233 protein-coding genes, 1 tRNA gene and 3 pseudogenes (2 of these 237 running past the window's edge) are annotated in these 461,373 nt (G+C 40.3%); 107 read left to right on the plus strand and 130 right to left on the minus strand.

The features are described from left to right. The 4 genes from MS2017_RS05145 to MS2017_RS05160 all read left to right on the plus strand — a co-directional run. On the plus strand, positions 1-800 hold the 3' portion of the coding sequence (locus MS2017_RS05145) for an IS5 family transposase (RefSeq protein ID WP_478209810.1). Its footprint begins 160 nt before the window's first position; only the last 800 of its 960 coding nucleotides appear in the window; the start codon falls outside the window, past its left edge; it ends in the stop codon at positions 798-800. Between the two features lie 625 nt (positions 801-1,425). Then, positions 1,426-1,605 carry a hypothetical protein gene (locus MS2017_RS05150; RefSeq protein WP_139458445.1) on the plus strand — a complete coding sequence of 60 codons (180 nt, stop codon included), beginning with the start codon at positions 1,426-1,428 and terminating at the stop codon, positions 1,603-1,605. After that, a complete protein-coding gene (locus tag MS2017_RS05155; RefSeq protein WP_122951485.1) occupies positions 1,602-2,747 on the plus strand; it encodes an efflux RND transporter periplasmic adaptor subunit in 1,146 nt (381 codons plus the stop codon). The genes MS2017_RS05150 and MS2017_RS05155 overlap by 4 nt, the downstream gene beginning before the upstream one ends. Before the next feature lie 55 nt (positions 2,748-2,802). Beyond that, a complete protein-coding gene (locus MS2017_RS05160) occupies positions 2,803-6,471 on the plus strand; it encodes an efflux RND transporter permease subunit (protein ID WP_241156963.1) in 3,669 nt (1,222 codons plus the stop codon). Between the two features lie 427 nt (positions 6,472-6,898). On the opposite strand, the gene lipA is transcribed toward MS2017_RS05160, so the two are convergent. Genes lipA through MS2017_RS05175 form a run of 3 tightly spaced genes read right to left on the minus strand, consistent with a single transcriptional unit; the run spans position 6,899 to position 8,716 of the window. Next, positions 6,899-7,846, minus strand: a complete 948-nt coding sequence (gene lipA / locus MS2017_RS05165; protein WP_122951486.1) for a lipoyl synthase — start codon at positions 7,844-7,846, stop codon at positions 6,899-6,901. Beyond that, entirely contained in the window at positions 7,830-8,435 is a 606-nt protein-coding gene (gene lipB / locus MS2017_RS05170; protein ID WP_122951487.1) for a lipoyl(octanoyl) transferase LipB, read from the minus strand. The genes lipA and lipB overlap by 17 nt, the downstream gene beginning before the upstream one ends. Further along, complete coding sequence (locus MS2017_RS05175) at positions 8,432-8,716, minus strand: YbeD family protein (RefSeq protein ID WP_071563401.1); 285 nt, start codon at positions 8,714-8,716, stop codon at positions 8,432-8,434. Before MS2017_RS05175 ends, lipB begins: the two co-directional genes overlap by 4 nt. Positions 8,717-8,779: 63 nt before the next feature. Between MS2017_RS05175 and MS2017_RS05180 the strand changes: the two genes are divergently transcribed. Then, positions 8,780-9,820, plus strand: a complete 1,041-nt coding sequence (locus MS2017_RS05180; RefSeq protein WP_071563400.1) for an AAA family ATPase — start codon at positions 8,780-8,782, stop codon at positions 9,818-9,820. 92 nt (positions 9,821-9,912) lie between these two features. Here MS2017_RS05180 and MS2017_RS05185 read toward each other — a convergent pair whose 3' ends face one another. Next, positions 9,913-12,678, minus strand: coding sequence for a tetratricopeptide repeat protein (locus tag MS2017_RS05185; RefSeq protein WP_122951488.1), 2,766 nt, complete (start codon positions 12,676-12,678; stop codon positions 9,913-9,915). A 189-nt stretch (positions 12,679-12,867) separates the two neighbouring features. Here MS2017_RS05185 and MS2017_RS05190 point away from each other — a divergent pair, with 189 nt between their 5' ends. The 15 genes and pseudogenes from MS2017_RS05190 (at position 12,868) to mnmH (ending at position 28,181) form a co-directional block, all read left to right on the plus strand. Then, the gene (locus MS2017_RS05190; protein ID WP_122951489.1) at positions 12,868-13,989 is read left to right on the plus strand and encodes an AAA family ATPase; all 1,122 of its coding nucleotides are present in this window, start codon (positions 12,868-12,870) and stop codon (positions 13,987-13,989) included. 10 nt (positions 13,990-13,999) lie between these two features. After that, a complete protein-coding gene (locus tag MS2017_RS05195) occupies positions 14,000-14,689 on the plus strand; it encodes a hypothetical protein (RefSeq protein WP_164707613.1) in 690 nt (229 codons plus the stop codon). Continuing rightward, positions 14,689-16,020: a vWA domain-containing protein gene (locus MS2017_RS05200; protein WP_122951491.1), complete on the plus strand. Its 1,332-nt coding sequence runs from the start codon at positions 14,689-14,691 to the stop codon at positions 16,018-16,020. The genes MS2017_RS05195 and MS2017_RS05200 overlap by 1 nt, the downstream gene beginning before the upstream one ends. Continuing rightward, a pseudogene (locus MS2017_RS05205) lies at positions 16,017-16,326 on the plus strand (rhodanese-like domain-containing protein). Before MS2017_RS05200 ends, MS2017_RS05205 begins: the two are co-directional and overlap by 4 nt. Positions 16,327-16,383: 57 nt before the next feature. Further along, entirely contained in the window at positions 16,384-17,031 is a 648-nt protein-coding gene (locus tag MS2017_RS05210) for a dUTP diphosphatase (protein ID WP_122951492.1), read from the plus strand. Next, entirely contained in the window at positions 17,028-17,966 is a 939-nt protein-coding gene (locus MS2017_RS05215) for an AAA family ATPase (RefSeq protein ID WP_071565024.1), read from the plus strand. Before MS2017_RS05210 ends, MS2017_RS05215 begins: the two co-directional genes overlap by 4 nt. A gap of 191 nt (positions 17,967-18,157) precedes the next feature. After that, a complete protein-coding gene (locus MS2017_RS05220; RefSeq protein ID WP_122951494.1) occupies positions 18,158-20,695 on the plus strand; it encodes a cadherin-like domain-containing protein in 2,538 nt (845 codons plus the stop codon). A gap of 196 nt (positions 20,696-20,891) precedes the next feature. Next, the gene (locus MS2017_RS05225; protein WP_071565026.1) at positions 20,892-21,707 is read left to right on the plus strand and encodes a DUF58 domain-containing protein; all 816 of its coding nucleotides are present in this window, start codon (positions 20,892-20,894) and stop codon (positions 21,705-21,707) included. Positions 21,708-21,732: 25 nt separating this feature from the next. Continuing rightward, complete coding sequence (locus MS2017_RS05230; protein ID WP_122951495.1) at positions 21,733-22,104, plus strand: hypothetical protein; 372 nt, start codon at positions 21,733-21,735, stop codon at positions 22,102-22,104. Continuing rightward, entirely contained in the window at positions 22,097-22,990 is an 894-nt protein-coding gene (locus MS2017_RS05235; RefSeq protein WP_122951496.1) for a vWA domain-containing protein, read from the plus strand. The genes MS2017_RS05230 and MS2017_RS05235 overlap by 8 nt, the downstream gene beginning before the upstream one ends. Continuing rightward, entirely contained in the window at positions 22,972-23,922 is a 951-nt protein-coding gene (locus MS2017_RS05240) for a vWA domain-containing protein (protein ID WP_122951497.1), read from the plus strand. The genes MS2017_RS05235 and MS2017_RS05240 overlap by 19 nt, the downstream gene beginning before the upstream one ends. Then, positions 23,919-24,593, plus strand: coding sequence for a tetratricopeptide repeat protein (locus MS2017_RS05245; RefSeq protein WP_122951498.1), 675 nt, complete (start codon positions 23,919-23,921; stop codon positions 24,591-24,593). Before MS2017_RS05240 ends, MS2017_RS05245 begins: the two co-directional genes overlap by 4 nt. Further along, the gene (locus MS2017_RS05250; protein WP_206423662.1) at positions 24,571-26,001 is read left to right on the plus strand and encodes a BatD family protein; all 1,431 of its coding nucleotides are present in this window, start codon (positions 24,571-24,573) and stop codon (positions 25,999-26,001) included. The genes MS2017_RS05245 and MS2017_RS05250 overlap by 23 nt, the downstream gene beginning before the upstream one ends. 64 nt (positions 26,002-26,065) lie before the next feature. Further along, positions 26,066-27,097 (plus strand): selenide, water dikinase SelD, encoded by a 1,032-nt coding sequence (gene selD, locus MS2017_RS05255; protein WP_122951500.1) that lies wholly within the window; start codon positions 26,066-26,068, stop codon positions 27,095-27,097. Next, positions 27,090-28,181, plus strand: coding sequence for a tRNA 2-selenouridine(34) synthase MnmH (mnmH, locus tag MS2017_RS05260; RefSeq protein ID WP_122952226.1), 1,092 nt, complete (start codon positions 27,090-27,092; stop codon positions 28,179-28,181). The genes selD and mnmH overlap by 8 nt, the downstream gene beginning before the upstream one ends. Before the next feature lie 394 nt (positions 28,182-28,575). On the opposite strand, the gene MS2017_RS05270 is transcribed toward mnmH, so the two are convergent. The 7 genes from MS2017_RS05270 to nrdA all read right to left on the minus strand — a co-directional run bounded on the left by MS2017_RS05270 (position 28,576) and on the right by nrdA (position 35,305). After that, complete coding sequence (locus MS2017_RS05270) at positions 28,576-28,893, minus strand: type II toxin-antitoxin system RelE/ParE family toxin (protein ID WP_122951501.1); 318 nt, start codon at positions 28,891-28,893, stop codon at positions 28,576-28,578. Beyond that, positions 28,890-29,069: a hypothetical protein gene (locus tag MS2017_RS05275; RefSeq protein WP_122951502.1), complete on the minus strand. Its 180-nt coding sequence runs from the start codon at positions 29,067-29,069 to the stop codon at positions 28,890-28,892. The genes MS2017_RS05270 and MS2017_RS05275 overlap by 4 nt, the downstream gene beginning before the upstream one ends. A gap of 512 nt (positions 29,070-29,581) precedes the next feature. Further along, positions 29,582-29,851, minus strand: a complete 270-nt coding sequence (locus MS2017_RS05280; protein ID WP_071563361.1) for a 2Fe-2S iron-sulfur cluster-binding protein — start codon at positions 29,849-29,851, stop codon at positions 29,582-29,584. 3 nt (positions 29,852-29,854) lie between these two features. Continuing rightward, positions 29,855-30,991, minus strand: a complete 1,137-nt coding sequence (gene nrdB / locus MS2017_RS05285; RefSeq protein WP_071563360.1) for a class Ia ribonucleoside-diphosphate reductase subunit beta — start codon at positions 30,989-30,991, stop codon at positions 29,855-29,857. A 90-nt stretch (positions 30,992-31,081) separates the two neighbouring features. Next, positions 31,082-32,107, minus strand: coding sequence for a virulence RhuM family protein (locus MS2017_RS05290; RefSeq protein ID WP_122951503.1), 1,026 nt, complete (start codon positions 32,105-32,107; stop codon positions 31,082-31,084). Positions 32,108-32,182: 75 nt separating this feature from the next. Then, positions 32,183-33,019 (minus strand): HAD family hydrolase, encoded by an 837-nt coding sequence (locus tag MS2017_RS05295; RefSeq protein WP_122951504.1) that lies wholly within the window; start codon positions 33,017-33,019, stop codon positions 32,183-32,185. Between the two features lie 9 nt (positions 33,020-33,028). Then, positions 33,029-35,305 (minus strand): class 1a ribonucleoside-diphosphate reductase subunit alpha, encoded by a 2,277-nt coding sequence (gene nrdA, locus MS2017_RS05300; protein ID WP_071563357.1) that lies wholly within the window; start codon positions 35,303-35,305, stop codon positions 33,029-33,031. 351 nt (positions 35,306-35,656) lie between these two features. On the opposite strand from nrdA, the gene MS2017_RS05305 reads away from it, so the two are divergent. The 19 genes from MS2017_RS05305 (at position 35,657) to MS2017_RS05410 (ending at position 265,888) form a co-directional block, all read left to right on the plus strand. Further along, a complete protein-coding gene (locus MS2017_RS05305) occupies positions 35,657-36,079 on the plus strand; it encodes a hypothetical protein (protein ID WP_071563356.1) in 423 nt (140 codons plus the stop codon). Between the two features lie 450 nt (positions 36,080-36,529). After that, positions 36,530-36,991, plus strand: coding sequence for a toxin-activating lysine-acyltransferase (locus MS2017_RS05310; RefSeq protein WP_071564642.1), 462 nt, complete (start codon positions 36,530-36,532; stop codon positions 36,989-36,991). A gap of 112 nt (positions 36,992-37,103) precedes the next feature. Continuing rightward, positions 37,104-67,595 carry a C80 family cysteine peptidase gene (locus MS2017_RS05315; protein ID WP_122951505.1) on the plus strand — a complete coding sequence of 10,164 codons (30,492 nt, stop codon included), beginning with the start codon at positions 37,104-37,106 and terminating at the stop codon, positions 67,593-67,595. Between the two features lie 273 nt (positions 67,596-67,868). Then, positions 67,869-89,711, plus strand: coding sequence for a C80 family cysteine peptidase (locus MS2017_RS05325; RefSeq protein WP_122951507.1), 21,843 nt, complete (start codon positions 67,869-67,871; stop codon positions 89,709-89,711). Positions 89,712-89,894: 183 nt separating this feature from the next. Continuing rightward, positions 89,895-114,797 (plus strand): C80 family cysteine peptidase, encoded by a 24,903-nt coding sequence (locus MS2017_RS05330; protein ID WP_122951508.1) that lies wholly within the window; start codon positions 89,895-89,897, stop codon positions 114,795-114,797. 196 nt (positions 114,798-114,993) lie between these two features. Continuing rightward, positions 114,994-142,623 (plus strand): C80 family cysteine peptidase, encoded by a 27,630-nt coding sequence (locus MS2017_RS05340; protein ID WP_122951510.1) that lies wholly within the window; start codon positions 114,994-114,996, stop codon positions 142,621-142,623. Positions 142,624-142,672: 49 nt separating this feature from the next. Continuing rightward, positions 142,673-142,822, plus strand: coding sequence for a transposase (locus tag MS2017_RS11895; RefSeq protein WP_084032318.1), 150 nt, complete (start codon positions 142,673-142,675; stop codon positions 142,820-142,822). A gap of 147 nt (positions 142,823-142,969) precedes the next feature. After that, positions 142,970-144,295 carry a zinc metalloprotease gene (locus MS2017_RS05350; protein ID WP_143108687.1) on the plus strand — a complete coding sequence of 442 codons (1,326 nt, stop codon included), beginning with the start codon at positions 142,970-142,972 and terminating at the stop codon, positions 144,293-144,295. Positions 144,296-144,663: 368 nt separating this feature from the next. Further along, entirely contained in the window at positions 144,664-165,870 is a 21,207-nt protein-coding gene (locus tag MS2017_RS05355) for a C80 family cysteine peptidase (protein ID WP_122951511.1), read from the plus strand. Between the two features lie 201 nt (positions 165,871-166,071). Next, on the plus strand, positions 166,072-187,236 hold the full coding sequence (locus MS2017_RS05360; protein WP_122951512.1) for a C80 family cysteine peptidase: 21,165 nt from the start codon (positions 166,072-166,074) through the stop codon (positions 187,234-187,236). Between the two features lie 209 nt (positions 187,237-187,445). Further along, on the plus strand, positions 187,446-209,357 hold the full coding sequence (locus MS2017_RS05365) for a C80 family cysteine peptidase (protein ID WP_122951513.1): 21,912 nt from the start codon (positions 187,446-187,448) through the stop codon (positions 209,355-209,357). Between the two features lie 273 nt (positions 209,358-209,630). Beyond that, positions 209,631-234,872 carry a C80 family cysteine peptidase gene (locus tag MS2017_RS05375; protein ID WP_122951514.1) on the plus strand — a complete coding sequence of 8,414 codons (25,242 nt, stop codon included), beginning with the start codon at positions 209,631-209,633 and terminating at the stop codon, positions 234,870-234,872. Between the two features lie 197 nt (positions 234,873-235,069). Then, positions 235,070-256,957, plus strand: coding sequence for a C80 family cysteine peptidase (locus MS2017_RS05380; RefSeq protein ID WP_122951515.1), 21,888 nt, complete (start codon positions 235,070-235,072; stop codon positions 256,955-256,957). 21 nt (positions 256,958-256,978) lie between these two features. Continuing rightward, a complete protein-coding gene (locus MS2017_RS05385; RefSeq protein WP_071565205.1) occupies positions 256,979-257,272 on the plus strand; it encodes a hypothetical protein in 294 nt (97 codons plus the stop codon). A gap of 22 nt (positions 257,273-257,294) precedes the next feature. Beyond that, on the plus strand, positions 257,295-259,346 hold the full coding sequence (locus tag MS2017_RS05390) for a peptidase domain-containing ABC transporter (RefSeq protein WP_164707615.1): 2,052 nt from the start codon (positions 257,295-257,297) through the stop codon (positions 259,344-259,346). Further along, on the plus strand, positions 259,343-260,707 hold the full coding sequence (locus MS2017_RS05395; RefSeq protein WP_071565207.1) for an HlyD family type I secretion periplasmic adaptor subunit: 1,365 nt from the start codon (positions 259,343-259,345) through the stop codon (positions 260,705-260,707). Before MS2017_RS05390 ends, MS2017_RS05395 begins: the two co-directional genes overlap by 4 nt. Continuing rightward, positions 260,685-262,832: a peptidase domain-containing ABC transporter gene (locus MS2017_RS05400; protein ID WP_158009495.1), complete on the plus strand. Its 2,148-nt coding sequence runs from the start codon at positions 260,685-260,687 to the stop codon at positions 262,830-262,832. Before MS2017_RS05395 ends, MS2017_RS05400 begins: the two co-directional genes overlap by 23 nt. A gap of 438 nt (positions 262,833-263,270) precedes the next feature. Next, entirely contained in the window at positions 263,271-264,731 is a 1,461-nt protein-coding gene (locus MS2017_RS05405; protein ID WP_122951517.1) for a Fic family protein, read from the plus strand. A 734-nt stretch (positions 264,732-265,465) separates the two neighbouring features. Beyond that, a complete protein-coding gene (locus MS2017_RS05410; protein WP_139458985.1) occupies positions 265,466-265,888 on the plus strand; it encodes a hypothetical protein in 423 nt (140 codons plus the stop codon). Between the two features lie 597 nt (positions 265,889-266,485). Here the strand turns inward: MS2017_RS05410 and MS2017_RS05415 are convergent. The 3 genes from MS2017_RS05415 to MS2017_RS05425 all read right to left on the minus strand — a co-directional run bounded on the left by MS2017_RS05415 (position 266,486) and on the right by MS2017_RS05425 (position 272,684). After that, positions 266,486-267,838, minus strand: coding sequence for a hypothetical protein (locus tag MS2017_RS05415; protein ID WP_122951519.1), 1,353 nt, complete (start codon positions 267,836-267,838; stop codon positions 266,486-266,488). 276 nt (positions 267,839-268,114) lie between these two features. Then, the gene (locus MS2017_RS05420) at positions 268,115-271,084 is read right to left on the minus strand and encodes a hypothetical protein (protein ID WP_122951520.1); all 2,970 of its coding nucleotides are present in this window, start codon (positions 271,082-271,084) and stop codon (positions 268,115-268,117) included. Positions 271,085-271,157: 73 nt separating this feature from the next. After that, positions 271,158-272,684 (minus strand): hypothetical protein, encoded by a 1,527-nt coding sequence (locus tag MS2017_RS05425; protein ID WP_122951521.1) that lies wholly within the window; start codon positions 272,682-272,684, stop codon positions 271,158-271,160. Positions 272,685-273,156: 472 nt separating this feature from the next. Here MS2017_RS05425 and MS2017_RS05430 point away from each other — a divergent pair, with 472 nt between their 5' ends. Further along, positions 273,157-274,161, plus strand: a complete 1,005-nt coding sequence (locus MS2017_RS05430; RefSeq protein ID WP_122951107.1) for an IS5 family transposase — start codon at positions 273,157-273,159, stop codon at positions 274,159-274,161. A 634-nt stretch (positions 274,162-274,795) separates the two neighbouring features. Here MS2017_RS05430 and MS2017_RS05435 read toward each other — a convergent pair. The 3 genes from MS2017_RS05435 to MS2017_RS11215 form a co-directional block, all read right to left on the minus strand. Further along, the gene (locus MS2017_RS05435; protein ID WP_164707616.1) at positions 274,796-276,367 is read right to left on the minus strand and encodes a hypothetical protein; all 1,572 of its coding nucleotides are present in this window, start codon (positions 276,365-276,367) and stop codon (positions 274,796-274,798) included. 103 nt (positions 276,368-276,470) lie between these two features. Continuing rightward, positions 276,471-279,374, minus strand: a complete 2,904-nt coding sequence (locus tag MS2017_RS05440; protein ID WP_122951523.1) for a hypothetical protein — start codon at positions 279,372-279,374, stop codon at positions 276,471-276,473. A gap of 455 nt (positions 279,375-279,829) precedes the next feature. Next, positions 279,830-279,979, minus strand: coding sequence for a hypothetical protein (locus tag MS2017_RS11215; protein ID WP_158009269.1), 150 nt, complete (start codon positions 279,977-279,979; stop codon positions 279,830-279,832). Between the two features lie 138 nt (positions 279,980-280,117). Between MS2017_RS11215 and MS2017_RS05445 the strand changes: the two genes are divergently transcribed. After that, positions 280,118-280,300 carry a hypothetical protein gene (locus tag MS2017_RS05445; RefSeq protein ID WP_071563980.1) on the plus strand — a complete coding sequence of 61 codons (183 nt, stop codon included), beginning with the start codon at positions 280,118-280,120 and terminating at the stop codon, positions 280,298-280,300. A gap of 11 nt (positions 280,301-280,311) precedes the next feature. Here MS2017_RS05445 and MS2017_RS05450 read toward each other — a convergent pair whose 3' ends face one another. The 3 genes from MS2017_RS05450 to MS2017_RS11220 all read right to left on the minus strand — a co-directional run bounded on the left by MS2017_RS05450 (position 280,312) and on the right by MS2017_RS11220 (position 284,217). Then, positions 280,312-280,857 carry a hypothetical protein gene (locus MS2017_RS05450; RefSeq protein ID WP_122951524.1) on the minus strand — a complete coding sequence of 182 codons (546 nt, stop codon included), beginning with the start codon at positions 280,855-280,857 and terminating at the stop codon, positions 280,312-280,314. Between the two features lie 127 nt (positions 280,858-280,984). Then, positions 280,985-283,579, minus strand: a complete 2,595-nt coding sequence (locus MS2017_RS05455) for a hypothetical protein (RefSeq protein WP_122951525.1) — start codon at positions 283,577-283,579, stop codon at positions 280,985-280,987. Positions 283,580-284,070: 491 nt separating this feature from the next. Beyond that, positions 284,071-284,217, minus strand: a complete 147-nt coding sequence (locus MS2017_RS11220; RefSeq protein ID WP_164707617.1) for a hypothetical protein — start codon at positions 284,215-284,217, stop codon at positions 284,071-284,073. A gap of 60 nt (positions 284,218-284,277) precedes the next feature. Here MS2017_RS11220 and MS2017_RS05460 point away from each other — a divergent pair, with 60 nt between their 5' ends. Further along, positions 284,278-286,893 (plus strand): hypothetical protein, encoded by a 2,616-nt coding sequence (locus MS2017_RS05460; protein ID WP_122951526.1) that lies wholly within the window; start codon positions 284,278-284,280, stop codon positions 286,891-286,893. Positions 286,894-287,226: 333 nt separating this feature from the next. On the opposite strand, the gene MS2017_RS05465 is transcribed toward MS2017_RS05460, so the two are convergent. The 9 genes from MS2017_RS05465 to MS2017_RS05500 form a co-directional block, all read right to left on the minus strand. Next, positions 287,227-288,234, minus strand: a complete 1,008-nt coding sequence (locus MS2017_RS05465) for a 2Fe-2S iron-sulfur cluster-binding protein (RefSeq protein WP_122951527.1) — start codon at positions 288,232-288,234, stop codon at positions 287,227-287,229. Between the two features lie 149 nt (positions 288,235-288,383). Continuing rightward, positions 288,384-289,361: a ferrochelatase gene (hemH, locus tag MS2017_RS05470; RefSeq protein ID WP_122951528.1), complete on the minus strand. Its 978-nt coding sequence runs from the start codon at positions 289,359-289,361 to the stop codon at positions 288,384-288,386. Continuing rightward, complete coding sequence (locus MS2017_RS05475) at positions 289,361-289,714, minus strand: thioredoxin family protein (RefSeq protein ID WP_071563208.1); 354 nt, start codon at positions 289,712-289,714, stop codon at positions 289,361-289,363. Before MS2017_RS05475 ends, hemH begins: the two co-directional genes overlap by 1 nt. A 102-nt stretch (positions 289,715-289,816) precedes the next feature. Further along, positions 289,817-289,954, minus strand: coding sequence for a hypothetical protein (locus MS2017_RS11225; RefSeq protein WP_164707618.1), 138 nt, complete (start codon positions 289,952-289,954; stop codon positions 289,817-289,819). A gap of 295 nt (positions 289,955-290,249) precedes the next feature. Next, on the minus strand, positions 290,250-290,681 hold the full coding sequence (locus MS2017_RS05480) for a Fic family protein (RefSeq protein WP_122951529.1): 432 nt from the start codon (positions 290,679-290,681) through the stop codon (positions 290,250-290,252). An 11-nt stretch (positions 290,682-290,692) separates the two neighbouring features. Beyond that, positions 290,693-291,436 carry an amino acid ABC transporter ATP-binding protein gene (locus MS2017_RS05485; RefSeq protein ID WP_122951530.1) on the minus strand — a complete coding sequence of 248 codons (744 nt, stop codon included), beginning with the start codon at positions 291,434-291,436 and terminating at the stop codon, positions 290,693-290,695. A gap of 3 nt (positions 291,437-291,439) precedes the next feature. Next, on the minus strand, positions 291,440-292,540 hold the full coding sequence (locus MS2017_RS05490) for an amino acid ABC transporter permease (RefSeq protein ID WP_071563205.1): 1,101 nt from the start codon (positions 292,538-292,540) through the stop codon (positions 291,440-291,442). Further along, a complete protein-coding gene (locus tag MS2017_RS05495; RefSeq protein WP_122951531.1) occupies positions 292,537-293,697 on the minus strand; it encodes an amino acid ABC transporter permease in 1,161 nt (386 codons plus the stop codon). The genes MS2017_RS05490 and MS2017_RS05495 overlap by 4 nt, the downstream gene beginning before the upstream one ends. A 256-nt stretch (positions 293,698-293,953) precedes the next feature. After that, positions 293,954-294,961 (minus strand): amino acid ABC transporter substrate-binding protein, encoded by a 1,008-nt coding sequence (locus MS2017_RS05500; RefSeq protein ID WP_071563203.1) that lies wholly within the window; start codon positions 294,959-294,961, stop codon positions 293,954-293,956. A 361-nt stretch (positions 294,962-295,322) separates the two neighbouring features. Here MS2017_RS05500 and MS2017_RS05505 point away from each other — a divergent pair, with 361 nt between their 5' ends. Together MS2017_RS05505 and MS2017_RS05510 are read left to right on the plus strand one after the other, a co-directional pair. After that, complete coding sequence (locus MS2017_RS05505) at positions 295,323-297,197, plus strand: NAD+ synthase (protein WP_122951532.1); 1,875 nt, start codon at positions 295,323-295,325, stop codon at positions 297,195-297,197. A gap of 74 nt (positions 297,198-297,271) precedes the next feature. After that, positions 297,272-297,348: transfer RNA gene (locus MS2017_RS05510), tRNA-Pro, on the plus strand. A gap of 284 nt (positions 297,349-297,632) precedes the next feature. Here the strand turns inward: MS2017_RS05510 and MS2017_RS05515 are convergent. From MS2017_RS05515 to MS2017_RS05535, 5 genes are read right to left on the minus strand one after another with little or no spacing between them, the layout of a single operon-like run. Further along, positions 297,633-298,931, minus strand: a complete 1,299-nt coding sequence (locus MS2017_RS05515) for an aminodeoxychorismate synthase component I (RefSeq protein ID WP_122951533.1) — start codon at positions 298,929-298,931, stop codon at positions 297,633-297,635. An 18-nt stretch (positions 298,932-298,949) separates the two neighbouring features. Further along, positions 298,950-299,516, minus strand: a complete 567-nt coding sequence (locus MS2017_RS05520; protein WP_071563200.1) for an OmpA family protein — start codon at positions 299,514-299,516, stop codon at positions 298,950-298,952. Positions 299,517-299,532: 16 nt separating this feature from the next. Beyond that, a complete protein-coding gene (gene tolB, locus MS2017_RS05525) occupies positions 299,533-300,825 on the minus strand; it encodes a Tol-Pal system beta propeller repeat protein TolB (RefSeq protein WP_122951534.1) in 1,293 nt (430 codons plus the stop codon). After that, the gene (gene iscX / locus MS2017_RS05530) at positions 300,822-301,016 is read right to left on the minus strand and encodes a Fe-S cluster assembly protein IscX (protein ID WP_071563198.1); all 195 of its coding nucleotides are present in this window, start codon (positions 301,014-301,016) and stop codon (positions 300,822-300,824) included. Before iscX ends, tolB begins: the two co-directional genes overlap by 4 nt. A gap of 59 nt (positions 301,017-301,075) precedes the next feature. Continuing rightward, the gene (locus MS2017_RS05535) at positions 301,076-303,211 is read right to left on the minus strand and encodes a RelA/SpoT family protein (RefSeq protein WP_122952228.1); all 2,136 of its coding nucleotides are present in this window, start codon (positions 303,209-303,211) and stop codon (positions 301,076-301,078) included. 93 nt (positions 303,212-303,304) lie between these two features. Between MS2017_RS05535 and MS2017_RS05540 the strand changes: the two genes are divergently transcribed. From MS2017_RS05540 to ssb, 3 genes are read left to right on the plus strand one after another with little or no spacing between them, the layout of a single operon-like run. Next, positions 303,305-304,075, plus strand: coding sequence for an outer membrane protein assembly factor BamD (locus tag MS2017_RS05540; protein ID WP_071563197.1), 771 nt, complete (start codon positions 303,305-303,307; stop codon positions 304,073-304,075). Between the two features lie 21 nt (positions 304,076-304,096). Further along, positions 304,097-305,257: an MFS transporter gene (locus tag MS2017_RS05545; RefSeq protein WP_071563196.1), complete on the plus strand. Its 1,161-nt coding sequence runs from the start codon at positions 304,097-304,099 to the stop codon at positions 305,255-305,257. A 13-nt stretch (positions 305,258-305,270) separates the two neighbouring features. Continuing rightward, positions 305,271-305,756 (plus strand): single-stranded DNA-binding protein, encoded by a 486-nt coding sequence (gene ssb / locus MS2017_RS05550; protein ID WP_122951535.1) that lies wholly within the window; start codon positions 305,271-305,273, stop codon positions 305,754-305,756. Between the two features lie 126 nt (positions 305,757-305,882). On the opposite strand, the gene MS2017_RS05555 is transcribed toward ssb, so the two are convergent. Both MS2017_RS05555 and MS2017_RS05560 read right to left on the minus strand, forming a co-directional pair. Next, the gene (locus tag MS2017_RS05555; RefSeq protein ID WP_071563194.1) at positions 305,883-306,272 is read right to left on the minus strand and encodes an HIT family protein; all 390 of its coding nucleotides are present in this window, start codon (positions 306,270-306,272) and stop codon (positions 305,883-305,885) included. An 86-nt stretch (positions 306,273-306,358) separates the two neighbouring features. Further along, entirely contained in the window at positions 306,359-306,721 is a 363-nt protein-coding gene (locus MS2017_RS05560) for a hypothetical protein (RefSeq protein ID WP_122951536.1), read from the minus strand. A 50-nt stretch (positions 306,722-306,771) separates the two neighbouring features. Between MS2017_RS05560 and MS2017_RS05565 the strand changes: the two genes are divergently transcribed. After that, positions 306,772-307,065, plus strand: a complete 294-nt coding sequence (locus MS2017_RS05565) for a hypothetical protein (protein ID WP_122951537.1) — start codon at positions 306,772-306,774, stop codon at positions 307,063-307,065. On the opposite strand, the gene MS2017_RS05570 is transcribed toward MS2017_RS05565, so the two are convergent. Beyond that, positions 307,025-307,207 carry a cytochrome b/b6 domain-containing protein gene (locus MS2017_RS05570; protein WP_122951538.1) on the minus strand — a complete coding sequence of 61 codons (183 nt, stop codon included), beginning with the start codon at positions 307,205-307,207 and terminating at the stop codon, positions 307,025-307,027. The two genes, MS2017_RS05565 and MS2017_RS05570, sit on opposite strands and share 41 nt — an antisense overlap. Before the next feature lie 104 nt (positions 307,208-307,311). Between MS2017_RS05570 and MS2017_RS05575 the strand changes: the two genes are divergently transcribed. After that, positions 307,312-308,316, plus strand: coding sequence for an IS5 family transposase (locus tag MS2017_RS05575; protein ID WP_122950936.1), 1,005 nt, complete (start codon positions 307,312-307,314; stop codon positions 308,314-308,316). 166 nt (positions 308,317-308,482) lie between these two features. Here MS2017_RS05575 and MS2017_RS05580 read toward each other — a convergent pair whose 3' ends face one another. From MS2017_RS05580 to MS2017_RS11230, 3 genes are all read right to left on the minus strand, one after another. Further along, positions 308,483-308,971 (minus strand): cytochrome b/b6 domain-containing protein, encoded by a 489-nt coding sequence (locus tag MS2017_RS05580; RefSeq protein WP_122951539.1) that lies wholly within the window; start codon positions 308,969-308,971, stop codon positions 308,483-308,485. Beyond that, a complete protein-coding gene (locus MS2017_RS05585; protein ID WP_122951540.1) occupies positions 308,971-310,038 on the minus strand; it encodes a hypothetical protein in 1,068 nt (355 codons plus the stop codon). The genes MS2017_RS05580 and MS2017_RS05585 overlap by 1 nt, the downstream gene beginning before the upstream one ends. 120 nt (positions 310,039-310,158) lie before the next feature. Next, entirely contained in the window at positions 310,159-310,389 is a 231-nt protein-coding gene (locus MS2017_RS11230) for a helix-turn-helix transcriptional regulator (RefSeq protein ID WP_164707619.1), read from the minus strand. 549 nt (positions 310,390-310,938) lie between these two features. On the opposite strand from MS2017_RS11230, the gene metH reads away from it, so the two are divergent. Together metH and MS2017_RS05600 are read left to right on the plus strand one after the other, a co-directional pair. Beyond that, entirely contained in the window at positions 310,939-314,592 is a 3,654-nt protein-coding gene (gene metH, locus MS2017_RS05595; RefSeq protein WP_122951542.1) for a methionine synthase, read from the plus strand. A 200-nt stretch (positions 314,593-314,792) separates the two neighbouring features. Further along, positions 314,793-316,016, plus strand: a complete 1,224-nt coding sequence (locus MS2017_RS05600; protein ID WP_071563214.1) for a nucleoside deaminase — start codon at positions 314,793-314,795, stop codon at positions 316,014-316,016. A 180-nt stretch (positions 316,017-316,196) separates the two neighbouring features. Here the strand turns inward: MS2017_RS05600 and MS2017_RS05605 are convergent, their stop codons facing one another. The 17 genes from MS2017_RS05605 to recQ all read right to left on the minus strand — a co-directional run bounded on the left by MS2017_RS05605 (position 316,197) and on the right by recQ (position 330,786). Further along, the gene (locus tag MS2017_RS05605) at positions 316,197-316,898 is read right to left on the minus strand and encodes a hypothetical protein (protein ID WP_071563191.1); all 702 of its coding nucleotides are present in this window, start codon (positions 316,896-316,898) and stop codon (positions 316,197-316,199) included. 477 nt (positions 316,899-317,375) lie between these two features. Then, entirely contained in the window at positions 317,376-317,576 is a 201-nt protein-coding gene (locus MS2017_RS05610) for a hypothetical protein (protein ID WP_071563190.1), read from the minus strand. Positions 317,577-317,747: 171 nt separating this feature from the next. Next, positions 317,748-318,632, minus strand: coding sequence for a prepilin-type N-terminal cleavage/methylation domain-containing protein (locus MS2017_RS05615; RefSeq protein ID WP_071563189.1), 885 nt, complete (start codon positions 318,630-318,632; stop codon positions 317,748-317,750). Then, on the minus strand, positions 318,629-319,765 hold the full coding sequence (locus MS2017_RS05620) for a hypothetical protein (protein ID WP_122951543.1): 1,137 nt from the start codon (positions 319,763-319,765) through the stop codon (positions 318,629-318,631). The genes MS2017_RS05615 and MS2017_RS05620 overlap by 4 nt, the downstream gene beginning before the upstream one ends. Before the next feature lie 14 nt (positions 319,766-319,779). Continuing rightward, a complete protein-coding gene (locus tag MS2017_RS05625; RefSeq protein ID WP_122951544.1) occupies positions 319,780-320,244 on the minus strand; it encodes a prepilin-type N-terminal cleavage/methylation domain-containing protein in 465 nt (154 codons plus the stop codon). A 29-nt stretch (positions 320,245-320,273) separates the two neighbouring features. Next, positions 320,274-321,965, minus strand: a complete 1,692-nt coding sequence (locus MS2017_RS05630) for a GspE/PulE family protein (RefSeq protein ID WP_071563186.1) — start codon at positions 321,963-321,965, stop codon at positions 320,274-320,276. Continuing rightward, entirely contained in the window at positions 321,965-322,441 is a 477-nt protein-coding gene (locus MS2017_RS05635; RefSeq protein WP_122951545.1) for a hypothetical protein, read from the minus strand. Before MS2017_RS05635 ends, MS2017_RS05630 begins: the two co-directional genes overlap by 1 nt. Further along, positions 322,434-322,904, minus strand: coding sequence for a hypothetical protein (locus MS2017_RS05640; protein ID WP_122951546.1), 471 nt, complete (start codon positions 322,902-322,904; stop codon positions 322,434-322,436). The genes MS2017_RS05635 and MS2017_RS05640 overlap by 8 nt, the downstream gene beginning before the upstream one ends. Beyond that, positions 322,901-323,752 (minus strand): hypothetical protein, encoded by an 852-nt coding sequence (locus MS2017_RS05645; protein WP_122951547.1) that lies wholly within the window; start codon positions 323,750-323,752, stop codon positions 322,901-322,903. Before MS2017_RS05645 ends, MS2017_RS05640 begins: the two co-directional genes overlap by 4 nt. A 430-nt stretch (positions 323,753-324,182) precedes the next feature. Then, complete coding sequence (locus MS2017_RS05650) at positions 324,183-325,673, minus strand: type II secretion system protein GspD (protein WP_164707620.1); 1,491 nt, start codon at positions 325,671-325,673, stop codon at positions 324,183-324,185. 5 nt (positions 325,674-325,678) lie between these two features. Further along, complete coding sequence (gene pilL2 / locus MS2017_RS05655) at positions 325,679-326,512, minus strand: PFGI-1 class ICE element type IV pilus protein PilL2 (RefSeq protein WP_122951549.1); 834 nt, start codon at positions 326,510-326,512, stop codon at positions 325,679-325,681. A 291-nt stretch (positions 326,513-326,803) separates the two neighbouring features. Continuing rightward, positions 326,804-327,397 carry an STY4526/YPO1902 family pathogenicity island replication protein gene (locus tag MS2017_RS05660; RefSeq protein WP_122951550.1) on the minus strand — a complete coding sequence of 198 codons (594 nt, stop codon included), beginning with the start codon at positions 327,395-327,397 and terminating at the stop codon, positions 326,804-326,806. Positions 327,398-327,399: 2 nt separating this feature from the next. Further along, positions 327,400-327,552, minus strand: a complete 153-nt coding sequence (locus MS2017_RS11235) for a hypothetical protein (RefSeq protein ID WP_164707621.1) — start codon at positions 327,550-327,552, stop codon at positions 327,400-327,402. A gap of 389 nt (positions 327,553-327,941) precedes the next feature. Continuing rightward, positions 327,942-328,148, minus strand: coding sequence for a hypothetical protein (locus MS2017_RS11675; protein WP_241156903.1), 207 nt, complete (start codon positions 328,146-328,148; stop codon positions 327,942-327,944). A 15-nt stretch (positions 328,149-328,163) separates the two neighbouring features. Continuing rightward, positions 328,164-328,313 (minus strand): polyamine aminopropyltransferase, encoded by a 150-nt coding sequence (locus tag MS2017_RS11680; protein WP_241156904.1) that lies wholly within the window; start codon positions 328,311-328,313, stop codon positions 328,164-328,166. Positions 328,314-328,336: 23 nt separating this feature from the next. Beyond that, on the minus strand, positions 328,337-328,540 hold the full coding sequence (locus MS2017_RS11685; RefSeq protein WP_241156905.1) for a hypothetical protein: 204 nt from the start codon (positions 328,538-328,540) through the stop codon (positions 328,337-328,339). A gap of 119 nt (positions 328,541-328,659) precedes the next feature. Next, complete coding sequence (gene recQ, locus MS2017_RS05670) at positions 328,660-330,786, minus strand: DNA helicase RecQ (protein ID WP_122951551.1); 2,127 nt, start codon at positions 330,784-330,786, stop codon at positions 328,660-328,662. A gap of 251 nt (positions 330,787-331,037) precedes the next feature. On the opposite strand from recQ, the gene MS2017_RS11240 reads away from it, so the two are divergent. Then, positions 331,038-331,733 carry a hypothetical protein gene (locus MS2017_RS11240; RefSeq protein WP_164707622.1) on the plus strand — a complete coding sequence of 232 codons (696 nt, stop codon included), beginning with the start codon at positions 331,038-331,040 and terminating at the stop codon, positions 331,731-331,733. A gap of 169 nt (positions 331,734-331,902) precedes the next feature. On the opposite strand, the gene MS2017_RS05680 is transcribed toward MS2017_RS11240, so the two are convergent. The 6 genes from MS2017_RS05680 to MS2017_RS05705 are packed head-to-tail and all read right to left on the minus strand — an operon-like array spanning position 331,903 to position 337,909. Continuing rightward, the gene (locus MS2017_RS05680) at positions 331,903-333,663 is read right to left on the minus strand and encodes a M61 family metallopeptidase (RefSeq protein ID WP_122951552.1); all 1,761 of its coding nucleotides are present in this window, start codon (positions 333,661-333,663) and stop codon (positions 331,903-331,905) included. After that, positions 333,660-335,033 (minus strand): TolC family protein, encoded by a 1,374-nt coding sequence (locus tag MS2017_RS05685; RefSeq protein WP_241156906.1) that lies wholly within the window; start codon positions 335,031-335,033, stop codon positions 333,660-333,662. The genes MS2017_RS05680 and MS2017_RS05685 overlap by 4 nt, the downstream gene beginning before the upstream one ends. Then, entirely contained in the window at positions 335,030-335,548 is a 519-nt protein-coding gene (locus MS2017_RS05690; protein ID WP_122951553.1) for a shikimate kinase, read from the minus strand. The genes MS2017_RS05685 and MS2017_RS05690 overlap by 4 nt, the downstream gene beginning before the upstream one ends. A 13-nt stretch (positions 335,549-335,561) precedes the next feature. After that, on the minus strand, positions 335,562-335,741 hold the full coding sequence (locus MS2017_RS05695; protein ID WP_202762606.1) for a zinc-finger domain-containing protein: 180 nt from the start codon (positions 335,739-335,741) through the stop codon (positions 335,562-335,564). A gap of 11 nt (positions 335,742-335,752) precedes the next feature. Continuing rightward, positions 335,753-336,682 (minus strand): branched-chain amino acid transaminase, encoded by a 930-nt coding sequence (locus tag MS2017_RS05700; protein ID WP_071563173.1) that lies wholly within the window; start codon positions 336,680-336,682, stop codon positions 335,753-335,755. Between the two features lie 3 nt (positions 336,683-336,685). Further along, a complete protein-coding gene (locus MS2017_RS05705) occupies positions 336,686-337,909 on the minus strand; it encodes an aspartate kinase (RefSeq protein ID WP_071563172.1) in 1,224 nt (407 codons plus the stop codon). 259 nt (positions 337,910-338,168) lie between these two features. On the opposite strand from MS2017_RS05705, the gene MS2017_RS05710 reads away from it, so the two are divergent. Next, a complete protein-coding gene (locus MS2017_RS05710; protein ID WP_084032238.1) occupies positions 338,169-338,342 on the plus strand; it encodes a helix-turn-helix domain-containing protein in 174 nt (57 codons plus the stop codon). 182 nt (positions 338,343-338,524) lie between these two features. Further along, positions 338,525-338,815 (plus strand): hypothetical protein, encoded by a 291-nt coding sequence (locus MS2017_RS05715; RefSeq protein ID WP_122951554.1) that lies wholly within the window; start codon positions 338,525-338,527, stop codon positions 338,813-338,815. A gap of 328 nt (positions 338,816-339,143) precedes the next feature. Here MS2017_RS05715 and MS2017_RS05720 read toward each other — a convergent pair whose 3' ends face one another. Further along, positions 339,144-339,551, minus strand: coding sequence for a hypothetical protein (locus MS2017_RS05720; RefSeq protein ID WP_071563171.1), 408 nt, complete (start codon positions 339,549-339,551; stop codon positions 339,144-339,146). Positions 339,552-340,149: 598 nt separating this feature from the next. On the opposite strand from MS2017_RS05720, the gene MS2017_RS05725 reads away from it, so the two are divergent. Continuing rightward, complete coding sequence (locus MS2017_RS05725) at positions 340,150-341,613, plus strand: sphingomyelin phosphodiesterase (RefSeq protein WP_122951555.1); 1,464 nt, start codon at positions 340,150-340,152, stop codon at positions 341,611-341,613. 68 nt (positions 341,614-341,681) lie between these two features. Here MS2017_RS05725 and MS2017_RS11245 read toward each other — a convergent pair whose 3' ends face one another. Continuing rightward, positions 341,682-341,882 (minus strand): hypothetical protein, encoded by a 201-nt coding sequence (locus tag MS2017_RS11245; protein ID WP_164707623.1) that lies wholly within the window; start codon positions 341,880-341,882, stop codon positions 341,682-341,684. Between MS2017_RS11245 and MS2017_RS05730 the strand changes: the two genes are divergently transcribed. Then, positions 341,873-342,280 carry a hypothetical protein gene (locus tag MS2017_RS05730; RefSeq protein WP_122951556.1) on the plus strand — a complete coding sequence of 136 codons (408 nt, stop codon included), beginning with the start codon at positions 341,873-341,875 and terminating at the stop codon, positions 342,278-342,280. The genes MS2017_RS11245 and MS2017_RS05730 overlap by 10 nt on opposite strands. An 892-nt stretch (positions 342,281-343,172) precedes the next feature. Continuing rightward, the gene (locus MS2017_RS05735; protein WP_071563168.1) at positions 343,173-343,352 is read left to right on the plus strand and encodes a hypothetical protein; all 180 of its coding nucleotides are present in this window, start codon (positions 343,173-343,175) and stop codon (positions 343,350-343,352) included. Positions 343,353-343,644: 292 nt separating this feature from the next. On the opposite strand, the gene MS2017_RS05740 is transcribed toward MS2017_RS05735, so the two are convergent. Beyond that, entirely contained in the window at positions 343,645-344,058 is a 414-nt protein-coding gene (locus tag MS2017_RS05740) for a hypothetical protein (RefSeq protein WP_071563167.1), read from the minus strand. Positions 344,059-344,282: 224 nt separating this feature from the next. Here MS2017_RS05740 and MS2017_RS05745 point away from each other — a divergent pair, with 224 nt between their 5' ends. Next, positions 344,283-344,639, plus strand: a complete 357-nt coding sequence (locus MS2017_RS05745; protein WP_122951557.1) for a hypothetical protein — start codon at positions 344,283-344,285, stop codon at positions 344,637-344,639. Positions 344,640-344,860: 221 nt separating this feature from the next. Further along, entirely contained in the window at positions 344,861-345,043 is a 183-nt protein-coding gene (locus MS2017_RS05750) for a hypothetical protein (protein WP_122951558.1), read from the plus strand. Between the two features lie 107 nt (positions 345,044-345,150). On the opposite strand, the gene MS2017_RS05755 is transcribed toward MS2017_RS05750, so the two are convergent. Next, positions 345,151-345,423 (minus strand): GIY-YIG nuclease family protein, encoded by a 273-nt coding sequence (locus tag MS2017_RS05755; protein ID WP_071563165.1) that lies wholly within the window; start codon positions 345,421-345,423, stop codon positions 345,151-345,153. A gap of 52 nt (positions 345,424-345,475) precedes the next feature. Here MS2017_RS05755 and MS2017_RS05760 point away from each other — a divergent pair, with 52 nt between their 5' ends. The 3 genes from MS2017_RS05760 to guaB are packed head-to-tail and all read left to right on the plus strand — an operon-like array spanning position 345,476 to position 350,341. Then, the gene (locus MS2017_RS05760) at positions 345,476-348,220 is read left to right on the plus strand and encodes a valine--tRNA ligase (protein WP_122951559.1); all 2,745 of its coding nucleotides are present in this window, start codon (positions 345,476-345,478) and stop codon (positions 348,218-348,220) included. Next, positions 348,217-348,879 carry a TIGR04211 family SH3 domain-containing protein gene (locus MS2017_RS05765; RefSeq protein WP_071563163.1) on the plus strand — a complete coding sequence of 221 codons (663 nt, stop codon included), beginning with the start codon at positions 348,217-348,219 and terminating at the stop codon, positions 348,877-348,879. The genes MS2017_RS05760 and MS2017_RS05765 overlap by 4 nt, the downstream gene beginning before the upstream one ends. Before the next feature lies 1 nt (position 348,880). Beyond that, positions 348,881-350,341, plus strand: a complete 1,461-nt coding sequence (gene guaB / locus MS2017_RS05770; protein WP_071563162.1) for an IMP dehydrogenase — start codon at positions 348,881-348,883, stop codon at positions 350,339-350,341. 19 nt (positions 350,342-350,360) lie between these two features. Here the strand turns inward: guaB and MS2017_RS05775 are convergent, their stop codons facing one another. From MS2017_RS05775 to MS2017_RS05790, 4 genes are all read right to left on the minus strand, one after another. Further along, positions 350,361-350,516, minus strand: coding sequence for a PIN domain-containing protein (locus tag MS2017_RS05775; RefSeq protein ID WP_237732496.1), 156 nt, complete (start codon positions 350,514-350,516; stop codon positions 350,361-350,363). Positions 350,517-350,523: 7 nt separating this feature from the next. Next, positions 350,524-350,709 carry a PIN domain-containing protein gene (locus tag MS2017_RS05780; RefSeq protein WP_122951561.1) on the minus strand — a complete coding sequence of 62 codons (186 nt, stop codon included), beginning with the start codon at positions 350,707-350,709 and terminating at the stop codon, positions 350,524-350,526. 9 nt (positions 350,710-350,718) lie between these two features. Continuing rightward, a complete protein-coding gene (locus MS2017_RS05785) occupies positions 350,719-351,081 on the minus strand; it encodes a type II toxin-antitoxin system Phd/YefM family antitoxin (protein WP_122951562.1) in 363 nt (120 codons plus the stop codon). Positions 351,082-351,148: 67 nt separating this feature from the next. Beyond that, positions 351,149-351,895 carry a HesA/MoeB/ThiF family protein gene (locus MS2017_RS05790; protein WP_071563701.1) on the minus strand — a complete coding sequence of 249 codons (747 nt, stop codon included), beginning with the start codon at positions 351,893-351,895 and terminating at the stop codon, positions 351,149-351,151. A 19-nt stretch (positions 351,896-351,914) separates the two neighbouring features. Between MS2017_RS05790 and MS2017_RS05795 the strand changes: the two genes are divergently transcribed. Genes MS2017_RS05795 through MS2017_RS05810 form a run of 4 tightly spaced genes read left to right on the plus strand, consistent with a single transcriptional unit; the run spans position 351,915 to position 354,478 of the window. Beyond that, positions 351,915-352,631, plus strand: coding sequence for a DNA alkylation repair protein (locus MS2017_RS05795; RefSeq protein WP_122951563.1), 717 nt, complete (start codon positions 351,915-351,917; stop codon positions 352,629-352,631). Further along, positions 352,618-352,929: a YqfO family protein gene (locus MS2017_RS05800; RefSeq protein ID WP_122951564.1), complete on the plus strand. Its 312-nt coding sequence runs from the start codon at positions 352,618-352,620 to the stop codon at positions 352,927-352,929. Before MS2017_RS05795 ends, MS2017_RS05800 begins: the two co-directional genes overlap by 14 nt. After that, entirely contained in the window at positions 352,926-353,996 is a 1,071-nt protein-coding gene (locus MS2017_RS05805; protein WP_122951565.1) for an AI-2E family transporter, read from the plus strand. The genes MS2017_RS05800 and MS2017_RS05805 overlap by 4 nt, the downstream gene beginning before the upstream one ends. Beyond that, the gene (locus MS2017_RS05810; RefSeq protein ID WP_122951566.1) at positions 353,996-354,478 is read left to right on the plus strand and encodes a hypothetical protein; all 483 of its coding nucleotides are present in this window, start codon (positions 353,996-353,998) and stop codon (positions 354,476-354,478) included. Before MS2017_RS05805 ends, MS2017_RS05810 begins: the two co-directional genes overlap by 1 nt. Before the next feature lie 267 nt (positions 354,479-354,745). Here the strand turns inward: MS2017_RS05810 and MS2017_RS11250 are convergent, their stop codons facing one another. From MS2017_RS11250 to MS2017_RS05830, 5 genes are read right to left on the minus strand one after another with little or no spacing between them, the layout of a single operon-like run. Further along, entirely contained in the window at positions 354,746-354,904 is a 159-nt protein-coding gene (locus MS2017_RS11250; protein WP_164707624.1) for a hypothetical protein, read from the minus strand. Next, positions 354,901-355,332: a transcription antitermination factor NusB gene (gene nusB / locus MS2017_RS05815; RefSeq protein ID WP_071565071.1), complete on the minus strand. Its 432-nt coding sequence runs from the start codon at positions 355,330-355,332 to the stop codon at positions 354,901-354,903. Before nusB (MS2017_RS05815) ends, MS2017_RS11250 begins: the two co-directional genes overlap by 4 nt. A 1-nt stretch (position 355,333) precedes the next feature. Further along, positions 355,334-355,873: a 6,7-dimethyl-8-ribityllumazine synthase gene (ribH, locus tag MS2017_RS05820; protein ID WP_122951567.1), complete on the minus strand. Its 540-nt coding sequence runs from the start codon at positions 355,871-355,873 to the stop codon at positions 355,334-355,336. 5 nt (positions 355,874-355,878) lie between these two features. After that, positions 355,879-356,916: a 3,4-dihydroxy-2-butanone-4-phosphate synthase gene (ribB, locus tag MS2017_RS05825; RefSeq protein ID WP_071565069.1), complete on the minus strand. Its 1,038-nt coding sequence runs from the start codon at positions 356,914-356,916 to the stop codon at positions 355,879-355,881. Positions 356,917-356,921: 5 nt separating this feature from the next. Further along, on the minus strand, positions 356,922-357,119 hold the full coding sequence (locus MS2017_RS05830; protein ID WP_338134302.1) for a hypothetical protein: 198 nt from the start codon (positions 357,117-357,119) through the stop codon (positions 356,922-356,924). Here MS2017_RS05830 and murG (MS2017_RS05835) point away from each other — a divergent pair. The 3 genes and pseudogenes from murG (MS2017_RS05835) to MS2017_RS05845 all read left to right on the plus strand — a co-directional run bounded on the left by murG (MS2017_RS05835) (position 357,106) and on the right by MS2017_RS05845 (position 361,137). Further along, on the plus strand, positions 357,106-358,065 hold the full coding sequence (gene murG / locus MS2017_RS05835; protein ID WP_241156907.1) for an undecaprenyldiphospho-muramoylpentapeptide beta-N-acetylglucosaminyltransferase: 960 nt from the start codon (positions 357,106-357,108) through the stop codon (positions 358,063-358,065). The genes MS2017_RS05830 and murG (MS2017_RS05835) overlap by 14 nt on opposite strands. Positions 358,066-358,313: 248 nt before the next feature. Continuing rightward, positions 358,314-359,254: pseudogene (bioB, locus tag MS2017_RS05840) on the plus strand (biotin synthase BioB). A 227-nt stretch (positions 359,255-359,481) separates the two neighbouring features. Continuing rightward, positions 359,482-361,137 (plus strand): galactose-binding domain-containing protein, encoded by a 1,656-nt coding sequence (locus MS2017_RS05845; protein ID WP_164707625.1) that lies wholly within the window; start codon positions 359,482-359,484, stop codon positions 361,135-361,137. A gap of 55 nt (positions 361,138-361,192) precedes the next feature. Here the strand turns inward: MS2017_RS05845 and MS2017_RS05850 are convergent, their stop codons facing one another. From MS2017_RS05850 to MS2017_RS05895, 12 genes and pseudogenes are all read right to left on the minus strand, one after another. After that, positions 361,193-361,381: a hypothetical protein gene (locus tag MS2017_RS05850; RefSeq protein WP_122951570.1), complete on the minus strand. Its 189-nt coding sequence runs from the start codon at positions 361,379-361,381 to the stop codon at positions 361,193-361,195. A gap of 87 nt (positions 361,382-361,468) precedes the next feature. Continuing rightward, positions 361,469-361,606, minus strand: a pseudogene (locus MS2017_RS11900) (transposase); the annotation flags it as partial. Positions 361,607-361,623: 17 nt separating this feature from the next. Then, complete coding sequence (locus MS2017_RS05860) at positions 361,624-361,830, minus strand: bacterioferritin-associated ferredoxin (RefSeq protein WP_164707626.1); 207 nt, start codon at positions 361,828-361,830, stop codon at positions 361,624-361,626. Positions 361,831-361,852: 22 nt separating this feature from the next. Further along, the gene (locus MS2017_RS11255; RefSeq protein ID WP_164707627.1) at positions 361,853-361,990 is read right to left on the minus strand and encodes a hypothetical protein; all 138 of its coding nucleotides are present in this window, start codon (positions 361,988-361,990) and stop codon (positions 361,853-361,855) included. Beyond that, complete coding sequence (gene nusB / locus MS2017_RS05865; protein WP_071565071.1) at positions 361,987-362,418, minus strand: transcription antitermination factor NusB; 432 nt, start codon at positions 362,416-362,418, stop codon at positions 361,987-361,989. Before nusB (MS2017_RS05865) ends, MS2017_RS11255 begins: the two co-directional genes overlap by 4 nt. Position 362,419: 1 nt before the next feature. Then, on the minus strand, positions 362,420-362,959 hold the full coding sequence (gene ribH, locus MS2017_RS05870; protein WP_122951567.1) for a 6,7-dimethyl-8-ribityllumazine synthase: 540 nt from the start codon (positions 362,957-362,959) through the stop codon (positions 362,420-362,422). 5 nt (positions 362,960-362,964) lie between these two features. Next, complete coding sequence (gene ribB, locus MS2017_RS05875; RefSeq protein ID WP_071565069.1) at positions 362,965-364,002, minus strand: 3,4-dihydroxy-2-butanone-4-phosphate synthase; 1,038 nt, start codon at positions 364,000-364,002, stop codon at positions 362,965-362,967. Between the two features lie 5 nt (positions 364,003-364,007). Beyond that, complete coding sequence (locus MS2017_RS05880) at positions 364,008-364,601, minus strand: riboflavin synthase (protein ID WP_122951573.1); 594 nt, start codon at positions 364,599-364,601, stop codon at positions 364,008-364,010. Positions 364,602-364,639: 38 nt separating this feature from the next. Then, positions 364,640-365,416, minus strand: a complete 777-nt coding sequence (locus MS2017_RS05885; protein ID WP_122951574.1) for a YihY family inner membrane protein — start codon at positions 365,414-365,416, stop codon at positions 364,640-364,642. Positions 365,417-365,693: 277 nt separating this feature from the next. Beyond that, complete coding sequence (locus MS2017_RS05890; RefSeq protein ID WP_071565066.1) at positions 365,694-366,374, minus strand: hypothetical protein; 681 nt, start codon at positions 366,372-366,374, stop codon at positions 365,694-365,696. A gap of 123 nt (positions 366,375-366,497) precedes the next feature. Next, positions 366,498-366,704 (minus strand): hypothetical protein, encoded by a 207-nt coding sequence (locus MS2017_RS11260; protein ID WP_139458944.1) that lies wholly within the window; start codon positions 366,702-366,704, stop codon positions 366,498-366,500. A gap of 1 nt (position 366,705) precedes the next feature. Further along, the gene (locus MS2017_RS05895; RefSeq protein WP_122951575.1) at positions 366,706-368,292 is read right to left on the minus strand and encodes an ABC-F family ATPase; all 1,587 of its coding nucleotides are present in this window, start codon (positions 368,290-368,292) and stop codon (positions 366,706-366,708) included. 115 nt (positions 368,293-368,407) lie between these two features. Here MS2017_RS05895 and MS2017_RS05900 point away from each other — a divergent pair, with 115 nt between their 5' ends. Both MS2017_RS05900 and murG (MS2017_RS05905) read left to right on the plus strand, forming a co-directional pair. Further along, a complete protein-coding gene (locus MS2017_RS05900; RefSeq protein WP_122951576.1) occupies positions 368,408-369,547 on the plus strand; it encodes an FtsW/RodA/SpoVE family cell cycle protein in 1,140 nt (379 codons plus the stop codon). Then, the gene (gene murG, locus MS2017_RS05905) at positions 369,540-370,550 is read left to right on the plus strand and encodes an undecaprenyldiphospho-muramoylpentapeptide beta-N-acetylglucosaminyltransferase (RefSeq protein WP_122951577.1); all 1,011 of its coding nucleotides are present in this window, start codon (positions 369,540-369,542) and stop codon (positions 370,548-370,550) included. Before MS2017_RS05900 ends, murG (MS2017_RS05905) begins: the two co-directional genes overlap by 8 nt. Positions 370,551-370,553: 3 nt before the next feature. Here murG (MS2017_RS05905) and bioB (MS2017_RS05910) read toward each other — a convergent pair whose 3' ends face one another. The 6 genes from bioB (MS2017_RS05910) to MS2017_RS05925 form a co-directional block, all read right to left on the minus strand. Continuing rightward, complete coding sequence (gene bioB, locus MS2017_RS05910) at positions 370,554-371,507, minus strand: biotin synthase BioB (protein ID WP_122951578.1); 954 nt, start codon at positions 371,505-371,507, stop codon at positions 370,554-370,556. Between the two features lie 101 nt (positions 371,508-371,608). Then, positions 371,609-373,024, minus strand: coding sequence for a type I glutamate--ammonia ligase (gene glnA, locus MS2017_RS05915; protein WP_122951579.1), 1,416 nt, complete (start codon positions 373,022-373,024; stop codon positions 371,609-371,611). A 607-nt stretch (positions 373,025-373,631) separates the two neighbouring features. Beyond that, complete coding sequence (locus tag MS2017_RS05920; protein ID WP_071565061.1) at positions 373,632-374,153, minus strand: Lcl C-terminal domain-containing protein; 522 nt, start codon at positions 374,151-374,153, stop codon at positions 373,632-373,634. Between the two features lie 36 nt (positions 374,154-374,189). Then, entirely contained in the window at positions 374,190-374,336 is a 147-nt protein-coding gene (locus MS2017_RS11265; protein ID WP_164707628.1) for a hypothetical protein, read from the minus strand. Between the two features lie 21 nt (positions 374,337-374,357). Continuing rightward, complete coding sequence (locus MS2017_RS11270) at positions 374,358-374,615, minus strand: hypothetical protein (protein WP_139458940.1); 258 nt, start codon at positions 374,613-374,615, stop codon at positions 374,358-374,360. Between the two features lie 32 nt (positions 374,616-374,647). Next, positions 374,648-377,719, minus strand: a complete 3,072-nt coding sequence (locus MS2017_RS05925; RefSeq protein WP_122951580.1) for an Lcl domain-containing protein — start codon at positions 377,717-377,719, stop codon at positions 374,648-374,650. A 383-nt stretch (positions 377,720-378,102) separates the two neighbouring features. On the opposite strand from MS2017_RS05925, the gene MS2017_RS05930 reads away from it, so the two are divergent. Both MS2017_RS05930 and MS2017_RS05935 read left to right on the plus strand, forming a co-directional pair. Then, positions 378,103-378,315: a hypothetical protein gene (locus MS2017_RS05930; protein WP_122951581.1), complete on the plus strand. Its 213-nt coding sequence runs from the start codon at positions 378,103-378,105 to the stop codon at positions 378,313-378,315. A 49-nt stretch (positions 378,316-378,364) separates the two neighbouring features. Further along, a complete protein-coding gene (locus MS2017_RS05935; protein WP_277424506.1) occupies positions 378,365-378,889 on the plus strand; it encodes a transposase in 525 nt (174 codons plus the stop codon). Positions 378,890-379,330: 441 nt separating this feature from the next. Here MS2017_RS05935 and MS2017_RS05945 read toward each other — a convergent pair whose 3' ends face one another. From MS2017_RS05945 to MS2017_RS05970, 7 genes are all read right to left on the minus strand, one after another. Then, on the minus strand, positions 379,331-379,852 hold the full coding sequence (locus tag MS2017_RS05945) for an Lcl C-terminal domain-containing protein (protein ID WP_122951584.1): 522 nt from the start codon (positions 379,850-379,852) through the stop codon (positions 379,331-379,333). Between the two features lie 198 nt (positions 379,853-380,050). Then, complete coding sequence (locus tag MS2017_RS11275) at positions 380,051-380,311, minus strand: hypothetical protein (RefSeq protein WP_164707629.1); 261 nt, start codon at positions 380,309-380,311, stop codon at positions 380,051-380,053. A 35-nt stretch (positions 380,312-380,346) separates the two neighbouring features. Then, positions 380,347-385,056, minus strand: a complete 4,710-nt coding sequence (locus tag MS2017_RS05950) for a fibronectin type III domain-containing protein (RefSeq protein ID WP_122951585.1) — start codon at positions 385,054-385,056, stop codon at positions 380,347-380,349. Between the two features lie 345 nt (positions 385,057-385,401). After that, positions 385,402-385,623 (minus strand): sulfurtransferase TusA family protein, encoded by a 222-nt coding sequence (locus tag MS2017_RS05955; RefSeq protein WP_071565347.1) that lies wholly within the window; start codon positions 385,621-385,623, stop codon positions 385,402-385,404. Beyond that, a complete protein-coding gene (gene hemF, locus MS2017_RS05960; protein WP_122951586.1) occupies positions 385,613-386,521 on the minus strand; it encodes an oxygen-dependent coproporphyrinogen oxidase in 909 nt (302 codons plus the stop codon). Before hemF ends, MS2017_RS05955 begins: the two co-directional genes overlap by 11 nt. Next, positions 386,518-387,054: an L-threonylcarbamoyladenylate synthase gene (locus MS2017_RS05965; RefSeq protein WP_071565349.1), complete on the minus strand. Its 537-nt coding sequence runs from the start codon at positions 387,052-387,054 to the stop codon at positions 386,518-386,520. Before MS2017_RS05965 ends, hemF begins: the two co-directional genes overlap by 4 nt. Then, entirely contained in the window at positions 387,051-387,905 is an 855-nt protein-coding gene (locus tag MS2017_RS05970) for a tyrosine recombinase XerC (RefSeq protein WP_071565350.1), read from the minus strand. Before MS2017_RS05970 ends, MS2017_RS05965 begins: the two co-directional genes overlap by 4 nt. 36 nt (positions 387,906-387,941) lie before the next feature. Between MS2017_RS05970 and htpG the strand changes: the two genes are divergently transcribed. From htpG to MS2017_RS06015, 11 genes are all read left to right on the plus strand, one after another. After that, on the plus strand, positions 387,942-389,792 hold the full coding sequence (gene htpG / locus MS2017_RS05975) for a molecular chaperone HtpG (RefSeq protein WP_071565351.1): 1,851 nt from the start codon (positions 387,942-387,944) through the stop codon (positions 389,790-389,792). Between the two features lie 284 nt (positions 389,793-390,076). Next, on the plus strand, positions 390,077-390,484 hold the full coding sequence (locus MS2017_RS05980) for a hypothetical protein (RefSeq protein ID WP_122951587.1): 408 nt from the start codon (positions 390,077-390,079) through the stop codon (positions 390,482-390,484). A gap of 551 nt (positions 390,485-391,035) precedes the next feature. Then, complete coding sequence (locus MS2017_RS05985; RefSeq protein ID WP_071565353.1) at positions 391,036-393,123, plus strand: SEL1-like repeat protein; 2,088 nt, start codon at positions 391,036-391,038, stop codon at positions 393,121-393,123. 337 nt (positions 393,124-393,460) lie between these two features. Next, positions 393,461-394,792: an IS5 family transposase gene (locus tag MS2017_RS05990; RefSeq protein ID WP_122951588.1), complete on the plus strand. Its 1,332-nt coding sequence runs from the start codon at positions 393,461-393,463 to the stop codon at positions 394,790-394,792. A gap of 253 nt (positions 394,793-395,045) precedes the next feature. Next, the gene (locus tag MS2017_RS05995) at positions 395,046-399,956 is read left to right on the plus strand and encodes a cadherin repeat domain-containing protein (RefSeq protein ID WP_122951589.1); all 4,911 of its coding nucleotides are present in this window, start codon (positions 395,046-395,048) and stop codon (positions 399,954-399,956) included. 500 nt (positions 399,957-400,456) lie between these two features. Continuing rightward, positions 400,457-400,624, plus strand: a complete 168-nt coding sequence (locus MS2017_RS11280) for a hypothetical protein (protein WP_158009233.1) — start codon at positions 400,457-400,459, stop codon at positions 400,622-400,624. A 16-nt stretch (positions 400,625-400,640) separates the two neighbouring features. Next, the gene (locus MS2017_RS06000; RefSeq protein ID WP_122951590.1) at positions 400,641-403,199 is read left to right on the plus strand and encodes a cadherin domain-containing protein; all 2,559 of its coding nucleotides are present in this window, start codon (positions 400,641-400,643) and stop codon (positions 403,197-403,199) included. Between the two features lie 200 nt (positions 403,200-403,399). Then, positions 403,400-403,561 carry a hypothetical protein gene (locus MS2017_RS11285; protein ID WP_164707630.1) on the plus strand — a complete coding sequence of 54 codons (162 nt, stop codon included), beginning with the start codon at positions 403,400-403,402 and terminating at the stop codon, positions 403,559-403,561. Positions 403,562-403,609: 48 nt separating this feature from the next. Continuing rightward, positions 403,610-406,243 carry a cadherin domain-containing protein gene (locus MS2017_RS06010; protein WP_122951592.1) on the plus strand — a complete coding sequence of 878 codons (2,634 nt, stop codon included), beginning with the start codon at positions 403,610-403,612 and terminating at the stop codon, positions 406,241-406,243. Between the two features lie 478 nt (positions 406,244-406,721). Beyond that, on the plus strand, positions 406,722-407,024 hold the full coding sequence (locus MS2017_RS11290) for a hypothetical protein (RefSeq protein WP_164707631.1): 303 nt from the start codon (positions 406,722-406,724) through the stop codon (positions 407,022-407,024). Positions 407,025-407,089: 65 nt separating this feature from the next. Next, on the plus strand, positions 407,090-409,456 hold the full coding sequence (locus MS2017_RS06015) for a JDVT-CTERM domain-containing protein (protein WP_164707632.1): 2,367 nt from the start codon (positions 407,090-407,092) through the stop codon (positions 409,454-409,456). A gap of 178 nt (positions 409,457-409,634) precedes the next feature. On the opposite strand, the gene MS2017_RS06020 is transcribed toward MS2017_RS06015, so the two are convergent. After that, positions 409,635-409,814 (minus strand): hypothetical protein, encoded by a 180-nt coding sequence (locus tag MS2017_RS06020; RefSeq protein WP_122951594.1) that lies wholly within the window; start codon positions 409,812-409,814, stop codon positions 409,635-409,637. A 541-nt stretch (positions 409,815-410,355) separates the two neighbouring features. Here MS2017_RS06020 and MS2017_RS11800 point away from each other — a divergent pair. Both MS2017_RS11800 and MS2017_RS06030 read left to right on the plus strand, forming a co-directional pair. Next, positions 410,356-410,478, plus strand: coding sequence for a hypothetical protein (locus MS2017_RS11800; RefSeq protein ID WP_277424484.1), 123 nt, complete (start codon positions 410,356-410,358; stop codon positions 410,476-410,478). Positions 410,479-410,500: 22 nt separating this feature from the next. Continuing rightward, positions 410,501-412,804: a cadherin repeat domain-containing protein gene (locus MS2017_RS06030; RefSeq protein ID WP_122951596.1), complete on the plus strand. Its 2,304-nt coding sequence runs from the start codon at positions 410,501-410,503 to the stop codon at positions 412,802-412,804. Here the strand turns inward: MS2017_RS06030 and MS2017_RS11295 are convergent. Beyond that, entirely contained in the window at positions 412,776-413,162 is a 387-nt protein-coding gene (locus MS2017_RS11295; RefSeq protein WP_164707633.1) for a hypothetical protein, read from the minus strand. The genes MS2017_RS06030 and MS2017_RS11295 overlap by 29 nt on opposite strands. A 336-nt stretch (positions 413,163-413,498) precedes the next feature. Between MS2017_RS11295 and MS2017_RS06035 the strand changes: the two genes are divergently transcribed. Together MS2017_RS06035 and MS2017_RS06040 are read left to right on the plus strand one after the other, a co-directional pair. After that, positions 413,499-413,942, plus strand: a complete 444-nt coding sequence (locus MS2017_RS06035) for a hypothetical protein (protein WP_164707634.1) — start codon at positions 413,499-413,501, stop codon at positions 413,940-413,942. A gap of 22 nt (positions 413,943-413,964) precedes the next feature. Next, positions 413,965-416,271, plus strand: coding sequence for a JDVT-CTERM domain-containing protein (locus tag MS2017_RS06040; protein ID WP_122951598.1), 2,307 nt, complete (start codon positions 413,965-413,967; stop codon positions 416,269-416,271). On the opposite strand, the gene MS2017_RS06045 is transcribed toward MS2017_RS06040, so the two are convergent. Continuing rightward, positions 416,268-416,630, minus strand: a complete 363-nt coding sequence (locus MS2017_RS06045; protein ID WP_122951599.1) for a hypothetical protein — start codon at positions 416,628-416,630, stop codon at positions 416,268-416,270. The two genes, MS2017_RS06040 and MS2017_RS06045, sit on opposite strands and share 4 nt — an antisense overlap. Before the next feature lie 323 nt (positions 416,631-416,953). Here MS2017_RS06045 and MS2017_RS06055 point away from each other — a divergent pair, with 323 nt between their 5' ends. Both MS2017_RS06055 and MS2017_RS06060 read left to right on the plus strand, forming a co-directional pair. Continuing rightward, positions 416,954-417,397 carry a hypothetical protein gene (locus MS2017_RS06055; RefSeq protein WP_122951601.1) on the plus strand — a complete coding sequence of 148 codons (444 nt, stop codon included), beginning with the start codon at positions 416,954-416,956 and terminating at the stop codon, positions 417,395-417,397. A gap of 22 nt (positions 417,398-417,419) precedes the next feature. Beyond that, on the plus strand, positions 417,420-419,711 hold the full coding sequence (locus MS2017_RS06060; RefSeq protein WP_122951602.1) for a cadherin repeat domain-containing protein: 2,292 nt from the start codon (positions 417,420-417,422) through the stop codon (positions 419,709-419,711). Here MS2017_RS06060 and MS2017_RS11300 read toward each other — a convergent pair. Beyond that, entirely contained in the window at positions 419,683-420,069 is a 387-nt protein-coding gene (locus tag MS2017_RS11300) for a hypothetical protein (RefSeq protein ID WP_164707635.1), read from the minus strand. The genes MS2017_RS06060 and MS2017_RS11300 overlap by 29 nt on opposite strands. Positions 420,070-420,405: 336 nt before the next feature. Between MS2017_RS11300 and MS2017_RS06065 the strand changes: the two genes are divergently transcribed. The 5 genes from MS2017_RS06065 (at position 420,406) to MS2017_RS06085 (ending at position 426,588) form a co-directional block, all read left to right on the plus strand. After that, positions 420,406-420,849, plus strand: coding sequence for a hypothetical protein (locus MS2017_RS06065; RefSeq protein ID WP_122951603.1), 444 nt, complete (start codon positions 420,406-420,408; stop codon positions 420,847-420,849). Positions 420,850-420,871: 22 nt separating this feature from the next. Next, entirely contained in the window at positions 420,872-423,154 is a 2,283-nt protein-coding gene (locus MS2017_RS06070; RefSeq protein ID WP_122951604.1) for a JDVT-CTERM domain-containing protein, read from the plus strand. A 621-nt stretch (positions 423,155-423,775) separates the two neighbouring features. Further along, positions 423,776-424,018: a hypothetical protein gene (locus MS2017_RS06075; protein ID WP_122951605.1), complete on the plus strand. Its 243-nt coding sequence runs from the start codon at positions 423,776-423,778 to the stop codon at positions 424,016-424,018. Further along, the gene (locus MS2017_RS06080) at positions 424,002-424,190 is read left to right on the plus strand and encodes a hypothetical protein (protein ID WP_122951606.1); all 189 of its coding nucleotides are present in this window, start codon (positions 424,002-424,004) and stop codon (positions 424,188-424,190) included. Before MS2017_RS06075 ends, MS2017_RS06080 begins: the two co-directional genes overlap by 17 nt. 22 nt (positions 424,191-424,212) lie before the next feature. Further along, positions 424,213-426,588: a JDVT-CTERM domain-containing protein gene (locus MS2017_RS06085; RefSeq protein ID WP_122951607.1), complete on the plus strand. Its 2,376-nt coding sequence runs from the start codon at positions 424,213-424,215 to the stop codon at positions 426,586-426,588. Positions 426,589-426,990: 402 nt separating this feature from the next. On the opposite strand, the gene MS2017_RS06090 is transcribed toward MS2017_RS06085, so the two are convergent. Further along, positions 426,991-427,728, minus strand: coding sequence for an RNA methyltransferase (locus tag MS2017_RS06090; RefSeq protein WP_122951608.1), 738 nt, complete (start codon positions 427,726-427,728; stop codon positions 426,991-426,993). Positions 427,729-427,747: 19 nt separating this feature from the next. Between MS2017_RS06090 and MS2017_RS06095 the strand changes: the two genes are divergently transcribed. Next, on the plus strand, positions 427,748-428,548 hold the full coding sequence (locus MS2017_RS06095; protein WP_122951609.1) for an inositol monophosphatase family protein: 801 nt from the start codon (positions 427,748-427,750) through the stop codon (positions 428,546-428,548). Positions 428,549-428,554: 6 nt separating this feature from the next. Then, positions 428,555-428,794: a DUF3955 domain-containing protein gene (locus tag MS2017_RS11905; RefSeq protein WP_071563804.1), complete on the plus strand. Its 240-nt coding sequence runs from the start codon at positions 428,555-428,557 to the stop codon at positions 428,792-428,794. Here MS2017_RS11905 and MS2017_RS06105 read toward each other — a convergent pair. Genes MS2017_RS06105 through MS2017_RS06115 form a run of 3 tightly spaced genes read right to left on the minus strand, consistent with a single transcriptional unit; the run spans position 428,775 to position 431,457 of the window. Continuing rightward, positions 428,775-429,527, minus strand: coding sequence for a YciK family oxidoreductase (locus tag MS2017_RS06105; protein WP_071563803.1), 753 nt, complete (start codon positions 429,525-429,527; stop codon positions 428,775-428,777). The two genes, MS2017_RS11905 and MS2017_RS06105, sit on opposite strands and share 20 nt — an antisense overlap. Further along, on the minus strand, positions 429,524-430,837 hold the full coding sequence (locus tag MS2017_RS06110; protein ID WP_122951610.1) for a DNA recombination protein RmuC: 1,314 nt from the start codon (positions 430,835-430,837) through the stop codon (positions 429,524-429,526). Before MS2017_RS06110 ends, MS2017_RS06105 begins: the two co-directional genes overlap by 4 nt. Beyond that, on the minus strand, positions 430,825-431,457 hold the full coding sequence (locus tag MS2017_RS06115) for an HAD family hydrolase (protein WP_122951611.1): 633 nt from the start codon (positions 431,455-431,457) through the stop codon (positions 430,825-430,827). The genes MS2017_RS06110 and MS2017_RS06115 overlap by 13 nt, the downstream gene beginning before the upstream one ends. 230 nt (positions 431,458-431,687) lie before the next feature. On the opposite strand from MS2017_RS06115, the gene MS2017_RS06120 reads away from it, so the two are divergent. Continuing rightward, entirely contained in the window at positions 431,688-432,392 is a 705-nt protein-coding gene (locus MS2017_RS06120; protein ID WP_122951612.1) for a lysophospholipid acyltransferase family protein, read from the plus strand. A 78-nt stretch (positions 432,393-432,470) separates the two neighbouring features. Here the strand turns inward: MS2017_RS06120 and rnt are convergent, their stop codons facing one another. Further along, complete coding sequence (rnt, locus tag MS2017_RS06125) at positions 432,471-433,061, minus strand: ribonuclease T (RefSeq protein ID WP_071563799.1); 591 nt, start codon at positions 433,059-433,061, stop codon at positions 432,471-432,473. Continuing rightward, a complete protein-coding gene (locus MS2017_RS06130) occupies positions 433,051-433,425 on the minus strand; it encodes a GNAT family N-acetyltransferase (RefSeq protein ID WP_241156908.1) in 375 nt (124 codons plus the stop codon). Before MS2017_RS06130 ends, rnt begins: the two co-directional genes overlap by 11 nt. A 137-nt stretch (positions 433,426-433,562) precedes the next feature. Here MS2017_RS06130 and ilvD point away from each other — a divergent pair, with 137 nt between their 5' ends. Beyond that, positions 433,563-435,230 carry a dihydroxy-acid dehydratase gene (gene ilvD, locus MS2017_RS06135; RefSeq protein ID WP_122951614.1) on the plus strand — a complete coding sequence of 556 codons (1,668 nt, stop codon included), beginning with the start codon at positions 433,563-433,565 and terminating at the stop codon, positions 435,228-435,230. A 98-nt stretch (positions 435,231-435,328) separates the two neighbouring features. On the opposite strand, the gene MS2017_RS06140 is transcribed toward ilvD, so the two are convergent. From MS2017_RS06140 to MS2017_RS11310, 9 genes are all read right to left on the minus strand, one after another. Next, a complete protein-coding gene (locus tag MS2017_RS06140; RefSeq protein WP_122951615.1) occupies positions 435,329-435,607 on the minus strand; it encodes a hypothetical protein in 279 nt (92 codons plus the stop codon). Positions 435,608-435,928: 321 nt separating this feature from the next. Next, the gene (rnr, locus tag MS2017_RS06145; protein ID WP_076982486.1) at positions 435,929-438,046 is read right to left on the minus strand and encodes a ribonuclease R; all 2,118 of its coding nucleotides are present in this window, start codon (positions 438,044-438,046) and stop codon (positions 435,929-435,931) included. 7 nt (positions 438,047-438,053) lie between these two features. Further along, entirely contained in the window at positions 438,054-439,373 is a 1,320-nt protein-coding gene (locus MS2017_RS06150) for an adenylosuccinate synthase (protein ID WP_122951616.1), read from the minus strand. 9 nt (positions 439,374-439,382) lie between these two features. Then, the gene (locus MS2017_RS06155; protein WP_122951617.1) at positions 439,383-440,342 is read right to left on the minus strand and encodes an ATP phosphoribosyltransferase regulatory subunit; all 960 of its coding nucleotides are present in this window, start codon (positions 440,340-440,342) and stop codon (positions 439,383-439,385) included. 5 nt (positions 440,343-440,347) lie between these two features. Next, entirely contained in the window at positions 440,348-441,193 is an 846-nt protein-coding gene (gene hflC / locus MS2017_RS06160) for a protease modulator HflC (protein WP_122951618.1), read from the minus strand. Next, positions 441,193-442,356: an FtsH protease activity modulator HflK gene (gene hflK, locus MS2017_RS06165; protein ID WP_122951619.1), complete on the minus strand. Its 1,164-nt coding sequence runs from the start codon at positions 442,354-442,356 to the stop codon at positions 441,193-441,195. Before hflK ends, hflC begins: the two co-directional genes overlap by 1 nt. 201 nt (positions 442,357-442,557) lie before the next feature. After that, positions 442,558-442,704, minus strand: coding sequence for a hypothetical protein (locus tag MS2017_RS11305; protein ID WP_164707636.1), 147 nt, complete (start codon positions 442,702-442,704; stop codon positions 442,558-442,560). A gap of 28 nt (positions 442,705-442,732) precedes the next feature. Then, positions 442,733-443,470 carry a hypothetical protein gene (locus tag MS2017_RS06175; RefSeq protein WP_071563791.1) on the minus strand — a complete coding sequence of 246 codons (738 nt, stop codon included), beginning with the start codon at positions 443,468-443,470 and terminating at the stop codon, positions 442,733-442,735. 182 nt (positions 443,471-443,652) lie between these two features. Next, positions 443,653-443,802: a hypothetical protein gene (locus MS2017_RS11310; protein WP_164707637.1), complete on the minus strand. Its 150-nt coding sequence runs from the start codon at positions 443,800-443,802 to the stop codon at positions 443,653-443,655. Positions 443,803-443,892: 90 nt separating this feature from the next. Here MS2017_RS11310 and MS2017_RS06180 point away from each other — a divergent pair, with 90 nt between their 5' ends. Genes MS2017_RS06180 through MS2017_RS06210 form a run of 7 tightly spaced genes read left to right on the plus strand, consistent with a single transcriptional unit; the run spans position 443,893 to position 450,130 of the window. Continuing rightward, a complete protein-coding gene (locus MS2017_RS06180; RefSeq protein ID WP_122951621.1) occupies positions 443,893-446,058 on the plus strand; it encodes an LPS-assembly protein LptD in 2,166 nt (721 codons plus the stop codon). Positions 446,059-446,092: 34 nt separating this feature from the next. Then, positions 446,093-446,653 carry a SurA N-terminal domain-containing protein gene (locus tag MS2017_RS06185; RefSeq protein WP_158009254.1) on the plus strand — a complete coding sequence of 187 codons (561 nt, stop codon included), beginning with the start codon at positions 446,093-446,095 and terminating at the stop codon, positions 446,651-446,653. A gap of 12 nt (positions 446,654-446,665) precedes the next feature. Beyond that, complete coding sequence (gene rlmB, locus MS2017_RS06190; RefSeq protein WP_071563788.1) at positions 446,666-447,409, plus strand: 23S rRNA (guanosine(2251)-2'-O)-methyltransferase RlmB; 744 nt, start codon at positions 446,666-446,668, stop codon at positions 447,407-447,409. Positions 447,410-447,451: 42 nt separating this feature from the next. Further along, positions 447,452-447,958, plus strand: coding sequence for a YceD family protein (locus MS2017_RS06195; protein ID WP_241156909.1), 507 nt, complete (start codon positions 447,452-447,454; stop codon positions 447,956-447,958). A gap of 3 nt (positions 447,959-447,961) precedes the next feature. Further along, a complete protein-coding gene (gene rpmF, locus MS2017_RS06200; protein WP_071563786.1) occupies positions 447,962-448,159 on the plus strand; it encodes a 50S ribosomal protein L32 in 198 nt (65 codons plus the stop codon). An 8-nt stretch (positions 448,160-448,167) separates the two neighbouring features. Then, the gene (gene plsX, locus MS2017_RS06205; RefSeq protein ID WP_122951624.1) at positions 448,168-449,193 is read left to right on the plus strand and encodes a phosphate acyltransferase PlsX; all 1,026 of its coding nucleotides are present in this window, start codon (positions 448,168-448,170) and stop codon (positions 449,191-449,193) included. After that, positions 449,186-450,130, plus strand: a complete 945-nt coding sequence (locus MS2017_RS06210) for a beta-ketoacyl-ACP synthase III (RefSeq protein ID WP_071563784.1) — start codon at positions 449,186-449,188, stop codon at positions 450,128-450,130. The genes plsX and MS2017_RS06210 overlap by 8 nt, the downstream gene beginning before the upstream one ends. On the opposite strand, the gene MS2017_RS06215 is transcribed toward MS2017_RS06210, so the two are convergent. The 10 genes from MS2017_RS06215 to ubiM form a co-directional block, all read right to left on the minus strand. Beyond that, entirely contained in the window at positions 450,127-450,969 is an 843-nt protein-coding gene (locus MS2017_RS06215) for a polyprenyl synthetase family protein (protein ID WP_122951625.1), read from the minus strand. The two genes, MS2017_RS06210 and MS2017_RS06215, sit on opposite strands and share 4 nt — an antisense overlap. A gap of 1 nt (position 450,970) precedes the next feature. After that, entirely contained in the window at positions 450,971-451,210 is a 240-nt protein-coding gene (locus MS2017_RS06220) for an exodeoxyribonuclease VII small subunit (RefSeq protein ID WP_122951626.1), read from the minus strand. Then, positions 451,210-452,082: an SDR family NAD(P)-dependent oxidoreductase gene (locus MS2017_RS06225; protein WP_206423652.1), complete on the minus strand. Its 873-nt coding sequence runs from the start codon at positions 452,080-452,082 to the stop codon at positions 451,210-451,212. Before MS2017_RS06225 ends, MS2017_RS06220 begins: the two co-directional genes overlap by 1 nt. Next, a complete protein-coding gene (gene pcnB / locus MS2017_RS06230) occupies positions 452,072-453,277 on the minus strand; it encodes a polynucleotide adenylyltransferase PcnB (protein ID WP_071563782.1) in 1,206 nt (401 codons plus the stop codon). Before pcnB ends, MS2017_RS06225 begins: the two co-directional genes overlap by 11 nt. A 24-nt stretch (positions 453,278-453,301) precedes the next feature. Further along, positions 453,302-453,688, minus strand: coding sequence for a preQ(1) synthase (gene queF, locus MS2017_RS06235; protein WP_071563781.1), 387 nt, complete (start codon positions 453,686-453,688; stop codon positions 453,302-453,304). 30 nt (positions 453,689-453,718) lie between these two features. Beyond that, the gene (gene lptF, locus MS2017_RS06240) at positions 453,719-454,891 is read right to left on the minus strand and encodes an LPS export ABC transporter permease LptF (RefSeq protein ID WP_122951627.1); all 1,173 of its coding nucleotides are present in this window, start codon (positions 454,889-454,891) and stop codon (positions 453,719-453,721) included. Positions 454,892-455,189: 298 nt separating this feature from the next. Then, entirely contained in the window at positions 455,190-456,452 is a 1,263-nt protein-coding gene (gene rho / locus MS2017_RS06245) for a transcription termination factor Rho (RefSeq protein ID WP_122951628.1), read from the minus strand. Positions 456,453-456,885: 433 nt separating this feature from the next. Next, entirely contained in the window at positions 456,886-457,212 is a 327-nt protein-coding gene (gene trxA / locus MS2017_RS06250; RefSeq protein WP_071563778.1) for a thioredoxin TrxA, read from the minus strand. Between the two features lie 92 nt (positions 457,213-457,304). Continuing rightward, complete coding sequence (glnD, locus tag MS2017_RS06255) at positions 457,305-459,827, minus strand: [protein-PII] uridylyltransferase (protein ID WP_241156910.1); 2,523 nt, start codon at positions 459,825-459,827, stop codon at positions 457,305-457,307. Further along, on the minus strand, positions 459,827-461,044 hold the full coding sequence (gene ubiM, locus MS2017_RS06260) for a 5-demethoxyubiquinol-8 5-hydroxylase UbiM (RefSeq protein WP_122952232.1): 1,218 nt from the start codon (positions 461,042-461,044) through the stop codon (positions 459,827-459,829). Before ubiM ends, glnD begins: the two co-directional genes overlap by 1 nt. Positions 461,045-461,072: 28 nt before the next feature. On the opposite strand from ubiM, the gene MS2017_RS06265 reads away from it, so the two are divergent. After that, positions 461,073-461,373, plus strand: partial view of a methyltransferase family protein gene (locus tag MS2017_RS06265; protein WP_084032287.1) — the 5' portion only. Its footprint extends 152 nt past the window's final position; 301 of the gene's 453 nt are visible here — the first part of the coding sequence; the start codon lies at positions 461,073-461,075; its stop codon lies beyond the right edge, outside the window.

The raw sequence follows: 461,373 nt of genomic DNA on the forward strand, positions 1-461,373 counted from the left end.
CTGATAGTCTTAGTAGAGATTTAGTCTTTATTAACTTTTGCAACTTTAGCCTAAGTGGCAACAAACCTGATGCCACAACCATTGGCAGATTTAGAACCAAACTAATCAAACAAAATCTATTTGATAGACTTTTGAGTAGCATCAATCTTATGCTTGAGAACAATCAACTCAAACTCTCTAATGGCAAACATGTTGCCATGGATGCAACCTTAATTCAAAGTGCTAGACGCACTAAGAAGATTATTACAACACACAAAACTGGTGAGGTTTATGAGATTGATAGTAACCCAATTCAATATTCAGATGATAAAGATGCAAGATGGACATTTAAGGCGGGAAAATACACTTATGGATATTCATCAGTAGTAACAACTGATGCCAATGGATTAATTAACAAAGCCACTACGCACCCTGCTAATGATAGTGAAATGACTCATTTTGAAGAAAATGTTAAACAGGCAGGCAATCAAAAAGGCGTAAGAGTTTTATACGACAAAGGAGCAGCCTCTCAAGCTAATAGTGAGGCACTTAAAGCACAAAAGTTAAGAGATGGTATTATGCGCAAAAAACCCAAAGGCAAGCAAATGAGTCATTGGAATAAATTACGCAATAAAGCAATCAGCAAAAGAAGGTTTGTGGTTGAACGCACCTTTGGTACACTCAAACGCACTTATGGTTTGGCAAGAAGTCGTTATATTGGTTTAGAGAAAGTTGCCAGCGAAGTTAATCTTAAAGCTATTGCTTATAATCTAGTTAGAGCGGCGAATGTTTATATTAACAAGGGATTAAATACAGCCTAGGGATTATTGTGTTTTTTTTGTGGAAACAGTACAAAAAAGAGTAGAAAATGAGCGATTTATAGTTGGTATTGATGATTTTTTTAATGAAAGCTGGGTTTTATATGTTTTTTGACTTTGAAAAGTCAAAAATTGAGGGTTTTGGGTTTTGATGGTTGGTTTTAGGGTGCTATGCAGGGGTCTTTGGAGGTGAGCTGAAATTATTGCGCTTGATGGAGTAGAAAATTAATGTTATATCAGGCTTTTGTATTGGGTACAAATATTGAATAAAGGGCAAATTTTATTCAGTTGTAATTTTTTATAAAGCCTATTCTGGCAGAGGTAAATATCATTACTCAAAAATAAAATGAACAATATGGTGCTTATAATTGCCCCAAGTATTGGCAGTAAAAATACTTGGAATGAAGGTGAACGCCAGATTGTTTGGTTTATTTCTGAAAATGGCATAAGGTGGGATTTATAAAAAATTTACAAATGAGCGAAAGTTGGCTTTTGGCTAATATTTATGTCTAATGTAGGGGGTGTATCTGTATTTCCTGTTTTTGGATTGTGGTAATACTTGATTAAAAAGATAGGATTGGTGTAAAATTAAATGGCTATAATGTTATTTAGAAACCTTTGCATAAATATGAATAATCATCAAGAATCCACTTTCCACCCACTTGGTAATTTTTTTAAACCCAGCCTTGGTCTTGTTAAGACAAAGTTTAAAGAAATCGTCAAATGGGCAAAAATTGAATTTCTTTCATCGTTTATATTTATACAAAGGCCTCATTTAATTTTCGTATTTTACATAAGGCAATCATGAACTTATTGACAACAGCTTTAACGACATTGGTTTTACTGCCATTATCATTTCCTAGTGCAGCACAGTTTAAACAAGGTTCGAAAAATTTTAACTCTACCTATAATATTCAGCAAGTAAGGGGTATGTCGCTTAACAAAAGGGCACTCCTTGGTGGCAAGGTGATTTCATCTGCACAAGTAAGCCTATCAGCGCAGGTTTCAGGTGATGTATTAAGTGTCAAAGGTCAAGAAGGCGATGTGTTTCGACAAGGCGCTACTTTAATCACCCTTGAGCAGGAATCTATTCAAGCACAAAGAGATGCGGTTTATGCGGAGATAGCATCTGCTAATGAAGCCCTTAAAAATGCAGGTGTGCAATATTCACAATCAATTGTTTCACCAAACTCAAGCAGTATGTTTGGCGGTATTCCAAGTATGTTTTCAGTGTTCACTGATCCAATGGTAAGAATGAGTGGGCAAGGCAATCCTGATTTTGATAAGTTTGCCAGACGCACTTCACGCTACACCAGTTACCAGCAAGCAAAACATAAATTGACGCAAGCGCAACTTAAGCTTAAACAAGTGGAAGCCCGTCTTAAAGATGCAAATATTGTGGCACCTTTTGATGGTGTTATCGTGGTTAAGAACATTGATCAAGGTGATATTGTGCAACCCGGCCAAGTGTTAATAAAGTTTGCCAACATTAAAAAACTACAAGTTGAACTGAATGTGCCTTCGCGTTTAGTCACCAGTTTAAGACTCAATAAAAAATATCGTATTAAATTAGATATGGCAAATACGGTGGTTAATGCAAAATTGTCACAAATTTACCCAATTGCCGATAACAATAAACACAGTGTTAAAGTGAAATTTGATTTACCTGAAAATTCACCCGTTTTAGCAGGTGCTTATGCAGAGGTAGAGATTTTTGAAACAAATTCAGGTTTGCTAATGCCAATTATTCCAGAAACGGCCATTATATGGCGCTCTAGTTTGCCAAGTGTGTTTGTTGTCAATCCACAGACCAATAAAACTGAGTTAAGATTTGTGCGCCTTGGTGAACAAGTTAACGATTATCAAAAAAGTGTTTTATCTGGCTTAAAGATTGGCGAAGAAATTGTTACCAATCCTAACATTATGATGATTTCAGGAATGGATACTTAGCCCCCTGAATAACAATGAATAATAATCAAAACACCATCTTTCACATAGAGATCTTATGAAAAAACACGAACATATCGACCTCTCTAAAGAAGAGAACATTGATAAAAACATAATTCTAGACGACTTAAAGGACTATGAATTAGGCGTTGCAGGCAAGTTGACGAAGGCTTTTATCACCTCGCCACTTTCTATCATTCTTTTCTTTGCTATGCTTGGTGCAGGTATTATGGGGCTCATTTCTACGCCACGCCAAGAAGACCCGCAAATTTCTGTTCCGATGATTGATGTCTTCGTTGAGTATCCGGGTGCTTCTTCGGAAGAAGTGTCTAATATTATCGTTAAACCCTTAGAGCGTTTAATGTCTGATATTTTAGGGGTTAAGCATGTGTATTCGGTAAGTGATAAAGGTCGTGGCATTATTACCATTGAGTTTGATGTGGGTCAAGAAATGACCGATTCTGTCGCTAAAGTGCGCGATAAAATACTCTCCAATTCTGAGTTTATGCCGCCAAGTGTACGGCAACCTTTGATAAAACCAAAGGAAATTGATGATGTGTCAATTATCAATCTAACACTATGGTCAAAATCTTTAGACGATGGGCAACTCCGTGCGCTCGGCTTGGAATTGCTACAGCAACTCAAAAAAGTGCCAAATACCAATCATGGTTTTGTAGTGGGTGGACGCAAAGAGATTTTTCATATTGATGTTTTCCCTGGTCGTCTAGCAGGATACGGCATTTCTATTCAGCAAATTTCGCACACCATTAGTGGTGCAAATGTTAGTTCACATACGGGTAATATTGAATTAAATGGCTACAAAATGGAAGTTTATTCAGGTGACTTTTTCAAGAAAGTGGAAGACATTGAGAATTTAGTGGTTGCAGTTAAAGAAGGTAAACCCGTGTATGTTCGTGATGTAGCGGATGTATATTATGCGCCAGAAGAAGCGAATCATATGGTTAACCACTACACGGGCATTGCCAGTAAGGATAAGATAAGGGCAACTGGTGAGCAAGCGGTAACTGTTGCTATTGCGAAAAAATTTGGCACCAACGGTGTTAAGGTTGCTGATGATATCTTAGCTAAAGTTGAAGAACTCAAAGGGCGCCTCATTCCAGACAATGTTGAGGTGAGTGTTAGCAGGAACTATGGAAAATCTGCTAAAGATAAAGTTAATTCACTTATTAAGAAACTCTTTATTGCTACAGGTGCAGTTACTTTGTTGGTTTGGTTTGCACTTGGTATTCGTCCTGCAATTGTCGTAACATTGGTTATTCCAGTTGTTTTATTAATGACTATTTTTTCAGCATGGATGCTGGGTATGACGATTGATAGAGTGAGTCTTTTTGCCCTGATTTTCTCTATTGGTATTTTGGTGGACGATGCCATTGTGGTTACCGAAAATATTTACCGACGCTGGCTAATTGACAATAAAATTACCATTGCTACTGCGATTGACGCAGTTCGTGAAGTGGGTAATCCAACTATTTTAGCAACCTTTACCGTGGTTGCTGCCTTGGTGCCGATGGCGGCAGTAAGTGGTATGATGGGGCCATATATGGCACCTATTCCAGTATTGGGCTCAGTGGCAATGATGTTCTCATTGTTTGCGGCGTTTGCATTCACGCCTTATTTTGTCATGAAGTTTGTGCCACCCCTTGATGTCTTGCACAAGATGCACAAGAAAGAAGAAAGAGAGGGTAAGGCGTTACAAGCTTTTTTCCAGTCAACCATTTCTAAATTGTTCAATGTTAAATTTTATGGCATGAGTTTTTTAATTGGCTTAGTGGTGGCATTTTTCTTATCAATGTCAATGTTTTATTCCACGGCAGTACCAGTGAAAATGTTGCCATTGGATAACAAATCAGAATTTGGCGTTTCTCTTGATATGCCTGATGGTACGGCACTTTCAAAGACGGCCTCTACTTTGCATAAAATGGCACAAATATTACGCAAGATGCCAGAAGTGGTTTCCATTCAGACCTATTCTGGTACCGCCAAACCATTTGACTTTAATGGCTTAGTGAGACACTCTTATTTAAGGCAAAATGCTTCAGAAGGTGAGCTGCAAATTCAATTATCTGAAAAGGGCGATCGTCATCGTTCTAGCCATGAAATCGCCCTTGAAGCACGGCAACTTATTCAGCAAGTCGCTCTAGATGCGGGTGCAAATTATGCTGTGGTTGAGATGCCACCTGGCCCGCCAGTATTACGCCCAGTAGTTGCAGAGGTTTATGGACCAGATAAGGCGACGCGTCGTAAGTTGGCCAGTGATTTAACCGAGATGTTTAAAGCGTCGGGCACAATGACCGATATTGATAATTTAATGCGTGATGAATATCCTGTGATTAATTTTCAAGTGGATACCGTAAAAGCCTCGCGTTTTGGCGTTAGTGTGCAAACCATTAAAGAGACGCTGGCAATGGCAATGAGCAGTTTTAATGTGACCACCATTCGTCTTAAAAATGCACTTGAGCCTTCAAGCGTTCGTTTAAAGGTGCCATTATCCAGGCGCTCACAGCTCTCTTATTTGACGCAACTGCCAGTACCTTCACAGCATGGCGGTATGATCCCAATTTCTGAGTTAGGCGCTTTTGTGTATAAAAAGCAAGACGATTTAATTTTCCACAAAGACCTTATAGATGTTGAATATGTTTTAGGTGAGCCAATCGGTCGCTTAAGTGCGCCAATCTATGCAATGTTCGGTGTTGATGATTTATTGTTAGATTATCAAACTGTGAATGGCAAGCAGTTGCAAGGTGAGTATTTGGGCCCACCAAAAGATCAAACCGTACCAAGTTTTGAATGGAGTGGAGAATGGACAGTAACTTTTGAAACTTTCCGTGATATGGGCACTGCATTTGCAATAGCATTGGTGGTTATTTATATGCTGGTTGTTTGGCAATTTGGTAACTTCATTATTCCAGCTGTGATTATGGCGCCTATCCCATTAACGCTATTGGGCATCGTGCCAGGACATTGGTTGTTAAATGCAGAATTTACTGCCACTTCAATGATTGGCTGGATTGCTTTGGCGGGTATTATTGTGCGAAACTCGATTTTGTTGGTTGATTTTACCGTGCAAGAATATGCCAAAGGTGTGCCATTTTTTGATGCAGTTATCAACTCTTGCGCCTCTAGAACACGCCCAATTATGATTACTGCTTTTGCACTGGTTGGCGGTTCAAGTGTTATTTTGTCTGACCCAATTTTCCAAGGTATGGCGATTTCATTGTTGTTTGGTGTATTGGTTTCAACGGTGTTAACCTTAATCGTTATTCCATTAGGAACTTTGTCTGCAGGTGAAGCATCTTGTCGTAATATTGCTATTAATATGGGCTTACTGCCGGGTGATGAGGATGTTGATGCTAAATACAATGTTGTTAAAGATAAGAAAAAATCAACAACCCGAGTCAACTCTAAAGTTAAAGCCGATGAAGCAAAAAAATGGGTTAAAGATTTATTAAGCAAAGAGACTCAGTCCAAAGAGCAGGAAGTCAAACAAGAGTCCACTGTTCAGAAAACCGAGCAAAAGACAAAGCAAGAGGTTGTCGTTCAGGAGGCCGAGCAAGAAGAAAAACAAGGCGCCACCGCCCAAGAAACTGAGCAAGATGACATTATTGTAGAGGAAATTATTCAAGACGATTCTAAGAAAATAGACACCAAGTCTGACAGAATTGACATCAGCAGTTTACTTAAGAAAGAGGACAAGGGTGATATTTAAAACTTGCTGTTAGGGCGTTTTAAAGTAAATAATTTGCCACCCATGTTAGACATAGATATTTTTGACTCATATTTGAGTGCTGACCCCCTGATGTTTTAATGCCATTTTCAAGAGACCTTTGTGTAAATATGAATAATCATCAAGAATCCACTTTTCACCCACTTGGTAATTTTTTAAACCCAGCTTTAGTCCTGTTAGGACAAGGTTTAAAAGATTATCAATTGGGAAAAAATTGAATTTTTCTAATCATCCATATTTATGTAAAGGTCTCTTGAAAATGGCGTGACTTAAGAAACAGAATGCTTGATGGGATTAAGTTTTTTAGTTTTACCGCATTATTCAAAGCCTTGGAAAAACATTAATAACCACCCAAACAAAGGCGTTTATTTATTTTATGTTTGAAAAAAGCATAACAAAAAAATAATTTTTAACCAATAGACTCGCCAGCCGCCTGTAAGTCCGCATGATACGATGAACGCACCATTGGGCCGCTCGCAACCTGAGAAAAGCCCATTTCCGTGGCAATGTTCTTGTAGCGTTTGAATTGATCAGGGGTAATGTATTCTTCAACAGCTAAGTGATACTTGCTGGGCTGTAAATATTGCCCAAGCGTGAGCATATCCACGCTATGTGCTCGCAAATCAGACAATACATTTAATACCTGTTGTTCATTTTCACCCACACCCAACATCAAGCCTGATTTGGTCGTCACATCAGGATGTTGTTGTTTAAAAGATTGTAACAATTTTAATGAATAGGCGTAATCAGCCCCTGGGCGTACTTTGGGATAAAGACTCGGTACGGTTTCAAGGTTGTGATTAAACACATCAGGCGGGCAAGTGTTAAAGATTTCAAGTGCCTTATCAATTCTGCCTCTAAAATCGGGTGTTAGTATTTCAATTTTAACTTGTGGTGTGGTGTGTCTAATTTCATCAATACATTGCTTAAAATGATTGGCACCACCATCACGCAAATCGTCCCTATCAACCGAAGTAATGACCACATATTTAAGTTTCATTTTTTCAATTGTTTGCGCCAAATGCTTTGGTTCATCCGCATCTAGCGGTTTAGGCTTACCATGTGCCACATCACAAAATGGGCAGCGGCGGGTGCAGATTTGCCCCATAATCATAAAGGTCGCCGTGCCATGGTTAAAGCACTCGCCAAGGTTGGGACATTGTGCTTCTTCGCAAACGGTGAATAGTTTTTGCGAGCGCAATGTTTTTTTTAGTTTGTCGACTTTTGATCCAGTAGGGTGTTTGATGCGAATCCAACTTGGTTTTCTTAGTGGCGTACGCGTTACATCAGGCTTGATTTTTAAGCGTGCTGTTTTTGATTCGCCTTTTAGGGCTTTAATTTCAACTTCTTGTAACATATTTTTTTAAGGTTTGAGTAAGTTCGTTGGCAATGGTTCCAATCTTGATATTATCCGTTAAATCTGCTAATTGTGTAACCGCTAAATCCTGATATCCACAAGGGTTAATATGGGAGAAAGGAGACAAGTCCATATCGACATTTAAACTTAATCCGTGATAAGTTCTGCCATTTTTTACCTTAAGCCCTAAAGCGGCAATTTTAGCGCCCTCAACATACACACCGGGTGCACCATTTTTTGTTTGAGAGTGAATATTGTGATGGCTTAATACTTCTATAATTGCCATTTCCATTAACGACACCATTTTCTTTACCCCAATCCCCAAGCGTTTTAAATCAATGAGGCAATATACAATTAATTGACCGGGGGCATGATAAGTGATTTGCCCGCCACGGTCACTTTGCACGACAGGAATATCACTGTGTTGTAATAAGTGTTCCGCTTTACCAGAAATGCCTTGAGTGAAAATGGGTGGATGTTCAACAATCCACAATTCATCCTCAGTATCAACTTGGCGATTGGCACTAAATGCTTGCATTGATGCCCAAGTTTGTGTGTAGTTTTGTAATCCCAGTTTGGTGATTTTCAAAGTATGTAAGCAACCAGTGGATGGTCTTGAAGGTCTTTGTTGATTGAATTTAATTGCGTTACACTGGTTGCTACAATTCTAACGGTGTAGGAAATGTAATTGCCCTTTGTGCTTTTTCTGCTGCTAATTTGACTCAAATGAATTTTCCCAGCATGGCGTTCAATAATGGCACACATTTCAGTGTGCAATTCATGGCAATCTTTACCCATCACTTTTACGGGGTAATCACAAGGGAAGTTAAAAATCTCTTCTGGAGTAGGTTTTGAATTAGGTTTAATCATAGTAGGTAATTTTAGTGTCTATTGCTATAAAATAGTATCAATTTTAATATTTTCAAGTTAATTATGCGTCCAGAGCAAGTTAGTGTTATTTTAAATCAAGAGTTTAAATCTGTTCTTCAAGGTCATCATACGCCCGTTATGTTGTGGGGTGCACCTGGTATTGGCAAATCTCAAATCATTGCGCAAATTGCCAGTGAGCATAATGTGAATATGATTGACATTCGTCTGTCACAAATGGAGCCAAGTGATTTGCGGGGGATTCCCTTTAAAAACGGCGAACAAGTTGATTGGGCAATTCCATCGTTATTGCCCAATGAAAAACGCCATGGCAAGCAAGGTATTTTATTTTTAGACGAAATTACTTCAGCACCTCCCAGCGTTTCTGCTGCCGCTTATCAATTAATTTTAGACAGGCGTTTAGGGGATTATATTGTACCTGATGGTTGGGTAATTTTTGCCGCCGGTAATCGTCAAGGTGACCGTGGTGTAACTTATTCCATGCCTGCTCCTTTGGCTAACCGTTTTTCGCATTATGAACTGGAAGTGAATTTAGACGATTGGGTTGCTTGGGCGTATAAAAACGACATTGACGAGCGTATTATTGGTTTTTTGCGTTATCGTCCCGAACACTTGTTTGAATTTGATCCTGCGCACAATCCTGTGGCTTTTCCTTCGCCTAGAACTTGGGCATTTACCCATCGTGCTTTGCAAAAATTTGAGGGCAATTTGAATTTGTTTAGAGCTGCTGCTAGCGCCTGTGTTGGCGAAGTGGCAGGTGTTGAAGTGGCAACTTTTATCGAACATTTAGAAGATTTGCCAGACTTGGATGCCATTGTAAACGGTGAATCTGTGTCAATTCCCGATGCTATTGATTTACAGTATGCCATTTGTTCCGCCTTAGTGGGTAGGGCGATTAGCGTCAAAGGCAAAGACAATGCTGAAAAGATTTGGGGTAATATCCTTAATTTTGCTCGCAACTTTCCACAAAAAGAACTTGGTGTAATGTTGGTATCCGATATGCAGCGTGCTATTGGTGAGGAAATTTTCGCCATTCCAGAGTTTGTTAATTGGGCGGGTGCAATCGCTGATACTTTATTTGATTAGTATGAGAGTTCTGTGTATAGAGACTTCTGTATTAACCAAAGGCCTCTATTTGTAAATTTGCCCTTTGTTCAGTCTTAAAAGGCTTCCACCCTCTATTCACTTATTTTTTGAGTTAGGGCTACGGATATTTTGGCAACCACCTCATCCCAATCGCCATTAGTGGCTTGTCTAAACAATCTCGTTACCTCAGGGTACCAAATGCTATTTTCTTTGTCGGTCATCCAGCGCCAATCGGAGTTGTAATCAGAAAGCAATATCCAGCAAGGAATGTTAAGTGAGCCAGCAAGATGAGCGATGGCGGTATCAACGCAAATAACCAAATCCAGTTGCGAAATAATAGCAGCACTGTCGGCGAAGTCTTGGACTTCGTTACCCAGATGGGTTAAAGGTTGGTCTGTTGGCGGATTTTGCGCTTCCTCTTCTCCTACTCCTTTTTGCAAACTGATGAAGTTAACATTTTCTGCAACTTGCCAAAGTGGCTTTAGGATTTTGATTGAAGGTAAAGAGCGACTGGCATCGCTTCCACGCATGGGTTCGTTTTTCCAAACTAAGCCAATGTTAAAGCCTTGCGGGAGTTTGTCTCTCCATTTTTCTTGTTCTGTTTTTGGAGAGGACAAATAGGGCAGTTGATTCGGGATGGTTTTTAGTGTGGTGTTAAAGTGTAAGGGCAAGCTCATCATAAACACCCAATAACTTGGTTTTTGAACGCCTGTTTCTCTAACTTCATTTTCGTCAAATATATAATCAATGCAATCCATACTTGAAAAGAGTTTTTTAAGCCAAGGTTTACATACCAAGACAATGCCCCTGACACCTTTTTGGGTTTTGAGCAAGGGTAAATAACGAATAAATTGAATTTCATCACCTGAATCTTGTTCAAAATAGATGAGGATATTTTTACCTCTTAAGTCTTCACCTTGATATTGAGGCAAAGAAATATTAGGTTTCATTATAACTTTGTTTTTTTTGCCTTCGTGGTATCGATATTCATAATTTTTCCAGCCTTGCTTAAAGTCGCCAGTTATGAGTTGCAACAAGGACATATTCCACTTTGTATCAACATCATTTGGATTGAGTTCTAAGGCTATTTTATAATGTGCATGTGCTGCGGAAAATTGCTTTTTAGCTGTTAATAAATTCGCCAGCTCACTGTGTGCATTAATATGGTTAGGCTCAATCTTTAAAGCTTTTTCAAAGTGCTGTTGCGCCTTATCAAAATACTGTTGATTTTGAAGTAATAAACCCATATTGTTATGTGCTTCACTGTGATTTGGATTGAGTAACAATGCTTTTTCAAGGTGCTGTTGTGCTTTATCAAGGTATTTTTGCTCTTTGTACAATAGGCCTAAATTGTTATGGGTATTGGCGTTATTTGGGTTAATTGCCAAACTTTTTAAGGTATATTTTTTTGCCAATTCAACCTCATTTAGCATACCAGCAAACCCACCTGCATTTTCCAGTAAGTTGACATTGTCTGGGAATAATTTTAAGGCTTGCTTGCTAAGTTGTAGCGCCCCTCTGATGTCACCTTGTTTGTAGAGTTGAATAATATGGGTGTTAAACTCATTTGGCGTTGTTGTTTCTGCTGTATGTTTAATTGCTTGGGAGGGCGGTGTCGGGTTGTTGATTAATTCCGTTAAAGATTCACTTACTTTGTTAATGACTTCGTCCCAATTGCTATTAGCAGTTTGTCTAAATAATTTCATTACTTTGGGATACCAAGCACTGTCTTCTTTGTCAGTCATCCAGCGCCAATCGGTATGGTAGTTGGGAAGCAATACCCAGCAAGGGATGTTAAGTGAGCCAGCAAGATGAGCGACGGCAGTATCAACACAAATAACCAAATCCAGTTGAGAGACAATGGCAGCGGTGTCAGAAAAATCTTGAATGTCACTGCCCAAATGAATTAAAGGCTGGTCTGCTGGCGGGTTTTGAGCCTCTTCCTCGCCCGCATCTTTTTGTAAACTAATAAAGTTAATGTTTTCTGCAATTTTCCACAATGGTTTTAATAGTTTAATTGAAGCGAGTGAACGCTGTTTGTCAGAGGCATGGATGGTGCTACCTTTCCAAACCAAGCCAACCTTAAAACCCTGAGGAAGCCTGTCTTTCCATTTGTTTTGAGCGGCTTGAGAAGGGGATAAATAAGGCAATTGATTGGGTAGTGTTGCTGATGTGACATTAAAGCACAAAGGCAGGCTCATAATAAACATCCAGTAATCAATGCCATGGATTTCAGCTTTTCTAAACTCATTTTCATCAAGCAAATGGTCAATACAAGTTATACTCGAAAAGAGTTTTTTGAGCGGTGCTTGGCAGACCAAAATAATATCTCTAACACCTTTTTGGGTTTTTAATAAAGGCAAAAATCGAACACATTGGATCGCATCGCCAAAACCTTGTTCAAAACAAATAAGTAGGCTCTTGCCCCTAATGTTTTCACCCTGATAATGAGGAATGCTAATATTAAGTGGGGCAACCCTCCAGTTCTTTTTGTTTTTATGATAACGGGCTTCATAGTTTTTCCAGCCCTGACTAAAATCACCTAAAATCAATTGCAACAAGGACAAGTTCCACCTTGCATCCGCATGCCCGGGATCAAGTGATAAGGTTTTCTCAAAGTGCTGTTGCGCCTTGTCAAAACACTGTTTTTCTTGAAACAATTGACCTATATTGCTGTGCGCATGTGTGTGATTTGGATTAAGTGCAAGAACTTTTTCAAAACACTGTTGTGCTTCATCATAACGCTTTTGTTCGATAAAAAAAACGCCTTTACGGTTGTAAATTTCAGCATTTTTTGCGCGTTGCTCCTCACTTAAGGGTGTAGCGCTCTTCTTCTTTTTCTTGTTATTTTTTGCCATTAGGGTATTTTAGCGTTTTATATTTGAACTTTGTATAAAATTGGGTAACTTTTAAAATTTAGTTTGAGTTCTGCCAGAATAAGGTTTGAGACATTCACCAAGTTAGAAAAACTGAATTTTTCCATCCGTATTTTTTTAACGGCATTTTGTTTTTAGGGTAGAATAACTCACTTTTTATGATAAATAACTATGTTAGAAAAATTTAGCGTTACTAACTTTAAAAATTTTAACGAGAAATTAACCTTTGATTTTACTGCTAGCGATTATCAGTTTAATCCTCAATCTGTTAAAGAGGGCCTGGTTAAAACTGCGATTATTTATGGTGCTAACGCCTCTGGAAAATCTAATTTAGGCTTTGCAATGTTCGACATTGTTCAGCATTTAACTGACAATGCAAGCAAAGGGAGTTTTTATCAGAATTATTTAACCAAACCAAATAAGTACCCTTGTGCAGAATTTGAATATTGTTTTATGTTTAAACAAAACAAAGTGGTTTATCGCTATTCAAAAACCGATCACGAGACCTTGTTGGATGAATTTTTGTCTATCAATAACAAGGAAGTTTTATCGGTAAAGCGTACCGGTGAAAGAAAGCATGCAAAGTTTTCTTTACAAGGTGCAGAAAACCTAAGTCAAGGCATTGCTACCGCTAATTTATCCATCATTAAGTATGTTAAAGAAAACACCTTATTAGAAAGCAATGACGATAATACTACCTTTAATCAATTTTTTGATTTTATTGATAAAATGCTATTTTTCCGCTCACTAGAGCATAACGCTTATTTAGGGTTAGAAAACGGTGCAAAAGCGATAGATAAGGATATTATTGATCGGGGGAATGTTGGTAATTTTGAAAAGTTTCTTAATGAAGCGGGTATTGAATGCAAATTAAAGGTTGTTGCAGATGAAAATAATGAGGAAAAAATAGTGTTTGATTTTAAAGGTGAGACCATTAGTTTTTTTGACATTGCCTCACAAGGAACAAGGTCTATCGCTTTGTTTTATTATTGGTATCAACGCATCCAATCCAATAAAGCCTCTTTTGTGTTTATCGATGAGTTTGATTCGTTTTACCACCATAACTTATCTAAATTTATTGTTAAAAAATTACAAGAAATTGATGTTCAAGTGGTTTTTACTACTCACAATACCGATATTATGACTAACGATTTATCTCGCCCTGATTGTTATTTTATTTTGGATAGCAATAAAATTACTTCTATTAATAAATTAACTGACCAAGAGTTACGCAAAGCACATAATTTGCAAAAACTTTATAAAGCCTTCGCATTTAAAGCAAACAATGGGTAAGTCAATTACTTTGTTTGTATTTGAAGGGGAAAAACAAGAGCGTCAATATTTGCATGTTTTTCTTGATCGCTTATCTGTCAACATTGATAGAATAGAAATAGCATGGTGTACTCATATATATAATTTACACAAGAACCTGAAAGATGATTTGGGTTTAGATACTTTTGAATTGTTAAAGGAAGAGTGTAGCGCTTTAAGTTTAGAAGGTTATGGCAGAGACGATATTGCTAGAATATATCTATTTTTTGACTATGATGGACATGTGCCAATGGCAGATAATGAAGTGATAAAAGAAATGTTGGAAATATTTGATAATGAAACAGACAAAGGAAAGCTTTTGCTGAGTTATCCAATGCTAGAGGCCTTGGCTGATAATAATTCTGACTTGAATTTTAAGGATATTACTACAAGAATTGAGTTAGGCGGTGATTATAAGAAATTACCTCTTTTAAGTCTCAAAAAATTAAAGGAATTGTCTTTGAGCGACTTTGGGTGCTTAGTTGGAAAACACCTTAAAAAAGCCAATTTTTTAGTGAATGGGCAGTATGAAAATCCCGATAGTTTAATTGAACAACATGATATTTTTAATGCCCAACTAACAAAACACATTAACCCAAACAAAGAAGTGGCTGTATTAAGCGCTTTACCTTTGTTTTATTTAGATTACAAAGGCGTATCCGCCTTAACATCACTTAACTAATGGACACATACCCAACATGGCAAGATAAATCACTAATACCCGAAGAAAAGGTTAGGGTAGTTGGTGAAGATATTGTGCAACCAGCACAAGAAAACAAATTGAGTGACGGTGATTTGGAGACCATTAAAAACAGATTAACTAAGGCACGCACGCAGTTGATTTTAGACAAGCCTTTTTTGGGTAATTTGGTGTTGCGTTTGCCGTTAGTGGCAGCAGATTCATGGTGTAAAACCAGTGCTACAGATGCCAAAAGTTTTTATTACAACCCCGAGTTTATTGATTCCCTTAATAAACATCAAGTTAAATTTGTTTTAATCCATGAGGCTTTACATTGTGCATTGACTCATTTTGCCCGTCGGGGTAACCGTACTAAGCATAAGTGGGATTTGGCTTGTGATTTTGCTATTAATCCGCTGCTGGTTAAGGAGGGGTTTCATCCGCCGATTGATGTGCCGATTTTTCAACAATATGCAGGGATGATTGCGGAAGAAATTTACCCAATGATTGATGACAATCTAAATCAAGAGCCAATGGATCAGCATTTATATGACGATCAAGCGAATGATGATTCCAAACAATCAGACGGCGGTATGCGGGAAGATCAACTACAACAAGATCCCAAGCCCCAAAGTGAGGCAAACGAGGGCAAGCAGGGTGGCTCTTCCTCTCTGGCGCAACAACCTGCTATTTTGCGTCCTGATGAGATTGAAAAACTTGCCACTCAATGGCAAAAAAACCTTGCTTCAAGCGCACAAATCGCCCAACAAGCGGGCAAATTAGAAGGCGAATTTGCCAAATTGATTGATTTCTTTTTGCAACCTCAGGTTTCGTGGCAATCATTGTTGGCGCAATATATGTCAGCACTTGCACGAGATGACTTTAGTTATTATCGCCCATCACGCAGGAGCGGAGAGGCCATTCTGCCCGCACTTAAATCTCATCAAATTGACATCACTGTCGCAATTGACACTTCTGGCTCTATTACACAAGAAGAAGTGGATGAGTTCGTCTCGGAAGTGAATGCCATTAAAGCCAATTTGAGTGCCAGTATTACTTTAATTGCCTGTGATGACAAACTCTCTGAGCATTCACCTTGGCGTTTTGAGGCTTGGGATGCATTGCAATTTCCTGCCTCTTTAGGGGGCGGAAAAGGGACTAATTTTATCCCTGTGTTTGATTATGTTGATGCGCAAGACAGGGCTTGTGATGTGTTAATTTACTTTACCGATGCCAAGGGGAAATTCCCTGAAAGGGAGCCTAATTACCCCGTTATGTGGCTGGTAAAAGGCAAAGAACCCATCCCGTGGGGCGCTAGGATACAATTACAATGAAAGATTTTTCTGCTACCGAACTCAATGATTACTTAAACAACAATCAACCTTTGCTTTTAGATGTGCGTGAGCAATGGGGATAAATGCCATTTTAAAAACGCAACACTATTGCCAATGGGGCAAATTATGAGCAATATTGAGCAATTAGACAAGGCACAAGAAACTGTTATTATTTGCCATTACGGCATTCGCTCTATGCAAGTCGCTCGCTATTTTGACTCTATTGGCTTTGAACATATTATTAATTTGCAAGGGGGTATCGATGCTTGGGCAAAAAAAATTGATAATTCCATGGTACTTTATTGATTATGGGCGTCTTATTGATTATAATTATTCATCATTTTATTTTAGACAAAACTTTTTATGAATCAAATCAAACAAATGTTTGAATTACAACAAAAACTTAACGATGCTACCAACGGGCTTATTTGGACCGAAGGTGCCACCAAAGAAGGGCGACAAATCTCATGGTTGCGTTGTATTTATATGGAAGCCGCTGAGGCGATTGACTCGTTTAATTGGAAACACTGGAAAGACATCGAGGGTGAGCCAGATTTAGACAATGTCAAGGTTGAGTTGGTGGATATTTGGCATTTTATTATGTCTGAAGCGATTCACTTTGGCGACACTCAATTTGCCGAGGCTTACACTGATATGCAACCTGAAAGAGACATTAATCCAGAACTCACAGTAGAGATTTTGGAAAAAATGCTCGCCGTTGCCGCCAGTGCCAATGTTGATAAATCACAAAATGCTTTGTATGAAATTACAGGGCTTTTCTTTAAAGCACTGGCAACAATGAATATGGATGTCCCAGAACTCTATAAGCGTTATTTGGTTAAAAACCAGCTTAATGCTTTTAGACAAGACCACGGTTACAAAGACGGCACTTATGTTAAATTATGGGGTGGCGTTGAAGACAATGTGGTGGCTTTTAAGATCATGGATGATTATCCTGATCTTGACCCTGGGCAGTTTTACGAAAAATTAGAAAAGGTATATACATCATGATAAAAACACTTAAAACAGAAATACAAAAAGTAATTATTGGGCAGGAGGACTTGGTTGACCATTTGTTAATTGGGTTGATTGCTGGTGGTCACATCTTGGTTGAAAGCGTACCGGGATTGGCAAAAACCACAGCAATTAACACTCTGTCCAAAGCCCTAGGGATTCAATTTAAACGCATTCAGTTTACACCAGATTTGCTACCCAGTGATTTGACAGGGGCGCAAATTTACAACCCAAAAACAGGTGAATTTAGCGTTAAAAAAGGGCCGATTTTCACCAATTTATTACTGGCTGATGAAATCAATCGTGCACCAGCCAAAGTGCAAGCCGCCTTGCTTGAAGTGATGGCAGAAAGGCAAGTGACTATTGCCGACGAAAGTTTTAAACTGGATCAACCTTTTTTAGTCATGGCAACCCAAAATCCAGTAGAACAAGAAGGAACCTATCAGTTGCCAGAAGCACAACTTGACCGTTTTATGCTAAAAACAGTGCTTGATTACAATACACTGGATGAAGAACTAGAAGTGGTTAGGCGAGTTGCTATTAATGGTTTTGAGCAGGTTGAGCAAGTAGCAGATATAGCAGATATTGTTAAAATTCGACAGCAGTTTGAGAAGATTTATGTGGATGATGCGGTGCAAAATTATATGTTAAAAATTATTTTTGCAACACGCTATCCACAAGATTATGGCTTGGATTCAATCAAGCACTATATTGAGTTTGGCGCCAGCCCAAGAGCAAGTATTGATTTATACAAAGCCAGTTGCGCCAAGGCGTTGATACGGGGTAATGATTTTGTTACGCCACTTGATATTGCCAGCGTGGTAACAGAAGTATTGCAACATAGAATCGTTTTAAGTTATCAAGCACAGGCTGAAAATATGAGCGTCAAAGCCATTATTAAGCAAATACTTGAGGCAATTCCAGTGCCATAAATTATCGTGTTATTAGTGCCATTTTTAAGCATAAAATAAATGACCATTTAATTTATTTTTTGAAAAAATGGTAATCCAATAGAGGTTAAAATACGCACTTGAGATTTTTGCGTTAATACGAATGATTAGAAAAATCGAAAAAAACACCAAGTTGAAAGCAAGTTATAGTTAAAAACGGAGAAAAAAGATTTATGAGTACAAGCAGTCAGTCAGAAAACACGGGAAACAACGAAGAAAACACGCGACTTAATCCAGGTGATAGTGAAGCAATTCAAAATCAGGCGCCAATTACTGGTGAAACAGTCAACCTCCTTAGTTCTGAAGATCAAGATTTTGTTATTACCACAGAGCAATTGCTTGCCAATGCGACTGATGCAAATAATGACAATTTAAGCGTGATCAATTTATCTGTTAGTAGCGGCGTACTCCTGGCTAACAACAATGGCACTTGGACGCTCACACCAGTGGCCAACTTTAGTGGTCAAGTGCAACTAAGTTATGATATTAGCGATGGGCAAGCCAGTGTTTCAACCACAGCAAACATCAATGTTGTTGCAACTAATGACGCTCCAGTGGTTACTAGTGTTGTTAATCTTAGTGGCACTGAAGATCAAGCGCTTACTATTACCACAGCGCAACTGCTTGCCAATGCCACTGATATAGATAGCAATAACTTAAGCGTGGTTAATCTGTCTGCTGGTAGCAATGTAACTCTAGTTGACAACAACAATGGCACCTGGACGCTCACGCCAGCAGCCAATTTTAATGGCCGAGTGCAATTACATTATAATGTTAGCGACGGACAAACCAATGTTCCAGCGGTGGCAAATATTAACATCACTCCAGTGGATGACTTTACCAGCACTATTGCCACCACAGGAGAATTGACATTAGGTAATGTTATAACAGGTGATATTGAATCAATACATGATACAGATTGGTTTCGCATTCATTTAGATGCCAATACTAATTATCAAATCAACCTAGAAGGGCAACCTACTAACTCTGGTACGCTTAGTGACACTTATTTCCGTGGTATTTATAATGCAAGTGGGGATAGAATAGACAATACAACCAATGATGATGGCGGCCAATCACTTAACTCTCAACTTATTTTTAGTGCAGTAGAATCTGGCACTTATTACCTGTCTGCTGGAGCCTATAGTTCTCGCATGGGTACTTATTCATTAAGTGTTAACGAAGCCACTACGGTTAGCGATGATTTTGTTAGCACCATTGATACCACAGGCGAACTAACATTAAATAGTGTTGCAACAGGTAGTATTGACTCAGCAGGGGATACGGATTGGTTTCGCATTTATTTAAGTGCTAACGCTACTTATCAAATCAATCTAGAAGGCTTGCCTACTTATGCTGGCACACTCAGTGACACTTATTTTCGTGGTATTTATGATGCGAATGGCAACATGATAAGTGGTACAGACGACGATGATAATGGATTTTCATTCAACTCTCAACTTGTTTTTAATACAACAGAATCTGGTGCTTATTATCTATCTGCTGGGGCTTTTCAATCCAATATAGGCACCTATTCATTACGCATTACCAAAGATGACTTTGCCAGCACTACGGACACTATAGGCAGAATAACACTGGGCAATGTTGCAAGAGGCGACATTGAAATAGCACATGATACAGACTGGTTCCGCATTGTTTTAGATGCCAATACCGATTATCAAATTGATCTAGAAGGGACACCTACTGGTTCTGGTACACTTAGTGACACTTATTTCCGTGGTATTTATGACGCTAGTGGTAACAAGATAAACAATACAATCAACGACGACACCGCTCATTCAGTTAACTCTCAGCTTATTTTTAATACAGCAGAATCTGGCACTTACTATCTATCTGCTGGCGCTTTTGACCGTAACATAGGTACTTATGCACTCAGTATTAACAAGGTTGTATCCATACCTATTGCTGATGATTTTGCTAGCACCATTGATACCACGGGTGAGATAGAGATAGGTCATACCGTCAAAGGCAGGATTGAATTGGCAGGCGATACGGATTGGTTCCGTGTTGATTTAACTGCCAATACCAAATATCAAATCAACCTTGAAGGTGCGCCGACTTATTCTGGCACACTTGGCGATGCTTATTTTCGTGGTATTTATGATAGCAATGGCGATCCATTGGGTGATTTTTATGATGCCGATGGCAACCTAGTAAGTGGCACAGATAACGACGATGGTGGATATTTAAAGAATTCACAATTTGACTATGCTCCAACAGTATCTGGCACTTACTACCTATCTGCTGGGGGTTTTCAATCCAATGTAGGTACTTATTCAATCAGTATTCATGAAGTAACACTTGTTGTTGATGAAAATGATGACTTCACCAGCACCATTAATACGACAGGTGAGTTAGCATTAGGCGATGTTGTAACAGGTAATATTGAATTGGAAAACGATACAGATTGGTTCCGTGTTAATTTAGATGCCTATACCGATTATCAAATTAACCTAGAAGGCTTGCCTACAGATGCTGGCACACTTTCTGACCCTTACTTTCGTGGCATTTACGACGCTGGAGGCAACAAAATAAGAAACACAACCAATGATGACAGTGACGAACAAACGACAGCCAACTCACAACTTAACTTTAGCACCATAGAACCTGCTGTTTATTATCTATCTGCTGGTGCTTTTAGCGACAACACAGGCACTTATTCATTGAGTATTAGTGAGATTGTTATTTGATAAAGGGGCAATGTTCGTTATAACCAACAAGAGAATTGTTTAAATGTATTTAAAGATACTAGGCAGTGTTTACGATGTATAGAAAAATGATGACTATTTGGCGACAAATTAATGGCAGTTTCTTCTGTTTTTGGATGAGTGAAATGCAATTTTCTACCTCTATTAAGATGCGCAGTAGCAATATGGCGGTTTTATCATGATGTCAGCACAAGAAATATTGTTACGCGTTAAAAAGAATGTTTTTACTCAAAAATCAGCTGAGCACTTGTCAAAAATGCGAGGTGACGGTTTGGATTTTTGCGAAATTCGCCCCTATCAGGCAGGCGATGATATTCGTAAAATAAATTTTTCTGCTAGCGGTAAAACTGGCGAATTGCAAACCAATGTTTTCAATGAAGACAGGCAAATTAATGTGGTAATTTGTGTAATGCTTTCCAGTAGCTTGCATTTTGGTTCTGTGCGCTTGAAAAATGAGTTGATTGCTGAGATTGTTGCGCATTTGGCTTATTCTTCTATGCAGCAAAAAAACCAAACAAAATTGGTATTTTTCTTCAACAACGAGCAGCAAGTTTTTCAACTTAATAACATGGGCAGTTTGCTAGCAGCAACGGAAGAATTGCTAAATTTTGATTTGTTAAAAACGCAGATAAGCCCCGAAACTTTGAATGCTTACTTGGTTCAACAGGCAAAATCATTGGTTTTTGTGATTGGTGATTTTTATCAATCCAGCGATTACAGTATGATTGCCCATAAAAACCAAATAAACGCAATATTGGTACGCGACCCATTGGAAGAATTTCCAAATTTTGGCACAGAATTAAGTTTAAAAAATGCACAAAATAACAGTGATATTGAGGCAGATTTTGATAAAAGATTGGCAAAAAAATACCAGTCTCAATTAAAAATTGAGGACGATAAGCGTTATTCACATTTTGCCCAACATAAAATTAATGTTGGTAAAATTTATACCAATGACGATGTTTTTGTTAAACTTTCGCAGATTTTAAGATGAGAGAAAAACGCTTAAAATAATAATTATGGATAATTTAAAAGACATTAAACCGCTTGTTGCTATTACAGATAATTCTTTTACTTATCTGCTAATTGTGCTTTTTATTGCCTTGCTAATAGCGCTGGTTGCAGGTTATTCTGGCTGGAAAAAAATCCAATTAAAACGCCGCAATGACAAAAAAAGAATAGCACTCAAGATACTCAAAAACCTTGATTTTAACGACAGCAAAACCACAGCTTATACATTCAGTCGTTATGCCAGTGCATTGGTGAATGATGGTAATGTAATAGAGTTTGAGCAAATCAACACGGCATTATTAGCCTACAAATACAAAGAAAAAGTTGAGCAATTAGAGCAAGATTTAATTGAACAAATTAAGGGGTTTGTCGATGTTTAGTTTTGAGCACCCCTATGTATTGGCATCCATTGTCGTTGCATTTGTTTGTTTGTTTTTTTGTCAAGAGAAAAAATTCTCCATTTATTTCCCACACAGTGAGAGTCTGAAAGCTGTCGCAAAATCCAAACAATTATTACGCAATGCACTCAAATTTTTAGCCCTTAGTTTGGTTATTATTGCCCTTGCCAGCCCAATTACAACGGAGGATATAATACTCGACAACAGCAAAGGTTATGAAATCTCATTGATTTTAGATGCTTCTGGATCAATGCAACAAAACAACAAGTTTGGACTGGTAAAGAACATTGTTGTAGATTTCATTAAGCAGCGTAAAACTGATAAATTGGCATTGAGTATTTTCGCAGATTTTGCCTATACCGCCATCCCCTTAACTTACGACAAAAAAAGTATTATTAAAATACTCAGCCATATTGATGTGGGTGTTGCTGGAAGGCAAAAAACGGCACTGTATGAGGCTTTATTTTTAAGCTCAAAACTTTTTAAAGACTCTAAATCCAAAGAAAAAATTGCCATTTTGCTTACGGATGGCAGAAATAATACAGACAGCGTGCCACTTGAAGTGGCAATTAAGCGTGCACAAAGTAATAAAATAAAAGTTTATACAATTGCCATTGGCAACGAAAGAGATTTTAATGCTGAGGTTTTAAGGGAAATTGCCCAAAAAACGGGTGCTGAATTTTTCTCAACCAATAGCGCTCAAGGCATAAAAGACATTTATGCACAAATCAATCAATTAGAAAAAAGCAAAATAAACATCAACAAATACGAAAAGAAAACTTATTATTTTCACTACCCCTTGGGGCTGGCGTTAATGCTTTTATTCCTTTATTTTTGGCAGAGAAACACATGGATTTTGCACAAATAGAATTACTTTATGCCCTCATTCCAGTGGCTATATTGTGGTTTTTTATTCACCACAAGAAAAACAATCTTGAGGCTTTGTTTGCCCCTGAAGTGCTGGAAAAAATCAGTTTAAACAAGCATGGAATACGCCTAAAAACACGCCTTAAATTGTTGCTACTGTCCATCATCTTGATTTTATTGGCACTGAGTCAACCAACTCTTGACAAGGGTGAAATTAAGATAAAAAAACAGTTGAGCGACTTGGTGGTGGCAATTGATATGTCACGCTCTATGTTGGCAAATGACATCTATCCAAATCGCTTTGAATTTGCAAAAAACAAGCTGCTACACAGCCTACATAAAATCCATGACCGGCGCGTTGCAGTTTTGGGTTTCACCAGTCAGACTTTTTTGATCTCCCCTTTAACCGATGATTTTTCCAGTCTTGAATTTTTAATTAAAAATTTACGCACAGACAGCATCAGCCTAAGAGGCACCAGCATACTTAATTTATTACAAGCCGCTAATGATTTAACAGGTAAGACGGAAAACAGGCAAATATTGTTGCTGACCGATGGCGGTGATGACAATAATTTTAAAGAAGCGATTGCGTATGCAACAGAACGAAATTTACAAATTTTTATCTTTGACATCGCCAGCAAGAGTGGGGGCAGTATTCGTACTGAAAATGGGCTTTTAAAAGACCATAACAAAAATATTGTTCGCGTTAAGGAAAACCCAAATATTAAAATATTGGCATCTCAAACGCACGGAAAGTATTTAAAATACACCTTAAATAATAACGATTTGTCAAATTTTATCAATACTTTTAGTCGACACAATAACAGCAAGGATGTGAGAATTAATCAAAAGCGTCAGTTGTTTTATTACCCTTTGTTACTTGCTTTAGTGTTGTTATTTTTTGCATTTTTTTCCTTACCCAGAAAACCATGAGATTTCTTTTTTTCGTATTATTGTCAATAAATGTAGAAGCAGGATTGTTGGACTTTTTGCACATTGAGCAAGCCAATAGCGCCTATCAAAAGCAAGATTATAAAACAGCTACAGAAAAATTTGCCGACATTGACAATGACGCCGCACGCCTAAACCAAGCAAACAGCCTTTATAAGCAAGGCTTATACGAGCAAGCACTGGAAAAATATCAAAGCGTTAAGCAAAAAGAATTGGACTTTAATCGTTTGTATAATATTGGCAATACTTATGCTAAATTGAAAAAAGATGAGGAGGCTATTGACAGTTATACTCAGGCATTGAAATTAAAACAAGACGAAGATGCGTCGTTTAACTTGAAGATGTTAAAACGGCAAAAGGCCAAGCGGAAAAAGAACGAACAAGCCAAAAAGGACAAAGATAAAAAACAGAAAAAAGACCAAGATCAAAAAAAGCAACAGCAGAGCGATAAGAAAAACAGCAAAAAACGCAAAGATAAGGACAAAAAAGACAATAAAAAGAACAACAAAAAAGAACAGCAGAAACAAGAGAAAAAATTGGACGACATCAAGCAACAACGATGGGAAAAATCTCTTAATAAAAACCTCAGAACTTTACTTATTCCACTTAATGAACAAAACAATAATAATGATGATAAAAAAAATCTTTGGTAGTTTATTTTTACTACTCAGCACCCCAATTTTCGCACTCAGTTCAGCCAATGTTAATCAAACATGGTTTTATCCAGGAGAAGCCATAGTCTTAACCTTGAGTGCTGATAGCGATAAAGTTGTGTTTCCTGCAATTAACAACATTGCAGGAAATTCTGTTTTAGGCACAAATAATTCTCAAAGCGTTCGCATTGTTAACACCAAGCGCACCATACAAAATAGCAGATCTTATACCTTTAAACCTTCAAAAAGTTTACAAATTCCAGCCTATACGCTAACAGTGGATGGCGTTAAACAAACCACTCAACCTATAAAAATAACCTTTAAAAAACCAACAAAAGCCAAAGTAGGGGACGATTATATTTTGCAAATAAAGACGGATAAAACAACATTTTTCCTGGGTGACACCGTTAATTTATACATTACTTTTAAAGCAAAAAAATCCTTACCACCTTCTAACAATCAAGTCTCTCTTTCCATACCCGAAGCAAAAGATTTGCTGTTTATCAAAAATAACAAAGTAACGCGTGTTGCTGATGAAAATTACCATGTTCAAACATTGAGTTACAAAATCAGTGCCAATAATTTTGGCACCATCCACATCCCAAGTTTGGTCGCCACTATTGGTAATCAAAGCAACAGTATTTTTGGCGGTTTTTTTAATGCAAGACAAAGACAAAAGCAGAAAAAGATATTTTCAAACGACTTGACATTAACAATAAAACCCTTGCCAGATGCCCTCAGAGTTTTTGGTGATTTCAAACTCAAGGCCACCGTTGATAAAACCCAAGTCAAGCAAGGGGACGCCGTTAATTTAACAGTAAGTATCGTCGGCAAAGGTAATTTTGAAGACATTGAAGCCTTTAAGATTGAGATTGATAATGCCACCATTTATAGTGATGATGTGGTTACCAGTTACAAAGATTGGCAGCAAAAATTTGCCATTGTTGGCGGGCAAAGTTTTGTCATACCCAGTCTAAAGCTGGATTATTTTGACAAAATAACCCAAACCAAAAAGACCATTAGCACCCAACCTATCAATATTAAAGTTGACAAGTCCAGCCCCATCATAACCGCAACAACTACAACCATTGTAAAGCCCGACAACAAAGTACCAGTCAACAGTACATTAAAATATTATTACCTCCTATTGGGGTTTATCATCGGCGCACTTGTTAGTTTTTTAAGTATAAAACTCAGTCACAGGCAAAAACCAGATAAAAATCAAGATTTAATCAAACAAATCAAATCCAGCAAGGGTAATAAAGCCTTATTTGATTTATTGTTGCCACTTAATTTGAGTGAACTTGATTCCATACTACAACAATTAGAAGCCAATCTTTACAAAGGCGAAACACATAAAATTAACAAAAAAGCCATAATTACCCTTATCCAATCAAGTAATTTTTGAGTGATTCTTGCCCGTTATTCAACATCCATGTCTCTAATGCAAGGGTCTCTGTTATAATATCGCCATGATTAAACTTACTGAATATAGTCACGGACAAGGGTGCGGTTGCAAGATATCGCCCAAAGTTTTGGATACGATTTTAGCCTCATCTATCGATGAAATTGTTGACCCTAATTTATTGGTGGGCAACCATTCCCGTGATGATGCTGCTGTGTATGATTTGGGCAATGGCGAGGCGGTTATTAGCACTACCGACTTTTTTATGCCGATTGTTGATGATCCATTTACCTTTGGGCGAATTGCCGCAACTAATGCGATTAGCGATGTGTATGCAATGGGTGGCGTGCCACTGATGGCAATTGCTATTTTTGGCTGGCCACTGGATAAACTGCCTGCTGAAGTAGGGCAACAGGTTATCGAAGGCGGTCGTAGCGTGTGCCAAGCAGCGGGTATGATGCTTGCAGGCGGACACAGTATTGACTCGCCTGAGCCGATTTTCGGTTTGTCAGTAACAGGCAGGGTGACAATTAAACATCTAAAAGAAAATTCAACCGCCAAAGTGGGGGACAAAATATATCTTACCAAGCCCCTAGGTATTGGCATTTTAACAACCGCACAAAAACAAAAGAAAATTACCCTTGAAGATGAAAAGCGTGCCATTGACACCATGTGTCAACTCAATGATATTGGTGCCAAATTAGCCAAAATTAAAGGTATTCATGCCATGACTGATGTGACAGGCTTTGGGTTAGGCGGGCATTTGTCGGAAGTTTGTTTGGGTTCTCAAGTGTCAGCAACGATTGAATACAACAAAGTGCCAACACTACCTAATATTAAAGACTACCTGGCCAACGGTTGCTCACCGGGTGGTGCACAACGCAATTTTGAAAGTTACGGACAGCATCTTGGTCACATGAACAATGAAATGCAATCTATTATTTGCGACCCGCAAACCAGCGGTGGCTTGTTAATTATGGTATCTAATGATGCCGAATCTGAATTTCATCAAGTTATGCAAAAATCAGGTTTTGATTTGGAGGCCATTGGTGAGATTGTTAAAAGCAACGGCCAGCCTATTGTACAAATTAATGCCTGAATTAACGCAAATTACCGATTTTACTCGCCTGTTTTCCAACAATATCCCCCTTATAGACAGTAGGGCACCAATTGAATTTAAACAAGGTGCTTTTCCGCATACACACAATCTTATATTGATGAACGATGAGGAGCGTGAGGAGATAGGTACTTGCTACAAAAACAAAGGTCAGGCGCAAGCCATTGGGCTTGGACACCAATTGGTGCAAGGCAAAGTAAAAGACCAGCGTATAGAAGCGTGGCTTGAGTTTGTTAAAAACAACCCGAACGGCGCCCTGTACTGCTTTCGTGGTGGATTGCGTAGCCAAATTGCCCAGCAATGGATTTATGAGGCTTCTGGTATTGATTATCCGCGCATTACTGGTGGTTACAAGGCATTGCGTCGGTTTCTTATTGAGGAAACGGATAGAATTATGCAGAAAATCACACCTGTTGTTATTGGCGGACAAACAGGTTGCGGTAAAACTTTGTTGCTTAATAAGTTTAAAAATACCATTGATTTAGAAGGTTTGGCAAACCACCGTGGCTCCGCCTTTGGCAACACCACCACACCACAACCCACACAGATTAATTTTGAAAACACCTTGGCGATTGAACTTATTAAACAACAGCATTGTGCCCATTTAATTTTTGAAGATGAAGGTGCAAACATCGGTGCTAATCATATTCCTGATTGCATACAAGTCAAAACTAGACAAGCCGATTTAATTCTGCTTGACGCTAGCACCGAACAACGACTTCAAGTTAGCATGGATGCGTATGTAATTGATATGTGCCAAAATTTCATAAAACTTGACAGTCAACACGGCTTTAGCAATTTTGCTAATTATTGGCTAACTAGCCTAGAAAAAATCCAAAAACGCCTAGGTTTGGAGCGCTATCAGGCGCTATTGAAGAAGGTAAATACAGCGCTTTCAATGTATCAAGAGCAGGACAATGCCACAGGTTTTTACCCAGTAATTGAAGAATTATTGGTAGATTATTACGACCCAATGTATGATTATCAAATCCAAAAAAAGATGGACAGAGTGGTATTCAAAGGCAATGCTGAAGAAGTATTGTCTTACTTGAAAACCTTTGCATAAATTATAAACCCCAACAATTCTGGACAACAATTTAATTTTCCTTGTTTTAAACCCGTTAAACTAAACAAAAAAAATGATTAAAAACGAACCAAATGCACATTTACATTAAGACGCCTGAACTATTACAAAATGAACAAACCTTATCAGCGTAGCAGCAATAGATTAGATCATGTCAATGGCTAAAGTCTAAGTGTGTTAAAACCCGCATTGGCGAATTAAATTTATCAGTACCCCAAACAAGAAATTGTGATTTTTACCCTAATTGCCTGGAAAGAAGTTTACTTAACCAGATATTTAACACCTGCCTAGAAAATAGCTGAATTGGAAAAAGTGGCTTGAAATGTGTCCAAGTAAATTAGACCAGTTTAGCATCTAAAGAAATTGGTTAAATTTTTTACAGACTTGTTATAAGAGAGTCAATATCACGACTAGCATTAAAAATAAACAACACTTCTACAGTTTGTTTACCGTCTAAAACGCGGTAGTAATTATTGTAACTACCATGTGAGAAAATTCTAATTTCCTTGTCTAAATCTAAATTTTCCACTACTTTTCCCGAATATGGAAAAATTGATAATGTCTTTTTTAATGAGGTTGTTAATTCCTTGACAAAACTACCCGCTTTAACGGGTTTGTCTAAGGCAATATAATCAGAAATTTCCAGTAATCCATCTACGGCATTTTGAGAGAATACCGCTTTGCAGTGATTCATTTTTTGTTTTTGGCTAGTATTCTTTGCCCTGCTTCATTTTTCAAATCCTCAATAAATTCATCAGTCAGTTCATATGTTTTACCAACTTTGGCATCAGCCAAACCAGCTTTAACACCTGCCTTAATTGTTTCCCTCATAGAATCTGCCAGTTCAAATATAGCCGGCAAGTTTTCCATAGAAAGCATCACTCCAACAGGATGAGTTTTGTGCTTCTTTTGAAGTAATTGTTTTCATGCGCATAACTCCAAAAATTAATGACAATGTAGTTATTGTAGTTACTTCAAAGAAAAATCAAAACTTTTTACGAAATTTATCTACGCCGATAATTGAGAAACAACTACAAATATCAAAATCGATATACTTAAAGAGACCTTTGCATAAATATGGATGATTAGCAAAATTCAATTTTTATCTAATTGGTAATTGTCCTAGCAGGGCTAAGGCTGGGTTTAAAAAATTACCAAGTGGGTGAAAAGTGGATTCTTGATGATTACTCATATTTATGTAAAGGTCTCTTAAAATAACAATCCTCCCAATCAAGGGTTTTTAAGTTTTGTAATACCCATAAAACCACACCACCCATAAGCAGAAAATCCTGCTCCAATCCACTGCTATCAATCCATTTTAAAAAGTTGTCAGAAAAGGGTAATGTATTTTATGTAAAGGTCTTGCTTAAATGAAAAATCAATCAAGTAAAATCACGCAAGCCTATTTTAATATCTGTAATTGGTTTTGCCTGACAAGCAAGAATTTCCCCTGGCGAGAGTGGCACCAAGCAATCTTCGTGCATTACATCACCCGATAAAAGTTGCAATATGCAAGAGCCACAATGCCCTTGTCGGCAAGAATAATCAATCAGCACATTATGCACCTCCAATTCACTCAGAATTGAGCGCTCACCAAATACATACAGCGATTCGGTCTTGCCATTGATATTGTCAACTTCTATTTTTAACATGCGTTATAATTTGAAATCACCAAAATCAGCGTCTTTCTCGTCTAGCGTGTTGTCAATAGCACTAACCAAATACGAGGTGATTTCGGTTTCTTGTGGCGCAACTTGAACATTGTCAGAATCTAACCAGTGGTTAATCCACGGCAGGGGATTGGTGCGATCATCGAAGAAAAGAGGGAGGTTAAGGGCTTTCATACGCACATTGGTAATGTATTCCAGATACTGCTTAAGGATTTCGGCGTTCAGGCCAATCATTGAGCCATCACGGAATAAATATTCTGCCCAGTCTTTTTCTTGTTCACAGGCTTCTTTAAACATGGCAATGACTTCTCCTTCACATTCTTTGGCAATTTTTTGCATATCAACATCATCCTTGCCTTCACGCATTAAATTAAGTATATGTTGCGTACCTGCAAGGTGTAATGCTTCATCACGGGCAATCATTTTGATAATTTTGGCATTGCCTTCCATTACTTTGCGTTCGGCAAAAGCAAATGAACAGGCAAAACTCACATAAAAGCGCACCGCTTCAAGGATATTAACCGACATAATGGTGAGATAAAGTTGTTTTTTTAAGGCATACAGTTCTATTGACATTTCATGTCCTTGAGCTGTTATCTTGCCTGTGCCGTGTAATAAATACGCCTGAGTGTATTTAATCAACTCATCGTAGTGTTTGGAGACACTCTCGGCACGCTTAATAATTTCATCAGTTTTCATAATATCATCAAACACCACACCCGGCTCATTGACAATAGCACGAATAATATGTGTATAAGAACGAGAATGAATGGTTTCAGAAAACGACCAAGTTTCAATCCAGTTTTCCAATTCTGGCAAAGAAACAATCGGCAAAAAGGCAATACTAGGGCTTCTACCTTGCACAGAATCAAGCAAAATCTGGTATTGCAAATTGGAAATAAAAATATGTTTTTCATTGGGCAATAACTTGGAAAAATCTATTTTATCCTTAGAAACATCAATTTCCTCAGGTCGCCAAAAAAACGAAAGTTGCTTTTCAGTAAGCTTTTCAAATATCTCAAACTTTTGTTTATCAAAGCGTGCCACATTTACGCTACGACCAAAAAACATCGGCTCGGTTAATGTGTCACCCACTTCCTTACTAAAAATACTATATGACATAAAAATTCTCCAGTTCTTTTTTTAAATTCACTTTCATTGTGTTGCCCCACATTTTGCAAGCGCTTAACTTTTTAAATAAAAATTTATCACTCACTTTTTGCCCTTTATTTGCTCAATAACTTTATCAAAATCAGAGTAGACTTCTTGAGTTTTGTTAAAGTCATCGTATATTAAACTTGCTTTTTCTTCAGCCTGTTTTTTAGATTTTTTGCCCAAATTTTCAAGAATTTTATACTCATTAAATGCCAGAAATTTATTAACAGAATCCGCCAAATCTTGCATAGTCATTGTAGTGCGATTGCCGATCACTATCTCAATATGGTCAAAATATGAACTAATGGACTGTTCTAAATTTTTAATTTCATTTTCTGTTAAATAATTTTTAGCAATTTTAGTATCAGATTTTAAAACCCTGCCATTCGGGGCGTTTTTCCAAGTTTTTAATCCCATGTGGGGCAAAGATTTATCCGCATGAGTATAAATAATTTCAGCAGCCGTTTGCCCTGTAATGGCATAATGGAATTTGTTTTGCACGCTAGCAAAAAAGTTTTTGGTTGTGTTGGAATTTTTGTCATAATCAATACTACACTCTGCATAAATATCAGTTATTTGTTGATAAATTCTCCGCTCACTTGTTCTGATTGAGCGAACACGCTCTAAAAGTTCTTTAAAATAATCTTTGCCAAAATGTTTGCCATTTTTAAGGCGTTCATCATCCATGGCAAAGCCTTTAATAATAAATCCTTTTAAAATATTGGTTGCCCAAATTCTAAATTGAGTGGCTTTGTTGGAATTAACTCGATAACCTGCAGATAAAATAGCATCAAGATTATAATATTTAACGCTTATATTTTGAGTTTTTCCAGCAATAGCGCCGTGTTGAGTGGTATTTTCCAAAATGGAAACAACCACTTTTTCATCTAACTCGCCAGATTCAAAAATATTTTTTAAATGTTTACTAATAGCAGGCACTTGCACGCCAAATAATTGGGCAATTTGTGCCTGTGATAACCAGAGCGTCTCATTGTGCAAGTAAGTCTCTACTCTAATATCGCCATTACCATCACTGTATAGCAAAAATTCGGTTAATTCATCTTGAATGGTTAATTTATTCATAATAGAGTTCGTCAATGGGTTTGTCGGTGGCAACACTTATGTCATCCATATATTTTCGATTGAATGGCATCATTTTTATTTTGTGTATTGCTCAACGCTTGCTTTTGTTGAAATTTGATTAAGAATACTTTTAAGGACTTGGTCTATTTCTGAGCCATCAGAATAATCTGCTTTGGCGACATAATTTGCTCTGTCATTTTGCAATAACTCTTGTGCTTTTTCTTTGGCTTCTTTAGTCTCGGGTGAGTATACGGCAATTGAAGTGCCGCCTTGGTAATTGAGCATTTTCATGGCGGGAATGTCGGTGGCACCGTCTCCGATATAAATCATATTTTCAAACAGAATAGGGCGCTTTTGCGGTGGTGTGTATTTATTAATGCTGGAATTATCCCAAGCGTTGTAAATGCCTTTGTTAATACGAAATAAATATTGTGTTTTGGTGGTGTAATTAATAGCCAATGCCGGCCATTCTGGCACGCCTTCGTGGTCGTATTTGAATGAGGAGGCAAAAATGCATTTAAATTCTGTAGCGATTGAGGTGCCTTCAATCATTTCTTTGGTGCCCGATGAAATAATATAATGCGTTAGATCAATACACTTGTCTTTGGCATGCTGATTAATTCTGGCAAAATATTGCTCAACACCTTCAAAATATTTAACACTTTGCCCGTGTTCTTTAATTTTTTCTTTTTTACAACTTACTTTTTTCTCTTTGGCCTTTTCAATCAATAAATACATGTACGCCAAAATCTCATCCATTTCATTCTCTTTGGTTATCTCTTTTACTTCCTTCCAAAAATCTGTCGTTGTTAGTCCTAAATTAGGAATAAAAGAATTTTCTTGAATGTTTCCCTGGGCAAGCGTACCATCAAAATCATAAACAATAGCAACAGTGGTATTTTTTTTAGGCATATTAACTTTTTATAACTTGCAAACGCCATCAGCACAAGCATTGTCATCCTCTTTTTCCAGCATATCCTCACCACCACCATCGCGTGTTGTGTGATAGTAAAGTGTTTTAATGCCATATTTATAAGTCTTTAATAAATCCATTAAAAACAGTTTCATTGGCACTCTATTACCTTCAAATTGTGAGGGGTCGTAATGGGTGTTGGTGGAAATGGATTGATCGACAAATTTTTGCATAATGCCACAAAGTTGCAGGTAGCCTTCGTTGTCTTTAATGTCCCACAATAATTCATATTGATTTTTTAATTTTTCATATTCTGGCACAATTTGCTTCAAGATGCCGTCTTTGGATTGTTTGACTGATACAAACCCTCTAGGTGGCTCAATGCCGTTGGTTGAATTGGAGATTTGTGAAGAGCTTTCGCACGGCATCAAGGCAGTTAAGGTTGAGTTTCTGAGTCCTGTTGATTTAATGTCTTGGCGTAGTGCATCCCAATCCAATTCTAATGCACAATCACAAAAAATATCAATGTCTTTTTTGTAAGAATCAATGGGCATAATGCCTTTTGCATATTGAGTTTCAGAGAACAAAGGGCAGGCGCCCAATTCTTTTGCCAATATATTCGAGGCTTTTAACGCATAATATTGCAAAGCCTCAAAGGTCTTATGAATAAGTTGATTGCCCGACCCGTCAGAATATTTTGCCCCATTTTTGGCTAAATAATAAGCGAGATTGGTCACCCCAATACCGAGTGTGCGACGATTTTTACTGGCAAGTTCGGCTGCTTTTATGGGGTAATCTTGATAATCAAGCAAACAATCTAATGAGCGCACAATAATATCAGTTAGCACCTCAATTTCATCTAAAGAATCTAATGCACCAAGGTTGATTGCTGATAGCGTGCAGAGTGCCACTTCGCCATTTTCATCTTGTACTGAATACAGCGGCTTGGTTGGTAGCGTGATTTCCATACAAAGATTGGATTGCTTAATGGGTGCTTGCTTGGCATCAAAGGCACTGTGGGTGTTGCAATGGTCAACATTTTGTAAATAAATACGCCCTGTGTTAGCGCGTTCTTGCATAAATTTGGTAAACAATTCTCTGGCTTTAATGGTTTGCTTTCTAATTGAATCGTCTTGCTCATATTGCTCGTATAAGCGTTTAAATTCTTCCTGATCAGCAAAAAAAGCATCGTATAAACCCGGTGCATCATGCGGTGAAAATAAAGTAATATTGCCATCTTCAAGAAAGCGCTGATACATCAAGCCATTAAATTGCACGCCATAATCTAAATGGCGAATACGATTTTCGTCTGTGCCTGCGTTATTTTTAAGCACCAATAAACTTTCAATTTCCAAATGCCATAAAGGATAGAATAGGGTGGCAGCACCACCGCGAACCCCGCCTTGAGAACAAGATTTAACCGCCGTATGAAAGTGCTTGTAAAAAGGAATGCAACCTGTGTGTGTCGCTTCACCGCCTCGAATAGGACTGCCAATAGCGCGAATTTTTCCACCATTAATCCCAATACCAGCCCGCTGGGAAACATATTTAACAATTGCACCAGCGGCAGCACTAATTGAGTCCAAATCATCATCTGCCTCAATTAACACACAAGAAGAAAATTGGCGTGTCGGTGTTCTAACACCTGCCATAATAGGAGTGGGAAGAGAAATTTTAAACAAACTCACTGCGTCATAAAAACGCTTCACAATATCCATACGCACACTGGCTTCATATTCTTGAAATAAGCACATACCCACCAGCACATAAAGCAATTGCGGAGATTCGTAAATTTCTCCAGTAACACGATTTTGCACCAAATATTTACCTTCTAATTGTTTAACGGCAGCATAAGAAAATTTCATATCACGCCAATGGTCAATATAAGAATCTAGCGTTTCAATTTCCTCCTGAGTATATTTATTAAGAATGTCTTTGTCGTAAACGCCCAATGCCGTAAATTTCTTAATATGCTCAAAAAGTGGCGGTGGCGTGAAGGATTTAAATGCTTTTTTACGCAAATGAAAAATAGCCAACCGTGCAGCCAAATATTGATAATCTGGCACCTCTGTTGAGATTAAATCTGCCGCTGATTTAATAATGGTTTCATGAATGTCTTCCGTCTTAATGCCATCAAAAAATGCCAACTGCGCATTGATTTCAACTTGGCTAACACTAACGCCTTGTAAGTCTTGCGAAGCCCAGTGCACAACACGATGAATTTTCTCCATATCAATGGATTCTTGTTTGCCATTTCGCTTGGTAACCTGAATGTCTTTTTCCATTTTTCCCTTTGCTTGGTGGTTTAAATGTCTTTTTCCATTTTTCCTGAAAAACACTATATCTAGTGTTTGAAAATTAAAATGGCACTAAATATAGTATATTATATATAATTTTAGCAAAGTTAAGACTGGGTTTAAAAAAATATCAAGCAGGTAAAAAGTGGGTTTTTTGATGATTATTTATGTTTATACAGGAATCTGTTTTTATTGTTGTGCAATGACCTCATAATGTTATAATATGCGAAAATGTAGCGTCTAGTTTTTAGTGGCAGCCCCAAAAGAGCAGAATCAACTCAATGGTTTTTATTTTTGAAGATACCCATAAAAAACATTTATTATAAAAAGGAATCTGTTGTGAAAAAATTTATTTTGTTGTTAGTTGGCGTGGTGGTTTTTTATATTCCAATTTCTTACGGGGATGTGATTGATGTATGTACATCAAAAAACTCCTCAACGAATCAACAACCTACTTATGCATTAAGGATTAATGATAAAGCTATAACTAAATTAGGATCTTATGCAATGCCCGCCCCTGGGAAGTGTGACAGCATACAACTTGCCCTTTCTAGAGAAGATCTGGTAAAAAAAACCATCCATGTTATGTTTTGGACAACTTTGGGTGTTCCTCAGGATATTGGAACCCTGAGTTTTGATAGTGTTTTAGAATTTGAAAGTTGTGAAGTGTATATAGAATATATTAGTTTAGGTCTTTATTATAAAGCACGAGGAGATCAATCTTGTAGCAGTTCTAAAAAAGTAAAGTTACAACATTTTTAAAAGTTAACTTCTTTTTGTTAATTGCTATTCTATCAAATCCACTTCTACCAGTTTATTCTAAAAAAAATACATTGCCAATTAATTTTTACCAAAAAAAACAAACCAAACAATCTTAATTCCAAATATTTATCGTAAAAACCTCTATGTTATCAACTTACCTCATCTACATTTACAAAAAAAAACAGTTATTAAGTCTATGAATAGCACTAGATTTGCAATTTCTATATTTGAATTGGGAGTTTTGCTAATCGCCTATATTTTAGACAAAAACCTTTTTACCTACAACCAGTATTTATCAAGAAGAACAATTAAAAAACCAATGAAAACAATGTTTAAGCCAACCCATATTGAGTAATGATGTTTTTTGAATTTAGACGCTGTAAAATTAATGCATTTGTAACCAAATAGGTAAAATAATTTGAATTATTAACCCATGAGACTTATAAAATTATGACCCCCGAAAAAATAACCGAAAAAACCTACATGGAAATCTTGGGCAATGCATTTTGGCTGTCCAGACAATCTGAATTACATTGTGAACATTATAGTATTTGCGGTTTTTTTGGTTGTATTTCAGAGGGCATTCTACTCGGTCAATACAAATTAATTCGCAATAGTAGAGACATGCCTTTGGCATTTTCTGTATGGGCAAAAGTTGATGACAAAACACTGGATAAATTATTACACAGTGACCACAAAATCACTGCTAACGAATGGAACAATGGAGACAATATATACTTTTTGGAATACATTTGCCCATTCAAACACATTTTTCAATTTAACAGAGAGGTAAGAAAATCGCTACCTCATAAAGCCAAAATATATGCCTTAAGAGTTAAAGTTGCTAAAGATGAAAATAATCAAGCGATACCAAGGAAGCGAATAATGAAACTTGTTAACAATCTCTACTAAGAAAAACATTTATGATATTTACAGTACACCCTTTTTTTTACAGACAAAACACCAGTCCTCATCAAAAACCCACTTTTAACCCTCTATATTCACCCACAAACCCAAGGCTCCCATGGGCTCCGTAGTAAACATATTCAGATCCGTTGTCGACAGCATTGTATACTTTGTAACCGGCAGTTATGTTGGAGATGATGGCGATAACACACTAACTGCGCTTGGCTTTGCCGTATGGGGGGATGGTGTTTATATGCATGGGGGGAATGACACGGTCTATGCTGCCAGTTTAAAGCTTGATGTTTATGACACTTGGGGAGACTTGAGTATTTATGGTGCTGCTGGCCTTATGAATATCAATAAAAGCGATTGGGGTAATATGTCTGTGACGGGTCTTTCTGGGGCAATGACTTTGCGACATACGGGTCGATCGGGCAATATTAATTTTGATGGTGCAGCGGCAAGTAACGATGTGTATCGTCATGGCAATACAGGCAATATTTCATTTTTAGGTATTGGTATCTCAAATAGGGTAATCAACGATGTCAAGTATGGCAATATTGATTTCACAGGTGCCGGTATGTCGAATGTGGTGGAGCGCCGAGGTGGAGAGCGTGGCACTATTCATTTCAAAGGTGCTGGTGCGTTAAACAAAGTTACCAATACTGCCAACCAAGGCAATATCTATTTCAGTGGCATAGGTGCTTACAACAAAGTAGAACGACGAGGCATTTCAGGCAACATTGTTTTCACAGGTGCAGGCTTTTACAACAAAGTGACCAATATCACGCACCAAGGCAACATTAACTTTAGAGGCATTGGTGGATACAACAAAGTAGAACGACGAGGCGGATACAAAGGCAATGTCTTCTTCAAAGGTGTGGGCATAGGTAATCATGTTATCAATACAGCCGAATATGGCAACACCGACTTTATTGGTGGTGGTGGTGCCAATGTTGTCAAACATTCTGCCAATGGCAACCTTTCGTTTAAAGGCATTGGCATTATCAACAAAGTTGATCACACAGGGGATTATGGCAATATGACCTTTATGGGCGGTGGCGGTGGTAACTTTATTACCCGTTCTGGCATAAAAGGCAATGGAGATTTAACCATCTTAGGTGGTGGCAATATCGTTACTTGGTCAACAGATGGCAAATTAAAAGCAAAACTCGGCGGCTTCCGTTTAAACAAAATAGACAGATATGGTCGTGGCGATACAAATTTAATACTTATCTCTCTAGGCAATATCGTCAATGTAGATGTTAGCAAAGGTGATTTAAGCTTGACAGGTATTGGCATAGCCAATATTGTTACCTACAAAGGACACGGCACCTTAAGTGCTGAATTGTTCGGTGGTGCCAATATCATCACCAGAGAGGGCACTGGAGATTCCATACTCCATCTTTTGGCTGGTGCCAATGTCTTCACTGATTTTTCTACAGGCAACATTAGCGGCTCTTTACTCGGCGGTTTGAATGTGGTTACCAAAGACGGCAATGGCGACATTAACATATCTATGTATGGCGGTGGCAATGTCCTTACCCACATCGGCGATGGCGATATTCAAACCAGAATGCTTGGCGGTGCCAATGTTATTACCAAATCAGGTAATGGCGATATAATAGCCCTGTTGTTCGGTCTTGCCAATGTCGTTACCCACATCGGCAATGGCAATGTTTATTTACTTATGCTAGGCATAGGCAACATTGCCACCAAAGTCGGCGATGGCGATGTTATTGTCGGTATGTTTGGCACTGGCAATGTCCTCACCCATGTCGGCAACGGCATGACTGCTGCATTAATGATATCCACAGGCGCTAACTTTTTCACCAAAGTTGGCAACGGCGCTACATTGGCAGTTATGTTTTCATTAGGGGGTAATATTTTTACCCACATTGGCGACGGCCCAAGTGCTGTATTGATGATAGGGGGGCAAGCCAATATCTTTACTAAAATTGGCAACGGCGCCTCAGTCGCAATCATGCTTGCAGGCACTGCCAATGTTTTCACCCATATTGGCAACGGCTTTAGTGCTGCTTTAATGATAGGCGGATGTACCAATGTCTTTACCAAAGTTGGCAATGGCACCACCTTAGCAACCATGATTGGAGGGGGTAATATTTTTACCCATATCGGCAATGGATTCTCAGTTGCATTTGCCGTTGGTGAAGCCAATATTGTTACCAAGATTGGCGCAGGCAATCTAATAACAGCCGCCATCGGCCAAGCCAACATTGTGACCCATATTAATTTAGCAGGCAGCAGCGATGGCAACACCGTTAGCCTAGTAATAGGCCAAGCAAACATCGTTACCCGAATCTCTTCATTGGCAGACTTCAGCGTTACCGTGTCCCCACTTGACGCCATCGTTTCAGACCCCGTTTTAGAAAGACATCGTCTGTTCCCAAGAGGAGACATCTTTTCTGCCCCACAAAAATTCTTAGAATCAGGCTTTGACGCACTCAAAGCCACTGGCGCTGCATTACTCGGTAGCAACAACGAAGGCAGTATGGTCACATTTGCTGTAGGCCGAGCCAATATCATTACCCATGTCGGTAATGGCGCTATGCTAGGTGTTGGCATTGGCGATGCTAATGTCATCAGCAAAGTCGGTCTCGGTCAAACCATACAAGCTGGCATCGGTCGACTTAATATACTCACCTCAGTTGGCGACAACGACAGTTTGCAAATTGGCATTGGCGAAGGCAATTTGATAACCAAAGTCGGCTCTGGCCACAGCGCAATGGTTGCCATCGGCAAAGCCAATATTACCACCAAAGTCGGCGACGGCTTCCATGTCGGACTTTCCATCGGTAAATTCAATGTCAACACCCTTGTTGGCGATGGCATCGCCGTCAACGCTTTGATTGGTAAATACAACCTCAACACCCGCGTCGGACACGGCGTTAATGTCGCTGTTATGAAAGGCGATTACAACATCAATGTACGCTATGGCGATGGTATGAATGTCGCCTTAGCCGCAGGCAAAGGCAACATCACTGTCAAAATCGGCGACGGCGATTTCTACGGCGCTATGATTGAAATACGCACCAACAAACAAAGCGTTACCGCCAAAATGAAAGCCCTAATGCAAGGCATGCTGTCTAACTTAAAAGAAACCGCCAAAAGTGTCTTAGTCAGCCAAACCATCGGCACAGTCATCAACGGCGATGAAGCAGACACAACCAAACTCCGTGGCACCAGCCACTCCACCCCCAAAACAAAAACCGAGTACACCCAAAATGTAAACTCTGCCAATAAAGACATTGACCAATCACAATACCAAGACACAGACGCCAACGAAGATTCAGATATAGACACCCAATCAAGCAAAGACAAACAAACCGTCAACACTTTAAAATCCGACACACGAGTCAACGAAGAAGACGCCAATCATGACGCACAAACAGTAACAGCCTTTTTAAACAATAACAACAATAGTTTAATACCAACTCAAAGCCAAAGACAAGGACAAACACATTCCACCGGACTCGACGAACTAAACCAAAGTGGACAAAGCGATTACCACAACAGTTATACACAATTCGGCAACACCGACAAAATAACAAACGGTGCCAATCAAGACATTGAAAACAGCAAAGGTGGCATTGACAAAAGCAAAAGCAAAACACAACAAGAGCTCAACAATGTCAAACAACGCAACCAAAAGAATCAATTACACCAACAAAAGGAACAACAAGGCGCCAGTCAACGCTTGGGCGATGCCCATCTAAAAAATCAAGAAATCGGCAGCAAAGCCATCAAGCAAAAAGGACCTGCCTTAGTTGCCATGAAAGTCTATCCAACAAGCCAACACCCAGCCACCAAAAGTGTTTTTGAAATAGGCGACAAAGTCATGATTGCCTTAACCATGGACAGAGCCATGAAATACCAAGAAGGCAAAGCAAAATACGCTGCCGACTCCAAGGTCATCATCAACGGCTTGATCTTCTCCCTTTGTGCCAACAAAGGGTTTGCCGACCCCTCTACCAATCCAGATGAAATCACAGTAAAAAACACACAATTAATCTTTGAACACACCGTCCAAATCAACGATGCCTTTACCCAAGGCAAAAGTTTTGCCATTCAATCCTTCTCCGATCTCATCATCAGTGGCATCTCTGACAACGACGGCTATCCGCCTACTTTTACCAACATCATTTACCCCATCTCACTCAACAACACCATTGCCACTAAATTTGACCAACGCAACTTAAGCGTATCTGGCAATACATTCCAAGGTTATACCATTAGCAAAGAATCAAGCGATGCCTCTTGGAATACCGATGCCTTTTCTCAAGAAAGTTTTGTCGGCGATGGCTATGCCATTTTTACCCTAAACGCCACCTCTGCCAGAAAAGGCTTGATGCTCGGCCTGTCCACCGACAACCCAGACGGCAGTTACAAAACCATTGAACACGCCGTTTTTATTCACAACAACAAAATAAAAGATGTCCGCAACAACAACACCAAATACACCGATTTAAATTATCGCTACCAAGCAGGTGACCAAATTAAGATTGAACGCCACGGCACCACCATTCGCTATTACCACCTCGACCACAACGGCAACACCCTCCGCATACTCGCCACCCAAACCGGCATATCCGCCACCTCAGCACTACACATTGACACCTCCATTAAAGACAAAAACCTTACTCTTACCCATGTAAAGCTAGTCAAGGGACTAAGCAACATAAGCCCATACACCATAGATGTACACGCACCAAAACCCATTGCCGATGCTTGGCACATAAAAGGCGAAACTAGCCACACAGACAACACAAGTAACACAGACAATACAGGCAACACAAACAACACAAACAACATCCTAACCATTGGCGACAAAATCAAAGTAACCCTCACCTTAAATGAAGCCGTTACCTTAGCCAAAGTTGGCAGCAACAAAATTATGATTGCTGGCAAAGCCTTCTTATTAACCGGTGAAAACAACACCAGCACCAACACCCTAGAATTTGTCTATACCATTCAAGCAAACGACACAATAGGCACCAAAGACTTTAATATCGATAACCAATACGACATCACCCTAACTGATGTTAAAGACACAGACGGCAACAACATCGACTTCAGCAGTATTACCAGCCCCATACAATTCTCCAAAACATCACTTGACACCAATTTTGATATCGGCGGTGGCAACAGAATAACCCGCACCAACGACACTTATGAAAAAACCTCTGGCGCTGGCTGGAATGCCGATGTTACCTCTGCCAAAGGCTTTGTTAACGACGGCTATGTCATCGCCAAAATTGGCGCCCTTGGCAAAAGCATGATGCTTGGACTTTCCAGTGACGACACCGACAATTCTTACGGCAGCATAGATTATGCTTTGTATGCAGATGGTGGCATCGGCAGTAAGTTTGTCATCTATGAAAATGGCGATCGTGAAAAAGACACCGGTGTTGCTTATGCCATTGGCGACTATATGAAAGTCGTTCGTTCAGGCACCAGCATAAAGTATTACCACATCAAAGCCGCCGACGGCCCCCTTGCCAAAGGCACTTTACTTTACACCTCCAAAAAAACCTCAAATGCCAACACCCAATTGTTCTTAGACAGCGCCTTTCTCAGCGTAGGTGCCAAATTATCAGCAATGCAAATATTCAGCAACAATCATCTGCCATTCTCAGTAGATGTTTACGCACCCAAACCCATCAGCACCAACGCATGGCAAATAGACACCACAACCGCCGATAACAACGGCGTCTTCACCCTCGGCGATAAAATCAAATTAACCCTCACCATAGACGAAGCCGTAACCTTAGCCAAGGTTGGCAGCAACAAAATTATGATTGCTGGCAAAGCCTTCTTATTAACCGGTGAAAATGGCACCGTTACCAACACACTGGTATTCACTTACACCGTTCAAATCAACGACAAAATTGACGCTCAGTACTTTAACATCAGCAACAAAAACGACATTATTCTCAACAATGTCACAGACAGCGACGGCAACAACATTAATTTTGACAGCATCACCTACACCACCCCCGTCAAACTGTCTAACACCTCACTTGACAACAACCTAACCATCAGCAATGATAAACGCATCACCCTAACCAACGGCGTTTATGAAAAAACCACCAATGCCGGCTGGAACAGCGATGTAACCTCCACCAAAGGCTTTGTTAACGACGGCTATGTCATCGCCAAAATTGGTGCCCTTGGCAAAAGCATGATGCTTGGGCTCTCCAGTGACGACACCGACAATTCTTACGGCAGCATAGATTATGCTTTGTATGCAGATGGCGGTATCGGCAGTAAGTTTGTCATCTATGAAAATGGCGATCGTAAAAAAGACACCGGTGTTGCTTATGCCATTGGCGACTATATGAAAGTCGTTCGTTCAGGCACCACCATAAGGTATTACCACATCAAAGCCGCTGACGGCCTCCTTGCCAAAGGCACTTTACTTTACACTTCCAGCAAAACCTCAAATGCCAACACCCAATTGTTCTTAGACAGTGCCTTTCACAGCATAGGTGCTAAGTTATCAGAGATGCAAATATTAAGTGGCAACAAACCCACTCTTTCCGTCGATGTTTACGCACCAAAACCCACTACCAACGCTTGGCACATAGACTGCGAACCCGCCAACAGCAAAGGCATCTTTACCATTGGCGATACCATCAAAGCAACACTCACTTTAGACAAACGCGTTACCCTTGCCAATGTCGGTCGCAATAAAATCGTGGTTGCCGGCAAAGAATTCCTTTTAACAGGTACCAACGGCACCGTTACCAATACCTTAGATTTTACCTACACCATTCAAGCCAACGACAAACTGATTGCCACCAGTATGCGTTACGATGTTCTTTTAACAGGCGTGGTAGATGACAAAGGCAATTCAGTGGATATGAGCAATGCCACCAGCCCTGTTGGACTGAGCAACAAATTGATTGACACCGACCTTGTTATTAACACCAAACCTCTTATTGCCAGTTTTCATTCATTTGTTTTGCCTAACTTGAGCACCATAACACACACTGATGGCGTGTATGAAAAAATCCTTGCAAGCAATTGGAACACCAATATCACTTCCGCCAAAGGCTTTACCAATGATGGCTATGCCATCGCCAAGATTGGCTCCCTTGGCAAACACATGAGAGTAGGGCTCTCAAGTGTCAATACCAACAACAGCACCCATAATATGGATTATGCTTTGTATGTGTCCGACAATACCTTTTTAATCTATGAAAAAGGTCATTACAAAAAAGACACACAAGTGAGTTATGCCGTTGGCGACTATATAAAAATCGCCAGATCAGGCAGCACCATCAAGTACTACCACATTAAGGCAGCTGACGGCGCACTTGCCAAAGGCACCTTACTCTACACTTCAAACAACACCTCAAATGCCAACACCCAATTGTTTTTAGACAGTTCTCTTTATGGTGCAGGTGCCAAATTATCAAACATGCAAATATTTAGTGGCAGTCATGTGGCATTTTCAGTGGATGTTTACGCCCCCAAACCCACCAAGGACGCTTGGCACATCAGTGGTACTGTTAACGACCAAGGTGCTTTTGCCCTTGGCAATGAAATTAAAATAACCCTAAACATCGATGAAGCCGTTACCTTAGCCAAAGTTGGCAGTAACAAAATCATTATTGCTGGCAAAGAATTCCTCTTAACCGGCACCAATGGCACCGTTACCAAAACCTTAGAGTTTGCTTACACCGTTCAACTTAACGACAAAATCAACAGCGCCTTTTTAATTGACAACAAAGACGACATTGTCTTAACCGACATCAAAGACACAGACGGCAACAGCATCGACTTTGGCAACCTCTCTAACGGCATAGACATCACCCCCAACAGCCAAAACCTTGCCCTTAACAACAAAGGACTGGCAACAATCACCACCAACATTACCCGCTGGTATGCCAACAACACCAACAGCAACATTCAACGCATGACCGATGGCAACACCCGTGCAAACGGTGCACTAGATTATGCCACACATCCAAAAAATGCCGATGGCAAACACATCTTATTTGATTTTAAAGGGGTTAATTACAACAACGGCAGTTTTAAGTTGTATAACCGCAAAATCCTAACCAGTAGAATCAACGGCTCAGTCGTTGAGTTCCTCAAAGACGGCGTCGTGGTTTCCATTCGCACCATCAGCGATGCTGGCAATGTTATTGAAATCACCCCCAGCAGTGACATTGTCTTTGATCAAGTCAAACTCACCTTTAGTGGCGATTTACAAAACTTCCGTGAAGTTGAAATCTTTGGCAAAAACGCCAGCCTATCAATAGACGCTGGCGCCCCAGAGCCCCTAAAACATAACGCTTGGCGTATCAATAGAGACATTGCCGATAGCGGTGGCGCCTTTACCGTTGGCAATGAAATCAAAGTAACCTTACGCTTAGACGAAGCCGTTACCCTCGCCAAAGTTGACAGCAACAAAATCACCATCGCCAACAAAGACTTCTTCTTAACAGGCACCAACGGCGATACCACCAAGACCCTAACATTCACTTACACCGTACAAGCCAATGACAACATCAACGCCGAAGATTTTAACATCAACAGTAAAAAAGACATTGTCCTAAATGACATCAAAGACACCGACGGTAACAACATCAACTTCAGCAGTATTACCGGCGCCGTCTCACTCGCCAATGCATCCCTTAACACCGACTTTGTCATTGGCGGTAATAATAGAATAACCCACATCAACGGCGTTTACAAAAAAACCGCCAACGCCAACTGGAATGCCGATGTCGCCTCCACCAAAGGTTTTGTTAACGACGGCTATGTCATCGCCAAAATTGGCGCATCCAACAAAAAAGTAATGCTCGGCCTATCAAGCAACAACAGCAACAATTCTTACGACAGCCTAGATTACGCCCTATACGCCGACCCCGGCACCAACAAGACACTTATCGTCTATGAATCCAGCGAACGCATATACTGCACAGGCGTAACCTACGCCAAAGGCGACTACATGAAAGTCGTTCGCTCAGGCACCAGCATAAAGTATTACCACATCAAAGCCGCCGACGGCCCCCTTGCCAAAGGCACTTTACTTTACACCTCCAAAAAAACCTCAAATGCCAACACCCAATTGTTCTTAGACAGCGCCTTCCACGATGTCGGCGCCACATTGTCAGAAATGCAAATATTTAGCGGCAACTATTCAGCACTTTCCATCGATGTACACGCCCCCAAACCCATCACAAACGCCTGGCACACCAACAGCATACCCAACAACAACAACAGCACCAACGACAACGACAACAACAACGATACCAACGACAACAACACCAAAAAAAGCAAAAACATAAGCAAAGGCGTCTTCACCCTCGGCGACCAAATCAAAGTAACCCTAACTCTAGATAAACGCATCACCCTCGCCAATGTCGGCAAGAACAAAGTCATCATTGCTGGCAAAGAATTCCTCTTAACAGGCGTCAACGGCAAAATCACCAACATCCTAGAGTTCGCTTACACCGTTCAAGTCAACGACAAAATTGATACCGCCTTTCACATTAACAACAAAAACAACGACATTGTCCTAATCGACATCAAAGACACAGACGGCAACAACATCAACCTTAGCAAGGTTCCCAACAGCATCGACATCATCCCCAGCATACAAAACCTAAGCCTCAGCAAACAAGGATTGGCAACCATCAGCACCAATGTTAGCAGTTGGTACACCGATGACGCCGCCACCAACATTCAACGCATGACCGATGGCAACACCAGTGCAAGCGGTGCCCTAGATTATGCCACACACCCCATGTATGCCGACGGCAAACACATTTTGTTTGATTTTGGCGCAGCCAACTACAGCAACGGCAGTTTTAAACTCTACAACCGCGAAAGTTTCACCAACAGAATCAACGGCTCAGTCGTTGAATTCCTCAAAGACGGCGTCGTGGTACTCAGCCGCACCATCAGCAATGCCGGCAACATTGTCACCATCACCCCCGCAACCTATGTTATCTTCGACCAAGTCAAACTCACCTTTAGCGGCGATGCACAAAACTTCCGTGAAATTGAAATCTTTGGCAAAAACTCAAACCTATCCATCGATTCCGGCGCCCCAGAACCCCTAAAAAACAACGCTTGGCACATCAACAGAGATGTTGCCGACAGCAACGGCGAATTCAATGTTGGCGATGAAATCAAAGTAACCCTAACCCTAGACGAAGCCGTTACCCTCGCCAAAGTTGGCAGCAACAAAATTATTATCGCCAACAAAGCCTTCTTCCTCACAGGCACCAACGGCACAACCACCAACACATTAGAGTTCACCCACACCGTTACAATCAACGACCAAATCAACGCCAAAGATTTTGACATCGACAACAAAAACGACATCATTCTCATCAATGTCAAAGACACACACGGCAACAACATTAACTTCAGCAACATCACCCGCTCCATAGAACTCGCCAACATCCCCCTTGACACCAACTTTAACATTAACAACAGCAACACCAGCACCAACGACAACGACAACACCAATAACGATAGCAACAACAATAGCAACAACATAATCCACACCGGCAACCTCTACGAAAAAACCGCCAACACCGGCTGGAACACCAACATCACCTCCGCCAAAGGCTTTACAGACAATGGCAGCGTTATCGTCAAAATAGGCAGCAACAACAAAGCCCTAATGGTTGGATTGTCTACCAACAACAACAGCGACAGCAACAACAACAATAATAACGACAACAACAACCCAACAATAAGTTTTGCCATCCACATCAACAACACCGGCAACATCAACGCCATCTACGAAAACAACCAATGCGTCAAAGAATTCCCCACCGACCAATACCTCTACTCAGCAGGCGATTATCTAAAAATAGAACGAGACAACACAACCATAAACTACTACCTCATCAAAGCCAACGACCAAGCAACCAAAGGCACCTTACTCTACACCTCAAGCCAAATCTTAAGCGCCAACACCAAACTGTTCTCAAACAGCGCCTTACACGACATCGGCGCCCAAATATCCAACATCCAAATGTTTGACGACAACAAATCCTCACTCTCAATAAAAGCCAAAATGTCCACCTCAACAACCAACCCTCTAGGCGACAACGACACCTTCGACCAAACCTCTGGCAATTACCAACTTAACAACAACTCTAGAACAGGCACCTCCACCAATAACAACAACCCCAACAATCCCAATAACCCCAACAACCCCCAAAACACCCAAGAAGAACAAAACACCCAAACAGCACAAAAATGGTTCAAACCCACAATCAATCACCACTTCTTCCAAAACTTACCCTCCCCCCAAAACTTACCCTCCTCCCAAGCACCTCAAATCTTTATCATCACCGGCCTATCCAACGCAAATGTTGACCTAGCAATGCAACTCAAAACAAAACACGACATTGTCATCTACTACAACACCACCACCAACCAAATAGAATACCTCTACGGCCAAGAAAACGACATCGAAGTAACCCGCATAGAATACCACATCATCGCCAACGGCAAATCCATCAACACCCTAGTTGAAGACACCCTCAACAACACCTACACCGTCAACACCGACGACGACCCCGACGACGACATCGACACCCAAGCCATCGTCGCCCAACTACAACAAGCCATCACCACCAACAGAGCCAACACCAGACTCCACGCAAACTGGCTCACCAGACACAGTTTCGCAAAAAGAGGCCTACCCTTCACCCCAACCCCAACAACCCCCAACACCCAACCCAATACCCAGCCCAACCCCCAATCCACCCAAAAAACATCCAAATACCAAAGCAACATCATCGTCCAAAACAGCAACGACCCCACCGTCATCGAAGCAGCCAACGCCTTATTCAACAAACACCCCACCACCAGCATCCTCGTCAAATTCGACCAAAACGGCAACCTCATCACCCTCAAAGGCGCCCCCTACACCCCCACAGGCGACACCCGCATTAACTTTGTCGACCACGGCACCAACCTAAGCCAAGAAGGCGCACAATCACTCGCAAACAAAGCCCAAACACTCCACCAAACCTACAGCAACACCAACACCAACATCAAACGCATCGCCCTAGTAGGATGCAGCACCGACGGCGCCAACCAAGACCTCACCCGCAACTTCGCCAAGACCATTTATAACAACACCCCCGCACTAAAAAGTGCCGAAATAACCGGCAGACATGGAGATATACAAATCAACCCAGACGGCACCAAGACCATGGTTGTGGGGGGTGAAAAGATGATTTATCAGTGGAATGCTGATTTGGATATCGTTACCCAGCAAACTGAAGAGTCTAAGCGAGTGGCTGAGGTGTTGGATGGGTTGAAACTAGGCCCCTTTAATTCTGAAACATCATCTCAAGATGACAATATTGCTTATATAAAAAAATTACCTACAGTTTTAACCAATGCAGAGATAGATACAGATGTTATTCTGGGTAGTGGTGCTTTCAAAATTGCCCATGCATTCAGAGACAATCCTAATTTGATATTTTTAGCACTAATAGAAAATGACGAGGTTCAGGACCTTGAAAAGGAAGTAAAAATGTTAGGTAAGTTAAATAAACTGGGTGTAAAAACACCTAAATTCTATCAAAAAACTTCTTTTACTTCTGAGGAAAGGTTGCTGCAACATGGTTTGATTGCACAAAGGATTGTGGGGGCAGAGGACTTAGATTTGGATGAGAATATAGAGGATAAACGCCTTCCACAAGAGGTGCTTGATTATAGTAATCAGCAAACTTTAAGGGACATTAAGCACTTACAGCAAGTATTTATACACAATCCCAATCTTATTGTGAGTGATTTTCAGGGAATTATTGGCAAAGATGGGCAACTGTATATCATAGATCCAATGAGGGTTGATAACGCCAGTGTGCCTCCTCCGAAGCTTACAACAAATCATGAATATAATTTATTCAATTTAATGCGAGTTGAGGAGAGTATTCTTGAACACCACAGACTCTTTACTGAGTCACACACTAACCATATCATCTATATTGATAAAAACTTATGGGAATCTAATGACGAATTAAGAGAAAAATTACTAAAAGAGGATCAAGGGAATAAAGTTATTGTTCAATATGATGCTTTAACCAATGAAAAAACCATTATCACTCAACCAGATAACTTTCGGGACTTAATTTTTGATACTATTGAAGTGATTACTGATGACCCCGGCGCTCAAAATGCTGATTTACAAGAAGACTATATGTTGTTTGCTGAGCAAGAGCATTGGATAATGGGAGATGACCTTACTTTTCGTGCAAATTCACTTGAAGGTTACAATACCTTGAATTTAAGGAGTAATGGCAAAAATAAACACAATGTCATTTTGCGAATTAGCGATGATAGCATTACCCGAAATGCTGCTGAAAGTTTATATAAAAAACATCCTGAAAATAGCATTATTGTTACACTAGATGAAAGGGGTAGATTGGTTTTTCCGAGAGATGTGGCATTTAATCCTGATGATAGCGTGCGTTTAAATATTATAGGGCATCCAAGTGATTTAGAGCAAGTTGGCGCTAGAAATTTAGTTCGCTATACCACACAAATAACAGAAAAATACAATATGAACTCGTTACAGAATGAGTCTTATTTGAATCGTGTGGCTCTAGTTGGCTGTGAAAGCCAAGAGCTCAGTAAAGCGTATGCCAAACAATTTTATACGCTGAAACATTTAAGAGGTGCTATTGTTACTGGCAGAGTTGGCGATATGCAAATCAATCCAGATGGCAGTAAGACCATGGCGAAAAATGGGCAAAAGACCATTCATAATTGGGATTATGAAGGCAAGCAACCTGTGTGGCAAACAATTGATGCCAAAAGAACTGGTAAGATTTTAAAAAGCTTAAAATTAGGATTGGGTGATACACCCTCAAATATACCTGATTCATTGGACTATAACGATATAGGCGATAAGGAGGGCGATGGCATCATGAAAACTGCTTACACCCTAAAAGACCATCCCAATCTATTGTTCTTACAACTAGACACTGAAACGCCACTAAAAGTCGAAAAATTGGAGCATGAAATTGCTTGGATTAATAAAATGCGAGAACTTGGCATTAAAACACCAGAATACTATAAAGCTATTGTTATGACCGATCAGAATCATCAAAAGCATCATGGAATTTTGGTTGAACGCATTCCTGATGCGAAAGTTATCAGACCAGATTCACCTAATCTGATGAAAAACAAATACATAACCAAAAGAACCCTAGATGACATTCGAAGTTTGTTGGACAAGTTTGAACAAAATCCAGATCTGTATATTCCCGATCTTCAAATGCTAATGGGTAAAGATGGGCAGCTTTATGTTTTCGACCCAGGATCTGCTGACTCACCAATGCATCAACCTGATAGCCCTGCCAATCAAATTGCGAGAAGCATGAATATGAAGGAGCTTAAAAAGTTGAATGAAAAGGCAACACTTTTTCTTGGAAAATTCAATGAAAGCAATAGGATGCATGCTATTTTTGTTGACGAAGCATTGCTAAAAAAAGACCCAAATCTTGAAGAAAAGTTAATAAATAAAGCAAAAAAACAACAAGACCTTGCTATTTTCAGTTACAACTTTGAGGGTATGTTGGTTGAACCCACTCTATTGTATCAACCAGATAATTCTCAACCAATTGATAGAATTGAAGTGATGGCTGACAAGGGTAATCGCTCTCCTAATCAAATTGACATGTCTTTTTTAGCACGAGATATGCCCAATATATCTAACGATATGATTTTTCGTTGCCGACCCGCAGAAAATTTCAGCAACTACCGAACCAATATTATCGTCCAACACGGCGATAGCGACACCGCAATTAAAGCTGCCCAAGACCTTGCTAACAAACACCCTGACAACAGCATCATTGTTCATTTTGATGCTGATAACAAATTAGTCACCTCAAACAATGAGTTTTATACCCCTAAAGGCAATGTGCGACTTAGTTTTGTTGATCATGGGGGAAACTTTGTGACAGACGAAAGTAACATGGATAATTTGATTGACAAAGTCAAGCAAATTAATGACACTTACGGCAATGAAAATACTTATTTTGAGCGCATTGCCTTGGTAGGTTGTGACACCGATGGCGTTGGGAAAACTTTAACCAAAGACTTTGCCCGTGCTGTTTATAACAACATACCTACCCTAAAAAATGCAGACATTACTGGTAGAGCAGGGGAGGTGCAGGTCAATGATGATGGCACCAAAACCATGAAAACAGGGGGTGCTAAAACGGTTTATAGTTGGGATGAAGCAGTTGAAGGAAACATTAAAGAAAGATCAGAGACGGTTAAACGCTATAGTGATAGTTTAGAAAATCCATTGGGCAAGTTTGATGACCAAATAAGAGAAATAGATAGACTTCTTGATATAAAACCAATGAGCGAAAGTACTGAGAAAATTTTGACCGATACTCGTAACGCTTTGCTCGAAATAAATTTGGCTTATCATACGGCACCCGATAACTTAAGCCATATCGTCAGTCTTTTGGCAAGACATGAACTAAAATTAAAAGCATATTTAGATGAACACGAGGACACTCAGGTTAAAAAGAGTTTAGAGGTATTTTGTGATTCTTTAAATATTCAGGGCAACAATATACAATTTGAAATAGACGCCCAACTGAGCAAAGAATTTTCAGAGATTCTTAAATGGGCACCTGAAAATCAAACCTTAAAACTTATTGCTTTTCATGAAAAATTACTAAGCAAAAAAAATCAATATTCTCAATTAGCACTGCTAACACATCAATCTTTAAAAGAAGTAAAAAGATCGGTGAGCGCCACATTAGACAAAGTTGAGGACATAGCAAATAAAGCAAGCACTTTGGATGCTGACGAAAAAATCAAGGCTTTAGCAGGAGCCAATAAATATATAAACTATTTACATGCAAATTTAAAATACTTTAAAGAAGCAGACCAGACTAGAGTAAAAGAATTTAAAACGAAAACCTTGCCACCCTTGGAACTAAGTACATGGCATAGAACCAAGGTGGTAAACACATATCGTGTACCGCTCGTTGATGACAATGCTTTTAGAGTTGTTGTGCAGTTATCAAGTGACACTGATACTGCCAACGGTGCCGCATATTTGGCAGGCAAACACTTCGGCAATTCTACACTTGTTCAAATAGATAAATATGGCAATTATAAAGTTGTGCATGGGCCCGAATTAAAAGATATACCAGACGGTAAGAAAGCCAAATTCGTGTTTTTAGGTCATGGCAATAGCATCAAAAAGACGATGGGAGGCAGAGTGGCTAGCGATATGGCAAAACATATTCTTGATTTAAAGTTAGTTATTCCCAAAACTGTAGACATTACAGCAGTTGCCATAAAAGGATGTTGTGCGGGGGCTGATTATGGGAAAGATATTTTAACGGAACTTAATAAAGAAAAATTCAGACCCCTGGTTACCTCCAAACCTGGTCACACAAAAGTAGATCATTCAGGCAGGCAGCTAACTGATGGAATCTATCATTCTGAGGACAACAGAACTGCTTGGAAATACAATAAAGACAATAAAATAGTCACCATACCTTATTCAGATGACAAGCACCATATAGTGCTTGCTATTGATGAACATGGCGAGCCAAAAGTAATTAAAACGCACGACAATAAGAATTGGAAAGAATTTAAAGGTGAACTAAGGGTGCGTATTGTAGCTGGAGGACGCATGAAAACAGTGGATGCATTAATGGAGTTCCAAGAGCAACTGAGAGATCAGGGCGCCACAATGAGACAAATAGATGTAGAGATGGGAGACCAGAATTGGGTTGGTGATTCGTCTACTGCACTGCATGACTATGGAGGGTATGCAAGATCAATGAGCGATTTCATTGAATCAAATATTGCATTTCATCTCGACTCTGGAGCGCATGAGGGATCCACTATTTTTAGTTACAAGGATGCGCCTAATCGTGAACAATTGGTATTCAACCCAGGGTACTCCATCAAATCTTCAGATACATGTTTAAGTGATCGCATTACTCTTGATTATGATAAAGATAATCGCCCTTTACTTTTAACCTCAACAGAAAGTGACTCTGACATCTTTCTAAGTATTTATATTGGTGATGCAGATTACAAAAAAGAATGGGTGTTGTCGCAATTACAAAAAGCAAAAGAAGTGGCTGGAAATTCCTCAATTCTTAAAGTTAGAGTCTTAACAAGCACAAAATATTTAATGCCTATAAAAGATGGCAGAGATTTGGTTAACTACCTTTCTCAAGAGCTTGAAGTTAGAACGGAAGCGCGTCACAAAGGTGTCAACGACTCTCAATTCAGATTGTTACTATCAAAAAATCCTGGGGACTCTGAAGTAAAAATGGAGCACCTAGCCGAAACCACCTCCCACCAAAATATCCCTCTGCATAATTGGGGTGACTTAAGCCAAGAACAAATCAACAAACTGGCTGCAGAATCCCAAAGAACCAAACCCAGTTTAGTCAATCACGACTACCAAGTCTTAATCCAAACCGAAGCTGATGACAATGTTAAAGACAGCACTCTTAAACTCGCTTTTAAGCACCCCACGCAAACCACCATCGTGCAAATGCAAAAAGACGGCACCTACAAAGTAGTTTACGGCTTGGAACTTAAAGACATTATAGGCAAAGTCAAAATGGTGGCCGTAGGTTACGGCAGAGAAAAAAACGGCGTCCAAACACTAGGCGGTAGAAATGAAAGTGAATTAAGCGACAACATACTCACCCTCAAACGAGACCTAAACCCAACCAATACCACAATAGGGCGCACCAGCCTTGTAGGCTGTAACTTAGAAAGCAACAATCCCACCAATAATCCTGACAGCCAATACGGCAAACAAGTCATCCAAAGACTCCATCAAGGTGGCATTAATGGCGATTTAAGCGTTAGAAGTAGTTATGTTGGCATTCAACCAGACGGCACAAAAGTTACCTCAAATACAGGGGCGGACAATTGGAAACACAAAGACAGCGAAGCCAAAACTGTTTATAGTTATGACAAAAATGGCAAAGTAGAAAGTAAAGCGTATGACAACAACGGTGTGCTGGTTAAATACAACGGACAACATTTGGACGGCACAAGATACAAAAGCAATATCATTGTTCAAAATAGCGACAACGCTACCGTCGTTGAAGCCGCTAATGCCTTGTTTAACAAACACCCCAACACCAGTGTTATCGTTAAATTCGACCAAAATGGCAATCTTGTTACCCTAAAAGGTGAGGCCTACACCCCAACAGGTGACATTCGTATCAATTTTGTTGATCACGGCACCAACTTAAGCCAAGAGGGCGCACAATCATTAGCAGACAAAGCCAGAATACTTCAACAAACTTACGGCAATAGCGACACCAAAATCAAACGCATGGCTTTGGTCGGGTGCGACACCGATGGCGTCGACCAAAGCCTAACCCGAAACTTTGCCCATGCTGTTTACAATGACACACCCGCTCTAAAACAGACAGAAATTACTGGCAGAACAGGACAAGTACAAGTGAATACTGATGGCACCAAAACCATGACAACAGACGGCGCTAAAACGATTTATAGTTGGGATAACGACAAAGGAGGGATTGCCCGAAAAATTGAGACAGTTAAACGCTATAGCGATATTTTGGAGAATCCATTAAATGATCTTAACGATCAAATAAAAGAAATAGAAAAATTACTTAAAAGCGAACAAATTCAATCTAGCGAGCAAAGCAAACATCGCAACATCTTAGTCAGCACTCTTAATGTTTTGTATGAAGCGCAAAAAAATGGCTTGGAAGCCTCTTTTGATAAGTTAAAACAAGCCAAAGAAAATTTTTATGCACACTTAAAAGAAAATCCTTCAACCAGATTAAAAAAAATATATTCCCCCTTAGAGAGCCTTACCCTTAAAGTTAAAAACCAAATCTTAGAAAGAACAGATCGAGAATCACACGCACTTGCACTGTCTTTACAGAGGCAAAACCAGGATGCTCAAACATTGGAAGTTGGGCAAAAGATTGAAAAATTAAAGGATGTTTATAATCAGTTCGTAGAACTCTCAAAGAACAATCCTGAAATGCGTCAATGGGCAGAGGAAAATAGATTAAATATAGGGAAGAAAATTCAATTGGCTCAGGAATTTCAAGCTAAAATTACAAAAATGGGGGCACCTAAAGTTGCACAGGGCGGTACCGATGTATTGGTGAAATACAAACATCAGGTTATTGTATCAACTGACCCCATGTTAAGCGACGAGCTGCTATTGGCAGGAAAATACCCCGATAACACAACTATTATCGCCACGGATATACAAGGCAATTATAAGGTTATATACGGCCCTAAATTAGATCAAATACCAAAAGGGGAGTTAAAAGTTGTAGTTACGGGGCACGGCTCCTCAAGAGGAATTAGAGGCAGAAGTGTTGGTATTGTTGCCCAACATGTTGCCACAGTAAGCCAAGCCATCCATCGTGACTCCAGTATAGCAAAAGTTAGTTTAGTTGCTTGCAATTTAGGGGGTGAATATGCAAAAAATCTTTTGCTCAATTTACAAAAAAAAGGAATAGTTACTGCTGCAATAAGTGTCAGATTAGGTAATGTATCCGTTTTTTATGATGGTAGAAAAATAATGGCAAATCCAGAAAGCCATGACTATACAAAATATCGGTCAAATACATTGAAAGAAACTTACGCCCTTAACAAGCAAGGCGAAATAATCTTTGTAGATTCTTATTTAGATGAGCATTACGATGTCATTCTTTCTGTTGATGAAGATGGAACACCAAAAATAGAAAATATTTATGGCAATAAAGCAATACATGAATTACAAGGTAAGTTAAAGATTCGTGTCAAAGCTGGAAGTTTTGATGCAACCAAAAGTGCGCTTCAGCAGTTTGAAAATAAACTACCTTCAGGCGTCTCAATGGCGCAAATCAACATCAAAATAGAAAAAGATAACAATTGGTTTACTCAGCACGATGTGTGGAAACAAGGGGAGAATTTAGACACCCTTAATAAAGACTTCGGTGCAAATATTATGGCGTACTTTAATCCTGAAGATGGGCAGCCAATAAGAGTCATTCGTAACAATGGCGTTGACACTAGTGTGACAATGTTTCAGGGTATATCGCGATTTATTAGAAGACCCGATATGGAGGAAAATAGAATAAGGTTAACAGAATATAACAGCATACCAGTGCAACGAATATTGGAATACAGCACCAATGCATTTGACGATAGCTTTGTACTGCAAATTGAACACACACCAAGGGGTGGCGTTCCTACGATAAAACAAACTCTAGATAGCATAAGTCTTGCATCCGAAGTTGCTCAAAAACACGCTATTGCATATATATTAATCTCAGTGCCTGAGAGTGTAGATATCAATCATTATAAAACTCTAGTTGACACTCTGTCTGAAACATATAAAGTTGAAGTTGATGTATGGGTGGATTTAAAGGATGGTACATATAAAGAATGGCTATCAAAAAATCCTGAGGACTCTGAAGTAAAGGTAGAACACTTGGCCAAAACCACCCCTCACCAAAACACCCCCCTTCACAACTGGGCCAACTTAAACCAAGAGCAAATCAATAAACTAGCCCTAGAATCCCAAAAAACCAAACCCAGCCTAGCCAACCACGACCACCAAGTCCTCATTCAAACCGAAGCTGATGACAATGTTAAAGACAACACCTTAAGACTCGCCTCTAAACACCCCACACAAACCACCATCGTGCAAATGCAAAAAGACGGTACCTACAAAGTAGTTTACGGCGCTAAACTTGAAAATATTACAGGCAGAGTCAAAATGGTGGCTGTAGGTTACGGCAGAGAAAAAAACGGCGTCCAAACACTAGGCGGTAGAAATGAAAGTGAATTAAGCGACAACATACTCACCCTCAAACGAGACCTAAACCCAACCAATACCACAATAGGGCGCACCAGCCTTGTAGCTTGCAACCTAGAAAGCAACAATCTCACCGATAATCCTGACAGCCAATACGGCAAACAAGTCATCCAAAGACTCCATCAAGGTGGCATTAATGGTGATTTAAGCGTTAGAAGCAGTTATGTTGGCATTCAACCAGACGGCACAAAAGTTACCTCAAATACAGGAGTGGACAATTGGAAACACAAAGACAGCGAAGCCAAAACCGTTTATAGTTATGACAAAAATGGCAAAGTAGAAAGTAAAGTGTATGACAACAACGGTGTGCTGGTTAAATACAACGGACAACATTTGGACGGCACAAGATACAAAAGCAATGTCATTGTCCAAAATAGCGACAACGCTACTGTCGCTGAAGCCGCTAATGCCTTGTTTAACAAACACCCCAATACCAGTGTTATCGTCAAATTCGACCAAAATGGCAATCTTGTTACCCTAAAAGGCGAGGCCTACACCCCAACAGGTGACATTCGTATCAATTTTGTTGATCACGGCACCAACTTAAGCCAAGAGGGCGCGCAATCATTAGCAGACAAAGCCAAAATACTACAACAAACTTACGGCAACAACAACACCAAAATCAAACGCATGGCTTTGGTTGGATGCGACACCGATGGCGTTGACCAAGCCCTAACCCGAAACTTTGCCAACGCTGTTTATAATGATATGCCCGCCTTAAAACAGACAGAAATTACTGGCAGAACAGGACAAGTGCAAGTCAATGATAATGGCACCAAGACCATGACAACAGGTGGCGCTAAAACGATTTATAGTTGGGATAACGACGGAAGGGGAATCGCCCAAAAAACGGAGACGGTTAAAAGCTATAGCGATAGTTTAGAAAATCCATTGGGCAAGTTTGATGACCAAATAAAAGAAATAGATGCGCTTCTCAAAATAACACCAATGAGCGAAAGCACTAAGAAAATTTTGACCGACACTCGCAATGCTTTTAGCGATATAAATTATATTTATCAAACAGCACCTAGCTCAATAGAACACATCATGGGTCTTATGGCAAAACATGGGCTGGAATTAAAAGCATATTTGGATGAACACAAAGATACTCAGGTTAAAGAAAGTTTAGAGGCATTTCGTGATTCTTTAAACGCTCAGTGCGCCGATTTACAACTTAAAATAAAAACCCGACAGAGCGAAGAATTTTCAAAGATTTCTAAAGGAAAATCTGAGAATCGGACTTTAGAACTGATTGATTTTCATAAAAGATTACTGGATAAAGCAAGTGTGTATTTGGATTTTTACTCTGTGTGGCATGAACATGAAATTTTATATGAAATAAAAAAAACATTGGATGCCACACTAAACAAAGTTGAAGACATAGCAAATAAAGCAAGTTCTTTGGATACTGACGAAAAAATCAAGGCTTTAGCAGAGGCTGATAAATACATAAATTATTTGTATGAATACTCAGAGTATTTTGCAGAAGCAGACCAAACTAGAATAAAAGAGTTTAAAACGAGAACCTTGCCACTCTTGGAATTAAGCACATGGAATAAGGTAAAAGTAGCGAATACTTATTATGTGCCACTCGTTGATAATTCTTTCAGAGTTATTGTGCAGCTATCAGATGACCTTGCCCTCGATACAGCAGGTTTGGCAAGCAAACATTTTGGCAATTCCACACTTGTTCAAATGGATAAATATGGCAATTACCGAGTTGTGTATGGACCTGAATTAGGAAGCATACCAGACGGCAAGAAAGTTAAGTTTGAGATTTTAGGCCATGGCAGCGATGTCAAAAAGACGATGGGAAAAAGGACAGCTGCCGATATGGCAAAAAATATTCTTGATTTAAAGGAACATATTCCCAAGACTGTGGATGTTACAGCGGTTTCTTTAAAAGGGTGTTGTGCGGGGGCTGATTACGGGAAAAATGTTTTAATTGAACTTCATAAAGAAAACTTCAAGCCCATCGTTAGCTCTAAACTTGGTTTAGTAGAAATACACCCATTTGGCAGAACATTTACTTCTAGAGTCTATCATTCTGAGGATAACAGAACTGCCTGGAAATACGATGAAAACGATAAAATAGTCGCCGTACCTTATGCAGATGAAAAGCACCATATAGTTATTTCTGTTGATGAAGAGGATAATCCAAAAGTAATTAAAACACACAACAATAAAGATTGGAAGGAATTTAAAGGTAATCTAAGGGTGAAAGTTGAGGCTGGAGAAAACCTCTCAAGCACATTGGATGCATTGGAAGAGTTCCAAGCTCAACTGAAAATTCAAGGTGCCAAAATGAGTCAAATTGATATAGAGACTGGAGAGCAGGATTGGCTTGGAGGGCGACCAAAGAACACACTGCAGACCTATGGGAGTCGGGTGAGAATAATGACTCAGTTTATTGGATCAAATATTACATTGCATATTGACTCTGGGCTTCATAGCGGCTCAACTGTTTTTAGTTACAAAGATGCATCTAATAGTGAAATAGTGATACATAGTCCAGAATATTTAGTTGGTTATTCAGATGTACGGCCCAGTAATGTCATTTCTTTTACCTATGATGAAACCAACATCCCTCGTCTTGCTGTACCAATAAAATTTAATCCTAATGTTGTACTACAGATTGCTATTCCTGATGAATTTTACACAAAAGAAATGGTGTTGTCGCAGCTACAACAAGCAAAAAAAGAGGTTGCAGAAACATCCTCTGTTTTTAAAGCTATGGTCATAACGGGCCCACGATATTTAATGCCTGAGCAAGAGAGTAAAGATCTGCTTGACTATCTTTCTCAAAAACTTGGCGTTAGAATTGAAAGATTTCACAAAGATACCGATAGCTCTAAACATAGGTTATTATTGTCAAAAAACCCTGGAGACTCTGAAGCACAGGTGCATGGCCACCTAGCCCACCAAGACACCCCTTTGCACAACTGGGATGCCCTAAGCCAAGACCAAATCAACAAACTGGACACAGAATCCCAAAAACCCAAACTCAGCTTAGCCAACCACGACCACCAAGTCCTCATTCAAACCGAAGCTGATGACAATGTTAAAGACAACACCTCAAGACTCGCCTCTAAACACCCCACACAAACCACCATCGTGCAAATGCAAAAAGACGGCACCTACAAAGTAGTTTACGGCACTAAACTTGAAAATATTACAGGCAGAGTCAAAATGGTGGTTGTAGGTTACGACAGAGAAGAAAACGGCGTCCAAACACTAGGCGGTAGAAATGAAAGTGAATTAAGCGACAACATACTCACCCTCAAACGAGACCTAACCCCCCCAGCCGATGCCAAAATAGGGCGCACCAGCCTTGTAGCTTGCAACCTAGAAAGCAACAATCTCACCGATAATCCTGACAGCCAATACGGCAAACAAGTCATCCAAAGACTCCATCAAGGTGGCATTAATGGTGATTTAAGCGTTAGAAGTAGTTATGTTGGTATTCAACCAGACGGCACAAAAGTTACCTCAGATACAGGAGTGGACAATTGGAAACACAAAGACAGCGAAGCCAAAACCGTTTATAGTTATGACAAAAATGGCAAAGTAGAAAGCAAAGTGTATGACAACAACGGTGTGCTGGTTAAATACAACGGACAACATTTGGACGGCACAAGATACAAAAGCAATATCATTGTTCAAAATAGCGACAACGCTACCGTCGTTGAAGCCGCTAACGCCTTGTTTAACAAACGCCCTAATACCAGTGTTATCGTTAAATTCGACCAAAATGGCAATCTTGTTACCCTAAAAGGTGAGGCCTACACCCCAACAGGTGGCACTCGTGTCAACTTTGTTGATCACGGCACCAACTTAAGCCAAGAGGGCGCACAATCATTAGCAGACAAAGCCAGAATACTTCAACAAACTTACGGCAATAGCGACACCAAAATCAAACGCATGGCTTTGGTCGGGTGCGACACCGATGGCGTTAACCAAAGCCTAACCCGACACTTTGCCCATGCTGTTTATAATGACACGCCTATCCTAAAACAGACAGAAATTACTGGCAGAACAGGACAAGTACAAGTGAATGCCGATGGCACTAAGACCATGACAACAGGTGGCACTAAAACAATTTATAGTTGGAACAGCAGCAGAGGTGGCATTACCCAAAGAACTGAAACAATTAAACGCTATAGCGATAGTTTAGAAAATCCATTGGGCAAGTTTGATGACCAAATAAAAGAAATAGATGCGCTTCTCAAAATAACACCAATGAGCGAAAGCACTAAGAAAATTTTGACCGACACTCGCAATACTTTTAGAAAAGTAGATTCTGCTTATCAAACAGTACCTTATGCAACAGAATACATCGAAGGTCTTATGGAAGAACATGAATTGGAATTAAAGGCATATTTGGATGAACACAAAGATACTCAGGTTAAAGAAAGTTTAGAGGTATTTCGTGATTCTTTAAACGCTCAGTGCGCCGATTTGCAATTTGAAATAGAAAACCAACTGAAGCAAGAATTTTTAAATATTCTTAAAGAGAAATCTGAGAATCAGGTTTTAAAACTTATTGCCTTTCATGAAAAATTACTAAGCAAAACAAATCAACACTCTCAGTTAGCATGGCTGACATACCAATCTTTAGAAAAAATGAAAAGAGCGGCGAGTAACACACTGAGCAAAATGGAAGACAGGGTAAGTACACTCGACGCTTTGAGTGGTGAAGAAAAAATCAGAGTTTTGGAAGAGGTTAATAAGAATATAAATGATTTGTGTGAGAATTTAGAATATTTTAAAGAGGCAGACCAAGTCAAAATAAAAGAGTTTAAAATGAAAACCTTGGCAAACTTGGAATTAAGCACATGGAACAAAGGCAATATAGTGGATACATATCGTATACCGCTCGTTGATAAAGATGATTTTAGAGTTGTTGTACAACTATCAGGTGAAGTTTCAATTGCCGAAGGAGCGTCATATTTAGCAAGCAAACATTTTGGCAATTCCACACTTATTCAAATGGATGAATATGGCAATTACCGAGTTGTGTATGGGCCTGAATTAGAAGGTATACCAGATGGCAAGAAAGCTAAACTTATATTTTTTGGTCATGGTAATAACATCGAAAAGACGATGGGAGAAAGGACAGCCAGTGACATGGCAAGACACGCCCTTGATTTAAGAGAAATTATTCCCAAAACTGTAAATATTGATGCGGTTACCATGAAAGGGTGTTGTGCAGGACCTGATTATTCAAAAGATGTTTTAATTGAACTTAATAAAGAGAATTTCAAGCCCGTGGTTACCTCCAGACTCGGTCGCGTAAGAACAGATAATTCGGGTAGGCAAACAATTTCTGGAGTTTATCACTCTGAGAGCAATAGGGCTTCTTGGAAATACAATGAAGACAATAAAATAGTCAAAGTGCCTTATTCAGATGATAAGTACCATATGATTCTTTCTATTGATGAAAATGGTGCACCAAAAGTAACTAAAACGCACAACAATGAGAATTGGAGAAATTTTAGAGGTGAACTAAGGGTGGGCATTAGAGCCAAATCACGCATGGAAACAGTAGATGCGTTGTTAGACTTTCAAAATCAACTGAAAGATCAGGGTGCCACAATGAAGCAAATAAATGTAGCGATGAAAAATCAGGATTGGGCTGATGGGTCGTCTAATGCGTTGCATGACTATGGGGAGTATACAAGGTCAATGGGCGATCTTATTGAATCAAATATTACATTACATGTTGATTCTGGACCCGATGAAGGTACTACTGTTTTTAGTTACAACGATACACCTAATCATGAAACATTACTACATGGCCCAGAATATTCCATCAAATTTTCAGATGCAAACTTAGATAATCGCATTATCCTTACTTACAATAAAGACAACCACCCTTTGTTTTTAGTGCCAACCAAAAGTACTCCTGATATCGCACTATATATGCAGATTCACAATCCATATTACACAAAAGAATGGATGTTGTCACAACTGCAAAAGGCAGGAGATTTGGTTGGAGATTCCTCTATTCGTACAGTTGGAATCATAATATACCCAACATATATAATGGCTGAGCAAGAGGGTAAAGATCTGCTTGACTATCTTTCTCAAGAACTTGGCGTTAAAGTTGAAGTGCTTTACCAAGATGCCTCTGGTTCCAAACTCGAGTTATTATTATCAAAAACTCCTGGAGATTCTGAAGTAACGCTACATGAGCACCTAGCCGAAACCACCCGCCACCAAGACACCCCCCTCCACAACTGGGCTGACTTAAGCCAAGAGCAAATCAACAAACTAACCGCAGAAGCCCAAAAACCCCAACCCAGCCTAGCCAACCACGACCACCAAGTCCTCATTCAAACCGAAGCCGATGGCAATGTTAGAGACAGTACCTTTAGACTCGCCTCTAAACACCCCGCACAAACCACCATTGTGCAAATGCAAAAAGACGGCACTCATCAAGTGGTTTACGGCCTTGATCTTGAGGATATTACCGGCAAGGTCAAAATGGTGGCTGTGGGTTATGGCAGAGAGAAGGACGGCGCACAAACCATGGGCGGCAGAACTGCTGATGAATTAAGTGCAAATATTACCGAACTCAATCGAGCCTTGGCGGGCAATGCAGACATACAACGCATTAGCATCGTTGGCTGTAATATGGAATCAGACAATCCTACTGACAATAACGACAGTCAATACGGCAGAAGAATGGTCGAAAAACTCAGTCAATCAAACATCAAAGCCCCTGTTGCTGTTAGAAGCAGTTATGTTGCTGTTGATGAAAACGGCAGAAAACTAACCTCAAACACAGGTGCAGGCAATTGGATGCACAAAGACAGTGCTGCCAAAACCGTTTACAGTCTTGGCGCAACTGGCGCTGTGGTTAGCAGAGTGTATAACGACGAAGGCACTTTGATTAAATATAATGGTAGACGCTTAAACGAAGACTTGGATAATGACAAAAGCACACAAGGTGCAGAAAATCAAGAAACAAGCGACAAGCACGCTCAAGGACAAGGGCAAGGGCAAGGGCAATCAGAATCGGAAACAGAAACAACCAAACAAAAACTAGACGATATCGACAAACGCCAAACTGATTTTGCCAATTCCGTTAACCAAAATAAACTCAGAAGATTGCCCAATGGCAACGCCCCTGCCAATAACGACAATGAAAACACCAAAACAGGCGGTATGTCCGCCCCCGCTCTCAATGTGCAAATCGATATCGGCGGTGGCGACCACGCCTCTCTCTTCGGTGGCTCTACCAATGTAGATGTCAAAGTCGGCAACGGCGCACACCACACACTGATGTACGGCAGCAACAATGTTTTAGTCAGCATCGGCGATATAGGCGACAGCAGTCGTTTTGTTGAAATAGGGGGCTATCGTGCATTAGAAGGTGTGCAAATCTTAATAGGCACTAAAAATGTCGTGGTCAACCACGGCGTTAGAAACGACCTAATCATTGCCACCGACCCTTCCTTCCCCATGATTCCATTTGTCAATCCTTTTGACGGCTCTGCCAATATCTTAGGCTCTTTACAAGGTATGGCAGACATAAGCAACTCTGGACAAAACGCCTTATGGAGTTGGAAGAAAACCAAGAAGTTTGCCACCAGCATGAGTTCCTTAGACAGAACCAGCGACACCAACTATGAGAAAATCTTAATCAGTGGCGGTCAAAACGCAGTCTCTGACCGAGGGTTAAAATACGACATAGAAATGGCACTCAACAAACAAGCCAATAACTTTATGCAGCGTGAAAGCAAACGCCAACAAGCAAAGCAAAACTTCAAAGAACACATCAGCAACTTTAGTTTAAACCTCACAATCGGCGGACAAGGCTCCGACATCCTCATTGGCAACGGCAATTTCAGTTTTATGTTCGGCGATACCTTCTCCTCTGTTTTAGACACCACCGTCGCCTCCTTATTCGGCATCATGCAACAAGGCTACACCTTAGACGGCCAACCCAAAACCACCTTTACTTACACCCCCAGCAATGTCAAAACCAAACTGATTAACGGCATTCTCAACGGAATGGCATCCCAAGCAAAAGACATCACCTTCGGCGACATACTGGGTTACAAATACACCAACTTCGGTCACATCTACAAAGCCGTAGCCAACACCCCCGATTTATCCCTATCAAATTTATTAAAAGAACTCCTAGGCACCGTATCTGACACCTTTAGCAACTCCATTGCCGCCTTATCTGAACCAGAACGCATTGTTAAGGCATTAGTCGCTGGAGGAGAATCGTTCAAAGACATGGGTGAAAACACTTTAGATGCATTAGGCATTAAAGACAAAGATAAGGACGACGATGACGACGACGATAATAACAATGATAACGATGAAAACAACAAAGACAACAACACAAACACAGGAGACAACGACAGCGAATCCAAAAAGAACAAAAGCAACAAAGCCTTCGGCTTCAGCGGTCTCAAACTCCCCTCATTGTTTAATATGTTCACACCCAATCTAATCAAAACCCTAAGCAGTTTACCAGAACTGGCAGAAACCCTATCCAGCAGCATCTCCACAGACTCTGCCAACATAAAAGACAAAGCACTTGAGCTTTTCTCCGACATTGGCTTTATGTCCAATGACGGCGATTTGTTCTTCAACATAGGTGCCCAAAACTTCGCATGGGGTGGCGATGGCAAAGACCTATTTGCACTCATGGGCACCAACAACAATGTCTGGGGTGGCAAAGGCGATGATGTCGCCTATGTCATTGGCGAAGGCAACACCATCAGCGGCAACCAAGGCGATGACAGCGCCGTGTATGTCGGACAAAACCACATGTTCATTGGCGGCGAAGGCGATGACATTGGCGTTGCCTCAGGTCGCTACAACACTTTGTTTGGCGGTACCGGCAGAGACCAACTTTGGGCATTTGGAGAGGGCGCCTATATCACCGGCAACGAAGGCGATGACTATCTAGTATCCACTGGCAATTATGGCAAAATTCACGGTCACACTGGCGATGACATCGGTATTTTAATCGGTGCTCACAATGTCATGGACTTAGGCAAAGGTAATGACCACGGCAAAGTATTTGGCAACAAAAACATCGTTTATCTACGCGATGGCAACGACGAACTAGAAGTCGCCAGCCATCAGTCTTCTATTATGGCAAACGCCGGCGATGATTCTTTATATATGCACAAAAACTCAAGCGACAACAAGATTGACGCAGGATCAGGTGATGACTTATTGTATTTAGGCGGCACAGAAAACAAAGTTACTGGTGGCACAGGCGCCGATATATTCATCGTTGGCAACGACAACATCTTTAGCACAATCATCACCGATAAAGACGATTACATTGCTTTTGATTTAGACAGTTATCAAGACACCATGTATTACAAAAGCAACAACAACCTTTTGATTAAACACCGATCGTTAATAAAACCCAACAAAGCCGACAGCGATTACCAAAGCGACAACACCGGCGTTGACATCGCCAAACAATACCGCAACCAAGAAGGCAGCGTGTTAATTGAAGACTATTTTGCCAATAGCAACAGCAATGAAAGTGCAAAAATCTGCATCAGCATTGACACCAACAACGACCGCTATCACTATTTAGACAAGGCACAAATCAGTAAGTTAGTTGAATACATGTCATCCTTTGATTCCTTTGCTGATACCGAAGGTGTGGCTAACTATAAAAGAGAGGTTAATCAATTGTGGTCTGGTGCGAAGGTTGGCTATAATATGCCTGAAGTTATGAAGAGTTTGGCTTGATGAAACAAAAGAAAAAAAAGAAAAAGAAAAAAAGAAAAAGAAAAAAAGGAAAGAGGAAAACAAGAGTAACTCTACACTAGGAACTATATTTATGACACACAACCCTTCTTACAAAAAAAATATAAGTTATTATAGAAACACAAGTTATTATCAAAAACCCACTTTTAACCCACTCAGTCGTTTCTTAAACCCAACCTTAATTCAAAGTCATTCCTTATCACCAAACAACAACACTTCACCTACTAACCACTCACCCACAAACCCAAGGCTCCCATGGGCTCCGTAGTAAACATATTCAGATCCGTTGTCGACAGCATTGTATACTTTGTAACCGGTAGTTATGTTGGAGATGATGGCGATAACACACTAACTGCGCTTGGTTTTGCCGTATGGGGGGATGGTGTTTATATGCATGGGGGGAATGACACGGTCTATGCTGCCAGTTTAAAGCTTGATGTTTATGACACTTGGGGAGACTTGAGTATTTATGGTGCTGCTGGCCTTATGAATATCAATAAAAGCGATTGGGGTAATATGTCTGTGACGGGTCTTTCTGGGGCAATGACTTTGCGACATACGGGTCGATCGGGCAATATTAATTTTGATGGTGCAGCGGCAAGTAACGATGTGTATCGTCATGGCAATACAGGTAATATTTCATTTTTAGGTATTGGTATTTCAAATAGGGTGATCAACGATGTCAAGTATGGCAATATTGATTTCACAGGTGCTGGTATGTCGAATGTGGTGGAGCGACGAGGTGGAGAGCGTGGCACTATTCATTTCAAAGGTGCTGGTGCGTTAAACAAAGTTACCAATACTGCCAACCAAGGCAATATCTATTTCAGTGGCATAGGTGCTTACAACAAAGTAGAACGACGAGGTATTTCAGGCAACATTGTTTTCACAGGTGCAGGCTTTTACAACAAAGTGACCAATATCACGCACCAAGGCAACATTAACTTTAGAGGCATTGGTGGATACAACAAAGTAGAACGACGAGGCGGATACAAAGGCAATGTCTTCTTCAAAGGTGTGGGCATAGGTAATCATGTTATCAATACAGCCGAATATGGCAACACCGACTTTATTGGTGGTGGCGGTGCCAATGTTGTCAAACATTCTGCCAATGGCAACCTTTCGTTTAAAGGCATTGGCATTATCAACAAAGTTGATCACACAGGGGATTATGGCAATATGACCTTTATGGGCGGTGGCGGTGGTAACTTTATTACCCGTTCTGGCATAAAAGGCAATGGAGATTTAACCATCTTGGGTGGTGGTAATATCGTTACTTGGTCAACAGATGGCAAATTAAAAGCAAAACTCGGCGGCTTCCGTTTAAACAAAATAGACAGATACGGTCGTGGCGATACAAATTTAATACTTATCTCTCTAGGCAATATCGTCAATGTAGATGTTAGCAAAGGTGATTTAAGTTTGACAGGTATTGGCATAGCCAATATTGTTACCTACAAAGGACACGGCACCTTAAGTGCTGAATTGTTCGGTGGTGCCAATATCATCACCAGAGAGGGCACTGGAGATTCCATACTCCATCTTTTGGCTGGTGCCAATGTCTTCACTGATTTTTCTACAGGCGACATTAGCGGCTCTTTACTCGGCGGTTTGAATGTGGTTACCAAAGACGGCAATGGCGACATTAACATATCTATGTATGGCGGTGGCAATGTCCTCACCCACATCGGCGATGGCGATATTCAAACCAGAATGCTTGGCGGCGCCAATGTTATTACCAAATCAGGTAATGGCGATATAATAGCCCTGTTGTTCGGTCTTGCCAATGTCGTTACCCACATCGGCAATGGCAATGTTTATTTACTTATGCTAGGCATAGGCAACATTGCCACCAAAGTCGGTGATGGCGATGTTATTGTCGGTATGTTTGGCACTGGCAATGTCCTCACCCATGTCGGCAACGGCATGACTGCTGCATTAATGATATCCACAGGTGCTAACTTTTTCACCAAAGTTGGCAACGGTGCTACATTGGCAGTTATGTTTTCATTAGGGGGTAATATTTTCACCCACATTGGCGATGGCCCAAGTGCTGTATTGATGATAGGGGGACAAGCCAATATCTTCACTAAAATTGGCAACGGCGCCTCAGTCGCAATCATGCTTGCAGGCACTGCCAATGTTTTCACCCACATTGGCAACGGCTTTAGTGCCGCTTTAATGATAGGCGGATGTACCAATGTCTTTACCAAAGTTGGCAATGGCACCACCTTAGCAACCATGATTGGAGGGGGTAATATTTTTACCCATATCGGCAATGGATTCTCAGTTGCATTTGCCGTTGGTGAAGCCAATATTGTTACCAAGATTGGCGCAGGCAATCTAATAACAGCCGCCATCGGCCAAGCCAATATTGTGACCCATATTAATTTAGCAGGCAGCAGCGATGGCAACACCGTTAGCCTAGTAATAGGCCAAGCAAACATCGTTACCCGAATCTCTTCATTGGCAGACTTCAGCGTTACCGTGTCCCCACTTGACGCCATCGTTTCAGACCCCGTTTTAGAAAGACATCGTCTGTTCCCAAGAGGAGACATCTTTTCTGCCCCACAAAAATTCTTAGAATCAGGCTTTGACGCACTCAAAGCCACTGGCGCTGCATTACTCGGTAGCAACAACGAAGGCAGTATGGTCACATTTGCTGTAGGCCGAGCCAATATCATTACCCATGTCGGTAATGGCGCTATGCTAGGTGTTGGCATTGGCGATGCTAATGTCATCAGCAAAGTCGGTCTCGGTCAAACCATACAAGCTGGCATCGGTCGACTTAATATACTCACCTCAGTTGGCGACAACGACAGTTTGCAAATTGGCATTGGCGAAGGCAATTTGATAACCAAAGTCGGCTCTGGCCACAGCGCAATGGTTGCCATCGGCAAAGCCAATATTACCACCAAAGTCGGCGACGGCTTCCATGTCGGACTTTCCATCGGTAAATTCAATGTCAACACCCTTGTTGGCGATGGCATCGCCGTCAACGCTTTGATTGGTAAATACAACCTCAACACCCGCGTCGGACACGGCGTTAATGTCGCTGTTATGAAAGGCGATTACAACATCAATGTACGCTATGGCGATGGTATGAATGTCGCCTTAGCCGCAGGCAAAGGCAACATCACTGTCAAAATCGGCGACGGCGATTTCTACGGCGCTATGATTGAAATACGCACCAACAAACAAAGCGTTACCGCCAAAATGAAAGCCCTAATGCAAGGCATGCTGTCTAACTTAAAAGAAACCGCCAAAAGTGTCTTAGTCAGCCAAACCATCGGCACAGTCATCAACGGCGATGAAGCAGACACAACCAAACTCCGTGGCACCAGCCACTCCACCCCCAAAACAAAAACCGAGTACACCCAAAATGTAAACTCTGCCAATAAAGACATTGACCAATCACAATACCAAGACACAGACGCCAACGAAGATTCAGATATAGACACCCAATCAAGCAAAGACAAACAAACCGTCAACACTTTAAAATCCGACACACGAGTCAACGAAGAAGACGCCAATCATGACGCACAAACAGTAACAGCCTTTTTAAACAATAACAACAATAGTTTAATACCAACTCAAAGCCAAAGACAAGGACAAACACATTCCACCGGACTCGACGAACTAAACCAAAGTGGACAAAGCGATTACCACAACAGTTATACACAATTCGGCAACACCGACAAAATAACAAACGGTGCCAATCAAGACATCGAAAACAGCAAAGGTGGCATTGACAAAAGCAAAAGCAAAACACAACAAGAGCTCAACAATGTCAAACAACGCAACCAAAAGAATCAATTACACCAACAAAAGGAACAACAAGGCGCCAGTCAACGCTTGGGCGATGCCCATCTAAAAAATCAAGAAATCGGCAGCAAAGCCATCAAGCAAAAAGGACCTGCCTTAGTTGCCATGAAAGTCTATCCAACAAGCCAACACCCAGCCACCAAAAGTGTTTTTGAAATAGGCGACAAAGTCATGATTGCCTTAACCATGGACAGAGCCATGAAATACCAAGAAGGCAAAGCAAAATACGCTGCCGACTCCAAGGTCATCATCAACGGCTTGGTCTTCTCCCTTTGTGCCAACAAAGGGTTTGCCGACCCCTCTACCAATCCAGATGAAATCACAGTAAAAAACACACAATTAATCTTTGAACACACCGTTCAAATCAACGATGCCTTTACCCAAGGCAAAAGTTTTGCCATTCAATCCTTCTCCGATCTCATTATCAGTGGCATCTCTGACAACGACGGCTATCCGCCTACTTTTACCAACATCATTTACCCCATCTCACTCAACAACACCATTGCCACTAAATTTGACCAACGCAACTTAAGCGTATCTGGCAATACATTCCAAGGTTATACCATTAGCAAAGAATCAAGCGATGCCTCTTGGAATACCGATGCCTTTTCTCAAGAAAGTTTTGTCGGCGATGGCTATGCCATTTTTACCCTAAACGCCACCTCTGCCAGAAAAGGCTTGATGCTCGGCCTGTCCACCGACAACCCAGACGGCAGTTACAAAACCATTGAACACGCCGTTTTTATTCACAACAACAAAATAAAAGATGTCCGCAACAACAACACCAAATACACCGATTTAAATTATCGCTACCAAGCAGGTGACCAAATTAAGATTGAACGCCACGGCACCACCATTCGCTATTACCACCTCGACCACAACGGCAACACCCTCCGCATACTCGCCACCCAAACCGGCATATCCGCCACCTCAGCACTACACATTGACACCTCCATTAAAGACAAAAACCTTACTCTTACCCATGTAAAGCTAGTCAAGGGACTAAGCAACATAAGCCCATACACCATAGATGTACACGCACCAAAACCCATTGCCGATGCTTGGCACATAAAAGGCGAAACTAGCCACACAGACAACACAAGTAACACAGACAATACAGGCAACACAAACAACACAAACAACATCCTAACCATTGGCGACAAAATCAAAGTAACCCTCACCTTAAATGAAGCCGTTACCTTAGCCAAAGTTGGCAGCAACAAAATTATGATTGCTGGCAAAGCCTTCTTATTAACCGGTGAAAACAACACCAGCACCAACACCCTAGAATTTGTCTATACCATTCAAGCAAACGACACAATAGGCACCAAAGACTTTAATATCGATAACCAATACGACATCACCCTAACTGATGTTAAAGACACAGACGGCAACAACATCGACTTCAGCAGTATTACCAGCCCCATACAATTCTCCAAAACATCACTTGACACCAATTTTGATATCGGCGGTGGCAACAGAATAACCCGCACCAACGACACTTATGAAAAAACCTCTGGCGCTGGCTGGAATGCCGATGTTACCTCTGCCAAAGGCTTTGTTAACGACGGCTATGTCATCGCCAAAATTGGCGCCCTTGGCAAAAGCATGATGCTTGGACTTTCCAGTGACGACACCGACAATTCTTACGGCAGCATAGATTATGCTTTGTATGCAGATGGTGGCATCGGCAGTAAGTTTGTCATCTATGAAAATGGCGATCGTGAAAAAGACACCGGTGTTGCTTATGCCATTGGCGACTATATGAAAGTCGTTCGTTCAGGCACCAGCATAAAGTATTACCACATCAAAGCCGCCGACGGCCCCCTTGCCAAAGGCACTTTACTTTACACCTCCAAAAAAACCTCAAATGCCAACACCCAATTGTTCTTAGACAGCGCCTTTCTCAGCGTAGGTGCCAAATTATCAGCAATGCAAATATTCAGCAACAATCATCTGCCATTCTCAGTAGATGTTTACGCACCCAAACCCATCAGCACCAACGCATGGCAAATAGACACCACAACCGCCGATAACAACGGCGTCTTCACCCTCGGCGATAAAATCAAATTAACCCTCACCATAGACGAAGCCGTAACCTTAGCCAAGGTTGGCAGCAACAAAATTATGATTGCTGGCAAAGCCTTCTTATTAACCGGTGAAAATGGCACCGTTACCAACACACTGGTATTCACTTACACCGTTCAAATCAACGACAAAATTGACGCCCAGTACTTTAACATCAGCAACAAAAACGACATTATTCTCAACAATGTCACAGACAGCGACGGCAACAACATTAATTTTGACAACATCACCTACACCACCCCCGTCAAACTGTCTAACACCTCACTTGACAACAACCTAACCATCAGCAGTGATAAACGCATCACCTTAACCAACGGCGTTTATGAAAAAACCACCAATGCCGGCTGGAACAGCGATGTAACCTCCACCAAAGGCTTTGTTAACGACGGCTATGTCATCGCCAAAATTGGTGCCCTTGGCAAAAGCATGATGCTTGGACTCTCCAGTGACGACACCGACAATTCTTACGGCAGCATAGATTATGCTTTGTATGCAGATGGCGGTATCGGCAGTAAGTTTGTCATCTATGAAAATGGCGATCGTAAAAAAGACACCGGTGTTGCTTATGCCATTGGCGACTATATGAAAGTCGTTCGTTCAGGCACCACCATAAGGTATTACCACATCAAAGCCGCTGACGGCCTCCTTGCCAAAGGCACTTTACTTTACACTTCCAGCAAAACCTCAAATGCCAACACCCAATTGTTCTTAGACAGTGCCTTTCACAGCATAGGTGCTAAGTTATCAGAGATGCAAATATTAAGTGGCAACAAACCCACTCTTTCCGTCGATGTTTACGCACCAAAACCCACTACCAACGCTTGGCACATAGACTGCGAACCCGCCAACAGCAAAGGCATCTTTACCATTGGCGATACCATCAAAGCAACACTCACTTTAGACAAACGCGTTACCCTTGCCAATGTCGGTCGCAATAAAATCGTGGTTGCCGGCAAAGAATTCCTTTTAACAGGTATCAACGGCACCGTTACCAATACCTTAGATTTTACCTACACCATTCAAGCTAACGACAAACTGATTGCCACCAGTATGCGTTACGATGTTCTTTTAACAGGCGTGGTAGATGACAAAGGCAATTCAGTGGATATGAGCAATGCCACCAGCCCTGTTGGACTGAGCAACAAATTGATTGACACCGACCTTGTTATTAACACCAAACCTCTTATTGCCAGTTTTCATTCATTTGTTTTGCCTAACTTGAGCACCATAACACACACAGATGGCGTGTATGAAAAAATCCTTGCAAGCAATTGGAATACCAATGTCACTTCCGCCAAAGGCTTTACCAATGATGGCTATGCCATCGCCAAGATTGGCTCCCTTGGCAAACACATGAGAGTAGGGCTCTCAAGTGTCAATACCAACAACAGCACCCATAATATGGATTATGCTTTGTATGTGTCCGACAATACCTTTTTAATCTATGAAAAAGGTCATTACAAAAAAGACACACAAGTGAGTTATGCCGTTGGCGACTATATAAAAATCGCCAGATCAGGCAGCACCATCAAGTACTACCACATCAAGGCAGCTGACGGCGCACTTGCCAAAGGCACCTTACTCTACACTTCAAACAACACCTCAAATGCCAACACCCAATTGTTTTTAGACAGTTCTCTTTATGGTGCAGGTGCCAAATTATCAAACATGCAAATATTTAGTGGCAGTCATGTGGCATTTTCAGTGGATGTTTACGCCCCCAAACCCACCAAGGACGCTTGGCACATCAGTGGTACTGTTAACGACCAAGGTGCTTTTGCCCTTGGCAATGAAATTAAAATAACCCTGAACATCGATGAAGCCGTTACCTTAGCCAAAGTTGGCAGTAACAAAATCATTATTGCTGGCAAAGAATTCCTCTTAACCGGCACCAATGGCACCGTTACCAAAACCTTAGAGTTTGCTTACACCGTTCAACTTAACGACAAAATCAACAGCGCCTTTTTGATTGACAACAAAGACGACATTGTCTTAACCGACATCAAAGACACAGACGGCAACAGCATCGACTTTGGCAACCTCTCTAACGGCATAGACATCACCCCCAACAGCCAAAACCTTGCCCTTAGCAACAAAGGACTGGCAACAATCACCACCAACATCACCCGCTGGCATGCCAACAACACCAACAGCAATATTCAACGCATGACCGATGGCAACACCCGTGCAAACGGTGCACTAGATTATGCCACACATCCAAAAAATGCCAATGGCAAACACATCTTATTTGATTTTAAAGGGGTTAATTACAACAACGGCAGTTTTAAGTTGTATAACCGCAAAATCCTAACCAGTAGAATCAACGGCTCAGTCGTTGAGTTCCTCAAAGACGGCGTCGTGGTTTCCATCCGCACCATCAGCGATGCTGGCAATGTTATTGAAATCACCCCCAGCAGTGACATTGTCTTTGATCAAGTCAAACTCACCTTTAGTGGCGATTTACAAAACTTCCGTGAAGTTGAAATCTTTGGCAAAAACGCCAGCCTATCAATAGACGCTGGCGCCCCAGAGCCCCTAAAACATAACGCTTGGCGTATCAATAGAGACATTGCCGATAGCGGTGGCGCCTTTACCGTTGGCAATGAAATCAAAGTAACCTTACGCTTAGACGAAGCCGTTACCCTCGCCAAAGTTGACAGCAACAAAATCACCATCGCCAACAAAGACTTCTTCTTAACAGGCACCAACGGCGATACCACCAAGACCCTAACATTCACTTACACCGTACAAGCCAATGACAACATCAACGCCGAAGATTTTAACATCAACAGTAAAAAAGACATTGTCCTAAACGACATCAAAGACACCGACGGTAACAACATCAACTTCAGCAGTATTACCGGCGCCGTCTCACTCGCCAATGCATCCCTTGACACCGACTTTGTCATTGGCGGTAATAATAGAATAACCCACATCAACGGCGTTTACAAAAAAACCGCCAACGCCAACTGGAATGCCGATGTCGCCTCCACCAAAGGTTTTGTTAACGACGGCTATGTCATCGCCAAAATTGGCGCATCCAACAAAAAAGTAATGCTCGGTCTATCAAGCAACAACAGCAACAATTCTTACGACAGCCTAGATTACGCCCTATACGCCGACCCCGGCACCAACAAGACACTTATCGTCTATGAATCCAGCGAACGCATATACTGCACAGGCGTAACCTACGCCAAAGGCGACTACATGAAAGTCGTTCGCTCAGGCACCAGCATAAAGTATTACCACATCAAAGCCGCCGACGGCCCCCTTGCCAAAGGCACTTTACTTTACACCTCCAAAAAAACCTCAAATGCCAACACCCAATTGTTCTTAGACAGCGCCTTCCACGATGTCGGCGCCACATTGTCAGAAATGCAAATATTTAGCGGCAACTATTCAGCACTTTCCATCGATGTACACGCCCCCAAACCCATCGCAAACGCCTGGCACACCAACAGCATACCCAACAACAACAGCACCAACGACAACGATAACACCAAAAAAAGCAAAAACATAAGCAAAGGCGTCTTCACCCTCGGCGACCAAATCAAAGTAACCCTAACTCTAGATAAACGCATCACCCTCGCCAATGTCGGCAAGAACAAAGTCATCATTGCCGGCAAAGAATTCCTCTTAACAGGCGTCAACGGCAAAATCACCAACATCCTAGAGTTCGCTTACACCGTTCAAGTCAACGACAAAATTGATACCGCCTTTCACATTAACAACAAAAACAACGACATTGTCCTAATTGACATCAAAGACACAGACGGCAACAACATCAACCTTAACAAGGTTCCCAACAGCATCGACATCATCCCCAGCATACAAAACCTGAGCCTCAGCAAACAAGGATTGGCAACCATCAGCACCAATGTTAGCAGTTGGTACACCGATGACGCCGCCACCAACATTCAACGCATGACCGATGGCAACACCAGTGCAAGCGGTGCCCTAGATTATGCCACACACCCCATGTATGCCGACGGCAAACACATTTTGTTTGATTTTGGCGCAGCCAACTACAGCAACGGCAGTTTTAAACTTTACAACCGTGAAAGTTTCACCAACAGAATCAACGGCTCAGTCGTTGAATTCCTCAAAGACGGCGTCGTGGTACTCAGCCGCACCATCAGCAATGCCGGCAACATTGTCACCATCACCCCCGCAACCTATGTTATCTTCGACCAAGTCAAACTCACCTTTAGCGGCGATGCACAAAACTTCCGTGAAATTGAAATCTTTGGCAAAAACTCAAACCTATCCATCGATTCCGGCGCCCCAGAACCCCTAAAAAACAACGCTTGGCACATCAACAGAGATGTTGCCGACAGCAACGGCGAATTCAATGTTGGCGATGAAATCAAAGTAACCCTAACCCTAGACGAAGCCGTTACCCTCGCCAAAGTTGGCAGCAACAAAATTATTATCGCCAACAAAGCCTTCTTCCTCACAGGCGCCAACGGCACAATCACCGACACATTAGAGTTCACCCACACCGTTACAATCAACGACCAAATCAACGCCAAAGATTTTGACATCGACAACAAAAACGACATCATTCTCATCAATGTCAAAGACACACACGGCAACAACATCAACTTCAGCAACATCACCCGCTCCATAGAACTCGCCAACATCCCCCTTGACACCAACTTTAACATTAACAACAGCAATAGCAACACCAGTACCAACGACAACACCAACACCAACAATAGCAACAACATAATCCACACCGGCAACCTCTACGAAAAAACCGCCAACACCGGCTGGAACACCAACATCACCTCCGCCAAAGGCTTTACAGACAATGGCAGCGTTATCGTCAAAATAGGCAGCAGCAACAAAGCCCTAATGGTTGGATTGTCTACCAACAACAACAATAATAATAACGACAACAACAACCCAACAACAAGTTTTGCCATCCACATCAACAACACCGGCAACATCAACGCCATCTACGAAAACAACCAATGCGTCAAAGAATTCCCCACCGACCAATACCTCTACTCAGCAGGCGATTATCTAAAAATAGAACGAGACAACACAACCATAAACTACTACCTCATCAAAGCCAACGACCAAGCAACCAAAGGTACCTTACTCTACACCTCAAGCCAAATCTTAAGCACCAACACCAAACTGTTCTCAAACAGCGCCTTACACGACATCGGCGCCCAAATATCCAACATCCAAATGTTTGACGACAACAAATCCTCACTCTCAATAAAAGCCAAAATGTCCACCTTAACAACCAACCCTCTAGGCGACAACGACACCTTCGACCAAACCTCTGGCAATTACCAACTTAACAACAACTCTAGAACAGGCACCTCCACCAATAACAACAACCCCAACAATCCCAATAACCCCAACAACCCCCAAAACACCCAAGAAGAACAAAACACCCAAACAGCACAAAAATGGTTCAAACCCACAATCAATCACCACTTCTTCCAAAACTTACCCTCCTCCCAAGCGCCTCAAATCTTTATCATCACCGGCCTATCCAACGCAAATGTTGACCTAGCAATGCAACTCAAAACAAAACACGACATTGTCATCTACTACAACACCAGCACCAACCAAATAGAATACCTCTACGGCCAAGAAAACGACATCGAAGTAACCCGCATAGAATACCACATCATCGCCAACGGCAAATCCATCAACACCCTAGTTGAAGACACCCTCAACAACACCTACACCGTCAACACCGACGACGACATCGACACCCAAGCCATCGTCGCCCAACTACAACAAGCCATCACCACCAACAGAGCCAACACCAGACTCCACGCAAACTGGCTCACCAGACACAGTTTCGCAAAAAGAGGCCTACCCTTCACCCCAACCCCAACAACCCCCAGCACCCAACCCAATACCCAGCCCAATACCCAGCCCAACCCCCAATCCACCCAAAAAACATCCAAATACCAAAGCAACATCATCGTCCAAAACAGCAACGACCCCACCGTCATCGAAGCAGCCAACGCCTTATTCAACAAACACCCCACCACCAGCATCCTCGTCAAATTCGACCAAAACGGCAACCTCATCACCCTCAAAGGCACCCCCTACACCCCCACAGGCGACACCCGCATTAACTTTGTCGACCACGGCACCAACCTAAGCCAAGAAGGCGCACAATCACTCGCAAACAAAGCCCAAACACTCCACCAAACCTACAGCAACATCAACACCAACATCAAACGCATCGCCCTAGTAGGATGCAGCACCGACGGCGCCAACCAAGACCTCACCCGCAACTTCGCCAAGACCATTTATAACAACACCCCCGCACTAAAAAGTGCCGAAATAACCGGCAGACATGGAGATATACAAATCAACCCAGACGGCACCAAGACCATGGTTGTGGGGGGTGAAAAGATGATTTATCAGTGGAATGCTGATTTGGATATCGTTACCCAGCAAACTGAAGAGTCTAAGCGGGTGGGAGAGATATTAAAGGGTTTGAAACTTGGCGGTGCAAATTCTGAAGGTTCGTCTGATACTATTGATATAGACAGTATTCCAGACACATTAAACAGTAAACAAGTAGACACAAAAATCTCTGTTGGCTCGGGTACATATAAAACTGTCCACGATTTAAAAAATCAACCTGATTTATTGGTATTACTATTAAAATCAAGCTATGAAGCCCTCGAGATTGAAGAAGAAATAAGGCACTTAGAGCAACTAGATTCGCTTGGTATAAAAACGCCTAAACGCTATAAACAAATCAAATTTATAGATGAATTTAATGATGAGCGACACGGTTTAGTGGTGCAAAAAATTAAAGGTGCACAAGATATAAGACTAACATACAAATCTCCGACTTTATCACTAAAGGTGCTTAACAATAGCAATAATCAGACCTTAAAAGACATTAAGCATTTGCAAAAAATATTTGAAAAAAACCCTAATCTTTCTGTATCGGATCTTCAAGGGGTTGTCGCTGAAGACGGTCAATTTTATATTATAGATCCGCTTGGTATTAACATTAAATCAAGCAACAGGCGTAACACGCTCAGGTTAGAAACTTTACAAGCATTTGAACAACATATTTTAAAACACCACAAGCGCTTTACTGATAAAACACGCAATCACCTTACCTATGTTGACAAACAACTTTGGGAATCACCCAATGGTGCACTAAAACAACAAATGCTAAGCGATGCACAGAAAGATGAAAACAAAGTTATTGTTACTTATGATGTTGCCACAGGTCAAAAAGAAGTTGTTCATCAACCAAGTGACAGTCAAAGTTTGACTTTTGATACTGTTGAAGTCATTACCCAAGACACCAAAAACCAAAGTGTTGATTTGAAGAAAGATTGCCTTGATTTTGCCAAGGAACAAAGTTGGAAACAAAGCGATGATTCAGTTTTTCGTGTAAACACCCCTGAGGAATATGAAGCCTTGAACCTCAAAAGCAATGGCAAAAATAAATATAACATTATTTTGCCAATTGGCGAAGATGAAATTACCAAAAATGCCGCTGAATCATTATATAAAAAACACCCTGAAAACAGCATTATTGTCACACTTAACGAACAAGGTAAATTGGTTTTTCCAGACGGTCAGGCGTTTATACCTGATGCAAGTGTGCGGATCAACATTGTAGGGTTTCCAGAAGAATTGGAAAAAGTTGGTGCTGAAAAATTAGCAAATTACACCGATGAAATAGTGCGACACTATGATATAGATTCAGTGGACAGTCACGCCTACCTAAATCGTGCCGCTCTAGTGGGTTGCAACAACGGAGATCTTAGTGAAAATTACGCTAAACAACTTTATACGCGAAAATATTTAAGAGGTGCTAGTGTTACAGGTAGATTAAGCAATATGCAAATTAATGCAGATGGTTCTAAAACGATGAGTGATGACAACAAAAAAATCATTCATAATTGGAATTATGAAAATAGCAGAGCCGTTTGGACGATAGAAAAATCTGCACATGTTGGTGAAGTTTTAGCAAGCTTAAAATTAGGATTGGGCGACACACCTCCTGTAGATATACCTGATTCATTAACTCATGAGGATTTAGGTAAATTTATTAACAAAGGCGCTACGAAAGCCGCTTACACCTTAAAAAACCACCCCAATTTATTGTTTTTACAACTAGATGCAAATCTGAAGGAAGAATATTACATTAATCAACTAAAAAATGAAGTTGATTGGGTTAATAAATTTAGAGAAATGGGTGTTAAAACACCAAAATATTTTAAGACGCTTACTATGGTTGGCGAAGATGGCCAGGAGCATCATGGAATTTTAGTTGAACGCATTCATGATGCATCATTAGCAAGACCAGAAGATCCTGTTGAAACAACAGACCCTTCTGAATTGCTTAAAGATGAGCGTATAACACACAAAACGCTTACCGATATTCAAAATTTATTAGAAAAATTCAAGCAACATTCAAATTTGAGTATTGGTGATTTGCAGGTGTTAATGACTAGAGATGGGCAACTTTATGTTATTGACCCATTAAATGCTTATACGCCATCGTCTAAGACTTTATCTTTTTTTTCACAACAAACCAGAGAAGAAAATATAAGAAACTTAGAAGAGTGGAGAGACACATCGTTAAGTGTTCTAGAAAGATTTGACCAAAACAAAGGTATGCACGCCATTTTTGTTGACAACAATATGTTAGAGAGAGATCCAGAGTTTGAAAAAAATCTATTAGACAAGGCAAGAAAGCAACAAGATCTTGTTGTGATAGGTTACAACTTAGACAATACAACAAAGGTGCTTTACGAGCCAAGAACTGACTATGAAATCGATAGAGTTGAAGTGATAGTTGATAAAAACAATCGTTTTGTTAGCAAAGATCAGATGAACGATTTAATAAAGGAAAATCCACAAGTATCTACAGACATGGTTTTTCGCCATGCACTAAAAAAAGATTTCAGCAACTACCGAACCAATATTATCGTCCAACATGGTAATAGCGACACCGCAATTAAGGCTGCCCAAGACCTTGCTAACAAACACCCTGACAACAGCATCATTGTTCATTTTGATGCTAATAACAAATTAGTCACCTCAAACAATGAGTTTTATACCCCTAAAGGCAATGTGCGACTTAGTTTTGTTGATCATGGGGGAAACTTTGTGACAGACGAAAGTAACATGGATAATTTGATTGACAAAGTCAAGCAAATTAATGACACTTACGGCAATGAAAATACTTATTTTGAGCGCATTGCCTTGGTAGGTTGTGACACCGATGGCGTTGGGAAAACTTTAACCAAAGACTTTGCCCGTGCTGTTTATAACAACATACCTACCCTAAAAAATGCAGACATTACTGGTAGAGCAGGGGAGGTGCAGGTCAATGATGATGGTACCAAAACCATGAAAACAGGGGGTGCTAAAACGGTTTATAGTTGGCACAATGGCGATATTGTTTCAAAAACTGAAGATGCCAAAACCACTGCCGACAAACTTAAGAATCCGTTAAGTTTAACAATATCTGATTTTATTTCTGAACGAATGCTTGAAATAGATGCGCTAGTGTCGTTTGTTAAGATACCTGCGGATTTTGAATTTTATAAGATTCTTTCTGAATGCAAGAACTATATCAAGACTGCCGACTATAAAAATATGAATTTAGAGGCAAACATATCTTTCCTTAAAGGGATAAAAGAAAGATTGAGTAATTTTGCCACCCCTCTACCTTCGATGCAGGCACATATAGCAACATTGGAAAGTTATGTTGCGGAAGTTATTTCTAGAAATGAGCATCGCATTGAAATGAATAAAAAGTTCCCAGTTTCCATTACAGGGGACAACAAAATACCCAATGTCATTCATTATGTTTGGACGGGTGGTGCAATGCCAGAGCCTTATTTGGAAAACATTAAAGCCATTAGTAGACAAAATGACAAATTAGCGGTACGCCTCCATTATGACCCTAATACCTTGTTAATCAATGAACTCAAGAAAAGAATGCAAGCCCATGTGGACAAGAATTTGCCCTTAACTGGTAATCGCATGTATGAAGCGGTCAAACTTACAAAAATATTCTCAAATTATTGCGGAGACCGTGACTTAAGCAGTGATATCATAAAAAGATTTATGGTTGATGTGTTAGATGTTCCAATAGCAGAAGTTAATGCGATTGAGGAAAAATCCGAAAAATATTGGAATGACTTTCCTGGGAACAATCCAAAATTAGCGCTGGTACCTATATCATTCGACGACACAGAGTTGTCTGGAATGAAAGAAGCTTACCAATTTGAACTTAAAAATGGATCTATGGCAGGTGCATCTGATGCTGTTAGGTTTTCTGTGTTGCATACTGAGGGTGGTGTATATACTGATGTTGGCCTGATTTCTAATTTTAGAAATCGAAACAATGTTTTGTACGATCATATCCAAGATTTCCCTGAGAATGGCTTTCCCCATAAGCAAGTAATTAGTATATTTAATGACGCTTACCCCTTGGTGGTTAATAATAACTTTCTCGTTGCCGCACCTCATTCTGAATTTACAGGCACCATGGTTCAAGATATCTCCGAAGCGTATAACAAAATAACTTCTGATAGAGTTAAGCAGGCAAGACATAGTTATGGAAGCAACCAAATCCTTGATCAATATAGTACTAGCATTGTGCCGCTCGGCAAGTTTTACCTTGACCGTGAAAGTCATCTTATTAAGAAACAATTTGCAGGATATTTTATTGATACTCGCGGCTCTTGGCAATCAAGTTGGAATGTTGAAGGCATTGAATTTATTGTTCTTATAGCAGACACTGAGAATCTATCAGTTGAACAAAGAAGGGGCTTGGTTGATAGTATAGAAAGGAATATTGATGGCTATAACAATGATGCTTACAAGATTGTGGTTTTAGACTCTAATACTATTATCAATCCAGTAAGAAGAGAAATTGTTGAACACATGAATCCGTTCTTTACCGTACAAGGAGTACCCAGAAAAAACGATAGAATATTAATAGATTATCCTGAATTATTTGCAAGAAGCAAGCAAATTGTTGTTTATGACAATAACAATAATTTTAAGCCTATGCTAACAAATTTTAGCGATGTAGTGGAGCATAGAAATTCATCAGAATTTAATAAAACAATAGAAGGTGTTGTAAGTGCTCGTTGTTTTCAAGTATTTTTATTTGATGATCAGGAAAATTTCAAGAAAACCATACAAGAACTTGCACCAAATATTTCTAAAGAAAATCATGTGGCATTGGTTTACGACGAAGCCAATCAAAAATATACTGTGCTAGATAATCATAATTTTACATTCAAAGATGGTGATCGCCTAAAGGTAAATTTCATTGGAGAATTAAATAATTTAGATGAAGCTGCCGAAATACAAAGAAAAGTATCCTCTGCCGAAGATGCACTTCCACAGATTGATATTAAAAAAAACACAAGGGAAACAAGGGTAGTTTTAAGCAAAGACATCAGGTTCGATCAAAGTTTACTTGACATAAAAAAAGTTTTCTCAGACAACCCTAGTTTTTACACCCATAAAGGTACTGCAGCCATACACGCACAAAATGATGAGGATAAATCTAATATCACGATACTTGTAAACAGTAAGACTGGTCTTACTGCTGTACAAGACAATGAGACATTATCATGGGAAACACTGACAGAATTCGAAAGGAGTGAATTTCAAAGAAGAGAAAATAGCGCAAATAAGTCTGACAACGATTCATTAAATAAATACCATAATATTGTCATTCAATCTAATGGAGCTTGGCGTCTCGCTTCTTATAATATAGCTGGCGACACCAATCTTAAGGGCAAGACAAGTATCGTTCAAGTTTCAACCACTGGATTTAGAACCATATATGGAGCACCACCTTCTTTAATTACAGGAGATGTTAGGGTTGTTTTTGCATTTGATAGGAATACTGATATTGTGCCTAATATGAATGGCATCAGTAAAGCACTTGGCCCTAATGCAAAAATTAAAGATGTGCGCCTCGTTAATAGAATGGAAGAGAGTGTTTTGCAACAACCCAATACTCGATCGATCTATATGGAGCAAGTTTCACGGTTAGCACATAGACACAAAGACGCTCAAATACACATGCAACAAGATATGCAAACTGACCGATATATGCTTCGTAATTATTCATACAGTTTGCCTTATGTACCAAATAATTCAAGCAATCCTTATCAAAAAAATATTATTTTTAAAATATCCGATGACAGCGATATTGATAAATATGCCGATAGAATGACAATTGTAAGCCCAAATACCAGTTATGTTGCCATACTTGATCCTACTACAAACATCGTAAGAGTATATGACTCATATGGCAATATAGTTACCAACGCTAATATACATGGAGAATATGAAATTCATGTGTTGGGTCGGGTCTCCGACTTGGAAAGAATAGGCAGCAAAGGCCTGTCTAATCATATCATAAGTTTACAAAAAAGCATTAAGGTAAAACCAAAGGAAAAAGTTAGTATTAAATTAACTACTTGTAGCACACAAGAGTCAGCATCAAATGACTCGTCATTTGATGCAAACAACCATGCACTCAGTACTGTTCGTCAATTAAAACGATATAATAAAAAAGTAAAAATATCAGATAATAATGCCAATGTTGTACTTGACACCAGTAGAGAAGGCATGGCGATTATGCTTCATCACCTAGCCGAAACCACCCCCCACCAAGACACCCCCCTCCATAACTGGGCCGACTTAAGCCAAGAACAAATCAACAAACTAACCACAGAAGCCCAAAAACCCCAACCCAGCCTAGCCAACCACGACCACCAAGTCCTCATTCAAACCGAAGCCGATGGCAATGTTAGAGACAGTACCTTTAGACTTGCCTCTAAACACCCCGCACAAACCACCATTGTGCAAATGCAAAAAGACGGCACTCATCAAGTGGTTTACGGCCTTGATCTTGAGGATATTACCGGCAAGGTCAAAATGGTGGCTGTGGGTTATGGCAGAGAGAAGGACGGCGCACAAACCATGGGCGGCAGAACTGCTGATGAATTAAGTGCAAATATTACCGAACTCAATCGAGCCTTGGCAGGCAATGCAGACATACAACGCATTAGCATCGTTGGCTGTAATATGGAATCAGACAATCCTACTGACAATAACGACAGTCAATACGGCAGAAGAATGGTCGAAAAACTCAGTCAATCAAACATCAAAGCCCCTGTTGCTGTTAGAAGCAGTTATGTTGCTGTTGATGAAAACGGCAGAAAACTAACTTCAAACACAGGCGCAGGCAATTGGATGCACAAAGACAGTGCTGCCAAAACCGTTTACAGTCTTGGTGCAACTGGCGCTGTGGTTAGCAGAGTGTATAACGACGAAGGCACTTTGATTAAATACAATGGCAGACGCTTAAACGAAGACTTGGATAATGACAAAAACACACAAGGTGCAGAAAATCAAGAAACAAGCGACAAGCACGCTCAAGGGCAAGGACAAGGACAATCAGAATCGGAAACAGAAACAACCAAACAAAAACTAGACGATATCGACAAACGCCAAACTGATTTTGCCAATTCCGTTAACCAAAATAAACTCAGAAGATTACCCAATGGCAACGCCCCTGCCAATAACGACAATGAAAACACCAAAACAGGCGGTATGTCCGCCCCCGCTCTCAATGTGCAAATCGATATCGGCGGTGGCGACCATGCCTCTCTCTTCGGTGGCTCTACCAATGTAGATGTCAAAGTCGGCAACGGCGCACACCACACACTGATGTACGGCAGCAACAATGTTTTAGTCAGCATCGGCGATATAGGCGACAGCAGTCGTTTTGTTGAAATAGGGGGCTATCGTGCATTAGAAGGTGTGCAAATCTTAATAGGCACTAAAAATGTCGTGGTTAACCACGGCGTTAGAAACGACCTAATCATTGCCACCGACCCTTCTTTCCCCATGATTCCATTTGTCAATCCTTTTGACGGCTCTGCCAATATCTTAGGCTCTTTACAAGGTATGGCAGACATAAGCAACTCTGGACAAAACGCCTTATGGAGTTGGAAGAAAACCAAGAAGTTTGCCACCAGCATGAGTTCCTTAGACAGAACCAGCGACACCAACTATGAGAAAATCTTAATCAGTGGCGGTCAAAACGCAGTCTCTGACCGAGGGTTAAAATACGACATAGAAATGGCACTCAACAAACAAGCCAATAACTTTATGCAGCGTGAAAGCAAACGCCAACAAGCAAAGCAAAACTTCAAAGAACACATCAGCAACTTTAGTTTAAACCTCACAATCGGCGGACAAGGCTCCGACATCCTCATTGGCAACGGCAATTTCAGTTTTATGTTCGGCGATACCTTCTCCTCTGTTTTAGACACCACCGTCGCCTCCTTATTCGGCATTATGCAACAAGGCTACACCTTAGACGGCCAACCCAAAACCACCTTTACTTACACCCCCAGCAATGTCAAAACCAAACTGATTAACGGCATTCTCAACGGAATGGCATCCCAAGCAAAAGACATCACCTTCGGCGACATACTGGGTTACAAATACACCAACTTCGGCCACATCTACAAAGCCGTAGCCAACACCCCCGATTTATCCCTATCAAATTTATTAAAAGAACTCCTGGGCACCGTATCTGACACCTTTAGCAACTCCATTACCGCCTTATCTGAACCAGAACGCATTGTTAAGGCATTAGTCGCTGGAGGAGAATCGTTCAAAGACATGGGTGAAAACACTTTAGATGCATTAGGCATTAAAGACAAAGATAAGGACGATGATGACGACGACGATAATAACAATGATAACGATGAAAACAACAAAGACAACAACACAAACACAAACACAGGAGACAACGACAGCGAATCCAAAAAGAACAAAAGCAACAAAGCCTTCGGCTTCAGCGGCCTCAAACTCCCCTCATTGTTTAATATGTTCACACCCAATCTAATCAAAACCCTAAGCAGTTTACCAGAACTGGCAGAAACCCTATCCAGCAGCATCTCCACAGACTCTGCCAACATAAAAGACAAAGCACTTGAGCTTTTCTCCGACATTGGCTTTATGTCCAATGACGGCGATTTGTTCTTCAACATAGGTGCCCAAAACTTCGCATGGGGTGGCGATGGCAAAGACCTATTTGCACTCATGGGCACCAACAACAATGTCTGGGGTGGCAAAGGCGATGATGTCGCCTATGTCATTGGCGAAGGCAACACCATCAGCGGCAACCAAGGCGATGACAGCGCCGTGTATGTCGGACAAAACCACATGTTCATTGGCGGCGAAGGCGATGACATTGGCGTTGCCTCAGGTCGCTACAACACTTTGTTTGGCGGTACCGGCAGAGACCAACTTTGGGCATTTGGAGAGGGCGCCTATATCACCGGCAACGAAGGCGATGACTATCTAGTGTCCACTGGCAATTATGGCAAAATTCACGGTCACACTGGCGATGACATCGGCATTTTAATCGGTGCTCACAATGTCATGGACTTAGGCAAAGGTAATGACCACGGCAAAGTATTTGGCAACAAAAACATCGTTTATCTACGCGATGGCAACGACGAACTAGAAGTCGCCAGCCATCAGTCTTCTATTATGGCAAACGCCGGCGATGATTCTTTATATATGCACAAAAACTCAAGCGACAACAAGATTGACGCAGGATCAGGTGATGACTTATTGTATTTAGGCGGCACAGAAAACAAAGTTACTGGTGGCACAGGCGCCGATATATTCATCGTTGGCAACGACAACATCTTTAGCACAATCATCACCGATAAAGACGATTACATCGCTTTTGATTTAGACAGTTATCAAGACACCATGTATTACAAAAGCAACAACAACCTTTTGATTAAACACCGATCGTTAATAAAACCCAACAAAGCCGACAGCGATTACCAAAGCGACAACACCGGCGTTGACATCGCCAAACAATACCGCAACCAAGAAGGCAGCGTGTTAATTGAAGACTATTTTGCCAATAGCAACAGCAATGAAAGCGCAAAAATCTGCATCAGCATTGACACCAACAACGACCGCTATCACTATTTAGACAAGGCACAAATCAGTAAGTTAGTTGAATACATGTCATCCTTTGATTCCTTTGCTGATACCGAAGGTGTGGCTAACTATAAAAGAGAGGTTAATCAATTGTGGTCTGGTGCGAAGGTTGGCTATAATATGCCTGAAGTTATGAAGAGTTTGGCTTGATAAAACAAAAGAAAAAGAAAAAGAAAAAAGGAAAGAGGAAAACAAGAGTAACTCTACACCAGGAACTATATTTATGACACACAACCCTTCTTACAAAAAAAATATAAGTTATTATAGAAACACAAGTTATTATCAAAAACCCACTTTTAACCCTCTATATTCACCCACAAACCCAAGGCTCTCATGGGCTCCGTAGTAAACATATTCAGATCCGTTGTCGACAGCATTGTATACTTTGTAACCGGTAGTTATGTTGGAGATGATGGCGATAACACACTAACTGCGCTTGGTTTTGCCGTATGGGGGGATGGTGTTTATATGCATGGGGGGAATGACACGGTCTATGCTGCCAGTTTAAAGCTTGATGTTTATGACACTTGGGGAGACTTGAGTATTTATGGTGCTGCTGGCCTTATGAATATCAATAAAAGCGATTGGGGCAATATGTCTGTGACGGGTCTTTCTGGAGCAATGACTTTGCGACATACGGGTCGATCGGGCAATATTAATTTTGATGGTGCAGCGGCAAGTAACGATGTGTATCGTCATGGCAATACAGGTAATATTTCATTTTTAGGTATTGGTATTTCAAATAGGGTGATCAACGATGTCAAGTATGGCAATATTGATTTCACAGGTGCTGGTATGTCGAATGTGGTGGAGCGACGAGGTGGAGAGCGTGGCACTATTCATTTCAAAGGTGCTGGTGCGTTAAACAAAGTGACCAACACTGCCAACCAAGGCAATATTTATTTCAGTGGCATAGGTGCTTACAACAAAGTAGAACGACGAGGCATTTCAGGCAACATTGTTTTCACAGGTGCAGGCTTTTACAACAAAGTGACCAATATCACGCACCAAGGCAACATTAACTTTAGAGGCATTGGTGGATACAACAAAGTAGAACGACGAGGCGGATACAAAGGCAATGTCTTCTTCAAAGGTGTGGGCATAGGTAATCATGTTATCAATACAGCCGAATATGGCAACACCGACTTTATTGGCGGTGGCGGTGCCAATGTTGTCAAACATTCTGCCAATGGCAACCTTTCGTTTAAAGGCATTGGCGTTATCAACAAAGTTGATCACACAGGGGATTATGGCAATATGACCTTTATAGGCGGTGGCGGTGGTAACTTTATTACCCGTTCTGGTATAAAAGGCAATGGAGATTTAACCATCTTAGGTGGTGGCAATATCGTTACTTGGTCAACAGATGGCAAATTAAAAGCAAAACTCGGCGGCTTCCGTTTAAACAAAATAGACAGATACGGTCGTGGCGATACAAATTTAATACTTATCTCTCTAGGCAATATCGTCAATGTAGATGTTAGCAAAGGTGATTTAAGTTTGACAGGTATTGGCATAGCCAATATTGTTACCTACAAAGGACACGGCACCTTAAGTGCTGAATTGTTCGGTGGTGCCAATATCATCACCAGAGAGGGCACTGGAGATTCCATACTCCATCTTTTGGCTGGTGCCAATGTCTTCACTGATTTTTCTACAGGCGACATTAGCGGCTCTTTACTCGGCGGTTTGAATGTGGTTACCAAAGACGGCAATGGCGACATTAACATATCTATGTATGGCGGTGGCAATGTCCTCACCCACATCGGCGATGGCGATATTCAAACCAGAATGCTTGGCGGCGCCAATGTTATTACCAAATCAGGTAATGGCGATATAATAGCCCTGTTGTTCGGTCTTGCCAATGTCGTTACCCACATCGGCAATGGCAATGTTTATTTACTTATGCTAGGCATAGGCAACATTGCCACCAAAGTCGGTGATGGCGATGTTATTGTCGGTATGTTTGGCACTGGCAATGTCCTCACCCATGTCGGCAACGGCATGACTGCTGCATTAATGATATCCACAGGTGCTAACTTTTTCACCAAAGTTGGCAACGGTGCTACATTGGCAGTTATGTTTTCATTAGGGGGTAATATTTTCACCCACATTGGCGATGGCCCAAGTGCTGTATTGATGATAGGGGGACAAGCCAATATCTTCACTAAAATTGGCAACGGCGCCTCAGTCGCAATCATGCTTGCAGGCACTGCCAATGTTTTCACCCACATTGGCAACGGCTTTAGTGCCGCTTTAATGATAGGCGGATGTACCAATGTCTTTACCAAAGTTGGCAATGGCACCACCTTAGCAACCATGATTGGAGGGGGTAATATTTTTACCCATATCGGCAATGGATTCTCAGTTGCATTTGCCGTTGGTGAAGCCAATATTGTTACCAAGATTGGCGCAGGCAATCTAATAACAGCCGCCATCGGCCAAGCCAATATTGTGACCCATATTAATTTAGCAGGCAGCAGCGATGGCAACACCGTTAGCCTAGTAATAGGCCAAGCAAACATCGTTACCCGAATCTCTTCATTGGCAGACTTCAGCGTTACCGTGTCCCCACTTGACGCTATCGTTTCAGACCCCGTTTTAGAAAGACATCGTCTGTTCCCAAGAGGAGACATCTTCTCTGCCCCACAAAAATTCTTAGAATCAGGCTTTGACGCACTCAAAGCCACTGGCGCTGCATTACTCGGTAGCAACAACGAAGGCAGTATGGTCACATTTGCTGTAGGCCGAGCCAATATCATTACCCATGTCGGTAATGGCGCTATGCTAGGTGTTGGCATTGGCGATGCTAATGTCATCAGCAAAGTCGGTCTCGGTCAAACCATACAAGCTGGCATCGGTCGACTTAATATACTCACCTCAGTTGGCGACAACGACAGTTTGCAAATTGGCATTGGCGAAGGCAATTTGATAACCAAAGTCGGCTCTGGCCACAGCGCAATGGTTGCCATCGGCAAAGCCAACATTACCACCAAAGTCGGCGACGGCTTCCATGTCGGGCTTTCCATCGGTAAATTCAATGTCAACACCCTTGTTGGCGATGGCATCGCCGTCAACGCTTTGATTGGCAAATACAACCTCAACACCCGCGTCGGACACGGTGTTAATGTCGCTGTTATGAAAGGCGATTACAACATCAATGTACGCTATGGCGATGGTATGAATGTCGCCTTAGCCGCAGGCAAAGGCAACATCACTGTCAAAATCGGCGACGGCGATTTCTACGGCGCTATGATTGAAATACGCACCAACAAACAAAGCGTTACCGCCAAAATGAAAGCCCTAATGCAAGGCATGCTGTCTAACTTAAAAGAAACCGCCAAAAGTGTCTTAGTCAGCCAAACCATCGGCACAGTCATCAACGGCGATGAAGCAGACACAACCAAACTCCGTGGCACCAGCCACTCCACCCCCAAAACAAAAACCGAATACACCCAAAATGTAAACTCTGCCAATAAAGACATTGACCAATCACAATACCAAGACACAGACGCCAACGAAGATTCAGATATAGACACCCAATCAAGCAAAGACAAGCAAACCGTCAACACTTTAAAATCCGATACACGAGTCAACGAAGAAGACGCCAATCATGACGCACAAACAGTAACAGCCTTTTTAAACAATAACAACAATAGTTTAATACCAACTCAAACTCAAACTCAAACTCAAAGCCAAAGACAAGGACAAGGTCAAAACCAAAGTCAAACACATTCCACCGGACTCGACGAACTAAACCAAAGTGGACAAAGCGATTACCACAACAGTTATACACAATTCGGCAACACCGACAAAATAACAAACGGTGCCAATCAAGACATCGAAAACAGCAAAGGTGGCATTGACAAAAGCAAAAGCAAAACACAACAAGAGCTCAACAATGTCAAACAACGCAACCAAAAGAATCAATTACACCAACAAAAGGAACAACAAGGCGCCAGTCAACGCTTGGGCGATGCCCATCTAAAAAATCAAGAAATCGGCAGCAAAGCCATCAAGCAAAAAGGACCTGCCTTAGTTGCCATGAAAGTCTATCCAACAAGCCAACACCCAGCCACCAAAAGTGTTTTTGAAATAGGCGACAAAGTCATGATTGCCTTAACCATGGACAGAGCCATGAAATACCAAGAAGGCAAAGCAAAATACGCTGCCGACTCCAAGGTCATCATCAACGGCTTGGTCTTCTCCCTTTGTGCCAACAAAGGGTTTGCCGACCCCTCTACCAATCCAGATGAAATCACAGTAAAAAACACACAATTAATCTTTGAACACACCGTTCAAATCAACGATGCCTTTACCCAAGGCAAAAGTTTTGCCATTCAATCCTTCTCCGATCTCATTATCAGTGGCATCTCTGACAACGACGGCTATCCGCCTACTTTTACCAACATCATTTACCCCATCTCACTCAACAACACCATTGCCACTAAATTTGACCAACGCAACTTAAGCGTATCTGGCAATACATTCCAAGGTTATACCATTAGCAAAGAATCAAGCGATGCCTCTTGGAATACCGATGCCTTTTCTCAAGAAAGTTTTGTCGGCGATGGCTATGCCATTTTTACCCTAAACGCCACCTCTGCCAGAAAAGGCTTGATGCTCGGCCTGTCCACCGACAACCCAGACGGCAGTTACAAAACCATTGAACACGCCGTTTTTATTCACAACAACAAAATAAAAGATGTCCGCAACAACAACACCAAATACACCGATTTAAATTATCGCTACCAAGCAGGTGACCAAATTAAGATTGAACGCCACGGCACCACCATTCGCTATTACCACCTCGACCACAACGGCAACACCCTCCGCATACTCGCCACCCAAACCGGCATATCCGCCACCTCAGCACTACACATTGACACCTCCATTAAAGACAAAAACCTTACTCTTACCCATGTAAAGCTAGTCAAGGGACTAAGCAACATAAGCCCATACACCATAGATGTACACGCACCAAAACCCATTGCCGATGCTTGGCACATAAAAGGCGAAACTAGCCACACAGACAACACAAGTAACACAGACAATACAGGCAACACAAACAACACAAACAACATCCTAACCATTGGCGACAAAATCAAAGTAACCCTCACCTTAAATGAAGCCGTTACCTTAGCCAAAGTTGGCAGCAACAAAATTATGATTGCTGGCAAAGCCTTCTTATTAACCGGTGAAAACAACACCAGCACCAACACCCTAGAATTTGTCTATACCATTCAAGCAAACGACACAATAGGCACCAAAGACTTTAATATCGATAACCAATACGACATCACCCTAACTGATGTTAAAGACACAGACGGCAACAACATCGACTTCAGCAGTATTACCAGCCCCATACAATTCTCCAAAACATCACTTGACACCAATTTTGATATCGGCGGTGGCAACAGAATAACCCGCACCAACGACACTTATGAAAAAACCTCTGGCGCTGGCTGGAATGCCGATGTTACCTCTGCCAAAGGCTTTGTTAACGACGGCTATGTCATCGCCAAAATTGGCGCCCTTGGCAAAAGCATGATGCTTGGACTCTCCAGTGACGACACCGACAATTCTTATGGCAGCATAGATTATGCTTTGTATGCAGATGGCGGTATCGGCAGTAAGTTTGTCATCTATGAAAATGGCGATCGTAAAAAAGACACCGGTGTTGCTTATGCCATTGGCGACTATATGAAAGTCGTTCGTTCAGGCACCAGCATAAAGTATTACCACATCAAAGCCGCCGACGGCCCCCTTGCCAAAGGCACTTTACTTTACACCTCCAAAAAAACCTCAAATGCCAACACCCAATTGTTCTTAGACAGCGCCTTTCTCAGCGTAGGTGCCAAATTGTCAGCAATGCAAATATTCAGCAACAATCATCTGCCATTCTCAGTAGATGTCTACGCACCCAAACCCATCAGCACCAACGCATGGCAAATAGACACCACAACCGCCGATAACAACGGCGTCTTCACCCTCGGCGATAAAATCAAATTAACCCTCACCATAGACGAAGCCGTAACCTTAGCCAAGGTTGGCAGCAACAAAATTATGATTGCTGGCAAAGCCTTCTTATTAACCGGTGAAAATGGCACCGTTACCAACACACTGGTATTCACTTACACCGTTCAAATCAACGACAAAATTGACGCCCAGTACTTTAACATCAGCAACAAAAACGACATTATTCTCAACAATGTCACAGACAGCGACGGCAACAACATTAATTTTGACAACATCACCTACACCACCCCCGTCAAACTGTCTAACACCTCACTTGACAACAACCTAACCATCAGCAGTGATAAACGCATCACCTTAACCAACGGCGTTTATGAAAAAACCACCAATGCCGGCTGGAACAGCGATGTAACCTCCACCAAAGGCTTTGTTAACGACGGCTATGTCATCGCCAAAATTGGCGCCCTTGGCAAAAGCATGATGCTTGGACTCTCCAGTGACGACACCGACAATTCTTACGGCAGCATAGATTATGCTTTGTATGCAGATGGCGGTATCGGTAGTAAGTTTGTCATCTATGAGAATGGCGATCGTAAAAAAGACACCGGTGTTGCTTATGCCATTGGCGACTATATGAAAGTCGTTCGCTCAGGCACCACCATAAGGTATTACCACATCAAAGCCGCTGACGGTCTCCTTGCCAAAGGCACTTTACTTTACACTTCCAGCAAAACCTCAAATGCCAACACCCAATTGTTCTTAGACAGTGCCTTTCACAGCATAGGTGCTAAGTTATCAGAGATGCAAATATTAAGTGGCAACAAACCCACTCTTTCCGTCGATGTTTACGCACCAAAACCCACTACCAACGCTTGGCACATAGACTGCGAACCCGCCAACAGCAAAGGCATCTTTACCATTGGCGATACCATCAAAGCAACACTCACTTTAGACAAACGCGTTACCCTTGCCAATGTCGGTCGCAATAAAATCGTGGTTGCTGGCAAAGAATTCCTTTTAACAGGTACCAACGGCACCGTTACCAATACCTTAGATTTTACCTACACCATTCAAGCCAACGACAAACTGATTGCCACCAGTATGCGTTACGATGTTCTTTTAACAGGCGTGGTAGATGACAAAGGCAATTCAGTGGATATGAGCAATGCCACCAGCCCTGTTGGACTGAGCAACAAATTGATTGACACCGACCTTGTTATTAACACCAAACCTCTTATTGCCAGTTTTCATTCATTTGTTTTGCCTAACTTGAGCACCATAACACACACAGATGGCGTGTATGAAAAAATCCTTGCAAGCAATTGGAACACCAATGTCACTTCCGCCAAAGGCTTTACCAATGATGGCTATGCCATCGCCAAGATTGGCTCCCTTGGCAAACACATGAGAGTAGGGCTCTCAAGTGTCAATACCAACAACAGCACCCATAATATGGATTATGCTTTGTATGTGTCCGACAATACCTTTTTAATCTATGAAAAAGGTCATTACAAAAAAGACACACAAGTGAGTTATGCCGTTGGCGACTATATAAAAATCGCCAGATCAGGCAGCACCATCAAGTACTACCACATTAAGGCAGCTGACGGCGCACTTGCCAAAGGCACCTTACTCTACACTTCAAACAACACCTCAAATGCCAACACCCAATTGTTTTTAGACAGTTCTCTTTATGGTGCAGGTGCCAAATTATCAAACATGCAAATATTTAGTGGCAGTCATGTGGCATTTTCAGTGGATGTTTACGCCCCCAAACCCACCAAGGACGCTTGGCACATCAGTGGTACTGTTAACGACCAAGGTGCTTTTGCCCTTGGCAATGAAATTAAAATAACCCTAAACATCGATGAAGCCGTTACCTTAGCCAAAGTTGGCAGTAACAAAATCATTATTGCTGGCAAAGAATTCCTCTTAACCGGCACCAATGGCACCGTTACCAAAACCTTAGAGTTTGCTTACACCGTTCAACTTAACGACAAAATCAACAGCGCCTTTTTAATTGACAACAAAGACGACATTGTCTTAACCGACATCAAAGACACAGACGGCAACAGCATCGACTTTGGCAACCTCTCTAACGGCATAGACATCACCCCCAACAGCCAAAACCTTGCCCTTAACAACAAAGGACTGGCAACAATCACCACCAACATCACCCGCTGGTATGCCAACAACACCAACAGCAACATTCAACGCATGACCGATGGCAACACCCGTGCAAACGGTGCACTAGATTATGCCACACATCCAAAAAATGCCGATGGCAAACACATCTTATTTGATTTTAAAGGGGTTAATTACAACAACGGCAGTTTTAAGTTGTATAACCGCAAAATCCTAACCAGTAGAATCAACGGCTCAGTCGTTGAGTTCCTCAAAGACGGCGTCGTGGTTTCCATCCGCACCATCAACGATGCTGGCAATGTTATTGAAATCACCCCCAGCAGTGACATTGTCTTTGATCAAGTCAAACTCACCTTTAGTGGCGATTTACAAAACTTCCGTGAAGTTGAAATCTTTGGCAAAAACGCCAGCCTATCAATAGACGCTGGCGCCCCAGAGCCCCTAAAACATAACGCTTGGCGTATCAATAGAGACATTGCCGATAGCGGTGGCGCCTTTACCGTTGGCAATGAAATCAAAGTAACCTTACGCTTAGACGAAGCCGTTACCCTCGCCAAAGTTGACAGCAACAAAATCACCATCGCCAACAAAGACTTCTTTTTAACAGGCACCAACGGCGATACCACCAAGACCCTAACATTCACTTACACCGTACAAGCCAATGACAACATCAACGCCGAAGATTTTAACATCAACAGTAAAAAAGACATTGTCCTAAATGACATCAAAGACACCGACGGTAACAACATCAACTTCAGCAGTATTACCGGCGCCGTCTCACTCGCCAATGCATCCCTTAACACCGACTTTGTCATTGGCGGTAATAATAGAATAACCCACATCAACGGCGTTTACAAAAAAACCGCCAACGCCAACTGGAATGCCGATGTCGCCTCCACCAAAGGTTTTGTTAACGACGGCTATGTCATCGCCAAAATTGGCGCATCCAACAAAAAAGTAATGCTCGGCCTATCAAGCAACAACAGCAACAATTCTTACGACAGCCTAGATTACGCCCTATACGCCGACCCCGGCACCAACAAGACACTTATCGTCTATGAATCCAGCGAACGCATATACTGCACAGGCGTAACCTACGCCAAAGGCGACTACATGAAAGTCGTTCGCTCAGGCACCAGCATAAAGTATTACCACATCAAAGCCGCCGACGGCCCCCTTGCCAAAGGCACTTTACTTTACACCTCCAAAAAAACCTCAAATGCCAACACCCAATTGTTCTTAGACAGCGCCTTCCACGATGTCGGCGCCACATTGTCAGAAATGCAAATATTTAGCGGCAACTATTCAGCACTTTCCATCGATGTACACGCCCCCAAACCCATCACAAACGCCTGGCACACCAACAGCATACCCAACAACAGCGACAACGACAACAACACCAAAAAAAGCAAAAACATAAGCAAAGGCGTCTTCACCCTCGGCGACCAAATCAAAGTAACCCTAACTCTAGATAAACGCATCACCCTCGCCAATGTCGGCAAGAACAAAGTCATCATTGCCGGCAAAGAATTCCTCTTAACAGGCGTCAACGGCAAAATCACCAACATCCTGGAGTTCGCTTACACCGTTCAAGTCAACGACAAAATTGATACCGCCTTTCACATTAACAACAAAAACAACGACATTGTCCTAATCGACATCAAAGACACAGACGGCAACAACATCAACCTTAGCAAGGTTCCCAACAGCATAGACATCATCCCCAACATACAAAACCTAAGCCTCAGCAAACAAGGATTGGCAACCATCAGCACCAATGTTAGCAGTTGGTACACCGATGACGCCGCCACCAACATTCAACGCATGACCGATGGCAACACCAGTGCAAGCGGTGCCCTAGATTATGCCACACACCCCATGTATGCCGACGGCAAACACATTTTGTTTGATTTTGGCGCAGCCAACTACAGCAACGGCAGTTTTAAACTCTACAACCGTGAAAGTTTCACCAACAGAATCAACGGCTCAGTCGTTGAATTCCTCAAAGACGGCGTCGTGGTACTCAGCCGCACCATCAGCAATGCCGGCAACATTGTCACCATCACCCCCGCAACCTATGTTATCTTCGACCAAGTCAAACTCACCTTTAGCGGCGATGCACAAAACTTCCGTGAAATTGAAATCTTTGGCAAAAACTCAAACCTATCCATCGATTCCGGCGCCCCAGAACCCCTAAAAAACAACGCTTGGCACATCAACAGAGATGTTGCCGACAGCAACGGCGAATTCAATGTTGGCGACGAAATCAAAGTAACCCTAACCCTAGACGAAGCCGTTACCCTCGCCAAAGTCGGCAGCAACAAAATTATTATCGCCAACAAAGCCTTCTTCCTCACAGGCACCAACGGCACAATCACCAACACATTAGAGTTCACCCACACCGTTACAATCAACGACCAAATCAACGCCAAAGATTTTGACATCGACAACAAAAACGACATCATTCTCATCGATGTCAAAGACACACACGGCAACAACATCAACTTCAGCAACATCACCCGCTCCATAGAACTCGCCAACATCCCCCTTGACACCAACTTTAACATTAACAACAGCAACACCAGCACCAACGACAACACCAATAACAATAACAATAGCAACAACATAATCCACACCGGCAACCTCTACGAAAAAACCGCCAACACCGGCTGGAACACCAACATCACCTCCGCCAAAGGCTTTACAGACAATGGCAGCGTTATCGTCAAAATAGGCAGCAACAACAAAGCCCTAATGGTTGGATTGTCTACCAACAACAACAGCGACAGCAACAACAATAATAACGACAACAACAACCCAACAACAAGTTTTGCCATCCACATCAACAACACCGGCAACATCAACGCCGTCTACGAAAACAACCAATGCGTCAAAGAATTCCCCACCGACCAATACCTCTACTCAGCAGGCGATTATCTAAAAATAGAACGAGACAACACAACCATAAACTACTACCTCATCAAAGCCAACGACCAAGCAACCAAAGGCACCTTACTCTACACCTCAAGCCAAATCTTAAGCGCCAACACCAAACTGTTCTCAAACAGCGCCTTACACGACATCGGCGCCCAAATATCCAACATCCAAATGTTTGACGACAACAAATCCTCACTCTCAATAAAAGCCAAAATGTCCACCTCAACAACCAACCCTCTAGGCGACAACGACACCTTCGACCAAACCTCTGGCAATTACCAACTTAACAACAACTCTAGAACAGGCACCTCCACCAATAACAACAACCCCAACAATCCCAATAACCCCAACAACCCCCAAAACACCCAAGAAGAACAAAACACCCAAACAGCACAAAAATGGTTCAAACCCACAATCAATCACCACTTCTTCCAAAACTTACCCTCCTCCCAAAACTTACCCTCCTCCCAAGCACCTCAAATCTTTATCATCACCGGCCTATCCAACGCAAATGTTGACCTAGCAATGCAACTCAAAACAAAACACGACATTGTCATCTACTACAACACCACCACCAACCAAATAGAATACCTCTACGGCCAAGAAAACGACATCGAAGTAACCCGCATAGAATACCACATCATCGCCAACGGCAAATCCATCAACACCCTAGTTGAAGACACCCTCAACAACACCTACACCGTCAACACCGACGACGACCCCGACGACGACATCGACACCCAAGCCATCGTCGCCCAACTACAACAAGCCATCACCACCAACAGAGCCAACACCAGACTCCACGCAAACTGGCTCACCAGACACAGTTTCGCAAAAAGAGGCCTACCCTTCACCCCAACCCCAACAACCCCCAGCACCCAACCCAATACCCAACCCAACCCCCAATCCACCCAAAAAACATCCAAATACCAAAGCAACATCATCGTCCAAAACAGCAACGACCCCACCGTCATCGAAGCAGCCAACGCCTTATTCAACAAACACCCCACCACCAGCATCCTCGTCAAATTCGACCAAAACGGCAACCTCATCACCCTCAAAGGCGCCCCCTACACCCCCACAGGCGACACCCGCATTAACTTTGTCGACCACGGCACCAACCTAAGCCAAGAAGGCGCACAATCACTCGCAAACAAAGCCCAAACACTCCACCAAACCTACAGCAACAGCAACACCAACATCAAACGCATCGCCCTAGTAGGATGCAGCACCGACGGCGCCAACCAAGACCTCACCCGCAACTTCGCCAAGACCATTTATAACAACACCCCCGCACTAAAAAGTGCCGAAATAACCGGCAGACATGGAGATATACAAATCAACTCAGACGGTACCAAGACCATGGTTGTGGGGGGTGAAAAGATGATTTATCAGTGGAATGCTGATTTGGATATCGTTACCCAGCAAACTGAAGAGTCTAAGCGGGTGGCTGAGGTGTTGGATGGGTTGAAACTGGGTGGTGGAGATTCTGAAGATTCGTCTAACACTATTAATATAGATAACATTCCGGATACATTAACCAATAGAGAGGTAAACACAGAAAGTTTCATTGGTTCGGGTACATATAAAACTGCCCACGATTTGAAAAATCAACCTGATTTATTGGTGTTATTGTTAAAACAACGGAGTCAAGCCACCAACATTGAATCGGAAATAAAGTTATTAGAGCGATTAGATTCTCTTGGCATGAAAACACCTAAACGCTATAAGCGAATTACATTTGTCAATATATCTAATACCAAAGGTTCTAGTTCAGTTGTGCAAAATGGCTTGGTTGTGCAAAAAATTAAAGGCGCACAAGATGTAAGGTTGTCGCATAAAGCTAAAATAAAATTAGCAAGTCAATTTTATCCAGAAAGGTTTAACAATAGTAACAACCAAACCTTAAAAGATATCAAACATTTGCAAAAAATATTTATAGAGAACCCCAGTTTATATGTGTTAGACTTTCAAGGACTTATTGCTGAAGATGGTCAATTATACATTATGGATCCACTTGATGTTAGTACCCATATAAGCAGTAAGCGTCATACGGATCAGTTAAACGCTTTACAAGCATTTGAACAAGGTATTTTACAGTACAACAAACGCTTTACCGACAAAAAACTCAATCATCTTGCCTATATTGACAAACAACTTTGGGAATCACCCGATGATACACTAAAGCAACAAATGTTAAGTGATGCAGAGGAAAATGGGAATAAAGTTATTGTTACTTATGATGTTACCACAGGTCGAAAAGAAGTTGTTCACCAGCCAAGTGACAGTCAAGGTTTGACTTTTGATACTGTTGAAGTCATTACCCAAGACACCAAAAATCAAAGTGCTGACTTGAAAGAAGATTGCCTTAAATTTGCCAAGGAACAAGGCTGGAGGGAAGGTAAAAAACCTATTTTTCGCGTAAACACCCCTGAGGGATACGAAGCCTTAAACCTTAAAAGCAACGGCAAAAATAAATACAACATTATTTTGTCAATTGGCGAAGATGAAATTACCAAGAATGCCGTTGAATCATTATATAAAAAACACCCTGAAAATAGTATTGTTGTCACGCTTAACGAACAAGGTGAATTGGTTTTTCCAGACGGTCAAGAATTTATACCTGATTCGAGTGTGCGGATCAATATTGTAGGGCATCCAGAAGAATTGGAAAAAGTTGGTGCTGAAAAATTAGCAAATTACACCGATGAAATGGTGCAACACTACAAGATAGATTCAGTGGATAGTCACGCCTACTTAAATCGTGCCGCCCTAGTGGGTTGTAACAACGCAGACCTTAGCAGGCGTTATGCTGAACACCTTTATACACGAGAACACTTGAAAGACGCTAGCGTTACAGGCAGATCAGGCGATATGCAAATTAATGCAGATGGCTCTAAAACGATGAGTGATTTAGATCGAAAAATCATTCATAGTTGGGATTATGAAAATAACAAAACTGTTTGGACGACAGAAAACTCTGCGCATATTGGCGAAATTTTAGCAAGTTTAAAATTGGGATTAGGCGATACACCTCCTGCAGATATACCTGATTCATTGGATTATAACGACATAAGCAAGCAGGTTAGTAAGGGCTCTATGAAAACTGCTTATACTTTAAAAGACCACCCTGATCTGTTGTTCTTACAATTACAAGATGAGGCAGAATGGAAAGTTAACACCCTAAGAAATGAAGTTATTTGGATTAATAAAATGCAAGAACTTGGCATTAGAACACCGATATATTATAAAGTCGTCACCATGATTGATCAGAACCATCAAAAGCACCATGGGATTCTTGTTGAGCGCATTGAGAATATGGGCGTTGTAGCAATAGGTGCACCCGATTTAATGGAAAAAAGATATATAACAAAAAGAACCTTAAATGATATTCAAAATTTATTAGACAAGTTTGAGCAAAATCCGAATTTGTATATTCCCGATTTTCAAATGCTAATGGGTAAAGATGGGCGACTTTACACCTTTGACCCAGCGGCTTTTACCTTGCCAATGCATCGGCCTGATAGCACTTTTAATCAATATACAAGAAGTGAGAATATAAAAGGGCTTAAAAGATTACATGAAAAAGCAACGCTTTCTCTGAAAAAATTCAATGAAAACAATAAAATGCATGCTATTTTTGTTGACGAAACATTACTAAAAGAACATCCAGGGCTTGAAGAAAAATTAATAAATAAAGCAAAAAAACAACAAGATCTTGCTATTGTCAGTTACAACTTAGGGGATAAATCCGCTAAACCCATTATGTTGTATCAACCAAAAAATGCTCGTCCAATTGATAGAATTGAAGTAGTATCTGATAAGACCGATCACTTTCTCGATCAAGCAAATATGTCTCTTTTGGTAAAAGATATGCCCAATATATCTAATGATATGATTTTTCGTTGCAAATCCACAGAAAGTTTCAGCAACTACCGAACCAACATTATCGTCCAACACGGCAATAGCGACACCGCAATTAAAGCTGCCCAAGACCTTGCTAACAAACACCCTGACAACAGCATCATTGTTCATTTTGATGCTGATAACAAATTAGTCACCGCAGATAATGAGCTTTATACCCCTAATGGCAATGTGCGACTTAGTTTTGTTGATCATGGGGAAAACTTTGTGACAGACGAAAGTAGCATGGATGAATTGGTTGATAAGGTCAAGCAAATTAATGACACTTACGGCAATGAAAATACTTATTTTGAACGCATTGCCTTAGTAGGTTGCGATGCTACTAGCGTTGATCCGATCCTAACCAAGAATTTTGCTAAAGCTGTTTATGGCGATATTTCAACACTAAGAAATGCGCAAATAACTGGTAGAGGAGGAGAGATCAATGAAGATGGTACCAAGACTATAGCAGATGGCAATAAGAAAGTTTATAGTTGGGATGAAACAGTCCAAGGCAACATTAAAGAAAGAACAGAGACGGTTAAAAGCTATAGTGATTATTTAAAGAACCCACTGAATGATTCGGCAGCTGAAACCACTCACCCGATCGAAGCCACTCCTTATCAAGATGCACTTCTGGAAAACTGGAAAAATTGGAGCGATATAAGTAAGGAGCAACTTGATAAAATAGCAACAGAATCTCAAACAGCCAAATCCAAATTATTCTATTATGACCACCAAATCATTATCCAATCTGAAAATGATGATAATGTAAAAAACACTGCTCTTGATATGTTTGCCAAGTACCCAGGGCAAACTACCATCGTGCAAATGCAAAAAGATGGCACTTATCAAACAACTCAAGGCACCGAACTCCGTGATATTACAGGCAAGATAAAGGTGTCCGTTGTTGGTTTCGGCAGAAAAGGAGAAAACGGCAATCACAAACTGGGGGGCAGAAGTCCTGATGAATTAAAGGCAAATATTGTCAGGCTTAACCAAGGTTTAAACCCAAGAACTACAACCATAGAGCATGTTGACCTAGTAGGTTGTAATACATCCTCAGACAATCCAACTGACAACAATGATAGCAATTACGGCACCAAAGTATTACAAAAACTTTGGCAAATAGGCGTTACCACTGTCGGCACCGAAAGCACTCATACCGCTGTTGATGTAGGCGCTTCAAACACAGAAGAAGGGAGCTGGAGACGCAAAGATGGTATAGCCAAAACCGTTTATAGTGTTAATGCCAAAGGCAATATTGTTAGCAAAGTTTATAGTGATGAAGGCGTCTCACACAACACCCAAACCCCGAATGAGACAAGATACAAAAGTAACATTATTGTGCAAAATAGCAGTGATAAAGATGTGGTTGGAGCCGCCAATGCTTTATTTGAAAAACATCCTGATAACAGCATCATCGTTAAGTTTGGACAAAATAATCGTCTTGTTACGCTCAAAGGTGAGGCTTACATCCCAACAGGCGATACCCGTATCAATCTTGTTGGTCACGGAAAGAACTTAACCCAAGAGGGCGCACAAGCTTTAGCGGATAAAGTAAAAATACTCCATCAATCCTATGGCGATAATACTAACATTAAACGCATTGCCTTAGTGGGTTGCAATACTGATAGTATTAACAATGCACTAGCTTGGGATTTTGCTAGAGCTGTTTATAGCAACACACCCATGTTAGAGAATGCCGAAATAACAGGAAGGCGTGGCGACTTTCAAGTCGATACAGATGGCACTAAAACCATGGCTAGAAATGGCAAGAAAATAATTCTCCAGTGGAATCATTATTTAGGAAGAGTTGTTGGGGAAACTGAGAATGCTAGGCGTGTAGCCAAAGTGTTAGATGGTTTTAAGCTGGGAGGTCCTGACGCTGAAGAATTATCTGAAAATAATAAATATATAGAAGGCCTCCCTAAAACGCTAACCGATCAAGAGGTGGATGTCAAAAACCCCATAGGCTCAGGCACCTTTAAGTTCGCCTATTCCTTGAAAGGCAATCCTAATTTGGCATTTATCGCATTACGCCCAGAGTTTAAAATCAGTGAACTCACAGGTGAAATAGAATTCTTAAAGGCATTAGATGATCTTGGCATAAAAACACCTAAGATCTACAAACAATTCTCTTTTGTTGACGACAAAACCTTACAACATGGTTTTATTGTAGAAAGAGTCAAAGGGGCAGCGCATTTATTGTTAGTCGGGAAGCATGCAATGCGCAGCACCTTTGTTAGCGATAGAGCGCTTAGGATGTGCAACCAGAGAAGCTTAAAAGATATTAGACATTTGTTAAAAGTGTTTATGAATAACCCTAGACTTACAGTAACTGATTTTCAAGGGATGATTGGCGATGATGGGCAAATGTATATCATGGATCCAGCAGATGTTAATGGATATGATAAAAATAACCCCCTTCCCTTAGACAGAAACGAGCGTGCAAGCAACTTACATAATTTACAGAGAACTGAGGCGAATTTTCTTTCATACCACAAAAATTTTTCTAATAAATTTCAAGAACATATTGTTTATATTGACAAAGAAGTGTGGGAAGCTAATACGGCACTAAAAGAAAAAATGCTGAAAGATTCTCAAGAATCTCAAAATCAAATAATTGTCACCTATGATGCTTTAACTGGCGAAAAAACGGTTGTTCATAGTTTAAAGCCAGAGTATCTTGAGGATTTTAATGCTGCCACTATTGAAGTAATTACCAAAGACGGCAATATACTAAGTGAAGATGCAAGTAAAAGTTACACTACATTTGCTAAAGAACAAGGCTGGGGTGTAACTGACAACGCAAAGTTTCGTTCAAATACATTTGAGGACCATGAGTTTTTAAATCTAAGAAGCAATAACAAACACAAATATAACATTATTTTACAACTCGGTAATGACGAAGCAACCAAAACAGATGCTCAGAATTTATTTGCAAAACACCCTAAAGAAAGTGTTATTGTTACGCGGAATGCAGAAGGTGCACTGGTTTTTCCAAAAGATGTAGCCTTTACTCCCGACAATAGTATGCGTTTGAATATCGTAGGCTGTCAAGATGATTTTAAACAAGTTGGCGCCAAAAAATTAGCTGACTATACCAACGAAATAACAAAACACTACGATGTAAACTCATTAGACAATGATGCTTACTTAAGTCGTGCTGCACTGATTGGGAGCGATAGCAAGGATCTTAGCAAAGAATATGCCGAACGACTTTATGAAATTTCGTATTTAAGAGGGGTTGAGGTTACCGGTAGAGAAGGCAACATACAGATCAATAAAGATGGCAGCAAAACTATGGAGCGTAATGGAAAAAAGATAATCCATAACTGGGACTTTCTAACTGAAAAACTTATTTGGGAGGCGAAAAAAGCTAAGAATACCGGTGAAGTAAGAAAACCTCTCTCTGCTGGAGCGCAACACCTAGCCGAAACTACCCCCCACCAAGACACCCTTGTGCAAAACTGGAATACCCTAAGCCAAGAACAAATTGACAAACTAGCCGCAGAATCCCAAAAAACCAAACTCAGTTTAGCCAATCATAACCACCAAGTCTTAATCCAAACCGAATCCGCTGACAATGTTCAAGACAGCACCTTTGAACTCGCCTTTAAACACCCCACACAAACCACCATCGTACATATGCAAAAAGATGGCACTTACCGAATAGTCCATGGCCCCGACCTTGAGAATATTACAGGCAAAGTCAAAATGGTAGTCGTGGGTTACGGCAGAGAAAAAAATGGCGTCCAAACACTAGGTGGTAGAAATGAAAGTGAATTAAGCGACAACATACTCACCCTTAAACGAGACCTAAACCCAGCCAATACCACAATAGGGCGCACTAGCCTTGTAGGCTGTAACTTAGAAAGCAACAATCCCACCAATAATCCTGACAGCCAATACGGCAAACAAGTCATCCAAAGACTCCATCAAGGTGGTATTAATGGTGATTTAAGCGTTAGAAGTAGTTATGTTGGTATTCAACCAGACGGCACAAAAGTTACCTCAAATACAGGGGTGGACAATTGGAAACACAAAGACAGCGAAGCCAAAACCGTTTATGGTTATGACAAAAATGGCAAAGCAGAAAGTAAAGTGTATGACGGCAACGGCGTGCTGGTCAAATACAACGGACAACATTTAGACGGCACAAGATACAAAAGCAATGTCATCGTTCAAAATAGCGACAACACTACCGTCATTGAAGCCGCTAATGCCTTGTTTAACAAACACCCCAACACCAGTGTTATCGTTAAATTTGACCAAAACGGCAATCTTGTTACTCTAAAAGGCGAGGCCTACACCCCAACAGGTGATATTCGTGTCAATTTTGTTGATCACGGTGCCAACTTGAGCCGAGAGGGTGCACAATCATTAGCAAACAAAGCCAAAATACTACAACAAACTTACGGCAATAGCAACACCAAAATCAAACGCATGGCTTTGGTTGGATGCGACACCGATGGTGTTAATCAAGCCTTAACTCGAAACTTTGCCAACGCTGCTTACAACAACACAGCTATTCTACAACAGACAGAAATTACCGGCAGAACAGGACAAGTGCAAATAAATACTGATGGCACCAAGACCATGACAACAGACGGTACCAAAACGATTTATAGTTGGGATAATGACAAAGGGGAGATTACCCAAAAAACGGAGACGGTTAAACGCTATAGCGACATTTTAGAAAATCCGTTGGGCAAGTTTGATGAGCAAATAAAATCAATGGAAAGGCAACTCCTTGATATAAAACTAGTAAGCGAAAGTGACAAGGAAATTTTGACCGACATTCATAATGCCTTTATTGAAATAAAACTTAATTATGAAAAGACGCCTGAGGACTTGAGCCACATTGTTAGTTATATAGAGAAACATGAGCCGAGATTAAAAGCCTATTTGGATGGAGCTGAAGACACTCAGATTAAAAAGCATTTGGAAACATTTCACGCTTCTTTAAATGGTTTGGCTACCAACATGCAATTTGAAATAGAAAGGCAACTGGACGAAGATTTTAAAGAGATTCTTAAAAAGAAATCCGAGCATCAAACTTCAGAATTGATTGCTTTCCATAAAAAATTACTGAGCAAAAAAAATCAATATTCTCAATTAGAGCAACTAACAGATCAATCTTTAAAAACAATAGCAAGATCGGTAAATGCCACTCTTAATAAAGTTGAAGACATAGCAAATAAAACAAGCACTTTGGGGGATGACGAAAAAATCACAGCATTGGCAGAAGCCAATGAATATATAGACAATTTGCATGAAAATTTAGAATATTTTAAAGAGGCAGATCAGGCTAGAATAAAAGAATTTAAAACCAAAACTTTACCGATCTTGGTGTTAAGCACATGGGGCGAGGAAAAAGTCGTGGGTACATACCATGTGCCATTCGCTAATGATGATGATTTTAGAGTTGTTGTGCAATTGACAGATGACATTATAATTGCCCAAAGTACGGCATTTCTAGCAGGAAAACACTTTGGCAATTCCACACTTATTCAACTTGATAAATATGGTAATTATCGTCTTCTATATGGACCCAAATTAGAAAGCATACCAGACAACAAGAGAGTTAAACTTGTGCTTGTCGGTCATGGTGACGATGTTGAAAAGGAGACGGGAGAAAGAACAGCTAAAGATATGGCAAAACATGTTTTTGCTTTAAGGTCAATTATTCCCAATACTGTAGACATTCCAGTAGTTGCTATAAAGGGATGTTATGCAGGCGATAATTATGGAAAAGATGTCTTAATTGAACTTAATAAAGGAGATTTCAGACCCGTAGTTACTTCTAGACTAGGTGATGTAGAGACGGATGATTCTGGCAGACAGGTAGTTTCGGGAATCTATCACTCTGAGGACAATAAAACCGCTTGGAAATACAATGAAGGCAATGAAATAGTCGCTGCCCCTTATCCAGATGACAAGCATCATATAGTGCTTACTATTGATGAACATGGTGCACCAAAAGTAATTAAGACGCACAAAAATAAAAATTGGAAAGATTTCAAAGGTGAACTCAGAGTGAGTATTGAGGCTGGAAAAAGAATGAGCACATTGGATGCATTATTAGATTTCCAAAAACAACTAAAAGCTCAAGATGCCACAATGAGGCAAATAGACATAAATATGGGAAGCCAGGATTGGGTTGGTAGGCCATCCACTGCAATGCATGACTATGGAACATATGCAAGATCAATGGGTGATTCCATTGAGTCAAATATTACATTGCATGTTGATTCTGGACGCCATAAAGGCACGACTGTTTTTAGTTACAAAGATACCCCTGATCATGAAGTATTGGTACATGCTCCACAATATTCCATCAAATTTTCAGATGTAAACAAGAGTCATATGGTTGATTTTACTTACGATAACGATATTCAACATCCTTTACTTTCAATGCCAACCAAAATTGATCCATATGTTCTACTAAATATGCAGATTCATGACGAAGATTACACAAAAGAAGAAGCGTTGTTACAAATAAAAAAAGCAGAAGGGGCGATTGGATATTCTTCTATTGACAATGTTAGAATTACGACATACCCAGAATATCAAATACCTGAGCAACAAGGTAAAGATCTAATTAACTACCTCGTTCAAGAGCTTGGCGTTAAAGTTAGTATGTGTTATTATGATGGGGTCAACAAAGTATTATTATCAAAAAACCCCGGAGACCCCGAAATAAAGGTACATGGGCACCTAGCCGAAACCACCCCCCACCAAGACACCCCCCTCCACAACTGGGCCGACTTAAGCCAAGAACAAATCAACAAACTAACCACAGAAGCCCAAAAACCCCAACCCAGCCTAGCCAACCACGACCACCAAGTCCTCATTCAAACCGAAGCCGATGGCAATGTTAGAGACAGCACCTTTAGACTTGCCTCTAAACACCCCGCACAAACCACCATTGTGCAAATGCAAAAAGACGGCACCCATCAAGTGGTTTACGGCCTTGATCTTGAGGATATTACCGGCAAGGTCAAAATGGTGGCTGTGGGTTATGGCAGAGAGAAGGACGGCGCACAAACCATGGGCGGCAGAACTGCCGATGAATTAAGTGCAAATATTACCGAACTCAATCGAGCCTTGGCAGGCAATGCAGACATACAACGCATTAGCATCGTTGGCTGTAATATGGAATCAGACAATCCTACTGACAATAACGACAGTCAATACGGCAGAAGAATGGTCGAAAAACTCAGTCAATCAAACATCAAAGCTCCTGTTGCTGTTAGAAGCAGTTATGTTGCTGTTGATGAAAACGGCAGAAAACTAACTTCAAACACAGGCGCAGGCAATTGGATGCACAAAGACAGTGCTGCCAAAACCGTTTACAGTCTTGGCGCAACTGGCGCTGTGGTTAGCAGAGTGTATAACGACGAAGGCACTTTGATTAAATACAATGGTAGACGCTTAAACGAAGACTTGGATAATGACAAAAGCACACAAGGTGCGGAAAATCAAGAAACAAGCGACAAGCACGCTCAAGGACAAGGACAAGGGCAAGGGCAATCAGAATCGGAAACAGAAACAACCAAACAAAAACTAGACGATATCGACAAACGCCAAACTGATTTTGCCAATTCCGTTAATCAAAACAAACTCAGAAGATTACCCAATGGCAACGCCCCTGCCAATAACGACAATGAAAACACCAAAACAGGCGGTATGTCCGCCCCCGCTCTCAATGTGCAAATCGATATCGGCGGTGGCGACCACGCCTCTCTCTTCGGTGGCTCTACCAATGTAGATGTCAAAGTCGGCAACGGCGCACACCACACACTGATGTACGGCAGCAACAATGTTTTAGTCAGCATCGGCGATATAGGCGACAGCAGTCGTTTTGTTGAAATAGGGGGCTATCGTGCATTAGAAGGTGTGCAAATCTTAATAGGCACTAAAAATGTCGTGGTCAACCACGGCGTTAGAAACGACCTAATCATTGCCACCGACCCTTCTTTCCCCATGATTCCATTTGTCAATCCTTTTGACGGCTCTGCCAATATCTTAGGCTCTTTACAAGGTATGGCAGACATAAGCAACTCTGGACAAAACGCCTTATGGAGTTGGAAGAAAACCAAGAAGTTTGCCACCAGCATGAGTTCCTTAGACAGAACCAGCGACACCAACTATGAGAAAATCTTAATCAGTGGCGGTCAAAACGCAGTCTCTGACCGAGGGTTAAAATACGACATAGAAATGGCACTCAACAAACAAGCCAATAACTTTATGCAGCGTGAAAGCAAACGCCAACAAGCAAAGCAAAACTTCAAAGAACACATCAGCAACTTTAGTTTAAACCTCACAATCGGCGGACAAGGCTCCGACATCCTCATTGGCAACGGCAATTTTAGTTTTATGTTCGGCGATACCTTCTCCTCTGTTTTAGACACCACCGTCGCCTCCTTATTCGGCATTATGCAACAAGGCTACACCTTAGACGGCCAACCCAAAACCACCTTTACTTACACCCCCAGCAATGTCAAAACCAAACTGATTAACGGCATTCTCAACGGAATGGCATCCCAAGCAAAAGACATCACCTTCGGCGACATACTGGGTTACAAATACACCAACTTCGGTCACATCTACAAAGCCGTAGCCAACACCCCCGATTTATCCCTATCAAATTTATTAAAAGAACTCCTAGGCACCGTATCTGACACCTTTAGCAACTCCATTGCCGCCTTATCTGAACCAGAACGCATTGTTAAGGCATTAGTCGCTGGAGGAGAATCGTTCAAAGACATGGGTGAAAACACTTTAGATGCATTAGGCATTAAAGACAAAGATAAGGACGACGATGACAATAACGACGACGATAATAACAATGATAACAATGAAAACAACAAAGATGAAAACAACAACACAAACACAGGAGACAACGACAGCGAATCCAAAAAGAACAAAAGCAACAAAGCCTTCGGCTTCAGCGGTCTCAAACTCCCCTCATTGTTTAATATGTTCACACCCAATCTAATCAAAACCCTAAGCAGTTTACCAGAACTGGCAGAAACCCTATCCAGCAGCATCTCCACAGACTCTGCCAACATAAAAGACAAAGCACTTGAGCTTTTCTCCGACATTGGCTTTATGTCCAATGACGGCGATTTGTTCTTCAACATAGGTGCCCAAAACTTCGCATGGGGTGGCGACGGCAAAGACCTATTTGCACTCATGGGCACCAACAACAATGTCTGGGGTGGCAAAGGCGATGATGTCGCCTATGTCATTGGCGAAGGCAACACCATCAGCGGCAACCAAGGCGATGACAGCGCCGTGTATGTCGGACAAAACCACATGTTCATTGGTGGTGAAGGCGATGACATTGGCGTTGCCTCAGGTCGCTACAACACTTTGTTTGGCGGTACCGGCAGAGACCAACTTTGGGCATTTGGAGAGGGCGCCTATATCACCGGCAACGAAGGCGATGACTATCTAGTGTCCACTGGCAATTATGGCAAAATTCACGGTCACACTGGCGATGACATCGGCATTTTAATCGGTGCTCACAATGTCATGGACTTAGGCAAAGGTAATGACCACGGCAAAGTATTTGGCAACAAAAACATCGTTTATCTACGCGATGGCAACGACGAACTAGAAGTCGCCAGCCATCAGTCTTCTATTATGGCAAACGCCGGCGATGATTCTTTATATATGCACAAAAACTCAAGCGACAACAAGATTGACGCAGGATCAGGTGATGACTTATTGTATTTAGGCGGCACAGAAAACAAAGTTACTGGTGGCACAGGCGCCGATATATTCATCGTTGGCAACGACAACATCTTTAGCACAATCATCACCGATAAAGACGATTACATTGCTTTTGATTTAGACAGTTATCAAGACACCATGTATTACAAAAGCAACAACAACCTTTTGATTAAACACCGATCGTTAATAAAACCCAATAAAGCCGACAGCGATTACCAAAGCGACAACACCGGCGTTGACATCGCCAAACAATACCGCAACCAAGAAGGCAGCGTGTTAATTGAAGACTATTTTGCCAATAGCAACAGCAATGAAAGTGCAAAAATCTGCATCAGCATTGACACCAACAACGACCGCTATCACTATTTAGACAAGGCACAAATCAGTAAGTTAGTTGAATACATGTCATCCTTTGATTCCTTTGCTGATACCGAAGGTGTGGCTAACTATAAAAGAGAGGTTAATCAATTGTGGTCTGGTGCGAAGGTTGGCTATAATATGCCTGAAGTTATGAAGAGTTTGGCTTGATAAAACAAAAGAAAAAAAAGAAAAAAGAAAAAAAGGGAAAAGGAAAAAAGGAAAACAAGAGCAATTCTACACTAGGAACAATATTTATGACACACAACCCTTCTTACAAAAAAAATATAAGTTATTATAGAAACACAAGTTATTATCAAAAACCCACTTTTAACCCTCTATATTCACCCACAAACCCAAGGCTCCCATGGGCTCCGTAGTAAACATATTCAGATCCGTTGTCGACAGCATTGTATACTTTGTAACCGGCAGTTATGTTGGAGATGATGGCGATAACACACTAACTGCGCTTGGTTTTGCCGTATGGGGGGATGGTGTTTATATGCATGGGGGGAATGACACGGTCTATGCTGCCAGTTTAAAGCTTGATGTTTATGACACTTGGGGAGACTTGAGTATTTATGGTGCTGCTGGCCTTATGAATATCAATAAAAGCGATTGGGGCAATATGTCTGTGACGGGTCTTTCTGGGGCAATGACTTTGCGACATACGGGTCGATCGGGCAATATTAATTTTGATGGTGCAGCGGCAAGTAACGATGTGTATCGTCATGGCAATACAGGTAATATTTCATTTTTAGGTATTGGTATTTCAAATAGGGTAATCAACGATGTCAAGTATGGCAATATTGATTTCACAGGTGCCGGTATGTCGAATGTGGTGGAACGACGAGGTGGAGAGCGTGGCACTATTCATTTCAAAGGCGCTGGTGCGTTAAACAAAGTTACCAACACTGCCAACCAAGGCAATATTTATTTCAGTGGCATAGGTGCTTACAACAAAGTAGAGCGACGAGGCATTTCAGGCAACATTGTTTTCACAGGTGCAGGCTTTTACAACAAAGTGACCAATATTACGCACCAAGGCAACATTAACTTTAGAGGCATTGGTGGATACAACAAAGTAGAACGACGAGGCGGATACAAAGGTAATGTCTTCTTCAAAGGTGTAGGCGTAGGTAATCATGTTATCAATACAGCTGAATATGGCAACACCGACTTTATTGGTGGTGGCGGTGCCAATGTTGTCAAACATTCTGCCAATGGCAACCTTTCGTTTAAAGGCATTGGCATTATCAACAAAGTTGATCACACAGGGGATTATGGCAATATGACCTTTATAGGCGGTGGCGGTGGTAACTTTATTACCCGTTCTGGTATAAAAGGCAATGGAGATTTAACCATCTTAGGTGGTGGCAATATCGTTACTTGGTCAACAGATGGCAAATTAAAAGCAAAACTCGGCGGCTTCCGTTTAAACAAAATAGACAGATACGGTCGTGGCGATACAAATTTAATACTTATCTCTCTAGGCAATATCGTCAATGTAGATGTTAGCAAAGGTGATTTAAGTTTGACAGGTATTGGCATAGCCAATATTGTTACCTACAAAGGACACGGCACCTTAAGTGCTGAATTGTTCGGTGGTGCCAATATCATCACCAGAGAGGGCACTGGAGATTCCATACTCCATCTTTTGGCTGGTGCCAATGTCTTCACTGACTTTTCTACAGGCGATATTAGCGGCTCTTTACTCGGCGGTTTAAATGTGGTTACCAAAGACGGCAATGGCGACATTAACATATCTATGTATGGCGGTGGCAATGTCCTTACCCACATCGGCGATGGCGATATTCAAACCAGAATGCTTGGTGGTGCCAATGTTATTACCAAATCAGGTAATGGCGATATAATAGCCCTGTTGTTCGGTCTTGCCAATGTCGTTACCCACATCGGCAATGGCAATGTTTATTTACTTATGCTAGGCATAGGCAACATTGCCACCAAAGTCGGTGATGGCGATGTTATTGTCGGTATGTTTGGCACTGGCAATGTCCTCACCCATGTCGGCAACGGCATGACTGCTGCATTAATGATATCCACAGGTGCTAACTTTTTCACCAAAGTTGGCAACGGTGCTACATTGGCAGTTATGTTTTCATTAGGGGGTAATATTTTTACCCACATTGGCGATGGTCCAAGTGCTGTATTGATGATAGGGGGACAAGCCAATATCTTTACTAAAATTGGCAACGGCGCCTCAGTCGCAATCATGCTTGCAGGCACTGCCAATGTTTTCACCCATATTGGCAACGGCTTTAGTGCCGCTTTAATGATAGGCGGATGTACCAATGTCTTTACCAAAGTTGGCAATGGCACCACCTTAGCAACCATGATTGGAGGGGGTAATATTTTTACCCATATCGGCAATGGATTCTCAGTTGCATTTGCCGTTGGTGAAGCCAATATTGTTACCAAGATTGGCGCAGGCAATCTAATAACAGCCGCCATCGGTCAAGCCAATATTGTGACCCATATTAACTTAGCAGGCAGCAGCGATGGCAACACCGTTAGCCTAGTAATAGGCCAAGCAAACATCGTTACCCGAATCTCTTCATTGGCAGACTTTAGCGTTACCGTGTCCCCACTTGACGCCATCGTTTCAGACCCCGTTTTAGAAAGACATCGTCTGTTCCCAAGAGGAGACATCTTTTCTGCCCCACAAAAATTCTTAGAATCAGGCTTTGACGCACTCAAAGCCACTGGCGCTGCATTACTCGGTAGCAACAACGAAGGCAGTATGGTCACATTTGCTGTAGGCCGAGCCAATATCATTACCCATGTCGGTAATGGCGCTATGCTAGGTGTTGGCATTGGCGATGCTAATGTCATCAGCAAAGTCGGTCTCGGTCAAACCATACAAGCTGGCATCGGTCGACTTAATATACTCACCTCAGTTGGCGACAACGACAGTTTGCAAATTGGCATTGGCGAAGGCAATTTGATAACCAAAGTCGGCTCTGGCCACAGCGCAATGGTTGCCATCGGCAAAGCCAACATTACCACCAAAGTCGGCGACGGCTTCCATGTCGGGCTTTCCATCGGTAAATTCAATGTCAACACCCTTGTTGGCGATGGCATCGCCGTCAACGCTTTGATTGGCAAATACAACCTCAACACCCGCGTCGGACACGGCGTTAATGTCGCTGTTATGAAAGGCGATTACAACATCAATGTACGCTATGGCGATGGTATGAATGTCGCCTTAGCCGCAGGCAAAGGCAATATCACTGTCAAAATCGGCGACGGCGATTTCTACGGCGCTATGATTGAAATACGCACCAACAAACAAAGCGTTACCGCCAAAATGAAAGCCCTAATGCAAGGCATGCTGTCTAACTTAAAAGAAACCGCCAAAAGTGTCTTAGTCAGCCAAACCATCGGCACAGTCATCAACGGCGATGAAGCAGACACAACCAAACTCCGTGGCACCAGCCACTCCACCCCCAAAACAAAAACTGAGTACACCCAAAATGTAAACTCTGCCAACAAAGACATTGACCAATCACAATACCAAGACACAGACGCCAACGAAGATTCAGATATAGACACCCAATCAAGCAAAGACAAACAAACCGTCAACACTTTAAAATCCGACACACGAGTCAACGAAGAAGACGCCAATCATGACGCACAAACAGTAACAGCCTTTTTAAACAATAACAACAATAGTTTAATACCAACTCAAAGACAAGGACAAGGACAAAGTCAAACACATTCCACCGGACTCGACGAACTAAACCAAAGTGGACAAAGCGATTACCACAACAGTTATACACAATTCGGCAACACCGACAAAATAACAAACGGTGCCAATCAAGACATTGAAAACAGCAAAGGTGGCATTGACAAAAGCAAAAGCAAAACACAACAAGAGCTCAACAATGTCAAACAACGCAACCAAAAGAATCAATTACACCAACAAAAGGAACAACAAGGCGTCAGTCAACGCTTGGGCGATGCCCATCTAAAAAATCAAGAAATCGGCAGCAAAGCCATCAAGCAAAAAGGACCTGCCTTAGTTGCCATGAAAGTCTATCCAACAAGCCAACACCCAGCCACCAAAAGTGTTTTTGAAATAGGCGACAAAGTCATGATTGCCTTAACCATGGACAGAGCCATGAAATACCAAGAAGGCAAAGCAAAATACGCTGCCGACTCCAAGGTCATCATCAACGGCTTGATCTTCTCCCTTTGTGCCAACAAAGGGTTTGCCGACCCCTCTACCAATCCAGATGAAATCACAGTAAAAAACACACAATTAATCTTTGAACACACCGTCCAAATCAACGATGCCTTTACCCAAGGCAAAAGTTTTGCCATTCAATCCTTCTCCGATCTCATCATCAGTGGCATCTCTGACAACGACGGCTATCCGCCTACTTTTACCAACATCATTTACCCCATCTCACTCAACAACACCATTGCCACTAAATTTGACCAACGCAACTTAAGTGTATCTGGCAATACATTCCAAGGTTATACCATTAGCAAAGAATCAAGCGATGCCTCTTGGAATACCGATGCCTTTTCTCAAGAAAGTTTTGTCGGCGATGGCTATGCCATTTTTACCCTAAACGCCACCTCTGCCAGAAAAGGCTTGATGCTCGGCCTGTCCACCGACAACCCAGATGGCAGTTACAAAACCATTGAACACGCCGTTTTTATTCACAACAACAAAATAAAAGATGTCCGCAACAACAACACCAAATACACCGATTTAAATTATCGCTACCAAGCAGGTGACCAAATTAAGATTGAACGCCACGGCACCACCATTCGCTATTACCACCTCGACCACAACGGCAACACCCTCCGCATACTCGCCACCCAAACTGGCATATCCGCCACCTCAGCACTACACATTGACACCTCCATTAAAGACAAAAACCTTACTCTTACCCATGTAAAGCTAGTCAAGGGACTAAGCAACATAAGCCCATACACCATAGATGTACACGCACCAAAACCCATTGCCGATGCTTGGCACATAAAAGGCGAAACCAGCCACACAGACAACACAAGTAACACAGACAATACAGGCAACGCAAACAACATCCTAACCATTGGCGATAAAATCAAAGTAACCCTCACCTTAAATGAAGCCGTTACCTTAGCCAAAGTTGGCAGCAACAAAATTATGATTGCTGGTAAAGCCTTCTTATTAACCGGTGAAAACAACACCAGCACCAACACCCTAGAATTTGTCTATACCATTCAAGCAAACGACACAATAGGCACCAAAGACTTTAATATCGATAACCAATACGACATCACCCTAACTGATGTTAAAGACACAGACGGCAACAACATCGACTTCAGCAGTATCACCAGCCCCATACAATTCTCCAAAACATCACTTGACACCAATTTTGATATCGGCGGTGGCAACAGAATAACCCGCACCAACGACATTTATGAAAAAACCTCTGGCGCTGGCTGGAATGCCGATGTTACCTCTGCCAAAGGCTTTGTTAACGACGGCTATGTCATCGCCAAAATTGGCGCCCTTGGCAAAAGCATGATGCTTGGACTCTCCAGTGACGACACCGACAATTCTTACGGCAGCATAGATTATGCTTTGTATGCAGATGGCGGCATCGGCAGTAAGTTTGTCATCTATGAAAATGGCGATCGTGAAAAAGACACCGGTGTTGCTTATGCCATTGGCGACTATATGAAAGTCGTTCGTTCAGGCACCAGCATAAAGTATTACCACATCAAAGCCGCCGACGGCCCCCTTGCCAAAGGCACTTTACTTTACACCTCCAAAAAAACCTCAAATGCCAACACCCAATTGTTCTTAGACAGCGCCTTTCTCAGCGTAGGTGCCAAATTATCAGCAATGCAAATATTCAGCAACAATCATCTGCCATTCTCAGTAGATGTTTACGCACCCAAACCCATCAGCACCAACGCATGGCAAATAGACACCACAACCGCCGATAACAACGGCGTCTTCACCCTCGGCGATAAAATCAAATTAACCCTCACCATAGACGAAGCCGTAACCTTAGCCAAGGTTGGCAGCAACAAAATTATGATTGCTGGCAAAGCCTTCTTATTAACCGGTGAAAATGGCACCGTTACCAACACACTGGTATTCACTTACACCGTTCAAATCAACGACAAAATTGACGCTCAGTACTTTAACATCAGCAACAAAAACGACATTATTCTCAACAATGTCACAGACAGCGACGGCAACAACATTAATTTTGACAGCATCACCTACACCACCCCCGTCAAACTGTCTAACACCTCACTTGACAACAACCTAACCATCAGCAATGATAAACGCATCACCCTAACCAACGGCGTTTATGAAAAAACCACCAATGCCGGCTGGAACAGCGATGTAACCTCCACCAAAGGCTTTGTTAACGACGGCTATGTCATCGCCAAAATTGGTGCCCTTGGCAAAAGCATGATGCTTGGGCTCTCCAGTGACGACACCGACAATTCTTACGGCAGCATAGATTATGCTTTGTATGCAGATGGCGGTATCGGCAGTAAGTTTGTCATCTATGAAAATGGCGATCGTAAAAAAGACACCGGTGTTGCTTATGCCATTGGCGACTATATGAAAGTCGTTCGTTCAGGCACCACCATAAGGTATTACCACATCAAAGCCGCTGACGGTCTTCTTGCCAAAGGCACTTTACTTTACACTTCCAGCAAAACCTCAAATGCCAACACCCAATTGTTCTTAGACAGTGCCTTTCACAGCATAGGTGCTAAGTTATCAGAGATGCAAATATTAAGTGGCAACAAACCCACTCTTTCCGTCGATGTTTACGCACCAAAACCCACTACCAACGCTTGGCACATAGACTGCGAACCCGCCAACAGCAAAGGCATCTTTACCATTGGCGATACCATCAAAGCAACACTCACTTTAGACAAACGCGTTACCCTTGCCAATGTCGGTCGCAATAAAATCGTGGTTGCTGGCAAAGAATTCCTTTTAACAGGTACCAACGGCACCGTTACCAATACCTTAGATTTTACCTACACCATTCAAGCCAACGACAAACTGATTGCCACCAGTATGCGTTACGATGTTCTTTTAACAGGCGTGGTAGATGACAAAGGCAATTCAGTGGATATGAGCAATGCCACCAGCCCTGTTGGACTGAGCAACAAATTGATTGACACCGACCTTGTTATTAACACCAAACCTCTTATTGCCAGTTTTCATTCATTTGTTTTGCCTAACTTGAGTACCATAACACACACTGATGGCGTGTATGAAAAAATCCTTGCAAGCAATTGGAATACCAATGTCACTTCCGCCAAAGGCTTTACCAATGATGGCTATGCCATCGCCAAGATTGGCTCCCTTGGCAAACACATGAGAGTAGGGCTCTCAAGTGTCAATACCAACAACAGCACCCATAATATGGATTATGCTTTGTATGTGTCCGACAATACCTTTTTAATCTATGAAAAAGGTCATTACAAAAAAGACACACAAGTGAGTTATGCCGTTGGCGACTATATAAAAATCGCCAGATCAGGCAGTACCATCAAGTACTACCACATTAAGGCAGCTGACGGCGCACTTGCCAAAGGCACCTTACTCTACACTTCAAACAACACCTCAAATGCCAACACCCAATTGTTTTTAGACAGTTCTCTTTATGGTGCAGGTGCCAAATTATCAAACATGCAAATATTTAGTGGCAGTCATGTGGCATTTTCAGTGGATGTTTACGCCCCCAAACCCACCAAGGACGCTTGGCACATCAGTGGTACTGTTAACGACCAAGGTGCTTTTGCCCTTGGCAATGAAATTAAAATAACCCTAAACATCGATGAAGCCGTTACCTTAGCCAAAGTTGGCAGTAACAAAATCATTATTGCTGGCAAAGAATTCCTCTTAACCGGCACCAATGGCACCGTTACCAAAACCTTAGAGTTTGCTTACACCGTTCAACTTAACGACAAAATCAACAGCGCCTTTTTGATTGACAACAAAGACGACATTGTCTTAACCGACATCAAAGACACAGACGGCAACAGCATCGACTTTGGCAACCTCTCTAACGGCATAGACATCACCCCCAACAGCCAAAACCTTGCCCTTAACAACAAAGGACTGGCAACAATCACCACCAACATCACCCGCTGGTATGCCAACAACACCAACAGCAACATTCAACGCATGACCGATGGCAACACCCGTGCAAACGGTGCACTAGATTATGCCACACATCCAAAAAATGCCGATGGCAAACACATCTTATTTGATTTTAAAGGGGTTAATTACAACAACGGCAGTTTTAAGTTGTATAACCGCAAAATCCTAACCAGTAGAATCAACGGCTCAGTCGTTGAGTTCCTCAAAGACGGCGTCGTGGTTTCCATCCGCACCATCAGCGATGCTGGCAATGTTATTGAAATCACCCCCAGCAGCGACATTGTCTTTGATCAAGTCAAACTCACCTTTAGTGGCGATTTACAAAACTTCCGTGAAGTTGAAATCTTTGGCAAAAACGCCAGCCTATCAATAGACGCTGGCGCCCCAGAGCCCCTAAAACATAACGCTTGGCGTATCAATAGAGACATTGCCGATAGCGGTGGCGCCTTTACCGTTGGCAATGAAATCAAAGTAACCTTACGCTTAGACGAAGCCGTTACCCTCGCCAAAGTTGACAGCAACAAAATCACCATCGCCAACAAAGACTTCTTCTTAACAGGCACCAACGGCGATACCACCAAGACCCTAACATTCACTTACACCGTACAAGCCAATGACAACATCAACGCCGAAGATTTTAACATCAACAGTAAAAAAGACATTGTCCTAAATGACATCAAAGACACCGACGGTAACAACATCAACTTCAGCAGTATTACCGGCGCCGTCTCACTCGCCAATGCATCCCTTAACACCGACTTTGTCATTGGCGGTAATAATAGAATAACCCACATCAACGGCGTTTACAAAAAAACCGCCAACGCCAACTGGAATGCCGATGTCGCCTCCACCAAAGGTTTTGTTAACGACGGCTATGTCATCGCCAAAATTGGCGCATCCAACAAAAAAGTAATGCTCGGCCTATCAAGCAACAACAGCAACAATTCTTACGACAGCCTAGATTACGCCCTATACGCCGACCCCGGCACCAACAAGACACTTATTGTCTATGAATCCAGCGAACGCATATACTGCACAGGCGTAACCTACGCCAAAGGCGACTACATGAAAGTCGTTCGCTCAGGCACCAGCATAAAGTATTACCACATCAAAGCCGCCGACGGCCCCCTTGCCAAAGGCACTTTACTTTACACCTCCAAAAAAACCTCAAATGCCAACACCCAATTGTTCTTAGACAGCGCCTTCCACGATGTCGGCGCCACATTGTCAGAAATGCAAATATTTAGCGGCAACTATTCAGCACTCTCCATCGATGTACACGCCCCCAAACCCATCACAAACGCCTGGCACACCAACAGCATACCCAACAACAACAACAGCAGCACCAACGACAACGATAACGATAACAACAACGACAACAACACCAAAAAAAGCAAAAACATAAGCAAAGGCGTCTTCACCCTCGGCGATCAAATCAAAGTAACCCTAACGCTAGATAAACGCATCACCCTCGCCAATGTCGGCAAGAACAAAGTCATCATTGCCGGCAAAGAATTCCTCTTAACAGGCGTCAACGGCAAAATCACCAACATCCTAGAGTTCGCTTACACCGTTCAAGTCAACGACAAAATTGATACCGCCTTTCACATTAACAACAAAAACAACGACATTGTCCTAATCGACATCAAAGACACAGACGGCAACAACATCAACCTTAGCAAGGTTCCCAACAGCATAGACATCATCCCCAACATACAAAACCTAAGCCTCAGCAAACAAGGATTGGCAACCATCAGCACCAATGTTAGCAGTTGGTACACCGATGACGCCGCCACCAACATTCAACGCATGACCGATGGCAACACCAGTGCAAGCGGTGCCCTAGATTATGCCACACACCCCATGCATGCCGACGGCAAACACATTTTGTTTGATTTTGGCGCAGCCAACTACAGCAACGGCAGTTTTAAACTCTACAACCGCGAAAGTTTCACCAACAGAATCAACGGCTCAGTCGTTGAATTCCTCAAAGACGGCGTCGTGGTACTCAGCCGCACCATCAGCAATGCCGGCAACATTGTCACCATCACCCCCGCAACCTATGTTATCTTCGACCAAGTCAAACTCACCTTTAGCGGCGATGCACAAAACTTCCGTGAAATTGAAATCTTTGGCAAAAACTCAAACCTATCCATCGATTCCGGCGCCCCAGAACCCCTAAAAAACAACGCTTGGCACATCAACAGAGATGTTGCCGACAGCAACGGCGAATTCAATGTTGGCGATGAAATCAAAGTAACCCTAACCCTAGACGAAGCCGTTACCCTCGCCAAAGTTGGCAGCAACAAAATTATTATCGCCAACAAAGCCTTCTTCCTCACAGGCACCAACGGCACAACCACCAACACATTAGAGTTCACCCACACCGTTACAATCAACGACCAAATCAACGCCAAAGATTTTGACATCGACAACAAAAACGACATCATTCTCATCGATGTCAAAGACACACACGGCAACAACATCAACTTCAGCAACATCACCCGCTCCATAGAACTCGCCAACATCCCCCTTGACACCAACTTTAACATTAACAACAGCAACGCCAACGACAACAACAATAGCAACAACATAATCCACACCGGCAACCTCTACGAAAAAACCGCCAACACCGGCTGGAACACCAACATCACCTCCGCCAAAGGCTTTACAGACAATGGCAGCGTTATCGTCAAAATAGGCAGCAACAACAAAGCCCTAATGGTTGGATTGTCTACCAACAACAACAGCGACAGCAACAACAATAATAACGACAACAACAACCCAACAACAAGTTTTGCCATCCACATCAACAACACCGGCAACATCAACGCCGTCTACGAAAACAACCAATGCGTCAAAGAATTCCCCACCGACCAATACCTCTACTCAGCAGGCGATTATCTAAAAATAGAACGAGACAACACAACCATAAACTACTACCTCATCAAAGCCAACGACCAAGCAACCAAAGGCACCTTACTCTACACCTCAAGCCAAATCTTAAGCGCCAACACCAAACTGTTCTCAAACAGCGCCTTACACGACATCGGCGCCCAAATATCCAACATCCAAATGTTTGACGACAACAAATCCTCACTCTCAATAAAAGCCAAAATGTCCACCTCAACAACCAACCCTCTAGGCGACAACGACACCTTCGACCAAACCTCTGGCAATTACCAACTTAACAACAACTCTAGAACAGGCACCTCCACCAATAACAACAACCCCAACAATCCCAATAACCCCAACAACCCCCAAAACACCCAAGAAGAACAAAACACCCAAACAGCACAAAAATGGTTCAAACCCACAATCAATCACCACTTCTTCCAAAACTTACCCTCCTCCCAAAACTTACCCTCCTCCCAAGCACCTCAAATCTTTATCATCACCGGCCTATCCAACGCAAATGTTGACCTAGCAATGCAACTCAAAACAAAACACGACATTGTCATCTACTACAACACCACCACCAACCAAATAGAATACCTCTACGGCCAAGAAAACGACATCGAAGTAACCCGCATAGAATACCACATCATCGCCAACGGCAAATCCATCAACACCCTAGTTGAAGACACCCTCAACAACACCTACACCGTCAACACCGACGACGACCCCGACGACGACATCGACACCCAAGCCATCGTCGCCCAACTACAACAAGCCATCACCACCAACAGAGCCAACACCAGACTCCACGCAAACTGGCTCACCAGACACAGTTTCGCAAAAAGAGGCCTACCCTTCACCCCAACCCCAACAACCCCCAACACCCAACCCAGCACCCAACCCAATACCCAGCCCAACCCCCAATCCACCCAAAAAACATCCAAATACCAAAGCAACATCATCGTCCAAAACAGCAACGACCCCACCGTCATCGAAGCAGCCAACGCCTTATTCAACAAACACCCCACCACCAGCATCCTCGTCAAATTCGACCAAAACGGCAACCTCATCACCCTCAAAGGCGCCCCCTACACCCCCACAGGCGACACCCGCATTAACTTTGTCGACCACGGCACCAACCTAAGCCAAGAAGGCGCACAATCACTCGCAAACAAAGCCCAAACACTCCACCAAACCTACAGCAACACCAACACTAACATCAAACGCATCGCTTTGGTGGGATGTGACACTGATGGCGTCAATCAATCTCTGGCCAAAGTGTTTGCTAAGACGATTTACAGAGACACTCCAGCGCTTAAAAATGCTGAAGTTACTGGCAGAAAAGGGCAAGTGCAAGTGAACAAGGAAGGTACTAAGACCATGACGACAGGCGGCTCCAAAACGATTTATAGTTGGAATGAAGAAGTTGAGGGGAATATTAAAGAAAGAACAGAAACGGTTAAAAGCCATAGTGATGATTTAGAAAATCCGTTGGGTAAATTTGATGATGAAATAAAGGCAATAGAGGTATTGCTTAAAAAGGAGTCAATTGATGAAGACGCCAAAGAAGTCTTGACTGATGCCCTTGAGGAATACAAGCGTGCAAGGAAAGAATTTACAATGGATCGTTATGAATCTGGCATTGTTATGGTGCAATCAGCTGCGTCCAAATTACAGGATTTAAAAGAATGCCAAGATGTTGAAATTAAAAAACAATTGGATCGAATTCTTGACTTTACCCATGCTCAAATCAGTGCGGTAGATTCTTGGGAAAGAGAGCAACTTTCCTCCGGTGTCAATAAGTTCTTAAGTGCAGCTAGAAATGAAATGAAAGGGTGGCATTTTTCACAAGCCATTACTAGGTACAAGAGGTTTTTACAATATCAAGAAAATCACCCTAGGAAGGAAGCCAATCTACAAAAAATGGAAGAGCAACAAGACAAGCTTCTAAAAGGAATAAAAGAAACAGCCTGGTATATGCTAGATAAAGTTGACCATGCGCTTACTCAAGAGAATTTAGAAATTGAAAAAATTGAGCCATTGGAAGGACTCATAAGATTCTTAAAAAATCATTTAGATTTTTTTGATGACGATATGCAAGATGCAATAAAAACCACAAATTCATCAATTGCCCAAGCAAGATTGCAAACATGGGGACAAGATAAAATAGTAGATTCGTATGAAGCACCACCCATTGGTTACGATGCCAGAGTTATCGTACAGTTAGAAGATGATCGTGTTGTTGCCGAAAGTGTGGCGAGCCTAGCAGGCAAACATTTTAAACAATCCACACTTATTCAAATGAATAGAGATGGCAGTTATCGAACCATACACGGACCCAAGTTGGAGGATATAAAAGGCAATGTTAAGGTTGTATTTGATGGGCATGGTGACAGACACAACAAAACGATGGGAGGGAGAAGCGCTGATGACATAGTAGAACATGTTATTCTTTTAAGGGGAAAATTAACTGGAGGGGCAACTATCGCAACAGTTGCCATAAAAGGGTGTGATGCAGGACCTGATTACGGGAAAGATGTTTTAATTGGCCTTAATGAAAACAATCTTAGACCCAGGGTTACTTCTAGAAATAGCGTTGCAAAAACAGGCAATTCAGGTAGGCAGTCAATTGGTGGACTCTATCACTTTGATGAAAACAAAACTGCCTGGCAATATGATGAAAATAATAAAATAGTTACCGTCGCCCCTTATTCAGATGAGCAGTATCACATGACTGTTTCTGTTGACAAAAATGGTTTGTTAAGCGTAGTTCAAACACACGAAAATAAGCCTTGGGAAACCTTTGAAGGTGAGTTAAAAGTGCGCGTTTGGGCTGGTGATTATGATGACACTTTGAGTGCGTTGAAGCTTTTTCAAGGTAAATTGAAAGAACAAGGTGCTTCAATGAAGCAAATAAATATAAAAACGGGAGCAGATGGAGTAGATTGGGCTGACAAGTTTAATGTATTTACTTATGCTGAACATATAAGGAAAATGAGTGATGAGACGGATGCAAATGTTTTATCACATAGCGTTTCTGATTTTCATGAAGGCACTGCTGTTGTTAATTACAAAGATGCACCAAGTCATGAGAGAGTGGCTCTTACTCCAGAATATGCCATTAGATTTACAGATGACAACCCATCAAATCTTGTTAGCTTTTCTTACAGCGATTACAGTCATCCTGTATTTGATATGTCAACAACACCTGATGCTAACATTAGGTTGAGCATTGATGTTAGCACTGGGGAGTATATCAATGAAGAGGTGTTACTACAACTACAAAGTGCACAAGAAGCAGCTGGAAAATTCGCTATTTCTGGTGTGGAAATTATTACAGAAGAAAGCGACCCAGTACTTATGCAAGATTACAAAAATCTGGTTGACTATCTCTCTAAAGAACTTAAGGTTAAAGTTGAAGTATGTCGCTATAGAAGTGACAACGAACCTGATCGTGAATTATGGCTATCAAAAAACCCCAAAGATTCCAAAATAAAAGTACATCACCTAGCCGAAACCACTTCTCACCAAAACACTCCTATACACAACTGGAGTGACTTAAGTCAAGAGCAAATTGACAAACTAGCCACTGAATCCCAAAAACCCAAACCCAGCCTAGCCAACCACGACCACCAAGTCCTCATTCAAACCGAAGCTGATGACAATGTTAAAGACAACACCTCAAGACTCGCCTCTAAACACCCCACACAAACCACCATCGTGCAAATGCAAAAAGACGGCACCTACAAAGTAGTTTACGGCGCTAAACTTGAAAATATTACAGGCAGAGTCAAAATGGTGGCTGTAGGTTACGGCAGAGAAAAAAACGGCGCCCAAACGCTAGGCGGTAGAAATGAAAGTGAATTAAGCGACAACATACTCACCCTCAAACGAGACCTAAACCCAACCAATACCACAATAGGGCGCACCAGCCTTGTAGCTTGCAACCTAGAAAGCAACAATCCCACCAATAATCCTGACAGCCAATACGGCAAACAAGTCATCCAAAGACTCCATCAAGGTGGCATTAATGGTGATTTAAGCGTTAGAAGTAGTTATGTTGGCATTCAACCAGACGGCACAAAAGTTACCTCAAATACAGGGGTGGACAATTGGAAACACAAAGACAGCGAAGCCAAAACTGTTTATAGTTATGACAAAAATGGCAAAGTAGAAAGTAAAGTATATGACGGCAACGGTGTGCTGGTTAAATACAACGGACAACATTTGGACGGCACAAGATACAAAAGCAATGTCATTGTCCAAAATAGCGACAACGCTACTGTCGCTGAAGCCGCTAATGCCTTGTTTAACAAACACCCCAATACCAGTGTTATCGTCAAATTCGACCAAAACGGCAATCTTGTTACTCTAAAAGGCGAGGCCTACACCCCAACAGGTGATATTCGTGTTAATTTTGTTGATCACGGTGTTAATTTAACGCAAGAAGGTGCACAATCATTAGCAGACAAAGCCAGAATACTTCAACAAACTTACGGCAATAGCAACACCAAAATCAAACGCATGGCTTTGGTTGGATGCGACACCGATGGCGTTGACCAAGCCCTAACCCGAAACTTTGCCAACGCTGTTTATAATGATATGCCCGCCTTAAAACAGACAGAAATTACTGGCAGAACAGGGCAAGTGCAAGTCAATGATAATGGCACCAAGACCATGACAACAGGCGGTACTAAAACGATTTATAGTTGGGATAACGACGGAGGGGGAATCGCCCAAAAAACGGAGACGGTTAAGAGCTATAGCGATAGTTTAGAAAATCCATTAGGCAAGTTTGATGACCAAATAAAAGAAATAGATGCGCTTCTCAAAATAACACCAATGAGCGAAAGCACTAAGAAAATTTTGACCGACACTCGCAATGCTTTTAGCGATATAAATTATATTTATCAAACAGCACCTAGCTCAATAGAACACATCATGGGTCTTATGGCAAAACATGGGCTGGAATTAAAAGCATATTTGGATGAACACAAAGATACTCAGGTTAAAGAAAGTTTAGAGGCATTTCGTGATTCTTTAAACGCTCAGTGCGCCGATTTACAATTTGAAATAGAAACCCGACTGAACGAAGAATTTTCAAATATTCTTAAAGAGAAATCTGAGAATCAGGTTTTAAAACTTATTGCCTTTCATGAAAAATTGCCAAGCAAAACAAATCAACATTCTCAATTAGCATGGCTGACATACCAATCTTTAGAAAAAATGAAAAGAGCAGCGAGTAACACACTGAGCAAAATGGAAGACAGGGTAAGTACACTCGACGCTTTGAGTGGTGAAGAGAAAATCAGAGTTTTGGCGGAGGTTAGTAAGCATATAAATGATTTGTATGAGAATTTAGAATATTTTAAAGAGGCAGTCCAAACTAAAATAAAAGAGTTTAAAACAAAAACCTTGCCACTCTTGGAATTAAGCACATGGGATAAGGAAAAAGTAGTAGATGTATATCGTGTGCCGCTCGTTGATGATAATGCTTTTAGAGTTGTTGTGCAGCTATCAAATAATATTGCCTACGGTGCATCAACTTTGGCAAGCAAACATTTTGGCAATTCCACACTTATTCATATGGATGAATATGGCAATTACCGAGTTGTGTATGGGTCTGAATTAGAAAGCATACCAGACGGCACGGAGGTTAAGTTTGAGATTTTAGGTCATAGCAACGCTGTCAAAAAGACGATGGGAAAAAGAACAGCTGCCGATATGGCAAAAAGTATTCTTGATTTAAAGGCACATATTCCCAAGACTGTAGATGTTACAGCGGTTTCTTTAAAAGGGTGTTCTGCGGGGGTTGATTACGGGAAAGATGTTTTAATTGAATTTAATAAAAAAAACTTCAAACCCGTAGTTAGTTCTAAACTTAGTACAACAGAAATGCACCCATTTGGCAGAACATTTACTTCTAGAGTCTATCATTCTGAGGATAACAGAACTGCCTGGAAATACGATGAAAACGATAAAATAGTCGCCGTACCTTATTCAGATGAGAAGCACCATATAGTTCTTTTTATTGATGAAGAAGGTAATCCAAAAGTAATTAAAACACACGACAATAAAGATTGGAAAAAATTTAAAGGTGAGCTAAGGGTGAAAGTTGTGGCTGAAAACTTCCCAAGCGCACCGGATGCATTGAAAGATTTCCAGGCTCAACTGAAAACTCAGGGCGCCAAAATGAGTCAAATTGATATAGAGACGGGAGGGAAGGATTGGTTTAAAGGGCGACCAAACAACACACTGCGTACCTATGGGAATATAACGAGATTAATGAGTGGATTCATTGAGTCAAATATTACATTGCGTGTTGACTCTGGACCTTATAGTGGCACAACTATTTTTGGTTACAAAGATGCGCCTCATCGAGAAATAGTGGCGCATGGTCCAGAATATGTTGTTAGTTATTCAGATGAATGGAAAAATAATTACATTGCTTTTGACTATAATAGATACAACATCCCTCTTTTTTGTATGCCAATAAAATCTTATGCTGATGTTGTGCCATATATTTATATTGCTGAAAGTCACACAAAAGAAATGGTGTTGTCGCAGCTACAAAAAGCAAAAAAAGAGGCTGGTGAGTCCTCTATTCTTAAAGTTGTGGTCATAACAGACCCACGATATTTAATTCCTGAGCAAGAGAGTAAAGATCTGGTTGACTATCTTTCTCAAAAACTTGGCGTTAGAATTGAAAGATTTCACAAAGATACCGATAGCTCTAAACCTAGGTTGTTATTGTCAAAAAACCCTGGAGACTCTGAAGCACAGGTGCATGGCCACCTAGCCGAAACCACCCTCCACCAAGACACCCCTTTGCATAACTGGGATGCCCTAAGCCAAGACCAAATCAACAAACTGGACACAGAATCCCAAAAACCCAAACTCAGCCTAGCCAACCACGACCACCAAGTCCTCATTCAAACCGAAGCTGATGACAATGTTAAAGACAACACCTCAAGACTCGCCTCTAAACACCCCACACAAACCACCATCGTGCAAATGCAAAAAGACGGCACCTACAAAGTAGTTTACGGCGCTAAACTTGAAAATATTACAGGCAGAGTCAAAATGGTGGCTGTAGGTTACGGCAGAGAAAAAAACGGCGTCCAAACACTAGGCGGTAGAAATGAAAGTGAATTAAGCGACAACATACTCACCCTCAAACGAGACCTAAACCCAACCGATACCACAATAGGGCGCACTAGCCTTGTAGCTTGCAACCTAGAAAGCAACAATCTCACCGATAATCCTGACAGCCAATACGGCAAACAAGTCATCCAAAGACTCCATCAAGGTGGCATTAATGGTGATTTAAGCGTTAGAAGCAGTTATGTTGGCATTCAACCAGACGGCACAAAAGTTACCTCAAATACAGGAGTGGACAATTGGAAACACAAAGACAGCGAAGCCAAAACCGTTTATAGTTATGACAAAAATGGCAAAGTAGAAAGTAAAGTGTATGACAACAACGGTGTGCTGGTTAAATACAACGGACAACATTTGGACGGCACAAGATACAAAAGCAATGTCATTGTCCAAAATAGCGACAACGCTACTGTCGCTGAAGCCGCTAATGCCTTGTTTAACAAACACCCCAATACCAGTGTTATCGTCAAATTCGACCAAAACGGCAATCTTGTTACTCTAAAAGGCGAGGCCTACACCCCAACAGGTGATATTCGTGTTAATTTTGTTGATCACGGTGTTAATTTAACGCAAGAAGGTGCACAATCATTAGCAGACAAAGCCAGAATACTTCAACAAACTTACGGCAATAGCAACACCAAAATCAAACGCATGGCTTTGGTTGGATGCGACACCGATGGCGTTGACCAAGCCCTAACCCGAAACTTTGCCAACGCTGTTTATAATGATATGCCCGCCTTAAAACAGACAGAAATTACTGGCAGAACAGGACAAGTGCAAGTCAATGATAATGGCACCAAGACCATGACAACAGGTGGCACTAAAACGATTTATAGTTGGGATAACGACGGAAGGGGAATCGCCCAAAAAACGGAGACGGTTAAAAGCTATAGCGATAGTTTAGAAAATCCATTGGGCAAGTTTGATGACCAAATAAAAGAAATAGATGCGCTTCTCAAAATAACACCAATGAGCGAAAGCACTAAGAAAATTTTGACCGACACTCGCAATGCTTTTAGCGATATAAATTATATTTATCAAACAGCACCTGATTCACTACAACACATCATGGGTCTTATGGAAAAACATAAGCTGGAATTAAAAGCATATTTAGATGAACACAAAGATACTCAGGCTAAAGAAAGTTTAGAGGCATTTCGTGATTCTTTAAACGCTCAGTGCGCCGATTTGCAATTTGAAATAGAAACCCGACTGAACGAAGAATTTTCAAAGATTTCTAAAGGAAAATCTGAGAATCGGACTTTAGAACTGATTGATTTTCATAAAAGATTACTGGATAAAGCAAGTGTGTATTTGGATTTTTACTCTGTGTGGCATGAACATGAAATTTTATATGAAATAAAAAAAACATTGGATGCCACACTAAACAAAGTTGAAGACATAGCAAATAAAGCAAGTTCTTTGGATACTGACGAAAAAATCAAGGCTTTAGCAGAGGCTGATAAATACATAAATTATTTGTATGAATACTCAGAGTATTTTGCAGAAGCAGACCAAACTAGAATAAAAGAGTTTAAAACGAGAACCTTGCCACTCTTGGAATTAAGCACATGGAATAAGGTAAAAGTAGCGAATACTTATTATGTGCCACTCGTTGATAATTCTTTCAGAGTTATTGTGCAGCTATCAGATGACCTTACCCTCAATACAGCAAGTTTGGCAAGCAAACATTTTGGCAATTCCACACTTGTTCAAATGGATAAATATGGCAATTACCGAGTTGTGTATGGACCTGAATTAGGAAGCATACCAGACGGCAAGAAAGTTAAGTTTGAGATTTTAGGCCATGGCAGCGATGTCAAAAAGACGATGGGAAAAAGGACAGCTGCCGATATGGCAAAAAATATTCTTGATTTAAAGGAACATATTCCCAAGACTGTAGATGTTACAGCGGTTTCTTTAAAAGGGTGTTGTGCGGGGGCTGATTACGGGAAAAATGTTTTAATTGAACTTCATAAAGAAAACTTCAAGCCCATCGTTAGCTCTAAACTTGGTTTAGTAGAAATACACCCATTTGGCAGAACATTTACTTCTAGAGTCTATCATTCTGAGGATAACAGAACTGCCTGGAAATACGATGAAAACGATAAAATAGTCGCCGTACCTTATGCAGATGAAAAGCACCATATAGTTATTTCTGTTGATGAAGAGGATAATCCAAAAGTAATTAAAACACACAACAATAAAGATTGGAAGGAATTTAAAGGTAATCTAAGGGTGAAAGTTGAGGCTGGAGAAAACCTCTCAAGCACATTGGATACATTGGAAGAGTTCCAAGCTCAACTGAAAATTCAAGGTGCCAAAATGAGTCAAATTGATATAGAGACTGGAGAGCAGGATTGGCTTGGAGGGCGACCAAAGAACACACTGCAGACCTATGGGAGTCGGGTGAGAATAATGACTCAGTTTATTGGATCAAATATTACATTGCATATTGACTCTGGGCTTCATAGCGGCTCAACTGTTTTTAGTTACAAAGATGCATCTAATAGTGAAATAGTGATACATAGTCCAGAATATTTAGTTGGTTATTCAGATGTACAGCCCAGTAATGTCATTTCTTTTACCTATGATGAAACCAACATCCCTCGTCTTGCTGTACCAATAAAATTTAATCCTAATGTCGCACTACAGATTGCTATTCCTGATGAATTTTACACAAAAGAAATGGTGTTGTCGCAGCTACAACAAGCAAAAAAAGAGGTTGCAGAAACATCCTCTGTTTTTAAAGCTATGGTCATAACGGGCCCACGATATTTAATGCCTGAGCAAGAGAGTAAAGATCTGCTTGACTATCTTTCTCAAAAACTTGGCGTTAGAATTGAAAGATCTCACAAAGATACCGATAGCTCTAAACTTAGGTTATTATTGTCAAAAAACCCTGGAGACTCTGAAGCACAGGTGCATGGCCACCTAGCCCACCAAGACACCCCTTTGCACAACTGGGATGCCCTAAGCCAAGACCAAATCAACAAACTGGACACAGAATCCCAAAAACCCAAACTCAGCTTAGCCAACCACGACCACCAAATCCTCATTCAAACCGAAGCTGATGACAATGTTAAAGACAACACCTCAAGACTCGCCTCTAAACACCCCACACAAACTACCATCGTGCAAATGCAAAAAGACGGCGCCTACAAAGTAGTTTACGGCACTAAACTTGAAAATATTACAGGCAGAGTCAAAATGGTGGTTGTAGGTTACGACAGAGAAGAAAACGGCGTCCAAACACTAGGTGGTAGAAATGAAAGTGAATTAAGCGACAACATACTCACCCTTAAACGAGACCTAACCCCCCCAGCCAATGCCAAAATAGGGCGCACCAGCCTTGTAGCTTGCAACCTAGAAAGCAACAATCTCACCGATAATCCTGACAGCCAATACGGCAAACAAGTCATCCAAAGACTCCATCAAGGTGGCATTAATGGTGATTTAAGCGTTAGAAGTAGTTATGTTGGTATTCAACCAGACGGCACAAAAGTTACCTCAAATACAGGGGTGGACAATTGGAAACACAAAGACAGCGAAGCCAAAACCGTTTATAGTTATGACAAAAATGGCAAAGTAGAAAGTAAAGTGTATGACAACAACGGTGTGCTGGTTAAATACAACGGACAACATTTGGACGGCACAAGATACAAAAGCAATATCATTGTTCAAAATAGCGACAACGCTACCGTCGTTGAAGCCGCTAACGCCTTGTTTAACAAACGCCCTAATACCAGTGTTATCGTTAAATTCGACCAAAATGGCAATCTTGTTACCCTAAAAGGTGAGGCCTACACCCCAACAGGTGGCACTCGTGTCAACTTTGTTGATCACGGCACCAACTTAAGCCAAGAGGGCGCACAATCATTAGCAGACAAAGCCAGAATACTTCAACAAACTTACGGCAATAGCGACACCAAAATCAAACGCATGGCTTTGGTCGGGTGCGACACCGATGGCGTTAACCAAAGCCTAACCCGACACTTTGCCCATACTGTTTATAATGACACGCCTGCCCTAAAACAGACAGAAATTACTGGCAGAACAGGACAAGTACAAGTGAATGCCGATGGCACTAAGACCATGACAACAGGTGGCACTAAAACAATTTATAGTTGGAACGGCAGCAGAGGTGGCATTACCCAAAGAACTGAAACAATTAAACGCTATAGCGATAGTTTAGAAAATCCATTGGGCAAGTTTGATGACCAAATAAAAGAAATAGATGCGCTTCTCAAAATAACACCAATGAGCGAAAGCACTAAGAAAATTTTGACCGACACTCGCAATACTTTTATCGGTATAAATTATATTTATCAAACAACGCCTGATTTAGTAGAATACATCATGGGTCTTATGGAAAAACATGAGCTGGAATTAAAAGCATATTTGGATGAACACAAAGATACTCAGGTTAAAGAAAGTTTAGAGGCATTTCGTGATTCTTTAAACGCTCAGTACGCCGATTTGCAATTTGAAATAGAAACCCGACTGAACGAAGAATTTTCAAATATTCTTAAAAAGAAATCTACGGATCAGGTTTTAAAACTTATTACCTTTTATGAAAAATTACTAAGCAAAACAAATCAACACTCTCAGTTAGCATGGCTGACACACCAATCTTTAGAAGAAATAAAAAGGGCGGGAAGTAACACACTAAGCAAAATGGAAAACTGGGCAAATGTAGTCAGTTTTTTGGATGATAAAGGAAAAACCATAGCCTTAACAGAGATTAATAAGAATATAAATAATTTGTATGAGCATTTAGAATATTTTAAAGAGGCAGACCAAGCCAAAATAAAAGAGTTTAAAACGAAAACCTTGATAAACTTGGGGTTAGGCAAATGGAGCAAGAAAGAAGTAGTAGATACATATCATGTGCCACTTGTTGATGATAATGCTTTTAGAGTTATTGTGCAGCTATCAGATGACCTTGCTCTCGATACAGCAGGTTTGGCAGGCAAACATTTTGGCAATTCCACACTTATTCAAATGGATGAATATGGCAATTACCGAGTTATATATGGACCTGAATTAGAAGGCATACCAGACGGTAAGAAAGTTAAGTTTGAACTTTTAGGTCATGGTGGTACTAACGAAAAGACGATGGGAGGAAGGACAGCTGCCGATATGGCAAGAAGTATTCTTGATTTAAAGGAACACATTCCCAAGACTGTAGATGTTACAGCGGTTTCTTTAAAAGGGTGTTCTGCGGGGGCTGATTACGGAAAAGATGTTTTAATTGAACTTAATAAAGAAAATTTCAAGCCCGTGGTTAGTTCTAAACTTGGTACAACAGAAGTATATGTTGGTAGAGCATTTACTTCTAGAGGTTATCACTCTGAGGATAAGAGGGCTGCCTGGAAATACGATGAAAACGATAAAATAGTCGCCGTACCTTATTCAGATGAAAAGCACCATATAGTTATTTCTGTTGATGAAGGGGGTAATCCAAAAGTAATTAAAACACACGACAATAAAGATTGGAGAAAATTTAAAGGTGAGTTAAGGGTGAAGGTTGTAGCTGGAGAACGCTCCAATACATTGAATGCGCTAATAGATTTCCAGGCTCAGCTGAAAACTCAGGGTGCCAAAATGAGTCAAATTGATATAGAGACGGGAGAGCAGGATTGGCTTAAAGGGCGGCCGAACAATACACTGCGCTCCTATGGGAGGCAGACAAGGTCAATGGGTGAGTTCATTGAGTCAAATATTACATTACATATTGGCTCTGGACCTTATGACGGCACAACTGTTTTTAGTTACAAAAATGCACCTGGTCGAGAAATAGTGGTAAATAGCCCAGAATATCTCGTTAGTTATTCAGATGCATGGAGTAGCAAACTCATTTCTTTTGACTGTGATAGAGACAACATCCCTTTTTTTGCTGTACCAACAAAATGTAATCCCGATATTACACTAAATGTTATTATTTCTGCTGAAGGCTTCGCAAAAGAAATGGTGTTGTCGCAGCTACAAAAAGCAAAAAAAGAGATTGGCGATTCCTCTGTTCTTAAAATTAGAGTCTCAACAGGACTACAATATCTAATGCCTGAGCAAGAGAGCAAAGATCTGATGAACTACCTTTCTCAAGAACTTGGCGTTAGAATTGAAAGAGCTCACATGGCCGCCAGTGGCTCTAAATTCAAGTTATTATTATCAAAAAACCCCGGAGACCCCGAAATAAAGGTACATGACCACCTAGCCGAAACCACTCCTCACCAAGACACCCCCCTCCACAACTGGGCTGACTTAAGCCAAGAGCAAATCAACAAACTAACCACAGAAGCCCAAAAACCCCAACCCAGCCTAGCCAACCACGACCACCAAGTCCTCATTCAAACCGAAGCCGATGGCAATGTTAGAGACAGTACCTTTAGACTTGCCTCTAAACACCCCGCACAAACCACCATTGTGCAAATGCAAAAAGACGGCACTCATCAAGTGGTTTACGGCCTTGATCTTGAGGATATTACCGGCAAAGTCAAAATGGTGGCTGTGGGTTATGGCAGAGAGAAGGACGGCGCACAAACCATGGGTGGCAGAACTGCCGATGAATTAAGTGCAAATATTACCGAACTCAATCGAGCCTTGGCAGGCAATGCAGACATACAACGCATTAGCATCGTTGGTTGTAATATGGAATCAGACAATCCTACTGACAATAACGACAGTCAATACGGCAGAAGAATGGTCGAAAAACTCAGTCAATCAAACATCAAAGCCCCTGTTGCTGTTAGAAGCAGTTATGTTGCTGTTGATGAAAACGGCAGAAAACTAACTTCAAACACAGGTGCAGGCAATTGGATGCACAAAGACAGTGCTGCCAAAACCGTTTACAGTCTTGGCGCAACTGGCGCTGTGGTTAGCAGAGTGTATAACGACGAAGGCACTTTGATTAAATACAATGGCAGACGCTTAAACGAAGACTTGGATAATGACAAAAACACACAAGGTGCAGAAAATCAAGAAACAAGCGACAAGCACGCTCAAGGACAAGGGCAAGGGCAAGGGCAATCAGAATCGGAAACAGAAACAACCAAACAAAAACTAGACGATATCGACAAACGCCAAACTGATTTTGCCAATTCCGTTAACCAAAACAAACTCAGAAGATTACCCAATGGCAACGCCCCTGCCAATAACGACAATGAAAACACCAAAACAGGCGGTATGTCCGCCCCCGCTCTCAATGTGCAAATCGATATCGGCGGTGGCGACCACGCCTCTCTCTTCGGTGGCTCTACCAATGTAGATGTCAAAGTCGGCAACGGCGCACACCACACACTGATGTACGGCAGCAACAATGTTTTAGTCAGCATCGGCGATATAGGCGACAGCAGTCGTTTTGTTGAAATAGGGGGCTATCGTGCATTAGAAGGTGTGCAAATCTTAATAGGCACTAAAAATGTCGTGGTTAACCACGGCGTTAGAAACGACCTAATCATTGCCACCGACCCTTCTTTCCCCATGATTCCATTTGTCAATCCTTTTGACGGCTCTGCCAATATCTTAGGCTCTTTACAAGGTATGGCAGACATAAGCAACTCTGGACAAAACGCCTTATGGAGTTGGAAGAAAACCAAGAAGTTTGCCACCAGCATGAGTTCCTTAGACAGAACCAGCGACACCAACTATGAGAAAATCTTAATCAGTGGCGGTCAAAACGCAGTCTCTGACCGAGGGTTAAAATACGACATAGAAATGGCACTCAACAAACAAGCCAATAACTTTATGCAGCGTGAAAGCAAACGCCAACAAGCAAAGCAAAACTTCAAAGAACACATCAGCAACTTTAGTTTAAACCTCACAATCGGCGGACAAGGCTCCGACATCCTCATCGGCAACGGCAATTTTAGTTTTATGTTCGGCGATACCTTCTCCTCTGTTTTAGACACCACCGTCGCCTCCTTATTCGGCATTATGCAACAAGGCTACACCTTAGACGGCCAACCCAAAACCACCTTTACTTACACCCCCAGCAATGTCAAAACCAAACTGATTAACGGCATTCTCAACGGAATGGCATCCCAAGCAAAAGACATCACCTTCGGCGACATACTGGGTTACAAATACACCAACTTCGGTCACATCTACAAAGCCGTAGCCAACACCCCCGATTTATCCCTATCAAATTTATTAAAAGAACTCCTGGGCACCGTATCCGACACCTTTAGCAACTCCATTACCGCCTTATCTGAACCAGAACGCATTGTTAAGGCATTAGTCGCTGGAGGAGAATCGTTCAAAGACATGGGTGAAAACACTTTAGATGCATTAGGCATTAAAGACAAAGATAAGGACGACGATGACAATGATGACAATAACGACGACGATAATAACAATGATAACGATGAAAACAACAAAGATGAAAACAACAACACAAACACAGGAGACAACGACAGCGAATCCAAAAAGAACAAAAGCAACAAAGCCTTCGGCTTCAGCGGCCTCAAACTCCCCTCATTGTTTAATATGTTCACACCCAATCTAATCAAAACCCTAAGCAGTTTGCCAGAACTGGCAGAAACCCTATCCAGCAGCATCTCCACAGACTCTGCCAACATAAAAGACAAAGCACTTGAACTTTTCTCCGACATTGGCTTTATGTCCAATGACGGCGATTTGTTCTTCAACATAGGTGCCCAAAACTTCGCATGGGGTGGCGATGGCAAAGACCTATTTGCACTCATGGGTACCAACAACAATGTCTGGGGTGGCAAAGGCGATGATGTCGCCTATGTCATTGGCGAAGGCAACACCATCAGCGGCAACCAAGGCGATGACAGCGCCGTGTATGTCGGACAAAACCACATGTTTATTGGTGGTGAAGGCGATGACATTGGCGTTGCCTCAGGTCGCTACAACACTTTGTTTGGCGGTACCGGCAGAGACCAACTTTGGGCATTTGGAGAGGGCGCCTATATCACCGGCAACGAAGGCGATGACTATCTAGTGTCCACTGGCAATTATGGCAAAATTCACGGTCACACTGGCGATGACATCGGCATTTTAATCGGTGCTCACAATGTCATGGACTTAGGCAAAGGTAATGACCACGGCAAAGTATTTGGCAACAAAAACATCGTTTATCTACGCGATGGCAACGACGAACTAGAAGTCGCCAGCCATCAGTCTTCTATTATGGCAAACGCCGGCGATGATTCTTTATATATGCACAAAAACTCAAGCGACAACAAGATTGACGCAGGATCAGGTGATGACTTATTGTATTTAGGCGGCACAGAAAACAAAGTTACTGGTGGCACAGGCGCCGATATATTCATCGTTGGCAACGACAACATCTTTAGCACAATCATCACCGATAAAGACGATTACATTGCTTTTGATTTAGACAGTTATCAAGACACCATGTATTACAAAAGCAACAACAACCTTTTGATTAAACACCGATCGTTAATAAAACCCAACAAAGCCGACAGCGATTACCAAAGCGACAACACCGGCGTTGACATCGCCAAACAATACCGCAACCAAGAAGGCAGCGTGTTAATTGAAGACTATTTTGCCAATAGCAACAGCAATGAAAGTGCAAAAATCTGCATCAGCATTGACACCAACAACGACCGCTATCACTATTTAGACAAGGCACAAATCAGTAAGTTAGTTGAATACATGTCATCCTTTGATTCCTTTGCTGATACCGAAGGTGTGGCTAACTATAAAAGAGAGGTTAATCAATTGTGGTCTGGTGCGAAGGTTGGCTATAATATGCCTGAAGTTATGAAGAGTTTGGTCTAGGGGTCTTTATATAAATTATGAATGATGAGCAAAATTCAATTTTTGCTAAGTGGGTAAAATAATCATCTTGCAACGCTATTACAACCTATCAGACGAACAATGCGAGTTTCAAATCAAAGTCTGCTTCTCTTTTATGGACTTTTTAGACATTAAATTAAACAATAAAGTACCCAATGAAAAATACTATTTGGATATTTAAAAAGACTCAAAGAATACAATCCAAGTGAAACCTTATTTGGTTTATTTACCCACAACCTGCAAAAAAAAGGTATGATTACTAAAACAGGTTCGTATGTTTGGTGCTTCGTTTGTATGCGCCCTTGATATTCAAATTAAAGGAGAAGCAATGGATAAAAAAATTTTACTTTTTTGTGTAAGCTTTTTTTGCTTATCATCTGTTAATGCTTTGGAATTACCAAAAAATACACATGTTATTGGCGAGCGATCTCTTGATCTGTGGTTTTGGAAATTAGATTCATCCATAGATGATCAGGATGACATTGAAAACAATGTGTTGAAAACAATATCCAGTGTAGGTACTGATGTTCATGTTCATGCACATTGGCTAGGTTCTGATTATGAAAATTACCAAGATTTTAAAAATGTCATTCATAAAGTTAGCAACAGTCGAAATCAAGTGGATGAATTTGCTTCTTATATCCGTAGCAACTATACTGATAGAGTCAATAATTATCATATATTAATGGCAGAGGGTGAATGGGGTGACAGCTTAGGGGAGGCACTGGAGTTAGTGTCTCGTTTTGCTGTAGTATCTGATGATATGGATTATACCGCTGCTCATGAAATGGGTCATATGTTGGGCGCTGTACACAACCAGGATACAAATTGGTTTTCAGCATCAATTATGTATTCAAGCTCAATTTGGCTTTATGGCAGACAGAATAAATTCTGGAGCAGTGCCAACAAAAACATAGTTAAAAAAACCCTTGAAGAGTTAAAACGCTTTTTGTATGATAAATCAATTAGCACCAGATACTCGCACTTTGATGGTAGCACCACCAATGCAAAAGAATATAAAGGATTGAGTAGCGATAAGGGCAATAAGGCAATCATTTATAAACTATTGGTTGAAAAAAACACGACCTACACTATCGCCATAACAGATGCAAATTTTGACACTTACCTATATGTTTACGATAAGAATGGAAGGCAGCTTGATAAAAATAACGACAGCAACCACTTCTTAATTCAATGCGGGTGGCGGTGTTTTCTGCTACCTAGTGATGATAACGCCTTCTTACGGAGTAGGATAGACAATCAAAACTTTGGCTCTGCTAAAGAAGTCTATATTGTTGTTAGTGGGAACAAACATGATGATCATGGTAACTTTAGTCTTAATTTAAGCAGTTACAAAACCTTTATTATTGAAGACAATAGCACCCTAAGATCGCTAAAAAATAACGCACCCAAACTTAAAGAATACATTGATTCAAACAACAAAGTTTGGCTCAAGACTCGTAATGGCGCATGGACTGAAAACATTGTATTGCCACAAGGCGTTAACGAAAGCAAAAAAGTGACACTTACCGTTGATTCTGATTGGCCAGTCAAGGTCATATTCACCATTAACAATGTTAGAAAAACCCGTACAGTCCTGCGTGGACAAGAGATTTCTTGTGTTTATACCAAGGATGGCTGGCTGGTTAAGTAAAGTTCTTATATTTTAGGGTATTAAAGATTAGATTTAAAAAATTTCCAAGTGAGTAAAGTGATAAGCAAAGCAATCTTGTTTTAAAACTGATGGGTATCCAGAGACCACCTTTAATAACTTTCTGCTACAGTGTTTATGCTTATGAAGAATTTAGAAATAAGAGGAGCAAGACGAATAATATCACCCATACTAAGGATAAAATTTATGACATATAACTTTTTTCATAAAAGAAACACAAACCCCCGTCAAAAACCCACTTTTTACCCACTCAGTCGTTTCTTAAGCCCAACCTTAATTCAAAGTCATTCCTTATCACCAAACAACAACACTTCACCTACTAACCACTCACCCACAAACCCAAGGCTCCCATGGGCTCCGTAGTAAACATATTCAGATCCGTTGTCGACAGCATTGTATACTTTGTAACCGGCAGTTATGTTGGAGATGATGGCGATAACACACTAACTGCGCTTGGTTTTGCCGTATGGGGGGATGGTGTTTATATGCATGGGGGGAATGACACGGTCTATGCTGCCAGTTTAAAGCTTGATGTTTATGACACTTGGGGAGACTTGAGTATTTATGGTGCTGCTGGCCTTATGAATATCAATAAAAGCGATTGGGGCAATATGTCTGTGACGGGTCTTTCTGGAGCAATGACTTTGCGACATACGGGTCGATCGGGCAATATTAATTTTGATGGTGCAGCGGCAAGTAACGATGTGTATCGTCATGGCAATACAGGTAATATTTCATTTTTAGGTATTGGTATTTCAAATAGGGTGATCAACGATGTCAAGTATGGCAATATTGATTTCACAGGTGCCGGTATGTCGAATGTGGTGGAACGACGAGGTGGAGAGCGTGGCACTATTAATTTCAAAGGTGCTGGTGCGTTAAACAAAGTTACCAACACTGCCAACCAAGGCAATATCTATTTCAGTGGCATAGGTGCTTACAACAAAGTAGAACGACGAGGCATTTCAGGCAACATTGTTTTCACAGGTGCAGGCTTTTACAACAAAGTGACCAATATCACGCACCAAGGCAACATTAACTTTAGAGGCATTGGTGGATACAACAAAGTAGAACGACGAGGCGGATACAAAGGCAATGTCTTCTTCAAAGGTGTGGGCATAGGTAATCATGTTATCAATACAGCCGAATATGGCAACACCGACTTTATTGGCGGTGGCGGTGCCAATGTTGTCAAACATTCTGCCAATGGCAACCTTTCGTTTAAAGGCATTGGCGTTATCAACAAAGTTGATCACACAGGGGATTATGGCAATATGACCTTTATAGGCGGTGGCGGTGGTAACTTTATTACCCGTTCTGGTATAAAAGGCAATGGAGATTTAACCATCTTAGGTGGTGGCAATATCGTTACTTGGTCAACAGATGGCAAATTAAAAGCAAAACTCGGCGGCTTCCGTTTAAACAAAATAGACAGATACGGTCGTGGCGATACAAATTTAATACTTATCTCTCTAGGCAATATCGTCAATGTAGATGTTAGCAAAGGTGATTTAAGTTTGACAGGTATTGGCATAGCCAATATTGTTACCTACAAAGGACACGGCACCTTAAGTGCTGAATTGTTCGGTGGTGCCAATATCATCACCAGAGAGGGCACTGGAGATTCCATACTCCATCTTTTGGCTGGTGCCAATGTCTTCACTGATTTTTCTACAGGCGACATTAGCGGCTCTTTACTCGGCGGTTTGAATGTGGTTACCAAAGACGGCAATGGCGACATTAACATATCTATGTATGGCGGTGGCAATGTCCTCACCCACATCGGCGATGGCGATATTCAAACCAGAATGCTTGGCGGCGCCAATGTTATTACCAAATCAGGTAATGGCGATATAATAGCCCTGTTGTTCGGTCTTGCCAATGTCGTTACCCACATCGGCAATGGCAATGTTTATTTACTTATGCTAGGCATAGGCAACATTGCCACCAAAGTCGGTGATGGCGATGTTATTGTCGGTATGTTTGGCACTGGCAATGTCCTCACCCATGTCGGCAACGGCATGACTGCTGCATTAATGATATCCACAGGCGCTAACTTTTTCACCAAAGTTGGCAACGGTGCTACATTGGCAGTTATGTTTTCATTAGGGGGTAATATTTTTACCCACATTGGCGATGGTCCAAGTGCTGTATTGATGATAGGGGGACAAGCCAATATCTTTACTAAAATTGGCAACGGCGCCTCAGTCGCAATCATGCTTGCAGGCACTGCCAATGTTTTCACCCACATTGGCAACGGCTTTAGTGCCGCTTTAATGATAGGCGGATGTACCAATGTCTTTACCAAAGTTGGCAATGGCACCACCTTAGCAACCATGATTGGAGGGGGTAATATTTTTACCCATATCGGCAATGGATTCTCAGTTGCATTTGCCGTTGGTGAAGCCAATATTGTTACCAAGATTGGCGCAGGCAATCTAATAACAGCCGCCATCGGCCAAGCCAACATTGTGACCCATATTAATTTAGCAGGCAGCAGCGATGGCAACACCGTTAGCCTAGTAATAGGCCAAGCAAACATCGTTACCCGAATCTCTTCATTGGCAGACTTCAGCGTTACCGTGTCCCCACTTGACGCTATCGTTTCAGACCCCGTTTTAGAAAGACATCGTCTGTTCCCAAGAGGAGACATCTTCTCTGCCCCACAAAAATTCTTAGAATCAGGCTTTGACGCACTCAAAGCCACTGGCGCTGCATTACTCGGTAGCAACAACGAAGGCAGTATGGTCACATTTGCTGTAGGCCGAGCCAATATCATTACCCATGTCGGTAATGGCGCTATGCTAGGTGTTGGCATTGGCGATGCTAATGTCATCAGCAAAGTCGGTCTCGGTCAAACCATACAAGCTGGCATCGGTCGACTTAATATACTCACCTCAGTTGGCGACAACGACAGTTTGCAAATTGGCATTGGCGAAGGCAATTTGATAACCAAAGTCGGCTCTGGCCACAGCGCAATGGTTGCCATCGGCAAAGCCAACATTACCACCAAAGTCGGCGACGGCTTCCATGTCGGGCTTTCCATCGGTAAATTCAATGTCAACACCCTTGTTGGCGATGGCATCGCCGTCAACGCTTTGATTGGCAAATACAACCTCAACACCCGCGTCGGACACGGTGTTAATGTCGCTGTTATGAAAGGCGATTACAACATCAATGTACGCTATGGCGATGGTATGAATGTCGCCTTAGCCGCAGGCAAAGGCAACATCACTGTCAAAATCGGCGACGGCGATTTCTACGGCGCTATGATTGAAATACGCACCAACAAACAAAGCGTTACCGCCAAAATGAAAGCCCTAATGCAAGGCATGCTGTCTAACTTAAAAGAAACCGCCAAAAGTGTCTTAGTCAGCCAAACCATCGGCACAGTCATCAACGGCGATGAAGCAGACACAACCAAACTCCGTGGCACCAGCCACTCCACCCCCAAAACAAAAACCGAATACACCCAAAATGTAAACTCTGCCAATAAAGACATTGACCAATCACAATACCAAGACACAGACGCCAACGAAGATTCAGATATAGACACCCAATCAAGCAAAGACAAGCAAACCGTCAACACTTTAAAATCCGATACACGAGTCAACGAAGAAGACGCCAATCATGACGCACAAACAGTAACAGCCTTTTTAAACAATAACAACAATAGTTTAATACCAACTCAAACTCAAACTCAAACTCAAAGCCAAAGACAAGGACAAGGTCAAAACCAAAGTCAAACACATTCCACCGGACTCGACGAACTAAACCAAAGTGGACAAAGCGATTACCACAACAGTTATACACAATTCGGCAACACCGACAAAATAACAAACGGTGCTAATCAAGACATTGAAAACAGCAAAGGTGGCATTGACAAAAGCAAAAGCAAAACACAACAAGAGCTCAACAATGTCAAACAACGCAACCAAAAGAATCAATTACACCAACAAAAGGAACAACAAGGCGCCAGTCAACGCTTGGGCGATGCCCATCTAAAAAATCAAGAAATCGGCAGCAAAGCCATCAAGCAAAAAGGACCTGCCTTAGTTGCCATGAAAGTCTATCCAACAAGCCAACACCCAGCCACCAAAAGTGTTTTTGAAATAGGCGATAAAGTCATGATTGCCTTAACCATGGACAGAGCCATGAAATACCAAGAAGGCAAAGCAAAATACGCTGCCGACTCCAAGGTCATCATCAACGGCTTGGTCTTCTCCCTTTGTGCCAACAAAGGGTTTGCCGACCCCTCTACCAATCCAGATGAAATCACAGTAAAAAACACACAATTAATCTTTGAACACACCGTCCAAATCAACGATGCCTTTACCCAAGGCAAAAGTTTTGCCATTCAATCCTTCTCCGATCTCATCATCAGTGGCATCTCTGACAACGACGGCTATCCGCCTACTTTTACCAACATCATTTACCCCATCTCACTCAACAACACCATTGCCACTAAATTTGACCAACGCAACTTAAGCGTATCTGGCAATACATTCCAAGGTTATACCATTAGCAAAGAATCAAGCGATGCCTCTTGGAATACCGATGCCTTTTCTCAAGAAAGTTTTGTCGGCGATGGCTATGCTATTTTTACCCTAAACGCCACCTCTGCCAGAAAAGGCTTGATGCTCGGCCTGTCCACCGACAACCCAGATGGCAGTTACAAAACCATTGAACACGCCGTTTTTATTCACAACAACAAAATAAAAGATGTCCGCAACAACAACACCAAATACACCGATTTAAATTATCGCTACCAAGCAGGCGACCAAATTAAGATTGAACGCCACGGCACCACCATTCGCTATTACCACCTCGACCACAACGGCAACACCCTCCGCATACTCGCCACCCAAACCGGCATATCCGCCACCTCAGCACTACACATTGACACCTCCATCAAAGACAAAAACCTTACCCTTACCAATGTAAAGCTAGTCAAGGGACTAAGCAACATAAGCCCATACACCATAGATGTACACGCACCAAAACCCATTGCCGATGCTTGGCACATAAAAGGTGAAACCAGCCACACAAACAACACAAGTAACACAGACAACACAAACAACATCCTAACCATTGGCGACAAAATCAAAGTAACCCTCACCTTAAATGAAGCCGTTACCTTAGCCAAAGTTGGCAGCAACAAAATTATGATTGCTGGCAAAGCCTTCTTATTAACCGGTGAAAACAACACCAGCACCAACACCCTAGAATTTGTCTATACCATTCAAGCAAACGACACAATAGGCACCAAAGACTTTAATATCGATAACCAATACGACATCACCCTAACTGATGTTAAAGACACAGACGGCAACAACATCGACTTCAGCAGTATTACCAGCCCCATACAATTCTCCAAAACATCACTTGACACCAATTTTGATATCGGCGGTGGCAACAGAATAACCCGCACCAACGACACTTATGAAAAAACCTCTGGCGCTGGCTGGAATGCCGATGTTACCTCTGCCAAAGGCTTTGTTAACGACGGCTATGTCATCGCCAAAATTGGCGCCCTTGGCAAAAGCATGATGCTTGGACTCTCCAGTGACGACACCGACAATTCTTATGGCAGCATAGATTATGCTTTGTATGCAGATGGCGGTATCGGCAGTAAGTTTGTCATCTATGAAAATGGCGATCGTAAAAAAGACACCGGTGTTGCTTATGCCATTGGCGACTATATGAAAGTCGTTCGTTCAGGCACCAGCATAAAGTATTACCACATCAAAGCCGCCGACGGCCCCCTTGCCAAAGGCACTTTACTTTACACCTCCAAAAAAACCTCAAATGCCAACACCCAATTGTTCTTAGACAGCGCCTTTCTCAGCGTAGGTGCCAAATTGTCAGCAATGCAAATATTCAGCAACAATCATCTGCCATTCTCAGTAGATGTCTACGCACCCAAACCCATCAGCACCAACGCATGGCAAATAGACACCACAACCGCCGATAACAACGGCGTCTTCACCCTCGGCGATAAAATCAAATTAACCCTCACCATAGACGAAGCCGTAACCTTAGCCAAGGTTGGCAGCAACAAAATTATGATTGCTGGCAAAGCCTTCTTATTAACCGGTGAAAATGGCACCGTTACCAACACACTGGTATTCACTTACACCGTTCAAATCAACGACAAAATTGACGCTCAGTACTTTAACATCAGCAACAAAAACGACATTATTCTCAACAATGTCACAGACAGCGACGGCAACAACATTAATTTTGACAGCATCACCTACACCACCCCCGTCAAACTGTCTAACACCTCACTTGACAACAACCTAACCATCAGCAGTGATAAACGCATCACCTTAACCAACGGCGTTTATGAAAAAACCACCAATGCCGGCTGGAACAGCGATGTAACCTCCACCAAAGGCTTTGTTAACGACGGCTATGTCATCGCCAAAATTGGTGCCCTTGGCAAAAGCATGATGCTTGGACTCTCCAGTGACGACACCGACAATTCTTACGGCAGCATAGATTATGCTTTGTATGCAGATGGCGGTATCGGCAGTAAGTTTGTCATCTATGAAAATGGCGATCGTAAAAAAGACACCGGTGTTGCTTATGCCATTGGCGACTATATGAAAGTCGTTCGTTCAGGCACCACCATAAGGTATTACCACATCAAAGCCGCTGACGGCCTCCTTGCCAAAGGCACTTTACTTTACACTTCCAGCAAAACCTCAAATGCCAACACCCAATTGTTCTTAGACAGTGCCTTTCACAGCATAGGTGCTAAGTTATCAGAGATGCAAATATTAAGTGGCAACAAACCCACTCTTTCCGTCGATGTTTACGCACCAAAACCCACTACCAACGCTTGGCACATAGACTGCGAACCCGCCAACAGCAAAGGCATCTTTACCATTGGCGATACCATCAAAGCAACACTCACTTTAGACAAACGCGTTACCCTTGCCAATGTCGGTCGCAATAAAATCGTGGTTGCCGGCAAAGAATTCCTTTTAACAGGTACCAACGGCACCGTTACCAATACCTTAGATTTTACCTACACCATTCAAGCCAACGACAAACTGATTGCCACCAGTATGCGTTACGATGTTCTTTTAACAGGCGTGGTAGATGACAAAGGCAATTCAGTGGATATGAGCAATGCCACCAGCCCTGTTGGACTGAGCAACAAATTGATTGACACCGACCTTGTTATTAACACCAAACCTCTTATTGCCAGTTTTCATTCATTTGTTTTGCCTAACTTGAGCACCATAACACACACAGATGGCGTGTATGAAAAAATCCTTGCAAGCAATTGGAACACCAATGTCACTTCCGCCAAAGGCTTTACCAATGATGGCTATGCCATCGCCAAGATTGGCTCCCTTGGCAAACACATGAGAGTAGGGCTCTCAAGTGTCAATACCAACAACAGCACCCATAATATGGATTATGCTTTGTATGTGTCCGACAATACCTTTTTAATCTATGAAAAAGGTCATTACAAAAAAGACACACAAGTGAGTTATGCCGTTGGCGACTATATAAAAATCGCCAGATCAGGCAGCACCATCAAGTACTACCACATTAAGGCAGCTGACGGCGCACTTGCCAAAGGCACCTTACTCTACACTTCAAACAACACCTCAAATGCCAACACCCAATTGTTTTTAGACAGTTCTCTTTATGGTGCAGGTGCCAAATTATCAAACATGCAAATATTTAGTGGCAGTCATGTGGCATTTTCAGTGGATGTTTACGCCCCCAAACCCACCAAGGACGCTTGGCACATCAGTGGTACTGTTAACGACCAAGGTGCTTTTGCCCTTGGCAATGAAATTAAAATAACCCTAAACATCGATGAAGCCGTTACCTTAGCCAAAGTTGGCAGTAACAAAATCATTATTGCTGGCAAAGAATTCCTCTTAACCGGCACCAATGGCACCGTTACCAAAACCTTAGAGTTTGCTTACACCGTTCAACTTAACGACAAAATCAACAGCGCCTTTTTAATTGACAACAAAGACGACATTGTCTTAACCGACATCAAAGACACAGACGGCAACAGCATCGACTTTGGCAACCTCTCTAACGGCATAGACATCACCCCCAACAGCCAAAACCTTGCCCTTAACAACAAAGGACTGGCAACAATCACCACCAACATCACCCGCTGGTATGCCAACAACACCAACAGCAACATTCAACGCATGACCGATGGCAACACCCGTGCAAACGGTGCACTAGATTATGCCACACATCCAAAAAATGCCGATGGCAAACACATCTTATTTGATTTTAAAGGGGTTAATTACAACAACGGCAGTTTTAAGTTGTATAACCGCAAAATCCTAACCAGTAGAATCAACGGCTCAGTCGTTGAGTTCCTCAAAGACGGCGTCGTGGTTTCCATCCGCACCATCAACGATGCTGGCAATGTTATTGAAATCACCCCCAGCAGTGACATTGTCTTTGATCAAGTCAAACTCACCTTTAGTGGCGATTTACAAAACTTCCGTGAAGTTGAAATCTTTGGCAAAAACGCCAGCCTATCAATAGACGCTGGCGCCCCAGAGCCCCTAAAACATAACGCTTGGCGTATCAATAGAGACATTGCCGATAGCGGTGGCGCCTTTACCGTTGGCAATGAAATCAAAGTAACCTTACGCTTAGACGAAGCCGTTACCCTCGCCAAAGTTGACAGCAACAAAATCACCATCGCCAACAAAGACTTCTTCTTAACAGGCACCAACGGTGATACCACCAAGACCCTAACATTCACTTACACCGTACAAGCCAATGACAACATCAACGCCGAAGATTTTAACATCAACAGTAAAAAAGACATTGTCCTAAATGACATCAAAGACACCGACGGTAACAACATCAACTTCAGCAGTATTACCGGCGCCGTCTCACTCGCCAATGCATCCCTTAACACCGACTTTGTCATTGGCGGTAATAATAGAATAACCCACATCAACGGCGTTTACAAAAAAACCGCCAACGCCAACTGGAATGCCGATGTCGCCTCCACCAAAGGTTTTGTTAACGACGGCTATGTCATCGCCAAAATTGGCGCATCCAACAAAAAAGTAATGCTCGGCCTATCAAGCAACAACAGCAACAATTCTTACGACAGCCTAGATTACGCCCTATACGCCGACCCCGGCACCAACAAGACACTTATCGTCTATGAATCCAGCGAACGCATATACTGCACAGGCGTAACCTACGCCAAAGGCGACTACATGAAAGTCGTTCGCTCAGGCACCAGCATAAAGTATTACCACATCAAAGCCGCCGACGGCCCCCTTGCCAAAGGCACTTTACTTTACACCTCCAAAAAAACCTCAAATGCCAACACCCAATTGTTCTTAGACAGCGCCTTCCACGATGTCGGCGCCACATTGTCAGAAATGCAAATATTTAGCGGCAACTATTCAGCACTTTCCATCGATGTACACGCCCCCAAACCCATCACAAACGCCTGGCACACCAACAGCATACCCAACAACAGCGACAACGACAACAACACCAAAAAAAGCAAAAACATAAGCAAAGGCGTCTTCACCCTCGGCGACCAAATCAAAGTAACCCTAACTCTAGATAAACGCATCACCCTCGCCAATGTCGGCAAGAACAAAGTCATCATTGCCGGCAAAGAATTCCTCTTAACAGGCGTCAACGGCAAAATCACCAACATCCTAGAGTTCGCTTACACCGTTCAAGTCAACGACAAAATTGATACCGCCTTTCACATTAACAACAAAAACAACGACATTGTCCTAATCGACATCAAAGACACAGACGGCAACAACATCAACCTTAACAAGGTTCCCAACAGCATAGACATCATCCCCAACATACAAAACCTAAGCCTCAGCAAACAAGGATTGGCAACCATCAGCACCAATGTTAGCAGTTGGTACACCGATGACGCCGCCACCAACATTCAACGCATGACCGATGGCAACACCAGTGCAAGCGGTGCCCTAGATTATGCCACACACCCCATGTATGCCGACGGCAAACACATTTTGTTTGATTTTGGCGCAGCCAACTACAGCAACGGCAGTTTTAAACTCTACAACCGCGAAAGTTTCACCAACAGAATCAACGGCTCAGTCGTTGAATTCCTCAAAGACGGCGTCGTGGTACTCAGCCGCACCATCAGCAATGCCGGCAACATTGTCACCATCACCCCCGCAACCTATGTTATCTTCGACCAAGTCAAACTCACCTTTAGCGGCGATGCACAAAACTTCCGTGAAATTGAAATCTTTGGCAAAAACTCAAACCTATCCATCGATTCCGGCGCCCCAGAACCCCTAAAAAACAACGCTTGGCACATCAACAGAGATGTTGCCGACAGCAACGGCGAATTCAATGTTGGCGATGAAATCAAAGTAACCCTAACCCTAGACGAAGCCGTTACCCTCGCCAAAGTTGGCAGCAACAAAATTATTATCGCCAACAAAGCCTTCTTCCTCACAGGCGCCAACGGCACAATCACCGACACATTAGAGTTCACCCACACCGTTACAATCAACGACCAAATCAACGCCAAAGATTTTGACATCGACAACAAAAACGACATCATTCTCATCAATGTCAAAGACACACACGGCAACAACATCAACTTCAGCAACATCACCCGCTCCATAGAACTCGCCAACATCCCCCTTGACACCAACTTTAACATTAACAACAGCAACACCAGCACCAACGACAACACCAATAACAATAACAATAGCAACAACATAATCCACACCGGCAACCTCTACGAAAAAACCGCCAACACCGGCTGGAACACCAACATCACCTCCGCCAAAGGCTTTACAGACAATGGCAGCGTTATCGTCAAAATAGGCAGCAACAACAAAGCCCTAATGGTTGGATTGTCTACCAACAACAACAGCGACAGCAACAACAATAATAACGACAACAACAACCCAACAACAAGTTTTGCCATCCACATCAACAACACCGGCAACATCAACGCCGTCTACGAAAACAACCAATGCGTCAAAGAATTCCCCACCGACCAATACCTCTACTCAGCAGGCGATTATCTAAAAATAGAACGAGACAACACAACCATAAACTACTACCTCATCAAAGCCAACGACCAAGCAACCAAAGGCACCTTACTCTACACCTCAAGCCAAATCTTAAGCGCCAACACCAAACTGTTCTCAAACAGCGCCTTACACGACATCGGCGCCCAAATATCCAACATCCAAATGTTTGACGACAACAAATCCTCACTCTCAATAAAAGCCAAAATGTCCACCTCAACAACCAACCCTCTAGGCGACAACGACACCTTCGACCAAACCTCTGGCAATTACCAACTTAACAACAACTCTAGAACAGGCACCTCCACCAATAACAACAACCCCAACAATCCCAATAACCCCAACAACCCCCAAAACACCCAAGAAGAACAAAACACCCAAACAGCACAAAAATGGTTCAAACCCACAATCAATCACCACTTCTTCCAAAACTTACCCTCCTCCCAAAACTTACCCTCCTCCCAAGCACCTCAAATCTTTATCATCACCGGCCTATCCAACGCAAATGTTGACCTAGCAATGCAACTCAAAACAAAACACGACATTGTCATCTACTACAACACCACCACCAACCAAATAGAATACCTCTACGGCCAAGAAAACGACATCGAAGTAACCCGCATAGAATACCACATCATCGCCAACGGCAAATCCATCAACACCCTAGTTGAAGACACCCTCAACAACACCTACACCGTCAACACCGACGACGACCCCGACGACGACATCGACACCCAAGCCATCGTCGCCCAACTACAACAAGCCATCACCACCAACAGAGCCAACACCAGACTCCACGCAAACTGGCTCACCAGACACAGTTTCGCAAAAAGAGGCCTACCCTTCACCCCAACCCCAACAACCCCCAACACCCAACCCAGCACCCAACCCAATACCCAGCCCAGTACCCAGCCCAACCCCCAATCCACCCAAAAAACATCCAAATACCAAAGCAACATCATCGTCCAAAACAGCAACGACCCCACCGTCATCGAAGCAGCCAACGCCTTATTCAACAAACACCCCACCACCAGCATCCTCGTCAAATTCGACCAAAACGGCAACCTCATCACCCTCAAAGGCGCCCCCTACACCCCCACAGGCGACACCCGCATTAACTTTGTCGACCACGGCACCAACCTAAGCCAAGAAGGCGCACAATCACTCGCAAACAAAGCCCAAACACTCCACCAAACCTACAGCAACACCAGCACCAACATCAAACGCATCGCCCTAGTAGGATGCAGCACCGACGGCGCCAACCAAGACCTCACCCGCAACTTCGCCAAGACCATTTATAACAACACCCCCGCACTAAAAAGTGCCGAAATAACCGGCAGACATGGAGATATACAAATCAACCCAGACGGCACCAAGACCATGGTTGTGGGGGGTGAAAAGATGATTTATCAGTGGAATGCTGATTTGGATATCGTTACCCAGCAAACTGAAGAGTCTAAGCGGGTGGCTGAGGTGTTGAGTGGGTTGAAACTGGGTGGTGCAGATTCCGAAGGCTCATCTGACACTATTGATATAGATAGCATCCCAGACACATTAACCAATAGAGAAATAGACATAGAAAATTTTATTGGATCGGGTGTATATAAAACTGCCCACGATTTGAAAAATCAACCTGATTTATTGGTTTTGTTATTGAAACAACAGAGTCCAGCCACCATTATTGAAGACGAAATAAAGTTGTTAGCTCAGCTAGATTCTCTTGGTATAAAAACACCTAAGCGTTATAAGCAAATCACATTTGTAAATAGATCTAATACCAAGGGACGCAGTCCGGTTGTGCAAAATGGTTTGGTTGTGCAAAAAATTAAAGGTGCACATGAGGTAAGGTTGCCTTACAAAGCTAGAATGTTATTAACAAGCCCATTTTATACAGAAAGGTTTAATAATAGCAACAATCAAACCTTAAAAGATATCAAGCATTTGCAAAAAATATTTGCAGCGAACCCCAATTTATATGTGTTAGACTTTCAAGGGCTTATTGCTGAAGATGGTCAATTCTACATTATGGATCCACTTGATGTCAGCACCAATAGCAGCGGCAATAATAATCATGTGGATCAGTTAGATGCTTTACAGGCATTTGAACAATGTGTTTTACAGCGCCACAAACGCTTTACCGACAAAACACTCAATCATATTACCTATGTTGACAAACAACTTTGGGAGTCACCTGATGATGCACTAAAACAACAAATGCTAAGCGATGCACAGAAAGATAAAAATAAAATCATTGTTACTTATGATGTTGTTACAGGTCAGAAAAAGATTGTCCATCGCCCAAGGCACAGTCAAAGATTGACTTTTAATACCGTTGAAGTCATTGCCCGTGACACTGAAACCCAAAGTGTTGATTTGAAAAAAGATTGCCTTAATTTTGCTAAGGAACAAGGCTGGAGACAAAGTAAAAATTCAGCTTTTCGTACAAACACCCTTGAAGGATATGAAGCCTTAAACCTTAAAAGCAATGGCAAAAATAAACACAACATTATCGTGTCAATTGGCAAAGATGAAATTACCAGGAATGCTGTTGAATCATTGCGTGGAAAACACCCTGAAAATAGCATTGTTGTGACACTTAACGAACAAGGTGAATTGGTTTTTCCAGACGGCCAGAAATTCATACCTGATTCGAGTGTACGAATCAATATTGTTGGACATCCAGAAGAATTGGAAAAGGTTGGTGCTGAAAAATTAGCAAATTACACGGATGAAATAGTGCAACGCTACAAGATAGATTCAGTGGATAGCCACGCCTATTTAAATCGTGCTGCTCTAGTAGGTTGTAACAACGGAGACCTTAGCAAGCGTTATGCCGAACAGCTTTATACACGAGAACACCTAAGAGGCGCCAGTGTTACCGGCAGATTAAGCGATATGCAAATTAATACAGATGGCTCTAAAACGATGAGTGATGACAACAAAAAAATCATTCATAGTTGGGATTATGGAAATAATAGGGCTGCCTGGATGACAGAAAGCTCTGCGAATGTTGGTGAAGTTTTAGCAAACTTAAGATTAGGATTGGGTGATACTACGCTGCCTGAAGATATACCCGATTCATTGAGTCATAACGATATAGACAAAAAAGCTGACAATGGCTCCATGAAAACTGCTTACACCCTAAAAGACCACCCCAATCTATTGTTCTTGCAATTAAACGCTGAAAAACCAATGAGAATCAAAAATCTAGAAAATGAAGTTGCCTGGGTTAATAAAATTCGAGAACTTGGCATTAAGACACCAAAATACTATAAAACCATTGTTATGACCGATCAGGATCATCAAAAGCACCATGGGATTTTGGTTGAACGCATTCCTGATGCGAGTGTTGTTAGAGCGGATATACTTGATTTAATGCAAAACGAAGATATAACAAAAAGAACTCTGGATGATATTCGAAGCTTATTGGACAAGTTTGAACAAAATCCAGATCTATATATTGCCGATCTTCAAATGCTAATGGGCGAAGATGGTCAGCTTTATGTTTTCGACCCAGGATCCGTTAACTCGCCAATAGATCGGCCTGATACTCGTGTCCATCAAGCCATAAGAAGAGCGAATATGAAGGGGCTTAGAGAGTTAAATGAAAAAGCAACAATTTTCCTTAAAAAATTCAATGAAAACAATAAAATGCATGCTGTTTTTGTTGATGAAGAATTGCTAAAAAAAGATCCAGAACTTAAAGAAAAATTAATAAATAAAGCAAAAAAACAACAAGACCTTGCTATTGTCAGTTACAACCTTGAAAACACACCTGTTAAACCCACTGTATTGTATCAACCAAACAACCCTCAACCAATTGATAGAATCGAAGTGATGACCGATAAAGACATTCTTCCCCCTAGTCAGTCTGATATGCTTTCTTTAGTGCAAGATATGCCCAATGTATCTGATGATATGATTTTTCGCTGTAGGCCTGTAGAAAATTTCAGCAATTACCAAACCAATATTATCGTTCAAAACGGCGATAGCGAAGTCGCAATTAAGGCTGCTCAAGACCTTGCGAATAAACATCCTGATAACAGCATTATTGTTCATTTTGATGCTGACGGCAAACTGGTTACACCAGCAGAAGAATTTTATACCCCTAAAGGCAATGTACACCTTAGTTTTGTTGATCGTGGTGTTAATTTCACCCAAGAGGGCGCACAAGCCTTAGCAGATAAAGTCAAAATACTCCAACAAACTTATGGACACACAACCAACATTGAACGCATTGCTTTGGTGAGTTGTGATACCGATAATGTTAACCAACCTCTAACCAAAGCCTTTGCTGAAACAATTTACAAGGACACCCCGACACTTGAAAATGTGGAAGTTGCTAGTAAAAAAACGCAAATAAAAAACAATCCTGATGACACCAAGGCCACGCCAACAAGCGACACCGAAATAGTTTATATTTGGGATAGCAATAAAAAGGAGGCTAATCTTTTACAAAGTGAAGGCAGCGACTCGCAATACAAAACCAACATCATATTTCAGTTAGAAAATAATGATGACATAGTCAAAAATGCCACCAATGCTTTAGCCAACAAACATCCAGAAAATAGTTATATTGCTAAAATAGAAAATGGCGATATTAAGATTTATAATGTAAATGGCAATGAAGTTAATGTTAATGTTGATGGTAAATATCGCATCAATGTAGTAGCCCATGGATCGTCAATGAGGGAAATGGGTGTTAATGAGTTATCTGATCATATCAAAAACTTACAAACAAAACTTAACATAAAGCAAACAGAAGAAGGTCGTATTGCCTTAGTTGGTTGTGAGACAGACAAATCACCAATTTTAAATGGCGCTTCATTTGACTCCACTTCTTTTACAAGACTGGTCGCAGAGAAATTATACGACAATGGCAGGGGTGCAACCAATGTAGAGGTAACAGGTAGAACAGCAGACATAGAAGTGGATGTCAATGGTAGAAAAATCATGCGCACAGGTGGTCAGAAAACTATTTACAGCTGGGACAGTGAGAACAATAACATTACCTCAGAAACTAAAAATGTTAAAACCACTGCCAATGTATTGACAAACCCATTGAACGATCTCAATGAAGAAATACAAAGGTTAGAAAAGCTGCTTGAAAGTAAAAAATTCCAATCTAGTAAACAAAGTAAACATTACAACATCTTGACTGACACTCTTAATGTTTTGCGTGAAGTGCAAAGAAATGGTTTGGAAACCTCTTTTGCTGAGTTAGAGCGAGTTAGGTCAGATTTCATTGCACATTTGGAAAAGAACCGAGGTTCAGAAATTTCAACAGAATTGAACAGAATATATTCTTCTTTAACAGATTTTACCTCCAGAGCCGAAGAGAAAGAAGAACGAAAGGAGTACACAGAGTTCGTATCACCTCTATATGAACAAATCGAGAAAGCCCAAGCATTGGAAGTTGATAAAAAGATTAAAGAATTGAATGGTATTTACAATCAGTTTTTAGCGCTTTCAAAGGGTGATGACCCTGAAATTTGTAAATGGGCTAAACAAGATAGTTTGGTTGTAAAGGAGCAAATTCAAACAGCCGAAAGATTTCAAACTACAGTTAAAGATTGGCCTCAAACCAAAATAAGGATGGACGGTGTAAATCCAATTGTAGGATATGAGCATCAAATTATTGTAACAATAGAAAATGATGCGACTTTGTCACGAATTGAAGGAAGAGAAGCAGAAAAATACCCACATAATACAACTATTATCCATATGGACAAAGACAGTAATTATACGGTTATATATGGCCCTAAATTAGATAAAATACCAAAAGGAGACCTCAAGATTATCATTAATGGGCATGGCTCTTCAAATGGAGTTTCCAATAGAAGCATTGAGGAAGTCGCTAGACATGTCGGCGTATTAAATCAGGCTGTTGGCGCTGGTTCTAGGGTGAAAAAAATCAGTTTAGCTGCTTGTTGCTTAGGAGGTGAATATGCAAAAAAACTTTTACCTGTTCTACAAAAAGAGGGGGTAAATAACACCAAAGTAAGCGTTAGATTAGATGTAGTAATCAGTTGGATCAATGGTAGGAGACTGGTGATTCAGCCAGAATCAGACTCACTTGGAGAATATCGTTCAAGCGAACTCAAAAAAACTTATGCTTTCAATGAAAAAGGCGACATAGTTCTTGTCGACTCTTACACAGATGAGCATTACGATGTTGTTCTTTCTGTTGATAAAGATGGGGCGCCAAAAATAGAACGCACTTATGGTGATAAGCACATTAATGAATTGCAAGGCAACTTAAAAATTCATGTCAAAGCTGGGAACTTCGATGAAACTCAAAAAATGTTACATCAGTTTAAAGGAGATCTGCCTCCAGGTGCCTCAATGGCACATATTAGCATCAAAACACAAAAAGGCAATAGTTGGCTTTCTGAGCACGATACATTGAAGCAGGGGCAAATTTTGGATAATCTTGGTAAAGACTTTGGTGCAAGTATTTTGATGTACTCGGATCCTGGGGATAGTCAAATAACAATGGCTACTCGTGATAGAAGCTCTGAAGTAAGCATTATTAAAGGGCATTCAATATTTGATATGGATCCCACAATGCCAGAAAATGTTATAGAATTATCAGAAAAGACAGATACAAAGATGCAATACTTAAGATATAAGGATAATACATTTGATTCTGGCGTTGAAATAAAGATCCTCCACAGGACGAGAGATATTCTCACAATAGAAGAAATTTTAAAAAACTTAACACTTGTATCGGAAGTCACTCAACAACCTGTGCGCAATATAAACATCGATGTACTTGAAGGCACAGATTTCAATCATTACAAGGAACTGATTAAAACATTATGTGATAAATATAAAGTTGGAATCAGTGTACGGTCACAGTCAACACTAGAAAGTAACGACATTAAACCGTGGCTATCAATCTTCCCTGGAGATTCCGACATATCTCTGCACAATCTTCATCACCTAGCCGAAACCACCCCCCACCAAGACACCCCCCTCCACAACTGGGCTGACTTAAGCCAAGAACAAATCAACAAACTAACCACAGAAGCCCAAAAACCCCAACCCAGCCTAGCCAACCACGACCACCAAGTCCTCATTCAAACCGAAGCCGATGGCAATGTTAGAGACAGTACCTTTAGACTCGCCTCTAAACACCCCGCACAAACCACCATTGTGCAAATGCAAAAAGACGGCACCCATCAAGTGGTTTACGGCCTTGATCTTGAGGATATTACCGGCAAAGTCAAAATGGTGGCTGTGGGTTATGGCAGAGAGAAGGGCGGCGCACAAACCATGGGTGGCAGAACTGCCGATGAATTAAGTGCAAATATTACCGAACTCAATCGAGCCTTGGCAGGCAATGCAGACATACAACGCATTAGCATCGTTGGTTGTAATATGGAATCAGACAATCCTACTGACAATAACGACAGTCAATACGGCAGAAGAATGGTCGAAAAACTCAGTCAATCAAACATCAAAGCCCCTGTTGCTGTTAGAAGCAGTTATGTTGCTGTTGATGAAAACGGCAGAAAACTAACTTCAAACACAGGTGCAGGCAATTGGATGCACAAAGACAGTGCTGCCAAAACCGTTTACAGTCTTGGCGCAACTGGCGCTGTGGTTAGCAGAGTGTATAACGACGAAGGCACTTTGATTAAATACAATGGCAGACGCTTAAACGAAGACTTGGATAATGACAAAAACACACAAGGTGCAGAAAATCAAGAAACAAGCGACAAGCACGCTCAAGGGCAAGGGCAAGGGCAATCAGAATCGGAAACAGAAACAACCAAACAAAAACTAGACGATATCGACAAACGCCAAACTGATTTTGCCAATTCCGTTAACCAAAATAAACTCAGAAGATTGCCCAATGGCAACGCCCCTGCCAATAACGACAATGAAAACACCAAAACAGGCGGTATGTCCGCCCCCGCTCTCAATGTGCAAATCGATATCGGCGGTGGCGACCACGCCTCTCTCTTCGGTGGCTCTACCAATGTAGATGTCAAAGTCGGCAACGGCGCACACCACACACTGATGTACGGCAGCAACAATGTTTTAGTCAGCATCGGCGATATAGGCGACAGCAGTCGTTTTGTTGAAATAGGGGGCTATCGTGCATTAGAAGGTGTGCAAATCTTAATAGGCACTAAAAATGTCGTGGTCAACCACGGCGTTAGAAACGACCTAATCATTGCCACCGACCCTTCCTTCCCCATGATTCCATTTGTCAATCCTTTTGACGGCTCTGCCAATATCTTAGGCTCTTTACAAGGTATGGCAGACATAAGCAACTCTGGACAAAACGCCTTATGGAGTTGGAAGAAAACCAAGAAGTTTGCCACCAGCATGAGTTCCTTAGACAGAACCAGCGACACCAACTATGAGAAAATCTTAATCAGTGGCGGTCAAAACGCAGTCTCTGACCGAGGGTTAAAATACGACATAGAAATGGCACTCAACAAACAAGCCAATAACTTTATGCAGCGTGAAAGCAAACGCCAACAAGCAAAGCAAAACTTCAAAGAACACATCAGCAACTTTAGTTTAAACCTCACAATCGGCGGACAAGGCTCCGACATCCTCATTGGCAACGGCAATTTTAGTTTTATGTTCGGCGATACCTTCTCCTCTGTTTTAGACACCACCGTCGCCTCCTTGTTCGGCATCATGCAACAAGGCTACACCTTAGACGGCCAACCCAAAACCACCTTTACTTACACCCCCAGCAATGTCAAAACCAAACTGATTAACGGCATTCTCAACGGAATGGCATCCCAAGCAAAAGACATCACCTTCGGCGACATACTGGGTTACAAATACACCAACTTCGGTCACATCTACAAAGCCGTAGCCAACACCCCCGATTTATCCCTATCAAATTTATTAAAAGAACTCCTAGGCACCGTATCCGACACCTTTAGCAACTCCATTACCGCCTTATCTGAACCAGAACGCATTGTTAAGGCATTAGTCGCTGGAGGAGAATCGTTCAAAGACATGGGTGAAAACACTTTAGATGCATTAGGCATTAAAGACAAAGATAAGGACGATGATGATGACAATAACGACGACGATAATAACAATGATAACAATGAAAACAACAAAGACAAAGACAACAACACAAACACAGGAGACAACGACAGCGAATCCAAAAAGAACAAAAGCAACAAAGCCTTCGGCTTTAGCGGTCTCAAACTCCCCTCATTGTTTAATATGTTCACACCCAATCTAATCAAAACCCTAAGCAGTTTACCAGAACTGGCAGAAACCCTATCCAGCAGCATCTCCACAGACTCTGCCAACATAAAAGACAAAGCACTTGAGCTTTTCTCCGACATTGGCTTTATGTCCAATGACGGCGATTTGTTCTTCAACATAGGTGCCCAAAACTTCGCATGGGGTGGCGACGGCAAAGACCTATTTGCACTCATGGGCACCAACAACAATGTCTGGGGTGGCAAAGGCGATGATGTCGCCTATGTCATTGGCGAAGGCAACACCATCAGCGGCAACCAAGGCGATGACAGCGCCGTGTATGTCGGACAAAACCACATGTTTATTGGTGGCGAAGGCGATGACATTGGCGTTGCCTCAGGTCGCTACAACACTTTGTTTGGCGGTACCGGCAGAGACCAACTTTGGGCATTTGGAGAGGGCGCCTATATCACCGGCAACGAAGGCGATGACTATCTAGTATCCACTGGCAATTATGGCAAAATTCACGGTCACACTGGCGATGACATCGGTATTTTAATCGGTGCTCACAATGTCATGGACTTAGGCAAAGGTAATGACCACGGCAAAGTATTTGGCAACAAAAACATCGTTTATCTACGCGATGGCAACGACGAACTAGAAGTCGCCAGCCATCAGTCTTCTATTATGGCAAACGCCGGCGATGATTCTTTATATATGCACAAAAACTCAAGCGACAACAAGATTGACGCAGGATCAGGTGATGACTTATTGTATTTAGGCGGCACAGAAAACAAAGTTACTGGTGGCACAGGCGCCGATATATTCATCGTTGGCAACGACAACATCTTTAGCACAATCATCACCGATAAAGACGATTACATCGCTTTTGATTTAGACAGTTATCAAGACACCATGTATTACAAAAGCAACAACAACCTTTTGATTAAACACCGATCGTTAATAAAACCCAACAAAGCCGACAGCGATTACCAAAGCGACAACACTGGCGTTGACATCGCCAAACAATACCGCAACCAAGAAGGCAGCGTGTTAATTGAAGACTATTTTGCCAATAGCAACAGCAATGAAAGCGCAAAAATCTGCATCAGCATTGACACCAACAACGACCGCTATCACTATTTAGACAAGGCACAAATCAGTAAGTTAGTTGAATACATGTCATCCTTTGATTCCTTTGCTGATACCGAAGGTGTGGCTAACTATAAAAGAGAGGTTAATCAATTGTGGTCTGGTGCGAAGGTTGGCTATAATATGCCTGAAGTTATGAAGAGTTTGGCTTGATAAAACAAAAGAAAAAAAAGAAAAAGAAAAAGAAAAAAAGGGAAAAGGAAAAAAGGAAAACAAGAGCAATTCTACACTAGGAACAATATTTATGACACACAACCCTTCTTACAAAAAAAATATAAGTTATTATAGAAACACAAGTTATTATCAAAAACCCACTTTTAACCCTCTATATTCACCTACAAACCCAAGGCTCCCATGGGCTCCGTAGTAAACATATTCAGATCCGTTGTCGACAGCATTGTATACTTTGTAACCGGCAGTTATGTTGGAGATGATGGCGATAACACACTAACTGCGCTTGGTTTTGCCGTATGGGGGGATGGTGTTTATATGCATGGGGGGAATGACACGGTCTATGCTGCCAGTTTAAAGCTTGATGTTTATGACACTTGGGGAGACTTGAGTATTTATGGTGCTGCTGGCCTTATGAATATCAATAAAAGCGATTGGGGCAATATGTCTGTGACGGGTCTTTCTGGGGCAATGACTTTGCGACATACGGGTCGATCGGGCAATATTAATTTTGATGGTGCAGCGGCAAGTAACGATGTGTATCGTCATGGCAATACAGGTAATATTTCATTTTTAGGTATTGGTATTTCAAATAGGGTGATCAACGATGTCAAGTATGGCAATATTGATTTCACAGGTGCCGGTATGTCGAATGTGGTGGAACGACGAGGTGGAGAGCGTGGCACTATTAATTTCAAAGGTGCTGGTGCGTTAAACAAAGTTACCAACACTGCCAACCAAGGCAATATCTATTTCAGTGGCATAGGTGCTTACAACAAAGTAGAACGACGAGGCATTTCAGGCAACATTGTTTTCACAGGTGCAGGCTTTTACAACAAAGTGACCAATATCACGCACCAAGGCAACATTAACTTTAGAGGCATTGGTGGATACAACAAAGTAGAACGACGAGGCGGATACAAAGGCAATGTCTTCTTCAAAGGTGTAGGCATAGGTAATCATGTTATCAATACAGCCGAATATGGCAACACCGACTTTATTGGCGGTGGTGGTGCCAATGTTGTCAAACATTCTGCCAATGGCAACCTTTCGTTTAAAGGCATTGGCATTATCAACAAAGTTGATCACACAGGGGATTATGGCAATATGACCTTTATAGGCGGTGGTGGTGGTAACTTTATTACCCGTTCTGGCATAAAAGGCAATGGAGATTTAACCATCTTGGGTGGTGGTAATATCGTTACTTGGTCAACAGATGGCAAATTAAAAGCAAAACTCGGCGGCTTCCGTTTAAACAAAATAGACAGATACGGTCGTGGCGATACAAATTTAATACTTATTTCTCTAGGCAATATCGTCAATGTAGATGTTAGCAAAGGTGATTTAAGTTTGACAGGTATTGGCATAGCCAATATTGTTACCTACAAAGGACACGGCACCTTGAGTGCTGAATTGTTCGGTGGTGCCAATATCATCACCAGAGAGGGCACTGGAGATTCCATACTCCATCTTTTGGCTGGTGCCAATGTCTTCACTGACTTTTCTACAGGCGACATTAGCGGCTCTTTACTCGGCGGTTTGAATGTGGTTACCAAAGACGGCAATGGCGACATTAACATATCTATGTATGGTGGTGGCAATGTCCTTACCCACATCGGCGATGGCGATATTCAAACCAGAATGCTTGGCGGTGCCAATGTTATTACCAAATCAGGTAATGGCGATATAATAGCCCTGTTGTTCGGTCTTGCCAATGTTGTTACCCACATCGGCAATGGCAATGTTTATTTACTTATGCTAGGCATAGGCAACATTGCCACCAAAGTCGGCGATGGCGATGTTATTGTCGGTATGTTTGGCACTGGCAATGTCCTCACCCATGTCGGCAACGGCATGACTGCTGCATTAATGATATCCACAGGTGCTAACTTTTTCACCAAAGTTGGCAACGGTGCTACATTGGCAGTTATGTTTTCATTAGGGGGTAATATTTTCACCCACATTGGCGATGGCCCAAGTGCTGTATTGATGATAGGGGGACAAGCCAATATCTTTACTAAAATTGGCAACGGCGCCTCAGTCGCAATCATGCTTGCAGGCACTGCCAATGTTTTCACCCATATTGGCAACGGCTTTAGTGCCGCTTTAATGATAGGCGGATGTACCAATGTCTTTACCAAAGTTGGCAATGGCACCACCTTAGCAACCATGATTGGAGGGGGTAATATTTTTACCCATATCGGCAATGGATTCTCAGTTGTATTTGCCGTTGGTGAAGCCAATATTGTTACCAAAATTGGCGCAGGCAATCTAATAACAGCCGCCATCGGTCAAGCCAATATTGTGACCCATATTAATTTAGCAGGCAGCAGCGATGGCAACACCGTTAGCCTAGTAATAGGCCAAGCAAACATCGTTACCCGAATCTCTTCATTGGCAGACTTCAGCGTTACCGTGTCCCCACTTGACGCCATCGTTTCAGACCCCGTTTTAGAAAGACATCGTCTGTTCCCAAGAGGAGACATCTTCTCTGCCCCACAAAAATTCTTAGAATCAGGCTTTGACGCACTCAAAGCCACTGGCGCTGCATTACTCGGTAGCAACAACGAAGGCAGTATGGTCACATTTGCTGTAGGTCGAGCCAATATCATTACCCATGTCGGTAATGGCGCTATGCTAGGTGTTGGCATTGGCGATGCTAATGTCATCAGCAAAGTCGGTCTCGGTCAAACCATACAAGCTGGCATCGGTCGACTTAATATACTCACCTCAGTTGGCGACAACGACAGTTTGCAAATTGGTATTGGCGAAGGCAATTTGATAACCAAAGTCGGCTCTGGCCACAGCGCAATGGTTGCCATCGGCAAAGCCAACATTACCACCAAAGTCGGCGACGGCTTCCATGTCGGGCTTTCCATCGGTAAATTCAATGTCAACACCCTTGTTGGCGATGGCATCGCCGTCAACGCTTTGATTGGTAAATACAACCTCAACACCCGCGTCGGACACGGCGTTAATGTCGCTGTTATGAAAGGCGATTACAACATCAATGTACGCTATGGCGATGGTATGAATGTCGCCTTAGCCGCAGGCAAAGGCAACATCACTGTCAAAATCGGCGACGGCGATTTCTACGGCGCTATGATTGAAATACGCACCAACAAACAAAGCGTTACCGCCAAAATGAAAGCCCTAATGCAAGGCATGCTGTCTAACTTAAAAGAAACCGCCAAAAGTGTCTTAGTCAGCCAAACCATCGGCACAGTCATCAACGGCGATGAAGCAGACACAACCAAACTCCGTGGCACCAGCCACTCCACCCCCAAAACAAAAACCGAGTACACCCAAAATGTAAACTCTGCCAATAAAGACATTGACCAATCACAATACCAAGACACAGACGCCAACGAAGATTCAGATATAGACACCCAATCAAGCAAAGACAAACAAACCGTCAACACTTTAAAATCCGACACACGAGTCAACGAAGAAGACGCCAATCATGACGCACAAACAGTAACAGCCTTTTTAAACAATAACAACAATAGTTTAATACCAACTCAAACTCAAAGCCAAGGACAAGGCCAAGGACAAAGTCAAACACATTCCACCGGACTCGACGAACTAAACCAAAGTGGACAAAGCGATTACCACAACAGTTATACACAATTCGGCAACACCGACAAAATAACAAACGGTGCCAATCAAGACATCGAAAACAGCAAAGGTGGCATTGACAAAAGCAAAAGCAAAACACAACAAGAGCTCAACAATGTCAAACAACGCAACCAAAAGAATCAATTACACCAACAAAAGGAACAACAAGGCGCCAGTCAACGCTTGGGAGATGCCCATCTAAAAAATCAAGAAATCGGCAGCAAAGCCATCAAGCAAAAAGGACCTGCCTTAGTTGCCATGAAAGTCTATCCAACAAGCCAACACCCAGCCACCAAAAGTGTTTTTGAAATAGGCGATAAAGTCATGATTGCCTTAACCATGGACAGAGCCATGAAATACCAAGAAGGCAAAGCAAAATACGCTGCCGACTCCAAGGTCATCATCAACGGCTTGGTCTTCTCCCTTTGTGCCAACAAAGGGTTTGCCGACCCCTCTACCAATCCAGATGAAATCACAGTAAAAAACACACAATTAATCTTTGAACACACCGTCCAAATCAACGATGCCTTTACCCAAGGCAAAAGTTTTGCCATTCAATCCTTCTCCGATCTCATCATCAGTGGCATCTCTGACAACGACGGCTATCCGCCTACTTTTACCAACATCATTTACCCCATCTCACTCAACAACACCATTGCCACTAAATTTGACCAACGCAACTTAAGCGTATCTGGCAATACATTCCAAGGTTATACCATTAGTAAAGAATCAAGCGATGCCTCTTGGAATACCGATGCCTTTTCTCAAGAAAGTTTTGTCGGCGATGGCTATGCCATTTTTACCCTAAACGCCACCTCTGCCAGAAAAGGCTTGATGCTCGGCCTGTCCACCGACAACCCAGACGGCAGTTACAAAACCATTGAACACGCCGTTTTTATTCACAACAACAAAATAAAAGATGTTCGCAACAACAACACCAAATACACCGATTTAAATTATCGCTACCAAGCAGGTGACCAAATTAAGATTGAACGCCACGGCACCACCATTCGCTATTACCACCTCGACCACAACGGCAACACCCTCCGCATACTCGCCACCCAAACCGGCATATCCGCCACCTCAGCACTACACATTGACACCTCCATCAAAGACAAAAACCTTACCCTTACCCATGTAAAGCTAGTCAAGGGACTAAGCAACATAAGCCCATACACCATAGATGTACACGCACCAAAACCCATTGCCGATGCTTGGCACATAAAAGGCGAAACCAGCAACACAGACAATACAGACAACACAAACAACATCCTAACCATTGGCGACAAAATCAAAGTAACCCTCATCTTAAATGAAGCCGTTACCTTAGCCAAAGTTGGCAGCAACAAAATTATGATTGCTGGCAAAGCCTTCTTATTAACCGGTGAAAACAACACCAGCACCAACACCCTAGAATTTGTCTATACCATTCAAGCAAACGACACAATAGGCACCAAAGACTTTAATATCGATAACCAATACGACATCACCCTAACTGATGTTAAAGACACAGACGGCAACAACATCGACTTCAGCAGTATTACCAGCCCCATACAATTCTCCAAAACATCACTTGACACCAATTTTGATATCGGCGGTGGCAACAGAATAACCCGTACCAACGACACTTATGAAAAAACCTCTGGCGCTGGCTGGAATGCCGATGTTACCTCTGCCAAAGGCTTTGTTAACGACGGCTATGTCATCGCCAAAATTGGCGCCCTTGGCAAAAGCATGATGCTTGGACTCTCCAGTGGCGACACCGACAATTCTTACGGCAGCATAGATTATGCTTTGTATGCAGATGGCGGCATCGGCAGTAAGTTTGTTATCTATGAAAATGGCGATCGTAAAAAAGACACCGGTGTTGCTTATGCCATTGGCGACTATATGAAAGTCGTTCGTTCAGGCACCAGCATAAAGTATTACCACATCAAAGCCGCCGACGGCCCCCTTGCCAAAGGCACTTTACTTTACACCTCCAAAAAAACCTCAAATGCCAACACCCAATTGTTCTTAGACAGCGCCTTTCTCAGCGTAGGTGCCAAATTATCAGCAATGCAAATATTCAGCAACAATCATCTGCCATTCTCAGTAGATGTCTACGCACCCAAACCCATCAGCACCAACGCATGGCAAATAGACACCACAACCGCCGATAACAACGGCGTCTTCACCCTCGGTGATAAAATCAAATTAACCCTCACCATAGACGAAGCCGTAACCTTAGCCAAGGTTGGCAGCAACAAAATTATGATTGCTGGCAAAGCCTTCTTATTAACCGGTGAAAATGGCACCGTTACCAACACACTGGTATTCACTTACACCGTTCAAATCAACGACAAAATTGACGCCCAGTACTTTAACATCAGCAACAAAAACGACATTATTCTCAACAATGTCACAGACAGCGACGGCAACAACATTAATTTTGACAGCATCACCTACACCACCCCCGTCAAACTGTCTAACACCTCACTTGACAACAACCTAACCATCAGCAGTGATAAACGCATCACCTTAACCAACGGCGTTTATGAAAAAACCACCAATGCCGGCTGGAACAGCGATGTAACCTCCACCAAAGGCTTTGTTAACGACGGCTATGTCATCGCCAAAATTGGCGCCCTTGGCAAAAGCATGATGCTTGGACTCTCCAGTGACGACACCGACAATTCTTACGGCAGCATAGATTATGCTTTGTATGCAGATGGCGGTATCGGTAGTAAGTTTGTCATCTATGAGAATGGCGATCGTAAAAAAGACACCGGTGTTGCTTATGCCATTGGCGACTATATGAAAGTCGTTCGCTCAGGCACCACCATAAGGTATTACCACATCAAAGCCGCTGACGGCCTCCTTGCCAAAGGCACTTTACTTTACACTTCCAGCAAAACCTCAAATGCCAACACCCAATTGTTCTTAGACAGTGCCTTTCACAGCATAGGTGCTAAGTTATCAGAGATGCAAATATTAAGTGGCAACAAACCCACTCTTTCCGTCGATGTTTACGCACCAAAACCCACTACCAACGCTTGGCACATAGACTGCGAACCCGCCAACAGCAAAGGCATCTTTACCATTGGCGATACCATCAAAGCAACACTCACTTTAGACAAACGCGTTACCCTTGCCAATGTCGGTCGCAATAAAATCGTGGTTGCCGGCAAAGAATTCCTTTTAACAGGTACCAACGGCACCGTTACCAATACCTTAGATTTTACCTACACCATTCAAGCCAACGACAAACTGATTGCCACCAGTATGCGTTACGATGTTCTTTTAACAGGCGTGGTAGATGACAAAGGCAATTCAGTGGATATGAGCAATGCCACCAGCCCTGTTGGACTGAGCAACAAATTGATTGACACCGACCTTGTTATTAACACCAAACCTCTTATTGCCAGTTTTCATTCATTTGTTTTGCCTAACTTGAGCACCATAACACACACTGATGGCGTGTATGAAAAAATCCTTGCAAGCAATTGGAACACCAATATCACTTCCGCCAAAGGCTTTACCAATGATGGCTATGCCATCGCCAAGATTGGCTCCCTTGGCAAACACATGAGAGTAGGGCTCTCAAGTGTCAATACCAACAACAGCACCCATAATATGGATTATGCTTTGTATGTGTCCGACAATACCTTTTTAATCTATGAAAAAGGTCATTACAAAAAAGACACACAAGTGAGTTATGCCGTTGGCGACTATATAAAAATCGCCAGATCAGGCAGCACCATCAAGTACTACCACATTAAGGCAGCTGACGGCGCACTTGCCAAAGGCACCTTACTCTACACTTCAAACAACACCTCAAATGCCAACACCCAATTGTTTTTAGACAGTTCTCTTTATGGTGCAGGTGCCAAATTATCAAACATGCAAATATTTAGTGGCAGTCATGTGGCATTTTCAGTGGATGTTTACGCCCCCAAACCCACCAAGGACGCTTGGCACATCAGTGGTACTGTTAACGACCAAGGTGCTTTTGCCCTTGGCAATGAAATTAAAATAACCCTAAACATCGATGAAGCCGTTACCTTAGCCAAAGTTGGCAGTAACAAAATCATTATTGCTGGCAAAGAATTCCTCTTAACCGGCACCAATGGCACCGTTACCAAAACCTTAGAGTTTGCTTACACCGTTCAACTTAACGACAAAATCAACAGCGCCTTTTTAATTGACAACAAAGACGACATTGTCTTAACCGACATCAAAGACACAGACGGCAACAGCATCGACTTTGGCAACCTCTCTAACGGCATAGACATCACCCCCAACAGCCAAAACCTTGCCCTTAACAACAAAGGACTGGCAACAATCACCACCAACATCACCCGCTGGTATGCCAACAACACCAACAGCAACATTCAACGCATGACCGATGGCAACACCCGTGCAAACGGTGCACTAGATTATGCCACACATCCAAAAAATGCCGATGGCAAACACATCTTATTTGATTTTAAAGGGGTTAATTACAACAACGGCAGTTTTAAGTTGTATAACCGCAAAATCCTAACCAGTAGAATCAACGGCTCAGTCGTTGAGTTCCTCAAAGACGGCGTCGTGGTTTCCATCCGCACCATCAGCGATGCTGGCAATGTTATTGAAATCACCCCCAGCAGCGACATTGTCTTTGATCAAGTCAAACTCACCTTTAATGGCGATTTACAAAACTTCCGTGAAGTTGAAATCTTTGGCAAAAACGCCAGCCTATCAATAGACGCTGGCGCCCCAGAGCCCCTAAAACATAACGCTTGGCGTATCAATAGAGACATTGCCGATAGCGGTGGCGCCTTTACCGTTGGCAATGAAATCAAAGTAACCTTACGCTTAGACGAAGCCGTTACCCTCGCCAAAGTTGACAGCAACAAAATCACCATCGCCAACAAAGACTTCTTTTTAACAGGCACCAACGGCGATACCACCAAGACCCTAACATTCACTTACACCGTACAAGCCAATGACAACATCAACGCCGAAGATTTTAACATCAACAGTAAAAAAGACATTGTCCTAAATGACATCAAAGACACCGACGGTAACAACATCAACTTCAGCAGTATTACCGGCGCCGTCTCACTCGCCAATGCATCCCTTAACACCGACTTTGTCATTGGCGGTAATAATAGAATAACCCACATCAACGGCGTTTACAAAAAAACCGCCAACGCCAACTGGAATGCCGATGTCGCCTCCACCAAAGGTTTTGTTAACGACGGCTATGTCATCGCCAAAATTGGCGCATCCAACAAAAAAGTAATGCTCGGCCTATCAAGCAACAACAGCAACAATTCTTACGACAGCCTAGATTACGCCCTATACGCCGACCCCGGCACCAACAAGACACTTATCGTCTATGAATCCAGCGAACGCATATACTGCACAGGCGTAACCTACGCCAAAGGCGACTACATGAAAGTCGTTCGCTCAGGCACCAGCATAAAGTATTACCACATCAAAGCCGCCGACGGCCCCCTTGCCAAAGGCACTTTACTTTACACCTCCAAAAAAACCTCAAATGCCAACACCCAATTGTTCTTAGACAGCGCCTTCCACGATGTCGGCGCCACATTGTCAGAAATGCAAATATTTAGCGGCAACTATTCAGCACTTTCCATCGATGTACACGCCCCCAAACCCATCACAAACGCCTGGCACACCAACAGCATACCCAACAACAACAGCACCAACGACAACGACAACAACGACAACAGCGACAACAACACCAAAAAAAGCAAAAACATAAGCAAAGGCGTCTTCACCCTCGGCGACCAAATCAAAGTAACCCTAACTCTAGATAAACGCATCACCCTCGCCAATGTCGGCAAGAACAAAGTCATCATTGCCGGCAAAGAATTCCTCTTAACAGGCGTCAACGGCAAAATCACCAACATCCTGGAGTTCGCTTACACCGTTCAAGTCAACGACAAAATTGATACCGCCTTTCACATTAACAACAAAAACAACGACATTGTCCTAATCGACATCAAAGACACAGACGGCAACAACATCAACCTTAGCAAGGTTCCCAACAGCATAGACATCATCCCCAACATACAAAACCTAAGCCTCAGCAAACAAGGATTGGCAACCATCAGCACCAATGTTAGCAGTTGGTACACCGATGACGCCGCCACCAACATTCAACGCATGACCGATGGCAACACCAGTGCAAGCGGTGCCCTAGATTATGCCACACACCCCATGTATGCCGACGGCAAACACATTTTGTTTGATTTTGGCGCAGCCAACTACAGCAACGGCAGTTTTAAACTCTACAACCGTGAAAGTTTCACCAACAGAATCAACGGCTCAGTCGTTGAATTCCTCAAAGACGGCGTCGTGGTACTCAGCCGCACCATCAGCAATGCCGGCAACATTGTCACCATCACCCCCGCAACCTATGTTATCTTCGACCAAGTCAAACTCACCTTTAGCGGCGATGCACAAAACTTCCGTGAAATTGAAATCTTTGGCAAAAACTCAAACCTATCCATCGATTCCGGCGCCCCAGAACCCCTAAAAAACAACGCTTGGCACATCAACAGAGATGTTGCCGACAGCAACGGCGAATTCAATGTTGGCGACGAAATCAAAGTAACCCTAACCCTAGACGAAGCCGTTACCCTCGCCAAAGTCGGCAGCAACAAAATTATTATCGCCAACAAAGCCTTCTTCCTCACAGGCACCAACGGCACAATCACCAACACATTAGAGTTCACCCACACCGTTACAATCAACGACCAAATCAACGCCAAAGATTTTGACATCGACAACAAAAACGACATCATTCTCATCGATGTCAAAGACACACACGGCAACAACATCAACTTCAGCAACATCACCCGCTCCATAGAACTCGCCAACATCCCCCTTGACACCAACTTTAACATTAACAACAGCAACGCCAACGACAACAACAATAGCAACAACATAATCCACACCGGCAACCTCTACGAAAAAACCGCCAACACCGGCTGGAACACCAACATCACCTCCGCCAAAGGCTTTACAGACAATGGCAGCGTTATCGTCAAAATAGGCAGCAACAACAAAGCCCTAATGGTTGGATTGTCTACCAACAACAACAGCGACAGCAACAACAATAATAACGACAACAACAACCCAACAACAAGTTTTGCCATCCACATCAACAACACCGGCAACATCAACGCCGTCTACGAAAACAACCAATGCGTCAAAGAATTCCCCACCGACCAATACCTCTACTCAGCAGGCGATTATCTAAAAATAGAACGAGACAACACAACCATAAACTACTACCTCATCAAAGCCAACGACCAAGCAACCAAAGGCACCTTACTCTACACCTCAAGCCAAATCTTAAGCGCCAACACCAAACTGTTCTCAAACAGCGCCTTACACGACATCGGCGCCCAAATATCCAACATCCAAATGTTTGACGACAACAAATCCTCACTCTCAATAAAAGCCAAAATGTCCACCTCAACAACCAACCCTCTAGGCGACAACGACACCTTCGACCAAACCTCTGGCAATTACCAACTTAACAACAACTCTAGAACAGGCACCTCCACCAATAACAACAACCCCAACAATCCCAATAACCCCAACAACCCCCAAAACACCCAAGAAGAACAAAACACCCAAACAGCACAAAAATGGTTCAAACCCACAATCAATCACCACTTCTTCCAAAACTTACCCTCCTCCCAAAACTTACCCTCCTCCCAAGCACCTCAAATCTTTATCATCACCGGCCTATCCAACGCAAATGTTGACCTAGCAATGCAACTCAAAACAAAACACGACATTGTCATCTACTACAACACCACCACCAACCAAATAGAATACCTCTACGGCCAAGAAAACGACATCGAAGTAACCCGCATAGAATACCACATCATCGCCAACGGCAAATCCATCAACACCCTAGTTGAAGACACCCTCAACAACACCTACACCGTCAACACCGACGACGACCCCGACGACGACATCGACACCCAAGCCATCGTCGCCCAACTACAACAAGCCATCACCACCAACAGAGCCAACACCAGACTCCACGCAAACTGGCTCACCAGACACAGTTTCGCAAAAAGAGGCCTACCCTTCACCCCAACCCCAACAACCCCCAGCACCCAACCCAATACCCAACCCAACCCCCAATCCACCCAAAAAACATCCAAATACCAAAGCAACATCATCGTCCAAAACAGCAACGACCCCACCGTCATCGAAGCAGCCAACGCCTTATTCAACAAACACCCCACCACCAGCATCCTCGTCAAATTCGACCAAAACGGCAACCTCATCACCCTCAAAGGCGCCCCCTACACCCCCACAGGCGACACCCGCATTAACTTTGTCGACCACGGCACCAACCTAAGCCAAGAAGGCGCACAATCACTCGCAAACAAAGCCCAAACACTCCACCAAACCTACAGCAACACCAGCACCAACATCAAACGCATCGCCCTAGTAGGATGCAGCACCGACGGCGCCAACCAAGACCTCACCCGCAACTTCGCCAAGACCATTTATAACAACACCCCCGCACTAAAAAGTGCCGAAATAACCGGCAGACATGGAGATATACAAATCAACTCAGACGGTACCAAGACCATGGTTGTGGGGGGTGAAAAGATGATTTATCAGTGGAATGCTGATTTGGATATCGTTACCCAGCAAACTGAAGAGTCTAAGCGGGTGGCTGAGGTGTTAAAGGGTTTGAAGTTGGGTGGTGCAGATTCCGAAGGCTCATCTGACACTATTGATATAGATAGCATCCCAGACACATTAACCAATAGAGAAATAGACATAGAAAATTTTATTGGATCGGGTGCATACAAAACTGCCCACGATTTGAAAAATCAACCTGATTTATTGGTGCTGTTATTGAGACAACGGGATGTAGCCACTATTATTAAAAACGAAATAAAGTTGTTAGAACGGCTAGATTCTCTTGGCATAAAAACACCTAAGCGTTATAAGCAAATCACATTTGTAAATAGATCTAATGCTAAGGGACGCAGTCCAGTTGTGCGAAATGGCTTGGTTGTGCAAAAAATTAAAGGTGCACATGAGGTAAGGTTGCCTTACAAAGCTAGAATGTTATTAACAAGCTCATTTTATACAGAAAGGTTTAATAATAGCAACAATCAAACCTTAGAAGATATCAAGCATTTGCAAAAAATATTTGCAACGAACCCTAATTTACATGTGTTAGATCTTCAAGGGCTTATTGCTGAAGATGGTCAATTCTACATTATGGATCCACTTGATGTTAACACCAATAGCAGCGGCAATAATAATCATGTGGATCAGTTAGATGCTTTACAGGCATTTGAACAATGTGTTTTACAGCGCCACAAACGCTTTACCGACAAAACACTCAATCATATTACCTATGTTGACAAACAACTTTGGGAGTCACCTGATGATGCACTAAAACAACAAATGCTAAGCGATGCACAGAAAGATAAAAATAAAATCATTGTTACTTATGATGTTGTTACAGGTCAGAAAAAGATTGTCCATCGCCCAAGGCACAGTCAAAGATTGACTTTTAATACCGTTGAAGTCATTGCCCGTGACACTGAAACCCAAAGTGTTGATTTGAAAAAAGATTGCCTTAATTTTGCCAAAGAACAAGGCTGGAGACAAAGTAAAAGTTCAGCTTTTCGTACAAACACCCTTGAAGGATATGAAGCCTTAAACCTTAAAAGCAATGGCAAAAATAAACACAACATTATTGTGTCAATTGGCAAAGATGAAATTACCAGGAATGCTGTTGAATCATTGCGTGGAAAACACCCTGAAAATAGCATTGTTGTGACACTTAATGAACAAGGTGAATTGGTTTTTCCAGACGGCCTGAAATTCATACCTGATTCGAGTGTACGAATCAATATTGTTGGACATCCAGAAGAATTGGAAAAGGTTGGTGCTGAAAAATTAGCAAATTACACGGATGAAATAGTGCAACGCTACAAGATAGATTCAGTGGATAGCCACGCCTATTTAAATCGTGCTGCTCTAGTAGGTTGTAACAACGGAGACCTTAGCAAGCGTTATGCCGAACAGCTTTATACACGAGAACACCTAAGAGGCGCCAGTGTTACCGGCAGATTAAGCGATATGCAAATTAATACAGATGGCTCTAAAACGATGAGTGATGACAACAAAAAAATCATTCATAGTTGGGATTATGGAAATAATAGGGCTGCCTGGATGACAGAAAGCTCTGCGAATGTTGGTGAAGTTTTAGCAAACTTAAGATTAGGATTGGGTGATACTACGCTGCCTGAAGATATACCCGATTCATTGAGTCATAATGATATAGGCAAAAAGATTGGCAATGGCTGCACAAAAACTGCCTATGCCCTAAAAAATCACCCCAATTTATTGTTTTTGCAATTAGACATTGTAACGACAAAAAAGATCGGGAATCTGGAAAATGAAGTTGCTTGGATTAATAAAATGCAAGAACTTGGCATTAAAACGCCAACATATTACAAAACCATTGTTATGACTGATCAAGATCAGCAGCAGCACCATGGAATTTTAGTTGAACACATTCAGGATGCGGAAGTTATTAGACCAGGTGTGGACAATCTAATGAAAGATGAGCACATGACAAAAAGAACTTTGGATGATATTCAAAATTTGTTGAGCAGGTTTGAACAAAATCCAGATCTGTATATTCCCGATTTTCAAATGTTAATGGGTGAAGATGGTCAGCTTTATGTTTTCGATCCAGTATCCGCTAACCCACCAATAGACCGACCTGATACTCTTGCCCATAAAAATAAGAGAAAAATGAATATAAAAGGGCTTAAAGCATTAAATGAAAGGGCAACAATTTTCCTTAAAAAATTCAATGAAAACAATAAAATGCATGCTGTTTTTGTTGATGAAGAATTGCTAAAAAAAGATCCAGAACTTAAAGAAAAATTAATAAATAAAGCAAAAAAACAACAAGACCTTGCTATTGTCAGTTACAACCTTGAAAACACACCCGTTAAACCCACTGTATTGTATCAACCAAACAACCCCCAACCAATTGATAGAATCGAAGTGATGACCGATAAAGACATTCTTCCCCCTAGTCAGTCTGATATGCTTTCTTTAGTGCAAGATATGCCCAATGTATCTGATGATATGATTTTTCGCTGTAGGCCTGTAGAAAATTTCAGCAATTACCAAACCAATATTATCGTTCAAAACGGCGATAGCGAAGTCGCAATTAAGGCTGCTCAAGACCTTGCGAATAAACATCCTGATAACAGCATTATTGTTCATTTTGATGCTGACGGCAAACTGGTTACACCAGCAGAAGAATTTTATACCCCTAAAGGCAATGTACACCTTAGTTTTGTTGATCGTGGTGTTAATTTCACCCAAGAGGGCGCACAAGCCTTAGCAGATAAAGTCAAAATACTCCAACAAACTTATGGACACACAACCAACATTGAACGCATTGCTTTGGTGAGTTGTGATACCGATAATGTTAACCAACCTCTAACCAAAGCCTTTGCTGAAACAATTTACAAGGACACCCCGACACTTGAAAATGTGGAAGTTGCTAGTAAAAAAACGCAAATAAAAAACAATCCTGATGACACCAAGGCCACGCCAACAAGCGACACCGAAATAGTTTATATTTGGGATAGCAATAAAAAGGAGGCTAATCTTTTACAAAGTGAAGGCAGCGACTCGCAATACAAAACCAACATCATATTTCAGTTAGAAAATAATGATGACATAGTCAAAAATGCCACCAATGCTTTAGCCAACAAACATCCAGAAAATAGTTATATTGCTAAAATAGAAAATGGCGATATTAAGATTTATAATGTAAATGGCAATGAAGTTAATGTTAATGTTGATGGTAAATATCGCATCAATGTAGTAGCCCATGGATCGTCAATGAGGGAAATGGGTGTTAATGAGTTATCTGATCATATCAAAAACTTACAAACAAAACTTAACATAAAGCAAACAGAAGAAGGTCGTATTGCCTTAGTTGGTTGTGAGACAGACAAATCACCAATTTTAAATGGCGCTTCATTTGACTCCACTTCTTTTACAAGACTGGTCGCAGAGAAATTATACGACAATGGCAGGGGTGCAACCAATGTAGAGGTAACAGGTAGAACAGCAGACATAGAAGTGGATGTCAATGGTAGAAAAATCATGCGCACAGGTGGTCAGAAAACTATTTACAGCTGGGACAGTGAGAACAATAACATTACCTCAGAAACTAAAAATGTTAAAACCACTGCCAATGTATTGACAAACCCATTGAACGATCTCAATGAAGAAATACAAAGGTTAGAAAAGCTGCTTGAAAGTAAAAAATTCCAATCTAGTAAACAAAGTAAACATTACAACATCTTGACTGACACTCTTAATGTTTTGCGTGAAGTGCAAAGAAATGGTTTGGAAACCTCTTTTGCTGAGTTAGAGCGAGTTAGGTCAGATTTCATTGCACATTTGGAAAAGAACCGAGGTTCAGAAATTTCAACAGAATTGAACAGAATATATTCTTCTTTAACGGATTTTACCTCCAGAGCCGAAGTCCAAGTTTTAAAGAAAGAAAAACGAAAAGCGTACGAAGATCTCGCATTGTCTCTATATGAACAAATCGAGAAAGCCCAAGCATTGGAAGTTGATAAAAAGATTAAAGAATTGAATAATGTTTACAATCAGTTTTTAGAACTTTCAAAGGATGATCCTGAAATTTGTAAATGGGCTGAACGAGATAGTTTGGTTGTAAAGGAGCAAATTCAAACAGCCGAAAGATCTCAAACTAAAATTAAAAAATGGCGCCAACCCGCAGTAGAGATGGGCAACATAAATCCATTTGTAGGATATGAGCATCAAATTATTGTAACAATAGAAAATGATGTGACTTTGTCACAAATTGAAGGAAGAGAAGCAAAAAAATACCCGCATAATGCAACTATTGTTCATATGGACAAAGACAGTAATTATACGGTTGTATATGGCCCTAAATTAGATAAAATACCAAAAGGAGACCTCAAGATTATCATTAATGGGCATGGCTCTCCAAATGGAGTTTCCAATAGAAGCATTGAGGAAGTCGCTAGACATGTCGGCGTATTAAATCAGGCTGTTGGCGCTGGCTCTAGGGTGAAAAAAATCAGTTTACCTATTTGTTGCTTAGGAGGCGAATATGCAAAAAGACTTTTACCTGTTCTACAAAAAGAGGGGATAAATAACACTAAAGTAAGCGTTAGATTAGATACAGTAACCAGTTGGAGCAATGGCAGGAGACTAGTAACACAGTTAAAATCAGATTCACCTGGAAAATATCGTTCAAGCGAACTCAAAGAAACTTATGCTTTCAATGAAAAAGGCGACATAGTTCTTGTCGACTCTTACACAGATGAGCATTACGATGTTGTTCTTTCTGTTGATCAAGATGGGGCGCCAAAAATAGAACGCACTTATGGTGATAAGCACATTAATGAATTGCAAGGCAACTTAAAAATTCATGTCAAAGCTGGAAACTTTGATGAAACTCAAAAAATGTTACATCAGTTTAAAGGAGATCTGCCTCCAGGTGCCTCAATGGCACACATTAGCATCAAGACACAAAAAGATAATAGTTGGCTTTCCGAGCACAATGCATTGAAGCAGGGGCAAATTTTAGATAATTTTGGTAAAGACTTCGATGCAAGTATTTTGATGTATTCGGATCCTGGGGATAGTCAAATAACAATGGCTACTCGTGATAGAAGCTCCGAAGTAAGCATTATTAAAGGGCGTTCAGTATTTTGCATGGATCCCACAATGCCAAAAAGTGTTATAGAATTATTAGAACGGAAAAGTATAGGCACACCACACTTAAGTTATAGGGGTAACGCATTTGATTTTGGACTTGAAATAAAGATCGTCCACAACATAACAATGGAAGAGGTTCCCACAATAGAAGAAACTTTAAAAAACTTAAAACTTGTATCGGAAGTCACTCAACAACCTGTGCACAATATAAGCATCGATGCACCCAAGGGTGCAGATTTCAATCATTACAAGGGATTAATTGAAGCATTGCGTGATAAATATGGAGTTAAAATCAGTGTGCAGTCAACACTAGAAAATAACAAAATGAAACTATGGCTATCAAAATCCCCTGGAGATTTCGAAGTAACCCTGCACAATCTTCATCACCTAGCCGAAACCACCCCCCACCAAGACACCCCCCTCCATAACTGGGCTGACTTAAGCCAAGAGCAAATCAACAAACTAACCGCAGAAGCCCAAAAACCCCAACCCAGCCTAGCCAACCACGACCACCAAGTCCTCATTCAAACCGAAGCCGATGGCAATGTTAGAGACAGTACCTTTAGACTCGCCTCTAAACACCCCGCACAAACCACCATTGTGCAAATGCAAAAAGACGGCACTCATCAAGTGGTTTACGGCCTTGATCTTGAGGATATTACCGGCAAGGTCAAAATGGTGGCTGTGGGTTATGGCAGAGAAAAGGACGGCGCACAAACCATGGGCGGCAGAACTGCTGATGAATTAAGTGCAAATATTACCGAACTCAATCGAGCATTAGCAGGCAATGCAGACATACAACGCATTAGCATCGTTGGCTGTAATATGGAATCAGACAATCCTACTGACAATAACGACAGTCAATACGGCAGAAGAATGGTCGAAAAACTCAGTCAATCAAACATCAAAGCCCCTGTTGCTGTTAGAAGTAGTTATGTTGCTGTTGATGAAAACGGCAGAAAACTAACTTCAAACACAGGTGCAGGCAATTGGATGCACAAAGACAGTGCTGCCAAAACCGTTTATAGTCTTGGCGCAACTGGCGCTGTGGTTAGCAGAGTGTATAACGACGAAGGCACTTTGATTAAATATAATGGTAGACGCTTAAACGAAGACTTGGATAATGACAAAAGCGCACAAGGTACAGAAAATCAAGAAACAAGCGACAAGCACGCTCAAGGGCAAGGACAAGGGCAATCAGAATCGGAAACAGAAACAACCAAACAAAAACTAGACGATATCGACAAACGCCAAACTGATTTTGCCAATGCCGTTAACCAAAATAAACTCAGAAGATTGCCCAATGGCAACGCCCCTGCCAATAACGACAATGAAAACACCAAAACAGGCGGTATGTCCGCCCCCGCTCTCAATGTGCAAATCGATATCGGCGGTGGCGACCACGCCTCTCTCTTCGGTGGCTCTACCAATGTAGATGTCAAAGTCGGCAACGGCGCACACCACACACTGATGTACGGCAGCAACAATGTTTTAGTCAGCATCGGTGATATAGGCGACAGCAGTCGTTTTGTTGAAATAGGGGGCTATCGTGCATTAGAAGGTGTGCAAATCTTAATAGGCACTAAAAATGTCGTGGTCAACCACGGCGTTAGAAACGACCTAATCATTGCCACCGACCCTTCCTTCCCCATGATTCCATTTGTCAATCCTTTTGACGGCTCTGCCAATATCTTAGGCTCTTTACAAGGTATGGCAGACATAAGCAACTCTGGACAAAACGCCTTATGGAGTTGGAAGAAAACCAAGAAGTTTGCCACCAGCATGAGTTCCTTAGACAGAACCAGCGACACCAACTATGAGAAAATCTTAATCAGTGGCGGTCAAAACGCAGTCTCTGACCGAGGATTAAAATACGACATAGAAATGGCACTCAACAAACAAGCCAATAACTTTATGCAGCGTGAAAGCAAACGCCAACAAGCAAAGCAAAACTTCAAAGAACACATCAGCAACTTTAGTTTAAACCTCACAATCGGCGGACAAGGCTCCGACATCCTCATTGGCAACGGCAATTTCAGTTTTATGTTCGGCGATACCTTCTCCTCTGTTTTAGACACCACCGTCGCCTCCTTATTCGGCATCATGCAACAAGGCTACACCTTAGACGGTCAACCCAAAACCACCTTTACTTACACCCCCGGCAATGTCAAAACCAAACTGATTAACGGCATTCTCAACGGAATGGCATCCCAAGCAAAAGACATCACCTTCGGCGACATACTGGGTTACAAATACACCAACTTCGGCCACATCTACAAAGCCGTAGCCAACACCCCCGATTTATCCCTATCAAATTTATTAAAAGAACTCCTAGGCACCGTATCTGACACCTTTAGCAACTCCATTGCCGCCTTATCTGAACCAGAACGCATTGTTAAGGCATTAGTCGCTGGAGGAGAATCGTTCAAAGACATGGGTGAAAACACTTTAGATGCATTAGGCATTAAAGACAAAGATAAGGACGACGATGACGACGACGATAATAACAATGATAACGATGAAAACAACAAAGACAACAACACAAACACAAACACAGGAGACGATGACAGCGAATCCAAAAAGAACAAAAGCAACAAAGCCTTCGGCTTCAGCGGTCTCAAACTCCCCTCATTGTTTAATATGTTCACACCCAATCTAATCAAAACCCTAAGCAGTTTACCAGAACTGGCAGAAACCCTATCCAGCAGCATCTCCACAGACTCTGCCAACATAAAAGACAAAGCACTTGAGCTTTTCTCCGACATTGGCTTTATGTCCAATGACGGCGATTTGTTCTTCAACATAGGTGCCCAAAACTTCGCATGGGGTGGCGATGGCAAAGACCTATTTGCACTCATGGGCACCAACAACAATGTCTGGGGTGGCAAAGGCGATGATGTCGCCTATGTCATTGGCGAAGGCAACACCATCAGCGGCAACCAAGGCGATGACAGCGCCGTGTATGTCGGACAAAACCACATGTTCATTGGCGGCGAAGGCGATGACATTGGCGTTGCCTCAGGTCGCTACAACACTTTGTTTGGCGGTACCGGCAGAGACCAACTTTGGGCATTTGGAGAGGGCGCCTATATCACCGGCAACGAAGGCGATGACTATCTAGTATCCACTGGCAATTATGGCAAAATTCACGGTCACACTGGCGATGACATCGGTATTTTAATCGGTGCTCACAATGTCATGGACTTAGGCAAAGGTAATGACCACGGCAAAGTATTTGGCAACAAAAACATCGTTTATCTACGCGATGGCAACGACGAACTAGAAGTCGCCAGCCATCAGTCTTCTATTATGGCAAACGCCGGCGATGATTCTTTATATATGCACAAAAACTCAAGCGACAACAAGATTGACGCAGGATCAGGTGATGACTTATTGTATTTAGGCGGCACAGAAAACAAAGTTACTGGCGGCACAGGCGCCGATATATTCATCGTTGGCAACGACAACATCTTTAGCACAATCATCACCGATAAAGACGATTACATCGCTTTTGATTTAGACAGTTATCAAGACACCATGTATTACAAAAGCAACAACAACCTTTTGATTAAACACCGATCGTTAATAAAACCCAACAAAGCCGACAGCGATTACCAAAGCGACAACACCGGCGTTGACATCGCCAAACAATACCGCAACCAAGAAGGCAGCGTGTTAATTGAAGACTATTTTGCCAATAGCAACAGCAATGAAAGTGCAAAAATCTGCATCAGCATTGACACCAACAACGACCGCTATCACTATTTAGACAAGGCACAAATCAGTAAGTTAGTTGAATACATGTCATCCTTTGATTCCTTTGCTGATACCGAAGGTGTGGCTAACTATAAAAGAGAGGTTAATCAATTGTGGTCTGGTGCGAAGGTTGGCTATAATATGCCTGAAGTTATGAAGAGTTTGGCTTGATAAAACAAAAGAAAAAAAGAAAAAGAAAAAGAAAAAGAAAAAGAAAAAGAAAAAAGGAAAGAGGAAAACAAGAGTAACTCTACACCAGGAACTATATTTATGACACACAACCCTTCTTACAAAAAAAATATAAGTTATTATAGAAACACAAGTTATTATCAAAAACCCACTTTTAACCCTCTATATTCACCCACAAACCCAAGGCTCCCATGGGCTCCGTAGTAAACATATTCAGATCCGTTGTCGACAGCATTGTATACTTTGTAACCGGCAGTTATGTTGGAGATGATGGCGATAACACACTAACTGCGCTTGGTTTTGCCGTATGGGGGGATGGTGTTTATATGCATGGGGGGAATGACACGGTCTATGCTGCCAGTTTAAAGCTTGATGTTTATGACACTTGGGGAGACTTGAGTATTTATGGTGCTGCTGGCCTTATGAATATCAATAAAAGCGATTGGGGCAATATGTCTGTGACGGGTCTTTCTGGGGCAATGACTTTGCGACATACGGGTCGATCGGGCAATATTAATTTTGATGGTGCAGCGGCAAGTAACGATGTGTATCGTCATGGCAATACAGGCAATATTTCATTTTTAGGTATTGGTATTTCAAATAGGGTAATCAACGATGTCAAGTATGGCAATATTGATTTCACAGGTGCCGGTATGTCGAATGTGGTGGAACGACGAGGTGGAGAGCGTGGCACTATTCATTTCAAAGGTGCTGGTGCGTTAAACAAAGTGACCAACACTGCCAACCAAGGCAATATTTATTTCAGTGGCATAGGTGCTTACAACAAAGTAGAACGACGAGGCATTTCAGGCAACATTGTTTTCACAGGTGCAGGCTTTTACAACAAAGTGACCAATATCACGCACCAAGGCAACATTAACTTTAGAGGCATTGGTGGATACAACAAAGTAGAACGACGAGGCGGATACAAAGGCAATGTCTTCTTCAAAGGTGTAGGCATAGGTAATCATGTTATCAATACAGCCGAATATGGCAACACCGACTTTATTGGCGGTGGTGGTGCCAATGTTGTCAAACATTCTGCCAATGGCAACCTTTCGTTTAAAGGCATTGGCATTATCAACAAAGTTGATCACACAGGGGATTATGGCAATATGACCTTTATAGGCGGTGGTGGTGGTAACTTTATTACCCGTTCTGGCATAAAAGGCAATGGAGATTTAACCATCTTGGGTGGTGGTAATATCGTTACTTGGTCAACAGATGGCAAATTAAAAGCAAAACTCGGCGGCTTCCGTTTAAACAAAATAGACAGATACGGTCGTGGCGATACAAATTTAATACTTATTTCTCTAGGCAATATCGTCAATGTAGATGTTAGCAAAGGTGATTTAAGTTTGACAGGTATTGGCATAGCCAATATTGTTACCTACAAAGGACACGGCACCTTGAGTGCTGAATTGTTCGGTGGTGCCAATATCATCACCAGAGAGGGCACTGGAGATTCCATACTCCATCTTTTGGCTGGTGCCAATGTCTTCACTGACTTTTCTACAGGCGACATTAGCGGCTCTTTACTCGGCGGTTTGAATGTGGTTACCAAAGACGGCAATGGCGACATTAACATATCTATGTATGGTGGTGGCAATGTCCTTACCCACATCGGCGATGGCGATATTCAAACCAGAATGCTTGGCGGTGCCAATGTTATTACCAAATCAGGTAATGGCGATATAATAGCCCTGTTGTTCGGTCTTGCCAATGTTGTTACCCACATCGGCAATGGCAATGTTTATTTACTTATGCTAGGCATAGGCAACATTGCCACCAAAGTCGGCGATGGCGATGTTATTGTCGGTATGTTTGGCACTGGCAATGTCCTCACCCATGTCGGCAACGGCATGACTGCTGCATTAATGATATCCACAGGTGCTAACTTTTTCACCAAAGTTGGCAACGGTGCTACATTGGCAGTTATGTTTTCATTAGGGGGTAATATTTTCACCCACATTGGCGATGGCCCAAGTGCTGTATTGATGATAGGGGGACAAGCCAATATCTTTACTAAAATTGGCAACGGCGCCTCAGTCGCAATCATGCTTGCAGGCACTGCCAATGTTTTCACCCATATTGGCAACGGCTTTAGTGCCGCTTTAATGATAGGCGGATGTACCAATGTCTTTACCAAAGTTGGCAATGGCACCACCTTAGCAACCATGATTGGAGGGGGTAATATTTTTACCCATATCGGCAATGGATTCTCAGTTGTATTTGCCGTTGGTGAAGCCAATATTGTTACCAAAATTGGCGCAGGCAATCTAATAACAGCCGCCATCGGTCAAGCCAATATTGTGACCCATATTAATTTAGCAGGCAGCAGCGATGGCAACACCGTTAGCCTAGTAATAGGCCAAGCAAACATCGTTACCCGAATCTCTTCATTGGCAGACTTCAGCGTTACCGTGTCCCCACTTGACGCCATCGTTTCAGACCCCGTTTTAGAAAGACATCGTCTGTTCCCAAGAGGAGACATCTTCTCTGCCCCACAAAAATTCTTAGAATCAGGCTTTGACGCACTCAAAGCCACTGGCGCTGCATTACTCGGTAGCAACAACGAAGGCAGTATGGTCACATTTGCTGTAGGTCGAGCCAATATCATTACCCATGTCGGTAATGGCGCTATGCTAGGTGTTGGCATTGGCGATGCTAATGTCATCAGCAAAGTCGGTCTCGGTCAAACCATACAAGCTGGCATCGGTCGACTTAATATACTCACCTCAGTTGGCGACAACGACAGTTTGCAAATTGGTATTGGCGAAGGCAATTTGATAACCAAAGTCGGCTCTGGCCACAGCGCAATGGTTGCCATCGGCAAAGCCAACATTACCACCAAAGTCGGCGACGGCTTCCATGTCGGGCTTTCCATCGGTAAATTCAATGTCAACACCCTTGTTGGCGATGGCATCGCCGTCAACGCTTTGATTGGTAAATACAACCTCAACACCCGCGTCGGACACGGCGTTAATGTCGCTGTTATGAAAGGCGATTACAACATCAATGTACGCTATGGCGATGGTATGAATGTCGCCTTAGCCGCAGGCAAAGGCAACATCACTGTCAAAATCGGCGACGGCGATTTCTACGGCGCTATGATTGAAATACGCACCAACAAACAAAGCGTTACCGCCAAAATGAAAGCCCTAATGCAAGGCATGCTGTCTAACTTAAAAGAAACCGCCAAAAGTGTCTTAGTCAGCCAAACCATCGGCACAGTCATCAACGGCGATGAAGCAGACACAACCAAACTCCGTGGCACCAGCCACTCCACCCCCAAAACAAAAACCGAGTACACCCAAAATGTAAACTCTGCCAATAAAGACATTGACCAATCACAATACCAAGACACAGACGCCAACGAAGATTCAGATATAGACACCCAATCAAGCAAAGACAAACAAACCGTCAACACTTTAAAATCCGACACACGAGTCAACGAAGAAGACGCCAATCATGACGCACAAACAGTAACAGCCTTTTTAAACAATAACAACAATAGTTTAATACCAACTCAAACTCAAAGCCAAGGACAAGGCCAAGGACAAAGTCAAACACATTCCACCGGACTCGACGAACTAAACCAAAGTGGACAAAGCGATTACCACAACAGTTATACACAATTCGGCAACACCGACAAAATAACAAACGGTGCCAATCAAGACATCGAAAACAGCAAAGGTGGCATTGACAAAAGCAAAAGCAAAACACAACAAGAGCTCAACAATGTCAAACAACGCAACCAAAAGAATCAATTACACCAACAAAAGGAACAACAAGGCGCCAGTCAACGCTTGGGAGATGCCCATCTAAAAAATCAAGAAATCGGCAGCAAAGCCATCAAGCAAAAAGGACCTGCCTTAGTTGCCATGAAAGTCTATCCAACAAGCCAACACCCAGCCACCAAAAGTGTTTTTGAAATAGGCGATAAAGTCATGATTGCCTTAACCATGGACAGAGCCATGAAATACCAAGAAGGCAAAGCAAAATACGCTGCCGACTCCAAGGTCATCATCAACGGCTTGGTCTTCTCCCTTTGTGCCAACAAAGGGTTTGCCGACCCCTCTACCAATCCAGATGAAATCACAGTAAAAAACACACAATTAATCTTTGAACACACCGTCCAAATCAACGATGCCTTTACCCAAGGCAAAAGTTTTGCCATTCAATCCTTCTCCGATCTCATCATCAGTGGCATCTCTGACAACGACGGCTATCCGCCTACTTTTACCAACATCATTTACCCCATCTCACTCAACAACACCATTGCCACTAAATTTGACCAACGCAACTTAAGCGTATCTGGCAATACATTCCAAGGTTATACCATTAGTAAAGAATCAAGCGATGCCTCTTGGAATACCGATGCCTTTTCTCAAGAAAGTTTTGTCGGCGATGGCTATGCCATTTTTACCCTAAACGCCACCTCTGCCAGAAAAGGCTTGATGCTCGGCCTGTCCACCGACAACCCAGACGGCAGTTACAAAACCATTGAACACGCCGTTTTTATTCACAACAACAAAATAAAAGATGTTCGCAACAACAACACCAAATACACCGATTTAAATTATCGCTACCAAGCAGGTGACCAAATTAAGATTGAACGCCACGGCACCACCATTCGCTATTACCACCTCGACCACAACGGCAACACCCTCCGCATACTCGCCACCCAAACCGGCATATCCGCCACCTCAGCACTACACATTGACACCTCCATCAAAGACAAAAACCTTACCCTTACCCATGTAAAGCTAGTCAAGGGACTAAGCAACATAAGCCCATACACCATAGATGTACACGCACCAAAACCCATTGCCGATGCTTGGCACATAAAAGGCGAAACCAGCAACACAGACAATACAGACAACACAAACAACATCCTAACCATTGGCGACAAAATCAAAGTAACCCTCATCTTAAATGAAGCCGTTACCTTAGCCAAAGTTGGCAGCAACAAAATTATGATTGCTGGCAAAGCCTTCTTATTAACCGGTGAAAACAACACCAGCACCAACACCCTAGAATTTGTCTATACCATTCAAGCAAACGACACAATAGGCACCAAAGACTTTAATATCGATAACCAATACGACATCACCCTAACTGATGTTAAAGACACAGACGGCAACAACATCGACTTCAGCAGTATTACCAGCCCCATACAATTCTCCAAAACATCACTTGACACCAATTTTGATATCGGCGGTGGCAACAGAATAACCCGTACCAACGACACTTATGAAAAAACCTCTGGCGCTGGCTGGAATGCCGATGTTACCTCTGCCAAAGGCTTTGTTAACGACGGCTATGTCATCGCCAAAATTGGCGCCCTTGGCAAAAGCATGATGCTTGGACTCTCCAGTGGCGACACCGACAATTCTTACGGCAGCATAGATTATGCTTTGTATGCAGATGGCGGCATCGGCAGTAAGTTTGTTATCTATGAAAATGGCGATCGTAAAAAAGACACCGGTGTTGCTTATGCCATTGGCGACTATATGAAAGTCGTTCGTTCAGGCACCAGCATAAAGTATTACCACATCAAAGCCGCCGACGGCCCCCTTGCCAAAGGCACTTTACTTTACACCTCCAAAAAAACCTCAAATGCCAACACCCAATTGTTCTTAGACAGCGCCTTTCTCAGCGTAGGTGCCAAATTATCAGCAATGCAAATATTCAGCAACAATCATCTGCCATTCTCAGTAGATGTCTACGCACCCAAACCCATCAGCACCAACGCATGGCAAATAGACACCACAACCGCCGATAACAACGGCGTCTTCACCCTCGGTGATAAAATCAAATTAACCCTCACCATAGACGAAGCCGTAACCTTAGCCAAGGTTGGCAGCAACAAAATTATGATTGCTGGCAAAGCCTTCTTATTAACCGGTGAAAATGGCACCGTTACCAACACACTGGTATTCACTTACACCGTTCAAATCAACGACAAAATTGACGCCCAGTACTTTAACATCAGCAACAAAAACGACATTATTCTCAACAATGTCACAGACAGCGACGGCAACAACATTAATTTTGACAGCATCACCTACACCACCCCCGTCAAACTGTCTAACACCTCACTTGACAACAACCTAACCATCAGCAGTGATAAACGCATCACCTTAACCAACGGCGTTTATGAAAAAACCACCAATGCCGGCTGGAACAGCGATGTAACCTCCACCAAAGGCTTTGTTAACGACGGCTATGTCATCGCCAAAATTGGCGCCCTTGGCAAAAGCATGATGCTTGGACTCTCCAGTGACGACACCGACAATTCTTACGGCAGCATAGATTATGCTTTGTATGCAGATGGCGGTATCGGTAGTAAGTTTGTCATCTATGAGAATGGCGATCGTAAAAAAGACACCGGTGTTGCTTATGCCATTGGCGACTATATGAAAGTCGTTCGCTCAGGCACCACCATAAGGTATTACCACATCAAAGCCGCTGACGGCCTCCTTGCCAAAGGCACTTTACTTTACACTTCCAGCAAAACCTCAAATGCCAACACCCAATTGTTCTTAGACAGTGCCTTTCACAGCATAGGTGCTAAGTTATCAGAGATGCAAATATTAAGTGGCAACAAACCCACTCTTTCCGTCGATGTTTACGCACCAAAACCCACTACCAACGCTTGGCACATAGACTGCGAACCCGCCAACAGCAAAGGCATCTTTACCATTGGCGATACCATCAAAGCAACACTCACTTTAGACAAACGCGTTACCCTTGCCAATGTCGGTCGCAATAAAATCGTGGTTGCCGGCAAAGAATTCCTTTTAACAGGTACCAACGGCACCGTTACCAATACCTTAGATTTTACCTACACCATTCAAGCCAACGACAAACTGATTGCCACCAGTATGCGTTACGATGTTCTTTTAACAGGCGTGGTAGATGACAAAGGCAATTCAGTGGATATGAGCAATGCCACCAGCCCTGTTGGACTGAGCAACAAATTGATTGACACCGACCTTGTTATTAACACCAAACCTCTTATTGCCAGTTTTCATTCATTTGTTTTGCCTAACTTGAGCACCATAACACACACTGATGGCGTGTATGAAAAAATCCTTGCAAGCAATTGGAACACCAATATCACTTCCGCCAAAGGCTTTACCAATGATGGCTATGCCATCGCCAAGATTGGCTCCCTTGGCAAACACATGAGAGTAGGGCTCTCAAGTGTCAATACCAACAACAGCACCCATAATATGGATTATGCTTTGTATGTGTCCGACAATACCTTTTTAATCTATGAAAAAGGTCATTACAAAAAAGACACACAAGTGAGTTATGCCGTTGGCGACTATATAAAAATCGCCAGATCAGGCAGCACCATCAAGTACTACCACATTAAGGCAGCTGACGGCGCACTTGCCAAAGGCACCTTACTCTACACTTCAAACAACACCTCAAATGCCAACACCCAATTGTTTTTAGACAGTTCTCTTTATGGTGCAGGTGCCAAATTATCAAACATGCAAATATTTAGTGGCAGTCATGTGGCATTTTCAGTGGATGTTTACGCCCCCAAACCCACCAAGGACGCTTGGCACATCAGTGGTACTGTTAACGACCAAGGTGCTTTTGCCCTTGGCAATGAAATTAAAATAACCCTAAACATCGATGAAGCCGTTACCTTAGCCAAAGTTGGCAGTAACAAAATCATTATTGCTGGCAAAGAATTCCTCTTAACCGGCACCAATGGCACCGTTACCAAAACCTTAGAGTTTGCTTACACCGTTCAACTTAACGACAAAATCAACAGCGCCTTTTTAATTGACAACAAAGACGACATTGTCTTAACCGACATCAAAGACACAGACGGCAACAGCATCGACTTTGGCAACCTCTCTAACGGCATAGACATCACCCCCAACAGCCAAAACCTTGCCCTTAACAACAAAGGACTGGCAACAATCACCACCAACATCACCCGCTGGTATGCCAACAACACCAACAGCAACATTCAACGCATGACCGATGGCAACACCCGTGCAAACGGTGCACTAGATTATGCCACACATCCAAAAAATGCCGATGGCAAACACATCTTATTTGATTTTAAAGGGGTTAATTACAACAACGGCAGTTTTAAGTTGTATAACCGCAAAATCCTAACCAGTAGAATCAACGGCTCAGTCGTTGAGTTCCTCAAAGACGGCGTCGTGGTTTCCATCCGCACCATCAGCGATGCTGGCAATGTTATTGAAATCACCCCCAGCAGCGACATTGTCTTTGATCAAGTCAAACTCACCTTTAATGGCGATTTACAAAACTTCCGTGAAGTTGAAATCTTTGGCAAAAACGCCAGCCTATCAATAGACGCTGGCGCCCCAGAGCCCCTAAAACATAACGCTTGGCGTATCAATAGAGACATTGCCGATAGCGGTGGCGCCTTTACCGTTGGCAATGAAATCAAAGTAACCTTACGCTTAGACGAAGCCGTTACCCTCGCCAAAGTTGACAGCAACAAAATCACCATCGCCAACAAAGACTTCTTTTTAACAGGCACCAACGGCGATACCACCAAGACCCTAACATTCACTTACACCGTACAAGCCAATGACAACATCAACGCCGAAGATTTTAACATCAACAGTAAAAAAGACATTGTCCTAAATGACATCAAAGACACCGACGGTAACAACATCAACTTCAGCAGTATTACCGGCGCCGTCTCACTCGCCAATGCATCCCTTAACACCGACTTTGTCATTGGCGGTAATAATAGAATAACCCACATCAACGGCGTTTACAAAAAAACCGCCAACGCCAACTGGAATGCCGATGTCGCCTCCACCAAAGGTTTTGTTAACGACGGCTATGTCATCGCCAAAATTGGCGCATCCAACAAAAAAGTAATGCTCGGCCTATCAAGCAACAACAGCAACAATTCTTACGACAGCCTAGATTACGCCCTATACGCCGACCCCGGCACCAACAAGACACTTATCGTCTATGAATCCAGCGAACGCATATACTGCACAGGCGTAACCTACGCCAAAGGCGACTACATGAAAGTCGTTCGCTCAGGCACCAGCATAAAGTATTACCACATCAAAGCCGCCGACGGCCCCCTTGCCAAAGGCACTTTACTTTACACCTCCAAAAAAACCTCAAATGCCAACACCCAATTGTTCTTAGACAGCGCCTTCCACGATGTCGGCGCCACATTGTCAGAAATGCAAATATTTAGCGGCAACTATTCAGCACTTTCCATCGATGTACACGCCCCCAAACCCATCACAAACGCCTGGCACACCAACAGCATACCCAACAACAACAGCACCAACGACAACGACAACAACGACAACAGCGACAACAACACCAAAAAAAGCAAAAACATAAGCAAAGGCGTCTTCACCCTCGGCGACCAAATCAAAGTAACCCTAACTCTAGATAAACGCATCACCCTCGCCAATGTCGGCAAGAACAAAGTCATCATTGCCGGCAAAGAATTCCTCTTAACAGGCGTCAACGGCAAAATCACCAACATCCTGGAGTTCGCTTACACCGTTCAAGTCAACGACAAAATTGATACCGCCTTTCACATTAACAACAAAAACAACGACATTGTCCTAATCGACATCAAAGACACAGACGGCAACAACATCAACCTTAGCAAGGTTCCCAACAGCATAGACATCATCCCCAACATACAAAACCTAAGCCTCAGCAAACAAGGATTGGCAACCATCAGCACCAATGTTAGCAGTTGGTACACCGATGACGCCGCCACCAACATTCAACGCATGACCGATGGCAACACCAGTGCAAGCGGTGCCCTAGATTATGCCACACACCCCATGTATGCCGACGGCAAACACATTTTGTTTGATTTTGGCGCAGCCAACTACAGCAACGGCAGTTTTAAACTCTACAACCGTGAAAGTTTCACCAACAGAATCAACGGCTCAGTCGTTGAATTCCTCAAAGACGGCGTCGTGGTACTCAGCCGCACCATCAGCAATGCCGGCAACATTGTCACCATCACCCCCGCAACCTATGTTATCTTCGACCAAGTCAAACTCACCTTTAGCGGCGATGCACAAAACTTCCGTGAAATTGAAATCTTTGGCAAAAACTCAAACCTATCCATCGATTCCGGCGCCCCAGAACCCCTAAAAAACAACGCTTGGCACATCAACAGAGATGTTGCCGACAGCAACGGCGAATTCAATGTTGGCGACGAAATCAAAGTAACCCTAACCCTAGACGAAGCCGTTACCCTCGCCAAAGTCGGCAGCAACAAAATTATTATCGCCAACAAAGCCTTCTTCCTCACAGGCACCAACGGCACAATCACCAACACATTAGAGTTCACCCACACCGTTACAATCAACGACCAAATCAACGCCAAAGATTTTGACATCGACAACAAAAACGACATCATTCTCATCGATGTCAAAGACACACACGGCAACAACATCAACTTCAGCAACATCACCCGCTCCATAGAACTCGCCAACATCCCCCTTGACACCAACTTTAACATTAACAACAGCAACGCCAACGACAACAACAATAGCAACAACATAATCCACACCGGCAACCTCTACGAAAAAACCGCCAACACCGGCTGGAACACCAACATCACCTCCGCCAAAGGCTTTACAGACAATGGCAGCGTTATCGTCAAAATAGGCAGCAACAACAAAGCCCTAATGGTTGGATTGTCTACCAACAACAACAGCGACAGCAACAACAATAATAACGACAACAACAACCCAACAACAAGTTTTGCCATCCACATCAACAACACCGGCAACATCAACGCCGTCTACGAAAACAACCAATGCGTCAAAGAATTCCCCACCGACCAATACCTCTACTCAGCAGGCGATTATCTAAAAATAGAACGAGACAACACAACCATAAACTACTACCTCATCAAAGCCAACGACCAAGCAACCAAAGGCACCTTACTCTACACCTCAAGCCAAATCTTAAGCGCCAACACCAAACTGTTCTCAAACAGCGCCTTACACGACATCGGCGCCCAAATATCCAACATCCAAATGTTTGACGACAACAAATCCTCACTCTCAATAAAAGCCAAAATGTCCACCTCAACAACCAACCCTCTAGGCGACAACGACACCTTCGACCAAACCTCTGGCAATTACCAACTTAACAACAACTCTAGAACAGGCACCTCCACCAATAACAACAACCCCAACAATCCCAATAACCCCAACAACCCCCAAAACACCCAAGAAGAACAAAACACCCAAACAGCACAAAAATGGTTCAAACCCACAATCAATCACCACTTCTTCCAAAACTTACCCTCCCCCCAAAACTTACCCTCCTCCCAAGCACCTCAAATCTTTATCATCACCGGCCTATCCAACGCAAATGTTGACCTAGCAATGCAACTCAAAACAAAACACGACATTGTCATCTACTACAACACCACCACCAACCAAATAGAATACCTCTACGGCCAAGAAAACGACATCGAAGTAACCCGCATAGAATACCACATCATCGCCAACGGCAAATCCATCAACACCCTAGTTGAAGACACCCTCAACAACACCTACACCGTCAACACCGACGACGACCCCGACGACGACATCGACACCCAAGCCATCGTCGCCCAACTACAACAAGCCATCACCACCAACAGAGCCAACACCAGACTCCACGCAAACTGGCTCACCAGACACAGTTTCGCAAAAAGAGGCCTACCCTTCACCCCAACCCCAACAACCCCCAACACCCAACCTAGCACCCAACCCAATACCCAACCCAACCCCCAATCCACCCAAAAAACATCCAAATACCAAAGCAACATCATCGTCCAAAACAGCAACGACCCCACCGTCATCGAAGCAGCCAACGCCTTATTCAACAAACACCCCACCACCAGCATCCTCGTCAAATTCGACCAAAACGGCAACCTCATCACCCTCAAAGGCGCCCCCTACACCCCCACAGGCGACACCCGCATTAACTTTGTCGACCACGGCACCAACCTAAGCCAAGAAGGCGCACAATCACTCGCAAACAAAGCCCAAACACTCCACCAAACCTACAGCAACAGCAACACCAACATCAAACGCATCGCCCTAGTAGGATGCAGCACCGACGGCGCCAACCAAGACCTCACCCGCAACTTCGCCAAGACCATTTATAACAACACCCCCGCACTAAAAAGTGCCGAAATAACCGGCAGACATGGAGATATACAAATCAACCCAGACGGCACCAAGACCATGGTTGTGGGGGGTGAAAAGATGATTTATCAGTGGAATGCTGATTTGGATATCGTTACCCAGCAAACTGAAGAGTCTAAGCGGGTGGCTGAGGTGTTGAGTGGGTTGAAACTGGGTGGTGCAAGTTCCAAAGGCGCATCTGATACTATTGATATAGACAGTATTCCGAATACATTAACCAGTAAAGAAGTCGATACAAGATTCCCTATTGGCTCGGGTATGTATAAAACTGCCTACGATATTGAAAATCAACCTGATTTATTAGTGCTACTATTGGAGCCAAGCTGCAGGGTCTACGATATTGAAGAAGAAGCAAGGATGTTAGAAAAATTAGACTCTCTTGGCGTGAAAACACCTAGGCGCTATAAACAAATCAAATTTGTAGATGAAGCCAATGATGGAACCAAGACTGAACGACACGGTTTGGTTGTGCAAAAAATTAAAGGTGCGCAAGATATGAAATTAACGCGCAAAAGATGGATTTTTGGGAATAAACTGCGAAAAGCACTCAAAAATAGCAACGACAAAACCTTAAAAGATATCGAACATTTGCAAAAAATATTTGCAAAAAACCCCACTCTTTCTGTGTCAGACTTTCAAGGGCTTGTTGCCGAAGATGGTCAATTTTATATTATAGATCCATTGAGTATCGATATGTCGCCTACAAACAGCGGGAACAATGCGACTCAGTCAGATTCTCTACAGACATTTGAACGACATATTCTACAGCACCATAAGCGCTTTACCGACAAAAAGCTCAAACACATTACCTATGTTGACAAACAACTTTGGAAGTCACCCGATAATACACTAAAACAACAGATGCTAAGCGATGCACAAGAAAATAAGAATAGAGTTATTGTTACTTATGACATTGCAACAGGTCGAAAAGAAGTTGTTCATCAACCAAGTAACAGTCAAAATTTGGCTTTTAATACCGTTGAAGTCATCGCCCGTGATAATAAAAACCAAAGTGCTAATCTAGAAAAAGAATGCCTTGATTTCGCCAGGAAACAAGGTTGGAAACAAAGCAATAACTCTATCTTTCGTGTAAACACTCTCAAGGGATACGAAGCCTTAAACCTTAAAAGCAACGGCAAAAATAAATACAACATTATTTTGTCAATTGGCGAAGATGAAATTACCAAGAATGCCGTTGAATCATTATATAAAAAACACCCTGAAAATAGTATTGTTGTGACACTTAACGAACAAGGTGAATTGGTTTTTCCAGGCGGCCAGGAGTTTATACCTGATTCGAGTGTACGAATCAATATTGTTGGGCATCCAGAAGAATTGGAAAAAGTTGGTGCTGAAAAATTAGCAAATTACACTGATGGAATAGCTCAACACTATGATATAGATTCAGTGGACAGTCACGCCTACTTAAATCGTGCTGCCCTAGTGGGTTGTAACAACGAAGATCTTAGCAAGCGTTACGCCGAACAACTTTATACACGAGAATACCTCAGAGGTGCCAGTGTTACAGGCAGATCAGGCGATATGCAAATTAATGCAGATGGCTCTAAAACAATGAGTAGTTCAGACCAAAAAATCATTCATAGTTGGGATTATGAAGATAACAAGACTGTTTGGGCAACAGAAAGCTCTGCGCATATTGGCGAAATTTTAGCAAGTTTAAAATTGGGATTGAGTGATACGCCTTCTACAGATATACCCGATTCATTGAATTATAACGATATAGGTAAGGAGGTTAGTAAGGGCTCCATGAAAACTGCTTATACTTTAAAAGACCACCCTGATCTGTTGTTCTTACAATTAGACGCCAAGGCATCAATAAAAGTCGACAACTTGGAAAACGAAGTTGCCTGGATTAATAAAATGCGAGAACTTGGTATTAAAACACCAAAATACTATAAAACCATTGTTATGACCGATCAAAATCAACAAAAGCACCAAGGGGTTTTAGTTGAACGCATTCCTGATTCGAAACTGGTTAGACCGAATTTTGCTACAACAATGAAAACTGAACGCACAACAAAAAGAACCTTGGATGACATTCAAAATTTGTTGGATAAGTTTGCACAAAATCCAGATTTGTATATTCCCGATTTTCAAATGCTAATGGGTGAAGATGGGCAACTTTATGTTTTTGACCCAGGATCTGCCAAACCGCCAATGGCTCTACCTGATAGTCCTGGCCATCAAGGCGTGAGAAGAATGAATGTAATTGGGCTTAAAGAGTTGAATAAAAAAGCAACAATTTTCCTTGAAAAATTCAATAAAAACAATAGAATGCATGCTATTTTTGTTGATGAAGCATCGCTAAAAAAAGATCCAAAACTTAAAGATAAATTAATAAATAAAGCAAAAAAACAACAAGATCTTACTATTATCAGCTACAACCTTAAAAGTGCGCTTGCTGGAACCACTGTATTGTATCAACCAGATAACCCCCAACCAATCGATAGAATCGAAGTGATGACTGATAAGGACATTCGTCCCCCTAGTCAGCTTGACATGTCTTTTTTAACACAAGATATGTCCAGTGTATCTAATGATATGATGTTTCGTTACAAACCCGTAAAAAGTTTCAGCAACTACCGAACCAATATTATCGTCCAACACGGCAATAGCGATACCGCAATTAAAGCTGCCCAAGACCTTGCTAACAAACACCCTGACAACAGCATCATTGTTCATTTTGATGCTAATAACAAATTAGTCACCGCAGATAATGAGCTTTATACCCCTAATGGCAATGTGCGACTTAGTTTTGTTGATCATGGGGAAAACTTTGTGACAGACGAAAGTGGCATGGATGAATTGGTTGATAAGGTCAAGCAAATTAATGACACTTACGGCAATGAAAATACTTATTTTGAACGCATTGCCTTGGTAGGTTGCGACACCAATAGCGTTAGAAAGGGCTTAACCAAAGACTTTGCCCGTGCTGTTTATAATAACATACCCACCCTAAGAAATGCGGACATTACTGGCAGAACAGGGGAGGTGCAAGTCAATGATGATGGCACCAAAACCATGAAAACAGGGGGTGCTAAAACGGTTTATAGTTGGCGTAATGGTGATATTGTTTCAGAAACTGAAGGTGCCAAAACCACTGCCGATAAACTTAAGAATCCGTTAAGTTTAACAATATTTGATTTTATTTCTGAACGAATATATGAATTAGAGTCGCCAACAGCGCCTGCCAGAACCCCTGCAGAGAGTGAATTTCATAGGATTCTTTTCGGGTGCAGGAACTATGTTGACGCTTTCGACTATAAGGATATGAGTGCACAAGAAAAAATATCTTTCTTTAAAGGGGTAAAAGAAAAATTGAGTAATTTTTCCAATACGGGCACCCCTCCACCTTCGATGCAGGCACATATAGCAACATTTGAAAGTTATGTTGAGGAGGTCATTTCTAGAAACGAGCATCGCATTGAAATGAATGAAAAGTTTCCAGTTAACATTACCAAAGGCAACAAAATACCCGATATAATTCATTATGTTTGGACGGGTGGCGTGATATCTGAGCGTTATTTAGATAACATTAAAGCCATCAAAAGGCAAAATGATAAATTAACCGTACGCCTCCATTACGACCCTGATTCTTTATTAATGAATGAACTTAAGAAAAGAATGCAGACCCATGTAAATAACAATTTAACTGTAGGTGGTAATCGTAGATACGAAGCAATTAAACTTACAAAAAGATTCTCAGATTATTGTGGAGACCATGACTTAAGCAGTGATATCATAAAAGGATTTATGGTTGATGTGTTAGGCGTTCCGATAGCAGAAGTTAATGAGATTGAAGAAAAATCCAACAAATATTGGGGTGACTTTCCTGGGGACAATCCAAATTTAGAATTGGCGCCTATATCATTCGACGACACAGAGTTGCCTGGAATGAAAGAAGCTTACCAATTTGAACTTAAAAATGGATCTATGGCAGGTGCATCTGATGTTGTTAGGTTTTCTGTGTTGCATACTGAGGGTGGTATGTATGCCGATGTTGGGCTGTTGTCTAATCGTTTTAATCAAGATAATTTTTTGTATGATTATATCCAAAAATTCCCTGAGGATGGCTTTACCTATCAACAAACAGTTGATTCACTTCATAGCTCCTACCCCTTAGCGATTAATAATAACTTTCTCGTTGCCGCACCTCATTCTGAATTTACAGGCACTTTGGTTCAGGATATCTCCGAAGCGTATAACAGAATAACTTCTAATGAAGTTGAGCAGGCAAGACGAGGCTATGGAAGCAACCAAGTCCTTGATCAATATAATACTAGCATTGTGCAGCTCAGTAAGTTTTACCTTGACCATGCAAATCGCCTTTCTCTGAAGCCACTTGAAAAACATATTCTTGACACTCAAGGCTCTTGGCAATCAAGTTGGAATACTAGAGGCATTGAATTTATTGTTTTTATAGCAGATACTGAGAAGTTGACACCTACCCAAAGAAGGGCTTTTGTTGATCATATAGAAAAAAATTTAGATGGCTATAACAATGATGCTTACAAGATTGTTGTTTTAGATTCTCATGCTGTTATTGATCCAATAAGAAGAGGGATTATTGAACATATGAATCCATTCTTTACCATACAAGGGGTGCCTTTAAAAGGCGATGGAATATCAATAGATTACCCTGCATTATTTGAAAGAAGCAGGCAGATCGTTGTTTTTGACGATAACAATAATTTTGAGCCTATGCTAACAGATTTTAACGATACAGTAGAGCGCAAGGAACCATCAAAATTTAATAAAGCAATAGAAGATGTTGTGAATGCCCGTTGTTTTCAAGTATTTTTATTTGATGATAGGGCGAATTTCAAGCGAACCATACAAGAGCTTGCGCCAGATATTTCTAGAAAAAATTATGTAGCGTTGGTTTACGATAAATCCAATCAAAGATACGATGTGCTAGATGATCATAATTTTGAGTTCAAAGATGGTGATCGCTTAAAGGTAAATTTCATTGGAGAATTAAATGATTTAGATGATCTTGCCGAAATACAAGGAAAAATATCCTCTGCTGAAAATGCACTTCCACAAATTGATATTAAAAAACATGCAACAGAAACAAGGGTAGTTTTAAGCAAAGACATGAGACCCGATCAAAGTTTATTCAAAATACAAAAAACTTTTTCAGAGGGACCCGATTTTTACACCAATAAAGGCACTGTAGCCATACACGCACAAAATAATGAAGACAAATCTAATGTCACGATACTTGTAAACAATGAGGTTGGACGCATTGCTATACAAGGCAATGAAACATTAACATGGCCAACACTTGAAGAATCCCAAAGAACTTCTTTACAAGGAATAGAAAATGGCGCAGATAAGTCTGACAACGATTCGTTAAATAAATACCATAATATTGTTATTCAATCTTCCGATTCTTGGAGTTTAGCTTCTTATCATTTGGCTTCCGACTCCCATCTTAAAGGTGATACAAGTATCGTTCAAGTTTCAGAGAATGGGTTTAGAACTATATATGGAACACCACTTTCTTTAATTACAGGAGATGTTAGGGTTGGCTTTACATTTGATGATAGTGTTGATATTGTAAACAATATAAGTAGTATTAGCAAAACACTTGGCCCTAATGTAAAAATTAAAGATATACGCCTCATTAATAGAATGAAAATAGATGAATTGAGGAAGGCTAAGACTCAAATGCTCTATGTGGAAGAAGTTTCGCGGGTGGCGAATAGATACAAAGACGCTCAAGTGAACATGCAGCGAAATATGAAAACTGACAATTATTTGCTTCGTAACTATTCATTCGATTTGCCTTATGCGCCTAAATTTCCACGCATTCCTGAAAGAAATATTATTTTTAAAATATCCAATGACAGTAGTGTTGACAAATACGCCAATGTAATGACAATGATGAACCCAAATGACAGCTATATTGCTATACTTAATCCCGCAACAAATGAGGTAAGAGTATATGATTCATATGGCAATATAGTTACTGATGCTAATATACAAGGAGGATATGAAGTCCATGTGCTGGGTCGGGTCTCTGACTTGAAAAGAGTGGGTAGTGAAGGCGTATCTAATCATATTATAAATTTGCAAAAAAGCATTAAGGTAAGGCCAGAGAGAGAAGTTACTATTAGATTAACTCCTTGCAGTACAAAAGATTCAGCAGCAGGCGACTTGTCATTTATTCCAGAAAACTATACACGCAATATAGCTCGGAAGTTATCACGATATAATCAAAATATAAGAGTGGCAAACATGAATACGAATCTTGTGCTTTATACCAATAGGGAGGGTGTAGCAACTGCAATTCCTAATGAAGTCCACCTAGCCGAAACCACCCCCCACCAAGACACCCCTATTCACAACTGGGCCGACTTAAGCCAAGAACAAATCAACAAACTAACCACAGAAGCCCAAAAACCCCAACCCAGCCTAGCCAACCACGACCACCAAGTCCTCATTCAAACCGAAGCCGATGGCAATGTTAGAGACAGCACCTTTAGACTTGCCTCTAAACACCCCGCACAAACCACCATCGTGCAAATGCAAAAAGACGGCACTCATCAAGTGGTTTACGGCCTTGATCTTGAGGATATTACTGGCAAAGTCAAAATGGTGGCTGTGGGTTATGGCAGAGAGAAGGACGGCACACAAACCATGGGCGGCAGAACTGCTGATGAATTAAGTGCAAATATTACCGAACTCAATCGAGCCTTGGCAGGCAATGCAGACATACAACGCATTAGCATCGTTGGCTGTAATATGGAATCAGACAATCCTACTGACAATAACGACAGTCAATATGGCAGAAGAATGGTCGAAAAACTCAGTCAATCAAACATCAAAGCTCCTGTTGCAGTTAGAAGCAGTTATGTTGCTGTTGATGAAAACGGCAGAAAACTAACTTCAAACACAGGTGCAGGCAATTGGATGCACAAAGACAGTGCTGCCAAAACCGTTTACAGTCTTGGCGCAACTGGCGCTGTGGTTAGCAGAGTGTATAACGACGAAGGCACTTTGATTAAATACAATGGTAGACGCTTAAACGAAGACTTGGATAATGACAAAAGCGCACAAGGTACAGAAAATCAAGAAACAAGCGACAAGCACGCTCAAGGACAAGGGCAAGGGCAAGGACAATCAGAATCGGAAACAGAAACAACCAAACAAAAACTAGACGATATCGACAAACGCCAAACTGATTTTGCCAATTCCGTTAACCAAAACAAACTCAGAAGATTACCCAATGGCAACGCCCCTGCCAATAACGACAATGAAAACACCAAAACAGGCGGTATGTCCGCCCCCGCTCTCAATGTGCAAATCGATATCGGCGGTGGCGACCACGCCTCTCTCTTCGGTGGCTCTACCAATGTAGATGTCAAAGTCGGCAACGGCGCACACCACACACTGATGTACGGCAGCAACAATGTTTTAGTCAGCATCGGCGATATAGGCGACAGCAGTCGTTTTGTTGAAATAGGGGGCTATCGTGCATTAGAAGGTGTGCAAATCTTAATAGGCACTAAAAATGTCGTGGTCAACCACGGCGTTAGAAACGACCTAATCATTGCCACCGACCCTTCTTTCCCCATGATTCCATTTGTCAATCCTTTTGACGGCTCTGCCAATATCTTAGGCTCTTTACAAGGTATGGCAGACATAAGCAACTCTGGACAAAACGCCTTATGGAGTTGGAAGAAAACCAAGAAGTTTGCCACCAGCATGAGTTCCTTAGACAGAACCAGCGACACCAACTATGAGAAAATCTTAATCAGTGGCGGTCAAAACGCAGTCTCTGACCGAGGGTTAAAATACGACATAGAAATGGCACTCAACAAACAAGCCAATAACTTTATGCAGCGTGAAAGCAAACGCCAACAAGCAAAGCAAAACTTCAAAGAACACATCAGCAACTTTAGTTTAAACCTCACAATCGGCGGACAAGGCTCCGACATCCTCATTGGCAACGGCAATTTTAGTTTTATGTTCGGCGATACCTTCTCCTCTGTTTTAGACACCACCGTCGCCTCCTTGTTCGGCATCATGCAACAAGGCTACACCTTAGACGGCCAACCCAAAACCACCTTTACTTACACCCCCAGCAATGTCAAAACCAAACTGATTAACGGCATTCTCAACGGAATGGCATCCCAAGCAAAAGACATCACCTTCGGCGACATACTGGGTTACAAATACACCAACTTCGGTCACATCTACAAAGCCGTAGCCAACACCCCCGATTTATCCCTATCAAATTTATTAAAAGAACTCCTAGGCACCGTATCCGACACCTTTAGCAACTCCATTACCGCCTTATCTGAACCAGAACGCATTGTTAAGGCATTAGTCGCTGGAGGAGAATCGTTCAAAGACATGGGTGAAAACACTTTAGATGCATTAGGCATTAAAGACAAAGATAAGGACGATGATGATGACAATAACGACGACGATAATAACAATGATAACGATGAAAACAACAAAGATGAAAACAACAACACAAACACAGGAGACAACGACAGCGAATCCAAAAAGAACAAAAGCAACAAAGCCTTCGGCTTTAGCGGTCTCAAACTCCCCTCATTGTTTAATATGTTCACACCCAATCTAATCAAAACCCTAAGCAGTTTACCAGAACTGGCAGAAACCCTATCCAGCAGCATCTCCACAGACTCTGCCAACATAAAAGACAAAGCACTTGAGCTTTTCTCCGACATTGGCTTTATGTCCAATGACGGCGATTTGTTCTTCAACATAGGTGCCCAAAACTTCGCATGGGGTGGCGACGGCAAAGACCTATTTGCACTCATGGGCACCAACAACAATGTCTGGGGTGGCAAAGGCGATGATGTCGCCTATGTCATTGGCGAAGGCAACACCATCAGCGGCAACCAAGGCGATGACAGCGCCGTGTATGTCGGACAAAACCACATGTTTATTGGTGGCGAAGGCGATGACATTGGCGTTGCCTCAGGTCGCTACAACACTTTGTTTGGCGGTACCGGCAGAGACCAACTTTGGGCATTTGGAGAGGGCGCCTATATCACCGGCAACGAAGGCGATGACTATCTAGTGTCCACTGGCAATTATGGCAAAATTCACGGTCACACTGGCGATGACATCGGCATTTTAATCGGTGCTCACAATGTCATGGACTTAGGCAAAGGTAATGACCACGGCAAAGTATTTGGCAACAAAAACATCGTTTATCTACGCGATGGCAACGACGAACTAGAAGTCGCCAGCCATCAGTCTTCTATTATGGCAAACGCCGGCGATGATTCTTTATATATGCACAAAAACTCAAGCGACAACAAGATTGACGCAGGATCAGGTGATGACTTATTGTATTTAGGCGGCACAGAAAACAAAGTTACTGGTGGCACAGGCGCCGATATATTCATCGTTGGCAACGACAACATCTTTAGCACAATCATCACCGATAAAGACGATTACATCGCTTTTGATTTAGACAGTTATCAAGACACCATGTATTACAAAAGCAACAACAACCTTTTGATTAAACACCGATCGTTAATAAAACCCAACAAAGCCGACAGCGATTACCAAAGCGACAACACCGGCGTTGACATCGCCAAACAATACCGCAACCAAGAAGGCAGCGTGTTAATTGAAGACTATTTTGCCAATAGCAACAGCAATGAAAGCGCAAAAATCTGCATCAGCATTGACACCAACAACGACCGCTATCACTATTTAGACAAGGCACAAATCAGTAAGTTAGTTGAATACATGTCATCCTTTGATTCCTTTGCTGATACCGAAGGTGTGGCTAACTATAAAAGAGAGGTTAATCAATTGTGGTCTGGTGCGAAGGTTGGCTATAATATGCCTGAAGTTATGAAGAGTTTGGCTTGATGAAACAAAAGAAAAAAAAGAAAAAGAAAAAAAGAAAAAGAAAAAAAGGAAAGAGGAAAACAAGAGTAACTCTACACTAGGAACTATATTTATGACACACAACCCTTCTTACAAAAAAAATATAAGTTATTATAGAAACACAAGTTATTATCAAAAACCCACTTTTAACCCACTCAGTCGTTTCTTAAACCCAACCTTAATTCAAAGTCATTCCTTATCACCAAACAACAACACTTCACCTACTAACCACTCACCCACAAACCCAAGGCTCCCATGGGCTCCGTAGTAAACATATTCAGATCCGTTGTCGACAGCATTGTATACTTTGTAACCGGCAGTTATGTTGGAGATGATGGCGATAACACACTAACTGCGCTTGGCTTTGCCGTATGGGGGGATGGTGTTTATATGCATGGGGGGAATGACACGGTCTATGCTGCCAGTTTAAAGCTTGATGTTTATGACACTTGGGGAGACTTGAGTATTTATGGTGCTGCTGGCCTTATGAATATCAATAAAAGCGATTGGGGCAATATGTCTGTGACGGGTCTTTCTGGAGCAATGACTTTGCGACATACGGGTCGATCGGGCAATATTAATTTTGATGGTGCAGCGGCAAGTAACGATGTGTATCGTCATGGCAATACAGGTAATATTTCATTTTTAGGTATTGGTATTTCAAATAGGGTGATCAACGATGTCAAGTATGGCAATATTGATTTCACAGGTGCCGGTATGTCGAATGTGGTGGAACGACGAGGTGGAGAGCGTGGCACTATTAATTTCAAAGGTGCTGGTGCGTTAAACAAAGTTACCAACACTGCCAACCAAGGCAATATCTATTTCAGTGGCATAGGTGCTTACAACAAAGTAGAACGACGAGGCATTTCAGGCAACATTGTTTTCACAGGTGCAGGCTTTTACAACAAAGTGACCAATATCACGCACCAAGGCAACATTAACTTTAGAGGCATTGGTGGATACAACAAAGTAGAACGACGAGGCGGATACAAAGGCAATGTCTTCTTCAAAGGTGTGGGCATAGGTAATCATGTTATCAATACAGCCGAATATGGCAACACCGACTTTATTGGCGGTGGCGGTGCCAATGTTGTCAAACATTCTGCCAATGGCAACCTTTCGTTTAAAGGCATTGGCGTTATCAACAAAGTTGATCACACAGGGGATTATGGCAATATGACCTTTATAGGCGGTGGCGGTGGTAACTTTATTACCCGTTCTGGTATAAAAGGCAATGGAGATTTAACCATCTTAGGTGGTGGCAATATCGTTACTTGGTCAACAGATGGCAAATTAAAAGCAAAACTCGGCGGCTTCCGTTTAAACAAAATAGACAGATACGGTCGTGGCGATACAAATTTAATACTTATCTCTCTAGGCAATATCGTCAATGTAGATGTTAGCAAAGGTGATTTAAGTTTGACAGGTATTGGCATAGCCAATATTGTTACCTACAAAGGACACGGCACCTTAAGTGCTGAATTATTCGGTGGTGCCAATATCATCACCAGAGAGGGCACTGGAGATTCCATACTCCATCTTTTGGCTGGTGCCAATGTCTTCACTGATTTTTCTACAGGCGACATTAGCGGCTCTTTACTCGGCGGTTTGAATGTGGTTACCAAAGACGGCAATGGCGACATTAACATATCTATGTATGGCGGTGGCAATGTCCTCACCCACATCGGCGATGGCGATATTCAAACCAGAATGCTTGGCGGCGCCAATGTTATTACCAAATCAGGTAATGGCGATATAATAGCCCTGTTGTTCGGTCTTGCCAATGTCGTTACCCACATCGGCAATGGCAATGTTTATTTACTTATGCTAGGCATAGGCAACATTGCCACCAAAGTCGGCGATGGCGATGTTATTGTCGGTATGTTTGGCACTGGCAATGTCCTCACCCATGTCGGCAACGGCATGACTGCTGCATTAATGATATCCACAGGCGCTAACTTTTTCACCAAAGTTGGCAACGGTGCTACATTGGCAGTTATGTTTTCATTAGGGGGTAATATTTTTACCCACATTGGCGACGGCCCAAGTGCTGTATTGATGATAGGGGGGCAAGCCAATATCTTCACTAAAATTGGCAACGGCGCCTCAGTCGCAATCATGCTTGCAGGCACTGCCAATGTTTTCACCCATATTGGCAACGGCTTTAGTGCCGCTTTAATGATAGGCGGATGTACCAATGTCTTTACCAAAGTTGGCAATGGCACCACCTTAGCAACCATGATTGGAGGGGGTAATATTTTTACCCATATCGGCAATGGATTCTCAGTTGCATTTGCCGTTGGTGAAGCCAATATTGTTACCAAGATTGGTGCAGGCAATCTAATAACAGCCGCCATCGGCCAAGCCAATATTGTGACCCATATTAATTTAGCAGGCAGCAGCGATGGCAACACCGTTAGCCTAGTAATAGGCCAAGCAAACATCGTTACCCGAATCTCTTCATTGGCAGACTTCAGCGTTACCGTGTCCCCACTTGACGCTATCGTTTCAGACCCCGTTTTAGAAAGACATCGTCTGTTCCCAAGAGGAGACATCTTTTCTGCCCCACAAAAATTCTTAGAATCAGGCTTTGACGCACTCAAAGCCACTGGCGCTGCATTACTCGGTAGCAACAACGAAGGCAGTATGGTCACATTTGCTGTAGGCCGAGCCAATATCATTACCCATGTCGGTAATGGCGCTATGCTAGGTGTTGGCATTGGCGATGCTAATGTCATCAGCAAAGTCGGTCTCGGTCAAACCATACAAGCTGGCATCGGTCGACTTAATATACTCACCTCAGTTGGCGACAACGACAGTTTGCAAATTGGTATTGGCGAAGGCAATTTGATAACCAAAGTCGGCTCTGGCCACAGTGCAATGGTTGCCATCGGCAAAGCCAACATTACCACCAAAGTCGGCGACGGCTTCCATGTCGGGCTCTCTATCGGTAAATTCAATGTCAACACCCTTGTTGGCGATGGCATCGCCGTCAACGCTTTGATTGGTAAATACAACCTCAACACCCGCGTCGGACACGGCGTTAATGTCGCTGTTATGAAAGGCGATTACAACATCAATGTACGCTATGGCGATGGTATGAATGTCGCCTTAGCCGCAGGCAAAGGCAACATCACTGTCAAAATCGGCGACGGCGATTTCTACGGCGCTATGATTGAAATACGCACCAACAAACAAAGCGTTACCGCCAAAATGAAAGCCCTAATGCAAGGCATGCTGTCTAACTTAAAAGAAACCGCCAAAAGTGTCTTGGTCAGCCAAACCATCGGCACAGTCATCAACGGCGATGAAGCAGACACAACCAAACTCCGTGGCACCAGCCACTCCACCCCCAAAACAAAAACCGAGTACACCCAAAATGTAAACTCTGCCAACAAAGACATTGACCAATCACAATACCAAGACACAGACGCCAACGAAGATTCAGATATAGACACCCAATCAAGCAAAGACAAGCAAACCGTCAACACTTTAAAATCCGATACACGAGTCAACGAAGAAGACGCCAATCATGACGCACAAACAGTAACAGCCTTTTTAAACAATAACAACAATAGTTTAATACCAACTCAAACTCAAACTCAAACTCAAAGCCAAAGACAAGGACAAGGTCAAAACCAAAGTCAAACACATTCCACCGGACTCGACGAACTAAACCAAAGTGGACAAAGCGATTACCACAACAGTTATACACAATTCGGCAACACCGACAAAATAACAAACGGTGCTAATCAAGACATTGAAAACAGCAAAGGTGGCATTGACAAAAGCAAAAGCAAAACACAACAAGAGCTCAACAATGTCAAACAACGCAACCAAAAGAATCAATTACACCAACAAAAGGAACAACAAGGCGCCAGTCAACGCTTGGGCGATGCCCATCTAAAAAATCAAGAAATCGGCAGCAAAGCCATCAAGCAAAAAGGACCTGCCTTAGTTGCCATGAAAGTCTATCCAACAAGCCAACACCCAGCCACCAAAAGTGTTTTTGAAATAGGCGACAAAGTCATGATTGCCTTAACCATGGACAGAGCCATGAAATACCAAGAAGGCAAAGCAAAATACGCTGCCGACTCCAAGGTCATCATCAACGGCTTGATCTTCTCCCTTTGTGCCAACAAAGGGTTTGCCGACCCCTCTACCAATCCAGATGAAATCACAGTAAAAAACACACAATTAATCTTTGAACACACCGTCCAAATCAACGATGCCTTTACCCAAGGCAAAAGTTTTGCCATTCAATCCTTCTCCGATCTCATCATCAGTGGCATCTCTGACAACGACGGCTATCCGCCTACTTTTACCAACATCATTTACCCCATCTCACTCAACAACACCATTGTCACTAAATTTGACCAACGCAACTTAAGTGTATCTGGCAATACATTCCAAGGTTATACCATTAGCAAAGAATCAAGCGATGCCTCTTGGAATACCGATGCCTTTTCTCAAGAAAGTTTTGTCGGCGATGGCTATGCCATTTTTACCCTAAACGCCACCTCTGCCAGAAAAGGCTTGATGCTCGGCCTGTCCACCGACAACCCAGATGGCAGTTACAAAACCATTGAACACGCCGTTTTTATTCACAACAACAAAATAAAAGATGTCCGCAACAACAACACCAAATACACCGATTTAAATTATCGCTACCAAGCAGGTGACCAAATTAAGATTGAACGCCACGGCACCACCATTCGCTATTACCACCTCGACCACAACGGCAACACCCTCCGCATACTCGCCACCCAAACCGGCATATCCGCCACCTCAGCACTACACATTGACACCTCCATCAAAGACAAAAACCTTACCCTTACCCATGTAAAGCTAGTCAAGGGACTAAGCAACATAAGCCCATACACCATAGATGTACACGCACCAAAACCCATTGCCGATGCTTGGCACATAAAAGGCGAAACCAGCCACACAAACAACACAGGCAACACAAACAACATCCTAACCATTGGCGACAAAATCAAAGTAACCCTCACCTTAAATGAAGCCGTTACCTTAGCCAAAGTTGGCAGCAACAAAATTATGATTGCTGGCAAAGCCTTCTTATTAACCGGTGAAAACAACACCAGCACCAACACCCTAGAATTTGTCTATACCATTCAAGCAAACGACACAATAGGCACCAAAGACTTTAATATCGATAACCAATACGACATCACCCTAACTGATGTTAAAGACACAGACGGCAACAACATCGACTTCAGCAGTATTACCAGCCCCATACAATTCTCCAAAACATCACTTGACACCAATTTTGATATCGGCGGTGGCAACAGAATAACCCGCACCAACGACACTTATGAAAAAACCTCTGGCGCTGGCTGGAATGCCGATGTTACCTCTGCCAAAGGCTTTGTTAACGACGGCTATGTCATCGCCAAAATTGGTGCCCTTGGCAAAAGCATGATGCTTGGACTCTCCAGTGACGACACCGACAATTCTTACGGCAGCATAGATTATGCTTTGTATGCAGATGGCGGCATCGGCAGTAAGTTTGTCATCTATGAAAATGGCGATCGTAAAAAAGACACCGGTGTTGCTTATGCCATTGGCGACTATATGAAAGTCGTTCGTTCAGGCACCAGCATAAAGTATTACCACATCAAAGCCGCCGACGGCCCCCTTGCCAAAGGCACTTTACTTTACACCTCCAAAAAAACCTCAAATGTCAACACCCAATTGTTCTTAGACAGCGCCTTTCTCAGCGTAGGTGCCAAATTATCAGCAATGCAAATATTCAGCAACAATCATCTGCCATTCTCAGTAGATGTCTACGCACCCAAACCCATCAGCACCAACGCATGGCAAATAGACACCACAACCGCCGATAACAACGGCGTCTTCACCCTCGGTGATAAAATCAAATTAACCCTCACCATAGACGAAGCCGTAACCTTAGCCAAGGTTGGCAGCAACAAAATTATGATTGCTGGCAAAGCCTTCTTATTAACCGGTGAAAATGGCACCGTTACCAACACACTGGTATTCACTTACACCGTTCAAATCAACGACAAAATTGACGCCCAGTACTTTAACATCAGCAACAAAAATGACATTATTCTCAACAATGTCACAGACAGCGACGGCAACAACATTAATTTTGACAGCATCACCTACACCACCCCCGTCAAACTGTCTAACACCTCACTTGACAACAACCTAACCATAAGCAGTGATAAACGCATCACCTTAACCAATGGCGTTTATGAAAAAACCACCAATGCCGGCTGGAACAGCGATGTAACCTCCACCAAAGGCTTTGTTAACGACGGCTATGTCATCGCCAAAATTGGTGCCCTTGGCAAAAGCATGATGCTTGGACTCTCCAGTGACGACACCGACAATTCTTACGGCAGCATAGATTATGCTTTGTATGCAGATGGCGGTATCGGCAGTAAGTTTGTCATCTATGAAAATGGCGATCGTAAAAAAGACACCGGTGTTGCTTATGCCATTGGCGACTATATGAAAGTCGTTCGTTCAGGCACCACCATAAGGTATTACCACATCAAAGCCGCTGACGGCCTCCTTGCCAAAGGCACTTTACTTTACACTTCCAGCAAAACCTCAAATGCCAACACCCAATTGTTCTTAGACAGTGCCTTTCACAGCATAGGTGCTAAGTTATCAGAGATGCAAATATTAAGTGGCAACAAACCCACTCTTTCCGTCGATGTTTACGCACCAAAACCCACTACCAACGCTTGGCACATAGACTGCGAACCCGCCAACAGCAAAGGCATCTTTACCATTGGCGATACCATCAAAGCAACACTCACTTTAGACAAACGCGTTACCCTTGCCAATGTCGGTCGCAATAAAATCGTGGTTGCCGGCAAAGAATTCCTTTTAACAGGTACCAACGGCACCGTTACCAATACCTTAGATTTTACCTACACCATTCAAGCCAACGACAAACTGATTGCCACCAGTATGCGTTACGATGTTCTTTTAACAGGCGTGGTAGATGACAAAGGCAATTCAGTGGATATGAGCAATGCCACCAGCCCTGTTGGACTGAGCAACAAATTGATTGACACCGACCTTGTTATTAACACCAAACCTCTTATTGCCAGTTTTCATTCATTTGTTTTGCCTAACTTGAGCACCATAACACACACTGATGGCGTGTATGAAAAAATCCTTGCAAGCAATTGGAACACCAATATCACTTCCGCCAAAGGCTTTACCAATGATGGCTATGCCATCGCCAAGATTGGCTCCCTTGGCAAACACATGAGAGTAGGGCTCTCAAGTGTCAATACCAACAACAGCACCCATAATATGGATTATGCTTTGTATGTGTCCGACAATACCTTTTTAATCTATGAAAAAGGTCATTACAAAAAAGACACACAAGTGAGTTATGCCGTTGGCGACTATATAAAAATCGCCAGATCAGGCAGCACCATCAAGTACTACCACATTAAGGCAGCTGACGGCGCACTTGCCAAAGGCACCTTACTCTACACTTCAAACAACACCTCAAATGCCAACACCCAATTGTTTTTAGACAGTTCTCTTTATGGTGCAGGTGCCAAATTATCAAACATGCAAATATTTAGTGGCAGTCATGTGGCATTTTCAGTGGATGTTTACGCCCCCAAACCCACCAAGGACGCTTGGCACATCAGTGGTACTGTTAACGACCAAGGTGCTTTTGCCCTTGGCAATGAAATTAAAATAACCCTAAACATCGATGAAGCCGTTACCTTAGCCAAAGTTGGCAGTAACAAAATCATTATTGCTGGCAAAGAATTCCTCTTAACCGGCACCAATGGCACCGTTACCAAAACCTTAGAGTTTGCTTACACCGTTCAACTTAACGACAAAATCAACAGCGCCTTTTTAATTGACAACAAAGACGACATTGTCTTAACCGACATCAAAGACACAGACGGCAACAGCATCGACTTTGGCAACCTCTCTAACGGCATAGACATCACCCCCAACAGCCAAAACCTTGCCCTTAACAACAAAGGACTGGCAACAATCACCACCAACATCACCCGCTGGTATGCCAACAACACCAACAGCAACATTCAACGCATGACCGATGGCAACACCCGTGCAAACGGTGCACTAGATTATGCCACACATCCAAAAAATGCCGATGGCAAACACATCTTATTTGATTTTAAAGGGGTTAATTACAACAACGGCAGTTTTAAGTTGTATAACCGCAAAATCCTAACCAGTAGAATCAACGGCTCAGTCGTTGAGTTCCTCAAAGACGGCGTCGTGGTTTCCATCCGCACCATCAGCGATGCTGGCAATGTTATTGAAATCACCCCCAGCAGCGACATTGTCTTTGATCAAGTCAAACTCACCTTTAATGGCGATTTACAAAACTTCCGTGAAGTTGAAATCTTTGGCAAAAACGCCAGCCTATCAATAGACGCTGGCGCCCCAGAGCCCCTAAAACATAACGCTTGGCGTATCAATAGAGACATTGCCGATAGCGGTGGCGCCTTTACCGTTGGCAATGAAATCAAAGTAACCTTACGCTTAGACGAAGCCGTTACCCTCGCCAAAGTTGACAGCAACAAAATCACCATCGCCAACAAAGACTTCTTTTTAACAGGCACCAACGGCGATACCACCAAGACCCTAACATTCACTTACACCGTACAAGCCAATGACAACATCAACGCCGAAGATTTTAACATCAACAGTAAAAAAGACATTGTCCTAAATGACATCAAAGACACCGACGGTAACAACATCAACTTCAGCAGTATTACCGGCGCCGTCTCACTCGCCAATGCATCCCTTAACACCGACTTTGTCATTGGCGGTAATAATAGAATAACCCACATCAACGGCGTTTACAAAAAAACCGCCAACGCCAACTGGAATGCCGATGTCGCCTCCACCAAAGGTTTTGTTAACGACGGCTATGTCATCGCCAAAATTGGCGCATCCAACAAAAAAGTAATGCTCGGCCTATCAAGCAACAACAGCAACAATTCTTACGACAGCCTAGATTACGCCCTATACGCCGACCCCGGCACCAACAAGACACTTATTGTCTATGAATCCAGCGAACGCATATACTGCACAGGCGTAACCTACGCCAAAGGCGACTACATGAAAGTCGTTCGCTCAGGCACCAGCATAAAGTATTACCACATCAAAGCCGCCGACGGCCCCCTTGCCAAAGGCACTTTACTTTACACCTCCAAAAAAACCTCAAATGCCAACACCCAATTGTTCTTAGACAGCGCCTTCCACGATGTCGGCGCCACATTGTCAGAAATGCAAATATTTAGCGGCAACTATTCAGCACTCTCCATCGATGTACACGCCCCCAAACCCATCACAAACGCCTGGCACACCAACAGCATACCCAACAACAACAACAACAGCACCAACGACAACGACAACAGCGACAACAGCGACAACAACACCAAAAAAAGCAAAAACATAAGCAAAGGCGTCTTCACCCTCGGCGACCAAATCAAAGTAACCCTAACTCTAGATAAACGCATCACCCTCGCCAATGTCGGCAAGAACAAAGTCATCATTGCCGGCAAAGAATTCCTCTTAACAGGCGTCAACGGCAAAATCACCAACATCCTAGAGTTCGCTTACACCGTTCAAGTCAACGACAAAATTGATACCGCCTTTCACATTAACAACAAAAACAACGACATTGTCCTAATCGACATCAAAGACACAGACGGCAACAACATCAACCTTAACAAAGTTCCCAACAGCATCGACATCATCCCCAACATACAAAACCTAAGCCTCAGCAAACAAGGATTGGCAACCATCAGCACCAATGTTAGCAGTTGGTACACCGATGACGCCGCCACCAACATTCAACGCATGACCGATGGCAACACCAGTGCAAGCGGTGCCCTAGATTATGCCACACACCCCATGTATGCCGACGGCAAACACATTTTGTTTGATTTTGGCGCAGCCAACTACAGCAACGGCAGTTTTAAACTCTACAACCGCGAAAGTTTCACCAACAGAATCAACGGCTCAGTCGTTGAATTCCTCAAAGACGGCGTCGTGGTACTCAGCCGCACCATCAGCAATGCCGGCAACATTGTCACCATCACCCCCGCAACCTATGTTATCTTCGACCAAGTCAAACTCACCTTTAGCGGCGATGCACAAAACTTCCGTGAAATTGAAATCTTTGGCAAAAACTCAAACCTATCCATCGATTCCGGCGCCCCAGAACCCCTAAAAAACAACGCTTGGCACATCAACAGAGATGTTGCCGACAGCAACGGCGAATTCAATGTTGGCGATGAAATCAAAGTAACCCTAACCCTAGACGAAGCCGTTACCCTCGCCAAAGTTGGCAGCAACAAAATTATTATCGCCAACAAAGCCTTCTTCCTCACAGGCGCCAACGGCACAATCACCGACACATTAGAGTTCACCCACACCGTTACAATCAACGACCAAATCAACGCCAAAGATTTTGACATCGACAACAAAAACGACATCATTCTCATCAATGTCAAAGACACACACGGCAACAACATCAACTTCAGCAACATCACCCGCTCCATAGAACTCGCCAACATCCCCCTTGACACCAACTTTAACATTAACAACAGCAACACCAGCACCAACGACAACACCAATAACAATAACAATAGCAACAACATAATCCACACCGGCAACCTCTACGAAAAAACCGCCAACACCGGCTGGAACACCAACATCACCTCCGCCAAAGGCTTTACAGACAATGGCAGCGTTATCGTCAAAATAGGCAGCAACAACAAAGCCCTAATGGTTGGATTGTCTACCAACAACAACAGCGACAGCAACAACAATAATAACGACAACAACAACCCAACAACAAGTTTTGCCATCCACATCAACAACACCGGCAACATCAACGCCGTCTACGAAAACAACCAATGCGTCAAAGAATTCCCCACCGACCAATACCTCTACTCAGCAGGCGATTATCTAAAAATAGAACGAGACAACACAACCATAAACTACTACCTCATCAAAGCCAACGACCAAGCAACCAAAGGCACCTTACTCTACACCTCAAGCCAAATCTTAAGCGCCAACACCAAACTGTTCTCAAACAGCGCCTTACACGACATCGGCGCCCAAATATCCAACATCCAAATGTTTGACGACAACAAATCCTCACTCTCAATAAAAGCCAAAATGTCCACCTCAACAACCAACCCTCTAGGCGACAACGACACCTTCGACCAAACCTCTGGCAATTACCAACTTAACAACAACTCTAGAACAGGCACCTCCACCAATAACAACAACCCCAACAATCCCAATAACCCCAACAACCCCCAAAACACCCAAGAAGAACAAAACACCCAAACAGCACAAAAATGGTTCAAACCCACAATCAATCACCACTTCTTCCAAAACTTACCCTCCTCCCAAAACTTACCCTCCTCCCAAGCACCTCAAATCTTTATCATCACCGGCCTATCCAACGCAAATGTTGACCTAGCAATGCAACTCAAAACAAAACACGACATTGTCATCTACTACAACACCACCACCAACCAAATAGAATACCTCTACGGCCAAGAAAACGACATCGAAGTAACCCGCATAGAATACCACATCATCGCCAACGGCAAATCCATCAACACCCTAGTTGAAGACACCCTCAACAACACCTACACCGTCAACACCGACGACGACCCCGACGACGACATCGACACCCAAGCCATCGTCGCCCAACTACAACAAGCCATCACCACCAACAGAGCCAACACCAGACTCCACGCAAACTGGCTCACCAGACACAGTTTCGCAAAAAGAGGCCTACCCTTCACCCCAACCCCAACAACCCCCAGCACCCAACCCAATACCCAACCCAACCCCCAATCCACCCAAAAAACATCCAAATACCAAAGCAACATCATCGTCCAAAACAGCAACGACCCCACCGTCATCGAAGCAGCCAACGCCTTATTCAACAAACACCCCACCACCAGCATCCTCGTCAAATTCGACCAAAACGGCAACCTCATCACCCTCAAAGGCGCCCCCTACACCCCCACAGGCGACACCCGCATTAACTTTGTCGACCACGGCACCAACCTAAGCCAAGAAGGCGCACAATCACTCGCAAACAAAGCCCAAACACTCCACCAAACCTACAGCAACAGCAACACCAACATCAAACGCATCGCCCTAGTAGGATGCAGCACCGACGGCGCCAACCAAGACCTCACCCGCAACTTCGCCAAGACCATTTATAACAACACCCCCGCACTAAAAAGTGCCGAAATAACCGGCAGACATGGAGATATACAAATCAACCCAGACGGCACCAAGACCATGGTTGTGGGGGGTGAAAAGATGATTTATCAGTGGAATGCTGATTTGGATATCGTTACCCAGCAAACTGAAGAGTCTAAGCGAGTGGCTGAGGTGTTGGATGGGTTGAAACTAGGCCCCTTTAATTCTGAAACATCATCTCAAGATGACAATATTGCTTATATAAAAAAATTACCTACAGTTTTAACCAATGCAGAGATAGATACAGATATTATCCTAGGTGAGGGCACTTTCAAAAGTGCCTATGCATTCAGAGACAATCCTAATTTGATATTTTTAGCGCTACAAGAAAATGAAGAGACCCAAATCCTTACAGAGGAAATAAGAATGTTGGGCGAATTAAATAAACTGGGTGTAAAAACACCTAAGTTCTATCGGAAAGCCTCTTTTACTCCTGGAGGAGGGCTAATAGAGCGACATGGTTTGATTGTGCAAAGGATTACAGAGGCAAAAGACATAAAGCTAAACGAGGAGATAGATGAGAATACACGCCTTTCACAAGAGGTGCTTGATTACAGCAATCAGAAAACTTTAAGAGACATTAAGCGCTTACAGCAAGTGTTTGCACACAACCCTGATCTTACTGTGGATGATTTTCAGGGAATTATTGATCAAGATGGACAACTGTATATCATAGATCCAATAGATGTTGGCAATACCAGTGAATACACCTTGAACTATTCAACAAGCCATGAGCTTAATTTATTCAACTTAATGCGAACTGAAGAAGATATCTTTGAACACCACAGACGCTTTACTAAAAAAAACAGCAATCACATTATTTATATTGATAAGACCCTATGGGAATCTAATGACGAATTAAGAAAAAAACTACTAAAAGAGGGGCAGAAAAATATAAATAAAGTTATTGTCCAATATGATGCCCTAACCAACGAAAAAACCATTATCACTCAACCAGATAACTTTCAGGACTTAATTTTTGATACTATTGAAGTGATTACTGAAAACCCTGACGCCCAAGGTGCTGATTTACAAGAGGACTATATGTTGTTTGCTGAACAAGAGCACTGGACAATGGGAGATGACCTTGCTTTTCGTGCAAATTCACTTGAAGGTTACAATACCTTGAATTTAAGGAGTAATGGCAAAAATAAACACAATGTCATTTTGCGAATTAGTGATGATAGCATTACCCGAAATGCTGCTGAAAGTTTATATAAAAAACATCCTGAAAATAGCATTATTGTTACACTAGATGAAAGGGGTAGATTAGTTTTTCCGAGAGATGTGGCATTTAATCCCGACGATAGCGTGCGTTTAAATATTATAGGGCACCCAAGTGATTTAGAGCAAGTTGGCGCTAGAAATTTAGTTCGCTATACCACACAAATAACAGAAAAATACAATATGAACTCGTTACAGAATGAGTCTTATTTGAATCGTGTGGCTCTAGTTGGCTGTGAAAGCCAAGAACTCAGTAAAGCGTATGCCAAACAATTTTATACGCTGAAACATTTAAGAGGTGCTATTGTTACTGGCAGAGTTGGCGATATGCAAATTAATCCAGATGGTGGTAAAACCATGGAGAAAGGAGGGCAAAAGATCATTCATACTTGGGATTATAAAGATAGACGAACTGTATGGCAAACAGAAAATGCCAAAAGAACGGGGGAAATTTTAAAACACTTAAAATTAGGATTGGGAGATACGCCCCCTCCAAATATGCCTAATTCATTGAATTATGACGATATAGGCGATAAAGTCGGTAATGGCTCCATGAAAACTGCTTACACCCTAAAAAGCCATCCTGATATTCTATTCTTGAAATTAAATATCAAAACAGAAACAAGAGTTAAAAATTTGGAAAATGAAGTGGCTTGGATTGATAAAATGCGAGAACTCGGTATTAAAACACCGGAATACTATAAAACCATTGTTATGACCGATCAAAATCAGCAACAGCACCATGGAATTTTAGTTGAACACATTCATGATACGAAAGTTGTTAGACCGGGTTTATCTACTCAAATAAAAAATGAACGCATAACAAAAAGAACCTTGGATGACATTCAAAATTTGTTGAGCAAGTTTGAACAAAATCCAGATCTGTATATTCCCGATTTTCAAATGCTAATGGGTAAAGATGGGCAACTTTATACTTTCGACCCAGGATCCGTTAGCCCACCAATGGATCGACCTGATAGTCCTGCCCATCAAAATATGAGAGAATCAAGTATAAAGGGGCTTAGAGGATTAAATGAAAAAGTAACGATTTTTCTTAAAGAATTCAATGAAAAGAATAGGACACATGCTATTTTTGTTGATGAAGCATCGCTAAAAAAAGATCCAACACTTAGAGAAAGATTAATAAGTAAAGCAAAAAAACAACAAAATCTTGCTATTGTCAGTTACAACTTTGAAGATGCGCTTACTGATCCCACTATATTGTATCAACCAGACAACCCTCAACCAATTGATAGAATCGAAGTGATGACTGATAAGGGCATTCGCTCTCCCGATCAACTTGATATGTTTTTTTTAGCACAAAGTATGCCCAGTGTATCTGGTGATATGATTTTTCGTAACAGGTCCGTAGAAAGTTTCAGCAACTACCAAACCAACATTATCGTCCAACACGGCAATAGCGACACCGCAATTAAAGCTGCCCAAGACCTTGCTAACAAACACCCTGACAACAGCATCATTGTTCATTTTGATGCTAATAACAAATTAGTCACCGCAGATAATGAGCTTTATACCCCTAATGGCAATGTGCGACTTAGTTTTGTTGATCATGGGGAAAACTTTGTGACAGACGAAAGTAGCATGGATGAATTGGTTGATAAGGTCAAGCAAATTAATGACACTTACGGCAATGAAAATACTTATTTTGAACGCATTGCCTTGGTAGGTTGCGACACCAATAGCGTTAGAAAGGGCTTAACCAAAGACTTTGCCCGTGCTGTTTATAATAACATACCCACCCTAAGAAATGCGGACATTACTGGTAGAACAGGGGAGGTGCAAGTCAATGATGATGGCACCAAAACCATGAAAACAGGGGGCGCTAAAACGGTTTATAGTTGGCGTAATGGTGATATTGTTTCAAAAACTGAAGGTGCTAAAACCACTGCCGATAAACTTAAGAATCCGTTAAGCTTAACAATATCTGATTTTATTTCTGAACGAATTAGTGAATTTCAGTCGTCAACGACGCTTGTTACCTTTGCGGAGAGTGAATTTTATAATATTCTTTCCGAGTGCATGGAGTATGTTGACGATTTCAACTATAAGGATATGAGTGCACAGGAAAAAATATCTTTCTTTCAAGGGGTAAAGGAAAAATTGAGTAATTTTTCCAATACGGGCGCCCCTCCACCTTCGATGCAGGCGCATATAGCAACATTAGAAAATTATTCTGGGGAAATTATTTCTAGAAGTGAGCATCGTATTAGAATGAACAACAAGTTTCCAGTTACCATTACAAAGGGCAACAAAGTATCCGATATTATTCATTATGTTTGGACGGGTGGTGCAATGCCAAAATCCTATTTAGATAACATTAAAGCCATCAAAAGGCAAAATGATAAATTAACCGTACGCCTCCATTACGACCCTGATTCTTTATTAATGAATGAGCTTAAGAAAAGAATGCAGACCCATGTGGATAACAATTTGACTGTAGGTGGCAATCGTAGATACGAAGCAATTAAACTTACAAAAAGATTTTCAGATTATTGTGGAGACCGTGACTTAAGCAGTGATGTCATAAAAGGATTTATGGTTGATGTGTTAGGCGTTCCGATAGCAGAAGTTAATGAGATTGAAGAAAAATCCAACAAATATTGGGGTGATTTTCCTGGGAACAATCCAAATTTAGAATTGGCGCCTATATCATTCGACGACACAGAGTTGTCTGGAATGAAAGAAGCTTACCAATTTGAACTTAAAAATGGATCTATGGCAGGTGCATCTGATGTTGTTAGATTTTCTGTGCTGCATACTGAGGGTGGTATGTATGCCGATGTTGGGCTGATTTTTGATCGTTCTGGCCGAAATAATTTTTTGTATAATTATATTCAAAGTTTTCCTGAAAATGGCTTTGCCTACAAACAAGCAGTTGCTTCACTTCAGAGTACCTACCCCTTGGTCGCTAACAATAATTTTCTCGTTGCTGCACCTTATTCTGAATTTACAGGCACTTTGGTTCAAGATATCTCCGAAGCGTACAACAGAATAACTTCTAATGAAGTTGAAGAGGCAAGACGAAGTTACGGAAGTAACCAAGTCCTTGATCAGTATGACACTAGCATTGTACCGCTCAATAAGTTTTATCTTGACCATGTAAATCATCTTTCCATAAAACCACTTAACAATCATATTCTTGATGCTCACGGATCTTGGCAATCAAAATGGAATGCTAAAGGTGTTGAATTTATTGTTTTTATCGTAGATACTGAGAGTCTATCAGACACTCAAAGAAGGGGTTTGATTGATAATATAGAAAGGAATGTTGATGGCTACAACAATGACGCTTATAAGGTTGTAGTTTTAGATTCTCATGCTGTTGTTAATCCAGTAAGAAGAGAGGTTATTGAACACAGGAATCCATTTTTTACTGTACAAAAAGTACCCGTAAAAAGCGATGGGATATCAATAAATTACCCTAAACTATTTGAAAGAAGTAGGCGGATTATCGTTCATGACAATGACAATAATTTTGAACCTATGTTAGAAGATTTTAGCAGTACAGTGGAGCGCAGCGAACCATCGGAATTTAATAAAACAATAGAAGGGGTTACAAGCGCTCGTTGTTTTCAAGTGTTTTTATTTGATGATAGGGCAAATTTCAAGCAAACCATACGAGAGCTTGCGCCAGATATTTCTAAAGAAAATTATGTAGCATTGGTTTATGACAAATCCAATCAAAAATACGATGTGCTAGATGGTCATGATTTTGAATTCAACAATACTAAGCGCTTAAAGGTAAATTTCATTGGGGAATTAAGCAATTTAGAGAGTTCTAGCGAAATACAAAAAAGAATATTCTCTGCTGAAAGTGCACTTCCACAGATTGACATTAAAGGCCACACAAAAGAAACAAGGGTGGTTTTAAGTAAAGACATGAGTCCTAATCAAAGTTTATTCAAAATAGAAAAGACTTTTTCAGATGATTCTCATTTTTACACCAACAAAGGCATTGTATCCATACACGCACAAAATAATGAAAACAAATCTAATGCCACAATACTTATAAACAATAAGGCTGGCAATGTTGTTGTGCAAGATAATGCTGTATTGACATGGAAAGGGCTTACAACACCCGAAAGGGAATTTTTGCAAAGAACAGAAAGTGAGTCGAGTAAGTCTAATAATGATTCGTTAAATAAATATCACAATGTTATTGTTCAATCTTCTCAGTCTTGGTATCAAGATTCTTATGACTTGGCTTGTGATACCAATTTTAAGGGCAACACAAGCATCGTTCAAATTACAGAGAATGGGTTTAGAACCATATATGGAACACCGCCTTCTTCAATTACAGGAGATGTTAGAGTTATTTTTGCATTTAATAAAAATTATAAAATTGTAAATAATGTAAATCATATTAGAGAAATACTTAGTCCTGATGCAAAAATTAGCGATATACGCCTCATTAACAGAACGGCACCGAGCGTTTTGAAAAATCCTGATACTGAAGCGAACTATATGGAGCATGTTTCACGGATAACACATAGATACAAAGATGCTCAAGTGAGTATGCAACAAGGCATGCAAAGCAACAAATATCTTTTTTATAATTATTCATTCCATTCGCTTATAACGCCAAGTGCATCAAACGATTTCCAAGAAAAAGGTATTATTTTTAAAATATCCAATGGCAGTAGCGTTAACGAATATGCCGACAGAGTAATGTCTTTATATCCAAATAACAGTTATATTGCCACACTTGATCCCATAACAAATGAGATAAGAGTATATGATTCATATGGCAATATAGTTACCGATGCCAATATAAATGGAAAATATGAAATTCATGTGTTGGGTCGGGTCTCTGATCTGGAAAGAATAGGCAGTGAATCTTTATCTGATTATATCGTAAAGTTGCAAAAAAGTATTAAAATAACGCCAGAGAAGGAAGTTTCTGTTGGATTAACTGTCTGCAGCACAACAGATTCGGCAACAAGTGACTTGTTGTTTGATTCAAACAATTATGCGCTCAATGTTTACCATAAGTTAGCACAATATAATCAAAATTCAGGTGGGTCAATACAGAGTCGCAATATTTTATTTGGAACTGATGGGGATGGCATTAGAACCTTAGGTGTCATCAATGCAGCCCACCTAGCCGAAACCACCCCCCACCAAAACACCCCTCTCCACAACTGGGTTGACTTAAGCCAAGAGCAAATCAATAAACTAGCCCTAGAATCCCAAAAAACCAAACCCAGTCTAGCCAACCACGACCACCAAGTCCTCATTCAAACCGAAGCTGATGACAATGTTAAAGACAACACCTCAAGACTCGCCTCTAAACACCCCACACAAACCACCATCGTGCAAATGCAAAAAGACGGCACCTACAAAGTAGTTTACGGCGCTAAACTTGAAAATATTACAGGCAGAGTCAAAATGGTGGCTGTAGGTTACGGCAGAGAAAAAAACGGCGTCCAAACGCTAGGCGGTAGAAATGAAAGTGAATTAAGCGACAACATACTCACCCTCAAACGAGACCTAAACCCAACCAATACCACAATAGGGCGCACCAGCCTTGTAGCTTGCAACCTAGAAAGCAACAATCCCACCAATAATCCTGACAGCCAATACGGCAAACAAGTCATCCAAAGACTCCATCAAGGTGGCATTAATGGCGATTTAAGCGTTAGAAGTAGTTATGTTGGTATTCAACCAGACGGCACAAAAGTTACCTCAGATACAGGAGTGGACAATTGGAAACACAAAGACAGCGAAGCCAAAACCGTTTATAGTTATGACAAAAATGGCAAAGTAGAAAGTAAAGTGTATGACAACAACGGTGTGCTGGTTAAATACAACGGACAACATTTGGACGGCACAAGATACAAAAGCAATATCATTGTTCAAAATAGCGACAACGCTACCGTCGTTGAAGCCGCTAACGCCTTGTTTAACAAACGCCCTAATACCAGTGTTATCGTTAAATTCGACCAAAATGGCAATCTTGTTACCCTAAAAGGTGAGGCCTACACCCCAACAGGTGGCACTCGTGTCAACTTTGTTGATCATGGTGCCAACTTAAGCCAAGAGGGCGCACAATCATTAGCAGACAAAGCCAGAATACTTCAACAAACTTACGGCAATAGCGACACCAAAATCAAACGCATGGCTTTGGTCGGGTGCGACACCGATGGCGTTAACCAAAGCCTAACCCGACACTTTGCCCATGCTGTTTATAATGACACACCCGCCCTAAAACAGACAGAAATTACTGGCAGAACAGGACAAGTACAAGTGAATGCCGATGGCACTAAGACCATGACAACAGGCGGCACTAAAACAATTTATAGTTGGAACGGCAGCAGAGGTGGCATTACCCAAAGAACTGAAACAATTAAACGCTATAGCGATAGTTTAGAAAATCCATTGGGCAAGTTTGATGACCAAATAAAAGAAATAGATGCGCTTCTCAAAATAACACCAATGAGCGAAAGCACTAAGAAAATTTTGACCGACACTCGCAATACTTTTAGAAAAGTAGATTCTGCTTATCAAACAGTACCTTATGCAACAGAATACATCGAAGGTCTTATGGAAGAACATGAATTGGAATTAAAGGCATATTTGGATGAACACAAAGATACTCAGGTTAAAGAAAGTTTAGAGGCATTTCGTGATTCTTTAAACGCTCAGTGCGCCGATTTGCAATTTGAAATAGAAAACCAACTGAAGCAAGAATTTTTAAATATTCTTAAAGAGAAATCTGAGAATCAGGTTTTAAAACTTATTGCCTTTCATGAAAAATTACTAAGCAAAACAAATCAACACTCTCAGTTAGCATGGCTGACATACCAATCTTTAGAAAAAATGAAAAGAGCGGCGAGTAACACACTGAGCAAAATGGAAGACAGGGTAAGTACACTCGACGCTTTGAGTGGTGAAGAAAAAATCAGAGTTTTGGCGGAGGTTAGTAAGAATATAAATGATTTGTGTGAGAATTTAGAATATTTTAAAGAGGCAGATCAAGTCAAAATAAAAGAGTTTAAAACGAAAACCTTGGCAAGCTTGGAATTAGGCACATGGAGCAAGGGAAAAGTAGTGGATACATATCGTGTACCACTTGTTGATGATAATGCTTTTAGAGTTATTGTACAGCTATCAGATGATGTTGATGCAGCATATTTGGCAGGCAAACATTTTGGCAATTCCACACTTGTTCAAATGGATGAATATGGCAATTACCGAGTTGTGTATGGACCTGAATTAGGAGGCATACCAGACGGCAAGAAAGTTAAGTTTGAGATTTTAGGTCATGGCGATACTGTCGAAAAGACGATGGGAAAAAGGACAGCTGCCGATATGGCAAAAAGTATTCTTGATTTAAAGGCACATATCCCCAAGACTGTAGATGTTACAGCAGTTTCTTTAAAAGGGTGTTGTGCGGGGGTTGATTACGGGAAAGATGTCTTAATTGAGCTTAATAAAGAAAACTTCAAACCCGTGATTAGTTCTAGACTTGGTTTAACAGAAGTATATACATTTGGCAGAGTACTTACTTCTAGAATCTATCACTCTGAGAATAACAGAACTGCCTGGAAATACGATGAAAACGATAAAATAGTCGCCGTACCTTATTCAGATGAAAAGCACCATATAGTTCTTTCTGTTGACGAAGAAGGCAATCCAAAAGTAATTAAAACACACAATAATAAAGATTGGAGAAAATTTAAAGGTGAGTTAAGGGTGAAGGTTATGGCTGGAGAACGCTTAAATACATTGGATGCATTGGAAAATTTTCAAGATCAACTGAAAATTCAGGGCGCCAAAATGAGTCAAATTGATATAGAGACGGGAGAGCAGGATTGGTTTAAAGGGCGACCAGACAATACACTGCGCTCCTATGGGAGACATACAAGGTTAATGGGCACGATCATTGAGTCAAATATTACATTGCATATTGACTCTGGACTTCATGACGGCGCAACTGTTTTTAGTTACAAAAATGCACCTGATCAAGAAGTAGTGATAAATAGCCCAGAATATCTCGTTAGTTATTCAGATGCATGGAAAAGTAATTTCATTTTTTTTGACTATAATGAAGAGAACATCCCTTTTCTTTCTGTGCCAATAAAATATGATCCTGATATTACACTAAATATTATTATTTCTACTGAAGGTTCCACAAAAGAAATGGTGTTGTCGCAGTTTCAACAAGCAAAAAAAGAGCTTGGCAGAGCCTCTATTCTTAAAGTTAGAATCTCAACAGGTCAACAATATTTAATGCCTGAGCAAGAGAGTAGAGATCTGATTAACTATCTTTCTCAAGAACTTGGCGTTAGAATTGAAAGGGCTCATGAAGATACTCGCTACTCCGAACCCAGGTTATTATTATCAAAAAACCCCGGAGACCCCGAAATAAAGGTACATGACCACCTAGCCGAAACCACCCCCCACCAAGACACCCCTATTCACAACTGGGCCGACTTAAGCCAAGAACAAATCAACAAACTAACCACAGAAGCCCAAAAACCCCAACCCAGCCTAGCCAACCACGACCACCAAGTCCTCATTCAAACCGAAGCCGATGGCAATGTTAGAGACAGTACCTTTAGACTCGCCTCTAAACACCCCGCACAAACCACCATTGTGCAAATGCAAAAAGACGGCACCCACCAAGTGGTTTACGGCCTTGATCTTGAGGATATTACCGGCAAGGTCAAAATGGTGGCTGTAGGTTATGGCAGAGAGAAGGACGGCGCACAAACCATGGGCGGCAGAACTGCTGATGAATTAAGTGCAAATATTACCGAACTCAATCGAGCCTTGGCAGGCAATGCAGACATACAACGCATTAGCATCGTTGGTTGCAATATGGAATCAGACAATCCTACTGACAATAACGACAGTCAATACGGCAGAAGAATGGTCGAAAAACTCAGTCAATCAAACATCAAAGCTCCTGTTGCTGTTAGAAGCAGTTATGTTGCTGTTGATGAAAACGGCAGAAAACTAACTTCAAACACAGGCGCAGGCAATTGGATGCACAAAGACAGTGCTGCCAAAACCGTTTACAGTCTTGGCGCAACTGGCGCTGTGGTTAGCAGAGTGTATAACGACGAAGGCACTTTGATTAAATACAATGGTAGACGCTTAAACGAAGACTTGGATAATGACAAAAGCGCACAAGGTACAGAAAATCAAGAAACAAGCGACAAGCACGCTCAAGGGCAAGGACAAGGGCAAGGGCAAGGGCAATCAGAATCGGAAACAGAAACAACCAAACAAAAACTAGACGATATCGACAAACGCCAAACTGATTTTGCCAATTCCGTTAACCAAAACAAACTCAGAAGATTGCCCAATGGCAACGCCCCTGCCAATAACGACAATGAAAACACCAAAACAGGCGGTATGTCCGCCCCCGCTCTCAATGTGCAAATCGATATCGGCGGTGGCGACCACGCCTCTCTCTTCGGTGGCTCTACCAATGTAGATGTCAAAGTCGGCAACGGCGCACACCACACACTGATGTACGGCAGCAACAATGTTTTAGTCAGCATCGGCGATATAGGCGACAGCAGTCGTTTTGTTGAAATAGGGGGCTATCGTGCATTAGAAGGTGTGCAAATCTTAATAGGCACTAAAAATGTCGTGGTCAACCACGGCGTTAGAAACGACCTAATCATTGCCACCGACCCTTCCTTCCCCATGATTCCATTTGTCAATCCTTTTGACGGCTCTGCCAATATCTTAGGCTCTTTACAAGGTATGGCAGACATAAGCAACTCTGGACAAAACGCCTTATGGAGTTGGAAGAAAACCAAGAAGTTTGCCACCAGCATGAGTTCCTTAGACAGAACCAGCGACACCAACTATGAGAAAATCTTAATCAGTGGCGGTCAAAACGCAGTCTCTGACCGAGGGTTAAAATACGACATAGAAATGGCACTCAACAAACAAGCCAATAACTTTATGCAGCGTGAAAGCAAACGCCAACAAGCAAAGCAAAACTTCAAAGAACACATCAGCAACTTTAGTTTAAACCTCACAATCGGCGGACAAGGCTCCGACATCCTCATCGGCAACGGCAATTTTAGTTTTATGTTCGGCGATACCTTCTCCTCTGTTTTAGACACCACCGTCGCCTCCTTATTCGGCATTATGCAACAAGGCTACACCTTAGACGGCCAACCCAAAACCACCTTTACTTACACCCCCAGCAATGTCAAAACCAAACTGATTAACGGCATTCTCAACGGAATGGCATCCCAAGCAAAAGACATCACCTTCGGCGACATACTGGGTTACAAATACACCAACTTCGGCCACATCTACAAAGCCGTAGCCAACACCCCCGATTTATCCCTATCAAATTTATTAAAAGAACTCCTAGGCACCGTATCTGACACCTTTAGCAACTCCATTACCGCCTTATCTGAACCAGAACGCATTGTTAAGGCATTAGTCGCTGGAGGAGAATCGTTCAAAGACATGGGTGAAAACACTTTAGATGCATTAGGCATTAAAGACAAAGATAAGGACGATGATGACAATAACGACGACGATAATAACAATGATAACGATGAAAACAACAAAGATGAAAACAACAACACAAACACAGGAGACAACGACAGCGAATCCAAAAAGAACAAAAGCAACAAAGCCTTCGGCTTCAGCGGCCTCAAACTCCCCTCATTGTTTAATATGTTCACACCCAATCTAATCAAAACCCTAAGCAGTTTACCAGAACTGGCAGAAACCCTATCCAGCAGCATCTCCACAGACTCTGCCAACATAAAAGACAAAGCACTTGAGCTTTTCTCCGACATTGGCTTTATGTCCAATGACGGCGATTTGTTCTTCAACATAGGTGCCCAAAACTTCGCATGGGGTGGCGATGGCAAAGACCTATTTGCACTCATGGGCACCAACAACAATGTCTGGGGTGGCAAAGGCGATGATGTCGCCTATGTCATTGGCGAAGGCAACACCATCAGCGGCAACCAAGGCGATGACAGTGCCGTGTATGTCGGACAAAACCACATGTTCATTGGCGGCGAAGGCGATGACATTGGCGTTGCCTCAGGTCGCTACAACACTTTGTTTGGCGGTACCGGCAGAGACCAACTTTGGGCATTTGGAGAGGGCGCCTATATCACCGGCAACGAAGGCGATGACTATCTAGTATCCACTGGCAATTATGGCAAAATTCACGGTCACACTGGCGATGACATCGGCATTTTAATCGGTGCTCACAATGTCATGGACTTAGGCAAAGGTAATGACCACGGCAAAGTATTTGGCAACAAAAACATCGTTTATCTACGCGATGGCAACGACGAACTAGAAGTCGCCAGCCATCAGTCTTCTATTATGGCAAACGCTGGCGATGATTCTTTATATATGCACAAAAACTCAAGCGACAACAAGATTGACGCAGGATCAGGTGATGACTTATTGTATTTAGGCGGCACAGAAAACAAAGTTACTGGTGGCACAGGCGCCGATATATTCATCGTTGGCAACGACAACATCTTTAGCACAATCATCACCGATAAAGACGATTACATCGCTTTTGATTTAGACAGTTATCAAGACACCATGTATTACAAAAGCAACAACAACCTTTTGATTAAACACCGATCGTTAATAAAACCCAATAAAGCCGACAGCGATTACCAAAGCGACAACACCGGCGTTGACATCGCCAAACAATACCGCAACCAAGAAGGCAGTGTGTTAATTGAAGACTATTTTGCCAATAGCAACAGCAATGAAAGTGCAAAAATCTGCATCAGCATTGACACCAACAACGACCGCTATCACTATTTAGACAAGGCACAAATCAGTAAGTTAGTTGAATACATGTCATCCTTTGATTCCTTTGCTGATACCGAAGGTGTGGCTAACTATAAAAGAGAGGTTAATCAATTGTGGTCTGGTGCGAAGGTTGGCTATAATATGCCTGAAGTTATGAAGAGTTTGGCTTGATGAAACAAAAGGAAAGTAAGGGCAACAAGGTGAATAAAAGCTTCTAACAAGATAAACAAGAGTAACTCTACACTAGGAACTATATTTATGACACACAACCCTTTTTACAAAAAAAATATAAGTTATTATAGAAACACAAGTTATTATCAAAAACCCACTTTTTACCCTCTATATTCACCCACAAACCCAAGGCTCCCATGGGCTCCATAGTAAACATATTCAGATCCGTTGTCGACAGCATTGTATACTTTGTAACCGGCAGTTATGTTGGAGATGATGGCGATAACACACTAACTGCGCTTGGTTTTGCCGTATGGGGGGATGGTGTTTATATGCATGGGGGGAATGACACGGTCTATGCTGCCAGTTTAAAGCTTGATGTTTATGACACTTGGGGAGACTTGAGTATTTATGGTGCTGCTGGCCTTATGAATATCAATAAAAGCGATTGGGGCAATATGTCTGTGACGGGTCTTTCTGGGGCAATGACTTTGCGACATACGGGTCGATCGGGCAATATTAATTTTGATGGTGCAGCGGCAAGTAACGATGTGTATCGTCATGGCAATACAGGCAATATTTCATTTTTAGGTATTGGTATTTCAAATAGGGTAATCAACGATGTCAAGTATGGCAATATTGATTTCACAGGTGCCGGTATGTCGAATGTGGTGGAACGACGAGGTGGAGAGCGTGGCACTATTCATTTCAAAGGTGCTGGTGCGTTAAACAAAGTGACCAACACTGCCAACCAAGGCAATATTTATTTCAGTGGCATAGGTGCTTACAACAAAGTAGAACGACGAGGCATTTCAGGCAACATTGTTTTCACAGGTGCAGGCTTTTACAACAAAGTGACCAATATCACGCACCAAGGCAACATTAACTTTAGAGGCATTGGTGGATACAACAAAGTAGAACGACGAGGCGGATACAAAGGCAATGTCTTCTTCAAAGGTGTAGGCATAGGTAATCATGTTATCAATACAGCCGAATATGGCAACACCGACTTTATTGGCGGTGGTGGTGCCAATGTTGTCAAACATTCTGCCAATGGCAACCTTTCGTTTAAAGGCATTGGCATTATCAACAAAGTTGATCACACAGGGGATTATGGCAATATGACCTTTATAGGCGGTGGTGGTGGTAACTTTATTACCCGTTCTGGCATAAAAGGCAATGGAGATTTAACCATCTTGGGTGGTGGTAATATCGTTACTTGGTCAACAGATGGCAAATTAAAAGCAAAACTCGGCGGCTTCCGTTTAAACAAAATAGACAGATATGGTCGTGGCGATACAAATTTAATACTTATCTCTCTAGGCAATATCGTCAATGTAGATGTTAGCAAAGGTGATTTAAGCTTGACAGGTATTGGCATAGCCAATATTGTTACCTACAAAGGACACGGCACCTTAAGTGCTGAATTGTTCGGTGGTGCCAATATCATCACCAGAGAGGGCACTGGAGATTCCATACTCCATCTTTTGGCTGGTGCCAATGTCTTCACTGATTTTTCTACAGGCAACATTAGCGGCTCTTTACTCGGCGGTTTGAATGTGGTTACCAAAGACGGCAATGGCGACATTAACATATCTATGTATGGCGGTGGCAATGTCCTTACCCACATCGGCGATGGCGATATTCAAACCAGAATGCTTGGCGGTGCCAATGTTATTACCAAATCAGGTAATGGCGATATAATAGCCCTGTTGTTCGGTCTTGCCAATGTCGTTACCCACATCGGCAATGGCAATGTTTATTTACTTATGCTAGGCATAGGCAACATTGCCACCAAAGTCGGCGATGGCGATGTTATTGTCGGTATGTTTGGCACTGGCAATGTCCTCACCCATGTCGGCAACGGCATGACTGCTGCATTAATGATATCCACAGGCGCTAACTTTTTCACCAAAGTTGGCAACGGCGCTACATTGGCAGTTATGTTTTCATTAGGGGGTAATATTTTTACCCACATTGGCGACGGCCCAAGTGCTGTATTGATGATAGGGGGGCAAGCCAATATCTTTACTAAAATTGGCAACGGCGCCTCAGTCGCAATCATGCTTGCAGGCACTGCCAATGTTTTCACCCATATTGGCAACGGCTTTAGTGCTGCTTTAATGATAGGCGGATGTACCAATGTCTTTACCAAAGTTGGCAATGGCACCACCTTAGCAACCATGATTGGAGGGGGTAATATTTTTACCCATATCGGCAATGGATTCTCAGTTGCATTTGCCGTTGGTGAAGCCAATATTGTTACCAAGATTGGCGCAGGCAATCTAATAACAGCCGCCATCGGCCAAGCCAACATTGTGACCCATATTAATTTAGCAGGCAGCAGCGATGGCAACACCGTTAGCCTAGTAATAGGCCAAGCAAACATCGTTACCCGAATCTCTTCATTGGCAGACTTCAGCGTTACCGTGTCCCCACTTGACGCCATCGTTTCAGACCCCGTTTTAGAAAGACATCGTCTGTTCCCAAGAGGAGACATCTTTTCTGCCCCACAAAAATTCTTAGAATCAGGCTTTGACGCACTCAAAGCCACTGGCGCTGCATTACTCGGTAGCAACAACGAAGGCAGTATGGTCACATTTGCTGTAGGCCGAGCCAATATCATTACCCATGTCGGTAATGGCGCTATGCTAGGTGTTGGCATTGGCGATGCTAATGTCATCAGCAAAGTCGGTCTCGGTCAAACCATACAAGCTGGCATCGGTCGACTTAATATACTCACCTCAGTTGGCGACAACGACAGTTTGCAAATTGGCATTGGCGAAGGCAATTTGATAACCAAAGTCGGCTCTGGCCACAGCGCAATGGTTGCCATCGGCAAAGCCAATATTACCACCAAAGTCGGCGACGGCTTCCATGTCGGACTTTCCATCGGTAAATTCAATGTCAACACCCTTGTTGGCGATGGCATCGCCGTCAACGCTTTGATTGGTAAATACAACCTCAACACCCGCGTCGGACACGGCGTTAATGTCGCTGTTATGAAAGGCGATTACAACATCAATGTACGCTATGGCGATGGTATGAATGTCGCCTTAGCCGCAGGCAAAGGCAACATCACTGTCAAAATCGGCGACGGCGATTTCTACGGCGCTATGATTGAAATACGCACCAACAAACAAAGCGTTACCGCCAAAATGAAAGCCCTAATGCAAGGCATGCTGTCTAACTTAAAAGAAACCGCCAAAAGTGTCTTAGTCAGCCAAACCATCGGCACAGTCATCAACGGCGATGAAGCAGACACAACCAAACTCCGTGGCACCAGCCACTCCACCCCCAAAACAAAAACCGAGTACACCCAAAATGTAAACTCTGCCAATAAAGACATTGACCAATCACAATACCAAGACACAGACGCCAACGAAGATTCAGATATAGACACCCAATCAAGCAAAGACAAACAAACCGTCAACACTTTAAAATCCGACACACGAGTCAACGAAGAAGACGCCAATCATGACGCACAAACAGTAACAGCCTTTTTAAACAATAACAACAATAGTTTAATACCAACTCAAAGCCAAAGACAAGGACAAACACATTCCACCGGACTCGACGAACTAAACCAAAGTGGACAAAGCGATTACCACAACAGTTATACACAATTCGGCAACACCGACAAAATAACAAACGGTGCCAATCAAGACATTGAAAACAGCAAAGGTGGCATTGACAAAAGCAAAAGCAAAACACAACAAGAGCTCAACAATGTCAAACAACGCAACCAAAAGAATCAATTACACCAACAAAAGGAACAACAAGGCGCCAGTCAACGCTTGGGCGATGCCCATCTAAAAAATCAAGAAATCGGCAGCAAAGCCATCAAGCAAAAAGGACCTGCCTTAGTTGCCATGAAAGTCTATCCAACAAGCCAACACCCAGCCACCAAAAGTGTTTTTGAAATAGGCGATAAAGTCATGATTGCCTTAACCATGGACAGAGCCATGAAATACCAAGAAGGCAAAGCAAAATACGCTGCCGACTCCAAGGTCATCATCAACGGCTTGGTCTTCTCCCTTTGTGCCAACAAAGGGTTTGCCGACCCCTCTACCAATCCAGATGAAATCACAGTAAAAAACACACAATTAATCTTTGAACACACCGTCCAAATCAACGATGCCTTTACCCAAGGCAAAAGTTTTGCCATTCAATCCTTCTCCGATCTCATCATCAGTGGCATCTCTGACAACGACGGCTATCCGCCTACTTTTACCAACATCATTTACCCCATCTCACTCAACAACACCATTGCCACTAAATTTGACCAACGCAACTTAAGCGTATCTGGCAATACATTCCAAGGTTATACCATTAGTAAAGAATCAAGCGATGCCTCTTGGAATACCGATGCCTTTTCTCAAGAAAGTTTTGTCGGCGATGGCTATGCCATTTTTACCCTAAACGCCACCTCTGCCAGAAAAGGCTTGATGCTCGGCCTGTCCACCGACAACCCAGATGGCAGTTACAAAACCATTGAACACGCCGTTTTTATTCACAACAACAAAATAAAAGATGTCCACAACAACAACACCAAATACACCGATTTAAATTATCGCTACCAAGCAGGCGACCAAATTAAGATTGAACGCCACGGCACCACCATTCGCTATTACCACCTCGACCACAACGGCAACACCCTCCGCATACTCGCCACCCAAACCGGCATATCCGCCACCTCAGCACTACACATTGACACCTCCATCAAAGACAAAAACCTTACCCTTACCCATGTAAAGCTAGTCAAGGGACTAAGCAACATAAGCCCATACACCATAGATGTACACGCACCAAAACCCATTGCCGATGCTTGGCACATAAAAGGCGAAACCAGCCACACAGACAACACAAGTAACACAGACAATACAGGCAACACAAACAACACAAGTAACACAAACAACATCCTAACCATTGGCGACAAAATCAAAGTAACCCTCACCTTAAATGAAGCCGTTACCTTAGCCAAAGTTGGCAGCAACAAAATTATGATTGCTGGCAAAGCCTTCTTATTAACCGGTGAAAACAACACCAGCACCAACACCCTAGAATTTGTCTATACCATTCAAGCAAACGACACAATAGGCACCAAAGACTTTAATATCGATAACCAATACGACATCACCCTAACTGATGTTAAAGACACAGACGGCAACAACATCGACTTCAGCAGTATTACCAGCCCCATACAATTCTCCAAAACATCACTTGACACCAATTTTGATATCGGCGGTGGCAACAGAATAACCCGCACCAACGACACTTATGAAAAAACCTCTGGCGCTGGCTGGAATGCCGATGTTACCTCTGCCAAAGGCTTTGTTAACGACGGCTATGTCATCGCCAAAATTGGCGCCCTTGGCAAAAGCATGATGCTTGGACTCTCCAGTGACGACACCGACAATTCTTATGGCAGCATAGATTATGCTTTGTATGCAGATGGCGGTATCGGCAGTAAGTTTGTCATCTATGAAAATGGCGATCGTAAAAAAGACACCGGTGTTGCTTATGCCATTGGCGACTATATGAAAGTCGTTCGTTCAGGCACCAGCATAAAGTATTACCACATCAAAGCCGCCGACGGCCCCCTTGCCAAAGGCACTTTACTTTACACCTCCAAAAAAACCTCAAATGCCAACACCCAATTGTTCTTAGACAGCGCCTTTCTCAGCGTAGGTGCCAAATTGTCAGCAATGCAAATATTCAGCAACAATCATCTGCCATTCTCAGTAGATGTCTACGCACCCAAACCCATCAGCACCAACGCATGGCAAATAGACACCACAACCGCCGATAACAACGGCGTCTTCACCCTCGGCGATAAAATCAAATTAACCCTCACCATAGACGAAGCCGTAACCTTAGCCAAGGTTGGCAGCAACAAAATTATGATTGCTGGCAAAGCCTTCTTATTAACCGGTGAAAATGGCACCGTTACCAACACACTGGTATTCACTTACACCGTTCAAATCAACGACAAAATTGACGCTCAGTACTTTAACATCAGCAACAAAAACGACATTATTCTCAACAATGTCACAGACAGCGACGGCAACAACATTAATTTTGACAGCATCACCTACACCACCCCCGTCAAACTGTCTAACACCTCACTTGACAACAACCTAACCATCAGCAGTGATAAACGCATCACCTTAACCAACGGCGTTTATGAAAAAACCACCAATGCCGGCTGGAACAGCGATGTAACCTCCACCAAAGGCTTTGTTAACGACGGCTATGTCATCGCCAAAATTGGTGCCCTTGGCAAAAGCATGATGCTTGGACTCTCCAGTGACGACACCGACAATTCTTACGGCAGCATAGATTATGCTTTGTATGCAGATGGCGGTATCGGCAGTAAGTTTGTCATCTATGAAAATGGCGATCGTAAAAAAGACACCGGTGTTGCTTATGCCATTGGCGACTATATGAAAGTCGTTCGTTCAGGCACCACCATAAGGTATTACCACATCAAAGCCGCTGACGGCCTCCTTGCCAAAGGCACTTTACTTTACACTTCCAGCAAAACCTCAAATGCCAACACCCAATTGTTCTTAGACAGTGCCTTTCACAGCATAGGTGCTAAGTTATCAGAGATGCAAATATTAAGTGGCAACAAACCCACTCTTTCCGTCGATGTTTACGCACCAAAACCCACTACCAACGCTTGGCACATAGACTGCGAACCCGCCAACAGCAAAGGCATCTTTACCATTGGCGATACCATCAAAGCAACACTCACTTTAGACAAACGCGTTACCCTTGCCAATGTCGGTCGCAATAAAATCGTGGTTGCCGGCAAAGAATTCCTTTTAACAGGTACCAACGGCACCGTTACCAATACCTTAGATTTTACCTACACCATTCAAGCCAACGACAAACTGATTGCCACCAGTATGCGTTACGATGTTCTTTTAACAGGCGTGGTAGATGACAAAGGCAATTCAGTGGATATGAGCAATGCCACCAGCCCTGTTGGACTGAGCAACAAATTGATTGACACCGACCTTGTTATTAACACCAAACCTCTTATTGCCAGTTTTCATTCATTTGTTTTGCCTAACTTGAGCACCATAACACACACAGATGGCGTGTATGAAAAAATCCTTGCAAGCAATTGGAACACCAATGTCACTTCCGCCAAAGGCTTTACCAATGATGGCTATGCCATCGCCAAGATTGGCTCCCTTGGCAAACACATGAGAGTAGGGCTCTCAAGTGTCAATACCAACAACAGCACCCATAATATGGATTATGCTTTGTATGTGTCCGACAATACCTTTTTAATCTATGAAAAAGGTCATTACAAAAAAGACACACAAGTGAGTTATGCCGTTGGCGACTATATAAAAATCGCCAGATCAGGCAGCACCATCAAGTACTACCACATTAAGGCAGCTGACGGCGCACTTGCCAAAGGCACCTTACTCTACACTTCAAACAACACCTCAAATGCCAACACCCAATTGTTTTTAGACAGTTCTCTTTATGGTGCAGGTGCCAAATTATCAAACATGCAAATATTTAGTGGCAGTCATGTGGCATTTTCAGTGGATGTTTACGCCCCCAAACCCACCAAGGACGCTTGGCACATCAGTGGTACTGTTAACGACCAAGGTGCTTTTGCCCTTGGCAATGAAATTAAAATAACCCTAAACATCGATGAAGCCGTTACCTTAGCCAAAGTTGGCAGTAACAAAATCATTATTGCTGGCAAAGAATTCCTCTTAACCGGCACCAATGGCACCGTTACCAAAACCTTAGAGTTTGCTTACACCGTTCAACTTAACGACAAAATCAACAGCGCCTTTTTAATTGACAACAAAGACGACATTGTCTTAACCGACATCAAAGACACAGACGGCAACAGCATCGACTTTGGCAACCTCTCTAACGGCATAGACATCACCCCCAACAGCCAAAACCTTGCCCTTAACAACAAAGGACTGGCAACAATCACCACCAACATCACCCGCTGGTATGCCAACAACACCAACAGCAACATTCAACGCATGACCGATGGCAACACCCGTGCAAACGGTGCACTAGATTATGCCACACATCCAAAAAATGCCGATGGCAAACACATCTTATTTGATTTTAAAGGGGTTAATTACAACAACGGCAGTTTTAAGTTGTATAACCGCAAAATCCTAACCAGTAGAATCAACGGCTCAGTCGTTGAGTTCCTCAAAGACGGCGTCGTGGTTTCCATCCGCACCATCAACGATGCTGGCAATGTTATTGAAATCACCCCCAGCAGTGACATTGTCTTTGATCAAGTCAAACTCACCTTTAGTGGCGATTTACAAAACTTCCGTGAAGTTGAAATCTTTGGCAAAAACGCCAGCCTATCAATAGACGCTGGCGCCCCAGAGCCCCTAAAACATAACGCTTGGCGTATCAATAGAGACATTGCCGATAGCGGTGGCGCCTTTACCGTTGGCAATGAAATCAAAGTAACCTTACGCTTAGACGAAGCCGTTACCCTCGCCAAAGTTGACAGCAACAAAATCACCATCGCCAACAAAGACTTCTTCTTAACAGGCACCAACGGTGATACCACCAAGACCCTAACATTCACTTACACCGTACAAGCCAATGACAACATCAACGCCGAAGATTTTAACATCAACAGTAAAAAAGACATTGTCCTAAATGACATCAAAGACACCGACGGTAACAACATCAACTTCAGCAGTATTACCGGCGCCGTCTCACTCGCCAATGCATCCCTTAACACCGACTTTGTCATTGGCGGTAATAATAGAATAACCCACATCAACGGCGTTTACAAAAAAACCGCCAACGCCAACTGGAATGCCGATGTCGCCTCCACCAAAGGTTTTGTTAACGACGGCTATGTCATCGCCAAAATTGGCGCATCCAACAAAAAAGTAATGCTCGGCCTATCAAGCAACAACAGCAACAATTCTTACGACAGCCTAGATTACGCCCTATACGCCGACCCCGGCACCAACAAGACACTTATCGTCTATGAATCCAGCGAACGCATATACTGCACAGGCGTAACCTACGCCAAAGGCGACTACATGAAAGTCGTTCGCTCAGGCACCAGCATAAAGTATTACCACATCAAAGCCGCCGACGGCCCCCTTGCCAAAGGCACTTTACTTTACACCTCCAAAAAAACCTCAAATGCCAACACCCAATTGTTCTTAGACAGCGCCTTCCACGATGTCGGCGCCACATTGTCAGAAATGCAAATATTTAGCGGCAACTATTCAGCACTTTCCATCGATGTACACGCCCCCAAACCCATCACAAACGCCTGGCACACCAACAGCATACCCAACAACAGCACCAACGACAACGACAACGATAACAACAACGATACCAACGACAACAACACCAAAAAAAGCAAAAACATAAGCAAAGGCGTCTTCACCCTCGGCGACCAAATCAAAGTAACCCTAACTCTAGATAAACGCATCACCCTCGCCAATGTCGGCAAGAACAAAGTCATCATTGCCGGCAAAGAATTCCTCTTAACAGGCGTCAACGGCAAAATCACCAACATCCTAGAGTTCGCTTACACCGTTCAAGTCAACGACAAAATTGATACCGCCTTTCACATTAACAACAAAAACAACGACATTGTCCTAATCGACATCAAAGACACAGACGGCAACAACATCAACCTTAACAAGGTTCCCAACAGCATCGACATCATCCCCAACATACAAAACCTGAGCCTCAGCAAACAAGGATTGGCAACCATCAGCACCAATGTTAGCAGTTGGTACACCGATGACGCCGCCACCAACATTCAACGCATGACCGATGGCAACACCAGTGCAAGCGGTGCCCTAGATTATGCCACACACCCCATGTATGCCGACGGCAAACACATTTTGTTTGATTTTGGCGCAGCCAACTACAGCAACGGCAGTTTTAAACTCTACAACCGTGAAAGTTTCACCAACAGAATCAACGGCTCAGTCGTTGAATTCCTCAAAGACGGCGTCGTGGTACTCAGCCGCACCATCAGCAATGCTGGCAACATTGTCACCATCACCCCCGCAACCTATGTTATCTTCGACCAAGTCAAACTCACCTTTAGCGGCGATGCACAAAACTTCCGTGAAATTGAAATCTTTGGCAAAAACTCAAACCTATCCATCGATTCCGGCGCCCCAGAACCCCTAAAAAACAACGCTTGGCACATCAACAGAGATGTTGCCGACAGCAACGGCGAATTCAATGTTGGCGATGAAATCAAAGTAACCCTAACCCTAGACGAAGCCGTTACCCTCGCCAAAGTTGGCAGCAACAAAATTATTATCGCCAACAAAGCCTTCTTCCTCACAGGCACCAACGGCACAACCACCAACACATTAGAGTTCACCCACACCGTTACAATCAACGACCAAATCAACGCCAAAGATTTTGACATCGACAACAAAAACGACATCATTCTCATCAATGTCAAAGACACACACGGCAACAACATCAACTTCAGCAACATCACCCGCTCCATAGAACTCGCCAACATCCCCCTTGACACCAACTTTAACATTAACAACAGCAACGCCAACACCAACGACAACACCAATAACGATAGCAACAACAATAGCAACAACATAATCCACACCGGCAACCTCTACGAAAAAACCGCCAACACCGGCTGGAACACCAACATCACCTCCGCCAAAGGCTTTACAGACAATGGCAGCGTTATCGTCAAAATAGGCAGCAACAACAAAGCCCTAATGGTTGGATTGTCTACCAACAACAGCAACAACAATAATAATAACGACAACAACCCAACAACAAGTTTTGCCATCCACATCAACAACACCGGCAACATCAACGCCATCTACGAAAACAACCAATGCGTCAAAGAATTCCCCACCGACCAATACCTCTACTCAGCAGGCGATTATCTAAAAATAGAACGAGACAACACAACCATAAACTACTACCTCATCAAAGCCAACGACCAAGCAACCAAAGGCACCTTACTCTACACCTCAAGCCAAATCTTAAGCGCCAACACCAAACTGTTCTCAAACAGCGCCTTACACGACATCGGCGCCCAAATATCCAACATCCAAATGTTTGACGACAACAAATCCTCACTCTCAATAAAAGCCAAAATGTCCACCTCAACAACCAACCCTCTAGGCGACAACGACACCTTCGACCAAACCTCTGGCAATTACCAACTTAACAACAACTCTAGAACAGGCACCTCCAGCAATAACAACAACCCCAACAATCCCAATAACCCCAACAACCCCCAAAACACCCAAGAAGAACAAAACACCCAAACAGCACAAAAATGGTTCAAACCCACAATCAATCACCACTTCTTCCAAAACTTACCCTCCTCCCAAGCACCTCAAATCTTTATCATCACCGGCCTATCCAACGCAAATGTTGACCTAGCAATGCAACTCAAAACAAAACACGACATTGTCATCTACTACAACACCACCACCAACCAAATAGAATACCTCTACGGCCAAGAAAACGACATCGAAGTAACCCACATAGAATACCACATCATCGCCAATGGCAAATCCATCAACACCCTAGTTGAAGACACCCTCAACAACACCTACACCGTCAACACCGACGACGACCCCGACGACGACATCGACACCCAAGCCATCGTCGCCCAACTACAACAAGCCATCACCACCAACAGAGCCAACACCAGACTCCACGCAAACTGGCTCACCAGACACAGTTTCACAAAAAGAGGCCTACCCTTCACCCCAACCCCAACAACCCCCAACACCCAACCCAGCACCCAGCCCAACCCCCAATCCACCCAAAAAACATCCAAATACCAAAGCAACATCATCGTCCAAAACAGCAACGACCCCACCGTCATCGAAGCAGCCAACGCCTTATTCAACAAACACCCCACCACCAGCATCCTCGTCAAATTCGACCAAAACGGCAACCTCATCACCCTCAAAGGCGCCCCCTACACCCCCACAGGCGACACCCGCATTAACTTTGTCGACCACGGCACCAACCTAAGCCAAGAAGGCGCACAATCACTCGCAAACAAAGCCCAAACACTCCACCAAACCTACAGCAACACCAACACCAACATCAAACGCATCGCCCTAGTAGGATGCAGCACCGACGGCGCCAACCAAGACCTCACCCGTAACTTCGCCAAGACCATTTATAACAACACCCCCGCACTAAAAAGTGCCGAAATAACCGGCAGACATGGAGACATACAAATCAACCCAGACGGCACCAAGACCATGGTTGTGGGGGGTGAAAAGATGATTTATCAGTGGAATGCTGATTTGGATATCGTTACCCAGCAAACTGAAGAGTCTAAGCGAGTGGCTGAGGTGTTGAGTGGGTTGAAACTGGGTGGTGCAAGTTCCAAAGGCGCATCTGGTATTCCAAATACATTAACTAGTAAGCAAGTAAACACAGAACATATTCTTGGTGAGGGCATGTATAAAACCGCCTACAATTTTGAAAATAAACCTGAATTATTGGTGTTGCTATTAAAGTCAAATTGTAATCTCTCTAATATTAAAGAAGAAGAAAAATGGTTAAAACAACTAGATGCTCTTGGCATAAAAACACCTAAGCGTTACAAGCAAATTAAATTTGTAGATAAAAGCAACAAACCTAAAACTGTGCGACACGGTTTAGTTATGCAAAAAATTAAAGGCGCACAAGATGTGAGATTGGCATATAAATATCTGGCTACACCGCCAAAAGTGCTTGACAATAGCAATAACAAGACCTTAGAAGACATTAAGCATTTGCAAAAAATATTTGCAAAAAAACCCAATTTTTCTGTATCAGATTTTCAAGCGGTTATTGCTGAAGATGGTCAATTATATATTATAGATCCAATGGGTGTCGACACTCACCCAAGTGGGGTAAATCATGCAAGTCAATTGGATGCTTTACAGACATTTGAACAACATATTTTATGGCGTCACAAACGCTTTACCAGCAAAACACTTAACCACATTATCTATGTTGACAAACAACTTTGGGAATCACCCGATGATGCACTAAAGCAACAAATGCTAAGTGATGCACAAAAAGATAAGAACAAAGTCATTGTTGCCTATGATGTTGCAACAGGTCAAAAAGAGGTTGTTCACCAACCAAGTGGCAATCAAAATTTGACTTTTGATACCGTTGAAGTCATTGCCCGTGATACTCAAATCCAAAATGTTAATTTGAAAAAAGATTGTCTTGATTTTGCTAAGAAACAAGGCTGGGGACAAAGTAAATATTCGGTTTTTCGTGTAAACACCCCTGAGGAATACGAAACCTTAAACCTTAAAAGTAATGGCAAAAATAAACACGATATTATTTTGTCAATTGGCAAAGATAAAGTTACTAATGATGCTACTGAATCATTACATAGAAAACACCCTGAAAATAGTATGGTTGTCACGCTTAACGAACGAGGTAAATTGGTTTTTCCAGGGGGCAAGAAATTCATACCTGATTCAAGTGTGCGGATCAATATTGTTGGACTTCCAGAAGAATTGGAAAAAGTTGGCGCTGAAAGATTGGCAAATTACACCGATGAAATAGTGAAATTCTATAAGATAGATTCAGTAGGCAGTCACGCCTATTTAAATCGCGCTACTCTAGTGGGTTGTAACAACAAAAAACTTAGCAAGAACTACGCCGAACAACTTTATACACGAGAATACCTCAGAGGTACCAGTGTTACAGATAGATCAATCGATATGCAAATTAATGCAGATAACCCTGAAGCGACAAGTGATCACGAGCAAAAAATTATTCATAATTGGGATTATGATAGTAATACCACTGTTTGGGAAACAGAAAGTTCTGAGGATGTTGATGAAATCTTAAAAAACTTAAAAATAGGATTGGATGATACGCCACCTGTAGATATGCCTGATTTATTGGACTATAACGATATAGGCAAAAGGCTTGGTAAGAGCTCCATGAAAACCACCTTCGCTTTAGTAAACTACCCTCATCTATTATTCTTGCAATTAAACATTGATACACTCGCAAAAGTCAAAAAACTGGAAAGTGAAGTTGCTTGGATGAATAAAATGCAAGAACTTGGTATTAAAACACCAAAATACCATAAGGTTGTTGCTGTAATGGATCAGGACAATCAAAACCACTATGGAATTTTAGCTGAACATATTCGTGATTCAGAAGTTATCAAATTAGATTCGCCTGATCTAATGAAAAACGAATACATAACAAAAAGAACCTTGAATGATATTCAAAATTTATCAGACAAGTTTGAACAAAATCCAGAACTGTATATCCCTGATCTACAAATGCTAATGGCTAAAGATGGGCAGCTTTATGTTTTCAACCCAGAATCCGATAATCCACCAATGGCTCGACCTGATAGTCGTGTGCGCCAAGGTATGAGGGAAGCAAATGTAAGGGGGCTTAAGATGTTGAGCGAAAAGGCAACGCTTTTCCTTAGAGGGTTTAATGAAAACAATAGAATGCACGCTATTTTTGTTGATGATACATTACTAAAAAAAGACCCTAAACTTAAAGAAAAATTAATAAATAAAGCAAAAAAACAACAAGACCTTGCTGTTTTCAGTTACAACATAGAAGGTAAATTTGTTAAGCCCATTATGCTGTATCAGCCAGACAACCCACAATTAATTGACAGAATTGAAGTAATGTCTGATAGGGTCGATCACTTTCCCAGCCAAAAAAACATGTTTCGTTTAGTGGAAGGTATGCCCAGTATATCTAACGATATGATTTTTCGTTGCCGACCCGCAGAAAATTTCAGCAACTACCGAACCAATATTATCGTCCAACACGGCAATAGCGACACCGCAATTAAAGCTGCCCAAGACCTTGCTAACAAACACCCTGACAACAGCATCATTGTTCACTTTGATGCTGATAACAAATTAGTCACCGCAGATAATGAACTTTATACCCCTAATGGCAATGTGCGACTTAGTTTTGTTGATCATGGGGAAAACTTTGTGACAGACGAAAGTAGCATGGATGAATTGGTTGATAAGGTCAAGCAAATTAATGACACTTACGGCAATGAAAATACTTATTTTGAACGCATTGCCTTGGTAGGTTGCGACACCAATAGCGTTAGAAAGGGCTTAACCAAAGACTTTGCTCGTGCTGTTTATAATAACATACCCACCCTAAGAAATGCGGACATTACTGGTAGAACAGGGGAGGTGCAAGTCAATGATGATGGCACCAAAACCATGAAAACAGGGGGTGCTAAAACGGTTTATAGTTGGCGTAATGGTGATATTGTTTCAAAAACTGAAGATGCTAAAACTACTGCTGACACACTTAAGAATCCGTTAGGACTAACAATAATTGATTTTATTTCTGAACGAATATATGAATTAGAGTTGTCAACAGCGCCTACTAGAACCCCTGCAGAGAGTGAATTTCATAGGATTCTTTCCGGGTGTAGGGACTATGTTAACGCTTTCGACTATAAGGATATGAGTGCACAGGAAAAAATATCTTTCTTTCAAGGTGTAAAGGAAAAATTGAGTAATTTTGCCGATACGGGCACCCCTCCACCTTCGATGCAGACACATATAGCAACATTTGACAACTTTGTTGTGGAAGCTATTTCTAGAAGTGAGCACCGTATTAGAATGAACGACAAGTTTCCAGTTACCATTACAAAGGGCAACAAAATACCCAATATCATTCATTATGTTTGGACGGGTGGTGCAATGCCAGAACCTTATTTAGAAAACATTAAAGCCATTGGCAGGCAAAATGATAAATTAGTGGTACGCCTCCATTACGATCCTAATGCTTTATTAATGAATGAACTTAAGATAAGAATGAAAGCCTATGTGGACAACAATTTACCTATAACCGGTAATCGCATGTATGAAGCAGTCAAACTGACAAAAAAATTCTCAAATTATTGCGGAGACCGTGACTTAAGTAGTGATATTGTAAAAAGGTTTATGATTGATGAGTTAGGCGTTCCAAGAGCAGAAGTAAATGAGGTTGAGGAAAAAATCAACAAATATTGGAGTGACTTCCCTGAGAGCAACCCGAGATTAGAGTTAGCCCCTATATTGTTTGACGATGCAGAGTTGTCTGGAATGAAAAAAGCTTATCAATTTGAACTTAAAAATGGCTCTATGGCAGGCGCCTCCGATGCTGTTAGGTTTTCTGTATTACATACTGAAGGCGGTATTTATACTGATGTTGGACTGATTTTTAACCGTATTGACCAGGATAACATTTTGCATAATTATATCAAAAAATTCCCTGAACATGGCTTTCCCCGTAAGCAAGCAATTGGTACATTTCATAGTGCTTACCCCTTTATGTCCAATAATAACTTTCTTGTTGCCGCGCCTCATTCTAAATTTACAGGCACTTTGGTTCAAGATATCTCTGAAGCGTATAACGGAATAATTTCTAATAGAGTTGAGCGGGTAAGACGCAGTTATGGGGGCAACCAAGTCCTTGATCAATATAGTACTAGCATTGTGCCACTTGGTGAGTTTTACCTTGAGCATATAAATCATCTTTCTAAGCAACCACTTAAAGAGCATATTATCGATACTCGTGGCTCTTGGCAATCAAGCTGGAATACCGAAGGTATTGAATTTATTGTTCTTATAGTAGACACTGAGAATCTATCAGATGTGCAAAGAAGGGGGTTGGTTGATAGTATAGAGGGGAATATTGATGGTTATAACAATGACACTTACAAGATTGTAGTTTTAGATTCTCATGCCGTTATTAATCCAGTAAGAAGGGAGATTGTTGAGCACATGAATCCATTTTTTACCGTACAAAAAGTCCCCACAAAAAGCGATAATGTGTCAATAAATTATCCTGCATTATTTGAAAGAAGTAGGCGAATTATTGTTCACGATGATAACAATAATTTTGAACCCATGCTAACAAAATTTAGTGATGTAGTGGAGCGCAAAGAATCATCAGAATTTAATAAAACAATAGAAGGTGTTGTAAGCGATCGTTGTTTTCAAGTGTTTTTATTTGATGACAAGGAAAATTTCAAGCAAACCATACGAGATCTCGCACCAGATATTTCTAGAGAAAATTATGTAGCATTGGTTTACGATGAAGCTAATCAGAGATACAATGCACTAGATAATCATGTTTTTAAATTCAAAGATGGTGATCGCCTAAAGGTAAATTTCATTGGAGAATTAAATAATTTAGATGACGCTACGGAGGTACAAAGTAGAATATTCTCTGCTGAAAATGCGCTTCCACAGATTGAGATTAGAAAGCATGTAAAAGAAACAAGGGTTGTCTTGAGTAAAGACATAGGGTTCAATCGAAGTTTATTTAAAATAAAGGGAACTTTCTTAAATGATCTCAAACTTTACGCCCATAAAGGCACTGTAACCATACACGCACAAAATGATGAGGATAAATCCAATGTCACGATACTTATGAACAATAAGACTGGGCATCTTGTTGCACAAGACAATGAGACATTGTTATGGAAAGCACTTGCAGAATTCGACAGAAATGCTTTAAAAGTAAAAGAAAGTAGAGTGGGTAAATCTGACAAAAATTCGTTAAATAAATACCATAACATTGTTATTCAATCTGGTGACCCTTGGCGTGTCGCTTCTTATCATTTGGCTGGCGACACCAATTTTAAGGGCGATACAAGTATCGTTCAAGTTTCAGATAGCGGGTTTAGGACTATATACGGAACACCGTCTTCTTTAATTACAGGAGATGTTAGAATTATTTTTGCATTTGATGATAGTGACTATATTATAGGCAATATGAAAGGCATCAGTAAGGCGCTCAATTCTAATGTAAAAATTAAAGATATACACTTCATTAATAGCATGGATTCGAGCGCTTTGCAAAAACCTGACGCTCAAGCATCCTATATGGAGCAAGTTCTACGGATAGCACACAGATACAAAGACGCTAAAATATACATGCAACAAGACTTGCAAAGCAACAAACATATTCTCCGTAACTATTCATTCGAGTTGCCTTATGTGCCAAGTAATTCAAGCAGTCGTTATGAGAAAAAGATTATTTTTAAAGTATCTAATGACAGTGACATTGACAAATACGCTGACAAACTAACAATTTCATACCCAAATATCAGTTATATTGCCACACTTGATCCTATTACAGGCGGTGTAAGACTATATGATTCATATGGTAATGTAGTTACCGATGCTAATATACATGGAGAATATGAAATTCATGTGTTGGGTCGAGTTGCCGACCTGAGAAGAATGAATAGCGCGGGTTTATCCGATCATATTATAAATTTGCAAAAAAGCATTAATGTAGAGCCACAAAAGGTAATAAATATTAAATTAACCGCTTGTAGCACAAAAGAGTCAGCGTCAAGTGACTTGTTGTTTGATACAGGCAGCTATGCGCTCAATACCGCTCATCAGTTAATACGATATAATCCAAAACTAAGTTTAACAAAAAAAAATACTAATATTATAATTGGTACCAATAAGAACGGTATAACAACTACAACTACTAATACAGCCCACCTAGCCGAAACCACCCCCCACCAAGACACCCCCCTCCATAACTGGGCCGACTTAAGCCAAGAACAAATCAACAAACTAACCACAGAAGCCCAAAAACCCCAACCCAGCCTAGCCAACCACGACCACCAAGTCCTCATTCAAACCGAAGCCGATGGCAATGTTAGAGACAGTACCTTTAGACTCGCCTCTAAACACCCCGCACAAACCACCATTGTGCAAATGCAAAAAGACGGCACCCACCAAGTGGTTTACGGCCTTGATCTTGAGGATATTACCGGCAAGGTCAAAATGGTGGCTGTGGGTTATGGCAGAGAGAAGGACGGCGCACAAACCATGGGCGGCAGAACTGCTGATGAATTAAGTGCAAATATTACCGAACTCAATCGAGCCTTGGCGGGCAATGCAGACATACAACGCATTAGCATCGTTGGCTGTAATATGGAATCAGACAATCCTACTGACAATAACGACAGTCAATACGGCAGAAGAATGGTCGAAAAACTCAGTCAATCAAACATCAAAGCCCCTGTTGCTGTTAGAAGCAGTTATGTTGCTGTTGATGAAAACGGCAGAAAACTAACCTCAAACACAGGTGCAGGCAATTGGATGCACAAAGACAGTGCTGCCAAAACCGTTTACAGTCTTGGCGCAACTGGCGCTGTGGTTAGCAGAGTGTATAACGACGAAGGCACTTTGATTAAATATAATGGTAGACGCTTAAACGAAGACTTGGATAATGACAAAAGCACACAAGGTGCAGAAAATCAAGAAACAAGCGACAAGCACGCTCAAGGACAAGGGCAAGGGCAAGGGCAATCAGAATCGGAAACAGAAACAACCAAACAAAAACTAGACGATATCGACAAACGCCAAACTGATTTTGCCAATTCCGTTAACCAAAATAAACTCAGAAGATTGCCCAATGGCAACGCCCCTGCCAATAACGACAATGAAAACACCAAAACAGGCGGTATGTCCGCCCCCGCTCTCAATGTGCAAATCGATATCGGCGGTGGCGACCACGCCTCTCTCTTCGGTGGCTCTACCAATGTAGATGTCAAAGTCGGCAACGGCGCACACCACACACTGATGTACGGCAGCAACAATGTTTTAGTCAGCATCGGCGATATAGGCGACAGCAGTCGTTTTGTTGAAATAGGGGGCTATCGTGCATTAGAAGGTGTGCAAATCTTAATAGGCACTAAAAATGTCGTGGTCAACCACGGCGTTAGAAACGACCTAATCATTGCCACCGACCCTTCCTTCCCCATGATTCCATTTGTCAATCCTTTTGACGGCTCTGCCAATATCTTAGGCTCTTTACAAGGTATGGCAGACATAAGCAACTCTGGACAAAACGCCTTATGGAGTTGGAAGAAAACCAAGAAGTTTGCCACCAGCATGAGTTCCTTAGACAGAACCAGCGACACCAACTATGAGAAAATCTTAATCAGTGGCGGTCAAAACGCAGTCTCTGACCGAGGGTTAAAATACGACATAGAAATGGCACTCAACAAACAAGCCAATAACTTTATGCAGCGTGAAAGCAAACGCCAACAAGCAAAGCAAAACTTCAAAGAACACATCAGCAACTTTAGTTTAAACCTCACAATCGGCGGACAAGGCTCCGACATCCTCATCGGCAACGGCAATTTTAGTTTTATGTTCGGCGATACCTTCTCCTCTGTTTTAGACACCACCGTCGCCTCCTTATTCGGCATTATGCAACAAGGCTACACCTTAGACGGCCAACCCAAAACCACCTTTACTTACACCCCCAGCAATGTCAAAACCAAACTGATTAACGGCATTCTCAACGGAATGGCATCCCAAGCAAAAGACATCACCTTCGGCGACATACTGGGTTACAAATACACCAACTTCGGTCACATCTACAAAGCCGTAGCCAACACCCCCGATTTATCCCTATCAAATTTATTAAAAGAACTCCTAGGCACCGTATCCGACACCTTTAGCAACTCCATTACCGCCTTATCTGAACCAGAACGCATTGTTAAGGCATTAGTCGCTGGAGGAGAATCGTTCAAAGACATGGGTGAAAACACTTTAGATGCATTAGGCATTAAAGACAAAGATAAGGACGACGATGACAATAACGACGACGATAATAACAATGATAACGATGAAAACAACAAAGATGAAAACAACAACACAAACACAGGAGACAACGACAGCGAATCCAAAAAGAACAAAAGCAACAAAGCCTTCGGCTTCAGCGGTCTCAAACTCCCCTCATTGTTTAATATGTTCACACCCAATCTAATCAAAACCCTAAGCAGTTTACCAGAACTGGCAGAAACCCTATCCAGCAGCATCTCCACAGACTCTGCCAACATAAAAGACAAAGCACTTGAGCTTTTCTCCGACATTGGCTTTATGTCCAATGACGGCGATTTGTTCTTCAACATAGGTGCCCAAAACTTCGCATGGGGTGGCGACGGCAAAGACCTATTTGCACTCATGGGCACCAACAACAATGTCTGGGGTGGCAAAGGCGATGATGTCGCCTATGTCATTGGCGAAGGCAACACCATCAGCGGCAACCAAGGCGATGACAGCGCCGTGTATGTCGGACAAAACCACATGTTCATTGGTGGCGAAGGCGATGACATTGGCGTTGCCTCAGGTCGCTACAACACTTTGTTTGGCGGTACCGGCAGAGACCAACTTTGGGCATTTGGAGAGGGCGCCTATATCACCGGCAACGAAGGCGATGACTATCTAGTGTCCACTGGCAATTATGGCAAAATTCACGGTCACACTGGCGATGACATCGGCATTTTAATCGGTGCTCACAATGTCATGGACTTAGGCAAAGGTAATGACCACGGCAAAGTATTTGGCAACAAAAACATCGTTTATCTACGCGATGGCAACGACGAACTAGAAGTCGCCAGCCATCAGTCTTCTATTATGGCAAACGCCGGCGATGATTCTTTATATATGCACAAAAACTCAAGCGACAACAAGATTGACGCAGGATCAGGTGATGACTTATTGTATTTAGGCGGCACAGAAAACAAAGTTACTGGCGGCACAGGCGCCGATATATTCATCGTTGGCAACGACAACATCTTTAGCACAATCATCACCGATAAAGACGATTACATCGCTTTTGATTTAGACAGTTATCAAGACACCATGTATTACAAAAGCAACAACAACCTTTTGATTAAACACCGATCGTTAATAAAACCCAATAAAGCCGACAGCGATTACCAAAGCGACAACACCGGCGTTGACATCGCCAAACAATACCGCAACCAAGAAGGCAGCGTGTTAATTGAAGACTATTTTGCCAATAGCAACAGCAATGAAAGCGCAAAAATCTGCATCAGCATTGACACCAACAACGACCGCTATCACTATTTAGACAAGGCACAAATCAGTAAGTTAGTTGAATACATGTCATCCTTTGATTCCTTTGCTGATACCGAAGGTGTGGCTAACTATAAAAGAGAGGTTAATCAATTGTGGTCTGGTGCGAAGGTTGGTTATAATATGCCCGAAGTTATGAAAAATTTAGTTTAATAAAATAAGGAAAATAAAAACATGAACAATAAAAATATATTTGTAGATACCGTTAGTGCCATTAATGTCAACAATGGTATTGTTAAGATGCAGTTAGTCGCTCAATCCTCTGAACAACAGGCTACCGACAACGATGATAAGCCAAAATTTGACGACCTAGGGCAGATCACTATGCCGTTAAATGGTTTTTTATATATGCTAAGTGTGATCGAAGGGTTAATGCAAGATGATAAAATGAAAGACATGATTCAGCGCTTTCAAACGGCGGGCATTATTCCAACCGAGCAAGATATTGAAAAAGCCCAGAAGAAATAATTTTCTTTAACGAGTTTCGGTGTTGCAGCCAGTTTACCAATCAATTTATACGCTATTCCTGCTGTTAAGAGAAGAGGTTCTTGGTAAGGACATCCTTATTCAAGAAAGTAAAGATAATGTAGTACCTGATAAAAAAAAACTACATTCATTTGCCAAAAAGAATCTATTAAAACTCCAGTTTAGCAAAAAAAAATTATCGGTTAAAAAGTTACAAAAAAGAACGCCCTTTATTTTCTTTACCAAAGAGGGTCAGCCTTCTGTCGTTGCTAGCCTCTCCAAAGAGGGGGTTCTAATTCAACGCCCAGGCAAAGATCCCGCTCAATTTCAATTATCCGACATTCAAAAAGTCTGGGGTGGCGAAGTTATTTTTGTCAAAGACACTGCTAAATTTGGACTTTGGTGGTTTGTTCCTGAGTTTTTGCGTTATCGAAATACTTTGTTAGAGATTGTTAGCTTTTCTTGTGTTTTGAAAATTGTGGCATTGATATTGCCATTGATTTTCCAAGTAGTTATTGACAAGGTGGTGGTTAATAACGCCTTGTCAACCATGATTATTTTATTGGTGGCGTTACTTAGTGCCAATATATTTGAAATTGCTTTAACGAGCATACGCGAATATTTGTTACTGCATACTGCTAATCGTATTGATATTGGCTTAGGGGTGCGTTTATTTAAGCATTTAATACATTTGCCTATTGCCTTTTTTGAAAGTAAATCTGTTGGATTGTTGGTGAGTAGGGCGCAAGAAATTAACAGTGTGCGTGAATTTTTTACGGGTCAAGCATTATTGAGTGTTATTGATTTTGTGTTTTTATTTATCACTTTTTTTGTCATGTATTACATTTCCCCAAAAATAGCCTTAATAGTTGCTACAACCGTGCCATTTTATTTTATTAGTGCTTGGTTACTGACGCCAAAACTGATTAAATACATTGAATTGTCATTCAGCAAAGGCGCCAAAAATACTGCTTTTTTGACAGAATCTATCGCCAATAGTGAAACCATTAAAAGTATGGCGTTAGAGCGAGTTATGTTAAAACGCTGGAACAAGCAAACCAGTAGTATGGTCGGTGTGAATTACGATTTACAGAAATTAAATACCTTTGCCTCGCAAATGGTGAGCATTTTTTCAAAAGTTGTGAGTGTGCTGGCTTTATGGCTGGCTGCCATTGAAGTATTTGCGTTAAATATGACAATTGGACAATTAATTGCCTTTAATATGCTATTATCTATGTTTCAGCAACCCCTTAACCAACTCACTTCATTGTGGCAAGAGTTTTTACAAACCAAAATAGCAGTGGAACGATTGAGCAGTATTTTAAACACACCTGCTGAGAAGAAAAAACACCAAGCCTCGCATAAATTACAAGGAAAAATTGAACTTAGAAATGTGTCTTTCAAATACACGCCTACCAGTAATTTAGTGCTTGAAAATATTAATTTAACCATTGAAGTTGGTGAAAGTGTGGCATTGGTTGGCGGGTCTGGTTCTGGAAAAAGCACGATTGCTAAATTGATACAAGGTTTATATGTTCCCGATTTTGGCGATATTTATATTGACAATGTTAATATCAACAAGATAGATGTGCATTCATTAAGAAACCAAATCGGCGTTGTTTTGCAAGAAAATTACCTTTTTCAAGAAAGTGTGCGTTTAAATATCGCCCATAAAAACCCAACATTACCAATAGAACAAGTGATTGAAGCAGCAAAAACCTCAGGCGCTGATGAATTTATTCGCAAAATGCAATTGGGCTACAATACTGAAATTCAAGAAGGTGGTAAGTCTTTATCAGGTGGACAAAGACAAAGAATTGCATTTGCCAGAGCCATTATTGACAAACCCAAATTACTCATCTTGGATGAAGCAACTTCTGCCTTAGATGAAGAGTCTCAAGCGTTAATCCGTCAAAATATGACCGCAATATCGCACGGCAAAACGGTGATTATTATTGCTCATCGTTTGTCCACTATTCGCTCTTGCGATAGGGTGGTGGTTATTAATAAAGGCAAAATAACCAACATTTTAACAGGCGAAGATAAAGTCAAATATTTAGCCCTTATACCCTCATGAATCACCCACCTAAGAAAAAACTTTTTTCAATCTTTGCTGGCAAAAAAACTGACAACAAGGCCTTTGAGTTTTCCCCCACTTATTTGCGCATTCAAAAGCAAGCGCCGACAAACTTCTCTCGCCTAATTGGCTGGAGCGTGGTGGCGTTTGTAACAATAGTATTGTTATGGTCCTATTTAAGTTACATTGCCATTTATGCAAACACCACAGGTAAATTAATTGTCTCTGGTAAGTCGCAAAAAATTCAACCACTTAATCCAGGGAAAATTGAAAAAATCTATGTCAAAGAAGGTCAAGTCGTGCAAAAAGGGGATTTGCTGGTGCAACTTAGCGACATAGAGGCAAAAACCAATATTGCTAACTTGAAGGCAAAATTATCGTTTTACCAACAAAATCAGAAAAATTTTGAATACATTTTCCCTATTATTGAGCAAATAGAACAAGATGGCATTGCACAAAATATCTCAATTGACGCCTTACAAAATAGGCAAGCAACCCTAGATTTGGAGGAATTTTTTAAGCAAATTGCACAAATTAATGCCAAAATTCACAACTCAAAGAAATCTGCCCATCATTTAAAAAATGAAATTAAATTAGATCAATTGGTAACAGGAAATGCACGCAGGCGTGTAGAGATGTTCAGTCAATTTTTTAACAATCAAGATATTTCCGAATTGCAATTTCTACAAGCACAAAAAGAATTACTACAATCTAAAAAATCATTGCTAGGCAAACAATCTAAGTTGCACGAATTAAACAGCAATCGCCAATTAGAAGAAAGCAATAAAAAATTTGCCATCAGTCAAAAGAAAAATAAAATCTATAGGGAATATAAAAAAAATCAATTGGACATTATCGAAACAACAGAGGCGTTAAAAAAATACCAAGATCAACTACAAACAATGCGCCTTTATGCGCCAATAGAAGGCTTTATCCAAGAAATTTCCATCAATACCATTGGCGGCGTGGTAACCTCTGCACAAGAATTAATGTCTATCGTCCCCATAGGCAAACTTTCCCTACAAGCAGAAGTGAAAATATTAAACAAGGATGTTGGCTTTGTACGCACTGGACAAGCGGCAAATGTGCAATTAGATGCCTTTAATTATATAAAATACGGTGCCATTGACGGGGTGGTTGAAAATATTTATCAAGATTCTATTGAAGACAAAGAATTGGGTTATGTTTTTTTAGCCACTGTTAACCTTAAAGACAACAAAATACAATACAAAGGCAAAACCATCTTTTTACACGCTGGATTGTCAGTTGTTGTTAGAATAAAAACAGGCCGCCGCCGCGTGATTGACTACTTATTATCACCTGTTTTGGAGCATGTCAGTGAAGGCCTTAAAGAGCGTTAACCTTACCGCTAGCAACCGTGCTTTACTCTGCATCGTTCAGTTACTAAAACATTTTGAAAAAAACATTGAACTGGCGAGCATTAGCCATTTATTGGTTAGCAGTCAAAACAGTGATTTAAGTCAATCTGAACTGATATACGCCATTCAATGGGCGGGCATCAATGCTGAATATCTGCAAATTAATTTAAAAAAATTAGACAAATTACACCTGCCTGTGCTAATCAAGTGTCAAAATAATTGGCTGCTCCTTGAGGCCTTTGACGGAAAAAATCTCACTGTATTTGACGGCGTGGATAAATGGCAGATGAGCAAGCAAGATTGCCGTCAAGTTTGGCAAAATTCCTGCATTGCCATTGCCAATAATTTAGAAGAGTACGATGCTAACACGGTGCAAAATGTCGACATTAAAAAAGATTCTATTTTTCAATGGTTTTTACCCTCAATCAAAAAGCATAAAAAACAATTTTTATCGGTGATTTTTATCTCCATTATGATTCAGTTGATTATGCTCCTCACCCCCTTGCTATTTCAATATTTTTTAGACAGCGCCTTACCCAGTTTTAACCCAACCAACCTGCAAACTATCATGATAGCCATGTTATTTTTTGCCTTGATTGACCCAATGTTTTTATTAATGCGTTCGTTTGCTTTCTCCAATTTAACTTCTAAAATTGATTCAGAATTGACCAGCCGCATTTATGAGCATTTAATGCAATTGCAATTGTCTTTTTTTCAAAACAATCAAATTGGCAAAATAACGGCATTTATGAGGGAAATGGCAAGCATTAGGCAATTTATGACGGGCAATTCTCTGACTTTGGTGATTGACTTGATTTTTGTCGTGGTGTTTTTCTCAGTGATGTTTCAATATTCTGTTTTTATGACGGTTGTGGTGCTGATATTTTTGCTGATTTATTTTTTCTTTTGGCTGATAATAGGGCCAATTGTACGCAAACGCAGTGAACAGTCTTTTGATGCAAGTGCAGAAAATACCGCACTATTAACTGAAACCCTGTATGGTATTCACTCAATCAAATCAATGGCAACAGAACAGCGATTTATCCGACAATGGGAAAAACGATTGGGAAGGTATCAGCGTGCTTACGCCCAAGCAGAGTTAACCAGTATTTTTTCCATGCAAGGCATTTCGCTGATTAACAAAATAATGGTTATTGTGATTTTATGGCTAGGCATTACCGAAGTGTTAGAAGGTAACCTAACTATTGGTGCCTTTATTGCCTTTCGTATGTATTCTAATTATGTTGCCGAACCCGTGATTCGCCTAGCGCAAATATGGCAAGATTTTCAATACACACTGGTTTCCATTAAAAAAATCAGCCTAATCCTCAAAGAGCCACTAGAAGAATTACCAAAAAATATGTTCCTCAACAACATTTCAGGCAACATTGTCTTCAAAAGCGTTTACTTCACCTACAAAAAAGAACTGCCCTCTGTACTATCAGACATTAATCTAACCCTAAAACCCGGCTGTATGCTCGGCATCACTGGCCCCTCTGGCTCTGGAAAAAGCACCCTAACCAAATTATTACAAATGTTCTACCGACCCACCACAGGAGAAATACTCATCGATGGCCTAGACATCAGAACACTCTCTCCAACTGAATTAAGGATGAACATGGGCGTTGTCTTGCAAAATAGCGAATTATTCCAAGACACCCTAATTAACAACCTTAAAATCGCCAATCCCGATGTTGAAATGGCACAAATACAAACCGTTGCCAAAATGTGCGGCGCCGACTTCATTGAAGAACTCCCACAAGGCTACAACACCATGCTCAGCGAAAAAGGCGGCAACCTATCAGGCGGCCAACGACAAAGAATCGCCTTTATGCGCGCACTAATAAACAACCCAAAAATTCTAATCCTAGACGAAGCAACCTCTGCCCTAGACTACGAATCAGAACGCATCATCCTAAACCACCTACCAGAAATCAGAAAAAACCGAACCATCATCTCAGTCGCCCATCGCCTCAACACCATTAAAGATGCAGACACCATCATTTTTATCGACAACGGCAAAATCACCGAACAAGGCACCCATCAAGAGTTAATAGACAAAGAGGGTGGTTACGCAAAACTTTATCGATTGCAGCAGCAGACATAATTTAGGCGCTACAAATTAAGAGTTTATTTGAGCAAACCTAAAAGGCAAGCGGTTTTTTATAAAAAAATATCAAACAAATTAACCATTTTCAAAAACAAACCAAGATGAGGAAAAATAGCAATATCAAAACAATTGGCAAGCTATTCTAGCGCCAAAGAAACATCATTACACTTCGCTATACCATCGTTATTTCACGCATTTATTATTGAATAATTGATTTATTTTCTGTTATAATTTTTTTAGCTAATATTAAATTTGAATTGCACCAACTTAGTCTTTAACTTTTTTTATTTTATGTACTACACACTAAGTAAGCACATAATTTTTAACTTAAAGATGTGTGAAGTCTGGCTATTTTTTTACAGGGTATATTTTTAATATTGTAATAGAGAAATATATCCTTATGGCAACAATTAAATTATTAAAGGGTATAAATTTATGCAATACGAAAAAATTAAAAAAATTGGCAATACAAGTGAATCTTCTTCCTCTGAATTAAAAGCGCTTGCAAAATTGTGGAACGGCAAAAAAGAACAATTAAAAAATTCCGATGAATACAGTCAGTTTCTTAAAAAAATGCAAAGAGAATGGGCGATAGAGACAGGAATCATTGAAAGGCTTTACACTTGGGATAGAGGGATAACTGAGTCACTCATTGAACATGGCATAGATGCCGCACAAATTAGCTACAAAAGTGGCTTATCCGAAGAAAAGTCAGGAAATATTTCCAATCTTATTGCTGACCAACAACAGACGATTGACGGATTGTTTGATTTTGTCAAAAATGAACAGCCATTTTCAGAGCATTTTATCCGCTCCATGCATGAAAAACTTGTTGCCCATCAAGATATGGTAGAGGCTTCAACGCCAGAAGGAAGTATAATTAAAGTTAAATTACTCAAGGGAAAATATAAAAAACATCCAAACAATCCAAAAAAAAATAATGGTGAAATGCATTTTTATTGTCCACCAGAATTTGTTACTGATGAAATGGAAACGCTAATTAGCTTATACAAGAAATACGAGCGAAAAACACCTCCAGAGGTATTGTCAGCTTGGTTGCACCACCGTTTTACCCAAATCCATCCGTTTCAAGATGGCAACGGCAGAATTGCCAGAGCGATTGCATCTTTAGTGTTTCTAAAAGCAGGGTTGTTTCCCTTGGTAATTAGAGAATCTGATAGAGAAATATATCTTAACGCCTTAGAGGAGGCTGATAATAACAATATAAATGACTTAGTCCAACTTTTTGCTAAACGGCAAAAAGATTGTATTTTGTCGGCTTTAAATATACAGCAAGAGGTTGAAAAATCTAATTTTGCAGACCAAATTTTTGCTAATGGTATAAAACTATTAAAGGCTAAACATGATACCCAAAAAGAAGAAGTTGAAAAGGTATATAGATTTGCCGATGTTTTACAAAAAAACCTATTTGAGAAACTAAAAGCCTATCAAGAGAAATTTGACCCTAGTTTAAAAAGCACTAATCGTAAAGATGGTGCTATAGCGGGTGAAGCAAAGAATAATGATAGTGATAGAAATTATTATTTTCGCAATGAAATTATAAAAATTGCCAATAAACACGATTATTATGCAGATACCAAAAGGTACAAATCTTGGTCAAGGTTAATACTTAATACGGAAAGTATATTTGAAATAGTATTTAGTATTCATGGATTTGGGCATAGCAATGGCGTCATGGCAATTTCATCTTTTACATTTGAAAAAAATATGTCAGAAGATAGCGTTCTTAATGTTGTCAATATAAAATCAGCGCAACAAGAGGTTTTTGTATTTAATTACCTTGAAAAAGAAACAGAAATCAACAAAAGGTTTAATGACTGGTTTCAAGAATCTTTTGTTATTGCATTGGCAGAATGGCAACAAACTATTGCTTAATTAGAAAAACAGAACCATCGTCTCAGACGCCCATCGCCTCAACACCATTAAAATGCAGGCACCATCATTTTTATCAACAACGGCAAAATCACCGAACAAGGCACCCATCAAGAGTTAATAGACAAAGAGGGTGGTTACGCAAAACTTTACCGATTGCAGCAGCAGACATAATTTAGGCGCTACAAATTAAGAGTTTATTTGAGCAAGCCTCAAAACAAAGCGCCCTTAAGTTTTAATGAAAAATCATGAATTTCACAAGGGTTTCTTGATAAAACACAAGGCTAATTTTCCACCACCTTGAATTAATCTCAACGCTTACAATAACGAAACAAAAGATAGAATGTGTTCACTATAATCCAGTGAAGCGTAGCAATTTATATTTGCAAAAACATGCATATATTCCTAAGAATGGCTTGGAGTAGGGTGTAGGGCTTTACCATTAGTCTAGTTAAGCAACAAGTTGGGGTTGTTTTGATATAAGGGTTATGGCTTGCACTTCTGTTTCATCCAACTCCTTAGTCGTTAGGAAAACTTCTAAGTGGATGAAAAGTAGATTTAAGTTAAAAAAAATTTTTGTTTTCTGTTAAAATTTATCCTAACTTAGAGTTCTTTGTGCAAATACAGATGATTATTTATATTTGCACAAGGGCTTCAGTTTAAAAAAATAGAATATGATTGTTTGGCGCAGGATTTGTTTTCAATATCGCAATAATCGTTGTAAAAAAGGAAAGCCCGTGAAAAAAACAGCAATAGAAGTTTATGCATTATTAGTCTGCCTTGGGGCGATGACTTGTTTATCGGTTAATATTGGACTTGTACTTCATGATACGGTTAGTTTAGTTAAGCCTAGTCTGACAATTAGCACTTATCAATACAATAATCATCAAAATAATGATAATTATTGGCAACACCAAGTTGGGCAGTCAAATATTATTCAATTGAATGACCTTACTCTTAACCCTAAAAAAGATAAAAAATTTGTTAAACGCCCAACAAAAAACGAACTTACACAACAAAGACTTGATAGTTATCAAAGCGTCATTGAGGCAGAAAGAAGAAGCGCTATAAGAGACTTGATTTTTGAGTTTATTGTGATTTTAGTAAGTTCTATATTATTTTTTACACACTGGCGTTTTGTTTTACATGAAAAAAAATAAGGGGAGTAACGCTCTTTTTGTTTATTTTTAAAGTTTAAATTTCTGCCTTATTTATTACTCAACATTTGCACGAAGTTGTTACTACCACAAGGCACTCCTTTACATATATCCCTTCTTAATTGGCGTAAGCACTTGCTTCTTTAGCGCTAATAGCATAGTTAATTTAGATTAAGTGAGAGAGAAAACATTCACTGTTAGCAACAATAGGGCTGTTACTTTATTAGAAATTTCATTTATTTAGTTTTTAATCCTCCTCTCGATGGAGTGGACTTTAGAGGGGGATCAATTTTTCTACACCTTCTAATAAAATACTTTAAATGCTTAGTTAGTCTTCTTAACTAATGGAAGTAGGATAATGGCAATTATAAACAGTTGCTTATTGAGACCTTTGCATAAATATGGATGATTAGCAAAATTCAATTTTTGCCTAATTGGTGATTTTCTTAAACCTTGTCCTAACAGGACTAAGGCTGGGTTTAAAAAATTACCAAGTGGGTGAAAAGTGGATTCTTGATGATTATTTATATTTATGCAAAAGTCTCTTATTATATTTTAATGCTCTTATACCCAAAACCCCCAATTAAGGGGGTTTAAGGATTAAGGGCGTCTTATGGCGTGGGGGGTGAGCGACTGAATGAGTGTGATATTAGGTGCTTTATCTGAGTTACAGGTGGTTTTGAGTACCCTTATAATGCCTAGTGAAAATATAACTCCTTCATCTTTTTGACAAAGATACTCACCTTTGTCATTGGTCATACCCGTGTACCCGTACTTGCTTGTGATGAAAGCTAAGCCTTTAATTACTGGATTTTTCCAATAGCCTTTTATTGTATTTTCATCTGCCTGATACTTTGGCTTAAACTTATCATTGATTTTTTTAGTGTTTTCAGTAATTAAGTTTACACTGGCAGAAGACTCTTGGTATCTTGAGTCATTCGAAGAAATATCTAGCAATGCGGTTTTACTATCTGCTAGCGCTTTCTTAGCAATTTGCAATGAGGCGTGTAAACTATCAAGAGTTCTTCCTGGTAAACTTGCTTCGGCTAACGCATCTACTGCAGTCTTTTTATGCTTTTTAATATTTTCATAAGCTACGACTCTTTCATTCTCTTCAAACATTACATCAAATTGTACCGAAGCTTCTGCAGTTATGAAGCCACTGAAATTTTTAAAGAAAGACGCTATTTTTTCAGAGAGTGTTACTCGGTTTATTCCCCCAACTTCTTCTTCCAGTTGAATTGGGTAATGCAAGAAGAACTCATTTGTTGGGTAGCTTTTCACGCTGCCCATGACTTGGACTATATTTCCGTTGCGTTTTACGCCGTAGTCACCTTTCATTGTATTTGCGGGTATACCACTATTAGTTAGATCTTCAAGGCTACCTATATATATTAAATTTTTATCAAAAGTGACTTTTATTTGCGCTTCTTTGCTGTTTTCGAGTTCATTGACAGAGTATTCAAATCCCATTACTTTTGCATTAAGATAATATACTTTGTTTGTAGCTGGCAATACTATATTATTAAGTTGAGCTCTGGCCTCGCTTGTTAGGGAAAGACTGGCTTCAGAACCATTGGAACTTCCGGTACGGAGGACGCCTTTTGCTGCAGTATACATGTCACTCCATATCATACTAAGTTGATAATAATAATTATCAGAAACAGTAGAAAGTTGATGTGCTGATAAAAAATAAAAAACTTTTGGTGATTTTTTGTACATTATAAAATCCATATATTTACCATTCACCTTTAGAACATTGTCTAGTGTGTATCTGTTGGGGCGCATGAAGACCTCCTCTGAGAACTCCATTGTAATCCTTACTTTACTAAAAAGACGAGGCTGCGCCTTATCAATAGTCATAGTAATGCTATTAACCCCCACGGCTAAAACCTTTTCTGGCAATGCCATTAAAGCCAACAGTGCCATTACTACCTTTACAAAGTGTTTCATGTTATTTTTCCTGTTTTGTTAATTTAAACTTCTCTCAGTTTCTATCTAAAAACCCCTGTATTAGTAGAAAGGACAACCTTCATTCAATTGCGGTTTTTTGCAAAGGCTTATTATAACAGGGCTAAGATGGGATTTATAAAAATTTACCAACGAACAAAGGATGGCTTTTAGTTAATATTTATGTCAAATACAGGGAGTTCACCTGGGGATATTTTTTGTAAGACCACCTCTAAACCCCCAATTAAGGAGGTTTAAAAGGTGTCTAACAGTTTTTTGTTATGGCGTAGCTTTGGTCTCTTTGTTTATACCGGTTCCCTCTACAATTACTTTTCCATCTGCAGTAATAGCAACTGGATCATTGCTATTCGTGATACTACTGTCAACTTTGCAGGTATAAGTAAGTGGATTCTTATCCGATGGCTTCTCTATAGAATTTTCCCAACCTGAGTGGAGCATAAACATTTGCTGGCTACAGGTTAAGATATTTACATCGTTATTGTCTTGCACTGAAAGTACGAGGGCAATACGCATTGGGAAATACTGAGCAGAAGAGTTCGTACCATAGTTGTCAAGAGAGCCCACAAGGGTTTCTAAAGTGTAGTCATCTGCATCAGATTGACCTTCTCTGCTCTGTGTGGACAAGTCTTTTAACGCATTCTCCTGAGCATGCGTAAGAGTAACATCCAAAACTCCACAGCCACCAGTCAAAGTAAAGGCCTTGTCTTTATCCTTGCTGAGCTCCTCGGTTACCTGATGTGTATTTGAGTTGTTTTTAACATGAGGATCTAAATATTCACAATCTTCCCCACCTTCCTTGAGGATAAAGGTGTTAGCGGCAGATCCCTTCTGGTGGTTAAACAAAGCGAATAAGAGCTTGGTCAACCTTCTGGATTTAGCATACCCCATATATTCCCAGTTAGCACGGAGAATTTTTGAGTTCTTCTGTGCGGCATGCTGTTCATTCTCTTTAGTATTTTTTGATTGAACAACCTCAAGATTTTCCGTATGGGTATTAGCAACTGTGTAAGCAGCGTTGGCAGTTTGTGAGTAGGTAGTAGCACTAGCGTTCGTGCCATCGTCATAATCTTTGGCGGCGTCATCTTTATAGCCTTTTGCGGCGTCACGGGTAGCGCCAGTTTCTGTATAACCTTCTGTCGCTTTCCAAGCGACAAGTGCCATGCTTTTTGCGGTTTCAGCACCCGTTTTGGCATTATTTGCCATCCCTTTAAAATGCCTAATATTAACTTCTACATTATTGGAATCAATTTTAGTATCTGTGAGCGCTCTGGCAATTGTGGCATCAGTGGCAAGCAATACATTTTCTTTAATTTCTACCGCTGTCTCCGATGCAGTCTTTGCAATATTTTTTTGCATTCCAGCTATCTTAGCCCAAGCGTGTGCGACAAAAGTATAAGCATTGATCACCAATTGATTGACTTCTTTTTTGTGAGTATCAATAATAATGGTTGGACTATTGGCTGCAAGCTTTGTGTTACCTGCCGCTGTATTGATTGCTCCAACCACTATAAGTGCGGCCTCTATTGTTCCACTTTCAATAAGGCTGATGTTTTTTTCTTCAGCCACTTTTTCTTCTGCTCTAGCAGTGGCAAGAGATAGAGGGGTGTTTACTATAGTGTAGCGATCAGCAATGGCACTTATGATTCTTGCTATCGCCTCCCAGTCACGCTTAGCATTATCACTAAAATCTTTGATGTCATTTACAAGTCCAGTGCTATTGGTGGGATCAGCGGTAGTGGCAGATGTCCAAGCACTGGCGGCTGCATTCTTTGCGGCTTCAGCAGTGGTCTGCTCATTAATAGCATCTTCTTTAAATCTAGAAATATCAAACAAGACTTCGCTGTTATCGGCATTTGTCTTAGCTGTAGTGGCATTTGTCTTGGCTGTAGCGGTAATGCTAACCTTGACTTGTGCTGTTGCCTTATATCCTTCAATCTCCACTTTTAGATGCAGTGCAATTACTTTGGTTGCAATGTTACCCCTGAGGGTAACTATGGCATTGTAATACTCTAGCACACCAGCAGACTCCTCGTTATCTTTGCTTGGTGTTACTCCATTAGAATAGGCGAATCTGGTAGCCTCGGCATCAACAGAGTTATTGCCAACTAAGCTTTTCTTGGCTTTCTCAGCATTATCCATAGCGACTTGTGCCAAACCTACTTGAGTGGTTGCAGTGGCAAGATAGCCATCTATACTTTCTACAACGGCTGTTTGTGCGAGAGATTCTGTGTTAAATGCACTTTTGTATGCATTCCAAGCCTGTGTCCTTGCCTCTTGAGCGAGAAGCAATTTTGCACGAACAACGCCGCCTGCTACTCTGACACTAGTTGCATAAGCAAAGGCTTTATCTTTTTCAACTAAGGCCATTGCTGTTAATTGTGTAGCTCCTTTAGTATCCACATATTCATTACTGTAAAAGTTTTCGACTGCCACAACATTGCTCTTAGCTGCATCAAATAAAGTAGTTGGATCAAAATCATCGGGAGAGCCAGTCGCTGGAACTATTCCCAATGTCGTGACTTCGTTATATGCTTTTTTGACAATATCAAAGGCAACCATTGCAATATCATAAGCAGCCTTGGCCTCATTTGCTGGAGTAACCACATCTTCAGTAGCGGCCAAAGCAGCGGTTACTTTTGCAACCACAAGTTCAACGCTGACTTTTACATCAGTCCATGCCACCCTTGCAACAACCTTTCGAATGTGCGTATAAGCATTAAAGTATGCGGCTGCGGCTTTGTTTGCTGAAACTACAGCAGCATCATAGGCAGCCTTGGCGGCTGCTACATTGGTGGCGTCATCAGAAGCATCAGAGGCGTTAGAGGCATTAGAAGTGGCGTCATCGGCGGAAAAAACGGGATTTTCGTTATCAGACTCAGCCTCACTTTTAATTCTTACCGCCTCTTTCCATGCTTGCATTGCTATAAGTAGTGCGTTTGTGGCCTTAAAATTTTCATCTTTTACCATTGCTTCTTGGTCGGTTATTTCTTTTGTAACTTCCTTGCTATCTGTAAAACTGCTTAAGATAGTAGAGGCGGTAGTTTCGGCATTTTCCGCAGCCTTTGTGGCAATGACATTAGCTGCTTTTGCGGCCTGCGATGCCACAGCAGAAGAACTGTATAACTCAGTACCGGGTTTCGGTGCGCTTGAGCCTCCGCCATCTGAGCCACATCCCACCAGAGATGCTACTATGAGTAGCGCACCTATTGCTTTATTTAGTTTTTTCATAATGTCCCCCTATTACTTATTATCACCTCCAAACCCCCAATTAAGGAGGCTTAGGGATTAACTTGAGGAGGCATTACCTTTTGATCATCGTTATAAAGGGGGCTTCAAAAGTACAATTAGCCGTATATATCTTTACTATACCTAGAGAGAATGTAACTACCTCATTTGGTTGGCAAAGGTACTCGCCAGTGTCTGTCGTTATTCCTTTGTAATTATAAATAGAAGTGCTATACCTTAAGCCTTTAAGCACTGGGTATTTCCAGTACCCCTTTCTAGCACTTTTCGGATAGGCGACTTTAGCATAATCAATAACCAAAAGAAGTTTACTCTCTATTCCAGCTATTTTCACTTTAGTGCTTTCTACAAAGGAGGTGCCATGTATTTTGAGCATTGCCTCTTCAGCTTCTTTTAAAAGGACTTCTATTTGACCTGCTGCAATTTTAAGTTTTTTAACATCCCACTCATGCTTAGAGGACTGCTCAATAGCGGTCGCATTAGTATAATTATTCATCGCTATGATGTAATTAGCACGATCAGCTTCCGTCTGTGCAATTATTTCTTCTACAACCAATTTAACAAAATTAGTTTCTGTGTTCCACTGTGAAATGCTGCTGTTCTCCCACAAGGTGGAAAATCCTGGAGCATTTGTATAACCGGTTTGATTGTGATTCCAAACATCATAGGTATCCGAAAAATCGCCATTGCTGGCTGCTTTATAAACACGCTTAACCCCTCTAGTAATCTCAATTATTCGACCATTAGGCTTTCTAAACCTGTGCATAAACAGACGGTAATAATCATCCCAGGTTATTGTTATTGCTGGGTTGTTGGGCAAATTAATTAACTGAAAACTCAATTTGGTGCCATCATTTAGCAAGGTTGTATGTGCAGGAAAGTAGTGACCGTTTACTTTAAATAACTGGAAATTTATCGCAGTAATGTCTGTTGCCTCTACTACCTTGCCTTTCATATCCATCATTCTAATGCTTTCTTTTGTGAGTGACTTCTCTGTGCCATACAATTCACTTGTAAGGGTAAGGGTGTTCTCAGTTGGGGAATAAGATGATTTAAAGTTATAACTTAATAGCCAGTTTGTCTTTTTCGGCTCAATTGTCTCACACTCCTCATTGTTTAAATTCTGCATAGCGCCGTTTCTTGGAAACCTCAACTGGCAAAACTTTTCATCTGTATCATTATCCCAATTAACATAAAAATACTCATCAGTACGAAGTGTAAAGTTGTACTCTAATGCATCAACAAAAGTATCCTTATCCATATACACACTTGCATCCAGTGGCAAATTTCTGACTTCCATCTCCAATCGCCTCCCATTTGAGAGTGTTATAGATGTGCATGTATCGGTATAAGCGCCATCTACTTTCATTAAGTCATTGAAGCACCATTCACCGCCATCATAGGCGGAACCTGGCTTTGCCCTTGCCCACATTATGGCCCATTCAAAGTCTATTTTTACATTGAAGGTTCTACTGGTAGTATCTAGGCTGGATGATATTGCTAGTACTTCATTACTTGTATTTGCAGATACTATACTTGATAGCACTACAGTTGATAGTAGTGCACTTTTAAATATTTGTTTCAAAACTTTCCCTCATTAAATTGACTCCCCACCAAGCACTGTACATTATAAAAATGAAATTGTCAAATGAATAATTTATAGCGCTTAACTTCTATACCTACATGAGGCCCTTGCATTAGATATGGATATTGAATAAAGGGCAAATTTTACTCCGTTGTAATTTTTTTTATAAAGTCTATCCTGATAGGACTAAGATGGCTTTATAAAAATTTACAAATGAGTGAGGGCTGGTCTTTGGTTAATATTTATATCTAATGCAGTTCTCGTCTTTTACCACTGTCTCTTGGTCGGCCATTTCTTTTGTAATTTTCTTACTATCTACTATTGATGACATGGGTATTTTTGCTGCTAATACTTGAAGACCCCTGCATTAAACTAAAAAACCCAACAAAAAATCACAAATCAACCCTCAAAACCTTATGCAAACATTAGAATTTATGATAAAATACTATAATTATCAGACACTTACAAAAAAATGCGAGTTAAAACCACTCAAGAACAAACCTTTGCTGATAGTTTTATCAACATACCAAACTCCCAACTAGACATCATTAACAAAGTTATCGATTGGGAAGTTATAGCCAAAGATCTGTCTCATATTAAAGTTGACTATTCTGCTGTTAGTCTGTTTAAAGCGCTATTAATAGGCACATGGCACAATCTCTCTGATGAGAAGTTGGCTGATAGTCTTAGTAGAGATTTAGTCTTTATTAACTTTTGCAACTTTAGCCTAAGTGGCAACAAACCTGATGCTACAACCATTGGCAGATTTAGAACCAAACTAATCAAACAAAATCTATTTGATAGACTTTTGAGTAGCATCAATCTTATGCTTGAGAATAATCAACTCAAACTCTCTAATGGCAAACATGTTGCCATGGATGCAACCTTAATTCAAAGTGCTAGACGCACTAAGAAGATTATTACAACACACAAAACTGGTGAGGTTTATGAGATTGATAGTAACCCAATTCAATATTCAGATGATAAAGATGCAAGATGGACATTTAAGGCGGGAAAATACACTTATGGATATTCATCAGTAGTAACAACTGATGCCAATGGATTAATTAACAAAGCCACTACGCACCCTGCTAATGATAGTGAAATGACTCATTTTGAAGAAAATGTTAAACAGGCAGGCAATCAAAAAGGCGTAAGAGTTTTATACGACAAAGGAGCAGCCTCTCAAGCTAATAGTGAAGCACTTAAAGCACAAAAGTTAAGAGATGGTATTATGCGCAAAAAACCCAAAGGCAAGCAAATGAGTCATTGGCATAAATTACGCAATAAAGCAATCAGCAAAAGAAGGTTTGTGGTTGAACGCACCTTTGGTACGCTCAAACGCACTTATGGTTTGGCAAGAAGTCGTTATATTGGTTTAGAGAAAGTTGCCAGCGAAGTTAATCTTAAAGCTATTGCTTATAATCTAGTTAGAGCGGCGAATGTTTATATTAACAAGGGATTAAATACAGCCTAGGGATTATTGTGTCTTTTTTGTGGAAACAGTACAAAAAAGAGTAGAAAATGAGCGATTTATAGTTGATATTGATGATTTTTTTAATGAAAGTTGGATTTTATATGTTTTTTGACTTTGAAAAGTCAAAAATTGAGGGTTTTGGGTTTTGATGGTTGGTTTTAGGGTGCTATGCAGGGGTCTTACTTGGGATAAAGATGGGTGTTAGATTGTTTAGTTTATTTTTTGAAAATGGTATTCTAATGAAGGCACGATAATAGTAATTATAATAAGCAGTTGTTTTATTGCGCTTTGATGCCCTTAGCTTCTAAATTCCCAATTCAGGGGGAGTAAGAGATTCTTGTGTGGCAGGGAGCTATGGGGATGAAATAAGCGTGATATTAGGTGCTTGTCTGCGTCACAAATACTTCTATAGCAGTAGCAACCTTGTCATTACCTAGTGAGAATGTAACGCCTTCACCTTTTTTGGCAAAGATGCTCACCTTTGTTATTGGACTTATCCTTGTACCCATGCTTGCTTGTGATGAAAACTAAGCCTTGAATCGTTGGGTTTTTCCCATTTGCCTTATTTGTGTTATTGGTTATACCACCAAACCCCCAATTAAGGGGGTTTAGTGAAATCTTCAAAGGGTCTTTATTAAGGGGTAGGTGGGGTTTTGATAAGTGTTATTGTAGATGTTGAAGAATCGCCTGCATTAGTTGAATTACAGGAAACACTGAACAATTTTATCAATCCTATTGAAAAAGTTACATCTTCGCCTGGTTGGCAAAAATATTCCCCCTTGTCGTTAGTGTGGTTTATGTAATTAGATTCAGAGGCAGTGAAAGTTACACCTTTTAATGTCGGATATTTCAAAAATCCTTTTAGTCCAGTAATGGCATACACTTCTCTAAGCTTGGTTTTCATAAAGTCCAATATTCCCTTAATCTCTAATACAGTATTTTGAGCGTTAGCTCTTAATGTATCGTCAATTATTTTATTTGTAGTTTCATCTGCAAGATTAAATAAAGCAACTAAATTAGAAAGTGCCTCCTTGGTGTGGGCGAACTTATCACTTTCATCTCCTTGAATGTAATTCAGTGCGTTGACTTTAATAGTAGAAGCCGCAACCTTGCGATCCTCAACAAGGGCGCTATTGTTTACATCTTTAGCGTTGTTATTCTCTCTTTCAACTTTAGCAGCAAGAACCAAAGTGTTTATACTTTTGCTTGCTGTATTCCAATTCCCAACTGCATTGTTCTCCCATACCTTAGTATATTTAGAGTTGAGGGGTCTGTTCCATCTACTGCCATTATGTGAAATGGTATGGTTAAGAGAGCGGGCACTACCTCTAACTGTGTAGAAGTAGCTATATCGCTGTACTGCTCTTGTAGCATCAAGAAACCGACCACTTGGCGCTCTGAATCTGTGCTTTAGCAAATTGAAATAATCATTCCAAGAAATCTCTACATTGGGTTCTTGTGGTAAATTAGCCAATGTAAACTTAATATCAGCACCATCAGCAGATAACTTACCACTAGCAGGGAAGTAGCGACCGTTTACTTTAAATAAACGATAGTAAGTTCTTGTCGATGGGGCGCTAACAGTAAGAGTAATGCCTTCGTTAGTCATTGGGTTAATCCCCTCTCTTGGCATAGCCTTGGTAGGGCTATGGAAGGAATTAGAAAATGTCGCTGTATTAGTTTTATCAGAATAAGTAGTTTTAAAATTGTAAGTAAGTATCCAATTAATCCTCTCAATTTCAAGCGAATTACAGTCCTCATCATACCAACTCTGCATTGCACCATTTGCAGGGAAGTTCAACTGACAAAACTTTTCATCTGTATCGTTATCCCAGTCAACATCAAACCATTCATCGGTTCTCTTAGTAAAGTTATTCTCTAAGGCACTGACAAAAGCTGATCTACTCATCGTTACCGTTGATTCCCGAGGTAGGTTCCTGACTTCCATTTTCATCCGCATCCCACTAGAGAGCGATATGGATGTACAAGTAGCACCGTATTCTCCATTTACTTTCATTAGGTCATCAAAGCACCATTCGCCACCATCATAGGCAGACCCTGGCTTTGCACTTGCCCACATTATGGGGTCATCAAAGTCTATGGTTACTGCAAAAGTTTTACCGTCACTGGACAATTTAGATGAGATTGCTGTTATGTCGTTATCGGGGTTCCCGAATACGACGGTGGATAGTAGAGTTGTCGCCAACGCTACACTTTTAAATAAATTTCTTAAATTTTTCATAATATTTTCCTTTTTTAGTTAGCAACGCTCGCCTAATAGTGAGAATTGCAAGCAGTGTTACTACTGTTTAATTATTTTCACCAGTAATTTGGACTGTAGTAGCTTCATTAATACCAGTACCCACTACTCTAACTGGATCTTCAACGGCAGATTCACAGATGTAAGTAAGTGGATTCTTATCTGTAAACTCAGCAGTTGCTCCAAGAATAGAGTTTTCCCAACCTGAATACAGCATAAATACTTGCTGGTCACAGTTCAAGATATTCATATCTTGAAGGGAGTAAGCAGAGTTAGGATATTCTGCGTCAAACATGTTCCAAGCCTTAAGTGGAAACGCATTAGCATTAATATCAGCATTATGAAGCGCACCTACATACTCTTCCAAGGTAAAACTACCGTTGTTTTCAGCAGCTTGTTCAGTCATTCTAGCCTTCTGTGCAGCAGTAAGACTAACATCTAAAACTGCACAACCGCCATTCAAAGTAAAGGCTTTGTCTTTATCCTTGCTTAACTCCTCAGTTATCTGCTCGGTATTGTGATTATTGAAGATAGCAGTAGTAAAGAACGGCTCATTATATTCACAAGCACTTCCACCTTCCTTCGGGGTAAAGACATGAGCAGCACCTGGGTAGTTGTATAGGGCAAATAGTAGTTTAGTTAAGCGCCTTGCTTTAGCATCACCTAAGTATTTCCAACTGGCATTCTTACGCACATTTTTTGAATCCTTCTGTGCATTGCGTTGTGAAACTTCCTTCTCCGCTAGGGATTGAGCAGCCTCAAGATTACTTGTATGGTTATCAGCCACTGTGTAAGCAGCATTAGCAGCGCTTGAGTAGGCGGTAGCACTACTATTCGTACCATCAGAATAATGCATAGCTGCATCCTCTTTATGTCCATTTGCACTGTCACGAGAAGTAGTAGTTACTCCATAACCCTCTGAGGCGGCCCAAGTAGCAAGCGCCTTGCTTTTTGCCACTTTAGCACCAGCTTTAGCAGTGTTTGCCATGTTCTTAAAGTGCTTAACATTGGCTTCAACTTCATTGGAGTCAATTTTAGTATCTGTGAGTTCTCTTGCTTTTATAGCATTAGTAACAAATAACACAGCGTCTTTAACACTTATTGCCGCCTCCGACGCCTCTTTCGCAATAAATTTTTGCATTTCAGCTACCTTATCCCAAGCATGGGTGGCGGAGGTGTAAGCGTTAATCACATACTTCTTAGCAGTTTGCTTATGAGCGTTTAAAATTGAGTCTTCTCCAATTACACTATCTACCAAAGTCTTTGTAGCTTGTGCTTTAGCAGTGGATTCTTCCGCTTTATTCTTAGCAACAGATAGTGCACTACCATCAACTGCAAGGTTTGCAGTTTCAGCTGCCTCTGATGTGAACTTAGCTTCTATAAGTGCCGTAGGAGTACTTACTGTAACAGCGTAATGATTAGCAATAACGCCTATAATTCCCACTATAGATTCCCAATAATTTTTGGCTTCTTCGCTAAGATGTTTAATATCATCAATAAGGGGTGAGTTATCGCCATGACTATGTGAATCCGCAAGCTTGGCGGCTTCATAAGCACTCTTGGCAGCGCTCTTGGCAGTTTCTGCTATTGCTTGAGCAGTTGTTGCTATTTTTTTATACCCCTCAATGTCTTCTAAGTTTGTAGAAAACAGAACTGATTTTTTAGCAGATATTGCTATTGCTTTAGCACTCTTAGCAGCATTCATAGCAGTTGTTGCTTTTGCCTTGTGATCGCCAATAACTTCCGTCGCTTTCAAGTTATTAAACAAAGTTTCAACAGAATTCTTCAATAAATCTGCCGCCTTATACCACTCTAAGGCACCAACAGAAGCTTCTGAAAGAATGTTTAGCGTTCCATGGGGCTTAGTATAAGCGTCTTTAGCCGCCGCAACATCGTCAGAATTTTCGCCACTTTCAGCTGTATTGCTAGCACTTTCAGCCGCATCTTTAGCCAATAAGGCTTTGCTTACCTGAGTAGTTATAATATTAAGTTTTGTTTGAATGTTTGCCGATGTTGTCTCGTTGTTCGCTTTGGTAGCAGTACTTAATGCAAGCTTATAGGCTATCCACGCTTCTTTCCTTTTAGACTGGGCTTTAAGCATACTACGGTGGGTACTGGTTCCAGTACTCCAATTGCTAATTATTGTGTTCGCTGAGTTTTTTATTGCTAACGCCTTTAAGACTAATTGCTTTGCCCCTTCATTGCCTGTTTCAGCATTATCATAGGATTTGGTGGCTTCAGCAGTATTAGTCTGTGCAATCGAAAAATCACTATCACTAGCGGTTGTTGGAACGCCTAAGGCAGTAGATTCTGCACTTGCATCCTTCACGATAGTTGCGGCTACTATGGCGATATTATAGGCTTTTTCAACCTTATCATACAAATCGCTGGCATCTTGCTGTGTGATCGCTGAAACTATTTTTCCAGCTTCCGTTTCTACCTCAGCAACTGCATGTGCAACTTGCGCCCTTGCATTCTTGGCAATAATCTTTCGAATGTAGGTATAAATGTTAAAGTAGGAAATTTTTGCCGCTTTAGCAGAAACTTTAGCAGCGTCCATTGCAGTTTTAGAATCCTCTACAGTGTCCACATCAGAACCATCTTGGTCTGCAAGCTCAACTGCTTGATCATGGGCATCTTTTGCGGTAGCTACTTCCTTTTCAGCTGCCTTCATTGCACTTGCTGCTTCCGCTTGGTGTGTGGCAGTTGTATCGTCTATTGTTATTACATTCCCAGCTGAAAAAGAAGCCTTAACAATACTATATTTATCGGCTGCTTTTTCAGCTGCTTTTTCTGCATTGCCTCTAGCTGTCTCCGCTGCTGCACTAGCTTCTGTTACTACTTTATACACAGGTGCGGTATTCCCGCTAGTATCAGGATCAGATGATCCACCACATCCTGCTAAGGATGCTAGCGCTGTTAGTAGCACCGTTATTTTTGTTAATTGCTTCATGGTATTTTTTCCTTTTTTTTAGTTTGTCCCCTGATTTTAATCTTAAGGCTTGGCAGGGGCATAAGATTCAAATTCTTACACCCTTAAACCCTCAATTAAGAGGGTTTGGTTAAAATTCAAATTGTATAAGGATGGTATTAAAGGGTGCCATCTGAGTCACAGAAACTCTAAATACTTTTGTATTGCCTAATGAGAAGATTGCATTCTTGTTTGGCAAATGTATTTACCGATGCCTATTTCTTCACAATTGCGTCACTATATTGCTATTTATTTCTTAATTCTGCATCTTTTTATTTTTAGGCGACTTGCTAAAAATACACCTATATGCTTTATTATATCATAAGAAAATCAACTCGTTGAGTCTATCGTTTTAATATTCTAATAATGATAAGGAGTATCAATTACACCGCCTATACTCGTTGTTCTAAGTGCAATATCCCACCCCTCATTTACCACTAAATACTTAGTTTACTATTGAGACTAATCTTTTTAATTGTATCGTTATCATATTGCCATGGGTAAATCCTTTGGGCGGTTTTTTGTTGTTCGTATAATTCTGCAAAGGTGTGTGTAATGTTGCATGAGGCATTTATACCATTTTTCAAAATAAACCGTCCGCCTTTGAAATGTTTTGGTAACTTTTGTTAAATCACTGTAAGTTCTTTGAGGTGGTATAGATGATGAATAAAAGGGCAAATTTTACTCAGTTGTATTTTTTTTAGAAGTTCTAGGCAATAGCCCTTTTGATTATTAAAGAAAATACTTTTTTTGCGATTATCCAAGGATATGGAATGTTGGTAAATATGCTTTTTACTTGTCTTGATACAAAAGCATTGAAGCGTAAATCTGTCGAAAAAGACAACGCCTCTTATTTTTCTATTTCTTACACCTCTAAACCCTCAATTAAGGGTTTAGAAAATAGTTAAAGATTTGAGGGTTATTGAACTTGTTTTTCCTGAATAAGGGTTATGGTGGGGGCTGTTTCCCTGCAGGTAAGTGTAAGCACCCTTATAATTCCCAGAGAAAATGCAATATTCTCCCTTTTCTGGCAATAGTATTTACCTTTATCCGTCTCGCCTTCGTAATTAAAAACACTAGAGGTGTAACTTAGTCCACTAATACTAGGGTACTTCCAATAGCCCTGAATACCTGTTTTTTCATAAGTGGCATTAAAATCTTTTTTAGCATCAGCAACCGCTTCATTTGCTTCTTCAACCAACACATTGGCCTCATCTCTTTTATCGGTTTCCACTGTTTTCGCCGATTCCTTAGCAAGCGCTGCCGATTCCTTTGCTAACTTGTATTCAGCATTGACAGTAGCAAGGCTAGGCACATCTTTAACGGCTTCTGCGTGAGCTCTATTTGCTGCCTGCCTTGCATTAGTCGCATGGACAGAAACATCAGCTACCGCATCTGACAAAGCTTTATTTGATAACATTACAAACACCAGTAGCGTCATTATTATTTTGATAAAGTTTTTCATATTGTTTTCCTATTTGTTTAGTCTCCCCATCCCAGATTTTTCTGGAATGTAGGGTGCAAGATCCTACTTATTACATCCTTAAACCCCCAATTAAGGGGGGGGGTAAGGACTAACTAAAGATTCTTTTTTATGGGTTTACTCCAGAACTCTTATTGTTCTCATAATCAATACCTGTACCCTGAGTAGTTACACTGCCATCGGTGAAAGAGGCAGTTACCTTGCCATCACGATCATGAACTCCACAAATGTATGTGAATGGCTTTAAGTCTGATGCCTCAGTTATGCCATTTTCCCAACCTGAGTGCAGCATAAATACTTGTTGACTGCACTTCAGTATATCAAGGTCAGCAGCAACAACAACATTAGCACCAGAAGTCAATCCTGCATTAAGAATTCTTACAATTTTTGAGGAGAAGGCAATATCGGATTCGGCAGAATCAACATTAGTACGATCCTCAACAACAAAAGTCTTTAGCGTATCATTGGAGTCTTCACTAACAATGGTGGCAATGACAGCCTTCTGTTCAGCAGTAAGGCTAATCTTTATCTCTCCACAAGGTTCACGCGTAATGGAAAATTTCCTACCCTCATCTTTTGACAATTCCTGCGCCATTTGTTGAGTATGAAAATCACGCTCTTCACCCGCTGCTAGCGGTGGGTTTCTTGTAAATAAAAAGCCACAATCATTAGTGCCTCCAGGGGTTGGCACATAAGTTACTATTGGTGTGCCTGCTGCTGGATTTTTTTTGTTATACAAAGCAAATAACAACTTAGTAAGGTTTCTTGCTCTTTCTTGATACAAGAATATCCATTTATTTGCTTTTATAGCAATTTGTGCAGTGTGCGCATCGTTATATTGCGCCTCTTTCTTGACTGCTGTGGATTGGGCAGACTCAAGATTTTTTGCGTAAGTATCGGCTTGAGTGTAAGCATCCTTAGCCTTTTCCGTGTAGGCAGTAGTGTTTTCATTAGTATTATTAAAATAAGCAGATGCTGCTGAAGTTTTCCATGCTTTTATGCCTTCCCTAACGCCATAACCTGCTGAGTCAGTATAAGCATTAGCAGCATTTGTCTTTGCAAGTCCAGCAATTAACTTTGCATTGACTGTTACCCCTGTAAAGTGCTTAACATTAGAGTTAATTCCATTGGTATCGACGCTATTATCTGTGCGATTTCTTGCTTCTGTAGCATTAGTTGTGGCACGCACAGTATCTTTGTATGTTGCCGCTTTCACTGATGCAAACCTTGCAATATCTCTTTGCATTTCAGCTATCTTAGCCCAGGCATGAGCAGCTGAGGTGTAAGCATTTATCACATAGGCATTAGCATCATTCTTATGAACGCCTGCTGGAACTAAGTTAGCCGCTCTCTTTGTTTCAGCTGCCTTAACAGTTGTGGCATTAGCGGCATCTATTGCCCCTTGCTGCGTGCTGATAGTAGTAAAACTGAAGTTTTTAACTGCAGCTTCCTCTGATGCGGCCTTAGCATCGTTAAGAGCCTGGGGTTTATCAAGATAAAGCAGGTGGTTAGCAATCTCTTCAAGTTTACCCTTAGTGTCATTCCAAAATTTAGTTGCTTCTGTGGCTGCTTGATTTGCAGCAGTTACATATTGATCGTCAAGGTCATTATTTTTGGCAGTGTTAGCGGATAATGCAGCGGTTAAAGCATTGTCCTTTGCGGTTTTTGCATCAGCCACTAAACCATTAACAACTGTTTGTTTTTCTACAACAAATGCCATGACAGTTGAACTTAGCGCTGCAGTGGTTGCGGTAACTGCAGCATCATAAGCGACTTTTGCATTGTTTCGTGCGGTAACCGCTGTATTTTTATGACGCTCAGAATCAGATACTAGAGGAAAATTATCAGCAGATATTTTAGCGGCATCCATTGATTGTTTCGCCTTCGCTACCCAATGTTTAGCACCTTTTTTAGCTTCTTCGCCTTCGTCTTTTTCATAATAGTCTTTGGTTGCGCTAACATTGGAACGGGCAACACTATAAGCCTCATCATTGGCATCCCCATTCTCTTTTGTCAGTAAAGTGTTGGCTTCAGTATAAGCAACCTCTACTTTGTTAAAGGCAGTGGTTGCCTCTTCCCAAGCGGTTTTTGCATTAGAAAATGCTGTGGTTGCAGCTGTTTTAGAGGTAGCAACGGAGGCTTCAGTTTCTGCGGTAGTAGCAGTAGCGGCTTTGTCTTTTGTAATTAACCACTGATCCCCTGCAGTAAGCTTGCGAATGGTGGTAAAAATATTATAATAAACAACTTTTACTTTTTTTGCCCCTGCAACTGCTTTAACATACGATGCGTTTGCAACAGTAGCTGCTTGCCTTTCAACTGTAGCCTGCGCTTTCAAATCTGAATCATCAAGAGCTTCATTTGATGCGGTTTCTGCTGTAATGGCAAAGGTATTAGCAGATTCCTGAGCGTCATTGGCAAGGATTGTCTGTCTTGTTGCCTCATTAAAAGCATTCCTTGCTGTTGCCTCTTGATTATTACTACCTTTGGTCAATGTATCTAAGTCTATACTATTTACAATAACTATTTGGGCTTCCACTTCCTTAAAGGCTTTTTCTGCATTAACACTCTCTTTAACTGCCGCACTTATTGTTTGATTAACATCTCCAGCCTGATCGGCATCTTCAGCGCTTCCGCCACTACTACCACAACCTGTTAATGACATTAAACTCATTAATATAACTATTGATTTCGTTAATTTTTTCATAATTGCATTCCTTAAGTTAAAATTGTCATACCTTGACACCAAGAAACCCCGAATTAATGGGGGTTAAGAGTTAAGAGGTATAAGGATATCTAAGTGTGGAATTTTGTAACAATCATTGCAAAAAAATTATAAATAGGAAGTCCTCGCGTTACATTATTATAGCATAAATACCCCCCCTGAACTCATCTATTTAATCTTTTAACGCGAGACCTTTGTATGAATGTGGAAAATTAGCAAAATTCAATTTACGACTAATCACCCAAATTTTACTACCATCACTTAGGCGATTTATTTTTGAAAACGCTATAAGGCGGAGTTTGCACCTTTAGCAATCGTCAATATAGGCAATTTTATATTCCCAGAAGGGCGGTTGGTTGTGCGATAAAAAGGAGTTTTCCACATTTGCTCTTTGGGCTTTTGATGATGACTTTTGGAGTGAGTGGTTTTATTTTTTGAGTTTTAGAGTTTTTTTTAAAAAAATAAATGTATAATTAGAGGTCTTTGCATAAATGTGGATGATTAGCAAAATTCAATTTTTGCCCACTTGGTGATTTTCTTAAACCTTGTCCTAGCAGGACTAAGGCTGGGTTTAAAAAATTACCAAGTGGGTGAAAAGTGGATTCTTGATGATTATTCATATTTTATGCAAAGGTCTCAATTAATTTTTTTTTATAAATAACAAGTAACAAGGAAAGAATATGCAACCTTATATTAACAATTTCAAAATGTCTCAAGTGGGAGACACATTAAACATGACCGTAACATTTGACCGTAAAGTCAATAAATTAAATCCATCAGATGCTGATGTTTACAGCCTATTACACATAGGTAACGAACAAGTTCTAGGCACTTTAGATAGTGATTCCCACAAAAATGAGGTAACTATTTATTTTAATGTATCAGATAAAGATGGTAAATACGATGTCAGTAAAAAGAATCTTACTACAATGCTTGAGCATAAGTTCGTAGGAGAGGCTGACGGCGTTCCATTTGTAGGAAATTGGTCAGCAAAAGCGGTACAGCAATTTGTAGAAGTCTTTGCTAAAAACCCAGAAGTTGTTCATTTAGATAAAGATAAACACGAGCAATTAGACCTTCCAGATGTTGTCGAAACTACTAGCACGAATGATCGCGTAGGCCCAGATGAAGTTACCCATAAAATTATTAATTTTTATGGTGAACTCTACAAAGAAGGATTCGTAGCATTTAAAGTGCAATTTGACAATGCTTTAAACGCAGCTAACAATCAAGTATTTAAAAATATTATCAGCGTAAATGGTGATTTCGTTAACGCTACTTTCAGTGTCTCCAAAGGTAGTGATATTGCGTATTTAGTCTATAACTTTGATGGAGAACATGCAGGAAATGTATCTCTAAACCTTAAGGGTTTAAATAGTGCTTTACAGTGGATCACAATGGGGAAAGATGCAGGTACTAAATTTACAGGAACTTGGACAGAAAATGCCCAAGTACAATTTGATAAACTGTCTGATGGCGTTATTACCATACCAGCCAATGTAAATATTATAGATACCATAGAAGACACAACCAATAAGACAGATGAGTCTGGGTATAAAATTACTAATTTTTACGGCGCACTCTATGACGAAGGACTTGTAAGATTTAAAGTGCAATTTGATGATGATTTAAAACCAGTTGACGATCGAGTATTCGAAAATATTATCGCTGTAAACGGTAATTTTGTTGATGCTGTATTCAATATTCCTAAAAATAGTAGTGTTGCGTATTTGGTCTATAACTTTGATGGAAAGCAGACAGGAGATATATCTTTAGACTTTAAAGGCCTGAACAGCGCTTTACAGTGGGCCACAATGGGTGAAGATGCAGGCACTGAATTCACAGGAGTTTGGACAGAAAATGCTAAAATTCAATTTGATGAATTGTCTGAGAATGCCATTTCTATCCCAAATAATACAACAGATGATACAGTCTATAAGATTATTAATTTTTACGGCGCACTCCATGACGAAGGTTTTGTAGCATTTAAAGTGCAATTTGACAATGATTTAAAACCAGTTGACGATCAAGTATTCGAAAATATTATCGCTGTAAATGGTAATTTTGTTGATGCCGTATTCAATATTCCTAAAAATAGTAATATTGCGTATTTGGTCTATAACTTTGATGGAAAGCAGACAGGAGATATATCTTTAGACTTTAAAGGCCTGAACAGCGCTTTACAGTGGGCTACAATGGGTGAAGATGCAGGCACTGAATTCACAGGAGTTTGGACAGAAAATGCTAAAATTCAATTTGATGAATTGTCTGAAAATGCTATCACCATCCCTGACAACAAAGAAACAGATGAAATCACACATAAAATTATTAATTTTTATGGTGAACTCCACGACGAAGGATTTGACGAAGATTTTGTAACATTTAAAGTGCAATTTGACAATGATTTAAAACCAGTTGGCGATCAAGTATTCGAAAATATTGTCGCTGTAAATGGTAATTTTGTTGATGTCGTATTCAATATTCCTAAAAATAGTAGTGTTGCGTATTTAATTTACAACCTTGATGGGGAGCATACAGGGGATGTGTCTTTAAACTTTAAGGGCTTAAATAGTGCCTTACAGTGGGCTACAATGGGTGAAGATGCGAATATTGATTTTACAGAAGTTTGGACAGAAAATGCTCAAGCTCAATTTAATAAATTGTCTGACGGTGCTATTGCTATCCCAGCTGCTAATATAGATACTATGGATGACATAGAAGATAAGACAGATGAGTCTGAATATAAAATTATTAATTTTTATGGCGAACTCTACGACGAAGGGTTTATAGCATTTAAAGTGCAATTTAACAACACTTTAAACGCAGTTGATGGCCAAGTATTTAAAGATATTATCAGCGTAAATGGTGATTTCGTTGATGCTGTTTTCAATGTCTCCAAAAGTAGTGATATTGCGTATTTAGCCTATAACTTTGATGGAAAACATACGGGGGGTGTATCTTTAAACCTTGAAGGCTTAAATAGTGCTTTACAATGGATCACAATGGGGGAAGATACCAATGCTAATTTTACGGGAGTTTGGACAAAAAATGCTCAAACTCAGTTTAATGAGTTATCTAATGATGCAATCACTATTCCAGCTGGTGAAGACTCTGTAGAATATGGTGCAGATAAAGATAGTGGCAGTAAAATTAATGTGAATGATGTATTGCCTGAAAAAGGTGTATTTGGAGGCGACTTTATGGCTCCTGAAATACCTCCTGATTGCAATAGTGCTCCTGGTGAGAATGTTCTGGCATTAGAATTTCCACCTATTTCAAGCGTCGAACTACTTTAATTTCCAACTGTCTCAAAAAAAACCTCGTTAATTCGGGGTTTTTTTTCGTCTGATTTAAATTATTGGCGTCTTTTTAATTTTGCATCAGGAGATAATTTCGCTTTGTGAGCTTAACCATCACAGGAAATCTTTGCATGATAAAAATAATTTAATTTTTGCCCAACTAGACAGGGAATTGTTATGTAATGACGCTTTGACCCTATTGCTAAATTGGTGAAAAGCGGGTTTTTTGATGGTTTATTACTTGCACAAAGGTCTTGTGTAAATAATTCTTGCTAAAAAAAATGAATAAATGGATATCGCTTACAAACCTATTAAATAAACAATAGCAATTCAAATTGGAGAGGCAATTAACTGCGCTTCATTTACGCCATTTTCAAGCAACAATTCACTTAAATAAATCAACACCTCCGCAGGTGCAGCAATATACAGGTCAGACTGCTTGGCAATATTTAAGTCCAGTGCATCAAAAATTTGTTTTGCTACTTTGTGGCAATCGTTATGACTAGAACGGTCAAACTCACAAGCAATAGGGTGGTAAGCATATTGATCTATCATTGTTTGCCATGATTTGGCGTGACTGTCTAAATAAGGTGCTGATTCGGCGGCGGGGTGAGCCCAGTAAAAATATATTGGATTGGGCATTTGTAGTGAAAAAGCGTGTTCAACCAGGCTTCTGATTGAGGCAAAACCACTGTCCCAAGCAATAAAGAGCAGGGGGTGCGCCGAATCTTCTTTTAAAACAAAAATGCCTTTGGGGCCTTTTAAAGATACTTTGCTTTTAATTTTAAGTGATTTATCAAAAATTGCTTGTGCAAAATCATCTAGCCTATTGTTACGAATATGAAATTCAAGTGTCATACCATGACATGGGCAAGAAGCCAAAGGATATCTAGAGGTGCTACCTGCAAAAGACAATTCAACATCTTGTCCTGCCATAAATTGTAAAGTTTTTGACCTTGGCGTTCTTAAAGTGAGAAGCGCCATACCTTCATTGACAAAATGAATGTTTTTAACTTTTGTGTCAATATTTTGAATGGCAATTGATTTCACGCCATCAATCAAATCTAATTCAATTTCAATATCCGATGCCACAGAATGGCAACACATTAAAAATTCAGCGTTATTCAACTCATTTTGAGACAAAACAAAGTCATGGTGTTTAATTTTATTAATAACGCCACTAACAAGTTTGGCTTTGCAAGCGCCACAAGTACCGTTATTACATTCATAATGCATAGACAAGCCATGACGAAGCCCACTTTCAAGCACGGAATCGTTTGTCGAGCATTCGTAGTTTTTATTTTGAGCGCTGAGCTTAATATTAAATAAATCAGACATTATTTATCCAGGGAAACAGTTGGTTGATAAGTTTTCTCAACGAAATTTCTGCGTGGCATGAATAGGGTGGTTACATTAAAAAATACACTCAAACCTTGCAAAATTTGTTTTAAAACAGAATAATTTAACATAATATAAATTATGCGAAGTTAAATTAAATACTCAGCAATGATATTGGAAAGCGCCTTTATATGGTCTTTTCGGTCATTTAATGCTGGAATATAACTGAATTTTTTACCGCCTGCTTGAATGAAATACGCCCTATTTTCCTCATCAATTTCCTCAATGGTTTCTAAGCAATCCACAGAAAACCCAGGGCAAATCACTTGCACATGCTCAACGCCACCTTGCGCCAAAGACATTAAACTGGCTTTAGTTTGTGGCTTAATCCACTCCTCACGGCCAAAAATAGATTGAAAACACAGTTGACACCCATCTTTCTTAATATTCAGCGCCTCAGCAAGCAGCTTGGCCGTGTCAACACAGTGATCGTAATAAACATCGCCATTATCAACAAATCGTTGCGGTATACCGTGAAACGATATCATTAATTTATCCGGCACGCCGTGCTTGGCCTGATGTTCGGTAACCGAATTAACCAAAGACTGAATATAACCTTTGTTTTGGTAATAATTATCAATAAACAACATTTCTGGCATATTTTCCCAATTATTAAGCGCCTTATTAACGGCATCAAGCGTTGAATGTGTTGTGGTGTCTGAATATTGTGGATAAAGAGGTAAAACCACAATTTTTTCACAACCTTTATGCTGGAGCTTTTTCAAGGCTGAATCAATTGATGGATTGCCATAACGCATACCTACTTCAAGTGCTAAATTATCAAAACTGTTAGCAAGGAATGCTTTGACGCCTTGTGCCTGCAAATTAGTAATGTTTAACAAAGGTGAACCCTTGCCAAAACTGTCCCAAATCTTGGCATAATTTTGTGCAGATTTTGCGGGTCTGATATTTAAAATAACCACATTTAAAGCCAGCCACCAAATCAATTTATTTGGCGGCTGAATGACACGCTCATCTGACAAAAATTCTTTTAAATACCTTTTTAAAGCCGCCTTTGTCGGTGCATCTGGGGTACCTAGATTGGTGAGCAAAATACCAGTTTTCATTAAAATTTCCCCTTATTTCGATTGATAAATTCATGTAAAAATTCATGTGTTTTTACAGAGTGAAAACGATCAACCTCCACCCCTCTAATAAAGGCAATAACAGTTGGAAATCCACGCACTGAAAATCGCCCTGCAATCTTCATATTTTCGTCTTCCGCCTCAAGTTTTGCAAATAACAATTCGTCCTTGTTATACGCCGCCACAACTTCATTTAAAATAGGCTCCAAGGCTCTGCAGGGTGAACACCACTGTGCAGAAATATCCAGAATAACCAGTTGATCGTGTGATTTATCAATAACCAGCGACTGAAAATTATCGATTGAAACTTCAATGGAGATGAGGTTATTGGGCATATTAAAAGATAAAGCAGTAATGCACTGTCTTTTTTGTAGAAGGGCAATTAACAGAATATTTTTTTTGATGATTCATATTTATATACCTTAAAAAGCAAACGATCAAAGCCTTATCGTGCACAAGTTAAAAAATAGCACCACAAGACCTTTGGAAACTCCCCAAACCCAGTCTTGATTTTGCCAAGATAAAATTTGAAGGAATTGCCAATTTGGAAAAATTGAATTTTGATCGTTGCCCATATTTATGCAAAGGTCTCATTATATATTGATAAATATGAGTCATCATCAATAATCTACTTTTCAGCCACTTAGCAATTTTTCCAACTCAGCCACTCTAACAAAATTTAAAGAAATCGCCAATGAGGTGAAAATTGAATTTTTCTCATCTAATTTTATTAAATATTATTCATTTACCCAACCCAAAGTATCGCTTAATGAAAAAAGTCGCTTAAACAGAAAATTTGGGACTTATTGAGAAAAACAGACATAAATAGAGCAATTGGCTGCTTTATTACATTTGCAAAACACAAAAAAATTAGTTTTTTGAAATTTTACTAACAAATTTCTTGGTAAGACGATATTTTTGTTTTGGACTATTAGGTATATCTGGAATGGTTAGCTGGAAAAAACCAGATTCAATCAAAGGTTTTAAAATGTCAGTTCTAAATTTTGACCTATTGGTTCTTTTTAAAATTTTCATCAACTCTATGGCTGTATTTTCAGATGCACATTCTTTCAAAACTTTAATGTGATTTTTCTCTATTTTTTTAAGATTATGGCTTAGTCCCTTCTTAGTCCCTGATTTTGAGTTACATACTACTACATCAGCGTTTTCTTTTGAAAAGAAGTCTTGTTGTTCGACGCCAGTTTTGTTAACAACATTACGCTTAAAATCCTTAACATTGTCTACAAAGTTTTCCTTTTTTTCAGTGTTTTTATTGTCCTTATTGCGATTGAAAAGTTTCATAATTTTTTATTTTATTTGCTTAATATTTGATCTAAGAACAATTGTAAACGCTCAGATTCTGGTTTATCAAAAAAGGCATCCGGCTGATTTTCTTCAATAATTTGCCCCTCATCCATAAAGATAACACGGTCTGCAACTTTTTTGGCAAAGCCCATTTCATGAGTAACGCAGAGCATAGTAATGCCCTCTTTGGCTAACCCCACCATAACATCAAGCACTTCTGCAATCATCTCAGGGTCAAGTGCAGAAGTGGGCTCGTCAAACAGCATAATCTTTGGCGAGGCACACAATGCCCTTGCAATCGCAACCCGCTGTTGCTGCCCGCCGCTGAGTTGATTTGGATACTTTTCAGCTTGGTCCCTAATACCCACCCTATCCAGCAATTGCAAAGCTTTTTCTCTTGCTTCCCGCTTATTTTTATTGTGTACCCAAATTGGTGCAAGGGTCAAATTATCAATAATACTCAAGTGCGGAAAAAGATTAAAGTGCTGGAAAACCATAGACACTTCAGATCGCACTTGTCTAATTTTCTTGACATCGTCTTTAAGTTCAGTGCCATTGACAACAATCTTACCTTGTTGAAATTTTTCCAAGAAGTTGACACAGCGAATTAATGTGGATTTACCACTACCTGAGGGGCCACAAATCACAATAATCTCCCCTTCTTCAACGGTTAAATTAATGTCATTAAGTGCATGAAAGTCGCCATACCACTTGTTTACCCCTTTAATTGTAATAATATCATTTTTTTTCATAATTTAATGTTCCGTGTTAAAGCGTTTTTCTAAAGTTTTTGAATAGTGAGACATCAGATATAGCAATACCCAAGTTACCATAGCGACAAAAACCAAGCCTTCGGTTTTCCTCCCCAACCAATCTGTATCGCTGGTCGCCAGTCCAGCAATAGCAAGCATATCAAAAATACCAATAATAAGCACCAAAGTCGTGTCTTTGAACAAGGCGATAAATGAGCCAACAATGTTAGGAATGGATATTTTTAACGCTTGAGGCAGTATGATAAACACCATTTTCTGGGTAAAACTCAGCCCAGATGCATCCGCAGCCTCATGTTGCCCTCTAGGGACAGCCTGTAATCCACCTCGAATAACCTCGGCAATATAGACTGTTTGGAACATAGTAATACCAATTAACGCCCTAAGCAACTTATCGAACTCAATCCCTTCGGCAAAGAACAACGGCAACATAACGGCAACCATAAATAAAATAGTAATCAAAGGAATGCCACGAATCAACTCAATATAAGTAACACTTAAAAATTGAATGGCTTTCATCTTAGACTGCCTGCCCAACGCCAAAAATATGCCAATAGGAAAGGAGGCGACAATGCCCACTGAAGCCACCACAATAGTGAGCATTAATCCACCCCATTTATTGGTTTCAATAATTGTTATGCCTAAAAAATCATTGCCATACAGTAGAAAAAAAGCAATCAACGGATAGACGGCAAAAAGTGATAATATCACCTTGTATTTAAAACTTTTGAATAAATATGAAAAACGCACAATTAAAGCAATCAATAGCGTAATAACAAGTAATAAATTAGGCCGCCAGTGCGCTTCTAATGGATACAAACCATACATAAACAAGTTCATTTTTTCACCAATATACGACCAACAGGCCGCCTCTCGAGTGCATTCAGCGTTAGTTTTTGCAGAAAAATCAGCGCTAATAATCATCCAATCAATCAAGGGTGGAAGGATGACATAAAGCAAATACAAGGCAAGCAAACTAAGCACTGTATTGATTTTTGAAGAAAATAAATGTTTTGTCAGCCAGCCTAAAATACCTGTTTTTGCCTGAGGTGCTGGTTTGGGTTTTTTAAGGGTAAAAATACTCATTCGTTTAAGCCTTTGATGCGCATTTTGTGATTAACAAAGTTAAGTCCCAGTGAAATGAGCAGTGATAAAGTTAAGTAAACCGCCATGGTCATTAAAATAATTTCAATTGCCTGCCCTACTTGGTTCAGTACTGTGCCTGAAAAAACACCCACCAAATCAGAATAACCAATAGCGGCAGCCAAGGAGGAATTTTTAGTTAGATTAAGATATTGATTGATAATAGGAGGGATAGCCACCCTTAAGGCTTGCGGTAATAGTACAAATTTAAGCGTTTGTGTTTGTGTTAAACCCATTGCAAGACCTGCTTCTTTTTGTCCGTTATCAACAGATTCTATGCCTGCACGGATTGCCTCGCTAATATAAGTAGCGGTATAAATACTCAATGCCAGCACAAGGGCTAAAAATTCAGGCGAAAAAGACAATCCACCATCAAAATTAAACCCTTGAAGGCTAGGATAGTCAAAATGTAAAGGCGACCCTAATAACCAATAAACCCCCAATGGTAACCCCAGTAAACTTAATAAATAATAGTGCCAAGTGCGTTGCTTTATGCCTGTTTCATCGTGTTTTTTACTAAAAAATCGCTTAATGAGAAAAGACAGAAAAGCACCCAGGAAAAAAGCAATCAACACCCAAGAAAAATCAGATTCAAAAATGGGCTTAGGTAAATAAACTCCCCGAAGATTTAAAAAAACCTTGTCAAAAAAATCAAAACTGTTGCGAGGCGATGGCAAGACGATTAGTAGCAAATTGTACCAAAATAAAATTTGCAAAAGAATGGGGAGGTTTCTAAAAATCTCAACATAGACCTCTGCCAATTTAGAAATTAAATAATTACTAGATAACCTAGCAACACCAATGATAAGACCTAGTATAGTGGCAAAAATAATGCCAATAACTGAAACCACTATGGTGTTAATCAGCCCCACATAAAACGCATCAAGATTACTAGAATCAACGGTATATGCGATTAAGCGTTCATTGATCTCAAAACCCGCCCTAATCCCTAAAAAATCAAAACCACTGCGAATGCCTAAGCGTTCAATATTGTAATTTAAGTTACTAATCGCATAATAGGCAACATAAGCAACAATCAATACCGCCACAACTTGAAATAAAATAAACCTAATTTTGTTGTTACTTAAAAAATCAAACATACTGTCCTCTAAATGTAAAGCGAAGCAACCAGTGTGGCTTAGGGAGTGCAGAAGATGACACCTTCTTCGTCCAAAAACAAGAGGGGCGGTCAATCATTCGAAATTTTTTTGAGTGGAAAAAATATAGTTTTATGCATTCCATAAGCGACAATAGATTAATGTAATAACTTTTTTTACTGGTTTTTTTTAGCCCACGCCTTTTGAGGTATATGGGCTAAAAAAAACCAGCCTAAATTAGGCTGGTTTTTTTAAAGATTTATCTAAGTGGTGGTGAGTATAAAATACCGCCATCTTTCCATAAGGCGTTTAAGCCTCTAGTAATGTTAATAGGCGTATTAACACCGATATGGCGTTCAAAACTTTCAGAGTAGTTACCAACTTGCTTGATAATGTTATACGACCATTTTTTGTCAAGACCTAAGTATTCGCCCAACAAGCCTGTTTTGCCCAATAAACGATTAACCTCAGCGTTTTTACTTGGCTTGTCTACTGTCTTGCTGGTGACACCCAATTCTTCAGCAGTAATCATAGCGTTAAGCGTCCAACTCACAATGTTAAACCATTTTTCATCATTTTGACGCACCACAGGACCCAATGGCTCCTTAGAAATAACATTTGGTAATACTATGGCAGAAGAAGGTTTCTTAAGTGTGGTTCTCAAAGCATATAAACGCGATTGATCTGTCGTTAAAACATCACATCGGCCTGTTTCAAAGTTTGATTTGCTTTGTTCAATAGTGTCTGTTGCTGAAATTTTGTATTTAAAACCTTTTTCTTTAGCGTAATCTGCTAAATTAAGCTCTGTAGTTGTGCCTTTGTTCACACAAAAAGTAGCGCCATTTAGTTGGCCGGCATCTTTAACACCAAGACTTTTCATTACCATAAAGCCTTGACCGTCGTAATAATTAACACCTGCAAAATTCAAGCCAAGTGAAGCATCACGCGTTAATGTCCAAGTTGTTGTTCTTGCTAAAACATCAATTTCGCCACTTTGAAGTGCAGTAAAACGCTCTTTAGCAGTTAATGGAATGTATTTGACTTTTTCGCTATTGCCTAAAGTTGCAGCGGCAACTGCACGACAAAAATCTACATCCAGCCCTACCCATTTACGCTGCTTATTAACCGATGAGAACCCTGCTAAACCTGTTGATACGCCGCAATTTAAGCTGCCTCTGGTTTGCACATCGCTTAGTGTGTCTGCTTGAATATTAAAGCCGTTAATGGCTAATAATGATGCAGTAGAAAATTTTAATATCTTGTTCATTAGTTTTTAATCCTATATTGTTATAAAAAATACAATTTATCCAAAATTGCATTTGACCTCACAAATTATAACAGGAATTATTTTCTACGCAAGGGGAAATTACACTACCCAGCAGGCTTTAACCCATTAATTACCTCGTATTTAGCACTTATTTTAAGCGCAATATTATCAATTTATTTGCTTATTCAGATGAAGAAATATAAGCGTTTATTACATTATAAATTAATAACTTATGGGTACATTATGGTATTTTTACCACTACTGGTATTTTTTAACTAAAAATTTTGTTTTAACTGCAGGTAAAAAAGAACTATAATAAGTCAAAATAGTTAAAAAATACATTTAAGCAAACAGGGAAATTATGGCAACAAAAACCAAAGAGTATTTGGCTAAAATCCGTACCAAGACTGGTCTTTCGGACTATAAAATAGCGAAAAAATACGACATCAATCAATCTAATCTGAGTAAATATAAATCAGGAAAATCCGCCCTATCTGAAACCCATGCTTGGTTGTTTGCCAGTATTTTGGACATCAACCCTGCCGAAGTAGTCGCCAATACCAAACTTGAACAAGCAAAATTAAGCAACAATGAATCGAAGGTCAAATTTTGGCAAGAACAGCTAGAAAACCTTTCAAATGACTCAGAGCCTTTAAAAATTGATATTGCACAAATTAACCCTACTGTTGGAGATTTAAGCGGAAACACGAATAAAATTATCGATTTGTCACACAAATCCCATGAGTTGGGCGCCCATTTATTGATTTTTCCAGAGCTGGCACTCAGTGGCTATCCGCCAGAAGATTTACTTTTACGCAAAGGCTTTATTAATCAAGTGGAAGTCAATATTGAAACAATACGCAAACAACTGCCTGAATCTATGAGTATTTTATTTGGCGCTCCCATTTTTATTGACGGATGTTTGTATAACAGCGCTTGCTTAATACAGCATGGTCGTGTGCGCTATTACCACAAACAACGCTTGCCCAATTATGGCGTGTTTGATGAAAAACGCTACTTTACACCTGGGCAAAATGTCATGGTGTTTGAATGCCAAAAACAACGCATTGGCGTGTTGATTTGTGAAGATGCTTGGGATGAATCACCAATGAATGCCGTGGTAAATCACGGTGCGCAAACTATTATTAGTCTTAATGCTTCTCCTTTCCAAAAAAACAAGCACGAGCGACGCCTAGAAGTTATTAAACAAAGGGTTTTAGAAAATAAAGTGGGATTTATTTATGTTAATATGGTTGGTGGACAAGATGAACTGGTGTTTGACGGTGGCTCATTCGTCATGAACAACAAAGGTGAAATTACCCATCAATTACCCTTCTTTCAAGCGATAACCCACTCTCTAAACACGCCAATAATGACACAAAATACTGAAACAACAGAAGAAACCATCTACAACGCTTTGGTATTAGCCACCAAAGATTATATTGAAAAAAATGGCGTATTTAATGGCGCTGTCATTGGCTTATCTGGGGGAATCGATTCCGCTTTAACATTGGCTATTGCCGTTGATGCACTCGGTAATGAGAATGTTCAAGCAGTAATGATGCCGTATGAATATACTTCTAATATGAGTCTAGAAGACGCCAAAGCGCAAGCCTGTAGTATGAATGTCGATTATCAGGAAGTTAATATCCATCCAATAGTAAGCAGTTTCAATATGCAACTTAGCCCGCTATTTATAGGCAAGCAACCTGACACTACCGAAGAAAACCTACAGGCACGCATTCGTGGCACACTACTTATGGCAATATCCAACAAATTTGGAAAAATTCTACTCACCACAGGCAATAAATCCGAGATGGCAGTTGGTTACGCTACTCTATATGGTGATATGTCTGGTGGCTTTGCCCCACTCAAAGATATTGCTAAAACATTGGTCTATCGCCTTGCCAAATATCGTAATTCTGTCAATTATGTCATTCCTGGGCGTGTGATTGACCGCCCCCCATCAGCAGAACTTGCCCCTCAACAAATTGACCAAGATTCTCTGCCTCCCTACGATGAATTGGATGCCATACTGTCCCTATTTGTTGAGAAAAAACACACAGTTGCCTATATTGTTAAACAAGGTTTTAACGAAAAAACCGTTAAGCGCATCACTCAAATGGTACTTAACAACGAATACAAACGCCGACAAAGCCCCCCTGGCCCTAAAATCAGCCAAAATTCTTTTGGCAAAGAGCGTCGCTACCCCATGACCAGCAAGTTTCAACCTTAAACACAACTTTAAAACCAATTGAATTTTCAAATACCTTGTCATTGTGTTTGTCAATCTTGTAAAATCTATGCTCACGGGGCGTAGCGCAGTCTGGTAGCGCACCACACTGGGGGTGTGGTGGTCACAGGTTCAAATCCTGTCGTCCCGACCAGTTTATATATTACAACACAAGACCTTTATAAATATAGGAGGTTAGCAAAATTCAATTTTTGCCTCTCTTAGAGATCCTATGTTAAACATGGGTGTTGAATAAAGGGCAAACTTTATTCAGTTGTAATTTTTTATAATACAAAGATCTCTCAAGAGTCTGCTGTATAGTGCCAACCCAATTGGCGATTTCTTTAAACCAGAAAGGAGTAGCTAGGTATCGTTAAGTGGGTGAAAAGTAGATTTTTGACGGTTGTTTATATTAATACAAAGGTCTCAACACAAGTCTTACTCATTAGATGTAAAAATTTGCAGTATGCCTTTGGCTTTGTGCTGGGTTTCTTGCAGTTCTCGTTCAGCAATAGAATCAAATACAATGCCAGCACCTACCCGAAAAGTCAGGGTGTTGCTTTGCTGGGTAAGAGTGCGGATAAGAATGTTGAAGTCCATTTTCCCATTGCTACTAATATAACCCAGTGAACCTGTGTAGGCTTGGCGTGGCATTTTTTCTAACTCGGCAATGATTTGCATGCAGCGTACTTTGGGGCAGCCAGTAATAGTACCCCCTGGAAATAAAGCACCAATTAAGTGCTTAATAGTGATGTGTGGTTTGATTTTTCCTCGGATGTTGGAAACAATATGGTGCACGAAGGGGTAACTTTCTAGTGTCATAATCTCGTTAACATGAATGGATCCATGTTCACACACCCTACCCAAATCATTGCGCCCCAAATCAAGCAGCATAATATGTTCTGCTTGCTCCTTGGGGTGGTTGATCAATTGTTTTTTTAGGCGATTATCGTCTTCACCCTGACCACGAGGGCGTGTGCCAGCAATCGGGCGGGTTTCCACCTTGTTGCCATCAACGCTAAATAAGCGTTCGGGTGAAGAGGAGATAATGCTAAAATTTTCAAACTGTGCCAAAGCAGAAAAAGGCGCTGGATTGGATTTTTTTAGCGCTTGATAAGTTTGCGTTGGACTAACACCAGCCGCCAGTTTACACTGCCATTGCCTAGATAAATTCACCTGAAACACATCTCCTGCCATAATATAATCACGGCTACGCTTAACACCATCAATAAACTTGGACTCTCGCTCAGAAACAAGTGCCCCCTGAATGGGGGCAGATTGAATGCCTTGTAATTGTGAAATATCTAACAACATCTGATCTATTCGTTGTTGATTGTCAAATTGATCCAATAAATAAGTTTGTTGTTGATGGTGATCAACTACAATTGCGCTAGGAATCCTAACGGCAATTGCCACAGGTTGATCGCCCGACAACAAATTTTTTTTTAGTATCGGTTCAATTTGCCCAACCAATTCATACGATAAATACACAAACCAGCCGCCAGTAAAAGGTAAATCACTTTTTACAGCAGGCATATCAGCCTTTGACTCCAGCTCATTCAGGAAATCAAAATCCTCTAAGTTATTCAAAACAATTTGCTCAATAGGATGAGCAAATAGAATGGAATATCGATTATTTTGATTGTGTATAACGCTTTCTAATAAAAAAGGATAGCGTTGAGCATTCAAGTGACACAAAGCATCTAGTGCCACCTCGGGAATCAGTAGGGGCTTCACTACCGAGTGTTTTTGGTGTTACTGATAGATAAACTCAACACGGCGGTTTTTTTGCCAGCCGATTTCGTTATCCATCTCGCTTTGTGGGCTTTCTTCACCATAACTAATGACTTCAATTCTTTTATTGATATCTTCGTTGATGCCTATTGCTCTTTTAACATTCAAAGCACGATTTTCACCCAACGCTAAGTTGTACTCACGCGTACCACGAGCATCTGCATGCCCTTCTAAGCGTAATCTAACGGTCGGATTGTCTTGCATAAATTGAATATGCTTAGCTATCTCTTGAGAATCTTTCTTGCTAACTTTGGTGCCATCATAAGAAAAATATAAAATAAAGCTGGCGCCACTGACTTCTAACTCTTTTACTGCCTTTCTCCTGCTTTCTTCTGGCATAACTTCGAGTTTTGAAAATAAACTACCTAACTCTTTCCATTCAAAACTCGCCTGCTCTCCAACAACGGGGCCAACTTCTTCTTGCCCCATATCTTTAACAACAACTGTGCTTTTATTTGACTTAAATCTATCTAGCACTGAACAAGCGCTCAACACAGTAACCAATGGCAAAATAACCAATATTTTCATTTTTTCTCCTATTTTTTTATTTCTCTAAATGAGTCGACCAATTCGGCTCTCTTACTTCTACATTATGTGAGGACAGTTCATACGAACGACTACCCTTTACAGATATAACAGACAATGTCCCTTTTTCCTTATGATTACTAGAAAAAATAATCATATCTCCATTTGGCGAAAAATGTGGAGATTCGTCTAACAATCCATCACTCATCACACTTAATTCCTGAGTGTCAATATTCAACAAGGCAATACGATAATCGTCATCTACACGATGCACCAAAGCCAAATACTTGCCATCAGGAGAAAACACTGCCTTGGCATTATAACTCCCTGTGTAAGTAACACGCCTAATGCGTCCACTTTCTAAATTTTTAATATACACTTGCACTTGTCCAGAGCGATCAGAAGTGAATGCAATATACTTGCCATCAGGAGAATAACTGGCTTCTGTATCTATGCCTCTGTACTTTGTCCATCGGGTAAAGCGTTTGTTCTCTAAGTTGTAAGCGTAAATATCTTTATTGCCATTCATTGACATGGTCATTAATATTTTTTTGCCATTTGGGTGCCAACTTGGTGAAGAGGCAATACCGTCAAAATGTGGCAATCTTTCAATCTTTTTGCGCATAAATGGATGCCAGATAAATACTTCTGAGCGCCCATTTTGAAAGGAAACATAAGCAATTCTCTTATTTTTATACGCCCTATCTGGAGACCAAACTGGGGAAAGAATTGGCTCATTCTGACTAATGCGACTTTTAGCGTTCATGGCATCTGCATCAGAGATATTAAGTTGATAAACTTTTTCACCTTCCATATCTTCTGACACTGTAATATAAGTAAGTAGCGTATTAAACGAGCCATTTTCGCCTAATAATTCTTCATAAATATGGTCGCTGATTTGATGTGCCACCTTTCTGAAGCCATTGGCAGAAACACGAGTTGTGCGATTAAACAATCTCGTGTTACTATAAACATCAAACAAACTAACAGAAAGTTTGTAAGTTCCGTTACTTTCTTTCTCAACACTGCCAGTAACAAGTGCTTCTATATTTTGTTTTTTCCAATACTGTGCATTAACTTTACTCACGATAGTATTTGGAATAAGCACATTAAAACGCCCTGATCGTGTCAAATTATCATAAATAATTTTTGAAATGTCTTTGTCTTGCGTACCTTTTCCAATTAATTTAAACGCACTAACGGCAATCGGAAAGGCGTTTTCATTTTTCTTTACTACTGTTACTTCTAATGCACCTTGGGCGACACCAACACTAAGCATTAAGCACAATATTGTCCACTGTCTAATCTTCATTTTCTCTCCTCAATCCAATTCATTTGAATTGCTTCTAAAATTTTTTCGCCCGATTTGTCTTCTTTATCGTCAAACTCTGCCAAATTAATCACCATTTTTCTAAGGTCAACAAAACTGACAAAGGTTGGGTCAAAATCAGGGTGCACTTCATCAAGCGCAATAGCAACATCTAAAGAATCAGTCCAAAGCATAATTACAAAAATATCTCTTATCAATAAAGTGGTAATTTTAAACCTATCGAGGCATGAAATTAATATATTTTTTTACAACTGCTATTACGCGCCACTGAATGCACAAATTCTAAACTCTTAATGGCGTACATTGCCTCGTCCAATTTAGCAATGCTTGACACGCTAATCACTAGGTTTAGCCCTTTCATAGTATGGTCTCGCTCGTCTAACACGATATTCTCAATGTTGACATTAATTTTAGCAATGGCATTGGCAATTGAGGCCAACATACCTCGACGATTTTCAATTTTTACATGAATTTCCACCTCAAACTCTTCACCTTCGTCCACCTGCCAATTCACTTCCATCCACTGTTCGCCTTTTTGCTTGGCACGCATCAAATTGCCACAATCAAATCGATGCAACACCATGCCCTTGCTATTGGTTAGCACACCAGCCACCTTGTCGCTAGGAATTGGATAACAACAGTGTGCAAAATTAATTGGATTGCTTTTGGTGCCTTTAATGTTAATGCGATTGGCTGAGGGATTACATTTTTTTTCATTTAATTTGTTAAGCACAAAGGAAATTAAAATTTCAGATAAGGCAATTCTGGCATAAAGGTCTGCTTTAGAATCACACTTTAACTCCGCTAAGCATTCTTGCCACTTTTCTTCACTAATCGGCGCCCCATCTCCTCGATATTCCAAGGCATTGGTTAATAAGTATTCACCCAATTGTATTAATTCAGCAACCGACGCCTCTTTGAGTTTAGACTTAATGGAAGTCTTGGCTCTTGCTGTTACTGCAATTTTTAACCAAGATGGTTGTGGCTTGGCATTTTCATCGGTCATAATTTCAATCGTCTGGCCTGTTTTTAACTCCTTGGAAAGTGAAGCACTCACTTGATCTACCTTAGCCCTAAGCGTATGATTGCCAACCTTGGTGTGTATGTTGTAAGCAAAATCTAACACAGTAGATTTATAAGGTAATTGGATAATTTTACCTTTGGGCGTAAACACAAATATCTCTGACGGAAACAAATCAGCCTTAGTTTCTTCTAAAAATTCGATTGAAGTGCCTGAATTCTCCTGAATATCTAATAAAGACCCAATCCAATTATTCGCCAATTCTGAAGAATCGGCACCCTTGTTTTTATAATACCAATGTGCTGCAATACCATATTCAGAGATAAAATCCATATCTTCTGAACGAATTTGCACTTCAATAAAAATCTTATTCGGCCCAAATAAGACAGTATGTAGCGATTGATAGCCATTGACTTTTGGCAGAGCAATATAGTCTTTGAATTTGCCTGGTACAGGTTTGTATAAATTATGAATAATGCCCAATGCTTGATAACATTTAGACACATCGCTGACAATCACTCTAAAAGCATACATATCAAGCACTTCTGAAAATCTTAAATGCTTGTTTAGCATTTTTTTATAAATACTATAACTTGCTTTCTTGCGTCCACTAATTCTTATTTCACTCAGCCCTTCTTGCACCAAACGATATCTAATTTCATTTTGGATTTGAACAATGATTTCCTTTAAATTACCATAACGCCTATTAATTTGATGTGTCAATACTTTATAGCGATAAGGGTAAATAAACTTAAGGCACAATTCTTCTAATTCAATTTTAATACTGTTTAAACCGAGACGACGGGCGATTGGCGCATGAATTTCAGCCGTTTCCTTGGCAATGCGCAACTGTTTGTTACGATTAACAGCCCCCAATGTGCGCATATTATGCAGCCTGTCTGCTAATTTAATCATCATTACTCGCATATCACTGCTCATTGCTAAAAACAACTTTCTAAAATTTTGTGCTTGCTTTTCAATATTTGAATGAAATTCTAATCCCGTTAATTTAGAAACGCCTTGCACAATATGTGCCACCTCCTCCCCAAATTCTTCGACAATATTTTCTTGCGTCAAGGTCGTATCTTCAATACAATCATGCAACAATGCCGCAACAATACAATAACAATCTAACTTGAGCTTGGCTAAAATCATAGCCACACTAATCGGGTGAAACACATAAGCCTCACCTGAATTACGATATTGCCCATCATGCGCTGTTGCAGCAATCATATATGCCTTATAAACGCCCTCAATCTCTGCTTCTGACATATAAACATTCAGCACTTCACATAGGTCGCTTATTAAAATTCTTTTTTCAGGTAAATTTATTTGAGTCCCTTGCATAATGGTCAGTAAAATTGATAAATCTTTACTATTATAATGCAAACGCCTCAGTATAATACTGCCACATATTTGTAAATATTATTTTTAATGCATATGAAAAATACAATCAGGCTAATAACCGCACTTTTCTTGGCTTTTTTACTCAACGGTTGCCTTCAAGATGACAACAAAAGGGAGTCTATTACCAAGGGCTGGTCGCCTAAGACCTTCTTCAATCAAGCCAAAGAAGAGGCTTCATCTGGATCGATAACAAAAGCCATTGAACTCTATGAACAATTACAAGCCGCTTATCCCGGCTCTAAATACGCACTACAATCTAAACTAGAAGTTGCTTATGCGCTGTATAAGAAAGAAGACTACGATGAGGCAATTTTGCTCTTAAATGACTACATTAAATTGTATCCCGAACACTTCTCAACACCGTATGCTTATTACTTGCGTGGCATTATCTCAGAAGACAAATCCCACTCTATCTTAGACGGTTATTTAACCGACAATGCTCAGCGTGATGTTGGTTCTGTACGCGATGCCTTTAACTATTATATGGCATTAATTGATACCTTTCCCCAGTCAAAATACACCAAAGACGCCAAAACACGCTTGGTTGTACTGAGAAATATTTTTGCCAGACATGAGTTATTTGTGGCAATTTATTACACCGAAAGACGCGCCAATATTGCTGCCATCAATCGCACTAAAATCATCATTGAAAAATATCCAAATACGCCGTCGGTGCCTGCAGCATTGCACTTAATGGCACATAATTACGACCTGATACACATGAAAACACTGGCAAAAGATGCGCGCCGTGTATTGAAAAAAAGTTACCCAGCTTATCGTCCACATTACAGTTTAAACAACTAATATCAAAACTTTCGCATCATTATGAATAAACAAGAGCGTCTTTTTGCACTTAAAATTTCCTCTATTATGGCAACGCGACTGTTCGGGTTGTTTATGATTTTTCCTGTGTTTTCGGTCTATGCTGCGCAATATGAAAACACCACGCCCTACTTAATTGGTTTGGCAATCGGTATTTACGGCTTAACCCAAGCGCTATTACAAATTCCATTCGGTTATTTGTCTGACCAATTTGGACGCAAACCACTGTTAATCATTGGTTTAATATTTTTCTTTATCGGCAGTGTGGTAGCAGCCAATTCTACCGATATTATCCATGTTGTTGTCGGCAGAGCCTTGCAAGGTAGTGGTGCAATTTCTGCGGTATTAATGGCCTTTTTAGCCGATTTTGTTTCCGAAGGTCAGCGCTCTAAAGCCAATGCGTTTGTTGGTATGCAAATTGGAATAGCATTTATGCTTTCTTTGTTAATTGGCCCGATGATTACGGTAAATTTAGGTATTTCTGGGCTTTTTTGGGTCATTTCTGGCTTGTCTATAGCGGCATTAGCAATGGTTATTACTCTACCACATGTCAAACCACACGCACAATACACGCTATCGCTAACAAACATCAAGCAAGTTTTAACTGCTAAATTACTTAAATTGGACTTTAGCATTTTCACTTTGCACTTGATTTTGACTTGTATTTTTATCGTAATGCCGTTACTACTCGTCGAAAACAATATTGTTGCTACAGACTTAAAAGACAATTGGCATGTCTATTTACCGGTTATGTTTCTGGCTTTTGTGGGGATGTTGCCCATTATCATTTTGGCTGAAAAATTCCATAAGCACAAAGTTATGATGATCATTGCCATTATTATTATGATTTCCAGTCAAATTTTGTTTTACCAAATGCCACTTACTTACACCACTTTACTTATTTTATTAACCCTATTTTTCATTGCTTTTAATGCAATGGAGGCAATGCTACCATCACTTATTGCCAGAACCGCAACAAGTGATAAACGCGGTTTAGCAATGGGCATGTATTCCACTTCGCAATTCCTAGGTGCATTCGTGGGTGGTGTATTTGGCGGATGGATTTATAACATTTATAGTTTAAATAGTGTATTCTTATTCACTACATTAATGTCAATAATTTGGCTGGGCATAACGCTCACCATGAAGCAACAAAAATTTTAACAGGAGAAATAACATGGCAGGTATTAACAAAGTAATTTTGGTCGGTAATTTAGGTGCAAAACCAGAAGTAAAATATGGCACCACAGGTAACGCAATGACCAGTTTATCAGTAGCGACAAGCGAATCATGGACCGATAAAAACACAGGGCAAAAACAAGAAAAAACCGAATGGCACCGTGTTAGTTTATTTGGCAAACTTGCTGAAATTGCCGCTCAATATTTAGACAAAGGCTCTAAAGTCTATGTTGAAGGTAAACTTCAAACCCGTAAATGGCAAGACCAATCAGGTGCTGACCGCTACACCACTGAAGTGGTTGTATCTGGCTTCAATGGCACTTTGCAAATGCTAGACCGCCGTGATAATGCAGGCATGGGTGCACCACAACAAGCTGCCCCTGCTGCTGCCGCTCAACAAACTGCGCCAGCGCCTCAAACGCCTACTGCCGATCCCATTACCCCAGTTGACAATGTTGGATTTGATGATGATATTCCATTCTAAGTTTCATTTGTCAATAATTAAAAAAGCCCGCAAAAGCGGGCTTTTTTTTATTTTTAAGAACAATAAAACCTTTAAACGAGCAAAAATTAAATTCTGCCAATCGTCCAAAAGTCTCAATATAAAAACCTATTTATTGTCCCAATAATTAGCCTTGTCTCGCAATATCCAACGCACACCGCCCTTCGGATTTTCCACATCACCTTTGTATCTCGGAATAATGTGCACATGTAAATGCATTACACTCTGCCCTGCCATCAACCCATTGTTAATACCAATATTGTAAGCATCAGGCGAAAACTCCTCATCCAAAACCTTTTTAGCCGCCTGCACTGCCCTACCAATCGCCAATATTTCCTCATCAGTGGCTTCGAAATAAGTGGCAAAATGCCTTTTAGGGATAACCAAGGTATGCCCCGGTGATGCGGGATAATTATCAATAAAAGTAATTGTCTGCTCACATTCACCAATAATGCGCTCCTCATTTCTCAACTTACAAAAAATACAGTCGTTGCTCATAATGCCATCCAAAAGTTTAAAAATGCATTATTTTACCCATAAAAAAGCCAGTTAAAAACTGGCTTTTTTTTAGTAAACTTAAAACATTATTTTGTTTTAACAAATGGTTTTTGATTGTAGTTATTATTGTATGGATTATAACCGTAACCATTATAGTTGTTATAACGGTTATAGCGGTTGTTGTTACCCCAACCATTATTACCCCAACCGTTGTTATTGTCACTAAATTCATCCATCATATTTGACATTTCTTCAGAATACCAACGAGGATCCCAATAATCATAAGGGTTAAAAGAAAAAATACCGTTGTCTTGTTGATAGCCATAATTACCATAACCATTATAGTTATTATTATAGTTATTACCATTCCAAGGCATACTGTTGTTACCCCAAAAGGCATTGGCATTTAAAGTAAATGCCAATAATGCGATTGCTAAAATCTTTTTCATGAGTTCTCTCTCCATTGTTTTTTTATACATATTGAGACCTTTGCATAAATATGAATAATCATCAAGAATCCACTTTTTACCCACTTGGTAATTTTTTAAACCCAGCCTTAGCCCTGCTAGGACAAGGTTTAAGAAAATTACCAATTAGACAAAAATTGAATTTTGCCAATCATCCATATTTAGGCAAAGGTCTCATATTAAGTATTATAACATTCAAAATAGAATTGACCACATTAAAAAGAAATAAGAAAACCATCTGGATACTTTCCAAGGTAAAAAAACACGCCACTCACTTGTTTTTCTCTAATTATTTAGATTTTTTTTCCCAGTTACCATTGATTTAACTAAATTTTCATTGTGCAATCTGCTTGACATGGTAACACCTACAATGTGTAAGAAGATTAGAAACAATGTGAAGTTTGTAGAAACTTCATGTATCTCCTCCCAAAACTCTTCACCTTCCTTATCCTTATAAGACCCCTGCATTAAACTAAAAAACCCAACAAAAAATCACAAATCAACCCTCAAAACCTTATGCAAACATTAGAATTTATGATAAAATACTATAATTATCAGACACTTACAAAAAAATGCGAGTTAAAACCACTCAAGAACAAACCTTTGCTGATAGTTTTATCAACATACCAAACTCCCAACTAGACATCATTAACAAAGTTATCGATTGGGAAGTTATAGCCAAAGATCTGTCTCATATTAAAGTTGACTATTCTGCTGTTAGTCTGTTTAAAGCGCTATTAATAGGCACATGGCACAATCTCTCTGATGAGAAGTTGGCTGATAGTCTTAGTAGAGATTTAGTCTTTATTAACTTTTGCAACTTTAGCCTAAGTGGCAACAAACCTGATGCTACAACCATTGGCAGATTTAGAACCAAACTAATCAAACAAAATCTATTTGATAGACTTTTGAGTAGCATCAATCTTATGCTTGAGAATAATCAACTCAAACTCTCTAATGGCAAACATGTTGCCATGGATGCAACCTTAATTCAAAGTGCTAGACGCACTAAGAAGATTATTACAACACACAAAACTGGTGAGGTTTATGAGATTGATAGTAACCCAATTCAATATTCAGATGATAAAGATGCAAGATGGACATTTAAGGCGGGAAAATACACTTATGGATATTCATCAGTAGTAACAACTGATGCCAATGGATTAATTAACAAAGCCACTACGCACCCTGCTAATGATAGTGAAATGACTCATTTTGAAGAAAATGTTAAACAGGCAGGCAATCAAAAAGGCGTAAGAGTTTTATACGACAAAGGAGCAGCCTCTCAAGCTAATAGTGAAGCACTTAAAGCACAAAAGTTAAGAGATGGTATTATGCGCAAAAAACCCAAAGGCAAGCAAATGAGTCATTGGAATAAATTACGCAATAAAGCAATCAGCAAAAGAAGGTTTGTGGTTGAGCGCACCTTTGGTACGCTCAAACGCACTTATGGTTTGGCAAGAAGTCGTTATATTGGTTTAGAGAAAGTTGCCAGCGAAGTTAATCTTAAAGCTATTGCTTATAATCTAGTTAGAGCGGCGAATGTTTATATTAACAAGGGATTAAATACAACCTAGGGATTATTGTGTCTTTTTTGTGGAAACAGTACAAAAAAGAGTAAAAAATGAGCGATTTATAGTTGATATTGATGATTTTTTTAATGAAAGCTGGGTTTTATATGTTTTTTGACTTTGAAAAGTCAAAAATTGAGGGTTTTGGGTTTTGATGGTTGGTTTTAGGGTGCTATGCAGGGGTCTTCTTATGCTTATTATTTTTATGTTCATCGTCGTCAGCATACGCGTTAGCAATAATGGAAATACCATTTCCAGATAGTGGCCCCTTACCCTCTTCTATTGCATAAATTTTTAATCCACTAATTGTTACTACAAAAAGGCTTGCCAACAAGGCAATTACCATCAGCCCTCCTGCTGGATTGTGACCAATATAACGCTTTGGTTTACCGTCAACCCATTCTTTTAAATAACTCAGTGCATTTATTGGTGAATAGGAAAAACTACTGAACTGTGCATACTTGCTGCCTACGATTCCCCATATCATTCTAAATATAATTAAAGCAAGAACGGTATAGCCAGAATAAATATGCCACAAACTCTCCTCTTCAGGCACATACGCAATGAAAAAAGACACAACCAAAGACCAATGGAATATACGAATTAATACATCCCAAACTTTTATATCATTTTCATTTGCACCTGAGGTAACCTGACTCATTAATGCTTTTTCTCAATTTTATACGCCGCTAATTGCTTCGTAGTTGCATTGTAAATACCCTTGATTTTGATATCATTCCCAACGCTCAAAGAGGCTAAATCAGTGTGTTCAAAATAAGCGTTGCTAGCATCTATAACTAAAGAACCTAAAGGTATAGCAGAATGCTCCGATCTGGTTACATTCACCGTAATTAAAGCGCCATTAATGGCCGTAATAATGCTCTTAACTTTAGAATAAGAGCCATCGTTATCATTAACGCCATCATGGTCTTTATCCTCATCATGATAACCATCTTTATCGTTGTCATCATCGTGATAACCATCTTTATCATTGTCGTCATCGTGATAACCGTCTCTATCTTTATCATCGTCATAATAACCATCATGATCTCTGTCTTCGTCTAAATAACCATCGTCATCCTTATCAAAGCGCTTGTCAAAACGATTACTATGATCTTCATCATTATTCACATTAACATCGACATGATCTGGTAGCCCATCCCCATCGCTATCATCATTGCTTTTTGTGTAATCCTTGTCATACTGATTATGAATACCGTCATTATCATGATCCCAAGTTGTAACTGTTGAGGGAGTGCTTAAAAGCGTTAATTCGCTAGTAGCAATCTTATGATGGACATCAAGAACACCATCGTTGTCAGCATCATCGCCACCAGCTGCCGTACGAGTTATATGCAAAGGTAAGTATCCTAAATCTGCTGTAGCACCAGATTTAGCAGTAAATCTATAACTTTGAACGCCATTATTAGAAAACATAATTGGCGTGGTAATACTTTCAGTGGCACTGTTTTCATTGACAGTCATAAACAAATAATATGCAACACCTGGTTTTAAGGCAATTGAAAAGGGATGTCGGTCTGTACCGTTGTCAGATGATACACTTTTATAATAACTGCCATTTTCACCGAATGCCTCTATTAATGTACCAGGCACGGAACCAGTTATGCTGAAGTTGTTATTATTATTGTCATTATCATTCTCGCCGCATCCAGCAAGGCTAAAAAGAAAAATGGTGGCTAAACTTATCTTTACTGTCTTATTAAACATAGTGCTTTTTTCCGTTTCAAATTAAAATATTAAAAAGCATTATGCAATAAAATAACGAATTGTCTATAGGTAAAAAGTTATAAAAGCTTATATTTTAGACTTTATAGGGCATTATACCCACTACTTAAAGTTGATAAATTCTTCCAAAAAATTACTCATCAATTCATGTCGATTACTCACATTTGATTTTTTATAAATAATTGAGGTTTGTTGAGAAATGGTTTTTCCCGATACTTTGCGAATATGTGCGATTTCCTTAAATGAATAACCTTTAATAATCAGCCAAGCAATATCATGCTCTGCATTTGTTAACTGCCACTTGTCAAATGTTTGATTAATATAATTTGCCATTTCTCCTTGTAAGTTTTTTACTGTTTTTGTCACCGAAAGCAGTTCCAACTGGATCTTTTTAAGTGTATAAAATTGATGGAATAATAGCCAACCAACTAGCACAACAAACAACAACTCCAAATAAAAATGTAGATTTGTTTCTTGATTTGAATAATCCACCCATAAATCGTGAATGAAAAATGCAATTATGGCACTATATATTAAAAATTTGGAATAATGGTATATCATAATTTTAAAAATGTTAAAGTGTTAAAGTGTTAAAGTGTTAAAGTGTTAAAGTGTTAATATTTTTTTAGCGTCCAGCGCCTAAGTTTACCAAATATCCACACCGAAGTGAGACCTTTGCATATAGATGGGGCCAATGTTTTTTTGACAATACAGAAGACTCCACTATATTTGGATTAGAATTTTATGCAAAAATTTAAAATTAGATAAAAATAATTTTTTAATGCGTGGTATTTGATTTTTTTGCTACACCAGCTTTTTCCTACTTATAAACAAAGGCAATATGTTTTATGGCTAATCATTTGCTTTGGGTATAATGTTCAAATGAATAAAAAACAAATATTACAGTCTCTTTTACAACAACGAATCCTAGTGCTAGACGGTGCCATGGGGACGATGATTCAAAAACACAAACTGAGTGAAGAGGACTATCGAGGTGAACGCTTTAAAGATTATTCCATTTTGGTTCAGGGGAATAATGACCTATTGTCGTTAACGCAACCAGACATTATTAAAGACATTCACAAATCCTATCTTGAGGTTGGCAGTGACATTATCGAAACCAACACTTTTAATGCCACACGCACCTCTATGGCAGATTACAAAATGCAAGATTTGGCGTATGAAATCAATGTTGCCAGTGCCGAACTTGCTCGTGAGGCTTGTGATGAATTTTCAACAAAAAACAAGCCTCGCTTCGTTGCAGGCGTGCTGGGACCCACTTCTAAAACCTGCTCACTTTCTCCTGATGTAAACGATCCGGGTTTTAGAAACATCAGTTTTGATGAATTGGTTGAGGTTTATATGCAATCAACCCGTGGTTTAATTGAGGGTGGTTCAGACATTATTTTAATTGAAACCATCTTTGACACTCTCAACGCTAAAGCCGCTATTTTTGCTGTTGAGCAAGTCTTTGAAGACGATGACATAGAATTGCCCGTTATGATTTCAGGTACCATTACCGATGCTTCTGGTCGCACTCTTTCAGGGCAAATGACTGAGGCTTTTTACAATTCACTGCGCCATGCCAATCCCATTTCCATTGGTCTTAATTGTGCATTAGGACCTGATTTATTACGCCAATATGTGGCTGAACTGTCGCGTGTGGCAAATTGCTTTGTTTCTGCCCATCCTAATGCAGGCTTACCCAATGAATTTGGCGAATACGACCTAGAAGCATTAACAATGAGCGAGCAAGTTGGTGAATGGGCAGAATCTGGCTTGGTCAATATTTTGGGTGGTTGTTGTGGATCCACACCTGAACATATTAAAGCGATTGCCGATAAAATTACAAATGTTGCCCCTAGAAAAATCCCTGACATTAAGCCTGCATTGCGCTTATCAGGCTTAGAGGCGTTCAATGTAGATGAAAATTCCTTGTTTGTGAATATTGGCGAGCGAGCCAATGTAACAGGCTCCGCTAAATTTAAACGCCTAATTTTAAATGAAGAATTTGAAGAGGCATTGGACATTTGTCGTGCCCAAGTAGAAGATGGTGCCCAAGTGGTTGATATTAACATGGATGAGGGTATGCTTGATGGCAAAGCCTCTATGATTCGTTTTGTCAATCTTATCGCTTCAGAGCCAGATATTTCCAAGGCTCCCCTTATGATTGACTCATCCAAATGGGAAATTATCGAAGCAGGGCTTAAATGCACGCAAGGCAAGCCTATTGTCAACTCCATTTCGCTCAAAGAAGGTAAAGGCAACTTTATTAAAGCCGCCAAATTGTGTAAACGCTACGGTGCTGCCATCATTGTCATGGCATTTGACGAAGCAGGCCAAGCAGACACCCAAGCGCGCAAAATTGAAATTTGCACCGCCGCCTACAATATCTTAGTGAATGAAGTAAACTTTCCAGCAGAAGACATTATTTTCGACCCCAATATTTTTGCCATTGCCACTGGCATCAAAGAACACAATAACTACGGCGTAGACTTTATCGAAGCCACGCGCGAAATTACCAGCACCCTGCCCCACGCCAACATCTCAGGTGGCGTTTCAAATGTCTCTTTTTCTTTTAGAGGCAACAACCCCGTGCGTGAAGCAATTCACTCAGTATTTTTATACCACGCCATCAAAGCCGGTATGGGCATGGGTATTGTCAATGCTGGGCAATTAGTGGTGTATGACGACATCGATCCCAAACTTAAAGAAGCCGTTGAAGCTGTTGTCCTAAATACCGACCCAAACGCAGGCGAACGCCTCGTTGATATTGCTGCTGAATTTTCAGGCACAGTAGAAAAAACAGACAACAAAAAAGACCTAGAATGGCGCACATGGACAGTAGAAAAACGCCTAGAACACGCCTTAGTCAAAGGCATCACTAAATTCATTGACGAAGACACCCAAGAGGCATTTGATAAACTGGGTCGCCCTATTCTCGTCATCGAAGGCCCACTCATGAGCGGTATGAATGTTGTAGGCGATTTGTTCGGTGCTGGCAAAATGTTCCTTCCTCAAGTGGTTAAATCTGCCCGTGTAATGAAAAAATCTGTGGCTTATCTTGACCCTTTTTTAGAAGCTGAAAAACAAGATTGCGCCTCCACTTCACAAGGAAAAATCCTTATGGCAACCGTCAAAGGCGATGTTCACGACATCGGCAAAAACATCGTTGGCGTGGTGCTATCTTGCAACAACTATGAGATTATAGACCTAGGCGTAATGGTACCCACCGAAACCATTCTGGCAACCGCAAAAAAAGAAAAAGTTGATATCATTGGGTTATCTGGACTCATCACTCCCTCACTTGATGAAATGGTATTTGTCGCCAAAGAAATGACCCGTCAAGGCTTTACACTTCCACTACTCATTGGTGGCGCCACTACCTCTAAAGCCCATACCGCCGTCAAAATTGAACCCGAATACGACCAAGGCGTGTTTTATGTCCAAGATGCCTCCAAAGCCGTTGGCGTAGCCTCCAGTCTACTATCAAGCACCTTAAAACCTCAACTCCTAGCAGACACCAACGCTGAATACGAGCAGGTGCGTCAACGCCGTGCCAACAAAGGCAAAAGCAAACTCATTTCTTTAGAACAAGCACGCAAAAACAAACCAAAAGTCAATTTCAATACCGTTACCAAACCTAACCAAATCGGCATCCAAGTCTTTCAAGACTACGACTTAGCCGAGATTTTCAAATTTATTGACTGGGTGCCATTTTTCCGCACTTGGGAACTGGCAGGTAAATTCCCCGACATCTTAACCGATGAAATCGTCGGCGAATCTGCCAGCGCCCTATTTGACGATGCCAAAGCCATGTTTAAAAAAGTCATTGACCAAAAACTACTCCAAGCCAGTGCCGTCATTGGCATTTTCCCTGCCAATAGCATCAATGAAGACATTGAACTCTACGATGAAAACGGCAAAATACTCACAACCCTGAACCACCTACGCCAACAACTTGACAAAAAAGGCAACACCCCAAACTTCTGCCTCAGCGACTTCATTGCCCCAAAAGACAGTGGCATCACCGATTACATGGGTGCATTTGCCATCACCGCTGGCATCAATATTGACCCATTAGTAGCAGCCTTTGAAGCCGACCACGACGACTACAATTCAATTATGATCAAAGCCGTTGCCGACCGCCTAGCCGAAGCCTTCACCGAGCTTATGCACTTCAAAATCCGCACCGAACTCTGGGGCTACAGCACCGAACTCTTTGACAACGAGCAACTTATCCAAGAACAATTCGACGGCATCCGCCCCGCCCCCGGCTACCCCTGCTGCCCCGAACACAGCGAAAAAGAAAAACTGTGGGACTTACTCAATGTAGAAAAAAACATCAATATGACCCTTACCAGCTCCTACGCCATGCTCCCCACCGCCTCCGTCAGCGGTTGGTACTTCGCCAACCCTGATGCCAAATACTTCGGCGTCGCCAAAATCAACCAAGCCCAACTAGACAACTATGCCAAACGCAAAGGCGTATCAATAGAACAGGCTGAAAGGTTGCTTTCGCCTAATTTAGAGTAGTTTTTTTTATTTTTTTATGTATCATAACAACTGAATTTGAAAATTTTTTTGTGGTAAATATTTTTTTTACCACAATATCTTGCGAGTAATTTATATCAAGGCCTTTATACAAAATAAATAAAATAGGTGAGGATATTTACCCCTACTCTAAAACAAACAACAAACAATAAGGCAATTAAACTATGTGTAATAAAAAATTAATGATAAATAATGCCGATGAAGCGGCATCAACTGTTTTATCTCAAGCAATGATAGCCGCTGATCAAGGTACTTTTGCAGTAGGCGGATGTATTATCGAGAATAGCAGTGGACGGATAATTAAAGCCATGCATAACAATGCATTAAAATCTCTGTCTACCACGGGCAAGGTTTTTACTTTTGACCCAACCGCTCATGGGGAGCGTCAATTGGTTTCTTGGTATTACGCCAATAAAACTGCATTGGCACTCCCAGAGCCAAAAGACCTAACTGTTGTAACAACCCTTGATCCTTGCGCTATGTGTGCGGGAACATTATTAACGGCTGGTTTTAATGTTGCGGTTGTGGCGATTGATGATTTTGCTGGAATTAATTACAATCAATCATTCTTATTTAATGACTTACCTTCAAATCTTCAAATATTAGCCAAGTCAAAATTTGGCTATTATGCCTGTGGAAACGAAGACCAAGATCCAGGTACTTATGTTAGAAAGTATGTAGGTGGGTCTAATGTGGTATTTAGCAATTCCGTTGTTAGTTCAGAAAATCTGATGGGATGTGGTGATATTTTTCAATCCAGTGTGAATACAGTTCGTGATAACAGCTCGGATTCTGGCTTAACGCCAGACTTACTTGCCAATCCTGCAAAACTTCCTGACGATTCATTGATTAAAACATCATTTAGAAAAGCTTATCCTGGGGCATTTAAATTAAGCATACCGAATAGCCGGCTTCCAAATACAGATTTATACGATCTTCTCGTAGATGTTAAGAACTCAGTGCCAAATGCAGAAAACTCTGTCGCATTCCTTGATCCATTTGGCAATGTTGTTCTTTGTTTTGCCGACACTTTTGAAGTGAGTCCCATACAAACCGCTTTTATGAATGTAACCCAATCCTACGCAAAAATACGCCACGAGTTAATGGACAATGAAGAAGTATACAAAAAGACAGAGGCAACATTAACCCATCCTAAATACGGGACTTTTGTCTTTTTAAATGCACCTAACCCAGCTGATCCAGCTACTGTAATGATGTTAGGTGCATACGGATCCACCCTAGAGGGGTCAGTTCCTCAGATATTCCCGGCAAATCTTCAATACTACAATCACCCTACAGAGGGAACGGTGGAAGAACTTACCTCCTTAATTATGAACCTTCCACCTTTTTATACTCAATTGGCACAATTATCAATAATGCAAACGGCTGTTAGTTCAAATGAATAGCCAATACCTAAGGCTTCTTATTTCGAATAAGTTAAACTGAAAAAAAATGGAATAAAAAGCGAACCAAAATGGGCTTGAATTTTAAATTCAAGCCCATTTTTAATGAATAGGCATTTTCATTGGGTGGCTATAGGTGTTATATTATTCATTTTATTTTTGGAAATAGTATAACCATGGGCACTATTTTATTTTATCCAATACAATCTGCTGTCCATTTTTTAAAATGGTTATTTGCTCTTTGTTAAAATCAATGTTTATGATTTTCCAATTGATTCTGATACTGCCTACACTTACAATAGAGGTGTGTCCGTTATATCTGATCGTGGCTTTTGGTTGTGAATCCCATATACTAATTCCAACCAGCTCAAACATTTCCTTTGGGTCTTTTTTTGCCTCCTCTTCTTGGTTTTTAAACAGTGATCCAATTGTACTGAACACCCTTTTTTGAAAAGATTTTTGCTCTTTTGGAATGACTTTACTCTTGTTGTTCGTTTGGACATCAACAAGGGTGTTTTCAAAGTTGCTTAAGGGCTGTTCACTGCTTGTTATCACCCCTTTCTCCTCCTCTTTGTCACCTTGTTGCCTTGTTGGTAACAGGATATTGGGGGCTTTATCCCCATGGCTTATCACCTTATTTACTGTTACTGGCTTTTTAGCATGAGCATCTTCATCGCTATTCTCAATAGATTTCTTAAGGTTTAAATCTTGATGCGTGGTGATTAGAGTGTTTTTATCGGTTTGTTGTTGTCGCTGCTGGACAAGAAAAATTGTGGCAATAGCAAATATGACAACACTAATGATAATTTTTTTACCCATATTTTTCTTTTTTAATTTTTTAATTTCGATCTGTTTTACAACACTATTTTGATTTTCTTCACTCATTATCAACCCCATTATTTAAACTCGGCATATTGAGACCCCTGCATTAAAACATAAATATTAACGAAAGACTGACTTCTAGTCATTTATAAATTTTGCCCTTTATTCAACATCCATACCCAAGAGAAGGGTCTTGTTGTTTATAATTTTATAAACACAACATAGGTTTATCACACCAAGCAATGGTGTGCTAGTTTTTTCTACAGATGTTTTTGTTGGAATAAACCATACTCGTTCAAATAAAAATCCCAAAGGTAATCAAGTGAGCACAATCTAACATCGCCCCTCTTTTAAATGAAATACACTAAAAAAAATCGACTGATAAATAATTATTCAATCTAATTCATTCCATTGCTACCGCTATAGATTTGCTTTTAGAGGGGTCGTTTTTTTTGCGCACCTTAAACTTTTTTATTTTCTCAACCCAATCTGGCACTCTTGATCAATATTTATTTAACACCTGTTGAATGTCAAATACATTTAGTCAATCTTTTTATTCGTATCAGCAGGAGGGGGCGTAACATCTTCCACTTTTAAATCAAGAAACTTTACATCGGTTGAATCGTGTTTTGTATCATAAGCCAATAGTTTGCTTGAAATAATTGTCGCTGACACGCTGACAACCACTTTAAATGATGCTGATAAAAATCTTCTTCTATTTAATACTTTTACTTCATCCATAACAACTTTCCTTTATTTATACTTCTATATTCTATATATTTACAAAAATTTGTAAGCATCAAAAAGCCTACCCGAATTAACAACATTGCCATATGTGCGAAACGCCCTACTGGCAAATATTATTAAATTTATCCTTAAAACAATTTGTTTTCACCTTGTTTTGATAATTTTCTATTTCAACTTATTCCAGTCTCCGTAATCACAAAAAACTTCAGCAAGGCCTGAAATTGAGCTCAACCCTTTTGTACCCAGTCTCCATGTTGATTGATCTTTATCCTCGAACCTAGCAGACCAAGATATATTTCTAATACCTAGTATTCCGCCAGGTTTAGTGGTAACACCTTGCACTCTCAAGAAAATTTTAGGTGTGCCTTTTTTAGCGTTTTCGTGTGAGCAGTTTGGTTTACTTACAACGGCATCTAAACCACCGAGTACCACACTCCCCATCGAAACAAATTGACCGATACCCAGTTTAATACTTTGCCCATCAAGGTTTATGTCATGAACGCCTATAATTGAATTTCCGCCCATACCAAAATCACCCCTCATAGAACGAAACCCATCTAGCGATAAAAACTGTGAGAGTGAGAGAGGCCTAGGAATAGAACTTGCACTTGTGTCTCCATTTGGATCGGATAAAAGCCTTGATCCAGGGTACTGAGATGCAATATAAGGTGCTGCAAAATCTTTGTTGCTTTTTACTCGGACTTCAAAGGTCTTTGAGTCACATGCTGTTATATATGGCGTATTGTAAGGACTTGTTGTCGTAACATAATTCAGGTATGCCTCAGCGGTGGTCTTAAGTGTATTAATGGCATTATTACATTGGTTTGCAAAATCTGGCCATTTACCCTCATCAGCAAGATAGCCACTAGCCGCTGCTTGGATATACCCTATTTCTTGCATGGTTCTTTTAACATCCACCTCAATTTGTTCAACAACATTGGCTTCAGCATCTGCTTTAATTTTAATCTGCATGAGCATTGCAACAACTGCAAGTACAAGCATTAACTCAATTAAAGTAAAACCCAGTTGCTTGTTTTTAATTTTCATCATAATGACAATCCTGTGGCATAAACACCTACAAAGAATAATATTGCTGAGAGTAAAAATAAATTCCTAATTAACAGCATTAAAATTGATATTTTTTTTGCTTGTTTTTTTATTTGCACACTCAGAACCCCTATCGTACTTTCGACAACTTCACTCCTTATACTTGGATTTTCAATATCAAATATAACCGACAACTGTTTTGATATTTTTTTTGATAACGATGTGTTGGTAATCGCCTGCGATAATGATTGCCCACTACCAATACAACTAGCCAACTCATTGCCGATATTTTTTTGAATTTTCTGATAAAAACGAACAACTTCAATATCCAAATGATTGATTTTTTTTAGTGTGGTATAAATGGGTAAAAAATTCATTGCACTTTTCAAATTTTGCAAATCAGCAACACTTTTCCAAGGTTGCAAACCCATCAAACGATTAAACATCCTTTGATTGGTAAATGAAAAGACAGCCAAGGTTACTATTGCAGCTGAAGCAAAAACAATGCTACCAATATTATCAACAATAAAATTTATCAAAGTAATTACAACTGGTTCTGCTATTTTTTTTGCTTTTATAATTTTATTATAAGGATCTGCCAGCATAAATGGCATACCTAAAATCAACCCTAAAGAAAGAGCGCTAAACGAAATATTTGACAAAATATCAGTTTTGTAAAGTCCACTCTCTTCACTTGATAACTTTAAATATTTTTTAGCCTCCTTGAATGCTTGCGACATATCACCAGCACCGCCAGATTCTAAAAGAATAATTATCACTTTATCAACATTAATAGAATCAAGCATTGCTGTTAAAGAAAGGTTTTTCATTGCCCATATTTTAGTTTGATTTTTCAAGTTTTTATCATTGGGATAGAAATCTAAAATAGTGTCTACCAATGACTGTTCTAATGTCTTTAAACCCGATAAATGTGTTGCCTCCAGTGTTGATAAGATAATCAGTAAATCGTCATCTTGGATAATTTTTTTAATTCTACCATATTCTCGATTGTATTTTAAAATTTGGGCACAATTAATTGCTAATTTTTTGGCAATATCTTTGGCGATATCGTTACTATCATCATCAATAATAACAACCGATGATGCAACGATATCTGCAACAATATATTTAACCAAATATCTCACTGTTGCTATTTTTTTAAATAAGTTATTCTGATTGTAAAGTCCGAATCTGTATATGCAGTATTAGGCTTAGAAATCCTAGGCAACTCTAAAACATATTCAACAATATCTTTACCTATATCCTTCCTGTCTTCACATGATGTCAGTGGATATGTTAAAACCACTTGATCGTCTGCTGAGGCAATTGACCATAAATCGCCACAAGCGGTTTTTTCATCAAGTGTCGGGACTTTACGCATCAAACTCTCTTTGTTGCAACCAGATAAATCCCCTCGATGTATTTTTGAACATAGATTGATTGCAGCAGGAATGGCGACTGTTGTGTCAATTAGCACCCCTCGTTTTGTCCCTTCCGAAAACATTTGACTGCCTGAAAATAGCACAACCACAGATAGTACTGCAATAATTGCAATAACAATTACCAGTTCAATCAGTGAAAAACCCCTTTGTTTCATTGTCTTCTCGTCTTTCATTTTTTATCCCTTTATATTGAATTTAAATGTCACTTTCCTTGTGATGCGTTGCACTCCGTGCCAAAGTAAACTTTGGACGGAAGTATTCTGGTTATCTCGTCTAATGTTGTTTTACCCTCTTTAACAAGCGTGATGGCACTAGAGTAAATGTCTTTACTTTGCCCTCTTAGGGCTTCAGCATGTATTTTGTCGCTTGAAGCATTGTCAATAATCATTTGCTGAAGTATGCTATTAATAACAAATACTTCGGCAACTTGAGTTCTACCCTTATATCCGTATGAACAGTATTGGCAGCCATTGCTATTCGCTTTTTTAATCAAAATTGAATTGGCGGTAAAATATCCACTGTACTTCTTAAAAAGAGTGTCTTTTTCAGCAGTAACATCAAGTGCACAATATTGACACACTTGCCTAACGAGCCTTGGCATAATAATGATTGATATTGTTTTTGCAATAGTATCAAGGGCAACTGCAAAGCTGTCTTTGCTACTTGTGCTTTTTAATCTATCAATAATATCAAATGATTTATCGGCGTGAATTGTGGTTAAAATTGTATTGCCAACTTCCCTTGTTGCACACACATGGTGGGCTGTTGATTTGTCTCTAATTTCACCACAAAATACCACATCTGGGTCAGATCTTAAAATTGCCTTTAAAGCCTGTTCAAAATTAAGATTCTCTTTAATCTCTATTTGTTGTGTATTTGGCAAATCAACCTCAACTGGATCTTCAACAGACATAACGCTAATGCCATTTCTTTGGCTATGTATTTCAGCTAAAACTGCATAAGCCAATGTTGTTTTACCAGATCCTGTTGGGCCAGCAATAAAAATTCCAGCGTTATTGTGTTTGCAAAATCTACTGATCTCTTGTACTTGCAAATCTGTTAGCCCTATATCACTCAAAACCCTAAAAGAGGCGGAACTGATTAGTCGAATGACATAATTAGGAATATGTTTGCCTGCTTGCGCTCCTTTTTTAAATTTCACATGGAGTGGATTTAACTCCAACCTGAGACTGACAGATTTTTTCTTATTGTCAAAAACATTAATTTTAGAAGTTTCAGATTGGCGTTCTTGAATTGCATTGTATTTACCAATATCAATGCCAAATAATACATTGATTTCAGCAGCAATAGATTGAAATGCAGTGTTGCTAACATCTGCTATTTCCGAATTAATTATCATGCCATCTAGTCTAAATTTAAAACATATATGGCTGGTATTTCTAGGTTGTATATGGATGTCACTCACACCCAATTCAACGGCTTTTTTAAAAAGTAGAGTAACTATCTTTTTTGAATGAATGGCGTTCAACTCTTCTTTTTGTGCAGGGGTGTTTTTAAGCAATAAATTGTTGTTAACATTAATTAAACCAATACTGACGCTTGGGTTTAATTTTTCACCCATTAAAGAGGAATTACGAATTCTAAACGACTCCAAGCTAGAAAAAGGATTGGTGCTGAACGCCAAAAATTCGCCATTATGTTCAACAATCAAATAGGAATCACTGCTATCAACAACGCGAACATCTGGGTAATCTTTATCAAATGTTGTCAAACCAAGGGTTTCTTTTAGCACTTTTTTTACAGCATCAAATTCCAAATTTTCAACCAAATGTGGGATGAGCGTCTCGTCTTCTGACAACAGCACTTCACTTAAACTGTCTGTTTTAACAGATAGCCTGTGTAGTGCTGGCTTGATCTCATCCCAAATGCTCATTACTTCATTGCCCAGTTAATTGTTATTGTTTTTTGAATGTTGTCATTAATGGCACTCGCCAAAGTGACACTTGAATCTGTAATGACTTTAATTTTAATGCCATTATCCAAGACATCTCCTACTTGAAAAAAACCGCTGACTCCCCTAAAGGCAACTCTTTTATTAACAATCCCAGCAATTGAGAGCGCATTAATATTTACTTCCTTATTTATCACTTGTTTAACATTATTTTGCACTTTTTTAGCAACAATTGGTGCTGCAATAAGAGGGTTATCTGTATCGTTTAAGCATCCGTCATTATTTTGACATTGCTTTCTAAGTTTTGCCAATTCTGCTTCAAACTTTAATGCTTTAACTTTGTAAGCAAGATAGTTTAGGTTATCTAAACGAGCTTCTTGTGCTTTAATTGCCGTTTGTGCATCTGCTATATAAGCAGTGCTCAACATAATCATTAGCATTATACTATTTTTAATCATTATTTACTCCAAAAATTTGAACTTTTAAAACGCTAGAGCCATTTTTGACTAGCAACTTTTGAATCTGTGCCCTAATAGCATGGTTGACAATTGCTCTATTGACTTTATAGGACAACAACACGATGCTTTTGGTATTGCCGCTAATGGCATAAACAAAACCTTTGGAATTTGTATCAAAGGCAACTATTTTAACATCATCAAAAGCCGAAACAATAGTTTTAAAAATCAACATTTGTTTTGTTAAATTAGCCTTATTGACGGTCAATACACCCTTTAAATTGCTGAGTTGCTGTTGTAAATCACCAATAAACGCTTTTTCATTGTTAAATTTTTGCTCTAAATATGGTAAATTAATTTCATAAAACTTTTTGCTAAAAACACTATAAATGGCAAATATAATACCTATATTAACAATGATCAATATTGCCGATCTTTTAAACTCATTTGATGCATTAAAAGTCATAAGTCATCCTTAACTTTCCAAGAAACATCTGCTGTATCGTCAATAAAGTTTCTGTTGATTGTTAACGCAATATTATTAGTTTTGGCAAGATGCTTCACCATATCTAAATCGCTTAAACTAACCGTTATCACCGCAGAAGATTGTGTTAAATCAATGGTGCTATTTTTTATATTAACACTTTCTACAATATATAATAAATTTTCAATATGGGCTTGCTGGATAGTTGCTTCCAACACTATGACACTACCTTTGATGTTGTTAATTTCTTCATTCAAATTCATGGCAGTTACTTTTAAGGGGAATAAAGACTTATTTATTTCGCTAAAAGTATTCGCTTTATATTGATAATAAGCAAATATACCACTTAAAAACAACACATAGAAAACGACATGCTGCAAGATGGTATTACGCCAAAACAGACTGTTTTCTTGTTTTGCTTGCCGCTTTGTCTTAATAACTTTAAAAATGTTAAAATTATTGGGATTAACTTCAATATCATTAAATTCATCAAGACGAACAAGATTGGCATCAGCATGTAAAGTTATGCCTTTGCTTGTGTCAAATGAAATTAAATACAATTCCGTGTCAATAGTAAACTTATATTTAAAATTACTTGAGTAATTAAATTTATAGTTATTTAATATGGTTTGCCAAAAACCAATTGGATTGGCCTGCTCGGTTATTTTGTAATCGTTTATAAAGCTAATTTCCAAATTGCCAATGGTCTTCTGTTCAGAAATAAAATGGATATCATCAACTTCACTTGCGTTATCACTTGCGATAACATGGTCAAGTGCAACATAATAGTTGTGTTTATCGTTATTAAATTGAGTGTTTGGTTTAAACATGTTAACTGGTTAATTATTCATTGCCTATTTAACGCTTTACCTGATTTAAATGCAAGCGCTTCAGAGTGAAAATTTGAATTATAATATCCGTAGCAAACAACGCAATCTCTAGTTAATAAGAATAAACCCAAGGCCTATTCTGTTAATTGTGCGCCACTACTTTTAATACAAGACACCTTTGCATAAATATTAATTAAAGGTCAATTTTCACTCATTTATAAATTTTTATAAAGCCCATTTTAACCCTGCCAGAATAAGCTTTATAAAAATTTACAACTGAATAAAATTTACCCTTTAGTTTAACATTCACACCTAATGCAGGGATGTTAAATTGACAAAAATTAAATGTTGTTAATTACCCATATTTATACAAAGGTCTCAATATAATACTAGAAAAGTGCCTGCATTGGTAAACCTATCTATCTTTTTTTTATTTTACAATTGTTGGTGTGATTAAAATCACAATCTCTCTACGCTCTAAAGATTTTTTCACACCTCTAAAGAAAAAATTCATAATGCCATCACTAGGTAAGCCCTTAACTGCACTAGCGATTTTTGACGCAATTAACCCACCTAGGTGTATTGTCCTTCCACTTTCAACAATCACTTGAGTGGTTAATTTTTGTAGTGCAATATTAGGCGTCTGAAACTCTTGAACCGAGCCTTCAACACCACTCGTTAGCGTTGAAAATGATTTGATGCTTGATATAATTGGCACAATATCAACAACAATACGATTGTCTGGCAAAATTTTAGGTGTTACGCGCATATCAACACCAACATTCATTCTTTGAACTTCTGCTGTGATTGAAACTTGACCTTGTGCATCTTTTTCCGATTCAATGGAGGAGATGTAGCTGAATTCATCGCCTGTGGTAATATAAGCCTCACGACCATTAGTCACAGTAATATTAGGCTGATTGTCAACTTTAACCTTGCCCTGCTTACGCAAAAAATTAAGCATTGCACCAAGTGTAATCTTTTTACCCAAGTCCAGTACGACAGACTCAGGGGTACCTAGTGTTATATACCCAGAACCTTTAATTTCTTGTTTTGACTTGCTTTCAATTTTAAAGGCAGACGATTGCCGAGAGATAAGACTCCAATCAATGCCCCTGCCAACCGATTCATCCACAATAACATCAAGTACCTGAACCTGCAAGTGCACTTGACGATTGCTTGACTTAATTAAACCGCCAAGCCAAGCATCAACCGCTTTAATCTTAGAAGGTAGCGCAATTGCAGAAATAGTGCCTTGTTGTTGATTGTGCATCACAAGAGCAATGCGCTTTTTTTCTTGGGACTTGGATGGTCTATTAGAGCGAATGGTTTCGTTACTGCCATCAGAAGAGACAATGGACTTAACTTGATTAACAATATTCATCCAGGCATAATTTGATTTCACTCCAGACTTGGATTTGGATTTAAAATTAGATTTAGGATTAGACGATGTCAAACTTAAAGTGTTGTTTATTGATAGTGTTTGTAAATTCCATGTTTTTGACTGAATGGATTTTATATAGACAATGCCATTATTTAATTCAACACTGTATCCCGTTATATTTTGCAGATAATCAAAATAACGAGACAGCGTTTGATTGTTAAATTTAACATGAAATTTCTTACTTAAATCCACGCCTGAATCTGGCGACACCGACAAAGAATTATCGGCAAAATCTATGGCGGCGATAATATTAATGGGCTGATTAACCGAAACATTTACTTTTTGCGCAAGCTTCAAATCTTGTGGCTCTTTAATGCTAATGAAAGCAGGCGTCGGCACTTTTTCAAAGGCAACTGGTGCAAGCTTTTGGGATAACATTCCCTTAACCTTGCTGCTTGTGTTTTTTTCATATTCGTTACTATTGCAACCTGACATAATGAGCGCCAATGGTACAAGTATTAAAATTAATTTCTTCATTGTCATTATTTGATCACCTTAGTGTTGTTGCGCACAACCAAAATTTTTAACTTTTTATAAAAATACCCTGTAGCCCCCACATTTAACAGTATTTGTTTAATAACATTTTCACGCTTCAGATCTTCAGATATTGCACTCACAGTTTTTTGACTAAGCCCTTCCCCCTCTAGCCTAACACGCCAACCATTTGGCAATATTTTACCAAGCGCTTCAGATAGCAACTCATCGTTAATTGATATAGCCGCCACTTCATCTAACGCACCTGGGTTTATAACGCCTTTTAATAAGACCTTGGTATTGGGACTCAACGCTTGCAATGCAGTGCCTCCGATTTGAATAATTTGAACCGTTCTAGTTATCTCATCCACTTGCAAATCCCATGCAGCGCCTAGTAAAACTTTAATTGCCCTTTTAAGTGCAATTGGCCCAATGGTTCGATGCACCTCTGGCAAGCTAAATTTGTTCACTTGTTCAGACGCATAATTATTATCGAGTGTATAACCTGATTTAACCAAAATATCTTCAATCGCCTGCTTTACGGTGACTATTGATTTTGCAAATTTAATGCTAATAACGACATCAAGTGGATTCGCCTGTGCAAATGTTTCAATATTTCTAATCGTTATTTGGCTGTCTGTTGTTTTCTTTGGATCTTTGGCTGGGGTAGAAGTTTTTTGAGGATTTTGAGTGGTGAGAGTGACTGGCACAGGATTTTGTGATTTAATTTGTGATTTAATTTTTGATTTAATTTGACTGCCTGTATTTTGTTTAGATTTATTTGTATTGCAACTAGCCATCACTAGCATCAATGGCACAAGTATTAAAATTAATTTATTCATTATATTTGCGTTTAATTATTTATTATATTGTTCTTTACTATAATTTTACTCTATTTATTACCTTTTTACTTATTTATCCTTTAACCTGTATGATTATCAACAATTTTTAAAAAAATATATCAATTTAACACACCCAGTAATGGTATGCTAAATTTTAGACAATAAAAATCCCACAAATCCACATTAAGGTCGCCAGTTTTCCTACATACACTTGCTTGGTTTTATTTGAGAATATTGACGACTCTCAACACCATGCCATTGGTCTTTTTCATGATAAAAAAGACCTTATTTTTATTTTAGCAGTATTTGATTGTTTGGGGCATTAACATCGTTATTAATAAAAAACTTTAATTCTCGCCATATTGAATTGACAGAATAATTGTTGTCTCTTGAAAAGGTTAAAATGTCTTGGGCGTTAATGGATTGATTTTTTACTAAAAATGATTCAAAAAACTTATCAGCTGTGCTTTGCGGTATTGCCTTATTGCTTTTATGAATCTCTGAATCGTTCACTTTAAAATCTTGACGCAACTGTGTATGTGTGCGATTTGTATGGGTTTTAATAAAATATCTAATCATTTCAAAACTTGCACCAGATGTAATTAAATTATTAATTAAAATTTCTTGCTCATACTGCTTTGAATGGTTGATTAATACGCTCACCAAAATATTTGAATCCACTTGTGTTTGTATGGACAACGCCTTCTCAAAAGCCAAAGTTAGCAACTTAAGATCTTTGTTGCTAATTTTAGACAGACAAGCAATAGCTTTGTCATCTAACCCCATTTGATATAGCCTTGCTATGTCGTTATTAGCAATGCAATTGCAAGCTATAATAGTAAAATTCTGACTTATTAAACCCTTCACCGTTTGTAATGAATTCATAATTAGTTCCAAGATGCAACATTTTCAGTGGTTACTGTGCGCACAATCTGACAACAAACTGCCTTAAGATTAGCAACATTTTGCCACACATCAGACTCCAGTCTATCTTTAACGCTTTGCAAACTAGGCGCTTTAAATTTATGCGTTACAGACAATTTATTTCTTTTAAAGAAATGTCCAAAGACTCAATATTAATTGTCCTTAGATTTGCACTTGGGGCTTTTTCTATTTTTAACATTATCTCCTCTTACTTTGTACCAATTTTTTAATTGGGTATTAACTAGTTAAGCGGCTCTTTTCTGAAATTATCAAACAAAATCTTGCGTAGGCTTTGCTTGCAATTATTAAATGAGACCTTTGCATAAATTATGAATAATCATCAAGAATCCATATTTATACAAAGGTCTCTAAATTTAAATTCACATTTTATAAAGGGGAGTATTTAAACACATTTTTATTCATTCCCTTAAACTTTATCAGCTTTGTTCTAGCGCAACCCAAAATAACTTAATGCCGTTAAATGCGTAAACTGAATCATTAAAACTCAAGATCCTTTATCAATTTTTGTACAAAGCAATACACCACATGACCAGTCCATATTAATCACAGACAAATCGATTCTGCTGTTTAAAACCTCCAACAATTCTTTCACTTTTAATTCGTGCCCTTCTGGCCAATTTTCTTGTTCTTTCATATCGTCAATAATATACAACCCGCCTATATTCAACATATCCAAAGTTTGTGCTAACAATTGATACTTACCAGACTAGGTATCTGCAAAGATAAAGTCAAATTTTTTCTGTTCTTTATATATCCTTTGTATAAACTCATCCCCATCTTCGCACACCAAGGTTAATCTCTCATCGTGGCCTAAATATTTATTGGCTATGTCCAATAAGGTTTGATCGTTATCCATGGTAATTAATGTGTCAGTATTGCTCATTCCATCCAATATCCATGATGTTGACATCCAGTTCCAGTGCCCAATTCTAAGAAAGAACAGCCGTTATTTTTAGTTGCTGCAAGTGTTCTCAGTAAAGCGCCAACATCATTTTCGCTTGTCATATTGAAATTTATTTTTTGCGTGTCTTGGATTATTGCATCCAATGCCAATGGTTTTTTAACCTTTTTATTATTTATCATTCTCAATCCTTTTTTTTAGCTCTAAGCGCGTTCTTTCTGTGCAAAACAAATATGACCTTGTATTTTACCTATCATTATATTAAGGTCTTTGCATAAATATGAGCAATCATCATGCTTTTTTAATCTATTTGATTAAGCTGTTTAAAAATTGCTAAATGGTGGTGTATTTTTTCAATTGAACCCACTTCTTCAAGACCTTGCATAATCCAGTGAGTAACGGTTTCGTTGGTGGGAACTGTGGCGAATAATTGTTGTCTTTTGGTGTGTTCAATTTTGCCGATGTTTGCCAGTTTGTTGATGTGGCTGAGTACGGTGGAGAGGGTTAAATCGCGTTGTTGACAAATGTGCTCTATGGTTTCCTCTTGCTCGATGAGTGCTAGAGTGGCTTGGTAAGTGGGGTGTAGTTTTTGGGTGGTGGGCTTGGTTTTGGCGATGGGCGCTTGAAAATCATCTGTTCTTAGGGTGGCTAACAGGTCTAAAAAACGAGTGCCGTATTTTTCAAGTTTGATTTTTCCCACACCGTTAATTTGTAGTAGTTTTTCTTCGCTATCGGGTAAAAAATGTGCCATCTCTGTTAAGGCTTTATTGTCAAAAATAATATAAGCAGGCATATTCTCTTCTCTGGCAATTTCTCGTCTAAGGGCTTGCAAGGCCTCTAAAATCTTTTCATCTACTGCGTATTCTTGTTGTTTAATTTGCGTAACAACTTTAGTGTTTTGTTGTAAATTGCGACTGCGAATATCTACGGCTTGTTCCGATTTTAAGATTTTCATGGCAAAATTGGTTAACTTTAAAGCTTTAAATTCATTGACCGTTAATGCGTCTATTTCCAACAAACGGTCGCCAATAATTTTCCACAAAGCCTTACTGGTCGCATTGCCAATACCATAGACGGATAAATCTTGATGCCCATTGTTGAGTACTTTTTTGTTTTTTGAGCCTAATAACACATCAACAATATACACTTGTCCAAAATTTTGCTCGGTGCGGTAAACGGTTGATAAAAACATCTTTGCCTGTTCGCTAATGTCGCTGCGCTCAACATCGGGATTTAAGCAATTGTCACATTGGGTTTCGCATTTGGGCATCTCATCATCAAAATAATGACTGAGTGCCTGATGTCGACAACTTTCAGAAAAGGCGTATTTTTTAATTAAATTAAGTTTGTGGTAGGCTAAATTTCGGTACTCTTCGTCTTCAATATCGGCAATAAAACGCCCTAATAAGCCCAAATCTGCTGTGGAATAAAGCAACAAAACTTCACTTTTCATACCATCTCTGCCTGCCCTACCCATTTCTTGGTAATACGCTTCCATGGTTTTAGGGATAGTCATGTGTACTACGAAACGGATGTTGCTCTTATCAATACCCATTCCAAAAGCAATGGTGGCAACCATGATGTCAATCTCATCATTCACAAAATCGCTGAATGCTTGGTGGCGCTCTTCGGTGGGCAATCCAGCGTGGTAAGCGCGCACTTTTAAGCCTTGGGTGCTTAGAAATGCACTCAATGATTCGGTGTTTTTCCGTGACAAAGTATAAATAATACCCTGCTCATTCGTGTGATTTTTCAAAAAATCTAATAATTGTTGATGCCCATTGCCCTGCCTAGATTGAACGCTAATAAACAAATTATCTCGATAAATTTTGCCACGAATAATATTGTCGCTACGGCTAAATTGTAATTGATTAACAATGTCTTTTTCCACTTGCGTGGTCGCTGTTGCCGTAAAAGCGGCAATGCCGACTTCGGGGAAATGGGACTTTAACAAACCCAGTTGACGATAATCTGCACGGAATTCATGCCCCCATTCACTAACGCAATGGGCTTCGTCAATAGCAAAAAAGGCAATATTGAGTGTGGTTAAAAAATTCAAAAACTGCTCATTTTGTAAGCGCTCGGGAGCAACGAAAACCAGTTTTACTGCACCGTTTTGCAAATCATTTTGTGCTTGCCAAATTTCCTCCCCACTTTGCATAGACGACATCATTACTGATCGAATTCCCTTTGCTGTCAAGCCGTGAACTTGATCTTGCATCAATGCCAACAAAGGGGAAACCACTACCACGACCCCCTCCATCAACAACGCCGGCAATTGATAACATAACGATTTTCCGCCCCCTGTTGGCAAGATTAGTAGTACATCTTCACGATTCAAAATTTTATCCACCACCGCTTCTTGCAATGGACGGAATGCATCAAACCCGAAAGTGTTTTGTAGTAGTTGGTATTTATTTTTAAACATAGGTTTGTTTCAATGGCAAAAGATTTTTAGGGGTCCTTGTCGCATATTGTTCACCATTGTGATTTAATAAATAATTATACTCAATAAACACCGTCTTTATGGTATTTTTTATATCCACTGCTTGCACTTTATGAATCCGAATGACAATAAATTTTCGGTGTATTTGTGTATAATCTTTTATTATTTTAAAGATTTTAGAAGCATAACAATAAAAAATATACTACAATATAACCAAAATAAAATAGGAAATTATGAATCACATAAAAACTCTAAAATTAGGTTGCATTCCAGCGAGTAACACTATATTACTAACAGGGATACTTTTATTGATATGGGCCTTCGGCTCTTATTTAATTTATATACTAACCACACAAAGCCCAATTTTATGCTTCCCCCCTTTTTCTGGATGCACCTCCATTTCTAATGCGGGAGACTACCCTTTTTCAGGTCTTTTTTATAGGTCATTGATCTTGCCACTTGCCCCGTTATTAGGGCTATCCATGTATTTTATTATTCAGTTTTTAAAAAAAATAAATCCGCATATACACTCAAATATTAAACACACATTGTTTGCACTTGGCTGCATTATTCTACCTATTTCTCTTATTATTACAGAAGCCTTTAAAGATGGTCATCGGTCTCATCCAAGTTACATTATAGAACTACATGTGCTTTTTGCAGGGATTGCATTTTTAACACTTATCATATTTCAGGTAATCGCTTCTTTTCAATTACTTAAAGCGCAAAATAGTATTTTTTACAAATTTATATTTTTCTTTTCACTGTTGCCTATAATGCTTATTATGCTTCAACTCCTAACGCACATTCAACATATAAACGATATTGTAGAATGGAATGTTTTTACTGTTGTTATAATTTGGAATATTCTTATTGGGCTTAGAATGAGAAAATATAAAGAAAGTTCTTTGGAAGCAAATAAACAATAAACTGGGATCGTGTTATAGCATTTTCAAAAATAAAATGAATGATATGGCAAGACCTTTGTATAAATATGAATCATTCATACTTTATACAAAGGTCTCTACTTATTAACAGTACAGATGTTTTACTAAGGATGAGCGTCAGATTACTTGGTTTATTTTTAAAAAAGTAGCATCAACCTTTGAGCCATTGTTTTTGTCGTTTTAAGGTAGTTTTGTTTGCTTTGCTATTGAGTGTTAAAGTGGCGTGTATTTTTTCACCATGGGTAATAGTAAGCGGTATTTCACTAGGCAATTCATCTCTTAAAATGTTAATTTTAATACCTTCACCTTCGCCATAACCATCCATCACTTTTCCCAATGTTTTGGCGGGTACTTCGTTGCCATTAATATTAACTATTTTGTCCCCGACATACAGTCCTGATAGTTGTGCGCAAGTGTTGTCAAAAATATGAGTAATAACGGCATATTTTTGTGTGTTATTAATGGCAAATCCAAATTTTGATAAATCATTTTGCTTGTGATTAAATTCGCAATTGATGCCGATATATTCAAAAGCTTGCTTGAGTGGCAAGTCGTCCACACCATATAAATACTGAGCAAAAAAGGCATTAAAATCACTTTGGGTTAAATGCTCAACCACTCGTTGCGCAGTATCGTCTTCCAATCCAGTTGTTTGGTAATTGTCCCAAATTAGGCGTAAAACTTCATCTAATGTGTGTTTGTCATTCGTGCGTTTGCGTATTTCAATATCCAGTACAAATGCCAATAGTGCGCCTTTGGTATAGTAACTGACAATCGCATTTGGTGCATTTTCATCTTGTTGATAGAATTTAGTCCACGCATCAAAACTAGATGCCGCCAGTGATTGTTTGTAGCGACCATGCCCTTGTTGCACTTTGGTAATGGTTTGTGCAAATAGGCTTAAATATTGTTCAACAGAAAGCAGTTCAGCACGCAATAACGAGAGTTCGTCATAATAAGAAGTCCAGCCTTCAAATATCCACAGTTGTTCGGTGTAATTTTCACCACTCATATTCAGTTTGTGAAAACTGGCGGGTTTGATGGTTTTTATCCACCATGCGTGAAAATATTCATGAGAGCAAAGTGCCAAAAAGCGAGTGTATTCAGGTGTGATGTCAGGTTGATCTTGAGTGGGCAATTCCTTCCTAGCGCAAATTAAACTGCTGGATTTTTTATGCTCTAAACCGCCATAATCCTTACCAGTTGCCAAGGTTAAAAATAAATAATCATCAAAAGGAATATGCCCACCAAAGAAATTAATGTGATGCGTGCAAATGCGTATTAAATCAGTTCGCAATCTATCGATATCAGTGGAATGCTCGCCAGTAATAGTCATGGCGTGCGGCGTGTTTGCTAGGCTAAATTCAAAACGGGTAAAATCTGCCATTTCAACAGGATGATCAATTAAATCTAGGTAGTTGTTGGCGGTATAAATTTCACCCTCTTTTTGCTTGTCTTTTAGTGTCAAACTGGTTGCACAACGCCACTGCCCTATGACTGCATCTCTAGGGTAGTTAATCAAAACTTCACACGGGCTGTCTTCAAAACCAAGTGGCTGTAAAAACACGCTACTGCCATTAAAAAACGCACGCTGATTACTTAAATAAGCACAGCGCACCGACAAATCAAAGGCATAAACTTCATAAATCAGTGTTATTTTTTGCTTGCAAGGTTGAGTAATCCAATGGTTTTTATCAAGCTTCTTAATGTTAATTTCTTGCTTGTTGCTGTGTGCTTTAATGCTAACAATATGCTTGGAAAAATCACGAATTAAATAACTGCCAAGAATCCAGTTTGGTAATGAAAATATTTGCCCCATTGGATTAGGGTTATCCAGTGTTAAGTGTACTTCAAAAATATGTGCATTGGTATTTTTGGGTGTTATTTGATACTGGATAAGGCTGTTACTCATTTTACTAGTTGATCAACAGTGGCTTTGAATTTAAGCACGGTTTTTTGATAATTCTTGGCAACTTGCGCATAATTTAGTTGCGCATTTTGTTCATTGTTTTGTGCATTGATAACAAAACTTGCTTGTCCATTGCTGTCGTTATAACGCTTTTTTTCCTCTGTGGTGCGTGCTTTGGCAATGTCAATTTGCGTTTGGTTAGCGTGTAACAGTTGTTCCAATAAGCCAATTTTCTCCTTGAGCGTTTTTGCTTGCATATAAAGATTAAGCCATTGTTCTTGTCGGGCTTGCTTTAAATTTAACAGTTGAATATTGGCTTTATTGATATTGCTGTTACTTTCAATGCCGCCCAGTGGATAAGACAAACCCAAGCCAATTTTCCAAGTCGGGCTTTGTCGTGTGAATGCATCTGAATAGCTACCATGCTCGCCTGCGCTACTTACACCTAAATTCAAGTCTAATTTTGCCTTGGATTTATCCTTAAAACTCTGTAATTGGCGTTTGAAGGTTTTTTGCGTTAAAGCGTTTATTTTTAACACTCTGGCGTGGTCTGACAAATATTTCTTTAAAGCCATTGCTTGCAAGTTGTGGGTTTGATATAAATCGGTATCGGCCACCGCCTTGGTAAAATCTAAACTCAGGGTGATGGCGATTTCATGGCGTAACAAAGTTAAATCTTGCTGCGCTTGTAACAACTGCTGATTTGCCCGTTGATAAGCATCTTGTTGCAACAAAACATCCACTTTTTCAACCACCGAAGCTGCGTATTTTTGCTTCACTAAATTTAACTCTTTCCCAGCAAGTGCCAATCGATGTTCATTAATTAATTGCCGCTCTTGTGCATACGCCAAATCAATAAAGCGCTCCAGTTTTGCCAAAATAAAACTTTCTTCTGCTTCTAAGCGCTCTAGCGTATTTTTATCAATAGAAATTTGTGCCACATCAGCATTCAGGCGGTCGTTAATGCCACTCTTATTTCTTAACAATGGATGCTTATAATCAACTGAAAACTGACTGCGCACACTGCCAATGTCTTTGCTTTTATCTGTCAAAATGTGTTTGAAGGTAATATTGCCACCTGTATTGGCATATTTTCTAGTTGCAAAAACACCTACTGAAGTGGTGTTTAATTGGTCGTAAACACTTGCGTCTATATTGTCAGCATTTTCGCTTTTGTAATAACCATCCAAGGCAACCATCCAATCTTCATTGGCGCCTGTTGCCTGCTTTTCAATTTGTTTGATTTGACTTGATAGCGCTTGCTGATTAAAAAAAGGATGTGTGTTGCGCAATTGCTTGACAAATGCTTGTGTGCTTAGTGCCTGAACATTCATAGCACCTAATAGCGCCAAAATAGTTAAAATTCGTTTCACTTTAATACCGCCTTTTTAATGTCGTTAATAATGGCATAGAGTTTTCTACCCGTGGTGTCAATGACCACATTGGCCACTTCTTGATAAAACCCCTCTCTGGCATTCAACAAATCACGAATGGTTTGCTCTCGGTTGTTTGATTGCTCTAGTAAAGGGCGTGATTTAGATCTTGCGGTGCGTTTAACCAATTGTTCAGCACTTGAGGATAAATACACCACAAAACAATTTTGCTTAAGTAAAGCACGGTTTTCCTCTTTGATCACAATGCCACCACCTGTGGCAATGACAACATTAGGAATTTTACACAAATCCTCAAGCATCTGCATTTCACGCTGACGAAATCCTGCTTCGCCTTCTATGTCAAAAATATGTTCAATTGCCACACCAGTGCGTGCGACAATTTCAAAATCAGTATCAAAAAAATCTCGTTTTAACACGCAAGCAAGGCGACGACCAACGGATGTTTTGCCACAACCCATTGGCCCCACTAATACAATATTAATAAATTTGTCCATGACGAAATTGTGATTACATTAATTCGTATTTTGCACCGCAATACGGACAAACTGCACGACCTTTGTCGTTAAATTGCAAAAATACCTTGGGGTGCATATTCCATTTTTTCACCCCTTTAGGTGGGCAATGTACCGGCAAATCTGCCGCCTCTATCCCATTAAAATTCATATACTTTTTCTGGAAATCACTCATATCTGCCTCCATTAACAACTTCCCTTGGCAATCCAATGTTGATATTGCTTATTACGGCCATACACACAATCAAAATACAAACTCTGTAATTGCTCGGTAATAGGGCCGCGTGTGCCTGTGCCAATAGCACGATTGTCTAACTCACGAATGGGTGTTACCTCTGCTGCTGTTCCCGTGAAAAAAGCTTCGTCTGCACAATACACTTCATCACGAGTAATGCGCTTTTCAATAACTTTATAGCCTAAACCACTTGCCAAGGTAAAAATCGTATCACGGGTAATACCTGCCAATGCCGAGGTCAAATCAGGTGTATAAATCACCCCATCACGCACAATAAAAATATTCTCGCCACTGCCTTCAGCCACAAAACCATCCACATCTAATAATAACGCCTCATCATAGCCATCTGTCAATGCTTCTTGCAATGCCAACATTGAATTAATATAATTGCCATTCGCCTTGGCTTTGGTCATAGAAATATTAACATGATGACGCATATAACTTGAGGTGCGAATGCGCAACCCATTTTTCATATTGTCCTCACCTAAATACGAACCCCATTCCCACGCTGCAACAATGGTATGCACTTTTAAATTGTCAGCACGCAATCCCATACCTTCTGAGCCGTAAAAACACATGGGACGAATATAGGCGCTGTCTAAATTGTTCTTAGCCACCGAATCTCTTTGCGCTTGATTGATTTCCTCTTTAGAAAAGCCAATATTCATATTCATAATTTTGGCAGAGTTGAACAATCTATTGGTATGCTCTTCTAAGCGAAATATCGCCGCCCCTTGGTCAGTTTGATAAGCGCGAACGCCTTCAAACACTCCCATGCCGTAATGCAATGTGTGTGTTAATACATGGACTTTAGCATCACGCCAATCTACCCACTTACCATCAAACCAAATCAAACCATCTCTATCTTCAAATCCTGACATTTTTCATTCCTTATCTAAACCAAAAGCAGCGTGCAACGAACGCACCGCCAATTCTAAATATTTCTCACCAATAACCACCGATATCTTAATTTCAGAAGTGGAAATCATTTGAATGTTCACATTTTCCTGATGTAATACCTCAAACATTTGTGCTGCAATACCTGCATGTGAACGCATACCAATGCCCACCAAAGACACCTTAACCACTTTGTCATCACTTTGCACCGCCTTAGCCTCTAATTCATTACAAATACTTTGTAAAATCGTTTGCGCCCTATCAAAATCATTACGATGCACAGTAAAGGCAAAATTGGTCAAACCTTCTCGTGCCGAAACACTTTGTACAATCATATCTACTTCAATATTTGCTTCACTAATCGGTTTGAGGATTTTATACGCAATCCCCGGTTCGTCGGGCACGCCAATTAAACTAAGTTTTGCCTCATCTTTATTGTGTGCAATGCCTGAAATAACTGCTTGTTCCATAATATTTTCCTCACTGGTAATTAAGGTACCTATCGGATTGTCAATCAGAGATGACAACACCCTTAAAGGTACTTTGTATTTTGATGCAAATTCCACACTGCGAATTTGCAAAACTTTTGAGCCAAGTGATGCCATTTCTAACATTTCCTCATAACTCACTGTGTTCATTTTTCTCGCATTTGGCTCAATGCGTGGGTCAGTGGTGTAAACACCATCAACATCGGTATAAATTTGACACTCGTCTGCCTTTAATGCCGCCGCCAATGCCACCGCCGTCGTATCTGACCCTCCTCGACCTAGCGTGGTAATATTACCCTGTTCATCCACCCCTTGAAACCCAGCAACTACCACGATTTTGCCTGCATTCAAACTGGCATGAATACGGTGATCATCAATAGATTTAATACGCGCTTTGCCGTGTGCAGAATCTGTTGTAATGCGCACTTGCGAACCTGTGTATGAAATTGCCTCACAACCCAATTGTTGTAACGCCATAGCCAACAACGAAATGGTTACCTGCTCACCTGTGGTTAGCAAAACATCCATTTCCCTTAAAGATGGCGTATCCTGAATTTGTTGTGCAAGCTCAGTCATACGATTCGTCTCGCCACTCATCGCCGATACACTTACAACAAGTTTGTCGCCATTAGCAACAAAAGTTTTAATTTTCTCAGCAACCGCCTGAATTCGCTCTACCGAACCAACCGAAGTACCACCATATTTTTGAACAATTAACGCCATTAAGTCATCTATTAAATAAATTTCTTAAGATTATACCTTTATCCGCTTTTATGCTTTCTATTTTTATGTGGCCTTTGCATAAATATAGACGATTGGCAAAATTCAATGTTGACCAAGCAAATGAAAGCAAATAATTTATAATTCACAGTTTGAATTTACATCATAAGCACAGCACTCAGTAGTTGCTCAAAGAGTACATTAGCCACTCTTTAATCCGACAAAAAAAAGAGTGAAACATGTGAAAATACACAATTAACCTATGGGCAAAGATGCCATAATTTACCTCCTGAATAAACAAGAATATAATCAAACCTTTATCGCCAAATCAATGGGTAGAAGTAAGTCAACTATTTCCAGAGAATTGTCTCACAATACCAGTAAAAAAGAGGCTATCGCCACAAATAAGCCAATGGGTTTGCTTGCGAAAGACTAAAACCATAAGACTTACCGTTGCAGTTAAACACCATGAGACCTTTGCATAAATATGAATGATTAGCAAAATTCAATTTTTACCCACTTGATAATTTTCTTAAACCTTGTCCTGGTAGGAATAAGGCTGGGTTTAAAACATTAGCAAGTGGGTGAAAAGTGGATTCTTAATGATTATTCATATTTATGCAAAGGTCTTATTATATTAGTAACAGACCAAAAGAGTATTGGAGCCTCAAACAAATCGCAGGGCATTTAGAATTAGATAAGAAGATTAAAATCAGCACCGAAACCACCTACCGCTTTGTCTTGCAAGGCAAAGCGGTAGGTGGGGCGCTTTACAAATACCTACGCCAGCATAAGAAATGCCGTAAACGCTATGGAAAAAATGATTATCAAGACAGGATACTTATAAACCATATTGATATTAATGAATACCCATTATGGTTGAGTAGGCGTACTCGTATTGGCAACTGAGAAGTTGCTTGATGATTAGCAAAGGACATAAAGGTAACTTCGCCACCCTTGCTGAACGCAAGAGTAGGTTTTCTCTTGCATGCCCATCATCAACAAAACTGCACAAGTTACAAAAATATTATTAACAAATTACTTACGCCAACTTTTGACGACAGTTGAGAGTTTAGTTAGCATAATGAGTTAACTAAAATATTAAACTGTGATACTTATTTTACTAAACCGTACCATAGTACACTTATGGATTGAATTTTCTAATTTTGCCAATTATCCACACTTGCACAAAGATCTCAATAATATTTATTATTCAAACAAATGGGCTTGCGGAAACCTAAGAGCAATCACCGTATCTTGGGCAATCGCCATCAAGGTCACATCCGTTATCCCAATCTGCCTTGTTTGTTTTCCCTAAATGAAAGGTAAAAGAAACTGGAGTCCCAGATCGTGAATAACACTGTAACCCAGAATTTCCATAACCACAAGCACTATTCTGGCTTGACTTAGGGCAAGTGCAGCCAATTTGAAAAACATCTTTTGTTTGCTCAGCTATAAACTTAAAAAATATTCTATTGTTAGTACCCGATGTAATATTTATCTTATCGCCTGCCTGGATCACATCGCCAACTTCTAAGCCCGATATCGATGAACAACAGATATCTGTACACCTTACATCCTCCTTTTCTTTTGTTGTATTTACTATCGTTATATTCACCCTAACATCGTTTTCATTTTCTGCCATAATATTAACCATCATTTATAATAAAAATAATATTATAGCAAAAATTTTATATGGATTTCAACCTAAATTTAAAAAAATATTAAATTAAGATTTTTGTATAAATGATGAGCGATTAGCAAAAGACGAATTCAATTTTTACCCAATTGATTATTTTTTTTAAACCTTGTCCCAGAAAGGGTAAAACCGCCTCCATTAAAAGATTATTGTCGCTAGAGAGATTGCCAAATGGGTATGATTATTCATACTTATACTAAGAACCTCTATCTAGTGAACCGATCCTTAATGCGGATGATTGTATTGTGTTTTATAAGCATCAAAAATTTCATAAAACACTGGGTATAAAAACCAATCGATATATCAAAATATTCAAAAAAAAATAAAATGAATAATAGCGCTTAATCATCCAAGTATTTTTACTGTCAATACTTGGATGGAAATGAATGTCAAATTGTTTGGTTTATTTTTTGGAAATGGTGTTAAGCGATAAAGAGAGCTCTCTATATCTATAAATCGACCCATAGCAAGAAATTTTAAAAAAACCACCAAGGGCTTTGAAATAAGGTACACTATATTTTTGCTTAACAAAGAATATTTTATTATGAAAAAATATAAACACATTGTTAAAAAAATTCTTTTCTTAGGGGTGTTAATAACACCGTTTAATGGCGTTTTAGCGGATTATCAAATCTACATGATGAATAATACACCAAGCCAAATTACCACAAACAATGATTGTGGCACATTTCATTCGGATAACTGTACAGCCTATAATGACAAAATCACTGCTCCTTTTAAGCGGCAACAAATTTTTAGCGTTAATTACGACAAAGGTATTACCTCTGGGGATGATTTTAAATTAAAAAGTTACTTCACTTTACCCTCGGGACAAAAAAATAACTACTTTACAGTAACATTTCATGGCGATCAAATTGGATCGCATGTCAAAAGTATTGATGTTTTTGTCGCTAACAAATCTTACAATCTACTTAATGATGACAATAGCCAAGGCAAAGTATTGGCAAATTCACTTGCTCAAAAAACTTTCAAAGATTCCGATGGACAGCTCTATTCGCTCTATGTAGATACACAAAAAGACAGGGTATCCACTCTTCAGGGCATTGATGATATTTTTTTCACCTTGAATAAGAAACCTGTTTTTTTCACTTCAAACGCAACCAACGAGATAACACTTGCCACTTATAATATTATTGCCTTTCCCGACTATGTAACTGTCGCACTGGACTTGAACAAATTAGATGAAAGAATATCCTATCTAATTAATCATGCCGACTTAGATTTTGATGTCATTGTTTTCGAAGAAGCATGGGATCGCGATGTTAGAAATAAAATAATAAATGGATTAAAGGGTAAGTACCCATACAACTTCGACCCAATTCCTGCTAATACGCATAATTTACCCTTAAATAGCGGCCTCCTTGTCCTTAGTAAGCACCCCATTAGCAAAAAGTTTTTTATCAATTATCAAGATTATCAAACTCTAACAGATGCGGACAGATTGTCCAACAAGGGGGCGCTTTTTGTCAGCATCAATAAAGGTAACAAAAAATACAATATTATTGCAACGCACACACAAGCAACCAACACAAAAATCGCTATCAAGTTAAGGCAAGAGGAATTTTCTCTCATTAGAAAACACATTATTGGCAATGCCAATCTTTCTATTTCTAAAAGCGATCCCCTTATCTTGATGGGAGATCTAAACACCGATTACTATGACAAAATACAGTTTAACAAAATGTCTAATACATTAAATCTAAGTAACGACCCTATTGAAAACACTCTATATAAAGCACCAAAATATAGTAACGATTCAGATTTAAACTTAATGATTAGCGCCTCAGATAAAAGCAAGGAAATGTGTGATTACATTGTTCCATTTCGTGGTTTTTTAGAACCTAATAATATTCAGCGCCAAATAACGCCTATACGCGCTTTGAATGACAAGAAAATGTATACATCGCCAATAAAATTGCATTTATATAATTATGGCGACATCGAACTCTCTGACCATTTTTTGGTTCAGGCAAAATTCATTTACTAAAAAACATTTAATTAAAAATAAATTCTAATGCCAAGGATTGTCTTTAAAAAAAAATGTTGCAATATTTTTTACTTAAGACCTTTGTATGAATATGGATGATTAGCAAAATTCAATTTTTGTCCACTTGGTAATTTTCTTAAATCTTGTCCTAGCAGAGCCAAGACTGGGTTTAAAAAATTACCAAGTGGGTAAAACGAGGATTCTTGATGATTATTTATATTTATGCAAAGGTCTCTATTTATATAAACGAGGATTGGATATGGAATCAAATACAAACATTACAAGAGTTAAGGTAAAAATAATAAACAACACACATAGAGATGAAGTTGTAATATGCACGAATGTTCGTTGTGAAAAATTGTCGGGATTAAAAGCTGGCGACAAAATTCAACCAGGTAAAACAATAGAATGTGTGTCAAGTTCCAATGATAGGATATTTTTTGAATTTAGAGGTGAGGATTCAGGGGATGCGTTTATGATGGGTTGCACCTGCCCTAAATCAAGCCATAATAGTGCTTGCGGCTACGGAAATTCTGGGTTACAGTGTTATTCGCGAACTGGCACTCCAGTTTCTTTTGAGTTTCACTTAGGTTCTCCAGATTTAGCAGATTGGAATAATGGATGTGAGTATAAGGCTGAACATCCAGCATACGCCAAGTGCTCTTAACACCTAAGACTCAAGTAATGTAAATTTTGCATTGTCAAACACACATTTAATTTAACCGCAAAGAAGAGAATGTTTTTTTAATTTGGCTAATTATAGATCAAATTAAAAGTTAAACATATTTTCAATGCCATTTTCAAAAATAAAATGCATAATGTGGTGCTTACAATCATCTAAGTATTTGCAGTAGCAAACGCCTGCATTATTTATTAAAAAAATAGGTGTTTTTACTGTTAATACTTAGGGCAAGAGTGAGCGTTAAATTGTTTAACTTATTTTTTGAAAACGATGCAACTCAAAAAAGAACATGCCTTACTCCTTTGGCGCCTAGAAATTTAAAATTTATTTTTCAATCTATTTAATTAAGTTGTTTAAAAATTGCTAAATGGTGGTGTATTTTTCTCAATTGAACCCACCTCAATCCAGCAAGCTGAATAAATAAGAATACAATTAAACTTTTATCGCCAAATCAATGGATAAAAAAGTGAATCAACTGTTTCCAGAGAATTATCTCGTAATACTAGCCACAAATAAGCCAATAGGTTTGCTTGCGAAAGGCACAAAGAAAAAATAAAACCATAGGGTTTACCGTTGCAGTTAAACACCATGAGACCTTTGCATAAACATGGATGATTAGCAAAATTCAATTTTCACCCACTTGGTAATTTTCTTAAACCTTGTTCTAGCGGGACTAAGGCTGGGTTTAAAAAATTACCAAGTGGGTGAAAAGTGGATTCTTGATGATTATTCAAAGGTCTCATTCATTGTATTAGCAACAAACCAAAAGAATATTGGAGCAGCCCTAAACAAATCTCAGGGCATTTAGAATTAGATAAGAAAATTAAAATCAGCACTGAAACCACCTACCGCTTTGCTTTACAAGGCAAAGCGGTAGGTGGAGCGCTTTACAAATACCTACGCCACCAGTATAAGAAATACCGTAAACGCTATGGAAAAAATGATTATCAAGGCAGAATTACCCAGCCATATTGATGAACGCCCCAGTATGGTTGATAGGCGTACTCATATTAGCAACTGGAAAGTTGACTTAATGATTAACAAAAGGCATAAATAAACTACCACCCTTGCTGAACACAAGAGTAGGTTTTCTCTTACACTGCCCCATCATCAACAAAATTGCACAAGTTGCGAATAATGCTATTAATAAATTACTTACGCCAATTTTTGACAACAGTCGAGAGTTTAGTTAGCGTAATGAATTAACTAAAATATTAAATTGCGGTACTTATTTTACTAAACCGTACCACAGTGCACTTATGGATTAAATTTACCATTTTTTCTAATTACCCATATAACGCAAAGATCTCAATAATATTTATTATTCAAACAAATGGGCTTGCGGAAACCTAAGAGCAAGCACCGTAATCTGGGCAAGAGCCATCAAGTTGACATTTGTTATCCCAATCTGCCTTGTTTGTTTTCCCCAAATGAAAGACAAAAGAAACTGGAGTCCCAGTATCTTGATAACACTGTAACCCAGAATTTCCATAACCACAAGCGCTATTATTGCTTGACTTAGGGCAAGTGCAGCCAATCTGAAAAAGATATTTTGTTTGCGCCCCTTCAAACTCAAAAAATATTCTATTGTTAGAAGTTGATGTAACACTTATCTTATCGCCTGACTGAATCAGATCGCCAACTTCTAAGCCCGATACTCCTGAACAACGAATATCTGTGCACCTTACAATCTCCTTTTCTTTTGTTGTATTTACTATTGTAATATTCACTCTAACATCATTTTCTGCCATAATTTTAACCATCACTTATTAATCAAAAACCTTATTATAGCAAAAATTTTATATGGATTTCAACCTAAATTTAAAAAAATATTAAATTAATATTTTTTTGTATAAATGATGAGTGATTAGCAAAAGACGAATTCAATTTTTACCCAATTGATTATTTTTTTTAAACCTTGCCCTAGAAAGGGTAAAACTGCCTCCCTTATAAAGACTATTGTCGCTAGAAAAATTGCCAAATAGGTATGATATTCATACTTATACAAAGGCCTCTATCTAGTGAGCCGATCCTTAATGCGGATGATTGCATTGTGTTTTATAGCCATCAAAGATTTTATAAAACGCTGAGTATAAAAACCTTGGAATTAGATAAAAGGATTAAAATCAGCACCAAAACCGCCTACCGCCTTGTCTTGCAAGGCAAAGCAGTAGGTGGGGCGCTTTACAAATACCTACGCCACCAGTATAAGAAATGTCGTAAGCGCTATGGAAAAAACGATTATCAAGGCAGAATACCTAACCATATTGATATTAATGACACCCCAGCATTGTTGATAGGCGTACTCGTATTGGCGACTGGAAGGTTGGACTTGGCGATTTAGTAAAGGACATGCCATCCTTGCTGAACGCAAGAGTAGGTTTTATCTTGCGCTGCCCAAACTGCACAAGTTACGAATAATGCTATTAACAAATTACTTACGCCAACTTTTGACAACAGTTGAGAATTTGGTTGGCATAATTGAGTTAGCTGCAACAATAAACTGTGATACTTATTTTGCTAAACCGTGCTATAGTTGAGAAAGTGGATTAAATGAGAATCATAATGGACGCCCTCAAGAAAATGGCTTTGAATGATATAAGTGAAAAACAAGTGTTTAGAGCGACGGATTTAATGAACAATAGACTTGGGAAATGCTTGGGGTATAAAACTCTGTTTGAGGTTTTTTTGCCAAGATGGCTTGGTGAGGACTATTTTTTAAATGGAGGTGTTACACTTATGGATTGAATTTTCCAAGGTTTTAAGTTATGCCATTTTCAACAATAAATTACCCCCAACAATTTCAGACAACAATCCAAAATTTCTCATTTAAAAAATTAAATTTCTCCAGTTACTCACAATTTGTGCGAAAACTTCAAAAGTGTTAATTTTTCATCACGGCTCATTGATTTAATTTCATGCTCGCGTTTTAATGCGGTACTTCTGTCTTTTGCTTGTTCTTGATATACCAATGTGCAAGGAGCGTTGGCTCGGGTGTATTTTGCGCCACCTACAATGTCGCCATGATGTTGGCGTAAGCGCTTATTAATATCATTGGTTATGCCGCAATAAAGTGCATTATTTGCACATTGCAATAAATAGACTAGCCAGTTTTTATTTTCATCCATAATGGTGGTTTCTACAGTATAATTGCATAGTTTAATCCATCTTTACAAATTCATGGAAAAAACCTATAATCCCGAACAAATTGAAGCCAAATATCGTTCGCTTTGGGAAAATCAAAATTTATTTTCTTCTGATTCAAATTCTACCAGCAAAAACGCCTATTGCATTATGTTGCCACCACCAAATGTAACGGGTAGTTTGCATATGGGGCATGCATTTCAGCATACTATTATGGATATTTTAACGCGTTATCATCGTGGCAAAGGTGAGCAAACGCTGTGGCAACCGGGTACTGACCATGCGGGTATTGCCACGCAAATGGTGGTTGAACGCCAACTTGCTGCACAAGACATTACCCGTCATGACATTGGGCGTGATAAATTCATTGATAAAATTTGGGATTGGAAGGGAAAATCTGGTGGCATAATTACCTCGCAAATGCGTCGTTTAGGTGCTTCAGTTGATTGGGAAAGAGAACGCTTTACCATGGACGATGGGCTTTCCGATGCGGTTAAAAAAGTTTTTATTCAACTGCATAAAGAAGGTTTGATTTACCGTGGAAAACGCTTAGTAAACTGGGATCCAGTGCTGCATACTGCCGTGTCTGACCTTGAGGTTATTAGCGTTGAAAAGCAGGGGTCACTGTGGCACATGCGTTATCCAATTACCGATAGTGATGATTGCCTAATAGTAGCAACCACACGCCCTGAAACTATGCTGGGCGATAGCGCTGTTGCCGTTCATCCTGATGACAAGCGCTACACGCACCTTGTTGGAAAAACCATTGATTTACCACTGACCAATAGAAAAATTCCCATTATTGCGGACGATTATGTTGATATGGATTTTGGCACAGGTTGTGTTAAAATTACCCCTGCACACGATTTTAACGACTACGAAATGGGGCAACGCCACAATTTAGACATTATTAATATCCTTACTGATGATGCCAAAATTAACGACACGGTCGAGAGTGATTATGTAGGTCTGGATAGATTTGTAGCGCGTAAAAAAATTATTCAAGATTTAGACGCACAAGGTTTGTTAGCCAAAGTTGAGCCACATAAATTAATGGTGCCGCATGGCGATAGAACCAATGCAGTCATTGAGCCTTATTTAACCGACCAATGGTTTGTTAAAGTTGCGCCATTGGCACAGCCTGCAATTGATGCGGTAAAAAATGGCGACATTCGTTTTGTGCCTGAAAATTGGGACAAAACTTATTTTAACTGGATGAATAACATTCAAGATTGGTGTATCTCTCGCCAAATCTGGTGGGGACATCGCATTCCCGCTTGGTATGACGAAAACGGCAATATCTTTGTTGCAGATTCGCTTGAAGAAGCGCAAAAACAAGCGGGTGAAGGAGTGGTGCTCACTCAAGATAACGATGTGCTTGATACTTGGTTTTCCTCTGCATTGTGGCCATTTTCAACCCTAGGTTGGCCTGAAAAAACGCCTGAATTGTCTCGTTTTTACCCGACTGATGTATTGGTTACTGGTTTTGACATTATCTTCTTTTGGGTTGCTCGCATGATTATGTTCGGGCTTAAGTTTACTGGCGAAGTGCCGTTTAAAGACATTTACATCACTGGCTTAATCAAAGATGGGCAAGGGCAAAAAATGTCCAAATCTAAAGGCAATGTGCTTGACCCAATTGATTTAATCGATGGCATTACTTTACAAGATTTACTAGAAAAACGCACACAAGGGTTAATGCAGCCCAAAATGGCAGAAAAAATCAAAAAACAAACCAAAAAAGAATTTGCCAATGGCATTCCCGCCTTTGGCACAGATGCACTGCGTTTCACTTTTGCCGCCCTCGCCTCCTTTGGGCGGGACATTAAATTTGATTTAAAGCGCATTGAAGGTTATCGCAACTTTTGCAACAAATTGTGGAATGCCTCTCGTTTTGTTTTAATGAAACTTGAAGGGGAAACCATTGATCCACAGGCGCAATTGTCAACCGCTGATGCATGGATTTTATCCCGTTTGCAAAATACCAAAAGCAAAGTTGAAAAGCATTTAAACGACTACCGCCTAGATTTAATGAGCCACGAACTCTACGAATTTGTTTGGGGTGACTATTGCAGTTGGTATTTAGAATTATCCAAGCCTCTGTTAGAAAACGAGGCCACTAAAGCTGGCACGCAAGCCACGCTGATTAAGGTTCTGAATGAAATTGTTACCTTGCTCCACCCTATCATTCCATTTATTACCGAAGAAATCTTTGAACAATGCAACAGTTTGCTCGGCAAAAACAACGGCAGTTTGATGAGCGAAGCCTATCCAGAAGTTGACACACAACTCGTTTCAACAACCTCTGAAGCAGAAATTCAATGGCTACAAACTTTCATTTTAGGCGTGCGTCAAATTCGTGGCGAAATGAACATTTCACCGAACAAACCACTGGATTGTTTTGTGCAGAATTTCAATGCAACCGACGAAACCCACCTTGATAACAACACTAATATCTTAAATTCCTTGGCGACAATAGAAATTAACAAACTCCCTGAAAACGAGGAAGCACCCGAATCAGCAACTGCTTTGGTGGGTGAGATGAAAATACTCATTCCTTTAGCGGGGCTGATTGACAAAGACCAAGAAATTGCCCGTTTAAACAAAGAAATTGACAAATTAAACCAACAAAAAACACAATTTGAAGGAAAGCTAAACAATGAAAAATTTGTCAACAGTGCACCTGAAGCAATTGTCAATACAGAAAGGGGGCGATTGGCATCAGTTGAAAGCACCCTTGCTGACTTATCAACACAATTAAGGAAAATAAACAGCTTATGAAACTAAAAAATACTTTACTTATAACACTTGTATTACTGTGTTCAGTGGCAAACGCCAAATCATTCGTGTATGTGACAGATATGGTGCCAATTCCAATGCGTTCTGAAAATAGAATCCAAAATAACCCCAGTAATCTCATAAAAATGCTGGATTCTGGCACCAAACTAGAAATTTTATCCACCAAAAGCGGCTGGACCAAGGTAAGATTTGAAAACACAGTTGGCTGGATGATTTCACGCTACCTAACCTCTAACAAGCCTGCAAGAGTGCAATTAGAAGCACTTAAACGCAATAGCAATAACAAACGATTATCGCTTTCTAAGCAACAAAAAAGAAACAAAAAACTCGAAAAACAAGTGGCCGACTTAAGAGCAAAAAACACCAAATTGTCTATTCAATCTGGCAAACTGGCATCAGAAAAAAAACATGTCAAACAAGTTTACAAAGACGCACTTAAACTTGAATACAAGAACAAAAAATACAAAGCACAAGTACTACAACTACAATCAGAATTGCAATTATTACAAAGTAACAGCACTATTGGGCAAGAGGCCAATGCTAGAAACTGGTTTATTGTTGGCGCATTGGTTTTGTTTTTTGGATTCATGGTCGGCTTTTTTATCCAAAAACGCATTAACATTAATCAAAGGAGATTTTAAAATGAACTTACTGAAAACCGCACTTACCTTTGACGATGTATTGCTTGTACCTGCACACTCAACCACCATGCCAAAAGAAGTCAAATTAACAACACAACTAACCAAAAACATCACCCTGAATACCCCCATTCTATCCGCTGCCATGGACACTGTGACCGAGGCCAATTTGGCAATTACCATGGCACAAGAAGGCGGTATTGGCATTATTCATAAAAATATGTCAATTGAAGAACAAGCGACAGAGGTGCGTAAAGTCAAACGATTTGAATCTGGCATCATCAGAAATCCAATCACCATCAACGCCAAAGCGACGATTGCCGATGTCTATCACAGTCAACAACAACATAAGATTTCAGCGTTGCCTGTGGTTGATGGCAATACAATTATTGGCATGGTTACCAGTCGTGATGTTCGGTTTGAAACCAATCCCAATGAATTGGTTGAAAATGTTATGACACCGCAAAACAAACTTATTACCGTTACAGAAGGCACAAATATGAGTAAAGTGCGTGCCCTATTGCAAAAACATCGTATTGAACGCGTGGTTATTACGGACGACAGTTTCACTCTACAAGGTATGATTACCGTGCGTGATATTCAAAAATCAACCGATTTTCCGAATGCCTGTAAAGACAATAAAGAGCAATTACGAGTTGGCGCTGCAGTTGGTGTAAGCGCTGGTACGGGTGAGCGTATTGATGCATTGGTTAAGGCGGGCGTTGATATTATTGTCATTGATACTGCACACGGTCATTCTCAAGGGGTGTTAGACAGGGTTAAAAAAACCAAAAATAAACACCCAAATTTAGACATTATTGCCGGCAACATTGCCACCGCTAGTGCCGCACTAGATTTAGTTAAAGCAGGTGCTGACTGTGTCAAAGTTGGCATTGGCCCAGGCAGTATTTGCACCACTCGCATCGTTGCTGGCGTTGGCGTACCACAAATCACCGCCATTGCTGATGTTGCTGATGCGTTGAAAGGCACAGGCGTGCCACTCATTGCTGACGGCGGTATTCGCTACTCAGGTGATATTGCCAAAGCCTTTGCTGCTGGCGCTTATTGCGTGATGCTCGGCTCAATGCTAGCAGGTACAGAAGAATCCCCCGGTGAAGTCGAACTTTACCAAGGTCGGTCTTACAAGTCCTACCGTGGCATGGGTTCAATCGGTGCAATGAATCAAGCACATGGCTCATCTGATCGCTATTTTCAATCGGATTCTAAAGCTGATAAACTCGTCCCCGAAGGAGTTGAAGGTCGTGTCCCTTTCAAAGGCTCTATCCGCCCTATTATTCACCAAATGATTGGTGGCGTCAGATCATCCATGGGTTATACAGGCTGTGCAACTTTGGAGAAAATGCGCACTAACGCAACTTTTGTTCAAGTAACTTCAGCAGGCATGGTTGAGTCTCATGTGCACGATGTTTCCATTACCAAGGAAGCCCCCAACTACCACCAATAAAACACCCTTTTCTTGCTACTTAAAATATAAGTCTTGGCAATTTTAGCAATTGCTTGTCGTTGGTTAATAGTGTTGCATTATTAACAAGAGCAGTTGCACAAATAATTGCATCGGGAGTTTTAAGTTTGTGTGTTTGTCTAAGTTGTATTGCTTGTTCTTTAATATCTTCTGACAAAGGAAAACTATAAATGCCAACAAGTATACTTTTTTAATTTTTGCTTATCGTCTTTATTCAAATCCGGATAAGCGAATAATTTAATTTCAGAAATAATGGAAATGCCCAATAAAGGTGGCATTTCACCTGCTAATTTATCTGCAAGAAGAGCAATAAGAATATTGGTGTCAGCGATGTAATTATTTCTTACCATTATCTCAGGTTAATTCCACTCTGAGCGTATTTGTTGTTGCCATTTAACAGGGTCTAAATTTGAAAATCCTTTTATTTCCCCTTTAAACTTAGTCAAACTATTACCCTGAGCAGTATTTTTTTGCATTTCCTTCTTTAACAACGGTATCGTTGCAAGAAGCTCAGAACTATTGCCCTGAGTAGCGTCCTTAGCTTGGATTGTTTTTTGCATATCCTCTACTAATGACATTATTGTAGCAATTTGCATATCCTCTATTGGTAACATTATTGCAACAAGACGATCTTTCTTTGTTACTACAACAGGCTCTCTTTGCACACTATCTAAAAACTGCTCAAAGTGAGTTTTTGCTTCAATTGCACTCACGATTTTCATAAAATACTCCGATATATTATAATTGTTATAACCATAACAGTGCCACTCTTGCTATCTCTTCCACTCTTTATTGACTAAGATTACAAATTGGGCAATGCTTGTCCTTGCTTAACTTTATCGTTCTAAAATTTAAATCCAATGCGTCAACCATCATTAATTTGCCCGTTAGTTGTTCGCCTAAATTGAGAATGACTTTAATGGCTTGCAGTGCTTGCATGGTGCCAAGTAGCCCTGCAACAGGTGCAAGAATGCCGTTATTGCTACAGTTTTCATCATTGTTACCTGTGGTTGGATACAAACATTGGTAACAAGGTTGGTTTCTCTCATAGCCTTTAAAAACTGACAATTGCCCTTCAAAACGAATAACGGCAGCTGAGACCAGAGGTGTATGTTGGGTAACGCACGCCTGATTAATTCTAAAACGGGTGTTAAAATTATCGGTGCCGTCTAGCACAATATCGGCTTTTTGCACCCAGTCTTCTATATTGTCCTCGCTTAAATCGGTTAAGGTGGTGATTTGAATATCGGGGTTAATTGCCAACATTTTTTCTTTAGCAGAAATGACTTTGTCTTTGCCAATATCATTAGTGTGATGAATGACTTGACGGGCAAGATTAGACAATTCCACTTGGTCGAAATCGGCAATAATCAAATGTCCAACACCACTAGCGGCAAGATACAAGGCATTGGGTGCGCCTAAACCGCCCATGCCAATTAACAACAATGTTGAATTCAATAATGTTTGTTGCCCTTCTATGCCTATTTCTGGCAAAAGAATTTGACGGGAATATCTAAGTAATTTTTTATCATTCATAATGTTAAAATTATAATCTATGGAAGCAGAAATAATCATCAAAGCGCTAAAGTCTTTTGCTACGCCTGAGCGTAAAAAAACCAACGAATGGTTTTTCAAAACCGGCAAAGGCGAATACTCAGAATTTGACAAGTTTATGGGGGTTCGTATGCCCAAAGTAAGGCAAGTTGCCAAGCAGTATGGAAACAGCCTTACTTTTAATGAAATCAAAATACTCACCGACCACCCTATTCATGAAGTGCGTCATTGTGGGTTGATTATTCTCGTTCATCATTATCAAATTGGCGATTGTGAAACGGTATTTAACTATTATATAGACAATATTCAAGCAGTCAATAATTGGGATTTGGTGGACACCACAACGCCACAGATTGTGGGAGATTATTTATTTAAACATCAAGAAAAATTATCGCTATTGTTGAACTATGCGCACTCACCTAACCTTTGGGAGCGGCGTATTGCCATTATCGCAACTTTGGCTTTTATTAGGCAAAATGAGTTTAACATAACACTCAAAATAGGTAAACTGTTACTAAATGATACACAAGACCTAATCCACAAAGCCGTTGGCTGGATGCTGAGAGAAGTTTACAAAAGAGACCCTAATATTTGCAAAAAGTTTTTACAAAAAAACTACAAACAACTGCCTAGAACTACTTTGAGATATGCAATTGAACATATGCAGAAGACAGAAAGATTAAAGTGTTTAAAAGGAAATTTTAATGTATCAAATTAATTTTTATGTGCCTGAACCCGATTTAGAAGTGGTTAAAAATGCAATGTTTAAAGCAGGCTCTGGGCAGTATAACAACTACGAACAATGTGCCTGGCAAACCTTAGGACAAGGGCAATTTAAGCCCATTAACAACGCCAAACCTACCATTGGTACATTAGACAAACTAGAAACACTTAAGGAATACAAAGTCGAGATACTCTGTGCCAAGGACAACCTTGAAGCGACAATTAAAGCAATGAAATCTGCACACCCTTATGAGCAAGTTGCCTATTCAATTTTAAAAATGGAAAACTTATGAACACACCTTACGAACACGGCTTTATATTGAGCTTATTAATTCTGGCAATCGGCGCTCTGGTGTGGCTATTTACCCCCTTTATACCCGCCCTATTCTTGGCATTACTTCTCGCTATTGCCACTTTTTCACAATACAATAAAGCAAAAGAACGCCTCTCAGACGCAAGCGCTGCGCTACTGATGACGCTACTAATAACCATTATGCTTATACTGCCACTCAGTTATATTTTATTGGTTAGTGGATTGGAAATTTCCACACTCATACAAACCATTGACACAGACTTTGATGCCAAACATATCAATCAAATGCTACACCAAACCCTCTCAGGACTACCTTTGTCAGAGTCAATAAAAAGCACACTAAGCACCACTCTCAATAATAATTTAGACGGGTTACTAATTGATACAAAGGATTTTATGCTGCATATTTTAAAAAGCATTGTATCACTCTCTTCGCACTTTGTATTCTTTCTCATTATTGCCATCTTCTCACTTTATTACTTTTATATAGATGGAAAACACATTGTTAAAAGATTAAAAGACTTGTCACCACTAGAAAATCACCTGGACGACATCCTCTTTAACCAATTTTCAAGTCTGTCTATTACACTAGTCGGCAGTGTTTTTATTGTGGCATTGTTGCAAGGTATAACATTCTCTATTGGAGTGATGATCATTGGATTGCCTGCCCTATTTTTTGGCATTTCTATGGCGTTAGCAAGTTTTATCCCTGTGCTTGGCGGGCTAATTATTTGGCTACCTTTAACACTGTATCTATACGCACAAGGGCAAACCACTGATGCTCTAATTATTCTCCTATTCGGCGCCTTCTTTGTAGGGGCAATTATTGATAACATTATTAGACCCATTATCATCAAAAAATTATCCAGTAAATCCACCCAAACAAGTGCATTGGATCACACACTAATTACAGTGCTATCAACGCTTGCTGGTATTATGCAATTTGGCATCCTAGGGCTGTTCATCGGTCCAATTATTGCCGCTATGGCGATCAGTATTTTTGACATATACGCCGTTAAATACGCAAGTTCATTGGACAAATCATAATGAAAACAATAGATAAGATTTGGATGTTTTTTGGTGCAGTTGCAATGGCTATTGTGGCATCATTTCTGTTTTTGGTTGACTCTATGAGTCCTTTTGTGCCAATGCCTTTTTATATGCTTATACTGGCTTGGGTATTGCCATATGGTTTTGTTATTGTTATTATGCCTGCAATATATTTAATTGAGTTTAAATTATTGAGTCACAAAAAGAATTTTGGGAAAATAATTCTCGTCGCCGCATCGCTGCTTTTCATACTAAATATTTTGTATTTTTGGGCTACTTGGGAATATGGCGCTCTATACCAAGGTGAATTGCATGTAAAAATTATTGCTATCGAAAACACAGTGGGGTTTTTAAGTCTGTTGCTAATGGCATATTTAGGCATTAAAAAAGATTCGAAAATAATACAATATTCTGCAAATCTATACTTGTTATTGTTGCTTACATGGTGTGCATTTCCCTATTTTGGAGAGACACTCTAAGTCATTAATACACTCAAAACTTTGTGTGATTTTTTTTAAAAAACCCTATTCACTGAACTGTATGAAATTAAATCAAGAAAAGGCGAAGGCTTCTTAAATTAGACTGAGACCTTTGCATAAATATGGATGATTAGCAAAATTCAATTTTTGCCCACTTGGTGATTTTCTTAAACCTTGTCCTAGCAGGGCTAAGGCTGGGTTTAAAAAATTACCAAGTGGGTGAAAAGTGGATTGTTGATGATTATTTATATTTATGCAAAGGTCTCACTATATATAAAAATTTAAAAAGTTACCAGAGGTTTTGGGATGATACACCCCTTGAAAGGCAATTCTTTCGGCATCTTTGCCATAACTGTACATTGTTTTAAGCACAAAGAAACTACTTAAAAACAATACGCTTGCGATGATGATGACAATTTTTTTCATTTTGAGGCCTCTATTTCAATTTTTCTAAGGGACTGGGCTAACTTGTCTAACGAAGCGTTAACAAGTTTAAATGCACCTTCTGCACCGTATAATTTGGCAACTTCAAGCGCCTCGTTAATAACAACTTTATAAGGCACTTCAATGCTGTTTTGAAGTTCATATGCCCCTAGATACAGCACTGCTTGTTCCACAGTACCCAGTTCATTCGCCTCTCTACTGATGGTGGGGGCAATGAGCGCATCTAATTCGGTGCGGTTTTTAAGGATGTTAATGAACAAGTTGGAAAAAAAGGCTTTTGAAATTTTGCCAGACTTTTGATTTAAAAATTGTTGTTCAATTTTTAATACTTCGCCACCTGATACTATATATTGATATAGTGCTTGTACCACACGCTCTCTGGAGCGATGTTTAGGGGTTGTGAATGTCATATTAATGCGTTTTACCAAGTAAATACAGCATTTCAACCATTGCCATGGCTGCCTCTTCGCCTTTGTTGCCTTTGTAGCCACCTGCTCTGCCAATGGTTTGCTCCATATTGTTGGTAGTCAGCACGCCAAAAGTGGTGGGGATTTCATATTGATAAGACACATCGGCAACCCCACGAGCGCATTCGTTACACACAAAATCAAAATGTGGGGTTTCGCCATTAATGACTGCTCCCAGAGTAACAATGCCATCATAAGGGCGAATACCATCATAATAACCCTTTATACGCCGCATTTCTTTTCCTTCTTTGGCTACTTGCTTGTTCAATGTGGCTATTCGTTTAGCCATTAATGGGATTTCAAACGCACCTGGTACATAAAAAACATTAACATTGTTTTTGTCAATACCGTATTTTTCTAGAATATTGTATGCACCAGCCAGTAATTTATCACCAATCTCTTGATAAAAATAACCAACAATGATGGCAATTTTTTTATTTATTAAAAAATCTTCATTTGCGTCTTTGTTAAACTTAAATTCCATATCGCCTACTTTTTATTTGTAATATATTCAGTTACTTCTAAGCCAAAGCCTTTGATAGCATTCAGTTTTCTTGGACTGCCCAAAATACGCATTTTACTCACACCCAAATCGGACAAAATTTGCGCGCCAACCCCATAAGTTTTAACATCGTTACTGCTTTCAGTTGAACGAATTAACAAAAACACACCACTGTCTTCTTTGCTAATATATGCCAGTGCATCGTTAACCCCCAAAGAATCACTGCTTTCTTGCAAAACATCGGTAAATACATTTTCCATGTGTACACGCACGCAAACAGGGGTGTCTTTATCAATATCGCCCTTAACTAAGGCAGTGTGTGTTTGCTGATGAATGCTATCCAAAAACGACACCAATGTGAAATCACCATATTTGGTGCTAAATGGACGCTCATCCACCCGCTCAATAGTTTTTTCATTTTCAATTCGATAAGAAATTAAATCTTCAATCGTACCCCACTTAATATTATGCTTTTGCGCAAACAACTCTAAATCGTCACGGCGTGCCATTGAGCCATCTTCATTTAAAATCTCAACAATCACAGAGGCAGGCTCCAAACCCGCAAGGCGTGCCAAATCACATCCCGCTTCAGTATGACCCGGACGAATCAACACGCCACCCGGTTGTGCCATTAATGGAAAAATATGCCCCGGTTGCACAATATCGCTAGACTTGGCATTTGGTGCAACCGCATCCAAGACTGTTTTGGCTCTATCTGCGGCAGAAATGCCCGTGGTTACACCCTCTACCGCTTCAATTGAAACAGTAAAATTTGTGCCATTTGCATCGTTATTTTGCGCCACCATTAAAGGCAAATTAAGACGCTGGCAACGCTCCTGCGTTAGTGTCAAACAAATCAACCCTCTGCCATAGGTCGCCATAAAGTTAATGTCTTCTTTGGTAACAGTGGCAGCAGGAATAATCAAATCACCTTCATTTTCACGGTCTTCATCGTCCAGCAAAATAATCATTTTGCCTTGCTTGTAATCTTCTAATATCGCTTCAATGCTAGCTTTAGTCTTCATTTTTATTATTTGTTTTTAATTAATTGTTCAAGGTGTCGGGCAATAATATCAACTTCCAAATTGACCGCATCGCCTACCGTCAACTGCCCTAATGTCGTTACACTTAGCGTATGTGGCACGATATTAATGTCAAAATCATTTTCTTCAATACGGTTTACCGTCAAACTAACGCCATTCACGGTAATAATAATGGCAGGTGGCACGGGCGGGCATATTTTTCCCGCTTTGGCAATTGCCAAAGCACTCAAATCCCACTCGGTTAATGTTGAGTGGCTTGGCTCAAAACACGGTATGGAAAATACACTGGCGCCCAAACTCCACAGCGTTAATGCCGTTGGATTGCGTGGCAAAAGTGCACTCACGCTGATTAAAGCCCCCTTCTCATTGTCGCTTGCTGTTTTACAAACCTTGCGTGTATTTTTCAAAGTTAAACCTAGTGCAGTATTGGGCATGGGTGGCTTTGCCTCAGGCATTGGTGGCTTGGTTGCTTGGGTTTTGCGCATTCCCTTGATTATTCATGAACAAAACTCAATCCCCGGCACCACCAATAAAATGCTATCCAGAATTGCCACCCAAACTTTTCAAGCATTTGATGGTGCATTTGACAATGCTATCACCACTGGTAATCCTGTATTATTTAAACCTAAAGAAAATCGCAACAACCACAAAAAACTCAACTTATTGATTGTTGGTGGTAGTCTTGGATCTAAGCCTATCAATGATATTGTCAGTCAATTAAATATCGATATTGAAATTTGGCATCAAACGGGTAAACAACACTTAGACAATGTTAAAGCCCAATATGCAAACAAAAATGCAAAGATAACGGCATTTATTGATGATATGGCAGATGCTTACGCATGGGCAGATGTGGTTTTGTGTCGTGCTGGCGCAATGACAGTGTCGGAATTAATGCTTTCAGCCAAACCCAGTATTTTAATTCCCTTGCCTCATGCGATTGACAATCATCAATTTTATAATGCCAAAATTTTAGCCGATAACAACGCTGGTATTTTGATTGAACAAAAGGCATTAAGCATTGAATTGTTAACCTCAACACTAACAGCATTCAACACTGAAAAACTCAATATCATGAGTAAAAATGCAAAAAAAACTCGCCAAACCCAATGCGACAAAAGTGATTGGTAATTATTTAGAGAGCTTTGTATAAATATGAATAATCATCAAAAATCCTCGTTTCACCCACTTGGTAATTTTTAGATTAGTTTAGATGGGTGTTACTTTATCAGGTTGATGGGTTGATTTATACAAGAGTCTCTTGTTGTTTTGAATTGTTTTTTCGGAGAATTAAATTGTATGAAAAACTGTTGACTTTTGTACAGTTTTTTATATTTAAAAGACTGTAAAATTGCCACACTTATTTGATGAGGTAACTTATGAAGGAATTAAGAAACGATTGGATGCTAACAGAAGTTGAGGATTTATTTACGCTGCCTTTCAACGATTTATTGTTTCAAGCGCATACGATTCATAGAGAAAACTTCAATCCAAATCAGGTTCAAGTAAGTTCTTTGTTAAGCATTAAAACGGGCGCTTGCCCAGAAGATTGTTCGTATTGCTCGCAGAGTTCTAAATACGACACGGGTTTAGAGCGGGAAAAGTTAATGGAAATTGATGTGGTACTCGAGCAAGCACAAGAAGCAAAAAACAAAGGAGCGACGCGTTTTTGCATGGGTGCTGCTTGGCGTAATCCAACTGACAAAAGTTTGGACAAAGTTATTCCCATGATTCAAGGTGTAAAGGCCATGGGTATGGAAACTTGTGTTACTTTAGGAATGCTGACGCAAGCACAAGCATTTACCTTAAAAGAAGCGGGGTTAGATTATTACAATCATAATATTGACACTTCGAAGGAAAACTACTCAAATGTAATTACCACACGCAATTTTCAAGACCGATTAGACACTTTGGAGTCTGTGCAAAATGCTGATATTCATGTATGTAGTGGCGGCATCTTGGGCTTGCCGATAGGGCGTCCATGTTGCGTTCGTTAGCGAATTTAGCACAACATCCAGATAGTGTGCCACTTAATCTTTTGGTGCCAATTCCTGGCACCCCATTTGAGAAAGTTGCACCACCAACGGAAAGTGAATTTGTCCGCACCATTGCAGTAGCACGCATTATGATGCCAAAATCAGTGGTATGTTTATCAGCAGGGCGCACCGAGATGAGCGAAGCAATGCAAGCTCTGTGTTTTTTTACGGGCACCAATTCTATTTTTTATGGAGAGCAATTATTAACAACAGACAATCCAGATACCAATACCGACCACATTCTATTTGAAAGATTGGGTATTAACCAAGCATCTTTGACATAAGAGCGTCCCAATCTAAATATAGACCACCTCCAAAAACCCCAATACAATTTATGAAAAATATAAAACGGCACCTTTTTCATTCAAAAATTCATCAAATAGCAGGCTGTTCTCCTCATTTTTGGCTAAAAAATGCACTATTTTCTAACCCTCCTAAATTACGGGGTTTCTGGAGGTACCCAGTTTATTTTTGTATTACGGGCAACTTTACTCGTATAGCGTTATTAACAGTGTTATCTGTTATTTTTTTAATAACTAATGTTTATGCTAATAATGTCAATTTAGCTTTTGGAAAATTTGCTACCCAGTCTAGCACATATCCACATTACACCGATCCTCTTGCTTCAAAAGCCGTAGATGGTAACACAAGTGGCTATTTTTGGGATGCAAGTACTACGCATACCAAGAAACAACAAGGCGCTTGGTGGCAAGTTGATTTGGAGGAGATTCAAACCATTGGTCAGATTATTATTTACAATCGTACAGATTGCTGCAAAGGAAGGCTGAATAATTACAAGGTAATTGTTTCTACCGAAGAAAACTTTAATGCCATTACCTACGAACAAAAGTTTAGATCGATACCCAACCCTAAAATAGTTATTGATTTGGGTGTGAATGGCAAACAAGGTCGTTTTGTTAAAATCCAATTGCTAGGCAATAACTATTTATCTCTAGCAGAAGTACAAATAATAGCGACTGAAAACTCTTGTAATATAAAAAAGAAGATCAGGAGTTTTTCTGAAATTGATGTTTCTTCTATGTTCAATGATTTTAGCGGGCTACAAAATGCACCACTTTTCCCTAACTTTTATGCCTTTGCTGCTATCAACGATGATGGGACAATTACAGCCTGGGGAGATGCAAGCAGTGGGGGATCTAATGCGCCTAGTGACAATGATTACATAAAAATTTATTCAAATATTAAAGCGTTTGCTGCTCTTAAATACGATGGCTCAATTATAGCTTGGGGAGATGTTGATTACGGAGGTTCAGACGCACCAATTGACAATGGTTATATTAAAATTTATTCAAATGAGAATACTTTTGTTGCCATTAAAAATAACGGCTCAATAACTGCCTGGGGTAACGACGACTATGGAAAGGTATCGGACGCACCAACAGGAAAGGGGTATCTTAAGGTTTATTCAAATTCATATGCCTTTGCTGCTATTAAGAATGATGGTTCAATTACCGTTTGGGGTAAATCGTATTTCGGGGGGTTAAACGCACCAACAGACAGTGGTTACATAAATATTTATTCAACTGATGGCGCATTTGCCGCTCTCAAGTCCGATGGCTCAATTTCAGTTTGGGGCTCCGGAATAATTGATAAACACCTGCCAACTGACAGCGGTTACATTAAAATTTACTCAAATCATGTCGCCTTTGTTGCTCTTCATATTGATGGCTCAATAAAGGTTTTTACGGGGAGTTGGGCTGGTTTTCATGAAAATTCAACTAACAATAATTATATTAAAATTTATTCAACTGAATTTGCTTTTGCCGCTCTCAAGACTGATGGCTCAATCAAAGTGTGGGGTGAAACAAGTTATGGAGGTGGAGCAGATGCACCAACAGACAGTGGTTACATAGATATTTATTCAACTGGCGGTGCATTTGCTGCCATTAAGCCCGATGGGTCAATAAAAGCGTGGGGCTGTTCAGTTTGCGGCGGACTTCATGCGCCAAAAGATAATGGTTATATTAAAATTTATTCAACTGGCAGTGCATTTGCTGCCATTAAACTTGATGGTACAATTAGTTCTTGGGGTGGTTTAAATCATAAAGGGGCTAACGCTCCAGATGACAAGGGTTATATTGATATTTACTCAACCATTGATGATTTTATCGCTATTAAACCTGATGGATCAACAAAAACCTGGTGATATAATTTTCAAAAAGAGTGTGTAAATTAAACTGTGTAAACCCACCTTTTACTCCCTAACTATTTCCCATATTTTCCCATAATATCATCAAAAAATACACATAGTTGAAGATAAATCTCACTCCAGCTCCTAACTTTGGTTCTTTGCCATTTTTTCCTGTATTCTCTAATCCAAATATAGAAATTGCAAACATAGTACTACCCCCTTCCCCATCTGTGTTTGCAAAAAAATTAGCCCCACCCATAGGTTCGGCGGCTGTTTTTTGTAAATGCAGATGGGGTAAGGGATGGTACCAGGTTTGTGATTTCTATTTTTGGATTTGGGTAATAGCGTTTAAAGATTCTATTGGGTTAGTCGCGTATATTAGTGTTCTAACGCTCTGCGGATACTTAAAAAATGTTGATAATTCACCCCAGTGATTATGGCATGATTTGGCAATGCTAGGGTATTTCTTATCCCAAATATGTTTAAACTCATTCAATGGAATCAATCTTTTTGTTCTATTTTTTTAAATGCTTTAAAGTCTTTCAAACAGCATTGTTTTGAAGGATTGAGGTTTTTACAATGACAATAATTGTGCTTCGTTTGAAAAACCACAAATTCTTTTAAAATATGCGCTTTGTTTTGTTTTAAGGCTTCAAAATAAGCATGTTCACTAATGTTAAAGCAATAACACAGTAATTTTTTATCCATTTTTTCGTTGCAACAATTCATTTTATATTGCAGTTTTGGGATGATACACCCCTTGAAAGGCAATTCTTTCGGCATCTTTGCCATAACTGTACATTGTTTTAAGCACAAAGAAACTACTTAAAAACAATACGCTTGCGATGATGATGACAATTTTTTTCATTTTGAGGCCTCTATTTCAATTTTTCTAAGGGACTGGGCTAACTTGTCTAACGAAGCGTTAACAAGTTTAAATGCACCTTCTGCACCGTATAATTTGGCAACTTCAAGCGCCTCGTTAATAACAACTTTATAAGGCACTTCAATGCTGTTTTGAAGTTCATATGCCCCTAGATACAGCACTGCTTGTTCCACAGTACCCAGTTCATTCGCCTCTCTACTGATGGTGGGGGCAATGAGCGCATCTAATTCGGTGCGGTTTTTAAGGATGTTAATGAACAAGTTGGAAAAAAAGGCTTTTGAAATTTTGCCAGACTTTTGATTTAAAAATTGTTGTTCAATTTTTAATACTTCGCCACCTGATACTATATATTGATATAGTGCTTGTACCACACGCTCTCTGGAGCGATGTTTAGGGGTTGTGAATGTCATATTAATGCGTTTTACCAAGTAAATACAGCATTTCAACCATTGCCATGGCTGCCTCTTCGCCTTTGTTGCCTTTGTAGCCACCTGCTCTGCCAATGGTTTGCTCCATATTGTTGGTAGTCAGCACGCCAAAAGTGGTGGGGATTTCATATTGATAAGACACATCGGCAACCCCACGAGCGCATTCGTTACACACAAAATCAAAATGTGGGGTTTCGCCATTAATGACTGCTCCCAGAGTAACAATGCCATCATAAGGGCGAATACCATCATAATAACCCTTTATACGCCGCATTTCTTTTCCTTCTTTGGCTACTTGCTTGTTCAATGTGGCTATTCGTTTAGCCATTAATGGGATTTCAAACGCACCTGGTACATAAAAAACATTAACATTGTTTTTGTCAATACCGTATTTTTCTAGAATATTGTATGCACCAGCCAGTAATTTATCACCAATCTCTTGATAAAAATAACCAACAATGATGGCAATTTTTTTATTTATTAAAAAATCTTCATTTGCGTCTTTGTTAAACTTAAATTCCATATCGCCTACTTTTTATTTGTAATATATTCAGTTACTTCTAAGCCAAAGCCTTTGATAGCATTCAGTTTTCTTGGACTGCCCAAAATACGCATTTTACTCACACCCAAATCGGACAAAATTTGCGCGCCAACCCCATAAGTTTTAACATCGTTACTGCTTTCAGTTGAACGAATTAACAAAAACACACCACTGTCTTCTTTGCTAATATATGCCAGTGCATCGTTAACCCCCAAAGAATCACTGCTTTCTTGCAAAACATCGGTAAATACATTTTCCATGTGTACACGCACGCAAACAGGGGTGTCTTTATCAATATCGCCCTTAACTAAGGCAGTGTGTGTTTGCTGATGAATGCTATCCAAAAACGACACCAATGTGAAATCACCATATTTGGTGCTAAATGGACGCTCATCCACCCGCTCAATAGTTTTTTCATTTTCAATTCGATAAGAAATTAAATCTTCAATCGTACCCCACTTAATATTATGCTTTTGCGCAAACAACTCTAAATCGTCACGGCGTGCCATTGAGCCATCTTCATTTAAAATCTCAACAATCACAGAGGCAGGCTCCAAACCCGCAAGGCGTGCCAAATCACATCCCGCTTCAGTATGACCCGGACGAATCAACACGCCACCCGGTTGTGCCATTAATGGAAAAATATGCCCCGGTTGCACAATATCGCTAGACTTGGCATTTGGTGCAACCGCATCCAAGACTGTTTTGGCTCTATCTGCGGCAGAAATGCCCGTGGTTACACCCTCTACCGCTTCAATTGAAACAGTAAAATTTGTGCCATTTGCATCGTTATTTTGCGCCACCATTAAAGGCAAATTAAGACGCTGGCAACGCTCCTGCGTTAGTGTCAAACAAATCAACCCTCTGCCATAGGTCGCCATAAAGTTAATGTCTTCTTTGGTAACAGTGGCAGCAGGAATAATCAAATCACCTTCATTTTCACGGTCTTCATCGTCCAGCAAAATAATCATTTTGCCTTGCTTGTAATCTTCTAATATCGCTTCAATGCTAGCTTTAGTCTTCATTTTTATTATTTGTTTTTAATTAATTGTTCAAGGTGTCGGGCAATAATATCAACTTCCAAATTGACCGCATCGCCTACCGTCAACTGCCCTAATGTCGTTACACTTAGCGTATGTGGCACGATATTAATGTCAAAATCATTTTCTTCAATACGGTTTACCGTCAAACTAACGCCATTCACGGTAATTGAGCCTTTTTTAGCAATATATTTTACCAAAGACTGCGGCACATTGATTTCAAAACGCACTGACTTTCCTTCGATAATCTTGCCCACCACTTTACCCTGTCCATCCACATGCCCACTGACCAAATGCCCATCAATACCTTGGTTTAATCTTAACGCCTTTTCAAGATTAACAACATTACCCACCGATAGAGCGCCAAAAATAGAGCAATTTAGCGTTTCCTGCGACACATCTGCGATAAAACCATTGCTACTGACTTTAATTGCCGTTAAACACACGCCACTTACCGCAATACTATCGCCGATTTCAACAGTGGAAAAATCCAAGGCATCTGATGTAAAGCCAAACACCGCACCTTTTTCATGCAGGGTTTTACCTTTGATTTGACCAATGGCCTGAATAATGCCTGTAAACATAAAAAATTGATGTTTTTTATAAGTGCGTTGATTTTACGCTATTTACTTTCAAGACAATAACAAAAACTGGCACCCAATAACACAATTATCCACGCCAAATAAATCCACAATATTAACAACATCAAAACAGACAATGTGCCATAAATTAACTCATAAACGGAAAAATATTGAATATAAACAAACAAAGCATATTTAATTATTTCCAAACCAAGCGTTGCAATCACACCAGCCTTAAAGGCATTAATAAATCGCACTTTTTTCAACGGAGTGGCGTAATACAAAATCGAAAATCCCAGACTGGACAAACCCAATGTTACCAAAATAGTCATATACGGCGCCACAGACAATTGATTAAAAAATGTCAACGCCATCACCAAAGAACTCACAAGCAACGAAGCCCCAACAAGAATTGGCCCAATAAATAAAACCAACATATAAGACACCAAACTCTGCACCCAATGACGACGATGCTCATCGTGCCAAATTAAATTAATTCGTTTGTCAATTGCAGACAATAAAAAAATCACCGTCGTTAATAAAAACACAAAAGTAAAACCCTTTAATTCTTGCGCATGAGCAACAAACTGTTGCACATAATTTTCCACTACCCCTTGATTCTTTGGCAAAAGTTGAGTGAACAAAAATTGCTCCAAATACTGTTGCAATTCCAAAAAATAAGGCGAAAGAGAAAACACACTCAACCCCACCGCCAATCCCGGCACAATCGCAAACAAAGTAGAAAACGACAATATTGCCGCAGAATCAAAGCCATCTCTGTCAATGAAGCGATTAATTGTTTGTTTTATGATTGTCATTCGGTAAGTCCATAAATTTTAAGTCTTAAATGTTCAAAAGCCGCAATCATAATTCAGAAATAATTTTAAAATAAAGGTCTTGTTCATAAAGGTGTAACGCCTCTTCTTGAACAAAATAAAAAATATACCCATCAATAATGCTTGCATCTTCAGAAACATAACTGCCATCTTTATTTATTAAATCTTGATTTAATTTATTTGCTCTGATTTTTTTTGTTTAGTTTAATAGGTTTGAAATAAGAGAAATTAAATTATTGGGGTTTTATAATTGTCTGTGCTATCGATCGGCAACAGAGGTGGCGTAGGTAAAAGCGGTATTGGCAGTATTTGCTGTGCAAATTATTTTACTGCCGTCTTCTGTGCAAGTAATGGCAGTATTTGTAGTAACTTTTGCTTGTAAAGCTTCAACAATTGCTTTAATTGGAGTGCTGGCATTTACTTGTGTTACATAAGGAATGTTGTTTATTGTAATAGTGTATGTTTTAGCGGTATTGGCAGATGTTGGAGTGAAGATTGTTACTTGGGCTTTGGCAGATACGGCGTCTTTTCCTCCGCTAAGTGTTACCTCTGGTTCAGTGTTAATATTTACTGCTGAACTTCCTGGCGATGAACTAAAAAACTCTAAAGTATTAATGTAATTTGCCAAGTCAGCAGTACTGGATCTTGAATAAAAAAGACGCTGACCGCATGCTATATCTTGATAAGTGTTGTTAAAATGTTTTTGGTAGAATTTACAACCATTTGTTGCCGCTCCATGTATAGAAATATAGAGAATATTGCCGCTGGCACCTAAGCGTTTTTTTGCGGTAATAGTGAGTCCTAGAAGCTGAGCAGAGGCATTTACACGAGGCTGCTCAGGTACTGTTGGCGTGTTACTTATGTCAATTGTATTAGTTGCTAAGGCTTGGGTGGATAACAATAGCATCATGTTGACGATAAAACGATTAAATGTGTTCATAATAAAGCTCCTAGATAATTAGTGGTATTGATATAGAAAAATTTACAGCGCTTGGCAAACAGGTTACAACAAAAGTTTTAAATTATTTCATAAAAACAATGTTTATGTGGTTTTTTTTATTATTTATACCATTTTCAAAAATAAACTAAACAATATAGTACCTATAATCGCCCAAGTATTGGCAGTAAAAATATTATCAAACACCTTGACTTCTTCAAAAAATAACAAGTCAATACCACTAAGAGTTTTATATTTTACTTCGTCAAGGATAATTATATTATTACCAGTATCCATGGTTTCTTTCCCTCGGCAATTTACAATTACACTCATTTTATTTTTGTGTTTTCAAATAATCTTCATAATTACCCGCATAATAATTAGCACCTGATTCTGTTAATTCGACAATTTTAGTGGAGAGTGATGAGACAAATTCTCTGTCGTGGCTGACGAAAATTAGGGTACCTTCGTAGTTTTCTAGTGCTAGGTTAAGGGCTTCAATGGATTCCATATCAAGGTGGTTGGTGGGCTCGTCCATAACGAGGACATTAGGGTTTTGTAGCATTAATTTACCGAATAACATTCTGCCTTTTTCGCCACCAGATAGAGATTTAATGCTTTTATCGATGTCATTTTTACCGAATAACATTTTGCCTAGAACGGCGCGCATATCTTGGATTTCTTGGCTGGGTTTTTTGAATTGTGCCATCCAGTCTAGGACGCTCATATCTTCTTCGAAGTCGGCACTGTGGTCTTGTGCATAATAGCCGATATTGACATTTTCACTCCATTTAATCTTGCCTTTGTCGGCTTTTATTTCGCCAATCAGTGTGCGTAATAGTGTGGTTTTTCCGACACCGTTTTGCCCGATAATGGCAACGCGTTGGCCGACTTCAAAGATAAAGTTCATGTCTTTTAGGACGGACAAATCGCCAAAACTTTTGGACAGTCCTTCTACTTCGATAAGGTTTCGATGCAGGGTTTTGTCTTGTTTAAAATTGATATATGGACTGACTCTTGAGGAGGGGCGCATATCGTCTAAAACAATTTTATCAAGTTGTTTTAGGCGTGAAGTTGCTTGTTTGGACTTAGAGGCGTTGGCTGAAAAGCGAGAAACAAAGTGCTTGAGTTCTTTCATTTTTGCTTCTTTCTTGGCGTTATCGGTTTGCATTTTTTCTTGAATGGCAGTTGCTGCAATCATAAAGTCATCATAATTACCGGGGAAAGTTTTTAATGCGCCATAATCTAAATCTGACATATGTGTACAAACGCCGTTTAAAAAATGTCTATCGTGCGAAATAATAACCATTGTGGCTTTACGGGCTTTCAATATACCTTCTAGCCAGCGAATTGAATTAATATCCAAGTTGTTGGTTGGTTCGTCCAATAATAAAATCTCAGGGTCGGAGAATAAAGCTTGTGCCAACAATACACGAAGTTTCCAACCGGGGGCGATTTCGCTCATCAAGCCATAATGTTGGTCTTCGGGAATGTCTAAACCCAATAGCAATTCACTGGCAGAAGATTCTGCCATATAGCCATCCATTTCGGCAAATTCCATCTCTAATTCTGCCACCTTGGTGCCGTCTGCTTCGCTCATTTCTGGCAAGGCGTAAATACGGTCTCTTTCTTGCTTAATTTTCCATAATTCGCTATGCCCCATAATCACGGCATCGACCACACGAAAATCTTCAAACGCAAATTGATCTTGGTGCAAAATGCCCAATCGCTCACCATCGCTAACATGGACTGTGCCTTGCGTTGGCGTCAATTCGCCTGTTAAAATCTTCATAAAGGTTGACTTGCCACAACCATTTGCACCAATCAAGCCGTAACGGTTGCCGCCGGAAAATTTGATGGAAATATTTTCAAATAAAGGCTTTTCACCAAATTGCATCGTAATGTTAGCAGTAGAAATCATAAGTTTATTGTTGTTTTTTACAAAACGAACATTATCCCACAAGGATTATTAAAATCTTAACTAATCACTTTTGAATTTAAGGTATAAATAGCGGTCAAATTACTTGCTTACCTTTATGCTCTCAAAAATATTCAATAAAACTGCTCAATTGCCTGATAAAAACTTACTTGTTGCTATTTTGGCGCTGATAATCTTTGGCTGGATACTGTCATCTTCTGCCTCTATTGGGCATTTTGGTAATTATAGCAAAGCCATTAATCAGGCTATTTATATTGTACTTGGTATGTTTTTTGGTCTTTTGGTGCTTAAATCTCCTTTGTCTCTTTACAAAGAAAATCGTTATTGGCTTTTTTTGATTACCATTATATTGTTGGCAGTGGTTTTTTCCCCCATAGGCAAAACCATTAATGGCTCTACACGCTGGATTGATTTAGTTGCATTCAAATTGCAACCTTCTGAAATTTTAAAAATAGTTATTATTTTATTTGTTGCTGGTTTTTTGGTTGAGCAAGAAAAAGACTTAAGACGCCCTTGGATGGGGTTTATCAAAACTTTAGTCATTATTACTGTTCCGGGTGTATTGTTACTACTTGAATCTGATTTTGGTGCAACCATTATTGTTGTAGCAACTGTATTGGCAATGTTGCTTGCTTCTGGTGTTTATTTAAAGCAGTTGTTTATTTTTGGCGGGGTTGCCCTGCTATTCGTGGTTGGCCTCATTTCCCTCAACCCAAACCGAGTTGAGCGCTTTACTTCCTTTTGGAGAGATGACTTGTGGCTCAATCATTCTGACAAAGTGTGGCAAACCAAACAAGCACTCGTTGGCATTGCCAGAGGCGATTGGACTGGCGTGGGACTGGGTAATAGCATTCAAAAATACACCAAATTACCTGAGCCGCATACCGATATGATTTTTGCCATTATCGGTGAAGAGACTGGTATTATTGGCATGCTATTTGTTATCCTTACCTTTACTTATATTATGCTCAAAGGGTTTAAAATTGCCAAAGAGGCACTTAAAGATAACCGCAGATACAGTTCGTATGTTGGTTTTGGCATTTGCACTTGGTTGAGTATGCAATTTAGCGTTAATATCGCTATGAACCTTGGCTTGATTCCACCCAAAGGATTTACCTTGCCATTGGTTAGTTATGGCGGCTCAAGTATTATATTTGCACTCATTTCTATGGCGTTATTATTGAGGATCAATATGGAAAATAAAGCGGATTCAACCAAGCGAAAATATTATGTCTAAAACTATCTTAATAATGGCAGGTGGCACGGGCGGGCATATTTTTCCCGCTTTGGCAATTGCCAAAGCACTCAAATCCCACTCGGTTAATGTTGAGTGGCTTGGCTCAAAACACGGTATGGAAAATACACTGGTGCCCAAACACAATATTAAACTCCACAGCGTTAATGCCGTTGGATTGCGTGGCAAAAGTGCACTCACGCTGATTAAAGCCCCCTTCTCATTGTCGCTTGCTGTTTTACAAACCTTGCGTGTGTTTTTCAAAGTTAAACCTAGTGCAGTATTGGGCATGGGTGGCTTTGCCTCAGGCATTGGCGGCTTGGTTGCTTGGGTTTTGCGCATTCCCTTGATTATTCATGAACAAAACTCAATCCCCGGCACCACCAATAAAATGCTATCCAGAATTGCCACCCAAACTTTTCAAGCATTTGATGGTGCATTTGACAATGCTATCACCACTGGTAATCCTGTGTTATTTAAACCTAAAGAAAATCACAACAACCACAAAAAACTCAACTTATTGATTGTTGGTGGCAGTCTTGGATCTAAGCCTATCAATGATATTGTCAGTCAATTAAATATCGATATTGAAATTTGGCATCAAACGGGTAAACAACACTTAGACAATGTTAAAGCCCAATATGCAAACAAAAATGCAAAGATAACGGCATTTATTGATGATATGGCAGATGCTTACGCATGGGCAGATGTGGTTTTGTGTCGTGCTGGCGCAATGACAGTGTCGGAATTAATGCTTTCAGCCAAACCCAGTATTTTAATTCCCTTGCCTCATGCGATTGACAATCATCAATTTTATAATGCCAAAATTTTAGCCGATAACAACGCTGGTATTTTGATTGAACAAAAGGCATTAAGCATTGAATTGTTAACCTCAACACTAACAGCATTCAACACTGAAAAACTCAATGTCATGAGTAAAAATGCAAAAAAACTCGCCAAACCCAATGCGGCAAAAGTCATTGGCAGCTATTTATATCGCCTATAAGGCTTACACCAAAGATGCTTGGTTAATGCCCAATCTTTCAAACAGAATTTGGTCGGTATTGGTGTCTGGATTGTCTGTTGTCAATAATTGCTCGCCATAAAAAATAGAATTTGCACCTGCAAAAAAACACAGTGCTTGCATTGCTTCGCCCATTTCGGTGCGCCCTGCTGATAAACGCACCACTGATTTTGGCATCATAATGCGTGCCGCTGCAATGGTGCGAACAAATTCACTTTCCGTTGGTGGGGCAACTTTCTCAAATGGGGTACCAGGGATTGGCACCAAAAGATTGAGTGGCACACTATCTGGGTGTTGTGCTAAATTCGCCAACGAACGCAACATAGATGCTCTATCGGTTTGCCCTTCACCCAAACCCAAGATACCGCCACTGCATACATGAATATCGGCATTTTGCACAGACTCTAAAGTATCCAATCGGTCTTGAAAATTGCGTGTAGTAATCACATTTGAATAGTTTTCTTTTGAGGTATCAATATTATGATTGTAATAATCCAACCCCGCTTCTTTTAAAGTAAATGCTTGTGCTTGCGTCAACATTCCCAGAGTAACACAAGTTTCCATGCCCATAGCCTTCACACCTTGAATCATAGGAATGACTTTGTCCAAGCTTTTGTCAGTTGGATTGCGCCAAGCAGCACCCATACAAAAACGAGTCGCCCCTTTGTTTTTTGCTTCTTGTGCCTGTTCAAGCACTGTATCAACTTCCATTAACTTTTCCCGCTCTAACCCTGTGTCGTATTTAGAACTTTGCGAACAATACGAACAATCTTCTGGGCAAGCGCCCGTTTTAATGTTTAACAAAGAACTTACTTGAACTTGATTTGGATCAAAATTTTCTCTATGAATCGTGTGCGCTTGAAACAATAAATCATTAAAAGGCAGTGCAAATAAAGCCTCAACTTCTGTTAGTGTCCAATCATTTCTTAATTCTTTCATCAGTTATCTCATCGCAAATAATTTTTGCTATTTTACAGCCTTTTAGACACAAAAAAGCCGTGCAATTGCACGGCTTTTTTTAAGTTAAAACCTAGGTTGGCTTAACAACTATAATACATATCAAACTCAACAGGATGAGGAGAAGCGCGTAATGCGGTTACCTCTTTCATTTTTAGTCCAATAAATGAATCAATTACATTGTCAGTAAACACGCCGCCTTGCTTTAAAAACTCACGGTCTTTGTCAAGCGCTTCAAGTGCTTGGTCTAACGAACTACAAACCTTAGGAATAGCAGCTTTCTCTTTTTCGCTCAATTCATACAAGTCTTCATCACCCGGCTTTCCTGGTTCAATTTTATTTTTAATGCCATCAAGTCCTGCCATTAACATCGCTGAAAATGCAAGATACGGGTTAGCCGTTGCATCTGGGAAACGCACCTCAATACGACGACCTTTTGGACTAGATACAAAAGGAATACGAATAGCGGCAGAACGGTTTTTAGCCGAATATGCCAACATTTCTGGTGCTTCAAACCCTGGTACCAAACGCTTATAAGAGTTGGTAGAAGAGTTGGTAAAGGCGTTAAGCGCCTGAGCATGCTTGATAATACCGCCAATATAATAAAGCGCCATTTGACTTAACTTGCCGTATTCATCACCATCAAATAAGTTTTTACCATCTTTGAAAATTGACTGATGCACATGCATACCGTTGCCATTATCAACGGCAATTGGCTTAGGCATAAAAGTGGCAGTTTTGCCGTAAACATGTGCCACATTATGGATGCAGTATTTTAAGATTTGCGTCTCGTCTGCTTTTTTTACCAAAGTGTTAAACAAAGCACCAATTTCACATTGACCTGCTGTGCCTACTTCATGGTGATGCACTTCAGTGGTTACCCCCATTTCTTCAATGGCCAAACACATTTGTGAGCGTAAATCATGTAATGAATCTACAGGAGGAACTGGAAAGTAGCCACCTTTAATTCTAGGACGGTGCCCTTTGTTACCGCCTTCAAAATCAGAACCAGACTCCCAGTCTGCTTCTTCAGAATTAATTTCATAAAACGCCTTACCTAAGCCAAAACCTGTGTCCCATTTAACACTATCAAAGACAAAAAATTCTGGCTCATTGCCAAAATAAGCAGTGTCACCAATCCCTATTTCATTTAAATATTCTTCAGCGCGTTTAGCAATAGAACGAGGGTCTTTTTCATAACCCTTCATATCATTTGATTCAATAATATCGCAAGTAATGTTCAAAGTAGATTCATCGGTAAATGGATCCAAAACTGCCGTTGCTGTATCTGGTTTCATAATCATATCAGATTCATTAATTGGCTTCCAGCCAGCGATTGAAGAACCATCAAACATTTGCCCTTCTTCTAATTTCTCGCTGTCAATGGTGTGAGCTGGAACACTTACATGGTGTTCTTTGCCTATAGTATCAGTAAAACGAAAGTCAATAAATTTCACTTCGTTATCCTTTATCATCTTCATTACATCTTTTGCAGACATATTTTCTCCTATTTTTTTAAATAATTTTGATTACTAACAATCGTTGTTAAACTGTCTGCGCCGTTGCAAACAAAATTTTATTGTTATAAAAACAATCGCATTATTCTACCCTATTTTCCCCGTCAATAGAATAATCTCTTAGACTTTTTTAATGAGACCTTTATATAAAGTGATACCATTTTTAAAAATAAAATGAATAATATGGTGCTTACAATCGCCCAAGTATTAGCAGTAAAAATACCTGTAATACTTATTGATAGCATGGATATTTTTACTGCTAATACTTAGGATCAGGGTGAACGCTAGACTGTTTGGTTTATTTTTAAAAATGGTATCACCATCCAAAGCGCACACAACTGTCGTGGACGATAGCCGTGGCTACCTAGACCATGGATAAAATTCAGCCGAAACGAAGTGTGCTTGAGGTTATTGTCAGTGCTATACGAGGATGTCCAAAAATCGTTGATGGGGCGAAAACTTGCATTAGACAAAAGAGTCTACTACGGTGACTAATGTGGCTAACACTGCCAACTAAAATATCCCCAACTTGAAAACGAAGCATTCACTTGAGTGTTAAGACTGAACTACAACAAGGGAAAAATAAAAATTACTGCTCAGAACGCACTAAACGAACATGATGTTTAATAGTGCGTTTATCGGTAGCATTAGAATTATCAGAAAAATTCTGTATCCACGCATTACTAGAATTGCTGGAACTAAGTGAGGACGACCAAAAAAAGCCATCAGGTGCATTTGGAAATATAGTTGTATTAATACTGGGGTCATAACAATTATCAATTGCAAGTGACCTTAGTTCACTTATGTTTGGCAAGCGCCAATCTTTGTACCCTGCAAAACCCGAACCTGTATTTACGCTAAGTGGTACTTGCAATGCCTCTTGCCAAGTGTTTGTCGTAAGTGTGCCTGTGGCACAATCATTGCCATTAGCACTATGACTCAATCCTTCGGCACATTGTTTCCACATAAGCCCTGTGATTTTATCGGTGATGGTGCTATTGTGATTGGTATAGCGACTATCCTGCCAATTGTTAGGAATGTATCCTTGACAAATTTGAGCATTCGCCAAACTTACTAAAAAAGTTAATGTTAAAAAGAGAAGGGTTTTCATGATTTTTTCCTATTAATTAAAAAATTAAAAATATTGTTAAGACCTTTGCATAAAATATGGGTGATTAGCAAAATTCAATTTTTGCCCACTTGGTAATTTTCTTAAACCTTGTACTAGCAGGGCTAAGTCTGGGTTTAAAAAATTACCAAGTGGGTAAAATGAGGATTCTTGATGATTATTCATATTTATACAAAGGTCTCATTGTTAAATTAGATAAGGTTGATTGCTAATGTAACTTAGTGTGTGACTGGATACAAATAGTTGCCTGACTCGGCGTTGTTTGTAGCAATTATATACATAGCCTTTTATTTTTAACACCTCACTCAAATCACAGACTGTTTTTCTTGTTTTGCTGCCTAGTGTATATTTATGATACCTAAGGAAATGCTGTGCAGTATTCTCCATTTCTACAACTAGACGATTGATATTGAGATAAATGGGGAATCTGTTGTGATATTGCATTGGTTTGTATCGCCTGTTATAAAAAAAATAAATCACTGTCCGGAACGCACCAAACGAACATAACCTTTACTATTACGATTGTAGCCGTGATTAAAGCCAGCGCTAAATCGCAGTTGCCACGCAAGGTCGTGATTGTCAGCTTTAGGTGAAGACGACCAAACGCTTAATGTTGTAACTGTAGATGTGTTTGGAAAGTAATGGTTGTCAATTTTTGGGTTGACCATTCCCTGATGAACAATACTTCCCAACTCAACAATAGTCGGCACCTTCCAATTGGTAAACCCACAGTAACCATTGCCAGCATTCTTACTGTCCACTAAACTTGTCCAGTCATCATTATATGCGCCTCGCTTATTGGCATGGTTTCTGCCCAGTGCAGTTTTTCCACCCCAAGCATATAGAGTAGATTTGTTACTACCAGTTTTTACCTCCCAAACCAATCCTGTATGGTTGTCTTTCACACAAGACCATTTAGTGCCAGCACTTTCTGTGCCAGTGTCGCCTGTGTCGTCTGCTTCCCATGTTGCATTTTGAATACTTAACACATTGCCTGTACTACCAAGTTTGGTGAAATCAAACCCAGCCATGCCGCCACCCACTTTTGCTAAAGTGCCAGCGACTGCTTTGGCATCTCGTCCATGTGAGCAATCTTGTGCTGCTATTTTTTCGCCTGTGCAAGTGTCATTATTACCCGACTCATAATTCCCGCCCTGAGTTATACCTGTATCATTAAGCACCCCGATTAACGGGGTAGCTGTTACTTCGTTAGATTTGTCACTTTCAACGGCACCTTTAGTGGTTGTAACAACAAAATAATATTTAGTGCCATTGGTTAAATTGGTAATGAATTTACTGTTACTTGTGATATTTTGCAATAACGAGCCACCATTTAAAGAGGCATAGTTTGACAGATCGCTAATACCGTTAAAACTTTGCATTGCATAATATACTTGATATTTTGTCGCCCCACTAATTGCGTTCCAAGCCAAGAAAACGGCACCATTGCTTCTGGCTGATGTAAGATTTTCTGGCGTGATTGAATCAATGCTGATACTTATCGTGGCCGTACTATCACCTGCTGAGTTAGTGGCTTTAATGGTGTAAGTTGTGGCATCTTGAAGTACGGTTGGTGTACCAGAGATTTGACAACTGCCACCAACAAGGGTTATTGTTAAGCCACTTGGAAGACTGGGTTCGCTATTACAACTACTGGCAAGACCGCCTGTATTTATGAACGCAAAAACTTCAATACTGGCATTAAGGATTAAATGTTTGACTGATAAATTGGCAAGTACTGGTTTGCTTAAAATAGGAGTGGCACTTACCATGGCACTTAGAGCACTTTCAGCATCCCCTTTTACCGCTGTAACAACAAAATAATATTTTGTATCATTGGTTAAGTTGTTAACGGTTCTGCTAACACTAGATGCTTGCACTGACAAGGCACTACCTAGGTTAGATGCGCTAATTTCATTTTGGGCGTAATATATTTTATATCCTATTGCACCGCTAACTGCACTCCAAGTTAAGTCAACAGCGGCATCACCTTTGGTTGCTGTGAGATTTCTTGGCATGCCTAAACCAACACTGATGCTTATCGTAGCTGAACTATCACCGCTTGCATTAGTGGCTTGAATGGTGTAAGTTGTGGCATTTTGAAGTGCGGTTGGTGTGCCAGAGATTTGGCAACTGCCGTTAGTAAGCATTATTGACAAGCCATTTGGAAGGCTTGTGGCGCTACAACTACTAATAGCACCACCTGTATTATTGAACACAAAGGCTGTGATGTTATCATGAAGAATTAAATGTTTGGCTGACAAGCTGGTGATCGATGGCTTGCTTAAAACAGGAGTGGCACTTATTGCAGCACTTAGAGAACTTTCAACACCCTCTTTTACCGCTGTAACAACAAAATAATATTTTGTGCTATTGGTTAAGTTGTTAACGATTCCACTAGCATTGGATGCTTGCATTAACAAAGCACTGCCTAAGTTGGATGCACTAATTTCATTTTGGGCGTAATATATTTTATATCCTGTTGCACCACTAACTGCACTCCAAGCCAAGGCAATAGTACCATCTCCTATGGTGGCCACCAAGTTTTTTGGCGTATCCAAATCAACTCTAATACTTACTGTGGCTGTGCTATCGCCTTTTAAATTAGTGGCTTTAACAGTGTAAGTTATGGTGTCTTGTAGTGCAACTGGTGTGCCAGAGATCTCACAACTCCCTTCAGTTAGTGCTATTGTTAAGCCACTTGGAAGGTTGGGTTCAACACCACAATTACCGGCATCACCACCGATATTGTTAAATGTAAAAGTTGCAGCGCTACCACTAATCAAGTTTTTGGTTAATAAGTTAATAAGCAACGGGTTGCCAATCATATTTGTTTTAATTTTATCGGCATTAACATTTTTAAACTTACTCTCTAAAGCATTAAGTGCCATTATTAATTTTTCTACAGTCATCCGATCTAATGTCTTATCAGCTAAATCAACTTTGAATAAATCTATAACCTTGCTAAGACTATTGCTATCGCTTGCGCCCTGGCTTTCAAATTTTGAAAGCATTGCTAAAATCATTGCATAATTTCCAGCATCGTCATCGCCTACATCAATTTTATCAATATCCGTAGGGAGAATTAAGGTAATGCTTTTTCCTGACAAACCAAAAGCATTGGCAACTGTGTTGTTATGCGTATCAATAACCTTATTAAGGTCAGTATCAATTTGTACGGCAATTTCAGTTAATGGGGTGATGGCAAATTTTTCACCCTCGGTGAAATTAAGTGCTGCTCGCAACATTGGCGACTGTTTTTCATTGTTTGTCGCTTCATCGGTATAGTCTCCAGCAGAACATTCAATTAAAGCCTTGCCAGAATAACCAATATTACTAAATGCAACGACACCCTTTTTGCTAATCTTGGAGGTTAATTTATCACCTTTTGCACCTTCTAAAGTGATTTTATAAATAGAACAATTTGCATTATCAACAGGAGCGGCAGAGAGAAAACCGGAAGAAATGTTTGAAGATGATCCACCACTACCGCAAGAAAATAATAAACTGGTGAGAGTCATCAGTCCTAAAGTTTTTAAAAATCGCATAAGTATGTCTTGTTAAAAAATAGATGGTAAGTATTATAGACGAAAAGTCTTTGTTATTATGTTTTTCACTACAAATGAATAGAAATTCACCCCCCCTACTATAAGCTCTGTATCAGATATAAATATCAATTAAAGACCAACTTTCACTCATTTGTAAATTGTTATAAAGCCCATTTATAGCCCCACTAGATAGACTTTACTTTATAAAAATTCACAACCGAATAAAATTTGCCCTTTATTCAACATCCATGTCCAATTCAAGTCTTATAAGACCCCTGCATTAAACTAAAAACCAAAAAAAAATCACAAATCAACCCTCAAAACCTTATGCAAATATTAGCATTTATGATAAAATACTATAATTATCAAACACTTACAAAAAAATGCGAGTTAAAACCACTCAAGAACAAACCTTTGCTGATAGTTTTATCAACATACCAAACTCCCAACTAGACATCATTAACAAAGTTATCGATTGGGAAGTTATAGCCAAAGATCTGTCTCATATTAAAGTTGACTATTCTGCTGTTAGTCTGTTTAAAGCGCTATTAATAGGCACATGGCACAATCTGATGCACCTTAATTCAAAGCGCTAGACGCACTAAGAAGATTATTACAACACACAAAACTGGTGAGGTTTATAAGATTGATAGTAACCCAATTCAATATTCAGACGATAAAGATGCAAGATGGACATTTAAGGCGGGAAAATACACTTATGGATATTCATCAGTAGTAACAACTGATGCCAATGGATTAATTAACAAAGCCACTACGCACCCTGCTAATGATAGTGAAATGACTCATTTTGAAGAAAATGTTAAACAGGCAGGCAATCAAAAAGGCGTAAGCGTTTTATACGACAAAGGAGCAGCCTCTCAAGCTAATAGTGAAGCACTTAAAGCACAAAAGTTAAGAGATGGTATTATGCGCAAAAAACCCAAAGGCAAGCAAATGAGTCATTGGAATAAATTACGCAATAAAGCAATCAGCAAAAGAAGGTTTGTGGTTGAACGCACCTTTGGTACGCTCAAACGCACTTATGGTTTGGCAAGAAGTCGTTATATTGGTTTAGAGAAAGTTGCCAGCGAAGTTAATCTTAAAGCTATTGCTTATAATCTAGTTAGAGCGGCGAATGTTTATATTAACAAGGGATTAAATACAGCCTAGGGATTATTGTGTTTTTTTTGTGGAAAGAGTAAAAAAAGAGTAGAAAATGAGCGATTTATAGTTGATATTGATGATTTTTTTAATGAAAGTTGGATTTTATATGTTTTTTGACTTTGAAAAGTCAAAAATTGAGGGTTTTGGGTTTTGATGGTTGGTTTTGGGATGCTATGCAGGGATCTTAACTGTCGTGGACGATAGCCGTGGCTATCTAGGCCATGGATAAAATTCAGCCGAAACGAAGTGTGCTTGAGGTTATTGTCAGTGCTATACGAGGATGTCCAAAAATCGTTGATGGGCGTATAAGGTTGAAAACTTGCACTAGATAAAAGGTCTACTGTGGTGACTAATGTGGTTAACACCATCAACTAAAATACCCTCAACTTGGAAACAAAGCATTCGCTTTACTGTTAAGACTGAACTGCAACAAGAACAAAATAAAAATTACTGCTCGGAGCGCACTAAACGAACATGATGTTTGATAGTGCGTTTATTGGAAGCATTAGAACTATCAGCAAAATTCTGCATCCACGCATTACTAGAATTTTTGGAACTAAGTGAGGACGACCAAAAAAAGCTAGTAGGTGCATTTGGAAATATAGTTGTATTAATACTGGGGTCATAACAATTATCAGCTGCAAGTGACCTTAGTTCATTTACATTTGGCAAGCGCCAATCTTTGTACCCTGCAAAACCCGAGCCTGTATTTACGCTAAGTGGTACTTGCAATGCCTCTTGCCAAGTGTTTGTCGAAGGTACGCCTGTGGCACAATCATTGCCACCAGTACTATGACTTAACCCTTCGGCACATTGTTTCCACATAAGCCCTGTGATTTTATCGGTGATGGTGCTATTATGATTGGTATAGCGACTATCCTGCCAATTGTTAGGAATGTAGTCTTTACAAAATTGAGCATTCGCCAAACTTACTAAAAAAGTTAATGTTAAAAAGAGAGGGGTTTTCATGATTTTTTCCTATTAATTAAAAAATTAAAAATATTGTTAAGACCTTTGCATAAATTATGGATGAGTTAGTAAAATTCAATCTTTGCCCAATTGGTGTTTTCTTAAACCTTGTCCTAGCAGAGCTAAAGCTGGGTTTAAAAAATTACCAAGTGGGTAAAATGGGGATTCTTGATGATTATTCATATTTATACAAAGGTCTCATTGGTAAATTAGGTAAGGTCGATTGCTAATGTAACTTAGTGTGTGGCTGGATACAAACAATTGCCTGACTCGGCGTTGTTTGTAGCAATTATACACATAGCCTTTTATTTTTAACACCTCACTCAAATCACAGACTGTTTTTCTTGTTTTATCGCCTAGTGTATATTTACAATACCCAAGGAAATGCTGTGCATTCTCCATTTCTGCAACTAGACGATTGATATTAAGATAAATGGGAAATCTGTTGTGATATTGCATTGGTTTGTATTGCCTGTTATAAAAAAAATAAAAAATCACTGTCCAGAACGCACCAAACGAACATAACCTTTGCTACCACGACTGTAGCCGTGATTATAGCCAGCATCAAATCGCAGTTGCCACGCAAGGAAGAGATTGCTAGCAGAAGGTGAAGATGACCAAACGCTTAACCTTGTCTCTGTGTTTGGAAAGTAATGGTTGTCAATTTTTGGGCTGACCATTCCTTGATGAACAATACTTCTCAACTCAATAATAGTCGGCACCTTCCAATTGGTAAACCCACAGTAACCATTGCCAGCATTCTTACTGTCCACTAAACTTGTCCAGTCATCGTTATATGCGCCTTGATTACTGGCATGGTTTCTGCCAAGTGCAGTTTTTCCACCCCAAGCATATTCAGTAAATTTGTTACTATAATTTTTTACCTCCCAAACCAATCCTGTATGGTTGTCTTTCACACAAGACCATTTAGTGCCAGCACTTTCTGTGCCAGTGTCGCCTGTGTCGTCTGCTTCCCATGTTGCATTTTGAATACTTAACACATTGCCTGTACTACCAAGTTTGGTGAAATCAAACCCAGCCATGCCACCACCCACTTTTGCTAAAGTGCCAGCGACTGCTTTGCCATCTCGTCCATGTGAGCAATCTTGTGCTGCTATTTTTTCGCCTGTGCAAGTGTCATTATTACCCGACTCATAATTCCCGCCCTGAGTTATACCTGTATCATTAAGCACCCCGATTAACGGGGTAGCTGTTACTTCGTTAGATTTGTCACTTTCAACGGCATCTTTAGTGGTTGTAACAACAAAATAATATTTAGTGCCATTGGTTAAATTGGCAATGAATTTACTGTTACTTGTGATATTTTGCAATAACGAGCCACCATTTAAAGAGGCATAGTTTGACAGATCGCTAATACCGTTAAAACTTTGCATTGCATAATATACTTGATATTTTGTCGCCCCACTAATTGCGTTCCAAGCCAAGGAAACGGCGCCATTGCTTCTGGCTGATGTAAGATTTTCTGGCGTGATTGAATCAACGCTGATGCTTATCGTGGCTGTACTATCACCTGCTGAATTAGTGGCTTTAATGGTGTAAGTTGTGGCATCTTGAAGTACGGTTGGTGTGCCAGAGATTTGACAACTGCCGCCAACAAGGGCTATTGTTAAGCCACTTGGAAGACCAGGTTCGCTATTACAGCTACTGGCAAGACCGCCTGTATTCATGAATGTAAAGACCTTAATACTGGCATTAAAGGTTAAATGTTTGGCTGATAAATTAACAAGTGATGGCTTGCTTAAAACGGGGGTGGCACTTACCATGGCACTTGGAGAACTTTCATCGGCGCCTTTTATCGCTGTAACAACAAAATAATATCTTGTGTCATTGATTAAGCCAGTAATGGTTTTATTATGATCCTTAACATTTCGCAATAACGAACCACCATCTAAAGAAGCGTAGTTGGATAAGTCACTAAGACCACTAAAACTTTGCTTGGCATGATACACTTGATACTTGGTTGCCCCATTAACTGCATCCCAAACCAACTCAACGGCAGCATCTTTTTTGGTTGCTATAAGATTTTTTGGTATCCCTAAAATAACTCTAATACTTACCGTGGCTGTGTTATCGCCTACTGAATTGGTGGCTTTAATGGTGTAAGTTACGGCATTTTGAAGCGTGGTTGGTGTGCCAGAGATTTGACAACTGCCATTCATAAGTGCCATTGTCAAACCACTTGGGAGACCAGTTTCACTGCTACAACTACTAGCAAGACCGCCTGTGTTTATAAATGTAAAGGCTTCGATACTAGTATTAAGGATTAAATATTTGACTGGTAAATTAGCAAGTGATGGTTTGCTTAAAACAGGAGTGGCACTTACCATGGCACTTAGAAAACTTTCAGCGTTCCCTTTTACTGTCGTAACAACAAAATAATATTTTGTGTCATTAGTTAAATTGTTAACGGTGTCATTAACACTAGACACTTGTACTGACAAAGCATTACTTAGATTGGATGGACTAATTTCATTTTGGGCGTAATATATTTTATATCCTGTGGCACCACTAACTGCGTCCCAAGCCAAGTCAACGGTGGTGTCGCCTTTGGTTGCTGTAAGATTTTTTGGCACACCTAAAACCACGCTAATACTTACCGTGGCTGTGTTGTCGCCTACTGAATTAATGGCTTTAATGGTGTAAGTCGTGGCATCTTGAAGTGCGGTTGGTGTACCAGAGATTTGACAACTGCCACCAACAAGGGTTATTGTTAAACCACTTGGAAGACTAGGTTCGCTATTACAACTACTGGCAAGACCGCCTGTATTTATGAACGCAAAAACTTCAATACTGGCATTAAGGGTTAAATGTTTGACTGATAAATTGACAAGTGATGGTTTTCTTAAAATAGGAGTGGCGCTTACCATGGCACTTAGAGCACTTTCAGCATCCCCTTTTACCGCTGTAACGACAAAATAATATTTTGTGTCGTTAGTTAAGTTGTTAACAGTTTCACTGACACTAGATACTTGTACTGACAAGGCGTTGCTTAGATTGGATGCGCTAATTTCATTTTGGGCGTAATATATTTTATATCCTGTTGCACCACTAACTGCGTCCCAAGCTAAGTCAACGATGTTACTACCTTCGGTTGCTACAAGATTTTTTGGTGCACCTAAACTAACACTGATGCTTATCGTAGCTGTACTATCGCCTGCTGTATTAGTGGCTTTAATAGTGTAAACCGTGACAGCCTGAAGAGTGGCTGGTGTGCCAGAGATTTGACAACTACCACCAACAAGGGTCATTGTTAAGCCACTTGGGAGGCTGGGTTCGCTACTACAATTACTAGCAATGCCGCCTGTGTTTATGAACGCAAAAACTTCGATACTGGCATTAAGGGTTAACTGTTTGGCAGACAAATTGGCGAGTGATGGTTTGTTTAAAACAGGGGTAGCACTTACCATAGCACTTAAGGGGCTTTCGGTGCCTCCTTCTACCGCTGTAACGACAAAATAATATTTTGTATCATTGGTTAAGTTGTTAACGGTTCTACTAACACTAGATACTTGCACTGACAAGACGCTACCTAGGTTAGATGCGCTAATTTCATTTTGGGCGTAATATATTTTATATCCTGTTGCACCGCTAACTGCACTCCAAGTTAAGTCAACAGCGGCATCACCTTTGGTTGCTGTGAGATTTCTTGGCATGCCTAAACCAACACTGATGCTTATCGTAGCTGAACTATCACCGCTTGCATTAGTGGCTTGAATGGTGTAAGTTGTGGCATTTTGAAGTGTAGTTGGTGTGCCAGAGATTTGGCAACTGCCGTTAGTAAGCATTATTGACAAGCCATTTGGAAGGCTTGTGGCGCTACAACTACTAATAGCACCACCTGTATTATTGAACACAAAGGCTGTGATGCTATCATGAAGAATTAAATGTTTGGCTGGCAAGCTGGCGATCGATGGCTTGCTTAAAACAGGAGTGGCACTTATTGCAGCACTTAGAGAACTTTCAACACCCTCTTTTACCGCTGTAACAACAAAATAATATTTTGTGCTATTGGTTAAGTTGTTAACGATTCCACTAGCATTGGATGCTTGCATTAACAAGGCACTGCCTAAGTTGGATGCGCTAATTTCATTTTGGGCGTAATATATTTTATATCCTGTTGCACCACTAACTGCACTCCAAGCCAAGGCAATAGTACCATCTCCTATGGTGGCCACCAGATTTTTTGGCGTATCCAAATCAACTCTAATACTTACTGTGGCTGTGCTATCGCCTTTTAAATTAGTGGCTTTAACGGTGTAAGTTATGGTGTCTTGTAGTGCAACTGGTGTGCCAGAGATCTCACAACTCCCTTCAGTCAGTGCTATTGTTAAGCCACTTGGAAGATTGGGTTCAACACCACAATTACCAGCATCACCACCGATATTGTCAAATGTAAAAGTTGCAGCGCTACCACTAATCAAGTTTTTGGTTAATAAGTTAGTAAGCAACGGGTTGCCAATCATATTTGCTTTAATTCTATCGGCATTAACATTTTTAAACTTACTCTCTAAAGCATTAAGTGCCATTATTAATTTTTCTACAGTCATCCGATCTAATGTCTTATCAGCTAAATCAACTTTGAATAAATCTATAACCTTACTAAGACTATTGCTCTCGCTTGCGCCCTGGCTTTCAAATTTTGAAAGCATTGCTAAAATCATTGCATAATCTCCAGCATCGTCATCGCCTACATCAATTTTATCAATATCCGTAGGGAGAATTAAGGTAATGCTTTTTCCTGACAAACCAAAAGCATTGGCAACTGTGTTGTTATGCGTATCGATAACCTTGTTAAGGTCGGTATCAATTTGTACGGCAATTTCAGTTAATGGGGTGATGGCAAATTTTTCACCCTCGGTGAAATTAAGTGCTGCTCGCAACATTGGCGACTGTTTTTCATCGTTTGTCGCTTCATCGGTATAGTCTCCAGCAGAACATTCAATTAAAGCCTTGCCAGAATAACCAATATTACTAAATGCAACGACACCCTTTTTGCTAATCTTGGAGGTTAATTTATCACCTTTTGCACCTTCTAAAGTGATTTTATAAATAGAACAATTTGCATTATCAACAGGAGCGGCAGAGAGAAAACCGGAAGAAATGTTTGAAGATGATCCACCACTACCGCAAGAAAATAATAAACTGGTGAGAGTCATCAGGCCTAAAGTTTTTAAAAATCGCATAAATATGCCTTGTTAAAAAATAGATGGCGGGCATTATAGACGAAAAGTCTTTGTTATTATGTTTTTCACTACAAATGAATAGAAATTCACCCCCCCTACTATAAGCTCTGTATCAGATATAAATATCAATTAAAGACCAACTTTCACTCATTTGTAAATTGTTATAAAGCCCATTTATAGCCCCACTAGATAGACTTTACTTTATAAAAATTCACAACCGAATAAAATTTGCCCTTTATTCAACATCCATGTCCAATTCAAGTCTTATGCTTATCAACAAGTATAGATCTTTTGCATGGATAATATTACCACCCATTTTTATATTATTTCGCACATTCTTAGCATTCATTGCTTTTCTACCAACAACACAATCTCATCAGTTTTTTCATCAATTTCAAGCACCTTATGCCCATGCACCTTACACCAAGCGGGTATATCATGCAACACGCCCGGATCGGTGGCAATGACTTGAATGGTGTCGCCTACTTCTATTTGTTCAATTGCCTCGCCTAGTCGGATGACTGGCATGGGGCATAACAGTCGTTTGGTGTCTAAATTAATTCTCATCGACCCATGCCTGTGGTTTGAGGTAATGGTTATATAATTTGGCTTCGGGGCTGTTGGCTTTTGGTTGGTATTGGTATTCCCAGCGTACTAGGGGGGGTAAAGACATTAAAATTGATTCTGTGCGTCCGCCTGTTTGTAATCCGAATAGTGTGCCACGGTCGTAAACCAGATTAAATTCTACATAGCGTCCACGGCGATATAATTGGAACTGTCGCTCGTGATCGCTATATTGCAGGTCTTTGCGTTTTTGGACAATTGGCTTGTATGCTTTGATGTAACTATTGCCAACACGCTGCATAAAGGCAAAACACGATTCAAAACTGCCTTCGTTAAGATCGTCAAAGAATAAACCACCGATGCCGCGTTGTTCATCTCGGTGTTTCATATAAAAATAATCGTCACACCATTTTTTGTATTTCGCATAAGTGCCTTTGGCAAAAGGCTCGCAGGCATCTTTGGCATTTTGATGCCAAGCAACACAATCTTCATCAAAACCATAATATGGCGTCAAATCAAAACCGCCGCCAAACCACCAAATTGGCGCCTCACCCTCTTTTTCTGCCAAGAAAAAGCGCACATTAGCATGCGAAGTTGGCACGAACGGATTGCGTGGATGAATAACCAGCGACACACCTAAGGCAGTAAAACTGCGTCCTGCCAATTCAGGTCTAAGTGCGGTGGCAGAAGCTGGCATATCATCACCACGCACGATGGAGTAATTCACACCTGCCTGTTCAAATACTTTGCCGTTCGTTAACACCCTGGTAAGCCCATCGCCTTTGTTATCGGGCTTTTCCCACTTGTCTTGAATAAATGTTGCCTCAGTATCAACCGCTTCCAATTGTGTGCAAATATCTGCTTGCAGGTCCAATAAATAAGTTTTAATTTGATCGATCATCTAAGCCTTTCTCCTGTTTGTAAATTAATAATTTGTGACGCTTGTGTATTATAGTTTCGTGGCGCGATAATAAAATTTAATTCTTGTTTAAAGGTCATATTTAATGCAAAAACACTGGTTATTGTTGGCTTGCCAGTGATATTGGCACTGGTAGAAAGTAGCGCACTATTGCATTTTTTACACAAATTGGCAATCAATTTATTGTCTGTTAAGCGCACCGCAACCGTATCAAAATCACCTGTAATCAATGTTGATACACCTTTGCGTGCTTTTAATAAATAAGTGGTTGGTTGTTCTTGTGGGCTTATTTGCGTCAATAAATCGATGTCTTGCACAAATGGTTGAAAAAAACGCACTTCGCTGGCAAGTAAAATGAAGCCTTTTTGGGGGGGTCTGCGCTTAAGCCGTCCCATTTTTTGCATAGCATGTGTATAACTTGGCAAACAAGTTAACCCTTGAATGGTGTCTGTCGGATTGCTAATTACCCCACCTAAATTCAGGATTTTTGCTGCTAATCGTGTTTGAAAATTCATTTTTTTCTAGCCCTTGGGTGACATTTGTCATATACTTTACTCAATTCCAAAAAATCTAAATGGGTGTAAACTTGTGTAGATTTAATGCTTTTATGTCCTAAAAATTCTTGCACACTGCGCAAATCATGACTGGATTGCAAAAAATGCGTGGCTGCTGCATGACGCAACATGTGAGGATATACATTAATTTTAATGCCAACCTCTAAGGCGCGCTTTTTCACCATATCTTGCACCCAGCGCACACTCAATCGCTGGCCATTCTGATTAACAAACACCGCTTTATCAGTGTGTTTAGACTTTTTTAAATATCGACTTAAAACTTGATAAGATTCTGTACCAATCGGCGTGGTGCGCATTTTTCCACCTTTGCCAAGTACGGTTAAAAATTCTGCGTCAATGTCGTTCATATTTAACCCAACCAATTCCGACACTCGCAATCCGCAAGAATACAAAAGTTCAATTATTGCCGCATTTCTTAACACCAAGCACTCGCCAGAATGCGGTTTTGCCATTAATTTAAATTGCTCGTAACTCAGTATATTGGGTAATTTTTTTGTGGTTTTTGGCGTTTGTATTTTACCAATATCGTGCTCTAAAAACTTAAAAAAACTACGAATGGAAGACATGCAGCGACTTATACTACTAGGGTTTATACCATTATGATATAAGCGCATTGAAAATAAATTGAGCTGCTCGGCAGTAACCGCCTCCCATTGATGAATATTTTCTTCTAATAAAAAATCACTTAATTTATGCAAATCACGGGCGTAAGCATTCTGCGTGTGTGGCGAATAATGCCTAACATTTTTTAAAAAATGCATAAAGTGCTTGATTTTTCTTGTTTCGACCATATTAATGTATTTTACATATAAACTAGGAATAAAAAAATGGCAGATAAACAAACACATTCGTTTCAAACAGAAGTTTCACAATTATTAGATTTAATGATTCACTCTTTGTATTCCAATAAAGAGATTTTCTTAAGAGAGTTAGTGTCAAATGCCTCCGATGCAATTGATAAACTTAAATTTGAGACACTTGCAGATGACTCTTTGGTTGAAGGCAAAGAAAATTTAGCCGTCTATATTGAAGTTGATAAGGACAAAAAAACCATCACCATTAGCGACAATGGCATTGGTATGACAGAATCCGAAGTAAACAAAAACATCGGCACTATTGCCAATTCTGGCACTAAAAAATTCCTCAAAGGCTTAGATGAAAAACAAGCACAAGACTCCAATCTTATTGGCCAATTTGGTGTCGGCTTTTACTCCGCCTTTATCGTGGCTGACAAAGTCACATTAACCACTAGAAAAGCAGGCTCTAAAAACAAAAAAGGCACACAATGGACATCAAATGGCAAGGGTAAATACTCTACTGAAAAAGTTGATTGCCCCGAATTTGGCACCTCTGTCACTCTGCATATCAAAGAAGATGAAGCCGAGTTTTTAGATGAACATCGCCTACGCGGCATTATCAGTAAATATTCTGACCATATTACTGTGCCTATTATGATGATTAAACCCTCAGAAGACAGCAAAGAAATCGAATATGAAGCGGTTAATAAGGCCAATGCTTTTTGGACACAAGACAAAGCGGGGCTTAAGCAAGAAGATTACGACGAATTTTATAAGTCACTCACTTTTGATTTTGAAGCGCCCCTCACGCAATTACACAATCGTGTTGAAGGCAAATTGGACTACACTTCCCTGCTTTATATTCCGTCAAAAGCGCCCTTTGATATGTGGGAACCTAAGCGTAAAGGCGGCATTAAACTATACGCCAAGCGTGTCTTTATTATGGAAGACAACGAATCTTTGATGCCACTTTATCTGCGTTTTGTCAAAGGTGTGATTGATACCGCTGACTTATCGCTAAATGTCTCAAGGGAGATTTTGCAAGGCAATAAAGTGGTTGACACTATTCGTAAAGCCTCAGTGAGTCGCATTTTAAAAGAATTGGAAAAAATGGCAAAAAACCAGCCAGAAAAATACGCCACTTTTTGGAAAGAATTTGGCATGGTAATGAAAGAAGGTGTGGTTGAAGATTTTTCTAACAAAGATAAAATCGCCAAACTACTGCGTTTTGCCACCAATAAAAGTGACGATGCCACGCAAACAGCCACCCTTGAATGCTATGTTAAGAGCATGCAAAAAGACCAAAAAGCCATTTATTACCTCACCGCTGAAACTTATGAAAGCGCCAAAGGTTCGCCACACCTAGAAGTATTCAATAAAAAGGACATTGAAGTCCTACTACTTTCCGATCGTGTTGATGAATGGATGGTGAGTAATTTTGGAGAATTTGAAGGTGTGCCGTTTAAGTCAATTGCCAAAGGTGATTTAGAAGATTTAGACTCTAAAGAAGACAAAGAAGAAAAAGAAAAAGTGTCTAAAGACTACGAGCAAGTCATCGAAAAACTCAACAAAATCCTTGAACCACAAGTCAAAGAAGTAAAAATCTCCAGTCGCCTTAGCGAATCCCCTTCTTGCCTAGTGGCTGATGAAAACGAGATGGGGGGCAACATGGAACGCATCATGAAATCCCTAGGTCAAGATATCCCAGACACTAAACCCATTCTTGAAATCAATCCAACACACCCATTGGTAGAAAAACTCAAAACCAAAATTGATGAAGATTTGGCCAAGGTTTTATTTGACCAAGCCGTCCTCAGTGAAGGTGGGCAACTAAAAGACCCTGCTGAGTTTGTCAAACGCATGAACAAATTGATAAACTAACCCTATCAACAGTTCAAGTTTGTAAACCAAAAAAAAAGCCCGATAATTTCGGGCTTTTTTTATACCCCATACTCTATTAGAACTTTCAGCGGAAGGTGCTTTTAATAGCATTACTGTGATCTTTAATAAAGTGGTCTTGGTATTTGACACTGAACTTAAGGCAACCTTTTTGTTTGGTTTATTTTTGCAAATAGTATAACGCAAGCCTCAAATAATTAAAGTTATTTTTTGTAAAAAAATGATTTAAAATGCAATAACACTTATACAAAAAAAGACAATAAATCATGAATAAATCAATCGTAGTCAATGATCAAAAAATATTTGAAGAGCTCATGAAAACAAGTGTATCTACCCCAGAATCTGCTGCATCTGTAAATTATTTAGCTTGGCTAGAGGGAGAGCTTGACCAAGACGGAAGCTTATTTATACGCTTTAAAGAAAAAACGGTTGGCATTGCTTTATCTGGTAGGATACTATCATATGTTAGTACCGTGGGAGCGGAAACAACATTACCTCCCTCACCCAATATAAACGCATACGCCTTAATCGGTATGATTGACATGGATAACAAATTTGGCTTTGCACTTTATTTAACCTCTAATGGGATCGCACCCATCTCTTCATTTCAACTTTCATTTGAAGTAGGACAAGGGGTTTTAACATACGCTGGCACTTTATCAAAAAAACAATAAGCATTTCAACCATTGCGGTAATGGCAGAAGTTAATACTGTTTTTTGCACTCTCTATCTTTAAGCCAGAGCATTATTATGTTCATTGTATCGTCAGGGGTAACCCATAAAACCACGATAAGATTTAGTTGTATACAACTGTCTCTTGTATTTTTACCTAACAAACAAAATAATTTTTGATTAAAATCATTGCTTAACAGGGGCTTATATTTACAACCCTGTTAATAGACAAGGTTAAATTTTTTTTTACCAATAAAGTTACCGTAAAACCAAACCTTTGATCAGTATAAGGCCTTTGTGGAAATATAAATAATCTACTTTTACCCACTTGAAAAAAATTAAAAATAGTCTTAAGTCTTGTTGTATCAAGAATAAGACGGAATTTAAAAAAATACCAAGTTGTCCAAAAGTAGAGGATTGTCAATTATTTATATTTATGCACTAAATAACTCAATAAAGACACAAACTTGAAAACAGCATAAGCGTATAATGCGTATGCTTTTGTCAAAAAATAGCACCCTAAACATAAATAAAATAATAAAGGAATGAAAAAATGAAAAAAATACTGTTATTAGTGCTTTTAAGCATTGGATTGAATACTGGCATACTTGCCAATGATATTGATGATTATAAGAAAGCGTGTAGCTTAAATAGTGACACTGATTGTTTTCGTCTTGGAGATATGTACAAGAACGGTGTGAGCGTTAAGCAGAATGATTTTAAGGCAGTGAAATTTTATCAAAAGGCGTGTGACTTAGATAGTGGTCGCGGTTGTTTTAATCTTGGAGTTATGCACAAGAATGGTACAGGCGTCAGGCAAAGTAACCTTAAAGCAGTGAAATATTATCAAAAAGCATGTGACTTAAAGAATGGCTCTAGTTGCTTTAGTCTTGGAGCCACATATCTAAATGGCACAGGCGTTAAGGTCAACAACCTTGAAGCGGTGAAATATTATCAAAAAGCATGTGGTTTAAATGTTGGTAACGGTTGCTTTAAACTTGGTGTTATATACAAGGAAGGCACAGGCGTTAGAAAAAATAACCGCAAAACAGTAAGATTTTATCAAAAGGCATGTAGCCTGAATGTTGGTGACGGTTGTCTCAATCTTGCTACTATGTATAAAGATGGCGTGGGCATTAAGAAAAATAGTTCTAAGGCAGTAGGATTTTATCAAAAGGCATGTGGTTTAGACAATGGTAACGGTTGCTTTAATCTTGGTACCATGTATAAGGATGGCGCAGGCATTAAGCAAAGTAGCCTTAAAGCAGTAAAATTTTATCAAAAGGCGTGTAATTTAGACAGTGGTAACGGTTGTTATAATCTTGGCTCTATGTATGAAGACGGCACAGGTGTTAAGCAAAGCAAATCTAAGATGATAAAATACTATCAAAAGGCGTGTAACTTAGACAATGGTAACGGTTGTTTTAGTCTCGGCGTTATATATAAGAATGACTCAAATGGCAAGCAAAGTGATTTTAAAGCAGCAAAATATTATCAGCAAGCGTGTAGTTTGGGCAATAGTAGTGGTTGTTTGAATCTTGGTGTTATGCACGAGAATGGTACAGGCGCTAAGAAAAGTAATTTTAAAGCGGCGGAATACTATCAAAAGGCATGTGATTTAAATGCTGGCGACGGTTGTTTCAACCTTGGTGTTATGTATAAAGATGGCACAGGTGTTAAGCAAAGCAACTTAAAGGTAGTAGAATACTGGCACAAGGCGTGTGACTTAAAGAATGGTATCGGCTGTTCTAATCTCGGCGTCATGTTTAAAAATGGCTCAGGCGTTAAGCAAAGTAACCTTAAAGCAATGGAGTACTACCAAAAGTCATGCGATTTAGACAATGGTCTCGGTTGCTTTAACCTTGGTGTTATACAAGCTTATAGCAAAGATGTTAAGAAAAATAGTTTTAGAATAGTAGAAAGTTATCAAAAAGCATGTAAATTAAATGCCAGTCAAGGTTGCTTTAACCTTGGTGTTATGTATAAAGAGGGTGAAAGCGGTGTTAGACAAAGCGACTCTAAAGCAGTAGAATTTTATCAAAAAGCATGTGATTTGGACAGTGGCCTTGGTTGTTCCAATCTTGGTGCCATGTATAAGGATGGTACGGGTGCTGAGCAAAGCAACACTAAAGCAGTTAAATACTATCAAAAAGCATGTGGTCTAAACACTGGTCTTGGTTGCTCTAACCTTGGCACTATGTATAAAGACGGCACAGGTGTTAAGAAAAGCACTTCTAAGGCGGTAGGATACTATCAAAAGGCATGTGGCTTAAATACTGGCCTTGGTTGCGTTAATCTTGGGCTAATGTATAAGAATGGCACAGGTGTTAAGAAAAGCAATTCTAAAGCGGTAAAATACTATCGAGCAGCGTGTAGTTTGAATGATGGCAACGGTTGTACAAATCTTGGAATTATGTATGGCAGCGGCGCAGGCATTGGGCAAAGTAATTTTAAAGCGGTAGAATATTGGCAAAGAGCGTGTGATTTGAACGCTGTCAATGGTTGCAACATCCTTGGGTTCGCGTATGAAAACGGTAAAAATGTTAAACAAAGCCGTTCTCAATCTTTAAAATATTATGGAAAATCTTGCGATTTAAAATCACAATTAGGTTGCAGAAAATACGCTGAATTGAATCAATAATTCAAAGAAGTTTGATATAAAAGATGCTATCTTAAAAAGGATAGCATTTTTTTTATTGACTGTCGAAATTTTAAGTTTATAAACCTATAAAAAAGTCCGATAATCTCGGGCTTTTTTATTGCGCCATCCATTATTGAACAATAATGCTATTTAAGCCCTTGCATTAAACATGGATATCAATATTCAACCATGTCTAATGCAGAAATCTCTAGTTAGTCAACCCTTAAAAACCACACAACAATTTGATTTATAACAATAAAAAATCAAATACCCATAGACAAATCAACCAACTTTTGGTATAACAACACTCTTTTACTGGTCGTTTTACCTAAAAAATATGCTAACCGAATCCTTACCAATATCCACCCAAAACAATTTATTCCATTCAGAGCTTTTTAATCAATTAGACATCAAAGACCCACTCATTACACTATCTCACGCCATAGACTGGCAAGTTTTCAATGATGCCTTCACCAAGCACTATTGCCTTAACAATGGCAGACCCTCAAAACCCATTCGCCTAATGGTAGGCTTGCTTATCCTCAAACAGTTAGAGAATCTATCAGATGAAGCCGTTGTTATGCAGTTTAAAAGAAACCCGTATTACCAATACTTTTGTGGTCACAGTGCTTATATTGCTGATGTACCTTGTAACGCCACTGAGTTAGTGCATTTCAGAAAACGCATTGGCGTTAAAGGTTTTAATCTTATCTTTAAAATGAGCGTTGAGTTACACGGTAAAAAAGCACAAGAGTCAACTGTGTTAATTGACACCACCGTTCAAGAGAAAAACATCACTTATCCTACTGACGCCAAACTGGCAATTAAGATAATTAATCGCTTAAACAAACTGGCAAAACAACACGGCATCAAACAGCGAAGAACTTATGTCAAAGAAGTTAAAAACTGTCGCCTTAGCATTCGCCACTTTCGCCATGTCAAAAAGCGTGCCAAAGCCAAAAAAGCCCTTAAAAGACTCAGAACCATTGCCAACAAGCTTATCCGTGAACTACAACGCAAACTTCCAACTCATTCTTTGTTTGAAATCTATCAAAAAGACTTCTTGTTCTACCAAAAAGTGCTCGCTCAACAACCTGGAGACAAAAACAAAATTTACGCCCTACATGAGCCCGATGTTTATGTTATTGCCAAAGGCAAAGACCATAAGAAATATGAATATGGCAACAAAGTTTCAATCGTCTCTACCAAAGACAGTAACATTATCGTTGGCGTGGCAAGTCATAAAACAAACATTCATGATTCAAAAACACTAGATACAGCCATTGCTCACGCTAACGCCAATCGTATCAAGCCCATTCAGAAGGCAGTATGTGATAGAGGGTATGTGGGTGCAAAAGAAGTACTAGGGGCTGAAATCATCTTACCTAAAAAGCCCCTGAAACGAGACAGCCGTTACCAACGAGATAAAAAGCGTAAGTTGTGTAAAAGACGAGCAGCAATAGAACCTATCATTGGACATCTTAAAGCAGATTTTAGATTGTCTAGGAATTTACTCAAAGGGCAAGTTGGTGATGAGATTAATGTTTTAATGGCTGCTATAGCGTGGAATTTGAAAAAGTGGCTGATTGCCACTGTTATTTTTTTGTCTTTGCAAAAAATTGGTTTGTTTTTTGTGAAAAGGGCGAGGATTTTGTGTGTTATTGTTTGAAAACTGGTTTGGTTGATTAGGGGTGGTGGGGTTTGGGGTTTTTAAGGGTTGACTAGTTAAAAAAACACGAGCGTTCATTATATCTGATATAATTAGAACCGTTATAAGTTAAAAATACCGTAACATCATGGTGCTTATTTGATTCAAGGCAATCACTTACCATTCTCAAATATTATTACAATACTTGGGATGAGAGTGAACACTAGATTGTTTAGCTCATTGTTAGCAAAAGTTTTTTATTCGGAATTTCATTATGAGCACACTTAATCGATTTATTGCCACCTTATTAACTGTATTTATTTCACAATCCTTTGCCGCTAACACAGCAGTTATAACGAAATTTGAAAGAATAGATGTTAAAACGCTTCAAATAACCCTTGATCAGGCTGTTCAAGGGTGGGGCGAAACTTCTAATTCAACTAATTCACGAATAACCTACAGATTGCACCAAGGTGAAACTTATTATCTTGAAGGGCCTGATTGGATAAAGCCACACTCTTATATGCGCTCTTTTATAACGCCAATTAACCCCATTAACCGATTTTCCACCCAATGGACATGGCAAAGTGAAGCTGTATTAAAAAAGTTGGATAGCCTCAATATAGATTCTATAAGTATTTATGCATTCTTTCAGGGAGAAAATTCTAACGGTAGGGTACTCGAAATAAACAGCACAATAGACCTTATCGATTATCCTTTCACCATCACTACAGATAATCTAACTGTTAACGAAGAAACCCAAACCATTGCCACCCTCACTACCAATAAAGATGGCACAACCTTCTCATTAGACGGTAATACTGATAATAACAACCTCTTTAAAATTGAAAACAATGTATTACAATTCAAAAACGCCAACGGTATAGACTACGAAACTGCCTCATCAAAAATTTACACCATCCATATTAAAGCTAGTAAAACTGGGGTAATCGATATCACCAAAACCCTTACCATTACCCTAACTGATGTCAATGACAACGCCCCTACCGAAATTTCTCTAACAGGCGATATCTATCAATACACAGGTATTATTGAAGATAACAAAAGAAAAATATATGACAGGGCTTTCTCCGACACAGTTGCCACATTAACTACCGCTGATGTCGATACTAACAACACCTTTACTTACACATTGATTGATAATGAAAAAAACACTTTTAAAATTTCAGAGGATGGTACAAAATTAGAACTTAATGGGGTAGATGTTGACTATGAAACTAATGTCGACAAATCATTCTCTTTTAGTATTAAAGTCAACGATGGTAATCATGAATTTATCCAAAACTTTAAACTTGAAATTAAAGATGTGGATGACAATCCCCCCTCAAATATCCTCATCAATACCACTGATATTGCCAATAACATCCCTGCTGGTATGCAAGTTGCTTATTTTTCTGCCGTAGATGCAGATACAGTTAGCACGCATATCTTTACCCTTTATGATCTTAATGGCAATGATGGCACTAATGCTGATAACAACAAATTCACCCTAAGCACAGACGGCAAATTAAGCATTAAAGAAACCGTTAATTTTGCCACTCAAGCACAATATAAACTTTCTATTTCTGTTGAGGATGGAATTGGCAGAGTAACAAGAAATTTTACTTTGAATGTTATTAAAGGACTTGCTATTACCTCGCCAGCCATTGCCACCGTAATTGAAAACACCGACAAAGTTATTACGCTTACTAGCAATAAAAGTAACACAACTTTCGCCATCACAGGCGGCACAGATCAAACCAAATTCACCCTTAACGGCACACAACTCACCTTTACAGCCACCGACTTTGAAGCCAGGGCTGATGACAACACCTATGAAGTTGAAATCACTGCCAGTAAAACAGGTGAAACCAATGCCGCTCAAACACTAATAGTTACTGTAACCGACCTCAACGATGAAACCCCCAGCAATATTGACTTCGTTGGCTCTAGTAATATCACTGAAAACACTGCCACTGATGCCGAATTAGGCACTCTCTCTACCACCGATGCCGATACAGGGGACACCTTTACCTACACCCTAGAAAACAACAGTGCAGCTTATTTTGCCATCGATGGCAACAAACTAAAACTCGCCAAAACAGTAGACTACGAAAGCACCAAAACCCTCAATATCACAGTTAAAGTAACCGATGGCAATAATCATTCATTTAGCAAAACCTTTGACTTCGCCATTACCGATGCTAACGACATTGCCCCCAGTAACATTCAACTCAGCACTATCACTATCGCCGACAGCACAACAACTGGCACCACCATTGCCACCATTACAGCCACCGACACAGATACCACAGGCGAGACTATGGTTTACACCCTCGGCGGTACTGACGCAAACAGTTTCAGCATTAATGGCAGTCAATTAAAAATGGCACAGAATGTTGTTTTTGCCACTAAATCCAATTACAGCATTAGCATTACTGCTTCTGATGGTGTAAACACTTCTGTTGCTATGAACTTTACCCTTAGCGTAAATCAAGACTTTGCCATTACCTCATCAGCCACTGCCACTGCCACCGAAGAAACCGACAAAATCATTAACCTTACCGCCAATAGAACAGACGCAACTTTTAACATCACAGGCGGTGCAGATAAAGCCAAATTCACTCTAAATGGCGCAACACTCACCTTTGTCGCTACCGACTTTGAAGCCAGAGCCGATGACAACACTTATGAAGTGGAAATTACTGCCAGCAAAACAGGCGAAGATAACGCTATTCAAACACTAATAGTTACTGTAACCGACCTCAACGATGAAACCCCCAGAAATATTGACTTTGTTGGCTCTAGCAATATCATTGAAAACACTGCTATTGGTGCCGAATTAGGCACTCTCTCTGCCACCGATGCTGATACAGGGGACACCTTTACCTACACCCTAGAAAACAACAGTGCGGCTTATTTTGCCATCGATGGCAACAAACTAAAACTCGCCAAAACAGTAGACTACGAAAGCACCAAAACCCTCAATATCACAGTTAAAGTAACCGATGGCAATAATCATTCACTTAGCAAAACCTTTGACTTCGCCATTACCGATGCTAACGATATCACCCCTAGCAACATTCAACTCAGCGCCACCACTATCGCCGACAGCACAACAACTGGCACCACCATTGCCATCATCACAGCCACCGACACAGATACCACAGGCGAGACTATGGTTTACACCCTCAGCGGTACTGACGCAAACAGTTTCAGCATTAATGGTAGTCAATTAAAAATGGCACAGAATGTTGTTTTTGCCACCAAATCCAATTACAGCATTAGCATTACTGCTTCTGATGGTGTAAACACTTCTGTTGCTGCGAACTTTACCCTTAGCGTAAATCAAGACTTTGCCATTACCTCATCAGCTACTGCTACTGCTACCGAAAAAACCGACAAAATCATTAACCTTACTTCCAATAGAACAGGCGCAACTTTTAACATTACAGGCGGTGCAGATAAAGCCAAATTCACCCTAAATGGTACAACACTCACCTTTGCCGCTACCGACTTTGAAGCCAGAGCCGATGACAACACTTATGAAGTGGAAATTACTGCCAGCAAAGCAGGCGAAGATAACGCTATTCAAACCATCATCGTTACCCTTAATATGTTTGAAAACACCATTACCATTGACGATCAAGCCCGAAGTGTCGAAGAAAACTCAACTACTGACACCAACATCGGCGCCCCCCTAATTACTACAGGTACAATAACAATCTTCAGCATTACTGCTGGCAACGACAAAAACTTCTTTAAAATTGACAATATAGGGCAAATCCAAATCGCAAAAATAGGCTTAGACTACGAAACCAAACAAAGCTACGCCCTCACAGTCAAAATTGAAGGCGACGACGCCGAAGATAAAACCGCCCAAATCAACATCGAAATCACCGATGTTGACGACATCGCCCCCACCAATATCGTCCTAACTCACAATAACATCACACTCAATGCACCCATTGGCACAATCATAGGCACCTTGTCCGCAACTGATATAGACACTAAAGATTTAACCTATAGCGTCGTCAACAATACTAATTTTGAAATTACTGGCAACCAACTAAAAGTCAAAACCACACTCAGCACAGTAGCCACACTCAACCTCAACATTACCGCCAGTGACGGCACTAACATTTCCACCCCACAAGCCTTTACCATTGCCGTAATCGACAACAATACACCGATAATCAAACAATTCATCGTAACTCAAGATGGTAACAATGGTCGCCTCATTAGTAAAAATGGCGGCGATGTTACCGTGCAAGCCGTCGTGAGTGCATCATCTTACACTTGGGACTCCAGTAGCCTTACTAATAAAAATAGTAGCAACAGCACAACTTTTGTTTTTGACCCCACAAATATAAATAGTGGCACCCATGCAATCAAATTAAAAGTAGAGGCTAACAGTAACTACTCAGAAAGAACCCTGCAACTTAAATTGATTACAGAAAGCATCACCAGTAACGACAGCGATGGTGATGGTATTCCCAATGACAAAGACACCAGTAACGCCAATAATAAAATCCAAGCAGGCGAAGGTAAAACCATCACCAGCTCAACAAACACCAGGCTTTTACTCGGCATTTTAGCCACAGAATCTGCTCGCTTAACCCTTGCCCAAAACAACCAACTGTCTAACAAATCCAGCGACACACTAACCATTGGTGATATTTACGACTATGTAATCGAAGGCCTAAGCACTACTGGCGCCACCACTGAAGTCATCATTGACCTTACCACCCCCATCCCTAAAAATTCAGAATTATACAAATATTCATCAATACATGGCTGGTCTGCTTTTGTGGTTGACAATAATAATACAATCAAATCTAAAAAAACCTGCACCGATATTAGCACTTGGCAAACTGGCCTAATTACAGATACCACCTGCCTCAAACTCACCATCAAAGACGGCGGCGAAAACGACACCGACGGCACCCAAGTCAACAACAGAGGTCAAGACAACGGTGTTATCAAAAGCACTATCTCAATCACAACCCCCGCTTCCAATGACAGTGGTAACGGCAATGATGATAGCAACAGTGGCGGTGGTAGCAGTGGTGGTGGTTGTGCTTATAACCCCAATGCACCCACTAGATTTGATATAAGTTTTATTCTGCTAATGGTATTAAGCACTTATTATCTAATCAGAAGAAGGCGCCGATTTTCTTATTAAGTAAATAAACCAAATAAAGAAAAAAGCCCTGTGAAAACAGGGCTTTTTTTTATGTCTGATTTATTGAGACCTTTGCATAAATATGAATAATCATCAAGAATCCACTTTTTCATCCACTTGGCAATTTTTTTCAGCGACAACATAAATGTTGAACAAAGGGCAAATTTTTTTCAGTTGTCATCTTTATAAAACCTATCTAGCAGAACTAAAATGGGTTTTATAAGAATTTACCAATGAATGCAAGCAATATTTATATCTAATGTAGTGGCAGGCTTGTAATCGTCTAAGCGTTAATACCACTTATTAATATTTTACTACTGACACTTAGGATGAGAATACCTACCATATTGTTTCGTTTATTTCTGAAAATAGCATAATAAATTACCCGCAAGAATGAAAAAAATGAAAAATTACCCACCTACAATCAAAAAACTTATGCAAATATTGTTTTTTATGGAATAATCCAAAGTTATACATCACATTACTTAATTCCAAAACCCATGAATACATTGCATTACAATCGTACCTACAACGAACACAAAACCCTCAAATTCACCCCTGACCAAGCAGGCCAATTCTGCCACATCACCGCTACAACATTAACAACATCGAAAGTGGTGCTTATAGCATACCACCTTCATTCGCCATTACTTAGAAATAACCATTAACTTAGGGGGTTTTATTATGAACACACTTAATCACTTTATTATTAGTATTTTATTGATTTTATTTGCTTCGCAGGCGTTTGCCGTTAAACCAACAATTACAACAATTGAAAGATCAGGCAATAAGACAATTCTTATCACCTTTGATCAACCTGTCAAGCCCCATCCGCTTTCTGACAACTTAGTGGGGGTAAAACTATATTCTGACGCCACATACTATTTAGGCACTCAGCATTCTGGCGCTAGGTATTCTACAGAATACATAAATCCTGTTAATGATTACAGTCAACAGATGGAAATCACACTTGGGGATGACAGTTTTAGAATGGCCGACGCTAGTGGAAAAACTTCGGTGACTGCACTCTTAGATAATGTTTACATCACAAATGCAACGAATCAATACAATTTAGACAGCTACATTAAAAATCTTGTTCTTGCTTTTAGTCATGACCTCACTATCACCTCCACCAACAACCTTAACGCCAACGAAGGCATTAGCCTCATCCACACCCTCGCCACCACCAACACCGCCGCTACTTTCAGCATTATTGAAAATACCAGCAATTTATTCAGCCTCAGCGGCACCAACAACGCAATCCTAGCTTTCAACGGCACCACCACCAATTACAAAACCAAAAAATCCTACACCGTCAAAGTCAAAGCCACTATAGGAAATGGCGATAATGAAAACACCGAACAAACCATCACCGTTACCATCAACAATATCCTCACTATCAACAACCAAACCCTATCCGTCAACGAAAACGCATCCATAGACACCAACATTGGTAACCCCCTAGTCACCACAGGCACAATAACAGCCTTCGCCATCACCGCTGGCAATAACGACGGCTTCTTTAAAATCAACACCACCACAGGACAAATCCAAGTCGCCAAACTAGGTTTAGACTACGAAACCAAACAAAACTACACGCTTACAGTCAAAATCACTGGTGCCGATGCAGAAGACAAAACCGCCGAAATCTCTATTAACATCATTAACCTCAAAGAAAACACCCTTACTATTGGTGCTAAAACTTTATTTGTCGATGAAAATGCACTCGTCAATACCGATGTTGGCAATGTAAATGCCACAGGCACAATAACAACCTATACCATTACCACTGGCAATAACGACGGCTTCTTTGCAATCAACAACACAGGACAAATCCAAATCGCCAAACTAGGTCTAGACCATGAAACTAAACAAGTCTACATTCTCACAATCAAAATCACTGGCACTGATGCCAAAGACGAAACCGCCCAAATCACCATTCGTCTCAACAATCTTAATGACACCACCCCTGCCAATATCACCCTAAGCAAGAAAAATATTGTACTCGGCGAACCCGCTGGCACAGTCATAGGTACCTTATTCGCAACCGATCCAGACGATGGCGATTTAATCTACACCGTCAACGACACCAACAATTTTGAAATTTCTGACAACAAACTAAAAATCAAACAAGTAACCACCGAAATACGCACATACCCAATCACCATCACCGCCAACGACAGCTTGCACACCTCCGAGCCACAATCCTTCAACATCACCATTACTGCTACCTACATCGCCGCCCCAGTAATCTCCCAATTTAGCATAACCCAAGGTGAAAACAAAGGCCCTTTAATCAGCAAAGATGGTGGAGAAGTTACCGTCAGTACCTCAGCAGGCACAGGAACTTACGCTTGGAGTAGTGCCGATTTTTCCAACACAAGCACCAACAAGACTTTTGTTTTCAATCCCCAAAGTGTCAATGTCGGCACCCGAACAATCACATTAAAAGTAACAGCCGGCGATTTTTCATCAGAAAGAGTGCTAAAACTTAAATTAGTTGATACCTACCCCAACGGCCGAACAGACATAAACGGCAACGGCATTTCCGACAGCAAAGAATTAAGAAATAGCAACAACGAATTGCTCACAACTACAAACAAAAAAATTACCAGCTCAGGAGACACTAGAATATTACCTAGCATCATGGGCGAAGATTCTGGACAACTAACCCCCGATCAACTAAAACAATACAGAGTAGCCAACCACCTATCCGACTACACTAAAGACACCCTAACCACTGGTGACATCTACAGTTATATCGTTGAAGGTCTAAGCGCCACTGGTGACTTCACTCAGGTAACCATCGAACTTAGCACCCCTATCCCTGCAAATGCAGTATTGCGTCAATACTCACTGGCAACTGGCTGGCGTAATTTTGTAGTTGGTAACAACAACATACAATCTAAAATCAACGCAAGCAATGTCTGCACCGACACCGATGGCACTTGGCAAACTGGATTAATCACTGGCGCAACTTGCCTTAAACTAACCCTTAAAGATGGTGGTGAAAATGATGCGGATGACAATCATGCTAATGGCGTGGTTGAAAGCACTATTTCAATAGCAACGCCTGTTATTGTCGGTGGCAATGATGATAGTAATGATAATGGTGATAGTAGCAGTGGCGGTGGTTGTGTTTACAATCCTAATGCACCTGCTAGATTTGATATAGTTTTTATTCTGTTAATGACATTGAGTGCTTATTATTTAATCAGAAGAAGGCGCCAGTTTTCTCATTAAGAGACCTTTGCATAAATATGGATATCTGCTGATGCCTAGGATAAGAATGCACACCAAATTGTTTTGTTTATTTTTGAAAATAGCACAATGAATTACCCACAAGAATGAAAAAAAATAAAATTACCCTTTCGCAATCAAAAACTCATACAAACATTATTTTTTTATGGAATAATTTAGAACTCACACATTATCCAAAACCTATGAATATATTACATTACAATCGCACTCAAAACGAACACAAAACCCTCAAATTCACCCCGACCGAGCAGGCCAATTCTGCCCACCACCCGCACGCTACAGCATCAACAACGGTGAATTTCAATGGTATTTATAGTATGCCACTTTCATTCGCCATTACTTAACAACAACATAGAAAAATAACCATTAATTATCAGCCTAGGAGTTTTATTATGAATATATTTAATCGCTTTATTATTGCCTCATTTTGCCTGTTGGCTTTATCGACACAAACGCTAGCTCTTGACTTTACCCAAGCCATTAAGGATACAACCTATGTTCTTAGCGATACGCAAAAAACTATACGAGTTACACTTGATGATTATGCACTTCTTCTTAACGCAAACAATCGCTTTTTTGATGAAAGTAATAATAAAATTAATGCGAATGAATTCATCGGTTTTGGTGTTGGTGTTGGCATTATCGCACCTTTTAAAGTAAAATACTTTGCAGGAACCCAAGTCTTATACAAAACTTGGGATTTAACATTTCAGTCCTCTACTATTTTAGAGATAAAAAAACAAGGGGGTAAGAGGTTCACCTTTCAAACTCTTTACGACACTAATGCTGCCATCCCATCTTTATTTATAAGTGTAAGCACTAACGGTGCACTAAGTCCTTTAATACCCCAAAGAACCATTAATTTCTGCTGGGAAGATTGTGGCACTCTCACCATCACTTCCACCAACAACCTCAATACCAACGAAGGCACCAACCTCGAACACACCCTCACCGCCAGCGACACCGCCGCCACTTTCAGCATTATTGAAAACACCAGCGGTTTATTTAGCCTCAGTGGCACCAACAACACAACCCTAACCTTCAACGGCACCGCCACCGAATACGAAGTCACAGAATCCTACGCCGTCAAAGTCAAAGCCACCACAGGAGACGGAGATGATAAAAATACCGAACAAACCATCACTGTTACCATTAACAATGTCCCTAAAAATACCATCACCATCAACGACCAAGATCTATCCGTCAACGAAAATTCACCCATAAATGCCAATGTTGGTACCGTTGACACCTCAGGTGCAATAACAAATTACACCATTATTAATGGCAATAACGCTGGCTTCTTTAAAATCAACGCCACCACAGGACAAATCCAAGTGGCAAAAACAGGCCTAGACTACGAAACCACACAAAGTTACACCCTCACAATCAAAATCACTGGCACCGATGCAGAAGGTAAAGCCGCCAAAATCACTATCACCATCAATAACCTCAAAGAAAACACCATTACCATCGCCAATCAAACCCGCTTTATCGATGAAAACTCAGCCATTGGTACCAACATTGACAGCTCTCTAACCACCGCAGGCGTAGTAACATCCTTCGCCATTGTTAGTGGAAATAACGACGGCTTCTTTGCAATCAACAACACAGGACAAATCCAAATCGCCAAACTAGGTCTAGACCATGAAACTAAACAAGTCTACATTCTCACAATCAAAATCACTGGCACTGATGCCAAAGACGAAACCGCCCAAATCACCATTCGTCTCAACAATCTTAATGACACCACCCCTGCCAATATCACCCTAAGCAAGAAAAATATTGTACTCGGCGAACCCGCTGGCACAGTCATAGGTACCTTATTCGCAACCGATCCAGACGATGGCGATTTAATCTACACCGTCAACGACACCAACAATTTTGAAATTTCTGACAACAAACTAAAAATCAAACAAGTAACCACCGAAATACGCACATACCCAATCACCATCACCGCCAACGACAGCTTGCACACCTCCGAGCCACAATCCTTCAACATCACCATTACTGCTACCTACATCGCCGCCCCAGTAATCTCCCAATTTAGCATAACCCAAGGTGAAAACAAAGGCCCTTTAATCAGCAAAGATGGTGGAGAAGTTACCGTCAGTACCTCAGCAGGCACAGGAACTTACGCTTGGAGTAGTGCCGATTTTTCCAACACAAGCACCAACAAGACTTTTGTTTTCAATCCCCAAAGTGTCAATGTCGGCACCCGAACAATCACATTAAAAGTAACAGCCGGCGATTTTTCATCAGAAAGAGTGCTAAAACTTAAATTAGTTGATACCTACCCCAACGGCCGAACAGACATAAACGGCAACGGCATTTCCGACAGCAAAGAATTAAGAAATAGCAACAACGAATTGCTCACAACTACAAACAAAAAAATTACCAGCTCAGGAGACACTAGAATATTACCTAGCATCATGGGCGAAGATTCTGGACAACTAACCCCCGATCAACTAAAACAATACAGAGTAGCCAACCACCTATCCGACTACACTAAAGACACCCTAACCACTGGTGACATCTACAGTTATATCGTTGAAGGTCTAAGCGCCACTGGTGACTTCACTCAGGTAACCATCGAACTTAGCACCCCTATCCCTGCAAATGCAGTATTGCGTCAATACTCACTGGCAACTGGCTGGCGTAATTTTGTAGTTGGTAACAACAACATACAATCTAAAATCAACGCAAGCAATGTCTGCACCGACACCGATGGCACTTGGCAAACTGGATTAATCACTGGCGCAACTTGCCTTAAACTAACCCTTAAAGATGGTGGTGAAAATGATGCGGATGACAATCATGCTAATGGCGTGGTTGAAAGCACTATTTCAATAGCAACGCCTGTTATTGTCGGTGGCAATGATGATAGTAATGATAATGGTGATAGTAGCAGTGGCGGTGGTTGTGTTTACAATCCTAATGCACCTGCTAGATTTGATATAGTTTTTATTCTGTTAATGACATTGAGTGCTTATTATTTAATCAGAAGAAGGCGTCGATTTTCTTATTAAGCAAACAAATCAAGTAAGAATACTGACAACAAAAGTCCCGTGAAAATGGGGCTTTTTTTTGCGCCTGATTTATGGTAATAATTTTTTTTCACTCTCACGCAGAGTATGAGAGTGAGGCAAGAGGATGGGTTGTAGAATTTTCAAGAATAAAATGAATAATACAATGAGACCTTTGCATAAATATGGATGATTAGCGAAATTCAATTTTTGCCCACTTGGTAATTTTATTAAACCTTATCCTAACAGGGCTAAGGCTGGGTTTAAAAAATTACCAAGTGGGTAAAACGAGGATTCTTGATAATTATTCATATTTATGCAAAGGTCTCATTGTATTAGAATTTCTGGAGGTGTCCTTAAATAAGACGACCAAGAAAAGGGTGTTATTTCCACCTTCATTCTCACACAGCGAACAACAAAGATTCAATTCAACAATAAAACCCACACAATTATTCATTTGTATGGAATAATTTAGTCACTTATGAATACATTGCATTACATTATAATGACACCATACCGCTTAGCAACATCTGGGCTTAATTCAAGCCAAACGACCCTTTATTTCCCCACCCTAATTATTCGCCTCGTTAACCGAAGTTTTTTTGCTTTTATCGCCTGTATTGCAATCGTTGAGAAAAAACATTCTATATTTAAAACCATTTCCTCCACGCCTCTCTCCATCGCTCCGCTACACCATAAAACTAGTAACACCTGCGCCAAAAAAAATTCAAACATTTGTCTCTTACCACTAAAGCATTTTTATTTTTTCAAACAACAGAAGTGATCCCAGTGGGCAACAAAAAATACAACAACTTTAGCACCGTTAATTACCAACCTAGGAATTTTATTATGAATACATTTAATCGCTTTATCGTTAGCTCATTTTGTCTATTAGTTCTATCAGCACAAACACTAGCCCTTGACTTTACCCAAGCCACCAAGGATACAACCTACATTCTTAGCGACACACAACACACTATACGAGTTAGAGTTGATAATTATGCAGTTGTTATTAACAAAAACAATCTTTTCTTTGATGAAAATAATAATCAAATTGATTCTCGTGACTTTGATAATAAATCTGGTGTTGACACAAGTACCTCTTTGCCTTTCAATGTAGGTAACTATAAATCTACAGAAGTCTCTCACAAAATTTGGGATTTAACACTTCATCCTATAACCATTACAGCAATAAAAGAACAAGGTGGCAAAAGATTCACCATAAAAACTTATTACAGGAGTACTGGCACGGTTAGATCTTTATTTTATGGCGCAAGTATCAATGACGCACCAAGCCCCTTCATGCCCCAAAGAACCATTAACCTCTGCTGGGAGTCTTGCCCAGTTTCAGCCACCCTCACCATTACCTCCATCAATACATTCCCCGCCAATGAAAAAGCAGCAAGCACCACCCACACCCTCACCGCCAACGACCCCGCCGCCACTTTCAGCATCACCGAAGACACCAGCAGCTTCTTCAGCCTCAGTGGCACCCGCAACAACACCCTAACCTTCAACGGCACCAACACCGACTACGAAAGCACCACAAAATCCTACACCGTCAAAGTCAAAGCCACCACTGGAGATGGCAACGATAAAAACACCATCCAAACCATCACCGTTACCCTTAATGACCTCAACGACGAAACCCCCACCGCCATCACTCTCACAGGCGACCGCACCATTGCTGAAAACACAAGCACTGGCGCTGAATTAGGCACACTCTCCACCACCGATGCCGATGCCAACGACACTTTTACTTACACCAGTAGCAACGCCAAATTTACCATTGACAATGACAAACTCAAACTCAACGCCACCCTAGACTACGAGAACGCCAACAGTCTTAACACCACCATTACCGTAACCGATGGCAACAATCACACATTCGACAAAATCTTTAATTTCACAGTTGGCAACATAGACGACACCGCCCCAACTAACATTCTACTTAGTAATGTAAACTTGATCAAAGACCAACCCGCCAATACCCTAGTCGGTACCCTCAGTGCCAGTGATGTAGATACCAACACTCCCCTTACCTTTACCGTCAACGACACCACCAACTTCAAAATCGTCAACGGCAATGAACTTAGAACCAATAAATCCATCACCACCGCCCTCGGAAATACGATCAACATTAACATCACCGCCAGCGACAATACTAACGACTCCGCTCCACAACCCTTTACCATTGCCATTACTACCACTTACATCGCTGCCCCAGTGATCTCCCAATTTAGTGTAACCCAAGGTGAAAACAAAGGTCCTTTAATCAGCAAAGACGGTGGAGAAGTTACCGTCAGAGCCTCAGCAGGCACAGGAACTTATACTTGGAGTAGTGCCGATTTTTCTAACACAAGCACCAGTAAGACTTTTGTTTTCAATCCCCAAAGTGCCAACATCGGCACCCGAACAATCACACTAAAAGTAACGGCTGGCGATTTTTCATCAGAAAGAGTATTGAAGCTTAAATTAGTTGACACCTACCCCAATGGACGAATAGACACAAACGGCAACGGCATTTCCGACAGCAAAGAATCAGGAAATAGCGACAATGAATTACCCGCAGGCACAAACAAAAAAATCACCAGTCCAGGAAGTACTAGAATATTACCCGGTATCATGGGCGAAGATTCTGGGCAGCTAACCCTTGATCAACTAAAACAATACAGAGTAGCCAACCACCTATCCGACTACACTAAAGACACCTTAGCCACTGGCGATATCTACGACTATATCGTTGAAGGTCTAAGAGCCACTGGTGACTCTACCCAAGTAATCATTCAACTCGCCACCCCAATCCCTGCAAATGCAGTATTGCGTCAATACTCACTAGCGACTGGTTGGCGTAATTTTGTGGTTGATAATAATAACAGCATACAATCCAAAACCAACACAAGTAATATCTGCACCAGCACCGATAGCACTTGGCAAACTGGATTAATCACCGGTGCAACTTGCCTTAAACTAACCCTTAAAGATGGTGGTGAAAATGATGCGGATGACAATCATGCTAATGGCGTGGTTGAAAGCACTATTTCAATAGCAACGCCTGTTGTTGGTGGTAATGATGATAGTAGCAGTAACAGTAGTAGTGGTGGTGGTTGTGTTTACAATCCCAGTGCACCCGCTAGATTTGATACAGTTTTTATTCTGTTAATGACATTAAGTGCTTATTATTTAATCAGAAGAAGGCGTCGATTTTCTCATTAAGTAAACAAATCAAGTAAAATACTGACAACAAAAGTCCCGTGAAAATGGGGCTTTTTTGCGCCTGATTTATTGTAATAATTTTTTTTCACTCTCACGCAGGGTATGAGAGTGAGGCAAGAGGATGGGTTACAAACCCATCCCTACCTAAAACGGCGTAGGGATAAAGTAAAGGGGTGAGTTATAGAATTTTCAAAAATAAAATAAATAATACAGTGAGACCTTTGCGTAAATATGGATGATTGGCAAGATTCAATTTTTGCCCACTTGGTGATTTTCTTAAACCTTGTTCTAGCGGGGCTAAGGCTGGGTTTAAAAAATTACCAAGTGGGTAAAACGAGGATTCTTGATGATTATTCATATTTATGCAAAGGTCTCACAGTGTTTGTAATCGCCTAAATGTTACTAGTAAAAACATCTGCTAATTATTGATAGCATAGATATTTTTACCTATATTTAAAATGAGAATACACGCCAGATTGTTCGTTTATTTTTGAAAAAAGTATAACGAATCACCTGCAAGAACAAATAAAAAAATCAAAATTACCCATCCACCCACAATTAAAAACTCACACAAATATTATTTTTTATGGAATAATTCAGAGCATTACTTAATTTTAGACTATGAATATATTGCATTACAATAGCACCGCAATTTTAGCAACATCTGGGCTTAATCCAAACCAAACGACCTCTTATTTCTCCACCCTAATTATTCGCCTCGTTGCTTTTATTACCTGCATTGCAATCGTTGAAAAAAAATATTCTATATTTAAAACCATTTCCTCCACGCCTCTCCCCATCGCTCCGCTACACCATAAAACTAGTAACACCTGCGCCAAAAAAAATTCAAACATTTCTCTCTTACCACTAAAGCATTTTTATTTTTTCAAACAACAGAAATGATTCCGATAGATAACAAAAAATACAACAACTTTAGCAACGAATTAGAGATTGTCAATCAATACCTTGCCACCAAGTTTATTCGTCACTACTTAAAAATAACACGGAAAAATAACCATTAATTACCAACCTAGGAATTTTATTATGAATACATTTAATCGCTTTATTGTTACCACTTTATTGGTTTTGTTTGCTTCTCAGGTGTTTGCCACCCAACCAACGGTTACAAAAATTGAAAGAACAGATAGCAAGACGATTCTTGTTACCTTTGATCAGAGAATTAAGCCAATTGCAGATATCCTTAGTCAACCAATTGAAGGTATATTTTATATAAAACTATATGCTGACACTACTTTTTATCTAGGATCATCTACTACCAGTGAAGCACGCAAGCCAACCCCAGTTAATCCTAATGACAATGGTTTTGCTATGCAATGGCAATGGGAAGAATCAACATTAACTGCTATAGATAACGATAGGCTAAGTGAAATTACTATCTATCTCTATTTTTCTGATTTTAAGAATAGTGCCGAGGCATCTCTTTTTAGCTATACAAAAAATTTTAACCTAGTGTGGCAGAATGGACTCACCATTACCTCCACCAACACATTCCCCGCCAATGAAAAAGCAGCAAGCACCACCCACACCCTCGTCGCCAACGACACCGCCGCCACTTTCAGCATCACCGAAGACACCAGTGGCTTCTTTAGCCTTAGCGGCACCCACAACAACACCCTAACCTTCAACGGCACTACCACCAATTACGAAAGCACCACAAAATCCTACACCGTCAAAATCAAAGCCACCACTGGAGATGGCGACGATAAAAACACCACCCAAACCATCACCGTTACCCTTAATGACCTCAACGACGAAACCCCCACCGCTATCACTCTCACAGGCGACCGCACCATTGCTGAAAACACAAGCACTGGCGCTGAATTAGGCACACTCTCCACCACCGATGCCGATGCCAACGACACTTTTACCTACACCAGTAGCAACACCAAATTTACCATTAGCAATGACAAACTCAAACTCAACACCACCCTAGACTACGAGAACGCCACCAGTCTTAGCACCACCATTGCCGTAACCGATGGCAACAATCACACATTCGACAAAATCTTTAATTTCACAGTTAGCGACATAGACGACACCGCCCCAACTAACATTCTACTTAGTAATGTAAACTTGATCAAAGGCCAACCCGCCAATACCTTAGTCGGCACCCTCAGTGCCAGTGATGTAGATACCAACACTCCCCTTACCTTTACCGTCAACGACACCACCAACTTCAAAATCGTCAACGGCAATGAACTCAGAACCAACAGATCCACCACTGCCCTCGGAAACACGATCAACATTAACATCACTGCCAGTGACAATACTAACGACTCCGCTCCACAACCCTTTACCATTGCCATTACTACCACTTACATCGCTGCCCCAGTAATCGCCCAATTTAGTGTAACTCAAGGTGAAAACAAAGGTCCTTTAATCAGCAAAGATGGTGGAGAAGTTACTGTCAGTGCCTCAGCGGGCACAGGAACTTACACTTGGAGTAGTGCCGATTTTTCTAACACAAGCACCAGTAAGACTTTTGTTTTCAATCCCCAAAGTGCCAACATCGGCACCCGAACAATCACACTAAAAGTAACGGCTGGCGATTTTTCATCAGAAAGAGTATTGAAGCTTAAATTAGTTGACACCTACCCCAATGGACGAATAGACACAAACGGCAACGGCATTTCCGACAGCAAAGAATCAGGAAATAGCGACAATGAATTACCCGCAGGCACAAACAAAAAAATCACCAGTCCAGGAAGTACTAGAATATTACCCGGTATCATGGGCGAAGATTCTGGGCAACTAACCCTTGATCAACTAAAACAATACAGAGTGGCCAACCACCTATCTGACTACACCAAAGACACCTTAGCCACTGGCGATATCTACGACTATATAATCGAAGGCCTAAGCGCCACTGGTGACTCCACCCAAGTAATCATTCAACTCGCCACCCCAATCCCTGCAAATGCAGTATTGCGTCAATACTCACTAGCGACTGGTTGGCGTAATTTTGTGGTTAATAATAATAACAGCATACAATCTAAAATCAACGCAAGCAATGTCTGCACCGATGGCACTTGGCAAACTGGATTAGTCACCGGCGCAACTTGCCTTAAACTAACCCTTAAAGATGGTGGTGAAAATGATGCGGATGACAATCATGCTAATGGCGTGGTTGAAAGCACTATTTCAATAGCAACGCCTGTTGTTGTCGGTGGCAATGATGATAGTGATGATAATGGTGGTAGTAGTAGCAGTGGCGGTGGTTGTGTTTACAATCCTAATGCACCTGCTAGATTTGATACAGTTTTTATTCTGTTAATGACATTAAGTGCTTATTATTTAATCAGAAGAAGGCGTCGATTTTCTCATTAAGCAAACAAGTCAAGTAAAATACTGACAACAAAAGTCCCGTGAAAATGGGGCTTTTTTTTGTGTCTGATTTATGGTAATAATTTTTTTTCACTCTCACGCAGAGTATGAGAGAAGCAAGAGGATGGGTTACAAACCCATCCCTACCTAAAACAGCTTGAGGATAAAGTAAAGAGATGGGTTGTAGAATTTTCAAGAATAAAATGAATAATACAGTGAGACCTTTGCATAAATATGGATGATTAGCGAAATTCAATTTTTGCCCACTTGGTAATTTTATTAAACCTTGTCCTAGCAGGGCTAAGGCTGGGTTTAAAAAATTACCAAGTGGGTAAAACGAGGATTCTTGATGATTATTCATATTTATGCAAAGGTCTCATTGTATTAGAGTTTCTGGAGGTGTCCTTAAATAAGACGACCAAGAAAAGGGTGTTATTTCCACCTTCATTCCCAAGTCCTGCTTGGAAATACATGTGCCAACAATTAACAACATTTTTATCTTTATTCAAGTGCCCTGCCCAATCTTTTTGTCATATTTTTATCTTCAAAACCAACTACATATTCCCAAGGAGAACTTGGGAACGAAGCGCAAAACCCACACAAACAAGCCTTCATTCTCACACAGCGAACAACAAAGATTCAATTCAACAATAAAACCCACACGATTATTCATTTGTATGGAATAATTTAGTCACTTATGAATACATTGCATTACATTACGACAGCATCGCACCGCAATTTAGCGACACCTAGGCTTAATTCAAGCCAACCGGTCTCTTATTTCTCTACCCTAATTACTTGCCTCGTCAACCGAGGTTTTTTGGCTTTTATCGCCTTTATTACAATCGTTGAAAAAAAATATTCTATATTTAAAACCATTTCTTCCACACTTCCTTCTATCACTCCGCTATACCGCAAAATCTTCCCATACACCGCAAAACTAGCAACGCTTACACCAAAAAAAATCAAACATTTGCCCCTTATCATTAAAGCATTTTTATCTTTTCAAGCAACAAAAGTAATCTCGGTGGGTAACAAAAAATACAACAACTTTAGTAGCGAATTAGAGGCTATAAACCAATATCTTGCTATTACTCTCATTCGCCATTACTTAGAAACAACACAGAAGAATAACCATTAATTATCAGCCTAGGAGTTTTATTATGAATACATTTAATCGCTTTATTACCACTTTATTGGTTTTGTTTGCTTCTCAGGCGTTTGCCACCTCGCCAACAATTACAAAAATTGAAAGAATAAATGTAAACACTATCCTTGTTACCCTTGATCAAGGCATTAAGCCAGTTTCACACTTTGATGTGCCAATTGAAGGTAGGTTTTATATACTACTATATACTAGTGCCTCTTATTATTTAGGCTCGTCTAGCATCAGTATAGCGCGTACTCCAACCGCAGTTAATCCTAATGACAATGGTTTCGCCACACAATGGCAATGGGAAGAGCCAGCATTAACTGCTACAGATAACGACGGACTAAGTGAAATTACTATCAATTTGAATGCTTATAGTTCTGATTTTGAAAATGATATTGGCCACTCTTCTCGAGATTACACAAGCACCCTCAACCTCATTTGGCAACATGATCTTTCCATAACTTCTATCAACACCCCTGACACCAACGAAGGCACCAACCTCGAACACACTCTCGTTGCCAGCGACCCCGCCGCCACTTTCAGCATCACCGAAGACACCAGCCGCTTATTCAGTCTCAGTGGCACCAACAACAACACCCTAACCTTCAACGGCACCAACACCGACTACGAAAGCACCACAAAATCCTACACCGTCAAAGTCAAAGCCACCACTGGAGATGGCGACGATAAAAACACCACCCAAACCATCACCGTTACCCTTAATGACCTCAACGACGAAACCCCCACCGCTATCACCCTCACAGGCAACCGCACCATTGCTGAAAACACAAACACTGGCACTGAATTAGGCACACTCTCCACCACCGACGCCGATGCCAACGACACTTTCACTTACACCAGTAGCAACACCAAATTTACCATTGACAACAACAAACTCAAACTCAACGCCACCCTAGACTACGAGAACGCCACCAGTCTTAGCACCACCATTACCGTAACCGATGGCAACAATCACACATTCGACAAAATCTTTAATTTCACAGTTAGCGACATAGACGACACTGCCCCAACTAACATTCTACTTAGTAATGTAAACTTGATCAAAGACCAACCCGCCAATACCCTAGTCGGTACCCTCAGTGCCAGTGATGTAGATACCAGCACTCCCCTTACCTTTACCGTCAACGACACCACCAACTTCAAAATCGTCAACGGCAATGAACTTAGAACCAATAAATCCATCACCGCCGCCCTCGGAAACACGATCAACATTAACATCACCGCCAGCGACAATACTAACGACTCCGCTCCACAACCCTTTACCATTGCCATTACTACCACTTACATCGCTGCCCCAGTAATCTCCCAATTTAGTGTAGCTCAAGGTGAAAACAAAGGTCCTTTAATCAGCAAAGACGGTGGAGAAGTTACCGTCAGAGCCTCAGCAGGCACAGGAACTTATACTTGGAGTAGTGCCGATTTTTCTAACACAAGCACCAGTAAGACTTTTGTTTTTAATCCCCAAAGTGCTAACATCGGCACCCGAACAATCACACTAAAAGTAACAGCCGGAAATTTTTCATCAGAAAGAGTATTGAAACTTAAATTAGTTGACACCTACCCCAATGGACGAACAGACACAAACGGCAATGGCATTTCCGACAGCAAAGAATCAGGAAATAGCGACAATGAATTACCCGCAGGCACAAACAAAAAAATCACCAGTCCAGGAAGTACTAGAATATTACCCGGCATCATGGGCGAAGATTCTGGGCAGCTAACCCTTGATCAACTAAAACAATACAGAGTAGCCAACCACCTATCCGACTACACTAAAGACACCTTAGCCACTGGCGATATCTACGACTATATAATCGAAGGCCTAAGCGCCACTGGTGACTCCACCCAAGTAATCATTCAACTCGCCACCCCAATCCCTGCAAATGCAGTATTGCGTCAATACTCACTAGCGACTGGCTGGCGTAATTTTGTGGTTGATAATAATAACAGCATACAATCTAAAATCAACGCAAGCAATGTCTGCACCGACACCGATGGCACTTGGCAAACTGGATTAATCACCGGCGCAACTTGCCTTAAACTAACCCTTAAAGATGGTGGTGAAAATGATGCGGATGACAATCATACTAATGGCGTGGTTGAAAGCACTATTTCAATAGCAACGCCTGTTGTTGTCGGTGGCAATGATTATAGTAATGATAATGGTGATAGTAGCAGTGGTGGTGGTTGTGTTTACAATCCCAATGCACCTGCTAGATTTGATATAGTTTTTATTTTGTTAATGACATTGAGTGCTTATTATTTAATCAGAAGAAGGCGTCGATTTTCTTATTAAACAAACAAATCGAGTAAAAATACTGACAACAAAAGTCCCGTGAAAATGGGGCTTTTTTTTGCGCCTGATTTATTGTAATAATTTTTTTTCACTCTCACGCAGAGTATGAGAGAAGTAAGAGGATGGGTTACAAACCCATCCCTACCTAAAACAGCTTGAGGATAAAGTAAAGAGATGGGTTGTAGAATTTTCAAGAATAAAATGAATAATACAGTGAGACCTTTGCATAAATATGGATGATTAGCGAAATTCAATTTTTGCCCACTTGGTAATTTTATTAAACCTTGTCCTAGCAGGGCTAAGGCTGGGTTTAAAAAATTACCAAGTGGGTAAAACGAGGATTCTTGATGATTATTCATATTTATGCAAAGGTCTCATTGTATTAGAGTTTCTGGAGGTGTTCTTAAATAAGACGACCAAGAAAAGGGTGTTATTTCCACCTTCATTCCCAAGTCCTGCTTGGAAATACATGTGCCAACAATTAACAACATTTTTATCTTTATTCAAGTGCCCTGCCCAATCTTTTTGTCATATTTTTATCTTCAAAACCAACTACACACTTGGGAACGAAGCGCAAAACCCACACAAACAAGCCTTCATTCTCACACAACGAACAACAAAGATTCAATTCAACAATAAAACCTACACAATTATTCATTTGTATGGAATAATTTAGTCACTTATGGATACATTGCATTACATTACGACAGCATCGCACCGCAATTTAGCGACACCTAGGCTTAACTCAAGCCAACCAGCCTCTTATTTCTCTACCCTAATTACTTGCCTCGTCAACCGAGGTTTTTTGGCTTTTATCGCCTTTATTACAATCGTTGAAAAAAAATATTCTACATTTAAAACCATTTCTTCCACACTTCCTTCTATCACTCCGCTATACCGCAAAATCTTCCCATACACTGCAAAACTAGCAACGCTTACACCAAAAAAAATCAAACATTTGTCCCTTATCATTAAAGCATTTTTATCTTTTCAAGCAACAAAAGTAATCTCGGTGGGTAACAAAAAATACAACAACTTTAGTAGCGAATTAGAGACTATAAACCAATATCTTGCCACTACTCTCATTCGCCATTACTTAGAAACAACACAGAAGAATAACCATTAATTATCAGCCTAGGAGTTTTATTATGAATACATTTAATCGCTTTATTGTTACCACTTTATTGGTTTTGTTTACCTCACAGGTATTTGCCGTCAAACCAACAATTACAGATATTAAGAGAATAGGCAACAAGACGCTTCTTGCTACCATCGATCAATCTGTTACGCTTTTTTACAATAAAATAGCACAAGTAGCACTCTATTCTGGCACTACATACTATTTAGGCGCTCATAATATCGTTATTTATTCTCCTGCAGAACTCGTAAATCCTGTTGATAATTACAGTCAACAGGTAAAAATTACACTTGGGGGTAAAGGCTTTGAGTTAGCCGATGCTAGCAGCAAAACTTCAGTAACTTTAAGCTTGGCCTTCAGGTACTTGGAAAATGCAGCGGGTGAATTAAGCAACCCCTACAACCAAAATCTTATTCTTGCTATTAATAACAACCTCGCCATCACCTCCAACAACACCCTCAGCGCTAACGAAGGCAGCAGCCCCACCCACACCCTTATTGCCAACGACTCCGCTGCCACCTTCAGCATCACCGAAGACACCAGCCGCTTATTCAGCCTCAGTGGCACCAACAACAGCACCCTAACCTTCAACGGCACCAGCACCGACTACGAAAGCGCCACAAAATCCTACACCGTCAAAATCAAAGCCAGCACAGGAGATGGCGACGATAAAAACACCGAGCAAACCATCACCGTCAACCTAGTCGACCTTAACGACGAAACCCCCACCGCCATCACCCTCACAGGCGACCGAACCATTGCTGAAAACACAAGAACTGGCACTGAATTAGGCACACTCTCCGCCACCGATGCCGATGCCAACGACACTTTCACTTACACCAGTAGCAACACCAAATTTACCATTGACAACAACAAACTCAAACTCAACACCACCCTAGACTACGAGAACGCCACCAGTCTTAGCACCACCATTACCGTAACCGATGGCAACAATCACACATTCGACAAAATCTTTAATTTCACAGTTAGCGACATAGACGACACTGCCCCAACTAACATTCTACTTAGTAATGTAAACTTGATCAAAGACCAACCCGCCAATACCCTAGTCGGTACCCTCAGTGCCAGTGATGTAGATACCAGCACTCCCCTTACCTTTACCGTCAACGACACCACCAACTTCAAAATCGTCAACGGCAATGAACTTAGAACCAATAAATCCATCACCACTGCCCTCGGAAACACGATCAATATTAACATCACCGCCAGCGACAATACTAACGACTCCGCTCCACAACCCTTTACCATTGCCATTACTACCACTTACATCGCTGCCCCAGTGATCTCCCAATTTAGTGTAACCCAAGGTGAAAACAAAGGTCCTTTAATCAGCAAAGATGGTGGAGAAGTTACTGTCAGTGCTTCAGCAGGCACAGGAACTTATACTTGGAGTAGTAACGATTTTTCTAACACAAGCACCAACAAGACTTTTGTTTTCAATCCCCAAAGTGTCAACATCGGCACCCGAACAATCACATTAAAAGTAACGGCTGGCGATTTTTCATCAGAAAGAGTATTGAGGCTTAAATTAGTTGACACCTACCCCAATGGACGAACAGACACAAACGGCAATGGCATTTCCGACAGCAAAGAATCAGGAAATAGCGACAATGAATTACCCGCAGGCACAAACAAAAAAATCACCAGTCCAGGAAGTACTAGAATATTACCCGGCATCATGGGCGAAGATTCTGGGCAGCTAACCCTTGATCAACTAAAACAATACAGAGTAGCCAACCACCTATCCGACTACACTAAAGACACCTTAGCCACTGGCGATATCTACGACTATATAATCGAAGGCCTAAGCGCCACTGGTGACTCCACCCAAGTAATCATTCAACTCGCCACCCCAATCCCTGCAAATGCAGTATTGCGTCAATACTCACTAGCGACTGGCTGGCGTAATTTTGTGGTTGATAATAATAACAGCATACAATCTAAAATCAACGCAAGCAATGTCTGCACCGACACCGATGGCACTTGGCAAACTGGATTAATCACCGGCGCAACTTGCCTTAAACTAACCCTTAAAGATGGTGGTGAAAATGATGCGGATGACAATCATGCTAATGGAGTGGTTGAAAGCACTATTTCAATAGCAACGCCTGTTGTTGTCGGTGGCAATGATGATAGTGATGATAATGGTGGTGGTAGTAGCAGTGGCGGTGGTTGTGTTTACAATCCTAATGCACCTGCTAGATTTGATACAGTTTTTATTCTGTTAATGACATTGAGTGCTTATTATTTAATCAGAAGAAGGCGTCGATTTTCTCATTAAGCAAACAAGTCAAGTAAAATACTGACAACAAAAGTCCCGTGAAAATGGGGCTTTTTTTTGTGTCTGATTTATTGTAATAATTTTTTTTCACTCTCACGCAGAGTATGAGAGAAGCAAGAGGATGGGTTACAAACCCATCCCTACCTAAAACAGCTTGAGGATAAAGTAAAGAGATGGGTTGTAGAATTTTCAAGAATAAAATGAATAATACAGTGAGACCTTTGCATAAATATGGATGATTAGCGAAATTCAATTTTTGCCCACTTGGTAATTTTATTAAACCTTGTCCTAGCAGGGCTAAGGCTGGGTTTAAAAAATTACCAAGTGGGTAAAACGAGGATTCTTGATGATTATTCATATTTATGCAAAGGTCTCATTGTATTAGAGTTTCTGGAGGTGTTCTTAAATAAGACGACCAAGAAAAGGGTGTTATTTCCACCTTCATTCCCAAGTCCTGCTTGGAAATACATGTGCCAACAATTAACAACATTTTTATCTTTATTCAAGTGCCCTGCCCAATCTTTTTGTCATATTTTTATCTTCAAAACCAACTACATATTCCCAAGGAGAACTTGGGAACGAAGCGCAAAACCCACACAAACAAGCCTTCATTCTCACACAGCGAACAACAAAGATTCAATTCAACAATAAAACCCACACGATTATTCATTTGTATGGAATAATTTAGTCACTTATGAATACATTGCATTACATTACGACAGCATCGCACCGCAATTTAGCGACACCTAGGCTTAATTCAAGCCAACTGGTCTCTTATTTCTCTACCCTAATTACTTGCCTCGTCAACCGAGGTTTTTTGGCTTTTATCGCCTTTATTACAATCGTTGAAAAAAAATATTCTATATTTAAAACCATTTCTTCCACACTTCCTTCTATTACTCCGCTATACCGCAAAATCTTCCCATACACCGCAAAACTAGTAACGCTTACACCAAAAAAAATCAAACATTTGTCCCTTATCATTAAAGCATTTTTATCTTTTCAAGCAACAAAAGTAATCTCGGTGGGTAACAAAAAATACAACAACTTCAGCAACAAATTAGAGACTATAAACCAATATCTTGCCATTACTCTCATTCACCATTACTTAGAAACAACGCAGAAGAATAACCATTAATTATCAGCCTAGGAGTTTTATTATGAATACATTTAATCGCTTTATTATTACCACTTTATTGGTTTTATTTACCTCACAGGTATTTGCCGTCAAACCAACAATTACAGATGTTAAGAGAATAGGTAACAAGACGATTCTTGCTACCATCGATCAACCTGTTAGGCTTGTTTTCAATAAAACAGCACAAATAAAACTCTATTCTGGCACTACATACTATTTAGGCACTCATAATCTCGTTATTTCTTCTCCTGCAGAACTCGTAAATCCTGTTGATAATTACAGTCAACAGGTAAAAATTACACTTGGGGATAAAGGCTTTGAGTTAGCCGATGCTAGTAGCAAAACTTCAGTAACTTTAAGATTGACCTTCAGGTACTTGGAAAATGCAGCGAGTGAATTAATCAACCCCTACAACCAAAATCTTATTCTTGCTATTAATAACAACCTCACCATAACCTCCAGCAACACCCTCAGCGCTAACGAAGGCAGCAGCCCCACTCACACCCTCATTGCCAACGACTCCGCTGCCACCTTCAGCATCACCGAAGACACCAGCCACTTATTCAGCCTCAGTGGCACCAACAACAGCACCCTAACCTTCAACGGCACCAACACCGACTACGAAAGCGCCACAAAATCCTACACCGTCAAAATCAAAGCCAGCACAGGAGATGGCGACGATAAAAATACCGAACAAACCATTACCGTCAACCTGGCCGACCTCAATGACGAAACCCCCACTGCCATCACCCTCACGGGCGACCGCACCATCGCCGAAAACACCATCACTGACGCTGAATTAGGCACACTCTCCACCACCGACGCCGATGCCAACGACACTTTCACTTACACCAGTAGCAACACCAAATTTACCATTGACAACAACAAACTCAAACTCAACACCACCCTAGACTACGAGAACGCCACCAGTCTTAACACTACCATTACCGTAACCGATGCCAACAGCCACACATTTGACAAAACCTTTAATTTCACAGTTAGCGACATAGACGACACCGCCCCAATTAACATTCTACTTAGCAATGTAAACTTGATCAAAGACCAGCCCGCCAATACCCTAGTCGGCACCCTCAGCGCCACCGATGTAGATACCAACACCGCTCTTACTTTTAGCGTTGATGACACCACCAACTTTAAAATCGTCAACGGCAATGAACTCAGAACCAATAAATCCATCACCACCGCCCTCGGAAATACTATCAATATTAACATCACCGCCAGCGACAATACTAACGACTCCGCTCCACAACCCTTTACCATTGCCATTACTACCACTTACATCGCTGCCCCAGTAATCGCCCAATTTAGTGTAACCCAAGGTGAAAACAAAGGTCCTTTAATCAGCAAAGATGGTGGAGAAGTTACTGTCAGTGCCTCAGCAGGCACAGGAACTTATACTTGGAGTAGTAACGATTTTTCTAACACAAGCACCAGTAAGACTTTTGTTTTCAATCCCCAAAGTAGCAACATCGGCACCCGAACAATCGCATTAAAAGTAACGGCTGGCGATTTTTCATCAGAAAGGGTGTTAAAACTTAAATTAGTTGACACCTACCCCAATGGACGAACAGACACAAATGGCAATGGCATTTCCGACAGCAAAGAATCAGGAAATAGCAACAACGAGTTACCCGCAGGCACAAACAAAAAAATCACCAGTCCAGGAAGTACTAGAATATTACCCGGCATCATCGGCGAAGATTCTGGACAACTAACCCTCGATCAACTAAAACAATACAGAGTAGCCAACCACCTATCCGACTACACCAAAGACACCTTAGCCACTGGCGATATCTACGACTATATAATCGAAGGCCTAAGCGCCACTGGTGCCTCTACCCAAGTAATCATTGAACTCGCCACCCCAATCCCTACAAATGCAGTATTGCGTCAATACTCACTAGCGACTGGTTGGCGTAATTTTGTGGTTGATAATAATAACAGCATACAATCTAAAATCAACGCAAGCAATGTCTGCACCGATGGCACTTGGCAAACTGGATTAATCACCGGCGCAACTTGCCTTAAACTAACCCTTAAAGATGGTGGTGAAAATGATGCTGATAGCAATCAAGCTAATGGTGTGGTTGAAAGCACTATTTCAATAGCAACGCCTGTTGTTGTCGGTGGCAATGATGATAGTAATGATAATGGTGATAGTAGCAGTGGCGGTGGTTGTGTTTACAATCCTAATGCACCTGCTAGATTTGATATAGTTTTTATTCTGTTAATGACATTGAGTGCTTATTATTTAATCAGAAGAAGGCGTCGATTTTCTCATTAAGCAAACAAATCAAGTAAGAATACTGACAACAAAAGTCCCGTGAAAATGGGGCTTTTTTTGTGTCTGATTTATGGTAATAATTTTTTTTCACTCTCACGCAGAGTATGAAAGAAGCAAGAGGATGGGTTACAAACCCATCCCTACCTAAAACAGCTTGAGGATAAAGTAAAGAGATGGGTTGTAGAATTTTCAAGAATAATGCAGTGAGACCTTTGTATAAATATGGATGATTAGCAAAATTCAATTTTTGCCCACTTGGTAATTTTCTTAAACCTTATCCTAGCAGGGCTAAGGCTGGGTTTAAAAAATTACCAAGTGGGTAAAACGAGGATTCTTGATGATTATTCATATTTATGCAAAGGTCTCACAGTGTTTGTAATCGCCTAAGTGTTACCAGTAAAAACATCTGCTAATTATTGATAGCATAGATATTTTTACCTATATTTAAAATGAGAATACACGCCAGATTGTTCGTTTATTTTTGAAAAAAGTATAACGAATCATCTGCAAGAACAAATAAAAAAATCAAAATTACCCATCCACCCACAATTAAAAACTCACACAAATATTATTTTTTATGGAATAATTCAGGGTTCATGTTGCATTACTTAATTTTAGACTATGAATACATTGCATTACAATAGCACCGCAATTTTAGCAACATTTGAGCTTAATCTAAACCAAACGACCGCTTGTTTCTCCACCCTAATTATTCGCCTCGTTAATCAAGGTTTTTTTGCTTTTATCACCTACATTGCAATCGTTGAAAAAAAATATTCTATATTTAAAACCATTTCTCCCACACCTCTCTCTATCGCTCCGCTACACCATAAAACTAGTAACACCTGTGCCAAAAAAATTTAAACATTTGTCTCTTGCCACTAAAGCATTTTTATTTTTTCAAACAACAGAAGTGATCCCAGTGGGCAACAAAAAATACAACAACTTTAGCAACGAATTAGAGATTGTCAATCAATACCTCGCCACCACGCTCATTCGTTACTACTTAAAAATAACACAGAAAAATAACCATTAATTACCAACCTAGGAATTTTATTATGAATATATTTAATCGCTTTATTTTCACCTTGTTTTGTCTATTAGCTCTATCAACACAAACACTAGCCCTTGACTTTACCCAAGCAACTAAGGATACAACCTACATTCTTAGCGACACGCAACACACTATACGAGTTACACTTGATGATTATGCAGTTGCTTTTGGTGGAGGGAATCTTTTCTTTGATGAAAATAATAATCAAATTGATTCTCGTAACTTTGGTAATAATTCTGGCGTTGACACAGGTGTCGCCTTGCCTCTCAATGTAGCTGGTATGAGATTAACGGAAACCTCTCACAAAATTTGGGATTTAACACTTGATTCTGCAACCATTGCAGCAATAAAAAACCAAGGTGGCAAAAGATTCACCATAAAAACTTATTACAACAGTGCTAACAGGATTAAATCTTTATTTTATGGCGCAAATATCAATGACGCACCAAGCCCCTTCATGCCCCAAAGAACCATTAACTTCTGCTGGGAGTCTTGCCCAGTTTCAGCCACCCTCACCATTACCTCCATCAATACATTCCCCGCCAATGAAAAAGCAGCAAGCACCACCCACACCCTCGTCGCCAACGACACCGCCGCCACTTTCAGCATCACCGAAGACACCAGTGGCTTCTTTAGCCTCAGCGGCACCCACAACAACACCCTAACCTTCAACGGCACTACCACCAATTACGAAAGCACCACAAAATCCTACACCGTCAAAGTCAAAGCCACCACTGGAGATGGCGACGATAAAAACACCATCCAAACCATCACCGTTACCCTTGTTGATCTCAACGATGAAACCCCTACCGCCATCACCCTCACAGGCGACCGCACCATCGCTGAAAACACAAACACTGGCACTGAATTAGGCACACTCTCCACCACCGATACCGATGCCAACGACACTTTCACTTACACCAGTAGCAACACCAAATTTACCATTGACAACAACAAACTCAAACTCAACACCACCCTAGACTACGAGAACGCCACCAGTCTTAACACTACCATTACCGTAACCGATGCCAACAGCCACACATTCGACAAAACCTTTAACTTCACAGTTAGCGACATAGACGACACCGCCCCAATTAACATTCTACTTAGCAATGTAAACTTGATCAAAGACCAACCCGCCAATACCCTAGTCGGTACCCTCAGTGCCAGTGATGTAGATACCAACACCGCTCTTACTTTTAGCGTTGATGACGCCACCAACTTCAAAATCGTCAACGGCAATGAACTCAGAACCAATAAATCCATCACCACCGCCCTCGGAAATACTATCAATATTAACATCACCGCCAGCGACAATACTAACGACTCCGCTCCACAACCCTTTACCATTGCCATTACTACCACTTACATCGCTGCCCCAGTAATCGCCCAATTTAGTGTAACCCAAGGCGAAAACAAAGGCCCTTTAATCAGCAAAGATGGTGGAGAAGTTACTGTCAGTGCCTCAGCAGGCACAGGAACTTATACTTGGAGTAGTAACGATTTTTCTAACACAAGCACCAGTAAGACTTTTGTTTTCAATCCCCAAAGTGCCAACATCGGCACCCGAACAATCACACTAAAAGTAACAGCTGGCGATTTTTCATCAGAAAGAGTGCTAAAACTTAAATTAGTTGACACCTACCCCAATGGACGAACAGACACAAACGGCAACGGCATTTCCGACAGCAAAGAATCAGGAAATAGCAACAACGAGTTACCCGCAGGCACAAACAAAAAAATTACCAGTCCAGGAAGTACTAGAATATTACCCGGCATCATGGGCGAAGATTCTGGACAACTAACCCTCGATCAACTAAAACAATACAGAGTAGCCAACCACTTATCCGACTACACCAAAGACACCTTAGCCACTGGCGATATCTACGACTATATAATCGAAGGCCTAAGCGCCACTGGTGCCTCCACCCAAGTAATCATTCAACTCGCCACCCCAATCCCTGCAAATGCAGTATTGCGTCAATACTCACTAGCGACTGGTTGGCGTAATTTTGTGGTTGATAATAATAACAGCATACAATCCAAAACCAACACAAGTAATATCTGCACCGACACCAGTGGCACTTGGCAAACTGGATTAATCACAGGCGCAACTTGCCTAAAACTAACCCTTAAAGATGGTGGTGAAAATGATGCGGATGACAATCATGCTAATGGCGTGGTTGAAAGCACTATTTCAATAGCAACGCCTGTTGTTGTCGGTGGCAATGATGATAGTGATGATAATGGTGATAGTGGCAGTGGTGGTGGTTGTGTTTACAATCCCAATGCACCTGCTAGATTTGATACAGTTTTTATTCTGTTAATGACATTGAGTGCTTATTATTTAATCAGAAGAAGGCGTCGATTTTCTCATTAAGCAAACAAGTCAAGTAAAATACTGACAACAAAAGTCCCGTGAAAATGGGGCTTTTTTTGTGTCTGATTTATGGTAATAATTTTTTTTCACTCTCACGCAGAGTATGAGAGAAGCAAGAGGATGGGTTACAAACCCATCCCTACCTAAAACAGCTTGGGGATAAAGTAAAGGGATGGGTTGTAGAATTTTCAAGAATAAAATGAATAATGCAGTGAGACCTTTGCGTAAATATGGATGATTAGCGAAATTCAATTTTTGCCCACTTGGTAATTTTCTTAAACCTTGTCCTAGCAGAGCTAAGGCTGGGTTTAAAAATTACCAAGGGGGTGAAAAGTGGATTCTTGATGATTATTTATATTTATACAAAGGTCTCTTTCAATATAAAAACCTCACATTAAATCACTACCCTTTAAAAGGCTTGATATTTCTAAGAATGCCACGAAAAATCGCAACCTCTTCTTTCTCGGGTGTTGCCCTGCCAAAAAAACGCCTTAAGCGACGCATTAATAAAGCTTTGGGGCGCTTTTCTTCAAAATAATCAATGTGCTCCAATACTTGGGCAAGGTGCTCGTAGAAATTTTCCAGTTCATTAAAACTGGCAAGTTCGTTGTTGCTGGCTTCAAATTTGGTGGTGGTGGCATAAACATAATTTTGATAGGCAAATACCTGAATGGCAGAAGCAACATTAAGGGAGAAGTAATCAGGATTACCGGGGATAGTCATAAGGATTTGACATAAATCTAATTCCTCGTTGGTTAGGCCTGATTTTTCTGTGCCAAATACCACGGCAACGGTTTGATTTTCAATGGCAATGGTTTTTTGAATTTCACCACATGTGCCGACGACATCCATTTGACGCCATTTGATATTACGCTGTCTGGCACTGGCACCAACCACCAAATGCACACCTTGTAATGCCTGCTCAAGTGATTCACACACCACGGCACTGGATAGCACATCGTCTGCACCACTGGCTCTAGCGGTTGCTACAGCGGAGGGGTAGCCTCTTGGGTTGACCAAATACAATTTTGATAAATTCATATTTTTCATTGCACGAGCCGCTGCGCCAATATTACCTGGTTCGGTGGTATTAACCATGACTATACGAACCTTATCAAAGGTATAATTCTTATCTTTCATTTATCATCCTCAAAAAAATATGCATCCTACGCTTAATATTGCCGTTAAAGCTGCCAGAAAAGCTGGCGACATCATCCTTAGATACCACAATCAGATTGATATTTTAACGATTGAAAACAAAGCCGCCAATGACTTCGTTTCTGAAGTGGACAAAGCGGCTGAGGATGCTATTATAGACGAGTTGAAATATGCCTTCCCTACTCATTCAATCTTAGGAGAGGAAAATGGAGAGATTTTAGGCGATGCAAATTTTCAATGGATTATTGACCCCCTAGATGGCACTACTAACTACCTACACGGCTTCCCTCAATATGCGGTATCTATTGCCTTACATGAGAACAATGAAGTTACACATGCGGTGGTATATGACCCTTTTAAAGAAGAAATGTTTACCGCTTCCAAGGGCGAAGGTGCTTATTTAAATGAGCAGAGAATGCGCACAACCAACACCGATGGCTTTAAAAACACGCTTATCGGCACTGGTTTTCCAGTTAAATCGCCACAACACTTAGAGGCTTATCTTGAAATGTTTAAGGAAATTCATCCAAAAGTGTCAGGGATTCGCCGTGCGGGATCTGCTGCACTGGATTTGGCGTATTTGGCTGCGGGTAGAATAGATGGATTTTGGGAAATTGAGTTGAATATTTGGGACATTGCTGCTGGCGTGCTTTTGATTAAAGAAGCAGGTGGCTTTGTGGGGGATTTTTCAGGTCGGGATAAATATTTAGAAACTGGCAATGTAGTGGCTGGCAATGAAAAAGTTTTTAAAGAAATTTTAAAAACCATTCACCCGCATTTAACAGCGGATTTACAACGCTAAAATTCTATGCAAAAGTCTTTCAAAAACACAATTTTAAAAATTTCTTTATTTTTTCTCTTCTTAGCTATTATTTCTATGCTGGCTCAACAGACTTTGTATCCACAATATACGGATGCCCAAGGTATCCTGCATGAAACTTTGTGGGTGCCAATTGGTGCTTTTTCTTTCGTGCTAAGTCTATTTATCTTTGTAATTTATTTGCTTTTTTCTGTTATAAATTTCATTATTAAGCGTCGCTCAAAGTAAGTTGCTTACCATTTAAATCAGCACTTTCTTTACTCATTAAATACACAATCGCTGGGCTTTTATCTTCAGGCAAAGGGTTTTTATCAGCATTTTCAGCAGGATATGCTGTGCGTCTCATTTCAGTTTTCATTCTCCCTGGGTCTAGCGAATTCACGCGAATATTGGTCTCTTCTAATTCTTCAAACAAAGTTTTGCTCATTCCTTCAATAGCAAATTTACTCACTCCATACGCTCCCCAATAAGCACGAGCCTCTCGCCCTACCGAAGACGATAAAAACAGTATGCGTGCATCAGTGGATTTATTCAAAGCAGGGATTAAAAATTGTGTCAACATAAAGGGGGCATTGACATTAATTTGCATTGTTGAATACCACAATTTGACATCGTATTGCTCAATTGGCATCATTGTACCAAGGATTCCAGCGTTATGAATCAGTCCATCCAGTTGCCCAAAATTCGCAAAAACATCTGCTTGTAGTTGCTCATAATGCTCAGGTGTCGCCCCTTCTAAATCGAATGGATAAAGAATGGGTTCTTGATAGCCTGCCTCTACTACTTCATCATACGCCATCTCCAATGCGCTTAAATCACGCCCAATCATAATCACTGTTGCACCTGCTTTTGCCAAATCCAGCGTCATTGCCTTGCCAAAACCACGGTTTGCTCCTGTGACTAAAATAACTTTGTTTTGTAATTCTCCAGCGCTAATTTGATAATTTGTTTTAATATTCATAATTCGTCTATAGGTAAATTGGATTGCTTGTTGTCTAATAATTCAACTTTTTTAAGTTTTCTTTCCAATACATTGCTGCGTGTTGTTCTGAGTTTTTCCAAGGTGCCTGAAGCGGTGTTAAGTTGCTTTTGCACTTGTTCAAACACACCGGAAAATGTAGCAAACTCGGTTTTTACTTCAGTCAAAACATGCCACACTTCAGCACTTCTTTTTTGTATTGCCAAGGTTTTAAAGCCCATTTGCAAACTGTTTAAAAAAGCCGCCAGCGTCGTGGGGCCAGTAATGGTAATTTTATATTGTCTTTGTAGTTTTTCAAACAATTTTACATGTCTTAATACTTCAGCATACAGACCCTCATCAGGCAAATACATCACCGCAAAATCAGTGGTATGTGGCGGGTCAATGTATTTGCTGGCAATGTCTTTGGCAAACAATTCAATGGATTTTAATACTTTTTTCTGGAACGCTTCTATTTTTATTTTATCGCCCAATTCATAAGCATCAATCAGCCTTTCATAGTCTTCTCTTGGGTACTTAGCATCTATCGGTATCCATACTTCACCGTCCTCTTTACCTGGCAATTTAATGGCAAATTCAACATTAGCCTGAGAGCCTTTTTTAGTTGCAACATTACAAGCGTATTGCTCTGGAGAGAGCATTTGCTCTAAAATAGCACCCAATTGATACTCCCCTAAAGTGCCTCTAGTTTTAACATTTGATAACACTTTTTTCAAATCACCCACATCGTTGGCAACACTTTTCATCTCCCCTAAGCCTATATGCACTTGCTCCAATCGTTCACTAACTTGTTTAAAAGATTCGCCTAAGCGCTTCTCCAAAGTGCTTTGTAATTTTTCATCAACGGTTTGACGCATTTGCTCTAATTTTTTGCTATTTTCTTCTCTAATATTGGTTAATTGAGTGCTAACTGTTTTTTCAATATGCTTAATATTGTCCGTTGCCTGTTGATTAAATTGTGTTTGTTGCTGATTAAAATCGCTAAACTTTTCTTTGATAATAATGCCAGCTTCTTGGTTAAGTTGCCTTTGTTTTTCCTGTTGTTGGTTGAATTTTTTATCAACTGTTTCTGTTAATGATTTTTCTAATACTTGAATTGAGTCGTTCAATTCTTTTCTATTTTCTTTGGCAATCGTATTAATTTCTTCACGATTTATTTTTAACTCATTTTTAAACGCTTCTTCTAAGGCCTTAATAGGTGCATCAATATCGGTTGTCGCCTCTTTTTTACGCAATAAAAATACCACCAAAACCACCAAAATGACTAACAATATCGATATTACAATATCCATTTTTCCAACTCCTTAACGGTGTTAATCAAATAATCATAACCCCAATTCTGCTCAACCTTACCATAGCCATAAGTTACTGCTACAGTTTTAATACCTGCATTTTTACCTGCAATCATATCGTTTTTATCGTCACCAATAAACAAACACGACTTTGGCTCCACCGCTAATTGCGCACAAGCATAAAGTAGCGGTGCAGGATGTGGCTTATTATATTCTAAGGTGTTGCCGCATACCACAACATCTGGTTGAATATTTAATTTGTTTAGTAACAACTGGGTTAAATTCTCAGGCTTGTTGGTCACAATCCCCCAAAGCAATCCTTGCTTTTTAAGTAACACTATTAAGGCGTCAATACCAGGAAAAGTTGCTGAATATTTGTCAATATTATTGGTATAAATTTCTAACAATCTTTGGTGTCTTTCGCTGAATTTAGGATGTGATTCATCGCAATCAAACCCCATACTTACCAAGGCTTTGCCGCCAAAGGACACCAAAGGCTCAATGTCTGCATATGGCTTTTTCTCTAAGTTATGCTCTAACAACAATGTATTTAATGCATACGCCAAATCTGGCGCTGTATTAACCAAAGTACCATCTAAATCAAATAAAATAGTGTTCATAACTTCCTCTTCTCTTTACAGGTTTGCTTAATATTCTAGGCATTTTACCTGTCGCCCTTATCCCACAGAGACCTTTGCGTTAATAGTAAACCATCTGCTTTTTATTCGCTTGGCAAAACATTGATTTTGCCAATCATTCAGATTTATGCAAAGGTCTCATATAAAATAAAACCTTTGTATGAATATGAACAATCAAAGGCGATTTTAATGTGTCCACTAAAAAATAAACTATGTTACTAATTCGCTCACTTGCCTATTTCCTTGGTATGCTTATCTTTGCTTTTATTGTATTTTTCATTGCTATGATGGGCGCTTTATTGCCTTTCAACATTCGCTATAAAATAATATCACAATGGGCTATTTTTAATATTTGGTGGTTACGCATCACTTGCAATATTACAACTCAAGTCATTGGTGAAGAAAACATTCCGACATCGACTTGTGTCATCGTTTCCAACCATCAATCCACTTGGGAGACATTTGCTTTTCAAAAAATATTTGCACAACAAACTTGGGTGCTAAAACAAGAATTGTTATGGATACCTGTTTTTGGCTGGGGTTTGGCGTTACTCAGACCCATTATTATCAACCGTGGCGAAAAACTTAAGGCGCTTAAAAAAGTTATCAAACAAGGTGTTACCCGCATTCAAGAAGGTATTTTTGTCGTCATATATCCTGAAGGCACACGCCAACCTTATGGGCAACTTGGCAACTATCAAAAAGGCGGTGTTGCCATTGCTAAAAAGGCGGGTTGCGATATTTGCCCTGTGTGTCATAATGCAGGTAAATTATGGCCCAAAGGCAGTTTTATCAAATATCCCGGTACGATTACCGTGGTGATTGGTAAGCCTATTAATATTACAGAGAAATCAGCCACAATGCTGACCCAAGAAATTAAAGATTGGACTGAAAAAAATCAAGCAAAACTTACTTAGGGACTTTTGCGTAAATATAATAATGAGCAAAATTCAATTTTTGCTGAATGGGTGGTTATTCATATTTGTGCAAAGGTCTCAATTATACGATTGAGCATTGAAAATTTGACAAAAAAGTTCAGCAGTTTTTTGCGTGTCATAAAGTGCAGAATGAGCACTGGCATCATTCCACTCAATATTAGCCACACGCATTGCCTTAGCCAGAACAGTTTCGCCATAATATAACGCTGAAAGGCTAACCGTATCAATGGTTGAAAATTGATGAAAAGGACTTTTAAGTTTGCTTCTTTCAGTGGCAGCACGCAAAAAACCTAAATCAAAAAAAGCATTGTGCCCAACTAAAATAGCACGAGTGCATACTTCGTTTTTCATTTCCGCATGAACAGATTGAAAAATCTCATTAAGCGCCTGTTTTTCAGTAACTGCCATACGCAATGGATTGTACACATCAATGCCGTTAAATTTGAGGGCTGCCGATTCAAGATTGGCACCTTTAAAGGGCTCTATATGAAAATGCTGCGGGTCTTTTGGGTAAAAAATACCGTCATCATTAATGCCAATTATAATGGCACAAATCTCAAGCATAGCATCGGTTTTCTCATTAAAACCACCCGTTTCTATGTCAATTACAACGGGTAAATAGCCCCGAATGCGTTCTTTAATTTTCATGACGAATGTCCTTAAAAAAGATAGATGAATTACGCTGATAGTCAAATAAGTCTTGGCGTTTTTTTGGCAATTCGCTAATTTCCATTTCTACAAAACCTTGCTTTAAAAACCAATCGGCGTTATGTTTAGACAAGGCAAATACTTTGGAAAGATTACCAGCAAATGCTTTTTGTATGACTTTATTTAATAAGCCAACTGAAACCCCTTGATTTTGCACTTGTTCCGATACTGCCAAAGCATAAATTTCACCCATGCCGCCTTCTTGACAATTTTTTAACCCCACACAAGCAACCAATTTTCCAGACCGCTCAATCCATACAAAATCTGTAATATTACTGTTAATTTGTGCATAAGTTCTGGGCAAAATCTTACCCTCCTTAACAAAAGGGGTGATTAAGTTCAATATTTGTTGCGCTATATCCAATTGGGTTTTAAAAAAGGCGTTGAGAAAGGTTTTATTTTAGTCTAAAATTCAGTGCTTTATATCTAATACAAATGATTATGTCTTCAAATTCAAGAAAATATTCCTCTCAAGTGGTTGATGGCTATGAACGAGCACCCAGTCGCGCCATGTTATATCCTGTTGGTTTTAAAAAAGAGGATTTTAACAAACCTCAAGTGGGCATAGCAAGCACATGGTCAATGGTAACGCCGTGCAATATGCACATTAACAAACTGGCTGATGAAGCAGAAAAAGGCGTTAATACTGCGGGTGGCAAAGGTGTTATTTTTAATACTATTACTATTTCAGATGGCATTTCTATGGGGTCTGAGGGGATGAAATACTCTCTAGTTTCTCGTGAAGTGATTGCCGATTCCATTGAAACTGTGGTTGGCTGCCAAGGTTTTGATGGCGTGGTTGCGATTGGGGGATGTGATAAAAATATGCCCGGTTGTATTATTGGTCTAGCGCGCCTTAATCGCCCAAGTATTTTCGTTTACGGTGGCACGATTCAACCGGGTGAAAATCATACTGATGTGGTGAGTGTATTTGAAGCGGTGGGTCAATACGCCAATAATGCAATTGATGCAATTGAATTGGAAAACATTGAAAAAACAGCCATCCCGGGTGCAGGATCTTGTGGCGGTATGTACACAGCAAATACCATGGCAAGTGCAATTGAAGCATTGGGCATGAGTTTGCCAAATTCTTCTGCCCAAGATGCCATTTCAGCGGACAAAAATAACGATTGTATTCGTGCGGGTGAGGCGGTACTTCATTTATTAGAAAAAGACATTAAGCCAAATGACATTATGACAATGAATGCATTCGAAAATGCAATTACTGTGATTATTGCCCTAGGTGGCTCTACCAATGCAGTTTTGCACTTGATTGCCATGGCCAATGCCGCTGGTGTTAATTTAACCATTGACGACTTTACTCGTATTGGTAAAAATGTACCTGTGATTGCCGACCTTAAGCCATCGGGAAAATATATGATGAGTGAGTTGGTGGAAATTGGTGGCACGCTACCCCTGATGAAAATGTTATTAAAAGCGGGATTGTTACACGGCGATTGCATGACAGTTACCGGTCAAACTATGGCGCAAAACTTAGAAAATGTTAAGCCCTATGCCGATTCTCAAGACATCATCAGGGCGCTAGATAATCCCATTAAAAAAGATTCACATCTTAGAATTTTGCGTGGCAATCTTGCTGCTGATGGTGCAGTGGCAAAAATCACTGGCAAAGAAGGCTTGAGTTTTAGAGGGGTGGCAAAATGTTTTGGCCGCGAAGAAGAGGCGCTAGCAGCAATTTTAGACGATGATATTCAGGCGGGTGATGTTATTGTTATTCGCTACGAAGGCCCTGCTGGTGGCCCTGGTATGCGTGAAATGCTTGCCCCTACTTCTGCCGTTATGGGTAAAGGTTTGGGGGGTAAAGTTGCTCTTATTACCGATGGTCGTTTCTCTGGTGGCACTCATGGTTTTGTGGTAGGTCACATTACTCCAGAAGCCTTTAAAGGTGGCGTGCTGGCTGTGGTTGAAGATGGCGATGAAATTTTAATCGATGCCGAAAATAACAGCTTGGAACTCTTGGTTGAGCAATCTGTTATTGATAAACGCCTGTCTCATTGGATACAGCCCAAACCAAACTACACCAAAGGTGTATTGGCTAAGTTTGCCAAATTGGCCCAATCTGCTTCCAAAGGTGCAGTAACTGATTAATATTCAAATTCAATCGAATACTATTTTTCAAAAAATAAACAACATGAGACCTTTGTGTAAATACAACGATTGGTAAAATGCAATTTTTGTTTTAAACCTTATGAAATTTCTGTATTAGATATGGCTGTCGAACAAAGGACAAATTTTATTAGAATATCATTGTCTGTGCTAGTAACAAAAATTTCATCGTTGTGGCTACCTGTAAGTGTATTAGCATTTTTGTCGCCTAAATAGCCAATGTCGTATTTTGAATTGCTACTAAGTTTTGTTAAATGAAGTCCTTGGTGTCGGTTTTTTTTGAAGATAATATAAGATTTAACTGTGCTGAATTTTCCATCTGAGTCAGCCTGATAAGCACCGACAAGCAAACCATCCAAACCATCGCCCTTCAGATCGCTGCACTGAAAACTGAGTAACCACTTTCATCGATTTGCTCCTCTCCATTGACAACAAAACCGTTTGTGTTTGTATTGTATGTTGCCCCTTTAACGACAATAACAATTTCTTGGTTAAGTTGCTCGATGGCTTTTTGTACTTTGCCTTATTAGAACTCTGATTTTTTTGTGACAATCATCTACCCAGTTGCTAAAAACAAATTTATTACATCAAATAAAGACTTTTATAATAAATATAGATAATTAACAAAACTCAATAAGATCAACAGCACTTACTAATGACAGGCGACTCTATTTTTGAATTCAGGTAGAAGGTATAAACACCATTTGCCTATCATCTAAATTAACAGAAGCCACTTGAACCTTTATAGTGTCGCCAAGTTGAAAAGTTTTACCTGTGCGCTCACCTTTAAGTTTGTGGTGAATATCATCAAAAGCATAGTAATCATCTTTCATATCACGAATAGAAATCATGCCTTCGGTATAAACATCGGTAAGTTCAATAAAGATACCAAAACCCATTACACCAGAAATAATGCCATTGAAAGTTTCACCAACTTTATCACGCATATATTCGCATTTCAGCCATTTTTCCACATCACGAGTGGCTTCGTCTGCTCTGCGCTCTGTTACGGACAATTCGGCACCGAGCTCAACCATTCTCTTGCTTGGTTTTCTGGTTTTTTTAGCCAAAACACGCTTAATGGCACGATGCACCAATAAGTCGGGATAGCGTCTGATTGGGGATGTGAAATGCGTGTAATCTTCAAAGGCTAAACCAAAGTGCCCTTCATTAGCAGGCGTATAAACTGCTTGCTTCATTGTGCGTAACACAACAGTTTTAATGATATTTTCATCGTCTCGCCCTTTGGCATTTTCTAATACTTTGGCAAAGTGCTTGGTTTCTGGTTGTTCGCCACCTTCTAAGGTTAAGCCGACAGCAGTCAAAAATTGACGAGTAACCTCGACCTTTTCTGCGGTTGGCTTAGGGTGAATACGATACAAGAAATCTTCATCATTTTTAGCCAAATACTTTGCTGTGGCTTGGTTTGCCATAAGCATACATTCTTCAATAAGTTTGTGTGCATCGTTACGAGAAGTGGCAACGATGTTGCTAATTTTGCCTTTATCATCAAACAGAATTTGTGTTTCAATGCGGTCAAAATCCATGACGCCTCGTCGAGTTCTGGCATCTTTTAAGGCTTTATATAAATCATACAAGGCATTTAAATTACCCATAACACTCGCATACTCTTGTGTTAATGCTGGGTCGTGGTCTTCTAAAATCTTACCCACTTTGGTGTAAGTTAGGCGTGCGTGTGAGAACATCACTGCTGAATAAAATTTATAATCAATCAAATTACCTTCTGAATCAATGTTCATTTCGCAAGTCATACACAAGCGCTCTACATCAGGATTAATTGAACACAGCCCATTGGAAATCGCTTCAGGAAGCATCGGCACTACGCGTCTTGGAAAATAAACCGAATTTCCACGCTCAATTGCATCCATATCAAGCGCCGTTCCCTCTTCAACATAATGAGAAACATCAGCAATAGCAACCACTAATTTCCAACCATTAGAGGTAGGTTCGGCATAAACAGCATCATCAAAATCACGAGAATCTTCGCCATCAATGGTAACCAGTTTCATATCAGTAATATCAACACGGTCTTGCTTATCTTGTGCGGTTACTTCGGTTGGCAAGTGTTCGGTTTGTGCTAAGGCTTCTTCTGAAAAATCCACAGGAATGCCATTACGATAAAGCGCAGCTTCGGTTTCAACACCTTCATCCATATAATCGCCAAGAATTTGAATAATTTTGCCCTTGGCAAGTTCTTTAAGTGTTGGTGCTTCAACGATTTCAACAATAACAATTTGTTCATTTTTATTGTCATCACTAATTTCAGAAATAATAATATTGTTGCAAATGCGTCTATCGTCAACCACTATCCAAGATTTTTCAGAATTAATATGTAAGCGCCCTACTACAGTTTTAAGGCTTTTAAGCACTTCAATAATTTCAGAATCACCACGCTGATCAAGCATTCTTACCTTCACTCTATCGCCATGGAAAACTTGCTTCATTTGATAGGCAGAGAGGCGTAAATCTTTCCCGCCTTCATCCAACACTACAAAACCAAAGCCTTTGGGGTTGGCATTAATAGTGCCAACAACAATGTCTCTTTCCGTATCAAAAATATCATACATACCTTCACGGTTCATGTTTAATTGTCGATCACGAACCATTGCTTTAAGGCGATGTGTTAAAGGTTTTTTTTGCTTACCCGTTACTTCAAGTGCATCGCACAAATCGTAAAATGAATGGGGCTGTTTGGCAATATATTCAAGAATATATTCTCTTGAAGGAATTGGGTTGTCGTACTTGTCTGATTCTCTTTTTTGGTGCGGGTCATTCATAATTTATTTACTCGTCAAATGGATGGTTCAAAATCAGCGTTTCATCTCGATCTGGACCGGTGGATAAAATATCTACAGGCAAATTTGAAAGTTCTTCAATTTTACGAATGTAGTCTTGTGCCTGTTGCGGCAAACCGTCAAATGAATCACTACCAATAGTGGAAGTGTTCCAACCCGGCATTTCAATATAAACAGGTTTAGCGTCAGCGTAACCTTGTGCGTCATACGGTGGTGTGGTAATTTGTTTGCCATTCAACTCATAGGCAATACAAATTTTAATACTGTCTAAAGAATCTAAAACATCTAATTTAGTTAGGCAAATACCCGTAACAGCGTTTAAATTAAATGAGCGATTAAGTGTTACCATATCCAGCCAACCACAACGACGCTGACGCCCCGTAGTTGCACCAAATTCATGACCCACCGTGCCCAACACTTTGCCAATCTCATCACCTTCATCGGTAGCAACATCGTAAATCAATTCTGTTGGAAACGGCCCGCCACCAACACGGGTGGTATAAGCCTTAACAATACCAACAACATAATCAATATCCGTCACACCAACACCTGAACCTGTGACAGCACCACCTGATGTGGTATTTGATGAAGTTACAAAAGGATAAGTGCCTTGATCAATATCAAGCAATGCACCCTGTGCGCCTTCAAATAAGATATTTTCATGGTTGGCAATATGTTGATGAATTTGTTCTGTTACATCTGTAATCATTGGAATTACCGTTTTAGCTTGCGCCAAAGCTTCTACCAAAACAGTGTCGTAATCCAAGGCATCAGCACCATAATAATTACTCAATGCAAAATTATGATACTCCATAACTTCTTTAAGTTTCTCAGCAAACGATTTTAAATCCAATAAATCACCAACACGCAATCCACGACGGGCTACTTTGTCTTCGTACGCAGGGCCAATGCCGTTACCTGTCGTGCCAATTGCAGATTTACCACGCTTAATTTCACGCGCATTATCAAGTGCAACATGATAAGGCATAATCAAAGGACAACCCGGTGAGATTTTGAGGCGCGATTTTGCATCAACGCCAGCCGCATCTAACTCACCCAACTCTTTAATTAGTGCCGACATAGAAAGAACCACACCGTGGCCGATTAAACACTCAACACTATCACGCAAAATGCCGGACGGAATAAGGTGCAATACGGTTTTTTGGCCATCGATAACCAAAGTATGCCCTGCATTGTGTCCGCCTTGAAAGCGCACAACGCTGGCCACTTTGTCCGTGATTAAATCCACTATTTTGCCTTTTCCCTCATCACCCCATTGCGTGCCAATGATGACTACATTTTTTGACATATTAAATTCCTAATTATTTTGTTTTTTTGATAAAAACTTCAAATCAAATGAAAATCCTGTTGCTGCCCTTGATTGCCCAAACGACGCACTCAGTCCATTGTAACGACCCCCTTGTGCCAATGCCTTTGAATAATGCTCGTTATAAGCAGAAAATATAACACCTGTATGATACTCATAAGTTTTAAGTTCGCCAAGATCGAGCACCACTTGAACATTTGCATTACTTAGTTGAGCATTAATGCGAACCAAATCTTCAATTGCTGTCTTCGCTTGCGGAAAATCTTCAAATAAAATCAACGCTTCCTCCAGCACACTCGCATCACCCTCTAAAGTAATCAATGCGCTAAATTTTTCAGGATTTTTTAAAGCATTGTCACTTAAAAATACCGACAAATCTGGCACAGAGCGCTTAACAAAGATTTGCCGAAGTGTCATCGCTTGCTCATCGTCCAACGATTCACTTTCAATTAAAGCGTCAAAAATAGCAACATTCCCTAGACTTAAGGCAATTGGACTGATGGTAAGCAACTTTAAACTCTCAAGCATCAGTTCAATCACCTCAACATCTGCGTCAATGTCATCAGATCCATATAATTCCGCACCTGCTTGAATTGGCGAGCGTGACGCATAAAAATCATCAGCTTTGGTTTGTAAAATAGCATTAATATAACAATACTTTTCTACTTTTCCACTGTCTTTTTTAGCGTCAATGCGTGCAATTTGTGGGGTAATATCAGCGTGTACACCCAGCATTTTACCACTAACAGGATCTAGAAACTTAAAGGTTTTTTCATTCACTGAATCGCTAGTAAGTAACAACGACTCAACATTTTCCACCATCGGTGGAATAACCAGATTAAAACCTTTTTCAACATACAAATCAATTAACTGCCTGCGTATAGATTCAAACACCAGTGCTTTATCGCCGGTCAACTCATCGATGCCTTCAGGTAATTGCCAAGTGCTCACAATAATTATTTAAAGTAACGAAAGAATTCTGTGTTTGGATTTAACACCATAATGTCGTTTCGTCCAGTAAATGATTTTTTGTAAGATTCTAATGCCCGATAGAACGAATAAAACTCTGCATCCTTATTGTAAGCTTCAGCATAGTTACTGGCAGAAGCTGCATCTCCTTCACCTCGAATCTTTTCAGAATCACGATAAGCATTTGCCAAGATAATGGTGCGCTCTTTATCAGCTGCCGCACGAATAATTTCCGCTTCCTCTGCACCTTTTGATCTAAACTCTTTAGCAACACGATGACGCTCTGCTTGCATACGACGATACACCGAATTTAGCACTTCTTGAGACAAGTCAATACGCTTGATACGCACATCAATAATTTCGATACCGAACTTACTAATGTCTTTTTTTGCTAACTGCTTGATGTTTGTCATAATTTCACTACGCTCACCAAAAACCACATCGGCAATGCTGCGCTTAGAAAATTCACTCTTAAGTCCAGTTTTGATGATTTGCGCTAAACGATTATTGGTTCTCACCATATTGCCACCCGTTGACTTGTAAAACTGTTCAGCATCAATAATGCGCCACTTTACATAATAATCAACATTAACATTCTTCTTTTCACCGGTTAAAAAACGCTCTGCAGGGGCATCTAATGTCTGAATGCGATTGTCAAACTTTACCACATTATTAACAAAAGGAGTTTTGAATTTAAGCCCCGGCTTTTGATCAACGGTAATAATTTCACCTAAACGCAACTTAACTGCTATTTGTGTTTCACTCACTGTATATAACGCCGAACTAACAACAAACAGTAAAATCACCAAAATAATTAATATCATTTTTTTCATTATCTAACCTCTCTATTGCGGAAAACATTTCTAATGCTGTTACCCTGTCTAACTTGATCTGACTGTGAATCTTGAACAACAATCTTGTTAGGTTGTGCATTATTATTCAACAACTTGTCAATCGGCAAATACATCATGCTATTTGCCTTTGAATCAACCACCACCTTACTGGTATTCGCCAACACATTTTCCATGGTTTCACGATACAAACGCTCTTTAGTCACCTTGGGCGCCTTTGTGTATTCCGCTAAAATCTGTTTAAAGCGTGATGCCTCACCTTCAGACTTGGAGACTACCTTTGACTTATAGGCTTTGGATTCTTCTAATATGCGTGCTGCTTTACCACGAGATTTTGGCAAAATATCGTTTGCATAAGTTTGTGCTTCATTAATCAAGCGTTGTTTGTCTTCACGCGCTTTTACCGCATCAGAAAACGCCGCTTGCACTGGCTCTGGCGGTTGTGCATCTTGCATATTAACGGTTGTGATCCTTAAACCTACCTGATAAACATCAAGCAATTCTTGTGATTTTTCCTTAATACTGTCTGCAATTGCCACACGACCTTCGGTTAAGACATAGTCCATAGAATTTTTACCAACCACTTGACGGATAGCGCTTTCAACCACTTGGCGCAAAGTCATCTTAGGATTAGCAACATTAAATAAATACGCTTGAGCATCATTAATTCTATATTGTACGGCAAACTTAGCGTTAATCATATTTTCACCTTTGGTTAACATTAGTGATTCAGACGACACATTGCCACCACGACGATTTCTAACAGCATCTCTATAGCCAATTTGCATGTCTTGAATTTCTTCAACATTAACACGACTTAAGCTCTCAATTGGATACGGAAAATGCCAATGTGGACCTTGTCCAGTTTCCTCTTGAAACGCACCAAAACGCAATACCACACCTTTTTCAGCAGGGTCAATAATATAAACACCGGACGCAAGCCATAACAACAAGCCAATAATAAAGATATATTTGGCGCCTCCTGCTGATGGTGTGATAGATTTTTCAGAATTTGAATTTGAGCGTGGTTTGCCACCAAAAATACCACTAAATTTATCTTTAAAATCTCTAATTACTTCATCTAACTCAGGTGGCGTCTGACCATTGCCGCCCCAAGGATTCTTTTTATCATCATTCCAAGCCATATGCTTTATCCATTTATTAAATTACAAAATTCCCAACCATTTTACCCAAAGCATTTTCACTAATGACCCTTTTATTTATTATATTTTTTAGAAAAATTTGCATAATTAATGGATGATTAGAAAAATTCAATTTTTGCCAAATTGATGATTTTCTTAAACATTGAATAATAAAAAGCCCCAAATTAATGGGGCCATTATTATTTAGAGACCTTTGCATAAACATGGATGATTAACAAAATTCAATTTTTGCCCACTTGGTAATTTTCTTAAATATTGTCCTAGCAGGGCTAAGGCTGGGTTTAAAAAATTACCAAGTGGGTGAAACGAGAATTCTTGATGATTATTCATATTTATGCAAAGGTCTCACTTATGGTGCTTATTGCGTATTTGTTTCTGGCGGGGCTATGCTTCTTATATTCTGTTTAGCGTTATCTATTATTGCATTAAGATCGTCAACACTCCACACAGGTCTTCTACTACCAACCTTAAACTGATTGTGCCATTCTTTACCATAACCAACACTTATTAATAAATCACGCAAACTATAGCCTGTTTTGTAACTTTGTACTTCTAAATCAACAATGAATCTACCCCACCTATCTTTAACAACAGGGTCTGACATATACACCATTCTATTTAATAGAATATATTCTACATACTCCTTAACAACAGCGCCTGCTTTAACATGTAGATCTTTATACGCCTCTGTCATATTTTCATAATCAGCATCAAACCTACAGCAAATGTGTCTTTTAACGACTTCTGGCGTGTCTATACCTTTAAGCATAACTTTAATTTCAGCCCCGTCATACTCAACTAAGAAATAGCCATCGCCGCTCTGTACTTTTTTTACCAAGGTATTTACTTTTTTTACTGCAGCCTCATCATGAGGTTCTTCTCTTTGCTCACTTGCTATATATGCAGCACTTCCTTCATCTACCCAATCCAAAAAAACATCTCTGTCTTCAACATCCTTAGCCTTGTCATAAACAGGAGTCCAGCGAGCAGATTTCTTTGACTCAGTATAGGTAGTCCATTCTGCCTGAACAGATAACCCAAATACCATAAATAACAACCCAGCGAGAATTAAAACGCTACTATAACTTTTTTTCATCTTTTATCCTTATTTTTAAGCATTATTGCACCGAAAACCCCCAATTAAGGGGGGTAAATATATTATATAGATACTATGCACTTGGTACTGTATCAGCAGTTTTTTCTACTACTTCATCGTTTGCAACATCTTGAATTACTTGCTTATCTAACAGTTCATCCTTGACTTCTAACCCCTCAACTTTAATTATAATAACAGATTTTTTCAGCAGCATTCCACTTCTTTAGTTTTAGCAACAATCTCAGCCTCTTCAAGTCTTGCCCCAGTAGGACTAAGACTGGGTTTGAAAAATGACTAAGTGGGTAAAAAGTGGCTTCTTGATAATTACTCATATTTATGCAAAGGTTTCTAATAGTTAAAAAATAAACGCAGATAATGTTAAAATTTGCAATTATTTTATTACACTAATTTGGGGTTATTTAATGAGAAGGCAACTTGCTCTTTTTATATTTGTTTGGTTGCCGAGCGTGGTCAGCGCACAAGAAATAGAGCATGCTATTAGTTGCAACAACACGCCATTGCTTTTCCCCAAACAAGTTCTTACCACAGACGCTAAAAATATTAAGGTAGTTGCAGATTACAGTGAGGGCAACAAGGGTAACTATTTGCTAACTGGCAACGCCTCTTTAAATTCAGCCGAATTTTATCTATCAGCAGATAAAATCATGGTAGAAAAAACCACCGAAGCTTCAAGCGCCAGTGGCAATGTTAAATTCCAAGGCAAGCAAATTATGCTTACTGCTGACAACATTCTTATTAAAAAGCAAGGTGCGGTAACGCAGTCTATTTTTGAGCAAGCTCAATACCATTATATAGGTACTAAAATTAATGGACAGGCAAAAAAAATTACCAACGATGGCAGTAAGCAAACCTTTGATTCAATGACTTATAGTTTATGTCCAATAGGCAACACAGACTGGCAAGTAAAAGCAAATAAAGTTACAATCAACCCAAAAACTAACCGTGGCATTGCTGAAAATGTGACCATTGAATTTATGGGTGTGCCAATCTTTTATACGCCACATCATGAATGGATACTAAAAGGCAGAGATTCTGGTTTTTTAATACCAAGCATCAGCCGTTATACCGAATCAGATTCTAGTGAAAATAAAGGTTATCAGTTTCGTATTCCTTACTATTTTAATCTTGCCCCTGAGCGAGATTTTTTATTAACACTTAATCAACTCACTACTCGAGGTAGTGTCATCGAAGGCACATACCGTCAATTATTAAACAAAGGTCGTGTTGAAATTCAAGGCCATTATCTCAATCAAGACAAAATAAAAAAGAGCAACCGATGGTTACTCAATACACAATTAGATCTTTCTTTAAACGATAAAACTGAATTAACCCTTATCACTAATCGCGTGTCTGACCGTGAATACTTTAAAGAAATTACCCATGAAAATACAGATAAAACCACACTAATGTCCTCCATCAATGTGGCCTATGAAAACAAAAAAAACAATCTGAGCGCATCAATATTTGCTGAGAACGAACAATTACTCTCTGGCAATGCAGAATACACCCGTATGCCCGAAATTTCCCTTAGTAAAAAAATCACAAATCCAGACAATAGGGAAATTAATCTTTCGATAATAGGCACCAAGTTTAAACATACAGATGCCACCAAAGAAACAGGTACTCGTATTCATACGCAAGCAGTTTTTGCCCGTAACATTAAAACTGACACTTATTCAATGCGACCTAAATTTGTTGCCTCTAAAACCAAATATTTAATGGATAACAGAGCAAACGAAGGTCGCTCCATATACAGCCTTAACATTGACTCTACATTATTCCTTGAAAGAGACACTCATTTATTTGCTAAAAACTTAACACAAACACTAAACCCAAGATTGGCTTACAACTACACACCAGAAAGAGACCAAAGTGCCTTGGCTAATTTCGATTCTGAAAAAATAAATGCGTCGTATGAAAATCTCTTTTCAGGTAAAAAGTTTACCGGTCTTGACAGAATTAGCAAAACCAACGATATTGTTATTGGTCTAGAATCTGATCTCATTAATAAAAAAACAGGAGCAACCTATTTGGCACTAAAAATTGCACAAGCACGCCACTTAGATGACACAACTTTGGACACAGATGGCAATTTAGTCCCTCAAGACAAATACTCAAATATTGCCACCGATATTGCACTAACTTTAAATAAATTTACATTGGGCAATGCCTTGCAATACGATCCAGATACCAGTAAAATAGCCAAAAGTAGTAGCATGCTTGGCTATGTTGTAAACCCTAAAAAATTCATTAATTTTACACATGAAGATGATGGCGAACAAAGGTCAGCAGGTATATATGGCGCTTACCCAATTACCCAAAAAGTCCATTTATTTGCAGGTATTAACCGCTCGTTAACGGATTCAATTAACAACAAAAAGACCTTTGGTATTGCCTATGAATCTTGTTGTTGGGCAGTGCGTATTGCACATTTTAACGAATACACAAGTACCGGGATTTATGACGAAATAACCAAATTTGAATTAATACTTAAAGGTCTTGCCTCAAGTGACTCTACTTTAGTTGAGCGCCTAAGAAAAGAAATACCAAATTATTTAACCGATTAAACAACTAAAATATGGGGCTCCATTGAAAAATCTATTGACACTTTTACTAACATTTTCGTTGACCACATTCGCTGTGCCAAACAGTATTGTTGCAGTTATCAATGACACCATTATCACCATGGATAATATCAATGATTTAATCGATAAAGACGCCACAACAGAGCAAAAAATAGCGCTAATTGAGCAAAAAATTGACATTGAACTACAACAAGAAAAGATACAAACGCTGGGCATCAAACCCAAACTAGAAATTATTAATGCCGCCCTAGAAAATATTGCCACACGAAACGGCTTAACTTTAGCGCAACTGCGTGCCAACAATCAATTTGCTCAAATTGTTGAAACCGTCACTCAAGACCTTGCGCTTAAAGGGCTGAAACAAATTGTGTTACAACAAAACAACATCACCATAACGCCAGAAGAAATTGACGATGAAATACTCAACAATCCCAAGAAAGACAATATAACAACAGAAGAGCACTGGAATAACATTAAAGCTCAACTTATTTACAACAAGCAAAATGCTTTTTTTCAAAGTTGGGTGAAAAACTTACGCAAAAATGCTTATATAGAAATTTTTAAACACAAGCTATAACCCCTCTTATTTATGTCTAAATCTATCATCATTTTTGGGTTCCACTCAATCCAAGCACAATTAGAAAGCAATCCAGAGTGCTTACTCAAAATCTACACACTGGACAATCGTCACGACAAACGCTTAAATATAATAACCACACAGCTTAATCAGCTCGGCTTTAACACCTTCCCGACCAGTAAACAACAACTGAATAAACTCACCAAGAATCAAGTACACCAAGGTATTGCTGCAGAAATATTGCTACCTACTTTACCCAATCAAGATGGATTGATGAGCCACATTAGCAAACTGGAAAAAACCGCTTTAATACTAATTTTAGACTCCATTCAAGACCCAAGAAATTTAGGTGCTTGCTTGCGTAGTGCCAATGCTGCCGGTGTGGACTGTGTCATAATTAACAAGGATGGGTCGGCACCCATTAGTGCACTTGTGCATAAAACTTCAGCCGGCGCACTCAATCAACTCAAAATATTCTCAGTAACAAATCTTGCACGCACAATTAAAGCGCTGAAAGAAAACAATATCTGGGTAATTGGCTTAGATGGTTCAACAGAAACCTCACTCTATCAAGTAGATTTAACCACACCCAGTGCCATTATTATGGGATCTGAAGGCTCAGGGTTGCGCTCATTGACTAAGAAATCTTGCGATCAACTGGCTATGATCCCAATGCAAGGTAACATAGAAAGCCTCAATGTTTCAGTGGCAACGGGGATCGCTCTATTTGAAGCCAGCAGACAGCGATTAAATTAAATGCATAACACTCTTTATTTTTGGTAAAATTATCAGGTTTTTATGATGAAGCAAGGAATACCGGAACAAATTAAACTTTTTAAGTTCGCCACCAAGGCGTTAATCTTCTCACAAGTCTATCAAGTGAGAGATTTCCCTAGGATTAGCGCACTTGCTAGCAATCAAGATGCAGCGGTTAATGTTGCTCTTAATTTTAGCCTTGAAGAAGGTAGGATTCCTTGTGTTAAAGGTGAAATAAAGTTAGATTTGGCACTTACCTGTCAACGGTGCTTAGATGAAGTCAGTGTTCATTTAGAACCCAAGTTTCAGCTTGCTTTCTTAAAAAACGAACAACAAGGGGAGGCGTTAAGTGCAAACTTTGAGACAATTCTGAATACTGACGAGGAATTTTCGACAATAGAATTTATAACGGATGAGGTGTTAATATCTGTGCCGATGACACCTATGCATAAGCATGAGTGCGCATCGTATCAAGACACACAACCAATAAATAAGCAAAAGCGTGAAAATCCTTTTGCAATATTACAACAGTTAAAAAATAAGGAGTAAGAAATGGCCGTACAAAAAAGTAGAAAAACCCCTTCAAAGAGAGGCATGCGTCGCTCACACAATGCATTAAAAAATCCAGCTTTATCTGAAGATCAAGAAACAGGTGAAACACACTTGCGTCACCACATTACCGCTGACGGCTATTACCGTGGCAAACAAGTAATCAACAAAGCAGACGAAATTCCAGAAGTAGAAGCCTAAACACCAAAATGTCAATCAAGGTATCGATTGATGCCTCAGGGGGTGATTACGGTATACCTACTACTATTGTAGCGGGTATTAAGGCCTTGGGCGCATTTTTAGACTTACATTTGGTTTTTGTAGGTGATCAGTCTAGTATTCAAGCAGAACTTGATAAGCATCCTCACGCCAAAAAATACGCCAAGCGCTTTAGCGTTACACATGCCAGCGAAACGATTGCTATGCATGAATCGCCCTCAATAGCGTTGCGAAAAAAGAAAGATTCCTCCATGCGTGTTGCCATTAATTTAGTCAAAGATGGGGCGACTGATGCCTGCGTCAGTGCGGGTAATACTGGTGCTTTAATGGCAATTTCCCGCTTTGTCCTTAAAACCATTAAAGGTATTGATCGTCCTGCGATTATGGGGCGTATGCCAACCGTGGGCGGACATATACATATGCTGGATTTAGGGGCAAATGTTGATTCTAAGCCCGAGGCACTGCTTGAGTTTGCAATCATGGGGGCTATTGCAGTAAAATATACTGAAAATATCACCTCCCCTACTGTTGGATTACTTAACATTGGCGAAGAAGAAATGAAAGGTAACGATAAGATTAAAAAAACTTCAGAGTTGCTAAAGGCATCAAACCTAAATTATGTCGGCTTCATTGAAGGCAATGATATCTACAAAGGCACCGTTGATTTGGTGGTTTGCGATGGCTTTGAGGGTAATATTGCACTCAAAGCCAGCGAAGGCGTGGCATCAATGATGGGGCATTATCTCAAACGAGCTTTTACCAAAAATATCTTTACCAAGTTAATCGCCCTGATTGCCACGCCAGTTTTAAAAGACTTTAAATCCAGTCTTGATCCTGGAAAGTATAATGGCGCTAGTTTGTTGGGATTACGAGGTATTGTGGTTAAAAGCCATGGTAGCGCTAATGCCGATTCATTTTTTCAAGCAATTAAAGAAGCGTATCTTGAAGTGCAAGTTAAAATTACCGAAAAAATAGCCACGCAAGTTTCACTAGAATTAAAACAAAACCATGAATAAATTTGCAAGAATTATTGGCACAGGTTCTTATTTACCACCAATGGTTGTCACCAACGATGACCTGTCTAAAACTATTGACACATCAGATGAATGGATTACCAGTAGAACAGGTATTAAAGAAAGGCGCAGAGTAACCGATGAAAGCACTTGCGACTTGGCGGTAATTGCTGCCAATAATGCACTTGATATGGCAGGCATTGCACCCAGTGAATTGGATTTAATTATTTTAGCCACTACCACACCCGATAAAATTTTTCCTGCCACCGCTACCATGTTGCAAAATGCCATTGGTGCCAACTGCCCTGCTTTTGATTTGCAATCAGTTTGCGCAGGTTTTGTTTTTGCATTAACCACTGCCGAGCAGTACATTAAAACAGGTGCTGCCAATAAAGTATTGGTCGTTGGTAGTGAAACCCTATCTCGTATTGTTGATTGGAACGATCGAGCTACCGCTATTTTATTTGGTGATGGTGCTGGCGCTGTTGTGCTGAGTGGTAGCGAAGAAACAGGGATTTTACATTCAAAACTTTTTAGTGATGGCAGTTATCTGTCTTCTTTGCAGGTGAACAACACCCGTATTAATGAAACAGGTTTTATTGAAATGGCAGGCAATGAAGTCTTTAAAATTGCTGTCAGCCGATTGTCGTCTTTGGCACAAGACACTTTGACAGCCTGCAATATGACGGCAGAAGAGTTGGATTGGATGGTGCCACATCAAGCCAATATCCGTATTATTTCAGCCGTTGCTAAACGCATTAATACGCCCATGGACAAAGTCATTGTTACGCTGGACAAGCATGGCAATACTTCTGCTGCCTCAATTCCTTTGGCACTTGATATAGCCGTGCGTGATGGCCGCATTCAAAAAGGGCAAAGTTTATTGCTTGAAGGCATTGGTGGTGGCTTTAGTTGGGGCAGTATTTTAGCTAAGTTTTAAAATCTTCTGCTTTGTAATTTTTGTGTAAGCGCTTGTAACTTTTCAGTATCCACGCTCAATGCTTGTAAATTATTGCGTGCTTGTTGATAAAGGTTTTCATACTCAACTTTTGAAGCCTCCAAGCCCAACAAGGCAGGATAAGTGGGTTTGTTTTTTTCTGCATCGGAATTTTGTTTTTTGCCCAAAACTTCTTCAGGTGTCAGCACATCTAATACATCATCTTGAATTTGATAAGCCAAACCAATGTTTTTAGCAAAATGCATTAATGCTTGGCTGTCCTTAGCATTACAATCAGAAATTAAAGCACCCATTTTTACCGCACAACTAAGCAGAGCACCTGTTTTCTTCTGGTGCATATCTTTTAAAGTGTTCACATCAATTATTTTTGAAACCACACCTAAATCAATGGATTGCCCTTCTGCCATTTCAAAAGCCGCCTGAGTTAACGCTTGCAACATATCAATTCGAACAACAGCTGACAACTGATTGTCACTGGCCAATACCTCAAAAGCCAAAGCCTGCAAGCCATCCCCCGTTAAAATAGCTTGCGCTTCACCAAATCGCTTGTGACAAGCCGGTTGATTATGGCGAATATCGTCATCATCCATTGCAGGCAAATCGTCATGAATTAAAGAATAAGCGTGAATTAATTCCACTGCACAAGCACTAGAATCCACCTGATCAAGATTGGCACCAAAAGTATCAGCCACAGTATAGGTTAAAATCGGTCGAAAACGCTTGCCACCACACAAAACACTATAACGCATCGCCTCAGTTAAACTGCCTTGATTGGACAAAACTTTGTCTAAACATTGGTTAATGCGTTGTGTGTAATCCATTTTATGATTCTTTATTTGAATCTTGAATGAGAGGCTGTTGGGTATGGTAATTGTCATCTGCACTAAGTATGGCTATTTTTTGCTCCGCTTCACTGAGTGCTGTTTGGCATTGGCGTGTTAAGACAACACCTCGTTCAAAATGTTTTAAAGAATCCTCCAGGTTGAGGTCGCCACTCTCCATAGTTTGTACAATAACTTCTAAATCTTTCAGGCCTTTATTAAAATCAAATTTTTTCGCCATTATCTGCCTCCGCCACCACCGGCTTTATATAAAATTTTATCCATTAGCCAAGTGGGCAATATCCTAATCAAAAATGCAAATAATTTGGTCGGAAAAGTTACTAGGTAATGAATTTTTGCGTGCTTTGCACTGAGTGCATGCACACAGCATTTTAGCACCGCTTCTGCGGGTAAAGTAAAATCTGCCAAATCTTTTGATTGCAAGCGCACAATCATTTTTTCATAATTGACTCGGTAATCGCTATTTTGTTTGTCAATATGCTTGCTAAATGCTTTATAGGCATTGAGTCTAAAATCAGATTCAATCGGTCCAGGTTGAATCAGCGATAATTGCACCTTGGTGTGCGCCAATTCCAATCTCAAAGTATTAACCAGACCTTCAATCGCAAATTTAGAGGCATTATAAGGTCCACGAAATGGCATTGCCACAAAGCCCAATACCGAGCTCAAATAAATAATCCGTCCAGCATTTTGACGCTTCATCTTTGGTAACACTAAATTAGTCAGCTCATGCCAACCAAACACATTGGTCTGAAATTGTTCCTCAAGCGCCTCACGAGAAATATCCTCCAATGCCCCCACTTGCCCATAAGCACCGTTGTGAATTAGACCGTATAACGACTCAGTTTGTCCAAAAATAGCATGCATTGCCGCTTTAATAGATGCGGATGATGCCAAATCCAATTGATAACTCTCAAAGCCTTGAGTTTTAAGATTTTCTACATCCTTGGACTGTCTGGCAGTGGCAAAAACTCGATAACCCGCTTGCTTCAACCCTTGGGCAACACAAAGACCAATGCCACTAGAGCAACCTGTGATTAAAATAGACCGTGTCAAAAATGCCTGCGTTGCCTCAGGTGTCTTAAACTTCATTATTATATTGTGCTTCAGTCCAAAAATTTGCCGCTTCTTTAAGTTCTGGATTAATACTTTGCGAACGCAATACTAAAAAATCATAAGCAATTCTAAATCCTCGGTGCGCTAACAAGGGTTGCACTTTTTTAGGATGCATCTTTTCTAATTTTGACTGCATTATCCAAATATCTTTCATTCTAGCAGTTAAATATCGTGGCATTGACACTTGCTTAATTTGACTGATAATTGCTTCATCACAGGCTTGTATTTGTGCCAAATTAAAAGAACGCTGTTTCTTTTTAATCAGTACAAAGCGTTCATTTTGCGCTTGCCATAAGAATACTGCAAACAAAAAGGCAGGGGTTACTGGCTTGCCGCTTTTAATGCGATCAGAAGTATTGTTACATGCTTTTTTGATAAAATCATTTTTATGCGTTTGCTTAAATAAATGTTTGAGCAAACCATATCGCTCTAACTGCTCATACACCTTAAACGAATATTCATTCTGAAACAACTTAATACACTCTTCATACAAGCGTGCTGCCGAAACATTGGCAAGTAAAGGGGCCTGCTCTAAAATAGCAGCCTTGATTTCTTCGCTCATCTCTGCCTTAAGTTTTTCACCAAAACGAACTGCGCGTATCATACGCACAGGATCTTCCTTAAAGCGTTTTGTAGCATCACCAATCACATGAATTTCACCTGCTTCAAGATCTGCTAAACCACCAACATAATCAATCACTTCCTTCTTATGAATATCGTAATACAAAGCATTAATATTAAAATCTCTACGCACCACATCATCTTCTAATTTGCCATAATGATTATCGCGCACAATCACGCCGTTTTTGGCAGTTTGCACTTTTCCAGAACGGAAAGTAGCCACTTCAATAAAATCACGCGCACCAAATAACACATGCACCAAACGAAAACGCCTACCAATTAAGCGTGAGCGTTTAAAAAGTTTATTGACTTGCTCGGGTTTGGCATTGGTGGCAATGTCAAAATCTTTAGGCTTCAAACCTAACAACAAATCTCGCACACAACCACCAACCAAATAGACTTCAAAGCCGGCTTTGTGAATAGTATTTACAACCTTTAATGCATTTTTATCTAACAGTTTTTCGTTAAACTTAACAGATTGACGAACAGGCTTGGCATTGGACTTGATGCCTAAAAATATTTTTTTAAAAACGCTACGAATTCTTTGCATAATTACTTACAAGCATAAATGCGGTTACAAATTAACAACAGTTTTAGGCGTCCAGCCTTGTTGTTGATGTTCGGCAATCACTGTGGTATAAACACCACCACGCACATTGAAAACAGCTTTAAGGCGCATAAACCGTGGATCGGTTGCCACTATCAAATCTTCTAAAATTTGATTGGTAACTGCCTCATGAAAAGCGCCTTCGTCACGAAACGACCAAATGTACATTTTCAAAGATTTCAACTCAACGCAGGCTTTATCTGCAATATATTCTAAATGTAGCGTGGCAAAATCAGGCTGTCCTGTCTTTGGACACAGGCAGGTAAATTCTGGTAATTCTATTTGAATAACATAATCGCGCTCAGGGTTTGGATTATCAAAAACCTCTAAAATTTTACTGGGTTGGGATGACATGGTATTATAAGTTCCTTTAAAAATGTGAAGTCATTTTACACGCCTTACGAAAAAACGCGTCAGTGTTCTGAATTTTTCGTATCGATAGCCATACAGGATGAAAATAAAGCCAAACATCAACAGATGCACCCACCACAATCCGCCCCATATAGAATTCCCCCCATGTTCTAACGCTGATTTGGCAATCATCAAAGCATTGTTATACAAAATAAAAATAGCAACACCAAACAACACACCTAAGTTTTTCCCACCCCTAGGAGATGCCTTACCCAGCAAAACCCCTAAAAACGACAAAATAAAAATACTGAGTGGCTGTGACAACCTCCATTGAAATTCTGCCACCTCTTTGGCGCCATCTGCATAGAATAAATCAATTGTGCTACGGGATTCTATTTGCGTGTTACTCATCTCAGATTGTTGCTTTTTACCATCCATAATCTGCAAATCATACCCATCAAAGTTTAAAATTCTTTTGCTGTCATTACCTAAAAAACCATGATAACGAACGCCATCTTTGAGGCGTAAATAAATATTATTGGTACTTGGGTCTGTGTATTTTTGCGCTTTTTTTGCCAAAGTGATAACAGGCTCACCCCCTACCAAAGCATAAATAAACACTTCTTCCATAATTTTGCGTGTGTCTTTAACACCATCCGTTACTTTGGTGGCATAAAAAATAATATCGCCCCCTTGAAATTCTTGAAATTCTTTTTGTTTGATAAAAGCAAACTCTGGTGTGTGTTCACTACGGCTCATAACAAGGTTTTTTTGTTGCTTTGTCCAAGGTACCACCAAAGTAGTCAGCAATAAAACAAAGATAAAAATAGGCAACACTACCGGCTGAATAAACACCATAAAGTGTTTGTCACCAACACCAAGTGAGTTCATGACAATGGCTTCTGAGCTTTGATAGAGTTTACTAATGGCAAGAATAATTGCCAAAAATAAAGACAAGGATAAAATTAAAGACATATCACCAATCATATTAAAGACAATCAATGGCAATAAATCAGCAGTAGGAATACCATATTCCAAACTTTTTTGTATCATTAGCACCACTTGATTACCAAGAATTACCAAACTAATAATCAGGAAAATAGCACCCGATACCACCCACACATTGCGCATTAAATATTTCGCAATAATCGTATCAATTAGATAACAGGCATGCTTAAAACCAGGTATTTTGCTAAATCTCCTCATACCCTAAGTATAAAGAGATTTTTTAATCATAAGAAACCTTTGCATAAAGTGCGCCATTTTTAAGTAAAAAATAATACCATTACTCCAGGGCACCTCTAGAACCCCCAGTGTGATTTAGGGAAATTAGAAAATAGTGCATTTTTTAGCCAAAAATTAGGAGAATAACCCGCTATTTGATGAATTTTTGGATGAAAAAGGTGCTGTTTTATACTTTTCATAAATTGTATTGGGGTTTTTGGAGGTGTCCTCCATTTAAATAGCATTTGAGTTGTGCAAAAATCTCCCCATAAGTGCGCGTTTATTTTTTTTGTGACATTGAGGCGAAAAATTCATCATTGGTTTTGCTTAACTTAAGGCGATCAATCAAAAATTCTGCCGCTTCCACCGTGTCCATTGGGTGCAAAATCTTACGCAAAATCCACATCTTTTGCAATTCCTTCTCATCAGTAATCAATTCTTCACGGCGTGTTCCAGAGGCATTAATATTAATAGCTGGGAATATACGCTTTTCACTCAAACGACGCTCAAGGTGTAATTCCATATTACCCGTGCCTTTAAATTCTTGATAAATAACCTCGTCCATTTTAGAACCTGTATCAATCAAAGCAGTTGCAATAATGGTAATACTACCCCCATTTTCAATATTTCTTGCTGCGCCAAAGAAACGCTTTGGACGCTGGAGTGCATTTGCATCTACACCACCCGTCAATACCTTACCCGAAGACGGTGCAACCGTATTGTAAGCACGGGCTAAACGAGTAATGGAGTCTAATAAAATAATAACATCTTTGCCTTGTTCTGCACGGCGTTTGGCTTTTTCAATAACGATTTCAGCCACTTGCACATGGCGCTTTGCTGGCTCATCAAAAGTAGAAGCAACCACTTCGCCACGAACAGTGCGTGCCATTTCAGTTACCTCTTCAGGGCGTTCATCAATCAACAAAACAATCAATTCGCATTCTGGATGATTGCGGGAAATAGAAGAGGCAATATTTTGCATAATCATCGTTTTTCCAGCCTTAGGTGGCGCCACTAACAAACCCCTTTGCCCTTTACCAAAAGGAGCAACAAGGTCAATCACGCGTGCAGTAATGTCCTCGGTGCCACCATTACCAATTTCTAATTTGATGCGTTCATCGGGATGTAATGGCGTAAGTGAGGCAAACGGGATTCTGTTTCTAACATTATCTGGATCCTCGTCATTCACTTCATAGACTTTCACTAAGGCAAAATATTTTTCACCTTTCTTGGGAGCACGAATCTTGCCGGCAACCACATCGCCAGTTGAAAGATTGAAGCGACGAATTTGATTGGGTGATACATAAATATCATCTGGCCCAGAAACATAAGAGTCGTCTGCAGACCTTAAAAATCCATACCCCTCTTGCAATATATCCAAAACACCGTCGCCAATAACTTCTTCATCGTTAGTGGCCTTGTGTTTTAGAATAGAAAAAATAAGGGCTTGCTTTTTGGCACGAGAAATATTTTCAATACCAAGAGATTGTGCTAATTCTAATAATTCAGCAGCTGTGGAACGCTTTAATTCAGATAATTTCATATTTTTTTTGTAAAGTGTAAGGAAAAATGCCAATTGAGACGATTGGCGTAAATACTGCTTGCGCAATAACGAGTAAAAACTAACTCATAAGAGTTTGTATTTTTTTATAAATTGGAACTTTTATATAAAGACCTTTGTGTAAATATGGATGATTAACAAAATTCAATTTTTGTCCAATTGACAACCTCTTTAAACCTTGTCCTAGCAAGATTGAGTTTAAAGAATTACCAAATGAATAAAAAATGAATTCCTGTTAATCATCCATATTTATGCAAAGGTCTCAAATATAGATGGCTAACAAAATTCAATTTTTATCAACTTGGTGAATTTTCCAAATCCTTTCTTGGCAAATTTAAGCCTAAGGTTTGAAAAAATTCCAAGTTGATAAGAAATGGATTCTTGGTGATTATTCATATTTATGCGAAAGTTTCAGCTAAATATTAGCATCAATAAAAGTGCTAAGTTCTGCCTTAGATAAAGCGCCCATTTTAGTAGCGGCAACCTCACCCTCTTTAAATAGCAATATTGTTGGGATGCCACGCACACCATATTTTGGTGGCATCTGGTCATTTTCATCTACATTTATTTTGGCAATGACAACCTTGCCATCATATTCTTCGGCAATTTCGTCCAAAATTGGCGCTAACGCCTTACAAGGGCCACACCACGGTGCCCAAAAATCTACTAATACTACTTGTGATGCGTTAATGACATCTGATTCAAAAGAATCATCTGTTACTGTTTTAATTTTATCATTCATAATTTGACTTGTACTGCTTATAAAACCTTATTGCTAGAAATAAACGATGCTGTGGCAAATTATACCGTTATTTATATACTTGATATATTATTTTACAATTTTTCTTGTAAATACTGACTTAATGTTTGTTGCTCTAATTTGCTAAGAGGCTTGTTATCAGCATTACTGATAAAAAAAACATCTTCTACTCGTTCACCCATGGTTGAGATTCTCGCATTGACCAAATGAAAATCTAACTGGTAAAAAATATAGGCAATATTCGACAACAACCCCTGTTTGTCAATCACATTTACTTCCACTTCGGTCAAGTTCCAAGTGTCGTTATGTGAGAATGTAATTTCCATTTTATGGTCAAAGTGATAATGTGCATATTTGTCACTCATTTGCTTCACATCAGCACCAGATTGCACAAGTTGCGTTAATTCTTCTTCTATCACTTTATTGATATTAGTGTGCTCTAGGATTTCATCTTGCAAGACGCTAATTGTATTATAAGTTTTGTTGTCTTTACTGGTTAAAATCTTGGCATCAACAATATCCAAGCCTAATTTTTCAATAATACTCACTAACTTAAAAAACAAGCCCTTGGAATCCTCACTGTGTACAAAAATATCCACCACATTATGTTCTGATAAACGACTCAAAACTTTAATCGCCTTACCACTTTGCCTAGTGAGGCACTGTAAATGCCACAAAATATCATCTACCTGATAGCGTAAAAAATAATCTTTTGGCAAGGTGTCTAACATTACATCTGCTTTTTGTCTATCGTATCCTTGCTGTATCACCGCCTTTGCCAGTGCTTGTTTGACCACTTTCACTTGGGCAGTAATACTCGGTGCTTTTGGGGTTTTTTGCAGGTGTTCTTTGGTTTTGTAAAACAATTTCTTGAGCAAAGAATCCTTCCAACTGTTCCACAAGTCTTCTTTGGTAGCACGAATATCTGCTACCGTCAGTAAGTATAAAAATTCCAAAAATTCAACCGACTTCACGGTTTTGGCAAACTGCTCAATCACATCAAAATCGTCTAAATCTTGCTTTTGTGCCACTTGTGTCATTAATAAATGCTGCTCTACCAAACTTGAGACCAAAGCAACATCTTTGGCTTTAAGGCTATGATGTTTAAGAAAATCTTGTGCATCTTTTGCACCCAAAGTTGCATGATCGCCCCCTCGTCCTTTGGCGATATCGTGAAACAAACCTGCTAAAAATAACAACTCAGGCTTGACAATATCTGTCGCAATCTCACTACATAACGCAAACTCTTGAGCAAACTCACCAATGAAAAAACGCCTAAGATTACGAATCACAAACAAAGTGTGCTGATCCACTGTATAGGCATGAAATAAATCATATTGCATCAGCCCTGTTATCTTGCCAAAAGCAGGTATATAACGCTCTAACACGCCATAACGATTCATTAATTTGAGTGCCTTATTAACCCCCTGCTTTTGTTGCAACAACTCAATAAATAGACGATTATTTTGGCGTTTTTTATAATAGTTTTCACCTATTAAATCTATATCTTTTTGCATTTGTCTCAGTGTATCTGCACTAATACCACTTACATAATTATGCTTAGCGACCAGCAAAAAAATCTCAATAAAAGCAGAAGGCTGTTCGGTAAAAACTTTACTATCAGTCATATAAATATAACCATGACTAATGACAAAGCGCGCATTCAAATGCTGCACATGCAACACACTCTCTTCAAATAATTGCAACAAAATATCATTCAAACGCGCCACTTTTGTTGCTGTTTGATAATAATCACGCATAAATTGCTCAACCGCAATACTATCGCCCTCTTCATACCCCAATACACTTGCCACTTTGCGTTGATACTGAAACGCCACTCGGTCTTCCCGACGCTGAGCAATAATGTGCAAGGCAAAACGCACTTTCCATAAAAATGACTGCGCTTCTATTAGTAAATCATATTCACCTTGAGTTAAATATTCTTTTTCCACCAAATCAGACAATAAATCAACATCAAAATACCACTTTGCCACCCACGCTACCGTCTGAATATCTCGCAACCCTCCAGGGCTTTCTTTAAGATTAGGCTCTAAATTATAAGCAGTATTAGAATAATTTAAATGGCGCTCATACTGTTCTTTTTGCTTGCCAACAAAAAACGACCGAGATGACCAGTCATTTGACTTAATTACCACTTTCATCCTTAAGAACAACGATTCTTTGCCAATCAAAATACGGGATTCCAACAAATTCGTTGCCACGCTCAAATCGTGAATATTCGCCACACAATCTGCTATATCACGAGTTGCATGTCCAACTTCCAACCCGACATCCCATAAGAAAGTTAAAAATTTAGATAAGTTTTCCTGATGCACATTATGTGAACCACTCGGAATCAAAATCAGTAAATCAATATCAGAATACAAATGTAACTCCCGACGACCATACCCACCCACTGCCGCCAAACACAACTGATTACTTACCTCAAACCCACGCCAAATATCACACAACAAACTGTCTATCTCATCACTACGCCTCTGTACCAACGCCTTTACCGCATCAGGTTTTTTTAAAAAATCCACTTCTAAAGAGGATTGTAATGCCTGATATTTCTCTTTAAAAACCTCTAACTGCATTATTTCCCCAACCGCTTTTTTAAAGCAGGGAAAGCGCCTTTGCTAGATTCAGTCAAATGCTGGGTGATCAAATGCTTAATTGGCGGAAAACGCTCAGCAAGATTCAGCACAAAGCGTCTAATTTGCTTCACCATCGGTGCATCATTGGTAAATAATGCCACAATACCATTGGTACCAAAAAACATTATTTTAGTAAGATGAATATGCTTTCTTTCAAACAAATTCAGCAAAGGCTGTGCGCCAATATCCTGCCCCTGCATCAACGCCTCCTGCACCAAAGTCGCTAAAATATCCTGCCCTCTCAACCCTAAATTAAAACCATGTGCAGTCACCGGATGCATACCCACAGCCGCATCACCAATCAATGCAAAACGATTGGCAATAAAAGTCTGCGCATGCACACCCACCAATGGATAAAAATGACGCTCACCCACTTGCGTTAACTGCCCTAATTCCCCTCTAAAATCTTTTGTCATTTTGGCGTTAAAGTCCTCTTCACTCATTTCTATTAGCGCCTGAGACTTATTTGCTGCCACAGTCAACACCACAGAAGACTCATTTCCTATCATTGGCAATAGCGCCAAAGTTTGCCCATAATCAAAACATTCTAAAGCCGTGTTTTGATGACTTTTCTCATGCTTCATCTTCGTTACAATCATTACCTTGGAAAAATCTTTCATAATAGACGGAATACCCACCTTACGACGAATATTAGAGAAACGACTGTCTGCAGCAATCACCAATTTAGCCTCAACCGTGGTCTCATCTGCAAAAATAACCTTTGAATGTACCCCACAATAATCCACATTCTCTACCGAAGTATCAGTAATCACCGTAATATTATCCGCTTGCAACACACGCTGATATAACGCTTGTCGCAACTGGTAATTTGGCACCAAATAACCCAACGCCTCAACACCAGAACCCTCAGATTTAAAATTCAACAACGAAGTCGAATCGCCATCAAAAACCTTTGCCTCTTTAAGTAAAGACACCTCATTCTGATCTATCAACGCCCAAACACCTAACTTCTTCAAAATACGAAGAGACAAATGCGTTAACGCAATCTCCCTACCGTCATAAGTTGGCTTAGAAATCGCTTCCAAATTGGATTTTTCCACCACCAAAACCCGCACATTAGTACCCATCATCGAGCAAGCAAAGCTTAGTCCTGCTGGCCCACCGCCAATAATAACAATGTCATAGTTAGTTTGCATTTTTAGTTTATAAATTAGTGATATAATAATGTGTATTATAACTACCAAGCACCCATCCTATATTATGATTTATGTCATCATTCAATTCAGTTGTATCTTTTATCTTATTTTTAACACACGCCTTGATTCTTTCAATGCATTCAACTACGCCCTACTCGGCATCGGTTTTATCATCGGACTCAGTGCCATCATGGCAATGAAATTAGATAATTTCAACATGCAACCCACCCTAAAAAGTCAACATAAATTAATCACGAACGGCATCTATCGCTGGGTACGCCACCCAATGTACACCAGCGCACTTACCCTATGCCTAGCACTCGCCCTAA

Origin of the sequence: Bathymodiolus thermophilus thioautotrophic gill symbiont (genome assembly GCF_003711265.1) — a bacterium.
In the GTDB taxonomy this organism is placed as follows: domain Bacteria; phylum Pseudomonadota; class Gammaproteobacteria; order PS1; family Pseudothioglobaceae; genus Thiodubiliella.

What these genes read in the sequence shown, in the direction of transcription:
- MS2017_RS05580 (WP_122951539.1), bottom strand. Translation starts at nt 308,971, where the DNA reads ATGAGTCAGGTTACCTCAGGTGCAAATGAAAATGATATAAAAGTTTGG.
- MS2017_RS05295 (WP_122951504.1), bottom strand. Translation starts at nt 33,019, where the DNA reads ATGCCTAAAAAAAATACCACTGTTGCTATTGTTTATGATTTTGATGGT.
- nusB (WP_071565071.1), bottom strand. Translation starts at nt 362,418, where the DNA reads ATGACATTCACAACCCCTAAACATCGCTCCAGAGAGCGTGTGGTACAA.
- MS2017_RS05585 (WP_122951540.1), bottom strand. Translation starts at nt 310,038, where the DNA reads ATGTTTAATAAGACAGTAAAGATAAGTTTAGCCACCATTTTTCTTTTT.
- MS2017_RS05950 (WP_122951585.1), bottom strand. Translation starts at nt 385,056, where the DNA reads ATGCGATTTTTAAAAACTTTAGGCCTGATGACTCTCACCAGTTTATTA.
- MS2017_RS05740 (WP_071563167.1), bottom strand. Translation starts at nt 344,058, where the DNA reads ATGGTTAAAATTATGGCAGAAAATGATGTTAGAGTGAATATTACAATA.
- MS2017_RS05745 (WP_122951557.1), top strand. Translation starts at nt 344,283, where the DNA reads ATGATATTCATACTTATACAAAGGCCTCTATCTAGTGAGCCGATCCTT.
- MS2017_RS05970 (WP_071565350.1), bottom strand. Translation starts at nt 387,905, where the DNA reads ATGGTCGAAACAAGAAAAATCAAGCACTTTATGCATTTTTTAAAAAAT.
- tolB (WP_122951534.1), bottom strand. Translation starts at nt 300,825, where the DNA reads ATGAAGATTAGACAGTGGACAATATTGTGCTTAATGCTTAGTGTTGGT.
- ubiM (WP_122952232.1), bottom strand. Translation starts at nt 461,044, where the DNA reads ATGCAAACTAACTATGACATTGTTATTATTGGCGGTGGGCCAGCAGGA.
- MS2017_RS05725 (WP_122951555.1), top strand. Translation starts at nt 340,150, where the DNA reads ATGAAAAAATATAAACACATTGTTAAAAAAATTCTTTTCTTAGGGGTG.
- MS2017_RS05600 (WP_071563214.1), top strand. Translation starts at nt 314,793, where the DNA reads ATGATAAATAATGCCGATGAAGCGGCATCAACTGTTTTATCTCAAGCA.
- MS2017_RS05965 (WP_071565349.1), bottom strand. Translation starts at nt 387,054, where the DNA reads ATGAATTTTCAAACACGATTAGCAGCAAAAATCCTGAATTTAGGTGGG.
- MS2017_RS05955 (WP_071565347.1), bottom strand. Translation starts at nt 385,623, where the DNA reads ATGAGAATTAATTTAGACACCAAACGACTGTTATGCCCCATGCCAGTC.
- MS2017_RS05695 (WP_202762606.1), bottom strand. Translation starts at nt 335,741, where the DNA reads ATGAGTGATTTCCAGAAAAAGTATATGAATTTTAATGGGATAGAGGCG.
- MS2017_RS05175 (WP_071563401.1), bottom strand. Translation starts at nt 8,716, where the DNA reads ATGATTAAACCTAATTCAAAACCTACTCCAGAAGAGATTTTTAACTTC.
- MS2017_RS05560 (WP_122951536.1), bottom strand. Translation starts at nt 306,721, where the DNA reads ATGAAAAAGATTTTAGCAATCGCATTATTGGCATTTACTTTAAATGCC.
- MS2017_RS05250 (WP_206423662.1), top strand. Translation starts at nt 24,571, where the DNA reads ATGATAAAAAAAATCTTTGGTAGTTTATTTTTACTACTCAGCACCCCA.
- MS2017_RS06015 (WP_164707632.1), top strand. Translation starts at nt 407,090, where the DNA reads ATGAATACATTTAATCGCTTTATCGTTAGCTCATTTTGTCTATTAGTT.
- MS2017_RS05990 (WP_122951588.1), top strand. Translation starts at nt 393,461, where the DNA reads ATGCTAACCGAATCCTTACCAATATCCACCCAAAACAATTTATTCCAT.
- MS2017_RS05360 (WP_122951512.1), top strand. Translation starts at nt 166,072, where the DNA reads ATGGGCTCCGTAGTAAACATATTCAGATCCGTTGTCGACAGCATTGTA.
- MS2017_RS05795 (WP_122951563.1), top strand. Translation starts at nt 351,915, where the DNA reads ATGGAAGCAGAAATAATCATCAAAGCGCTAAAGTCTTTTGCTACGCCT.
- MS2017_RS11285 (WP_164707630.1), top strand. Translation starts at nt 403,400, where the DNA reads ATGAATATATTACATTACAATCGCACTCAAAACGAACACAAAACCCTC.
- MS2017_RS05650 (WP_164707620.1), bottom strand. Translation starts at nt 325,673, where the DNA reads ATGAAGAAATTAATTTTAATACTTGTACCATTGGCGCTCATTATGTCA.
- MS2017_RS05565 (WP_122951537.1), top strand. Translation starts at nt 306,772, where the DNA reads ATGAATAATCATCAAGAATCCACTTTTTACCCACTTGGTAATTTTTTA.
- MS2017_RS06090 (WP_122951608.1), bottom strand. Translation starts at nt 427,728, where the DNA reads ATGAAAGATAAGAATTATACCTTTGATAAGGTTCGTATAGTCATGGTT.
- ssb (WP_122951535.1), top strand. Translation starts at nt 305,271, where the DNA reads ATGGCAGGTATTAACAAAGTAATTTTGGTCGGTAATTTAGGTGCAAAA.
- MS2017_RS06120 (WP_122951612.1), top strand. Translation starts at nt 431,688, where the DNA reads ATGTTACTAATTCGCTCACTTGCCTATTTCCTTGGTATGCTTATCTTT.
- iscX (WP_071563198.1), bottom strand. Translation starts at nt 301,016, where the DNA reads ATGCTTTGGACTGATTCTTTAGATGTTGCTATTGCGCTTGATGAAGTG.
- rnt (WP_071563799.1), bottom strand. Translation starts at nt 433,061, where the DNA reads ATGAAAATTAAAGAACGCATTCGGGGCTATTTACCCGTTGTAATTGAC.
- MS2017_RS06030 (WP_122951596.1), top strand. Translation starts at nt 410,501, where the DNA reads ATGAATACATTTAATCGCTTTATTGTTACCACTTTATTGGTTTTGTTT.
- metH (WP_122951542.1), top strand. Translation starts at nt 310,939, where the DNA reads ATGAATAAAAAACAAATATTACAGTCTCTTTTACAACAACGAATCCTA.
- MS2017_RS05880 (WP_122951573.1), bottom strand. Translation starts at nt 364,601, where the DNA reads ATGTTTACAGGCATTATTCAGGCCATTGGTCAAATCAAAGGTAAAACC.
- lptF (WP_122951627.1), bottom strand. Translation starts at nt 454,891, where the DNA reads ATGAGGAGATTTAGCAAAATACCTGGTTTTAAGCATGCCTGTTATCTA.
- MS2017_RS05215 (WP_071565024.1), top strand. Translation starts at nt 17,028, where the DNA reads ATGATAAAAACACTTAAAACAGAAATACAAAAAGTAATTATTGGGCAG.
- MS2017_RS05785 (WP_122951562.1), bottom strand. Translation starts at nt 351,081, where the DNA reads ATGAAAATCGTGAGTGCAATTGAAGCAAAAACTCACTTTGAGCAGTTT.
- MS2017_RS05415 (WP_122951519.1), bottom strand. Translation starts at nt 267,838, where the DNA reads ATGAAACACTTTGTAAAGGTAGTAATGGCACTGTTGGCTTTAATGGCA.
- MS2017_RS11680 (WP_241156904.1), bottom strand. Translation starts at nt 328,313, where the DNA reads ATGGATAACGATCAAACCTTATTGGACATAGCCAATAAATATTTAGGC.
- rlmB (WP_071563788.1), top strand. Translation starts at nt 446,666, where the DNA reads ATGTCTAAATCTATCATCATTTTTGGGTTCCACTCAATCCAAGCACAA.
- recQ (WP_122951551.1), bottom strand. Translation starts at nt 330,786, where the DNA reads ATGTTTAAAAATAAATACCAACTACTACAAAACACTTTCGGGTTTGAT.
- MS2017_RS06215 (WP_122951625.1), bottom strand. Translation starts at nt 450,969, where the DNA reads ATGGATTACACACAACGCATTAACCAATGTTTAGACAAAGTTTTGTCC.
- MS2017_RS11240 (WP_164707622.1), top strand. Translation starts at nt 331,038, where the DNA reads ATGAATCACATAAAAACTCTAAAATTAGGTTGCATTCCAGCGAGTAAC.
- MS2017_RS11280 (WP_158009233.1), top strand. Translation starts at nt 400,457, where the DNA reads ATGAATACATTGCATTACAATCGTACCTACAACGAACACAAAACCCTC.
- MS2017_RS05355 (WP_122951511.1), top strand. Translation starts at nt 144,664, where the DNA reads ATGGGCTCCGTAGTAAACATATTCAGATCCGTTGTCGACAGCATTGTA.
- bioB (WP_122951578.1), bottom strand. Translation starts at nt 371,507, where the DNA reads ATGAAAGAATTAAGAAATGATTGGACACTAACAGAAGTTGAGGCTTTA.
- MS2017_RS05420 (WP_122951520.1), bottom strand. Translation starts at nt 271,084, where the DNA reads ATGAAAAAACTAAATAAAGCAATAGGTGCGCTACTCATAGTAGCATCT.
- MS2017_RS05230 (WP_122951495.1), top strand. Translation starts at nt 21,733, where the DNA reads ATGGATAATTTAAAAGACATTAAACCGCTTGTTGCTATTACAGATAAT.
- MS2017_RS06065 (WP_122951603.1), top strand. Translation starts at nt 420,406, where the DNA reads ATGAATACATTGCATTACATTACGACAGCATCGCACCGCAATTTAGCG.
- MS2017_RS06045 (WP_122951599.1), bottom strand. Translation starts at nt 416,630, where the DNA reads ATGAATAATCATCAAGAATCCTCGTTTTACCCACTTGGTAATTTTTTA.
- MS2017_RS05430 (WP_122951107.1), top strand. Translation starts at nt 273,157, where the DNA reads ATGCGAGTTAAAACCACTCAAGAACAAACCTTTGCTGATAGTTTTATC.
- MS2017_RS05235 (WP_122951496.1), top strand. Translation starts at nt 22,097, where the DNA reads ATGTTTAGTTTTGAGCACCCCTATGTATTGGCATCCATTGTCGTTGCA.
- MS2017_RS05330 (WP_122951508.1), top strand. Translation starts at nt 89,895, where the DNA reads ATGGGCTCCGTAGTAAACATATTCAGATCCGTTGTCGACAGCATTGTA.
- MS2017_RS11270 (WP_139458940.1), bottom strand. Translation starts at nt 374,615, where the DNA reads ATGCAATATCACAACAGATTCCCCATTTATCTCAATATCAATCGTCTA.
- MS2017_RS06020 (WP_122951594.1), bottom strand. Translation starts at nt 409,814, where the DNA reads ATGAATAATCATCAAGAATCCTCGTTTTACCCACTTGGTAATTTTTTA.
- MS2017_RS05490 (WP_071563205.1), bottom strand. Translation starts at nt 292,540, where the DNA reads ATGAGTATTTTTACCCTTAAAAAACCCAAACCAGCACCTCAGGCAAAA.
- MS2017_RS11275 (WP_164707629.1), bottom strand. Translation starts at nt 380,311, where the DNA reads ATGCAATATCACAACAGATTTCCCATTTATCTTAATATCAATCGTCTA.
- MS2017_RS11800 (WP_277424484.1), top strand. Translation starts at nt 410,356, where the DNA reads ATGATTCCGATAGATAACAAAAAATACAACAACTTTAGCAACGAATTA.
- MS2017_RS05310 (WP_071564642.1), top strand. Translation starts at nt 36,530, where the DNA reads ATGACCCCCGAAAAAATAACCGAAAAAACCTACATGGAAATCTTGGGC.
- MS2017_RS06010 (WP_122951592.1), top strand. Translation starts at nt 403,610, where the DNA reads ATGAATATATTTAATCGCTTTATTATTGCCTCATTTTGCCTGTTGGCT.
- MS2017_RS05890 (WP_071565066.1), bottom strand. Translation starts at nt 366,374, where the DNA reads ATGAACACATTTAATCGTTTTATCGTCAACATGATGCTATTGTTATCC.
- MS2017_RS05450 (WP_122951524.1), bottom strand. Translation starts at nt 280,857, where the DNA reads ATGAAAAACTTTATCAAAATAATAATGACGCTACTGGTGTTTGTAATG.
- MS2017_RS05160 (WP_241156963.1), top strand. Translation starts at nt 2,803, where the DNA reads ATGAAAAAACACGAACATATCGACCTCTCTAAAGAAGAGAACATTGAT.
- MS2017_RS05545 (WP_071563196.1), top strand. Translation starts at nt 304,097, where the DNA reads ATGAATAAACAAGAGCGTCTTTTTGCACTTAAAATTTCCTCTATTATG.
- MS2017_RS06075 (WP_122951605.1), top strand. Translation starts at nt 423,776, where the DNA reads ATGAATACATTGCATTACAATAGCACCGCAATTTTAGCAACATTTGAG.
- hflK (WP_122951619.1), bottom strand. Translation starts at nt 442,356, where the DNA reads ATGGCTTGGAATGATGATAAAAAGAATCCTTGGGGCGGCAATGGTCAG.
- MS2017_RS05270 (WP_122951501.1), bottom strand. Translation starts at nt 28,893, where the DNA reads ATGAATCACTGCAAAGCGGTATTCTCTCAAAATGCCGTAGATGGATTA.
- MS2017_RS11905 (WP_071563804.1), top strand. Translation starts at nt 428,555, where the DNA reads ATGCAAAAGTCTTTCAAAAACACAATTTTAAAAATTTCTTTATTTTTT.
- murG (WP_122951577.1), top strand. Translation starts at nt 369,540, where the DNA reads ATGTCTAAAACTATCTTAATAATGGCAGGTGGCACGGGCGGGCATATT.
- MS2017_RS06150 (WP_122951616.1), bottom strand. Translation starts at nt 439,373, where the DNA reads ATGTCAAAAAATGTAGTCATCATTGGCACGCAATGGGGTGATGAGGGA.
- hflC (WP_122951618.1), bottom strand. Translation starts at nt 441,193, where the DNA reads ATGAAAAAAATGATATTAATTATTTTGGTGATTTTACTGTTTGTTGTT.
- MS2017_RS05720 (WP_071563171.1), bottom strand. Translation starts at nt 339,551, where the DNA reads ATGGCAGAAAATGAAAACGATGTTAGGGTGAATATAACGATAGTAAAT.
- MS2017_RS05810 (WP_122951566.1), top strand. Translation starts at nt 353,996, where the DNA reads ATGAAAACAATAGATAAGATTTGGATGTTTTTTGGTGCAGTTGCAATG.
- MS2017_RS05920 (WP_071565061.1), bottom strand. Translation starts at nt 374,153, where the DNA reads ATGAAAACCCTTCTCTTTTTAACATTAACTTTTTTAGTAAGTTTGGCG.
- MS2017_RS05485 (WP_122951530.1), bottom strand. Translation starts at nt 291,436, where the DNA reads ATGAAAAAAAATGATATTATTACAATTAAAGGGGTAAACAAGTGGTAT.
- MS2017_RS06040 (WP_122951598.1), top strand. Translation starts at nt 413,965, where the DNA reads ATGAATACATTTAATCGCTTTATTACCACTTTATTGGTTTTGTTTGCT.
- MS2017_RS05985 (WP_071565353.1), top strand. Translation starts at nt 391,036, where the DNA reads ATGAAAAAAATACTGTTATTAGTGCTTTTAAGCATTGGATTGAATACT.
- MS2017_RS11250 (WP_164707624.1), bottom strand. Translation starts at nt 354,904, where the DNA reads ATGAAAAAAATTGTCATCATCATCGCAAGCGTATTGTTTTTAAGTAGT.
- MS2017_RS05505 (WP_122951532.1), top strand. Translation starts at nt 295,323, where the DNA reads ATGGCAACAAAAACCAAAGAGTATTTGGCTAAAATCCGTACCAAGACT.
- MS2017_RS05520 (WP_071563200.1), bottom strand. Translation starts at nt 299,516, where the DNA reads ATGAAAATATTGGTTATTTTGCCATTGGTTACTGTGTTGAGCGCTTGT.
- glnD (WP_241156910.1), bottom strand. Translation starts at nt 459,827, where the DNA reads ATGCAGTTAGAGGTTTTTAAAGAGAAATATCAGGCATTACAATCCTCT.
- ribH (WP_122951567.1), bottom strand. Translation starts at nt 362,959, where the DNA reads ATGGAATTTAAGTTTAACAAAGACGCAAATGAAGATTTTTTAATAAAT.
- MS2017_RS05240 (WP_122951497.1), top strand. Translation starts at nt 22,972, where the DNA reads ATGGATTTTGCACAAATAGAATTACTTTATGCCCTCATTCCAGTGGCT.
- MS2017_RS05710 (WP_084032238.1), top strand. Translation starts at nt 338,169, where the DNA reads ATGGGCAAAGATGCCATAATTTACCTCCTGAATAAACAAGAATATAAT.
- MS2017_RS05575 (WP_122950936.1), top strand. Translation starts at nt 307,312, where the DNA reads ATGCGAGTTAAAACCACTCAAGAACAAACCTTTGCTGATAGTTTTATC.
- MS2017_RS05780 (WP_122951561.1), bottom strand. Translation starts at nt 350,709, where the DNA reads ATGGTAAGAAATAATTACATCGCTGACACCAATATTCTTATTGCTCTT.
- MS2017_RS05850 (WP_122951570.1), bottom strand. Translation starts at nt 361,381, where the DNA reads ATGGGTGGGGCTAATTTTTTTGCAAACACAGATGGGGAAGGGGGTAGT.
- MS2017_RS05395 (WP_071565207.1), top strand. Translation starts at nt 259,343, where the DNA reads ATGAATCACCCACCTAAGAAAAAACTTTTTTCAATCTTTGCTGGCAAA.
- murG (WP_241156907.1), top strand. Translation starts at nt 357,106, where the DNA reads ATGGCAGGTGGCACGGGCGGGCATATTTTTCCCGCTTTGGCAATTGCC.
- rnr (WP_076982486.1), bottom strand. Translation starts at nt 438,046, where the DNA reads ATGAATGACCCGCACCAAAAAAGAGAATCAGACAAGTACGACAACCCA.
- MS2017_RS05925 (WP_122951580.1), bottom strand. Translation starts at nt 377,719, where the DNA reads ATGCGATTTTTAAAAACTTTAGGACTGATGACTCTCACCAGTTTATTA.
- MS2017_RS05460 (WP_122951526.1), top strand. Translation starts at nt 284,278, where the DNA reads ATGCAACCTTATATTAACAATTTCAAAATGTCTCAAGTGGGAGACACA.
- MS2017_RS06195 (WP_241156909.1), top strand. Translation starts at nt 447,452, where the DNA reads ATGATGAAGCAAGGAATACCGGAACAAATTAAACTTTTTAAGTTCGCC.
- MS2017_RS06105 (WP_071563803.1), bottom strand. Translation starts at nt 429,527, where the DNA reads ATGAATATTAAAACAAATTATCAAATTAGCGCTGGAGAATTACAAAAC.
- MS2017_RS05325 (WP_122951507.1), top strand. Translation starts at nt 67,869, where the DNA reads ATGGGCTCCGTAGTAAACATATTCAGATCCGTTGTCGACAGCATTGTA.
- MS2017_RS05750 (WP_122951558.1), top strand. Translation starts at nt 344,861, where the DNA reads ATGGACGCCCTCAAGAAAATGGCTTTGAATGATATAAGTGAAAAACAA.
- ribB (WP_071565069.1), bottom strand. Translation starts at nt 364,002, where the DNA reads ATGAAGACTAAAGCTAGCATTGAAGCGATATTAGAAGATTACAAGCAA.
- MS2017_RS05540 (WP_071563197.1), top strand. Translation starts at nt 303,305, where the DNA reads ATGAAAAATACAATCAGGCTAATAACCGCACTTTTCTTGGCTTTTTTA.
- MS2017_RS11685 (WP_241156905.1), bottom strand. Translation starts at nt 328,540, where the DNA reads ATGATAAATAATAAAAAGGTTAAAAAACCATTGGCATTGGATGCAATA.
- MS2017_RS05765 (WP_071563163.1), top strand. Translation starts at nt 348,217, where the DNA reads ATGAAACTAAAAAATACTTTACTTATAACACTTGTATTACTGTGTTCA.
- trxA (WP_071563778.1), bottom strand. Translation starts at nt 457,212, where the DNA reads ATGAATGATAAAATTAAAACAGTAACAGATGATTCTTTTGAATCAGAT.
- MS2017_RS05805 (WP_122951565.1), top strand. Translation starts at nt 352,926, where the DNA reads ATGAACACACCTTACGAACACGGCTTTATATTGAGCTTATTAATTCTG.
- MS2017_RS05680 (WP_122951552.1), bottom strand. Translation starts at nt 333,663, where the DNA reads ATGAGTAACAGCCTTATCCAGTATCAAATAACACCCAAAAATACCAAT.
- MS2017_RS05705 (WP_071563172.1), bottom strand. Translation starts at nt 337,909, where the DNA reads ATGGCGTTAATTGTTCAAAAATATGGTGGTACTTCGGTTGGTTCGGTA.
- MS2017_RS06095 (WP_122951609.1), top strand. Translation starts at nt 427,748, where the DNA reads ATGCATCCTACGCTTAATATTGCCGTTAAAGCTGCCAGAAAAGCTGGC.
- MS2017_RS06115 (WP_122951611.1), bottom strand. Translation starts at nt 431,457, where the DNA reads ATGAACACTATTTTATTTGATTTAGATGGTACTTTGGTTAATACAGCG.
- MS2017_RS06225 (WP_206423652.1), bottom strand. Translation starts at nt 452,082, where the DNA reads ATGAAGTTTAAGACACCTGAGGCAACGCAGGCATTTTTGACACGGTCT.
- MS2017_RS06035 (WP_164707634.1), top strand. Translation starts at nt 413,499, where the DNA reads ATGAATACATTGCATTACATTACGACAGCATCGCACCGCAATTTAGCG.
- MS2017_RS06220 (WP_122951626.1), bottom strand. Translation starts at nt 451,210, where the DNA reads ATGGCGAAAAAATTTGATTTTAATAAAGGCCTGAAAGATTTAGAAGTT.
- MS2017_RS11225 (WP_164707618.1), bottom strand. Translation starts at nt 289,954, where the DNA reads ATGGGCAACGATCAAAATTCAATTTTTCCAAATTGGCAATTCCTTCAA.
- MS2017_RS05895 (WP_122951575.1), bottom strand. Translation starts at nt 368,292, where the DNA reads ATGATTTCTACTGCTAACATTACGATGCAATTTGGTGAAAAGCCTTTA.
- MS2017_RS05570 (WP_122951538.1), bottom strand. Translation starts at nt 307,207, where the DNA reads ATGCAGGGGTCTTATAAGGATAAGGAAGGTGAAGAGTTTTGGGAGGAG.
- MS2017_RS05190 (WP_122951489.1), top strand. Translation starts at nt 12,868, where the DNA reads ATGTTAGAAAAATTTAGCGTTACTAACTTTAAAAATTTTAACGAGAAA.
- MS2017_RS05340 (WP_122951510.1), top strand. Translation starts at nt 114,994, where the DNA reads ATGGGCTCCGTAGTAAACATATTCAGATCCGTTGTCGACAGCATTGTA.
- MS2017_RS05995 (WP_122951589.1), top strand. Translation starts at nt 395,046, where the DNA reads ATGAGCACACTTAATCGATTTATTGCCACCTTATTAACTGTATTTATT.
- MS2017_RS05155 (WP_122951485.1), top strand. Translation starts at nt 1,602, where the DNA reads ATGAACTTATTGACAACAGCTTTAACGACATTGGTTTTACTGCCATTA.
- MS2017_RS05535 (WP_122952228.1), bottom strand. Translation starts at nt 303,211, where the DNA reads ATGCAAGGGACTCAAATAAATTTACCTGAAAAAAGAATTTTAATAAGC.
- MS2017_RS05365 (WP_122951513.1), top strand. Translation starts at nt 187,446, where the DNA reads ATGGGCTCCGTAGTAAACATATTCAGATCCGTTGTCGACAGCATTGTA.
- MS2017_RS05220 (WP_122951494.1), top strand. Translation starts at nt 18,158, where the DNA reads ATGAGTACAAGCAGTCAGTCAGAAAACACGGGAAACAACGAAGAAAAC.
- MS2017_RS05760 (WP_122951559.1), top strand. Translation starts at nt 345,476, where the DNA reads ATGGAAAAAACCTATAATCCCGAACAAATTGAAGCCAAATATCGTTCG.
- glnA (WP_122951579.1), bottom strand. Translation starts at nt 373,024, where the DNA reads ATGTCTGCAAAAGATGTAATGAAGATGATAAAGGATAACGAAGTGAAA.
- MS2017_RS05185 (WP_122951488.1), bottom strand. Translation starts at nt 12,678, where the DNA reads ATGGCAAAAAATAACAAGAAAAAGAAGAAGAGCGCTACACCCTTAAGT.
- MS2017_RS05465 (WP_122951527.1), bottom strand. Translation starts at nt 288,234, where the DNA reads ATGTCTGATTTATTTAATATTAAGCTCAGCGCTCAAAATAAAAACTAC.
- MS2017_RS06110 (WP_122951610.1), bottom strand. Translation starts at nt 430,837, where the DNA reads ATGGATATTGTAATATCGATATTGTTAGTCATTTTGGTGGTTTTGGTG.
- MS2017_RS05555 (WP_071563194.1), bottom strand. Translation starts at nt 306,272, where the DNA reads ATGAGCAACGACTGTATTTTTTGTAAGTTGAGAAATGAGGAGCGCATT.
- MS2017_RS05210 (WP_122951492.1), top strand. Translation starts at nt 16,384, where the DNA reads ATGAATCAAATCAAACAAATGTTTGAATTACAACAAAAACTTAACGAT.
- mnmH (WP_122952226.1), top strand. Translation starts at nt 27,090, where the DNA reads ATGCCTGAATTAACGCAAATTACCGATTTTACTCGCCTGTTTTCCAAC.
- MS2017_RS05480 (WP_122951529.1), bottom strand. Translation starts at nt 290,681, where the DNA reads ATGAAACTTTTCAATCGCAATAAGGACAATAAAAACACTGAAAAAAAG.
- MS2017_RS05690 (WP_122951553.1), bottom strand. Translation starts at nt 335,548, where the DNA reads ATGGACAAATTTATTAATATTGTATTAGTGGGGCCAATGGGTTGTGGC.
- MS2017_RS05610 (WP_071563190.1), bottom strand. Translation starts at nt 317,576, where the DNA reads ATGGATGAAGTAAAAGTATTAAATAGAAGAAGATTTTTATCAGCATCA.
- MS2017_RS05280 (WP_071563361.1), bottom strand. Translation starts at nt 29,851, where the DNA reads ATGTTAAAAATAGAAGTTGACAATATCAATGGCAAGACCGAATCGCTG.
- MS2017_RS11255 (WP_164707627.1), bottom strand. Translation starts at nt 361,990, where the DNA reads ATGAAAAAAATTGTCATCATCATCGCAAGCGTATTGTTTTTAAGTAGT.
- pcnB (WP_071563782.1), bottom strand. Translation starts at nt 453,277, where the DNA reads ATGCAAAGAATTCGTAGCGTTTTTAAAAAAATATTTTTAGGCATCAAG.
- MS2017_RS05660 (WP_122951550.1), bottom strand. Translation starts at nt 327,397, where the DNA reads ATGAATTCATTACAAACGGTGAAGGGTTTAATAAGTCAGAATTTTACT.
- MS2017_RS05375 (WP_122951514.1), top strand. Translation starts at nt 209,631, where the DNA reads ATGGGCTCCGTAGTAAACATATTCAGATCCGTTGTCGACAGCATTGTA.
- MS2017_RS11300 (WP_164707635.1), bottom strand. Translation starts at nt 420,069, where the DNA reads ATGAATAATCATCAAGAATCCTCGTTTTACCCACTTGGTAATTTTTTA.
- MS2017_RS06085 (WP_122951607.1), top strand. Translation starts at nt 424,213, where the DNA reads ATGAATATATTTAATCGCTTTATTTTCACCTTGTTTTGTCTATTAGCT.
- MS2017_RS05385 (WP_071565205.1), top strand. Translation starts at nt 256,979, where the DNA reads ATGAACAATAAAAATATATTTGTAGATACCGTTAGTGCCATTAATGTC.
- rpmF (WP_071563786.1), top strand. Translation starts at nt 447,962, where the DNA reads ATGGCCGTACAAAAAAGTAGAAAAACCCCTTCAAAGAGAGGCATGCGT.
- MS2017_RS11310 (WP_164707637.1), bottom strand. Translation starts at nt 443,802, where the DNA reads ATGAGTAATTATCAAGAAGCCACTTTTTACCCACTTAGTCATTTTTCA.
- MS2017_RS11230 (WP_164707619.1), bottom strand. Translation starts at nt 310,389, where the DNA reads ATGGCAAATTATATTAATCAAACATTTGACAAGTGGCAGTTAACAAAT.
- MS2017_RS05800 (WP_122951564.1), top strand. Translation starts at nt 352,618, where the DNA reads ATGTATCAAATTAATTTTTATGTGCCTGAACCCGATTTAGAAGTGGTT.
- pilL2 (WP_122951549.1), bottom strand. Translation starts at nt 326,512, where the DNA reads ATGAATAAATTAATTTTAATACTTGTGCCATTGATGCTAGTGATGGCT.
- MS2017_RS05980 (WP_122951587.1), top strand. Translation starts at nt 390,077, where the DNA reads ATGAATAAATCAATCGTAGTCAATGATCAAAAAATATTTGAAGAGCTC.
- MS2017_RS05615 (WP_071563189.1), bottom strand. Translation starts at nt 318,632, where the DNA reads ATGATGAAAATTAAAAACAAGCAACTGGGTTTTACTTTAATTGAGTTA.
- MS2017_RS05290 (WP_122951503.1), bottom strand. Translation starts at nt 32,107, where the DNA reads ATGAATAAATTAACCATTCAAGATGAATTAACCGAATTTTTGCTATAC.
- lipA (WP_122951486.1), bottom strand. Translation starts at nt 7,846, where the DNA reads ATGTTACAAGAAGTTGAAATTAAAGCCCTAAAAGGCGAATCAAAAACA.
- MS2017_RS05380 (WP_122951515.1), top strand. Translation starts at nt 235,070, where the DNA reads ATGGGCTCCATAGTAAACATATTCAGATCCGTTGTCGACAGCATTGTA.
- MS2017_RS06175 (WP_071563791.1), bottom strand. Translation starts at nt 443,470, where the DNA reads ATGAAAAAAAGTTATAGTAGCGTTTTAATTCTCGCTGGGTTGTTATTT.
- MS2017_RS05755 (WP_071563165.1), bottom strand. Translation starts at nt 345,423, where the DNA reads ATGGATGAAAATAAAAACTGGCTAGTCTATTTATTGCAATGTGCAAAT.
- MS2017_RS05630 (WP_071563186.1), bottom strand. Translation starts at nt 321,965, where the DNA reads ATGAGCATTTGGGATGAGATCAAGCCAGCACTACACAGGCTATCTGTT.
- MS2017_RS11260 (WP_139458944.1), bottom strand. Translation starts at nt 366,704, where the DNA reads ATGAGTGTAATTGTAAATTGCCGAGGGAAAGAAACCATGGATACTGGT.
- MS2017_RS05225 (WP_071565026.1), top strand. Translation starts at nt 20,892, where the DNA reads ATGATGTCAGCACAAGAAATATTGTTACGCGTTAAAAAGAATGTTTTT.
- ribH (WP_122951567.1), bottom strand. Translation starts at nt 355,873, where the DNA reads ATGGAATTTAAGTTTAACAAAGACGCAAATGAAGATTTTTTAATAAAT.
- MS2017_RS05700 (WP_071563173.1), bottom strand. Translation starts at nt 336,682, where the DNA reads ATGTCAGGATTTGAAGATAGAGATGGTTTGATTTGGTTTGATGGTAAG.
- queF (WP_071563781.1), bottom strand. Translation starts at nt 453,688, where the DNA reads ATGTCATCCCAACCCAGTAAAATTTTAGAGGTTTTTGATAATCCAAAC.
- MS2017_RS11290 (WP_164707631.1), top strand. Translation starts at nt 406,722, where the DNA reads ATGAATACATTGCATTACATTATAATGACACCATACCGCTTAGCAACA.
- hemF (WP_122951586.1), bottom strand. Translation starts at nt 386,521, where the DNA reads ATGATCGATCAAATTAAAACTTATTTATTGGACCTGCAAGCAGATATT.
- MS2017_RS11220 (WP_164707617.1), bottom strand. Translation starts at nt 284,217, where the DNA reads ATGAATAATCATCAAGAATCCACTTTTCACCCACTTGGTAATTTTTTA.
- MS2017_RS06180 (WP_122951621.1), top strand. Translation starts at nt 443,893, where the DNA reads ATGAGAAGGCAACTTGCTCTTTTTATATTTGTTTGGTTGCCGAGCGTG.
- MS2017_RS05860 (WP_164707626.1), bottom strand. Translation starts at nt 361,830, where the DNA reads ATGGATAAAAAATTACTGTGTTATTGCTTTAACATTAGTGAACATGCT.
- MS2017_RS06055 (WP_122951601.1), top strand. Translation starts at nt 416,954, where the DNA reads ATGGATACATTGCATTACATTACGACAGCATCGCACCGCAATTTAGCG.
- MS2017_RS05500 (WP_071563203.1), bottom strand. Translation starts at nt 294,961, where the DNA reads ATGAACAAGATATTAAAATTTTCTACTGCATCATTATTAGCCATTAAC.
- MS2017_RS05455 (WP_122951525.1), bottom strand. Translation starts at nt 283,579, where the DNA reads ATGAAAAAATTAACGAAATCAATAGTTATATTAATGAGTTTAATGTCA.
- plsX (WP_122951624.1), top strand. Translation starts at nt 448,168, where the DNA reads ATGTCAATCAAGGTATCGATTGATGCCTCAGGGGGTGATTACGGTATA.
- nrdA (WP_071563357.1), bottom strand. Translation starts at nt 35,305, where the DNA reads ATGGAAAAAGACATTCAGGTTACCAAGCGAAATGGCAAACAAGAATCC.
- MS2017_RS05605 (WP_071563191.1), bottom strand. Translation starts at nt 316,898, where the DNA reads ATGAGTGAAGAAAATCAAAATAGTGTTGTAAAACAGATCGAAATTAAA.
- MS2017_RS05730 (WP_122951556.1), top strand. Translation starts at nt 341,873, where the DNA reads ATGGAATCAAATACAAACATTACAAGAGTTAAGGTAAAAATAATAAAC.
- MS2017_RS05645 (WP_122951547.1), bottom strand. Translation starts at nt 323,752, where the DNA reads ATGTTTAAACCAAACACTCAATTTAATAACGATAAACACAACTATTAT.
- MS2017_RS05495 (WP_122951531.1), bottom strand. Translation starts at nt 293,697, where the DNA reads ATGTTTGATTTTTTAAGTAACAACAAAATTAGGTTTATTTTATTTCAA.
- MS2017_RS05150 (WP_139458445.1), top strand. Translation starts at nt 1,426, where the DNA reads ATGAATAATCATCAAGAATCCACTTTCCACCCACTTGGTAATTTTTTT.
- MS2017_RS11305 (WP_164707636.1), bottom strand. Translation starts at nt 442,704, where the DNA reads ATGAATAATCATCAAGAATTCTCGTTTCACCCACTTGGTAATTTTTTA.
- MS2017_RS05245 (WP_122951498.1), top strand. Translation starts at nt 23,919, where the DNA reads ATGAGATTTCTTTTTTTCGTATTATTGTCAATAAATGTAGAAGCAGGA.
- rho (WP_122951628.1), bottom strand. Translation starts at nt 456,452, where the DNA reads ATGAAATTATCTGAATTAAAGCGTTCCACAGCTGCTGAATTATTAGAA.
- nusB (WP_071565071.1), bottom strand. Translation starts at nt 355,332, where the DNA reads ATGACATTCACAACCCCTAAACATCGCTCCAGAGAGCGTGTGGTACAA.
- MS2017_RS05200 (WP_122951491.1), top strand. Translation starts at nt 14,689, where the DNA reads ATGGACACATACCCAACATGGCAAGATAAATCACTAATACCCGAAGAA.
- MS2017_RS05440 (WP_122951523.1), bottom strand. Translation starts at nt 279,374, where the DNA reads ATGAAGCAATTAACAAAAATAACGGTGCTACTAACAGCGCTAGCATCC.
- MS2017_RS05715 (WP_122951554.1), top strand. Translation starts at nt 338,525, where the DNA reads ATGCAAAGGTCTTATTATATTAGTAACAGACCAAAAGAGTATTGGAGC.
- MS2017_RS05475 (WP_071563208.1), bottom strand. Translation starts at nt 289,714, where the DNA reads ATGCCCAATAACCTCATCTCCATTGAAGTTTCAATCGATAATTTTCAG.
- MS2017_RS06000 (WP_122951590.1), top strand. Translation starts at nt 400,641, where the DNA reads ATGAACACACTTAATCACTTTATTATTAGTATTTTATTGATTTTATTT.
- MS2017_RS05640 (WP_122951546.1), bottom strand. Translation starts at nt 322,904, where the DNA reads ATGACTTTTAATGCATCAAATGAGTTTAAAAGATCGGCAATATTGATC.
- htpG (WP_071565351.1), top strand. Translation starts at nt 387,942, where the DNA reads ATGGCAGATAAACAAACACATTCGTTTCAAACAGAAGTTTCACAATTA.
- MS2017_RS05635 (WP_122951545.1), bottom strand. Translation starts at nt 322,441, where the DNA reads ATGATTAAAAATAGTATAATGCTAATGATTATGTTGAGCACTGCTTAT.
- MS2017_RS05900 (WP_122951576.1), top strand. Translation starts at nt 368,408, where the DNA reads ATGCTCTCAAAAATATTCAATAAAACTGCTCAATTGCCTGATAAAAAC.
- MS2017_RS06070 (WP_122951604.1), top strand. Translation starts at nt 420,872, where the DNA reads ATGAATACATTTAATCGCTTTATTATTACCACTTTATTGGTTTTATTT.
- MS2017_RS05945 (WP_122951584.1), bottom strand. Translation starts at nt 379,852, where the DNA reads ATGAAAACCCCTCTCTTTTTAACATTAACTTTTTTAGTAAGTTTGGCG.
- MS2017_RS05625 (WP_122951544.1), bottom strand. Translation starts at nt 320,244, where the DNA reads ATGAAAGACGAGAAGACAATGAAACAAAGGGGTTTTTCACTGATTGAA.
- MS2017_RS05885 (WP_122951574.1), bottom strand. Translation starts at nt 365,416, where the DNA reads ATGACAATCATAAAACAAACAATTAATCGCTTCATTGACAGAGATGGC.
- MS2017_RS11265 (WP_164707628.1), bottom strand. Translation starts at nt 374,336, where the DNA reads ATGAATAATCATCAAGAATCCTCATTTTACCCACTTGGTAATTTTTTA.
- MS2017_RS06210 (WP_071563784.1), top strand. Translation starts at nt 449,186, where the DNA reads ATGAATAAATTTGCAAGAATTATTGGCACAGGTTCTTATTTACCACCA.
- MS2017_RS05350 (WP_143108687.1), top strand. Translation starts at nt 142,970, where the DNA reads ATGGATAAAAAAATTTTACTTTTTTGTGTAAGCTTTTTTTGCTTATCA.
- MS2017_RS05405 (WP_122951517.1), top strand. Translation starts at nt 263,271, where the DNA reads ATGCAATACGAAAAAATTAAAAAAATTGGCAATACAAGTGAATCTTCT.
- MS2017_RS11295 (WP_164707633.1), bottom strand. Translation starts at nt 413,162, where the DNA reads ATGAATAATCATCAAGAATCCTCGTTTTACCCACTTGGTAATTTTTTA.
- MS2017_RS06060 (WP_122951602.1), top strand. Translation starts at nt 417,420, where the DNA reads ATGAATACATTTAATCGCTTTATTGTTACCACTTTATTGGTTTTGTTT.
- nrdB (WP_071563360.1), bottom strand. Translation starts at nt 30,991, where the DNA reads ATGTCATATAGTATTTTTAGTAAGGAAGTGGGTGACACATTAACCGAG.
- ilvD (WP_122951614.1), top strand. Translation starts at nt 433,563, where the DNA reads ATGTCTTCAAATTCAAGAAAATATTCCTCTCAAGTGGTTGATGGCTAT.
- MS2017_RS05315 (WP_122951505.1), top strand. Translation starts at nt 37,104, where the DNA reads ATGGGCTCCGTAGTAAACATATTCAGATCCGTTGTCGACAGCATTGTA.
- MS2017_RS05180 (WP_071563400.1), top strand. Translation starts at nt 8,780, where the DNA reads ATGCGTCCAGAGCAAGTTAGTGTTATTTTAAATCAAGAGTTTAAATCT.
- MS2017_RS05275 (WP_122951502.1), bottom strand. Translation starts at nt 29,069, where the DNA reads ATGGAAAACTTGCCGGCTATATTTGAACTGGCAGATTCTATGAGGGAA.
- ribB (WP_071565069.1), bottom strand. Translation starts at nt 356,916, where the DNA reads ATGAAGACTAAAGCTAGCATTGAAGCGATATTAGAAGATTACAAGCAA.
- MS2017_RS05790 (WP_071563701.1), bottom strand. Translation starts at nt 351,895, where the DNA reads ATGAATGATAAAAAATTACTTAGATATTCCCGTCAAATTCTTTTGCCA.
- MS2017_RS05930 (WP_122951581.1), top strand. Translation starts at nt 378,103, where the DNA reads ATGCGAGTTAAAACCACTCAAGAACAAACCTTTGCTGATAGTTTTATC.
- selD (WP_122951500.1), top strand. Translation starts at nt 26,066, where the DNA reads ATGATTAAACTTACTGAATATAGTCACGGACAAGGGTGCGGTTGCAAG.
- hemH (WP_122951528.1), bottom strand. Translation starts at nt 289,361, where the DNA reads ATGAAAACTGGTATTTTGCTCACCAATCTAGGTACCCCAGATGCACCG.
- guaB (WP_071563162.1), top strand. Translation starts at nt 348,881, where the DNA reads ATGAACTTACTGAAAACCGCACTTACCTTTGACGATGTATTGCTTGTA.